Origin of the sequence: Paraburkholderia sp. J69-1 (assembly GCF_905220255.1) — a bacterium.
In the GTDB taxonomy this organism is placed as follows: Bacteria; Pseudomonadota; Gammaproteobacteria; order Burkholderiales; family Burkholderiaceae; genus Paraburkholderia.
Genome location: NZ_CAJMZG010000002.1, coordinates 113954 through 575326 on the forward strand (window position 1 = coordinate 113954; position 461373 = coordinate 575326).

The window sequence follows — 461373 nt, forward strand, 5'->3', positions numbered from 1 at the left end:
GCCTGACGTGATTGACACGCGTGTGCGGTGACGACGCGTTTAAGGACTTAACCCAACACCCGCACCAGCGCATCGCGACCGAGCATCGCGCCCTGCGCCGTGATCGTGTGACCGACGCCCGGCAGCACGTAAGCGCCTACTGCATAGCCCGCATCGCTGAATGCGGTCGCCGCGCGTCGTCTTCGCCGTGCACGAGCGTGAGCGGTGTCGAGAGACGGCTGGCCCGGGTTGCGTAAGCAATCGCGGGGGGATTTTGGTCTGGCAGGCGAACATCGCCCACACGATCCACAACCATCACCCGTGGATCGTCGCGTTGTCCCCGAGCGCGATAAGTCTGCATCCGCAGGCAGTCCGATGACCATGCATCGCGAACTTCCTGCCATCAACATCCGTGGCAAAGTCGGAGCCTTCAATGATCGGATTCGTGCCGTGCTCCGGGCATGCTACGAGGTCACCGACGCGCGCCGCCTTGCGTCCGCAAATTTCCATCGTATCCGACCCCGAGATGACGACTCCGCCGTGGGTGGTACTGTCGCCGACACAGGCAATTGATGTCATGTTTCTGTTCCTGCCAGTAGATGAAGCCCGAGGAAGCCGGATCAAGGAAATCCGTTCCGATGCGGCAAACCGCGCGGAATCATGGATGTTGGTTAGCTTAGGTTAATGCGAGATCGTCGGATTCCCCAATTTTCAACGGGGCGCGCCGATGAATCAGTTCCGTCTTGTACAGACCGTTGATCGTTTCAGCCTGCGCGTTGTCGTAGCTGTCGCCACATTTGCCGACAGAAGGCTCAATGCCCGCTTCCGCGAATGCTGACGCACTGCGAGCTTCTGTCAGAATGGGGCATCAAAGTGCCGACTTAACCCGGTTGCCGAACGTACAACGCCAGCTCAGGTGCGTCCAGAACGCAGTCCGTGGTCATCGAGGAGCTGACGCGCCAGCCAACGATACGGCGAGCAAGCACGTCGATCAAGAATGCAACGCAAAGTGAACCCTGCCACGCAAATCGATATGCCTCTGCGTCGCTGGGGGTGGGAACTTGCCCGAATTCCCACTAATCTTGTTAGATAACTCCTGAGCCATTTGGGTCTCATCTTTCGGACCTTGCACAGAGTTATCAGTGCATTTTGGCAAGCACTTGCATCGAGCCAAACCTCACGGCCAAGTCGTGCCATCCGCCTCGATCCGCTGCACGAGGTTGCCGCGCTCATCATGGCTGTAGCGTATGCGGTTCAGCTCCTTCAACACGTTGCCGATGCACTTCGGCAGCGACGCCTCCCATGCATCCAGCTTGCGCCTGTCCTCCAGGCCACGCCCGTTGTCACGCAGCGGCACGGATCGCCAAGGCAGGGCGGTTAAAGAGAAGAAAGAGCTGCACAGGTCGTAAACGAAGCGCGGGCCGTGAGTGCGTCAACACTCACGGCCCGCTGACCAACACCAGTTCAATCGAGGAACTGAATCATGGCTAATGCCAATCTTAAACCACGCCGTAAGCTGCCCGTTCAACGCCAGACGATGATGGCCGTTCAGATCGGACAGACTCCCCACAACGGCGAGCCTCCGACGCTCGACGCCAACCAGAGAGCCGCGTTCCCGTGGATGCAGCTCGCCGATGAATTCCTCATCTCGCCCGACTACAACTACACCATCGCCGGACGGCCAATGACCGATGAGCAAATCGCTCGCCGAGAAACTGCTGGATTGGCAGGCCGGTGAACGCGAGTCTGACTAACGCTGAATGAACGAAGGGCCGCGCATGCGGCCCTTCGTTCATCTTCATGCGCTATCGCACTCAAGGAAGTAATCGAACAGATCTAAATCGAATTGCTCAGAGATATAGGGCGCAAGTTGTTCCGCTGCACGAGTGTTTATTGCAAAAGCGTCAAACATTGGGTTATCGTCCGGCGCATTAAAAAGCGCTTGCAAAAACCCTAGGCTCGGCACAAGTACAAATTCAATGTCGCGGATGTGCTCGTCTCCCTTTTTTTCATACGCCGCGATATACCGGTGAAGTCGATACTCCGTCATGGCTCAATCGTCCTTGTTGGATCGGCCCCCTTGCCCGGTATAGCATCGCCCGTGTTGGGATCAAACGCTCCCATGTGTTTACCGCGCTTGTTGTACATCTCCACTTCGCCATGCTGCGAATCCCATTCGCAGAGGCAGCCATTCGAGCGTTTCCATCGTTTTCTCAACCCGCCACCTCCTTGCACAGGCGTTTTCGGTTTCACACGCACAGCATCTGGGAAACCCGGCAAGCTTGGCGGAGCGGGAATGTATTTATTCAATCCTAGCGGATCAACCCAGCCAACCGGGTTCGGCGCATATTGATACGCGTTGAGCCCGCCTTTGAGCCCAATCGGATCCTTGCTAATGAACCTACCCGAATTGGGATCGTAGTACCGATGCCGGTTGTAGTGCAACCCGGTTTCGGCGTCGAAGTACTGCCCCTGGAAACGAAGCCGGTTAACCGTCAGCAGTTCATCAATGCTGTACAGCGCCACTTCTTCGGTGGAAGGCACCCACGACAGGAAACCTGTGTTCTTCCTGATATAGCCATCTGTTCGGCGGCGGAAACGGGCTTCGCCACAAAAGCGCGAATCGTACGCGTCACGTCCCGCACGCCCGCCACGATGCTCGCCTTCCACGACTTGAGATGCCCGTCCAGTTCCGACATGAATTCGATCACGTCGCCGCCTGCGGTCGCCCAGAACAGATCGACCAACACGGTGGTACCCAGCCCCTGCGCAAACGCGAGCAGCACTTCCTTGACCACCGCACGCGCTGGTCGGCTGGCATTGCCTGCGGCTGGAATCACACCAATCGCGTCGATGGCGAGAATGCCCCAGTTGAAGAGGTTTTTCGACGCGCCCGCGACGCTGCAGATACGGTAGATGTCCGTGCCCACGTCGTACCCTTCGCTTCGCCCCTGGTTATCCCGATCGACCGCAAAGCCGAGATTGAGCTGCGACTTACCGTTTTCCGTCGCCAGCTTGATATGCTCCTGCCCCTTGCGATCCTCCATCTGCAGCGTATTGTTGCTGCGGGTGTGAATGGTGTGACGCTGTGCCCATGGATGCCCGGAGACAACCGGATCCATGTGCTTTGCAGTGTGCAGAACCTGCGAAATATACGGCCGGTCGGGGTTCCCCCACAGAAAGCCTACGGTAACGATGGTTCCCGCTTCCAGCCCGAAGTGAAAGCCCGTGCGCCCCTGTCCGCCGAAGGGCTTCGCAAGACGCATAGGGCAACTCTCAAGCCCGGGCGTGCGCTCGTCCCGGTCTGCATGGAGATTGACGATGTAGCGCCCCTGACCGTCAATGTATGGGCCCACATAACCCTTTGTCGACGCAATTGTCCCCGTCACCACTCCCTGAATAAGAGGCCATGAGTCTTCGAGTAACGGCATCCTGAATTGCCGGTCGCTCGGGATCGCAGTGAACTCAACCTTGTAGCTCTCCTTGCGCGACGCGCTGCTGGTCATGCCAGTCATCCGCAAGCGCAGCGTCCGGTGTTCCGAGTACCTCGAGGGTGTAATACTGGTGAACGTCAATACCCGGACGCACCACTGGATCACGTGAAGTCAAGTGCTCACTCCCTGGATTCGCATCCCTCCGTTCCCGCAACGGAAAAGCAAAAGGACGAGGTCGAAAATCGATCAAATATTATGCAAAATGAAAAAGCCATGGAGTCATTGATGAGCAATCACAACCTGTGATTTATCAATTCAAATCCAAATATTTCTGCTAGTGGCTTGTCTCTGCTCGCGTCGATTCTCGCCAAGGACCGCGATACCCTTCACGACACAGAGCAGCGCGATACACAGATGAAACACCAATGTGTCATCTGAAGGATTCCTATATTTTTGTGAGAAATAAATAAATCAGGCCACAAGATCGAGCGGCCTGACTGAAAGAAGTGCGTTAGGACAGCGCGCCGTGCGTCTACGCGGCGCGCTATTGCAAAGAAGGCGAAGAAGGCTAACCCAACACCCGCACCAGCGCATCGCGACCGAGCATCGCGCCCTGCGCCGTGATCGTGTGCCCGACGCCCGGCAGCACGTAAGCGCCTACTGCATAGCCCGCATCGCTGAATGCGGTCGCCGCGCGTTCGAGTTCCTGCACCGGAATCACCGTGTCGTCTTCGCCGTGCACGAGCGTGAGCGGCGTGCGGCTTTTCGCGATCACCGGCGTCGAGAGACGACCGGCGAAAGCGACCACTGCCGCCACGCCTTCCGGCTGCGTCGCTACGTGATAGAGCGACATGATCGAGCCTTGCGAGAAGCCGACCAGCGCGAGCTTGTCGGTACCCAGGCCCCAATGCGCGAGTTCATCGGCGAGACGCTTTTGCAGGATCGGCGCAGCAGCGGCCACGCGCGCACCGCGATTCGCTTCGTTGACGTCGCGCAGGCTGAACCACTGCCGTCCGCCGAAACCGCCGTCGAACGGCTCGCTGCCATCGAGCGACGCAAAGGCGACGCCGGGCAGCGCATCGCGCCACGCATCGGCGAGCGGCATCAGATCGCGTGCGTTGCTGCCCACGCCATGCAGCAGCACGACCAGCGCGCGCGCCGCGCCTTCGGCCGGCGCAAGGCGCCAGCCACCATCGAATTGTTCCCAGCTCATTCTGAAATCCCCTGTGGGCGTGTGACTGACCGAAGCGCGGCAATCGGGCGAGCCCTGACCGTCAGGCATCGCGCTTGCGCCGCCGCGCCAGCCGCAAGGATACGCTGGCGTTCCAGAATGCGTCGCCGCGCCCACCGGGCGAAAGGCAAACGAAAGCCGAAGTCCCTGCGTCACGTGGGGATGCTTTTCGGTGCTTCGATGGCATCGCGCGAATGCGGTTATCCTTGCCGCAAATCCGGGCCGCAGCACGCGGGCCTTCCCAGCTTTGCAGCACCGAATCACGCGGAGAACAAGCTTGAACCAGCCTGCCGCCTCGGCCACGCCGCCCTCGCCACCCGCTCCGCCCGCGCCACCGCCGCCGCTGGAAGGCGGCCGGCTGATCCTCGCGACCGTCGCCGTGGCGCTCGCGACTTTCATGAACGTGCTCGATACCTCGATCGCCAACGTCGCGATTCCCACCATCTCGGGCGATCTGGGCGTCTCCGTCGACGAAGGCACCTGGGTCATCACCGTGTTCGCCGCCGCGAATGCCGTCTCGATTCCCCTCACCGGCTGGCTCACGCAGCGCTTCGGCCAGGTGCGCCTGTTCGTGGCGTCGATCTTTTCGTTCGTGATCGCCTCGTGGCTGTGCGGCGTGGCGCCCAGCCTGCCCTTCCTGCTGGTCGCGCGCGTGCTGCAAGGCGCGGTAGCCGGCCCGCTGATTCCGCTTTCGCAGGCGATCCTGCTCGGCTCCTGGCCGAAGGACAAATCGGCCACAGCGCTAGCGTTCTGGGCCATGACCACGACCGTCGGGCCGATTGCGGGCCCGGCGCTGGGCGGCTGGATCACCGACAGCTACAACTGGTCGTGGATCTTCTACATCAATATTCCGGTCGGGCTGTTCGCCGGTCTCATCACCTGGAATATCTACCGGAACCGCGAATCGGCCACGCGCAAACCGCCTATCGATATCGTCGGGCTGGGTTTGCTGATCGCCTGGGTCGCCTCGCTGCAGATCCTGCTCGATAAGGGCAAGGATCTCGACTGGTTCAACTCGCCGTTGATCGTCGGGCTGGGCGTGGTCGCGCTGATCAGCTTCGCGTTCTTCCTCGTCTGGGAATTGACCGAGGCGAATCCGATCGTCGATCTACGGCTATTCGGCCAGCGTAATTTTCTGGGCGGGACGATTGCGATTTCGGTGGCCTATGGCGTGTTCTTCGGCAATCTGGTGCTGCTGCCGCAATGGATGCAGGAGTATCTGAACTATCGCTCGGTGGATGCCGGGCTCGTGACCGCGCCGCTCGGCATTTTCGCCGTGATTCTCGCGCCGGTCGTGGGCCGCATCCTGCCGCGCTCGGACGCGCGCGTGATCGCCACCTGCGCGTTCGTGCTGTTCTCGGTCGTGTTCTTCATGCGCTCGAATTACGTGATCGAGATCGACACGTTCCATCTCGTGCTGCCCACGTTGCTGCAGGGCATTCCGATGGCGCTGTTCTTCGTGCCGCTCACCGCGATCATTCTCGCTGGCCAGCCGCCCGGCAAGATGCCGGCCGCCGCGGGTCTGTCGAACTTCGTGCGCGTGTTTTGCGGCGCAGTGGGCACCTCGATCTCGACGAATGCGTGGAATAACCGCACGGTGCTGCACCACGAACGCCTGACCGAGCAGGCCTCGATCGACAACCCGCTGTTCCGCCAGTCGATCGAGAATACGCAGACGCTGCTGCATCTGAGCGAGCCTTCGGCGCGCGCGCTGTTCGATTTCCAGTTGACGACGCAGGCCGCGATGATGGGCCTGAACGACATCTTCTATGTCTCGGCGATTATCTTTCTCGCCATCATCCCGCTGATCTGGGTGACGAAATCGACGCGCGGCGGCGGAGGCGGCGCAGCGGGCGCGCACTGAGCGCCTCGCGCATCACGCGAAACGCAGCGGCGAGTACGGCCTGGGATCGGTGAACGGCGTCTCGCCCGTGATCATTTCGGCGACGAGGCGTCCCGTCACCGGGCCGAGCGTCAGGCCATGATGGTTGTGACCGAAGGCGAACCACACGCCCTTGTGGCGCGGCGCGGGCCCAAGCACCGGACGCATATCCGGCGTGCACGGGCGCATGCCCATCCAGGGCGTTTCGTCCAGCCGCTCGCCTAGTCCGAACACCGGCCGCGCGGCGCGCTCGGCGGCATCGAGTTGCGCGTAGTTGGGCGGGCGCTCGCGCGTGGCCAGTTCCACGCCGGTCGTCAGGCGCAGGCCGCGGCGCATCGGCGCGACCACGTAACCGCCTTCGATATCCACCACCGGCCGCAGCAGCGGCGCGCCCGCGGCGCTCGCGTAGTGCATGTGATAGCCGCGCTTGGCCATCAGCGGCACGCGGTAGCCGAGCGCCGCCGTCACCTGATCCGACCACGGCCCCATCGCCACGACGGCGAGTTCCGCGCCCAGCGGGCCGTCATCGGTCTGCACCTGCCAGCCGCTGCCTTGCGCGCGCAAGGTACGCGCGTCGCCCTTCACGATGCGGCCGCCTTCGCGCACAAACAACGCCGCGTAGCCCTTCACCAGCGCGCCGGGATCGGCCACGCTCGCGGGGTCGATCCAGTGAATCGCGCCGGCGTAACCCGCGCTCAGCGACGCTTCGGCGGCACGCAAGCCGACCGCATCGAAGACTTCCGTGCGCAGGCGGTGCTCCGCGGCCAGTTGCTGCGACGCCTCGCGCTCGCGTTCGAACTGCTCCGGCGAGCGATACGCCTCCAGCCAGCCGATCGGCCGCACGAGTTCGCCCAGATCCGTGCGCGCAACCAGCGCCTGATGCTCGGCGACGCAGCGCGAAATCAGCGGCAGCATGTCCTTCGCCGCGCCCGCCAGCCGTGCAGGCGCCGATTCGCGCCAGAAGGTCGCGAGCCAGCGCGCGTAGGCGGGCAGCGAGCGCACGTCGTAGCGCAGCATCGTCGAGTCGTTGCGCGCGAGACGCAGCAGCGTGCGCCAGTCGCGCGGAAACCCATACGGCACCACCGACGACGCCTCGATCAGCCCGGCATTGCCGTGACTGGTTTCCTCGCCGGGCGCGCGCCGGTCCACGAGCGTGACGCGCAGGCCGCGCGCCTGCAGATGCAGCGCGACGCTCACGCCGACGATGCCCGCGCCGAGCACGATTGCATCCTTGCTCATGCCATTCCTCTGGAGTCCGTATGGATTGTCATTACTTCGCGACGATGTCGCGGCCGAAGTATTTCATCGAGAGCTTCGTGAGCGTGCCGTCCTGGCGCAGCGAATCGAGCGCCGCATCCACCTTGGCGCGCAGCGCCGCGTCGTTCTTGCGCATCCCGAAACCCGTGCCCTCGCCCAGCGTGGCGGGGTCCTTGAGCGGCGCGCCCGCGAAATCGAAGCCCTTGCCCTGCGGCTTCGAGAGAAAGCCGTCGGTGGCAGTCTGCACTTCCTGCACCGCGCCGTCCAGACGGCCCGCCGCGAGGTCTACGAAAATCTGGTCCTGGTTCTCGTAAGTGACGATCGACACGCCCTGCGGCGCCCAGTGCTTGCGCACGTAATCTTCCTGCGTCGAGCCCTGCAGCACGCCGATCTGCTTGCCCTTGAGGCTGGCTGCCACGGGCTGCAGGCCCGAGCCGCGCTTCGCGACCATCTGGATCGGCATGACGTAGACCGCCGGCGTGAAGTCGATCTGCTGACGGCGCTTGTCCGTGATGTTCATCGCCGAATTGATGACGTCGAACTTGCGTGCCTCCAGCGCCGCAATCAGCCCATCGAAGCTGTTTTCGACCCACACGCACTTGACCTGCATGCGCTGGCACACCGCATTGCCGATGTCGATATCGAAGCCCTGCAACTGGCCCGACGGCGCCTTGCTCTCGAACGGCGGATACGACGCCTCCACGCCGAAGCGCAAGGTGTCCTGCGCGTGCGCCACGCTCGCCGTCATGCCCACTGTCAGCCCGCATGCCGCGCCCAGCAAAGCCACCAGTCCCGCGCGCCGCGCCTTGCGCGCATAGCGAATCGTCTTCGTGTTCATCGTCGTCACCATAGTCGTAATGAGATCGGGCGGGCCACGCACCGGCGATCGATGCGTCGCGGCCACAGGGCGAATATAGACGAAAATTAAAAATAAAGTCTAGAATGGACAAAAAAGTCTACGACAAGCCCAGTCAGATCCACTGTGATGCGCACCCGATTTCGAGCGGATGCAGCATCGAGATCCACCGAAGGAGTCATCGCATGACCGCAACGTCCCTCCCCGCCACGCCGTTCATCGTCGACGCCGCGCAGGTGCGCGCCGCGCTGCCCTCACTCGACGTGCGCGGCGTGCTCGCGCGCATGTTCGGCTCGCTCGGCCGCGGCAACGCCGTGCAGCCGCCGCAGACGCTCGCGCTGTTTCCGCAACAGGCCGGCGACTACATCACCTATCTGGGCGTGCTGGCCGAAGCCGGCGTGTTCGGCGCGAAGCTCTCGCCGTACATCGCGGGCGCGAACGGCGCGAAGCCGGTCATCACGGCCTGGACCGCGCTGATGTCGACGACCACCGGCCAGCCGCTCATGTGGTGCGACGCCGCGCTGCTCACGACCGAACGCACCGCCGGCACCACGGCGCTGGCCGTCGACCAGCTCGCGCCGCGCGAGGCACGCCGGCTCGCCGTGATCGGCGCGGGCGACGTGGCGCTCGCGCATATCCGCCACGCGGCGCCGTTGCGCGCGTGGGAGCGCATCAGCGTCTGGTCGCCGAAGCTCGCCGCCGACGCCGCCCACGCCGACACCGTGCGCGCCACCGACGCCCGCGTGCAGATCGCCGCATCGGCCGAAGACTGCGTGGCCGACGCCGATGTCGTCATGCTCTGCACTTCGTCGGGCACGCCGGTGCTCGCGCTCGACACGCTCACGAAACCCGCGCTCATCACCTCGATCAGCACGAACGTCGCGCAGGCGCACGAGATCGATCCGGCCGCGCTGCCCTCGCTCGACGTCTATTGCGATTACCGCCGCACCACGCCGCACAGCGCCGGCGAAATGACGATCGCGGCGCGCGAGCATGGCTGGTCGCCGGACGCGATCGCGGGCGATCTGGCCGATCTCGCCAACGACGCCTGCCCGCGCCCCGGCTACACGCGCCACGTGTTTTTCCGCTCGATCGGCCTCGGACTGGAAGACATCGCCGTGGCGTATGCGCTCTACACGCATCTGCGCGACCAGCAGAATGCGCAATAAGCAAAACGCCTGATAAGCAGTATCATCGACGTCCTCTTCGATGTGAGATTCCACGCGCCCCGCCCGATGCCGAAAACGAAACCCGCCAGCAGGAAAGCGACGCCCTCCGATTCGTGTACGCGCCTGCTCGAACGCTACGCGCACGTGGCGGACAGCATCACGACGCTGTTCTTCCCGTTCGCCGAAGTCGTGATCCACGATCTCGCCGATCAGACCGTGGCGTATCTGTCGAACAATCTGTCGAAGCGCGAGATCGGCGACGATTCCGCGCTGGAGGACGTCGAGGAAACCACCCGCAGCAAGCTGCTCGGCCCCTACGAGAAAGTGAACTGGGACGGGCGGCGCATGCGCTGCGTGAGTACGGCGCTATTCGACGACGAAGGCCGCGCGGCGGGCGTCATGTGCATCAACTTCAATATCGCCGCTTTCGACGATATGCAGGCCACGCTCGATTTGTTCCTGCGCGGCGCGGGCGTGATCGCGCAACCGGAAGAACTGTTCAAGGACGACTGGCAGGAGCGCATCAACACTTTCCTGCACGGCTGGCTGCGCGAGCGTCAGGTGGCGCTGAATTCGCTCACGCGCGAGCACCGGCGCGAGCTGGTCGAAGCGCTGCATGCCGAAGGCGCGTTCAAGGGCAAAAGCTCGGCGAATTACGTGGCGAAGGTGCTGGGCATGGGACGCGCAACGGTCTACAAGCATCTGCGCGAGATGAAGGACGACGCGGCGTAACCATCGCATCAGCGGCTGCGCTGCCATCGCGCGGCCGCAGCGGAATCGCTACAATCGCCGGACTGTCACGCCGCCCTTGCCCGCGATGTCCAAGAACTTGCCCATCGATTACACGCCCATCCTCGACGCGATTCATCGCGATCTGCAACCGCATCTTGGCGCGGGCCGCGTCGCCGATTACATTCCCGAACTCGCGAACGTGCGCGCCGATCATTTCGGCATGGCGATCGTGACCGTCGACGGTCAGGTCCATCGCACCGGCGACGCCGACGTGCGCTTCTCGATCCAGAGTATCTCCAAGCTGTTCGCCTGCACGCTGGCCTTCCAGATGCTCGGCGACGCGCTCTGGCAACGCGTGGGCCGCGAGCCGTCGGGCACAGCGTTCAACTCGCTCGTGCAACTCGAATTCGAAGGCGGCAAGCCGCGCAATCCGTTTATCAATGCGGGCGCTCTGGTGGTCACGGACGTGCTGTGCCGCCGCTTCGTGCAGGCGGAAACGGCGCTGGTGGATTTCGTGCGGCGGCTTTCGGGCGAACCGGGTATCGGCTACGACCTCAAGGTGGCGCAATCGGAACTCGCGCATGCCGAACGCAATCGCGCGATGGCGCATTTCATCGCGAGTTTCGGCAATCTGGAAATGGCCGCCGATGCGGTGATCGACGCGTATTGCCGTCAATGCGCGATCGAAATGAGTTGCGTGGAACTGGCGCGCGCCGCGCTGTTTCTCGCCAACGGCGGGGTTTCGCCCGCGAACGGCGAGCAGGTGCTCGACGCCAGTTCGGCCAAGCGGCTTTCTGCGCTGATGCTGACTTGCGGCACTTACGATGCAGCGGGCGATTTCGTGTATCGCGTGGGCTTGCCGGCGAAAAGCGGCGTGGGCGGCGGGATCGTTGCCGTGCTGCCAGGCGAGTTTGCGGTGTGCGTGTGGTCGCCGGGACTCGACGCGAATGGCAATTCGCAGGTGGGTTCGCTCGCGCTCGAACAACTGACGACGCGCACGGGCCGGTCGATTTTTTAAATACGGGCGCGCGACGCGCTGCGCATTGTATTGGCAAAAAGAGCCTTGACCGTATGACCGGTCAAGGCCGCGAAGCGAGGCGGGACAGCCTCGCGAAACACACCAGGGTGGAGTGTGTGGAGAGTCAATCAGCCTTTATCAAAGCACGCAGGCCTGATTGTCATAACTCTTGCCCGGCTTCTTTTTCAGGGTAATGATGACGCGCACATCGGGGACATCGCCCACCTGCCGCGCGGTATGCCCCACCGGATCGCCGGGCTTTTCAGCAAAAGCGCCCTGATCGGAATTGAATTGGACCTGCCCCGGTCCCTGGCGCAGCGTCGTGCCATCCGCCGTCTTGATCTCCCATTCGCCCGAAAGATCGATGACCCATTGCGGACCCGGCGCATGATGCCAGTCGCCATACCAGCCCACCGGTATCACCGAATAAACGACGCTCTGAATATCCTCCGGTGCAACGCCCATGTAATAAGGCGCGGCAGGCGGCGCAAAGCCGTGCAGTTTCAGCCCTTTCAGCACGCACCGGCTGACGTGCGTACGTCCATGGTTATCGGCCCATACGTTCTGGAAGGGAATCTGGTCATTGGCGATCAACGCTGCGTCGCTGACATTCGCGGGCGCGAGATCGGTGGAAAGCGTGATCGGCGCCGCGTGAGCAGACTTATTGGCTTGCGCAGACGAAGCCGTTTTCGCATCCACGATTTGCGTGATTGCATCTGGCGTTTGTGCCATTGCAACAGCCGAATTCAGCAACACCAGGGCACACGCGGCCCGGATCAATGAAGTATTCATCAGTTTTCTCCGCACTATCGCGAATGTTTAAAACGAGTGATTGATGCCGATCTGAACGCCGGTCTGACTCATGCCGTAAGGCTGAGTGGAATCGAGCGCATTGAGGCTCACGGTATTCGCACCATGGTTATCGAGGTAACCCGCGAATCCATACAGGAAAGTGCGCGGCGACAGGTTGTACTGCCCGCCGATAACAACCCATGTGGGTTCGCCACGGCCATGGAACATGTCGTGATGAATCGCTTCGCCGAGTACGGTGACCTTGGGCGTAAGCGTGTAGGTCATGCCGGCCCAATAGAGATTTCCAGCGGGACTCAGGCCCAGATCGCCGGAGATATTCGCGTAGCCGCCCATCAGAGAGAGACTGTCGAAACGATATTTCGCCGCCACCGTTGCGCGTCGCTCGACGCGATTTGCCTCGGAAATGCCAGTGGTAGTATCGAGTTCGCCGCGCGTGTCCTCATAGATGGCGCGCATGGAGAGCGGGCCTCGATCGTAGGCGAGCGACGCGCCCATATAGCGTCCCGCACGCGAATCGCCCGCGACCTGCTGACCGAATGAATATTCCGCACTCGCGCTAAAGCCCGCAATGACGGGCGAACGATATTTAATGGCGTTGCTGGGCCAGTCCGATTGCGCAGGAAAGAGATCGGTGGAAAGCAGCGAGTACTGCGCCATGCTCGTGGCGTCGAAATCCAGCAACGCCTGGAACATCAGATTCCACTGGCGACCGAGTTCAACCGAACCCCAGGTGGGATCTTCGAGACCCACGAAAGCATAGCGATTGAACAGCGAGCTTGAATCGGCCTGTTGGCCCGTATTCACGACATAGCCGCTCTCAAGGTCGAAATACGCCTTGCGACCGCTTCCCAGATCTTCCTGACCTTTGATGCCGAAGAGCGACGGAATCGCATTGCCGGACTGCAGCCCCACTTCGGCGTGACCGCCGCTGCTGGAATGGGTGAGATACTGCAAACCTTCATCGACCGTGCCGTAAAGCGTGACGGACGACTGTGCGTGCGCGGCCACCGACCCGGCCCCGCACAACAGCGAGACAAGCCACTTCTTCATATGAAAACGCCTTCAACTGTATACCTCCCTCCTCGCCTTTTTTATTCGCATTCCAAACAGATCGTAAGGAAAGCGATATCGGCGATGATGCTCTTTGGGAAAATGCTTGAGCGCGGCGGATTCTATACAGCGAAGGACGTTGTGTTTTACGGATAGGGAAAAGCCACTTTTCCCTCCATTCACAAATGAAACTTCTTTTATATTTTTTCAGTTATCGCCAGCCGGATCGCACAGAAAAACAAGATCGATCCCGATCCAAACATAAACAAAATTTAGAATTGAGAATCGATATGAGGAAAATTTCATGTCGATAACGAGCCACGTGCGTTGCATGCATCAGACAGTCAGCGCGCGTGGCTCGTCACGGCTTCAAGTTCCTCCGGCTTTTTCCAGTTCGCTACTCAGAAAATCGACGAACGCGCGCACGCGCGTAGAAAGCTGGTGGCGCTGGGCATAGACAGCGTAGATATCCGCGCCCGGCGTACGGTATTCGGGCAGGACGATCACGAGCCGTCCATCTGCGATGTAATCCTTCACATCCCACTCTGCACGCATCAGGATGCCGTGACCGTCGAGCGCCCATTTCACGGCGATCTCGCCGTCGTTGGTCGTGAGATTGCCGTTCACACGCAAGGCTTCGCTTTTTGCGTTCGCGCCGCGCTCGCTGGTCAGCCGCCACACGCCATAGGCTTCGTCGCCCTGCCTGATCCCGATGCAATTGTGGCGAGTGAGTTCGTGCGGTGTGACTGGCGTGCCATGCACGGCCAGATACGCGGGCGACGCGCACAGCACGCGCCGGTTCGCAGCCAGTCTTCTCGCGACGACGCGCAGATCGGGGGGCTCGCCAAAGCGGATGCAGACGTCGAAGCTGTCGTCGGAAAGCGGCGGCGGCGTCACGGAAAGCTGGAGTTGCACGGAAACTTGCGGATAGCACTTGAGAAAGCGCGAAATCGCCGGGCCGATGTGACTGCGGCCGAAACCCAGCGTCGCGTTGACCCGCAGTAGCCCTTTGGGCGTCGATCTGGAACTGGTTAATACCTCACTCAGTTCGTCGATCTGATCGAGGATGCGCCGCGCGCGCTCCAGATAGACCTCGCCTTCGGGCGTCAGCAGCATGCGGCGCGTGGTTCGATTGACCAGCGTGACGCCGGCGCGCTGCTCCATCAGCGTGAGCCGCTTGCTGACGGCGGCCGGTGTGAGACCGAGTTCGCGCGCCGCCGAACTCAAACTGCCGCAGGCGGCCAGAGTAGAAAAAAAGCCAAGATCGGCTGGAGAAATAACGTCTGTCACGGGTCCAGTTCTTTGAATTGGAGTTAAAGGTGCTTTAAGTTTCGCCCCGGTTTCAACACTCAAGGTTGGGTAAAGTATGGGCCATTAGCCTGCCATTACCAAGGACACGGAGACATGAAAACGTATCGCATTGCAACAATTCCCGGCGACGGAATCGGCAAGGAAGTGGTTCCGGCAGGCAAACAGGTGCTCGAAACGCTCGCGAAACACAGTGAGTCTTTCGCCTTCGAGTTCGAAGATTTCGACTGGGGCGCCGACTACTATCGCGCGCACGGCGCGATGATGCCCGCCGATGGGCTCGATCAGATTCGCGACAAGGACGCCATTCTGTTCGGCTCGGCTGGCGACCCCGATGTGCCCGATCACATTACGCTGTGGGGCCTGCGCCTGAAGATCTGCCAGGGCTTCGACCAGTACGCCAATGTACGCCCGACGCGCATCCTGCCCGGTATCGACGCGCCGCTCAAACGCTGCCAACCCGAAGACCTGAACTGGGTCATCGTGCGCGAAAACTCCGAAGGCGAATACTCGGGCGTGGGCGGCCGTGTTCACCAGGGCCATCCGATCGAAGCCGCCACCGATGTCTCGATCCTCACGCGTGCAGGCGTCGAGCGCATCCTGCGCTTCGCGTTTCGTCTCGCGCAGTCGCGTCCGCGCAAACTGCTTACGGTCATCACCAAGAGCAACGCGCAGCGTCACGCCATGGTGATGTGGGACGAAATTGCCCATCAGATTGCAGCGGAATTTCCCGATGTCACGTGGGACAAGGAACTTGTCGATGCCGCAACGGCGCGCATGGTCAACCGCCCGGCATCGCTCGACACGATCGTGGCAACCAACCTGCACGCGGACATTCTGAGCGACCTTGCGGCCGCTCTTGCGGGCAGCCTGGGTATCGCGCCGACCGGCAACATCGACCCCGAACACCGCTACCCGTCCATGTTCGAGCCGATCCATGGTTCCGCGTTCGACATCATGGGCAAAGGTCTGGCGAATCCCGTCGGCACGTTCTGGTCGGTTGTCATGCTGCTCGAACATCTGGGCGAGCACGCGGCCGCCCAACAAGTCATGGAAGCGATCGAAGCCGTCACGGCGAACACCGAATTGCACACCGGCGATCTTGGCGGCACGGCCACGACCCGGCAAGTTACCGAAGCGGTCTGCGCGCTGATCGAGCATGCAACCGTAAAAGCCTGAGCCGGGCAACCGGTCGATCCTGCCAGCCCCAGCCAGAGCTAACAGAATCACCCGATCGAAGGAGGCCGCACCGCGCCTCCCGATCGAATGAATATAAGTATTCCTCACATTTTCAGAAAGAACGGTCATATACGTATGAAAACACACTGTCGCCGCTCCGGCGGTGTGCACAGGCGCGTTGCTTAACGCCAGGACTTTATTCACGCAGGGTGTGTTTTCAAATCTGCGCCAACAGAGAGTTCGACAACGAACCACGGCGCGCAATTCTTTGGAGGAGACTATGATTTCCGATCAAGACCTCGAGCAACGAGTATCCAGGAAACTCATGTGGCGAATCATTCCGTTCGTCATGCTGTTGTATTTCGTGAGCTTTCTTGATCGCGTGAATGTCGGCTTTGCCGCAATCACGATGAACAAGGATATCGGCCTTTCCCCGACCGCCTTCGGGTTGGGTGGCGGCCTCTTCTTTATCGGCTACTTCCTCTGCGAAGTGCCGTCAAACCTGATCCTGCATAAAGTAGGCGCGCGGATCTGGATCGCCCGGGTCATGATTACGTGGGGCATTGTTTCGGGTATTTCGGCTTTCGTCGTGGGCCCGAAAAGCTTCTATTTGCTGCGCTTTCTGCTTGGCGTCGCCGAGGCGGGCTTTTTCCCGGGCATCATTCTCTATTTGAGCCAGTGGTTCCCGACGCGCCAGCGTGCAGTGGCCGCAGCATGGTTCATGGCAGCCGCGCCGATCTCCACCGCAATTGGCTCGCCTCTTTCCGGTGCGATCATGCAATTGCCCTCGGTATTCGGACTCGCCGACTGGCAAATGCTCTATATCATCGAAGCCGTTCCCGCTGCCGTGCTGGGCTTCGTGGTGCTTCGCCATCTGACTGACAACCCGTCAAAAGCCACGTGGCTTCTCGCCGAGGAACGCGACTGGCTGATCGCCAAGCTGCGGGAAGAATCGCTTGCACGTGTTTCTCATGGCGGCCATACGAGCGGAGCGCTCAGCGCGCTGAAAGATCCGCGCGTGCTTGCGCTCTCATTGATTTACTTTGGCACGTCCGCCGGACTTTATACGCTGGGCTTGTGGGCGCCGTTGATCATCCGCGAGTTTGGATTCACTTCGTTCCAGACGGGCCTGCTGAACGGTATTCCGAGTCTGGTCGCGGTTCTCGCCATGATTCTCTGGGCAAAGCATTCCGATCGCACCGGCGAGCGTACCTGGCACGTCATCATTCCCTGCACGCTTGCATGTGTCGGCTTTATCTTCGCGGGTCAGGCAACTAGCGCGCTTTTGATTATCAGCGCACTGGTCGTTGTGAACATCGGCATTAGCGCCGCGAAAGCACCGCTGTGGGCCATGCCGAGTGTGTTCCTGTCCGGCGCCGGCGCAGCAGCAGGTATTGCAATGATCAATTCGCTCGGCAATCTGGGCGGCTTCGTCGGCCCGGCCGTTATCGGCTGGCTCAAGAATGAAACCGGCAGCTATGCCGCTGGCCTCTATGTCGTCGCGGCAACGCTTGCTGTCTCGTCGATTGTCACGCTCGTTCTCAGCCGACAAAAGACGAACTCCGGGACAGGCACCCCACGCGTGAGCCACGATCACTGACGGGTCAATCAGGGAGTCTTTAAAACGTGGAGCGTGCTGCAACGGGAAACGCCCTTTGCAGCACGCTCATTTTCGAACATAGTGAAACGAATCAGGAAACGCTACGCCAAAGCGCGCACATGCGGGCAGTTTGTTTGCGATGCAACGCCCAGCGCAAAAGCAACGCAAGCGCAATGGCCAGATCGAGCGCGATGCAGATCGACGACTGGCAATGCTCGACTTTCCACACAGCACTCGCGACAAGCGCCGCACCGAGCAGCAGCACCGCGGACGTGGACGCCAGCATCGGCATGCACAGCTTCGGCCAGCTTTGCGCGCGCGGATGCACTTCACGCCTCACTCGCAACACGGCAGGCAAAACGGCAAGCGCACATCCACCGGCAAGACCGAAACCCGCCCAGGAAAGCGGGCCCACAACCAGACCGAGCATGTATGACGCGGCGCCTAGCGCGAATACCCAGGCGAGCAGCGCAAGCAGTTTTCGGAATACATACGTCGAAGCGAATTGGGCCGCCAGGACGCGCGGTTGACCGAAGCGCTCGAACAAGGCGCGAAGCTCGCCTTGCGCCCTGCCTGCACGCGAAGGACCCGCACGTTGCGTCCTGGCCTGTTCATCGACGCTCTCGTACAGATGATCGGCAACTTCATCGCAAACATCGCGCGCATATTGACGATCGAATTGCAACGCTTCGCCGATCTCGAACAGATAGGCCTCTACCGCCGGATGCTTCATGCTTTTTTGGGCACTTTGGCCGCGCGCAAAAATCGGTCGATTGCTTTCGAAAACTGCGCCCACCTCGCGGCCTTGCCGGCAAGCTCCGTCTTGCCCGCAGCCGTGATGCTGTAACTGCGCCGCTTTCGGCCCGACTCGCCAATTTCCCAATCGCTTTCGACAAAACCTTTTTGCTCGAGCGCATGCAATACCGGATAGATCGTGCCCTCGGGGAAATCGAACAGGCCGTCGCTTACCTCGCGCAGGTGCGCAATCAGCGCATAGCCGTGCATCGACTGTTTGTCGAGGGCCGCGAGGATAGTCAGGTCGATATGACTCGAGAGCGATTTGTCTGCTTTCACTGGTCCGGTCAACGATAGTGCGTGAACAATGGCATGCACTTTACCTTATCCAGCAAGGTAAAGGGGCTTGACGCGATGCCGATTGATACCTAGAGTTGCTATGCTTAATTTGAGTAAGCGACGACGCTTCGCCAAGGATCAGATAGCAATGCCGTTGAGAAAGATACTGTTCGCCATACTCGCCTTCATCGGCAGCATGGGAATCGCCCATGCTGCCAATTCCGCACGCCCGCCATCCGCCGAGCAGTCTTTAATCGATCGAGGTCGCTATCTGGCACAGGCATCCGATTGCGCGGCGTGCCATTCCGTGAAGGGCGCAGCGCCTTTTTCGGGCGGACTGAAAATGAGTATGCCGATGGGCGCAATCTACTCGACCAATATCACGCCCGATCCGCAAAACGGCATCGGTCGTTACACGGAACAGGATTTCGCGCGGGCGCTGCGTGAAGGCGTGGCGAAGGATGGCCATAACCTGTATCCCGCGATGCCTTATACGTCATATAGCAAGATTTCAGATGCGGACGTTAGCGCGCTATATGCGTACTTCCGGCATGGCGTTCCGCCTTCGCATCGCGCGAATCTCGCGCCCACCATGCACTGGCCGCTCACGATGCGTTGGCCGATGAAAATCTGGAATGCGTTCTTTCTCGACGTTCAGCCGTTTACACCGCGCAGCGACCGCAGCGTCGAATGGAATCGCGGCGCCTATCTGGTTCAGGGTGTTGGCCACTGCGGCGCGTGCCATACGCCGCGCGGCGCGGCTTTCCAGGAACTCGCTCTCGACGAGCACGGCGATGCCTTTCTCTCCGGCGCCGCGCTCGATGGCTGGTTTGCATCCAATCTGACTTCGAATGCTGCAACAGGCATCGATGCGTGGAGCGCAAGCGATATCGCTTCGTTTCTGAAAACCGGTGCAAACATGCATGCCACCGCATTCGGCCCGATGACGTCGGTAATCAATCACAGCACGCAATATCTATCCGATCAGGACCGTTATTCGATTGCCGTCTATCTGAAGTCGCTCAAGCCAATGAGCACGGCAGCTTCAAACAACACGACAGGCGCAGTGGATGCTTCAACGATGGCGCACGGCGCGCAAATCTACGGCAACTTCTGCGTGGCCTGCCACCTCGCAAACGGTCGCGGCGCGGCACCGTGGCTTGCGCCACTCGCTGGCAATCCGAACGTGCTGGAACAGGACCCGCTTTCACTCATCAACGTCACGCTGAACGGCACGCCGCATATCGTTATCGACGGCCAGCCCGCACCCTATCCCATGCCCGCACATCGCGCGGCGCTGAGCAATTCCGATATCGCGGACGTACTCACTTACACGCGCAATAGCTGGGGCAATCATGCACCTGCGGTCTCCGCGCACGAAGTCGATATTCTGCGCAAGCAAACTGGAACACCTCAATGACGGCCATGATTTCCGATGACCTTGTCCTGCACGTCAACGGTCAGTCCGTTCGCGTGAAAGCCACTCCCGATACACCACTGCTTTATGTACTTCGCGATCAATTGTCATTGAAGGGGCCGCGCTTCGGTTGTGGACTTGGCCAGTGTGGCGCGTGTTCCGTACTCGTCGACGGTCGCGCGCGGCGCTCCTGCGTCATGCCAGTCGGCTCTGTTTCGAATAGCCAGATCACGACGCTTGAAGGCATGGGCACGCCCGCTAATCCCGATCCGCTACAGACCGCCTTTATCGACGAACAGGCTGTGCAGTGCGGCTACTGCATCAACGGCATGCTGATTGCCGCGCGCTCGCTGCTGAACGCCAATCCGAATCCCGACGAAGCACAGATCAAAGAGGCACTGGCCTCCAATCTCTGCCGCTGTGGAACGCATATGCGTATCGTGCGCGCGATCCTTAAAGCGCGGGGCAAATGAATGACCGCCATCGAATCACCCGGCTTTTCGCGCCGTCAGTTTCTGCGTCAAGGCGCAGCGCTGGTCATTGGATTCTCTTTCTCGCGTTTCGCCGCTGCGCAGAACGGCATTAGTAAAGCAGCCGAAATTGCGGGCGAAAGTGCAATGGCGCTCGCCCACGCAAAGACAATCGATCCCACTCGAATCGACGCTTTTCTCGTGCTGGAAAAGGACGGCGTGCTCACGCTCTACACGGGCAAAGTCAACCTTGGCACGGGCAATACCACCGCACTTGCGCAGATGGTGGTCGAAGAAATGGAGTTCCCGATCGAGCGCGTACGTGTCGTACAAGGCGATACTGCGATGACCGTCGATCAGGGCCCAACCAACGGCTCCATGTCGATCCAGGGCGCGGGCATCCAGTTGCGCCAGGCGGCGGCGACAGCCGCGTCGGCAATTCGCACGGCTGCCGCGCGCGTCTTCAGGATCGCTCCCGAAGACGTGCGCCTCGAAAATGGACGCGCCTTTAAAAGCGCGTCGGATACACGGGGCGTCGCGTTTTACGAGTTGCTCGCAAAGCAACCCATCGAGTTGGATCTCGATCCGAAAGCGCCGCTCAAATCGCCGAGGCATTACAAGGTGGTGGGCCAACCCATCAAACGCGATGACGTGCGCGCGAAAGTGTTCGCCGAATTCTCATTCATGCAGGATGTGCATGTGGACGGCATGGTGCATGCCCGCGTCATCCATCCCGATGCCTATGGCGCGCAGTTGCTCGACGTGGACGATCAATACGCGAAGCAGGTTCCAGGCTTTCTGCGCACCGTGCGTATCGGCAATCTGCTCGCTGCGATCGCGACTGACGAATGGTCAGCGATACGCAGCGCGCGCGCCCTGCGCGTCAGGTGGTCGACGTGGTCGGGCTTGCCGGAACAAGCCAGGCTTTTCGACGTCGTGCGTGCGTTGCCGGTTCACGACCGCGGCCAGTTACTCGAGCGCGGCGACGCCGAAACGGCAATACAACACGCCGATAAGGTTGTACGTGCAACGTATTGCTGGCCAATGCAGACACATGGTTCGATCGGCCCTTCGTGCGCGATCGGCGACTGGCGCGCCGGCAAGCTGACGGTCTGGTCGGCGACGCAGGCCCCGCATATGACACGCGACCAGATCGCGGCGATGATGAAACTCGACAAGGCCGATGTGCGCCTCATCTACGTCGAAGGCGCGGGCTGCTACGGACGCAACGGCCACGAAGATGCGACCGCCGAAGCCGCGCTGCTTTCGCGCGCGGTGGGCAAACCCGTGCGTGTGCAATGGATGCGAGAGGATGAACATGGCTGGGACCCGAAAGGCGCGCCGGTGGTTTCCGATGTCGCGGGCGTGCTCGACGCGCAAGGACGCATCAAGGCGTGGCAGTACACAACATGGGTTCCCTATCGCGTCTCGGGCAACGCAGACGTACCGCTACTCGCCGCCGAACTCATGCGCTCGTCCGCGATGGTGGACGAGCCGAACAACGCCGGCGGTATGGAGTTCAATATCGTCGCGCCCTATGACGTGCCCGATATGAGCGTGGCCGTCAATCGAACCAGGCGCACGCCGCTGCGTCCGTCGTGGTTGCGCGGACCGGGCCGCGTGCAGCACACGTATGCGAACGAGTCATTCATGGATGAGCTCGCCGTCGCGGCCAACGCCGATCCGATCGAATTCCGTCTGCGGCATTTCTCCGATCTGCGCGCCCAGGCGGTCCTGCATGCCGTCGAACAGCGTGCAGGCTGGCAACGCCGCCCCTTGTTTTCGCAGCGTCAAAGCGCCGATATCGTGCGCGGGCGCGGCATGGCCTGCGTGCGGTACGAACCCAATCACGCGTATGTGGCCGCGGTCGTCGACATCGAATTGAATCGCGCTACGGGCGTCATCCAGATCGGCAAGGTCACTGTTGCGCACGATTGTGGTCTCGTCGTGAATCCAGACGGCGTGCGCAATCAGGTCGAAGGCGAAGTCGTGCAGACCATCAGCCGGACGCTTTTCGAACAGGTGGACTTCTCCCGCTCGGCGGTCACGAGCGTGGACTGGCTGACTTACCGTCTGCTCAAGTTTCCAGAGTTGCCTTCACAGGTGGACGTGGTGTTACTCGACCGTCCCGATCAGCCACCCGTAGGCGCGGGCGAACCCACTTGCGCAGTGATTGCGCCCGCGATTGCGAGCGCCGTGTATGACGCCATTGGCAGGCGGCCCCGCACTATTCCTTTCGATCCGCCCTCCATTCTCGCGCTCATGGAAAGACCGACTCAAGCCCACCAGAATCAATGAATCAAAGTTAAAGATGGATTGAATTCCGGCCCGGTTTTAAACACCCTGATTTGGGTAAAGTGCAGTTAGATCCAGTGCTAACGCATGGACGGAGACATGTAGGGCGGGCTCACGCGAAAGCTTATAAAAAAGGCTCGCCTTGCCTGGCCGATGCATCGAATCGGCCCTTGTTTGCCATGCCCCGCCGCGCGTCAGCGATCTGCTTCCCTATCCCCACAGTCACAGTATCAGGAGAAATCGTGGACAAGGAAACGAGTATCCAGTCCCTGACCGACACGATGGCCAAATTCACGGCCTATATCGGCAAGCGCTTGCCGAAAGACGTGAAGGCCAAGCTGTCCGAACTTCGCACGATGGAGACGAACCCGCTGGCGAAGTCGGTCTACGACTCCATGCACGGCAATCAGGAAGCCGCGGACAAACTCAATCGTCCGAGTTGCCAGGACACCGGCGTGATTCAGTATTTCGTCGAAGCCGGCGCGCATTTCCCGCTGCTCGGCGAACTCGAGGAAATCCTGCGCGGCGCTACCGAAGGCGCGACGAAGCTCGGGCCGCTGCGTCATAACGCCGTCGAAACCTTCGACGAAAAGAACACCGGTACCAATACCGGCACGCAGATTCCCTGGCTCGACTGGCGCATCGTGCCCGAGAAGGATAGCTGCACGATCGACGTCTATATGGCGGGTGGCGGCTGCACGCTGCCGGGCGCGGCCAAGGTGCTGATGCCGGGCCAGGGCTACGAAGGCGTGGCCGAATTCGTCATGGATGTGATTACCGAACGCGGCGTCAACGCCTGCCCGCCGCTGCTCGTCGGCGTGGGTGTGTCCACTTCGGTGGAAACCGCTGCGCGCCTTTCCAAGCTCGCAATCCTGCGCCCGGTCGATTCGAAGAGCGACAACCCGCGTGCCGCGCTGATGGAAGAACTGCTCGAACAGGGTCTCAACGAAGTCGGCATCGGCCCGCAAGGTTTGACGGGCAACAACAGTGTGATGGGCGTGAATATCGAATCGTCGGCGCGTCATCCGTCCACGATCGGCGTGGCCATCAACACGGGTTGCTGGGCGCATCGCCGCGGCAAGATCCGCATCAACGCCGATCTGTCCTACGAAATTCTTTCCCACGAAGGGGTGGTGCTGTGAAGAAGGTCCTTACGACTCCCATCAAGTCAGAAGATCTCGAGGATCTCAAGGTTGGCGACGTTGTGTATCTCACGGGCCGGCTCGTCACGTGCCGCGACGTGGCGCACCGCCGCCTCATCGAACAAGGCCGCGAATTGCCCGTCAATCTCGAAGGCGGCGCGATTTTTCACGCTGGCCCGATCGTGCGCAAGAAGGACGACGGCAGCTTCGAAATGGTCTCTATCGGCCCGACGACCAGCATGCGCATGGAGAAGTTCGAGCGCGAATTCATCGAACAGACCGGCGTGAAACTGATTGTCGGCAAGGGCGGCATGGGTCCCGAGACGGCTGCGGGCTGCCAGGAGCACAAGGCGGTGCACGCTATTTTCCCCGGCGGTTGCGCGGTGCTCGCGGCCACGCTGGTCGAAGAAATCGAGGGTGCTGAGTGGCAGGATCTTGGCATGCCGGAAACGCTCTGGATCAATCGCGTGCGCGAATTCGGGCCGTTGATCATCTCGATCGATACCAAAGGCAATAACCTGATCCAGCAGAACAAGACTGTGTTCAACGAGAAGAAGAAACCCATTCTCGATCGCATCAGCAAGGAACTCAGCTTTATCAAGTGAGTGACTTTTAAGGCATGTACTGGGGTTTCGAGCGGGAAATCCCAGGGCTTTGCACTAGCGGCGCCGTGTGTTTATGCGGCGCCGCTTTTTGTTGTGTAGCGCGAACGGCTTGCTATCAATGCCGCTCGAAGAAGCGGACCTTGCGTTCGCCATCCAGCAGCGCCGCAACGGCGGTTCTGAAGGTCTCGAAATGCGGCGTTTGCCTGTGCCAGTCGTACGCCGATCGATCCGAATAGACTTCGTGAAATACGACTAGATTCTCGTCCCCTTCAGTCAAAAGCACATCAAACGTGTGGCAGCCCGATTCATTAGCTATCGAATCGCGCGCATCGGCCCGCGCGGCTTCGAGAAAGGCTTCGCGCTTACCCGGGAGCAGCTTGAATTCGGCGATCACGACGTATTTTTTTGCGTTGCTCATGACAATGCTCCTTCAGGAAAAAATCTGATAATGAAGACACATCCTTGATCGACTCACGCGACAAGGATGTGGCCGATTCGAATCTCAGGCCTGGCGCTTCACCGCGAGCGGTCCCGGCGCCTGGCACGTGGGCATCATTTCGATCGCGTTGATATTCACGTGCTCAGGTAGCGAAAGCAGCCAGCGCACAGTGTTGGCGAGATCATCGGCGGTGAGCGGTTCCGTACCTTCGTAGACCTTGCTTGCCTGCTCGCTATCGCCCTTAAAGCGCGTGGTAGAGAATTCCGTCCCACCACACAGGCCGGGTTCAATCGAGCAGACGCGCACGTTCTTGCCCACCAGATCCGAACGCAGATTCAGGCTGAATTGATGCACAAAGGCCTTCGTTGCGCCGTAGACGTTGCCGCCTGGATAGGGATACGTGCCGGCAGTCGACCCGAGATTAAGAATCCAGCCACGATTACGGGCGACCATGCCTGGCAGCACGGCATGCGAGCAATAGACAAGACCCTTGATATTGGTGTCGATCATCAGATCCCAATCATCGAGCGACGCTTTATCTGCCGTATCCAATCCGAGCGCGAGACCGGCATTGTTCACGAGCGCGTCGATGGGGCCGACTTCGTTGCCGATTTCGGCGAATACTCGCTCAACTGCACTGCGCTGCGTGACATCGAGCACGCGGCCGACAAAGCGCGGGCCGAGCTCTGCAGCGATCTGAGCGAGCCGATCTGCACGGCGCCCCGTACCGATCACGGTGTGTCCGTCCGAGACTAACGCCTTCGCGATCGCCAAACCAAATCCGGCAGTTGCGCCGGTCACCAGAATATTCATGGCTTACCTCTTAAGTTGAAAGCAGGCGCTATCCACTCGCGCCCGGTTGGCGGTTTTTTCCGGTTTCTTCGATGCCAGAAATTTTATATCCAAGTCGCCATTCATCTTTAATTACAGGTAAAAGCATGATTTACTTGCATTCATCAATCCTCCGATAACTTCAGATTCCGGACTGACGAATATTCGCCAACAAATTCACCAAACCCCCTTACACAGGCGCTTTCATCGAATTCCCGATCACGAAGCAAAAACCACCATCACTCTATGGCGGAATAATATTTATCAACAAAAGGAACAATGAAATTAATTTCATATTCCATCGGCCTATTCAATTTTGATAGTATCTCGACGCTCATCGCGCATGCGTTTATTTGCGCCCCTCCTCTGCTTTGCAATCCCATGCATAGCCATTGAATTTTCAGCAAGGTCTGCTTTCAGGCCGAACTCACTTCCGAGGTACCCTATGCTCTCTCTTCTTCGCACTGTCGTGCTCATTGGCGCTTCTGCTGCTTCCTATAGCGCATTTGCCGCATCGACGACGGCCATTGAATTGCCCACCACGCACGTGCTGACACTTGCGGCTGCGCACGTCATCGCCGACGAAGCAACGAGCGATGCCACCCTGCGTGGCACGCCGGGCGTGGTAGCGGTCGTCGATGCAGGCGGCCATTTGATTCTGCTCGAACGCATGGACGGCGTAGGCGCGGCGTCGTCGGACATCGCAGCAGCTAAGGCACGTACGGCGGCGCTCTTCAAAGCCCCCACCAAAAAACTGGAAAGTGCGATCAATGGCGGGCGGCCCGCAGCCATTACGGCTGGATTGACGATGATGAACGGAGGCGAGCCGATCGTCGTGGACGGTCAAGTGATTGGCGCAGTCGGTGTCAGCACCGCAACGCCGCCTAACGATGCGCCGATTGCAGAGCGTGCGAGCCAGGCGCTCGCTGGTTTTGCGCCTTGAAGAAACACGTGAGCTAAAAGCAAAACGGGACGGGCATCGACATGCCGGTCCCGTTTCCTGTTCATTTCCCCTTCAGTAAGCCTGAGCAAGGCAATAAGTGTGCTTATCCCTTCGATGCCCCGGCCAGACTCTTTCTGACTTTTGACACAGCGCCGGTCGAAACCGCATCGGCATTATTGCCCCATCCGCTGCGGAGGAATGTCGCCAGATGTGCGATCTCCTCGTCATTGAGGCGGCCCTCGAAACCCGGCATCGCCAGCACCGAAGGCGCTTTCTGCGTCGACGGAGTCTGGGCACCCTTCAGAATCACGCTGATCAACGCTGTTGGATTCTTCGATTGCACAACTTCCGAGCCATTGAGACTTGGGAAAATGCCCGCTGCACCTTTGCCATTCGTTGCGTGGCAAGCTTCGCAATTGTTCAGATAAACCATCTGCCCAGCACTCAGGTTTTGTCCCTGAACCAGTTGCTGCACCGTTTTCTGCGTCGCTGCATCGCTATTCGAATGAGTTTGCGTGACCTTTTTCTCCGCAGGCAAGGATTTCAAATAGACGGCAATCGACTGCAGATCTTCAGCGCTGAGATGCTGCGTGCTGTGATCGACAACACCCGTCATTTCTCCGCCGACTGACGTGAACCCATTGCGGCCGGTTTCAAGGTAGGCCGTGATATCGGCAACTGACCAACTGGGCATGCCACGCAGCGACGGCACGCCCCAACCATTCAACTCGCCTCCCGAAAGGAAGGAACTCGAACTATCGTCAAGCGCCAGTTCTTGCATACCGACTCCGCGCGGAGTGTGGCAGCTACTGCAATGCCCCAACGTTTGCACGAGATATCGCCCGCGATTGACTTCAAGCGATTCGGCCTTGTTCAACACAAAGGGTTTGTCGGAAGTAAACGCGAAATTCCATAGCACCATACCCCAGCGCTGATTGAATGGAAACGCCAGCGCCGTCACTGGCGGCGTTTTCGCCACCGGCGCAACGCCCTTCATAAAATAGGCATAGAGCGCCTGCACGTCGCTATCGGTAATCGCACGATAGTCCGGGTAGGGCATCGCGGGATAAAGATTCTTGCCGTCACGGCGAATACCCAGACGGACGGCTTTCGCGAACTCGGGTTCCGTATAACGACCGATACCGTGCACCGGATCGGGCGTAATGTTCGTCGAATACATCACGCCCATCGGACTCTTGATAGGAAGCCCGCCAGCAAACGGCTTCCCGCCACTGGCGGTGTGGCACGCAATACAGTCGCCGGCACGTGCGAGATATTCTCCGCGCGCAATCATGGCCGTGTCCGCATCGACACCGGCCCATGCCTGCTGCGCAGCCCCCAGCATCAGCATCGCTGCGATCAAGACAAAACGAATCCTGCTTGTTTTCACTTTCTTTCCTTAGACGCGAACCAGCGGCCCCGGATTTTTAAGGTATTGCTGCCGGATAGCCTGAGCCGACCAGTACGCCAGGGCGGCAACCATTGCAGTGGGATTGGCGTAAAAATTCTGAGGAAACGCACTCGCGCCCATTACAAATACATTGTGCGCATCCCAGCACTGCAAATAGCGGTTGAGCGCGGACGTTCGCGGATCATCGCCCATGATCGCGCCGCCCGTGTTATGGGTATTCACATAGTTCGGCGAACTGGCAAAGTGGCTGTCCATGTGCAGGATGTTGTTCGAATATTCGTCAGGGTTGAGATGCTTTGCGATCTCTTCCATCTTCCCTTTCATGAACTGCAACATCCGCAGATCGTTCTGCACGTAGTCGTATGTCACACGCAGCAAAGGCACGCCGAATCGATCCTTGTAGACCGGATCCAGATCCAGATAATTGCCACGGGTCGCCATATTGCTGCCTTCGAGCTTGATGCTCATGGAATGGCCGTAGCTTTCCTTCAGGCCTTTCTTCCATCCGGCGCCCCAGCGCGGCGTGCCCTTCTTGATCGCCGCCGCCATGGGTGTTCCGGTGGGCTGCGAGCTATAGATTTTCGCGCCGCCAATAAATCCCAATGAGGCTGTGTCGATCACCCCGGTTCCGAAATTGCTGATAACCGTACCGGTCGGGCCCGCCGTGGCGAATGAATTGAATTCCAGCTTTTCGAAGAACAGATTGAAGCCGCCGCCGTACTGGTGCGCGTAATTCCGGCCAATCACGCCCTCTTCGGTATTCGGATCGTAGGGTTTGCCGATCTTCGAATTCAGCAGCAGCCGAACATTGTTCAAGCCGAAGGTCGCCAGAATCACAATCTTTGCCGGCTGCAAGACTTCATTGCCGGCTTCGTCGATATAGGTCACGCCGGTTGCAGATTGGCCGTCGGCATGTTTATCGACTCTGATCACATTGGCCCGCGTTTTGTAGTCGAAGTTCGGGTTGAGCTTGAGTCGATCGAGGATCGCCGTCTGCGGCGATGCTTTCGAATAGTTCACGCAACCGTAGAACTGGCAGAAACCGCAGTAATTGCACGGTGCGATCTGCTGGCCATAAGGATTGGTATACGGTACAGAGACAGCCGCCGATGGAATGGAATAAGGGTGGTAGCCCATCTCTCTGGCAGCCTGGCGAAACATCGCGCTGTTCAGACTGTCTTCAAGCGCCTTGTTCGGAAATGGATTCGAGCGTGCACCTTCGAACGGATCACCCGTTTTCTGAATGACGCCTCTCAGGTTTCCCGTCTCGCCCGATGAACCGCAGACTTTGTCGAAGAAGTCCATATGCGGTTCGATCTCTTCCCACGTCAACGGAAAATCGCGAATGCGCAGATCGGCATCCAGTTTCCCTTTGAAGTGCGCATCCGCGTACGTCTTGAGCTTGAGATCGACAGGCGTTGGGCGCGTAATCATCCCGGTCCAGTGCAGGCCCGACCCGCCTACGCCATCGCCAAGACGAAATGCGCCCAGTTCACGCATCGGCAACGCGGTGCCATTGAGATTGTGGCGCACCGTAAATGCCGCGTCGTGCGGACTCTGCATGATCTTGTGGCGCCGCGTGTAGGCCAGCTCGTCCGCGGGTTTCGGATAAGCGTAGTCGACATTCAATCGGTCTTCGCCGCGCTCCAGCGCCCGCACCTTCAAACCTGCCTGAGCCAGTTCGATACCCATGATCGCACCCGCCCAACCCAGACCGACTACCACTACATCTACCGGATCGTTTTTGATATTCATGCTCGATTGCGTCTTGTTCAGGCTTGCTCGCCGCTAAGCGAAACCGGCTTTAGCGGATATTTGACGTTATGCATCGTCACCCATTCGGTAAAGCTGGCGCGCGCACCAGGAAAGTCGATCATCAGCCACGACGCCATGCCCTTATTGCCGCCGTACATTGGATCGGCCAGATACCCTTCTTTGGCGTTGTCGAGTAGACGGAAGAAAAAGTAGCCAGCCGGAAGATCTTTTTCGCCGAAGGCGGAAAAGTCGATGTGGTTCTGGTCGAGATCGTGAAGAACCCGGTCCTGCAGATCTGCAGAGAGTTCGTGAAAGTTCGCGTGGAACTGTTTTTGTGTGTATTGATTCGTCAAATCAATACCCTTCTGATACAGCACCTGAAGCGGGAACGGCATCTGATACCCGAACAGATAACTGGCCTTGCTATCGAATGGCCCGCTCATGTACCAGTCGTCGCCTTTTCCGTAGGGCGTGATCATCTGGCGATCGATAAATACCGGCACATTCGTTTCGAGCGCTCCCGGGCCTTCGTCGTCGGCGGGAATGAGACGGTCGCACGCTGCAAGAATGAATTGCCATTGCGTGTTATCGAAAAACACCGGCTGGTAGCTTGCCAGATCGACGGCCGGCGTCCGTTGCGGCGTCCATAGGCCTTTTGCACATTTCGTCGCCACTGCCGCAACACTCAATGATGCGATCGATGCGATCAGAAATGGTCTTCGTCCCATGCGGGGAGCGCTCATATCGTCTGCCATGGTGTTAGCCGCCATAGGGTCGGCGGGATAAATGAAAACGGAAAGCGGGCCGTGAACGTCTATCGTCAAGGCCAGCCGGTGCGGTCTTCAGAAGGATCAATGCCGGGAAAGCATGCGGCGCCGGATGCCACACGGCGCGATGCGAAGGAATTGCGTTCTGCGAACTTGCGTGACTTATGCGAGCGGCATTCTATAGGCTTGAATGTCGTCAATCACGGCGTCAAAGTTGAATTACGATTAACTATTAGTTAAATATAATCGTCATTCGCAAGAGTCAATCTCTGGATGCACGAGCTTCACAATTAACAGGCGTGTCGCGATGTCTGATCAGGGCAATTCACGTTTTTTATTCTGCAATCCAAATCAATAGCGGAGATCGCAGGTCACGGTCCGGGTGACGGCGCGCACGGTCCTATTTGCTGCAAGTGGCGGATCTGACACGACGCGTCTGCCAACCATTGATCGCACCCTATCCAGATGGCGCGCAAGACCGTCGATCTCCCACCCCTGTTCCGTCCCCTATATGCGAACAACAAAGTCTGCGGGGAAAAACCGCTCGAAGACCCGTAGATTCGTCACTGCGAGGGCAGCGAAGAATCCGCAAAGTGTGCAGGAACCAATATTCCAACTCAGCCTGCTTAAATCTCAGAAACACAAAGTGTGCGGGAATACTTTGTATCGGGCGTTACGCCTTGAGCATTAAGTAGGGCCAGAATATTTTGATGTTGCGTCGCAACAACGCCGATGGGTCTTCCTAGTTGCTTAAGAGATTGAGGTAGATCGCTACGAAGCCCGGCTGGGAGATTCGCTCTTGCGAACTTTGGCGAGAGTTAGTTAGCGCTCTTCGTAGATGTACGCTAACTAAACCACACGCCCAGAACTCATCAAGTCGATTTCCCGAATACGGCTTCGCTGCTCCCCTGTGAAAGCGCGCAGCCTCAAACCGGCGCGCCGTCTTGCGTCATAGCATGTAACTAAGCGCCGCGCCGATGCCAGCGTTTCAAGCCAAGAAATGACTCGTTCAAGAAACGCTGAATGAGATTCGGCAAGTTTCCCGAGCAAGACGACAAAAGGCCTAGTTCTATGTCCTTGCCCACGTATACCTACTTTTTTAAGTACCGCAACTCGCGTGATCCGGACTGGCGGCTCGATCCGCATGAGCTCTAGCCACGCTTCACGGACTTCATCTGTAGATGGTTCGTTCAAGTGGCATGAACTTTAGGGACGCCAAGATCGATGACTCCGGTTAAATGCAAGTAGCCCTATGTCCACCTTGCGAATCGCATCGCTATTAACACCCACTGGGTCGCCTTAAGTCGTGCAACTTGAATTCGAAGGCGGTAAACCGCGCAATCCGTTCATCAACGCGGGGGCGCTCGTAGTCACCGACGTGCTGTGCCGCCGCTTCGTGCAGGCGGAAACGGCGTTGGTGGATTTCGTGCGGCGGCTCTCGGGTGAGCCAGGCATCGGCTACGACCTGAAGGTCGCGCAGTCGGAACTGGCGCACGCCTGGAGCAATCGCGCAATGGCGCATTTCATCGCGAGCTTCGGCAATCTGGAAATAGCTGCCGATGTGGTGATCGACGCGCATTGCTGCCAGTGCACGATTTCGATGAGCTGTGTCGAGCTGGCGCTCGCGGCGCTTTTCCTCGCCAACGGCGGCGTCTCGCCCGCCAGCGGCGAACAGGTGCTGGACGCCAGTTCGGCCAAGCGGGTCTCGGCGCTCATGCTGACCTGCGGCACGTGCGATGCGGCGGGTGATTTCGTTTATAGCGTGGGACTGCCTGCGAAGAGCGGTGTGGGCGGCGGGATCGTCGCGGTACTGCCCGGCGAGTTCGCGGTGTGCGTGTGGTCGCCTGGGCTCGACGCGAACGGGAACTCGCATGTGGGTTCGCTCGCGCTGGGGCAGCTGACGACGCGCACCGGACGCTCGATCTTTTGAGGGCCTGGCAATGACAATTCAGATTCGCGACGAACTACCCGCCGATATCCCCGCGATCCGCGCGCTGACCGAAGCGGCGTTTCTGCACGCGCCGCATACGAGCCATACGGAGCAGTTCATCGTCGATGCGCTGCAAGCGGCGGGTGAGTTAGCGGTGTCGCTGGTTGCCGTGGACGGTGGCGAGGTTGTGGGGCACGTGGCGCTTTCTCCCGTGGCGTTGTCGGATGGCTCGACGGGATGGTTCGGTTTGGGGCCGATTTCGGTGGCGCCCGCGCGGCAACGCGAGGGCCTGGGCAGCCGGTTGGTCGAACGTGCGCTCGATGTGCTGCGCGCACGGCGAGCGGCGGGCTGCGTGCTGCTGGGAGATCCCGCTTACTATCGGCGCTTCGGATTTACGCCCGAGCCGACGTTGGTGCTGCCGGGCGTGCCGGCGGAATATTTTCAGGCGATAGCGTTGAACGGGCCCATCCCGACGGCGACGGTACGCTTTAGCGACGCGTTCGAGGCGCGCGCTTAGCGCCGCCGAGGCATCCATTCAGGCAATCGAGATTTCGAGCCGTTTGCCAAGCTTGCTGAACGCCACATCAATGGCGTCAAGTCGCGACGAATGCGCGAATGGCGGCGAAGTCCGCGCATGGCGCGGACCCGGTTGAGAGTCAGGGCAACCGGATCTGGCTCCACAGCGCCGCGCCAGCGCCCGGCGGAGCGCCAAGTTAGCCGGCGATATCGCGCAACACATCCTGCGGGACAACGTCGCCCTCTGCTTCGCTCCATTCCGGCTCGAACGGCGAATCCAGGTGATTGCTCAGCAGGGAAGGTATCGGCACGCGATTGGCCACGGTCGCGGCGAGACTGAGGTCGCCCTGAACCGCGTGGGCGCGGATCTTGTGAATCGAACGCAAATAGTCGTTGATACTCACGGAGAGATCGCGAATCTGGTACCACTCGAGGCTTTCCGACAAATGCGGAAAACTCACGTGAATTCCCGCATTCGAAACCGGGTGCCCAGCTAGCAAACGCCGCTGTGCGCGTGCGCCGATGCGGTCCACGCGGCCATTCTTTTGCTCGATACCAATCGGACTACCCGAGATGCCGAAGTGCGTCACGCGATCGCAGCATACGTGAAGATCCTCGCCTTCCTGCAATACGCTGGTGGAGACTAGAACCATGGGATAGCCAGGCATACGGAACCGTCTCGCGATGGCACTGCGCCCTTCGGTGTTTGCGCCGCTGGCCCACTCGACAGGCGCGAACGGTGTAAGCCGCTGCTGGATACGCAGGCGCCACTGCGAGCGTTCGGAGCGGTCCCCGCCTTTCAGTAAGTCCGCGAAATTGGTCTTGGCGATCTGCTCCCAGGCGTCGGCGAGCTGTAGCAAGATCGACGCCGTTCCAAAGCGCGCGCCGCCCCGGTCCCGTTCGCAGACTTCGACAAGGCGTTCCACGAGGAGAGGCGCTGCTTTCTTGCCCTCATCCTGACTTGCTCCCCGCCAACCAAGGTAAAGATCGATAAACGGATGATCGAGCCGCAGTAGCGCAAAAAACACTTCGCGCTGCAGATCGAGCGATTCGAGCACACGCACTGGGTCAGGAGAGCGCGCCCCTCCCAAATTCGCTCCGGCACTCCGCTGTGCAAGAACTGCTGTTTGCCAGGCCGTATCCCATGCGGGCAGGAACAGATCGCCCAGCCCTCGTTGGTAGAGGGCGAGTGGGATAGTTGACGCAGCGAGCAAGGTTTTCGCCGTATTCTCCTCGATGCGATCAAAATTGAGCGTGCCGGCGCCATATACCTGCGGCAACAAATGGCGCCCCAGCAACTGGAACACCCTGGCCTCGCCGGCAGGCAATCGTTCAGCCTGCAACTGCACCCACGCGAGCTGAAGACGGCGATAGCGCATGAGCACATTGTTAGGACCGTTCAATCGCGAAGCGCGCTCCGCGATTTCCCGCACCGGGATCTCGGGCAGGCCGGCACAGCGTTCGGTCACGAAACTGCGCCAGTCGAGCTCGCCGATGATCGACTCCATCCGTTCGGGATCGCGCAAGCGTTCGCGCAACTGTCCTGGCTCTGGAAGTGGCGGAGTTTGATCTCTGCAAAACGCCCGACCATGGCCGTCAAGCGTACCCCGGAAGAACCAGCTGAACAGAGTGTCGCCCAGGGCCGGCAGATCGTCGAGCTGCTCGTTGCTGCCAGTCTGCTGCGGGTAGCTTTTTCCTGCAGACGCCTTTCGGTGCCGCTCGCTCGCCGCCGCGCGCCGGGCATCGAGCATCTCGTCTGGCGCTACGATCATGTGCTCCGCTTGCAGGTACGCGACCAGCCACGCATCGTAGGCTTCGTTCATCCGCAGGAAGAGGTCGTCAACGCTCTTCAGACGTCGCACGAACACCAACTGCTTGAGCCCCTGGCCGAAAGCCTCGCCTGCCAGCCGGCGGGTCTCCGCTTCGAGCTTCGGGTGCGGTGGCTGCTTACCAAAGACCTCGCGATACGAACCAACGACATTCGACATGACGGCACCGTCGAGAGCAAGGCCATCGCCTGCCACCGAATCGTCGTGCTCGACATCGAGTGCGTCGCTCTGGGGAGTCCCGGCTTCGGGAATATCGGCTTCCGTGCCGGGCGGACGCTCCGAAGGCACATCGCGCCCGGACCTTTTTCCGGGTTCCGGGTAGGCCTCCCACGAGGAATACATCGCCAGCGGGAAACGGCCTTCGTTCTCGCCGTCGAGATGTTCGATAAGCCGCTTCTGCACGACGGCGGTGAAGATGCGCTGTCGCAATGCTTTCGCGCTCGTGTCGTTGGCCAGGCTGATACCGGCTTCGGCGCGGCGCTCGACGCGATACTGATTCCGACTCAGATGATTGCCGCCGACCTTCAGTTTCTGCACTCGCCGAATCAGATAAGGCTTGAGCCCCGCCTGAATTTCGCTCCAGCTTTCGCCAGCGCGCTTGCGCACCGCGAGCGCCGTGATGGCTTTATGAGGCGCGTCCCGGCCGCCAGGTCGCGCGAAGAGTTCGAATTGGCGCGCGAGCTGCAGCAGGTCGCGGTCAAAGGGCGTTCCAGAGAGCAGCAACGCGGCCCGGAAGCGCCGCGTGCCACCGTGGCCCAAAGACCCGAGTGCGCGTGCAAGAAAGCGCGCACGGTCGGACGCGGCTGTTCCCGAGCCACCTTTGAGCAAATGCGCCTCGTCGATCACGACGAGGTCGTAGTACGGAATCGCGTCATTGATGATCCCGGCCGCTCGCTCCTTGAATGTCGCTTTCGTTTTTACGCCGGTTAGATCGACCGACACGCCCGCCGATTCGGCCAGGCCCTTTACGCGCGTGTACCAGTCATCGGAATCTCCAGACAGCTGGAAACTCAGGGCCGAGAGCGGCACGAAAACATCACGCACCGCGGGCGTGGAGACGGCGACCCGCAGCCAGTCGTCCACGCGCATACAGGATTCGCTGGCCACGGGCGGTACGTCGTTCGACGCTTGCGCCTCGCCACGACGCACATTATTGGCAAGAAAGGCCGGCAGTTCGCGGCGGTGCCATTTGTGCAGGACATTCTGCGACGGAGCAAGATAGAGCACGCGGAAACCCGGCTGTATGTGCCGGAACAGCGCAACCGTCGCAAGCGCCACGTAGGTCTTGCCCATGCCGACCTCGTCCGCCAGGTAGGCCGTGCCGTGGGTCAGCAGCATGCGATGTAACGCGATGGCGGCGTCGAGCTGCCTGGCACCAATGTCTTCGAAGCCCGCCAGGCCGGCAGACATGTCGAGGAGCTCGGTCGCAGCGGCGCGCGACCACGGTCGCTGTTGTGAAAAGATCGCGCGGCTCATTGCGGGCTCTCCATCTGTTTGAAATAGCGCGTCACGCCGCGCTCTCGCCCCGGTTCGCACAGAAACATGCGTGCGGCCCATTCGAGGAAGCGGGCGTCGAGCGCGCAGAGCGGCTCCTCGGCCAGCAACTTCAGCAACTCCGCCTCTGCCCGGCGGCGCAGTAACTTCGCGGACCTAAGGTTTTTGTGATCGAGGCAGATCTGTATGACCCATTGCAGGATCACCCATGCGGCCAGGGCGTCGGGCTTGTTTGCCTGCGTCCCGGGCCGATCGAAGCGATCGACGAGGCTGGCCAGCGTGTCCGGGCGAGGTGCGCAAAAGTAGTATTCGCAACGTTGCGCATTGCCGCGTTCGGCCGCCTCCTGCAGTGAACGGCGCAGCAGGTAGAAGCTACCGTGCGCAACTGCCATTTCCTCGAACATGTCCTGTTCCGGCGCGCCTTCGGGCGGTGCTTCGGTATCCGTGAAGCGCTGCTTGAGAAAAATTTCAAGCTCCTCGAAATCTCCCGGCCCGGAACCCTTGCGTCCACCCGCGAGGCCGCGCCACATATCGAGGATGCGCCACACGTCTGGACGCAGATTCTCTGGCGGAGGCCGATATTCGAGTCCATCTTGCTGCACCCATACCAGCGCCAGGCGCCCGTCGGGGAACGCAAGCCTGATCCACGGATTTGTTTTCAGGTCCTGATAAAGCGACTCGTCCGCCTTGACCTCGATCCGGGCCTTCAACGTTACGCGCCTGCGGCACTCCGCGCCCTGCGCATCGACGAGGCGAACGGATTGACTTTCGAACTTCTCTGCTTCTTTACGATGCACGAAATCCACGAGCAACATCCGGGTTTGCCAGTCGAAGCTAGCAAGCAGTTCCGGCAAGGTGTCGTCCATGCCCTGGTGACGCGCCAATTCGGCCGGTTTCAGAAAGCGCGACGGATGCGCGTCCATTGGCTCGAGCCACGACACGCCTTCGTCGCGGAACAGGAACCCGGCTTCGTAGTTGACACGGAACGCCTTGTTACTGAAGTTCACCGAACCCATGAAGCAGAAGTTCCCGGCCTGGCGGATTACCTTCGCGTGCAGAAAACGCGGCGTCTGGTCCGGCTTGCGGCTCTGCACGAGGCCTTTCTCCGACATCTGGGACCACCGCAGCGCATCGACCTCGCTGAGCGCCTTGAAGCAGCATTCTTCGATCAGCGCTGCCGCGCCGCCTGCCTGCCACGGGTCTATCGGCAGCCATAAATCGAGCGCCTGCGAGTGCGTGGCATCGAGCAAAGCGTTAGTGAGCGCTGCATGGTCCGTATCGGCGAAATACGGCGAAATGACTTCAAGCCGCGCGTTGGCGCTGGAGGGCGTAACACGGTCGCCCAGCCATTCAAGAAAGCTGTGCACGCCGGGCAGGAATACGCCGAACTCCGGCTCGCCACGCCTCACGCGCCTGGCCTCTGCGGGCTTGAACAGGCGGTCCAGCGTTCGTGTAGCCCCCCCCGCCTGACCGCTCTTCACGAGAAACGCAAGAAGCGCCTTGACGCCCGGCAAGATGCTGCCCGGTGGCCGGAGCGGGTCGAACGCCTGTGCAAAGTGCCACGCCTCGATATTCTCCCACCAGCCCGCCTGAGTCAGGTTGGCCGAGCCAGCGCCCAGAATGCAACGTACGTTGCCCTCCTCGTCTTCGAGACGCAACAGGATGACCTTGCCATGAAACTCACCGGGGCCGCGCATCGCCTTCATGCCATAAGGCAAAAGCGGGCAGCCCGGCATGACGACGTGCGCATCGAAATAGACGTCGATTGCGACCGGCGTCTCGCGCAGGATGGCTTCGATCTGCAGCCGGCGTACCGCCGAATGCAGAGACAGGTTGCCGTCTCCGTCCGGCAAAAGCAGCGGCAAAATCGACGTCTCGAAGAACTCCGGCTCGAAGGCGTAAGTCGTAAACACGGCATGCGTGACACGATAGCCCGGCAATGCCTCGACGGCACTGCGAAAGGCCTCTTTCAGTGTTTGCCATTGCGTGTCGGAACCACTCATGCTGTCTCTCCCTGCTCGACGAGGCCTGCCTGTTCGAGAATATCGAGGAAAGAGCGCAGAAAGAAGTCATGCGTGTGCCCGTCCATCCAGACCGAGAACCTTTCCCCGGCGAGCTCTTCCGCAACAGGCAGCACGCCTGGCGTGACGTTCATGACCACCTTGATATGACCATCCTCCCAATAGCACCATGGCGCACCGCCGCGCTTTCTGGCAACGCGCGCATGGTGCTCTAACAACAGTTCGGTCGCGCCATGCCACTCCCCGTTTGCCATCGCCGTGCAGAATCTGGAAAGACCGTTCGCGCGCAGCCTCCACTCGTCGTCACGTATCTCGTCAACGAATTGCGGCATCACCGGTTCGTGGAACGGCCATTTTTCAAGCGAAGCCAGTTGCGATTCGATCTCCTTGACGGAGCGCCCATGGCAGCCCAGCAACCAGTTGAAGGTCACCGCTGACAATGCCAACGCCTCGTCGAACCAGAGCAAACGGCCAGCGAAATCCCGGAGCAGCGTGGACTCCTCCGTCAGCCATCGCAGGAAATCGCGCGCTGTGGGGACATCATCGCGGCTCTCCATGCAGGCCCTGGCTTGCACGAACACCTCACCGTGCCAGCTCTGATGTGCGCTCGTGCCGGACAACAACCTTTCGGCCAAGGCCTTGCGCGCGGGGGTAGATCCCACCAACGCGCTCACCCACGCTTGCACACGCGTCATCTCCGCTTCGTCGATCTGGGTTCGCCGCCGGTCCAGCGCCAGGCGCCAGACGTCGTCCGGCGCCGTATCCAGAAACTGCCGGACGATCTCCATTCCGACATCAGTTGGCCGCCGCGCGCCATCGGTGAGACCGGCGGACGCCAAAGCGCTCGAGTACAACCCCCACAAACCGCCCTGCCGGGGGTTGTCGAGAATGCGTGCTTCCGTGCCGCTGCCAAGACGCACGGGAAAATCCGCACTGCTTCTGATACGCCGGATGCCGATCACGCCCGGCAGACCGCACCGGACCCGCGCGCGCGCCGTCAACTGCTCGAAACGCTCGAAACTCTCCCAGTCGGCTTGCCCGTTTTTTTCGCCCGCGCAAATATGAAAGCCGACAAGGGTGAGGATGAAGTTGTCCAGATGGGTCGTGACCGTGGTGAGATTGCCCACCAGTCTGCGCCCGACGCCCGACCAGAGATGCTCGATGCCGAGCGCATCACGACTCCCGCGAGGGCGCAGGCTGTCGTCAAGCAACGTGAAAAAGAAGCTCATGGAAATGATGTTTTTGGATTGACGCGCTTGCTCGTCGCGCGCTCTCGTTGTGGATTCGGCAAGACCCGCGACCACACGCTTTCGGCCCGGGTCAACGAAGCGTCACCGGTGTGCCAGAATCAGCGCTAGCGTCGCAAGCCCGCACACAGCCGCAATAATGCCAAACCACCGCACTCCGCAGTGCACGGCGCCCACACGCTTCGTAACCTCGGCCAAGCCGCTTGCGAGCGCCTCGGCATTCGCCAGTTGCTGGGCCTGCAATTGCTGGGCAAGCGTGGTCATGGCATGCTTCAATGCCTCGTTTTGCTGGTCGATGCCCGTGCGCAACATGGCCACCGCGGCCACGAGGCGCTCGTCGGCTGCCTGCTGCCCGGCCACCGCCGCCGCGCTTTGCGCGCTCAAGGCCTCAATGCCGGCGCTCACCTGGAGCCGGCTCTCGTCGAGCGCCGCAACCCACTCTGTGTGCATGCGCTCGTGTGCGTTACCGATTGCCGCAACGTCCGCTCGTGCTTCGTCGAAACGAATGCCGAGCTTCGTGCTCACGGTGTCGCCCAACATCTCTCCACTGTCCCGGACCGCGCTCTCGAGGCGCGAGAAGCCAGCAGCGAGATCCATCATCTCGACGGGCAGACCCGCCAGCGTCTCGTCCTTGATCAAGCGGATCGTTTCATCCACCTCGTCTACCTGCTTTTCCACGCGCGCGAGACTTTCGCTTACCGGGCTGAGGGGGCCTCGCATCACGTTGCCTAGCAGCCGCGCAAGCTCCTCTTCCTCCCTGCGGATACGCTCTTCCCGATCCACATCTGCGTTGTCGAAGTCTTTTGCGTTCATGGTCACTGTCCGGCCAAAATGTTTTTACGTTCTACACCCATTTGCGCTGCCGACAGAAGCATCAACAGCGACTGTGCTGGCGTGGGCGCCTCGTAGGCGTCGCGCATGCGCTCACGCAACGCCCGCAAATACGCTTCGTCGAGATACGCCTTGAACGCGCCACTCGTTGCGCGGTCGCGATCCATGCGCTCGCAGAACTCCAGCCGTTCGCGCTCGCCTTTGGCCACCGCTTCCTGCTGTGCGACGACCCGCCCGGCCACCTCTTCCAGATCGTGAAGCGCAAGCGAAGCGCGAGACACGGCAAGCGCCTGCTCCCTTTTCATACGCCCGAAGCGCTCGTTCGCAACGCTCTGCCAGTGCGCAACGAGCCCGTCGCGGGCAGCATGCGCCGCAGCGGTCATTGCCCAGTTGAGCAGCGCCTTGTCCCCGGTGAAGTCATCCGAAATATTGGGGAAATACTCGTCCATAAAGTATCCCTCCAGCTTTTTCCTCAACGCCCTGAACTCGCTTTGAATCGCATCGCGCATTGTGTTCTGCGTGAGCTCCTCTGCTGGTTCAATGTTTGTCCAGAAATGAGCGCACTCGGCATGGCGCGTTTGGGGGCGATAGCCAACGGCCTTTGACAGCAGATCCGAGGCATACACCATGATCTGAAGCGAGAAGGAGTTCCGGTTGGTTTCCAGTTTGCCGATCAATTTCGCGCCTCGCGCCTTTGCCTCGTCGCCAATCTGCTGGCAATCTTGCTCGATGGCCTTTGCAACGCCGCCCTCCAGCGCATGCATATCGGCAAGCTGCTCCACCTTGCCCAGCGCGGCCTTCATCCGGTTCGCAACCTGCGTCTGCTCGTTCTCCAGCGCATTGAGCGTGGTGCGCCCAACGTCGAGCGCAGCGTCCAGCCCGGCAAGGCACGCGCGCTTCACGTTGTCCGCGATCACGTGGACCTGGATGGCCGAACGCAAACGCTCGTACTGCGTGGCCGATGTTTTGATGTCGTGGTGCAGTTGCCGCTTGAGAGCGGCGACAACCGGATTGACCCGCTCGTAGAACCCATCTGATCGCGCGGCCTGATTGGCCCACGATTTGCCGAATTCGAGCGGAAAAAGCAAATCCGACGGCACTTCGTCCTCGGGCAGCCGACGCCCGAAGGTCTCGATCTGCTGGCGCAGACGCCTGCGGAAGAAATCCGGTCCCAGCGTTTCGTCACAAGCTTCCACCAGCCTGCGCTGAGTTTCCGGCGTGAACGAGTACGTGGTCACGATACGAAAGCGCTGCGGAATAATGCGCCAATCCTGGATACCCGGTAACGTGAGGGTGGCGGAATTCAGGAACGACAGGCTGTCCGCACGACCCACGAGCAGAATCAGATCGGCATTGGGCACGTACTTCTCGGCCATTGCCGAAACATGCTTCTGCTCCGCGCCTTCACGCGGATTGTCGCCCGGCAGGTCGAGCATGCGCGCGTGCGGCCCGGTATCCTCGCCGGTTTCGAAACAGCCGGCCGGAATCGAGACCACGACGGGCGCATCTGCTTTGAACCGGCCAGTGGACATGTGTTCGCGCAAGGCCGCGAGTTCGGCCTCCATGGCCGCGTCGTCGTCGAATGTCTGCTCAGTGCCCCACTTGAGCCTCCAGCGGTCATCCGGCGAGCGGCGATACTCCATTGCCGTCGCCGTGGCCGACTTGCCGATCTCACGCCGGCCGCGCAGCACTGTTGAAACGCGTGCCGCATGCCGAGGCGCCACGCCCATCAGTTCGAGAATCAGCGTCGTCTTTCCGACCTGCGTGCGGCCAAACACGACGACATAGGCCTCGCCTTTCTTGTCGCCCGTTGCGAAGTGAGAACGCGTTTCCTCGCTCAGCGTCCCGATAAAGCGGTCGTAGGCGTGGAACGCCCAGTCAAGCCGTGTCGCGCTCAGTTGCGCCCACTTGCCGCTGATCCCGGATTCGTCGCTCCTGTCTCGTGCGTTCATGCCGCCAGCATTCCTCGATAAATATCGAGCGTCTGGCCGGAGCGCGAAATTTCGTCGAGCAGGTCGAGCCGGTATTGCTTCGTATCAGCAATCGCCTTGGCGAGGCGGTCCTGGCGCATCAACGCCTCGTCGAGCTTGAAGCGGCGGCGCAAACCATCGCTCAAGCGTTCACGCAGTTGCGCCATCAGGTTGTCGTAATGCGACATGAAGTGGCGCTGGTGCGCGTCCTGAATGCCTTGCAGCGCAGTGTAGGCATAGCTGCGCACCTTGTCGTCGTACTGTCTGATCTCACGCATGCCCGCATAGACGAGGAAGCTCACCGTCGCGACAGTTGCGACAGCCGCGCCAATCGCCGAGACCGCCGTCGCAGCGGTTGTGGCGGTTGCAGCACCCGACGCCGCTGCGCTGCCTCCCGCGGCGGCGGCGTCGACTGCCTGCGTGGCCCCAAGACCGAGCAGTTGCAGCAGCGGCGCGGCGGAATCGAGCTTGCCGTCGGCAAAGAAGTCGATCGCCATCACGACAGCGAGGCCCTTCAGGATCGTGCTGGTTTCGGAATGGAAGGCGCGCAGTTGTCCGCTAACGTTCGTCAGCGACGCGAGCAGGTCGCCATTGAGCGAGACCTTCGCCCCATGCTCGTCGATCCTCACCAGATCAGGCAGCAAGCTCGCTGCGCGCACATACTCCAGACCGAGTGCCGGCAAAAGCCTGAGACTCTTTTCGAGCGCCGTGCTGGATTCGCGCTGCGCGTCGTCCTGATCAGGCTGGCAGAAGAGCACGCGAAGATCGTTGACGCAGTCGTCAGGCGGCTTCGTACATTTGACGGTTTCACCATTCTTGCTGGCGTAGCCAAGCCGTTGCGGCAAGGACATGTTCTCGCCGAGGGCCGCCGCGACCGGCAGCGAACTCGAACCCAGCCTGCTATCGACCAGCTTGCCGAGGATCTCGATAAACAATTCGCCGACCGGAGCGCCCTTCTGCCAGGCGTGCGCAATATCCTCTTCCAGCTTCTGCTGGCTTTCGGTCGCGGTATCGAAAATGCCCTGGACTTTATTGACGAAGCCTTCGTGTTTCGTCTTAAGGCTCTCCTGCATCTCCTTCCACGCCTGACCGGTGCGCGTGCGCAGCATCGAGTCGATCTGTTTGCGATAGTCTTCTCGCACCACACGATTCGACTCGTCGAACTGCGCGAGGCAGCGACTCACCATCGCCTGCTCGCTGTTTGCATCGTCGGTATTGAGCGCGAGATAAGTCCGTGCCCGCCCCTGCACCGTGGCGAGCACGCGCCCCAGGTCGGCGCCGATCGATCCTTCCAGATGGGCCAACTGGACATTACGGTGTGCGACCGTGCTCGCACCAAGCTTCTGGATCGCCACTTCGAGCGCCGGCAACCATCGTTCGACATACGCGGCGTCGCTTACGCCTGCCGTCATGACGCGGCTATCCGTCTGGTCGTGTGCGATCCCAAACGTCTGCGCCGCTGTTGCGCGCAACTTCTGCTGTTCATCGGCATTGGTCGCGAATTCCTCGGTCTTCGTGACGACGACCAGCGTGTCCAGGGTCTCGAGATCGGCCTGAAGCGCGTCGCCGAGAATTTCTTCTTGCTGCTGATCGGCAAGACGCGTTCCGTCGGTCACGATGACGCTGCCCGCGGCGCCAATCATGACCTGGCGCATCAACAGTTGCCACAGCCGGTTTTCACGCGTCGCACGCTCATAGCCCGGCAAGAGCATCAAGGCTTGCCGCGAGCCGGAGAAAAATTTTTGCGGTACGCGCAACACCGGCAGCAAGACGTTAGGCTCCGCGCCACCACACGCACGACGGAAATCGCGCGCGTCTTCGACTCGCATCTCCTGCAGGGTGCAGCGCCGGGTCGTTTCATCCATTTTCAGTTGCTGGACGTAACCTTGCGCCGAGGTGACGCTCGCATCTTCAAGAATGAGCACCGGCAACTGTTCACCGCGGCCTTCGTTCGCATTGAGCCATGACTGGTCGTCGCACGAAAGCCCATACAGCTTTGCCAGCAGGGTGGTCTTGCCCGCACCCTGAGAGCCACCTATTGCGATGATCGAATGATTTCCCAACACCTCGGCGAGAAGCAGTCGCTGCATGATCGGCTTCAAATCTTCATCGACGGCCGGACCTTCCAGAACGGCAGCCGCGCCACGCAGCGCACGCAGAGATTGATTGAGATTCGGAAGCAGACGCTCGGGAGAATTCATGGTCGACCTTGTTTTTGAATTTCAAATAGCTATCGCTGCGAGCCAATCGGCACTGGCCGCACGCCAGCAAAAAAAGGAGCAATGCCACTGCTGGAAGCCCGGGTTCAACCCGGGTTGCGTGGAAATACCAGCTGAGTGCCCGATACTTGCGCGTGGCCTTCAGCGACCAGTACGGCTGCGAGATACGAGGCAAGCTGCGGTCCGCGCTGGTTGTCTTGCCACCATGCGCCGAGCGAACCCGGAGTCGGCCGGTCGCGCGACGCCCCAATTGCGACAGGCCCGGCAATCTGGGTAAAGTGATCGAGCAACTGACAAAGCGCTTCGGAACTAGCGCGTGCCGTTTGCCGGGTTCTTCCGATAATTAGTTTGAGCCCAGCGGCCATGGAGCCTTCATAGGTGAATTCAACTGGCCTACTTCCCAGCGTACGAATGCTTACGGGCATGAGCGGATAACCATATTGTGAACGTCAAAGCACGAAAAGCGGCTAACGTAGAGATTAACGGTCAGACTCGATTGATCTTGAGTCCCTTTTCACGGGATATTTAGATCAGCGCACTTAACTCATGCTCGATGCATCATTAAACGCATTGCGCCGCACTCTCGACATACTTGCCGATAGCGAAAGTAGACAGTACACCGACAGCGAACGTAATGGCGAAAGCAGCAAGGCTTTCGAGCGGCGAATTGTTGTTCATCAATTTGAATCGGCTCCGGGCAGGTTGATCGGCTGGCTGGACCTGCCCGCGCATGGTTGCGGGCAGATACCGGAAATCAATGTAGCGCGCCATCGGGACAATCCATGTCCCGAATCGAATATGCTCCTTCGGCGGATGGCTTTTGCGTCGGGCCGACCGGCGCCAAGGCGGCGTTGTATGAAGCCGGCGAGGTCGAGGCAGTCCTGTGCGTCGGCAATTCGATCGCGCGGGTAGTCGACGGTCCCCTCGTCACCAATCCGAAAGTGCGGCAAAACAAGGCAATGCTGCAGTCGCACTTCCATACTTTCTGCTTTGAGCCGCTTCAGAATCGATCGAAACTGCCAGCCTGCCTGCTGTCCGACGTTCTTGCGCTCCGCACCGTAATGCTTGAACAGTCCTTCGCGCGTTACCTCGATTTCACCGGCCTTGACTTCCGGCACCGCAATGTCGCCGGCGCTGTTCACGACCACGATATCCAGTTCGCCGTGACTGTCGCGCTGCGGCTCTGCGCACGTCCAGTCAACGCTATAGAACAACTCATAGTGCTCACTGAGGCCTTGCGCAAGTTGCTTGAGCATGTCGACCTCGACCTGCTCGCCCGCCGAGGTCACGTAAATATCTGCAATTGAAGGATGGACCGTAGCCATATTCGTTTGATGGAGGTTGCAGGCGGCGTCTTCGGCACAATCAGTTCGCGCATCCGTCAGCAAATCGCAACGGATGTGCCGTATCGACTTCGTGGAAGACAGCAAGCTTGCATACAACGGTTTCCATCGGCAGAACTTGAGTGCCTGATATCTGAGCGCGAGGTTCGCACCTCTGAGCGTATTGCGATGACAACGCCAAAGTGACGGAGTATCTCGACCGCAAACGTTTGGCACTGCATTTTTCACACGCGCGCGACACATGCACATGAACTCGACATTTCATCCGGTCTGGTTGCTAGCACAACCATGACAAATTCCAGCTGTGCATCACGCGGCCTTCTCCGATATTATCGAAAAAGGCAACAGTGTCGTTCTCGATGAACAAGCGCTATCGGAAGCACAACAAGTCGTATTTCCCATTTACCGCAACAATGCGACGATACTGATCGCAACATTAAAGAATACGACTGCCGATACGTAACGATAATGACCGACACACCTGAAACCGCCAGTTCCTCCCCCACGCCGCTGTCGATTCGCATGGCAGGCATGCTCTTCCCTCTTCTGGTCGATCACGCAAAGAAGCAGCAACTGGTCACGTACGGAGACCTTACAAAGCAAGCCAAAGCGCAACATCGGGACCACCCAGAAGTACAAAACATGATCCCGGTCTCGATGGGCCACAAGCTGGACGTCGTACGCACCTACTGTTTGAAGAACCAGTTGCCGGACCTCGCAAGCATTGCAGTCAACCAGGATACGCGAGCCCCGGGGGAGTCCTACGTCGCCAAAGCGGATGCAATCAGACTGCAGCAAGAAGTTTTCGCATTCGACTGGAAAAGCCGCGCCGTTGAATTCAATGAGCACCTTGCGCAGGAAAAGAAACGAACCAGGAAGCTGATCGAGCGTTCAGAGCGCGACGCCCTAGCCATAATGCGCAAATACTACGAGGCAAATAAGGCGCAACTGCCCGCGAACATCGTGACTTACCGCGAGGCCATCGTGACCTTGCTCGAAAAAGGCCATGATGCCGAAGACGCATTCGAAATGGCGTTGGAAGGTTGAGCGCAGCCGCGGCTAACAGCACTCCAACGCGACGGCGCGAAATTGTTCGCTTGCGGTTTCAACCCGGCTGTACACCGCGCAAGAAGCGCGCTTCGAGGCGATAGCGAGTTCCGACCAGGCAATAAACACCGGCCACCTCCGTGACGTCATACTGGCCGGTGTTTGCTCGACGTCAGGCGGCTTTCAATTCGCGTTTGCCGGCACCGCGATGGAGCGGAGCGTAACCCGTTCCCTTGATACGACGAAGCGCACCGGTCTGCCCACCCTCGAGCAGCATGTACCGGTCGATCACGGAAGGACGCACGTGGTGACTAGCGAGCGCGTACTACTGGATCATGCAAACGACCTCTCTACGCAATCTTTCTTCGGCCTTGCCGCCTGTTCCGGCCGGAATCGAGCTGATCAGTCCCATGCCAACGCCGCTTTCAACACGGCGGAGTCCGGCTTGGCGCAGTCGTAACCCAATTCCATCAGCAGATGCAAAAGCGAAGTCCGCTCCTTGACGAACGGAAAGTCGCGCTCGATCAACCGCGCCCTTAGACCATCAAAAGCCGCCCAGAAAATCGGGATGTCCGTCTGGGATTTCATTTCCGCGGGCAGGCCGCTATTGGCGAGCGAGGAAATTGCCGATACCCTTCTTGCGCGGGGTGCCGACAATATCTCGCGCCATTTGAATCATGTGAAAGAGTTTGGCCTTCTTTCGAATGCCCTTGATTTTCCCCCAAGTGCTCTTCCACGACGTCCAGAGGATTGACCCTGACCCAGGAAATAGTCCGGTTCAAAAGTAGAGAAATTCGGCATGATGTGTCCGAGCGGACACGAAGGCCATGCCATGAAGACGAGCAAGTTTACGGAAGAGCAGATCGCATTTGCACTGAAGCAAGCCGAGCTAGGTACGAAGGTCGAAGAAATCTGCCGCAAGCTCGGAATTAGCGAGGCGACTTTCTACAATTGGAAGAAAAAGTTCGGAGGGTTGGGATCTTCCGAGTTGCGCCGGTTGCGCCAGCTCGAAGAGGAAAACGCAAAGCTGAAGCGGCTTGCCCAAAGTTGCAGGCAAGACTTCAGTTCGTTCAGGGACCGCGGTACGCTCACGATCCTCGATCATTGGGGCTTAGCAGGTCCGCTGCCGGCAAGGGCGTCTTGCGATCGTAGAGCTTGGCGAATGCAACTTTCGAGTAGGTGTCGACGAAAGTCTGCTGGTAGACACGGCCTACGCCTTTGAGATTGCCGACGTAGAACGTATCCTGCGCGCCGCAGTAGCCTGGACATTCGGACTCGAATTCGCCGTGCACTTCCTTCTCGTGCTTGGCACGTTCGAGCGCGACGAGTTGCGCTTCGGTCAACACCAACCCCTCTTGGGCGGATTTGGCTTTCAGGGCCTTCAGGCGCTTCGACATGGTCTCCAGATCGTGGAGCAACCAGATGCTACGGACGCCTTGGGGCGAAACGGACAGCGCATGTCGTTTGAGGACTTCGTTGGCGATACGGATCTGGCCGTAGGCTTGCAATTCGAGGGCCAGCTCGACAACGGCGGCCTCTATCTGCGGATCTACACGGTTCTTGAGCAACGGCCGACGGTGGGAAATCTCCTGCAGCGCAGTCTCACCGCCTCGATCGTACAGTTCCTTAAATCGGTAGAAGCTATCGCGTGAGTAACCCATGACGCGACAGGCTTGGCTGACGTTGCCGAGTTGCCGGGCCAGCTCAAGTATGCCGACCTTGGCACGAATTACCTTCTCCTCCTGAGTCATGGCGGACTCCTTGCTGTTCGCGGCGCGCATTGCCGCTACGGGCTACGCCCTCCGCGCCAACGCGCACCAGCACGAGAAACCAACCACTGTCAGATTTAGTCTAGTCCACTGCAGTTTAGCCACGCATCAACTTCGCCAGCAACAGAAGGATTGGGACGATGTGCGTCACTTGCATAGCCATCTGGCGCTTGTCAGTGAACCACTTCGCCCGCGATCCTCCCTAGTTAACGCTTTTGCGCAGAGCTCTCAGTAGCTGCGTTCATCAATTCGATCTTCCGAATTCGCTCACGCTGCTCCCCGTTGAATCGTTCTCGTCGCAACCCGGCCGAGCGCAAAGCTTCATCACAGTCGCCTAATCGCTGTCTCAATGCCAAAGTGGTGAGCCAAGAAATAACCCGCTCAAGATAGGTAAGTCGACATTCCGTGGCCTCTACCAAAGCGGCCCAATATGGCCTACTCCGATTACATGCGCGTGGAAATCCCACTCTTTCTAGAATAGCAGAACGACTTGCGATCGTCGGAGGCTCGGCCATTATTAGTCCGCGCTGCGCTGCGCGAATTTTATCAACGGTCGGTTCTCTCCCATGGAATGAATTTTTTGCTCGCGGCGGCGACCGATGAAGCCGATTAAATGTGTATAGCCAATCCCCATCACATTTTTTTAATGCCTTATATGTTACCGGATCCACAACCGCCGCTGATGTAATCCGGCTCTTTGATACCATATTTTTAACTAGCAGGCACCATCTCTCCCGCAGTCTCTCGACTTCTTCTTTAGGCATAGTTTCTCTGGCAGGTACTCCTTCTCTGCCTATCCATTGGCGTGCTGCTGAAGCACTAACGTGCAACTCCCGTGCTGCATCGCAAATGTACATGCCTTTACCAATCAATGCGGAAAAGCGCCTCCGGTAGCGAGCACCGTATGAGCACGGCTTCAGTTGTTTCGCGTCACACTGAGGTGCTAATAGATAGGTTAGCCCGCACGTACAGGCGAGTTTCCATCTACCTGGCTTAGGTGAGGTAAATTTAAAAAAATCAGAGTTTCGATGCAAAGCCCCCTTGCACGTGTACGCATCCAAACTAGGGTTGGGATTACCTTCCTCACTTAACAAGCACGAATCTTTATGGAGTTTTCGTGGAAAATATGAGCCAGGCAGTTCGGCCAGATGCTCTAGGAGTGACTCCCCCGCGATAAACATGAATGGATGAGGGCATTCGCAGCCCCATATCCCCCGTGACAAATGATTTAGCCACATTGATATTCTGTTGGAATTTGTGTTTGTGAGATAACAGTATTCCTCACCGAAATAATCAAACCACGCTGAAATTAACTGCACGTGCCGCAATGTCGAATTTTCACGGAGCAATCCAACCTCCCTCAACAGATCTTGATATTGCCTCGCTGATTTTCCGAAATACCCACTTTCCCTCTGCCGCACACTTCTTCTAGAAACATCCAAAATCGCCATTTTTTCTTTAAGAATAATCCCATGCAAAGCCATTTTATCGGAAGCGTGAATATGACGCACCAATGTCTGATCTACATAGCGACCCGGGACTTTCCGCACCGATCTCAACACACAAGAATGCTTGATGCAGTAGTAGACTCCAGCTAACTGGTGATCGATCCTCCAGTATGGCGTCTGATGATTTTCAATGTCGCCCTTTAAGCACTCTTCACAATATCTGAATATTGGGGCTCGCTCGCCGTTTAGGCCACCAACTACTATTGCCCTAACACTACCTTCTGAAGACCCCTGCATTCTTTTAAATATCATTTCCCTTATGCTTTTCGGAGCCATCATTGTTAGATACCGAAATTCAGTGTGCCAATTAATTATATCCTCTGACTTTAAATTCCAGTAGTCACGCGTTTGCTCAGCAAGAAAATCAATCGAACTCGGAAGCCTCCCACCTCGGTAATGGCAATATCCAAAAAGTGATTGCCTGAGACCAAAAGTTGAATTCAATTTCATTATTTCCGCATAGCGACCGATATTACTTGCCAGCGTCTCTCCTTCTTTTAGTGGAAGCAGCGCAATGGCCATAGAACTACTCCTACAGTTGAAACTAGCGTCTCAAACACATGCCACATCGACAGAATCATGGGCACCAATCTCTTTAGAGATGAAAGCATTTCGCATAGAATGTCATAGGAAATTTTCACAATTTTTAGCGTCCAACCCTATCGACGACCTCTTAATCCGACCTATCAGGAACCTAAAATCCTAGCCGTTATTTCTCTTGTTCTCGCTACTGACGAATGAAGAACACTTGAGACGCTTTCGATTCTCCAGATTAAATGCCACAAACCATTCTCGATCGTATCGACGCAAAGTCCTATACAGCGGCGGATCAAGCTGATAGGCTGAGGTGATTCTCTTTCCCGGCTGAGCATGCTCAATGAGTGATTGCCATCTGACCCGTAAGCGGGGAATTTCCTTTGTAGCCGAATTCCTTTCTTTATAAAATCCGGCACAGCGAGCCCAACGCGTAAATTTCGTGTGATTCAGATTAACTTCCCGCGACGAGGCTTCGGTTACAACACCGCCTGATTTTCCCGCAAGAATCAGACGGTGATATCGATCCCCGTAAGCCCTCACAGTCAACTGCGCGCGCCCATCCGATGACGCCTTAAGAGCTTGGTAAGACACACCGCATGAGCATGTGACCAGCCATGCCGGTCCTTCTCCAGAGAACGCTTTCCAGTTATCGTTTTTCCGATGAAGAATTCCCCTGCATGCAAACTCTTTCAAGATTTCGTCGTCTATAGAATTTGAGCTTTCTCGCAATTCAAAGCTACGACCTACCGCGAACACTTTGTCAGCGGGTAAATAATATCCAGGCGACTCGCAACGGTAACGCAACAACGATTCAGCTGCGATGAACATCAGCGGATGAGAGTGCTCGTTGTTTTCCTCTTCCTTGGCGATGTTACGGAGCCAACTCGTCATTTTCTGCCAACTCACTCCCGCGATCTGACAGTATTCATTGCCCAAATAGCCCAAAACCGCCGCGATGAACGCACGCTCGTCAATTCTCCCATTGGGCCAGACAATCCTCGCATCACGTAGAAATTCGCGATATGTCTTCGCCGACGGCAAGCTTTCTCTCGCAGCCCTGCATTCAGCACTCCGTTTAGCGACGTCCTCAATCGCGTTCCGCTCTGCCGTTGACATCTCCTCCAAAACCAGCTTATCGTCGTCCCTCTTTACTGCGGTCAGCGTCGGATCCGTGAAGCTCTCGAGGACAAGCGGGTTTGTCATCTTCAGCACGCAGGCGTGCCGGTTGCAGAAGTAAACGCCCGGGAGTTGTTGATCTACCTGCCAATGAGCGGGAACTCCATTCGCCCTCCATTCCGACAGGCAGGCTTCACAATATCGAAACTTCGTGATGCGCTCACCAGTCCAGCCACAGACGCTTCTCCGCAAGCATCTACCAGAAGGTTGGTCGAGCATATTCGAGCGCATCACCTCTCTCTGTGCCGCATCTATCGTTAAGGTCGCGTAAGAAAACTCAGTGTGGTTGTTGATAATTGCCTCCATATCAACCTTCCAATAGTCTCTAGCCTGCTCTGCAAGATGCCTCAATCCGCTTGGGAGTCTCGTGTCTGGACGGCATCCATAACCGAAAAGACGCCGCCTCAGAGGTAACGTCGTTTCAAGACCAATAAACTCCCCGTAGCGCCCTAGATTGCTGCCAATCGTCTCGCCATCCAGAAGAGGAAACAACGCAACAGCCATGTCACTCTCCCTGCATTAGCCGAATTCAAACCTTCGTCCGATCCAACTGTTACGTCGGCCGTCCCGGTTGCGGTACGACGCTCACCCCTCCTAGATTTAGTGAAGTCACAGCACTTCGTAATGCCGGGCGCGGGCTACGCGTGGAGTTGAAAAATAAACGTCCTCACTATCGCCCATCTGCCCGACTGAGGCTTTTCTGTTATCAGGCGAGCGCCTTCGTGCGCCTCTTGACGTTGCTCTTCACCGCGCCGCGGGAGCCTCGCTCTGGTAGAAACGGCGGGCTGCCTCTTTACTCAAGTCCTGTGATGAAGCAGTTGGATACTTTTCCTGGACGGCGCCGATAAGCGACGAAGCCAGTTCTTGCGGTATTCCCAGAAGCATCAGTCTGGACACCGCACTGATCGTTGCCTCATTCCGGTCGTGCTCCATCGCCGCAGCATAGTAACTGTGTCGCTTCGCATCCGCCTCCATCGATTCAACGACGTCGTCCAGCGTATCGCCCAACAAGTCGTCGTACGCAAGCATCCTCGCCTTGTTGCCTGAGCGGACTGCGTCCATCATTGGCCTCAATGAAGCCATCTTCTCATCGAATGATTCTTCAACAATTTTTCGGGACAATCGCTCGGCGCCCGAAGAAATTGCCGCGTACTGCGCCAGTTGGAAAAGAGGAATTGCCACCCCTGGCAGGCCCTGCGTCAGGAAATACAAATAGTCCCGCAAGCGCTCCGACAGCGCTACGGAATGCGCAAGCCACTGGTATTTCTGTAACTGGTTACAGAATCGCTTCCAGTCGTCCGGATTTCTCACGCCGTTCCAGGTTGTTACCCCTTGACTACTAAGCCGCCGTGCGGAACGCAACGTCTTCCGGAAAAGCTGGGCTGCCTTCGGCGTCCCACTTACGATGACCGGTATTCCGACCACATTGGTCAGATTGACGAAGAAGTCAAAGAGAGGGTCATTTCGCGAGACTGCCTGCAGTGCATTCTGTATCTCGTCAATGACAATGAGACCAGTGTGATGTCGCCGGCAAATGCGGTGGAGCTTGTTTGCGTAATCGGCCAACGTAGCTCTCAGCCCAATCTCCTTCGTATAGTCTGTGCCGAGCAGATCATCGAATTCCAATATGAGCAGCTTCAAGGTATCCTTGAGACTCGCACTCTTTGGACAGTCAATCTTGATCCAGACAACCTGATTCAGTCCGTGATCCTTATGCCAGATCACCTTCGGAAGCAGACGGAGTGCAGACTCTAACGCAGTCGACTTACCACCTCCAGAAAGACCAAACACGCCGGCACAATATGCATGGGAGCGCTGGTGTGGATAGATAGCAATAAGATCCCCTTCCTGGCTCAATCTGTAGCGATCCTGAATACCATCCACATAGTCAGAACGTATATCCTGCCCGACATAGTGCTGACGAACGATGATCTGTATCGTGCTCACGACATCGAGATGCGCGGGAAGTGCAACGACAAGACGGGAAAGCCTCCCGATGGCATGCATTCGATATTGTTCAGACCTCGTGCGTTCACTTTCAGAAAAGGCAACGGGCACGTCGAGCGCTTTCAGAATAGACTTCTGGTCCCAGAGCGGACCCAACGCAGAGATCAGCGGATGACTTCGATATTCTGGCAGCAGGTCGTCGCCGTTATAGTAACGTGCCTCCACCGCTTCAATGCACTGCCTCACCCCCTCGGGTTGAGTCGGTTCGCCACGTGCGACGAACCTGCTGCTAGATTCCTTGCTAGACATAATATGCCTCCTATGCATCGAGTTGTGCGAGCAACTCCCTTGCGCGTTTCTCACGAAGATCCCTTGCCGTGATGCCACTGGTATCGACCGAAGTCCCGTTATCCTGGTCTGGCACATCATCGCGGATATCCCCGTCCTCATCATAGGTTTGCCGGGGTACGGAACCGTCGATGCCCGTTTCTTTTTTGGTCTTCTCGAAGAGCTTCCTGAACGATGTGCCAGTCCTGTTGCTCCCCCTGGCTCTGCGCGCCTTCTTCGGGCCATCTGCCGACCGCATCGTCGACTCAGCGGACTGTTCATCACAACGGGCTTCAGTCATGTCGCTGATGTCCGGCTGGTTCATACCTGCGTCCTGCAGGGCTTTTGAGGTTTTTGAAACGGCGTCTCTGGCAATCTTCGCGATGTTGTAGTCAGTCATGGCGTGGTCGGATTCGCTCGCGTTCTCGCTTCTCTTACGGTTGGCCGCTTCGTGCGTCGAATACAGCCTCTGTTCCCGATAAGTCAGCCCACGTACTTCATCGACTTCATGGTCAGCGAGCAGGCAGGATATGGATTCGCCCAGGCCAAGAAGCTCAATCCTGCTGTTGTTGGCAGAGTCGTAACCGATCTGGACGTCGGTCTCGACTTTCTTGCCGCGGAACATGGCCTGACGTTCGATGAGCGAGAGCGTAGGGCAGGCGTAGTGCAACCCGTTGTGGAGGATGCCCTGACTATCTATCCTCGCAGTCGCCGTCGGCATCGATTTTGCGCGGAATTCTTCCACGTCCACGCGTCGTCCGCAGCCGTTGACTTTCGTTCCATACGTCCAAAGATTTAGCGGCGTTGGCGACAGCCCGCTATCTACCATCTCGGATGGGGTTGGGTAACCACGAATTACACGTTTGTTATAGCTTAGTATTGCATAGCAAATTACGCGACGCATTTCGTTTATTTGCAGGGCCGCGTGCAAGGCTGGGTGTGCAACCCCACGGTCAAATGACTCTTTCTCCACAACCCCTGGCACTAGCGCATTCCAGATTCCCGGAAGAGTGCGAAATCGCCGCTCCATAATGGCGCGCAAATCCGGGCGGTAGGCTGTGGCGTTATGTATTTCGACCCGATAGTAGCTAATCAGGGGATGAGCCTTGTGCACACTGCTTACCTCACCTTGATCTGCATACAGGATTTCACAGAGACGATCAGCTGGCCAGTCCTTTTCCTCAATACCGATCCCGATTGTCTTGCAGAAGGCGACCTTGGGACTGACAGCGTTCGCGAGCGCCATCATCGCCCCTTCCCAACAGGGTGGCTCAAATGTAAGGTAGAAACCCACTACCATCGCCGTATAATCATCAATAACGAGATAGAGAATCGGCCGCCCGATAACGCGCGTCCGCAAGATTTGGCCCACCAGATAAATATCTACGATGGTTGCGTCTATGTGAAAGCGCTCGCCGGGCCCCCGCGATGTCCTGAGTCGCCCGATAAGGGGACGCTCGTGCAAAAGCCACTGCCGTAGCCCTACTTCGTGAATGCGGCGTTCTTCGTAGCTGTAGTTCTTATAGATAAAGTATTGAAGCTTCCGTTCTGTCAGGACGATACGTCGATCGAACTTCAGGTCGATCAGTTCTCCGTCTTCGTTGTGGACAGCCCTGTCACAGAGGAAACTTGTTTTTATCCATCGGACAGCCTGCTTGAGCGTCTTCTTCGCCTTTTTTCCCCGCCCATACTCGAATGAGAAGTAATAGTCTGCGGCCAACGCGAGCAATCGCTGCGTTTCCTGTTTGGGATCTAGGTCTTTCGGGTTACCGCGCCTGACCCTCTCCCCTTGAGCAAGCGTACAACGTGACGTCCCTCGCCCTCCACAGCGGTCATAATCGTCAGCGGCTGCCGCTGGCGTCATTCCCTGCTGGCAAAATCGCCGAAACGTCCTATACACAGTGGACTCAGAGATAGCGGAAATAGCGCAATACCGCAGAATGCGCTTTCTTCGGGTTTCCTTGTGCAACAACTCCTCAAATTCGTCCCCGTAGATTGACGGTTGAGGCTTGCCGTCATCAACAGAAGGCAGGTCAAATGTCAGCAACCCTGCGATAATTCCCCAGCCTCTTGACTTTGTCGGGTCATCTGCAATTTCCTGATACTTGTCAGACCTGCGAGAAAGACCAGAATAAGAGGCCTGTCGCCGCTGCGATACGTTAGCCGGCAACTTCTCCAGCTTTTTTAGAGCCAGCCTAGGCTCCACGTTATCCGACAATCGTGCCAGCAGATCATCGGTTTTCAGCTTGAACGGCGAGGCCCTCCGAAAGGCTGCCGATTTCGCCTCGTGTTCAATATTAATAAGATGGGTCCATCTGGCGTTCCGCCCTGTTCTGAGGACAATATAAATCCGATCGCCGTTCTGCTCTTTCAGCACATCGCCAACCGTGATTTCATCTGGACACGTCGATTTCGTAGGCATCCCAGCCTCTTTTCAGGAAAACTCCCGACAGTTGCCGCTTTTAGGGAACGGGCCGCCAGATTTCGTCGAGCGGAATGTTGAGCGGATTGGAAACATCGAGGTCAAACGCCAACCGTCTTGCGCCGGCAAGTTGTCGAAAGGCACGTACGCCTGAGCCCGCCGGGATCCCGGCCGTGCGGTCAACCAATCTGCATGCATCAATGACCCGCATCTCTTTCTTCCACCGGACAAGGCGCAGCAACTGGCGCTGAGCCGCCATCTCAGCGCCAGAAAGCGTTCGATTCACCGTGTCGTTATGCGCGCGAAAGATCCAGGCAAGGTTTTGTGAGCGATTCGCATGCATGCCGCTCTTCGTCACCGCGACATACAACGCTCCGTCGTCTTCCCACGCCTTCCGCTCAATCAGTTGCGAGCGAGTCAGTTCGCCCTCCTGGCCACGGCGGATCGACCTGACCGACCTCGCCTCCCGTATGAAACTCTTCCCTCGTTCTGTGATGTAAACGAGACTGGTGCTAATTACCGCCAGCTCGCCGAGGCTTTGGCATAAGGGATGCACGACGTTGATGGATGCCGCCGCTCTCTGGGTTTTCTCGCGATCGATGGCGACCTGATCGTAGATAACCTTAACCTCGCGCCGGTACCACCCCTCGAGAAGTTCGGCGTGTTCGGCTGCGGACAACAGGTGCACCTCTTCGCTTGCCGCCTTGCTGCAGGCCAGTCGTATCTTTGTTCCGGATCCCGTTCTGTCCCGCGTATGCTGCCAACGCTGATGGACCCCTTTGCTTTTTGCAAGCGCTTGCTCTTTTAGTTTCCGCTCTATCGTCGTCTTTCGGATTTTTGATTTACGCGCAGTCATGTCGATCTCCAGTACCCGTCCAACGTCACGAACATAGAATCAGTGTAGGAATGCCAATTTATTGATCCCGGGCTTTTGCTTGTCGCCCGATAACGCAAATAGAGACCACAATGCACGCCCCCTAGGCTGATCTCATGGGGAACCAGTTGTCTCAGACCAGACGGGCGACGCTGCCCTGCTCCATGTCTACATGCCAAGTCGCTCACGCAGGAAAAGACCGATGGTCAATTCATTCCGGTACGCCGCATACGCCGACCATCGCTGCGTCGACGAGGCAGAAGGCGTATCCCGGCAGTGGGTGCCGTGCCGCTGAGCTTCCAGCTGATGGATCGCACGATCAGCCCGCAATTGCATGCCGGAATGCTGTCGACCAGCGAAATACGCCTTCAGGGTCGGCGTATGGGCATAGGGAAAAGTCCGAGCCGACATTCCGTTTTGCGAATCTGAGGAAAGGCGCGGCGATTTAGGCACAGAAGAGTAACGGGGGGAACCTGGCAGGACCGACACCTCGCGGATTACGGCAATACCACGAACGCGCAGGTGAAACATCAGGTAGCGGGACTCGCCATATCTGAAGTCAACAGCACATACGACCACGGCGCCCACGTCGAGTATCGCTTGGAGGTGACGCGCGGCGGCACTCGGTGATGTCAGCCAAAGGTCAACTCCGTCGATGCCGACGACTGGCGGCGCAGTATCTTGAGCGCTTTGCTGGGCCCAGATCTTGGCGTGGTTCAGCCGTCTTCCCACTTCCCCCGGCGCGCAACGAACCAGTAGTCCGCGTGCCGCTCCAGTGCGAAGCTGGAGCATACGCCCCTTTAACCTCCTGACTCGTGAGGATGTGGCCTCCCCGTCAATGAATCGGATTACCGGCGGTTCGTGCGCGCCGCAGGCCACAGCCGCCGGGCAGTCCGGCATTCCATGGTCGGCGGGCGATTCCCCGACAGTGAATACACTTCGAGCGGCGTACATCGCCGGCATATCCATGTCCCATCTTCTGGGGCGAGGCGAAAAAGGCGCATCGTTCACCATTAGCAGATTGCGGTCGCGCGGATCACCACGGTAGGAAATCCGAACTTTGACGGCTTTGCCAGATTGCGCGGAATGCATCGACGAGTTCATACTGGCCTCCAATTTAAGGCTGCTCTTGACATGAAGCCGGATTGCACCGAGTATGAAATTGGATGTTGTCCACTCTGCCAATCAGGCCGAGACAAACGGCGATCCGCTCTGCCAACCGGGTTGCCGTTTTTTATTGCAAGTTGATCTTCACGGACCGCTTTTCATAGCGGGGGTCTCTTGACTCTGGGGTTATGTGGGGACGACGGCGAGCGACGACGATGAAACGTGAACCCATCCAACCGGCCCGCTGACGGATCAAAGGAAAATCACATGACGCAGGGGGCTGCGCACTTTCCATCGGTTGGTAGATGCGGCCCGCGTGGAACCGATAGTGGGCCGATATAGGGATCAATCCGCACAGGCGCGCCGTATCAGGAAAATTCACCGAGATGCCCCGCCGCTTAATGACGCCCGTTAGCTTGTTCGTCGACCGGCAGCGGGCCGCGCAATGAATTGAAAGCTACAAGCCCGGAAGGGAAAAGGCCAGTAAATGCCCGAGCATGAAGCTCGTGAGCCCTATCCAGGAAGGCTCACGGCCTTGTTACAAATATGGATCCTGTGCAGCACGTCTTTTTTGCTCAGGTACGGACGTGCGTGTCGATGATCTCTTCGGCTGCATGGACGATGTCGGGGCTAGGATAGTTAGGGCCGCGCGGTGCATTCATCTCCGCATCGCCAGTTCCGTCTGGGCGAAGGAACTCCCAGATCTCCGTGGGCGAGACAAAGTCGCGAGCAGAGAAAAGGGGCACACAGAAATGCCAAGCATGCCAGAACTGTTCGACATGCCCCTCCGAGACACCCCGCAGCGTGTTGGGAAGGTGCTCAGGCATCCAGCGGCCCGGAAACTCTACGCTCCACCACGCTGAAAGGATGCGCCGCGCGTCTGCAGCCGACATGTTTTCGATGCGGATCGGCGGCATCGCCGCTAAGCCGCCACGTGCCCGGCGAGCGAAGGCATACGTGAAATCGTGTGCGCGTCGCCCCCGCTCAACTTCGCAGACAAGAAACATGCCCGTCGAGGCCGCCACGCGTTTCAGGGCCGGGGCGAAACTCTCCGCATTCCTCACCCGCTCAGGATGCCTGACGACAAGGACACCATGGTCAGCAAGGTTCAGCGTCTTTGTCCGGGTAATAACCTGTCGCAGCACATCGTTCGGATTCGCGTCCGATGCGCAACACTGCAGAACAACGACCCGGCCCGCACGATGCGCTGCTGCCTGCACGGGGGGGTGCAGCCCCACTCCCGCCTCACCCATGACGCAAGTTGCCGTGAGACAGTCTGCAATCAGCCTGGGAAGAAGTGTCAGAAAGGCGATAAGTTGGCCTTCTGTCCCCGCGCGAGAATGATGCGCGGGCCGCGCCTTTTGCTCTGTGGTTTCCATGGCAGTACCTCTACCCCTTTCAGGGATGAGTTGAACCACCGTGCCGGGCTGCTATACTGAAGTCGCCATTGCCAGGCACCTTCAATGTGAGCAGTCACACGGTAGCAATTGCAAGTTGAAAAGGCCGACGCCTGAAGCGTCGGCCTTTTCAGTTGGAACAACTAGCGATCGTGTTCTCGATAAGCCTCCTCCTTTTTTCTGACAACCGGATTCATGGACACCCGGGGCAGGCCCGAGTGCTTACATATATTTTGTACTACTAATTACATCGGCGACCCTTTCAGTACGGTCGGCCCAGACATTCACCTGTCAAGGCCCTCTCCCGGTTTGGACAGCTCGCGCCAGGTGTCCTTACTCCGTCGGTGCAAAAGGGCGGGGGCTTCTGGACATGCGTGCGATCACGCTGAAGCCACTCTCTGGCGAGGGTAGTACGTCACATGAAGAAAACAAGAGTGAGTGCAGATGACTGGTCCGGCATGAGACCGGCTCGATTCGGCGGCGGCGCTTTCTGGGTAACACGTATGCGTAAATTGTATTTGCAGCGCCGATAAAGTATTTCGATGCCGTCCAACGCGGAATATCACAATATGTCGCCATGAATTACCTAAATTCAATTTGTAGCGTTTTTATTCTTTAAGTTAAAACGAGCCTTCTATTTGGCATTTTGTGGCAAATGCCGCGCTGCGGCATATCGCGTTGAGCAGCACGATAACGATGACAAGATACTTGCCCGCCATCGCAGCCAGTTAAGTCATCTCTGAAAAAAACACCCTACCGAATCCCACCATCAAGGTTCTGAGATCTGCGCAACAGGCAGGTAAAGCTCGAAGCGGACTCGCAGGATAATCCTAATTATCCTGCCGACAGGTAATTCATTTCCTCACAAATTTCATTTCATTACACGCACTCCGTAATGAAATGAATCAATCTTGCAAAAATGCAGATCTGGACGATAATCCAGCGAATGGGCCGCACCGCACTCAATCCGCCGCAGACCGTCCGCGCTGCGATCATCGAACTGCTAGCTGACCAAGGCGTTAGTCGCCCGGTCACGCCCGCAATTTTTCGACGCGCGGTTTCCGTGCGACGTCTGCGGGAAAAGTTGGGCGGGGGCGACCCCGCCGCACTTGGTCGGCAGATCCGCTTGGTTCAGGATGAGTTGCTGCAAGCCAACGTGGCAAAGAACGGCATTGACGGCACTGTCGGCGTCCCCGAGCCGCTGGTTGGGCATCTCCGCACGCTATGGGATATGGCGCTTGTAGCCGCCAGCGAGGAGTTCGCCGGCGTTCGGAATGAAGCACACAAGACGATTGAAGCTGCACATTCGGACCGCGACAACGCCCTCGCCCTCGTAGAGATGTTGCAAAGCGAACATGAGCGCCTGAGGCGGGCAGAGAGCGAGCGCGAGAGAAGAATCGGGGAGCTTGAGTCTCACCTGCAAGTGAGATCGGAGGAGCTCGCCCGAGAACAGGAGCACAGTCAGAACCTTGGACGGCAACTGGCGGAAACATCGCTGCTACGCGAACGCGAACGTGACCAGTTGGAAAAGCAGCTCGAGGCGCGGCGAGCTGAATTCGACGGTCTGGCCCGTCGCCTCCTGAACGACACAGACATGCAACGCCAGACGTTCGTCACCGCTCAACGTGCGCTCCAGTCAGAACTCAGCCTCTCCCGACAGCTCATTGAGCAGGTGACACGCGAACGCGACCAGCTTTTGGGCGACGCAGCGCCCACGTACTCCCCCGTCACACGACAGCAGTCACGCAAGCTGAAATGACTATTCATCGTGGAGTGGATCAATGGATCTATCCAGCTGGGTGGATGTGCTAGCAACGCCGCCCCGTACACTACCGCCGGGGTTTGAAGACGCCGTTAGCTACCTTTCCGGAGTCGTTCAGGTGCCCGTCTACGTGCGCTGGACACCCTCGGCACTCGCGCGCACGTACCGCACAATGGACGAGGCAAGGAGCGCGCAGCCTGAGGTATTTGCCATGCTCCTCACAGGCGGACCGGTAATCCAGTTCTGGAACGCTGGCCGCGTGCAGACCTTGCTCGAAAGTGATGCTCCAACGATCGAAGTCGTCGTTTCCCGCCTGCTCCGCACATTGCGCATGCGCTTTCGGTTCGATGGCGACAAAACTCCACCGCCTGCCGAGAACCAGACGACAAGTCTCACGCCACGACACCGCGGGCGCATAGCGACATCGCTGGAGGATGAAGTCTGGCTCAATGGGGCCGGCCCCATGATGAACCACAATGCCACGACGAATAGCCTCGGCGTGCAGGATGATGCCGCAGCGGTGACACTGTTCCTCCGGGACAGAACCGCGGCATCAGCACATACGCGACGGGCTTATGTTGAGGAAATCCTGCGTTTCATCCGGTGGTGTGAACAATGCGATATTAGCGGGCCACTGTCCACCCTCTCACGTCAGGAATTCATTGCTTACCGCGAGCATCTCGCAGGCGTCGCCCTCCAAACCGGCGAGCTGCCGCTGGGTGCAAGCGCACAGAAGCGTGCCCTGGCGGTGATGCGCAGTCTGTTTAGCTTCTTATGGAAGACTGGCTATCTTGTCAGCAACGTGGTTGCCGGATTGAGTTCGGGGAGCCACACCCGGACTGGATTCTCCGTCGATCGGATCCTGCCGGACGCGGCCGTCCGTGCTATTGACCGCTGGTTGCGTGACCATCTCAGCGAATCCGGCCAGGCGCCTGCAGTTGCCCGGCGGGCTGCGATCGTCGCGCTATACCGATTTACTGGTGTGAGGCTTGATGAGTTACCTTGGCGCGACGGGTACCCCCGTGTCGTTGCCGGCGATGAAGGCTGGACCCTACTCGTCCGGGGAAAGGGGCAGCGTCTGCGTGAGATTCCACTACCTTCTACCTGCGTGGCGTTCCTTCGCCAGTATCGGGTTTCTCTCGGCCTGCCAGTTGTTCCCCAAGCCAACGAAACAGGCCCACTGATTCATGGTCAACGGAAGGACACATTGGGCGCGTCCGGAATGTACCGCCAGGTCCGGGCAGCATTTGTGGAGATCGCCGGCAGTCTACCCGAGACCGAGGTTTCGGCACGCCTCGCGCTTGAGCGCGCGTCACCTCACTGGATGCGGCATCTGGTGGGACGAACGCTTGTCGTCGATGCAAGCGTGCCCTTACCGATCGCACAACTCGTCCTCGGACATGCGAGTGTTGAAACGACAGCTACCTATGCAAGAGCCGATATCTCGCGAGTTCGGCAGTCGATGCAACTTGCTTTTTCCCCGGCAGCGATCAACGACAAGCCCGATCACTCGTGAATATGCCGAGCGTGCTTTCCGCGCCGGGGGGCCGAAACCGAGTGCGTGGGCCACAGATCCGCCACAGTACATTTACTGCTATGCTGCAGCGTCCCCCGTATGCACTGACTGAATGATGGCGAATTATCTGACCACGGTTGGCCAACGTCTTTTCCCTCACGCTCAAGGCAACGAGGCACTTATGGCACTGTCGGCCGTGGTCGCTGGCGCCATCGGGTCTGTCGCCACGGTGATCACGGTGGTCATGCTGACTCTCGAGCGGTAGCGGCGCGAGCAATGCTCACAGCCTCCTCCGCCTGCTGCTTGAACACCCGAGCCGACTTTCCCCTTCCGCCGGAGCGTCTTCGTCGCACAGCCGCCGCTGACATGAGCTGAATGCGAAACGCGCGGGACCGCGTTCCACAATCGACCACGTCCTACAGCCAGTTCGCCGCGAATCCACCAACATCGGTGGATATACCGTATGTTCGTCTTCTCAATCCGATCCGGGCGCGTGCCCCTACTGTTGCCGTTTCGGTCGATCGGGTTCCCCGCGCGACCTCGCCCTTCTTGACGTTCTGGAGACTGAAACCGTTGGCCATGCGCGATCAGGTCACACATAAATCGAAGTGACGACTTCCGCCAATAACGGCATCCAAGGGATGCTTTCGCATGTCAGCCCTGCTTTGGGACGGGATCGCACTTGTCAGTTGGTCTGGGCGGCCGGCGTTTTCGCACGCCAAAGCCGCGTGCCACGCGCAGGCCGGCTCGCCAAATCGTACTGCACAGAGAATGTGTGCCCTGCCGTGGTCGTAAACCGGGTCACCGCAACCAACTGCTGGTCGCGTTCACTATATTCCGTCGCGCCCACGCGGATTTCCCTGAGCGGATCAAGTGTCCACTGATCAACCTCCCTCGCCTGTCGAGTGCTGAATACGGCAGCTCCGCGAATGACAATGTCCCCGTTGATGAACTGCTCAAGCGACGGCGCGGTCTCGGTCAGGTCTAGCATCACAATCGTCGGGATGGCCCGGGAACGCGCACGCGATACGCGAAGAATCAGGACGTCTCTAGGAAGCAGTTGCTCCATCGCCAGCCATACACCCGAGCCAGCCCGCTCATCGCCGAGGGCCGGCGTCCACGCAGTCAAACGATTCTTGTCACTCGTCACAAACATACAACCACTACCTCAAACGCAATTGCTAGAACGACATGGTCAAGGCGTGAATTTCTGCGATCGGGGCTGTCTCGCCGCGATCGCCTCCCTGCCATCAAAAATTCCGGAAGTCCTTACTGGGCTTGGATTCCACGCATCTACCACGTACTTAATTCCCAGTAAGCTGGGAAGACAAATTATAGCGCCAACCGGACATTGCTCCCATTTCACTGGGAGAAAGATTTGGAGTTGGCTAAAGCCTTCGGCGAAGTTCTACGCGAGCACCGTATCCGCCTTGAGCTGACACAGGAGCAGTTGGCCTTTGAAGCGGATATACGACGGACATACGTCAGCATGCTGGAACTCGGGCAGCACCAGCCAACCTTAACGATGCTGTTTACGCTTGGGATCGCTCTGAAGTGCACGCCCAGCGAACTGGTCGCCGAGGTGGAAAGGAAACTCGAGAGCAACAAGCGGCAGCAGAAAAAAACACCCGCTGCAGCCAAAAAGCGCGTGAGAGCAGTCAGCAACAGGAACTGACCCACCCTTCTTCGCTATGTGCCTGCTACCGATCAATCTGATCATGCTCGCTGCGCCAACAAATTGCCGGCGGATGGATTGTAGGCATACGCGCGCAGCCGGACAACCATCAGTACGGCACGCGCAAGTCGTCGCTGCCGAATCAGTCCACGTGGGACTGCCCGAAACCGGGCGAGGTGTGTTTTCCTTAGCGATTTTGGCTAGTTTAGCTGCACAGCTAAACTAGCCAAAATCGCTAAGGAAAGAAGCATGAACTAGAAGCGTTGCCGTTCCGTTGACAGTCATCGCCGCAACTGGGCGACAGAGAGGGCAAGGTGCTCGGCGCATACCCAATAGCTTTACGAGTTCTTTGAGTCTTGGCGACAGGGTCGGCCAAGTGCGGCGCACTAGTTGCTGACATCTGGATCGATGACGCTCAGCTCTGGAGCGCTCTATTCAATCGTTGCGGATGCGTCCTCTAAGCGAGCACGGCGTCACATGACACGTCATGGAACCTGCACAGCTTCAGGATAGCCCCCAACCACTTTCGACACACGAGCCGAGCTCCCCAGCGACTAAGATTGCCGTGGCTAATCAGTGTGCATAGCCGAAGTCGGTTCGACGTTACGCATACGCCCCGCTCTGCATCCCGGTAATCAAAGTCGCCAGCACCCTGCGCCCTTCGCGCGTATCAAGAAAGGCGGCCGGCTGCACTCCTCCAAGCGCTGGATTCGGCCGCGCCAGCCACGTCCTCAGCCAATTTCCCGCATCAAACTCGCGCCGCATCTCCTGATCACCCGATTCGGCAACTATTTTCCGGACTAGCTCAACTAGGTTCGCCGACGCGTCGAAATCGGCCTGACTGTCCTCGTCGATCCATTTGATATTCACTCGGATTCTCCCCATGAATTTCCTGAAGCAATGCCAGTCTAGCCGCTCGCCGACGGAAGGGCTCGAGCAACTTGGCGGACATCTGTATGCCGTAGACCATGACGCTGCTCGTTTATACTTTAAGGGTTTGGGGGCACAAGATGCTAGCCATTGCTCGGCGCCTTTCCCCACGTGCAGAGGACTAGGAGGCGCTTGTCGCTCTTTCAGCCGTGGCGGCTGGAATAGTTGGATCGATCGCAACGTTGGTTACAGTGGCCATGATGCTGAGCGAGCACTAATCCAGTGATGCGCACTCGGCCAATTCCGGTCCGGTCACAGGTTGCGTGGCGTGCTAACGTATTCTCACTGAATACTCGTTTAAAGCAGATTCCCGGATGCGAACCTTCTCGTGTCTGCTTAACGCCCGCGGTCGACGGGCGTTTCATTAAGCTCATCCGATGTGAGAACCTTCTCCCATCTCGAGACCATGAGTGCACTGAAACGGTACACAGGACCAGTTGGCGTTTGAGGCCGACATACGACGGACTTACGTCAGCATGCTGGAACTCGGGCAGCACCAGCCAACCCAGACAATGTTATTCACACTTGGAACCGCCCTGAAATGCACACACAGCGATCTTCTCGCGGAGGTTGAAAAAAGCTGGAAAGTGTGACCCAGACGAAGAAAAAAGCAACCACTGCGGCCAGAAAGCGCATGAGAGCCTCAAACAGCAGTCGCTAACCCCAGAGGCTAGAGGGAAGCTCAACGCAGTTATAGGCAAGCCCCGGCCTCCAGAGCATCCTAACCGTCGGATCGAAGCGCTGCGCAAGGCAGCGCATCCCGAGGCAATCATCTTTTCGTGCTCAATTACGGCTCGTAAGTTACGCTGAAAGTCCAGATGCATGCTGCAGTACTTGATGCTAAGTGGCGCCCACCAGAAGATTAGTCCCTCGGAGATTGTCCGTGACAGACCATCTTGCGTATGAACCGGACACGACGATAGCACTCAAGTTCCGCGATGAACTCCTTGCAAGACAATGGCCCAGCGATCATCAAGTTGCCAGGTTGACGGGTGACAAAACCAGCTTAGAGGAAGGATCGAACACAACCCATGCGAGGGCGACTGGCATTCTGCTGGGCGTCTGGTCAGAGCACCTGCCCGGTTTCGTCTATCCGGACTTCCAGTTTGACCACGCCGGCGCGATCAGGGAGGAGATCGTCGAACTCCTCGCCGTGCTACCAAGAGAAAACGATGAAGGCGGCTGGAGGCGTGCATTCTGGCTGTATTCGCCTCATGCACTGCTTGATGGCCAGACGCCGGCGGACGTATTTCCAGGCGCACCGACGCGCGTGATCATGATCGCGCAGGAGGAATTCCAGAGCGCCCCGGATGCGGCCTGGTAAAGGCAGTCTACCAACCCACAATGGCTGCCGGCCTCAAACCGCCATACGCGCCGTAGCGTGTTGCCGAGGGCAAAGACCTTGAAACGTCCTTTGCCGTTCCTCACATGCATTTGATTGCTAGACCGTACAGTGAACCCGGTGCTTGCGCTTGCAAGACTTACCAAGACTGCCTAACGCGCACTCCGCCTTGTCGGTCGTGATGATTTCATGCGACCAGTCTCGGAAGGATACATATGCGAAGACGATGCTTGCGATAACTGGCCTTATCGCGAATGCACTCTGCATAACCCCACTAGATTCATGGGAACTCCCTGTCGCCCCACTCAGAACGGATCGCCCACAGCCCAAGCTGCGCCCATAATTTCGCGTCGCTCGGCGCGTTGCGCGCCCGGCACGGAGCCCCACCGCGCACAAAGCCATCACAGCTACTCGACCTCACCCGCACCTAGGGCCAGCCCTTGCGCGGCATCATCGCCCGCCTACGCCAGCGCGACGAGCTGATTAAGCTCTCACGCATCGCGCAGCCGGGCGCGTCCAGTAAGCGGTTCGGGTCATGAATGCCCTGAATGTGCTGCACACCGAGGCCTGCAAACCCCGCGGACCGGTTGTTGCCCTCACGGACAGCGCTCGCCCTCGCCGACGCCGGGACCACCTCATTCGGAAAATTGCTACTCATCAGCCAGCGTCGCTGGTGGCTACCAGTGCCGGAACTCGGAACCACCGGCGCACAGCAGGCAGACCGAAGGCGCTGACCAATTCATTGAGATCGCTAACTCGCGCATTCGCTGATATAACAAAAACCGAATCAAGATCGAGCTTCGCGGACTCAGTCAGATTGAATGCTGAGAGGGACAAGGGCTGATGAAATAAGCATGTCCAAGAATTACGCCGCCCCCCCAAGCGGACATGTCAATGTAGCGGCTACAAGCCTAAACGGCGATCATACTTATTATGCAAATACGACAACTACGCGCGCGGCCCTGTGCCGACCATGACCCGCATGCGAGGGGTACCTTTAACTTCACGCGACTCGGCGAAGCGGTTCGAACAATCGTTCGCGGCGCGAGGACTGAAAATGCATCAAGCCACGCTATCGTAGATGTCTCATCCTGCTCGTCACCTTAATGATCTAACCAACATCCGCATGACACAGCGCGGCTTCCACCGCTCGCAGACAAGCGAGTTTTCGTAAAAAAACAGGGCCGGACAGCAAACTGCTTCGGCTCGCCCGCAAAACAACACCGCCGTGTTCGAATACCCCGCATTGATAAATCAAATAGTCGATACCGTACTACGTGCAGCCCGTTGTTGTTCAAACTGAACCAACGCAATGCTCACGAAAACGAGGACGATTGCGAGCAATTCAAGAAGACCAAAACGCTCTCCCGCAGCCCAACCCGCCAGCAAGGCGACCGCGGGAGCGAGATAGTTCACACTTGATGACGCTACGGCGCCAATCTGCTCAAGCAGGTGGTAGTAAATGAGAAAAGCCACGCCTGTTCCCAAGACACCGAGTCCCAAGACGACACCGATCGTCGCGCGCCAGTCATGAAACAAGTGGCCAAGCCCCGTGAAATTCGTGCAAAATGAAAGAATGAGCAACGCTAACCCCATTTGCCAGGTTGCGAGTGCAAGAGGCGACAAATTTGCAGGGGCCAGAAACAGACGGACATAAATATACGAAAGCCCCCAAACGCTGGCACTCGCCAGCAACCATAGCATCCCTGTCACACTTATCGCGCTGCTCCCGCTTTCCCAAGGGCGAGTCATGAGAACAATTCCCAGAAATCCAAGCAGCACAGCGATGACTATGGCGAGGGTTAGCCGCTCGGTTCGCAAGAAGACAACAGCAAAAAGTGCAGTGAAAAGCGCAATCGAACCGCTAAGTACGCCTGCGACGCCTAACGGGACCATGGCAGTCCCCTTGATGATGGCAATAAAGTAAAAGACCGTTGCGCCTCCCGCCATCATCAGAAAGTGCGGCAGAAGTCGTAACTGGTGGCGCGAGATTGCTCGCTGGCGCCAGGCTGCGAGCGCCAGAGGCAAGAAGCCGAAAAGCACGCGTAGGAACGCTGTCTGAATCGGACTGATGAGTTCCGTCGCCCATTTCATGTAAATGAAGTTTGTGCCTCCGAGAATCCCGAGCACAACGAACGCAATCGTATTCAGTCTCATATTATCGACAAGTGGCAGCAAAATAAGGATGATCGGCCAACCACCGTTCTTCCGTGGCTACGCAGTTACTTTGGATTGACGATGTGCGGATCACGCGCCGCCGCATTTACGCAATTGATGTGGTCAACCGCCGGCATCTCCGGCGGCCAATCCCATGCGATGTCAGATGCGGTGCCTGACCTCGTATGCCAGAACCTCAGAGTGACCGAGCGGATGCAAAGGCTTCGCTCAACTCTCGATTCGCGTAGTCCGACCGCTGTTTGTCCAGAAACCTCTTGACGCTGGCGAAGTGAAGTCGCGCACTATCGTGCGCGCTGGTACGTTCGGCCAGAGCCACTTCCCGGACGATATTAAGGTCGACGGGTACTGTCTTGCACCCAGTGCTCATAGCCTTCACCTGCGTCTCGGCAGCCCGCTCCAAGTAGTACAAATCGTCCCATGCTTCCGCTATGGTGGGGCCGCCGACAGTTATACCGTGATTTTGCATGAAGGCGATTGGCTTTGTACCCATAGCTTTGGCAATTCGATCCCCTTCATCGCCACTCAAGGCGAAACCGTTATAGTCTCGGTCGATCGCAATGCGGTCGTAGAATTTCAGCGAAGTCTGCAAGGACCAATCGAATGGATCGACGTCAAGCATGCATAGACTGGTCGCGTATGGCATATGTGTATGAAACAGTGCCTTGATATCAGAACGCAACATGTGGATGCGCGCATGAATCCAGAAAGCCGTTGCTTCGGGTCTGCCCGCTCCCGCAAACACGTTTCCATTAAAATCGCACACCGCGATCGACGCTGCCGTCACCTCCCGAAAAGCCAGTCCATATGGGTTAATCAGAAAGAGATCAGCATGGCCAGGCACTACAGCAGAGAAGTGGTTGTCGATTCCCTCCCCATACCCATGGAAGCCGCTAATCTGCAGCGCGGCCGCAAGATCGATTCGTGCCTGCCAGATTTCCTCAGTGTTGACGTCAATGTTTGCCCTGCAAACGCCTTCATTTTTTGCAAGAAGTTCGACAGCCATAGCCGTCTCCTTGTTTAGCTGGATGGATAAGTTAGAAGACCAGTTATAGGTACGCCAGACGCTTTAACGCGAGAATTTTCGTCCGATGACAGGCAAATTTACGCCAGACATACGCAACCAGGCGTTGTCACAGTCACGACAGGCGTCACAGACATTTGAGTGCAAGCTCGGGGCGGATGAATCGGTACGACTCCATGACGAGATTGTTTTCCTTGATACGTACACGACGGCTCTCCGCCGCTTCTCGCATCTGCGGGGTGATACCAACGTTGAGTTGACATAGCCGGGGACCGAATTCGGGATCGCCCTCTTTTACTGGTACCGCTGACTTACCAACGCGGACTGAGTGCTCTTCGGAGAGTTCTACAGGTCTGATCACGCGCTCGACATCCCGCTCTGTCCGCGAACTATTGCTTCTTACAGTGAAGTCAGGATCAGCGACACGCCCGCTCGGGTCGTATACAGTTGCGGTGACGATTCGATCTAGCGCACAATCCTCTTCCTTTCGGCGATGGACAAGATCACGCGGCGGACGTTCGGGAATCGCGAGGCGGGTTATCCCGCGGTCGTTAATCGCACCCAAGATGTCCCGATGGTCATCTGAAACGAGATGCTCGCGACGTGCAGGCCAGAAGTCGAAGTTTCCGTGTGCCCCCCGCCATTGCCCCACATGTATCGCAAAGATCTCGGGATAGATCTTGCGCTCCGCCCTTCGACTCGGCTTTACATCATAGAAACACATACAGGCCAACTGGATAAGGTGCGTCGCCCCGATACCCGCGAGCGGTTCGTATATGACAATGCCGAATCGGTCTTGCGCATTCCACTCTGGAAATACATCCCACATCGTTGCGGGCTTTTGCGAGACTTCGACATCGTACATATCCGAACTTAATGTGCCGATCACGTGCATATCGCCCTTCTCCTATGTATTTCCTCTGCAACCAGAACAATGAGCAAACTTCAGTGCATCTCAGCAAGACGCACTCTCAAACGGTTGATAGTGTCGCGCTAGCGCAACAATGATCGAGATCGAGCCTATTCACGAATACAGACGTCCCGACCGCTCCGTCACTATTGGTTCGAAATGCATTCCTGTCGAAGAACAGCGGGACCCTTTCAACCGACCAGGTGCCCGAGTTCTAACTTCGTTCGCAGCCAGGCCAGAAAAAAACTCCCGTGCCGTAGCACGGGATAAACGGGAATCATCCCGTGGAGATACCAACGCTCGAAAATCGCACTCGACCGCGCCAGCAGCGCGTGGAGGTTTCGACCTCCAGCGGATCCCGCCGCAGCCTGCCTTCTATCAAAATTTGTGGCGAAGCCCAACTGTTGCGATGACCTGTGATGCACGGCCCGCGTCGATGTCTTCCGACCCGATGACAGCCTGCGCCACGCCTTTACCATCCGTTCCCGTGGCGTGGCCATATGCAACGACGCTATAGACATCAGTGCGCTTGCTGAGGTTGTAGTCGGCACCAAGTGCAACCTGATGACGCGTCGCGGATGAGTCACCAAGCGACCGCATATAGTTGTACCCAACTTCTGTCAGGAACGCAGGAGTGATTTGCCAGACGGCATACACAGATCCGTTGTGGTATTTTTCCGACTTAGTGAAGGTGGACGAGGCATCGGGGTTGTACTCGGAGTAACTGTAGTATCCACCGAGGATGACGGAACCGATGGCATAATTGCCGCCCGCGCGCGTAATGTTGATCGAGCGTGCCGACGCGTACGCGGCATTCACGCTACTGTTAAAAAATGAGTCCGACGTCGTCGTGCCACGCGTGGAGAAGGTCGCATTGCCGTTATCAACGTGCATGTAACCTGCAGCGAGGTTGACCGGACCTCCTGACCATCCTGCAGCCGCACTGTACGTCTGCCCGGAGCCCGTGGCACCGGCGACGCCACCGAACGAGTACATCGCTTCGACCTGCAGCCCGCCCCAGACAGGGCTAGCCCACTTCACAGCGTTGTTGAAGCGAACGCTGTTATCGGAGTTATCGACGTCGCCGGGAGCAATGTAGAAGCCAGCCAACCAGTTGTCGCCCTGCACCGGTTGGACCTTGTCAATCAGAGGATCATACTGGCGACCAAACGTGACAGTACCCCAGGTATCTTTCCCAGAGAGGCCAACATAGGCTTGGCGCCCAAACATCCGACCGCCCTGAAAGAACTTGCCGTTGGTCGAATCAAATCCGTTTTCGAGCTGGAAGATTGCCGCCAGCCCTCCGCCGAGGTCTTCGCTGCCTTTGACGCCCCAGCGTGAACCCGACTGCACGCCGGTCGACATCAGAAATTGCGTCGAATGACCGCCACTGTTGTGAACGTACATGAGACCCGTATCCACAACACCGTAGAGCGTCACCGTATTCTGTGCAGACGCTCCCCCAGCAACCAGGAGGCCAGCCAGAACAGCCATTCTTTTATAAGTATTCCTCATCATGATCTCCAAAAATATTCCCTTTGCCGTAGTAATACCTGGTTTACTTCTTGGTGCGACCTTGCGCTCGGGGGAAACATGCTGGATGAACACGTTTCCGCTAGAATTTGTTTGCGCGCCCCCATTAGCCGCTCGACAACCGAGTCCTTACCTGCAAAATTTGGCAGAGAAAATCAAGACTCGAATTGACTTACGTCGGGCATTCTCCCTTCGCGACGTCGCGCGGACGCTTTTTGTGGCGATGTTTCGTGGCCAAGCTTCGCACGTTACTGCTCGTAGACAGGAAAGTTCCTCGTCAGCACAGCCACTTGCGCGCGTACGCGATCGATCGTGTCCGCGTCATCAGGACCTTCCAGCACGTCGGCGATCAGGTTGCCAACCTGCTCGGCTTCCTTCGGGCCGAAGCCGCGCGTGGTCATGGCCGGCGAACCGAGACGCACGCCGCTCGTCACGAACGGCTTTTCCGGATCGTTCGGGATCGCGTTCTTGTTCACGGTGATGTGCGCCGCGCCCAGTGCCGCTTCCGCTGCCTTGCCCGTGATCTTCTTCGCGCGCAGGTCGACCAGCATCACGTGGCTTTCCGTACGGCCCGACACGATGCGCAGACCGCGCTTGACGAGCGTTTCAGCCAGCACGCGCGCGTTTTCGACGACACGTTGCTGGTATTCCTTGAATTCCGGTGCGAGCGCTTCCTTGAACGCAACGGCCTTGCCAGCGATCACGTGCATCAGCGGACCGCCCTGGATGCCCGGGAAAATGGCCGAGTTGATCTGCTTCTCGAACTCAGCCTTCATCAGGATCACGCCGCCGCGCGGGCCGCGCAGGCTCTTGTGCGTGGTGGTCGTGACGAAATCGGCGAACGGCACCGGGTTCGGATACACGCCTGCGGCGATCAGGCCGGCGTAGTGCGCCATGTCGACCATCAGGTAGGCGCCGACCGACTTCGCGATCTTCGACAGACGTTCGAAGTCGATGCGCAGCGAGAACGCCGATGCGCCCGCAACGATGATCTTCGGCTTGTGTTCCTGAGCGAGCTTCTCAGCCGCTTCGTAGTCGATGTCTTCAGCTTCGTTCAGGCCGTAGCTGACCACGTTGAACCACTTGCCCGACATGTTGACGGGCGAGCCGTGCGTCAAATGGCCGCCGTGCGCGAGGCTCAGGCCCATGATCGTGTCGCCCGGCTTGAGCATCGCGAAGAACACGCCCTGGTTGGCCTGCGAACCCGAATTCGGCTGGACGTTCGCGGCTTCCGCGCCGAACAGCTGCTTCACGCGATCGATCGCGAGCTGCTCGACGACGTCGACGTATTCGCAACCGCCGTAGTAGCGCTTGCCCGGATAGCCTTCAGCGTACTTGTTGGTGAGCTGCGAGCCCTGTGCGGCCATCACGGCCGGGCTCGTGTAGTTTTCCGACGCGATCAGTTCGATGTGCTCTTCCTGACGGCGGTTTTCGTCCTGGATCGCGGTCCAGAGTTCCGGATCGACGTTGGCGATGGTGATAGAGGATCGGTTGAACATAGTCAGAGCAGTAGTAGTTCCATGGGCGGTGCTGAATCGGCGGACGTAAGATTGCCATCAGTGCCCGCCGACCCATCCTTTTTGGGATTACTGTTTGATGTACCAACTCCACGGATCTTCACTGACGTAAGCCGTCACCTGCTTTGTCTCAAGGTAATTCTCAAAGCCCCAACGGCCGAGTTCCCTGCCAATCCCGGATTGCTTGTACCCACCCCACGGCGCTTCAATGAAAGAAGGTTGAGAGCAGTTGATCCAAACTGTGCCGGCGCGCAATGCAGCTGCTACGCGTTCGGCGCGCTCGACGTCGTTTGTCATAACGGCCGCGGCAAGCCCGAAGCGAGTATCGTTCGCCAGCGCGACAGCGTCTTTCTCGGACGAGAATGGTCGAATGCACACGACTGGTCCGAAGATCTCGTCCGTCCACGCGGAGCTCGTCAAAGCGACGTCGGTCAGGATGGTGGGCTCGAAAAAGTATCCAGACTCGAGTTCCTTCGGTCGACCACCGCCCGTCACAACCGTCGCGCCCTCGGCGACTGCCTTTTCGACTGCGGCCGTCACGCGTTGATGCTGCAGATCCGAAACCAGCGGCCCAAGGAGAACACCCGCATTGAGGCCGTTACCGATCGTAATCTTCTTTGCTTCTGCAGTCAGTCGTTCAAGAAACTTGTGATAGATCTGCTCGTGAACCAGCACTCGCGAGGTAGCTGAGCAGACTTGACCCTGGTTCCAGAAGATCCCGAACATCACCCATTCGACCGCCTTCTCGATTTCGCTGTCTTCGAAAACAATGAAAGGAGATTTCCCACCAAGCTCGAGACTGACACGCTTGATATCCTTCGCGGCCGCCGCCATGATCCGGGACCCCACGGCACCCGAACCAGTGAACGCCAGCTTGTCCACCAGCGGATGGTCGACAAGCGGCTGGCCCACGTCAGGCCCAAGCCCGGTCACGATATTCAGGACACCGGGCGGCAGATTCACTTCCTCCGCAATTGCAGCCAGTTCCAGTGCGGTAAGCGAAGTCGATTCCGCGGGTTTCAGGACTACCGTGCAGCCTGCAGCGAGAGCCGGCGCGACCTTCCACGCCGCCATGAGCAGCGGGTAGTTCCACGGGATAATGGCACCAACGACGCCGACGGGTTCACGCACCACCTTGGTCTTAAATCGCTGATCGGGTAGCGCAACCGCCTCACTTCGTTCTTCGTCGAACTTCTCGGCGAGCCCGGCGTAGTACTCGAAAGTGTATGCGGCGTCGCCAATGTCCCACTCCGCTTCGGGTCGCGGTTTGCCGTTGTCGCGAACCTCGAGTTCTGCGATGGCAGGCAAGCGGCTTCGGATTACTTCCGCAATCCGGCGAAGATAGTGCGCCCTTTCACGACCCGACATGCGCGGCCACGCGCCTTCATCGAATGCGCGTCGAGCAGCAATTACGGCGCGATCGACATCTTCAGCAGATGCCGCCGCAATTGCGTGGAAGGCCTTTCCGTCCGCAGGATTGAAGACTTCCAGCATGCCCCCGCGGATCGCCGGAGCCCATTTCCCATCGATAAACAGTTCGCTGCGCATATTCATGACCAAAGTCCAAGAAATCAATTTCAATTAGACGCGTTGTACACAACCTTCGCCTCTCGCCTCTTATGCGAGGACAAGGAACCTCTTCGGAATCGAATTTCGGAAGACACGGTCCAGAACCAACGCCAGAATTACAATGGCGAGGCTGGCGCGCATCCCCAATCCGAACTCCATCCGCGAGAGACCACGCGTCACTTCCGCACCAAGCCCGCCCGCGCCCACGAGTCCTGCGAGGACAACCATTCCCAGCGAGAACAGCACACACTGGTTGATGCCAACCAGCAATGTCGGCATGGCTGACGGCAGCTGGATCTTCCAGAAGATGCTCTTTCTCGTCGCGCCGACAGCGTGGCCGAGTTCAATCCGGCTGTCTGGTATCTGACTCATTGCGAGTATCGTGATTCTGATCATCGGCGGAATCCCATACACAATGGTGGAGAGCAATGCGGGGACGACACCGAGGCCAAACAGAATGACCGCGGGAACCAGATACACCCAAGGGGGCATGGTTTGCATCATGTCGAGAACGGGGCGAGAGATGACCTTGAGCCTTTCGCTTCTCGACATCAGCACGCCAAGCGGAATGCCCATGAGCACCGAGAAGACCACTGACAGCAGGATCACCACGATGGTTTGCAACGTGGCGTCCCACATTCCAAGCGCAAGACAAACCGCCATTCCGCACGCACACATGAGCGCGCCCCGCCAACCTGCAAAAGCAAAGACGATCAATGAGAGCGCCGCGATCGTCGCGGACGCCGGCGCCAGCGAAAGGACGTACACGATCGCAGCGATGAGACCGCCGAAAGCATCTGATACCGCGACAAAGAAACCGTGATGATTAATGTTCAACCACGATACGATCGGAGCGACGATGGCTCCCGGCGAAACATGAATAGAGTCGATCATCGTGCCACTCCTCGGCGTCGTTGCCCCATCCGTTGCGTCAGTCTGTCCAGCACAATCGTGACTACCACGATCGCTATACCTGCATTCACTGCTCGATCCATCTGTAGCGTACGGACCGCGTCGTAAATCGCCTGTCCCAACCCACCTGACCCGGCGATGCCCGCGATCACGACCATTCCGAAGCTAAGCATCAGACTCTGATTGATACCCGTCAGAATGGAAGAGAGCGCAAACGGAATGCGGATCTTGAATAGCAGTTGCCTTGCCGTCATGCCGACAGCCATTCCCAGTTCGTTAAACTGAGGTGGAGTCATCCGGACACCATGTGCTGTCAGACGCAGTGCTGGTGGAATCGCGACGATCCATGTCGCCCACATAGCAGTGGGTGGTCCATATCCCAGCAAGGCAATACCCGGCAGCAGGTAAATATAAGGTGGCATCGTCTGGATGAAGTCGAGCGCGACATCGAAGCTCTTGACAAACCTCGTCGTCACCCCGAGCGCTACGCCAAGAGGAATGGCCACCATCAGAGCCAGGAGGGTCGAACTGAACACCAGCGTCAACGTGCTGATGGTTTCAGTCCACAATCCCATCGCTTGACACAGCCACAGCCCGACGAGCGCCGAGAGAGCAAAGCCCCGTCCGATCAGCAACCAACCAGCCGCAGCGGCGACTAGCACCAGAGCCCACCACGGCACGAACATCAACAGTCCGTTCAGGCCTTTGAAGGTGAAGCTGAGAGCAAAGCTCAGGCTGTTGAAAGCGCCAACGGCGTGGTCTGTTAGCCAGCCCAGACTGTTATCGACGAGTCCGTCGAATACTCCAGTGAAATCGATCATCGCATCATGCTCCTACTCGATATTGCTGGCGCACGTCAAATGCGCTAGTCCGCAGCACGCGTGGCACACAAGAGATTCTCGCGTGACACAACGCCGACGATTTGGCCGTCCTTCTCGATGGCGAGCTTTTCCGCGCACTTCGCAATGGCGAGATCGATCATCTCTTCGAGGTTCGCGTTGATGTTCACAGTCGGGAAGTCACTGAGCGAGGAAGCAGAATTCCCGTTCAACACCTCTGCCAGAGCAGGCTGCATGATGGAATGCGCCTTGACCAGCTTAAGTCGCGAGACACCTTCCATAAAGTCAGCCACATAACTATCCACAGGATGCAAGGCGATTTCTTCAGGCGTGCCGATCTGGATGATGCGTCCTTCACGCATGATCGCAATGCGGTCGCCGATACGGATGGCTTCCTCGATGTCGTGGGTGATGAAAATGGTCGTTTTCTTCAGTTTCGTGGAAAGCTGCTTGAACTCGATCTGAAGCTGCTTGCGAATCAGCGGGTCAAGCGCACTGAACGGTTCGTCCATCAAAAGCACGTCGGGCTCTGCCGCCAATGCTCTCGCGATGCCGACTCGTTGCTGCATCCCGCCCGAGAGCTCACGGGGATAGCGATCGGCCCAGTTGCCCAGGCCGACGGTTTCAAGGGCCGCCTGGCTCTTTGCACGTGTCTCGCCTGATGGCTTGCCCTGCACTTCAAGGGGAAGCATGACGTTTTGAAGCACCGTGCGATACGGAAGCAGTGCCACCTGCTGGAACACCATGCCAATACACCGGGAACGCAAATCGCGTAGCGCGGCCACCTTCAGTTTGCAGATATCCTTGCCGCGAACAATCACTTCACCGCTGGTCGGTTCGATCAAACGGTTGAAGTGTCGAATCAACGTGGATTTTCCGCTCCCCGAAAGACCGATGATGCAGAACGTCTCGCCTTCACCGACCGAGAAAGAAGCATTCGCAACTGCTGCAACACAGCCAAATTTTGCGAGGAGCTGGTCTTTGTCGTACTGGCCGCTCCGGGCGGCCTCGATTGCAGCCGACGTCTGGCTACCAAAAATCTTCCATACCCCGCGGCACTCCACAGCGGTACTTTGCTTGACGTGAGCAAGTTCGTTCATCATGTTCATACGTCCATCCGAAGTCACAGAAATCTCGTCGGAACGATCCGCCGTGATCACACCGGCTCGGTGCAATCACGGCCCGCGCATCAGTTGCTCGACAGCACCGCCCACCTGTTGATCAGATCGCTATGGTCTTTCCACCAACCGTCGAGCGCCTGATCCATCGTTTTGCCATCGTTGACCGCTGTGTTAATACGTGTGATGTCGTCGATAGGCACAAACATGCTGGCCATTGCTTCCCGGGCGTGCGGATTAGCCGCCGACCATCCTTTTTTCGCGATCCAGTAATACGTCTGCGGAGGTGCGAAGACATGCTTGGGATCGTCGAGATACTTCACCTTGAACTTCATGTCCATCCAGGACGGCTGCCACAGCATGGTGACAATCGGTTGCTTCCGCTCGATGGCCGACTGGAGTTGTGCGATCATGGCAGCCGTACTACCTTCGACGAGCTGATACTGAAGGCCATACTGCTTTACCGCGTTAGCGGTCTCCTGCATAACGCCAGAACCAGCCTCGATGCCGATGATTTTGCCTCCCACTTGATCCTTAATCGAATTCAACTGGTCGATCGAATTGATCGGCACGTAAGCGGGAACGACCAGACCTTGGCGCAGGCCGTGCGACGCTGTGGCGACCTTCTCCATGCGATCCTTGTTGCGTTTCCAGTAGTCCGCAGTCACGTAGTTGATCTGTGACACCATCAGATCAACATCGCCGCGAGACAGTGCGCTGAATGCGATGCCCCAATCTGCGAATGTTGTGACCTGAACCGTATAGCCCTCCTTTTCGAGGAAACGCTTGGCGATGCCGGTAAGCGGCATGACGTCTTCCCAAGGGAGCGTCCCGATCTTGATGACTTTGCTCTCTGCTGCACTGGCGCTGAACGCGAAGCTCAGCAACAGCGCGCCGACGAGCACTCTCCATAGTGTGCGAAATGTGCGCATGACAGTTGTCCCTCCTGACATTGGGATTGGTAATCTTGTTAGCTTGAACGCGCGTCGTTACTTGATCAGTGGCGCAATCGCCTTCTGGACAGCCGCATCCTGCTCCGCGGTGAGGCGTCGAAGCGGCTTGCGGACATTGCCCGTACCGTACCCACGGAGTTGCGCTGCACGCAGCACCGACTGGACGTAGTTGCCTTGCCAGAAGAGCAGAATCGACGGCAGCATCAGTTTCCAAAGCGAAAGCGCTTCTGCGAATTTCTTCTCCTGAACCAGGTTGTAGATCGCCACGGCTTCGTGAGGCATGTAGTTCGCCGTTCCCTGAATCGCGCCGACTGCGCCTGCCATGAACGCGTAAAGGGCGATTGTGTCCGCGCCATTCAGGACATTGACCGACGTCTGGAGGTATTCCTGATGGATCGCGAAGTCGCCGCCGCTGTCCTTGATGTACTGGAAGTTCGAAAGCTCGGCGAGCCGCTTCAGAAGATCCGTCGAAACGGAGATACCGGTCGCTTGGGGAATGTTGTACCCGACAATATCCACCTTCACTGCCGCATCCACCTCCTCATAAAAGGCGAAGAGGCTGTCGTCATCCGACGCGCCTTCGAAATACGGAGGAAGCACCATGATCGCATCGGCGCCGATCGACTCGGCGTGGCGTGAACGACGAATGACCTCGTCACCGATGAGCGCGGACGTCTGGCAAATCACATTGCAACGACCGGCGACCCGCTTGATGCCGATTTCGTACAGGTTGTTGCATTCGGCTTCCGTCAGATACGGATGCTGACCCGTGCCAGCACCGAACACAAGACCATGGACGCCGGCGTCGATGTACTTGTCGATCAGTTCCTCGTAGATGTTGATGTTGATCGAGCCGTCATCGTTGAACGGGGTTTGCATCGCCAGGTTAATACCGGCCAGTTTTGCTTTTGCCATTTGAGCTTCTCCTTAAATATCAGACTTCAATGCCTGCTTGTTTGAATCGCCGCCCGGTAACAAACCTCACACCAAGCGATGTAATGAGCGTCGGGTACGCACGACTCGGCGGTGTCTTCCTCTGCAAAATCTCGATGGAGCGCGATTTAGCACCGGCAGCAAGCTCAGCGACAGCCTTGCCAAACGCGGTGCCGCGCGCGATTCCCGTGCCGTTGCAGAACGCGGCGCCGTACACATTGGGAGCAAACTCGCCCCACGCCATGCCACCGTTCTGCGCAAGAGTCAAAAGTCCGCCCCAACTTGCTTCGAACCCCATGGAGGAAAGGTCTGGCCATCGACGGTCGAACGACACCTGCTGTTGCTTGCGCGCGTTCATCACGTCTTCGAGCGTCGTCTTGAAGTTCGTCGCATACGAGTAGACGTTGCGCAGATACAGCCTGTTGTCGAACGTGCGACGCACGGTGGTGCCGAAGCTGTTCGCCGGGATCAGTCCATACGTGTTGTGACTCCCCGCTAATGCAAGCTCTGCTGCTGTCAGCGGGCGAGTCATGCTCGCGAAGGTGTAGACGGGTATGGCCGAATTCGGAAAAAATCCAAAGTTCTGCAGGTAGCCCGCCGTACAGAGGATTACCTTCTTGGCCTTGATGGTGCCCTTCGCGGTTTCGAACAGGTGCTGCGAATTTCCAAAGATCGCCGACCGAACTGCTGTGTTCTCAAAGACGGTCACGTTCGCGGGAAGCTTCCTTGCCATATTTTTCAGATACTTCGCGGGCTGAATCAGAACCGTGCCCGGGTGATGCAGCGCCTTGATGTAGTGCTTGCTGCCGGTGATTTCACGCATCTCTTCGCGTTCGACCCAGCTGTATTTCTGCCCGAGACGGTCCAACGCCTTGGAGAATTCGACCAGGTCAGCGACACCGCTGTCTGAAGCGGCGCTGTGATATTTGCCCTGCGGATCCCAGTCACAATCGACGCCCAGTTCTTCTACCGCGCTCTTCAGGTATGAAATACCTTCAAGGTTCACATACAGTTCGTCGCGATTGCCCTGATCGTCTTCGACAAAATCGTGCTTTCGGGGGTTGTGTGCGAGGTCAATCGCAAAACCCATACAGCGGCCAGAAGCGTTATTGCCGATGCGCCCCGCGTCAACAAGCACCACCTTCGCTTGCGGTCTCAATTCAGCGTACCGCCGGGCTGCATGGAGGCCCATCCATCCAGCGCCAATAACGAGGCATTCGCACGTCACGTCGCCCTTCTGGGCGCTTAACGGCAGCTCAGCACCGGAAGTCAGATACCACCCTGAATCTGTGGGTTCCGTCCGGGGAGGCTCCACAACGATTCGCTTATGCACGACTTGAACTGCAGCCAAGATATATCTCCTCGAGAACAGCAATACGCGTATGTACGCACAACTAATGATTGGTGATTTTTCTCTTCGTGACATTCCCAGCGAAAACGCTGGAGGAACAGGCTGGGTTACGGGTCAGTCCGCAAGGCTTAGGACAACCTTTTTCGGACTCCGTAACAGCAGCAACGGCTCACTGATCATTCTGTGGGCGACTATAATTTCGCCGAAAAATTCTTGCAATAAAAATTTGAATAAATTTTTTTCTACGAAAAAATGTAAGGCGATTTGTAGTTTGAGTGCGGGTTAACCAGAGGGATAAATCCCTCGCCCTCGGAAAGATCGGCAACAGCGCTCTAAAGACCGCTCAAGCCATGGACTTTCGTCAGAACGATCTGCGTCAGCAGGTGCGTAGGCAGATGTGTCGTCTAAGGGATCTCGCTTACGCCTTCAACCCATCAACTCATGAACTTAAGAGTAGAGCCGGTGTACATTCTAGTCAACCGGATAAACACTAGTGTACATAGTCCGTGCGCTTACGCTTTCGGGGTCAGACTGCCGTGATGCGACGTGCCCCCCGCTGCTCGACGGCCGGGGCGCGTAGAGGAGCAAAGCGTGAGGACAGACGGATCAGAGGTCTGCAGCCGTTGACTGCCCAGACTGATCGTCGAGGATCAGCCGTGGGGAGCTAGCGTTACGACGGTGATTCGAGTGATTGGCGTAACACAACGAATGGACGCGGGGGACGCGCCTGAGCTGCTACTTCGTGCGGAGGGGGCGAACGATGGGACTTGAGCGCACAGCGCTCGTTAAAGGGCGCGTGTCACGTGCGCCCGGTACGTCCCGTGTGGACGGTTCGTTCGATCAGTAGCCGACCCGGTAGACCTTGCCTGAGTCCCCGCCTTCGACGCTGCGCACGTAGGCCAGTCCGACCTTGAGGGAACTGACTGGATCGAATCCGGGGAAGTACGGGCCAAACGTTGGCACCGACTCCTCCAACATGGTTGGACTGACGACATTGATGCGCAGACCGCGTTCAAGATCGATTCCTGCGCCCAGTGCAAAGCCTTCGAGCGCCTTGTTTACCGTCGCTGCATTCGTGCCGTTACGAACCGGCTGGTCTGCCGTTATCCCGCTGGTTAGCGTAAAGGAGCCACCGTCGTTGACCCATGATTGTCCGATGAGTACCACGTTGATTTGCCCCATCAGCTTGTCTCGCAAGCCTGTCCAGAACTGATCGACTGTCGTTTCCGATAGGCGGCCAAAGTGGACGGCACCCGCCGCGGTCACTACGTGATCGACCTTTCCGATCGACTCGAACAGACGGCTAACATCGGCCGCATCTGCGAAATCTACGCGATGTGCGCCCCGCGTGGTTCCAACCTCAATCAGGTCATGCCGCGCGCTCAGCGCGCCGACGACAGCTTTGCCAATCGTTCCGGTTGCTCCAATAACGACAATCTTGCCCATCTTGCTCCTCCTGCTTTTCAATAAGCATCACTAAACTAGCTGGACAGCCCCACGCCTTCCCGCTGGCAAGGTGTGCGCTTGGCGCCATCCGCGAGCGAGGCTCAAGGAGCTGACTGTTAACTTAATAAGTAGGTGGCGAAATAACCCACACAACCATTGTGTCGGACTCGCTTTTGTTGACCCAGCGGAAGGGCTCTCGAACAATGCGGAATGTGTCACCGGTAGCAACTTCAAAATGGTGACCGCCAATCCAGATGTCCAGTTGGCCCTTGAGGATGTAACCCTCCTCTTCCGTATCGCGCAACGTTTCTTGACGTGTCGCGCCTGCGGCGATAGTAGTCAGGAAAGTCTCAAAAGCACCACCGATATTTGGCGAAAGCAGTTCTTCAACGATACCGTCGGTTGCATCGCCGAGGCGCCGACGCGATGCTGCGCGGACAATCCGGCCGACCTCCGCTGCAGGCTTGGACTCTGCTCCGAAGAACCACCCTAGCGGTACGCCGAGAGTCTGCGCAACCCTTTTTAGATCGGAAATCGACATCTCGGCCCGACCGCGCTCGAGCTGGCTCATGAAACTGATAGAACGCCCCGTTGCGAGGGCCAGTTCAGCAAGGGTCTTTGATCGCGCCTTGCGAAGGTTCCGGATTTCCATCCCCAGCGCTACACGGTCCAATTCAATATCGTCGATAGCCGTCGCATCGACGGCACTTCCGGGCGCCGGCCTAGCCATGAGCAATCCCCTTTTTTCGTGCAAAAAAATTCCCCTACAAATTTACCACAAAAAATTTATTGATGGTTTTTTGTCGGGTGTGGTCCCCGGAAGCCCTGACTTGTAACGGATCGTCTGCACGGCTTTTTACGCGTCGGAGCTATCGCTCCGAATCCCTGAGCAGGCTCCCGTTCCGACGGACTAGTGAATGTACACTTTTGTCAATTGAAAAAACACGTGTGTATATTTTATGTGCAATCTGCGACATTTCCGGCTATTGTATGCAGAGGGCGGAACTGATCGTCGGATCATGTCCGTTCGTGCAAGTCAAAAGGATATTTTCGATGGATCAAACGGTTGATAGCGCGCGTGGCTCTCCTGAAACCTGGCTGGAAGCGGCATATGACAGCCTGCTGGAGGGAGGGATCGATTCAGTGCGGATACTTCCGCTCGCGAAGCGACTTAATCTGTCCCGGACCAGTTTCTACTGGTTCTTCAAGGATCGGGACGAGCTTCTCGCCGCCCTGCTCAATCGCTGGAAACTGAAGAATACGGCGAACTGGGTTGAGCGAACCGAGGCGTACGCAGAGAGTATTAATGAAGCGGTACTCAATGTTACCGACTGCTGGTTTGACGACAGCATCTTCGACTCACGCTACGAGGCAGCGATGCGAAGCTGGGCCCAGCAGTCCCCGGAGATTGCCCGGGAGATGGCTGAGGATGACGAAAGGCGCATCACCGCACTTATCGCTCTGTTCGAGCGGTTTGGCTACGAACTCGCAGACGCCGACGTACGGGCGAGAGCGATGTATTACACACAGCTCGGCTATCTAGCGTCAAGACCCAACGATCCTATGTCCCTTCGGATGTCCAGGATCGGCGCATACGCCGAGCTTTTCACGTCAGTGCCCCCCGAGGATCGTGAACTGGAGCGTTTTTTCGCAAGACGCAAGGCGTGGCCTCCTGGGCCTGTGGCACCGACAAAGAAAAAGCGTCGTTAATCACTTCGGCACGGGTTCGCGATTATCGAACGGGGACAGCAAACATGCCCCGTCCGGCCCCCATCACCTGGCATGGCACGAGCACGCGTTACAAGGGTCTGTTCAGTATGTTTTCCAAACCCGCACGTGGCGTAAGTGGGTCATCAAAGTCAACGACCACCTGAGATCTGGAAATGACGAAAGCTCTACCTTTGACCGTCGCTCTCAGTCCGACATAGTCGGCGTAAGGGTTTAGTTCGTCAGCTGTCACCATCAATTCCGTATCGAAGATCGATATGGTACGAAGTGACGCGCCGACTTCAAGCACTCCCCGATCGACCAATTTCAGCAAGACCGCCGTGGACGGAACGCCAGCTGGCGCGCGACAGACTGTATCGCTCGGGTACACATAACAGGATGTGCGAATCGAGCGTAAGTCGGGTGACTCCTCCTCGGACGTTCCAGCGAATACGACGAATGAGAGAGGACCTTCGTCTCCGAACTCTGGATGCATGGGCTTGAAGTGCTTTCGCGCTTCAAGCAGGAACGCCTTGGAGAATTCGACAAGCTTTTGCTCTTCGTTCCTGTGCAATCCGAACCCAAACGCAGTAGCGTCGACAACGGGATAGAACGCCCCCGTCCAGATCAAATCGAAACTGACATCGCCCCATCCCGGTACGCTGATAGATTGGTCCCTCGCATAAACGAATGAGGGCGTGTTCGCCCGGTATTGGACTGTCTTAACCCGTCCGCTTTCACATAACGCCATGATCTCGACGAGTCCGCCTGGTGCCTCCAGCAACAGCCGGTTAAGCCCCTCTTTCATCGATACGCGGCCGGATTCCAGAAGGGCAACCGCCGTGCTCATTGTGTTGGTACCCGAGACAGCCGGATAACCCATCACCTCCATGATGATGTAACCGGCGTCGGCGTCTTTGTCGGTCGGGGACACCACGAGATCCGCGTAAAGCGAAGGGTGCCCACCACGAGGTTCAAGTAGCAACAACTGCCGGAGCCCGTCGGCTTCGTCTCGCAGGTAATGCATCTTCTCCGCAACAGAGGATCCCGGGAGTTCCTTGATTCCGCCGAGCACGATCCTGTGGACATCTCCGCCCACGTGAATATCCAGCAGATCAATCAGATATCGCCGCCCCTTCACGTCTCTCTCCATCTTTGCCTTCCCCTATTCGTCGTTCGGCAAAACCTTGAAATAAGCACCGTTACTACTGCAGTCACCCGAGACATCGCTGTGAATATCAGCCCTTTATCCGGATGTTTTTGGGATCGTAGAAGGGCGACAGACTGGGGATCGCGGGCACCTTCTCCCATGCAACTTCAATCTCAAAGGTGTTTTGCGCTAGCCACTCGGGACTTATACCGCCGGCATGCGATACATACCCCATGCCCAGTGATGCGCCTATCCGATTACCAAACATCCCCGAGGTAATGGATCCGACAATCTGTCCGTTGCACCAGATCGGTTCCTCGTGATGGAGCAACGTCCGCGCCCCCGCCGGAAGTTGAAGCTGAAACTGCACCATCCGGCGGGTCGGCACCGGTGTGGCCTTGTGCGCGCGCAATGCCTCCAATCCGATGAAGCCGCCCCGTTTTTTCCAGGCAACGCAGAAACCTAAACCAGCCTCTAATGGGTTGTCCTCGATCGTCAAATCGTGTCCCCAATGCCGGTATCCCTTTTCTGTCCGACAACTGTTCATTGCATGGTAGCCAGCATGCCTAAGCCCGAAAGCCACGCCTTCCTTGATAAGCAGGTCATAGACATGTAAGGCAAACTCAGTCGGGATGTATAGCTCCCATCCAAGCTCGCCGACATAAGTGATCCGACTTGCACGTACGCGAGCGTAACCAATCTGAATTTCCCGGGATGTCGCGAACGGGAATGCGTCGTTCGAAAAATCTTCGTCGGTTATCGCGCCGAGTAGCGCTCGCGAGTTCGGCCCCATAAGTCCAAATACAGCGAAACCCGAAGAGACGTCTGTTGCCACGCATCGTGCCTGTTCCGGTATGTTCCGCTGGAGCCATGAAAAGTCGCGAGTCTGGGTCGCGCCCGCAGTGATAACAAGATACGACTGCTGGCCGGTTCGTGTAATCGTCAGATCGGCTTCGATACCCCCCTTCTCATTCAGCCACTGCGTGTAGACGATCTTCCCAACTGGAACATCGACGTCCGATACCGAGAGCCAGTTCAACACCGTGGTGGCATCAGGTCCCTGCACCAGGAATTTGGCGAACGATGTCTGATCGAACAGTGCCACCGCATCCCGCACCGCTGCGCACTCGTCCGCGCAGTTGTCAGCCCAGTTCTGGGGTCCCCACGAATATTCATAGCTCGCCTGCTGTCCCGGCTTCGCATACCAGTTCGGTCGCTCCCAGCCGGACACTTCGCCCATGACCGCGCCCGCGGCGACCAGTCTGTCATGCAGCGGCGAGCGGCGAGCGCCCCGCGCCGTGTCATATTGACGAAACGGCCAGTGCATGGCGTAGAGGAGACCGAGCGTCTCGGTAGTCCGGTCGTGGAGATACCGTTTGGTTCCCTGAAACGGATGCATCCGACGCACGTCCACATCAGAGAGATCCACGGGCGGCCGCCGGTCGCGGATCCACTCGGCGAGTGCCTTGCCAGCACCGCCCGAGCTTTGTATCCCGATCGAGTTGAAACCGCAGGCCACGAACAGGTCCTTGACCTCGGCAGTTTCTCCTAGCAGATAGCGATCGTCTGGCGTGAAGCTCTCGGGGCCGTTGAAGAAGGTCTTGATGCCAGTGTGTTCTAGCGCAGGAACACGATTCGCGGCATTGAGCAGTATCGGCTCGAAATGGTCGAAGTCGTCCGGAAGCGCGTCAAAACAGAAGTCCTCGGGAATGCCCTGCATACCCCACGGCTTTGCTACCGGCTCAAACGCGCCGAGCAGAAGCTTGCCTGCATCTTCCTTGTAATAGGCACACTCATCCGGCACCCGCAGAACGGGAAGGTTGTTTGGAAGGCCCGGAACCGATTCGGTCACAATGTAGAAATGTTCCGCGGCATGCAGCGGAATGGACACCCCAACCTGCGCAGCCAGTTCTCTCGACCACATGCCTGCAGCGAGCACAACTGTATTCGCCCGCAGTTCTCCGTCCTCGGTCTGAACCCCGACCGCGCGGCCATTCTCTACAAGAAGCCTAAGAACCTTCGCGTTCTCAAGGATTTTTGCGCCCCGCATACGCGCACCTTTTGCGAACGCTTGGGTAATGTCAGTCGGGTTCGCCTGACCATCTTTCGGGAGAAACACACCACCCACCGCGCCGTCCATGTTGAGCATCGGCCACAGGTTTTTGATCTCCGACGGTCCTACCACCTGCACTTCCAGCCCGAAGTTCTTCGCCATTGAAGCGCCTCGCTTCAACTCCTCGAACCGCCCCTGGTTCAATGCAAGACTGATAGAGCCGTTCTGTTTGAACCCGGTTGCCTGCCCGGTTTCGCTCTCGAGCTCATAAAGCAGCTCGGACGTGTACTTGGCAAGTTCGGTCATCTGCCGGCTATTGCGCAGCTGACCGATCAATCCCGCCGCGTGCCAGGTTGTACCACAGGTCAACTGCCGCCTTTCGAACAAGGTGACGTCGGTGATGCCGAGCTTCGTCAAGTGATACGCGATCGAACATCCGACGATTCCCCCTCCCACGATCACAACATCTGCCTGCACTGGTGTCTTGCTCATGTCAGGTGTCCTCTCGAGTGTCTGGAAGAAACGGCAGGCGGCAGAGTCAGGGCCGACCGAGCCGGCGCACTCACGAGCAAACCCGGACCGTCAGCAGCGTGCAAAACGGGACAGGGGCTCCGTCTTGGTGGAAATATATTGACCGACGAAAATTCTTGCAAGAAAAAAAATAAAGCGTTATTTTTCCACCACGCAATGCCGAGCGGAAATTCAAGCTTCGATGTTTTACCAGGAAAAACCCTAATCGTTAGGCCCAGCTTCTGCCCTTCGACAGGTCGGGCGGATCAGGAAGCGCGTCACGTACACCCAACTGCAAGCACAACCGGAAGAACGACCATGGAACGGGTTAGCTTCACGCAAATGAAAGATGGCACGGCCGAGGAATACCGTTTCCTTGGCCAACTGGAAGAGGAGTTTTGCGAGCGAACCGCTGATCGACTGCTCGCCGAGCTACGTCGTCAACAGGAGGAGACGCTGGAGGGATATCGCATTACGCGGATGGAACATGCCCTCCAGAGCGCGACCAGGGCGCTGCGCGATGGCGCTGACGACGACTGGGTCGTTGCCACGCTGTTTCACGACATCGCCGACGGCATTGCTCCGCGGAACCACGACCGCACGGCGGCCGAAATCCTGCGGCCCTACGTGCGTGAAGACGTTTGCTGGGTTATCGAGAATCATGGCCTTTTCCAGACCTATTACTACGGTCACCACCTTGGCTGGGATCGAAACGCGCGGGACAAATTTCTCGATCATCCGTTGTACCAGTCGGCTGTCGATTTCTGCGAGCGCTGGGACCAATCCTCCTTCGACGAGCGATACAACAACGAGCCACTCGAAACGTTTGTCCCGGCCGTAAAGCGGGTCTTCGCGCGCAAGCCCTACTGGTATATCGACCAGACAAAACGACGCATGTACGGCTGACCTCTCCGACACCAACACTGCGAGTCTCTTCAATCCTTTGTGTAAGGAGTTTTTGATGTCCGTTGAGCCTACTGCATCGTCCGAAGCCGGGCGATCATCTACTCCGAACGTCGCAATTGTGACGGGTGCAGGGGGTGGTATCGGAGCGGCTATCTGTCTGAAACTGGCGTCACAGGGGTGGTCGGTAATTGTCGCCTCGCACTCTGACAAGGCTGCAGCAGTGCTGGAACGTTGCCGCGCCTCGGGCGCGAATGCGGAGATGCTGGTCGGTGACGTGACGCGCGCCGAATATGTCAGTCAACTTGTGAAGTTCGCCCTCGAGCGTTTTGGACGCCTTGACGGCTTCGTGAGCAATGCAGGTGTTGCGGGCGAGGTGGCCCCCGTCACAGAGTATTCCGACGACGTGTTCGATCACGTTATGGACGTCAATGCCCGAGGTACGTTTCTCGCCCTGAAGCACGCCCTTCCCGCCCTTCGTGCCCATTCAAACGGCAGCTTCGTTGCGACTGCATCTACCGCCTCGATCCGCGGTCGGGCGAACCTGTCGGCCTATGTCGCAGCCAAGCACGCGGTGCTTGGACTGGTCCGCTGCGCGGCACTCGAATGTATAGGAACGGGAGCGCGCGTTAACGCCGTTTTGCCGGGCCCGATCGAAACCCCAATGATCGATGCAATCAATGAGTCAGCGAAAAAGCGTGACCCATCCGGACCTGGCATCGTCCGCGCAACGCAGGCCCCGTATGGGCAGCCAGAAGACGTCGCGAATACGGTGGCATTCATGCTTTCTCCCCTTTCTGCACACATGAACGGTGCATCCATCGTACTTGACGCGGGGAGCACGGTCGCCTGAGCCCTGCCCGTACCCGATCGTCAAATCCCAATCCATCTCATTGAGGAGATTTTTGTGTCCGTCAATCAAATCACCCCCCTGTCTGCCATTCTTGCTAATGAGCCGCAAGTCAGCCCCACGCCTGCTGCAGTCCTGCTCAGCGGTAACGGCGACACGAAGACATGGCCCGCACTCGTAACCACCGACGGTGTGGTCACCAGCGGAATCTGGGAATCGGAAGCTTTTAGCAAGAAGAAGTCACATCCCGACAGCATGGAGTTCTGCTACATCCTGGAAGGAACCGTAGAGATCTCGGACAACGCGGGCAATGCTGCCACCTACGGCCCGGGCGAGGCGTTCATCGTTCAGCCCGGTTTCAACGGCGTGTGGACGTCCGCGACCCGGGTTCGCAAATACTTCGTCATTGCGAAGTGTCAGCCGGCGCAGAAGTCTCCGAATAACAAGCAGCAGGCAAGCCATGAGCAAGTACTCTGATACAAGCTTCTGGTTCAGCACGCTGGGCCAGTCGATCGAACCGCGCCCCAGTCTCACCGGTTATATCGAAGCAGACGTTGCAATTGTCGGCGCGGGCTACACCGGGCTATGGACGGCTTACTACCTGAAGCAGCACGCTCCACACCTGCGCGTGGTTGTACTCGAAGCAGAAACAGCCGGATTCGGCGCATCGGGCCGCAACGGTGGATGGGTGGCAGGCTATATTACCGGCCTCGAGAAGTACGTCGCCGGACTGCCTGCGGCTGAGAAGCGCGCATGTTGCAAGATACTTTTCGATAACGTCGATCATATCGGTCGCGTGCTCGCCGAAGAGTCGATTGACGCTGACTTTAATAAAGGCGGTGTCATCTATGGCGCCGCCAGATTCCCTGAGCAGATCCAGCGCCAAAGGAACGTCCTGAAGCAGTTGTATGCCGCCGGTCACACGGAGGAGGATTGCTATTGGCTTGACAGGCAGTCGCTCGCCGACATGGTGCGCTTGAGAGACGGGTATGGTGGCATTTTCAAGCGCCATTGCGCAACGATCAATCCGGCGAAAATGGTGCGGGGCCTCGCAAACGCTGTCGAACGCAAGGGCGTGGAGATCTACGAGCAGAGCCGGGTCACATCGATCAGCCCCGGTCTGGTGAAAACGGCGGACGGCTCCGTCAGGGCAAATTTTGTCGTGCCGGCGATGGAAGGCTACTCGACGACGGTTCCCAATTTTGGTCGGTATGTTATCCCTGTTCAGAGCCTTATCATTGCCACGGAACCACTAAGCGACGAGAAGTGGGACGAAATCGGATTAGCGAAGCGGCCGGCATTCTGTGACGGCAGCAAAATGGTGAGCTATGGACAACGCTCGCGTGACGGCCGAATGATCTTCGGCGCTCGAGGCGGGTATGTGTTCGGGGGAAAGCCGCGCAGTGACTTCAACCTCGGTGCACCCGAATTCCGGTTGCGCGAGGAGCTTCTCTATGATCTCTTTCCGATGCTCAAGGGTGTACGGATCACGCATGGTTGGGGTGGATCGCTCGGCATGGCACGAGGCTTCGCCCCGCATGTCGTGTTCGACAAGTCTGCGGGAGTTGCCATGGCCGGAGGATACGGTGGTCAGGGCGTCGGGCCATCCCATCTTTTCGCGCGGACGCTCGCCGATCTCATCCTGGGACAGGTGACAGAGCGGACACAGATGCCATGGGTTTTCGATCGAGCTTCGCCGCGCACGGCGCTTCGCTCATGGGAACCGGAACCGATTCGTTGGCTTACGTCGAAGGCGATCATGTCGACCTTTGCGTGGGAAGAGAAACTGTGCCGCGCCAACACTTCAACCAGTTGGGAAAAATCCCTGGCGACGCAGTTGAGTGACTCGATGTCCTTGCTGATGCGTTAGCCCGGTGCTTTTTGACAATATACCTCTCGTAGCACGAACCTACGGGAGGCATATTCCGCGCAACGCTTGTCACTGTCAGGATGTCACGACGGCAGCGATCGTTTCGTCACTTCCCAACCACAAGAGCCACCGGCATGCCTGATGGCATGCGGAGAGAAGGCCGTGAACAGAGACCGTTCGCCTGCCCCCGAGACTGGCGCAGGCTGGACAGAGAATAGGAGGCACTACGATGGCATCGCAAAATGAGACTATATCCGCTGTCGGCGGCAAGATCGCCCAAGCGGAGACGTCAACCATGTTCAAACGGCGGTTCGTTTTACGTTTGATTTTCGTCCTGTCAGGCGGAACGTTCCTCGATGGTTATATTTTGGGAATTGTCGGCCCGGTGAGCGCCAGGCTGACTGCTGATCTCGAAATTTCGACGTTTTGGGAAGGTCTGATCGCCGCTGGCGCCTTGTTTGGCATCCTATTCGGCTCGCCCGTCGGGGGCTGGGCAGCCGACAAGTACGGCCGCAAACCGCTTTTTATGGCGGATATGGGCCTCTTTGTCGTTTCTTCGGTTCTGCAGTTCTTCGTGAGCTCACCATTACAGCTGTTCATTGTTCGGCTGATGATGGGTGTGGCAATTGGCGCCGAATACTCAGTGGGCTGGCCGCTGATGTCGGAGTTTGCACCCGCCAGGCTCCGCGGCCGGCTCATGGCGCTGATTCAGGTGGCGTGGTATGGCGGGTTTATGGTCGCCTTCACTGTCGGGTACATGCTCAATGAGTCGACTAATCTGGGCTGGAGGTTCATCCTCGGCACCAGTACCTTCATCGCGGCGATCCTGTTCGTCGCACGCTTGGGCCTCCCGGAGTCACCACGCTGGCTGTGGAACCAGAAAAGAGTCAGCGAAGCACGGGCCGTGGCGCGACGATATCTGGAAAGTCCCGCAGAAATGGCTGATGTTGAACGCGAATGCCCGAAGAGTGGCTGCTTCAGGCTCGGAATGCTCTTTTCTCCGCTGTACTGGCGCGCCACACTGTTCATGTCCATGTTCTGGCTTTGTGCCGTCACACCGTATTTCGCAATTGCAACGTTCGCGGACAGCGTTCTTCAGAAATACGGATTGAGTGGTGGACTGGCCGGTGGCGTCGGTCTCTCTGCGGTCGCTTTGGCCGGAGTCGTTCTCACGGTTGTCCTTATCGACAAGATCGGCCGCCGTGCCCTCACCGTACCCCCACAGTGGCTGTGCACTGTAGTCCTTGCGATCATCGGCCTCTGGGCTAGCGCCCCTCCTGCGGCAGTGCTGGTGTTATTTCTCGTATTCTCCTTTTTTAATGCGGGATATAACACGCTGACAGGCGTCTATCCTGCCGAGGTCTTCCCGACTGAGGCACGTGGGATCGGTACGGGGTTCGCCGCTGCCGTCAGCCGGGTTGGCGCCGGTCTTGGCACGTTTCTCCTGCCATGGTCGATTAGTCATATCGGCGCCTCGGGGACCATACTCGTAGCTGCTGGCATCGCCGGCATCGGCGCAGCACTGTCGCAATGGCTGGCGCCTGAGACTGCGGGGAAAACACTCTCGGAAACTGCGGCCGGCTATTCGCATTAGTCGTCTCCTATTGAGTACGCGCGTCTGAGCACTATCGGTGAGTCGCAAGATCTCTCCTCGTGCTCTGCGCGCGGCCAGCGCGATCGTGAACGACATGTCTGACAACAGCGTGACCTCCTCCCGGCCCTTGCGCTTCGGCATCGTGCTTTTGCCGAACTTTACGTTGACCGCGTTTTCGGGCTTCGTCGATCTGCTCAGACTTGCTAGTGACGAAGCCGACATGAGCCGCCCTGTGCGCTGCTCCTGGACAATCGTCGGCGAATCGCTGGTGCCTGTAAGGGCGAGTTGCAGTATCCAGGTTACGCCATGGATGACCTTCGACGAGCTGGGCGAGCTAGACTACGTTGTTGTGGTCGGCGGTTTGTTGCATTCCGGCCCACCGGCGAGCAGAGCCACGCTCCAGTTCATTCGAGACGCGGCGAAGACACCCGCTACCCTAGTCGGGATCTGTACCGGCGCATTCGCATTGATGCGGGCCGACGTGATGGACGGCTATCGCATTTGCGTGAGCTGGTTCCATTACTGGGACTTCGTCGAGCGATACCCTTTTGTTAATGAACGCAATCTTGTTGCTGACCGGCTGTTTGTTATCGACAGGCGCCGCATTACGTGTTCCGGCGGACGTGCTTCGATTGACGTCGCGGCTGCAATTCTCCTTCGCCACGTGGAGGCGACCATCGTGCATAAGGCGTTGCGAATCATGCTCGTCGATGACGTACAAAAGGGCAACGCTCCACAACCCCATCCCCCTGGACTCGAACCGGCGGCGCACCCGAAAGTACGCCGCGCAATATTATTGATGGAGCAGTCTATCGGGAGGCCTCTGAGCCTGGCCGATCTCGCACGCCGACTGGAGATGTCGGTCAGACAGCTGGAACGCCTGTTCGCCTCCGAGACCGGCAAACCGCCGCAAGCTTATGGCAGACAGATACGCATCCGCATGGCGTCCTGGCTATTGAAAAGTTCGGACCGAACAGTTGCTGACATCGCCACGTCTTGCGGGTTTTCCGATGCGTCTCATCTCGGACGAGAATTCAAAAAGGAATTCGGCGAATCTCCCATCGCTTATCGCACAGCCCGTCCGAAAGATGATATCGGCCCGACTCTAGCTACCGACTAGCGCTCAAACGTCTAGGCCCACTTCACCCAGTGGTGAAGCATCTGCAATTGCTATCGCGCGAGCGATGATATGTGAAATTGAAACTGGCAACGTGAAAGACGCCGTGTGCGATCTGTCACCGGATGCAAAGGACCGTTGAGCCGAAGGTTGGCCAGGTAGACGCGCTGCCGTCCACGCACGACTCCATGCGATACTACTGATACCCTCGTCCATCCAGATCGTAGAAGTAGATGTCGGCTCAAAAACGCCCAAAGTCCATATTTAACCAGCAACTTCTAGCCGGTTATCGTGGAGTCGCTGACGGCATCGCGGCCCCGTTTGAACCGCACCGGGAATCGTGGAGGCCGGTTGGTTTAAGTGTAAGCGGTCCATTATCGACGTCTACCCAGCGGTACTCTGAGGGGGGAGCATAGGCGTCCACCTACTGCGAAGGTGGACACCTATGGCTGACAAAGACTCAGAGTTAAAAGTGGTTCGCCAGAGCGCCGACGGCCGTCGGCGCTACGACGAGAAGAGCAAGCGGCTATTGATCGAGGCAGCGTTGCGGCCGGGCGTATCGGTAGCCCGGTTAGCGCAAGAGCACGGGGTCAATGCCAACCTGCTGCGCAAGTGGATCACGAAGTACTTGATGGAGCGTGAGCAAGGCATCTTGCCGGTGCAGCACAACAGTAATGACGACGCCCCCTCGTCGGATGAGGTCGATGGCGTGACCATCGACCTGCCGGATTCGCGCAAGCTCGTCGCTACCGCTGCGCCTCCCGCGTTTGTGCCGGTCGTTTCGATACCGCCTGCGCCGGTGCCAACACCGCCGCCTTTGTCGATGACGCTTGCGCTGCATGTGCGACTGGCCAACGGCGTCGAGCTCGAAATGGGCAAGGCCATCGCGAGCATCGACGAACTGACCACCCTGGTCCAGATTCTGGGGAGGATGCCGTGTTCCGCTTCGACGAAAACCTGAAGGTGTACCTGCACCGCGATCCCGTCGATTTCCGCTACGGCATGAACAGCCTGTCGATTCTCGTCGAGCAGGCCATGCATCTGAACCCGATGGACTCCTCTCTTTTTATCTTCGGAAACCGCCGCCGTGACAGGGTCAAGATCATCGGATGGGATGGTAGCGGTTTCTGGTTGATGACGAAACGCCTTGAAACAAGCCGTTTCATATGGCCAGACAGGAAGACCGAAGTCGTGGCATTAACGCCAGCGTCGCTGCACGCGCTGCTCGATGGCGACGATATCACTGCAATCCACCGACATCCACGGGCGGAATATTTGCGCGTGAGCTGAACATGGGGCGGCCACACATGGTCTAATCCGGCATGCCCGCCCAGATCACGATCTCTGCCGACGAACTCAATGCGTTACTCGCCATGCGCGAGGCGTATGCCACGCTTGAGCGCGAGCACGAGGAAACCCGCAGCATGCTGCGTCTGGTGAGCGCGGAGCGCGACCTGGCCGAGGAACGGCTGCGTGCCTACCGGCGTGAGCTGTTTGGCGCAAAGAGCGAAGCACGGGACTAGGAACAGTTCGGGCTGTTCAACGAAGCTGAGGCGCTTGGCGAGAACGCGGCACCTGCCCAGGAGGATACGCCCGAAACGAAGGTCGGTGAGCATGCACGCAAAAAGCGCGGTCACCGTAAGCCGCTCGATCCAGGTCTGCCCCGCGAGATCCGCCGGCACGAACTTCCGGAGGCCGAGCGTTTCTGTAGCAACGACGGCCATGCCCTGGTCGAGTTCGGCGTGGAAATCAGCGAGCAACTCGACGTGATTCCTGAACAGCTACGCGTAATCCAGCATCAGCGGGTCAAGTATGCATGCCCATGCTGTGATCTGGGCATCAAGGTCACGTCGGCGCCACCGCGCATCATCCCACGAGGACTCCTGACCGAATCTGCACTTGCCTGGATCGCGGCGGGAAAATTCCAGTTTGGCATGCCGCTGTATCGTCAGGCTGGCCTGCTTCGCCGCTTCGGTGGTGATATCTCGTCAAACACGATCGCAGCCAGCATAGTTAAGGTCGGCCTCGCGACGCAGCCGGTGATCAACCTGATGCGCGACGCGCTGCTTGAGGCAACGGTGATCCTCACTGACGAGACGACCTTCCAGGTTCTCAAGGAGAAGGGACGCAAACCGCAGACGAAGAGCTATCTCTGGTGTCAAATGACGGGCACGGGAATCCCGATCTGTTGCTATACCTACACGCCGGGTCGCGGGGCGAAGCTCGCTGACAAGCTGTTCGCAGGCGTGCAGGAAGGCGCTGCGCTGATGAGCGATGGCTACGAGGCCTATAACGGTATCGCCGAGCGGTATAAGCTTGTTCACCTTGGATGTCTTGTGCATGCGCGCCGTTACTTTGTGAAGGCGGAGGAGAACGTCCCCAAGGCCGCACGCACGCCAGATCTGCTTGCGACACGCTTCATCAAACTGTTTGGCAAGTTGTTTGCCGCCGAGGCGCGCAGTAAAACGTGGAGTGCGGGCCGGCGTCAGCGCCTGCGGCAACGCTATAGTGCCCGCGTACTCGAGGTCATTCGGAATCTCATGATCGAGCAATCTCCAGGGGTGCTGCCTCAGAGTTTGCTTGGCCGGGCATTGGGCTATCTACGTGAGCAGTGGCCGAAGCTGGTGCGTTACCTCGAGAACGGTGACTGGCCGCTATCGAACAATCCTTGTGAGAATTCCATTCGACCGTTTGTCGTTGCACGCAAGGGGTTCCTGTTCGCAGATACAGTCGCCGGCGCACATGCCAGCGCAAATCTTTTTAGTCTCGTTCAAACCTGCAAAGCCAATGGTATCGATCCATACCGTTACCTGACTTGGCTGTTCGAGCGTCTGCCCCAGGCAAAGACCGCCGACGACTACGAGGCGCTTGTTCCCTGGCGAATGCCCATCGACCTCCGCTGACCTGCCTCGACCACGCCCCACGCGTTCCGCAACATACTCTGAGGGACGTCGTTCGTGGATCGCTTACGTTTAAGTTAACACGGCCAGCTCAGCGGTATTTTTGAGCTGCCGGTAGTAGTTTGTATATGAACGTCTCCCGTTTGAGCAAGCTCTCTTGTGCGTAGACGGACAGGATGGGTTGCAGCTGTATATCCGGCCTTGTTGCAGCCAGTTTTTGCTGCGGGCCCCGATGAAATCCGCTAACTTGTGCCTAATTGCCTCAACGAGCTTTGAGCTCCGCAAACTACTCAGGTTTAGCAAGTCACGGTCCTACCTGATCTGTCATCACACGCGAAACGCCTGCGCAACCTTCGACGATCTATCCTGTAAAATTTGATCTATTTTTTCTGCACCTGCTTGCGGTCATATTGCCTGGGCGCTGGCGTAGTCTTTTTCGTATCGGCGTTCATGCGCTAGCACTGCCCAAATCATGCGGGCCATCTTGTTGGCGAGCGCAACAGTCACCACGTTTGGTGGCCGGCGTTTCCGAATCTGCTCAACCCACGATCCAGACTCCTTCACGTGCGCAAGCACACTATGTGCGCCATTAATCAGCAGCGTGCGCAAATATGTATCCCCTCGCTTGCTGATGCCTAGCAAGTTCACCTTGCCCCCCGAGCCCGACTGCTTCGGCACCAAGCCGATATACGCGGCAAACTCCCGGCCCGATCGGAGTACCTTGGCGTCTCCCATTGTGGCAACTGCTGTCGTGGCGGTTAGCAGCCCAACACCCGGTATTTCCGCAATGGCCTGGCATGCCTTGTCTTGTCTCATCCACACCTTGAGTCGTTGCTCGATCCTGCCAATCTGCTCATCCAACTTCGTTAGCTCGCTGTACCGTTCGCGCAATGTTTCAATCAGCATGGCGGGCAATCGATCCGCCAGTCTCTCCAGCGCGCCCGGCATCTCTTTGTCCAATGCCGCACGGCTCGCGCCAATGACCTCGCCGTACTCGGTCAGCAAGCCACGTAGCGCGTTGATCTGCATAGTGCGAATCTTGATCAACTGCTGCCGCACTCGGTGCATGGCCAGCACTGCCTGTTGGTCTTCTGTCTTGACCGCGACCGCCTTGCAAGGTTGCTGCACCGCCAACCAGATCGCTTTAGCATCCGCCGCGTCGCTCTTGTTGCCGATGTTAAATGCTTTGACCAGACGCGCGGGCATCAGCTTGACCTCGTGTCCTAGCTTCATCAACTCGCGCGCCCAGTGTTGTGCACCGCCACATGCCTCCATGCCAATCAGACACGGCAAGCAATTGGCGAAGTACTCCAGAAATCCGGCTCGCTTGAGCGCCTTGTTTACGATCTCCCCAGTTTCGAGGTCCACGTGGTGCACCTGAAACACTGACTTTGCTATGTCAACTCCAACTGGCGTAAGCTGCATGGCGGTTACTCCGGTTTGCCCGTGAAGACTTTCATGATCCTCCTTCTTGGACACCCTTTGATGCTATTGGCTCGCGAGCATCTGCCTGAATACAAGATGCTTGAGCGATCGCAGGGGTGGGAGACGTTCATTTCATTGCCTCAGCTTCAGCGGGCAGGATATGGCCCAGCGGCTCCATCAACCGGCGATGGTTGTACCAGGCCACCCATTCCAGCGTTGCCAGTTCTACCGACTCTCGCGTCTTCCACGGCGCGCGCCGATGAATCAGTTCAGTCTTGTATAGACCGTTGATCGTTTCAGCCAGCGCGTTATCGTAGCTATCACCCCGGCTGCCGACAGACGGCTCAATTCCGGCCTCAGCCAAACGTTCGGAGTACAGAATGCTGACGTATTGCGATCCACGGTCTGAATGGTGAATCAGCGTCCCGTCGCCGCCCGCTTGCCGCGCATACAGCGCCTGTTCCAGCGCATCCAGCACGAAGTCCGCGGTCATCGACGAGCTCACGCGCCCGCCAACGATACGGCGGGCGAACACGTCGATTACGAATGCCACATACAGCCAGCCTTGCCACGTCGAAACGTACGTAAAATCCGATTCCCAGAGCTGGTTCGGCCGCTGCGCCTTGAACTGCCGGTTGACCCGGTCCAGCGGACGCGGTGCACTCGCATCGGCAATCGTCGTGCGAAGGCGCTTGCCACGAACCGCGCCGCGAAGACCTTGCCGCTTCATCAGCCGTGCGACCGTACAGCGAGCCACGGAAATCCCTTCCCGGTTCACCTGCCTCCGGACCTTCGGCACGCCATAGACCTGCATGTTGGCCTGCCAGACACGCTGGATCTCGGGTTGCAGAAGCGCATCGCGTTTGGCGCGGGTGCTGCGTCTGGACGGATCGCGAAGCTGTGCCGCATGGCGTCGGTAGCCCGACGGGGCAATCTGCAAGACCTTCCAGATCGGCTCGACCCCGAAGGTGTCGCGATGCTGATCGACGAAGGCCTTCAGGACTTGAAACGGCGGTCGAGCTCCGCCTGGGCGAAAAACGCGCTCGCCACCTTGAGAATCTCGTTGGCTCGACGTAGCTCCTTGACTTCGCGCTCCAGCGCCTTCAGGCGTTCGCGCTCATCTGTGGTCACGCCATCACGCTCGCCTTGTTCGATCTGTTCGCGTTTGACCCATTCGTGCAGCGTCTGCGGTGTGCAGCCGATCATCGGTGCAATGGACTCGATTGCCGCCCACATCGACGGATGTTCACTACGCTGCTGGCGCACCAGGCGCACTGCGCGCTCGCGCACTTCTGGCGAAAACTTGGTTGCCTTCTTGTTCATAGCTCGATTCTCTCAAGAATCCGAGCCTCCACAAAATCCGGGGCGGTTCACGGAAAACAATTTTGTCACTGAGTCGTACCGACTCATCCAACCCGAGCTTGCGCTCAAATGTTTGTGACATCTTCTGCGTCTCGTACGGAAAATCATGGCCGTTCCTTAATGCCAAATATTTTTGGCTCTTCGACTGTACACGCCGCATCGATGGAGGATCGTACCTGGCTGCGAAATTCGCTCAAAACGCGTCGGTGGAGCATCTTGCCACTTACATCGCGGATGGCAGGCTGATTCCCGTTCTACAGCAATTCACTCCGGAGCCTTCGGAAATCTTGTACCGCACAACGCTGCCCTGTTCCTGCCGGGCTTCGGCTTGTGTTCGACTCGCTAGCGGCAGCAATCATGCCTTAAATTTATATTATTTAATTAATCTTCAATGGATTAATCCAGCTTTATACGAGTTTCATCTCGGGTTCATACTCGCCAAGCCGAGACATCAACTAGTTTGGACAATCTTGTGGTACGTCATTGCCAACCTTCAAGCCGAAGCGTTGCACGCACAAGCCGTTGTTCTTCCTGCTCGATTTCTCGCAACGCTGCACATATGCTGTTTATATGGTCCGCGGCGGCCTTCCGCGCTTGCTCAGGTAGTTTGCCAACAACGGCGTTGTATAAGCGCGCATGTTGACGGTCAATGACTCGCTTATGCGGCTCACGGTGGTACAGGTTATTCACGGACGCGAATACCGAACTCAAAAGTGGTTCTGTTAACACGCTGAGCGTGTGGACAAGCACTGCATTGTGTGAAGCCTCGCAAATAGCGCGGTGAAACGCGTGGTCGAGCCTGGCATGCGTCGACGGGCTAATATCGGGCCCACCGGCAGCGACCATTTCCTCATACCGGCGCGTAATCAGAACATAGTCGGCTTGCGTGCCGCGAAGCGCTGCAAGTCGGGCAGACTCCGCTTCCAGTAAGCCCCGCACCTCGTACAGCTCGTACAGCGTACGAGGTTGAGAGCCCAGCAGGTACATAAGCGGCGAAGTCTCCACTTTTCCTGTGAGACTCGCTACTGTCGAACCACGTCCGTGCGAGGTTTCGATAATCCCCCTTGCCCTCAACAGCTTCAACCCTTCTCTCAGCGCCGTTCTCGATACACCCAGCTTCTCGACTAGGCGACGCTCCGAGGGTAAAGCTTGGCCTTCCTTGAGGACCCCGTCAATAACAAGGCGCTCAATCTGCTCTGCTACGACGTCTGCAACCAGTCGCGTGGGAGTCTGGTTGACACTATCACGAGTTTCCATCGGCTATTCGCTGAAAAGTGGTATGACCAGCTAGGCGACCCAAACATTAGGTCGATTACCAGTTCCGCAATCATCCGCAGCAAGCGGGCTTGGTGGCAACTGGGGAAATCCTCCATCAGAGAAACTGGTATGACCACTACTTTATGCCATCGACAAGCGCTGGGGAGACAGTGAGAATCAGCTCCAAGACACCTGCCGACCGGTCGCTTTGACTCGTCGGACAAGGCGAGGAGACACCCCATGAGTTATCGCTACGACGAAGCGGTTGATGGGCCGCTCGTCGACCACGACAGAGCAGCAGTTGTTGCCGAATTGCGCGTGCGCATCCCGAGCCTCACCGTGCTTCATGAAGTCGAAGATTTGCGTCCATTCGAGTGTGACGGACTTTCGGCGTACCGCACCACACCGCTACTTGTCGCACTTCCAGAGACTATCGAACAAGTCGCAACGCTTCTGCGCTACGCGAATGAGGCCAGCATCCCTGTGGTTGCGCGTGGCGCAGGTACGGGACTGTCGGGCGGCGCGTTGCCGCTCGAAAAAGGCATATTGCTTGTGATGGCTCGCTTCAATCGCATCCTCGAGATTGACCCGGAAGCGAGCGTTGCGCGCGTTCAACCGGGCGTCCGGAATTTGGCCATCTCGCAAGCGGCAGCAAAATATGGTCTCTATTATGCTCCGGACCCATCATCCCAAATTGCATGTTCAATCGGTGGCAACGTCGCTGAAAATGCCGGCGGCGTCCATTGTCTGAAATACGGCCTGACGGTTCACAACATCCTCAAGCTAGAAATTCTGACGATTGAAGGCGAGCGAGTTACGCTTGGCTCCGAAGCACTTGACTCCCCGGGATTCGATTTGCTCGCTCTTTTCACGGGCTCCGAGGGGATGCTCGGCATCGTCGTCGAGGTAACCGTCAAGCTACTGACCAAACCCGAAAGTGCCCGGGTGCTGCTGGCAAGCTTCGACGACGTTGAGCGCGCCGGCATAGCAGTCGCAGACATCATCGCTGCTGGCGTGATTCCCGGCGGCCTCGAGATGATGGACAACCTTGCAATCCGCGCTGCAGAAGACTTCATACATGCCGGCTACCCTGTCGATGCGGCGGCAATTCTCTTGTGCGAAGTAGACGGTGGCGAAAGCGATGTCTTCGAGGACTGCGAAAAGGTGGGAGCTATCTTGCTCGCAGCGGGAGCGAACGAAGTTAGGCTCGCCAGAGATGAGGCTGAGCGGCAGAAGTTCTGGGCCGGGCGCAAGAACGCCTTCCCTGCTGTCGGCCGTATTTCTCCAGACTATTACTGCATGGACGGGACGATTCCGCGGCGAGAGCTACCTGGCGTGCTTGCGGGCATTGAGCGTCTCGCGGCAGAACATCAGCTCCAAGTGGCAAATGTGTTCCACGCAGGGGACGGCAATCTCCATCCTTTGATTCTCTTCGACGCAAACGCTGGGGAGACGGACCGAGCAGAGGCACTCGGAGCCGCTATTTTAGAGCTGTGCGTGAAAGTCGGCGGGAGCATCACCGGTGAGCACGGAGTTGGGCGCGAAAAAATAAATCAGATGTGCGCACAGTTCAACGCTGATGAATTGAACCTGTTTCACGCACTCAAGGCCGCGTTTGACCCCAAAGGACTTCTGAATCCCGGTAAGAACATCCCAACCTTGCACCGATGCGCTGAATTCGGCTCGATGCACGTCCACCACGGCGTGCTGCCGTTTCCTGAACTGGAGCGTTTCTGATGCAGACTTCTCTGCCGTCAACGGACGATAGTGACCGCCTTGTCGACGAAGTTGCGCGAGCCGCATTAATGCGTACCCCGCTCACCATTCGAGGCGGAAACAGCAAGACATGCCTTGGCCGCGCTGCTGCCGCAGGGGCCATCGAGCTTGACACACGCAGTCATAGCGGAATCGTCAATTATGAGCCGACAGAACTGGTTATCACGGCGCGCTGCGGCACGCCATTGGTGGAACTATCCGCCGCGCTCGATAGGGCCGACCAAATGCTCCCATGCGAGCCGCCAGAGTACAACGGAATAGCAACTGTCGGTGGTGCGGTCGCGAGTGGCCTCTCCGGGCCGCGCCGCCCTTGGGCGGGCTCCATGCGAGACTTCGTCCTGGGTTGCCGCCTAATTACCGGTACTGCGAAACACCTACGCTTTGGCGGCCAGGTAATGAAGAACGTTGCCGGCTACGACATGGCCCGACTCTCTGCTGGCAGTTTTGGATGCCTCGGTGTTATGACCGAGGTTTCGCTCAAGGTTCTCCCAAAACCACGCGCAGCGCGAAGCATCGTGCTTGAACTGAGTCCGTCCGATGCAATGAAGGAATTGTTGAACTGGCGCCGTAGAGCGCTCCCGGTCACTGGAGCATGCTACCTCGATGGCCGTCTGCATGTGCGACTGGAAGGGGGCATTGGTTCTGTGACTTCGGCTCTCGACTGGATGGGTGGCGAGGAACTCGATACGGAATTCTGGACAAAGCTTCGTGAGCGCAAGCTTCCCTTCTTCCAACGTGTCGAGCCACTCTGGCGCCTCTCGTTCCCCTCTGCCACACGCCTAATGGCACTACCGGGTGAAGTTCTACTCGATTGGGGTGGTGCACAACGCTGGTTAAAGAGCAACGAGTCGCCGACGACGATTCGCGAACTTGCACGTGCCTCTGGCGGACACGCTGTCTGCTATTCGCCTAACGCTGAGTTGGATAGCCCGTTCATGCCACTTCCTGCTCCTTTGCTGCGCCTCCACCGCGGCCTGAAAAATCAGCTGGACCCGCGGGGCATCTTCAACCCCGGACGGATGTACGCCGATTTCTAATTCGAGTCACCATGCAAACCAAACTCAGCGAGCAAGCGAAAGGACTCCCACGTGCAGACGAGGCCGAGTCCATTCTCCGGAGTTGCGTCCACTGCGGCTTTTGCAACGCGACATGCCCCACGTATCAGATTTTAGGCAATGAACTGGATGGGCCTCGGGGGCGCATTTATCTCATCAAGCAATTGCTTGAAGGGGAAGATGTAACAGAAAAAACACAGCTCCACCTTGACAGATGCCTGACCTGCCGTAACTGTGAAACAACCTGCCCGTCGGGCGTTACGTATCACACCTTGCTGGACGTCGGACGTGCCGAGCTTAAGCGCCGAGTCAGTCGTCCGTCCGGCTCTCGCCTTCTCCGCCAAGGGCTTCGGCAGGTCATTCCGCGCCCAGCAGTGTTCAATACATTGCTGAAAGCCGGCCAGCTCGCGCGCCCGTTGTTACCACGCTCGATTCAACAAAAAATCCCGCGCGCCGCGGTTGCTCCAAAGGTGCGACCGGTTGCAAGACACGCACGACGAATGCTCATCCTCGAAGGCTGCGTACAACCGGCCCTCTCACCAAACACGAATGCCGCGACGGCACGCGTACTCGACCGACTGGGTATTAGCATCGTCGCCGCGCAGCAAAGCGGCTGCTGCGGAGCTACCGACTACCATCTGGACGCGCAACAAGCTGGACTTGAGCGCGCGCGCCGAAACATTGACGCTTGGTGGCCGGAGATTGAGGCAGGCGCGGAAGCAATCATTCAAACGGCGAGTGGCTGCGGAGCATTTGTGAAAGAGTACGGCCATCTGCTGCGCGACGACCCGCGCTACGCGACGAAGGCTGCTCGTGTCAGCAAGCTGGCGCGCGACCTTTCCGAAGTATTGAGGGAGGAGCCCATCGAAGCTCTGCGCGCGGGGAAACGCGAACGGATAGCTTTCCATTGCCCATGTACACTGCAGCACGCTCAAAAGCTTGGAGGGGCCGTCGAAGGGGTGCTTACGAGACTCGGATACGAACTGACAAACGTCCCCGATGGCCATCTTTGCTGCGGCTCCGCCGGCACGTACTCGATTACACAAGCCGAACTCTCGACTGCATTACGAGACCGGAAACTCGATGCGCTCGAGAGCGGCAACCCTGAGCTCATCGTAACCGCTAACATTGGCTGCCAGGCTCATCTTGATGGAGCCGGACGTACTCGCGTTCGACATTGGATTGAACTCATCGAAGACGCACTTTCGTAACCCCAGCTCTTTCCAACGGCCGCGTCTCTTGCGCCGGGATGCGCTGCTGACATCGCATAGAATGGTTGACTTATAGAGCACGAGCGAGCGATGGAAGCGCCATGGAACAAGAAAGCTACAAGGCATTCATCCTATGGGGATACGCGATAGCGCAGCAGGACGTACTGCTGGCTCCAGAGAGGTTCGCAGCAAGCGGCACCATCACCCAAGCCAACAAGCTCGTTGAAGCGTCTGGTGTACTTGGCTTGTTCGACACGGAACAAGAAGCACAAGAAGCAGGACTGGCGTGGGCTCGCGCATGGGTTGACGCACATATCTAGCTGCGACGCGCTTCGCGTCCCGAGGTCTTGGTCTTACCCTGAGACCCTGTCGAATAGCAACATTACGGGTTTGGCTATCCCTTTTCTGCAAAGCTGATTTCCCGCAAAGAGCATTCTTCGCCGCAGAATACTAGCCTACCCTTCCCACAGCCATATCCCGGCAACTCGCCGCTCGGACAGGATATTGGTCGTCACTGTCCATTAGTGCAACAAGCCTTATCTTCCGGTCCATAAGTACCTCAATCGAAGCTGTACGCTTCGTGAGCCTGGCTCTCCGGAGGAGCATTCTCAGAATAGCCATGCCGTTCACAATTTTCATCCTCATCGGTGCACAACTGATTGGAGAAGTCCTCCGTCGCCTTCTCCACCTTCCCCTCCCGGGCCCTGTCGTTGGAATGTTTGTCCTTGCCCTTGGACTTATTGGGCCTGCGAAGCATTGGCTCGCGAAAACGCCAACTGGACCTTCTCCTCTCGAGAAGAGCGCGTCAACGCTGATTTCAAATATGGGGCTACTCTTCGTACCGGCAGGGGTGGGAATCATCGCTGAACTCAGCGTGCTCCGACGCGCATGGCTACCAATCGTCGTCGGCGTCGTTGTCTCGACGATTCTAGGACTCATCGTGACAGCAATGGTGATGCATCGAGTCATGCGGAGAACCGAGCGTACCTCGAACGAACATCCCGCTCGTGGACATCAGGAGACACGATAATGTTCACAACAATTTGGACACCTCTTGCCCCAACGCCGCTGCTTTGGCTCACGCTTACTGTTGCCGCGTTCGCCATTGGACAACTCGCGCAGCGGTTGTGCCGTAAGTCGCCATTGGCCAATCCAGTGCTCGTAGCAATAGTGCTAATGGTCGCCGTTTTACAGGCAACAGGTACTCCGTATCAAGAATATTTCGCGGGCGCACAGTTCATCAACTTCCTCTTGGGACCAGCAACGGTAGCGCTCGCTATCCCCTTGGCACTAAATATCGAGCACATTCGTCGCAGTCTGCACGGGCTCGGGCTCGCGCTTTTTGCAGGGTCGGTCACGTCAACGATTAGCGGTGTGGTCATTGTCTGGCTGCTCGATGGTGGCAGGGACGTCGCCTTGTCCATGGCCCCGAAAGCAGTAACGACGCCAATTGCGATGGCAGTCTCCCAAGAGGTCGGTGGTGTTCCAGCGCTAACTGCTGCGCTCGCGATTGGTGGTGGCATCGTCGCAGCAGTCATTGGACAGACAGTCCTTCGTTGGCTCCGCATTGATGACTGGCGCTCACATGGCCTTGCCGCTGGCGTCGCCGGTAGTGGCATCGCCGCAGCTCAGGTAGCGCCACTGAATGGCCTGGCTGCTGCGTTCGCTGCAATTGGCATTGGTCTTAACGGTCTGATAACTGCGCTTGTCGTTCCCCTCATCGCCATGCTCTGGCCAACGCTATGACGCTTGGCAGCGCACTTGGTTGACCTTTCGAAACTTCGGCTCTGCGCCACGACCGGACTAAACATGGCCGCCAATGTCCGCATCTGCGTGCATCGGTGCGTCTAGCGTGGCGAGCACTCCATGTCGCAGCCAACGTCAAATCGGCAATATAGTCTCCCGTAGCCAAGCTATATTTGAAGTGCGTAGCCTAAATAGCGTCCGTCTCTGATGCACGTGTTTGCAAGGAGGCTCACATGGTCCAATCATGGCTGGTCCTGACTATCGGCACGATAGTTTTAATCGTCGCCTTCCGCGGTGTGCTAGTCCATTACCGCCGGGAGCGACGACGTGCGGACCTGCTGCGAAACCTCGACCATCATGGATGGTGGCAGCCCACGCGCTCACGACGCTAATACCTCTGGATGCCCCTAAATTCCCCGTTGTTCGGGAGCGCTGCCTTTCGGTGAGCAGTCCTTCCGGCAATTGCTTCGCCGCGAATTTGGTCAGTGTCAACTCCGCGACTAATGACCCACCTCGACTCTCCTTACCTTCTATTGCTACCCACCTCCACTCTCTGACGCTCCGTTGACCGAAATCAAATCGAAGCACTTGCGGCGCGGAAGCAGTCGACCTATTATATAAGTAAATTACATAATTTAGTTACACATAGTCTCCAGCCCAACCTAACCTCATACCAGGAGGTCGTAGCATGTCGCAATCAGCCATCCCGATGCCATTGAATCACCATGCCGTTCACGCGGAAGCTCGCGAAAGTGGCAAATACCTGGTCGTCAGCCCTGATGGCGAGGAAAGCTACTGGCAGCCACAACCGGCGAACGGATACGCATCCGTCCACGTCGCTCCGCATCTCGTCCCAATGTCGATTCCATTCTCGTTCGGTACGCAAACACTCCCGCCGGGCGGCGTCGTCCGCCAACACTCGCACGACGAAAACGAGGAGGTATTGCACTTCATTTCCGGCTCGGGAAAAGCCGTTCTCGATGGAGTCGAGTACCGTCTCGCTGCTGGTTCAACATTGTTCCTCGGCAAATTGCGCTCCCATATGTTCATCAACGACGGAGATGTCGACATGCATTGGACATGGCTCTACATTCCCTCCGGCCTTGAGGCCTTTTTCCGCAACGTCGGCCAAAACCGGACACCGGGTGAAGCCGCACCCGAGCCGTTCGACCGCCCAACTAACGTTGCTGCTATCGAAGTCAGTACGGGTTTTGCAAGGCGCTGACAGCACGCGCTGGCTACTTATTTCGGAATCGGATGCGAATCAAGAAGACGCCAAAATTGTCTCGATTCGCCATGTTACTGACTCGATGGAGGGACGTTGCTTTGGTCGAGCGGCTACCCATTCTCGGCGCCGCTCGAGAGGGTAAAATTGCCGTAGCTCTTCTTCAGCACGACCTCAAATGCCTAAAGAACCGAACCAAAAACGCGGAAACGCCAATAACCACGAGAACGACGAGGTCAAGCACCGCGAAGGCTCAAACCGTACTGCGAGGGGAGATTTCCCCCCTCTGAGTACGTCGCTGAAGTCGATGCTTGTTAGGGGAGCAGACGGACATTTCCGTCAAGCCATGTACGACTTCACGTCTGCGTCGGCGGCGATGCTCGAAGTCCGCGCCAAGTACGCGACTTATCTCGGCATCACGCCTCCTCAGTTCAGCATCCTGAGCCTGGTCGGTGAGCAAGGCTCTTCGAGCGTCGGCCAAATTGCCACCCACCTCGGAGTATCAAGCCCCTTCGTCACGTCAGAATCCAACAAGCTGGTCAAGGGGGGATACCTCTGTAAAGTCACAAGTGACTACGACCGGCGTAGCATGCTACTCAGCCTCACCGAAAATGGGATGGACCTAATCCTCAAAGTCGCACCAATGCGACGCTTTGCAAACGACACAGTATTTGGCGTTCTGAGCGACGAAGAAGCGCATCAATTCATCGCAATCGTGAAAAAACTCAGGATTTCGTTTGACGACTGCATCCGAATGCTCGACACGCACCGCTGGCGCGGCGAAGATAACAGCGAGTCCGATTAGCCGAGTATGACCGGCGCCTACCAACGCTCCTTCTGACAATGGACTACTTCGCTGGCATTCGCTCCTTTCTCTACGCTGCGGAGTGCGGAAGTTTCAGCAAAGCCGCTGAACGGCTTGGGGTGAAAACTTCAACAGTCTCACGCTATATCACCGAACTCGAGAAAGACCTTGGGATTGCACTCTTCAACCGCTCCACCCGTGGACTCGTGCTGACCGAGGGCGGACGGGTATTTCGCCAGCAGGCAGTTCTGGTGATGAGAAGCCTAGACGAAGCCCGTGAGGTAACGTCATCACTTAATCACTCACCGCGAGGCTTGTTAAGGGTCACAATACCCTCGTCCTTTGGACGCCGACACATCGTCCCTCACCTGCCCGCGTTCATGGCACGGTTTCCTAAAATTGATGTCGATGTCCTCGTGACAGATGAGGTCGTCAATCTTGTCGATACGGGAGTCGACCTCGCCGTACGGACGGGCGCACTACCCGATTCTCAGCTGATGGCGCGGCAACTTACCGCCCACCGACATGTGGTCTGCGCTAGCCCCGCCTATATAGCCAAACGTGGCCGTCCTGCGGCCCCCTCAGACTTGGCTGAACACGAAGCGCTCCGATTCTCCCTTTCATCCGATGACCGATGGGTGTTCGTAAAGCGAGCGAAGGACCAAGCTCCTCAAGAGGTTTCCGTCGAGCTCAAGGGACGCTTACGTATCAACGATACAGATTCATTGCTTGAACTTGCAAACAATGGCCACGGTATCGCCCTTCTCCCTGCGTGGGCGTGCAAACAATCGCTTGTGGACGGGCATCTATCCGCTCTGCTGCCAGATTGGGACGTCCAGCTGACCAAAGCAACGCCAGGTGTGTGGGCCGTGTACCCTCGAAAAAAGACCGTTTCCTCCAAAGTCCGCGCATTTATCGACTTCTATATGGCAATCTTCGCGCGCGATTTGCCCTAGACCTGTCAGGCATCTGGAGCAAAGCGGCCAAGGGCATCGGAAAAAATCACTCGCCTGTTGAGAAGCGAAGGCTAAGACGCCCACCAGCACGGCTTAATTCCGCCGCTTGATGGCTTGGCGACTCTAAGGCACATGCCAACAACGTTCGTGCATTCCGAGCGGGTGCTGAGCGTGCACATCTCGCAATGACTTCGGCATCCGTCTCACCTTGAGGACCAAACTTCCAGTCCAATGTGTCGCCAAAGGCTGCTCCGTCAATCGCAGGTTGGCTCACCCGAACGCCAACATCTGTGGCGGCCCAGCGGCAGTCTTTGGATGCGTAGGCATCAACAGCGAGCCTGAGCTCGGCATGTTGCGTCCCGTCCGGAATGGTGTACACATCCGTGATGACCGGATGAAATCCAGGCAGCCTCGCCAAGCCACGCCGAGCGAACTTACAGCCCGAAGCACCCGGCCGTGTCCGGAGGCGAATCTCAAGCGCCATCGAAGGCGCCTTATCGACGGAAATCCTCAAGACGTGTTTCGGAGATGGATTGCCACGAGGAGAGTCTTCCGCGTCGAAGCCACGCTCGACGTGTAGCCCGGGCCTCGATAAGCCTTCGTCCGCGCGCGCTCCAGCGGCAGCGGTGAGCATCGCGACAGCCGCTAGAGAATAGATGGCCAATATACGCATGGATTATCTGGACTGACAGCGCTTTGCGAAGCGCTCGCACGCCGCGTTTGTAGCCCGACTTGAGTGTGTTTATCCACGTAATTTTACCGGCTGCTAGCTATATTCCCCTACCACCAGAAAATGTAATCTTTTACATTATGAGATTTCTAGTTACGGTCTCAGGGCGTTGAGCAGCACCAGGTCCGCTACTCCTTTGTTTAAGCCCTGTTTTCTGAACTGCTGTCCCCAAGGGACTTGCAGCCATATGCTAAGGAAAACCCTGGTCAGGCCTTCGAATGTAATCCTTTACAGGTTTTTTTCGACGGCATAGAATTCAACCAAATCGAGCAGTTACGTGCGCTTGCGTGTTCGCGAACCCACGACGCCAAAGACGCAGACTCTCGCAAGTGCGGTTATTTTCAGAAATCTGGAGGCTTCAAATGCAAGACATTCATGGTCGGTCCATCCGTAGCGAGTACGACTACGTGGTGATTGGCTCTGGTTCCGCAGGTAGCGTCGTCGCCAGCCGTCTGGCTGAGGACAAGGGTTCGCGTGTGTTGCTCATCGAAGCCGGCCCGAAGGACAGCAGCACCTTCATCCGCATGCCCGCGGCTTTGGGTTTCCCCCTGATGGACGACAAGTTCAATTGGTACCTGCACAGCGAACCCGAACCGCACCTCAACAACCGCAAAATCTACGAAGCGCGTGGTCGTGTGTTGGGCGGCTCATCGTCCATCAACGGCATGAACTGGGTTCGTGGCAATCCGTGGGACTACGACAACTGGGAAGCGCTGGGCAACAAAGGCTGGAGCTATGCGGATGTTCTCCCATACTTCCGCAAGGCCGAAACGTTCGATAAGGGCGCCAACGACTACCGCGGCGGCAACGGCCCGATGCACATCGAGACTTGCAAGGCAGATAACCCGCTTTACCGCGCGTTCCTACAAGCTGGCCAGCAAGCCGGCCTGCCGCATGTCGAGGACCACAATGGTTTCCGGCAGGAAGGTGTGCATATCACGCAGCGGAACGTGCACAAAGGTCTGCGCTGGAGCACGTCGCGTGCATATCTTCACGCTTTCCCAGTCCGCGATAATCTCCATGTCTGGAGCGGCGCACGCGTTCTAAAGCTCGAGTTCGCGAACAAGCGTGCTGTTGCCGTTCAGGTTCGCATTGGCGAAGAAACGAAGCGTATCGGCGTGTCGGACGAAGCGGTCGTGTGCGGCGGCGCAATTCACTCCCCACAAATTCTGCTGCTTTCCGGTATCGGTAGCGGCGCAGATTTGAGTAAGCTCTCGATTCCCGTAGTGTCGGATTTGCCGGGCGTTGGCAAAGGCTTGAAGGACCACCTCGCTGCGCCCGTCCAGTATCGTGCGACGCAGAATGTCTCAGCCGCACGTGAGCTTACTGCGCTCGGCAAACTGAAGTTGGGCGTGATGTGGAAATTCTTCAAGACTGGCCTCGGTGCAACCAACTTCTTTGAAGTCGGCGCGTTCATCCGCACACAGAAGGACATTAAGGTCCCGAACGTGCAGTTCGAATTCATCCCGATGCTCGGAGAATTTCAGCACGGCAACGTGAAGCTGGAAAATGGCTTCCAGTACTTCTTCAGCCTCATGCGTCCGACCAGCGAAGGCAAGGTCTGGATTGACAGTGCAGACCCGCTCGCACCGCCGAAGTTCGTGTTCAACTTCCTTTCAACGGAAACGGACAAGCGCGACGCAATTGCAGCGGTCAAAGCAATCCGCAATGTTGTCGGTCAGGAAGCGTGGGCTAGTCTGCGTGGTGAAGAAGTCTCGCCCGGCTCTAGCATCAAGTCAGACGAACAAATTCTCGCCTATCTCCGCGACACGGCCGGCACGAACTACCATCCGAGTTGCACATGTCGCATGGGCGAAGGCGACGATGCTGTGGTCGACGCAGAAGGCCGAGTTCACGGCGTTGACAACGTCCGTGTTGTCGATGCGTCCATCATGCCGGAAATCGTCAGCGGTAATCTGAATGCGCCTGTCATCATGATGGCCGAGAAAATCGCGGACAGCATGCGCGGCCGCCGCGAACGAGCTGCTACGAAGGCCGACTACTACAAGGTAGCGTAAAGTCCACGCGAACTGCGCCGGAGCGGGACCTCCAGCGCGGGTGGTTGCGGCGGTGAACAGTGATGTTCACCGCCGTTTTTACTTTTTTCAGCATCAGAACAAGTGATGACGTCTTGGACAGCGTTCACGAATGCGACAGCCAGCGCCTCCTTGAAGCGCTGTTCGTTATGCAATTCCTAAAGCCGAAAGACCACCATCGTTGAGCTTAATTCGGCGGCGCGGTCCTTCAGCGCTGCAGCCACTGCCGCAGACTCTTCAACGAGAGCGGCATTCTGCTGAGTTGAGGTGTCCATCTGCGCTACGGCACGATTTATTTGCTCGATGCCCTCACTTTGCTCCCTAGACGCACGCGCAATTTCAGTCATGAACAAAGTGACGCGATTCACGGACTGGCAAAGACTCCCAATTGACGTACCAGCTTCGGCAGCGAGCGTCGCACACTGAGCGCTCTTTGAGATTGCGAGCTCAATCAGCCCTTTGATTTCGTTCGCCGCAGTGTTGCTGCGCTGAGCAAGCTGTCGGACTTCATTTGCGACCACAGAGAATCCACGACCTTGCTCACCGGCTCTAGCAGCCTCGATTGCAGCGTTGAGCGCGAGAATATTAGTTTGAAAAGAGATACTTTGAATTATCGCAATTATGGAGGACATTTTCTCGACGTCCTGTGCCATGTCATATGCCATCTCTTGTACTTTGACCACCGACGTCGAGCCCATTTCTGCCTGCGAAGTCGCCCCACGGGCAAGCTCATCCGCGTGAGCCGCGTCGTCCGCATTCTTGCCTATCGTCTGAGCTAATTGCTCGAGTGTCGCGGATGTTTGCTCCAAAGCAGCTGCCTGCTGCTCGGTTCGGACGGATAGGTCATTGTTACCTTTAGAAATCTCAGAGGCTCCGACGGCCACACTTTCAATTACCTGCCCGACGTCTCCGACCATGCGCTGTAGGTTCGCCTGCATAGTCGACATTGCGCCAAGCACGCTATCTGGTCGAGCTGGAGCCGCGCTTAACCGGTAAGTTAAATCTCCGTCTGCGACAGCTAGCGCCAACGTCGCTGCTTCGGCCGGCTCCCCACCAACCGGAAGCATGACCATACGTTGCAACGCTAGTGCTAGCACGACGCACACCGCGAGAACACTGACGGAACCAAGAATCAACGCAACTCGTTCCAGACTTTTGACCTGAGCGAGTATCTGGTCCAGTGGGGCGTAAAGCGCAAAACTCCACGGCGTTCCGGTGCCGACAATCTCAACCGGTACTGTGACGCGCCGAACCACTGCTTTCAGGTGGTTGCTGAACACGTCCGTTTCCACTTCGCCGCCTTCTACGGCATCAGGTAAGGGGATCGCATCTTGATGTGCGCCCAGCTTCCCTGGTTCGGGCGTTGCGATGACCGTGCCGCCGTTTGATACTAACGTCACATAGCCTGTTCCATAAGGATGAACTGCATTCAGTTTGGCTTGTAGCTTATCGAGCGGAATGTCTACGGTGACAACGCCGCGGAATCGGCCGTCAACCATGACTGGAGCAGAAACCGTCGTCATAGGCATCACCTTCCCGTCGATAGGATAGGTGTACGGTTCCACTATCGCAGGCTTCAGCGAAGACTTCGGCTTGACGTACCACTCACCGCCATTTGGGTCAGTCGGCAATTCGAAACTTCCAATGTGTTCGAGCCAAATTTCCCGTTTGGCGTTCCACGATGCCGCTGCTGCATATCGTCCATGTATTGCTCGAGCATTGTCATCATCGTTTACGTGTTCAGCGTCCTTTCCATCGAATGCATCCGGCTCCCACGCGGTAGCCATTCCGAGAAACTCCGGATGAGCTCTGACGACAGACTCAAGCACAGCATCCGCAACTCCACGCTCCGCATGTCCCGTTTTCTGAAGTGTCGCGAAGGTTGATGCGACCGTTTCCGCAGTACGGAGCGCACTATTGAATTGCTCAGCGACGTTATCGGCCTCGCGGCTAGCAAGCGCAACAGAGTAGTCGCCAACAACGCTTTCCTGCATGGACGCTGCACGCGCTGCGAGAATTGCGATTGTTGAACCGAAGCCCGTAGCTACCATGGTCACAACGACAAGAAGCAAACGCGTACGCAAACTCAATCGTCTCCAGACATACATTCTTAACCCCGTTAGTTATGCAAAATAATTGTTACGTATCTACTGCTTTTTTATTTCCCCTAGAAACTCCAAGAGTAGGCGACATAAACGAACTGCGGCCACTTCAACGAAGCGGCCGCAGCTAGCAATACAAGTTCGGTGAGAGTCTCAGCTTGCCTGATACTCAGTCCGGCTTACGCCAGAGGTCGCTCAACGTGTAGCCCGTCGGCAAAGGGTCCGTCGAGTCGAGGACGTATTGATGGAAACCGGTAATCCACGCGCTACCGGTAATGCTCGGACGAATTCCCGGCTTTCCGCCAATCGATAGCGTCTCGGTGATTTCGCCATAGAATTCGGTGTCGAGAATCGACCGATGGAGAAACCGCTCCCCCTGTTGAATTTGGCCGCGCGCGTGCATCACCGCGAGTCGCGCGCTCGTACCTGTCCCGCACGGGGAACGGTCAAGACGACCTGGAGAGACAATCACGCCGTTGCGGGATGTCAGCCCTTGCTCAGTACGCTCTATTGGACCAGCAAAAAGCGTCTGATTGATGGTGTGGATTTCCGGATTTTCTGGATGTACGGCCGGGAACTGCTCGGCTGCGGCGCGCTTGATTCGCTCGCCCACCTCGACAAGCTTGCCTGCTTCGTCGGGAGTAATTTTGAAGCCTAGAGCTTGAGCATCAACGAGCACGTAAATCATGCCACCATAAGCAACGTCAACCGTCAACTGACCGATTCCAGGTACGTCAACGGGAACATCGAGATCGAAGACGAAACAAGGCACGTTGGAGAACGTGACATTCATGCATTTTCCGTCTTTGCATTCGGCACGAACGCGCACGAGGCCGCCGGGGACCTCGAGTGTCACGTCTGTGTACGGCTCCTGCATGGGCAACATGCCTGTCTCAAGCAGCGCGGTCACCGTGCAGATGGTATTACTGCCAGACATTGGAACGTAGTATTCGGCTTCCATGATGACGAAGCCGGCATCAGCTTCTGGGTGCGAGGACGGTAGCACCAGATTCACGCATTGCGTGACACTACCTCGCGGTTCCTGGAGAAGAAATTTCCGCAGGTCATCCCCCTGCGTCTCCAGGTACTTCATTTTGTCGAACATCGTGTCACCGGGAACGTTCAGGACGCCACCAGTGATGACGTCATTGCGCTCGCCGCCGGTGTGAACACCAACCACGTTTACCATCCGTTTAAGCTTCATCTCACTCTCACGTTTGGAGGCGACACAAGCCATCGTCTTGTGCCGCCTCCATGCCTCTGTCGCTATATTTTTGGGACCTACGATACGAATAGCGCCCCGGCGTTCACTTAGTGGTTGCCGACAACCGTCGTTGGCAGAACCGGCGTACGCTTTCCAAGCTTCACGAAGGTCGACTTGACTTCAGTGTATTCGAGGAGCCCATCGAGACCGTTTTCACGCCCGACGCCGCTTTCCTTGAAGCCGCCGAACGGCATCTGCGGAGCGCTTTCAAGATACGTGTTCACGAAGACCGTACCGCTACGCAGACGCTGCGACACCGCGATGGCCTTGTCGATGTCCTTCGTCCACAGCCCGTTACCAAGACCGTAGTTAGTGTCGTTTGCGAGTGCGACGGCTTCGTCGACAGTCTTGAAGGTCGTAACCGTGAGCACCGGCCCGAAGATTTCTTCACGGAAAATGCGCATCTGGGGCGTCACATTCGTGAAAATCGTCGTGTCGACAAAGAAGCCATTTTCCAGTCCGTTCGCCGTGACGCGATTGCCGCCAACCGCCAACTGGGCACCCTCTTCCTTGCCGATGCGGATGTAATCGAGCACCTTGTTCATATGCTGCTCGTGAATCAGCGCGCCCACGTCGGTTTTCTCATCCAGCGGCAGACCCACGACCACCTTCTTCGCACGCTCTACCAGATTGCGAACGAAGTCGTCTGCGACTGACTCTTCAATCAGAAGTCGCGTGCCGGCAACGCACTCTTCGCCCTGATTCAGAATAGTGCCGAAAAGCACGCCGTCGAGCGCTGCATCGAGGTCCGCGTCCGCAAATACCACGTTCGCAGCCTTACCGCCCAGTTCGAGCGCAACATGCTTCACCGTGTCCGCGGCGTTTTTCGCGATTTGTTTGCCCACCACAGTCGAGCCGGTGAACGAAATCATGTCAACGTCGCGGTGCGTCGACATCGCCTCACCGACAGCGGTGCCTGTGCCGGTGACGACATTGATGACGCCATCAGGGATGCCTGCTTCCTTTGCCAGTGCGGCAACTTCGAGAGCGGTACCGGAGGTGAGCTCCGAAGGCTTGATAACGGTCGTACAACCCGCCGCCAGGGCGAACGGCAACTTCTGGAACAACGTAACCAGCGGGAAGTTCCACGGCACAATCATTCCGACAACGCCGCGAGCTTCGCGCGTCACCAGCCCGAGTTTGTCATCGCCGAGGTTTGTATATGCGTTGCCGCTCAGTTGCCATGCGAGAGAAGCTGCATAGCGAGCCAAGTCTACGCTACCGCCGACTTCTGCCCGGGCATAGCGAATGGGCTTGCCAACTTCCTCAGCCTCAATCTTCGCGAGCTTTTCGAGGTCACGCTCGATGAGCGATGCCCACTTATTGATGAGCGCAGCTCTCGCGGCGCCAGGCAAGCGCGACCAGCTTCCATCATCGAAGCGTGCACGCGCGGCAGCTACAGCATTCGACAGGTCCTCCGCGCTACCGGCAGAAAACGAAGCAAGGATTTCGCCGTGCGCGGGCGAAACACGGTCGATGAATTGGCCAGTGCTTGCTGCCGTCCACTTGCCATCCACGAAGAGCTCATAACGCCGAGTCATAATTTACCCCTGTAATCGATTACTAGAAAGTTCAAAAAAAATGCCGACCTCTGTCGCCTGGCCCCCAGGCATGAGTATCATGCAAAGCAAATCCTGCACCGAAGGGGTCCGACGGGTCCATTCCGACCTGATGCAATCCCGTTATCCACGCGCGCCCCTCTACGCTCGTCACGACCCCAGACTGAGGCCCTTCCATAACAGCACGCTCAATCCGGCTCTCAAGGCGAGCCCCGATAAGCGACTCATGAATTAACGTGTCCCCCACGGCTATTTCGTTTCGCGCGTACATCAGCGCAAGCCTAGCGCTAGTCCCTGTGCCACATGGCGAGCGGTCCAACCGCCCCGGAGATAACACAACGGCATTGCGCGAACTTAAACTCGAACCATCGCGAACGACCGGCCCCATGAACTGAACCTGGCCAATCCCCGTCAACTGCGAATTCATCGGATGCTGTACTTGCAGACGCTTGTTCGCAGCGCACTTGATTGCCTCACCAATGACACACAGTTCTCGAGCTTCGCTGGGCTCCAAAGCCAAACCAATGGCCGCCGCATCGACCAATACGAAGGTCTCGCCACCATAGGCTACGTCGACGGAGATGAGGCCGAGTCCATCAACGTCAAGGCGTTCATCGCTGTGGTAAACGAACGACGGCTGGTTCGTAAAGCGAACGGACTGCACCTTGCCCGCTACACAACGGCAACTAACGCGGATGAGGCCTGCTGGGGCCTCCAACACAAATTCCGTACGCGGCTCGCTCATTGGCAAGATACCGGTTTCGAGCAATACAGTCGCAAGGGCAATCACGTTCGACCCGGACATGACCGGATATTCAGTAGTTGTCGCAGATACGAAGCCTAGCTGTGCTTCCGGATGCGTCGCTGGGAGCACAATGCTCAAAGTGTCCGTTACTGAACCACGTGGCTCAAGCAGACATAAACGTCGTATGTCGTCCCTGTGTTGCATCAGGAAGTTGCGCTTGTCGAACATGGTCTCGCCCGGGACGTCGAAGACGCCTCCTGTGAGCACCTTGCCAACCTCGCCTTCGGCGTGGCAGTCCACCACTTGGTAGACATTCTTCCAACGCATCGACCTGCTCCTTTACTGAAAAGGGTTACAGACTCCACACTGCGCGCACAAACCAAGCCAGACGGGGCCGAAACACCTTTCCTTGTTCTATGCTCGTTACATCTAGCGGGTCTTTTTTCTGTAAAAAACCAACTATCACGGGTATGATAGCAGTGTGTCTCGCCAGTGTGTTGCAGAAAAATACCTAGCCACCTGTTCACGCCACGTCGCGAGCCAGCGCTCACGACCTTGTTTTTAAACGGTAAATTACCTCAGTCAGCATTTGACCTTCGAGCAATAGTACGCGCAACATACTGAAAGTAATCGTTTTCTTTTTTGTATGCACAGGCGCCGAGGTGTCGTTACGGCCAGACAGGGTTTATGGAACTTGAAAATGAACAAACCTAGACAGAAAGCCAACGTGACCGATGTCGCCAAAGCGGCAGGCGTTTCAGTCGCAACTGTGTCGCGGGCGTTCAACTTGCCGCACCTCGTTCGAGAGGAAGTGCGAGACAAGGTTCTTGCCGTGGCACAGAAGCTCGGCTACAGCGCAAATCCATCAGCAAAAGCTCTCCGGCTGCAAAAAACGCACATCATCGGGGCTGTCATCCCGACACTGGACTATTCGATTTTTGCGCGTCTTGTCCACAGCTTTGAAGAGAAGATGTCTGCGGCGGGATACAGCGTCTTCGTGCTGACCACCGGCTTCGACAACACGAACATGTTCGAGCAAGTTCGCGCACTCGTCGAAAAGGGCGCAGAGGCACTCCTTTTTGTCGGACGTATCGATGACGAACGCCTGCGAGAATACCTCGTGGACAAAGACATTCCATGCGTTTCGACATACTCCTTCACCAACGACGAACATTTCCCGTCAATCGGCTTCGACAACTACGCCGCGACGAAACAGATGGTCGAATTCTTATTGCGCCTCGGCCATAAGCGCATGGTCATGATTGCGGGCCCGGTGCGAGGCAATGACCGGCAGCAAGCTAGGATTCAGGCATTTGAGGACACGCTCAAAGCCCACGGATTAGGCGACGCGTGCCACGTCATTGAAAAGAGCTACGGCTCCGCGGTCTTTCGCGGCGGTGAAGCGATGCGACAAATTCACGATGAGTTTCCGGGCACCACAGCTGTCGTTTGCAACAGCGACATCTTCGCCTTTAGCGCAGTCGCTGAATGCCGCCGACTCGGACTCAAGGTGCCAGAGGACATTTCCGTCACCGGTTTCGACGACGACGACTACACAACGATTTTTGAGCCTCCGTTGACGACAATCTCAGTTCCGGCGCCAGAAATGGGGCTGCACGCTGCCCAGTCAATACTGGGTGCATTGAATGACCGCAAGAAAATCACGTCCGTCAGACTCGATACCAAGCTGGTCGTGCGTGACTCCACAAGCATTCCACCCGCACGGGATGCGACCGCAGCAATCATGACGGCTCAAGAGGCTTGAAACATCTGCCAGGCGCAAGCGCCTGGCAGACTCACCCTATCCGAGACAGACTTTGGCTGGAGGCACTGCTATCGCAAATCATGTAGCGCGCGACCTAACGGCTTGCTGACCTTGAACTCCGAGAAGACCACCTCGAGCCCCTCCCTTTCGGGAGTGCAACAGTACGCGCCAATCATGTAGCGCTCCGCAACGGGAAAACGTGCAAGGCGGAGCATCGGCCACTGCTCGCCATCGAGAGAATACTGCACACGCGCCACTCCGTTGCTCAGCCCCAGCCGCATCCAGAAGCCCTTCGAACAGTCAGCTAACGTGCCGGTAGCCCAATCTGAGCTCCCATCGGTCAGCACGCTACCGAGCAACGTCTGACCATCGCTATATTCCGCCCCCGCCTTTAGCCAGTGCGACTCGTCGATTCGCAGGAGCAGGCCTGCCTGGTCATAAAGCTCCCGAAAATTCGCGCGTACAAGCAGCTGCGCAGTGAAGTCTCCGACAACCTCAAGGGCGAAGCAATGCCCAGAGTCCCTCGTAAAGCCGTAATACGTTTCCCGCCAAAAGTCCGACCCAGCCACAGTGCGAACTCGCAGACTCTCATCCTCGACGCTCCACACATCTGGAGGATTGAGCCACAGACATGATTTAAACACGGCGCCTCCCACCGTTGCGCGGGCAGCGGTGCACAGCGCCGCCCCAAGATTGCCCATCACGCACCCATCCAGGGCGAACCAGCGCGATTGCGCCACTGGAATTTGTTGCGCTTGTACGCCCTCCCCATATCCAGCAGGCCTCCCAAGAGGTGGCACGAATGATGCTTAAGCTAATGTAATCCTTTACTTTTTTAACACCTAAGTACCTCGGTCAACTCCTAAAAAGACCAGAGATGCATCTCTAACGAAGCCTTCAAACATCATACATCACCGTGAATTTAGGGGATTTTTTTGAACTGCGATAGGGAAACCCCGCATTGATGTTGGAATGTAAAGGATTACAGTTTACGCATGCCGCAGAAGCATCGGTACGGTCCGACGTCCGAGTTTCGCGCCATATGCATTCAGCCGGATGCGAGAGCTGACCGGCTTGCGCTTTTTACCCTTGCGAGGACGCGATGGACATCGAAAACAGAAGTATTGAATTCATCCCCGAGAATGAGCGTTACGGCAAACCAAGCCGTCTCTTCACGATTTGGTTTAGCGCCAACATGCAGGTCACCACACTCGTCGTCGGCACCCTTGGTGTGGCGGCCGGACTTAGCGTGTTCTGGACTATCGTTGGCCTGATTTTGGGCAACCTTATTGGCACGGTCTTTATGGCCGGCCATTCGGCGCAGGGCCCTCACCTGGGTATTCCCCAGATGATTCAAAGCCGCGCACAATTCGGTGTATTCGGCGCTGGTATCCCGCTGTTCATCGTTGTCATCTCATATATCCTTTTCACGGCCGCCAACGGCGTGGTGATGAGAGACTCCATCAAGTCAATCTTTTACATGTCGGACAACACTGCCATCATTGTCTTCGGCGTGTTGACACTGATTATTAGCTATATCGGGTATGAATTGATTCACCGCATGGGTGCGTGGATGTCTGCCCTCTCGGGTCTCATCTTCGCCGCCGCGGCTTTCGTCGCGTTCCACAAGCCATTCGCCGCCCATGCGTTCTCGGCCAGCACGCACGGCTACGTCAATAGCGCATTCATGCTCGTCGTCGCGCAAGCTGCCTCGTGGACACTTGGCTTCGGTCCGTATGTCGCTGACTATTCGCGCTATCTGCCGAAAAACATCTCTACGAAGCAGACCTTCTGGTTCAGCTACATCGGCAACGCTCTCGGCTCCACCCTCGTCATGATTCTCGGCGCCATCCTTGCCGGCGGCATCGCTGACGTAACGAAGGACCCGGGCACCGGTCTCGCGAGCCTCTTTTCGGGCTGGTCGCGTCCCGCCCTCATCATCATCGTGCTCGGCGTTCTCGAAATCAACGTGCTGAATCTGTACAGCGCCTACATGTCGTCGACGACCATTTTCACCGGATTCAAAGGCATGGCACGTGTCAGCAAGACCATGAAATTCACTATCATGGCGCTCATTGCTGTCATCGCTACCGCAATTGCAATCGGCACGCAATACCACTTCAACGACTACTTCTCCGACATTCTTGTTGCCCAGATTTACGTCCTTGTGCCTTGGAGCTCGATTAACCTCGTGGACTACTACCTCGTGCGCAAGGGTAAATATAGCGTGCCTGATATGTATAACGAGAACGGCATCTACGGGAAATACAACTGGTCGACACTCATCATCTTCCTGGTCGCGGTTCTGGTACAGGTTCCCTTTATGGACATGTCGTTCTATCACAGCTATTTCGCGAAACTCATTGGCGCTGACGTCAGCTGGATTCCGAGCCTGCTCGTACCGGGTGCACTCTATTACTTCGTCAATCGCCGCCGGGGACTCTCGCTCGCCCCTAACCTGACGGCACATCAGTAACACACTCTCTAACGGTCTATTCCCTTCCCGCGATTCCCACCTCGCGGGAAGGAGTCTTCCCAAGGTTTTTGGTTTTTTTTATCCAGAAACGTAAGTTGTACTTGGGAATATCTGATGTGCCGACCGTGTTTTCTCCCTTGTTGTTTTGAAGTGGCCGCGCTCTTTGAGCGCGCGGCCTTTGTCTACCTAAATTTTTATAAAATCATGAACCGGATTACGCTGTCAGCAATTTCCCTCGCAGTAACCAGCATGCTGTCGTTCTCCGCCCATGCGCAAAGTTCTGTAACCCTCTACGGGATTGTGGACACGGGTCTTGCATACGTGCATAACAGCGACGGTCACTCGAGCCAGTGGAAAATGTCTTCGGGTAACCTGTCCCAAAGCGAATGGGGCCTCAAAGGTAACGAAGACCTCGGCGGCGGCCTCGCAGCTGTCTTCCAGCTTGAAAACGGGTTCGATACTGGCACAGGTATCGCCCAACAAAACAATCGTCTCTTTGGCCGCCAGGCTTTCGTCGGACTTGCAAGCACGCAATTTGGTACGTTGACGTTCGGCCGTCAGTACGACCCTTTGTCAGACCTTGTACAGCCGATTACTGCGGACCAATTCTCGGGCTTTTTTGCCTCGCCCGGTGATGTCGACAACTACGACAGCAGCGCGCGATTCAACAACACCGCGAAATGGACAAGCCCGAGCTGGGGCGGCGTGACGTTGGAAGCTATGTATGGATTCGGCGGCGTCGCGGGCGCGACTGGCTCGGGACAGACGTGGTCCGTCGGCGCTGCATATGCCCAAGGCCCATTCTCTGTTGCCGCGGGCTATCTCCACATCGACAACGGCAACGCGCAGGCGACGACGCGTGGCACGACCTCGGCCGACACGCTCTTCAACAGCCCGGTCAATTCCGCGTACGCGAGCGCTCGCGCTGTCAACATTGCTCGCGTGGGTGGTCAGTATGTAATTGGACCAGTGACGGTCGGAGCGGCCTACAGCTTCTCGGACTATGTCGCAGATGCGTCGTCGACCTTTGGCGAAAACGAGAAGTACCATAGCGGCTCGGTATTCGCGCTGTGGCAGGTCACTTCAGCCTTCTCCGCAATTGCTGGGTACAACTACACGAAAGCAAACGGCGACACGTCGGCCAAGTATCATCAGGTTAACGTCGGGGCCGATTACTTGTTGAGTAAGCGCACGGATGTCTACGTGATGGCCGGCTATCAGCATGCCAGCGGCAGCAATGGCGACGGTCCCGCACAGGCGGTAATCGGCTCGTTCGACGTTGCGTCCGGAGCAAGCTCGCAAGTTATGGCCATCGTAGGAATGCGCCATCGGTTTTAAGCAAAAAACCTTGACGACCTCTCCATAAGGAATTCGTCAAGGCTCTTAATGCAACGATTATTGAGCGTGTCGAGCAGGTTTGCATTCTGGTCGACACGCTCTGTTTTCAGCTTAGATGGGTGTGCAAGTGATGCTTTGACGAGTCCTTGAAAAGAAGCCAGCCACCCAGCGCCGCGAGTACGAGTAACCCGGCAAGCAGCCCAAACGCAGCACTCAATCCAACTGCGTGCGAGACAAAACCTACTGCCGCAGGTCCGGCCAGAGCGCCCGCGTAACCCATCGTTGTCAAGGCAGCAACAGCAGCCCCTGGCGCCATGGCCTTCTGGCGGCCAACAGCACTAAACAGAACCGGAACGATATTCGCGCACCCAGCACCAGTCAGCAGGAAGCCCACAATTGCAAGCGGGCCGGAAGGCGCAAGAAGCGCAAACCCAATACCAGCAGCACCGGTAATGCCTCCGGCGGCCACAATCACGGACGATTTGACATAACGGGATAATGCGTCACCGAGCAGACGACCGACCGCCATTGCAACGGCGAAACCGGTGTAGCCCAGTCCCGCCAAGCGCTCCGGAAAGGATTTTGTGCTTGTTAGAAACAATGCACTCCAATCCAGCATTGCGCCTTCGACAAGGAACACACAAAGGCCAACCAATCCCATAGCGACGACAGTGCCGTGAGGAAGCGCAAAGCCGCCGCTCTCATCTCCTCGCATGCTATCCGGAAGCAATGCCTTCGCTGCGGTCCCCGTGAGCATCAAAACAGCAACTCCAACAGAACAAGCAACAAGTAGCGGCGTCGCACCTGCTGAAAGCAGCGCACTGCCAAGAACGGAGCCAGCGATACCGCCTACGCTGAAAAATCCGTGGAAACCTGACATGAGCGCCTTCCCGGTTCCCTTCTCAACAAGAAGTGCGTGCACGTTGATAGACACGTCAAGCAGGCCAACCGCCGCCCCAAACAACAAAAGCGAGGCAGCCATAGTTGGCACGGTGGTGGTGTAAGCCAGCAAGGGAAGTGCAGCCGCAACCATGAGAACGCCGAGCAAGATTACAGCTCGCGCGCCGAGGCGCTTGATAATCTGGTGACACAGTGGCATCGAGACAACCGAACCCGCGCCGAGACAAAGAATCAACAGTCCAAGCGTCGCATCGCCAATTCCGAGCCGCATTTTTGCAAAGGGCACCAGAGGCGCCCATGCAGAGACGCCAACGCCAGTGACAAGAAAGGCAACCTTCGTTGCAAATACCTGCCTAGGCCCGATGCTAGCTTCCGGTTTGGCGGTCCGCTTCTCGCATGCCTTATACGCTATAGAGTCCATTTCTGGTTTCCAGGGATGACTTCTTGACCAATGCGTTGTAGGTCGTTACGTAGTCGCTCGCCATACGCTCCGCCGTGAAGCGTCGTTCAAACTGGCTGCGAATCTCCTCCCGCGAGAGCTCCGCAAGTTGTGCGACTGCCTGTACAGCTTGCTGCACGTCATCGACAATGAAGCCAGTTATGCCGTGGTCGATGACTTCGGGAACTGAGCCGCGCCGGAATGCGATGGTTGGCGTACCACACGCCATCGCCTCAATCATCACTAGGCCAAATGGCTCCGGCCAGTCAATCGGAAGCAGCAGCGCCCGGGCTCCGGAAAGAAAAGCTGGCTTCTGCGCCTCGTTGATTTCCCCAATGAACTCAACATCGCAGGTCGAAAGCAGCGGCTTAATGTCATGTTCGAAATACTCGACGTCGACCTTGTCCACCTTCGCGGCAATCTTGAGCGGGATTCCTGTCGCCGCGGCAATTTTGATTGCGGAGTCCACTCCCTTCTCTGGGCAAATGCGACCGAGGAACGCAAGATATGCGCCGTCCTTCGTATGCGGCAGCGCGGTCAATAGGTCAGAAGGAAGCCCATGCGGCACGGTGGATACCCAATTTGCCGTTGGCATCGGCAACCGTTGTGCATCGGAGATGGAGACCAGTGGCGCCTCAGGAAACCGCTTGAACGCTGGGTGAATTTCCGGCAAATCCAAACGACCATGAAGCGTTGTCACAAATGGGATACCAAGCTCGCTGAAGAGCGGGAATGGCAAATAGTCAAGGTGAAAATGGAGAATGTCGAACTCGTCCGCGAGGCGGCGCACGTGCTCTAGCATCAGGAAGTGGGGGGCGTTAGTGTCGCGAATCGTCCTATCCAGACGCAGGGCAGTCGGCCAAGACGGGTGAAGTTTCGCCTTTGTCACCGAATCACCACTTGCGAACAGGGTAACGTCGTGTCCGAGGTCTACCAATGCGTCAGTAAGATAAGAGACCACGCGTTCCGTACCGCCATACAATTTCGGTGGGACCGCCTCATGAAGCGGGGCAATTTGTGCGATTCGCATCAATCAATCATCCTGAAAAAAAAGCGCGCAGGACGCGAACGTTCTGCGCGCAAAAGTGAGGTGTAGGGGACCTCACGCATGGTTGGGTACAGATATTGGTCTACTCGCACGCCCTCGGATTAGTGCCCTGACCTAACGGTACGGGCCTGCAGAAATTTTTCGTGAGGCAGCATAGGTGACGCCGAGCTCATCCAGTTCCCCATTCCCAGCCGGCACAGAATGCTCGTCGCCGAGCACATACACCGTGTTCGGGTCGGGAAACTCGCCAATCCAGATACCGTCGTAATGCGCCGTACTCCCAACTTCAATGGCAGAAGCGACACGTGCCGCCGTACCGAGCCGGCAGCGCAGCGTGTGCAGTACGCGTCCGTCAGGCTCAGGTGTGTGAGCAGTCTGCGCTGAATGAATTCGGCCACCAGCGGGATTCAGAATCGTCAAAAACTGCGAGGACACTCGCTTTGCCGCTTCAGGGAGAAAACTGCGAGTCCAGGCATCGACCTGCCCCAGAGCGGAGCGCTTTTGCGCTCGGTCCAGAAGCGATTCATACTCCCAAATGTGAACGAATTTCACATACTCGCCATCGACCGTCCAGTTACCGACCAGACGGCCATAGTCGTTTCCTCGAATCGGCATGCCGACATCTCGAAAAAGCTCGAAATAAGCCGGCGCGTTTTCCACATCAAGCGTGTATTCCCGCAGTTCATAAATCATGGCGCAACCTTTCGTTAGCGAGCGGTATAGCCGCCGTCGACCGTGACCATCGAACCCGTCACAAAGGAAGATTCGTCCGATGCAAGGTACAGAATCGCGGTAGCGATTTCGTCGGGTGACGCGTAACGGTTCACCGGCGCACGCGCTTTGAGTGCTGCGACGAAAGCTTCCGGGTCAGCAACTTCCTTGAGCATCTGGTCGTAGTACTTGGACCAAGTAACGCCCGGGGCAACGCTGTTCACCCGAACGTTCGTTTCTGCGTGGTCCATCGCCATTGCTCGGGTCAGCGCCGCAACCCCGCCCTTCGCGGCGCAGTAAGCAGCACGGTCGGGAATGCCCGCGACCGATACCGTCGACGCGAGGTTGACGACCGAGCCTTTGCCACGCTTGACCATTTCGGGAATCGCGAACTTCGAGCACAGGTACACGCTCTTCAGATTCACGTCGATGAGCAGGTCCCACTCATCTTCTTCGATGGTGACAACGCTGCCGCGCGTACCCATACCCGCGTTGTTGACCAGAATGTCGAGGCCACCAAACTTCGCGACGGCGGCTTGGACCATTTCCTTGACCTGCTGGGCGCTTGTTACGTCCACCTGAACTGCGAACGCCTTGTCGCCGATTTTCTCAGCGACGGCCTTCGCCAGTTCATAGTTGCGGTCGGCGATAACAACGTACGCGCCTTCTTTGGCGAACAATTCCGCCGTTGCTTCACCGATACCAGCGGCGGCCCCGGTCACCAGGGCAATCTTTCCTTCGAGTCGCATTTGAATCCTCACTCAAATTACATGCTGAAGACGACGCAGGATTGCGTCTTCAATACTGAGAGCTGCCAACCACGACGTCTTGGGGTTGTCAGGTAGGGGGTTGTTTTCGAGACGGATGTTCAATTGCCCAAACGGGCCTTTCGCCTCGACTTCGTGGACGTTCTTATTGACGCTCGGGTCGGCCATCATCGTCACGTGGGTCTTGTCGAACCCGATGCCGGCAATAGCCACCGCTGCTGTTACGTTCGCGTTCTTCGGGTACAGACGGGCAGACTCGGCGGCTGTACCGTCGAAGATGACTGTAGGCTTATCGATTGCCGCGAGGTCGAATTCACCATCCGCGGGAGTTCCGCTCCACGCGCGGGGAGGCTTGCGTCCGACGTACGTCACCGATTCGATGCCGCTGCCGCGGGCGGCGCTCAGCGCATCTAGACCACCAATCGCGCCCGACACCACGATGAGCTCGGAGCCGCCGATTTCCTGCGCTTGATGCAGGCGAGCGCGCAACTCATCCGATGACAGCGCACCAACCGAGGCGACAATGGCGTCGACGCCTCGCTCAAGACACTGAGCAACAACGCCTTCGACGGCCGTATGGCCAGCGCACTCGACGACAACCGTCGGCCCCCATGCCATCAAGTCATCCAAATTCGCGAACAGGTCAACACCGAGGTCAACCTTGAGCGCATTAGCGTCTGCATAGGGGTCGAGACCTGCAATTGCGATGCGACCGAACGGGCCGGCACGCAAAGACGACACCACGCGGCGCCCCATCGCCCCCATTCCGATAATCGCGATGCGCTGTTCCGAGGAGGCTGCATCAGCAGAGTCGCCGGCCACGCCGGGCTTTGCGTCCAAAATGGTGGAAGTGTTCATTTACGCTCCAGGAACGACGTTACAGACATCGCAAATGCTTTTGGATGGACCTGCGGAAAAAAGTGGCCGCCATCCAACTGTTTGAGTTCCGCTGCCGGAATCAATCGCGCCAAATCTTCGGAGTTGTAGAACGGGACAATAAAATCGTCCGCCGCGCCAATGACCAGAACGTCTTTATGCAATCCGGGCAAATCTGCAACACGGTCGTAGGCAAGCAGCATGTCGAGACGCTTTACGATGGTCGCGACATCCGCTTCCTGAGCAAGCGAGAAGTCCGGTGCGGAATCAGTAGCCAGGTTGTCGCTGTACCAACGGCCGTCATATCCACCAATACGCGATAGCGCGTTGTAGGCAGCAGCACCGCAGTTCTCGAGCAGGAAACGACGAAACGCAAACAGGTCACGAAAGCGTTTGTCCACCTGAGCCCAACCACCACTCAGCACCAAACGCTCACAACGCTCGGCGTAGTCCAATGCAAGCGTCTGCGCCACAAGACTGCCAGTAGAGTGACCAACGAAGTGAGCAGTCCTGATTTGCTCCCGGTCCATGACTGCCAGCACCGCCTCTGCGATACCTGGAATCGTTTGACCGACACGGGTCGGGCTTTTACCTACACCCGGATGGTCAAACGTGACGACGCGAAAGCGCTCTGCGAGCAGCGGGACGACCGGCTTCCAGAAAGCACCAAGTCCACCGAGCCCGGAGATGAGAACTAGAGCATCCCCATCGCCTGACACGTCGTAGTGGATAGCGCTGCTGTTCGTTTCCGCAATCACTTTTGGTCCGCGCCCGTCGCGAAGACAGTGCGCGCCTCGATTTCGGCGACGTTCTCGGGACGGCCAAATGGCTCCGGGGTTGCATCGCCCGGCTTACGCTCACGGCCAATGTCGCGGAAGAAATTTTCAAGCCCCGAAGGCACGAAGAACCACACCCAGTGCAGGTCGGTGTCGCCGTCGTTGATAAACGTGTGCGTACGCAACTTGCCGAGAAATAGCGTCGTACCAGCACCCAGGCGATATTCCGTGCCGTCCAAGACTGCTTTTCCCGAGCCGGAAATGAAGTGCAGCACTTCCTCGTTCGCATCGTGTGAGTGTTTTCGGACCACACCGCCCGGAGGAAGAGTTTGCGTACCAGCCGAGAACGGCCGGTCCATCGGAACAAGGTGCGGGGCAACGTGAACCGATGCATGGCCGTTTGCCGGCTGCGGCTGCCAATAGCTCTCCTCGGTCTCTGGGGTGACAACCATGTACTTGCCACCCGCGCGTGCCTCCTCCTCGACGCCGGCTTGAACTGCCTGTTGCTCGACTGCGCTCATGCTCCACCTCTTTCAGAAACCGATTTGACCCTGAGATGGCCAAATCAGTGTTTACGATAGGTAATCGATTACATTTTTTAGGGTAAAGGCGCTTGTTAATCTACGCCTGGACCTAGCATCGCCACTTTCCCCACCTCACACGGGGCTTGAATTGACGGCCTATGAGCGAATGTTAGTCACGTTTCTTCTCAATGTAAAGGATTTCATTTTTTCTCAGTCTGGACTATGATTCGGCCCATGGAGGGCTAGAGCTCGAAAACTGGGGGGAATGCCCACTCAGTCAAGGGTTTACGCCATACGTTGTGCTCGGCAGAACGCCCTTTAGAACCAGGTATCGGCTGTAAATAACTCTGAAAAACTCGCCAAATCGTGAGGACTTACATGACATCTTTCGCTGACGCCCGCCTCGAGCACGACCTGCTCGGCGACCTCCCGGTTCCGTCGGACGCCTACTACGGCGTTCATACGTTGCGCGCTATGAACAATTTCCCGATAACCGGGACGACAGTGGCCGACTACCCGGCACTCGTTAACTCGCTGGTCGAAATTAAGGCCGCTGCGGCGCTCGCGAATGCAGAGCTCGGTCTGCTTTCGCGCCAAAAGGCAGACTGGATTGTTGCCGCGTGCCGAGAAATCATCGGAGGGGCTCTGCATGAGCATTTCCCTGTCGATGTCATTCAAGGTGGGGCCGGCACCTCCACGAACATGAACGCCAACGAGGTGGTGGCAAACCGTGCATTGGAGATTGCCGGCCATCGTCGTGGCGAATACGGATTCCTGCATCCGAATGAAGACGTCAACATGAGCCAGAGCACGAACGACGTCTATCCCACGGCCATAAAACTGGCTCTTCAACGGCTGATTGTTGACCTCTGTGGTGCCATGGCAGAGCTGCGCCTCTCGTTCGAAGCAAAGGCGACGGAGTTCGCCAGCGTCCTGAAGATGGGGCGTACGCAACTCCAAGACGCTGTTCCGATGACACTTGGACAAGAGTTCTCGTCGTACGCGGTAATGCTCGGCGAAGACGAGGCGCGCCTAACTGAAGCTGCGAGCCTCCTGCGCGAAATCAACCTGGGCGCGACGGCAATCGGCACGGGCATCACAGCGCACCCCGACTATGCCGCTGCTGTTCGCCGACACCTCAATCAGATAACCGGACTTGAGCTCATCACGGCATCGAATCTCATCGAAGCGACGCAGGACGTTGGGGCATTCGTTCAGCTCTCGGGCGTCCTTAAGCGCGTCGCCGTAAAACTGTCGAAGGTGTGCAACGACCTCCGCCTACTCTCGTCCGGCCCCCGTGCTGGCCTCGGAGAAATCAACCTGCCGCCCATGCAAGCGGGCTCCAGCATCATGCCTGGAAAGGTCAACCCGGTAATCCCGGAGGTCGTGAACCAAATTGCATTTGAAGTCATCGGCAACGATATGACCGTGACTATGGCCGCAGAAGGGGGGCAACTTCAGTTGAACGCGTTCGAGCCCATCATCGCGCACAGCCTTTTCAAGAGCCTTGTGCATATGAAGGCGGGTTGCGAGACCCTCGCACGACGCTGCGTCTCCGGAATCACGGCCAATCGCGAGCACCTGCTCGACACCGTCAATCGTTCTATCGGCATCGTGACTGCCCTCAATCCGTATATCGGATACGCAAATGCGACCGAGGTCGCTCGGACCGCGCTCGAATCAGGCCGCGGCGTGTCCGAAATCGTACTGGAAAAAGGACTGCTGACCGCGGATGAGCTTGCGAATATCCTGCGCCCCGAGGTTCTGACCGAACCGACCGGCCAAGCACGCCTTACGACGCAACGTTAACGCTCAACTCCGACGTCATCGGCAATTGAACAGATGGATTCTGGTTGAGCCCCAATAAATTGGAGCGCCATGGAGACTATTATGATTTTCGGGTCTTTCGCCGGTGACGTCTCACTCTTTGCGCTACTCGGGCAGTTCGTCCCTTCGTTCTGGCTGCACTGCCTAGCCTCGCTGTTGTTGATATGCGTCGGGGCAATAGCAATCGCGTTGATTCGCGTGTCCAGCGTTAGCACGCCAGAAACGAAACGCCTCGACGTCCTGGCTGGCACGCGCACCAAGGGCCATTTCGATGAATGATGCACGGATACCAAGATGCTTTTAAAACCGACAATCAGCGCTATCGCCCTCCTTGCCACCGCCATTGCGACGGAAACACTCCCTCTGGCAGCCAAGGCCGAAACCTCGAAAGATGTCGTGGTCAAAGTAGGATTCGCATCTCCACTGACCGGGGCACAAGCGCATCTCGGTAAAGACAATGAAAACGGTGCTCAGCTCGCCGTCGATGAAATCAATGCCACTGGCTTGGTAGTAAACGGCCGTCGAGTTCGTCTCGAACTAATTTCCGAAGATGATGCTGCGGACCCGCGGACAGGCACGCAAGTCGCGCAAAAACTTGTAGATGACGGCGTAGTGGCTGTTGTCGGTCACATGAACTCTGGTGTCGCCATCCCCGCTGCCCGAATCTACAACGAAGCCCATATCGCACTTCTCTCGACAGCGTCCAATCCAAGTTACACGCGGCTCGGCTATCGCTCTGCGTTCCGTTTAACAGCCACCGACGCTAATCAGGGACCCGCGCTTGCAACGTACGCACATGACGTCCTCAAGGCAAAGCGAGTCGCTGTCATTGATGATGCAACGGCCTTCGGATTAGGGCTAGCCGATGAATTCTCGAAAGCAGCAACTCGAGCTGGCATCGGAGTCATTTCACGAGATGCCACATCAGATAAATCCGTCGATTTTCGGGCGATTCTTACTAAAATAAAGGCGGAGAAGCCCGATGCAATCATGTTCGGCGGCATGGACGCAACAGGGGGCCCACTGGTGCGCCAGGCAGCAGCACTCGGGATAGCAATTCCCGTTTTGGGGGGCGATGGCATCTGTACGCAAACGATGATTGACCTCACCAAACAAGCCGCTCAGAATGTCATCTGTACGAGCGTTGGTGCACCGCTGCCCAGCATGCCGCGCGGTCCGATGTTCTCGGTCGTATATGAAGCCCGATTCCACGCTCCCGTGCGATTCCTTGCTCCGTTTTTTTACGACGGCATCTACATCGTGGCAAATGCAATGCGTAGAGCACAATCTTTCAACGCACCGCAAGTTTTGGCGGCCATACAGAGCACGAACCAAGATGGCGTTACCGGCCACTTCTCCTATACAGCTCAAGGCGACATCACGGACCCGGTTGTGACTGTTTACACGGAACATTCCGGACGATTTGTTCCTGCGACCGTGCTACATATGGCCACTCATTAAGCGTCATCGTTTGGGTGAGGCTCACCGTTCAGAGTTATTGAAAGTGATGAAAAGTATTCAATACGAAAATATTCGCGCGATAGCTTTCGATTTCGACGGCGTGATATTGGACTCGGTATCCCTCAAGGCCGAGCTCTTCATCTCATCCTATCCTTTCCCGTTGAAACCGCGAGAAAAGGAGGAAATTCTCGCCTATCAAGCTGCTCACGGCGGCATCGGGCGAGTAGAGAAATTTGAGCATTTCGAACGCGCTGTGTTCGGACGAGAACCAGACTCAAAGGTTATAGCCGCACTTGCCAAGCGTTACAGCACCTTACTCATGGAGCGAGTTTTATTTTGTTCTGAGCTACCTGGTGCGCGGGCATTTCTTGAGCGATTCGAGAGCGAAATCTCTTTGCATCTAGTGTCCGGTACCTCTCATGATGACTTGCTGAAGATTGTTTCTGATCGAGATATGGCGCGCCTCTTCAAAACTGTGACTGGAGCACCGACAGGAAAAATCGAAGCATTTACCGTTATCGCACGCGAAACGAATATTGACTTTGAAAATATTCTCGCGATAGGCGATTCAACTACTGAATATGAGGCGGCGAAAAGGCTCGGGATGCCGTTCGTCGGTATCGTGCAGGATCGACAGAAAAACCCATTCCCAAACACCGTCCCAGTATTTACAGATTTGTCCCACCTGAGCAGCAACTGGAGCTAAGTCGCTATGAGATGGTATGCGTGAACCGCCATCCTGTAGTATCAAGCAAATACTGAAGATGTAGACATCGTTAGGCACAGGAGTGGGAAGACGATGCGACTAGCGCGCTCGAAGAAACGCGAAGTGCCCTAGCTGCAGTTGCATTCTGGAAGAAGTGCTTCAACATGGATGTGAGAGAGCCTTGGCGTCGTCAGACCTCCTTCTGCCCAAACCAGTTGTGGCCTAAGTGCTGGGCACTCGGGTGTTTCAAGGTAGCAAGTAGCAAGCGCCGACGCGCAGAGACAATCTAACCGCGGCAGCACTGGCGAAATTCAAGGAAATTGTATGAAAGTTGCACACGTTGCTTTATGGACGCGCGATATCGCCGCTGCAGCGCACTTCTGGAAGCATTACTTCAATGCTGAAGTTGGCCCACTATATCGAAGCGCTCGGCGTCCTGGTTTCACCTCATGTTTCGTGCGTCTGACCTCGGATTCAGCCCAGATTGAACTGATGACCGCACCGTGGGTTGCCGACAAGACCGCTGACGAAGCCATGGGGTGGGATCATATTGCGATTTCGCTGGGCAGCCCGGTGGCAGTAGAGACATTGGCAGCGCGCTGTGCCATTGACGGGCTTCTACTATCGAAACCTAGGACTACTGGGGACGGCTTTTACGAAGCCGTCATTGGGGCTCCCGACGGCACTCGAGTCGAAATCACCAGCTAGTGGATACACTAGCGGACGCGACGTATACTAGCCAACTCCGCCCTCAAACCAGAACGAAGCAGCCAACACACAGACCTCAAGCGTTGCTGACCTCCCCCCGGTACCAGTGCGAAGCGCCTCTAGAGTCCGAGGCCAATAATTAGCTCGCTTCGCGCGCCTGCGGGAACTGCACTGGCGCCAGCTACCCGCGCGAGCTGTGAAGGCGCTCGGTGTTGTACTCATGTCGCCAATCTTCAATCAATCGCCTCGCGTGACTCGCGGAAGCGACTGTGAATCTCCTCCCGCGAGAGCTCCGCGAGTCGTGCGACTGCCTGTACAGCTTGAAATAGCGGCAGGAGGGACGCTCGAATCGACGAAATGCTTCGACTGGCAAAGTCAGCTTTTGGCCGAGGGCGTGTGGAAACGCAATTTTCGCGGCTGAGGGCGAGGTTGACGGTTAGATTTATCAAGTTAGATGCGTAGAGCTTGCGCTATTCGAGCATCGCGAGCGCAAGAAGCCCCTCAGGGCCTCAGCTTCCAGCCGTCCTTATTGCCTTCATTGTCCTCGCAACCCCAAGTATATTCATGACTCGCTTGAGGTTGTAGGCCAGTACCTGAAGACTCATTTCGGTGCTCACCCGTCCGAGCGTCCGGGTCAGGAAGTGTGTGGCGCCCATCCAATGCTTCAGCGTGCCGAAGACGTGTTCAACGGTGCTTCGCCGGATGGTCATTGCGTCAGGCTTCCGGTCGAGTCGACGCTACATGGCTTCGAGTACTTGTTCGTGCTCCCATCGTCGGATGCGGCGATAGTCGCTGGGCGAACATCGCTCCTTGAGATGGCAACGCGGGCATGCGCTGGGCCAGTACACGTTCAGATTCATGCCATTCTCAACGGTCTTGAATCGAAGAATTGCGCGCTCGCCAGCGGGGCATCGATACTCATCGTTCCTGGCAACGTAGATGAAGTCGCGTTTGGTAAAGAGCCCTTTCTTCCTCGACGCCGAGGTGAGTGGTTTCGGGACATACGTGGCGATCCCGGCCAGTTCACACACGCGGATGTCCGGACCACTGAAGTAGCCGCGGTCAGCCAGCACCTTCAGCTTTAGCTTGCCCATCGCGTTCTTCGCCAATAGAGCCATCCTGCTGAGTTGGCCGTGGTCGCCTCCAATATTCGTCACCTCGTGTTCGACAATCAGATGATGCTTCGTATCCACGGCAGTCTGGACGTTGTAGCCGACGGTGCCGGTTCTCTTGCCACCGCTGGTCATGGAGCGGGAATCCGGGTCGGTAAGCGACAACTGTTTGTCCGGTTCCTTCTTCAGTTGCTTCCTGATCTGCTCGAGCTCACGCATCCGCTGGCGCAGGAGCGCGATCTTCTCGTACAGGCGCATGGTCTTCACATCGAAACCTGTTGGACTGGTCCGGTCTGCAGTTTCAATCATGTCGAGGTATCGCTGGACGCTTTCCTCGATCTGTTGCTGGCGTTTGTCGATTTTGCCCGCAGTGAAGTTTCTGTCGCGGCTGTTTACAGCCTTGAACTTGCTGCCGTCGATGGCGACCGTGTCGCTGGATAGCAGCTTCAGTCCCCGGCACAGTTCGACGAAGCGACGGCATACGTTTCGAATAGCCGTCCATTGTCACGGCGAAAGTCGGCGATTGCCTTGAAGTCTGGCGCCAGACGTTCTGTCAGCCACATCAGTTCAACGTTGCGTTGGCATTCGCGCTCAAGCCGCCGACTGGACGGTACGCGGTTCAGATACCCGTAGATATAGATCTTGAGCATCGCGCCTGGGTGGTAGGACGGGCGGCCCGTGAGCGCCGGTGTAGTACCGTTGAAGCCAAGTTCCGAAAGATCCACCTCGTCGACGAAGGCATCTACAACCCTCACCGGATTGTCCTGTCCGATTTAGTCATCGACGCATTCGGGAAGTAGTGCGACCTGTTTGCGGTCATCGCCTTCGACGAATCGCTTCATGAGTCACCCAGTCTCAATGAGTTGATTCAGTTTAGGCGATGAGTGCGTGTTCACACAGCCTCGGCCACAACCTGCCGTTCAGCGAGCGGGGAAAGTTGCCGTTTGAACGGCTGCAACACTCCAGGACGGGACAGACGAGCTACGCGCACATTTCGGCCTTAGCTGACATTGGGACGGGTTGGGTACTATGTCAGCAATGCCGCGTATTGCTGTCGGTCGCGGCGGCGAGCAGCCGAACGTCAGCTTCCTGCATAAGCGAACTCACACTCCCGACCCATAGCAGCCGGTCGAAGCTCAGATCGGACTACCTGTTGTCAGCCGCTCGACGAAGTGCCGCGTTCCAGCTAGTCTGCGCGACAAATCAATTGATGTGCAATCCGATAACTTGGCAGCTCGCGATGCCTCAGGAATGGCCTGTCTCTGGGTTATCTGTCGCTGTCCCTTATACTACATACAAAACTAAGGGGAAGAGACGGATGACCGAACCAGTTCCGACGTTGGATATTGCCGCGCCTCAACTAGTTATTGTTGCTGAGGGCGAAACCTCGGGCGCGCAGTCGAATGCACGTGGCCACTTGTTTGAGAAGTTCATCGCACGGCTCTTCCAAGCTCTGGGTTGTGAGTCACCATCCGCGAGCTCACTTAATGTCAAGCAGAATGGCTATGAATTAGATGTAGCTATGCGAATTGCGTTGACTGGCGAGCCTGCTATCGCCGAGTGCAAGGCCTATAGTTCGCCGCTGCCCTCCCAAACACTAAGCGCTTTCTATGGCAAGTTACACACGGAACGCCTTGATTCGCCTGAGACGCGCGGCTGGTTTGTAGCGATCCCCGGTCTGACTTCCGACGGCCACACGCTGGCGCGCAAGCTCGAAAAGGGCGACACGAAGTTTCGTCTTTTGACTGCGACGAACATCTATGCGCTCGTGCAGGAGCGTGGATGGATCGAACCTATACAGGAAGATGAGTCAACGACGCTTTCGGATCACGCAATACTGATCTCGACACACGGTGTGGCTGCTCTTGCTAAGCAAATAGACCGCTCAACTCGATTGCCGATACGGGTTCTCGTGAGCCGTTCGAGTGAGGCTGTCTCTCAACCAGAGTTACGTCTACTCTCCGCGTCCGACTATGCAGCCGGCTTGGACGTTTACGATGTACACGCACCGAGAGCGGCGGATGTGCAGGCCGCTCCCAGCGAGGCGATAACACTGGTCACCGTGGTTGGAAGTCGAGAAGACTTTGAATATCAGTTTCCAGCTTCACCTGCATATTTCGTTGGTCGTGAGGCGCTGCTTGCACAAGTTCGACGTGCTTCGGACGATCATCGTGATCGCGGAAGCTCCGTCGTCTTGAATGCACAATCAGGGTGGGGAAAAAGTTCCCTCGCCTTGCGAACCGCTTACGAAATAGAACGCGGAGGCGGATCTTCCATCGTCTTTGATTCGCGCACTGCGTCATCCGTACCATTCGTAGCTTCGGCACTTCGCCGAGCTCTGGCGGAGGCACAAAACACCGGATTGCTGCAACTTCCCCAGGACGCCTCATTTGCATCGTTGCAGAGTGCTGTACGCACCCTTCAGTCATGCCGATGGATGAGACACGCTCAGTTGCTTATTTTCTTCGATCAGTTTGAAAACGTTTTTCGTGATCAACGCCTGACGCAAGAGTTCAGGGACCTAGTTCTTGCCGTTCGCGAAGTTACGTCGCCGGTAATGCTTGGTTTCTGCTGGAAAACAGACCTCGTCGGGATGACGGAGAACTACCCCTATCGGCTTCGGGACGAGATAAGAAGCGTGTCTCTTGTACTCAATGTCGAGCCATTCGGTCCGAAAGATGTAAACACACTTCTTGGTCGGCTTGCCAGGGCCGCAGGCCATGATCTCTCTGCGGATCTGAAACAGCGACTGCGAGAATACTCGCAAGGTTTGCCTTGGCTCTTGAAGAAACTAGCAAGTCACATTCTCAAGGAGTTGCAAAGCGGGACGTCCGAAGAATCACTTCTGGCCGACTCGCTGAATATTGAAAGCCTTTTCCAACAAGATCTCGCAAGTCTAGAAGCGCGCGAACAGGAGGCGCTTCGCACAATTGCGCGCGAAGCGCCTGTTCTCGTGTCCGATATAGTCGAGCGTGTTGATCCCGGTGTCATTCAGTCGCTTGTTGATCAACGCTTAGTCGTACGTGTCGGCGAGCGAATTGACGTGTACTGGGACACGTTCCGAGAATTCCTAATAACTGGCAAGCTGTCGGTAGAGGACACGTACATCCTACGTCTCCGCGCTGCTTCAACTAGTAAGTTGCTGCAGTTGATTGTTCGCCAAGGCGGTGAAGCGACGGTCCAGGAAGCGACCGCAAGTCTATCAACCACGCAGCATGTGATCTTTAACAGTTCACGCGAATTGCGACTCTTGGGAATTCTGTCCCCAAGGTCAGGCGTCCTCACGCTGTCGGAGCAATTTAGGGGGCGAGATCTGAGAGAGGCCGAAATACGCGAACGAGTTGCTCAATCGCTCCGACGCCATGCCGTTTTTGGAAAGATCCAGCAACTGATCTCTACTTCGGCAAAGAGCGAGACTTCGATCGATGCCTTGGCGGCCGAAATGCCAGCATTGTTTCCTGCAGTCGCAGCAACGCCAAAGACCTGGCGTATATATGCGATATCCTTTGGTACTTGGCTCGATTACAGCGGCCTGCTGCGACTGCGGGGACAAATGCTGTCTTCGGCTGAAGCAGGAAGCCAGGTGGCTTTGCTTGCTTCAGTAGAGTCACATAGACGAGGCAAGACTTTCCCTCACAGTCGGCCAGATGCTTCGCTCGCCTACCTCCGCTCACTGCGTGCATCGCAATCGATCGAGTTGACGAAATCTGCACGTCAAAAGGTGTCGACTGATCTATTTGTCCTAGGTGTCTTGGACTTGAATGGCCGGCTGGTCGGTGACCAGAGCGGTCTGATTGATCGCTTGACCTCCGAACCGCCAGATGCGGCTGCGATAAGACAAGTTCTCTTACGGGTGCCTGGTGGGGCCGAAGCGCTGGCCCAGTTGACCGCTGACCCGGCAGCAAGGCCTGAACTGATTGGCGCCACGCTTCGCGACATGTATGGGCTACCTTGGGCGCCCAGCACTACTAAGATGGCCGGCGACAAGTTCCGCGCATGGGCTAGGTCAGCGGGCGTCTCAGTTGCAATCGTACCCCGAAGGCCAGTGGGCGCACCAGAACACGACTAGTCTGAAGTCGGTCAGGGCGGTTACAGAGACGGTTCAGTGCTAGTGATACTGCTTCGCCTCGAGGGCCGGTGTATGAGGATAAGGCCGAACAGCCGCCTCAGCATGCGAGTCGACGAAGGACCGTTGTACCTAAAAAGCGGTCTTCGAGATCGAACTGACTCGACGGCCCGTAACGTCGATTGCGTCTCTCGTCCCCTCAGCTACGGCTCAGCAAACGTGTCCTGGGCCGCCGCCATACGCGGCTGGTCTGTGGCACCCGCCGCCCATCGCAGTAGTAACGGAAACTATCGAGGCTTCCGGATCTCTAGTCGCGCCGGAACGGGCTTATGGGCTCAGAGGCATGTGTAATCCCTGACGGTGATCGCTTGCGCCTCCAGACGGCCCTCCCGTTGCGCCGTGCTCCGCTACGCCAGAGGTATTCCTTGTCTGCCTAGACTTCATCGAAAGTCAGCAAGGCCACCCGATGGGCAAAGTCACCATTTACGATAAATCCGCTTATCGCCAATGCGCTCTGCGCGACCTGAACTGGATGCATGAAAACCGCCCCTGTCCGCGCCCAGCCGCGCACCGGACCAGGGAACGGACCGTCCGCCGGATCGCCCGCTGCCCTGCCCGACCTCCCCAGCCTGGCCGCGCTCGCCGCGCTGCGCGCCTGGCACGAGGGTCTGACCGCGCGCGCCGCCGTGACCCGCTATCTCGCCCACGCCCGCGACGACGGCCAGTCCTCGCGCGGCATCCTGGCCCGTATCCGCCGGCAGCTCGTGACGTGCGCCCGGGCACGCCAGCGCGACGAGCTCGTGCCGTGCTTCACGCACCCGGCCGCAGAGCGCGTGCGGCACGCCGCGGCCGTCGTGCAGGCGCTCGACGTCCTGCGCGCCACGCCGGTCCCCGCGCCGCAGCCCGCCGACCCCGTCGGCCACTGGCTCACGCCACGCACCGCCCGCGCGCTCGCGGCCGCGGGCGTCGGCACGCTCGGGGAACTGATCCTCTTCACGCCGCGCCGGCGCCGCTGGTGGTGGACCGTGCCGGGCCTCGGCGCCACCTGCGCACAGGCGGTCACGGCGTTCCTCGACGGACACCCCGGGCTCACCGGGCGCGCCGCCCGGCTCGTCGCCCGCACCCGGGAAGCGCACGGGCTGCTGTCGCCCTGGTCCCTCGCCGCGCTGCCCGCCGCACTGGACGGCTCGCACGGCCGCTTCCGCGCCCCGCGCGAGACCTGCGGGCTCGCCGCCACCCGCGACGTCGAGGCCATCGACGCGTGGCTGGCGCTGCACGACTCGCCCCACACGGTGCGCGCCTACCGCCGCGAAGCGGAGCGCCTGCTGCTGTGGGCCCTCGTCGAACGCCGCGCCCCGCTTCCGTCGCTCACCACCGAGGACGCGATCGCGTACCGTGCCTTCCTGCGGCGCCCCGTCCCCGCCGCGCGCTGGACCGGGCCGTCCTGCCTGCGCGCCGCGCCCGCCTGGCGTCCCTTCACGCGGGGCCTCAGCGTGCGCTCGGCGGCCTACGCGCTCGCGGTGCTGCGCGCCCTCTTTGCCTGGCTGGTCGGCCAGCACTACGTCGTCCTCAACCCGTTCGCCGGCGTGACGGTGCGCGGCGGCGCCCCGCGCACGCCGTTCGATGCGGCACGTTCACTCACCGGCCGGGAGTGGACCGCCGTGCGCGCCGTCGCGGACCGGCTCGAACGCCGCGGCTGGAGCGCCCCGGCCGCCGCGCGCCTGCGTTTCGTGCTGGATTTCGGCTATGCGACCAGCCTGCGCGCGCAGGAGCTCGTGGCGGCGAGGCTCGCCGACATCGGCACCGATGCGCGCGGCACGTGGTGGCTCGACGTGACCGGCAAGGGGGCGAAGCCGGGCCGCGTGGCGCTGCCACCGCTGGCGCGCGAGGCGCTGCGGTCATCTATGAAGGCACGGGGCCTGCCGGTGAGGCGCGCGCGCTGGCAGCCGGTCACGCCGCTGGTGGGGGCGCTGGATGCTGGCCTAGAAGGTGGCCGGCATGGTGTAGGCGGTACGCCGGGTGAAACGGGCATCGGTGCGGTGCGGCTGCGCCAGGTGCTGGAGGAATTTTTCGAGGAGGCGGCGGAGCGTGTGGAAGCCCGGAATCCGGCGCTCGCCGCGAAGCTGCGGCACGCGAGTCCGCACTGGCTGCGCCATACGCACACCACCCACGCCCTCGCCGCCGGGGTCGAGCTCGTCGCGGTGCGCGACAACCTGCGCCACGCGTCCATTGCCACGACCTCAACGGTACCTGCACGGCGAAGAGGCGAAACGCGCCCGACAGGTCAGCGCAGCCTTCGGGCGAACAGCGCGGCGTGCGCCACCGCGCCCATCGCGCCCATCGCGCGGCCAGGACACGTTGCGCCCGGCGCGGTAGTCGTGCGAGCTGCTGGCAGCAGGCGCGCGGCAACGCGGCGAGGCCGCGGCGGTGACCCACGGCCGCGCGATACCGCGGGCGACAGCCGGACGGCCCGGCGCGCCGGCTGAAAGGCCCGTCAGGACCAACATTGTGCCGACGCGTGACCGGTCCGTGGTCGCTACCCTCTGCGACGGGCTGTATTTCCGGCAGCAACCCCGGACGCCCGGTCGAACCTGGTTCGGAAGACGATGCTGCTCAGCGATCGCCCGGTTCATGTCCCCGATCGAAACCACTTTCGCGGGCTTCTTCACGACGCCCTTGAGCGACGCGAGTGACAGCGTGGCTGGATGGACCTCGTACCGACCCGTTTCCTTGTTAAAGCTAAATTCGATCCGGTCACCGAATTCCAGACCGAGGTGGTTACGCACATCCGCCGGGATCGTGACCCGGCCCTTTGACGGGGTGGTCGCTGCCGTCATAGTGATCCTCCAATATTCCTTACCACGAAGTAAGGAGTACGGCGCCGCAAGGGTGAAATGGACGCCCAACGCACGAATCACCGCCCGCAAATCAGCCAGCTTGCAGTCGCCGACAGGGGTACCGGATCGCCCTCGATACGGGTCTTAACGGCAGACCGGCTCGAAACTCCGATCAGTTCCTGGATATGCTTCAACGAGCGGCCGTCACGATGGAACCGAACAACGAATGTACGTCGTGCGGCCGACGCGTTTCCCGAGTCATAGCGGGCCGGTCCGGGGTTCGACTCCCTGATCTGCTACCAAATAAGCTCAGAGGCCGGTGTTCTCAGGAACACCGGCCTGTTGCCATACGAGTGCTTTGCCGATTACCTCGACGAGCGCGAGATCGTCGACGATCGCAAGATCTTTCTCCGCTTCCGGCCCACTTTCATCGGCCCCATGGCGGTGTTCAATGTCCATCCCGCGATGCTCATGGCACTCGTCGGCCGCCGGGAGCAAGCCAAGGTCGATTTCAGCTCGCCGCACTTCGCGAATTACCAGCATGTCAAGCCGCTTGCGTAGCTTAAAGCGACGCGCGACCGCTGCGACATCGAATTGACTACGGTCTTTTGGTGAGAAAATGGACCAAGCAAATCATTCAAAAGCACGAAAATGCTCCTTCCATTGAACGACGCTATTGTCGCGGTGGTCTGCCAACTGATTGATGACTCAACAGCCAAGCGGGCCGGTGGTGATTATCGCGAACCGACTCACTCGGACATCGAGTTCCTAGTCAATAAGTTCGGGTTGGCGGCTCTCGACCCCAAGCAGCAAGGGCAACAACCTGGGAAGGCCAAGCGGGTTCGGGCGATCCTGCACGAAACGATGGCTGGCAACGAAGACGCCGGGCCGCTTCTCATTCACGCCATTCTCGCCAAAGTGCGCGCGTGCGGGGGCTTCCGCAAGGGATCCGAAAACTACGTTGGCGACGAAGCCATCGCCAACGCAAAGTCGGTGTTCAACTCCGAGGGCTACTGGCTGGCTGATGACGGTACCTTCGGGGCCAAGGTTCTCGACGGGCTGAAAGGCTCCGAATTGACCGCCGCGCTCCACGCCTACGCCATTCGTGCGCAGCGCGGCTCGGAAGACGCCGCGCTGCTCATGGGGACGGGCAAGGATTTGATGGAGGCGACGGCCGCCCACGTGCTCACGATGATAGCCGGCCGCTACCCTGTCGGCGCGAACTTCAAGGCGCTTCTTGGCATGGCGTTCACGTCGCTCGGACTCGCGGTTCCCGAGCAGGCCGCGGAGCTCGGCGAACCGCCTGCAAAAGAATTGGAGCGCGGCTTGTTCACCGCGGCCTGTGGAGCCAACAAATTGCGCAACAAAGAGGGAACGGGGCACGGCCGCCCATGGATGGTTAGCGTCGACGCGGCCGAAGCCAAGGCGGCTATCGAGATCGCTGGATCCGTCTCGGCCTATTTGCTCGACAAGCTGCAAGCGCGGGCGCGCTGACGGCCGCACTTCGGCGGGGAGTCGACGGGAATCAAGCGCGCTTAACATTGCGTTCTCAGCCCAAGCGTTGACGACCAACAGCGACCAACGCCAAGACTACGCGAGAAAAATGAATTCAATCCAAGATCTTTGGAGCGGGGTTCGAAATCATCCGTGGAAGCTGCTCGCCAACATGTTCACGACGTTCAGCGTCATCCAAACAGTCATTCTCGGCGTGTCGCTCTTCGTCCCCGGCGTCACAGTCAGCGGTTGGATTCCCATCGTCGCCGTCCTCGTGGTCAGTGTCGGTTGGGAGTTGAAGAAAGTTTGGAAGCCATCTCGCATAGATTTGCAGGTCGCCAACTCCGGAACAACGATCGAAGTAGTTTTCGGCGACCTCTTCGCGCAACACGGAATCCTGGCCATCGCGGTCAATGATTTCTTTGACAGCGAACTTGGTGAGCCGGTGTCGGACAAAAGCGTGCACGGCATCTTTTTAAAGAAACGTTTCGGCGGACACGTTGGGCCGTTCGACAAGCAGGTCGACGCCGAACTCGCCAAAGTCCAAAGCGAATCCGCCGAAAGAGCGCAGTGGAAGACGAAACGATATCCAATCGGGTCGACCGCCCTGCTCCAAGTGAATCAAGATCGCTACATCGCTTTCGCGTTCGCGACCACAGACCCAACGACAAGCAAGGCAAGTGCGGACGTAACGATGATGTGGACATCGCTTCACGACCTATGGGAGCGCGTTGGAATCGAGGCTGGCGGCTACTCACTGTCCGTGGGCCTTGGCGGCGCCTTGGGGTTAAAATTGGTCGATTCCACCGGACAAGTGCGTGGAAACGTGCGGTCATGGGCACGTTCATCCTCGACTAGATCCTGCCGCCCCTGCCGACCACCGGCGTGCCCCGCACGGCCGATCGTGATGAATCAAAGGAAGGGAAGGAGTGTGAACAACCAATTCGAAGAGAAGGTCAAGCTGTATCAGGAGCGCGTAACCGCGTTTATGGCGCAGGCGCGCGACTGGTGCCAGGCACATGGGCTTAATTCCCACTGAGATTCTCGAAGAGGGACTGGATAAATACCGAGCGGACAGCCTGCGGATTCTGTCGCCAGTCGATCAGCCTCTTGCAGAACTGCTCCCGACCGGCTCGGCAAGGCGCGCCCATTTTTGAGGGCATGAGCCCGCACGCTCCGAATTTCAACTTTGCCCGTGATGTCACTATGGCGGTGGGCAAAGAGAAGGCCGCAGCGCTACATCCCAAGTCACGCGCGACGCGTTAGCGGCGCGCAGAACTGCCCATCCACAGACGAGGGCGTTCTAGCTTAACTTTATATCGAGCACAATCAGCACGCCATCGGGTCCGGAATTCTTTGCCTGTGTGCCTGGTTTGATCGGTGCCGCATCCTGGCGCAGCAACCAAACATTGGGTGACTCTTTCTCGATCGGCCATATCCTAGGCACATGCGCAGGTACGACATAGAGACCGCCACTGGTACGCGTACTCGGATGTGGCTCCGCGACCTCGATATCGAGCCCCGAGTGCTGTTCCTGCAGTTCCTGAAGTGCCTTAATGTACTCACTTAGCTTCATTTTCGTGCCTTTAAGCGGTTAGGGAGAAATGCCATATTGTGCGTTGAATGAAGCATCAGATCTGGCGAATAATCTTACATACGCTTTGTTGGGAGCACCCGTAGGGGCATCTGCGCAATGCGGCCAGATCCTCTCGACTTGTTGCGCTCAGCCTCTTCGCGGTGAATGGCTAGCGAAAGATAGATTAGAGCAGCGCGCGCAATGCCCAGAATTTGCAGCGTCTTCGCTTCAAGGGCATCGCGTCCAATATGCAATCCCAGACTTACGCCGTTTCGGGTGGTAGATTGCTTGCTGTACTCGATGCCAAGGTCTTCATATACCTGACAGTATTTATGCTCAAGATTGTTGCGGACATCAGCCAGACCCTGCGCGTTCGGCTCCGCCACCGCTTTGAAGGCAGGCTCATAGATGTCGCGAGACAGCCAGTAGAGACCGCGCAGCGGCCAATTCGGGCGATCCTTGAAGGTCGTCGACAGGGCCTTAGGCTCACTTTTAGGCTTGTACCAGACGCTCCGAAACGATACTTTATGATCTGGCAACCCGACCTCGAAATAGTCATTGAGGAAATAAGCTATCTTGTCGAGCAGCGAGTAAGCCATTCTAAATGCGAGCTTTATCTTTTCAACACCGAGCGAATATACGGGGAGGCCGAGCGTGTCGATGAGGTGAGCGCCACGATCACTGAAGTGTGTTGTTCCCTCAGATAGCCCCTCAAAGCACAACCAACGTGCCGAAGCGAATTCCTGCTTCATCTGGTTGTAGAACCCGAAGAGCGCTGGAGGCTCGGCAGATATCTTCGTCGTAAGGGCGGGCAAATGCAGCACGTCGTGCGCTGCGATGCTGTACTCGCCAATATCATTCAGCGGATTCAGAAAAAGTCTTTTTTGGAGAGCCCATGTTCGGTAAGCGCGTTCGGCTTTTGATCGTCCGAGGCTGAACTCCTCTTCCAATACTTCTCGGGCCCTATCAACATCCAGATACTTAGCAAGTTGCTCAGCTTTCTCGACGAACTTTGAACGATGCGCGTAGCTTTCCGGCGAATCGTAGAGTGTGCCTTTGGCAGCCGCTGCCAAATATGAATCATATGCGCCGAAGCTTAACAAAGCTCTGTCACTCTCGTCGTATAAAGCCCTTCCGTAGTAATCTAGACCTATTCCTCGATTTCCAAGCGCAATAGCGAAGCCGGGAATTATCTCAATCGCACGACCCCATAGTTGCAACGCCTCGACCGGCCTTCCTACCGAGTTCAGTTTGCTGCCGAGGTTCGTCAGGATTTGACATTGTCGAAGCGGATCTAGTGTACCGAAGTCGTCGTGCCTAACAGCACTTCGCAACTCGAATAGCACTTTATCGAAATGCGGAATGTCCCATTTCGAGCTCCGCTCTTCGCTGGCCTGCCTTAGTTTGGCTTCGAATGCGTTGGCTCGAAAGTAATGCGCAAGTATGCGCTGTTCACCGGAGAGCGTCGGTCGCGTAGCCAAGTTATCGAGCAACCGTATGGCATCGTCAATCAGGTCACTATCGTTTGAGTCGGATGCCCCGTCGATCATAAGCCCCACTTTTTCGAATGCTTTATCGTCGCCGAGTGAGTCGAAGTTTTGGCTTTCCATTATCCCTCTGGGTCGCGTTACAGAAAGACGGGCGAGCGACAATCAGGCCCTGTGGAATCGTCGTACCAGAGCACCTGGCCTATTATCCCTCGACGGATAGCTGCAGCAACTGGCCAAGGTTCTGCCTTAACTGCTCTCCGACTTCGTTTAGCGGCATGCCCCAGATTGCCGCTAGAGGAGCTCGTACGGACCACGCATCCCACGGCTGCAGTTGCATCCCACCCACGCTCGTAAACGGGCCATCGGTTTCCGGTAGCACTCGGGTCGAGGGCATTCTCGCCACCAGCGCCCGCCCCTTCGCTCCTTTGAGCATCGCAGGCCCAACGCTGAACCAGCAACCGATGCGAACGGCAGTCTCAAGTTCGGCGAATCCACCCGAGAACCAATGAAGCACCGGTACGCCGGCATGTTTCGTCGTCGCTAACAGTTCCACGACTCGACGTTCTGCACCGCGCGAATGAATGCTCATCACCCTTCCTTGCCAGCGGCCGCATTCAGCGAGCGCGGCCTGAAAGATGGGTTCCTGCACGGAAAGCGAGTCTCGAAATCTGGTTGAGCCATCCATTCCAATCTCGCCAACAAAACGGGCGAGAGAGATTCCACCGATGAGGTCGTCCAACTCTCTTTGCTTAGCTACGGCCACCTCCGGATGCAGACCGATCCCAACCTTGATGTTTTTCAGCCCCAGAAACACACGTGACGTTGCTCGATAGGCACGTGGACTTGTAGTGACCACGAGCGTGAACTCATTTCTCCTGTTCACCTCCTGCGCGAGCTTGAGGCCATCGGGGTACAGGTCAAGGTGGGAATGGAAGTCAATCACAGGATTTGTTCCTGCCGCAAGAGCACGCCCAGTTCCGCGAAGCCACGCTCCACGACGCCTTCAAACTCCCTTCGACGGCTCGACTCTGCGAAGGACAGCTGACCAGCAGTGATGGAGCGGACGCCATTCAGCTCCACCTTCAGTACGGCGCCCGCTACAGCACCGATGTCATTGGGATCATCTTCCAGTTGTGCTTTTCGAAGTGAGGGATACTTGTAGGTCGTGTCGTCTGGGAGGTTTGCCCGAATAAATGATGCACGGCGAACTAGACATGGAACACAGCGGCCGCAATGTTTATAGCCGTTTCGAACGAAACGACCGCAACTCGTGGAGGCCGACGCGACTTCAGCTAACAGTGCAGGAGCACGGCAACCGGCCATCATCTCGCCCTTCGTCATCGCCGCATACGGAAGACGCAGCACGGCTGGAATTCCAAGCTCATCCCACAGCGCTTGTAATCGCGCCATAAACACCGGATGTGTGGTCTTGGTACTGAGGCTGCCAACCCGACCAGGGTTGAGTGGTACATTTAAGCTGATGAGACCGTTTTCTGGAACGAAGACTTCGATGGGGCTCTGCAATTCGGTGCTCGTAACCGCAAGATGGTCTGAAGCGACTGCCGCGAAGGCAAAGAAGCCAATAGATCGCCCGCGCGTTGAACCTTCAATATCTTCCACCTTCGTACGGATGTTTTGATTCCATTGCAAATGCCGGCCGCTCCCGCCCAGCACACTCGCAAAGCGGCTCTGCGTCTCCTTATCGCCCTTGGCGGTTTGGGATACAAGAAGCGGCCGCCGACCTTCTTCGGTCAGGTCAAGTGCTCCCACAAGGCTATCCAGGCCACCGGATAGCAAGCAAACGCAGTCCGCGTCGAAGATGGCACCCACCTTCGGCCGCGGAGGGGGATAGCCGCCATCGGTAAAGGTGAGCCTCCAGAAGTCGCCCGTTAGAAACCGCAGGGCCTCTTCAATCTTCCCGGTCAGAGCCTGGTATGGTTCGGGCTCGTAGAGCACCACTTCAAGCTCTATCTGCCGCGTCCAGCCGTCCGGACTTAGCGCACGCTCCAGGACATTGTCAGCTGCGTTCACCGCCAGCGCCAGCGTCAGGAAGTCCCAGCTCCGGGCGCCCGGGGCAACACCAGCCGCGACTATATCCTTGATGAGCGATGTGCCAACCGTACTCACATCCGCCAAGCCATCGTGCTCGTACATCGAGACATAGTCGACCCCGAACTCTCGTTCTGCTGGAATGCAATCCTTCGGGCCACAAAACACGCGCGTCATAAGCCAGCCTCAAAGAGTTCAAAGGTCATTTTCAGGGTTTCCTGAAAGATGGCATCCAGGTCCGCTCGCGTCGGGTTTGGCTTGGTGCCACGAAGCAGATCCAGGTGTTCACCAATCTCTAACCTTATAAAGAGCCGCATTTCACGCTCGCGCCGGACAGCGGTGGTCGGGTCGACCTTCGCACTCTCCAATAGTGGACCGAGGTCGAAGCAAAGCCGATGAGTTACCTCCGATGCGAGGTAATTCTTCATGAGCTCCCAGATTTCTGTCGTCTCCAGACGCATCAGGTCTATGTCTGGATTGTCCAAAACAAGCTCCGTTAGCGCCGACGCCATCGAATCACGAAGCGCCTCTTCATCAGCACTGCCCCCCGGTGGAGAAAGCTCCCGGACAATGGCGTCGACTATGTCATCCGCGGTCGGACTGCTACTTTGCAGGTCCTGCACCCACTGGCGTGCCTCAACGGAGCTACCGTCGCTGATCGCGTTGAGAAAGGAGAACAGCTCCGCTCCGGCTCGCGTCGAAGCGCGCATTCGGGTCGATGCTGCGCTGGCTCCGCCGCCACCCTTGCGTGAGTAGTGTCCGATAGCGTCCCGAAGGCTGTCGGTGTCACCGCTCTTGATGAATTTCTTTAGCTCTCTCCGCGCGTCAGCGAATCGAGCTGGCTGAGCGGTCCCAACCGCGCCCTCTGGGGGAACCGGTTTGTCATCCGTAGGCGGGACCGTGTCGCCGCCAAGGCCCTCAAGCACGTCGTCGAGCCATGGCGGGTCAAGGTTCACGTTAGGGCCAGGCCCACGGCTTGAGGTCGAAGTTCCCATCACTTGCCTCCCTTGAACGTCTTCAGGTATGTCCTGACTGGCTCAGTCGACTCCAGGTCATCGCGCCAGTCTGCGAGCAGAAGCGCGGCCCAAGGTTTGGTCTTCAGCTTTGGAAGAATTGCGAGGGGCCTCTGAGCCGGTGGAATTTCTTCCAATGCCTGAACGAACTGTTCACCTAGCTCAGGATGGGCCTCGGTACAGTTCAAGCAGCGCAGAAGATCCACTGCGTCCCATTGACCCTCTCTTGCCTTTCGAATGACCCGGGTAAGGATACGCGATACATCTGCCTGGCTCAGCGCCATGAGCTGGGTTACCAAGACATTGGAAACGTCCTTTGCATCCATCGTGGCCTCCAGGAGCCGCTTGGCCTCTTCAGAAAGCTCGTCGTAGGCCGCCAGTCCAAGCGAGCGATCTCGACTTAGATGCAGAAGCGCTCGCAGATCAGAGCCTGCCAAGCGGGGACTCAAACGCACCCACTGCTGATAAAAGGACGTTGACCAGGAAGGGTGCGGCGGAACGTAGTCTTCGTCTGCCCGCGCAGCAGCTTCTAGCGCCTCCAAAAATTCAGCCCTGCCATCAAGGCTAGAGGCGACTGCTTTGACGAAAAATTCAAACGCCGCTGGTGACGCCACGCGCTCGAGTAGCTGGACCTTCACCAATTGCTCAATGGCGATAGGCATACTCATCGCCTTTGCGATGGTCAGCCGAATCATGAGATTATTCAGAAAACGCTTGATGAGTCGCGGATTGCCGGCGATATCGCCTGCGTTGACTAAAAGTGGTGCAAGCTGGTCTGCGATATCCAGCGAGCTCGCGATGCTCTTTGCTTCGCCGCCGTACACTTTCGCCAAGTCGTCGCGCGTGATGCCCTTACCCCAAGCAGTCTTCAGAAGCTGAAGAAGCGCCTCCTGCCCTTGCGCCTGCACCTTCGGAGTGAGTTGCTCTTGCCTCACTGCCAGTTCAGCCATCAACAAAGTGAGATAAACCTTCACCTCGTTTACACCGAGCCGAGGCACTTTGAGCGGAACCTGGATGAGCTTGTCGAAGTAGCTCGTCACCAACCCGTTCTCAATATCAACCCCTGCAAAGTGTGCGCGAACCGCGCCGCGAATCATGCTTTCATCCGCTGCGATTACGAAGGCCGTGTTCTTTACTTGCAGCAGGAGCCTCATAGCCTCTAAGGTTGCAATGGCAGTGTGAGGGAGGCAGCGGTCCAGGTCGTCGACAAACACGACCAGAGTGACACCCATGTCAGCGAGCAGCTTTGTGAAGGTGTCCCTGAGCGCGTCAATCTCCTTGGGTAACGAGTCCTCCTGACGCTCAGCAATCAGCTCCTTCAACTCAGGCTTGAGATCAACGTAGGCATCCTTTAGTGCTTTCAGCTGTTCATCCCTCTTCGCCTCGTCAGATAGGCCCTTTACGAATCCAGTCGCCGCGCCGATGAAAGCACCAAGAGGGCCACCGGCGACCGAGCCAACGCCAGCGTGCGAGAACATCGGTGCGGCGATGCGCGCCACCTTCAGCAGCCGAACGCGTTTCGCGAAATCTAGCGCTTTGTCGACAAACGTCTTGCGCTTTTGTGCCTCATCGAGCAGCCGGTCAGAGACCGCCTGCAGGAGTGCTTGGCGCGCATCCTCATACCCTTGATAGAGCCATGCGTTGAACTCGATAACGACATAGGCGCTAAAACCAGAGTCGTCCTTCACCCCTCCGGTTTCGAGGTCAGCCTTGGTCAACTTTACGAGTGTCGACTTGCCAGCCCCCCAACCGCCCGACACGCCAATGGTCAGCGGCGCACCGCCCGCCTGTCGAATCAAATCCGCTGCCGCGCGAGCAACCACCCCGAAGTTGAGCAAGTCAACTTCGGCTTCAATGTCGTGCCACATGCCGTTGTTCCCCTCAAGTGCGTTTATCTCTTTTTACTGGCATTTCCACACCGTAGGCAGATGGCCAGGCCTGATCTCGCAGCGTGGCTGGAGTACGTCAGGGCGCGTGAACGGCTGAATGCGCACAGTTGCAACTTGTCAATCTAACCCAACCTTTAGGCCAGCTTTACGAGCGACAACAACCGTTCGTCGCTCGCGTGCAGCGCCAATGCAGAATGCGTCTATTTTTACCGTGTAACCTTTCGCGCGGACCTTGATCGCAACGACCGACAAATATTCTCGTCCTTAGGCTACTCCAAGCACCGCATCCACGCTCTTCTTCAGGTCGCTAACAAAATCATCATATTTCGCAACATCAAGGAATTCCGAAATAATCTGAAAAATTCGCTCTGCGTTTGCTCCGACTGGCCCACGCCTTAAGAGACCCATCTCGACTTGGTGTAGCCAGCGGGGATCGTTAACGGAGCCGGTTTGCTCGGGGAGGCCCGGAAAGCGATCACGATGTTCATAAATTTTGTTGATATTCAGCAGCCCGACAAACGTCGGTTTCAAATACATCACTTGGACGCCCTCAAATGCCTCCAGTCGAACCGAGGCACGTCGCGAAGCATCATCGTCATCAAGAACAAAGATCGCCTCTTTCTTGCTCGTACGTAAAAGCGTTAGCAGTCGCTCTGAATGATAAACTCCGCCCAACGCTACGGCCCGGACATCCTTGACCTCGAGCCTGCTCGCTAGCCCCCGATCTTGGCGCATGAAATCGATAAACAACTCATCGACCTTTCCCTCTACAAACAACGTAATCTCAACCTGGTTTCGGGGAGTGGAACCTGCCACAGCAGGGCGCTCATCGTCCTCTTTCTCTCGCTCCGCTTCAGCGCTCTTTAGCACTTTTGCCGATCCAGGTATGCGCATAGACCGAGGGAACAGGGGAAGCCAACCCTTACCTCGATGCCAGACAATCGGTAACGTGGTATTGGGAGTATTGTGATCGAATACTAGCAGGCCGCCTACGCCGCCGAAACCGAGTTCAGATGTAGATATACTGCGACAGTACCGTCGAATCCGCTCCAGCATAGCTTCGCGCTCGGACACTGGAAGCCCTGAATAGATCGCGGCATCCATATTCGTGACTGTATCTCTGGAGCTGTATTCCAAAGCAGTAACGACAGATGCGCCAGAGTCCTCTGTTACACGCTGGATCCCATCTTCGTATCCCGCCACGGTCAGCACAAATATCTGCCGCGGCTTCACCAAGGAGTGCACCTCCTCCGTTACTTTTTTAACCTCTTTAGCGATGGTTTTCCCGGTTCCGATGACGTCATCAACCAGCACGATGTTGTCGATTTTCGAGAGATCGAGTTTTTCTTCATCATCACCAAAATAAAAATCATCCTCGGGGATATCCGCCGTAACCCTGTAGTGGTACGAAATCAGCGCTCCACTTTTTGCCGCATTCCCTATTCCAGCATAGAGTGTATTATTTCCTTTGACTGCTACACCCTTCTCCGAGATACGCCTCTGTAGCTTTGCGTGAGCCACTTCTAAGGCGGATCTAATCTGCAGAGAGCCGAGAACATCCAAATTCTCTATGATTCGCACGGCTAACGGGTAATCTGCAACATCAAACTGAAGAACCCATTTAATCGCATGATCCATGGTCACTTCAACTGGCCAACTTTGAATGGCAGCTTGAATGCGATCGGTGTATATCTGAATGGAAGAAGGAAGTACGTTTTTCAATTTTTCCCCGAGTTTTTTGATTTGCAAGCAACAAACGTTACCACTTTCGCGACGATGCCTGCGATCCAAGGCCTTGTGGCCGCCCCCTGGTCGGTTGCGAGCCGAGTTTCACTCCGACTGATGAGGAGGCTGGTCTTTTAACAATCCGATGACCATTCCCGGAACGCAGGTGAGCCATGAACACTCGATTGACGAGACATGCGGACGACACAGTTTGGCCATTCACCGTCCAACGAAAGTTCGCTCCGTACATTCGCCACAGGCATTGCCGAATCTAACGCTTCCGGCGACTTACTCGGACCAGCATTGCTAACGGAGTCGAGGCAGTCGCTGCGGCGAAGCTCGCAGCCTCTCGTGATTGCGTCGCGCCAAGGCAGAGAAGCACGAAGTAGATGGCGGGCGGCATAACAAATGATGCCAAGAGCCAACTCGACCATGGAATTCTTGATCATGCTAGGCGTGTGGTGATTGAGCGGCATCAATTATTGCGGATTTCTGGCAGAAATACCGAATACCCGACAAAGGACGAACGAAATAGCGGGAAGAGTCCGTTCAGAACTTCACAACGGTATTGATTCGCGCGCCTTCGGAGAAGCAAACCATTCTATTGCTTTTCAAATATTCATCCCGCATGAAGTAGAGCTTTTGGAAGAACTGCAGTTGTTGTGTGAGGATCGCCGACCATGCAATCAACCGCGTCGAAGAACTCACACCGTGGGTCGTCGCCTCTCGCCTCGCGACGGCAGTGCTAGATCAGGCGACCGTTGCGACGAGCCCACTCTAGCGGGTCGAGCCGCCCCTTTCTAAGGTTGCACGACGGACAAAGAAGTTGGATGTTGGAAATATCATTCATCCCACCGTTGATAAGCGCAAGGATATGGTCGCGGTGAAATGCATTCCCCAGCTTTTTCGTACAGCATGCGCAGCGCCCTTTTTGTCTTTGATACAGATTCTCCACCTCCTCACCTGTGAACGTGCCTCCGGCGTTGCGCCTTCTAGCCCGGCGGCCAGCGGCATACGCAATTGCGCTCTCAGGCATATGGCTCGTTTTGTCCCGACGAGCGCAGCCGCACGATATGGCGCGGCCCTGCTGCAAACTCCCGTGAGGTGCAACATACATCCCTCCGCAGTCACAAGCGCACAACCATCGAGCAAGGCTTCGAGACGTCCGCTCTACGAGCCGCAATACAGTCAGCTTCCCGAAACGCTGACCGACAAAGTCGACCATGCGTGCGGCGACATTTTCCTCGCGAGCTTCCCTCTTTCGGCATCCACACGAGACTTTCGTACCATTCAGCAGATTCTTCGCCGAGACGTCGACTGTCGAGCCGCACTCACATCGGCACGACCAAAGCACACGCCCCCCCTCGGAGCGGCCGGCACGCCCGAGGACCGCCAGCCGCCCAAATGAATGGCCTGAGATATCGCTAAGAACCGATTCGCGCGAGCGTTCGATGCGGAGACATCCGCAACTGGATGTGTGACCGCGCACCACGAAGGTCGCAGCCATTTCGACGACTGTTCCGCAGTCGCATTTGAAGGCCCAGAACACCTTCTTGTCGCGACTGCCCAAGCGCTGGAGCGCGGTCAGCCGGCCGAATTTTTGACCATCAATTTTTAGCGTCATGCGTTCCCCGCGCAGCACTTTAAGGGTCCGCATGATAGCGTGCGCATCAGCCTTCCACGTAGAGGTAACACGCCGCGTCGCCAAGGCGTGAGAGCACTTCACGTTCACCACAGAAACCGCGCTCCGCATCGAACGCCGAGCCGACCCACAATTGCCCGGCGTAATATTCGCCCGCTCCTCGAGGATGCGATTCAGCGCCGTGTCTTGCGCGACAGCGTTGCCGACCCCCACCGTTTTAACCACGTCCGCCTCATCAGGAAATAGGAACATTGACGTGCCGTGTGCGCGCGCCCATGCGACATTCAGCAGCATGCATACGAAAAGTAATGATCGATACCGACCTTCACGACGCGACGCCGGTATTTGTTCTCTTCTTCGTCACGCTCGGCGATCAACGCCGTGCGTGCGAAGTGAGCCCACACCCGGTCTTGGAGGATCGGACGGAGAGTGCGCAGACCGCGACCATTGGCCTGATCTTCGGCAAGCTTATGCAGTAACCCTTCCGGGTCGGAAAATACGGAGGCCTTCTTCTGGATGCCGCCGAACGCCCCCCTGCACCGTATGCGTCGGCTTACAACGTACCGTTGAACGACTCAAGGTGTTGCTGCGGATGAATGCCCTTGCGATTCGGCGTATGCGCGCGTCGCCACCAGTGATTCCAACAGCTCGCCCGATGCAGAAAAGCAGCTGCGTGCCAAGAAGGCTCGCCGGGGCTATTCAGACCCTATATAACGCAAAAAAATTTGGTGTGCGGGCGCTCGGGAGAGCGCCCGCTCTGAGCGTCATTGCAGAATGCTTGACGCTATTAAAACCGACCTTTAATAGCAATTCACACGAAAATTGTGCACTGCACACCGAATTTCTGCGTTCCCGCAGACTTTTTTGTCTCTGAACGGCGTTTTCTGCGTTCCCGCAGACTTTGTTGTGCGCCCATATCCCCACAAATTAACTTTGACAAACACTCTTAAGATATATATCTTAAGACACATCTTAAGACACTCAATGACAGGAGGCCTCATGCGCCACTATCATCATTTCGGCCATCATGCCCACCACGGCCATCGCGGCCACAACGATCGCGACGCACGCGACCTCTTCGCAGGCGCAGCCCGTGGCGAGCGCGGCGAGCCTACAGAGCGCGGCGAACGCACCGACCAGCGCGATTTCGACCGCAAGCGCTTCGCCATGCGCCGCCCGCATCACGTCCTTCATGCCTTGCGCCACGCCATGGGCCGCCGCGGCGGCCACGGTCCCGGCGACTTCGGCGATCGTTTCGGCGACGGCTTTGGCGGTTTCGGCGGCCCGGGCGGCTTTGGCGATGGCGACGGTTTCGGCCGTGGCCGCAAGTTCACCTCGGAAGACCTGCAACTGATGCTGCTCGCGCTGCTCGCGGAGCGGCCGAGCCACGGCTACGAGCTGATCAAGGCGCTCGATTCGCGCTCGAACGGCTTCTACAGCCCGAGCCCGGGCATGGTCTATCCGGCCCTCACGTATCTGGAAGAACTCGGCTACGTGAGCGTGACGCTCGAAGGCAATCGCAAGCGCTACGAGCTGTCCGACGAAGGCCGCACGTATCTGGCCGACAACCGCGAACGCGCCGACCTGATTCTCGCCAAGCTCACGCATTTCGGCCGCAAGATGGATCTGATGCGCCGCGCCTTCGCGGGCGAAGATCCGGCCGATGGCAGCAGCTGGGTCCGCGAGCTGATCGAAGCGCGCCGCGCCCTCAAGCGCGCGCTGCTGCGCCGCACCGACGCGTCGCCCGAGGAGCAACGCCGTATCGCGGCGATCCTCGTGCGCGCCACCCAGGAAATTGAAAACAGCGGCGAAAACGCCAAGACCGACGACGGCGCGAACCCCAGCGCGTAAGCGCGAAACACGCCCTCACGTCGAACGTCAGCCGCCTATTTATCGGAGTCATAGATGCAGAATCAAGCCAATCTCGAAGTTGTCCGCGTGCGTCATCCGCTGAAGTTTCGTCTGCTGCGCGTCGCGCGCGTCGAAACGCTCTCCACCGCGCTCGTGCGCGTCACGCTGACCGGCGATCTGAGCGATTTCACTTCGGCCTCGTTCGACGATCACGTGAAGGTGTTTTTCCCGGCGCCGGGCGCAGAAAAGCCCGTGGTGCCGAGCGCCGGCCCGGACGGCATCGTCTTCCCCGAAGGCGTCGAGCGTCCCGCCGCGCGTGACTACACGCCGCGCCGTTTCGATGCACAAGCCAACGAACTCGATCTGGAATTCGCGCTGCACGAAGCCGGTCCCGCCACCGCATGGGCCGCGCAGGCGCAGCCGGGCCAGTATCTGGGCGTCGGCGGCCCGCGCGGTTCGATGGTGATCCCCACGGGCTTCGACTGGCATCTGCTGGTCGGCGACGAAACCGCGCTGCCCGCCATCCAGCGCCGCCTGACCGAGCTACCCGCCGACACGCGCGTTGCCGTGGTCGTGGAAGTGGCGAACCGCACGGCACGCATTCCGCTGCCGACCGAAGCCGATCTCTACGCCACCTGGGTGTATCGCGAAGAACTGGAATCCGAGCAACCGCTCGTCGATGCGCTCGGCGAAGTCTGGCTGCCGCCCGGCGAAGGCTATGTCTGGGCCGCAGGCGAAGCCTCGGCGATCCGCGCCGTGCGCACCTATCTGTGCGTTGAGCGCGGCGTCGACAAGAAGCGCATCCGCGCGTCGGCGTACTGGCGTCGTGGCGCGCAGGCGGCGCACGAAACCATCGACGATTGATGAAACCCGCGCGCGCGGCAACGCTTTCCGGCGTGCCGCGCGCGCATGACACAGGGACTCGCCTCGCGAGTCACCCTAGATGACCCTGACTCTCAATCCGCTGCGCGAACGCACGCTGCTCTGGCTGCTGGCGCTCACGCAGTTCACCGTCATCATGGATTTCATGGTGATGATGCCGCTCGGCCCGCAGATCATGCACGCGTTCGCGATTACGCCGGCGGCCTTCGCCACGGCGGTCTCGGCGTATTCGCTGTTCTCCGGGCTGTCCGGCCTGTTCGCGGCCACCTATATCGACCGGTTCGATCGTCGGCGCCTGCTGCAGGTGACGTACGCGCTGTTCGCGCTGTCGAATCTCGCCTGCGCGCTCGCGTCGAACTTCCATCTGCTGCTGGCCGCGCGCGCTTTCGCCGGTCTGACCGGCGGCATTCTCGGCTCGATCGTGATGGCCATCGTCAGCGACGTGATTCCCATCGCACGGCGCGGCGCCGCCACCGGCGTGATCATGACGGCGTTCTCGATCGCCGCCATCGCGGGCGTGCCTGCCGGCATCCTGCTGGGCGCGCACTTCGGCTGGAGCGCGCCGTTCCTGCTGCTGGTGGTACTTTCCGCCGTGATCTGGATCGCGGGCTCGCGCGTGGTGCCGTCGCTCACGGAACACGTCGACCGCGAAACGCCCATCAGCGAGATCCTGCCGCGACTGTGGCAGTTGCTCACGCTGCCGCGTCATCTGAAGGCGTTCACGCTTACCTTCACGATGATGACCGCGCACATGCTCGTGATTCCGTTCATCGCGCCGATGCTGGTCGCCAATCACGGCGTCGCGCCCGAGAAGCTGTCCTGGCTCTATATGGCGGGCGGTGCGTCGACCTTCGTGACCTCGCGCGCGGTTGGCCGTCTCGCGGATCGCTACGGCAAACGCCGCATTTTCCGCTTGATGGCGCTGCTGTCGATCGTGCCGGTGCTGTTCGTCACGCATCTGCCGACGCTGCCGTTCGTCGCGCTGGTGGCATTCTTCGCGGTGTTCATGATCGCGCTCTCGGGCCGCATGGTGCCGATGCAGGCGCTCATCACGACGATCCCCGAACCCGCGCGGCGCGGCGCGTTCCTGAGCGCGAACAACGCGGTGCAGGCGCTGGGCATGAGTATCGGCGCGTGGGTGGGCGGTTTGCTGCTCGCCAATGGCGCGAACGGCACGCTGGTGGGCTTCGGCCACAACGGCTGGCTGGCCGCGCTGTTCACGATCGTGGCCGTGGCATGGGTGTCGCAGGTTCGCGGCGCGGGTGACGAACCCGCCGCGCCGAACGGCCTCGCCATGCCGCAGCAAGGCGCGGCGGTGCGGACGGCCGAATCGTAAGCGCACGACAAAAGCGCATCGACTACGCCCAGAAGTCAAAACGCGCGGCGGACTGCCCAGTCCGCCGCGCGTAGTTTTATGCGCAAAAAGTTATTTAAGACACGCCGCCGTCATTTCAGCCGGCTAGTGTCTTGCGCCGCGCGCGCACCGCTGCGGCCAGACCGTCGAGCACCGGCTCCGTCTGCGCCCAGCTGATGCAGGCATCGGTAATCGACACGCCGCGCTTGAGCGGCACGCCCGGTTGCAGATCCTGGCGCCCTTCGTCCAGGTGGCTTTCGATCATGACGCCGACGATGCGCTTCTCGCCGCCCGCCAGTTGCTCGCCGATATCGCGCGCCACGTCGATCTGACGTTGATGCGCCTTGTTCGAATTCGCATGCGAACAGTCGATCATGACTTCTTCGCGCAACCCCGCCTTGGCAAGCGCCGCGCAGCACGCCGCCACCGAAGCCGCGTCGTAGTTCGGCCCGCTCTTGCCGCCACGCAGAATCACGTGGCAGTCGTTATTGCCACGCGTTTCGAAGATCGCGGCCATGCCCATCTTGGTCATGCCCATGAATGCGTGGCTCGCGCCCGCCGCGACGATGGCGTCCGCCGCCACCTGCACGCCGCCGTCCGTGCCGTTCTTGAAGCCGATCGGGCACGACAGCCCCGAAGCCAGTTGCCGATGGCTCTGGCTTTCGGTCGTGCGCGCGCCAATCGCGCCCCACGACACCAGATCGGCGATGTATTGCGGGCTCAGCAGATCGAGGAATTCGGTGCCCGTGGGCAGACCGAGTGCGTCGATTTCCAGCAGTAACTGGCGCGCGGCGCGCAGGCCTTCGTTGATGCGGAAGCTGCCGTCCAGACGCGGATCGTTGATATAGCCTTTCCAGCCCACCGTCGTGCGCGGCTTTTCGAAGTACACGCGCATGACGATCAGCAGATCGTCCTTGAGCGCATCGGCCTTCGCCTTGAGCAGCTTCGCGTATTCGATCGCCTGATCGTGGTCGTGGATCGAGCACGGGCCGACCACGATCACGAGGCGGTCGTCGCGTTGCGCGAGCACTTCGGCGATCTGCGCGCGGCTGGTTTCCACCAGCGTCTGCGTGGCTTGCGGCACCGGCAGTTCGTCGAGCAGCAGCGCCGGCGAAATGAGCGGACGCACCGCGCCGATGCGCACGTCGTCGATGCGGGTAGTGTCCTGGGTCGCGTCGGCGACGCCGACTTCCTGGTCGTGCTGCGGATTGTCGATACGGCTCAAGATATTCTCCTCAGGCGCGCCCGGCTGCCTAAGCGCTGCGTTGTTCGTGGGGGACAAACGACGATTATCGCATCCGCTGCCGCGTCTCGAATCGGCCGAAGTTGCGAAAAACCGGCGACGTAAACGCAACGAGGCGGCCGAAGCCGCCTCGTTCTCAAACCATCAGCGATACAGCGCTACGCTCAGTTCGCCGATCCACCGAGCGGATAGCCCTTGCCCGCCAGCCGGCGCACGATACGCACCATCGCGAGCCACTGCTGGGCGATCAGGCCCTCGCCGTAGTTCACGCCCCGGCCATCCGGCGCGGGCAGTTGATCGCGGATGCCGGTCGGTTCCAGCGCCTTGTTCCACGAGGCCGTGCGGAACATCACGTCCCAGAACGAAAACAGCACGCCGAAGTTGCAGCCGTAGCGCGTCCCTTCGTGACCGTAGCCAATCGCGTGATGACGGCGATGGAACGCCGGGCTCACGAGAATGCGCTCCAGCACGCGGCCGTAATCGAGCCGTGCATTCACGTGCTGCACCGCCTGCAGGAAGTTGCTCACGGCGATCAGCACCACGAACTGCGCGGGCGGCACGCCGATAAACAGCGAAATGCCCGCGAAAAACGCGGCCTGCACAATATCGTCGACGAAATGATTGCGATCGTCGCACCACAGCGACATCTGCTGCTGGCTGTGATGCACCGCATGCAGTTCCCACCAGACGCCGAAGCGATGCTGCCAGCGGTGATACCAGTAGCCCGCGAAATCGAGCGCGACCAGATAGACCACGAACGACACATAAGGGCGATCCGTCACACCGGGCCACAGACTGTCCACGTCGATATTCGGAATATTGTGGATCGCCATCAGGCTCTGCCAGTGATTGAACAGCGGCGTGAGCACGAAGAAGAACGCGATATTCAGAATGCCGAGCTTGGCGATCCACGTGTACCAGACGTCCGCGCGCAGCGCCTTGCGGTCGCTCCACGCTTCGAGCGGACGCAGCGCTTCGAGCGGACGCAGCAGCACATAAGTCAGCAGCACTTCGAGCACGCCCACGATCACCCAGTAGAGCGCATCGTAAGTGTCCTCGTCATAGCCCATCAGGCCGACCTTGTAGAAGATCGGCTGCACCACGTCCACGTAGACGAGGGTTTGCAGCCACGAAACAAGGTTGTCGGCCTGCGAAAGCAGCGTGTCGAGCATCGGGACTCCTCGCGATCAGTCTGGGTTCGGCGCCACCACCGGCGCGCGGTTCGCGAAATAGATGCCGTGCGGCGAGCGGCCCACGGCGATCGTGTCGATCAGCTGGCGCGTCTGGAGGTCGATGACACCGACGTGGCGCGCGAAGCGGAACGTAACCCACAGATAGCGTTTATCGGCGGAAAGTTCCATGTCGTCGGGACCGGGGCGCAGGCCCGTGATGTCGCCGACCTTCGTGAGCGTCGTGTAATCGAGAATGCTGATGGTGCTTTCCACACGATTCGAGACGACCACATGCTTGCCGTCGTCGAGATTGCGGAAGTTGTGCGCGCCGCGGCCCGTCTGGATTTTCTTCACGAGCGTGTGCGTGTGCGGGTCCACCACGGCGACGTCGTCCTCGCCCGTCATGCCGATCAGCAGGTACTTGTCGCCCGGCGTCATCCACAGGCCCGCAGGCGTGTTGCCGATATGCAGCTTCCACAGCACGGTCTGCGAAGCGAGATCGATGGCCGCGACTTCGCCGGTGTCCTGCAGCGTCACGTAAGCGATCTTGCTGTCCGACGAAAAGGTGATGTGGCTCGGCGTCTTCGCCAGCGGAATGCGCTTCGCGATCGTCACGTCATGGCCGTTGTAGCTATAGACATCGACGCGATCGAGACGCAGGCCGGCCGTCACGAACCACTTGTGATCGGGCGAAAAGCCAAGCTGATACGGATCTTCGATGCCTTCCACGCGGCGCTGCACCTTGCCGGTGTGCGGGTCGAGGAACATCAGGTCGTTCGAGACCGAATCGGCGACGATCAGCGACTGGCCGTCGGGCGTGATCATCAGGTGATGCGGTTCCTTGCCGGTGGGCTCGGTGCCGACCACGCTGCGGCTCGCTTCGTCGATCAGCGAGAGCTGCGCCTCGCCGGAATCGAGCACGATGACCTTGTCATCTGCATGCGCGAGCGCGCTGCACGCGAGACCGCCGAGGAGCAGCGCCGCTGCAAGGCTGCGTCTCGGAGTCCGGGTAAAGCTGAAAGTCGGGAATTCTGGCATTTCGTTAGAGCAGAAAGACCGGTGCGAAACCGGAGTAAGCGCGCGCAGGGCCGGTTTGTGCTGAGATAGGCGCTGGCGTGGCGCAACATGCCCGAAAGCCAGACGAAACCTCGCTGAAACCGGGCAGCGAAGCGGATTGCAAGGCGATCCGCGAAAGCGCGCGCGGAACGCCTGGTTAACGCGCGAGGGTCGTATTCCGATGACGTGATGAGGCGCTTTCCTACACGGTTTTCTGCTGCGCTTTATTGCCACGCTGTATTGCGACACTGATCTGCCGCGTTATCGGCAAGTATCACGCATCATTGTTCCGCCCCCAGCAAAAATCCTCCGTCACAACGAGGTATTCATGCACCATCGCACCCGCGACGAACACCTGAACGACGTGCCCGACGGACTTTCCGCCGCCACGGCGCGCAAGGTGCGCGAAGCGCTCGAGGGTCGCCGGCGCGGGGCCGCGCTGCTATTGCCGCTGGCGGGGCCGGCCGTGATCGTTTCGGTCGCGTACATGGACCCCGGCAATTTCGCCACCAACATCCAGGCGGGCGCGCGTTACGGCTATGCGCTGCTCTGAATCGTGGTGCTCGCCAATCTCGTCGCGATGCTGTTTCAGGCGCTCTCCGCGAAGCTGGGCATCGTCACCGGGCGCAATCTCGCCGAGTTGTGCCGCGAGCATCTGCCCGCCCCGCTCGTCTGGCTCATGTGGATCGTCAGCGAAATTGCGGCGATGGCCACCGATCTCGCCGAATTCCTCGGCGGCGCGATCGGCCTCGCGCTGCTGCTGCATCTGCCGCTACTCGCGGGCATGGCGATCACGGCGCTCGTCACCTACGGTTTGCTGTTCTTCGAGCGCGCGGGATTCCGGCCGCTCGAACTCGTGATTGGCGGCCTCGTGGGGGTGATCGGGCTGTGCTATCTGCTGGAACTGTTCATCACGCCGGTCGCGTGGGGCGAAGTCGCGCGCGGGCTCGCCACACCGCGCCTGCCGGATGCGCAGGCCGTGACGATTGCCGTGGGTATCGTCGGCGCAACCGTCATGCCGCATGCGCTGTTTCTGCACTCCGGTCTCACGCAGGCGCGCGTGCAGCCGCGCAACGACACCGAACGCACGCGGCTGTTGCGCTTCTCGAACGTCGAGGTGATCGTCGCGCTGTCGCTCGCCGGGCTCATCAACATGGCGATGGTGATGATGGCATCGGCGTCGTTTCATCTCGGTCACGCCGATGTCGCCGAAATCGGCACGGCATGGCGCACGCTCACGCCGCTCTTCGGCGTCGCGGCGGCCGCGATCTTTCTGGTTGCGCTGATTGCTTCGGGGATTTCGAGTTCGGTCGTCGGCACGCTCGCGGGCCAGATGATCATGCAAGGTTTTGTCGGATTCCAGATACCGCTCTGGCTGCGCCGACTCGTGACGATGGCGCCGAGTTTCGTGGTCGTCGCGCTCGGCGTCAACGCCACCGAAGCGCTGGTCGCCAGTCAGGTCGTGCTGAGTCTGGCGCTGCCGTTTCCGATGGCCGCGCTTGTCTGGTTCACCTGTCGGCGCGATGTGATGGGTGCGTACCGCAATCGCGCGATGCTGGCCGCGCTGGCTATCGCGGGTGCAATCGCCGTGCTTGCGCTCAATGCGCTGCTGCTCGCGCAGACTTTCGGCTTCGACGTGCCGGGTCTCGATTGAGTTTGACTTCTGCGCACGAGCGTTTCTTTGGCGCTCCAGCGCGAAGTGTGCAGCGCAACACGCGCATTGCGAGCGGTTCGCTCAATTCATGCACCTTATGTGCTCGAATCGTTCAATGCACCCACGCTTGCATGTCAACTTCGTGCGTCATGCGTGCAAACTTGCGCGAAACGATGCAACATTAGCCTCTTTCACCGCGCCCGCCCCGTGTGGCGAGTGCAAACTTCGCAACTCTGCGCCACAAATCGCCACAACCGAGCGACCTGCCATGACGAATCAGCCTGCCCAAGCCGCGCCCGAACAGCCCGTCGACATGATCATTTTCGGCGGCGGCGGCGACCTGGCCGCGCGCAAACTGCTCCCTGCGCTCTACATGGCGCACCTGCACGGCAATCTGCCGCCCGAGACGCGCATCATCGCCGTCGGCCGCAAGAACTGGACGATCGACGACTATCGCAAGTTCATGGAAGAGCAGTCGCGTCCCTTCATCGACGCCAAGGCCTTCGACGCGCAAGCCTGGGACCGCTATCTGGGCCTGTTCCAGTACGTGATCATCGACGTCAATGCGACCGAAGACTACACGCGCCTGAAGACCGCCTCGCGCGAGCACGCGATTCGCGCGTTCTATCTCTCGACCTCGCCCGAACTCTTTACGACGATCTGCGACAACCTCTCGGCGGTCGGTCTCGTCGATGCGAATTCGCGCGTCGTGCTCGAAAAGCCGCTCGGCCACGATCTGGCTTCGGCCAAGGAAATCAACGAGTCGGTGGGCCGCCATTTCGCGGAATCGCAGATCTACCGTATCGACCATTATCTGGGCAAGGAAACGGTGCAGAACCTGATGGTGCTGCGCTTCGGCAATCCGATTTTCGGGCCGCTGTGGCAGGCGCCGTATATCCGCAGCGTGCAGATCACGGTCGCGGAAACGGTGGGCGTGGGCAGCCGCGCGGGCTTCTACGATCACACCGGCGCGCTGCGCGACATGGTGCAGAACCACCTGCTGCAGTTGCTGTGCATCGTGGCGATGGAGCCGCCCGTCTCGCTCGACCCGGACGCCGTGCGCGACGAAAAGCTCAAGGTGCTGCGCTCGCTGCGCCCGATGTCGCTCGCCGATATCGCACGCGACACCGTGCGCGGCCAGTACGCGGCAGGCGCCGTGGGCGGCAAGCCGGTGATCGGCTATCTGGAAGAAGACAACGTGCCGGCGGACAGCAAGGCCGAAACCTTCGTCGCCCTGCGCGCGCATATCAACAACTGGCGCTGGGCCAACGTGCCGTTCTTCCTGCGCACGGGCAAGCGTCTGCAGAAGCGTCAGTCGGAAATCGTGATCGAATTCGCCGATCTGCCGTTCTCGATTTTCCCGAGCGGCCCGCGCAATTACGGCAATCGTCTCGTGATCCAGCTTCAGCCGGAAGAGTCGATCCAGTTGCAGATGCTCGCGAAGGAACCGGGCAGCGGCATGAACATGCTGCCGGTGAACCTGAATCTGGACCTGCAACAGGCAATCCCGGAGCGCCGCGCGGAAGCGTACGAGCGTCTGCTTGTCGATGTGATTCGCGGCCGCCTCACGCACTTCATGCGCCGCGACGAACTTGAAGCCGCCTGGACGTGGGTCGAACCGATTCTCGACGGCTGGAAGGAACTGAACGACCGTCCGCGCACTTATACGTCGGGCACGTTTGGCCCGGCGGCATCGTCGGCGCTGCTGGCGCGCGAGAATATGTCGTGGGCCGAAGAGGCCTGATTGAGGTAACGAAGCGGGTGATCGAAGGGTCGGCCCGCTGAACGCTGTTCAAACGCTAAACGCCGCGCAGACTTTGCGCGGCGTTTGCTTTTGCGGAAGCTTTGGCGGATGCGTTTGGCCCGGTTCGCGCGTATTCGTGCGCATTCGTGCTATCCGCTCGATGCGCGCTTATTCCCGATCGGCGCGATTGGTTATTTCCGTGTGATCGGGCCGGAACAGATCGAGACCCGCGAACACCACCACGCCGCTGAGCGCCATCATCGGCACGGAATGCCGGCCTAAAAACAGAATCGCGGCCGCCAGCCACGTCGAAACAAAAAAAGCGCCAATGCGCCGCATGATGCCACTCCGGTACAAATAAAACGCCCGGCTTCAGCCGAGCGTTGCGCGCGCGGTGCGCAGACGGCTCACAGTGTCCACAAACGCTTCGCCGCCAAGCGAGCGCTTGATGCGCCCGGTCACCTGCGCGCTGGCGTGATTGAGCGCCTCGCGTATCGCCTGGGCCTGCGCCGTGGGCACGATCGCGACTTCGCGCTGATCGCCTTCGGTACGCTGGCGCTCCAGATAGCCACGCGACTCCAGACCGTCGAGCACACGCGTGGCCGTGGGCCGCGCAATCGACAGCAGATCGGCCAGTTCGCGCTGCAGCGAACCTGGGCGCTCCAGTACCGCGCGCAGCATGAAGCCCTGCGGCGGCGTGAGATCGAAGGGTTCGAACGCTTCGGACCACTCGCGTTCCAGACGACGCGCAAGCGCCGACGTGTTGAAGTAGAGACACTGATCGAACATGGCGAGAGAATAACCGTTTATCGTTAGCTATGCAACGAATGCCACACTATTGCGCCCTTTTTCAGGCACTTTTCGCATTCATTCGATGGGACTTCGGCAGGTAAGTTCAATCGTGTTTTTAGATGAATCGTTCTGCTCCCTTATTGTGCTCACGTACTTTGCGGCCCTTAGTCCGCGAAAGTCAGCGCGCGCGAATGCGCCTTCGCGACCTGTTGCAACGCGCGCCGCAAGGCGCTCTGTCTGCGCAACCCTTCTTCCATCGCCGAGATCGCGAGCGTGCCCGCCGCGCCTGCCTGGAGTAGTTGTGCTTTCAACGCTCCGTAAGCGGCTTCCATCGACTGCGAGAGACTTTCGATCAGCGCGCTGTCGTCGTTGGCGACTTCGTGCTTGCGGTCCGCCGCTTCGATCGTATCGAGCAACGCAAGCGAGCGGCGCTCGAATAAGGCGTACGCTTCGGCGATCTGCGCATCCGGCAATACGCTCGCCAGCGCCGCCGCCTGCAAGGCCTGCTCCGCGGCGCTTTCGTAGTAGCGCAATTCGCGCAGACCTTCGGCCACGTTCGCCGCGGTGGCCGGCACCATCTCCGCGCGATTCATCCGTTGTACGAACTTTTGCGCCGCGCTGAACAGCCGCGTGCTTGCGCCCTGCTCGTGTGCGAGCGCCTGTGCATCGGCGCCCGCGAGCGTCATGCGCAACATGCGCCGCACCAGCGTGCCAATGCGCTGCATCTCGTGGCGTAGCGCATCGACGGCCAGTTCGGGCACCACGACCACGGTATCGTCGAGATAGTAAGGCGCGCCTTCGTCGCCTTCGCGTTCGCGAAAACGACGCAGCAAAAAGCGCGTCAGCACGCCCGCGAGCGGCACCATGATGACGAGGCCGAGCACGTTGAAGGTCGTGTGAAAGAGCGCCAGCGCAATCGCGGGATCATGCGGCAGATGCAGCCAGTCGCCCATCCGCGCGATGAAATCGATCAACCACGGCAGCAAGGCAATGGCCGCCAGCGCCGCCACCACGTTGAAGATCACCTGCGCCACCGCCGCGCGGCGCGCATTGGGCGTCGCGCCGATGGCCGCCAGCAGCGCCGTGGCCGTCGTGCCGATATTCGCGCCGATAATCACCGCCGCGCCGCCCTGCGTGCTCAGCATGCCGCCCTGCGCGGCGGCGAGTGTAATCGTCATGGTCGCCGACGACGATTGCACCAGCAGCGTCAGCACGAGACCGGCGAGCACCTGCAGCAGCACCGCAACGACGCCCTCGCCCTGCGGCAACCGATATTGCGCGACGAGATCGGTAAAAGCGCCCTGCAAGGTCGCGATGCCGAGAAACAGAATGCCGAAGCCCGCCAGCGCATCGCCCAGCGCGCCGCGCCGCTGGCCCACGCCCGTGAGACGCAACGCAATGCCGATCCCCACCAGCGGCAGCGCGAGCGCATCGATCTTCATCTTCAGGCCGAGCAGCGAGACGATCCAGCCCGTAGTCGTCATGCCCAGATTCGCGCCGAACAACACCCAGAGCGCGCCGCCCAGATCGAGCAGCCCTGCGTTGACGAAGCCGATCACCGCCATCGTCACGGCCGTGGACGACTGCACCAGCGCGGTGACCAGCACGCCCGAGGCAAGACCCGCCAACGGCGTGCGCGTGGCGCGGCGCAGAATCAGTTCGAGCGCGGGACCGGCCGCGAGCTTCAGGCCGTTGGTCATCATCGTGATGCCGAGCAGGAACAGGCCGATGCCGCCGATCAGCACGCCCAGCGCATCGATGAGATTCTTCATGCGCGCCCGCTTGTCGCTGTCGTCATCGATGCGCTCATAGGAAATGATCGGACCAATGGTACGCGACCCGCATTTTTCGTGACCGCACTGTGACGGCCACGCGCCGTCATGCGTCCCGGTTATATCCTCATGAAAAACGAACGATCGGACGAATTTATCGCCCAACCGCGTTATGATGCGAAGGAATCGACATCGTCAGCGTGCTTTAAACGACTCAAACGCGAATACAGACACGATCCAAACCGACACCAACGGAGACATCGATGCAGATGCGTTGCTATTGCGTGACCCATCACGGCCAACCTCTCGAACTCGTCCAGCGCGACACGCCGCAGCCGCAAGGCACCGAAGTGCTCGTGCGCGTGCAGGCCGCCGGCCTGTGCCATTCGGACCTGCATATCTGGGAGGGTTACTACGATCTGGGCGGCGGCAAGAAACTCTCGCTCGCCGATCGCGGTATCAAACTGCCGCTCACCCTGAGTCATGAAATCTGCGGCGAAGTGGTCGCAGCGGGCCCCGATGCCGGCGATGTCAAAACCGGCACGGTCGCCGTCGTGCATCCGTGGATCGGTTGCGGTCAGTGCGCGGCCTGCGCGCGTGGCGAAGAAAACATCTGCATGAAGCCGCAATCGCTGGGCGTGATGCGCGACGGCGGTTTCGCCGATTACGTGATCGTGCCGCATCCGCGCTATCTGGTCGATCTGGGCGGCCTCGATCCGGTCAAGGCCGCGCCGCTTGCCTGCGCGGGCGTCACGACGTATTCGGCGGTGAAGAAGTTCGGCGAGCGCATTCATCAGGACCCGGTCGTGATCATCGGCGCGGGCGGGCTGGGCATGATGGCGATCGAAGTGCTGAAGGCGCTCGGCGCGAAAGGCGCGGTCGTGGTGGATGTCGATGCGGCCAAGCGCGACGCCGCGCTCAAGGCCGGCGCGCTGGCCGCGATCGATGCGCGCGCAACCGATGCGGTCAAACAGATCGCCGAAGCCACGGGCGGCGGTGCGCGTGCCGTGCTCGATCTGGTGGGCGCGACGCCTACGGTGAAACTCGCGCTGGATGCGTGCGCGCGCGGCGGCCACGTGGTGGTAGTCGGGCTGATGGGCGGCGATATCACGCTCTCGCTGCCGATCATTCCGATGCGTCCGCTCAAGATCGAAGGCAGCTATGTGGGCACGCTGCCCGAACTGCGTGAACTCGTGGCGCTGATGCGCGAAGGCAAGATGCAGCCTTCTTCGGTGACGAAGCGGCCGCTCGGCGAGGTGAACGAAGCGCTCGAAGCGCTTGCGCAAGGCAAGGTAATGGGACGGCAGGTGCTGGTGCCGTAATGTCGAAGGGCGGCCACCCTGCGCCGCCCTGTTTTCAGACCATATTACTTCGGATAGCTACATAATCCGCAATCAGCGCGCGGCATCGCCCATGCGATAACCGAAGCTCGCTTCGTCCAGCTTTTTCTTCAGTTCAGGATCGAGTTCCAGTACGGCGGCGGCTATCGACGCATCCAGTTGCTCGGGCCGGCTCGCGCCAATCAGCGCGGACGTCACCAGCGGATTCGCCAGCACCCACGCCACCGAAGCCGTCGTCAGCGACTGTCCTGCACCTTCGGCAATGCCACGCAACTGCTCGATTGTTTCGAATTCGCGCTCGTGCCAGTAGCGATCCTGATACATCGATCCCGCCACGCCCACGCTCTGCGAAAAGCGTCCCTCGCCTGGCTTGTTGTCATGCCGGTATTTGCCGGTCAGCAAACCGCCCGCGAGCGGGTTGTACGGAATCACCGCCAGCCCCTCTTCGCCCGCGAGCGGCAGCAATTCGCGCTCGATCTGGCGGAACAGCAGGTTGTAGCGCGGCTGCACGGAAACGAAGCGCGCCACGCGCAGCACATCGGCGCGGCCTAAGGCGCGTGCGAGCCGGTACGCCAGAAAATTCGACACGCCGATATAACGCGCCTTGCCCGAGCGCACGATAACGTCGAGCGCTTCGAGCGTTTCGTCGAGCGGCGTGCTGGCATCGTCGGAATGCAGTTGATAGAGATCGACGTAATCGGTGCCGAGGCGACGCAGCGAATGATCGATGGCGTCGAGCAGATGCTTGCGCGAAGCGCCCTGATCCCACGGCGACGGCCCGACCTTGCCCACGGCCTTGGTCGCCAGAATGAAGCGGTCGCGGCGGCCCTTGAGCCAGCGTCCGACGATTTCCTCGGTCCGGCCCGCGCGCGATTCGCCGCCGCCGAGGGGATACACATCGGCCGTGTCGATAAAGTTGATTCCGGCTTCCGCAGCCTTGTCGAGAATAAGGCGGGAGACGTCTTCTTCGGTCTGCAGGCCGAAGGTCATGGTGCCCAGACACAGACGCGAGACATTGAGGCCGGTCTGGCCAAAACGACGGTATTGCATCGAATGCTCCTCTCTAACGAAGAATCACGGCATGGAGCGCGCGGCGTACCCGCTCGCGCGCGCAATGCGGGCAAGCATAGCGCGGAGCGCTAAAACGAGCCGGGCGCGGCCGCATCGCCTTACATCGCCGAAAGTTTGCGGAAGCATTTGCGGAGCTAGCCCCACCCGTAACCGCGCTGAAGGCTTCATTGCCCGAATAACCGCACGCGGGCGGCTCTAATCGGCGCCTTAGCCTTGCGCGGCCTGCCTTAAGCTTCGTACCGTCCTTCATTTTGCCCAGCCCGACCGTGACTTCGACGACGACCGACGCGCCTCTCCACTCCGACAGCCAGCAGGAAGCGAGCGCGCTGTGCGCGCAAGGCCGCTTCGCCGAGGCGTTCGCGGCGATCGCGCCCGTGGTCGGCACCGAGGCGTGCGCGGACGACGCCACGCGCGTCGAGGCGCTCAATCTCGCCGCGCTCGCCGCGATGGGCGCCGCGCAGCCCGACGCCGCGCAGGCGCTCTGGCAGCGCTGCATCGTCGCGAAGCCGGGGTTCGAGGAGGCCTATCACGGCCTCGCCACGCTGTTCACGGCGCTCAACCAGTTGCCCGCCGCCGAAACGATCTGGCGCCATCTGCTCAGCGTCAATCCCGCCCACGCGGACGCGCAGGGCAATCTGGGCATCGTGCTGCACCGACTCGGGCGCCATCAGGAAGCGGAAAACGCCTATCGCATCGTGCTCGCGCGTCAGCCGGGTCATATCGACGCCCATTACAACCTCGGCGTCCTGCTGCACGAACTGGGGCGTCACGATGAAGCCGAAGCCGCTTATCGCGCCGCGCTCGCGCTCGACCCGAAACACGCACGCGCGCATAACAACCTTGGCACGGTGCTGCGCGAACGCGGCCGTCTGGAGGAAGCCGAAGAAGCCTGGCGCCAGGCGCTGCTCGCCGAGCCGCACTATCCCGAAGCGCTCAACAACTACGGCGCGCTGCTCAAGGCGCAGGCGCGCTATATCGAAGCCGAACTGGCCTGCCGCCTCGCGATCCAGATTCGGCCCGATTACGTCGAGGCGCTGAACAACCTCGGCTGCGTGCTGACCGATCTGCAGCGCTACGCCGAAGCCGAAGGCTTTTATCGGCAGGCCATCGTGCTGCGCCCCGATCACGCCGAAGCTCACTACAACCTGGGCCTCGCGCTGCAGCGACTCGAACGCTACCCGGAAGCCGAAACGAGCTACCGCATCGCGCTGCGTCTCGCGCCGGGCCGCGCGGAAATCTTCAATAACCTCGGATCGGTGCTCTGCGCGCTGGACCGCATCGACGAGGCGCACGAGACCTTCGCCCAGGCGCTGGCGCAGAACCGCGATCTCGCGCTCGCGCACTTCAACATGGGCAGCGTGCTCAAGGAACAGGGCGCGCTCGACGACGCCGTGGCGGCCTACCGTCGCGCCCTCGAACTCGAGCCCGATTACGGCGACGCGCTGTTTCGCCTCGCCACGCTGCTCATCACGATGGGCCGCTACGACGAAGGCTGGCGTCTTTACGAGCGCCGCTACGAGAACAACGGCTTCGTGCATTACGCGTCGCGGCGCATGCTGAGCTGCCCGCACTGGCAAGGCGAGCCGATCGCCGGCAAGTCGCTGCTGCTCTGGCAGGAGGACGGTCTGGGCGACATGCTGCAGTTCTCGCGTTACGCGCGACTGCTCAAGGCGCAGGGCGCGGCGCATATCGCGTTTGGCGGCGTCGAGGCGCTGCATTGCATTCTCGATGGCGTCGAAGGCATCGACACGCTGCTCACTCACGCCGAAGCCAGCGAGCGCGCGGGCCAATTCGACTATTGGGCCAGCCCGCTGAGCATGCCGCTGCGTCTGGGCACCACGCTCGACAACACGCCGCCGCCCACGCGCTTCACGATCGATCCCGCGCGCGTCGAGCATTGGGGCACGCGTCTGGCGGCGCTGGGCACGGGGCCGCGCGTCGGTCTGGTATGGCGCGGTAACCCCAAACATCACAACGATTTGAACCGCTCGATTCCGTCGCTGGCCGCGCTTGCGCCGCTCTGGCGCGTGCCGGGGCTGAAGTTCGTGAGTCTGCAGAAAGGCGCGGGCGAAGAGGAAGCGCGCGCGGCGCAGAACGCGGGATCGGCGCAACCGCTGCTGCACCTGGGCAGCGATGTCGCCGATTTCGTCGATACGGCGGCCATCATCGCGCAACTCGATCTGCTGATCTGCGTGGATACCTCCACCGCGCATCTGGCCGCGTCGCTCGGCAAGCCCTGCTGGGTCATGCTGCCGCGCCGCGACGTGGACTGGCGCTGGCTCGACGGTCGCGACGACTCGCCGTGGTATCCGGGCAACGTGCGGATTTTCCGCCAGACGGGCAAGCAAACGTGGAGCGACGCGATCGAGCGCGTGCGGCTGGCGTGCGAGGAACGGTTCGGCGCCGCTTCCTGAGTTCGAAGCGGCTGGGCGGGACGACTGACGCCTGGCGTCAGTCCCAGATATTGCGGAACGCCACGGCGGCGATCACCGGCACGCAAAGCACCAGCGGAATCGCAAAGTACGGGATCTCCATATCGACGACCCAGCTGCGGATCAGCCAGCCGACGCCCAGCGCGAGCGTCAGGATGCCCACGAGCGCAGTCAGCGTGTTGAGCACCCAGGTGGGCGGCCGCTTGCGCGTGGATTCCTGCTTGGGTTCCTGCGCGGGGGACGGTTTCATCGGAGCGTAAGGGAAACGTTGAGCGTGCCGGCTGGCACGGCGATTTTTTATTTTACTCCCGCTGCCGGACCGCTAACGGATTGGGCCAGACCCTGAGCGGGCTGTTGCGCGGACGCGATTTCCGGCGCTGGAAAAGAAAAAGCCCGCCTGAATTGGGCGGGCTGAATCCATATCAGGAGGAGACATGGAGGAGACGAGTTAATTCTAGGGTTTTCCCCTAGCCTTGGCAAGTGTTTTTTGCAGCGTGCGCGAAGTTTTTTAAAGGGACTTATCGCGTGTGTTCTGCGGCCTTTTTATGCGGCCGGCTTGTCTCCTCGCCCGTTACCTCGCAGGTAATCGCCCGGCGCCGCCCGGCGCCCTATTCTCGTGTCCAGTGAATCGTTTTCGCACTCACGCACACGAGGATAGCCATGACCGCCTACGCCATCGCCCATCTGCATGAAGTCGATCTTTGCGCCGATATCGTCGAGTATCTGCAAAAGATCGACGCGACGCTCGCGCCATATGGCGGGCGTTTCATCGTTCATGGCGGGCCGGTGGAGCGGCTTGAAGGCGCGTTTAGCGGCGACCTGATCGTGATCGAATTCGCCGATCGAGAGCAGGCGCGCGCCTGGTATCGCTCGCCGGCCTATCACGCGATTTTGCCGCTGCGCACGCGGCACGCGCGCGGCGACGTCTTTCTCATCGATCAGGTGGCGCAGCCGCATCGCGCAACCGACGTGCTGGAGCGGGTGGCGCAGCGAAACGCGGGAATCAGGCGCGTGGCGCGTCTGCTGCCAGCAGCACGCCTTTCTTGAAGATGAAGCAGCCGTAGCCGCGCGCCTCGCCGGTCGTAATCACGCAATAGGCCTGACGCGCGCGCTCGTAAAACGCGAAACGTTCGAGCGAGGCAAACGGCACGGCGCGGCCTTCGGCGTCGTCGACTTCGCGTTGCGCCTCGCGCTGCACGGCCGGCAGCGAGTGCGCATCGCCGACGATTTCCATGCGTAGCGCCGGGTGATCGACAAACCCGTCGAGCGGCAGCACCGAAAGCACGGCACGCACCGCGCGCGGCGAATCCACGCCGTCCATGCGCAGCAGACGGCCCAGCACCGAGTCGCGCGCCACGGCATCGGCCGGGAAATTCGCGTCGCAGATCACCACTTCGTCACCGTGGCCCATCGCGGCGAGTGCATGGAGCACATCGGGATTGAGCAACGGATCGAGATTTTTCAGCACCACGTCTCCTCCTTGTTGTGAGCGCGCCTGGCACGCGCCCGCTTTTTAGAGCGTCAACAATCGTTCGGAATACTGTGCAATCAGCAACGTCTACGCTGCGGTAAAGACGATCGCGCCGTGTTCGCCAACCTGCGTGAAAGTACGCACGAAACGGTAGGTCTGGCCATCGATCGACAGTGAATTGAGACCTGCCTGCGTGGCTTCGAGAATGTCGGCCACCAGGGCGTTACGCACGAAACCGCAACGCGTCCATTCCGCCTGCGTCTCGGCGGCGTCGCCGAGCCAGACATCGCTGCGGTCGGTCTGGGAGCGCACCAGGATCACGCTGACGCCTTTATCGAGCGAGCGTTCGAGATACTCCGATAGCGTCGAAAGCGCTTCGACGGCCACATCGTGCGGCTCGCGAGAGGACGAATCCATAAGGGGCCCCGGGGTCGTGTACGTCACCTTCCCATCGTACCTGAATGCGGCGCCGGCAACGGCGATTTCAGGCCGAAAACGTCGCTGCCGCCGCTGCCAGGCGCGTTATCGGGCCGCCTTTTTCTTCGCTTGCAGCGCTTTCCAGCTTTCGTCGTCGAGCAGACGGTCGAACAGGCGATGACGCGTGGCTTCATCGAGTTCGGTCAGGCCCATCAGCAGATGAAAAGCCATCCCGCTGGCCGCGAAATAGCGGATCAGCGAAAGATCGTGATCGACGGCTTCCTTGCCGATCGCCTGCATGACCTCTTCGTTGCCGTCGCGGTTGCCTTCCAGCATCTGCGGCGACTCCACCATCACGGCGAGCATCGCGCGCGCAACCGAATCGGGCTGATTCAGCGCGTGGCGGAAGATGGCGATCTGCGAAGCGAGCGTCGGCTCTGCCTTGTCGCGGCCTTCGCCATTCATGTAATCGGCCGCGATTTCGATGAATTCGCCGCGCTGATGTTCGAGCAGCGCCTGCAACACGCCTTGTTTCGTCCGGAATTGATGCAGCAGCCCGCCTTTGCTGATGCCGCTTTCGCGCGACAGCGAGTCGAAGGTCAGTGCGCCTACGCCGTCCCGGGTCAGAATGGCCAACGCCGCGGCGATGGCTTTTTTGCGCGAAAGCTCCGAGCGAGTCTGGTTATCCATGTCGAATTGATTGCGTCACTGCTTCGCAACTGGCTCGTAGGCCGTTGCGTCTGGAATGGAAGAACGGCCGGCGGCCGTTTGAGGCCGGCGTCTGGCGTCGCAGGCGCTATCTTAGCCGACCTGGCGATCACAAACAAACCGGATAGACGGTTTATATCCTGACGATTTGCAGTTACGCTGCGTTCGCTGGGATTCACCCACTCTCTCGCGAACCACACAAGGAAACGCCCATGATTGGCCAACGCCTCGCCGCCTGCCTCGCCAGCGGCTCGCTTTCTCTCGTCCTCGCCGCCTGCGCCGGCGTGCAGCCGGTCGCCTATTCCGGCATCGAAGCGTCTCATCAGTTGCGCCCGAATTTCGGCGACGATCGCGCCAAAATTCCGTTCGCCTATGCCACGCCGGTAGTCTGGTCGCGTTACACGCAGGTCGTGCTCGAACCCGTGTCCGTTTATCAGGGCACCGATGCGCAATTCGGCGACATGAAAGACGAAGACAAATCGGCGCTCGCGAGCTACGCGCAAAAGGCTTTCGCCGACAGTCTGGGCAAGCGGTTTCAATTGGGCAGCCAGACCGGGCCGGGCGTGCTACGCGTCAAGATCACGCTCACGGGCGCCGAACGCACCACGCTGCTTGTCGGGCAGGCCATGCATTTCGATATCGCCGGCAATCTCTATAACGGTGTGCAAGCGGTGCGCGGCGGACAAGGTGCGTTCAGCGGATCGGTGTCATATGCCGTCGAGATCTACGACAGCAGCGACGGACGCCTTTTGAAAGCCTATGTCGCCAAGCAATATCCCAACGCGATGAATCTGCCTGCCGCTTTTGGCTCGCTGGGCGCGGCAAAAACGGGCCTGGATAAAGGTGCGCAGGCATTGGTCGCCCAACTGCACTGAAGTCAATCGACTACAGCGCGGCGGCTTTTCATTCAATCAATCAGGATGACTGATCATGCATCAGATGTCGAAAGCCATGATTGCAATGGGACCGCCGCCGCTGGTCATTACGCTTGTATTTATCGGCGCGTATCTCGCCGTAGGCATTCCGGCGCATTTCCTGCTCGGCCCGGGCGCCCGGGATTACCTTGGGACAATCGCCGGCGTATTCGTCAGCCTTGCCTACCTGACGCTGATTTTGGGTTTCTAGCCATGCCTTCCATGGCGTTGTCGCGTCCGCTTTCAAGAATCGCACAAATGATTCGCCGCCTGTTCAGCGCCCTGCGCGATATCGTGTTGGGAAACCTGTAAATGCCGCGCGTAACCATTACGATCGTATGGCTGTTGCCCGTGCTGATTGCGCTCGCAGGCGTGATCGCGCTCGCGCATGCATGGTTGATGGGTGGCCCGGAGTTGTGCATCACCTTCACTACCGGAGAAGGCTTGCAGGTCGGCAAAACGCGCCTGCGTTATCGCAGCGTTGAAATTGGGCAACTGGAAACGTTGCGCATTTCAAAAGATCGATCTCATGTAACGGCGGTCGTGCGACTGCAGGCCGACGCCTCCCGCCTGTCCGCCTGCAGCACGCGTTTCTGGGTAGTGAAACCGCGTATAGAAGGCACCCATGTTGCAGCGCTCGGCACGCTGGTTTCCGGGCCGTATATCGCCGCGGAAATGGGTCACGCAACGAAGACATGCCGCAACTTCAGAGGCTTGGACACGCCGCCCGTGATTGCATCGGCGCAAAACGGTACGCGATTCGAATTGCACGCGGCATCGTTAGGTTCACTCGAAATGGGTTCGCCGGTGTACTTTCGGCGCGTTCAGGTGGGCCGGGTGCTTGGCTACGCGCCGCAGAAAAACGGCGAAGATGTGAACGTCGATGTTTTCGTTAATGCGCCTTATGACCGCTATGTCACGGCATCGTCGAGATGGTGGCGCGCCAGTGGCTTTGATGTGCGCTTGAATGGCAGCGGACTGCGTATCGACACGCAGTCGATCGCCGCGATCTGGAATGGCGGCGTGCAATTCGAGTCGCCGACCGATATCCCGAATCATGCGATCGCCAGTGAAGGCCAAAGCTTTGCACTCGCCGATAGCCAGACCGATGCCACTGCCGCTTCAAAAGGACAGGCCGCGCAAGTGTTGATGCGATTCAACGCTTCGCTGCGCGGCCTGGCCGTGGGCGCGCCAGTTGACTTTCGGGGCGTGGAGATTGGCGAAGTCATCGGCATTCATACTGACGATGATATGACTCATGGCGCCTTCGATATGATCGCGACCGTGAATCTATACCCGATTCGTCTGGGACGCAGCTATCGGAATGCGCTCGGCGAGGGCAACAATGCTGCTGGCCGTGAATTGCTGAGCATGATGATCGCGCGAGGACTGCGTGGCCAACTTCGTATGGGCAATGCGCTAACCGGCCAGCGTTATATTGCGCTCGACTTCTTCCCTCAGGCGCCAGCGGTGCGTTTCGATATGGCGCATCAACCAGTTGAATTGCCTACCGTTCCCAATACGATCGAGGAATTGCAGGATCAATTGAGCAGCACGATTGCACGCCTCGATCGTGTGCCGTTCGACCAGATCGGCCAGAATCTGGCTGTCTCGCTTGATAGCACTTCCACGCTATTCACGAAGGTCAGCGACGAGATCGTGCCTCAGGCGCAGTCCACTCTCCAGTCTGCAGAGCAATCTTTTAAAGCAGCACGCGCAACGCTGCAGCAGGATTCGCCGCTACAGTCGGATGTACATCTGGCGCTGGCACAGCTTAAACGCACGCTGGCCAGCATCGATGCATTAGGCGATTATCTCGAGCGGCATCCCGAGTCACTGGTTTGGGGAAAAACTTCGCCGCCCGCATCGCAGCGATCGTCGCTTACCAGCGATAACCCAGCCCCGCAAAAATAACATCGGTATCGCGGTTATAGCGCGTCACCACGCGATTCCATTCGAGCCGGCCATCCCAATGCTGGGCAAAGCGATACGAAGCGGCGATCGTCACAAGGCCCGAAAACTTTCCCGCTCCCGGGCCTGGCGACTCGCTGTTTTCGTTTTCGTTGATGGCGTAATACGCGCCTGCGCCAAGACCCAGCGTAACCTTGTCGTTCATAAACGCGCGCGTCGCCCATAACTGGCTGGTAATGCCATCGCGACGTGCTGTCTTGCTGCTGCCTTCGTGCAGATAGCCCACCGTAATGTCCATGTATTTCATGAGCCCGCGCCGATATTCAATTGCGCCACCCAGCGCAGAAGGCGAACTGGTCGAATTGACAATCGTTTTGCCGAGATAAACCGCGACTTCGTTATTCGTGACCTTCGACGACGAACCTGCAGCCCAATCGCGCGGGCCCGGTGTACCAGGTGCGTCGAGTTGATAGCCAATACCCAGCATCACGCTGGTAGCATCCGGCCCGCGCTGCACATGAACGCGATTGAGTTGAAGCTGTGTGATCCATCCGCTGGAAGCGTAGTACGCGGCGCGCACGCTATAGACCACGCCCCATCCGTGCACATCCGAATAACTGCCGCCCTGATCGGCTGTTGTCGTATCGAAGTAACGGTAAGGCCCAATACCGGCCTGAATCACAAACTGCGGGCTCGCAACAGGAATGCGCGCCCACAACTGGATCATCTGGCCGTCGCGGTGATGATCCGGGATATGTCCTTCATTGAGCCACGTAAAGCTCGCCGCGAAATACTTTCCGAGACCTTCCTGATAGTTGAAAGCCCATGTGTAGGTATTCGTATTTCCCGCACGCGATCCTCCGCCAAAAAGAGAGAATTCCTGCGCGGACGCCAGCGTGCCATGAAGCAGCAAAAGCGTTGCGGACCATTTCAGACAATTCGATGTTCTGCCCATCACGACTCCGCGCAAGAGTTATCGAGCTTGATGTTCGTTAAACGACCTGTCTATCGCCATGCGCTGCCAACCTGAATATAGAAAGCGTTTTGCCCCGGCCCATGTGCGATATCGAGACCCATCGTCACGCCAAGCTTGCGGGCGATGAGATAGCGAAACCCCGTGCCGAAACCGAAAGCCGTCGGTGCATCGGAAAAGGAATGAATGCCGCCATAAGCCTTGCCTGCTCCGCCAAACCCCAGCACCGACCATCGCGGCGTAACGTAGTAGCGCAATTCGACTTCGCCGGTCAGCTGGTTGCGGTCCTGAAACTTCGCCTGCGATACACCGCGCAGATCGACATAGGGTTGCGCAAAAAACGGAATATCGCCTTGAGAAAAACCGGTATCGGCGCGCAGCCCTAGAACCCACTTCGGCGCGAGGTCGAACCAGCGGTAGCCTTTGGCGGACTGCATCTGGAACGCGCTGTCACTGCCGAAGCCGCCACGCGCGAAATCGGCTTCGAATTCCGCGTAGGTGCCGTTGCGCGGATAAAACATATTGTCGCGCGTATCGTAGTCGACCACGATGCCGCCTTTGCCAATCCGCACGTCCCGCTCGAAGTGGTTAATGCCTTCGGGAATCACCGGGCCGAAACGCGTGGTCGAATCGAAGTAGGTATAGCGCGGGCCGACATACCACGGGCTGTTGCCCACACGGAACAGCAACTGCTGCACAAGCGCAATGCCGCTGAGCTGGTACGCGTTCGCATTGCCTTGCGGGCCGTAATAGTTCAGATGCAGATTGACCTTGCCGAGCACGCCGAGATAGCGAATGCGGTCGTCGTCCCAGGTATGGAAATGCAGCAAGCCGACGCCCCAGCTATGTGTGCCCGTTGCGAAGGCGCCAACGCCCGTGATGTTCGGCGGCGACATCTTTTTGGGCGCGTCTGAATCTGGCTCAGGCTCTCCATGCTCGTTCGCTTCGGAAGCCGATTTTTTTGGCGCAGCGAAATAAAGCAGTCCAAGCCCAAGGCCATAGCCGATTGCCGGCTCCGTGATGATGTCCGGCACGGGCAACACGCCTTTGTGATGCAACAGCATATCGCTCGTGTCGAACTGGCCGTCTTGCGGGTCGATGAAGCGGGACGCATAACCTTCGGCGGCCGCTGCCGTCGATGAAACGACCGCCAGCGCGCAGCACAGCGCGCGAGGCCATGCGATGGCTACGCCCGGACGGGTCGGACGATGCATCAGATGGCAACCATTGCAGGTTGTGCCACGATAGATTTCAATTCGATCACGCTGCCGGCATCCTAAAACGTTAGTTAACGAATTACGGAAATGCGCGTTAAGTGATGCAATTGCTTTTATTCGAAGGCAATGGCCAGCATAACAAATTACATTGAATGTAATCAAGCATGGGTGCCGCTAGTCAATACGCATGAGGCGGCTCGACAGCAGCGAGCACAAGGCGGCAACTCAAGATCGAGCATTCAAACCATGATTTAACAAATCAAAATAATCGTCTCGATTCGTTAAAGAAAAAGGCGATCTTATTAAATGCAAATATTGCGAATCCGCTCAAGAGCAACTCAATCGCCAATTCAAAAGCGCTGACATTGAATCGACTCAACCAGAAAGCAGCATGAAATAAATGCGCGCTTATCTCACCCCAGCACCCTGTCCGTCAGTTGCAAAGTGTTGCAAGTTGCCGTTGCTCTCGACATCAACCCGTCACACCTGTTTCATTCGCTCCAGAAACGTTTGCAAAAGAAAAATCATCGCTCGCAAACGTTTTCACGCGTTTCACAATTCTTTCTTCGAGACCATAGAAACTGTGCGCCGACTCGATCATCGGAATGCAAGCGCATATGCAAAGACGCCTTTTCGAACCGTCGTTGGCAACATGGATATCCGTTGTTCTCGCAACGATCTCGCTCGCCGCCTGCGGCCCGGGTGCGAGCGGCACGACCACTGCCTCAGTGCCTGACACGGTCAGCGCGCAAAGCCCCGCGCGCGACGCCGCTGCCGATCAACAGCCAGCAGCAGCGCCCCGTTCTTCCGCCGCACTCGCCAGCCAGATCGGCACCGCCGCTCCCACCGATGCCGCCAGCTTTGCCTATGCAAACGACCCGGTTCAGAGCGTGCAGGCCAGCCTCGCCGCGGATAGTCAGCAGGTCGCGCCCGTCATGAGTTACGCCCCTGGCGACGAACCGCCAGCCAGCAGCCATTCCAGCAGCACCGCAACGACGCGTCAGTAAGCCACCCAGCAATACACCGTTAATGTGCTTATGCACACATTCATCCAACAAGCAGAAAGGTGAACAAGAATGACGTCAAACAGCCGTCGCCGTTTCCTGCAGACAGTCGCATCGTCGGGCGCCGCCGCCGCGGCCATGACCGTGCTGCCCGAGTCGATTCGCAATGCGCTTGCAATTCCCGCTTTCTCGCGCACGGGCTCGATCCGCGATGTGGAACACATCGTCGTGTTCATGCAGGAGAACCGTTCTTTCGACCATTATCTGGGCCATCTGCGCGGCGTGCGCGGTTATAACGACCGCATGCCGATTCCGCTGCCCGGCGGCCAGCCGGTCTGGTATCAGCCGTCGAAGGAAGACGCCACGAAGCCGGTGCTGCCGTTTCATCTCGATACGCAGACGACCAGCGCGCAATGCGTGGGCGACCTCGATCACTCGTGGTATCCGACGCAATACGCGATCAACAACGGCGCGTACAACCAATGGCCGCAATACAAGACCGATATGACGATGGGCTATTACCTGCGCGCGGACATTCCGTTCCACTACGCGCTGGCCGATGCCTTCACCGTCTGCGATAACTATTTCTGTTCGCTGCCCGGCCCGACGCACCCGAACCGCTCGTACCTGATGACGGGCACGGTCGATCCCACCGGCACGATGGGCGGCCCGCTGCTCGACAACAACGACTATGTGGATGGCGACGTGCCGCCCGCGTATCAACTGCTGTCGTGGACCACCTATCCCGAGCGCCTGCAGGCCGCCGGCATCTCGTGGCAGATCTATCAGCAAGGCACCAATGGCAGCGATCCGATGAACGGCAACTACGGGACCAACATCCTGCAGAACTTCGCCAACTTCATCAACGCCCAGCCGGGTTCGGCGCTTTATCAGCGCGCGCAGACCGTGCGCACGATCGCCGATCTCAAGAACGATGTGCTCGCCAACAATCTGCCGCAGGTATCGTGGCTGCTGCCGCCTGCCGCATTCTCCGAGCATCCGAAATACACGCCGGCCTATGGCGCCGAATACACCTCGCAGATTCTCGACGCACTGACGTCGAATCCCGAGGTGTGGAGCAAGACCGTGCTCTTCATCATGTATGACGAGAACGATGGTTTCTTCGACCATATCGTGCCGCCGCAGCCGCCTACAACGTCGACGCAGGGCAAATCGACGGTGAGCGTGGAAGGCGAGATTCACAACGTCGTCAATCCGGGGCGCGGCGGCAAATACACCGCCGACGGCCTGCCCTACGGCCTCGGCCCGCGCGTGCCGATGACGATCGTTTCGCCGTGGAGCAAGGGCGGTTTCGTGTGTTCGCAGGTGTTCGATCACACCTCGGTGATCCGCTTTATCGAAGAGCGTTTTGGCGTGCACGAGCCGAATATCACGGCATGGCGTCGCGCGGTCTGCGGCGACCTCACCACGGCTTTCGACTTCCGCACGCCCGATTCGTCGATGCCGACGCTGCCGGATACGAGCAACTATATGTCGATGGCCGACAACCAGTGCTCCGCCAACAAGGCCCCGACCGTACCCGCCACGCCGGGCGCGATCGACGCCCAGGAGCCGGGCGTGCGCTATGCCCGCGCGCTGCCCTACGAGTTGCACGTGAACGCACAGGTCGACTCTTCGAAGAAGACGCTGTCGATCACCTTCGCGAACAAGGGCCGCCAGGGCGCGCACTTCTACGTGTACGGCACGAATCGCAGCGACGGCCCGTGGCGCTATACCGTGGAAGCCGGCAAATCGCTCGACGATAGCTGGGATCTGAGCGTAACGAACGGCGTCTACGCCTTCGAAGTGCATGGCCCGAATGGTTTCGTGCGCCGCTTTGCGGGCACGGCGGCCACGTCTTCGTCGTCATCGTCGTCGGGTTTCTTCGGCAAGCACAACGGCACGCCGCAGCCGGAAGTCTCGGCGCAATACGATGTGGCCAACGGCAACCTGTTCCTCAAGTTCACCAACGCGGGCGGCGGCATTTCGCGCCTCACGGTGACGGACAACGCCTATGGCGCACACGAGCGCCTCGTCGTGGTGCCCGCCAACGCGCGCATCGAGGAACCGTGGGTGCTCGCCTCCAGCCATCACTGGTACGACCTCACGGTCACGAGCCCCGACGATGCGACCTTCGTGCGTCGCTACGCCGGCCATATCGAAACCGGCCGCCCGAGCATCAGCGACCCGGCTGCAGTCGCACCCGTCACGCAGTTGAGCTGACGAAGCGGCCGCGCCCGCCTTATCGCCCTTCCAGACGGCGCCTTCGGGCGCCGTTTTTATTTCCTGGCCGAATTCATCCGATAAAAACAGCGCGCTTTGAACACAAATCGGCCCCCATTTCAAGCCAACGGAAGCTGACTGTTGCCAATATCCGACCTTTCAGTAGGCTTGTTGAATTTCTTTGTATATGCGAATCATTTGCATTAGCATTTGCGGCGCTCCTTGAAGTTCTCGCGCCGCCCCCGGCACCCATAACAAAATCAACGTGAGCCGGGCATCCGGCCGATCGAACACATGAAGAAGACCGCCGCCGTCCGCCGTTCCGGCCCCGGCTTTGTCGCCGTGCGCTGCGCCGCCCGTACGCGCATTCCGCTGAGCGCCGCCTTGCTGGTGAGCGCCGGCCTGACGTTGTCCACTTTGTCGGCCACGGGCTGGGCGCAGGAGACCGCGCAGAACGAAAGCCAGACCGGCAGCGCCACGGCGCTACCCACCGTCAAGGTCAGCGCGACGCGCGACAGCGAAGCGGCTTCCCCCGAGCGTGTCTCGGCAGGCGCGCTGGGCAACCGGCGCCAGGTGGACACGCCGTTCTCCACCGACGTCGTCACCACCGAGCAAGGCAAGGACCGCCTCGCCAGCACCGCCAACGATCTGTTCAAGTACGATCCGGCGGTCACGAATATCGGCGACAACCTGACCGGCGAAAACTCGGCGTTCAGCATTCGCGGCCTGCCGATCGACATGCTCAACGGCGTCAAGGTCGATGGCCAGAACTTCCCTTCCTGGGACACCGAACTATCGCTCGAACCGTTCGAGCAGGTCGAACTGCTCAAGGGTCTTTCGGGCTTTATGTACGGCTTCAGCAACCCCGGCGGCATCGTCAATTACGTGCTCAAGCGCCCCACCGACGATCCGTATCGCAGCTTCTCGATCGGTTATCAGTCGGCGGGCGTATTGAGCGAGAAAATCGATCTGGGCGGACGCTTCGGCAACGACAAGCGCTTTGGCTATCGACTCAACCTCGTCAACGACGACGGCAATACCGCCGAAGCCAACGGCCATGTGCGCCGCCAGGTGGCGTCGCTCGCGCTCGACTTCCGCATCACGCCGGATCTCACGTGGACCGTCGACGCGTTTTATCAGAAGCGCAAGACCAACGGCACGCTATTCGGGATCTGGTTTTACGACACGCCGATCCCCGATGCGAGCAAGGTCACGCACCAGCTTACGCAACCGCAGAACTACTACCAGACCGAGATCGCTTCGTTCGGCACCGGGCTGGAATATCGTCTCTCCGAAAACTGGCACGCGAACCTCAAGTACCGCTTCGCCAAGGAAAACCGCACCAACTCGGACAGCCTGCTGATGGTGACCGATGCGGCGGGCAACTACAGCAACACGCTGTACGCGGCCCTGACGCGCTACTTCTACCAGAACCTCGACGCCATGGTGGAAGGCAAATTCAACACCGGCCCGATCAAACATGACGTGGTGCTCGGCGCGAGCTATCAGACGCAGACCAGCGAATACGACAATAGCGAAGGCTGGAACAGCGGCTATTTCCTCGGCAACGGCAATCTCTATCAAAGCACGCTGCTGACCAATGACGCAGTGAATATCGGCGAGAATCTCTATCGCCATGAAGTCACGTCGCAGACTGCGCTCTATGCGAGCGACACGGTGCAATTCAACTCGCGCATTTCCGCGCTGCTGGGCCTGCGTTATACGCAGTTCCGCGACCGTGTCTATCAGCCCGATCAATCGGTCAATGCCGATTACAGCGCGAATCCCGTCACGCCCACCGTTGCGCTGATGTACAAGCTCGATGCCGATTCGACGCTCTACGCGAGCTATGTCGAAGCGCTGCAGCAAGGCGGAGCGGCGAGCAATACCAACGTCAACTATCCGCAGACTTACGGCCCGCTCAAGAGCAAGCAATACGAAGTAGGTTTCAAGGCCGATCATCGCAACTGGGGCGCGAATCTCGCGCTGTTCCGCATCGATCAGGGCTACGAGTACACCAATAGCGCCAATGTGTTCGTGCAAAGCGGCACCAGGCGCTATCAAGGCGTCGATGCGAGCGGCTGGCTGCAACTCGCGCACGACTGGCGTCTGATGGGCGGCGTGATGTGGCTCGACGCCAAGGCCGTCGACGTGGACGATGCCAGCGTCGAAGGCAAGCGCGTCTATGGCGCGCCGCGCTTCACGCTCACGGGCCGCGTGGAATACAACCCGTCGTATCTGCGCGCGCTGACCGTTGCGTTCGGCGGCAAATACGTGGGCAATATGGCCGTCGATGCCGCGAATACGCAATTCGTCCCGGCATACACCACGTGGGACCTGAGCGCGAAATACGACACCCAGGTCGCCGGCAAGGACGTCACGCTGCGCGCCGGCGTGAACAACCTTTTCAATCGCCGCTACTGGACGGCAGCGTGGGGCTACTACGTGATGCCTTCGGCCACGCGCACCTTCGTTGCCAACGCCACGATCGAGTTTTAACGCAGCCACTCATTGCGCGTAAGCGCCAGACAATAAGGGCCTTCGAGATTTTCGAAGGCCCTTTGCGTTTGCGTCGCCAGCAAAGCGCGCGCAGCGGTGGCAGAATAGGCGGTTCTGTTTCCCGGCCACGACGTCACGCGTTGCCGCGCGCGGCGTCGGCTTCCCCTACCGTTGCATTGTTCAAGAGGATCGTTCCATCATGACTTCGAGCGCGAAGCCCTACCCGGATACCCAGATTTACGTCGACGGCGCCTGGCGCGCCGGCGCAAAGACGATCGCCGTGATCGACCCCGCCACCGAGGCGGAGATCGGACGCCTGAGCCTCGCCAGCGAACAGGACCTTTCGGATGCCGCCGAAGCCGCGGCGCGCGCGTTCAACGCATGGCGCAAGGTCTCGCCGCTCGAGCGCAGCAAGCTGATGCGCCGCGCCGCCGACCTGCTGCGCGAGCGCGCAGGCGACATCGCCGCCATCATGACGCGCGAGCAAGGCAAGCCGGTTGGCGAAGCCAAGGCCGAAGTGCTGGCAGGCGGCGACATCATCGACTGGTTCGCCGAAGAAGGCCGCCGTACCTATGGCCGCGTGGTGCCGTCGCGCACGGACGCCGTGCGCCAGATCGTCACGCGCGAGCCGGTCGGCCCGGTCGCGTGCTTCACGCCCTGGAACTTCCCGGTGAATCAGGCCGTGCGCAAGGTCTCGGCCGCGCTCGCCTCGGGCTGTACCGTCGTGCTCAAAGGACCGGAAGAAACGCCCGCGAGCTGCGCCGCGCTCGTGCAGGTGTTCATCGACGCAGGCGTGCCGCAGGGCGCGCTCAACCTCGTGTTCGGCGTGCCTTCGGATGTCTCGTCGTATCTGATCGCGCACCCGGCGATCCGCAAGATCTCGTTCACGGGCTCGACGCCGGTGGGCAAGCTGCTGGCCGCGAAGGCCGGCGAGCACATGAAGCGCGTCACGATGGAACTGGGCGGCCACGCGCCCGCGATCGTGTTCGCCGATGCGGACATTCCGCGCGCCGCGAAGCTGCTCGCCATCGCCAAGTTCCGCAACGCGGGCCAGGTCTGCATTTCGCCTACGCGCTTCCTGATTGAAGACGCGGCCTATGACGAATTCCTCGAACACTTCGTCGCCACGACGAAGACCATCAAGGTCGGCAACGGTCTCGAGGAAGGCGTGCAGATGGGCCCGCTCGCGAACGATCGTCGCCTCGCCGCGATGGAACGTCTTGTCGCCGATGCGCGCGAACACGGCGCGAAGGTGCTCACGGGCGGCGAACGCGTCGGCCGCGAAGGCTACTTCTTCGCGCCCACCGTGCTGGCCGATGTGCCGCTTTCCGCGCGCATCATGACCGAAGAGCCGTTCGGCCCGCTCGCGCCGGTTTCGCGTTTCTCGCGCTACGAAGACGTGATCGCCGAAGCGAATCGCCTGCCCTTTGGCCTCGCGGCTTATGCGTACACGCGCTCGGCGGCCACTTCGGCGGCGCTTTCCGAAGACATCGAAACCGGCATGCTGTCGATCAACCACCACGGCCTCGCGCTGCCTGAAGTGCCGTTCGGCGGCGTGAAGGATTCGGGCTACGGTTCGGAAGGCGGCACCGAAGCGATGGAGCCGTACCTCGTGACCAAGTTCGTCACCGAGCATCGTTGATCGCAGTACGCGCGGCGCGTTGATTCCGGCGCGCCGCGCTTCGAGTTTCAGGCTTAAGGTTTCACTCTTTACTCGCGGTTGCGCGGATAAGTCGGCAGATCATCCGCCAGCCGCACCCAATCGAGCTGTTGCGACGTCCAGGTGTGATCCTCGGGCGGCGCTGCGCCGGGCGCGTCCAGCGTGCCGGTGGCAACGTCGATCTCATCGGCATACGCCGCACTGCGGTAAGTCAGCGGCGTACCGCATTCCGGGCAAAACGCCCGCTCTACCCCTTCGCTCGACGCATACGACTTCGTTGCACCCGCAACCAGTTTGAACGCATCGCACGACACGCTCATCCAGCCGACGAACGGCGCCCCCGATGCGCGCCGGCAATCCACGCAATGGCACGCCGTCGTGCCGATCGGCTCGCCCGCGATCTCGTAGCGGACGCTGCCGCACAAACATCCTCCTTGGCGCATCGCTTTCTCCTTCGCTGCGCGCTGTTTCTTGCACGCGCCTTACAGATCGAATTTCTTTACATACGACGGGAATAGAACGCGCCATCGCCCTGTTGACGCTCATAACGGCCACCATGACCTTCGACAGGACCGATCATGCCCCATCGCCCACCGCCATTCCCGCACTTGCGCATCCCGACGATCGCATCGTACGCCAACGGAGCCGCATCATGAGCCGCCCCCCCATCTGCGTACCTTGCAGGCTTGCCGCCATTGCAGCCGTGATCGGTGGCGCCGCTGGCCTGTTCGCATGGACGGCAGGATGGCTGACGCCGACGCGACTGGACGCGCCGCACATCGTCAACACATTCGAAACGAACTATGGCGTCCACACGGGCTATCGGCGCAATCACGCGAAAGGCCTGTGCGTGGAAGGCGAATTCGATAGCAACGGCAATGGCGCAAGCGTATCGCGCGCGGCCGTGTTCGCGCCGGGCGCCACGCCCGTCATTGGACGCCTCGCGATTCCGGGCAGCAATCCATCGGCGCCTGACGCCAGCATACCGGTGCGCAGCATGGCCTTGCTGTTCCAGTTGAAGGACGGCGAGCAATGGCGCACCGGCATGAATTCCGCACCAGTCTTTGTGGTTCGCACCCCGAAGCAGTTTTATCAGCAACTGGTCGCGTCGAAACCCGATCCGACAACCGGCAAGCCCGATCCCGCGAAACTCAATGCATTTTTTATCGCGAACCCGGAAACGCTGCCGTTTCGCCAATGGTTGAAAGCGCATCCGCCTTCATCGAGCTTCGCGAATACGCCTTTCTGGAGCATCAACGCGTTCATCGCGACCAATGCCGAAGGCAAAATGCAGGCGGTACGCTGGGAGATGGTGCCCGAGACGCCATTCGAAGCCGAATCCGCCGATCAGAAACACAACCCCGATTTCCTCGCCGACGATCTCGACAACCGGCTCGCACAAGGTCCGCTGCGCTGGCATCTGGTGCTCACCGTAGCGGCGCCAGGCGACGCCACCAGCGACGCCACGCAGCAATGGCCTGATTCGCGCCAGCAGATCGACGCGGGCACGCTCGTGCTGCGCCAGGCCACACCGCAACGCGCAGGCGCCTGCCGCGACGTCAATTACGATCCGACCATCCTGCCCGATGGTCTGAAGCCTTCCGACGACCCGCTGCTCGCCGCGCGCTCCGCCGCCTATTCGGTGTCGTTCAACCGCCGCACGCGCGAACAAGCCGCCCTGGCACACGAACATGGAGAAGCCCAGCAATGAAGCCCGTCCACGCGCATTTCAGCGGCCTCGCCCGCCTGCTTCACTGGTCGATGGCAGTCCTTATCGTTGCCATGCTCTTTGTGGGTGTGGGGATGGTGGCGACGGTTTCGACGCTACACGACAGCCTGATCGCACTGCATCGGCCGCTCGGCATCGCCTTGCTCGTGCTGGTGATCGTGCGCGTTGTCGTGCGCCTGACACGCGGCACGCCGCCTTTACCTCGCGATATCCCAGGCTGGCAGCGCACCGCCGCGCATGCGTCGCATCTGCTGCTTTATGCCTTGATGATTGCGATGCCCCTGATTGGCTGGGCGATGCTATCGGCAGCAGGTTATCCCGTGGTGCTCGCGGGCGCCGTGCATCTACCGCCCATTGCGCCGCACAGCGTCACGCTTTATGCCTGGCTGCGTGCGGCGCATACATGGCTCGCCTTGCTGCTGTTCGCAACGGTGATGATGCATCTGGGCGCGGCGCTGTTCCACGCATGGATCCGGCGCGATGGCGTATTCAGCAGCATGGCGCGCGGATAAACCGTCAAACATGCGCGTCGCGGCCGTGGACCGGTTGCATTGGCGGCCCCATGAATTCGGCGCGCAGCGCCTCGCGCGCACTCTTTCTGCGCACCCAGATGGCGGTGAGTATCGGCACCAGAATGGCCGTCACGAGGCAGGCCGTGGCGACCATCGCGGTTGCGGCGGGCACGAGCGGTTTGAAGCGCGGAATCATTTCGCCGATGATCGCGGGGTTCGCCACGGCCGCGCCCGCGGTGGACGACGCCGCCAGTCCCGCCGCGCCGTTGCCGCCCGCAATCAGACGATCGGCAAGAATCAGCGGAATGCCGGTCACGACGATCACGCCAAGACCGAGCATCACGCCCGCGAAACCACTGGTCGCGATCACGTTGAGATCGATGCCGTTGCCCAGTGCAAAGCCAAAGAACGGAATGAGCGGATGCACGCACCGCCCGAAAAGTTCGCGCAGATCGTGATCGAGATTGCCGAGCACAAAGCCGACGAAGAACGGCAATACCGCGCCTACAAATAAACGCGGTTCGAAAAATGCCACGCCGGTCGCGCCCAGAATGATCATGCTGACGAGCGGCCCCGATTCGATCGACATCAGCACGAATGCGCCCGCTTCTTCTTTCGTGCCGTACTGCTGCATGACGGCGGCGTAGAGACCGCCGTTGGTCATGTCCATCGAGGTGGTGATCGCGAGGATGGAAAGGCCTGCAAACAGGCCGCTTTTGATGCCATCGACGGGCAGAAAGTGCGCGGCAACCAGCGTGGCGATCCACGCCACCAGCATCTTCGTGACGAGCAGCGTGCCGGATTTGCGCAGCACGGTGCCAGTCGCGCGCAGGTCGATGGTCGCGCCCATGCAGAAGAACCACACGGCCAGAATAGGCACGGTGCCCGCAATCAGGCCGTTGGTGAAAGAACCGAAGTATTTGCCCGCGCCGGGCGCGAACGTATGCACGCAGGCGCCGAGCAGCAATGGCACCAGCATCAGACCGCCAGGCACGCGATCGATGGCCTTCTTCAGCTTCATGCCTCCTCCTTGGACTTGTATCCAGTCTCGGGCTGCTTTCTTCAGAAAAATAGTAGCAGCGCCAAGGAAGAGGCGTTTTGGTATTTTGGCTGCGAGCGCTCAGCGTTTACCCGTTGATTTACGGGGTTTTCTCACTATTTGAGTCATGAGGCGTGCAATGTCAGACGATCGCCCGATGCATTGCACACCCCATCGTCATATTTAGCTGGCGTTGCTACGCCAGCCCAGACCCAGACTCTTCTGAATGGAAATGAAGTCCTTGAGCAGTTCGGCCTGCCCCGAAATCACATCCTGTTGCGCGAGAAATTCCGCGCGCTGCGTATCGAGCAGATCGACCAGACTGGATGCGCCCGCACGATAACGCTGACGCATCAGCACGGCCGAACGCTGCGCCGAGGTCTGCACTTTCTGCAGCGTCACCAGATGTTCGCGCTGATAGCCGTAGCGCGAAAGCGCACCGTTCGCATCCTGCAGCGCGGCGAGCACGGTCTTTTCGTAACGCGCTTCGGCTTCATCGCGCGAGGCTTGCGCGCCACGTACCGCACCCATCGTGCGGCCGAAGTCGAACAGATTCCATTGCAGATACGGCACGCCAACCCAGCTGAAATTGTTCTTGCGCAGCAGGTGGCCCGGGTCCGCCGCCGTGAAGCCCAGATCGCCGAATAGCGTGAGCTTGGGCAGGAAATCGGCGACATGCTCGCCAATCTGCGCGTTGCTCGACGCGAGACGCCGCTCGGCCGCGCGAATGTCGGGACGCTGCGCGAACATCGCCGCCGGATCGCCGACCGGCACCGAAGCCGGCAGCACCGGCAGCGCGCGCGGCGCGGCGAGTTCGGCGTCGAGCGCGCCCGGCGCCTTGCCGGTGAGCACGGCAAGTTGATCGAGCGACGTCTCCACTTGCGAAGCCAGCGGCGTAATGGTCGAACGCGTGGTTTCGACTTGCGTGGTCAAACGCTCGACATCGACGTCCGCAGCCGTGCCGCCTTGACGGCGCTGCTCGGTGAGCGTCAGCGACTGCTGCTGCAATTCGGCAGTTTGTTGCGCGATCAACAAACGCTGCTGCTCGTTGCGCAGATCGACATAGGCCTGCGCCACTTCGGCAGCGAGCGAGACTTGTGCATCGGCGAGATCGGCATCGACGGCATCGGCTTCGTCGCTCGCGGCTTCCACCGCGCGACGCGTGCCGCCGAACAGATCGATCTCCCACGAAGCGTCGAAACCCGCCGTGTAGAACTGCAGCGGACCGCGGCCGCTCGAGCCCGACGAACTGGAACTCGAACTACCACTACTCGACGAGAACGAACTCAGGTCGGGCTCGCGCATACGCGGCGCGGCGACGGCGGCCGAGATCTTCGGCATCTCCGCGCCACGCTGCTGCTGGAGTTGCGCGCGCGATTCGCGCAGACGGGCACGGGCGGCGCGCAGATCGGGATTGTGCTCGAATGCAGCGGAAATCAGCGCATTCAATTGCGGATCGTCGAATGCGAGCCACCATTCGCTGGGCGCGCGTGCGGGCGTCACGCCTTGCGTCGGCGTGCGCACGAACGAAGCGGCGCTGGCCGCTTCGGGCGCCACGGCAGGCGCGCCGTGATAGTCGGGGCCAACCGTACACGCGGCGAGCGCGCAGGCCGCCGCAAGCGTTGAAAGCGGCGCGAGGAAAGGACGATAGGAACGAGTTGCCGTCATGAGTCGAATTGTTGAGCTTCAGTGGCCGGCTGACGGCGCCTTCACGCCGGGCTGCGGTTTCTTGAGCAGGAGCGCGAGCGGCACGCAGGCAGCGAGCGCAACGCCGAGCACCCAGAATGTTTCGGAGTACGTGATGACTGTCGATTGCACCTGAATCTGCGCGGCAATCTGGCCGAGCGATTGCACCTGCGCGTGCGCCATATCGCCGGTCTGGGCGAACCAGTTGGCCGCGCCCGAAGCCAGGCGCTCCTGCCCGATCACCGAATTAGCGCTCAGCGACTCGCGCAGCATGGCCGTGTGGAAGGTCTCGCGCCGATCGATCAAGGTGCCGATGATCGCCAGTCCGACCGAGCCGCCCAGGTTACGCGCCATGTTGTAAAGCCCGGCCGCATCGCCCGAATCTTCGCGCGCAACGGCGGCCATCGAAGCCTGATTGAGCGGCATCATCGCCAGCATTTGCGCCACGCCGCGAATCAGTTGCGACCAGACGAAATCGTGGCCCACACTCTGCGCGGTCAGCGAAATATCGAGCATGCAGCTGAGCGTGAACAGCAAGAGCCCGGTCACCACCAGCACGCGAAAATCCACCTTGCCGAGCAGACGCGGCAAGATCGGCATCACCAGAAACGCCGGCAGCCCCGAAAGCAACATGATGGCGCCGGATTGCTCGGCGTTGTAGCCCGCCACGATGCTCAGGAACTGCGGCAGCAGATACGAAATGCCGTAAAGACCGGCGCCCACCGCCGACACAATCACAATCACGCTCGCATAACGCGGATTGCGCATCAGCGAAAGACGCAAGATGGGCTTCTTCGCCACGAACTGCGAAATGCCGATCAGCACCATTCCCGCCAGCGACACACAGGTCAGCGTGACGATCATGCTCGATTCGAACCAGCGCTCGCGCTGCCCTTCTTCGAGCACCACCGTGAGCGTGCTCAGCCCGACAGCGAGGCCGACGATACCAAGCCAGTCGGCCTTCAAAAAGGCCTCCCAGTGCGGACGATCCTTCGGCAGCCCGACCACCAGCAGCGTAATGAGCGCGATACACACGGGCAGGTTGATGAAGAAACACCAGCTCCAGCTGATGTTTTCCGCGAGCCAGCCGCCCAGCACGGGACCGAGCAGCGGCCCGAGCAGCACGATCAACCCGAACACCGTCATCCCTACGGGCAACTGCGAAAGCGGCAGCCGCGTGCGGATAATGGTCTGCGCGGTAGGAATCATTGCGCCGCCGGTAAAGCCCTGGCCGATACGCCCGGCGATCATCAGGCCCAGCGTGCCCGACCAGCCGCACATCATCGAAAAGCCGATGAAGAGCGCTGCATTGGCAAGCAGAAAGTTTCGCAGTCCGAACACACGTGTGAGCCATGCAGCCAGCGGAATCATGACGATTTCCGACATCAGATAGCCCGTGGAAATCCACGTGCCTTCCGTGCCGGTCGCGCCGATTTCGCCCTGAATCTGCGGCAACGCCGAGTTCGTAATCGAAATATCGAGCGTCGCCATCAGCGCGCCCAGCGCACCCGCGGCTACGGCGATCCAGTCGGCCGTGGTCGCGCGTTCGTGCGGCTGCGGCGCGGCCGATGCGGCGCTGCCTGCAGCACCCGTTGAGTTAGTCACGATGATTCTCGGCGTCGATACGGCGATCGTCGTCGCGTGCGGAACGCGTATCGACATCGACATTCACGGACATACCCGGCAGCAGCACACCGCGCGTTTCCGGGCCCGTATCGAGACGAATCCGCACCGGCACGCGTTGCACGATCTTGGTGAAGTTGCCCGTGGCGTTCTCCGGCGGCAGCAACGCGAATTGCGCGCCCGTGCCCGGCGAGAAGCTGTCGACCACGCCATGCAGCGTATGGCCCGGCAAGGCATCGACATGCATTTCGACCGGCTGGCCAATCCGCATGCGGCCGATCTGCGTTTCCTTGAAATTCGCGGTGAGATAGGTTTTCTGCACCGGCACGACGGTCAGCATGCGCGTGCCGGGCTGCACGTACTGCCCCACACGCACGGTGCGATCGCCCACGCGCCCTGCAAGCGCGCTTTTCACCACGGTGTTGTCGAGATCGAGTTGCGACTGCGCCGCACTGGCGCGCGCCGCTTCGAGTTGTGCACGCGCCTGCGCCTGCTGCGCGGTGAGCGCGGCGATTTGCGAACGCTGCGCTTCGACGGCGGCCGAATCGGCGGCCAGCGTGGCTTGCGCCTGATCGCGCGTGCTCTTGAGTTCGGCGAGACGTTCGGTCGTTTCCGCGCCCGTGGCCGCCAGCGGCGCGTAGCGCGCCACTTCGTCCTGTGCGTGGCGCAGACTGACGCGCGCCACTTCCTGCTGCGCCTGCGATTGCGCGATGTTCGCGCGTTGCTGCAGGAGTTGCGCATCGGCGTGCTGGATGTCCGCCGCGCGCGCATCGACGGTGGCGTTCGCCTGATCGAGCGCGACCTGGTACTGGCGCGCATCGAGCTTCACGAGCGGATCGCCAACCTTCACAGTCTGGTTGTCGGCCACGTAGACATCGGTGATATAGCCGCTCACCTTGGGCGCGACGGTCACGCTGTCGGCCTGCAGGTAGGCATCGTCGGTACTTTCGATAAAGCGGCCGACGAGCCACCAGTGCCCGCCCCAGACGCCCGCCGCGACCAGCGCGCTGAGCCCGAGACCCACCAGCACCATCCGCCTGTTGCCACGTTTTCCCGGCGAAACGGCATCGCCCGGCACTTCGCGCCCAGGCGCACCCGCAGTCGTTGACATGATTTTCACAACCTTAGAAAAAGATTATTACCAGTTGGCAAAATTATTCCACCCGGAAAAATTGTGTCAAGTGTTATATTTTCGACAGCCAAGGCAATCCCACATGACATGAACGAACCCAAACGACTGCGCCGCCCTTCGGCGGGCGGTTATGCACGCGGCGACGAAACGCGCCGCAAGATCATCGAAGCCGCCATCAGCCTGTTCGGGCAACTCGGTTTCGAAGGCGCATCGACACGCGATATCGCCGCGCGCGCGGGCGTGAATGCTCCGGCGCTGCAGTACTACTTCGAGAATAAGGAAGGCCTTTACCGCGCCTGCGCCGAGTCGATCGCCGACGAATCGTGGCAAGCGCTGGAGCCGGCCGTGCTGCGCGCACGCGCAGTCCTCGAACGCAACGGCGACACGCCGGAACTGATCGATGCCTTCATCGACATCCTGCGCGCCGTGGCCGATCGCACATTCGTGAAGCGCAGCGAGCCGGATCAACGGCTCTTTTTCGCGCGCGAACAAGGCGGCGGCGAACCCGAGATCGGCTCGCAGGTGCTGCGCGAACGCGTGCGCGAGCCGCTGAACGAAGTGAACGTGGAACTGCTCGCGCGCATCACCGGCAAGAAGGCCGACGATCCGCTCACCGTGGTGCGCATGTTCAGCCTCTACGGGCAATTTCTGGTGTTCCATATCGCGCGCGGCTCGACGCTGACGACGCTCGGATGGAATGAAATCGACGCGGAAAAGGCCGACTTCCTCAAGACCAGTTGCTGCGAGCAGACCCGTGTTCTGCTGGAGCACTGGAGCCGTGTGCGCAACGCCTGAGCGGCCGTAACTTGTGCGCGCGTTTCCGATCGGAGACGCCAGCGGCATGGCGATGCGGATCGGAAACTGCGCGCATTGCGTACGATTTCGCTGGCCGACGTGCACAGCGTTTCGCCCGTGATAGTGTTAAAGATCCCTTCCACCTCCAGCCGGTCGCCATGTCACCCACTACCGCCGTCGTCAGCATCCTCGCCGCGCTTTTGCTCGGCGCCATGAGTCCCGGCCCCAGCTTTGTGATGGTCGCGCGCAATTCGATCGGCCTGTCACGACGCGACGGTGTCGCCACTGCGCTCGGCATGGGGGTGGGTGCGATCTGCTTTGCGGGCATCGCGCTCGCCGGCCTCTATACGCTGCTCGCCACGGTTGCGTGGCTGTATGCCGGTCTCAAGATCGCGGGCGGTCTCTATCTGCTTTACATCGCCTCGCGCATCTGGCGCGGCGCGGGCGAACCCGTGACGATGGGCGCAGGCGAGAAGCAGATCGCCCATCCCGCGAAATCGTTCTGGACCGGCCTCACGACCCAGCTCAGCAACCCGAAAACGGCCGTGGCTTACGGCAGCATTTTCGTCGCGCTGCTTCCGCAGCATCCGCCGATCTGGTGTTATTTCGCGCTACCGCCGCTCGTATTCGCGATCGAAACCGGCTGGTATACGGTGGTCGCGCTGAGTTTTTCGAGCCAGCGTCCGCGCGATATGTATCTGCGCGCCAAGCGCTGGATCGACCGCATTGCTGCTGGCGCAATCGCGGCGCTGGGTCTGCGGCTGATCGTCAGCGCCGGTCACCGCGGGGTTTAACGCTGGCTGAGCGCCGGGTTTCCTTAAGGAAACTCGGCGGGAAAAGAAATTTCCCCCCGGGCGCTTGACAATCTACCTTCTAGTAGATAAATTGAAGCCCATGAACACGAAGTTGACAGTACGCGAACAGGTTCTCGATCACGCCATCACGTTGATGATGTTGCGCGGGTATAACGGCTTTAGTTATCGCGACCTGTCGGAACTCGTGGGCGTGAAGACGTCGAGCATTCACTACTACTTCCCGTCGAAAGACGACCTCGTGCTCGAGGCGGTGAAGCAGTACAGCGACGAAGTCATGCAGGCGCTGCAAACGGTCGACCCGGCACTGCCGGCCAACGAAAAGCTCGCGCTGTACACGCGCTTTTTCGGCAAGACGCTTGGCGACGGTAACCAGATCTGCCTGTGCGGCATGCTGGCTGCCGACATCGAAACGCTGCCCGAGTCCGTGCGCGAAGCCGTTCAGGCGTTCTTCCGCACAAACGAATCGTGGCTGGCGAAGGTGCTGGCGCAAGGCGTCAAGGAAGGCACCCTGGTCGCACGCGGCAAGCCGGAAAGCGCAGCGCGCACGTTGTTCGCCGCGTTGCAGGGCAGCGTGATCGCAAGCCGCCTGTTTCATACGAAGGCGCGCCTGGAAGACGTGGAAGCCATGTGGAAAGTGGCGTCCTGAGCAGGCTGGCCAGAGAGATTTGAAGAAGGCGGTTCACCGCCTTTTTGCAGGACGATGAATCTATCTTCTGATAGATAGCTCCATCGAAAAGCAGGACATCCGGTAAAGATTAATGTATGTTTATGTCGTAGCCCTATATCTATCTAGTGATAGATAGTATTTGCAAAAATGACGACGGCGATCACGTGTACGCCACGAACGAACGCTATCGTCGATGTCATGCAGTCAACCCTTGTCGCGAAGACCGCCATTGGTCCGGACGACTAACGATTCAACACCTGCAGTTTTCATGCTGCGTTGCTCACACTGGAGAGTCAGTCATGTCGATCGAAAAAGCCCTTTACACCGCCGAAGCCACCGCAACCGGAGGCCGTGACGGCCGCGCCGTCGTCCCCGCCAGCAAGCTCGACCTGAAGCTCGACACGCCGCGCGAACTGGGCGGCGCAGGCGGTGAAGGCACGAACCCCGAACAACTGTTCGCAGCGGGTTACAGCGCGTGCTTCATCGGCGCGATGAAGTTCGTGGGTGCACGCGACAAGATCGCTGTGCCGGCCGATCTCTCGATCACCGGCCGCGTGGGTATCGGCCAGATCCCGAACGGCTTCGGCATCGAAGTGGAACTGCGTATCTCGCTGCCGGGCATGGACCGCGCTGCGGCGCAGGAACTGGTCGACAAGGCTCACATCGTCTGCCCGTACTCGAACGCCACGCGCGGCAACATCGACGTGACGCTGACGATCGTTTAAGGCCGCACACGCAGTCTGCCGCCAGTTTTCCCGATTTGTTTTCTCGATTTCCGATCGGAAAAATTGCGCAAAAGCGGCACTGCATCGCGCCGGGCGGTGACGGAGCGAGCCTGATCGAGGCTCGCCCCGGCGCCGCCCGGCGCGTTGTTGTTTTTGTTAGTGGCTGTCGCCAGCAAGGCCTGCCATCAGCCCGCTCGCGCGCTGCACCTTCGCCACGACTGCCCTGTCGAGCACCGAACGCCCTTCCGGCACGGCAAGCGTCAGAAACGCGCGCGCCCGCGTGATGCCTGTGTAGACGAGTTCGCGCGTGAGGATCGGGCTGTAGGTATCGGGCAGCACGAGCGCCGCGTGCATGAACTCCGAGCCCTGCGATTTGTGGACCGTCAGCGCGAACACCGTTTCCACGCCCTGCAAACGGCTAGGCGATACCCACTTCACGCCGCCCACGCCGTCACCGGACGGAAACGCCACGCGCAGAACCGGCGGCTTGCCCTCTTCAACCGGCAAATCGAGCGCAATGCCGATATCGCCGTTCATCAGCCCAAGCTCGTAGTCGTTGTGCGTGACCAGCACGGGGCGTCCCGCGTACCAGTCGCCCAGCGGCTCGATCAAACCCTCTTCCTGCAGCAATCGCGCCACGCGCCGGTTGAGCCCTTCCACGCCCCAGGCGCCGCGTCGCAATGCGCACAGCAACTGGAATTCCGTGTGCGCTTTCAGCACGCCGGCAGCCCATAAAGCGAGTTCTTCAGGCGTCGCACCAGGCGCTGGACGTGTGCTGCGCATCGTTTTCAGATAGTGACGATAACCGCGCCGCGGCACATCACCTTGTTGCTGCCCAGCCTCGCCAACATTGCCATCGACGATCAACGCGCGTAGCGGCGCATCGTCGTGCATGGGGCAGATCACGCGTGCGAGATCCGCATAGCCATGCCGCCAGATCTTCGCCACGCCCGTCGCATCGCCGGTATTGACGAGTTCCGCGAGCGCGCCAATGCCACTTTCCGATGCGAAACGATGGCTCTGACGCAGCATCGCCACGGCCTGATCGAGCGGCGTGCCGCGCGCATCGAGCATGACGGTGTCGATCCGCTCGCCCGTAGCCGCTTCGAGCCACGTGCGCGTCGCCTCCGTATAGTGGCCTTCGCGGGCGCGATCGCAAAGTTCGCCGAGAACGGCGCCCGCCTCGACGGAAGCCAGCTGGTCCTTATCGCCGAGCAGGATCAAACGCGCCGTCGGCGGCAAGGCATCGAGCACCGCCGCCATCATTTCAAGGTCGACCATCGACGCTTCGTCGATCACCAGCACATCGACAGGCAGCGGATTGGCCGCATCGTGACGGAAACGCCGGCTGCCGGGCCGCGTACCCAGCACGCGATGCAGCGTCGTCACTGCGGTGGGAATGGCGTTGCGCAAAGCCGTTGCATCCACGCTCTGCGCGAGCGCATCAAACGGCAGGCGCGCCACTGCACCTGCAATCGATTCGTTCAGCCGCGCCGCCGCCTTACCCGTCGGTGCGGCCAGACGAATCCGCAATGGTCGCGCCGATGCCTTGCTGCCCAGCGCCAAGGTCTGCAGGAGTGCCAACAACTTCACCACGGTGGTCGTTTTCCCCGTGCCCGGCCCACCCGTGATGATGCTGAAAGCGCTGCGCGCGGCGAGTGCGCAAGCGAGCTTCTGCCAGTCGGCCTGCTTTGCCGGTTCCACCGCATCGCGCGGCGCAAACAGCGCATCGAGCGCCGCGCGCGCCGCAGCGGCGGGCAATTCCATATCGATGCGGGCGCGTTGCGCGAGCCGCGCTTCGATGCCCGCGCGCACGTCCTGTTCGTATTGCCAGTAGCGGCGCAGATAGCAACGCGTCCCCGTCAACACGAGCGGCGTGTTGCCTGCATCCTTGCCCACGAGATCGGACATATCGAGCGCCGCGAGCCAGTCTTCGAGCGTGACGCCCGCCAGCACCTCGGCAGGCGGTTGCGGCGGTTCGTCGGTTTGCACCTGCGGGCCGTCGGGCGGCAGGGACAACGCAAAGGCCGGATCATCGAGCGTCGCTTGCAAATCGAGGCACACGTGTCCGCGCCCGAGTTGATGACTGGCGAGCGCCGCCGCAAGCAAGAGCAAAGGCGAGGCTTCAGGCGCCTCTTCCAGCAGAAAGCGCGCGAACGCACCATCGAGCGCACGCAGCCAGCCGCGCTCGACCCAACGTTCGAGCGTGGCCAGCATCTGCGCCGCAGTGCTGGCTGTAGCCGTGCGCGCCGCCGCCACGTTGGAGACCTCGGGCTTTGGTGCGTCGATCACGCGTTCAGGCTCTGGCGCTTGCGCGGGCAAATCCAGATCGGCGAACAGATCGCCCGTTACGCCGATACCGTCTTTCGGCGCGGAAGTCGCGGTCGTGCGTCGCTTCGTCATACCGCGCCCTCCAGCGTGTCGTGATTCGCAAACAGCGCGTCGAGTCCTTCGATCAACTCGCGCGGCGGCCGCTCGCAATGCAAGCCCTGGCTTGCCGAATTTCCACCGCGCAGGAACATATAAACCGCCCCGCCGATATGTCGATCGTAGTCATAGTCGGGCAATCGTGATTTGAGCAGCCGGTGCAGCGCAAACAAATAAAGCGCATATTGCAGTTCATAACGCGAATGCAGGATTTGCGATTGCATTTTTTCTACGGTGTACGAAGCATCGTCGAAGCCTAGCCAATTCGACTTGTAGTCGGCGACGTAGTAACGCCCTTCATGCTCGAATACCAGGTCGATAAAGCCCTTGAGCATGCCGTTCAGGCGCGCGGCGTCCAGCGGCGGCCGTTCGGCGCCATCGAGCGTCAATGCGGTAACCAGTGCATCGAGCTCGCGCGTTTCTACCCGATGCGCGGCAACCCAGAACTCCATTTCCGCCATATAGCGCGTTTTATCGAGCGACGAAAGCGTGAGCGGCGCAACCGGTTCGCCGTCGAAATCGGGCAATTTGAGCGGTGTGGTGATGAAAGACAGAATCCATTGCGTCAGCGTATCGATCCACCGATCCCAGCCGCGCACGCTACAGCGACGCGCGATCATGTCGCGCAAACGCTCATGCGCGCCCGCTGCTGCGATCTCGGCGAAACCTTCGTTCGCGATCCATTCGATCAGTTCGTGCAGAAAACTACCGGCGTCGGCGCCACGCTCGAAACCGTGCATCGGCGTGTTGGCGGGCGCGAGTGCATTCGCTTCGGGCACGTCATCGCTCTGAGGCGCGCTCGCGCCGAGCAGTTCCAGAAAGACGTCTTCGCTGCGGGTGTCGGGCGCGGCGCGCTCCTCGTCTTCCAGCTTTGCCGCGAACGCGCCCTGCGTGCCCTCCACGGTCTTGAGGCTCGAATAGCTGGCGATCCACCAGGGCGTGCGCGTGCGGCGCGGGAACATGCGCGCATGTCCGCGCATCGCAGCCGGGCCCACCGTGGCAAAGATTTCGTTGCCAGCCGCCGGCGCCAGTGCAATATCGATGTCGTGACACGGCCCGCGGAACGATTCAAGCAGCGTATCGCTCTGTTCAGCCGGCAGCGCCTCGCCACCACCCACCAGATAACCAAACGCACTGCCCTCCACGTTCTGCACGGGCGCGTAGCCAATCCACGTGGCGTAGCAGGCGCGCGTGAGCGCGACGTAAAGTTTGCGCAGATCTTCGCCAAGCCGTTCACGGTCGGCTTGAACCAGTACAGCGGGCTCCGCTTCCAGCGTAATTTTTAGTTCGCCATCCTGATCGTGCCATTTGAACGGCACGTCGGTGGCTTTCACCGCACGATGCGCGCACGCGAAAGGCAGGAAAACCAGCGGATATTCCAGACCTTTCGACTTGTGGATCGTGACGACCTGCACGAGCCCGGCATCGCTTTCCAGCCGCAACTGACGTGCATCGCCGCCACCGCCCGCGCTTTCGTCTTCGCGCTGCTCGTCCAGATAGCGGATCAGCGCGTGCTCACCGTCGAGTTGCGTGCTGGCCTGCTGAAGCAGTTCGGCCAGATGCAGCAGGTTCGTGAGCGCGCGCTCGCCATTCAGCCCCGATGCGGCGCTTTCGCCGAGCAAGCGCTGCGGCACGTGGAAATCGTTGAGCAGACGGCGCAGCATCGGCAGTACGCCCTTCTTGCGCCACACTTCGCGATAGCCGCGGAATTGCAGCACACGCCCTTCCCAGGCGATTTCATCGCGGCCCAGCGCGTCCAGTTCGCTCCAGCCCAGGCCCAGCGACGCCGTGGCGAGCGCACTGCGCACGAGCCGGCCATCGTCGGGTTCCGCGCACGCGCCGAGCCAGAAGCGCAACTCTTCGGCCTGGGACGTGAGATAAACCGAATCGCGGTCGGAAAGATAAACGCTACGCACGCCACGCACCGCCAGCGCTTCGCGAATCGCGCGCGCTTCGTCGCGGTTGTTCACCAGCACGGCCATATGCGCGGGCCGCAGCGGCTTCAAGCCCGCTTCGCCTTCGAAACCGGCCGCGCCCATCTGCCCGAGATTGAGCAGGCGCACCATTTCCGTCGCGCAACTCGCGGCCATGCTCGCGAAGTACGCGGTCTTGCTGAGCGGCTTGCCGTCGTCCGCGCCCGGCAGCCACCAGACGTTGAGCGCGGGCAGCGCGTTACCGTTCGCCACGAGTTCATCGGGACGGCCGTGCGCATCGGCGGCAACGAACGGCAAGGCATTGTCACCGTGGTTTGCGCCTCGAAACAGAAATGCGCCGCTGCCTTCGGTACGCGTTTCCGCCGCTTCGAAACAGCGGTTGACCGCATCGACCATCGCGCGCGTCGAGCGGAAGTTCTTCTTGAGCGTATAGAGCCGCCCGGCGCAGGCACGCCTTGCGCGCAGATAGGTATAGATATCCGCGCCACGAAATGCGTAGATCGCCTGCTTCGGATCGCCGATCAAGACGATTGCCGTATCGATGTTATTCGACTCGATCGCATAGACCGAGTCGAAGATCTGATATTGAACCGGGTCCGTGTCCTGGAACTCGTCGATCAGCGCGACCGGATACTGCTTGCGGATAATCTCGGCAAGTCGCGGTCCATTGGGCTTTTTCAGTGCGGCGAGCAGACGCGTCAGCAGATCGTCGAAACCCATCTGCGAGCGGCGCGCTTCCTCTTCCTCGAATCGGCGCGCTACCCAGCGCGCCGCATGGCAAAGAATGGGCAGCTTCGCTTCGGGCCGTGCGGACAGCGCTTCGAGCAAGGTTTCCATTGCCGTGAAGCACGGGTGCGCCGGCGGCTTGCCGTCCTTCCAGATTTCCGCGAGACCGTCTGGCGTCAGACGGGTCCACACGGCGGCATCGTCCTTGAAACCCGGATGAGCGCTTTCCGGGTCGTTGGCCCATTCGCGCAGCTTCGCAAACCAGTTTTCGCAATTGCGCGTGTTCAACTTCTTCGCGTCGAACAGTTTCTTTTCGCGTGCTGCTGCAATCAGCCCTTCGGCTTCGTCGATACCCGCGCGCCACGGCGCCTTCAACGTTTCGAGCGCTTCGAACGCCTGCGTGCGGGCTTCATGCAAGGCCGCTGCGGGCTCGGCAGCATCGGGCAGCAGTTCGGCGTGGGCGAGCAGGCTGCGAATCGCGCCGTGCAAGGCGTCGGGACTCGCGAACCACGCGCGCACTTCGCCCGCGCCGCGCGCATCCAGCGGCGCCATGAAGGTGCGCCAGTAGTCGCGCACGACTTCCGCGCGCAACTCGGTCTGGTCCGTTTCCAGCGTCTGCGAAAAGAGACTGTCGCTATCGAACGCATGCTCGCTAAGCATGCGATTGCACCAGCCGTGGATCGTGGACACCGCCGCTTCGTCCATCCATTCCGCCGCGAGTTGCAAACGACGCGCACAAGCTGGCCATTGTTCGGGCGGATATTCCTCGCGCAGATCGTGCAGCAGATCGACGCCGGGCGCGCGTAGCGGCACCTCGTCGGCATTGGCCCGGAAGTATTCCGCGGCTTCGATCAGACGCGCGCGAATACGTTCGCGCAGTTCCTTGGTCGCCGCATCCGTAAAGGTCACGACAAGGATTTCAGGCGGCGTGAGCGGGCGTATTCCCACCTGCGCCTGCGCGTCCCCGGTGTCTTCTTCGTCATGAAATTCACTGGCGCCGTGATGCCCGAGCACGAGGCGCACATAGAGCATCGCGATCGTAAAGGTCTTGCCGGTGCCCGCGCTCGCTTCGATCAGGCGGCTGCCGTAAAGCGGAAAGCGCAGCGGCTCCAGCACATCGGCGATCATGTCGTCTGCCGGGGTCATGCGGTTTCTCCAGCGGTATCGGCGGCATTGGCCGAAGGCTTCTTCTTCGACGATGAAAGCGGCGCGCGCTGCACCGGCATCAGCAACGACGTTGCGAGCGCAACGAATTCGTCACCCGCAATCAATGTATCGAAATCGGCAAAAGCCCTTCGCAGATAGGGATTCGTATCGCGCTCGCCAGGCAGGCGCGTCGCGCCCTCGTACGCCGTGCGCGCAGCGTCCCAGGCGTCGGCCGGAATGTCGCCCGTGTCCGCAACATAATCGGCCGGCAGTTTGCGCAGCCAGGCGAACGCAGTTTTCACGGCGAGCGGCAACGGCCTGCGCGTGCCTTCGTCCCACGCCGCGAGCAACTGGAGCAGCCACGCGCGCGCCACTTCAGGCGCCACCGGCGCGAACTCCGCCACACCCACCTTGCTGACGATCACCGTCGTCACCTCGCCCGCCGCCAGTTGCGCCGCGACGTGCGCAACCCAGTACGCCACCAGCCGGTCGCCACGATACTTGTTGTCCTTGATAAGCGTGCCCGCGTCGAGAATCACGCGGCCCAGCGCGCCGCCCTCGCCTTCGCGGATATCGTCGATCCAGTCCTGCAGTTCGAGCGTGCGGCCATCGCGCTGCACATCGAGACGAATTTCGTATTGATGCGCCAGTTGATCCGGCCAGCGTGCCAGCGCCTTGCGATATTCGGCGAACAGCGCCTCCATCGGCTCGAGCAGTTCTTCGCCGATGACCTCGCCAAAGCCGCCCGCCGCCAGGTCGCCGCTGCGATGCATGCGTTCGAGCCGCTCGCGCGCGACCGTATCGAGATCGCCATCGCCGCGTTCCATGGCCCGCAACTGCGCGCGAATCAGTTCGTCCTGCAACTGCCACGCCTGCAATGCGTCCACTTCGAACGGTTCGTGGTTCTCGCTCGCTTCGTCCTGCATTTCGAGGCCTACGCGCAGGCGCTGGCGGAAAAAGCTGCGCACGGGATCACGGAGAAATTCACCCAGTTCGCGGATGGAAAGCGGTTCGTCGCGCTCAGCCGCCGCCAGCACGGTATCGGCGGATGTCGTGCCTGCAAGCGGCGCAGGACGGCTCCATTCGTGCGCGTAGGTATAGAGCGCGGTGTCTTGCGGATCGGCCGGGAAATACTCGGCGCTGAACGGTTGCAGCCGATGCTCGATCGTCAGCGCATCCAGCAGTTTGCCGGGCTTGTCGGGCTCTTCGCCTTCGAGATGCCATCCCGCCTTGAGATGGTCGCGCAACTGCCCGACCAGCACCGAAGGCGGACGCGGCGTATTGTCGGTCACACTGCGGCCCACCCACGAAATATGCAGATGATCGCGCGCCGACAGCATGGCTTCGAGGAACAGATAACGGTCGTCTTCGCGACGCGAGCGGTCGCCCGGACGATAGTCGCGTCGCATCAGGTCGAAGTCGAGCGGCGTGCGGCTGCGCGGATAATCGCCGTCATTCATGCCGAGCAGGCACACATAGCGGAACGGAATCGCGCGCATCGGCATCAGCGTGGCGAAGGTGACGGCGCCCGCAAAAAAGCGCTGCGAGAGACCGCCGCCATCGAGCTGGCCGAGCCAGTTTTCCGCCACGATCGCCAGCGGCAACGCCTGCGTCAGCGCCGCTTCATCGCAGGCGTCGCGCCACGTTTCGAGCGCTTTATCGAGGCGTTCGAGCGTGAAGGCATCCTCGCCTTCGGTCGCGGCGAAAAACGTCGTTGTGAGCGCACGCAGGCGCTCGCACCACTGCGGCACGCTCACCGGCTCGCTGAGCGTGCGCCATGCTTCGTCGAGCGCATCGATCAGGCGCGTGAGCGGCCCGAGCAGCGCCGCATCCAGCCCGCCGATTTCCGCATACGGCTCGATGCCGCGCCACGCGTTGGCACGATCGCCGGCCGCGTAGCCGAGCAACATGCGACGCAGGCCGAACATCCAGCTATTGGGCGCGCTCGCTTCGTCGCCTTGCGGCAGGCCCAGACTCGCACGCTGCTGCGCATGCAGGCCCCAGCGAATATTCGCGCCGTCGATCCAGTTGCGCAGCGTGGGCACATCGTCGGCATCGATACCGAAGCGCGTGCGTACCGCCGGCACTTCCAGCAGGTCGAGCACATCGCTCACCGTCACGCGCGCGTGCGGCAGCGACAGCAGCATCTCCAGCGCGCCGATCAGCGGATCGAATGCACGCTGCGCGCGGTCGGCAATGCTGAACGGGATGTAGCGCGGATCGTCGCCATCGACCAGACCGAAAACAGCCTGAATATGCGGCGTATAGACCTCGATGTCCGGCACCATCACGATCACGTCGCGCGGGCGCAAAGCCGGGTCGGCCGCGAACGCCGCAAGCAGGCGGTCATAGAGAATTTCCACTTCGCGCTGCGCGCTGTGCGCCACGTGGAAGCGGATCGAATCGTCCACCTGCGGATCGACTGCCGGCCAATGCTCGCGCGTCTCCGGCAAGGCCCGCAGATCGCGGATATCGTCCTGCAACTGTTGCAGCAGCGTATGCGGCTCGGCGCCGTCGAACAGATCGATACGCTGGCCGATGCGCGTGAAATGCGGCGTATAGGTTTCGCGCGCTTCGTCGCTGTCGTATTCGTCGAGCAGGCCGATGAAATCGCGGCCCTGCTTGCCCCAGGCCGCCAGCAAAGGCTGCGCATGCAGATGCAGTTGCGATTCGTCGAGGATGGCGGGCGCGCCCGCGCGACGGCGCTGGCGTGCATGACGCGCGCGCAGCAGATCCTGATCGGCGACGATATCGGCCCAGTAATGCATGCAGGGGTTGTGCACGCAGAGCAGCACCTGACTCCAGCGCGCGAGTGCCGCCAGCACTTCGAGCGACTGGCGCGGCAGGCTCGAAATGCCGAACACCACGAGGCGGCGCGGCAGTCCACGCGGACGCGCATCGCCTTCCTGCCAGCTTTCGGCGCGCTGCATGAAGAGGTCATGCACGGCGGCGCGGCCCGTTTCCGCCAGAGCGCTGCCTGCGGGCGCGCGCGCGCTCACGTCGGCCAGCAAGGCGCGCCAGAGCGCGGCCTGCCAGCGCGCATCGTCGGCGAGCGCAATGCGGTTATTGCGCGCGTCGATCACCACATCGTCGTTGGCGGCCCATGCGGCCAGCCAGTCGGCGCGATAGACCTGATACTGGTCGAACAGATCGGCCACGCGCTGCGCGAGTTGAAAGCACTTGCGCTGTTCTTCGTCGTTCGACATGAAGCGCTTGAGCGGCTCGTAGCCCGGTTCGTCGAGCAGCGCGGGCAGCATGCGCATGAGCCGCCAGACCAGGCGCGATTTGTCGAACGGCGACACGGCCGGCACCGCATCCTCACCCAGCACCGCACGATAAACGGCCCATAGAAAACGCGACGGCAGCGACATTTCGAGCGCCGCCGCAATGCCGCAACCGCCATCCTGCGGATCGGCCGCGAACGCGAGCTTGAGCCACTGCGCGATGCCGTTACTCTGGACCAGCAGCACTTCCTTTTCGAGCGGCGCAATCGGATGCTGGGTGATCCAGTGCACGATCAGATCGCGCAAGCGCTCGGGCTCGTTGCCGTGGACGAGCATCAGCCCCGCAGGCAGTTCGCGCGCGTTCAATGGCGGCTCCCGCGCAGAGCGAATGCGGAATAAGCGCCGCGTGCAGCGCGCGAGCGGAATCGAAGCGTGTGGGATGCGGCCATGTCGCCTGGTCGTGTGTGTTTGCGGTCTGTTGACTGCTTGTTGCCTGCTTGTTGCCTGTTTGTTACCCGCTTGTTGCCCATAGGAAACGCGCGAAAAAAGCCTCATGGCGCGTGCGTTTCCGAAGCGAAACAAGGTGCGGACCGCCTGTGCGAGGGCCCAAAACGCTATGTTACGACATAGCCCGCTCAGGCGAGGCGCTTCCCCCCGGCCGGGTCGAAGAAATGCAGGCGCGCCGCCGGCAGACGCACGGCAATGCGCTCGCCGCGCGCGGGCCGGGTTTCATGCGGAAGGCGCACGATCACCTCATTGCTGCCCCAGCGGCCGTGGGCGAGATTATCGGCGCCCAGCAGTTCGCAGGTTTCGACTTCGAGCGTGATACCTTCACCGCCGACATCGCCGCCATACAGATGTTCGGGACGCACGCCTAGCACGCATTCGCGCCCCGGCTTCAGTTGCTCGCGCAGTTCGGGCGCGAGCGCCGCGAGCGGCAAGGGCAAATGCGGGCCCATGCCGGCCGTTTCGAAACGCTGGCCGTCCGCACTTACGCGGCCTTGCAGCAGATTCATGGCCGGCGAACCGATAAAGCTCGCCACGAACATCGACGCCGGGCGGTCATAGACCTCGCCAGGCGTGCCGACCTGCTCCGCGCGGCCGCCGTTGAGCACCATCACGCGTTGCGCCAGCGTCATCGCCTCGATTTGGTCGTGCGTGACATAAAGGCTGGTGGTTTTCAGCCGCGCATGCAGGCGCTGGATTTCCAGACGCATCTGTACGCGCAGTTTGGCATCCAGATTCGAAAGCGGTTCGTCGAAGAGAAACACGGAAGGCTCGCGCACGATCGCACGCCCCATTGCCACGCGCTGGCGCTGGCCGCCCGACAGTTCGCGCGGCTTGCGTTCAAGCAGCGCACCCAGTTCGAGAATATCGGCCGCTGCGGCTACGCGCACGCCGATTTCGCGCTTGTCCAGCCCCTGCAATTTGAGGCTGTAGCCCATATTGCGCGCGACCGTCATGTGCGGATAAAGCGCGTAGTTCTGGAACACCATGGCGATATCGCGATCCTTCGGCTCCATGCGATTGACCACCTTGCCGCCAATCGCAATCTCGCCGGAACTCACGCTTTCGAGCCCCGCCACCATGCGCAGCAAGGTCGATTTCCCGCAGCCGGAGGGTCCGACCAGCACCATGAATTCGCCATCCGCGACTTCTACATCGATGCCATGCAGCACCTGCTGCGCGCCGTCATAGCTTTTCGTCACGCCCCGCACACTCAATGCCGCCATGCCGTCTCCCGTTTTATCGCGAGCGTGTGCCGCTCATTTTTCGACATCGACCAGCCCGCGCACGAACCAGCGCTGCATCGCCAGCACCACCACGAGCGGCGGCAGCATGGCGATCATCGTCGCGCACATCACCAGTTGCCATTGCGTGGCGGCATCGCCGCTCGCGATCATGCTTTTGATGCCGACCACCGAGGTTGTCATCGATGCGGTACTCGACATCAGAATCGGCCATAAATACTGATTCCAGCCGTAAATAAAGGTGATGACGAATAGCGAAGCAATATTCGTCTTCGAAAGCGGCAGCACCACATCCCAGAAGAAACGCATCGGCCCTGCGCCGTCGATACGCGCCGCTTCGATCAATTCATTCGGCAAAGTGAGAAAGAACTGGCGAAACAGAAAGGTGGCCGTAGCGGAAGCAATCAAAGGCAGTGTGAGGCCCGCGTAGGTGTTGGTGAGATGCAGCGTGGCCGCTACCTGCACCGTGGGAAAAATGCGCACTTCCACCGGCAACATCAGCGTGACGAAAATCAGCCAGAAGGAAAGACGCCGCAGCGGAAAGCGAAAGAACACAATCGCATAAGCGGAGAGAATCGAAATGACGATCTTGCCCACGGCAATCACGAGCGCCGTAATCACGCTGTTGAGCAGCATCTTGCCAAACGGACTCGCCGCACTGCCGGTGCCGATATTCCAGACCGTAGCGGCATTCTCGAACAGATGCGTGCCAGGCACGAGCGAGAGCGGCACGCTGAACACCTGCTGTTCGCTCTGGGTCGCCGCGCAAAACGCGACGTAGACCGGAAACGCCACGACGGCAACGCCGAGCAGCAGCATCGCGTGGCAAAAGAGATTGAAATAGCGGCGATTTTCGACCATCAGTATTGCACCCGCCGTTCGATGAAGCGGAACTGAAAAATCGTGAGGCCGATCACGAGCAGCATCAGCACCACCGATTGCGCGCCGGAACTGCCGATATCGAGGCCGCGAAATCCTTCATCGAAAATCTTGTAGACAAGCGTGCGCGTTGCCTGCCCCGGCCCGCCGCCGGTTGCCGCGTCGATCACGGGAAAAGTGTCGAACAACGCATACACCACGTTCACGACGAGCAGAAAGAAACTCGTGGGCGACAACAAGGGAAACGCGATGCCGAAAAAACGCCTCACAGGCCCGGCGCCATCGATGGCCGCCGCTTCGAATAACGATTGCGGAATGGCCTGCAAACCCGCGTAGAAGAATAGAAAGTTATAGCTGATCTGCTGCCATACCGAGGCAATCACAATCAGCGTCATCGCCTGACCGGGATTGAGCGCGTGATTCCAGATCACATTCACGCGCGCCAGCGCATAGGTTACGAGGCCAATGCTCGGGTTGAACAGAAAACCCCAGAGCACCGCGGCAATCACCGGCGCGACCGCATATGGCCAGATCAGGAAGGTCTGATAAAAGCGCTTGCCGCGCGTGATGTGATGCGCCATGCCGGCCAGCACGAGCGAAAGCGCGAGCCCGCACACCGTCACCAGCACGGTAAAGATCAGCGTCGTTTTGACCGAACCCAGATAGAGCGGGTCCTGAAAGAGCCGCGCGAAGTTCGCAAAACCCACGAACTCCGACGACGTGCCGAAGGCATCCTCGGCTTGAGTGGATTGCAGCAGTGCCACACCCGCAGGCCATAGAAAGAAAATGGCGGTGACCGCAAGCTGCGGTCCGATCAGCAGATAAGGCAACAGGCTCGCGCCGAAACGGGAGCGTGATTCCATCGCGTCGATCTCCTCGAATGTCGGCGCCTTCGCCGCGCAAGCATTCTAGCCGAGAGTCGGCGCGCGCCGCGTCAATGAGGTCTCAATGACGCGGCGCGAAGGCCATGCCGGGCGCGAATCAGCCCGCCAGCGTGGCCGCCGCGAACTTGCCGATGTCCGTGGCCGGATCGCGCAAAGCCGCCACGTCGAGCGTCTTGCCGCAACCGACGAGCTTCTTGCCGCACAGGAAATCGGGCATCGACGCCACCGCATCGACCGCCAGCAGCGTGCCGTTCTTGAGGTAATAGACGGCGAAGCGGCGCGCTGCCGGGTCGCCGCGCACCACGGTTTCGTCATGACCTTCGTGCAGGCCCACGGTCTGCAGCTTCAGATCGAACTGATCCGACCAGAACCAGGGCGCATCGCAGGCCGGGCGCGCCTTGCCGACAATCGCCGACGCCGCCAGCTTCGCCTGCTCGACCGCGTTGTGCACGCTTTCCAGACGCCCCGTGCGACCGTAATGCGAAAGCGGACGGCTCGCGCAATCGCCGATCGCGAAGACATCCGCGTCGGACGTGCGTGCGTCGTCGTCCACCTGGATGCCGTTCGCGCAGACGATGCCTGCGTTTTCGGCCAGCGCGACATTCGGCGTCACGCCGATGCCGATCAGCGCGAGCGTGGCGGGCACGATTTCGCCATCGGCGAGACGCACGCCCGTGAGCTTGCCGTTCTCGCCTACCAGTGCTTCGATCTTCGCGTTCAGGCGCAGATCGACGCCTTGCGTGCGATGTTCGTTCTCGAAGAAAGTCGAAACGGTTTCGCCGGTCACGCGGCCCAGCACGCGCGGCGCGGCTTCCAGCACCGTGACATCGTGGCCGAGCTGGCGCGCAGCAGCCGCCGCTTCGAGGCCGATATAACCCGCGCCGATCACCACGAGCTTTTCGCCCGGCTGCACGCGTTCGCGCAGCACGTCGGCGTCGGCGAGCGAGCGCAGCGCGATCACGCCGGCCAGATCGTGGCCCGGCACGCTCAGCGCGCGCGGCGCGGAACCGCTCGCGAGAATCAGCTTGTCGTAGTTCAGCGTCGTGCCATCCGCCAGCGTGAGCGTGCGGCTCGCGCGGTCGAGCGACTGCGCATTCACGCCGAGCTTGAGCTCGATGCGCTGGTCCTCGTAGAACTGGCGCGGCTTGAGCCAGAGGCGCTCGACGTCCGATTCGCCCTTGAAATAGGCCTTGCTCAGCGGCGGCCGATGGTACGGCGGCACCGGCTCTTCGCCCACGAGCACGATGCGCCCGTCGAAACCATACTGGCGCAGCAGTGCCGCGGCGTTGCCGCCCGCGTGCCCCGCCCCGACGATCACTACCGTGCTGCCTTGTTCCTGCATGTCCGCTCCCGTTCGTTCAGTTGCTGCGCGGCCTCAGACGGGCGCGCGTCGTTCAGGACCGAGATCATCTCACGTCTGCGGCGCGGCCCGCAAAAAAGCCCGCCCGCGGCTCCCGGTCCCAGTTTCAGTCTCAGTCGAGCGCGCGATCGTCCGGCGCGGCATATAGCGCGCGCAACTGTCCGTTCATCGGGAAATCGATCGTCACGCCGCGCGGCGGAATCGGTTCTTCGAACCACTTGCGATAGAGCCTGGCCATTTCGCCGCTCTTCATCATCGCGCTCATCGTATCGTTGACGAGTTGCCGGAATGCAGGGTCGCCATTGCGCATCATGAAGGCATAGGCTTCCCACGATTGCGGCGTGCCCACGATCACCCAATCCGATGGATGCGCGCTCAACGATCGCACGCCCGCGAGCAACACATCATCCATCATGTAGGCCACGGCGCGCCCCGCTTCGAGTTCCGTGCGCCCGTGTGTGTAATCCTTCGCGCTGATCACACGCATATCCATCTGCTTCTGCAGATTCATGAGTCGAAGAATACGTTCGGACGTCGTATTCTGATTCGTCAGCACGCTTTTGCCCGCGAGATCCTTGAAATCGTGAATACCCGATTCCTTGCGCGTGAGCAGCCGTGTGCTGGCAATAAAGAAGGTATTCGAAAACGTCACCTGACTCTGGCGCGAACGCAGATGCGTGGTCACGCCACATTCCAGATCGACCGTGCCGTTTTGCACGAGCGGAATGCGGTTTTGCGATGTGACGGGAATGAAGCGCACTTCCAGATTCGGACGCTGCGCCCTGGCCTTCACAACCGCGATAATACGATCGCAAATGTCCTGCGAAAAGCCGATAACCTTGCCACTCGCATCGCGATATGAAAACGGCAAGGACGCTTCGCGATAACCGATGGCGATGCGATTGGCCGACTCGATTTTTTCGAGCGTGGGTTGCGCGAACTGCGCTTGCGCAGCATCAGGCAATGCCAGCAGCGCGCCGATGCCCAAGCCTGCAATTACGGCGCGGATTACAGCCCGGATACCCATTGCGCGTCGCGCCCTTCGCCCCCTCTGCTCCCTCATGCCCGCCGCCTCGTCGAGTGATTGCAGCCATGATGTTAGCGCGGCAAACCAGCCCACGAAAACTCCAGGCGAAAAAAAAGCAGCGGACGCATCCGCTGCTTTTTTCTCTATTCGGCCCGCGAAATCACGCGCCGCCTGCACCCCGGCTATTGACGATTTCCTTCGGCTGCAGCAGCGCCAGCACCGCGCCCACGGCCATCGCCGCCGCCACGCAATACATGCCCGCATTGGTGCTATGCGTGACATCCTTCATCCAGCCGATAATCGACGGGCTCACGAAACCCGCGAGATTGCCGATCGAATTGATCATGCCGATCGCCGCCGCTGCCGAACCGCCCGCCAGAATCGCACTCGGCCACGCCCAGAACACCGGCATGGTGGCGAGCATGCCCGCTGCGCCCACCGAAAGCGCGAGCATCGCGAGCGGCACATTGTTGGCGAATACCGTGCTGAAATACAGCCCGAGCGCCGATGCGAAAGCCGCAATGGCGAAATGCCAGCGACGCTCGCCATTGCGGTCCGCGCTCTTCGCCACGAACAGCATGCTGAACACGGCGCAAGCATAAGGAATGGCGGTCAGCAGGCCCACGTCGAGCGCGTCTTTCACGCCGCTCGCTTTAATCAGCGTCGGCAGATAAAAACTGATGCCGTAAAGACCCATCATGCAGCAAAAGTAAATGCCGGCCATGAGCCACACGCGACCATTGCCGAACACCGAAGCCACCGATGCGTGACCCTTGCCCGCCTGATCGGCTTGAATGTTCTTTTCGAGCAGATCGCGCTCTTCATTCGTCAGCCACTTCGCCGCGCGAATGCTGTTGGGCAGATAGAAAAGCGTAATCACGCCCAGCACAAACGAAGGAAGCGCCTCGATCAGAAACAGCCATTGCCAGCTCGTCATGCCGTCACGGCCGTTGAAAGCCGCGAGAATCCAGCCCGAAAGCGGGCCGCCCAGCACGCCCGCCACCGGAATACCGATCATGAACAGCGCGTTCATGCGGCTGCGCCGCGCGGCGGGAAACCAGTAGGTCAGATACAGCACGATGCCGGGGAAGAAACCCGCTTCGGCCACGCCCAGCAGAAAACGCACGAAATAGAACTGCGTGGGCGTCTTCACGAATAGCGAAGCCGCTGAAATCACGGCCCACGTGAGCATGAAGCGCGATCCAGACGCGTGCTCCAACCTTGTGCATCAACAGGTTGCTCGGCACTTCGAAGAAAAAGTAGCCGATAAAGAAAATGCCGGCCCCAAGGCCATAAACGATTTCGCTGAATTGCAGGTCGCTGAGCATCTGCAACTTCGCAAAGCCCACGTTCACGCGGTCCAGATAGGCCGCGACATAGCAGAGAAACAGGAACGGCAAAAGGCGCAGCGTGGCCTTCCCGTAGGCGCGGGATTCGAGTTGCTGTCGTGCGGCGCCCGTCAGGCCGCTGGCGAGTGTATTCATGGTCTCCACATGGTGTGCGCAAAGATCGGAGCGGATGCGCCGCGTCTTTTTCGTGTTTTAGGCAGTTGCTGCAAAACGCAGCAGATTGCCGGCATGTTACCGGTAGCGTCCGCCGCATGCAAACGGCATGACAAACGCCATGATCGTAGCGGCGCGGCTTTCCGGCTGTCAACAATTCGTAAGACAAGCCGAATCTGCGCATGCGCATGGCGGCGGGCTAGAATCGGCGTTCGAGTTTCGTATCGGAACCATTCGGCAACCTCGCATGGAGGCACACACATGATGACGCTCGCCACTTCGCCCCGCCGCCCGCGCGTGTATCTCGCGGGCTTCGACGTGTTCCGCCTCGACGCCGTCGAACACGGCGCGCGCCTCGTCGCCACCTGCGCGGAATACGGTTTCGAAGGGCTTTATCCGCTCGACGCCCAGGTGCCTGCCGATCTGGACGGCCCGCGCCAGGCCGCGTGGATCTATCGCGCCAATATCGACGCGATTCGCAGCGCCGACATCGTCATGGCCAACGTGGACGACTTTCGCGGCCCCGGCGAACCGGATTCGGGCACGGCATTCGAAATCGGTTTCGCCGCCGCGCTCGGCAAGGAAATCTGGGCTTACACGACCGATCAAGGCACGCTGATCGAGCGCGTGCCATCAAAGGCCGACGCGCAGGGACACGTATGCGAACGCGGTTACCAGGTAGAAGACTTCGGTCTGCCAAAGAATCTGATGATCGCCTGTGCCGCGCGCATCGTGCAGGGCGATGCGCGCGCGTGTCTGGAGGCAATGGCGCGCGGACGTTTGGACTAGACGTCCCGTGCGTATCAATGATGCATCGCGCTCATCGTACTCATGCGTTGCAGCGCGCGAATGCGGGCAATAGCCGGGCGGTCCGTCACCGCGCTCTGATAGAGTTTGGCCAGATCGGCCTTGAGCGCGGTGCGCGACGCGCCGTCCAGATAAACCATATGCCCGGACGGATAAAAACGCGCGCTCAGGTTATTGCGCACTTTCTGGTCGAGCAGCGGCATCTTCTGCAGATCGATCACGGTCTGATAAAACGGCGTGACGAAGTCGTAATACCCATTCGCCGATAACACCCGCAGATCGGGATTCAAGGCCATCACCGCGGCCAGATCGCCTGCCGTATACAGCACGATATTGCCCTGCGCATCGCGCCCCTTCTGCGCGCCGGTTGGATCGATATGGCCGAAGTCCCAGTTCTTGAAAGCCTGATCGTTGAGGTCCGTGAACGAGGAATTGGTGCGGAATTTCAGCGTCTCGTTCAAATAGCTGTTCCACATTGCCGTATAAACGCCCGTCACGGCCGTCATGGTCGGATCGTTACCGCCTGAATTCGGATCGATATTGCCGGCAATGCCCGTGTCGATAGCGCTCACGCGTCCATCGTAGGAACCGAGCGCCATGCCCTTGTCTTTAAGCAGCGTCGTGAGAAAAAGCGAATTGCCGCGGCTGTCGTAAGCGGCAATATCCAGATTCCACGATTCGAGCGTTTGCGTGTCGATGCCCGTGTATTGCGAAAGCTTCTTGAGCGTGGCAGGAAGTGCGGCATTGTGCGGATTGGGGAATTTTTCGAGCGCCGTCATGTAATCGGTGCGGGCGAATTGCGCCACTTGCGCCGCGAACGCATTCAGATCTTTAGGCGCGGGCTTCACACCCAGACGCTTATGGAACCAGGCATCGGCGGCCGCTGTGGGTAACGCGCCCACTGGATTGCCGCTTTGCGTGTAATCGAGAATCGACGATTGCAGCGTGATGCCGTTCAGGTCCACGCCGTCTTCATGCAAGCGATAAGCGAGCACGCAACTACGCGCCGTGCCATACGATTCGCCGTATAAAAACTTCGGCGAATTCCAGCGATCGTTTGCGCTCAGATAGCGTTTGATAAATTGCTTGAGCGAATCGGCGTCTTGATCCACGCCCCAGAAATCGCGATTGTGATGCGGCGCCACAGCCGCCGAATAACCCGTACCCACCGGATTGATAAAGATGAGATCGCTGCGATCGAGCAGGCTGTCTGGATTGTCTTCGAGCGTATAAGGCGCGGGCGGCGTAAAGCCCGGCATCGACGTCTTGATGCGTTTGGGCGCGAACGAGCCCAGCAACACGAATACCGAAGACGAGCCCGGCCCGCCGTTATAGAAGAACGTCACGGCACGATCCTGCGCCTGCACGCCGTCCTTCGTGAACGCAACGTAGAAGATCTTTGCGTTGGGCTGCGAACTGCTCGGGTCGACGGTAACGAGGTGGCCCGCCGTCGCCGTATAGGCAATCACCTCGCTGCCGACCTGGAGCGCGTGATGCGTGATCGCGGCGTTCTCGGTCATGTCGGTGACGAAGTCGTCGGGGCCGTTGCCGTAGGCAGTCGGATCGAAACACGGCTGGTCGGCCGGGCTGCGATGCTTGCCGTTGCCGCCCGCCGGGCCCGATGCGTGCCCGTTGCCGTTGCTGGAATGCGCCTCGTCGTTCATGTCGTCTCCTTGCTCGTGGCGCGCCTTCCGTGCGATAGCTACGCGAACGGAGCGCCTGTTTCGCTTCGGAAACTTCCGAAGCCCCTCGGATACCATCGGAAACAGGAAGCAAAAACCGGAAACTCAAGCTGCGGAGCACGACGCTGCGCGCGCCGTGTCCGTCATCGATGCTATACCGAACGCGCCTGGGACCACCGTTTAAGCGAGCGCGGCAGCCACCTTGCTGCCCACCGGCGTGCCGAGCCCCGTGCAGGCGTCCCAGCCGGGCCCCGCGGTGTAGTCGCCGTTACTGCCGCTGGTGACGTCGTTGAATGCGCCGGGTTGCGCGTAAAGCTTCGCGTTGACGAAACCCGCCGCCTTGCCGCCGCTCGCGTTGATACGCGCGATCAGTGCGGCCCACAGTGGCGCGACGGCGCTCGTGCCGCCCACCACCGTATCCGTGCCGCCGATGTGCACCGCGTAGCCCGTGGCCGGATCGGCATCGCCCGCAACATCAGGCACGCCGCGCCGCACCAGCGACCTCGCGCCACCGTTCGCGCGCACGAGCCGCAAGCCCTTTTGCCACACGGGCAGCGCAAACGTCATGCTGACGCCGCCGCCCGTCGCGCCATCGCTACCGTTGCTCCAGACCGTCTCGCGCGAAATGCGTCCGTTCGCCGCCGTCACGTGCGTGCCGCCGCAACCGAGCACATACGGGCTCGAAGCGGGAAAATCGACGTGATCGGCGCCATCGCCCACGCCGTCCTCCGAGCCGCTGTCGCCGGACGCCGCACACACCGTCACGCCCAGCGCCACGGCCGTCTGCAAGGCATCGTTGAGCGCGCCCAGCGACTGCTGCGACCACACGGATTCCGGCGCGCCCCAACTGATCGAGATGACCGACGGCTTGCGCTGGCTGTCATGCAGCGCGGCGCTCACGGCATTGACAAAGCCGGCCTCGCTATTGGGTGCGAAATACACGGCGATCAACGCGGCGGGCGCAAGCGAACCGGCAATTTCCACGTCGAGCGTGACTTCGCCGTCCGGGCCATTCGGGTCGCCCGTGGGCGCGTTTTTCGTCTGGTCGACCGACACGGCCTCGACTTGCGGCTGCGCCACGCCCAGCGCGCTGAAATAGGCCTGCAGATCCGCTTGCGCGTAGCCGCCGCCCATTTCGATCAGCGCGATGCATTGGCCCTTGCCGTCGCCCGCCGGGAAGTCGTAGAGATCGGCCAGTTGCAGCGGCGTGAACGAGCGGCTCACGGCGCGCGCGGCACGGATCGGCGCATGCACGGGACCGTCGCCCACCGAAGCGGGCGCACTCGATTCGATGCGGAAATGCGGTTGCACCTTGGCGCGGCTGTCGAGACCCACGACGGCCGTGACGATTTCGTGCATGTCATCGGGCAGATGCACGGGGCCAACCGGCTGACGAAAATGCTGTTTGAGCGTGCCGACCTGATGCTCGAAACGCTGGAGATCGACGCCGAATGCGTCGTTGTACTGCTGCACCGTGCCCGAAAGCACGACGCGGCGCGCGCCCGCATCGGCCTTCACGACCGCGAGGCCATGCGCGCTGGCGAAGGCCTCGGCGCGCTTCACGTCGGCCGCCGACGCGCCAAAGCGCTGCTCGTAGTCCGCGCGCGAAACCGGCTGGGCGCCGGGCGTGCCAGCGGTGATGCCATCCACCAGCGCACGGAAACCCGCTTCGTCCTGGCGTCGCAAGATCAGCACGACGTCGAAATGGTCCGCCGGATCACATGCGCCGACGCATTGCGCGCCAGCCGGTACGGGATGGTCACTGCCTGCCACGGGATGCCTGGACATGGCCGTTTCTCCTTGTTGGGCACGCGCCCGCCCGAAGACAGGCACGTGACTGATTGTGCAGATTCCACACGCCGGGCGACGTCTGCGTGCGCTTTTCGCCAGCTTCGCGGCCGCGAGGCGCCAGAAGCGCGCCCCGTGCAGTGCGTGGAAACCCGTCACGCATCGCCCCAGGCTGGCCCGCAGGCCGTGCGATGCGCACAAAACCTGCTTCAGTGCGCATCGCGCATGCCCGCCCGCTCAGGCTTATGGCGTAAGCGATCTACCGAACCGCCGCTTTCATACGATATTTGTTATACCGACGATAACGACGACAAATATTTCCCCAATATTTGGCTCGTGAAGATGGTGCATCGGACGACTTTTGCCCTTTTTCTGGAGCCTTCATGAAATCACCCAAGACGCGCGTTCGCCGCGCCTGCGCCACGGTTATGACCGCGCTGTTCGCCGCACTCACGAGCGGTATCGGCCATGCGGCCACGCCGCCCATCGGCGTCGCCTTCGTCTATCTCGGCAATCCCGGCGATGCGGGCTGGACTTACGCTCACGAACAGGGCGTCAAGGCCGTCGAAGCGCAATACGGCGACAAGATCAAGGTCACGCGCGTCGAAGACGTCCCGGAATCGGCCGATTCCGAGCGCGTATTCCGCGACCTCGCGGCGAAGGGCAATAAGATCATCGTGGGGTCGAGTTTTGGTTTTCAGGACTTCGAACTAAAGGTTGCCAAGGATTACCCCGATGCGGTTTTCATGCACGCAACCGGCTACAAGAAAGCGCCGAACTTCGCGACCTATGATGTGCGCACCTATCAAAGCGCGTATCTGGCGGGCCTCGTAGCGGGCTATACGACGAAAACGAATACGCTGGGCTTCGTGGGTTCCGTGCCGGTTCCCGAAGTCGTGCGCAATATCGACGCCTTTACGATGGGCGCGCGATCGGTGAATCCCAAAGCCAAGGTCAAGGTGCTGTGGATCAATAGCTGGTTCGACCCGGGCCGCGAAAAGCAGGCCGCCGAAACGCTGATCGGCCAGGGCGCGGACGTGCTGATTCAGAACACCGACTCCACCGCGACGATGCAAACCGCCGAGCAAAAGAAAGTGCACGCCTTCGGCTGGGATTCGGACATGAAGAAGTTCGGCCCCAACGCGCAACTTGGTGCGTGTGTGAGCAACTGGGGCGTGTACTACTCGCATCTGGTCCAGCAGGTCATGGCTGGCACGTGGACCAATGCGCCGGTCTGGTGGGGCCTCAAGGAAAAGGCCATCGACCTCGCCGATATCAATACGCAGGCCGTCTCGCCCACCGCGCAAAAAGCGCTGGCTGCAAAGCGCGACGCCATCGTTGCCGGCACGTTCGATCCGTTCGCGGGCCCGATCAAGGATCAGGCAGGCACGATTCGCGTGGCAGCAGGCAAGTCGTTGGGGGATGCCGATCTGCTGCGCCTGAACTGGTTCGTCGAAGGCGTGGACGGCACGGTGCCGAAATAAGCCTTAAAACAAGCTATAAAACATCACATGCAGGAGACAGGATGAGCATTGACATCACCGCCGCAACGCGCAGCGCACCTACGCACGAGCAGATCGTGCGCCATCTGCGCCGCGCGGCGGCCGTGGGCGAGCGCGCCGCGTCGTTCGGCCACCATCCGTTCGGCGCGATCCTCGTCGGCCCCGATCACGAAACCGTGCTAATCGAACAAGGCAACGTGGATACCGTCAATCACGCGGAAGCCGTGCTCGCGCGTATCGCGGCCATGAATTTCAGCGCCGATTATCTTTGGGACTGCACGCTCTATACGTCGGTCGAGCCGTGCTGCATGTGTGCGGGCACGGCCTACTGGGCCAATATCGGCCGCGTGGTGTATGGCATGACGGAGGAACGGCTGCTGGAAGCGACCGGCAATCACGCGGAAAACCCCACCATGAGTGTGTCGTCGCGTTATGTATTCGATCACTGCCAGAAGCCCGTCGATCTGATCGGCCCCGTAGCCGATGTGGAGGACGACGTGATGCGTGTACAGCGCGCGTTCTGGCAGGCGCACGCTTGATATGAGGTAGTGCGGCGCGTCGGGTTCTATTCAGACGCGCCGCATTGTCAGGCTTGTTTCAATCGCGATTTCTTTCGCGCGTTATGTCGCGATTCAAGCCGCAGCAGCCAGCGCCTGCGGCAAATGGTTCTGCAGATAGGCTTCGAATTCGTCCTTCACCTCGGGGTGACGCAGCGCGAATTCCACCGTGGCCTTCAGATAGCCGATCTTGCTGCCGCAATCGAAGCGCGTGCCCATGTAGCGATAAGCGAGCACCTGCTCGTCGGTCAGCAGCGATTGCAGCGCGTCGGTGAGTTGCAGTTCGCCGCCTGCACCCGGCTTCAGTGCGCGCAGATGATCGAAAATCGTCGGCATCAGCACATAACGGCCCACCACGCCCAGATTCGACGGCGCCACTTCAGGCGCGGGCTTTTCCACGATGCCCGAGAGTTTGAAAACATCCTCTTCCCACTCGCGGCCATCGACAATGCCGTAAGACGCGCTATTTTCGCGCGCGATCGACTCCACGCCCACAATCGAGCTGTGATAGTGGTTGAACGTATCCACGAGCTGTTTCATGACGGGCTTGGGGCTGTAAAGCAAGTCGTCCGCGAGAATCACAGCGAACGGGCTGCCCTGCACCAGCTTTTCCGCGCACAGCACGGCATGACCCAGACCGAGTGCCTCGGCCTGACGCACATAGAAACAGTCCACATTGCTGGGTTTAATGCTGCGCACGACGTCCAGCAGCTTTTGTTTGTTGCGCGCTTCGAGTTCGGCTTCGATCTCGTACGATTTGTCGAAATGATCCTCGATGGCGCGTTTGCTGCGGCCGGTCACGAAAATCATTTCGGTGATGCCGGCGGCGATGGCTTCTTCCACCGCATACTGAATCAGCGGCTTGTCGACGATCGGCAGCATTTCCTTGGGGCTGGCCTTGGTGGCCGGCAGAAAACGCGTGCCGAGGCCTGCAACAGGAAATACCGCTTTGGTTACTTTTAGCATGATGTTCATTCCCAGTTCGATCGTTTGAGTAACGGTCTCGCAGCAAGGCAAGCCGGCGTCCCCGATGTTTCTGTTTGGGTCAATTTTTATATTGAATGCGTCGACTTTGTTCCGCTTCTGGAAATAAAGAAATGGAAACAAAAATCCAATGCGATGCCGATAACGAAGATCAGGCAGACTAGCGGAAATTATTGCCATGCACCCCGGATAATCGGCATGATTTTCCTGACCCGGATTCGATCGGCGTGCGATCGTGGCGCAATGACAGATACGTCATGCCCGCGCAGTTTACTCGACTTCGTCGGCCGGCGGCAAGCGGCCCGCCTGCGTGCGCGAGCGCCGGATAGGCTCGTTGCGCAAGGCCTCGCGGTACGCCGATACCGCGACGAGTATCAATAGCACGGCAATGCCGGCCAGCAAATGCAGGTTCATCGAATTCTCCAGCGATCATAGGCGATCCCCTTCAAACTATCAGGTCAAATCGCACAAATAAATCGCTTTAACGTTACAAGGTTTTATTTCCTGATTTCGAGTCAATTACGACATTTTCGCCACACTTTCCGTTAATCGTCGCGAATACTTTTTGAAAAACTTTTGCATAATTTCGCGGGACCGGGCACCTATGATCGCAAAGTAACCTCCCCTCATAGCCACGAGCGCCATCACGGCCACCCATCACGATGAGCGACCCCGCACTCGAAACCGTCCTGCCGCCCGCATCCGTCATGCCCACCGCCGCCGCGCGGCCCACTGCCATCGCCGGCGATCACCTGATCGACGCGTTGCGCGGCTTTGCCGCCCTGCTGGTAGCGTATTTTCATTGCCGCCAGGTCACCTGGATCGGCATGGGCGCCTTCCACCAGATGCACGCAAGTCTCGCGAGCCCCGGCACGATTGCCGCGTGGCTCACCTTCCCGATTGCCTGGGGATCGGCGGGCGTGCCGATTTTCTTTGTCATCAGCGGCTACTGCATTCACCGCAGCGGCGCGTCAAAATTACTCGCCAATCCTGACTATCGTCTCGATGCCGGGCAATTCTGGCTGCGCCGTTTCGTGCGGATCTACCCAGTGCTGCTTGCCGCGCTCGCGCTCACGTTCCTCGCGGATTCGATCAGTCTCACCATGACGCCGGTGAGCCACAAGATTCTCGATATCGGCCCGCAGGCTTTTCTGGTCAATCTGTTTTCGCTGCAAGGCGTAGCCGGTAAGACTTACGGGTCCAATGGCGCGCTCTGGACCTTGTCGCTCGAAGTGCAGTTCTATCTGCTTTATCCGCTGCTTTTCGCGGTACGCCGGCGTTTTGGTTTGAACGCAGTCCTGGCCGGCGTTGCCGTCATCAATGTGATTTCCGCCCTCACGCTGGCGCCGCACGACGTCACGTTCTTCACGTCGTACTGGTTCTCGTGGATGCTCGGCGCGTGGATTGCCGAAGCGCGTCTGCGCGGTTCAGAAGGCTTTCCCTTTGCTTATGCGGCCGCAGCCGTGTTCGCCGTGGCGGGCTGTGCCGCGTTTCACTTCGGCCAGTACGGCGCTTTCCAGCTCTGGGCGTGTGCGTTCGCGTGCTATCTAGTGAAAGCGCTGTCGCGGCCCATCCCCACCCTCGGCGTGCTCATGCCGCTGTTCTCGAAGCTCGGTGAATTCAGCTATTCGCTCTATCTGATTCATTTGCCGCTGTTCGTGCTGCTTGGCTCGCTGCTGTTCCGCTCGGAACTGCAAACCTCGATCTGGGCTTCGTTCGGCTTCACGCTTGCCGTGTTGCCGGTCGCGTGGGTCTTCTATCGCCTGTTCGAGCGTCCTGCCCTGAATGTCGCGGCACGGCTTCGCAAGCGCGCTGCCTGAACAAAGTCTTCGATACAAATAAAGCGGGGCCGCCTGAATGGCGGCCCCGCTTTTTACTGCTGCCTTTTTAACGGCTTATTCCCGCTTCTCCCTGAGTTCCTGCCTTGCGAGCGCCCAGCGCAACTGGATACGACCTAGCGCGCTCGCGTCACTACACCATCCAGCACGCGCCCCACGGCTTCCACGTACTGCTCCTTACCGAAGCGTTCGCGCGCGACCAGCAGGCCGTTGCGTGCGAGCCGCTCGCGCAGCGCCTGATCGTCGTGCAGCGCCGCGAGCGTCGAAGCCAGCGCCTGCGCGTCGCCAGGCGTGCACAGCAGCCCGCTCTTGCCGTGTTCGACGATCTCCTTCACACCGCCATCGCGCGAGGCCACCACGGGCCGCTGAGCCAGCATGCCTTCGACGATCACGCGGCCAAACGGCTCCGGCGTGATCGACGTATGGACGATCACATCCATCGCCCGCATACAGGCTGCGATATCGTGCCGGAAGCCCAGAAAATGAACCCGATCGCCCAAGCCGTGCGCAGCGACGAATTCATGCAATTCCTGCGCGTAAGCGTCTTCGCCAAACAGCGGCGCGCCCACGAATACAGCATGCGCGCGCGGTTCCTGCAGCAACGCTTCCAGCAACACATGCTGGCCTTTCCAGCGCGCCAGGCGGCTGAATGCACCAACCAGAAACGCATCCTGCGGCAGACCGATCTGCGCACGCAATTGCGCCTGCGGCACCCGCGCGAGCGCACGGAATGGCGATTCGTCCACACCGTTGTGCACGACGTCGATACGGTCCGCATCGAATCGCGTGAGTTCGGCGAACACCTGCGCCGATGCGTGTGAATTCGCAATCACATGCGCGAGACCGAGCTTCGCGCAGCCCTTGATGATCGCGCGCTGCACGCGGCCGAAATGCTCGGCGCTGACGATATCGCGCAGATGCCAGACCACCGGCTTGCGCGCGAGTTTGCCGGCCAGCACGCCAATCACCATCGCGCGTTGTGTGTTCGCGTAGAGCACGTCCGCACCACGGGCACGACGGCGCGTTTCGCGCACGAGCCCTGCAATGCCCGCAATCACGCCGAGTTTCGGCACCGTCCCGCCATCGCGGCGCACGTTGCGCAGCGCGCCCGAATCCACTACATCCACACGCGCGCCAGCGGCGTCGAGCGCTTCGCGGAACGGACCGTCGTTGAACAGCAGCACTTCGATATGCGCCTTCAATCCTTTCACCACTTCCAGCAGCGACAATTCAGCGCCGCCCAAAACGCCGCTCTGGTCGATCGCCAACACACGCGGCGCGCTTTCCAGTGCTGCGGCCGCCGCCGCATCCAGTGCTCGCTGCGGATTCAGATGTGCAGGACCCACTGCCGCAATCGCCGGAACGGCACACGCCACCTGATTAAAGAAGCGGTCGCGGAAATGCTTCGACGAAAAACGCTCGGCGTTATGGCGGCAATCTTCGGCACGGAAACGCCCGGGATCGCGCTCGAACGTTTCCACGGCCGCGATGATCGCTTCGGCGCGCTGCTCTTCGAAGAACAGACCGGTCGGCTGCGAGCCCGTATCGCGCACGGTTTCGAGCGCCCCGCCCTTGCCATACGCAATCACCGGTGTACCGCACGCCTGCGCTTCCACTACCGAAATGCCGAAGTCCTCTTCCGCCGCGAAAACGAATGCCTTCGCGCGGCGCATGCGATCGTGCAGTACGGAAAACGGCTGATAACCCATGACTTCGACATTCGGGCCCGCTTTGGCGCGCACCTTCTGCATATCCGGGCCATCGCCGATCACGACAAGACGCTTGTCCGGCATGCGCGAAAACGCCTCGACGATCAGATCGATCTTCTTGTACGGCACGAGACGCGAAGCGGTCAGATAAAAGTCTTCCTTGCGCGTTTCCAGCTCGAATGAATCGACGTCGACAGGCGGATAAACGACTTCCGCATCGCGCTGATAAACCTTGTGAATACGCCGCGCGATGAATTCGGAATTCGCCACGAATTGATCGACGGAATTGGCCGTGCGTACATCCCAATTGCGGATGTAGTGAAGAATCAGGCGCGCCAGCATCGATTTAGGTCCGCGCGTGAGACGCGACTCCTGCAGATACTGATGCTGGAGATCCCACGCATAGCGGATCGGCGAATGCACGTAGCTGATGTGATATTGATCCGGCCCGGTCAGCACGCCTTTGGCGACGGCGTGCGAACTGGAAATCACCACGTCGTAGCCCGAAACGTCGAGTTGCTCGATCGCCAGCGGCATGAACGGCAGATACGCGCGATAACGCGTGCGCGCCTTCGGCAGACGCTGGATAAACGACGTCTTCGCGCGTTTGCCGCGCAGAAAGCCGCGATCCTTGTCGTCGACGAAATCGACCACGGAGAACAGATCCGCTTCCGGGAAGCAGTCGATGATCTGCTCGAGCACGCGCTCCGCGCCCGCATAGGTCACGAGCCAGTCGTGCACGATCGCCACGCGTGGCTGGCGCCGTGTTTCGCGTGCCGCCTCATTCGTATAGGCACTCGATGCCGTGCTCACCGCGCGCAGTTCACCGCGCACCGTGGACGGGCTTTCGCGCCGTTGCTGGGGCATCGCGGCGCGTTCGGACGGCGCCGCTTCGTCGATCAGTTCGTGACTCATGCGCTTTTCCGTGAATTTAGTCGAAACAGGAGGGAACGGGCATAACCACGCAACAGCGGCGTGGTTGCCACCGACCAGACACAGTTGGCAAGGGCCAGCACGACGCCCGCACCGATTGCATAGACCGCGTCCGGCAACCACCACGCAATAGCCAGCGCGGCGGCAAGAAAACTCAGGTGTGCAAACATATCGACGACGATTGCGCGGCTATGAATGCGCGCGAGCCACAGCAGGACCACGTAGTCGAACAGCGAGCGGAACAGCACCGCAGCCGCCGCGCCGGGCAGTCCGAAATGGTCGATACCGAGCCACAACAGCCCCGCGAACAGCGGCATTTCGATCAGGCCCACGCGCGCTGCAGCAGCGGGATTGTTCTGCGACTGGATCAGAATGCGTGTGACGCCGGCCTGCCCGATCAGCCACACAGCGACGATCAGAAAGCGCCCGACCGGCGCGCCGTGCTCCGCGATCACCGGGCCAACCCACAAACGCAGGAAGGGCTCCAGCACCACGATTGCGCCAATCGCCACCGGCGTGAAGACGGCGTTGAGGAATTGCAGCGACTGTGCGGCGATTTCATCGGCGTGTTCGCGGCGCAGCGCGGAAAGACGCGGAAACAGCGTACGCACCAGCGCGTTCGGCACCATGTTCAGGCGCGTCACCAGGTTCTGCGGCACCGTGTAATAAGTCACGAAACGCGCGCCCAGACCGGCGCCCAGCATCATGCGGTCGAGCGAATCGGCGATCATCGTCGTGATGCTGGCAATCAGCATCCAGCCACCGAAATTGAATAGCGCTTTCGATGTATCGAAGCGCGGCCCGCGCATTTGGCGAATGCCGAGCACACGCAGCGCGGAGCGCCCCAGCAAGATGCCGGCGAAAAGACGCGCGAGCACGGCAGCGGCCAATACGGTCTGCAGATTCGGCGCGATGGCCCATGCCGCGCCCAGCGGCAGCAACTGGAACAGGAACGTGCCCAGCGTCTGGTTGGTGTTGTAGATGCCAAAGCGCTCGGCGCCATTGATCGCACCGGCAAACACCCACGAAACATTGGCGACAGGAATCGCCACCGCGAGCCAGGGCAGCGCGAGATAAACCTCGTGGCGCAATTCGGGCGTCACATGCGTGAAATACGCCGTATACAAAGCGCCGCCCGAATAAATCAACAGCCCGCCAATCACGCCGGTCGTGAAGTTGAGCCAGAACGCGCTCCAGAACACACGCTCGCAGGCCTCGGTGTCTTTCGAGGCGTAGGCCTTCGAAATATGATTCTGCGCGGCCATGCTCATGCCCAGATCGAGCACGCTGAAATAGCCGATCAGCGTCCAGACGAGCGCGATCACGCCATAGCGTTCGACGCCAAGCATCTTGATGTACGACGGCACCGTGACCAGCGATACAAAAGTCGGCAGGATCAGCCCGAACAGATTGATCGCGACGTTGCGTAATATGCCTTTATCCATGCGGTTTCCTGTAGCGTGCGGAATGTGGGCCTGAGTGGATCGAACCGATCAAGCCGATCAAGCCGGCTTCCAGCGGTACATGAGCACCTTGCCGCGCGCGTCTTCCTCTACGAAGATCAGGTACTCGCCGTTGGGCTGGCGATGCGCCGTGATACCGAACGGCACGTCCACCCACCCCGACGTATTGCCCACCTCCGCGCCGGGGCCGAACGTCCCGACCTCCTTCGCGGACTCCTTGTCGAACACGTGGACGCCACCCGCAGGCTCCACCACGAAGATGTAGCGGCCTTCCACCGTGAGGCCTGCAGGCGTCACCGGCGGCTTCGCTTTCGGATCCCACGGCAAGCGCAGCACATAGCGCTGCTCGGGATGGCCGCTCGTCCATTTGTCGTAACGCACCAGCACGCGGCCGGCCTCTTTCCAGAAGCCGGGATCATGCGGCGCATCGGCCGTATAGCCGGTCACGTAAAGCGAATCGGTTTCTGGTTCGTAGATCGCGCGATGCACTTCGGTGAACGGTGCGGGAATGTCGTATTTGTCGAGCTTGTCGTAGCTGTAGATCGGATTGCCCTTCGCATCGAGCCCGCCAAAACGCCAGCGCCAGATACCTTTTTCGTCGCGTGCACGCCAGATATCGCCGCGCGTATCGATCCACCAACCCCAGCCGCCGCCCAGCTTTTCGCGGCCGGGATTGCGCGTGAACTCGTCGCTATCGAAAGCGCCGTTACCGTTCGTATCGCGCCAGATCCAGTCGCCGCCCGGCGGCGCATTCGGCACGTGCAGCACCGGGCGCTCGCGGCCCGCGAGGAAACCCGCGGGAATCGCCACCTCGCCGTCACGCTGCGCATCGAAGCGATAGATCTTCAAATGGTCCGCATACATGTCCGTGAGGAACAGGAACGTATGGCCATTCAGGGATCGCGCAGTCGGCAGGCCCGGCCATTGATCCGTGTGAAAAACCGGATCATCGGGATATTTGAACCGGTTCGACAGGAATCCTGCATATTTCCAGTCCTGTCCCGGCGGCTTCGAAAGATCGAGTTCGAAACGCTTGTTGCCGGTATAAACGCTATTGGGCCGCGCCGGGTCCACCCAGGCGCCGTCCACGAACAACAGGCCTTCCAGATTCCAGAGACGCTTGCCGGCCGGCGTATAGCTTTCGAGCGTCGCGCCCAGCCCCGCACCGATGGTGTCGTGCTTCGGCCCAATACCATTAGTGGAGACGTAGATATTGCCCTTGGCATCCGTGCCTACGCCGGTCAGGCCATTAAAGCGGCCAGGGCCCGGACGGCCCGGCACGCCCGAGAAAATGCCGCCGCGCTCGCCCAGGGTGCCGCCTGGCGTATAGCCCTTGCCATTGCGGGCGTAGATCAGGATCTGCTGGCGCGGGCCGTTGTCGGCGACGAGAATGCGCTGCGCAGGATCGACCGCGAGATCGACGGCCATTGAATCGGCGGGCAGATCGAACGTCTCGCCAAGCGGCTTGCCATCGGCGGAATAATGCGCGACGCGCGGCGCGCGATCGGTCGCGGTACCCGTGAGCACCCAGAGCGTACCGTCGCCAGCGATCGCGATGCGGCCCGGCTCGTGCACGTCGAATTGCGACTTGCGCTGCATCGAGCTGGCGTCGTAGATCTCGATGCGGTTCATCGCCGTGTTGCTCACATAGAGCAGCGCATCGGTCGCGGCGAGGCCACCGATGCCATTTTGCGTGCCAGTCGGCACATCGGCGATCTTGAGGAAAGCACCGGCCAGCTGCGCATGCGGATTAAGCGGCTGAGGCGACGCCTGGAAGGCCGCAGCGCGCTTGGGCTCATCCAACGGCCTGCGCGTGATGCCGAACCACTGGCGGCCCTTATCCGGCCAGATACCGCCGCCCACCAGATGCCCCTTCTCGTTACCTACACCCACCGCCGCATACAGATAGCGATGATTGACGGCCACGGCGTTGCCGCCTTGCCCGCCCCAGCCATGCGTGCCGCCGGCGAAGCCCAGCGCCTTGCCGTCCTGATACGCACTGATCTCGCCACCGCTCTCGTCCCACGGCGCGTTCGCGTAAACCTTGCCTTCCGGCGTAACGGCAATCGCGGTAACGTTGATCTGCATCCAAGTGCCCTGACCGTAACCATAGGTGTTACCGATCCACGAGGTCGTGACATTGAGTTGCGGCGCGGCGATGGTCTGCACCGACGAGGTACAGACGAACGCACTCAGCGCGGCGAACGCCAGCGTCCTGCGCATACGGCGGTCGGGAATCGGAAACGACAAGGCAATCCCTCCGGGTTGACGGCAATCTGGCTGGATCATGCCGTACATTCCCGAAGAAAAATGACCCCACAAAATCCGAAAATAATTCAAAAAAATTCAATGTTTATTGGCGCTTACGGTGTGTGGTGCGCCAATAAGCGCAACGCGTTAAATCATGTGCGAAATGTGAATCGCCGATGGCAACGGTGGTGCAAATGACGCGATACGCATGGCGAGAAATGCAGCAGCGGTCGCCATTGGTGCATCGACGACCGCATGAGGACGATTGCGCGAAAGCAGGAATTAATTGCCTTACGCGCGACGTGCTCCTTGAATTAAAGAGGCACTATTTGCCGCCTCTTGAAGTGGCCCTAATCGAAGAAATCAGCCCTTCTTCGCTGATGCGGACGAATCGAAAGGAATCGGATTCGCCATATAGGCATTGAGTTTGTTACGCACCCAGGGCTCGGGATTTCCGATTGCCGAGACAATCCCCGTAGTCGATCCGCCGCCGAGCAGCACCGCGAAAATTCCGCACAATGGAAAATCGCCATAGGCGGGGTTGGTCATATCGAACGGTTCGGAGCGGATATACATATCCTGTGCCGTTTCGCCCATATACGACTGCGCTTCAGCAGGAAACTGCAGCGCGAGGATATTGGCGTTGACGTTGTGATAATCGGACCCAATCGCGGAATCGCCGAGAATATAACTGCCGCCCGTGCCCCAGTGCTGGCCTTCGAAATCGACAGGTATGACATCTGTTGTATTCGGCGTGCGACTCGACGGAATCTGCCAGGGCATGACAGGAAGCTTGAGCGCACGACTCATCGCGGCGCAGAAGTCGAAATAACGCGACCATTCAAGCGGGCCGTAGCAGTAGTGATTCATATAGCCGCGCTGTTCGTAGTCGTCGGCTTCATAGCGGTCGATGGCGAGAAAATTCGGCGCATAAGGAGGGTTATAGGCACCGACGCTGACGATATAGTCGGCCGTCGACTTCGCTTTGTCGGCTGGATCGCCACTGCTGTCGTAGATCCACTCCGAGTCACCCGTATCCCACAGATTGATTTGCCAGCCAAACGTCGCCCACGGCGCTACGATGTGGGTGAGCCAATTCACCGCCATAACATAGCCTGCAATGTTGTCCTCGATCTCCGGCGGAATGGTTACGGTCATATTCCAGTGAGTCAGCGCTTCTTGAAGCGGCACACGGACTGGCATGCCATAGTCCGGGCCGAGATTGGCCTGCTGGCAGGTGCCCAGAAAATCCGGATTGACGATGACTCCCGCAGGCACGGGATGTTCCTCGTCCAGATAAGCGCCTGCGGTGTTAAGCGTGAGAATGTAGTTGGCAAAACTATGCGCGTGCGCGTCGGAATCAGCGAGCACAGATTCCGGGTTGCCACCAGACAGATTGCAGGTGTAGCAGATGGGCACAGGCAGCACGTTCTGCGGCGTACCGGCTGCGAGCAAATCCTGTTCGACCTGGCGTGCCAGGTCCATGAGCGATTTTGTCTGCACATCGGCCGTTTCATACGTGCCGGAATCTCCCGCACCGTCGACACCCGCGTAGACGAAGATCGAACTGGCCCGCGCAGAGGTGAAATCGGTCGCGTTGCTCTTGACAAGATCCGTGCACCCACCGAACGAAAGAAACGACGGAAAGCCCTTGACGTTCAGATTCGCGGACGCGGAAATCGACACATTCAGCGTCGCGCTGCCATCGGCGGACACGATGAATTGCGCGGGCACTTCAACGTCGTAGACGATCCCCGCATCGATAAAGTCCGCGGCATCCACCGTATAGCTATCGGGCTTGACCGGGACGCTGAACGCCGTGCTTTGGGTCACAGTCCGGAATGACTGCGAATAGCTCATGCTACTGCTCACGATACGAATCACCAGGCTATCGGAGACTGCGCTGGAAACCTGCATGTCGATCGGCACGTTGACGAATCCGGTCGTGTCGACAGGCGCGGTCGTGACATTCGCATCGCTGATCGTGACGGTCTGAAGGCTGTTGGCCAGCGAAACCGGCGGCACGTCGAACGTGTAGCTTACGTTGTTCACCGTCATGGGCTACACGGTGATCACTGCCGTACCCGATGCAGGGAGCTTACGCAACGACGTTACGCTGCCAGGACTGGCGCTAAAAGAAGCCAGCACAGTACCGGAGCCCTGATCGGTGACGGTCACGGCCAGCGTTTCGTTGGCGAGTCCCTGCAGATCGCCGATCGATACGTCTAGCGCAGAGTAATACTGAACGGTATCGAAAACCACCGAGACATCGGAAGTCTGGCCGATGGCGACATCCACTTCCGGAGGAGCAACCACCACTGGCGCGATGACCGTCTGGTCATCCGTGCTGAGATCGCTCGCCGTGATCTGATAGGTTCCCTGCGCCATTGATAAGGAAACCGAATTATTATAGGCAATAGAATAGGTACTGGAACTGCTACCCTGCGAAAACGTCAATTGCACCGTTATACCTTCCAGCGCCGGATCGGGGCATGCCGCACAAGTCACGACCACCGTGCCATTGACAGCCGGAGGTGCATCGGCGCCGAACACAAACGAATCGAGCCATTCGGCCGTATCCTGGGTGAGGTCACCGTTCACGCCAATCGTGATCTGATCGCTCGGGCGCAATGTATAGGCCTCTGTGAACGGAATGTTGGCGTCGACCGTGTACGTATTGTCGCCCAATGCGGTGGAGCTCGCCGTGACTGGGCCGGTTACCCACGTCGAAAATTGCGGCGTAATGTCACCCGCGCTCACCGTCCCCGGCACATGGAAATTCATCGCCAGGTAAGTGTTGATGTTGACGGACGTTTCATCGTCGTTTCGGATATTCGAAACGATGATCTCGCCATACCATTGGCTTGCGCCGCTCGCCACTACTGCGTCGTAGATGATGCTCATGATAGCCCTCGCGAATGGCCTCGCCTGTGGGCTCAGCCATCTCTGGTAGAAGAAACAGGTTTCGCTGAAAAATCCCGTAAAACGTGTGATTTCTTCGATAGACCTCCTCGCCATAGCATGTCGAATGCGTTGGCTGTTCCGCTGAATCCGCTCAATCCTCTTCGGAATTTCCGCGCCATTGAAAGGGCGACTCATTGGCAAAGAGCTGCCTGCCCTGTAGCGGCTCCCCTATTCGCTCACGCTGCCGCTGCGAGACCGGCAGATCAATGGCGGAAATTGGCGAAACATCGGCGCCCAGAATGATGAATTCCACCCACCGGCTCGCGCTCCCGGTCAGGTTCCCATACAGGCCCAGCCTGATTTCATCGCTCGCCTGCAACGTATATGGCCAGTTCACCGGCACGATCGCATTGACGTCGTACGTGCCGTCGCCTGTTGCCTTGTTCGCCGTGGTGATATCGCCGATCACCGATTGCGCGAATGCCGGCGAGATTCCCATTGGACTCACCACCGCCGGAGAAGAAAAATTGATCGACAGATACGATTTCAGCGTAATCGGATGTCCGTCACCGAATCGCATGTTCGAGATAACGATCGTTCCATACCATTTGTTCGAACGATCATCGATCTTTGCGTCGTAGATGATGTACATGGCCAAAGCTCCAGACAGTATTCACAGCCCAGGTTGATCGATTGCTTCATGCTAGATAAAGCCCGAAAAAAGCCAATGGAAGATCCCTTCGCATCAGCGAATCTATTTATCGGCGATTGGAAAATAGCTTTAACGATTTCAGTGATTAATTTCAAACGTCAAGAACCACGCTTCATTTATAGACCGATTTAATCAGAACAATCGTAAACTGCACTTATATTTGATAACCGTCAAAGATAAATCGTAGATAAAGCGCAAATCTGACAGCCATCCTCATTGACAAGTAGGAAAAACCAGGACTCGAAATGCAAATTCGATTTAACCGAATCTGCCAGTCGAAACGCCAGGCAAACGGGCGGCCCACGCGGTCGCCAGCGCACTCCTCGCGCCGCCTCTCCCTCCCAACAGGCAATTCTTTCCGCCCCTATTCCAAACTTACCGATTCCCGGGACATCGGCACGCGATTCATTTTGAGAATTTACAAGTCGATATATTTCGGACTTTTTGCCCAATAAATTCTTTCTAGAATCGTCTGGACTATGCATGCATGAAATCCACCGGATAGCCGATGACCGTCAACAGCCTGACCAGCGCGCCACCCCAACATTCGCACCGTATCGTCCAGCTCGACGGCATGCGTGCATTCGCCGTGCTTGCCGTGTTCGCACAACACGCCTTGCGCGCGCCGCTCTGGATGGGTGTCGATTTATTTTTCGTGCTAAGCGGTTTCCTGATCACCGGCATCCTGCTGGAGCGTAAAGCGCGCGGGCAATCGTATTTCAGCTACTTTTATGCGCGCCGTGTGCGCCGCATCCTGCCGCCGTACATTTTGCTGATGATCGTTTCATCGCTGCTATTCGGCTTCGGTTGGGCGCATTACTGGCCGTGGTATGCATTCTTCGCCACGAATATCGGCGATGCGCTCGGTCAGAGCGGCCACGACAGCCTCAATATTCTCTGGTCGCTAGCGGTCGAAGAGCAGTTCTATATTTTCTGGCCCTTCGTGGTGCTGTTACTGCCGCAACGCTGGCTTGCCGTGGTGGCCGCCTCGCTGATCGTTATCGTGCCGGTGCTACGCGCGATCGCTACGCCGTGGTTCGCCACCTATTGGCCGATCTATTACCTCACCCCGTTCCGCATGGACCTGCTTGCGGCAGGCGCCCTGCTCGCCGTGCTCGTGCGCCGCGACCGCAACGCGCTGGAGCCGTTCAAGATTCCTGCTGCCATCCTGTTTTTCGCCGCGCTTGCCGTGCTGGCCTGGCTGCATCTGCATTACCCGCGTTTTCGCGGCATGAACACGCCGCTCTCGAATGCACTGCTTTATAGCGTCTCGCTCGTGCTTTGCACGTCGGCGGTCGTGGTTGCGCTGCAATCGAAGGGTTGGGTCAAGCGCCTGCTCTGCAATCCGGTGCTCGTCTATATCGGCACCATCAGCTACACGATCTATCTGATTCACCTCACGATTCTTTACGCAGTATGGCCGCTTCATTACAGCCGTCCCGTGAGCGCGGCCATCGCACTCACCCTCACGCTCGTCTATGCAAGCGCAAGCTGGTTTCTTTTCGAAAAGCGTCTCACGCGCGGCCCGAGCCATCGCATCGCTGCCGGCGCCACTGTGCGCAACAGCGTGAGCGCAACCAGCTCGCAGTCCTGAAAGACCGATTCCCTATCACGTTCGCTACTTCAAAGGCCTACACATGAACGAACGACGCAAAGCGATCATTACCGGCGTATCCGGCCAGGACGGCGCATATCTGACCAAGCTGCTGCTCGACAAGGGCTATCAGGTGGTCGGCACTTATCGACGCACCAGTTCGGTTAACTTCTGGCGCATGAACGAACTCGGCGTCACCGATCATCCTTCGCTCGAACTCGTCGAGCACGATCTCACCGATGCAGGTTCGACGCTGCGTCTGCTCGAACGCGCGCAAGCCGGCGAAATCTATAACCTCGCCGCACAAAGCTTCGTGGGCGTGTCGTTCGATCAACCCGTCACCACCGCCGAAGTCACCGGTATCGGCGCGCTCAATCTGCTCGAAGCGATTCGCGTGGTGAATCCGCGTATGCGCTTTTATCAGGCGTCCACGTCCGAAATGTTCGGCAAGGTGCAAGCGGTTCCGCAGCGCGAAGACACGCCGTTTTATCCGCGCAGCCCGTACGGTATTTCCAAGCTTTTCGCGCACTGGTCGACCGTCAATTACCGCGAGTCTTACGATATCTTTGCGACCAGCGGCATTCTGTTCAATCACGAATCGCCGCTGCGTGGCCGCGAATTCGTCACGCGCAAGATTACCGACACGGTCGCCAAGATCAAACTCGGCAAGGCCAACGTGCTGGAACTCGGCAATCTCGACGCCAAACGCGACTGGGGCTATGCTTCCGAATACGTCGAAGGCATGTGGCGTATGCTGCAGGCCAGCGACCCGGATACTTATGTGCTGGCAACCGGCCGCACTGAAACGGTGCGCGATTTCGTGACGATGGCTTTCGCAGCCGCTGGCTTCCAGCTCGAATGGTCGGGCCGTGGCGAGCGCGAAACCGGCGTCGATATTTCCACGGGCCGTACGCTGGTGCGCGTCAGCCCGCGTTTTTACCGCCCCGCCGAAGTCGATCTGCTGATCGGCAACGCCGACAAGGCGCGCAGCAAGCTCGGCTGGGAACCGCAAACCTCGCTAGAACAGCTTTGCCAGATGATGGTGACAGCCGATCTGGCACGCAACGAACGACATGACACGTTCTGATCCTTCCAGCGCGGCGCCAGCGCCGCGCGCCCTGATTACCGGCGTCAACGGCTTCACGGGGCGCTATATGGCGGCGCACCTTGCGGCCGACGGCTATCGCGTATGGGGCACCGTGCGCGCGGGCGAGACCATCGCCGCGAATGAGTTGCAGGGCGTCGTCACGCCTCTCGCCGCCGATCTGCTCGATCGCGAGGCGCTGGCGCACGCGGTCGAAACAGCACGGCCCGACGTCGTGGTCCATCTCGCGGCCATCGCCAATGTCGCCGATGGCGATGTCGCGCGCACTTACGTCGTCAACGTGGTGGGCACGCGCAATCTGCTGGAGACCGTCGCGCAGCAGCAGCATGTGCCGCGCGCCGTGCTGATCGCCAGCAGCGCAAACGTCTACGGCAACGTCACGCCCGGCATGATCGACGAAACCGTTGCCCCGCAACCGGCCAACGATTACGCGGTCAGCAAGCTCGCGATGGAATACGTGGCGAAGCGTTGGAACGCGCAATTGCCGCTGGTGATCGCGCGTCCGTTCAATTACACGGGCGTGGGCCAGAGCACGGACTTTCTGCTGCCGAAGATCGTCGAGCATTACGCGCGCGGCGATCGTACGATCTCACTCGGCAATATCGATGTGAGCCGCGATTTTTCCGATGTGCGCGATGTCGTCGATGCTTACGCAAGACTCATCGCCGTGGCGCCGCGTGGCAAGACCGTGAATGTCTGCTCGGGTACGGGCTGGACGCTCGGCGAAATTCTCGCTTCGCTCGCGCGGATTGCGGGCTATTCGATCGAGGTGAAGATCGATCCGCGTTTTGTGCGTGCGAATGAAGTGCGCCATCTGGTCGGTTCGAATGCGAAACTGCGCACGCTCATTGGCGAAAGCGAACGCCGGTCTATCGAGGAAACGCTGCGCTGGATGTACGAGGACGCACGCAAACGGCTTGGTAAAACCTGAAGAATCCGTTTTGAGAATCTGCAAAATCAATCGCCGCTCTTTCGAGCGGCGATTTCGTTTTAGCGCACGATAAACTCAATGCGCGGCAATCGCTTCGGCATAAACATCGGCCACGCGTTTTGCAATCACGGCATTGTCGAAATGCTCGCGTGCGTAGGCTTTGCACGCCGCTTCATCCGGTAGTTTGATGCGGCCTGAAAGCGCGGCGTCGATGCCTTCGGCAATCGCGGCCGCGCCAGTTTCCGGCAACACCAGATCCGGCGACAGACCCGCCACCGCTTCCGGCAAACCGCCCACCGGCGTCACCAGCACCGGCGTGCCGGCGGAAAGCGATTCCACCGTAATCAGCCCGAAGCCTTCGAGCGCGACCGTGGGCACCACGCTCAACGTGGCGGCGCGATACAGCGAAGGCAGATGCGCGTCGGGCACGAAGCCCAGCAACTTGACGTTATCCGTGAGACCCGCTTCGTCGATACGCTGTTGCAGCTCCCCTTCCAGACGCCCGCGCCCCGCGATCAGCAGCAGAATATCCGGGTGGCGCTGCTTGACCTGCTTGACCGCGTCGATCAGATCTTCCAGTCCCATGCGCCGCACGAGGCGGCGCACAGCCAGAATGATCGGGCGATTCTGCGGCAATTGCAGACGCAGACGCGCCTCGCCCTGGGAGCAGGCCGGATCGAAATGGGCCGTATCCACGCAACCGGGCACGATACGCACGCGATCGGGCGAGATCGCATAGCGCTTCGTGAGAATGTCGCCGAATGCTTTCGACAGCACGATGAGTCGCGACGATCGTTCGTACACCGATTGTTCGAGCGAATGCTTGATGCGCTGACTCAGCGTGGCGGCGCCTTCGACAAAGCTCTCGTCGGCCCACGGTCCCTGAAAATGCGAGACCTGCGGAATGCCGCGCGTAACGTCGAGACCCGGAAAGGTGTACAGCGCGAAGTGCGAGGAAATGACGTCCGGACGATGGCGACGGATTTCGCTGCGCAACGCACGGCGCGCGTCCATCAGGCGGAACGGCAACGCGCGTGCCGCCGAGCCGAAGCCCTGGATCGCGCCGCCACTGTCTTCGGCCACCTTCGGCGAGCCGGCCACGACGCCGCGTACGTGTACGCCGGCACCGGGCAACGCGCCCACCAGCGAGTAATACATGCGATCGAGGCCACCAGCACGCTCGGGGAACCAGTGCATGCCGATCTGTAGCGAATGGATGGATTGTTTCGTCATCGCGATTCCTTGTTGTGCAACTTGTTATGCAGCCATCGAGGCGAATAACGGATTAAGTCGTCTCTGCGCGCGGCAGCGACTGGCCGCCCGAAAGCGGCGCGAGTGCGGGCGTCGCGGGTTCGGCGTAGGCATCGCTGCGCACTGTCGCGCCCGCGTCGCCCGCCAGCTCGCGATAGAGCGCGATGTATTGCGCAGCCATCCGCGCCCAGCCGAAGCGGCAGGCGAGTTCCGCCGCCGCTGCGCCCATCGCGACGCGGCGTGGCGTATCGTCGGCGAGTTGCTGGATCGCTCCGGCGAGCGCTTTCGCGTCGTCCGGGTCTTCGAGCACGATGCCGCAATCGGGCGTGATGATTTCCGCGCCGCCTGCCGTGCGCGCGGTCACGACCGGCAAGCCCGCCGCCATCGCTTCCAGCAGCGAAAGACTCATTGCTTCGTAGCGCGAAGGAAAGACGTAGCTATCGACACTGCGCATCAACACTGGCATTTCACGCACGAGGCCGAGAAAATGCACGCGCGAAGCAATGCCGAGTTCGCGCGACATTTCCGGGTACGGACTGCCCGGCAGATAACCGGCCACCGCCAGATGTACATGCTCGGGCAATTGCTTGAGCGCATGCAGCACCGTGCCCAGGTTTTTGCGCGGCGTGCGCAGATCGCCCACGAACAGCAGCAGGAATTTATCGGCGGGAAGATTGAATTTCTCGCGATCCGAATCCGCACCGGAGAAACCACGCGTATCCACGCCGTTATAGATCACGTCGAGCCGTTCGAGCGGATCGCCGCCCGAAGCGAGAATTTCATCGGCGACCTTGCGCGATACCGCTGCGATCACACGCGAGCGCCGGTACGCCCAGCGCTCCAGCACCGCGTTCACGCGCGTATAGACGAACTGATACGCCGACCAGACGCCGCGGGTCAGCCCGAACGGGTAATACTTGCTGCGCCCCCAGCCGCCGTGTACGAAGTGCGCGGTATTGACATCGGCTTGCGCCCACGTAATGAAGCCATTCACGTGCAGCACGTCGTATTCGCTGCGATGGCTTTTGAGCCAGAGCGCACTCTTGAGCGCGAACACCTGTTGACGCAACAGGTTGGTCGGCCAAAGTTTCGAAGGTTGCACGCGCACCCATTTCACCTTGGGATGCGCCAGCAGTTCCGGCGCGACGTGCGAAGCCACCAGCGTGACCTCGAACCCTTCGTCGAGCGCCGCGCGCGCGATTTCGTGGTTGACGCGCCCCTGGCCGTCGTTATGGCGCACCACATGCGTGACGATTGCGACTCTCAATCGGAGACCTCCGTAGTCGGGGTAATGTCTGGAGCACGGACGCTGGCCTGGCGCCGCGTCATCTTGCGCCAGTGCCCCGCGCTGAGAATGGAAAAAACACTGGAAAACAGCAGCAGACCGCCCGTGCCCACCAGCGAATTGGTGAACACCAGCATCGCGAAGATCGACACCATCAGGCTCAGACATGCGCACACGTAGCGGTCTTCCCGCATGCGCAGCGACTGGCGCACGGCGCGCGCGATCAACCACAGCACGCCCGCCATATACATCAGCGTGCCGGGCCAGCCGAGCACGAACGGAATGTTCATCACGCCGCTGTCGAAACTGCCGTACTGGCCGAGCTGGCCGTTGCTGCTGGAAAGCTTGGTCGATGCGCCGGTTGCGCCCAGGCCCTCGCCCGTCACGTCGGTGAAGGCGGTCTTGGCGAAATCGGCGTAGAACTGGTTACGCGCCTCGTAGCTCTGGTCGTCGCTCAGGTTCACGAGCGTGTTCAGGCGCTGCTGCATGCGGTCGGCCACCGGCCCGAAGGTCAGCAGCGGCACGCAGATGCCCGCAAGCACAAACGCGCTGACGATAATGCGCAAGCGCACCTTGTTGCTCGACTTCATCAGCTGGATCACCATGGCGATGGCCCAGCCGCCCCAGGTCGAGCGCACCAGCGACAGCGCGAACGAGAAGAAGCCGAACGCCGCCGCGATCCAGCGCACGCGATGTTTCGCGGCCATCACCAGCACCATCGCGCCCATCATCGCGAAGGCAAACGGACCCGACGAATTCATCGTGCTGAATACGCGCACGCCCAGCGGCACGGGGTCGCCCTGCGAATTCATGTCCGAGCCGATCATCCACATCGCGTCCCACGGCGGCATGATGAAGAACTGGATCAGCCCATAGGCGCCCATCACGAACATGCCGTAGATAAAGGTGTTGACGATGGTGTCGCGGCATTCTTCGTACTGGCGCGTGAGCACCATGATGTGAAAGCCGATCAGCAGCGGATAAACCCAGTTCGCCAGATCGAATACGGCAGCGGCCGGACCGTTGCCTACCACGCCCACGACAAAGCCATAGCCGATGCCGAGCAAGGCCAGCAGCAGCGGCAAACCACGACGCTGCGCGAGTACCGGGTAATAGCGCAGCAGCGAAAGCCCGCTGATCATCGTCACCGCGAGCGGCGCGACCTGAATCAGGCTGGTGGGCGTGAAGCCGCCTTTGCCGTAATCGGCGAGACGGCGCACTTCGGGGCTCAGAAACCAGAGCCACCACATGAAGCCCACATAGCGCACCGGGTTCACGAAATAAAGCCACAGTCCCGTGGCGATGGCCAGCACCGGAAACGCCAGCGTCAGCACCGTGCCCTGGTGCGCGAGGATCAGCAGGCCCGTGAAAGTCCACAGCGCGATCACCGGCAGCGTATCGCGGCCCATCGCGCGGCGCAGGCCGGATTTCGTCGCGGCTGGCGCGCCCGCGGGCGTGGCGGAAGGCATCGAAGCCGGAATGGTGGACGGCACACGCATGATCACATCCCGCGCGGCATCTGGCCGGTTGCACCGGCTGCCACGTTGGCGCGCGCGGCGCTTTCGGTACGCGGATCGCGTTCGAGCATCATCTCGCGCGTGAGTTGCGCATGCTGGCGCGCGAAGTTCTCGGTGGTGAGATCGCGCGTGCGCAGTTGCTCGCAGGCCTCGCGCGCCTGTGCGAGCGTGCGTGCCGGATCGTCCACGAGCGCATTCACGGCTTCGCGCAACTGGTCGGCGTTGAAGGGCTCGACGTAGAAGGCGGCGTTATCGTCGAAGTAATCGTCGAGCGCGCCCACCTTCGTGACGATCATCGGCTTGCCGAGCGCCGCCGCTTCCAGCATCACGGTAATACCGGAAGCATGCGTATTCGGGCGCAGCGGCACGACGATGATATCGGCCCAGTCATACAGCGCGTGTTGCTGCTGGATGCCGGAAACACGCACGATTTCCACGTTCGCGGCGCGCGCCGAAGCGGGCATGCGGCGACGCGTGGCAATGCGCACCTCATAGCGCGGATCGTCGCGCAAGGCGGCGACGAGCGTGGTCCAGTCGCGGTCGCGATCGTTGCCGATCGCCGCCACGCGCACGGGCGTATGCGGCTTCCAGTGCGACGGCGGACAAAGCGGAAAGTCGAAGGTATTCAGCCCGTAGAGCAAGGGCGTGGCGGCGCGGCCGAAATAGTCCTTGCAGAGCGCGGCATTCTCGCTCGCGAGCGTGGTCAGGCGGTCGGCACGGGCCAGCAGACGCTTGTAGAAGGCCCGGCGCAGCGCGCCATAGCCTTGCCAGCGGTCGAGCAGCCACACGCTCTGCGCGAGCAGCAGCGGGCGCGCCCCGCCCTTTTTCGCCTGCATCAGCAACACCAGCGCGACCGCCAGATGCTCCTGTTCCGTATGCGTCCAGATCACGTCCGATTGCAGCATCGCGTGACGGTTGCGCCAGGCGTGAACCAGATCGAAGCCGAGCGCGGCTTTCAAGGCGCGGCGCGCAAAACGCACCGGCTTGCCTTCGCGCACGTCCTTGGCGTAATTGAGCGCGAATTCCGCAGATTCCGCGTGATGGTAGCCGTAGAGGCAACCGATGTTCTCGCCCTTGCGATAGTGGCGTGGATCGGCGCCGTAAAACAGGTGCACGTGGACTGTCGTACTACTCATTCGGGGTCCTCCGTAATGTCGTGTGCGGGGCGTTCGTCAGGCGATGGCGCGGCGAGCTTCGCGTGCGCCGCCGCGCACCGCGCGCCAGCGTGCGAATGCGGCCCCGGCGGAACCCGAACGCACGGCGCTCAGGCCGGTATGCAGCAGCCCCGGATAAACACGCGTGCCGATCAGCGCCCACCACCACCACGCCGTTTCGCGATGCATCGGCTCGAGGTGAGCGCGCAGAATCAGATGGAAGTTGTAGGCGGCATTGCGGATCGAAGCGAGCGTCTGCGCATTGCGCGGATCTTCGCCAGGACGCGGCGCAGGATAGTGATCGACGGCCACGAGCGGGTCATAGACAAGCTTCCATCCAGCACGCTTCACGCCCATGCTGAAGGCCATGTCGTTATGCGTCTGCGCACCGGTGCCGCGCAGGCGGCGGTCAAACCGCAGATCGCCGATCGCCGCACGCAGATAGCTCATATTCGCGCCCTTGAGCAGATCGACTTCACGCGCCTTGCCCACGCCCAGATGATGATTGCCGACAATGCGCCCGGAGCGCTGTACGCGCCCCACCAGCGCCCGCTCGCCATCGAGCACGCGGCCTTCTTCATGCACCCAGTCGCGCCCGCCCAGCGCGCCCAGCAGCGCATCCGATTCGAAATGCGCAGCGATGCGCGCGACCCAATCGGGATGCGGCGCGGCGTCGTCGTCGGTGATGGCGATCACGTCGCCCGTCGCGGCTTCGATACCGCGATTGAGCGCGGCCACCTGGCCGGGTTCTTCGACCGTTGCGACCTCTACGTTCAGCACGCGGGGCGTCACGTGTCCCGCGAGGCACGCGTGTGTGGCTTCGTCGTCGGGACGCGCCACCACTACGATCTGGTCGGGCGCACGCTGCTGGCACAGCAGCGCGGAAAGGCAGCGCGCCAGATCGTCAGGACGCCGATACGTCGGCACAAGCACGGTCACTTTCATCGCGTGTTCCCTCTTCATCAGGCGCTCAGATATTCCTGCACGGCGCTGTAGCCATAGCCGTAGCTGCCGCGTGCTCGTGCCGGCACACCGTTGAACACGCCGCCCGTCACGCGCACGCCTGTATTGCGCAGGCGCTTGAGCGTATCGGCGATCTCGCCTTCGGTATGCATGCCCGAACGCAGCACGAGGAAGGTCGAACCCGCATGACCGCCGATGATGGCGGCGTCGGTCACGGCCAGCACCGGCGGCGTGTCGATCAGCAGCACGTCGTAGCGCAGCGCGAGACCTTCCAGATACTGGCCAAGACGCGGCGACATCAGCAGCTCGGACGGATTGGGCGGACGACGGCCGCACGAGATGAAGTGCAGGTTATCCACTTCGGTCGCACGAATGGCCTCGTCCAGAGAGATCTGCCCCGAGAGCAGTTCGGAAAAGCCGCTGTCCTGCGGCCCGCCCAGATAGCGCTCGAGCGCGCCACGGCGCATGTCGCCGTCGATCATCAGCACGCGCTTGCCCGAGTGCGCCAGCAGCACCGCGAGATTCGCGGTCAGGAAACTCTTGCCGACGCCCGGCACGGAACCGGTGATCGCCACCACATGATTGCGCGCATCCATCACGCTGAACTGCAGCGACGTGCGCAGCGAACGCAGGCTTTCGACCGTGAGGTCTTTCGGCGCCGCATTAGCCAGCACTTCACGCAGACGCGTGCCGCCACGCACCGGCGCGCGCTTTTCCAGCACGGCCTGTTCCGTCGAGAGCGGCACGAGACCATAAACCGGCAGCTGGAAATTGCGCTCGATGACGTCCGGGTCGACGATGCCCTTGAACATGTTCCGGCGCATCAGCACAAAGCCCGTGCCGAGAATCAGGCCCAGCATCGCCGCCGCCGAAACGATCAGCAGCTTCTTGGGCTTCGACGGCTTGCCCGGGCGCATCGCCGGATCGACGATATGCACATTGCCGCCCGTGCCCACGCGCTGCACCGAAAGCTCCTGAATACGGTTGAGCAGCAGCACGTAGATGTCTTCCGCCACCTTCGCGTCGCGCTGCAGCTGCACGGCCTTTACTTCGGTCGCCGGCAGATCGCGGAACTTGGTGTCGTACTTGGCGCGCTCGCCCTGCAGTTGCGCAAGCTGCTGGCGCGCGGCGATCAGCACCGGATGCTGGTCGCCAAAGCGCTGTTGCAGCGAAGCGATCTGCAATTGCAGCGCCGAAATCTGCTGCTCGTATTGCACGCTGCCGTCGAGGTAGATCTTTGCTTCGTCGCTGGCGTTGATCGAACCCGACTTGCTTTGATACGCAGTCAGCGCGGCTTCGGCGTTTTCGAGGTCCGACTTCAGGCGCGGCTGTTCGCTGCGCAGGAAGTCGAGCATCTTGCTCGCATCGGCCTGCTTGGTGGCGACGTGCTCGCGCAGATACGACTGCGCCACGGCGTTGGCCACCTGCGCGGCGCGATCCGGATCGGTGTCTTCGAGCGAGATGTCGATCACACCGGTCTGCTTGCCCTGCTCCTGCACCTTCACGGCGTTCTGGAAGCCCATCACGGCGTCCAGATCGTTCATGCGTACCACCGAGAAGCGCGTGCCCGGGCGTGCCTTCAGATCGCTCACCAGCATCGTCACGCCGCCGCCCTGGGCCTGCTGGCCAACCGTGCCTTCGACCAGACGGCCGCCGTCCGGGCCCGAGATCACATAGCGATTTCCGTCGAGCGCCGTGAGCGTGAGCTTCTTGCCTTCCAGTTCGGGCGCGACTTCGATCGAATCCACATTGGCGACTTCGCCGCCCCATGCATACGAACCCAGGCCGAACCACGGACGCGACGGCGTACCCGGCGTCGCCAGACGCGCGGCCAGGCTGCCGACCACCGGCAAGGTCACCGGCGCGACCGAGAAGTTCAGCTTGAACTGCTTGACGACCGGTTCGAGCACGCTGCGGCTCTGGATCATCTGGATTTCGGCGTCGGTCGGCAGGGAGCCCTGCTGACCGCTCGTGATGTTGGCGCCCGACTGCGTCTGCGTCAGCGCCTGCGAGGTGTAGTCAGCCTGTTCGACGCGCACCTGCGTGTCCGCCGTATAGACCGGCTTGGCGACGTAGCAGTAGAACACGGCGCAGCCGACTACGACCGCCGCGATCGCGATGAGCCAGCCGATGTCGTCGATGATGACGCGCAGCAACTGGCCGAGGACAACGTCCTCTTCCTCTGTGCGGGCCGCCGGGGCCGCCTGACTGTTGGCTTGAATGCTCACGTTTCGATCCCGTTTTAAATCGTGTTGCGTGGGAGGAAAGACCTCACGCCCTTAACGCGTGATCTGCTTCAGGTAGAAGACCGTCTGAACCGTTGGCAGGATCTGCTGCAGCAAGCGGTTGAAGGTCGTCGAGGCCGCCGTACCGACATACACGACATCCATCGGCTTCAACTGGAATTGCGACGACAGCATGATCGCGTCCGGCTTCGTCATATCGAGTCGATAGATCTCCGGCTCGCTCGGGTTGTCCTTCATGCCGCGCATCACGAAGATCTGACGCGGATTCGCATCGGTATCCAGCACGCCGCCAGCCGAGGTCAACGCATCGGCGATGGTCAACTTGCCGCGGATCATGCCGGTCTGGATCGGCGTCTTAACTTCGCCCATCACAAATACTCTGCTATCCGAACGATCCGGCACATTGATGATGTCGCCGTCCTGCAGCATGACGTTCTGCGTCGCGTCGCCCGAATCGAGCATGCGGTTCGCGTCGAGCACATAGAGCTTGCCGTTGCGCGTGAGGCGCACGCGGTTGATATCGGCGTTGTCGGTCGAGCCGCCCGAACGCGTGATCGCGTCGACCAGCGACAGCGGCACGTCGCTCATGGAGAGCGGGCCCGGCGTCTTCACGTCGCCGGTCACCTGGATTTTCTGGCTGCGGTAGGCGAGCACACGCACGTCCACCTGCGGATTCTTGATGTACGGCCCGAGCCCCGAAGAAAGTTGATCGCGCAACTGTCCCGCGGTCTTGCCCGCGGCCATCACGCGGCCCACGAACGGGAAATAGATCGTGCCGTCCTTCGCCACGGTCTGCCCATATGGGTCGGACTGGCCGGACAGCGCATTGGTATACGGCTGCGTGAGCGCCTGCCCCACGGTCTGCGTGGTATTGCCGCCCTGCGAGAACGTCGAGCCTTGCGGCGTCGAGAGTTCCGGGTGGTCGTAGACGGTCACGCCGAGAATGTCCTGCGGCGCGATGTGATAGACGTAATCGGCCGCATTGGCGTATTTCGCCGGCGGCAGATCGACGTGCACGCCAGCCGCTTCCTGCGCCTGACGCATCACCAGTTGCGAGTCGATCAGATGCACGTCGTACTGCTTTTGCGGCTGGTTACTCGGCTGTTCCTTGAGACTGGACGTATCGAGGTAATTACCGGGCGCGGTCGAGCACGCGGAAACAAAGGCGCCTAGCGCCAGCACGCTCATCAGCTTGAGTTTAGTCATTGGCATATTCGGCTCAGCCATCCCTTAATCAGACGATCCATCAACTCCAGACTCTCGCGATACGTGGCCTCATCGAGACCATGCGGATCGGCGACGTCCGAGTTCTCCCAATTGCCGAGCGCGTACACCTTGCCGCGCGCGGTCGGTTCAATGCGCTCGACCGCGGAGACCTGGTGGCGCTCCGTGACCAGCACGAGGTCGGCCTGACGCACGAGACGGCTGGTGAGCCGGCGCGAGCGATGCTCGCCCACTTCGACACCGCGCTCGGCGAGCAGGCGTTGCATGACCGGGTCCATGTCCACGCCTTCCAGCGCGCGCAGACCGGCCGAATGAACTTCGCCTGAATGCTCGGCTACCCGCTCGCGAAGATGCGCGCGGAACAATTGTTCCGCCGCGGGCGAGCGGCAGACGTTTGCGTGGCAAACGATCAATACGTCGTTGAACATGGCCTGGATACTCCTCGTTTTACTGCCTGATTCAGCCGCGTTACGCCGTGACCTGCGAAGGCGACTTCGATTGGGTCGCGGCTTCGGCACGCGCGCGGCTCGCCTGCGTGGCGCTCGCGCGGCCCACGGCGTGATATTCGATGCCCATTTCCTGCAGCGAAAGCGGCTCGTAGAGATTGCGTCCATCGAACACGATGGGCGTTTTCAACTGGGCCTTGAGCGTTTCGAAATCCGGCGCCTTGAACACCTTCCATTCGGTGGCGACCACCAGCGCGTCGGCGCCGTTGGCCGCGTCCATCGCATCGTCGACATACACGAGTCGTTCGAGCTGTTCGGGCGTCTTGTGCAGATCCATCTCCAGCACGCGCTGCGCTTCCTTGATCGCGACCGGATCGTAGGCCTGGATGCGTGCGCCGCGCGCCAGCAGTTCGGCGATCAGCGCGCGGCTGGGCGCTTCGCGCATATCGTCGGTATTCGGCTTGAAAGCCAGGCCCCACAGGCCGAACGTGCGGCCCGTGAGATCCGAACCGAAGCGCGTGACGATCTTCTGGGCCAGCACCTGCTTCTGGATTTCGTTCACGGCTTCCACGGCGCGCAGAATCTGCAGCGGCTCGCCGAAATCTTCAGCAGTCCGCATGAGTGCCTTGACGTCCTTCGGGAAACAGGAACCGCCATAACCGCAGCCGGCATAAAGAAAGTCGTAGCCGATACGCGGGTCCGAACCGATACCGCGGCGCACGGCCTCGATATCCGCGCCCACGCGATCGGCCAGATTCGCCAGTTCGTTCATGAACGAAATACGCGTGGCGAGCATCGCGTTGGCCGCGTACTTGGTGAATTCGGCCGAATGCACGTCCATATACAACGTGCGTTCGTGATTGCGATTGAACGGCGCATAGAGGCGCTTCATCAGTTCGCGGGCGCGCTCGCCCGGCACGTCTTCGTCGCACCCCAGCACGATGCGGTCGGGACGCGCGAAATCGTCCACGGCGGCACCCTCTTTCAGGAACTCGGGATTCGAGACCACCGAGAACATGTGATCCTCGCCGCGCTTGCGCAATTCGGATGCAATGGCGTCGCGCACCAGCGCTGCCGTGCCCACCGGTACCGTCGATTTATCGACGATGACCTTGAAGCCGTTCATCAGGCGGCCGATATTGCGCGCGGCCGTCAGCACGTATTGCAGATCGGCCGAGCCGTCTTCGTCGGGCGGCGTGCCCACGGCGATGAACTGCACGTCGCCGTGCGCGACGGCCGCTTCCACATCGGTCGAGAACGTCAGACGGCGCGCGCGCACGTTGCGTTCGATGATTTCCTTCAGGCCCGGCTCGTGAATCGGCACGACGCCCTGATTGAGCAGGTCGATCTTGCGCTGGTCCACGTCGAGACAGAACACGTCGTTGCCGATGTCGGCCAGACACGCGCCTGTCACGAGACCCACATAACCGCTGCCAATGATCGTCAGATTCATGCCTACCTCAAATGTGATTGCCTGTTGGTGTCGACCAGGGCCGCGGCCACTTGCGCATGCCGCGCGCCTGGTAAGCTCAATTCATGTTCAGTACGCGTTCTGCCCGGCGAAGCCTTTCCACATCGTCATCGCGACGATGCGCAGATCGAGCGCGAAGCTCCAGTGCTGCATGTAATGCAGATCGAAACGCACGCGGTCGCGCATCTTCTCCACGCGGTCCGTTTCGCCGCGAAAGCCGTTGACCTGAGCCCAGCCGGTGATGCCGGGCTTGATGCGATAGCGCGCCATATAGCCGCGCACGAGATCCTTGTAGATGTCGTCGTGCGCCAGTGCATGCGGACGCGGCCCCACGACCGACATCTCGCCCTTGAGCACGTTGATGAACTGCGGCAGTTCGTCGAGGCTCGTGCGGCGCAGGAAGGCGCCCACACGCGTCACGCGCGGATCGTTGCGGCGCGCCTGCGTGACCTGCCCCGAAACTTCCGCATGAACCTTCATCGAGCGGAACTTGTAAATCTCGAACTCATTGCCATCGAGGCCTTTGCGGCGCTGCCGGAAAAACACCGGGCCCCTCGACGTGATCTTGATCGCCAGGCCGATCAGCGCGAAAAGCGGCGTCAGCGCGAGCAAGGCCGATCCTGCAAACAGGATGTCGAATACCCGCTTGGGCAGCACGCTCAGATCCGTCACCGGCGAAGCCGCGAGATTGATCGCCGGCACGCCCAGCAGATCGACCACCGGCTGGCTGAAAAACGAGAGGCTGCGCACATCCGGGATAAAGCGGATGTTCACGAAATCGTTGCGCATGGCCATGACGATGCGATGAATCGTGCGCTCTTTCGTGATCGGCAGAGCCAGCCACAGTTCGCGGACATCGTGCTCGCGCACGAATTCCAGCATCGCCTGCAGGTTGCGCTCGACTGGCACGCCTTCCAGATGGGCATCGCCATCCGCGTCGCTGTCTTCGTCGTACACGAGTGCCGGATGAAAGCCCGCTTCCGGGCGGCTCTTCATCTGCTCGACCAGAAAGCGCGCATAGCGCGGGCCGCCCACCACGGCAACCGCCTTCACGTTGTAGCCCTCGCGGCGCAGGCTGCGCAGCACCATATGCACGAGCGACTTCGAAATAATCAGGAGTGCGACCGAGGCCACGACCCAATACGCGAGCCAGATACGCGAAAGCGAATCGGCCCGGTGCACGCTGAAGCTCAGCAGAATGCCCGTGCATTCGACCGCGATCCACGCAGCGCACACACGCGCCGCCAGCACGTAGAGCGATTTGCCGCGCCACGACTGGTAGATGCCGAAGGCGGGAAACATCCAGATCGCCAGCAGACAGTTGAAAGCGAGCGCCACGCTCTCCGCGTCGGAAAGCGTGGCGAACCGTCCGTGGTGCAGGGCGGCCGCAAGCAGCGCGCCGGCGGCGATGGCGGCAACATCGATAATTCTGGCTAGAACGCTCAGCATGTCCGGCACCTCGGTTGAAAAAAATGAATTGCAGCCACGCGCTTTGCATCATGGCTGCCGCTACAGGAATCTGGGAATGACACCGGGATTACCCCGGCGCTGATAAAGCTGATCCGAATAAACCCTAATAAAGCGCTATAAAAATTGCGAGCGCAAGGTCAAAAAGTATCTCCAAATGTTTCGATGCTAACGACCTATTTTTTCGCTGATTTTTTCGGCAACGATTGCCAGAATGTCCGCCAGACAAGCTTTCCAGACTTGATGCGATGCGGCAAAAATTGCCGGATCGGACACAAAACCTTCTGATTTATTTCGTAACACATTCGTGTCATCGACTATTTTTCTTTTTATTTTTATCCCGCCCCATTCAGGATGAATCGGAATTGATTAATTTAATCCGAATATTTTCGCTTTTCTTCTTTACTGCGCTTTTTATTGCGATTTTAAGCATGCTACAAATCGCAGAACCGAAACCCCTTTCAGGAGAGCGAGATGACGGATACGGGTTCCGCAACGGCCCAGGCACGCGCGGCTCAACAAGCCACTACGCGCGGCGATGCACGCAACGCGCTGCAGGTCTGCCCGGTTGTGCTGGCCGGCGGCGCAGGTTCGCGGCTATGGCCACTGTCCCGCGAGCAGTACCCGAAGCAGATGATCAACCTCGTAGGCGAGCGATCGCTGCTCGCGGATACGGCGGGCAGGCTCGATGCCCTCGCCGAGCGCGTGACGCTCGCGGACAAGCTGATGATCGTCTGCAACGAAGAGCACCGCTTCACCACCGCCGATCAGGTTCGCGCAGCGGGCAAGGAAGCCCGTCTGATTCTCGAACCGCTTGCACGCGATACGGCACCGGCGCTGACCATCGCAGCCCTGTCCGTGACGGCAGCGCAGCAGGACGGCATCCTCGTGGTGATGCCCGCCGACCACGCCCTCGCCGATCTCGACGCCTTCCAGGCCGCTGTGACGGATGGCGTGCGTCACGCGGCCAACGGCCAGATCGTCACGATGGGCATCGTGCCCACGCATGCAGAAACGGGTTACGGCTACATTCACGTGGGCGAGCCGCTGGGCGCGGAAGAACCGAACGGCGCGCGACGTCTCAATGGTTTCGTCGAAAAGCCTTATATCGAACTGGCCCAGCAATACGTGGCATCGCAGCGCTACTGGTGGAACAGCGGCATCTTTATCGTGCGCGCTTCCACGTGGCTCAAGGCGATTCGCCACTTCCAGCCGGCGATTTACGATGCCTGCGCGGCGGCTGTCGAACACGGCAAGGCCGATGGCGATTTTTTCCGTGTGGACCCCGAAGCATTTTCCCGTTCGCCGTCGAATTCGATCGACTATGCCGTGATGGAACCGCTTTCGGGCGATACCACGGTGGCAAGCGGCGTGGTCGTGCCGCTTACTGCGGGCTGGACCGATCTGGGTTCCTGGGACACCGTCTGGCAGGTCGCGCCGAAAGACGAAACGGGTAACGTGGCGCGCGGCGAAGTCATCTTCGAGGGCGCAACCGATACCTTCGTGCACTCGGATTCCCGCCTGGTCGCCTGTCTGGGTACGGAAAATCTCGTGGTGGTCGAAACGGCGGACGCGGTTCTCGTGGCCGACCGTTCACGCGCCCAGGATGTGAAGAAAATCGTTCAGCGCCTGAAATCCGAGCGCCGCAGCGAAGCCGTCGCGCACCGCCTCGTGCATCGTCCGTGGGGTCATTACGATAGCGTCGATAGCGGCGAGCGTTTCCAGGTCAAGCGCATCGTGGTCGAACCGGGCGCGCGCCTGTCGCTGCAGATGCATCACCATCGCGCCGAGCATTGGGTGGTCGTGCGCGGCACGGCGCTGGTGACGCGCGGCGAGGAACGCTTCATCGTTTCGGAAAACGAATCGGCGTATATCCCGCTGGGCGTGGCGCATCGACTGGAAAATCCTGGCAAGATGCCGCTCGAGATCATCGAGGTGCAGTCGGGCTCGTACCTCGGCGAGGACGACATCGTGCGTCTGGACGATCAGTACGGCCGGCAGTAACAGCAGGCAAGAACTGCAACGCTCGGGCCCACGCGGGCTCGAGCGGTTTGACGGATAAGAACGAACGGAGACACCACGGCTCGCGCCGCAACGGAAAATAGCGAAGCAATGCATCGCTTTCCGGTTGACGGCGTGCCTGGGCAAAAAAGATGAAGCGGGAAAAGCGTTTGACGGACAGCGTGAAAGCAGACTTAACAGCGGCCGATACTGCTGGCCGGCGCTCAGTTCAGATGTGTTCTGTAACGCGAAGCGTGCGGATGACGGTCGGCGCCCGCGTTGGACGTGCTGTCGCGCGCCTCGCCGGTGCGCAGCGTGCTGCTGGTATAGCGTTGCATGGGCGCATGGCGAACGCTGGCCGCCACACTGGCGGTGGCGAGACCGGGCGTCGCAACGGGCATGGCGCGCGTTACCACGTCGTGACCGGCGCGCGCGAGCGAAACGCCTGGATCGTTGCTATCCGGGGCATCCGTATCGGCACCACCACTGCTCGCCTGCGTGCCTTCGCGCTCGATCCACTGACGCGCCCAGTCGAACGCGAAATGGCGCGCCTCGTCGGCATCGTCGAAGGCCGGGCCGATCAGACCCGAACGCTCCACGCGCTTGTCGTCCTTGAGGATTTCCACCGCTGCGCGATACATGCCGCGTTGCGAGCGATTGCGCGCCGCTTCCAGATTCAGATGGATCACGTAGCCACGCCATTCGGCGATCTGCGCGAGATCGAGTTCGCTATCGGCGGCCTCGAATTTTTCCTCGGGCACGACCGTGCGAGCCACGGGCTTCGCACTCACACGCGCGGCGTGAGCGCTGGAATCGGCCTGCGGCGGCACCATGGACGAGCCCTGCCCCGGCTTCGCAGCCGTGCGATGCTGGGCCTGCGACAAGGCCTCGTCCAGACGCGCGAGCTGGCGCGTCATGCTCTCGATGGGATTGGCCACGGGGCTGCCCGCCAGCGGCGCATCGGCCAGCGATGCGGGCGCCTGCCAGGCTTCCGGGCTTTTCCAGTAGACGGCGGGCAGACCGTCGTCGTCGGTCACTTCTTCGACCACAACGGCTACCGCCGCCGCGGGCTGCGCGCTCGCGACGGCCTGCGCCTGAGCGGGCTCGGGCACATAGACAAAGCTGCGGCCGCGCTGCGTGAGCAGTTGCACCAGCTCGAGCAGCGTGCCGCTGACGTGCCAGTCCTCGAAACGGCGGCGGCAAGTCGGTCCGGACGGATAACGTGCGGGCAGGCGCGACCAGGACTCACCGGTCGTCAAGATCCACAGCACGGCATTCGCCACGACGCGCGGCTCCGCACGCGGGCGGCCGCGGCGGTTCAAACGTATAGGCGGTTCATCGGATACGAGCGAGGACACTACCATCCACTCCTCGTCGCTCAGTTCTTCGAAATTCATGCTTTTCTCCACGCAGCCGGACCGGGGCTGCAGTGACGGAGCTCGCTCGCGGATCTTGCTGTCCGCGTGGGCGTGCTCGGTTGCACCATATGTTTATATGACTTGTTCATTTACGTCACCGACTGCACTTTGGCAGTGCGTGTGTTCACGGTATTGACGCAAAGAACGTGGTCTCACTCGTGCAAGGGAGAATTTGTGCAGGAAGCATACCACCTGAAACCAGCCGATGAGGAGGGCCGTAATAAGTGTTACGGTTAGAAACAAAGTCACGCATTGCATGGCGCGGAATATGCCCGATCGCGCTTGCAAAACCGTGCGGCATTCCTCTTCGATTCGCCAGAAAAACCCTTGCTGCAGGGCATTTCCGCATCGTATGCATCCTGCAAGACGGCTGTTGTGCCGCTGTAGCGTTGTCATGACTCGCTGATGCGTACCTCGTGATGCATCGCGTGACCGACCCCATCGCACGCTCATTTCAGGCTCATCGCCGATTGCCATGCCAATTGCTTTATCTTCGTGAATGCAATTCAAATGCCATTCAGCGAAATGCAACAAAAATACTCATGAATGGCATTAACCGCATTAACGTGTCGTCCCGGTCCCTTCTCTCCCGAAACTCAGTTGTGCACGCAACAAATGACATGGCGATGAATTGCCTGCACTTCACGGGTGACATCCCAGCCGACTGACAGGTTGCACCGCTTCTTTTCACGCTGCACGCATTCATGACGCAGCCACCCAGCAAAAGCCACGCGACGAATCCGTCTATAGTACGAAGGCCATGGCCTTCCAGGAGAATCGTGTATGCAAACATCCTCACTGCGCGGCGCCCGCGCCCTGATCGCCACCGCGGCCCTTGCCGCCGCCGCGCTCGCGCCGTGGCATCTCGCTCAGGCCCAACTCGGCAACCTGCTCAATCAGAGCGGCAGCAGCGGTTCGACCTCGGGCGCGCTCGGCAATCTGGGCGGCCTGGGCAGTTCGCTGTCCGGCTCGTCGGTCACTTCCAATAGCATGGGCAACGTGACCGGTCTGCTTCAATACTGCATCAAGAACAATTACCTGAACGCCGACACGGCCAGCAACGTGAAAGACTCGCTGCTGAGCAAACTGCCCGGCGGCGCCTCGACGACCGACAGCGGCTACGAGAAAGGCACCAGCGGCATTCTCACGTCCGGCAATGGCCAGCAACTCGACCTCTCCGGCAGCGGCCTGAAACAAGCAGCCACCAAACAGGTATGCGACAAGATCCTGAGCCAGGCGAAGTCGATGCTTTAACGGAGCGTGAAAAGATGGCGGTGCGGCGTCGTTGTGCGCAATTTGTGTGCCGCCATCTTGCGTTCGATGGGGATTTCGGTGTCGAATGGATTCCAACGGAATTCAAGCGGTTTTCGTCACTGCCATGAAACAGCGTCGAGTCCCCGTGGTGCCCCGTCTGGCAAGCTTTGGCGCATTCCTTGCGCTCCTTGGCCTCTGTGCGCCGCTCGGCGCCCAGCCTCAGCAGGCCCTGGACAAACGGTTCGACTGCACCTCGAATCCGCATGAATTTATTTCGACGCTGATTGAAGAAAAGTCGATCGACCCGAGCCCGAGCCGGGTCGAGGCGAATTCGGTCAATGCGTTCCGGCCCGTGCACGGCAGCCGCCTGAGCGCGTTCGGCTTTCCCATTTATGTCGTGCTGGGCTACGCACGCGACGACGATCTCTTCCACCGCGGCGCGGGCAAGGAGATCAAGGCGCCGCTTTATGGCGTCGTGGTTTCGGCTCCCGCGGAATCGGTCCGCTCGCGCGTTAGCGAGGCGAACAGCGACGCCACGGTTAAATCCGTGGTGCCGCTCCTGCTGACCGCCATCGTCTGCGGCGGATAGATTCGTCGCCGATTAACCGGCTGGCCGCGCTCAGGGCCCGAAGAACGCCAGTGCGCCCATCACCACGCCCAGCGCGCCCACGCCCACCGAGGTCCGCAGCAACCACTTGCGGCGCGTGAGCAGCGTAATCGCCGTCAGTGCGATCGAGATCTGGATCAGCGTGGTCGCCTGCGCCCAACGATGATGGCCGTGCAGCAGCTTTTCGGCGCGCTCGTCGTCGGCTTGCACCTGCTTCTCCAGCGCCTCGGCTTTGGCTCGGATCGGCTCCTTCTGCTGGCGATAGCGGTCGGCATCAGCGGCGAAATGCCGCTGCGCTTCGGCGGCATTCGGCGAGAGCGCCGCCAGCGAAGCACCCAGTTCGGCCAGATTCTCTTTTTCGCCCTTGGACGAATAGTAGGCCCACTGATTCGCGGCTTCGGTCTTGTGAATCGCCGCTTCGTTCTTGTAATAGAGCGCGAGGTTTTCGCTGTTGCCGCTCTGGTACGCGAGGATCGCGCCGATCGACGCGAGAATCGCCGTCATCACCGCCATGCGGCCCGGGAAGGGGTCGCGCTCGCCCGCGCCGCCATGTTCGCCGTGACCGTGCCCGGACGCGGCATGCTCGACCGCGTGATCGTGCGGCCCGTGCACTTCATACTCTTCAGACATCCAACGACTCTCCGGTGTGACTATCAATACGCTGCGCGGCGTCGACTGTTGCGCCGCGCTTCCCTGCGGGAATCTCAATTATCGTGAGCGCGGCCCGCTTGTCCAGTCCCCATCACTCCTGTGACAAGAAGAAAGAGAAACGCATCAAATCGAAATCAGATTGAAAGTTTTATCGTCTTTTTCGATGAAGATGCGTTGCGCATGCTGCGGCGCACGGCGCATTGCGACGGTTTGCTAACGTGGTTGACGCGCCTCATCCGACGCGTTTTTGCTGCGCGGCCACCTGCTTGCGCGCCACCGCCCTAGGCCGCTTGCGCGGATCTCCCCGCCAATCTGATCGCCGCCATCTAGCCAGAAATGCAAACGGCCCGCGCCGTCTTCCTTTTCAGGGGAAAGACTGCGCGGGCCGCGTACATCAAACGCTCAAGCCCAAACCAGGCGCCGATGCGAATTTAACCGCCCAGGTAAGCGCGCTTGATCTCGTCGTTGGCGAGCAGGTTATCGGCGCTATCGGCCAGCACCACGCGGCCGGTTTCGAGCACATAGCCGCGATCGGCCACTTGCAGCGCCTTGTTCGCGTTCTGCTCGACCAGAAACACCGTCACGCCCTCTTCGCGAATCGTGCGGATGATGTCGAAGATCTGCGCGATCACCAGCGGCGCGAGACCGAGCGTCGGCTCGTCCAGCAGCAGCAGACGCGGCTTGCTCATCAGCGCGCGGCCGATCGCCAGCATCTGCTGTTCGCCACCCGACATCGTGCCGGCGCGCTGTTTCGCACGCTGATTCAGACGCGGGAACAGCTTGAACACGTGTTCGATGCCCGCGTCGATATCTTGCTGCGAGGAGAAAAAGCCGCCCATCTGCAGGTTTTCGAGCACCGTGAGGCTCGGAAACACGCGACGGCCTTCCGGCGAAATCGCCATGCCCTTGCGCATGATTTCGTGCGTGGGCAGACGCGTGATGTCCTCGCCCTCGAACGTCACCTGCCCCGAAGACGCGCGCGGCGTACCGCACACCGTCATCATCAGCGTGGTCTTGCCGGCGCCGTTGCTGCCGATCAGCGTGACGATCTCGCCCTTGTTCACTTCGATCGACACGCCCGCCAGCGCTTCCACCGCGCCGTAATGGGTATGGACCTTGTCCAGCTTCAGCATCAGTCCTCTCCCAGATAGGCTTTGATCACGCGCGGGTCGTTGCGCACTTCGTCGGGTTTGCCGATCATGATCGGCTTGCCGTGTTCCATCACGAGAATGCGATCCGACACGCCCATCACGAGACTCATATCGTGTTCGATCAGGAGTACGGAGATTCCAAACTCGTTACGCAGGCCATCGACCATATGCTGCAATTCGATCTTTTCCTGCGGATTCAGACCGGCGGCCGGTTCGTCGAGCATCAGCAGACGCGGGTCCGTGATCATGCAGCGCGCGATTTCGAGGCGGCGCTGATGACCGTACGAAAGCGTGCCCGCTTCACGGTTTGCCACATCGCGCAGGCCCAGGCGTTCGAGCCAGTACGCAGCGCGTTCAAGCGCGGCGCGCTCGGCACGGCGGTAGCCACGCGTCGCGAACAGGCCGCTCAGCATGTTGCGGTTGACCTTCAGGTGCTGCGCAACCATGAGGTTTTCCAGCACCGTCAACTGCTTGAACAGGCGGATATTCTGGAACGTGCGCACCAGACCGCGACGCGCCACTTCATGGCTCGGCTGGCCCGTGATCGCATGACCGTTGAGCACGATGTCGCCTGCCGTGGGCTTGTAGAAACCGCCCACGCAGTTGAACACCGTGGTCTTGCCCGCGCCGTTCGGCCCGATGATCGCGAAGACCTCGTTCGGGCGCACATCGAACGCGATACCGTCCACCGCCAGCAGACCGCCGAAGCGCATCTGCAAGCCCGCTACTTTCAACAACGCTTGTGCACTCATTGCGGCAACTCCACGTGCGGACGGCTTGCGGGCAGCAGGCCCTGCGGACGCCACATCATCATCAGCACCATCACCAGACCGAAGATCAGCATGCGGTACTCGGCAAAGCCGCGCGCCACTTCCGGCAGCGCCGTCAGCAGGATCGCGGCGAGCACGACGCCCAGTTGCGAACCCATGCCGCCCAGCACCACCACGGCGAGAATCAGCGCCGATTCGATGAAGGTGAACGACTCCGGCGTCACCAGACCCTGGCGCGCCGCGAAGAACGCACCGGCCAGACCCGCGAACGAAGCACCCAGCGTGAACGCCGAGAGCTTGATGCGCGTGGGGTTCAGTCCCAGCGAACGGCAGGCGATTTCGTCTTCGCGCAGCGCTTCCCACGCGCGGCCCATCGGCATGCGCAGCAGGCGGCTGGTGACGAACAGCGTGAACGCAACCAGCACCAGCGCGAGCAGGTACAGGAAGATGATCATGTGTTCGCCGCTGTACTCGATACCGATCAGCTCGTTAAAGGTTTTTGCGCCTTCCACGCTCGCATGTCGCGCGAGTTCGAAGCCGAACACGGTGGGCTTCGGAATACCCGAAATGCCGTCCGGGCCGCCCGTGATGCTCGTCAGGTTGTTGAGCAGCAGGCGGATGATTTCGCCGAAGCCGAGCGTGACGATCGCCAGATAGTCGCCGCGCAGACGCAGCACCGGGAAGCCCAGCACGAAACCGAAGGTAGCGGCCGCGAGCGCAGCCAGCGGCAGACATTCCCAGAACGTGAAGCCGAAATACTGGTTGAGCAGCGCATACGTATAGCCGCCCACCGCGTAAAAGCCCACATAGCCGAGGTCGAGCAGCCCCGCGAAGCCCACCACGATATTCAGGCCGAGGCCGAGAATCACGTAGATCAGCGCGAGCGTGGCAACGTCGATCGTGCCGCGCGAACCCATGAACGGGAACACCGCGCCGAAAGCGAGCAGCACCCAGATCGCGATGCGCTGCTGGCGTGCGCCGAGTGCAGGCGCCTTCGGCAACTTCACCGCACTCGTTGCGCGCACAAACATCGGCTTGAGGAGCTGGAACACGAACACCACGGCAGCGGCGATCCACACCGGGCGCCAGTGCTGCTGCAGCACCACCTGATAGCCGTCCAGCGTGAGCTGCAGGCCGAGGATAGGCGCCGTGAGAATGATGGTCGCAATGGCGGCGGCGAAGGCGCCCTTCAACGTCTGCGACGAAGACTGGCCGCTATGGCTGGCCGCGCGAACCGAAACAGTTTGGCTCATCTCGACCTCACACCTTTTCGACGTCCGGCTTGCCGAGCAGGCCGGTGGGACGGAACAACAGCACGAGCACGAGCAGGCCGAACGCCACGACGTCCTTGTACTCCGAAGGCATATAACCGGCCGCGAAGGTTTCGGCCAGGCCGAGCAGCACGCCGCCGAGCATCGCGCCCGGAATGCTGCCGATACCGCCGAGCACCGCTGCCGTGAACGCCTTGATGCCCGCGATAAAGCCGATATACGGATTGAGCTTGCCGATCGTCAGACCGATCAGCACGCCGCCCACCGCCGCCAGCATCGCGCCGAGCACGAACGTGAACGAGATCACGCGGTTCGTGTCGATGCCGAGCAGGTTGGCCATCTTCATGTCTTCGGCGCAGGCGCGGCAGGCGCGGCCCATGCGCGAACGCGAAATGAACAGCGTGAGCGCGACCATCAGCACGATCGTGGTGCCCACGATCAGCATGCGTGCGTACGGAATCGTCACGTCGAAGTTGCCGCCCATGTTGAAATCGAGCGCGCCAGAGATCAGCATCGGCACGGAAACGTCGCGCGCGCCCTGCCCGATCTGCACGTAGTTCTGCAGAAAGATGGACATGCCGATCGCCGAGATCAGCGGCACGAGACGCGGCCCGCCGCGCAACGGCCGATACGCGACGCGTTCGACCGCAAAACCGTAGAGCCCGGTGACCAGCACCGAGACAATGAGCGCCGCGCCCAGCACGAGCGGCAGCGGATAACCCGCCGATGTGCCGATCGCCGTAAGCGTGACGAGGCCCACATAGGCGCCGATCATATAGATCTCGCCGTGAGCGAAATTGATCATACCGATGATGCCGTAGACCATTGTGTAGCCAATGGCGATCAGCGCGTAGATCGCACCCAGCGTGAGCCCGTTGACGAGCTGCTGGGTGAACTGCGGAAGAAAATCATTCATGCTTTAAGCCCCGCGGCGATGAAGCCGATGAGAGACCTTTGAGAAACTCTTGAAACCGTACCGATCGTTCCTGCGTTGCGCATCTGCGTAAAACGCCCCGCCCGCCGCGGCGGCGAGCGGGGCGTTTCATGTGCGTCGATGCGCGCGGGGATCAGTTCGCGGCGGTCTTGGTGGCGTCCTTGTGCCACGTGTAGACGACGAAGTGGAACGACTTGAGGTCGCCCTGTGCGTCGTACTGCACGTTGCCGATCGGCGTGTTGAACGCATTTTTGTGCAGGTAAGCCGCAACCTTGGTCGGATCGGTGCTCTTTGCGCCCTTGATGCCGTCGGCGATCACTTCGACCGCTGCGTAAGCCGGCATCTGGAACGGACCGTTCGCGTCGCGCTTGGCATCCGCGAAGGCCTTCACGAGCTTCGCGTTGGCCGGGTCGGCGGCAAAGTCGGCGGGCAGCGTGACCAGCATGCCTTCCGAAGCCGGGCCGGCGATCGCCGTCACGTCCTTGTTGCCCACGCCTTCCGGTCCCATGAACGTGGCCTTGACGCCCTGTTCACGCGACTGGCGCATCAGCAGACCCATTTCCGGGTGGTAGCCGCCGAAGTAGACGAAGTCCACGCCTTGCGACTTGAGCTTGGTGACGATTGCCGAGTAGTCCGAATCGCCGGCATTGATGCCTTCGAACACGACGACGGGGATGTGCGCCTTGTCGAGCGCAGCCTTCACCGACGTGGCGATGCCCTGGCCATACGACTGCTTGTCGTGCAGGATCGCGACCTTCTTCGGCTTGACCTTGTTGATGATGTACGCAGCGGCTGCCGGGCCTTGCTGGTCGTCACGGCCGATGGTGCGGAAGATGAACTGGCGCTTCTTGCCTTCGGTGAGCTGCGGTGCGGTAGCCGACGGCGTGACCATCACGACGCCTTCGTTCTCGTAGATGTCCGAAGCGGGAATCGTCGAGCCCGAGCAGACGTGGCCAACCACGTACTGGATGTGCTGCGAGACGATCTTGTTGGCAACCGCGACGGCCTGCTTCGGCTCGCAGGCGTCGTCCATCAGGACGGCTTCGAGCTTGTTGCCGTTCACACCGCCAGCGGCGTTGATCTGTTCGATTGCGGTCAGGGCGCCTGCCTTGACCATGTCGCCGTACTGGGCGACCGGGCCGCTGAACGGGCCGGCGATGGCGATCTTGACGGTGTCGGCGTGAGCGGCTGCACCAAAAGCGAGCAGCGCGGCGGCGACGGAGAAAGAGGTAAGGCGGTTACGGCGGAACAGCGACGTCATCAGGAGCTCCTCGATTGTTTTCGGGTCAACCGGTCAGACGGATGACCTGCGCAAACGAACAGCACCCCGAGGACGAGCCAGGGGGGACGACAACACGACGGGCCAATGGAAAACTGAAGACGCAACGGGGCCCGGCATGTATCACCCGCTTTGTTGCGGTTGAGTTCGGAGAGATCGCGTTGATACGCGTCCCTGTTGCGCAAGCGATCCGCCTGCCCCGTTCACTGCAATGCAAACCGGAAAGGTGGTCCGGCCTGAATCAGCGACCCGCGGATGCTATCAACAAAACTCCCCACTCGCAACCAAGGGTTTTTTCCGATACCTGCGGGAGTATTGATCACCGTCAATTGATGAAAATCAGGTGGAGGCGCTTGAAAACATTTGGAAAATCATCGGTCGTAAGGGGTGGAAAACCCGGCGCGGCGCCGCAACGCCCGCCCGGCGGCGCTTCAGGGAAATCGATTTCCGGTCCGAAATGAATGCGTTAATTTTGAGCAAGGCTTAAAATCATCTTGAAGGTCGATCGAATATATTTATTTCATCGGCAGATAGCCTGAAATTGCCTGAAAAAATCCGCGATATGTCGGCGCTTCTCATAGTGCAAACCCTAAATGCAAATTGCGCCAAATCATTGATTCATATATGAAAATTACATTTCCTTTTCATCTTGAAATTTGACGCAAAGCGCTTCCAATCGATAATCTTTTCTAACTCGATAGATCGATTATCTCCAGCCTGAAACCAGCAAACCCTTCGTTACCCTACGGATTTTCGCGAAAACGCCTCCGGCGATTTTTTTCATTGCCATATGGCATACCGTCGCATCCTCGCCGCACCACGCCCGTGCGCGTTCCGGATACCTAAAAGCCGGTGGTATGCTCGCTGCCTCGCCGCCGGTCTGATGCACCATCGCGGCGCATGGCGTAAGGAGCACGCAAGGTCACGACGTGCGCGCTGTGCGCAATCGTCATGGGCGATGTTCGGCGGCGTTGCCGCGCAAGCGGACCACACCCGTCCAGAACCGAACATTCGGGGGAGATCAAACAGAATGAAGACCTTCAAGCTCGCCGCCAGGGCCGCCACCCTTTCCCTGATCGCCAGCGCCGCCGCGCTCGCGCTGACCTCGGGCGCCGCGCGCGCCGCCGAAACCGCCACCGTCGAAGTGCTGTCGATCGTCGAACACCCCGCCCTCGACGCAATCCGCGACGGCGTGCGTGACGAACTGAAGGCCGCCGGCTACGACGCGGGCAAGAACCTCAAGTGGGAATACCAGAGCGCCCAGGGCAATACCGGCACGGCCGCGCAGATCGCCCGTAAATTCGTCGGCGATAACCCGAGCGCGATCGTGGCGATCGCCACGCCTTCGGCACAAGCCGTTGTGGCCGCAACCAAGTCGGTGCCGGTGGTCTACTCGGGCGTGACCGATCCGGTTGCCGCGCAACTCGTGAAGACGTGGACGCCCAGCGGCACCAATGTCACCGGCGTGTCGGACAAGCTGCCGCTCGACAAGCAGGTTGCCCTGATCAAGCGTGTGGTGCCGAATGCGAAGACCGTCGGCATGGTCTACAACCCCGGCGAAGCGAATTCGGTGGTGGTCGTGAAGGCGCTCAAGGAACTGCTCGCGCAGCAAGGCATGACGCTCAAGGAAGCGGCAGCGCCGCGCACGGTCGATATCGGCCCGGCGGCGAAGAGCCTGATCGGCAAGGTCGACGTGATTTACACCAACACGGACAACAACGTCGTTTCGGCCTACGAAGCACTGGTGAAGGTTGCCAATGACGCGAAGATTCCGCTCGTGGCTTCGGATACGGACAGCGTGAAGCGCGGCGCGATTGCGGCGCTCGGCATCGACTATAGCGACCTCGGCCATCAGACCGGCAAGGTGGTCGTGCGCATCCTGAAGGGCGAAAAGCCGGGCGCGATCGCCTCGGAAACCAGCAGCCGCCTGCAACTGTTCGTGAACCCGGCTGCAGCGCAGAAGCAAGGCGTGACGCTCTCGGCGGATCTGCTCAAGGACGCGACCACGGTCGTCAAGTAAGTCCGTATGCGTGCACGCCTGAGCGCGTGCACGCATAACAGGACACCGTAGCAAAGCACCGGCCTTCATCGGGCCTCGCGCCTGCGTGCGCCGCGCCGCCTCATCCGGGTGGCGCGGCGCACGTGGCGACACCGGCTGCGTCAGCGCCATCCGCCTGCCGGACACCGCAACAGGATTTCCCATGTCCCTCTACTCGCTTCTGGGCGCGCTCGAGATCGGCCTGATCTTCAGCCTCGTCGCCCTCGGGGTGCTGATCTCGTTTCGCATCCTCAATTTCCCCGACCTCACCGTCGACGGCAGCTTTCCGCTCGGCGGCGCCGTGGCGGCCACGCTGATCGCGCACGGCCAGGACCCGTTTCTCGCCACCGTCTGCGCGATGCTCGCGGGCGCGGCCGCGGGCTTCGTCACCGGCTGGCTCAACGTGCGCCTGAAAATCATGGATCTGCTCGCCAGTATCCTGATGATGATCGCGCTCTACTCGATCAATCTGCGTGTGATGGGCGCACCCAACGTGCCGCTGATCACCGAATCCACCGTCTTCACGATGATCCAGCCCGCGTGGCTGCCCGACTACATGCTGCGCCCGCTTGCGCTGTTCGTGGTCGTGCTCGCGGCGAAGTTCGGCGTGGACTGGTTCTTCTCGTCGCAATACGGTCTCGCCTTGCGCGCGACCGGCGCGAACCCGCGCATGGCGCGCGCACAAGGCATCGCCACGGGCCGCGCGACGCTGGCCGGCATGGCGCTGTCCAACGCGCTGGTGGCGCTGGCCGGCTCGCTGTTCGCGCAGACCCAAGGCGGCTCGGATATTTCGATGGGTATCGGCACCATCGTGATCGGGCTCGCGGCGGTGATCATCGGCGAAAGCATTCTGCCGGCGCGGCGTCTCGTACTCACGACGCTCGCCGCCGTGCTGGGCGCCATTCTTTATCGCTTCTTTATCGCGCTCGCACTCAATAGCGATTTCATCGGCCTCAAGGCGCAGGATCTGAATCTCGTGACCGCCGTGCTCGTGACGATCGCGCTCGTGCTGCCGGCGACGCGCAAGAAGCTGTTTGGCCGCAAGAACGGGAGGGCCTGAACCATGCTCAGCGCAAAAGACCTCAAACTCACTTTCAACCCCGGCACGCCGATCGAAACGCGCGCGCTGCGCGGCCTCACGCTGGACATCCCGACCGGCCAGTTCGTGGCCGTGATCGGCTCGAATGGCGCGGGCAAATCCACCTTCCTCAATGCGATCAGCGGCGATCAGATGGTGGACGAAGGCCGCATCACCATCGACGGTAATGACGTTACGAAGAAGCAGGCGTGGGATCGCGCGCACCTCGTGGCGCGCGTGTTCCAGGACCCGATGGCGGGCACCTGCGAAGCGCTGACGATCGAAGAAAACATGGCGCTGGCGATGGCGCGCGGCAAGCGGCGCGGCTTCGGTCCGGCTCTGAAGAAGCAGGACCGCGAGTTGTTCCGCTCGAAACTGCGACTGCTGAATCTGGGCCTGGAAAACCGTTTGAGCGATCGTATCGGCTTGCTTTCGGGTGGCCAGCGTCAGGCAGTGAGTTTGCTGATGGCTTCGCTGCAACCGTCGCGTATCCTGCTGCTCGATGAGCATACGGCGGCGCTCGATCCGAAAACGGCGGCGTTCGTGCTGGAACTCACGGCGCGTATCGTCGAGGAAGCGAAGCTCACGACCATGATGGTCACGCATAGCATGCGCCAGGCGCTGGATTATGGTCAGCGCACGGTCATGCTGCATCAGGGGCAAGTGGTGCTGGATGTCTCCGGCGACGAGCGACGTGGTCTGGATGTGCCGGATCTGCTGCGCATGTTCGAACAGACCCGCCACGAACAACTCGATGACGATGCGTTGCTGCTGGGTTAAGCAGATTCAGGCGCAGGATTCAAAAAGCCCGCAAGCCGCAAGGTTTGCGGGCTTTTTTGTTGCGCAATCAGTTGTTATGGATGCCGAATCAATCAGGCGGACTTCGAATACTTGAACGTACCCTGCCCGCTTGCGATCAACAGACGATCGTCGACCCAGGCTTCGGCGCGAGCGAAGAAGATCGAACGGCCGCCACGCTCCAGAAAGCCTTTGGCGCGCACGAACTCGCCGAGCCCCTTGTCGAGATAATTGGTCGTCAGCGACAGCGTGAAGCCGTGCCGCGCGGGCGCGCCCGGTTCGGCATAGAGGCCCGCGTAACCCGCGGCCGCGTCGAGCAGCGTGGCAATCGCGCCGCCTTGCAGCACGCCCTGACGATTGAGCTTCGATCCGTCGATCGGCATCAGTAGTTCGGCGTAACCTTCGCGCCATTGCACGACGCTCACGCCGAGCGTTTCGAGAAACGGATTGTCGATAGCGAATTGCGGCATGGTGCGCTCCCCTCGATAATGTGAGGCAGGAAATCGGCGAGGCCGACTGTTCAGAGGAAATGTGCTCAACTGTACATGGCTTTGTGAGCCGCGCCGGAGAACACTCTACTTTTCCCCTGCCGCCAGCGTGCGTGCACATCTCACCCGCAGCGAAGCGCTGCACCGTAAAGGAATTCATCATGACCGACAACACGCGCCCCACCGACTCCCTGATCCCGCAACGGGCAGCGGCGGCCGCCGCCGCGTTGCCGGTCGCCTGCCCGGCGGTCGATCCGCTCACGGAAATCCTGCCCGACGAGCCGCTGCTCATGATGGGCGCCGGCCCCGTGCCCATTCCCGATGCCGTCGCCAAGGCCAATTCGGTCGTCATCAATCACCTCGGCGACACCATGGCGCGCGTCATCGACCAGGTGAAGACCATGGCGCGCTACGTGTTCCAGACGCGTTCGAACTGGGTGCTGGGCGTGGCTGGCCCCGGCTCCGCGGCGATGGAAATGGCGATTTCGAATCTCGCCTGGCCGGGCACACGCGTGCTGTCGATCGTCAACGGTTTCTTTAGCGCCCGCATGGCGGAAATGGCGCGCCGCATCGGCGCCGATGTCGAAACGCTCGACGTGGGCGATCGCGAGATCGCCTCGCTCGAAGCCGTCGCGCAGGCCATCGAACGCACGCGCCCGGCCATCGTCACGATCGTGCACGGCGAAACTTCGAATACGGTCTGGAACCGCCAGTTGAAGGACATCGTGCGCATCGCCAAGGCGGCGGGCGCGCTGGTTGTCGTCGATGCGGTCTGCACCTTGAGCACGATGCCGCTGGAAATGGACGCCTGGGGTATCGACACCGTCATTACCGGCGGGCAAAAAGGCCTGTCGTCGATTCCCGGCGTTTCGCTGATCGCGTTCTCGGATGCCGCGTGGCAACGCGTGCGCGAACGCACCGCGCCGAATACCCACTGGTGTCTGGACGCCACGCTCGCGGAAAACTTCTGGCACAAGGCCGGCTATCACTACACCGCGCCGGTGTCGGGCGTGCTCGCGCTGCATGAAGCGCTGCGGCTCGTCTGCACGGAAACGCTGGAAAAGCGCTTCGCGCGCCATCAGCGTTGCTCGCAGGCGTTGCAGGCCGGTGTATCGGCGCTCGGTCTCGAACTGTATACGCCGGAAGCATGTCGCCTGAATTCGGTGGTCGGCATCGGGCTGCCGGCCGGTCTCACGCCGCGTGACGTGTGCAACCATATCTCGCAGCAGTATCAGGTGGAGATCGCCGGATCGTTCGGACTACAGATCGTTCGCATCGGCCAGATGGGCGAACAATGCCGTGAGCACCATCTGTTCCGTACCGTCCACGCGCTCGGCCGCACGATGCGCGACCTGGGCGCGGATGTCGATCTGCCCGCCGGCGTGGCCGCGCTCGAAGAATCGCTTTCGGCGGCCGCGCGGCGCTAATACGCATCAAGGCACTTTAAGGCACATCAAGGCCGAATCAGTCGCGACGCGCCCGGATGCAGATGAACGCGGGCGCAAGTGAAAGCTCCGTGTAAAGCGCGGGTGCCACGGCCTTCATTTCCGGCACCGGCTTCGGCTCGACCATGGCGTCGATCTGCCAGCCGGTTTCGAGCAGCGCGTTGACGATATCGGCCAGCGGGCGGCGATACGCCTCCACATAAGGCTTCGGTTCGCCGAAGCCACCCCAGTGCAGGCCAAAACGCGTGGTCTCGAAGTACGTGCGCTTGCCGCGCGTGCGCGTGTCGATCCAGTCGCGCATCGGATGCGCCATCGAAAACACCAGTTGCGCGCCAGGCCGTGCGACGCGGTGGAATTCGGCAAAGGTGGGCGCGAGGCGTTCGACATAATCGAGTGCGAGCGAGCAGACAATGCGATCGAACTGCGCATCGCCGAGCCATGCCAGCGGCTGGCCGAGGTCGCCTTGCGCGATCTCCACGTTGAGGCTCGCGCAACGCTCGCGCGCGAGTTCGACCATGGCGGGCGTGACATCGAAGGATTTCACGCGGGCGCCTCGGTGCGCGAGTTCGGCGCTGACGATGCCGGGGCCGCAGCCCGCGTCGAGCACGTCAAGGCCGCTGACGTCGCCGAGCAACGCGGCCGTTGCCGGACGTTCGTAAAGCGCGTTGTGCGGCTTTTCCGGCACGATCTGCGCGTAGCGGTCGGCGAATTGCGTGTAGGCCGCGCGGCCAGGAAGCTCGGGCGTGGCGGACGGGTCGTTGTGCGGGTCGGTCGACATGGGAAAGCGGAAATCGGGAGGAAACGCGTATTGTGCCAGCCGGTTGGACGGCTCTGTGTGCGCGCTGACTCGCAACGCCCATCCCGGTTATCATCGCCCCTCGGCTTACAAACCTTCCACTGACGATGTCCGCATTCCCGCAACTCCCCTTCGACGCCGTGCTTTTCGACTGTGACGGCGTGCTGGTCGATTCCGAGCGCATTACCCACGTGGTATTGGTCCAGATGCTCGGCGAACTGGGCTGGACGCTCAGCGTCGATGAAGCGATGGGCATTTTCGTCGGCAAGATGGTCAAGGACGAAGCCGCGCGTATCGAAGCGCAGACGGGCTTTCGCCTGACCGAAGCCTGGCTCGAAGGCTTCCGCGCGCGCCGCAACGAAGCGCTGGCGCGCGATTTGATCGAGATTCCGGGCGCGCCGGACGCCGTGCGCGCCGTGCGTGACGCCTACGACGGCCGTATCGCCGTGGCCTCGGGCGCGGACCGCCGCAAGGTCGAACTGCAGCTCAATAAAGTGGGCCTGCTCGCCTCTTTCGGCGATCACATCTATAGCGGCCACGAAACGCCGCGCAGCAAACCGCATCCCGATGTCTATCTGGCGGCGGCCGCCGGTCTGGGCGTGGACCCGCGCCGCTGCGCCGTGGTCGAAGACACCGTAACCGGCGCGCGCGCCGGCCTGGCCGCGGGCGCCACCGTATTCGGCTACAGTCCGGCCGCGCCCGGCCACAGCAGCGCCGAAGCGCTCAAGGCCGAAGGCGTCGCCCACGTCTTCACCGATATGGCGCAATTGCCCGCGCTGCTCACACGCTGGAACCCCGCATAAACACGGCGCCAGAACGCCCTGCCGTTAAGCGCATATGACATTCGCGCGCCCGCGTGGCGCGCGTGTCACACCTTGCCGCTAAAAGCAGCATCCAGCCAGCACGCGAGCGCTGGCTCGATTACCATCCAGAAACGGCAGATCGCCGGAAAAGATAGTTTGCTACCAAATCGCTTTACGCTATCATCCCGCCGATGTCGAATCTTCACACCTTACGTCTGGCAGTCAGCAGCACGCTCGTGACGGCCGCCCGCAAGTGGCGGCGCACGAGCCACGGCGCGCTCACGGCCTATAACGTTTCCGAAGCCTGCGCCACGCCGCTGCTCACCGCCGGGCGTCTGGGCGAGGCGGTGCGCCAGGTCACGCTTGCCGAACATGTCGGCATCGAAGGCCCGTCGCTGGTGCGTCTGCTCGATCAGCTCTGCGCCGCCGGCCTCGTGCGGCGCGACGAAGACCCGGACGACCGCCGCGCCAAAACGATTTCGCTCACCGAAGAAGGCCAGGCCGTCACGGCCAAAATGGAGGAAGACCTGCGCGGATTGCGCGCGCGCGTCCTCAAGGGCGTGAGCCGCGCCGATCTGGAAGCGACGCTGCGCGTGCTCAACGCCTTCAACGCGCCCGATCCGGCCGACGGCGCCCCCCAAGACTGAAAGCTGAAAGCGGCCTCATGACCTACCCTTCCATCCGCGACTGGCTCTTTTCGGTCAAGACCTTCGCAGCGTCGATGATGGCGCTCTATATCGGTCTGGTGTTCCAGTTGCCGCGCCCGTACTGGGCCATGGCGAGCGTCTATATCGTCTCGAATCCGTTCGTCGGCGCAACCCGCTCGAAGGCGCTCTATCGCGTGCTGGGCACGGCCCTCGGCGCGGCCGCCGCGATCACGCTGGTGCCGCCGTTCGTCGAAACGCCGCTGCTGTTCAGCGTGGTAGTGGCACTCTGGACCGGTACGCTGCTGTACCTCGCGATCATGGACCGCACGGCGCGCAGCTATGTGTTCATGCTGGCTGGCTACACCATGCCGCTCATCGCGCTGCCCACCGTCACCGATCCGACCACGGTGTTCGACGTGGCCATCGCGCGGACCGAGGAAATCACCGTCGGCATCATCTGCGCGAGCGTGATCGGCAGCAATATCCTGCCGAGCCGCCTCGCGCCCACGCTGGTCGAGCGCGCCGACGCCTGGTTCCGCGACGCCGCCTTCTACGGCCGCGAAATGCTCTCCGGCAATATCGTCGGCAAGGCGCTGTCGGCCTGCCGCCAACGTCTCGCGGCGACCGTCAACCAGCTCGAATTCCTGCTCAGCCAGCTCGGTTACGACCACACGCATCCCGAGATTCTGGCGCGCGCCCAGGATCTGCGCGGGCGCATGCAACTCTTTCTGCCGATGATTTCGGCACTCGCCGATCCGCTCATCGCCTTGCGGCGCGACCTGCACGTCTGGCCCGAAGGGCTCGACTCGCTGCTCGCCGACGCCGCCAAATGGTTCGACGCGCCGCTGCACAAGCGCGCCGCCGATATCCGCGACGATGCCGGCGATAGCGTCGCCGATGCGTTGCGCGCGCGCGTAACCGCCCTGCTGCCACCGCACGATCAGCTCACGAGTTGGGAAGGCGCGCTGCTGTCGAACGCGCTCTGGCGTCTGGGTCAGGTCATCGACGTCTGGCAGGATTGCCGCGCGCTGCGTGCCTTGATCGCGCATGAAGAAGGCACGTGGCGGCCGCGCTACCGGCATTGGCGCCTGGGCGGCACGGAACGCTTCTACGACCGCGGCCTGATGCTGATTTCCTGCGCCGTGCCCGTGAGCGCGATTCTGGTGGCGTGCTGGCTCTGGGTCAGTTCGGGCTGGCACGACGGCGCGGGCGCCGTGACGCTCGCCGCCGTGGCCTGCTGCTTCTTCGCCGCGCTCGACGAACCCGCGCCGATGGTGTTCCGCTTCTTCGCCGCGACCGCCGCGAGCGTGGTGTTCGCGGGTCTCTATCTGTTCGTGGTGCTGCCGAAGGTGCACGACTTTCCGATGCTCGTGCTGCTGTTCGCGGGGCCGTTCATCCTGATCGGCACGCTGATTCCGCGCCCCGCGTTCAATATGGTGACGATGCTCGTTGCGGTGAACACCGCTACCTTCATCAGCATCCAGAGCGCCTACGAGGCCGATTTCCTCGTGTTCCTGAACAGCAATATCGCGGGCGTCGCGGGCCTGCTGTTCGCCTATGTGTGGACGCGCGTGACGCGCCCGTTCGGCGCGGAATACGCGGCCAAACGGCTGCTGCGCTCCAGCTGGTCGGACGTGGCGCTTTCCGCCTCCACCGCGCCGCTCACCGATCAACGCAATCTCGCCTCGCGCATGGTCGACCGCCTGATGCAGTTGCTGCCACGTCTGGCGGCATCGGACGAGCATCGTCATCCGTCGATCGAAAGTTTCCGCGATCTGCGCATCGCGCTCAACGCGCTCGATCTGCGCCGCTCGCGCCGCAAGCTCGACGGCGATGTGCCCGCCGCCATCGATCGCGTACTCGCAGGCGTGAGCGACCATTACTCGCGCTGCGCCGACTCGCGCGCGCGCCAGAGCGCCTCGCCCGCGCTGCTCGCCACCATCGACGATGCCATGCACCGCGTCGCCACGCGCGGCCTGGCGCAGGAAGCGGCCAGCGGCGCGCCCGATGCCACGCCGCGCGCGCGTCTTTCGCAGCGCTGGCTGCGCGACACGCTGCATGCGCTGGTGGGCCTGCGCCTGTCGCTCTACCCTGCGCAGGCGGGACAACGCCCGCACGGCGGTGCAACGGAGGCCGGCGCATGAGCGACCGTCCTGTTCAAACTCATTCGAAAACCGCACCATGATCGGCGAAATCGATATCTTTGGCGTCTTCGTGCCCGCCGTTCTTGTGCTGATGCTGATCGCGTACCTCATCAACGTCGTGATCGGCAAGTTGCTGACGCGGGTCGGGTTTTACCGGCTCGTCTGGCATCGCTCCATTTTCGATCTCGGTATCTATGTCTTTGTACTGGCCGCCGTCATCATCGTGTCGCATCGCTTCGTGAACTAACGTGAACGTGAAAAAAACCTGGTTCTCCGCAGGACAGATCCTGCTGACGCTCATCGTCGTCGTGGTCGCCGCCCTCGTGCTGTGGCGCATCGTCAATTACTACATGTTCTCGCCATGGACACGGGACGGCCACGTGCGCGCCGACGTGATCCAGGTCGCGCCCGACGTGGGCGGCCTGATCACCAACGTCGATGTCGTCGATAACCAGCCGGTCAAGAAAGGCCAGGTGCTGTTCGTGATCGACCAGGCGCGCTACTCGCTCTCGCTGCGCCTCGCGCAGGCCGCGCTCGAACAGCGCAAGGCCACGCTGGCGCAGGCCAAACGCGAATACGCGCGCAACATCGCGCTCGGCAACCTGGTGGCGAGCGAGTCGATGGAAGAAAGCCGCACGCGCGTCGAACAGGGCGAGGCGTCGGTGGCGGACGGTCAGGTGCAGGTGGACACCGCAAAGCTCAATCTGCAGCGCACGACGATCGTGAGCCCCGTCGACGGCTATCTGAACGACCGCGCGCCGCGCGTGGGCGAATATGTGTCGGCGGGCCGCGCGGTGCTGTCCGTGGTCGATCTGCATTCGTTCCGCGTCGATGGCTACTTCGAGGAAACGCGCCTGCACGGCATTCACATCGGCCAGCCGGTGGAGATCATCGTGATGGGCGAAACGCGGCCGCTGCGCGGGCATGTGCAGAGCATCGTCGCCGCTATTGAGGATCGCGACCGCCAGTCCAGCCCCAACCTGCTGCCGAACGTCAACCCGGCGTTTAGCTGGGTGCGCCTTGCGCAACGGATTCCGGTGCGAGTCGCGCTGGACGAAGTGCCCGACGACTTCCGCATGATCGCGGGCCGCACGGCCACCGTCGCGGTGCGCGACGACGCGAACGACAAGAAGCAGGACAAGCGCAATGCCGCCGATGCGGCAAGCGGCGTGAGCGGCGCAAGCAGTGCAAGCGCCGCCGTGGCCGGTTCGGACGCGGCCGTTGCGCCCGTGATGGCGAGCGGAGCCTCGCAATGAATCGCCGCAGTCTCTGGCGCACCTTCGCGCTCGCGCCGCTCACGCTCGCCGTGGGCGCGTGTATCAATCTCGGGCCGAACTACAAGCTGCCGCAGGAAGCGCTGGTCAACGCGCCGCTCGCGCAAGGGCCGATCGCCGGCGCCGACAAGGCGCCCGTTTCGCAGGGCGCGGTGCCGAGCGACTGGTGGCGTCTCTACGACGATCCGGCGCTCGATCAGCTCGTGCAGGAAGCGCTGAAATCGAATACGAGTCTGCGCGTGGCCGCAGCGAATCTCGCGCGTTCGCGCGCCGCATACGACGTCGCCAATTCTCAGGGCGGCTTCTCGGGCGGCGCGACGGCGGGCTTCCAGCGCGCGCAGGAATCGGCGGAACAGTACCTGCTGTTCAGCAAGCTGCCGGTCGAAAATCTCGGCGACGGCAGCATCAATGTGTCGTATGAAATCGATCTGTTCGGCAAGCTGCGGCGCGGCGTGGAAGCGGCCGAAGCCGAAGACGAAGCCGTGCTGGCCGCCGCCGATCTCGCCCGCATCACCGTGGTCGCCGATGTGGTGCAGGCCTATGTCGCATCGTGCTCGGCGTCCGAAGAACTGGCGATTGCGCAGGAATCGCTCAAGCTGCAGCAGCAACGCGTGGCGCTGACCAAACGTCTGCGCGACGCGGGCCGCGGCAACCAGCCCGATGTGACGCGCGGCCAGACCCAGGTGCAGACGCTCGCCGCGGATATCCCGCGTTTCGAGGGCCGCCGCCGCATCGCGCAGTATCAGCTCGCCATGCTGCTCGCGCGCGCGCCCGCCGATCTGCCGCCAGCCGCGCTCGCCTGCAACCGCCTGCCGAGGCTCAAGCAGCCGATTCCAGTCGGCGATGGCGCAGCGCTGCTGCGTCGCCGTCCCGATGTGCGTGAGGCCGAGCGCCAGCTCGCTTCGTCCACGGCGAAAATCGGCGTGGCCATCGCGGATATGTATCCGTCGATCAGCATCGGCGCGAGTGTGGGGACCGTGGGTATCGCCAGCGATCTGTTCTCGTCGACCACCAATAGCTGGTCGTTTGGACCCCTGATCAACTGGACTTTCCCGGCCAACGGCCAGCGCGCCCGTGTGCGCGGCGCGGAAGCCGCCACGAGCGGCGCGCTCGCGCACTTCGACGGCGTGGTGCTCAATGCGCTGCGCGAGACGCAATCGAGTCTCGCAACCTATGCCGCCGATGACCAGCGCGCCGAGGCGCTGCGTACTGCGTATGCGTCGGCGAAGCAGTCGGCGGATGAAACGCATCGGCTGTATTCGGCTGGGCGCGAGTCCTTTATTTCCGATCTGGATGCGACGCGCACGCTCACGAGCGCGCATTCGCAGGTGGCCGCGGCGGAAGGCCAGGTGGCGCTAGACCAGGTGAAGCTGTTCCTCGCGCTGGGCGGCGGCTGGGAGCCGGATCAGGAGAAGCCGGTGAAGGGTGCGGCTGGGCAGGCGCCGGTGGCGAAGCAGTAAGATCTTGCCTGTCCCGGCGCGTGCCACTGAAATGCAGTGGATGTCGCGATCGCCCTCGGTTTTATTCGATGATCGCCTGCAGACGCGCCAGCGCATCGTCCATGACCTCTGCTGGCACCCGCTCGATCTTGCGCGCACCTCGTGCCTCGAGATCGAGCGTTCGAATCATGTTCACAAGCGCCACACCCTGAGTCTCGGTGCCCGTACCGCTCAGCGGCACCGCAAATCCCGCAAATCGCGCGAAGTCGCCACCTTGGGTGATGGGAGCGACAAGCGCTACACCAAGCGCGTTGAATGCCCCGGGAGACAGCACCAGCGCCGGACGGAAATCGCCCTGCTGTTCTCGCCCCGAAGCTGGGTTAAGACTGACTCGCACAATATCGCCGCGTTCAAACCGTGGACGCCTCACCATGCTTCACGCCCCACAGGCTTCGATTGCCCCCAGGCGGCGAGGTCCTCCGGCAAGGGCGCTTTCGGGTCGCACTGAGCGACCAGATCGTCAAGCGAGTATTTGGGCTTTGCGGGCGTTAGCATCACACCTTCAGGCCGAACATCGACCGATAGCGACGTCCCGATCGACACATTGATCTGTTCGAGCAGCACGGCCGGCAAGCGGATCGCCGCGCTATTGCCCCATTTCAGGATTTTGAGTTCCACGAATTCGCCTCCGACGTGTAGATTCATTGTAGATACCACCTCCTTTGAACGTCAAGTTAGTGCGTATCTACAATGTTGCTACACTTCGATCGCGCACCGAATCGCTGAGCGTACGCGAATCCCTGCCTCACCACTGTGTCGCCAATCAGAGTGACGATGCGTTACCACCCAAACGCGCCGCCAGCGCCCGCACAACTGCTGGCATCGCTTACCGATACCGCGCCGCCGGTTGCGACTGCGCGAAATTCGGCATCATCGCGCGGCGGGCGTTATCGAAATCGTTCCACTGCTGCACGTCCGGCAGCGGCGGAATCGTCACGGTTTCGCGACGATCGAAGCCCACCAGCGCTGCATCGACGAGATCGTCGACTTCCATCACGCCTTCAATCTCGTTGACGTCCTTGCCGACGCTCGCCCAGATTTCCGTGCGCGTGGCCGCAGGCAACACCGCCTGGACATAAACGCCCTTCGGCCCCAGTTCCAGATGCAGCCCTTGCGACAGGAACAAGGCGAATGCCTTGGTCGCGCCATACACACTCATGCCGAATTCCGGCGAGAGACCCACTACTGAAGCAATATTCACGATTGCGCCGCGCCCTTCGCGCGCAAAACGCGGCGCGACTGCCGACGCCAGACGCGCCAGCGCCGTCGTGTTCAGATCGATCACGCGACTGACATCGTCCACGCTCTGATCGAGAAAACCGCCCGCCGCAGAAGCCCCGGCATTGTTCACCAGCACGCCGATGTGAGCGTCATCGGCCAGACGCGCTTCCACCTGCAACAGATCCGCGCGCTGCGTGAGATCGGCGCGCAGGATCTCGACATTCACGCCGTCGCGCTCGCGCAGACGCGCAGCAAGCGCTTGCATGCGCTCGCGATCGCGCGCGACCAGCACGAGATCGTGTCCCCGCCTTGCGAAACGATCGGCATAGACCGCGCCGATGCCAGTGGATGCACCCGTAATAAGAACGGCAGATTGTGCTGACATGGTGAAGCTCCTGAGTGTATCGAGTTTTACATGATTATCATCATGTATCGTGACGAATGATGATAGTCGTCATGTATAATGTCAAGCACGAAAATGAGGTGCGGAGGACGCGATGCGGGTCAGTCGGGAACAGGTGGCGATCAATCGCCAGAAGATTCTGGAAGCCGCCAGCCGGCTATTTCGCGAGCGCGGCTATGACGCCGTGTCGGTCGCCGACGTGATGAGCGGCGCCGGGCTCACGCACGGCGGATTCTATGGCTATTTCCAATCGAAAGACGCGTTGATCGCGCAAACGCTCGAACACGTGATCGGGCAAGGCGACGTGGGCGAAACCGATCTGGCCCGTTATGCGGCGCGTTATCTTTCGACGGCGCATCGCGACAATATTGCGGCCGGCTGTCCCACCGCGGCGCTCGGCGCAGAAACGGTGCGGCAGACGCCCGAAGCGCGCGCCGCCATGGCAGCGGGCCTCAAGAAGCAGATCGAGCGCCTGAGCGCGCGTGGCGCGCACACCGAAGGCTACGATGCGGCGCAGGCGCGGCAGGCCGCAATCGGCAGTTGGTCGGCGATGGTGGGCGCCGTGATACTCGCGCGCCTTGTCGACGACCCGGCGCTATCGGACGAATTACTGGCATCCACGCGCGCCTGGATCGAACATCAGGATGCCGATACTTCGCATTGAAACGCTTTCAATGAACAACGCCGCCCGGATCAATTCATCCGGGCGGCGCAGTATGATTTCGAGCCTGATCTAGCCGCTCATTAGCGATTCATATATACAGGCGGCGAATAGCTGCTCGCCGAACCGCTTTGCGACGTGCCGTCCATTGCGGGGCCATAACCGCTGCCATTGCGCGCGTCCAGGCGCGCCTTTGCGGCGCGGTAATCCTCAGGATAATAAGGCGACGCCATATTCGGGCGCCAGCCCACCGATTCGAGCGCTTTCAGTTCGTTGCGCACCTGTTCGCGCGTAACGGGACCGTTATCGCCTTGCGATTGAGCGAATGAAACGGCCGGTGCTACGAGTACTGCGGCCAGCGCGACTGCCTTGATCAGCGACTTCATGACTTCACCTCCGATAACTTGACTTGATCGGTGCAGCGCAGGCTGCGAACCGTTGTGTGAAGTCTAGAAACACTCGAGCGCCAGATAAATGCCGGCGCGACGAATTCACTGTTTTCGCGGCACGTATAATCGCGCGCCTCATCACGCTGGCGCATAAGCTTAAAACTGCCAGGCATAAGCATTTAAAAACACCGTACACGCGCGATACGTTGGTCTGCGTATTGGGGCAACATAGGGGCCGCACGACCTGATCGACAAGGAGACAGCGATGGCGACGTGGAAGCCTGATCCGAGCTTTTATCCCTCAGCGCGTCTGGCGGCCGGAGCGAAAGCGGAAACGCTTGCGTGGGTTGCGAGTTTCGATCCGACTGGCAGCGTGCCCGATTCGCTCGACGTCGTCGATCTCGATCCCGGCTCGCCCGAATACGGTCGCGTCGTCCATCGTCTGCCAATGCCGAATACCGGCGACGAACTCCATCATTTCGGCTGGAATGCCTGCAGCTCGTGTCTATGTCCCAATGCGCCGCATGCGCACACGGAACGCCGTTATCTGATCGTGCCGGGGTTGCGCTCCTCCCGGATTCATATCGTCGATACGAAACCCGATCCGCGTCGCCCCACCATCGTGCGTGTGCATGAGCCGCAGGACGTCGCGCAGCGCGCCGGTTATACGCGCCCTCATACGGTGCATTGCGGTCCCGACGGCATCTATGTCACGGCGCTGGCCAATGCCGAAGGCGAAGCGCCCGGCGGTATCTTTCTGATGGACCACGAGAGCTTCGATATTCTCGGCCAATGGGAAATCGATCGCGGCCCGCAACAGCTTGCCTACGATGGCTGGTGGCATCTGGGCTACAACACGCTGGTGACGAGCGAATGGGGTCTGCCCGCCACGTTCGAAAACGGTCTCGTGCCCGAAGTGCTGCTAGGCGGCCAGTATGGACATCGACTTCATTTCTGGGACCTGCATACGCGCAAGCACCAACAGGTGCTCGATTTCGGCGCGGAAAACCAGCTCGTTTTCGAATTGCGTCCCGCGCACGATCCGACCAAACCTTATGGCTTCGTCAATTCGGTGATCAGCCTGAAAGATCTTTCGGCATCGATCTGGCAGTGGTATCGGGAAGGCGATCAGTGGGCCGCGCGCAAGATCATCGAGATTCCCGCCGAGCCTGCCGATCCCGACACATTGCCGCCCATGCTCAAGGGCTTTTCGGCCGTGCCGCCGCTCGTGACCGACATCGCGCTGTCGCTCGACGACCGCTTTCTCTACGTGGCGTGCTGGGGAACGGGCGACCTGCGCCAATACGATGTTTCGGACCCCGAACATCCCAAACTGACAGGCAGCGTGCGCGTTGGCGGCATCGTGTCGAAAGCCACGCATCCCGGTGCACATGGCCGGGCGCTCAACGGCGGTCCGCAGATGGTCGAAGTGAGCCGCGACGGCCGCCGCGTGTATTTCACGAACTCACTCTATGGCGCGATCGACGCACAGTTTTATCCTGAGGGAATCGACGGCTGGATGGTCAAACTCGATGCCGGTCCCGAAGGCGGTCTGAGTGTCGACGAGCGCTTTTTCGTGGCGTGGCCCAAGTCGCATCGGCCTCATCAGATCCGGCTCGAAGGCGGCGATTGCTCGTCCGACTCGTATTGCTACCCTTGAGCGCCAGCGGCATGGAAAGCTTCGCTGGCACCGTGAGCGCGCATTGGGCCGCGTGGAGCGCCGTGGTCGCAAGCGGCGTCTTTCACGGCGCCAATCCCGCGATGGGCTGGCTGTTCGCCACGGCGCTCGGCTTGCAGCGCGGCAGCCGCAGCGCGCTGCTGATGGCGCTGCCGCCCATCGCGCTCGGGCACGCGGCGTCCATTCTGCTGTTCACGAGTTCGATCGCGGCGCTCGGCGCGTGGGTGACGCCGCTTGCCAGCGATGGGCTGCATTGGATGCTCGGCGCGCTGCTGATCGGCTGGGCCGCGTGGCAGCACGCTTATGGACACAGACATCGCGTGCGCGTGGGCATGACGGTGGGCTTTATCGGCCTTGCGGGATGGTCCGCGTTGATGGCGACGCTGCACGGTGCAGGTCTGATGCTGATGCCCGCGCTGCTGCCGGTCTGCGGCAGTGGCTCGGGGCATTTCGTTGGCGGTCCGTTTGCGGCTTCTGCGGCGTTTACCGCGCTGCATACGCTAGTGACGCTCGCGACCACCGCCGTCATTGCGCTGATCGCCTATGAATACGTTGGGCTTGGCATTCTTCGGCGTGGCTGGATTAACTTCGATTGGCTTTGGCAAGGCGCGCTCGTGGCCACGGGCGCGCTGATGATTGCAGCGGGATGAAATGCGTGTGGCTTGCGGATAGCGTCACGTATGCGTTACTTACCCGCGCGATACCATTGCGCGTACCGGGACGCGATCGTTCGAAAATCGGCCTCGGTCAGCGCGTTGACGTCGCGTCCTTCAGCCACCGCAGATACGGTTTTCCTGAAGTCGTCGTCGATCTTCAGCAGCATGTCCAGAACGCCGATACTCTGCAGCACGGCAACCTTCGGCGCAGAGCCGCCGATCGACGCCATCGGCAAACCCGCAGGGTAGGCTTCGACGATAAGCGGCCAATGAGTTTCAAGCAGGCTGGCGAGGTCTAGTTGCTGGGTCGCGTCCATGATTTTTTCGCTTTCGGTTTCAACAATAAGCTGCAGTTTACCGCTCACCCGCGTCTCATCTGCCATGACGCAAGGGTTTCAATGCGCATGCGTGTCCGCGCTTGTCATGCATGACGGCGCAACGCTCAACAACCGGGGCCATTGCTGTTGCCATTCGCCCCCGTGCGTCATATGCGCAACAAGCTGCACATCCACACACTTTGCGCCGCCCTCGGCGGCCACGAAACGACGCGCCACTTCGGGCGGCACGATCGTATCGTCGGCGCCGCTGAAATGCACCTGCGCGAGCGCGCCGACACGCGACGCAAAATCGATCGGATTGAGCGAACCGGGCATCGGGGAGACGTGATGGATCGCGTTCACATACTCGTCGTCGAGATTGCCCGCCACCGTTCGGAGCAGCCCGATGTCGCGCCGCTGCGCCGCCAGCAACACGGCAATCGCGCCGCCGCCGGAGTAGCCGGTCAGGTTCACCGGCTGCCCCGGCGCGCGCGCGGCGATCTGGTCCACGGCCGCGTTCATCGCGCTCACCACCTCGGACGAAAAGCGCTTGTCGGTCCAGTACGCGACGGCGCAACGCGGATTCTCCGACATCGGCGAGTACTGGCACGGGCGCGCGATATAGGCGACGTTGGGCGCAGGATCGACCGCAGCGAGCGCGAGGCCAGTGGGTTCGCGCGGCGTCGGATCGAGCGACGGTTCGGTGCGCGAGATCCACGCCAGACCGTCGCCTTCGATATAGACGTCGATTGGCGCATCGGGCCGCGTCACGCGCACAAATGCGGTCAGCACGAAGGCGTCGGTGGCGATCTGCTCGCGCTTGAGCCCGGCGCTTGCGGCCAGCGTATCGGCGCGTTCGTTGCGATCCATCCCGACGCAACCGCCCATGAACAGACAGGCGACCAGCGCCGCCAGCCCGCCCACCTGCCGCAGGCTATTTCGTAGCATCGTCACCGACAATTCGTCCCGTCACCCTGTCTTGCCGCCGCCCAGCCCGTCAGTGCCTGCGCGACCCGCTCGATCGCGCTGCCCCAGTCGCCACGCTTTTGCTGCCGCCACAAGCGTACCGACGGATACCACGGCGTGTCGTCGCGTTCGAGCAGCCAGCGCCAGTCCGGCACGAACGGCAGCAGCACCCAGGCGGGCCGACCCAGCGCGCCGGCCAGATGCACGGGTGACGAGTCCACCGAAATCAGCAGATCGGCGATACTCAGGATCGCTGCCGTATCCTCGAAATCGTCGATGTCGTCCGAGAGCGACACCACGCGCATGCCCGCAGGCGGCTGCTGGGTCTGCGCCGAAGCGGGTCCCTTCTGGATCGACACGAAGGTCGCGCCGGACTGCGCGAGCGGCGCCAGTTGCGCGAGGTGCATCGAGCGGTTGGCGTCGTTGAAGTGCGTCGGCCGGCCGGCCCACACGAGCGCCACGAGCGGACGCGGCAGACCGGCCAGGCGCGCACGCCACTTGTCGATACGCGCGGCGTCGGCGCTCAGATACGGCACCCTGCCCGGCAGATCCGCCGGCTTGAGCGCCATGCTCATCGGCAGGCTCATCAGTTCGCAATGCATGTCGAAGCGCGGCGGCAGCGTGCCGCGCACCACGAGGTCGTCAAAGCCTTCCATGCGCTGCGCGAGCGAATGCGTCGCCGGATTCACCTCGAACACCACGCGTGCGCCGCTTTGCGCCTTTGCCCACGCCACCATGCGCATGAACTGGAACGTATCGCCGAAACCCTGTTCGTCGTGAATCAGCAGGGTCTTGCCGGGCATCGGCTGACCGTTCCAGCGCGGCATCTGCACCTTGCGCTCGATCGACGTGGTGTGCGCGAGGCTGTATCGATAGCGATACTCGCGCCAGCCACGCTCGAATTCGCCCATCAGCAGCAGCGTTTCCGCCAGATCGAAGCGTGTCCCCAGATCGCCCGGTATGCTCGCGACCAGCATTACCTGGATCGCGCGCGTCTCGGCGATGCGGCCCTGCGGACGGATCGCCGCAACAAGCAGCCGCCACAGCAGCAGCGGGCCCGTGCCCGAAGCGAGATACGGACGCAGTAGCGCCTCCGCTTCTTCCAGTTGCCCTGCGTTGAGCAGCGCCCGCGCCTGCTGTTCGACGTCGCGCACCTGTGCGGTGTCGATCGTCGTCATGATGCGATCCCGAGCGCGGCCAGCAACTCGCCGATATGGTCGGCATGCTCGCGCCAGCGGCCTTTCGAGCTGCGATAAATCGGCTGGCGCACCTGGTTGACGCTCGCGGTGCGCACGACGCGCCGGTTTTCATAGAAGCGCAGGCACGCATCGTCCCAGGGCAGCCCGAGGAAGTCGACGAGGCGGCGCGCCTCGCCTTCCAGATCGTCGACCACGGCTTCGTAGTCCACTTCGATGAATCGATCGGCGGGCAGTATCGCGCGCCAATGGGCCATCAAGCGCGCGTAATCGCCGTAGAACTGGCCCAGTTCGGTCTGGTCGTAGGCGAACAACTGGTCGCCACTGAACAGCTTCGTGTAGCACGACAGGCAGGTATCCGCCGCGTCGCGTCGCGCGTGGACGATGCGCGCGCCCGGCAGCGCGAGCGCGATGAGGCCCGCATAGACGAAGTTCGAGGGCATCTTGTCGACGAGATAGCGCCGGCCGTTGGCGAGCGGCGCCGTGCGTCTGAGATAGTCGCGCCCCAGATCCGCAACGGCTTCGGCGTCCAGTTTGCCGACGAACTCCGGGAAAGCGCCGCGCGCTTCCACCACATGACGCAGCGCCGATAGTTCGCCCGCGCCGGTTACCTGCGAATGCGACGACAGAATCTGCTCGATCAGCGTGGTGCCGGAGCGCGGCATGCCGATCACGAACACCGGCATCTCCGATTGCGCGCCCGCGCCCTTCAGGCGCGCGAGCAGGTCGGCGGGAAACGCGGCGGCGACGCGCGCCATCCACTCGCCCATGGCGGCCGCGTCGTACGCGAAGCCCGACCGCTTCATGCGGTTGCCGCGCTCGAGGTGATGGAATGCACGGACCGGATCGTTCACGTCGAGGTAGGCTTTGCCAAGCGCGAAGTGCACGGAGATACGCTCCGGTTGCGCGCGGCGGCCCTCTTCGGCGACGAATGCTTCGAGCACGGCAAAATCCGCGTCGCCCGCGCGGAAGGTGCGGGCGTTGGCGCGACCGGCGAGCAGCAGCGCCGATTCGGGAAAGGTCTGCAGCGCCTGATCGAACGCGGCCATTGCCTCGTCTTTACGGCCGGCTTCCAGCAGCAATAGCGCGCGGCCGTGCATCGCCTCCTCGGCCACGGTGCCCGGCAATTGCGCCGCCTGGCCGTAAGCTGCGAGGGCTTCGTCGGTGTGGCCGTGCGTTTGCAGCACGATGGCCAGCGTGTGATGCGCATCGGCGTTTTGCGGCGTCAGCGCCACCGCCTGGCGCGCAAACACCAGCGCCTCTTCGCTGCGCCCGACATGCGCGAGCGCCTTGGCGTAAGCGATCAGGCCGCCCGGATGTTGCGGCGCGAACGCACGCAGCATGTCGAGCACGCGCAGCACCGACGGGTAGCGGCGCCGCGACATTTCCACATCGGCCAGATTCAGGTAAGCGTCCGCCAGTTGCGGATTCAGGTCGATGGCACGCCGCGCCAGCGCCTCGGCTTCGTCGGCGCGGCCTTGCGTGGACAGCAGGAAGGCGAGATTGCTATGCACCTCGGCGGCTTCGGGATTGAGCGCCAGAGCCTGCCGATAATGCGACTCGGCCAGATCGAGACGGCCCAGGCGGCGGCTGGTGTTGGCGAGATTGTTCCAGGCCTCGGGCCAATCGGCCTTGAGCGCGACGGCGCGTTCGAGGCAAACGCGGCTCTCTTCGAATTTGCCGGCTTCCTGCAGCACGATGCCCAGATTGTTCCATGCCGGCGCGTGCGACGGGTCCATGGCCACCGAGCGCCGCCCGGCCTCTTCGGCTTCGGCGAGCAGCCCTTTCTGGCGCAACATCTCGGCCAGATTGCTCGAATAGACCGCTGGCGCGCGCGGCGCCATACAGGCCTGGCGCAGATGCGCAATCGCAAGATCGAGGTTGCCGTAGCTGTGCGCCATCAAACCGAGCAGATGCAGCGCGTCGGCCTGGCCGGGCCACGCAGCCAGCACCCGCTGACAATACTGCTCGGCCTGATCGGCCTGGCCGGCGTTCCAATGGGCGTGCGCTCGCTGAAGCGCTTCTGAAAGACTCAAGGTTTGCTGGCTGGCCTGGTTCGACATGGAAGTGACAGCGATCGTTTGAGAGCGATGAAGGCGATATTGCGCCGAGTACCGTAACAGGTCTGCGCGCGGCTTGCATGCGTATCATACAAGGCCGTTCCCGTTCAGCCGTGGCGGAGATGGATTACTTTGAACGCAGCAACCGAAGCAGCCGCACGTCAGCGTCCCGGCCGCACGCATTGCGCCTCAATCATCCGGCTTGCTAAATGAATTCGAACTCGCGGCAATGACATGGCTGTTGTCATCAGGAATTGAATGCCAAGCGGGTTATCTTTCCGATTCTTTCCCATTCCTATTTTTATCGTAATTTGAATGGGTTTCGGCGAAGCTGAAGATCGCCTTGAGAATGACTGGAATGCTCACGAGCAGAGCGTGCGAGGCGTTGACCTTCTACGTCTGCCGCTACACGCACCGCCAGCATCGAAGCAGCGACACACGGTTGCCAGCGATGCGGGACCGACGAAAGACCACCAGGGTGGTCGAGTCGGACCCGCATGCCGGATGCTGGCCGGCACATCGGCTATTCACAGACGACGGCCGCCGAGCGCTCAGAACTTCTGCTGAAGCCTGAGGATGCCGGTGTTCGACACAAAGCCCGACCCCACCTGCAGGTCATAACGCATCGACAGGCTCAGGTTGTTCGCGCGCACCAGCGTCACACCCAGCGAAATATCCGCCAGATTCGACACCGGCGTGGCGCCCGTCGTGGTGAAGCCGGTCTCGTTCGCGGCACCGGAGAAGAACGCAGCCGAAGTCTGGCGAGTCTGGTCGTACTCGTGAATCCACTGCGCCCAGATCATCGGTACGAGCGTGCCATATGACGTCTGGTACGCCTTCTCCAGCTTCGCACCGAGCGCGCTGCGCAACGAATTGCTGCCCGTGCTGCCCACCGTGAGCGCTGCGCCGTTGCCGCCGGTTTCCGTGTAACCGGACTGATTCAGGCGGCTGTACGTGAGGCTCGCCAGCGGCGTCAGCGTGGCGCTGGCCACGGCGAGCGGCCATCCCAGTTCCGCGTGCAGCGCGTACTGCTGACCGTTGAAGCTGCCGTTGGCCACGCCTTCGTAGCCGGTCATGCTGACCACGCGCGTCGTGTCGTAGTGCTGCTGCGTGAGTGCGCCCGAGAGGTTGACGTACCACGGCGCGCCCTGGTAGCTCGCATAGCCGATCAGGCCAAACGCATTGACGCCCGCGCTATCGCCGGATTGATCGTCGCTATAGTTGGTCGCGGTGTGCGAGTAATGGAACGCGCCACCGACGCGCCAGGCGTCGCCGAAAGCACGGTCGGCGCCCAGCACGAGACCGCCGTAATTCGCGCTATAGCCTGCCACGTTGTCGCGTTCGCTCTGGCTGGCATGACCGCCGAAAGCCTGGCCCCAAGCGGTCCAGTTCAGCGGGCTGTCACCCGTGGCGAGGCCGGTCGCGCCCTGTCCCTGGGCAATCCGCATTGCATCCAGGTGGGTGCCGACCACGTTCATGGCGTCCAGCGTCGAAACGGAACCCACATGCGTCGTCTGCAGCGGCGAAAGCTGGTTGCCCAGGCGATTGGCCACGCCGCTGCCGCCGCTCTCGATCGCGGCCAGCGTTGCGTCGTAGAGATTCAGCAACTGCGCGTTGCTGGTCCCGGTGTAGCCGAGCAGCCCCGTCAGCACGTTCACTGCATTCGATTGCGTGGCGCGCGAAGCGTAGGACCCGCTGCTCGACGTGCCGCCGCCCGAACCGGAACCCGAATCGGTGCCGGAGCCCGAATCGGTGCTGTTGAGCGTCACCACCAGATCGGTGGTGCCGTTCGATTCCGTCACGCTGCTGCCGGTCGCGCCTGCGCTGTAGCCCGCGATCGAATAGTTCAGGGTGCCGGCGTTATACGCGGCCGTGCCTGCAGTCTGGACCACGACGTAGCGCTGTCCCGCCGCGAAGCCATAACCATTGCTGCTCTTGAGCTCGACCGACGAACCCGAGGCAATCGTCGTGTTGCCGCTGACGACCAGCGAGCCGTAGCTCGTGCCGCTCGACACACCGACAAGCAGCGTGGCCGCCTGGCCCTGGGTGTAATTGCCGGTGATCGTGACGGCGCTGTCGACTTCCAGCGTCGCGGCCGTATTGCTCACCGTCCCGCTACCGACGTTGATGTAGTCGTTCAGCAGGATATTGCCGCTGCTGAAGTTGACGTCCGCGGCGCTGGTAATCGTTCCGATCGTATTGTTATAGCCGGTGAGCGTGCCGAAGCTCGTGCCGCTTGCGCCGGAAATCGTCAGCCCGCTGCTGGACAGATTGGCGATATTGCCAGCGATCACACCGGTATTATGGATCGAGCCGAGCGTGCCGGTCGTCTGGTTATAGATCGCAAACTGGCCGCCCGAAATCGTGCCGCTATTGTTCAGCGCGCCGATCGTGCCATCGTTATAGACGCCATAGGTTCCGCCGGCGATCGTGCCGCTGTTATCCAGCGTGCCGGTGCTACCGGAATTGACGATGCCATTGACGCCGCCCGAGATCAGGCCACTGTTATCGAGCGTGTCGATGGCGCTGTTCGCGAGAATCCCGCTATTGATCGTCCCGAGAATCGTGCCGCTATTGCTCAGCGTGCCGATGGTGCCGCCACTGCTGTCGAGCCCCGTGTCGCCGCCGATCACCGAACCGCTGTTCGTCAGCGAGCCGATCGAGCCGCCGTAGTTGAAGATGCCGTAGTCAGTGGCGGAAATGGTGCCCGTATTGCTCAGCGTGCCGATCGCAGAGAAGTTATAGACGGCGGCGGTGCTGCCCGAAATCGTTCCGCTATTGCTCAGCGAATCGATCGTGCCGGTGTTCGCCAAGCCGATCTGACTGCCGTCGATCGTGCCGCCATTGCTCAAGGTGCCAAGCGTGCCGCCGTTGAAGCTGGCCAGGCCGCCGGCGATCGTGCCGTTGTTGTCCAGCACGCCGATCGAACCGTAATTGGCGATCCCCACTTCCGACGCGGTATCGCCGATCACGCCGTCGCTGTTATTGGTCACAGCGCCGATCGTGCCGGCCGCGTCGTTGTAAATGCCGGCCACCAGCGCGTTCGACACGCCGCTCGTGATGCTCAGACCCGTGCCGCCCGCGATCGTGCCGCTATTGGTAATGCCGGTGATCGACACGGCGTTGTAGAGGCCGGTTGCGATCAACGTACCGATAACGCCGCTATTGGACAGCGAAAGCGCTGGAGCGGTGATGGTGCTGCCGCTGGCGATCGTGATATCCGCGCCAGCCGTGGTGATCGAGCCCGCGTCGATCAGCGTGCCGATGCTGCCTTCGTTCAGAATGCCTTCGTTGCCGCCGGAGATGCTCCCGGTGTTGGTCAACGTGCCGATCGTGCCCTGGTTCACGATGCCTGCGGCGCTGCCGGAAATCGTCCCGCTATTGGTCAGCGCGCCTATCGTGCCAAGATTGAAAATGCCCGTTCCAGCCGAAGCGCCGCCGATCAGGCCGGTACTGTTGTTGGTCAGCGTACCGATCGTGCCCGTGGCGTCGTTATAGATGCCGGAGAGAATCTCTGTGCCTGGCGAGGCCTGGATGGTCAAGCCCGTGCCCGCCGCGATCGTACCGTTGTTGGTAATTCCGGTGATCGACACCTCGTTGTAAATACCCGTCCCGATCAAGGTGCCGATGACGCCTTCGCTCAACAAGGAAAGCGTTGGGCTGCTGACACTCCCGCTGCCGATCGTGATATCCGCCCCGCTCTCGGCGATCATTCCCGTGTCGATCAGCGTCCCGATCGAGCCGTAGTTGAGCATGCCATAGGCGCCGGAAATCACGCCGCTGTTGATGAACTTGGCAATGGTGCCGACGTTCACGACGCCATAGATACCGGAAATGGTTCCCGTGTTGGTAACCGTGCCGATCGTGCCGCTGTCGACGAAGAAGCCGTATATGTCGCTGCGAATGGTGCCGCTGTTGGCAATGGAGGCGATCGTGCTGGCGTCGCTATAGAAACCATAGTCGTAACCGGAAATGGTTCCGCTATTGGACAGCGTGCCGAGCGACCCCACGGCCTGCATGCCCATTTCGTCCGAGGTTCCGCCAACGAGCTGGCCCGCAGAAACCGCATAGTCGCCGCTCGTCCATGTAGCGCCTACGCCAACGGCGTGTGCGTCCGGCGCCGACATCAAAGCCAAAGCGCCCGCCACGGCCATCGCCAGTGCGCCAGGCACCAGACTGCGACCCGAGATTGCCTGGGTGATACGGCGAGCCGACAAAGTCCCCCTGGACTTGCCTCCATGCCGCTTCGCCAGTTCCCCCGCCACCTGCCACTCCCCGCGTCCGGCATTCCAGACGACGCTATATACGCGATTCATTGTTATCCTGATTCTTGCCGCGCCGACTCAGCTACCGACGCAGTTTTTCAAATGCGACCGGCAGTGGTCGCCCCCGGTCAATCTGTAGTTCTTTTCTTTTTGGCCCGAATATTTTGATTGATGATGCGGGCCATAAACCGATGAATCAGTCGCGAAATTACACGATTCGAGCGTTAGTGAACATACCTTAATAAATTGAATTTGTAAGGTGTTGGGTTTTGACATCGGTATTCCCAAATCGCATTACCCTGGGTGCGCGGACAACCAACATCAAATGCGTGACAGCAAGATCGTTGTTGACTGCAAACCGGATGCGTGACGCGTTCGATCCAGGCGGTTTAGAAGCCACCCGGCACGCATGGCCCCTATTTTCAGGCATGATTGCGTGACGCCCGGCACGCCGGCGTCGTGCCGCCGGAGTGCGCCCTGATTTGCACAACAGCCTCGTTTATTGAGGCCAATATCTCTTGCGAAAACGTTTGCGAGCTCAATATCCGATAGCACCTAACTCATTCAGCACAGCAATGAGCGTTATTTTTTCGGAGTAATTTTTTCCGATTTTTCTTACTTTTTTCACGCGATCCACAACTGGATTTTCTTCGAATTTCATTGCGCGTCTATACCGTGCGTCTCATTCTTCGTACGTTTCGCGCCACGGCATCGCATCGCAAAGGAGAATCGACCATGACGAACGACGTACAGAACCCAGGCGCCTGGCCGTTGCCGACGTTTCATTTTTCCGTCGACATCGGCGACTGGCAGGGTCTGGTGTTTCAGGAAGTGACGGGCCTGGAGACGGCAAGCCAGGTCATCGAATATCGCGCCGCCGACAGCAAGCCGTTCTCCACGGTGAAGATGCCCGGCATCGGCAAGCTCGGCAACGTGATCTTGAAGAAGGGCATGGTGCCCAACGACGACAAATTCAGCGCCTGGTTCTCGCAGATCAAGATGAACACGATCGAGCGCGTGCCGGTCGTCATCAAGCTGCTCGACGAAAAAGGCAACACCACGATGATGTGGACGCTGAAGAACGCCTTTCCGGTCAAGGTCACCGGCACCGACCTGAAGGCCGACGGCAACGAGGTGGCGGTGGACGCGCTGGAACTCGCCTATGAAGGCGTGACCGTCCAGAACGGTTGAGCGGCGATCCTGGGCGGCAACCCGCCGGCAGGGCATCGCAAGCACCATTCGCGCAGCCCATGTACCATACGGCGCTCGCGCCCTGGCGCACCGCTTTCAATCGTCTTTGCCGGAGTAGAAGACCCGATGTCCACCCTCACCTCGCCCGAAACGTCCATCGCCGCCGCTCAACGTGCCCTCGAAACCCGCTACGGCACGCCCTGGAGCGCGCCGCTGCCGGCCTGGAACGAGACGCTCGATTCGCTGCTCGCGCACCGTTCGGTCCGCAATTACGCCGACAAGCCGCTGCCCGAAGGCACGCTCGAAACGCTGATCGCCGCCGCGCAATCGGCTTCGACGTCGTCGAATCTGCAGACCTGGAGCGTGGTTGCCATCGAAGACCCGGAGCGCAAGGCGCGTCTTTCGGCGCTGGCTTCGAATCAGTCGCAGATCCGCGAAGCGCCGCTGTTCCTCGTCTGGCTCGCCGACCTCAACCGTCTCGAAGCCGCCGCCGAGCGCACCAACGCCAGCGCCGAAGGCCTGCACTATCTGGAAACGCTGTTCGTCGGCGTGATCGACGCGGCGCTCGCGGCGCAAAATGCCGTGGTGGCGCTCGAATCGCTCGGCATGAGCGCGGTCTATATCGGTGCGATCCGCAATCAGCCCGAGCAGGTCGCCGCCGAACTCGGCCTGCCGCCGCGCGTGTTGCCGGTGTTCGGCCTGTGCGTGGGTTATGCCGATGAATCGCAAGCCGCGCAGATCAAACCGCGTCTGCCGCAGCCGGTCGTGCTCCATCGCGAGCAATACGACGCCGCTTCGCAACCGGAAGGCATCGCGCAATACGACGAAACCATCGGCGCATTCCAGACCTCGCAAGGTCAGAGCGCCGCGGGCTGGACCTCGCGTTCGCTCGCGCGCTGGCGCAGCCGCGAATCGCTGCACGGTCGTGACCGCCTGCGCGACGCGCTCAACGCACTCGGTTTCGAACTGCGTTAAATCCGGCGCGGCGGCACAACCATATTTGCATTTGTTGCACGCACAACGACATTGAGCACGGAGTCATGCAGATGAAAGTTGCCATCATGGGCGCAGGCGCGGTGGGCTGCTATTACGGCGGCATGCTTGCGCGCGCGGGACACGATGTCGTGTTGATCGGCCGTCCGCAGCACGTCGAAGCGATCGAACGCGACGGGCTGCGGCTCGAAGCGCAGACTTTCGACGAACGCATCGGCGCGCCGCATCTGCGCGCGAGCACGGAAGCGTCCGCTGTGGCTGGCGCGCAGCTCGTGCTGTTCTGCGTGAAATCGACCGATACCGAAAGCGCGGGCGCGTCGATCGCGGCGCATCTGCCCGCCGATGCGCTGGTGCTCACGCTGCAAAACGGCGTGGATAACGCCGATCGTCTGCGCAAGACGATTTCGCAGGATGTGGCCGCTGCCGTCGTCTACGTGGCGAGCGGCATGGCCGGTCCCGGTCACGTGCGCCACAACGGGCGCGGCGAACTGGTGATCGAGCCGTCGCGCAGCAGCGAAGCGGTCGCACAGGCGTTGATCGCTGCGGGCGTGCCCACGGAAATCTCCGCGAATGTGCGCGGCGCGCTCTGGTCGAAGCTGATCCTGAACTGCGCGTACAACGCGCTTTCGGCGCTTTCGCAATTGCCGTATGGTCGCCTTGTGCAAGGCGTGGGCGTGCGCGACGCCATGCGCGACGTGGTGGCCGAATGCAAGGCCGTCGCGCAGGCCGACGGCGTCACGCTGCCCGCCGATGTAGACGCGGCCGTGAGCCGTATCGCCGAGACCATGCAGGAGCAGTATTCGTCCACGGCGCAGGATCTCGCACGCGGCAAGCGCAGCGAAATCGATCATCTCAACGGTTTCGTCGTGCAACGCGGCGAAGCGCTGGGCGTTGCCACGCCCGCCAACCGCATGCTGCACACGCTCGTGAAGCTGGTCGAAGACAAGGCGCACGGCGCCCTCTGATGCCGCTTTTGATCGGCCCGCGCCACTCGATGGCGCGGGCGCCTGCATCGATCAACCCGCAAAGAGTCCCACAGGTTGCGGCGGCAGCTTGATATGAAAGATCGATACGCGATCCTTGCGCGGATAGCCATTCAACGCATTCAGTTCATGCCAGTTCGAATCGGCGAAATAGAGATCATTATTCTGCAATGCGAAACTATCGGCCCAGGTGATGTGACCAGCGCCGTCTACGAGCGTGCGCTGCGTGAAACCCGGTTGGCCGTTCCGGTCCGCAGGCGTAAGTGCGATCACCGAACGATGTTCGAGATCGCCACCGTATAGCGTGCCGTCCGCGCCCATCAACAGGCCTGCTGCAAGCGCGTAATCGCCGAGCGATTGCACCTGCTGCGAAAGCACGGTGGCCGGGAGCGTAGCGTCGATCAGGGCGTCGGTCGGCACGCGCCAGTAGTGATGGTCGGTGAGCGCGCGATAGTAGAGCCAGTCGCGCTGCGGCGAGAGCGCAATGCCGTTGGTCTGCATCGTGAAGGTCTTGCCGTCCGGGCCGCGCGCCACGCGCCCGTCCAGCACCAGATGCTGCGAAGGATCGGCCATCGCCGAACGGTCGCCCGCCAGCGCGAGCCGCGCGAGTCCGTCGCTCAGCCGCACGACCAGCACGCCGCCACGATTGCCCGCGATGCTGATATAGGCATAACCGTGCTGAAGATCGATACGCACATCGTTGGGCGCATCGGCCGGCGTAATGGCGTTTCCAAACGTATAAGGCCGCACGGGCGCGGCTTTATCGATATCGAATTGAATGAGTTTGGGCGGCTGCAGACGCCTGTCTGCACCAGGCAACGACGAATCGAGTACCCAGAGTCGATCGCGCTCGTCCACCCAGAGCGCCTGCACGCAGATCCATTGGCGGTCGCCTGGCTTGTGCGGCTTGTAGGCATTCCAGTAGGCATCAGGAAACGGCAGCAACGCGCCACTGCGCAGATCGACTTCGACCACGCTGAACCGCGAGCGCTTGAGCGCAGAAGGCGCAGCGGCAAACACACGGCCCGTGCGCGTCACGCCGATACCCGCGAGCCTGAATTGATCGCGGAAAGTGGCGACTGTTTCGAGCGCAGGCGCCGATGCAGGTGCCGATGCAGACGCAGCCGGCGGCGCGGCCCGCACCGCACGTAAGCGCCCCAGCGCCGCCAGTGCGGTCACTCCCAGCGTCGCGACGACGCGCCTGCGCGCAGCATCCATGCTTGCCCCCTTCGCTCAGGAGATTCGCCGCCCCGGCGAGCGCAGGCCATGGTGCTCTGGCAGCGGCGAAACGGGTCGGGTTCTCGATACATCTAACGATAACCCGCCCGAATCCCGTGTGCCTTCTGGGTGCCTTCTGGGTGCCTTCTGGGTGCCTTCTGGGTGCCTTCTGGGTGCCTTCTGGGTGCCGTCTTTGTGTCTCTTCAGGCGTCAGCCGGCCTCGCGCTCGAACACCAGCAGCGTGGACGTAGCCGAAGCGTAGAGCTTGCCGGCCGCATCCTTGATCGTCGCTTCCGCGAACGCGGCGCGGCGGCCGATGGTCAACACGCGGCCTTCGGCGTACACCGGCCCTGTGCTGGCCGTCATCGCGCGATGATAGGCAACCTTCAGTTCGAGCGTGGTGTAGCCCTGATTCGCCGCGAGACGCGAGTGCGCCGCGCAACCGCAAGCCGAATCGAGCAGCGTGGCCGCATAGCCGCCGTGCACCGTGCCGATTGGGTTATAGGCGTGCAGGCCGGGCATGCCTTCGAATACGACGCGTCCTTCCTCCACTTCCACCAGCTTGAAACCCAGCGTTTCGCCGATGGGCGCAACGCGGCCGTTCTTGATCATCTGCTGCAATTGTTCGAGGCCGGTCAGGCCAGCGGGCAGTTCGGAAACGAGGTTCATGGGCAAAAGGTCTCCATCGGTTGAGCGTGCAGCGCCCGCGCCGGGCACCACGCGATTCCGACATCCTACCTTGTTGCGAACGATCGTGCTTAAATGCTTTTTGCCTGGTTTTGTGTGCGGTTTTGCCAGGAGGTTTCGATCGGCCGCGTCAGTACGTTTCCAGGTGCAGCCGCCCTTCCCGTTTGAGTTGTTCCCAGAGCGCGGCCCATGCCATGCCGTGAGCGGCGGCGATATCGGCCAGAGTTTGCAGCACGCCGTCTTCCATGCCCTTGAGTCCGCACACGTAGATGTGCGTGTTGCCGTCTTTCAGCAATTGCGCGACGTCACCGGCGCGCTCGCGCATGGCGTCCTGTACATAGCGTTTTGGCTGCCCGGGCGTGCGCGAAAAAGCCAGATTGGTATCGATAAAATCCTTCGGCAGATTCATCAGCGGTCCGAAATAAGGCAATTCCTCGCTCGTGCGTGCGCCGAAGAACAGCATGAGTTTTCCGGTCGCTTCGCCTGGCCTGCGGCGACGCCGATACTCCGTCATCGCGCGCATCGGCGCGGAGCCGGTGCCCGTGCAGATCATGAGCAGATGCGAACCCGGGTGGTTCGGCATCAGGAACGTGTTGCCGAACGGGCCGATCACCGTCACGACATCGCCCTTTTTCAGATCGCAGAGATAGTTCGAACACACGCCGTCCGTGGCATCGCTGTGCTCGCGCGTCACGCGCTTGACCGTGAGCGAGACGTTGTTGTAACCGGGACGCTCGCCATCGCGCGGGCTCGCAATCGAATACTGGCGCGCGTGATGCGGGCGGCCATCGGCGCTCGTACCCGGCGGCAGAATGCCGATCGACTGCCCTTCCAGAACCGGAAAGGACAGCGCGCCAAAGTCCAGCACGATATGGTGGATGTCGCTGGGCGCGGCGGCGTCGGTGAGGCGGTAATTGCCGACCACGATCGCCGTGGCGGGCGTCTTGTGCGTGTAAAGCTGCACATAGGGCCGCGCCGCCGACCACGGCGGCACCGTCGATCCGCGCACGGTATCCGACGCGGCAACCGGTGCATCTTCGCGCGCATCCGCGGTGGCGGTTTCCTGCGCCAGTTGCGGCACGGCTGCATTCTGCGCGGGCAATTCGTCCCAGCCGAATTGATCGTCGAGGCTATAAGCCGCGCTCTTAAGCACGGTGCGCCAATTGTCGATCGCCCCGGTCGGGCACGGCGGCACGCATGCCATGCAGCCGTTGCAGACCTCGGCCTTGACGACGTAATTGACGCCGTCGTGCGTAATCGCATCGATCGGGCAGGTCTCTTCGCAAGTATTGCAGCGAATGCAGATCTCAGGATCGATCAGATGCTGCCTGAGCGTATCAACGGGAGTATCCATAAGAACATCGATTCAATCGAAGCGCACATAGTCGAAATCGACGGGCTGGCGATTGATGCCCATCGCAGGCGGCACGATCCAGTTGGCGAACTTGCCGGGCTCGACCACGCGCCCCATGAGCGAGGCCACATACGCGCGGTCATCGGCGGTGGGCAGCCAGTTCGCCTCGTTCGCGGCCCATTGCGCTTCGTCGATCACGCGGCCATCCGGCGCGACGCGCACGCCCGCAAACGTACCAATACGCCGGTTGAACGCCTTGTGCGGCACACTCAGCCGCAACGCAATACCCGCCTTCTCCAGCACCTTGTTCCAGCGGTTCACACCCGCCACCGAATCCTTGATGTAATCGTCGCGCAGGACTTCGTTCATGGCGTTGAGCATCGGCACCTCACGTTCGACGAGTTTGCCGTCCTGCACGTCGAGCAGGCGATAGGTCTGGCCTTCGAGTTGATGGTCGTCGTCGCGCTTTGTTTCTTCGTAGCGTCCCTTGAGGCCCGCGCTGTAAAACGTGGCCGCATTCGACGAATGATCGGCGCCGAACAGGTCGATCGTTACCGAGTAGTGGAAATTCAGGTAGCGCTGAATCGTTTCCAGATCGATCACGCCCGCTTCGCGCAGGCGCTTCGCATCGTCGGTGCCGAGTTCGTTCATGACCTGCGCCGTGCGCTGCACCACGCGCGAGACGCCCGATTCGCCCACGAACATATGGTGCGCCTCTTCGGTCAGCATGAATTTCGTGGTGCGGGCAAGCGGATCGAAGCCCGATTCGGCCAGCGCGGAAAGCTGGAACTTGCCGTCGCGATCGGTGAAATAGGTGAACATGAAAAACGCCAGCCAGTCCGGCGTTTTTTCGTTGAACGCGCCGAGGATGCGTGGGTTGTCGTCGTCGCCTGAACGACGCTCCAGCAATGCTTCGGCTTCCTCACGACCATCACGGCCAAAGTGTCGATGCAGCAGATAAACCATCGCCCACAAATGCCGCCCCTCTTCCACATTCACCTGGAAGAGATTGCGCAGATCGTACATGGATGGCGCGGTCAACCCCAGATGCCGCTGCTGCTCGACGGAAGCCGGTTCCGTATCGCCTTGCGTGACGATAATGCGGCGCAGGTTCGCGCGATGCTCGCCCGGCACGTCCTGCCACGCGGCCTCGCCCTTGTGCGCGCCAAAGTGAATCTTGCGGTCCGCATCGCCCGGCGCGAGGAAAATACCCCAGCGATAATCGGGCATTTTCACGTGATCGAAATGCGCCCAGCCGCCTGCGTCCACGCTCACTGCGGTGCGTAGATAAACGTCGAAACCGTGCGAGCCTTCCGGTCCCATGTCGCCCCACCACGAGAGAAAGTTCGGCTGCCATTGTTCGAGCGCGCGCTGCAGCGCGCGGTCATCGGCGAGATTGACGTTGTTCGGAATCTTGTCGCTATAGTTGATCGTCGACGGGATCGTGGACATGTCGGTTCCTTGCGTGCGCAATCAAACGCGCGTGGGATCGAATTGCGCCTTGCTGCCCTTGCCGTACACCTTGAGCGCGCCTTTCTCGCCAACAGCGTTGGGGCGATTGAAAATCCAGTTCTGCCACGCCGAAAGACGCCCGAATATGCGCGTCTCCATCGTTTCCACGCCATTGAAGCGCAGGTTGGCTTCCAGGCCGGTGAGCGCATCCGGCGACATCGCGGCGCGCTCTTCCAGCGCGATGCGGATTTCGTCGGCCCAATCGATATCGTCGGGCGCGGCGGTGATCAGCCCGAGCGCTTCGGCTTCCAGCGGCTTGAGCGCATGGCCGATCTGCGCACGCGCAGCGTCGAGCGGCTCGGCTTCCTCATAGAAACGCCGCGCCAGTCGCGACTGCTGCGTGACCATCGGATACAGACTGAAATTTGCTTCGGATAGCGTAATAACCGGCTCTTCGTCCTGGTTCGACGGCAGCGCCGCCATATAGCTGCGATCCGCCGCAAACGCGAGTTCGGCCAGCGTGCCGGCAAAGCACGAGCCCGGTTCGATCAGTGCGAACAGCGAGCGCGAAGACACATCGATACGCGCGAGCGTGCGGCGCAACATGCCGATCGTCTCGCGCACGAACCAGTGATCGCGATGCGCAAGCAAGGCCGCATCGGCCGCCAGCACGGCGCGCGCATCGCCCGCTGTTTTCAGAATCCAGCTGCCGATTTCCAGTTCGTTGCTGCGCATCGAGAGAATCGCATCGTCGAGTTCGCGCGCGACGCGCAGCGGCCACCATGCGGCTCCGGCGGCAACGATCGCATCGACGCTTTCCGGCAATGGCGACGCCGAAAGATCCGGCGCCTTCACGGTGAACGTCGCCGTGCGCTTCGCGCGATCGATCGATACGTCGACAGTCGCGTAGCTCAATCCACCTTCATGTTCGACTCGCTCGATACGCGTGAGCGCGACGCCTTGCGCGTCGGCGGGACGATCGCTCTGCGCGGCCAGCGCAAGTGCGCGCGCACACACGGTGTCGGCGAAACGGTTCGGCTTGATCACATCGTCGACGAGACGCCACGCTTTCGCGCGCTCGCCGCGGATGCCTTCGGCCACGGTGCAGAAAATATCGGCGCGGTCGTGACGCACCTTGCGTTTGTCGGTCAGGCGCGTGAGACCGCCCGTGCCGGGCAGCACGCCGAGCAACGGTACTTCCGGCAACGCGACCGTCGATGAGCGATCGTCCACCAGCAGGATTTCATCGCACGCGAGCGCCAGTTCATAACCGCCGCCCGCACAGGCGCCGTTCACGGCAGCAATGAATTTGAGCCCCGAATGCCGCGACGAATCCTCGATGCCGTTGCGCGTTTCGTTGGTGAACTTGCAGAAGTTGACCTTCCACGCGTGCGTGGAAAGGCCCAGCATGAAAATGTTCGCGCCCGAGCAGAACACGCGCTCCTTGAGACTCGTCACGACGACGCTGCGCACCTGCGGATGTTCGAAGCGAATGCGCTGCAACGCGTCGTAGAGCTCGATATCGACGCCCAGATCGTACGAATTCAGCTTGAGCCGGTAACCCTCGCGAATTCCGCCGTCTTCGGCGACATCCATGCCGAGCGTCGCGACGACGCCATCGACGCTCAAGGTCCAGTGGCGATACTGCGAGGGATCGGTGCGGTAATCGACCCGCTGGGTGCGGGCCGCTTCGCTGGAGTGAGGAACGGATGAAGCGGACTGGACAGGCGGCGGGGCGACAGGCGTGTCTGCGGCGGCCATGGGCGTCTCCGGTATCGAGAACATTGCGGGAATGTGCCTCTCGTTTCATTGAACGATAGTGCAGTACCCAACCCATGTAAAGCACTTTAGTGCATATTGTGACGCGCGACGGGTAAACCATGAAGCAAAATGCATCTGCGCACCCGCCCGGCTTCAATCGATACGCACGGGCTCCGCGCCCAGCCGCGCCGCCAGCCGGTCGCGCAGTTGCAGATAGGCATCGGCAAGCGTTTTTTCGCTGGTATCGAAACGCATATCCGCGCGGCCATAAAGCTCGCTGCGGCCCGCGAGAATGCGCTTGAGATCGTCCATCGCCTCGTTATTGCCCGACATCGGGCGCAGATCGCCTTGCGCGATCACGCGGCGCATATGGTCTTCCGGCGCGGCCTGCAACCAGACCGTGAAGCAGTGCGCGAGCAAGGTATTGAAGGTCGCCGGCTCCGACACCAGCCCGCCCGGCAAGGCGATCACGGCGCGCGCATGTTCGGCGATCACGGCGTCCAGCGCGCGCTGCTCGTAGCGGCGATACGCGCTCGCGCCATATAGCGAATGGATTTCCGCCGGCGGGCAGCCGGCCAGTTGCTCGATCACGCGCGTGAGTTCGACGAACGGCACCTTGAGTTCCTGCGCCAGCATCCGCCCGAAGGTGGATTTGCCCGCGCCGCGCAGACCGATCAGCGCGATGCGTTCGTTGCGATGCGGGTCGGCGGGCGTTTGCGCGAACATGTCCGCCAGCGCCACGCGCGCGCGCTGCAAGGCGGCCGGATCACGCCCCTGCAGCAATTCGCGGATCAACAACCATTCCGCCGATGAAGTCGTGACATCGCCGATCACTTCGGCCAGCGCGCAGTTCAGCGTGGCCGCGATCTGCCGCAGGACCAGCACCGAGGCGTTGCCCACGCCCGACTCCAGATTCGCCAGATGGCGCTCGGAGAGCCCCGTTTCCGCCGCCAGCGCCTTGCGCGTCATGCCGCGGCGCGCGCGCAGCATGCGCACGCGCTCGCCCATCGCGGTCAGGAAAGGATCACGCTCGCTGCGCGCGCCGCTTGCCGCTTCGGCCCCCTCGCGGGCCTGGGCGTTGTCCGTCACGTCGCTCGCCGGCGATTCGGCGATATACGTTTGCTTCATCTTCAGAGGCCTCTCAACCTGGTTTTATGTACTATAGTGCTTGACACGCACCTTGTTGGTCCCTGATTTTCCGATAAAAGTCGTCCAAACGACAAACCCGCCAAGGAGACCCCAGCCCGCGCAAGGATTCCCCGGCCGGATCACAGCTCTCTGCGACGCCGCCTGCACGGCATCGGCAGGTGGCCGGTAGGCGGGCAAATACTCGCCAATACCTATTTACCAGGCAATCCGTATCAATTCGAATCTCCCAGCCATCCCCCGATACCGTAGCGCTCACAACGACAACCGTCCGCCCGCGACGCGAGCCGACGAAAGACAGCGGAGACAGCAACGTGGATATTCAGGCAGCGCCGCCGCTTGCGGCGCGCGAATGCGTAGCGGCGGCCGCGCCGCCTCCCGCGCAGTTCAACTTCGCGGCACACCTGTTCGCGCTCAACGCGGCGCGCAGCACCCAGACCGCCTATATCGACGATCACGGCACGCTCGCGTACGGCGAACTCGAAGCGCGTGCCCTGCGCTTTGCCGCTGCGCTGCGCGCGCTCGGCGTGCGTGCCGAAGAACGCATCCTGCTGATCATGCTCGATACCGTCGAGTTGCCCGTGGCCTTTCTTGGCGCGCTGCACGCGGGCGTCGTGCCGGTGCTGGTCAACACGCTGCTCACGCCCGCCGACTATGTGTATATGCTCTCGCACAGCCGCGCGCGCCTGGTGATCGCTTCGGGCGCGCTATGGCCGGTCGTGAGCGCCGCGCTCGATGAGGCGCATGGCAGCGATTGCCTGCTGGTCGTTTCCCAGCCGCCCGAGGCTTTAGAGTCCGACGCTTTAAAACCCGAAGCGCGCGAATACCATCTCCTGCACGAACTGATCGAGTCCGCCCCGCCCGCCACCCGCGCCGCACCCACCGGCTGCGACGACATCGCCTTCTGGCTCTATTCGTCCGGCTCGACGGGCAAACCCAAGGGCACCGTGCATACGCACGCGAATCTCTACTGGACCGTGGAGAACTATGCGAAACCGATACTCGGCATCCGCGAAAGCGACGTGGTGTTTTCCGCCGCAAAGCTGTTCTTCGCCTACGGGCTGGGCAATGCCCTGACATTCCCGCTCTCCGTGGGCGCGACCACCGTGCTGATGGCGGAGCGCCCGACCGCCGACGCCGTCTTCGCGCGTCTCGTCCGGCATCGCCCGACGATCTTCTACGGCGTGCCCACGCTCTACGCGAGCATGATGGCCTCGCCCGCGCTGCCGGCGCGCACCGACGTCGCGCTGCGCATCTGCACCTCGGCCGGCGAAGCCTTGCCGCGCGAGATCGGCGAGCGTTTCAGCCGTCATTTCGGCAGCGATATTCTCGATGGCATCGGCTCCACGGAGATGCTGCATATCTTTCTCTCGAACCGTCCCGGCGAAGTCGAATACGGCACCACGGGCCGCCCGGTACCGGGCTACGAGATCGAGCTGCGCGACGAAGCGGGCCGGCCCGTGCCCGATGGCGAAATCGGCGATCTTTATATTCGCGGCCCGAGCGCCGCGCTGATGTACTGGAACAATCGCGAAAAATCGCGCGCGACCTTCCAGGGCGACTGGGTCAGAAGCGGCGACAAATACCAGCGTCAGCCGGGCGGCTGCTACGTCTACGCGGGCCGCAGCGACGACATGCTCAAGGTCAGCGGCCAGTACGTCTCGCCGATCGAAGTCGAAATGGCGCTCGTGCAGCACGAAGCGGTGCTCGAAGCGGCCGTGATCGGCGTCGAGCAGGACGGGCTCGTGAAAACCTGCGCGTTCGTCGTGCTCAAGCCCGAGGCGCGCGCCGCCCAGACCGCCCCTGCCGATCTCGCGCTGACGCTCAAAGCCTTCGTGAAGACGCGGCTCGCGCCACATAAATATCCGCGCGACATCCTGTTCGTCGACGATCTGCCCAAGACCGCCACGGGCAAGATCCAGCGCTTTCGCCTGCGCGAACAGTTCCAGACGCCGGGCGGATCGGCATGAGCGACAGCCGCTTCGCCGAACTCGCGGCCCAGGGCGCGCGCGGGGCCTGCACGATCGAATATCGCTGGGTTGGCGTGACGCAGGCGCACGCGCCGCTCGCCGTGTTTCTGCACGAAGGACTGGGCTCCGTGGCGATGTGGAAGGACTGGCCGCATGCGCTGTGCGAACGGCTCGGGCTGCGCGGGCTCGTCTATTCGCGGCCGGGCTATGGGCGCTCCACGCCGCGCGCGCATGCGCAACGCTGGCCGGTCGATTTCATGGCGCGGCAGGCGCACGACGTGCTGCCCGCCTTGCTCGATGCCATCGGCATCGGCGCGCACGAGCGAACGCAGATGTGGTTGATCGGCCATAGCGACGGCGCATCGATCGCCCTGCTGTATGCGGCGCGCTTCGCCGACGCGCTGGCCGGTGCCGTCGTGATCGCGCCACATGTTTTTGTCGAGGACATTTCCGTCGAGGGCATCCGCGCAGCAAAAAACGCCTTCGAAACCGACGGGCTGCGCGCCGGGCTGCGCGCCAGGCTCGCGCGTTATCACGACGACGTGGAATCCGCGTTCTACGGCTGGAATGACATCTGGCTCGATCCGGCTTTTCGCGCGTGGAACATCGTCGGCGAGATTGCGTCGATTCGCGCCCCGCTGCTCGCCGTGCAGGCGCGCGACGACCAATACGGCACGCTCGCGCAGATCGAGGCCATCGGCACGCAGGTGCCGCATGCGCGCGTGCTGACGCTCGAAGCGGGCGGACACTCGCCGCATCGCGACGCGCGCGAGGCGCTGGACGATGCCATCGCCGCATTGATGCACGAGCACGACGCACGCCCGCAACGCTGATCCCCCGCTGTTTCTATCCGCAGACCATTCGATGCGCACTGCATCGAACTGGCGCGTTATCACGCGCAGCTTGCCAAAATGTGTCACTGCGGCCCTGGCCACGCCACATCGGCAGGTCACAATGAGGTATCGTCTGCACTGGCCGTCATGACCACTGTCGTGACCCGTGCGCGGCCACGGCGCAAGCGGCGCGCCAGCGAGACATCCACGGGAGACCACCCGGCCGCACGCAGCAAAGCCGCAGTCAGGCACCAGCAAGGCAGCAGAACCGCAGGCCGGAATGGAACGTGCATCAGCGAACGTCAGCCCGTGCATTGCAACCCAGGCGACGATTTACGCGGCATCGAATTCCGGCATCGAAACATGAGCGATTCCACCCTGATGAACGTATCGAGATTCACGTCGCGCGCGCGGCGCGGCTGGGCGTCGTTGAGACCGCGCGTGGCGTACGCTTTCGCACCCGCGCTGCGCAACCTCCAGTACGTAAAAAGGCGCATGCGGCCGCTCGCGGTGGTCGCCAGTATCGGCTTCCCGCTTTATTACTATGTCTGGAAGGACCTCTTTCCGCAGCCGTATGAAAACCTCTGGCTGCGTTTGATCGGCGCATTGCTGTTCGTGCCGGTTCTCGCTTTCGAGCGCTGGCCGGCGTCCGTCAAAAAGATTTTGCCGTGGTACTGGTATCTGGCCACGCTTTACGCGCTGCCGTTCTTCTTCACCTTCATGCTGCTGAAGAACAACGGCAATGACGTGTGGGTCGAAAGCGCGCTGATCGCGGCCTTCGTGATGGTGCTGCTGCTCGACTGGCTGATGCTGGTGCTGCAGTTTCTCGTGGGCATCGGCCTCGCTCTGCTCGCCTATGTGCTCACGACCGATCCAATCGTGCTGAATGCGAACTATCTCACGCATCTGGCGATTTTCTCGTTCGCGGTGGCGATCGGCGCGGTGGCCAATTACGATCAGGACCGTATCCAGATCGAACAGGAGCGCGCCATGCTGGCCACCGCAGGCAGCGTGGCGCACGAACTGCGCACGCCGCTGGTGGCGATTCGCGTGGGCGCGGCAGGTCTCATGCGCTACCTGCCTGCGCTGCTCGATACCTATGCATTAGCCCAGCGCAGCCGTCTGGCCGTGCCGAAAATACGCGTGGCGCATCTGCATTCGATGCAAGGCGTTGTGAGCCGTATCGAACAGGAAGCGTTGCATTCGAATGCAATCATCGACATGCTGCTCGCGACCGCGCGTTTCACAGGCGGCGCCATGCAAAACGCAACGTCGTGTTCGATTGCGCATTGCGTCGAAACCGCACTCGCGCGTTATCCGTTTCGCGAAGGCGATCGCGCACGCGTGCATTGCAATCTACGGCCTGATTTCGAATTCGACGGTTCGGAAATGCTCACTGTCCACGTGCTGTTCAATTTGATGAAAAATGCATTTCGACATATGGGCAGTATCGAAGGCGCGCATATATCGATCAGGCTCGAAAGTGCCAAACAGTTCAATCGGCTGATTTTTAGCGATACAGGTGCGGGTATTTCGTCCGAAGTCTTGCCGCACATCTTTACCCGCTTTTATACTTCATCCACCGCCACCGATGACGTGTCGCTCGGAGCAGGAATCGGGCTGGCATTCTGCCGCGATGTCATGCAAGCGATGGGGGGAGCAATTGCCTGCTCTTCGGTGAAAGGCAAGTACACCGAGTTCGTTTTGACATTCCCTGCGCCATGACGAAAGCCACTCCGAAATCCATTCAGCCCCTCTCCTGGCCGACCACTGCCGCGTTCGTCGACGACAGCGCGGCGTTCCTGTCGAATCTGAGCCTGCAACTCGATCCGGAGCTGGCGTTTCGCCTCTTCAGTTCGCCTGCGGATGCGCTGCGCTTTCTGAATGGACGTGCTGCGCTGGATCAGCCTGCATCGCCCATTTTCAGCCCCTATCTGGACCGCACCGAAGAAAACGATGCGCATCAGGTGATTGCCATGCGCGTGGATGCAATCCGCTCGCTGGTGCACCGGCCTGCGCGCTTCGAATCGGTTTCGGTCGTCGTGGTCGATTACGACATGCCGGAGCTGAACGGCATCGAATTCTGCCGTCGTCTTGCCAATCCGGCGATCAAGAAAATCGTGCTGACCGGCAAGGCCGACGAACATGTGGCCGTGAAGAGTTTCAACGAGGGTGTGATCGACCGCTTTATCCGCAAGCATGAAGTCGATGCAGTGGAAACCCTCAATCAGACGATCCGCGATATGCAAAGCGCGTTCTTCGACAAGACCTGCGGCACGGTGCTCGATGCGCTTGCGGTATCGGAATATGCGTTTCTCAAGGACGTCGGGCTCGCGAAGCATGTGCAGGGCATCTTCGAAACGCTGGGTATCGTCGAACACTATCTGTCTTATCAACCTCACGGACTGCTGATGTTCGATGCCCAAGGTACGGCGTATCTGCTGATCCTGCACACCGACGAATCGCTGCGTGGCGTGCGTGAAATCGCCGTCGAACAGGGCGCGCAAGCCGCGTTTCTCGACGAGATCGACAACCATCGCAGCGTGCCCTACTTCTGGCGCACCGAAGGCTACTATCCGTCGCAATGCGTGGAATGGCAGCCGTACATGCATCCGGCATCGGTATTCGAAAGCGATCGCCGTTATACCTATGCAATCGTCAAGAAGCCTGCGGGTCTCGCGCTGGACAACGTGCTGCCCTACGACGCCTACCTGAACCGGCTCGACCGCGAGATTCAGGCGGCGTGGAACTCTCACTGAGACTTCCACACCCGCCCCTTCAAGGCGGAAACGCGCTACTTCACGCTGCCACCGGCAGATTCACCAGTGTCGGTGCCTGAAGCACGCGCACGCGGCCTGCGCCGCGCTCCATCAGACGGCGTGTGGACGGCCAGTTCCACATCTGCACTTCGTCGCGAATCGCTTCGCAGACATCCACGAGCCGCTCCAGTTCCGACTCCGCCAGCGCTGCATTGATCGAGAGCCGCACCAGCGAGCGGTTCTGCGCCGTGGCCGGCGCGCAGAACACCGAACCGAAGATGCCGCGCGCTTCCAGCGCATCGCGCAACACAATGGTTTGCGGCTCCGGCCCGGCTTCGAGCGCGATGATTTGCGTCTCACTTCCATTCAGGTTGTAGCCCAGATCGGTGAGCCTCGAGCGCAGATAACGCGCGTTCGCCGCTACGCGCGCGCGACGCCAGTCGTCGCGCTGGATCACGGCCAGCGTGGCCGCCAACCCCGCCGTTTCGTGCGGCAGCAACGTCGAGCTGAAGATCGCCGGCAAGGCCTCGCATTTGAAGTATTCCTGGAAACGGCGCGAACACGTGACGATGCCGGCGCGCCCCGCGAAAGCTTTCGCGAGGCTCGCGGTGCGGAAATGCACGCGGTCGGTGAGGCCCAGTTCGGCGACCATTCCCGCGCCATGCGGACCGTGCGTGCCGAGCGAATGCGATTCGTCGACCACGAACACGCAATCGTGCGCGGCGCAGACATCTGCGAAGGCCTGCAGCGGGCAGACGCTGCCATTGGTGCTGTACACCGAATCGACGATCACGATGCCCGGCCCATATCGCAGGATGCGCTGTTCGAGATGCTCGACATCGTTGTGGAAGAAACTGATCGCCTTGGCGCCCGCGCTGCGGACGCCTTCCCAGAGCGACATATGCGCCATCATGTCGACGTAAACCGGCGTCTGCGCGTTCGCGATCGACTGGATCAGCCCGGTGTTGGCCGCGAAACCCGACTGGCACAAAACGCTGGTTTCAGCGCCCATATAGCGCGCAAATGCGTCTTCGAGCTGCAGTTGCGGACAATCGTCGCCATGCAGGAACACGCCTGACATCAGCAGGCCGTTGCCTTCGTTGCGGATACTGCTGGCCATCGCATCGACAATCTCAGGATGGCGCGCGATCGACAGATAATCGTTGCTCGACAGATGCAGCGCATTGGCGTCAGGCACGCGGCCGCGCATGATGTGACCGCCCGCCCAGCTCTGCTGCACGCGCTCCCCGTAGTAGCGGTCCACACGCGCGGCGAGGAAAGCCGGCAGTGCGGCGTCGTTGTTGTGCGCATCCCGCCAATTGTTATTAGTCGTTTGCATCTCAGGCTCCAGTGGTTGATGGCCGCCTCCCCGCAGGCGACGTCCCGTCAAAGAACCTTTGGGATGGCAGGCCGGTAATAAGCCCACGCCGGCCTGGCACACGCGCACGGACGTAGCGCGGCCACACCGGCAATGGGCGTTTGAATGCAGAAATAACAAAGACGGATGAGCGCGCGCAGGGCGCACGACACGCGACGGACGCGCGCATGGAGACAGGCCCCGCGCCGGCTGCGCCAGCAGACACGGGTGCACCCGCGTGCGTGTGTCGCATGAACACAGGCACGGGCGCACCAACACGTGCGCGGCGCGCTACAGCGCGCGGAACCACCCGGCGCAACCGGCCGGGCCTTGCGGCCCGGGGCGCGCCGTCTCCCTTTGATGCGTCCGGCGCTCACGCGCACGAGGGCAAGCTCATGCGCACGGGTATTCGCGCGAACGCGCACGCAAGGCAGCGGTTTCGCAGGCGAACGGACTCGCTCGACGCCGTGGGCGGGCGCCTCGACATCCGTACGAATCCCGCTTTGCGTGATCGCCACTGGGTACCAAGGAAGAGACGCCTGCCCGAAGAATGCGGTGTCTGCCAAAGCTGCGCGAATGCAGGGCCGCGCGGCCGGCTGGAATGAACGTTGCATGGAACGTCACCCACACCTTTTGATAATTATCCTTTAAAAACAGCGACGTGACTGATTTCGTCCGCAACGAGATGCTGTTTGAATAGTGAAACGATTGCGCCCTGTTGTATCGCATAAGCCATCGGGCTTAGCGCGTTTTTTGGCATTCATTTCGCATGACTGCCAGCGTTGAGTCAGGACTTCGAAATAGATTCGACAGACTCGCAGCGGGTCACGCTCGCGCGATCCGGTTTGCAGTCCTGTTGTGCTGGCGCGCTAGAAAGCAGGTCCGATGCGGACAATATTGCCGGTTTTCATTTGAATTTTTTGTGACACCGGCGAAGGCTGATGGCTCTATTCGATTACCGGGGTCAGGACACCGGTTGCGCGGCCGCTATGCGATGACTATGCCGTCACCACGCGGTCGCGGCCGCGCGTTTTGGCCTCGTAGAGCGCGGCATCGGCGCGCGCCATCAGGTTGGCCAGGGTGTCGCCGATCTGCAGGATGTCCACGCCCGCGCTGAACGTGAGGCCCGCATGCGGCGCCGTTTCCTCCTGCGATGGGTGCGCAGGCAACGATTCCTGCCCTTGCAAGGGCGTATCGCCGCCGCGCCGCACGGCCAGTGCGGCCACGCGCAGTGCGTCGAGCCGCACGACCGCATCTTCGCGCGAGATCGCGGGCAGCAGCAGTGCAAACTCCTCGCCGCCAAGGCGTCCGAACAGATCGGATTCGCGCACGCCGGTTGCCACCACGCGGCCGAAATGCGCCAGCGCGCGGTCGCCCGCCGCGTGGCCGTAGTGGTCGTTGATACCCTTGAAATGATCGATATCGACGATGGCGAGCACCACCGGCGTGCCCTTCGCACGCGCGGTATCGAGCAGCGCCAGCGCCTGCGCAAGGAAGGCGCGGCGCGTGAGCGCGCCCGTGAGTTCGTCGCGATTGGCAAGGCGCTCCAGACGCTCGGCCATGCGATCGTGCGCGAGCAGCACCATGCCGATCGACAGCGAAGGCAGCACCAGAATCCCCAGCGCGAGCCAGACGACGTTCAGCGGCGTGGCCGCCAGCAGCGTGGTCTGCTCGACGAGGCCCGCGCCATACACCACGCCGCGCAAGCCGTGCGCGCAGCCGCCCAGCCATGCCGATGTGGTGACGAAACGATAGCTGTAGACCGGGCGGCCCGGCGGCCGGTAACGCAGCGCCATCCAGCCGACCACCGCGTAGATCGACGCATGAAATGCCGAGACCAGTGCGATGCGCGCACCCAGGCTTGGCTGCGCCCAGCACCACCAGGCGCTGCCCGCCGCGACCAGCGCGCAACCGGCCCAGGCGAGCGGCGCACGCGGACGCAGCCCGAAGAATTCGCGGCAGCCTTCCAGCACGCGCGTCACGGCCATCGCGAGCAAGGTATTGGAAACGAGGATCGTGATGAACGGCACACCCAGGCGCTGCATGCCCGTCAGCACGAGCGCCACGCTCGCCCACACATAAGCGCCGATCCAGCGGCTCACGCCCGGAATCGCCGCAGGCCGCAGCGAACCGAGAATGGCAAGACTCATGATGCTCGAAAGCACCGTAACGAGGAGGATATTGACGGGATCTAGCATGAATGGCGCGCGCCATCGCGTGCAGGCGAAATAGGGCTCGCATCAGTTTAGGGCAGAAACTTTAGAAATATGGTGTCGGCATATGAATTTATGCCTTTCCTTTCGTTAAGGATTGTCAGAGCGCTTATTCAGTAAATTATTCCGGTCTGAATTTCATGATGTTTTATGAATTCGATTGCATGCACATCTAATTCTCGATGAATTATTTCGGTATTCGGATTTTATGCATTGCGCACCAACGCATGAGCGGCCATATCGATCGACGGGAACAGCAACTGCTGAGTAATGGGCAGATCAATCGCAGGAGACGCTCATGTCTACCGCAACCACTGCCTCCGATTCCCCGCCGGACAATCCGCGCGAGGCGCTGGTCGAACGCGTGCAGCGCGCCGTCGACGGCGTGTCTTATCCCGCGCACCCGCCCACGCTGATCGACGCAGCCGGCCATCAGCACGCGGATATCGACGTGATGGAAGCGCTGCGCCGTCTGCCTGACGAAGCGTTCGGCAGTTTCCCGGAAGTGTCGGCTTCGATCGTCGCGGGACTCGACGCGCGCGCCCAGCCGCGCCGCGACGTGCCGGGCTGACGCCGTCCAGCGAGATTCAGGGAGGCCTCATGACGCAGATGAAAACCACGGGAACGGAAGTTGCTGCCGTAAAGCGCACGTCGGTCGGGCACAAGTCCGATCCGGTCGGCCCTCGTCCGCGCGGGAAAAATCAACGGCAGGAGCCGATCGCGAAGAACAAAGGCATGCACGGAGTCGCCCACCACCAGGCGGCCGGTGCGCGCCGCTCAGGCAAACGACGTATGGCTACTGTTTTACTCGTCGACGACGATATCAATGCGCTCAACGCACTCAAGGAACTGGTCGGACAGGAAGGCTATCGGGTAAGAACCGCCGAAGACGGCTCGGTGGCGCTAAAGAGCGCGCTGGCCGATCCGCCCGATGTCGTCATTTCCGATTGCATGATGCCGCGCATGGACGGCCTCTCGCTGATGCGCGAAATGCGCCGCAGCAGCCGCCTTGTCGATGTGCCGCTCGTGCTGGTGTCCGCCATCGTGACGCCGCCGCCGGATGCCGATGTCGACGGTTTTTTGCGCAAGCCTTTTGCGGTTGCGCAACTGCTCGATCTGCTGCATCGCATTGCCGGGCTGTGATGGTGCGTCCAAGCCGCCCAGGGTACGCGCGATGCGCATTATGCGGTGTGATCTTGTCGATCCGTTAGATCCAGGAGAAAGCCATGACCGACTACGCAGGACGCTCACAGGACGATCGCGTTGCACAGCGCAAGCATGAGAAGCAGCGCGCCCAGGAGCCGCCGGGCGGCGATATGGCCGTCCACGGCACCGAACCGGACAGCACGCATAGCAGCGGCGAACTATCCGAGCGCGGCAAGGATGTCTGGCGGCGCGGCGCCGGGTTGGATGGTGGAGGAAAGAGCGATTGATCCGCTCTAGCAGTGCTGCGCGCGCTTCGTTCAAGCGCGCGCAATGGTCTGTACTCGCATCGTTTCAATGACGCTTCGCGTTACGGGTGTTCTTGTTCGCCTGAGCATCGTTCTGCGTGCGCTCCTGATACGCATCGCCGCCCCAGCGGTCGGTGTCTTCCAGACCGCGTTCCAGATCCTCGTGGCCCTGGACGCCAACCGAGCGCGGCTCGTGCGGATGTTTCGTCGCCACCGGCTCGCCGCCTTCATGGCGCGGATGCTTCACCTTCGCATCTTCGTCCAGTTCATGGTTTTGCGCCGGCGGGGGTTCCGTGCGCTTGCGCTGATCGTTCATGACGAGCCTCCTTTCGAGTGCTTCAAATCGTGCTGCGTGCGAGAAAGCCTCTACTCATCGCGCAAACCCGGTGCCCGCTGTTTCTGCGTTAATCCGCGCCTTAACGAAACTGTCGCGCATGCACGGTAGAGTCGATTCCATTTGCCGTTCGGAACCTATGCTCGCCCCGCTCCTCGCGCCGCTTGTCGCCGCTTTCTACGAAACTGTCCGGCATGGCAGCATCACCGCCGCCGCGCGCCATCTCTCGATCAGCCAGCCCACGGTTACCGCACGCATCCAGCAACTCGAAAAGCACTATGGCGTCGAGCTGTTCCATCGGCGCGGCAGCCGCGTGGAACTCACGCAGACGGGCGCCGCGCTCATGCCGCTAATCGACAAGCTGATGGAAAGCGAACTGGCGATCGACTGCGCGCTACGCGACGGCCGCGCACTCGATACGGGCAGTTTCCGGCTGGGCACGACCGGCCCCTACTACATTCTCCCGGCCGTCGCGGCGTTTCGCCGCCGTTATCCCAACGTGCAGATCGGCATCGAGGTCGGCAATTCGAAGGAAGTGCTCGATGCGCTGGTGGAGTACCGCGTCGATGTCGCGGTGTCGTCCAATCGTGTCGATGACCCGGCGCTCGCGCGCCACCGCATCGCCAGCGATTCGCTCGTGCTGGTGGTCAATCCCGCGCATGCGCTCGCACAGCGGCGCAGTACGGACCTAGGCGTGCTCGCACACGAAACGCTGCTGCTGCGCGAGCCCGGCTCGCGCACGCGCGACGCCACCGAAGCCGCGCTCAAACGACGCGGCGTCGAACCGGCGGCGATCATCGAAATCGGCAGCCGCGAAGCCATCTGCGAGGCGATTCGCCACGGGCTGGGCTGCACGCTGATGTCCTCGGGCGAAGTGCCACGCGGCGTGGCGCTCGTCAGCGTGCCGATCGAGCCGGACGGTCCCGTCATGCACGAATATCTCTATCACCTCAAAAGCCGCACGAACGCGCGCCTGATTGCGGCGTTCATGGGCATGCTCGATGCGGAACCTGCCGATCTCGCCATCGATCATTCAAATACTTCGCATAACGATGTAATCGAATCGATCTAATAGCGAAGTCAACGCAGCGCACTAGCGCAAAACCGCTTGCGCGCGTTCCGGGTACGATAGATTCACCACGACCCGGAACCACCAGGCATCATGACTTCGAAGGATCGCCGTCAATTCCTGCGCGCAGCCGCCACGGGCGCCGCGCTCGGCCTGTTTCCACCGGCCATCCGGCGCGCGCTCGCCATTCCCGCGAACAACGCCACCGGCACGATTCAGGACGTCCAGCATGTCGTGATTCTCATGCAGGAGAATCGCTCCTTCGATCAGTATTTCGGCACCTTGCCGGGCGTGCGCGGGTTCGGCGATCGCATCACGATTCCCCAGCCGCAAGGCGCGAGCATCTGGCAACAAAGCGACGGCTCGCGCAGCGTGCTGCCCTTTCATCTCGACAAGAGCAAGGGCAACGCGCTGCTCGCGGGCGGCGCGCACGAATGGCTCGACGCGCACAGCGCCTGGGATCATGGGCGCATGACGCAATGGCCGAAATCGAAAGGCGATGTATCGATGGGTTATCTGGAAGCCGCCGATCTGCCGTTTCATTTCGCCCTGGCGAACGCATTCACGATCTGCGATGCGTATCACTGCTCACTGCACGGCGGCACCAATTCCAACCGTATCTTTCTCTGGACTGGCACGAATGGGCCGGGCGGTGACGGGTTCGAACCCCACGCGGTCGTGAACAACAATGGCTGGGACTGGCTGGGAACGTCGGCGAAAGGATTGAAATGGACCACGTATCCCGAACGTCTGCAGAAAGCTGGCGTGAGCTGGAAAGTCTATGAAAACCAGCCCGATAATTACAATGACAATCCGCTTTGTGGCTTCGCGAGTTTTCGCAAGGTGAATGAGTCGATTAACGGCTCGCCCAATGTACCGTGGACGCCGGAGATCGAAACGGCTTCACCGCTTTATAAAGGCATCGGCAATACCATGCCCGACGGCGGATTGCTTCAAGCGTTAGAGGACGACATTGCAGCGGACCGTCTGCCACAGATTAGCTGGATCATTGCGCCACAAGCCTATTGCGAACACCCGAACGTTTCCACGCCGGATCAGGGCGCGTGGTACATCCAGCAGGTTCTGGACGCGCTCACAGCCCGGCCGGAGGTCTGGAGCAAGACTGTACTGTTTGTGAACCACGACGAAAACGACTGCTTTTTCGATCACGTGCCGCCGCCCGTTGCGCCCTCGCCTATCGCCGATGGCGCTTATGCCGGCAAATCCACGGTCAGCACGAAACACGAATATTTCACGGTGCCCAACCCGCCCGGCGACGAAAAACCGCTCACGCCCGATGGTCTGCCTTATGGCCCAGGCCCGCGTGTACCGATGCTCGTGATTTCGCCGTGGAGCACGGGCGGCTTCGTCAACTCGCAGGCATTCGATCACACTTCCGTATTGCGCTTTCTGGAACGACGCTTTGGCGTGACGGAACCGAATATCAGCGCGTGGCGGCGCACAGTATTCGGCGATCTGACTGCCGCATTTAACTTCAGCAGACCGAATGAAAAGCGCAATGCGTCGTTTCCGGCCTTGAACAAAGCGGCTGCCGATGCACTCAATGCTCAGCAAAGCAAGCTCAGGCCCGTGCCGCCGCCTGCTGTCGCCGATCAATCCATGCCGCGTCAGGCGAGACTCGCGCGAGCGTCCCGTGCGCTGCCCTATCAATTGCATGTACACGCGGGCGTCGACGGCCGCCGCCGCGAAGTTCGCCTGGCCTTCGTCAACGAAGGCAGCGCGGGCGCAGTCTTTCACGTCTACGACCAGCTGCATCTCAAGCGCACGCCGCGCCGCTACACCGTCGAAGCCGGCAAGCAACTGGCCGACGAATGGACGCCGGAATCCGCCGACGATGGCCGCTACGATCTCTGGGTGCTTGGCCCGAACGGATTTCATCGCGGCTTTATCGGCAACGTGAATAACCCATTACACGGAGCGAACGCCGAAGCGCGTTTGCGCTACGACGCAGCGAACAATATCCTCACGCTGACGATAGAAAACAGCGGAAGCGAGCCCACCACGTGCAGCGTCAAACCCAACGCCTACACCAGCATCGCGACATGGACGGCCACCGTCCCCGCACATGGGCGCGTCGAACAAAGCTGGCCGCTTGCGGCTTCTGGCGGCTGGTACGACTTCACGCTCAGCGCCCACGATGGCCTGGCGCGCCGTTTCGCGGGACGACTGGAAACCGGCAAGGACAGCATCAGCGACCCGGAAATGGGGAGCGTTTAAGCCGGCCTTGAACGTATGCCAGTAAGACATTTCATATCGATTGATCTAAAATAGCGCCATCCGCCAGATAGCCACCAAACGATGGAGCCAAAATGGGCCGCCCCCGCGAATTCGACGAAACCAGCGTACTCGACGCCGCTTGCGGCGCCTTCTGGGCGCGCGGCTACGAAGGCACCTCCACACGCGATCTCGTGAAAGCCACCGGGCTCACGCAGCCTAGCCTCTACAACGCATTCGGCGATAAACGCGCCTTGTTCCTGCGCGTGCTCGATCACTATCTGGAGAACTCGCTGCGCGACCGGCTCGTGCGTCACGAAGCAGCCGCCACGCCGGGCACCGCCATCGCCGGATTTTTTGCGGAAACGGTGCAGCGCTCGCTCGACGATCCGGGCAAACGCGGCTGCCTGATGGTGAATTCGGGTCTGGAAGCCGCGCCCGACGACGACGAACTGCGCGACGCCATTGCCGCCGAAATCACACAGATTCGCGACTTTTTTTTACGTTGCGTGGAAGCCGGTCAACGCAGCGGTGAAATCGCCAGAACGGTCAGCGCGCCGGAAGCGGCTCAACATCTGCTGGCCGTGCTGATGGGCCTGCGCGTGCTCGCGCGCATTCACCCCGAACGCGAATGGCTCACCGGCGCGGTTGCGCCCGCGCTCACCCTGCTCGGTCTCCTGCCGGGCAATACCGCGCATTGAGTCCTTTTTTATAGCGTGTTCGTGCAGCAGCAAGCAACGCCCAGCCGTGTTACCCTTATAACTCCGATTCAATCAGTCGTGGTATAGCCATGTCTTACATCAGCACCGGCGTCGAGTACGGTTTGCACTGTCTGCTCTATCTTGCCGATCCCGAAGGCGTGCGCGAAGCAAGCGTGCGCGATCTGGCCGAAATGCAGGGCGTTTCCGTCGATTACGCCGCCAAGCTATTCACGCGCCTTGCCAAGGCTGGACTCGTTTCCGCCACTGAAGGCATTCGTGGCGGCTTCACGCTCGCGCGCGCGCCGCATGCGATCACGGTGCACGACGTCGTCGAAGCCATCGACGGCGAAAAAGCCCTGTTCGATTGCCGCGAAATCCGCTCGCAATGCGCGCTGTTCGACGATGCCGCGCCGGCATGGGCCACGCGCGGCACCTGCTCGATCCACGCGGTCATGCAAGGCGCCGAGCGCAGCATGCGCGAAGAACTGAAAAAGCACACACTCGCCGATCTCGCTACACGCGCCAATGCCAAAGCGCCGGCCAGCCACGGCAAACACGTCGTTCAATGGTTTGGCGAACGCGCTGCAAGCCGGCGTAGCGATCGCGCTTAAAAACCGCAGACGCAAAAAAGGAGGCTCTTTTCAGAGCCTCCTTTTGCATTCCGACTTGAGCGGGATTACGCCACCACGATCCGGCGCGGGTCCGCCGAAGCAAACACCTCGGCGCGATCCGCACGCGGCGGGTAAATCCATTCGGTGTTGATGCGCGTCTTGAGTTGCTTGGCTTCCATGCCGCTCATCTTCACTTCACGCTCCCAGCCTTCCGTATAGACCGCGCCCCACGGGCCCAGATCGAGGCAGGTCACATATTTGGGCTGGCTGTACGCGATCGTTTCGAGACCCAGCAGATCGGCGGCGGCGTTGTGCCCGGCCGAGCGGCCCAGATTCATTGCGTGCTGGCACGACATCAGCGTGCGGTTGCCTTCGTCGTCGGTGGCCGCGCTGGCGACATCGCCGGTTGCGTACACGCCGGGCACGCCTTCAACGGCCAGATTGGCGTCCACGAAGAGACGGCCTGCCGCATCGCGCTGCGCTGGAATCTGTGCGGTCAGCGCACTCGCACGCACGCCTGCGGTCCAGATCACCGTATTCGATTCGATACGCGTGCCATCGGCAGTCGTCACGCCTTGCGCGTCGATCGCCGTGACGCCGTGGCCGAGATGCCAGGTCACGCCCAGATCGCTCAACGCCGTTTCGATCACGGGACGCGGGCCCGGACCGAGATCGGGACCGATCGCGTCATTGCGCTCCACCACGACCACGCGCACGGGTGTGTTTTCGCCCAACGCAGCGCGCAGACGCGCCGGCATTTCCGCCGCCGTTTCAATGCCCGTGAAGCCGCCGCCCGCCACCACGACGGTATTGCGCGCGGGCGTATCGGGGCGTTGCGCCAGATTGCGGATATGCGTCTCGAGCTCGGCGGCTTCGTCGATCTGGTCGACGCTGAATGCGTGATCGGCCAGCCCGGCAATCTCGGGGCGGAACAGCTTGCTGCCCGTCGCGAGAATGAGGCGATCGTAGTGCATCGTGAACGCACGGCCTTGCATATCGTGTCCGTCCACTTCGCTACGGTCCGTATGAATCTGCCCGACCGTGCCCTGAATGAATTTCACACCCACTGCGTCGAAGATTTCCGTGAGCGGCGCCTTCATATTCGCCGGACCTTCTTCATACAGACGCGGACGCACATGCAGATGCGGGTCCGGCGCGATCAGCGCGATTTCGACATCGGTACGGCCAGCTTCGTCGATCAGGCGCGCTGCGCTCAGCGCGCTCCACATACCGGCAAAACCGGCTCCGACAATCAGAATTCGCTTCGACATATTCCACTCCTGTAGATCGTTGCGTGAGACCTGACGGCCTCGAACTGCTGCATCTGGAAAACGCGCTGCGCCGTCGCAACGCATAACTACGATTCTATGAGTCGTAGTTATGCGAGACAATGCGACTTAATGAAACACACTGTTGACTGGAATCGCCATGATCGAGAGCGGTTCCGCATGGAATTCATCGGATTAATCAATGAGGTGCGTGTTCGTCTGATGAAATGAAAAACGCCCGCGTGCACGATGCACGCGGGCGCTTTACGACATTCTTTTGCAATCCCGACTCACCGCCGATTACGTTTTGCGCTTGCTCATCAATAGATCCACGATAAACGCCAGCGATAACGCAACCGCGCCGCAAGCAAAGATCAGCGCGTAATTTTCGTGCGTGTGCGAAAACAACCAGGAATAGCCGTAGCCGCCCAGGGCCTGAAACAAGGCAAAAGCCGTGGTCGCGCGGCTCCATGCTGCACGTTGCTCGACATGATCGTGAGCAATGAGTTCGTGAATACGGCCGAGCGCGAGCGGCACGATGCCAGGCGTACAGGCGCCGAGTATCAACGTCGCCGTAATGATCGCGAACGTCTGGTTCGATAATGCGAGCAAAGCGACGGCGGCAGCTTGCGTGAGCAGTGCGAAACGCCACGTCAGGCGAAAGCCAATGCGGTCGGCTACCTGTCCGCAGATAATCGGCCCTGCAATTGCGGCAATACCATAGAGCACCCAGATATGCGCGCCGTTCGCTGCGCCCTGCCCAAGCCCGCGCGCCACATAGTCGACCAGCAGTACCATCACCGGCACCAGCCCGAGCGCATTGGCCGCGTACTGACCGTAGAGCACGCGCAACGCGCCTGTCTGCTGCACATGGCCATGCGGTGTGCCGGCCTGCTGCGGCGCAGAGGTTGCAATAGGCGCATCGGTACGCGGCCAGCCGAACCAGCTCATCGCCGTGAGCAGCAGCGCAATCGCGCCCAGCCCCATCCACGTCACGCGCAATCCATAGTGCAGAAACCACGGAATCACCGTGCCTGAAGCGGCAATGCCCAGACCGAGGCCAAGGAAGATCATCCCGCTCACGAAGCCGCGCCGCGCAGGCGGCACGTGCGGCAGGATCGAGGTCGCCACGAGCACCATGATCGCGCCGCCAGCCACCCCGGAAGCCAGCCGCCACGCAAAAAACCACGCCACCGAAAGTGGAAACGCACAGGCAAAAAATGCCAGCGTGGCCGTCAACATCAGCCAGCGCAGCGCATGGCGATTACCCAGCCGATGCGCAATCGGACGGCCCGCCAGAGCACCCAGCAGATAGCCCGCGAAATTCGCCGCACCGAGCGTGACGGCCTGCGAAGCCGTGAACCAGTGCGCCTGGATCAACGGCGGAATCAGCGGTGTGTACGCAAAACGCGCAAGACCAATCGCGACGAAACTGCCGCACAGCCCGGCGAGCGTGGCGAACAACGCCTGCGCGTCGAGCCGGTCCGGTGCGCGCGCGCCCAGCGTGGAAGAAGTGGTCGACATGTTTGCTTTCCTCGTTTCTATATCAATCGATACACAACAGGCGAATTCTATATCGATCGAAATAAAATGCAAGTCTTGCGCGCAGCGAAATAGCACGCGCAGTACACTGCCCGTTCTTCATGAGACGGGAGCCAGCATGAAAATCGACTTGTCAGGAAAACTTGCGCTTGTGACCGGATCGGCCGCGGGCATTGGTCTCGCCATCGCCAAGGGGCTTGCCGGCACGGGCGCCAGCGTGATCGTGAGCAGCCGTCACGAATCCAATGTGGGCGATGCCGAAGCCGCCGTGCGCGCTGCGGTGCCCGGTGCGCAGGTGCAGGGTTTCGTCGGCGATCTTTCGAATGCGGCGGGCTGCGAAGCGCTCGTGAAGGCGTATCCGAAAGTGGATATCCTCGTGAACAATCTCGGCGTATTCAAGCTGCAAGACTTCTTCGAGATTCCCGATAATGAATGGCTGCGTTTCTTCGAAACCAATGTGATGTCGGGCGTGCGGCTCTCGCGCGCCTACGCGCCGGCGATGGCCAAACAGGGTTGGGGCCGTATCGTGTTTATCTCGTCGGAATCCGGGCTGAATATTCCCGCCGATATGATTCACTACGGCATGACCAAAACGGCGCAGCTTTCGGTGGCGCGCGGGCTGGCCAAAGAGCTTGCGGGTACGGGCGTGACGGTGAATTCGGTGCTGCCGGGCCCGACGCTTTCCGATGGCGTAGAAGCCATGCTCAAGGACGAAGTGGCGAAAACCGGCAAAAGCGCCGAGGAAGTCGCCGCCGCCTTCGTGCGCGAACATCGTTCGACTTCCATCATCCAGCGCGCGGCGAGCGTGGAGGAAGTGGCGAATATGGTGGTGTATGCATGTTCCGTGCAGGCTTCGGCAACCACGGGCGCGGCATTGCGCGTGGATGGCGGCGTAGTGGATACGATCGCATAACTATCATTCGGTATCCTGATCGAATCGATAGATAAAAAATCGGCCCGCATTTTTACATGCGGGCCGATTTTTCTGGCCATAGACCGGTGACTGGCCCCGTAACCGTCGATCAGCGATGCGTGCGCTGTATTATCCGCGCCGCACCACGCCCATCAGCAGCGTGACAAGGAAAATAACAAGGAAAATAAAGAATAGGATCTTGGCAATCGAAGCCGCACCCGCTGCAATACCGCCGAAGCCAAACACAGCGGCGATAATCGCGATGATGAAGAAAATGACTGCGTATTGAAGCATGACGTCCTCCAGTCTCCGGTTCACTCCGGGTTAAGGTCAGGCGCCGCGCATTGGCGGCGGAAAAAAATTGTCGGTTTATCGGTTAAGGCTTAGTGCTTGAACGGCTCGACAGTTTCGGTTGGATCGAAATCACTCCAATGACCGTCCTGCCAGCGCCCGTTGGCGCGTTCGATTTCAATGCCGCCTGCTGCGCCCAATACATCGGCGGCTTCCTGCTGCGTTTGCGAGCTCACATGCACGGCCACCAGCACGCCCGATTCGCGCGCTGCCGGCGTGCCGTCGGGATCGTGGCCGATATCGGGCCGCTGGCCCCGTCCACCGCCGCGTGTCTGCCACAACGCGCCCGCCAGCGTCCCCACGTAGGCGCCCACACCGGCGGCGACCGCCAGCACGAGCAGCGAACGTAAAAAGAGGAGCGAAAGCACGATGGCCAGGATCACGCCCACAAGCGCGCCTGCAGCCGCTCCCGCTCCTGCGCCAAGCGAAGCCCAACGCGATTGCGGATCGGCGAAGCGGTCGCCGCCAACCGGAAAGCGCGCGTGCTGGCCGCCCGGGTTGACGTAAAACAGCGACACGTCTTCATCGACGAATCCGTTGGTGTGCAGCCTGTCGATGGCCACTTCGGCGTCGTTGAACGTCGTGAAGCGGCTCGCTACGATCAAAGACATGGCATGACCTCCTGTTTTGCCCGGCCCGCTGCGTCAATGCTTGATATCGACGCTATCGGGCGCGCGGAAACGGCCGCTATGCAGCACCACCGCGCCGCCCGTCTGCTCGATAACCCGCGAACAGACCGCGTGAATACGCGCCTGGCCGCGCTCGAAGGCCTCGCGCAACGGCGCTTCGAGCGCCGACGGCGCACCGAAGTGATCTTCCAGCGCCTCCGCCGTGATCGCGCAATCGAGCGGCTCGCCATCCACTTCGGCGACAAAATGCATCTGCAGATTCGCGCCGTCGAATTGCGGCGGATCGTTGCGGTAGTGGATATTCATCCTTTGCGTCCTTTCGTTGCTCACGCGGGTTTCCGGTGTTCGTTCAGGCACCCGCATTCACCATGTCCCTTTACAGTGAGCAAACGCGGTGCCTGACGTTGCGGCCACGTGCTACTGGGTCGCTACTGAGTCGCTACTGAGTCGTATTGGGCGAAGTCGTCTGCGGCATCTCCTGCATGGTGTTGCCGTGCGAACGCGGCATCGTGCTGGGTGCGCGGTTCGGCGTCGCGCCCGTTCCGGCACCCTGGCCGCCGCCCACGCCGGTGGTGCCCGGCGAGCCATAACCGCTGTTGTTGTAGCCATTGGCCGCGTTGCCGTTGCTGTTCACGTTGTTATCCGGCAGGACACCCGCCGCACCCGCGGTATTGCCTCCGCCCGCTCCTACGCCGTTACTGCCGCCCATGCCACCGGAACTGCCCGCGTTGCCGCCAGCTGCGAAAGCCGCGCCGGAAATCGCCATGGCGAGAGTCAATGTCACTGCCTTGATCGTCGGTTTCATCGTCGCTCTCCTTCGAATTGATTCGTTTGTCAAAATGCGGTCGCACACGCAATGGCGCGCGCCGCGCTTACGTTTTTTAAAGCGCAATCGATGTGCCACGCGTTCAGCACAAAAAGTTTATCGACGGGAAAATTCAGAAGTAAAACGGCCCGCATTGCGCGGGCCTGAATCAGTGTGAAACCACAGGGCTAAATCAGAAATTAGTCAGTCATACGAAGCATGATATGGAATCACGCCTGATGGGTAGGCGCATGCCATCCATTACGCTGGAACGTGGTAGCGAAAAACAGCACCTGATAACGGATGGAATTCGACCAGTACGACCACGTGTGCCCGCCCGGACGCTCCGCATAATCGTGCGGCACGCCCAGCGCAATGAGTTTTTCGTGCAGCGTGCGATTCGACTGCACGAAAAAGTCGTTCACGCCGCAATCGATAGTCAGCGCGATATGCGCATGCTCGAATGTATCCGCGCCTTCGATAATGGCGTTACGGGTCCAGAAATCGGCATGACGCGCGGGATTGCCGAAGATCTTGTCGATGCCGGGTTCGTCCTCGCAATTACGCGGATCGACCGCGCCGCTAATGCTGCCCGCCGCGCCGAACGCCTCGGGATGATCGAGCGCGATGCGCAGCGCGCCAAAACCGCCCATGCTCAGGCCCGTGATCGCACGCGTCTGACGCGTGGCGAGCGTGCGGAAATGCGCGTCGATATACGACACGACCTCCGTGCCCACATAAGTTTCGTAACGGCTCGCCGTGTCGAAAGGACTGTCGATGTACCAGCTTTCGTGGCCGCCGTCGGGCATCACGAGCATCACGTGATAGCGGTCCGCGAGCTTGCCGATCTGCGTGTTCGAAGTCCAGTCCGCATAGTTGCCGCCCGAGCCGTGCAGCACATAGATCACCGGATAGCGCGCCGCGCCGCTGCCGCGCGCGTAGTCGTCGGGCAGCACCACGGTGGCGTCGAACGCGCGGTGCATAGCCGCGCTCGGGATCGGCACGGTGCGCGTCTGGAAGGCAAAAGCAGGCGCACCCAGCAGCAGTGCGAAAAGAGGCGCTAAAAGTATCGCTAGAAACTTGAAGGGTCGAAACGTTAGGGCTGTCAGCATGAGTTGGTCTCTTGTTTTCACTGCCACCTGAGGCACGACGCCTGCGACGACTCTAACAAGGCCTACTTACAACCAAATTTCTATGAACCCTACGGCTTCCTTCATATTTCTTTTTTCAGTTTGTGCTTAGTCCCTAATCGCCATTGCGCCTGCGCCGGCGCAAACGCCCCTGCGGCTCGCCCTCATGCAGCAGACCTTTTTGCCGCGGCGTCAGCGGATCGGTCAGACAGGGCTCGGCATCCAGATCCTGCTCGAAACGCTCCCAGATGCCCGCCGGCGTATTCGCCGATCCCACCCGCGTGCCGACCATCAGGCGCACCTGATTCGCGCGCCGGATCGTCGAGCGCAGGCGGTGTATCTCCCACAGCAGCCGCAATACGACCGGCAAGGGATGCCGGTCGTAAATATCGGCCAGCTCCGCCGCGGTGAGCGGCGGGAAATGACGATGATTCCGTCCCATGATTGCGTCCTGCTTTCCGGTCCATTCAGCGCGCCGAGTACTGTATATATATACAGGTTAGCACACGTGGGAATTGTCCGGGAAGGTGTAGGAAATGGGGTCGGCGAGATGATCAAACGCAATAAAAGTGATTTTTTCAGACACAAATATCGAAATTAAATGCACTATTCAGACACGAACATTCGCTGTGAACCGGTTGAAGACACTTTTCAGACACCTATTAAGCTGCAATTTTCAGACATAAAAACAAAATAAAGTGACATTTCCAGACAACCTTCCCGCCTTGTAGCCTCCGACGATGCAAAAAATCGACACAGACACATCGGAGATCCTTTTTGTTGGGCAACTCAGCCCAACACAGGCGCGTGCGCTGAACCGCCGGCTCGACGCCGGGGAATTCCGTCGCATCTATCAAGGGATCTATACAGCCAATCTTCATAGTCCGCTGGAAGCCGTTGTCCTGCGAAACTGGACAGCAATAGTTGGATATCTGCTACCAGATGGCGTACTCGCGCTTAGGTCTGCTCTCGAACATCGACCCGTGGGCGGCGTTCTCTATATCAGTCGCGGCCAACGACGTCGATCGATCGAACTTCCTGGTCTCATACTGAAAGTCCTTCCTGAGCGCCCGGCCATAACGGACGGACCGGCTCCAGATATCGCCAGTCGCGGCGTTCATTTTCCGAGCGAGGAGCGAGGACTACTCGAGAACCTCAGCCGGACGCGAGGCGACGAAGCCCGTACGTTATCCCAGCAGGAAATCGAAGCGCGCCTCGACAAAATTTTGACCATACGGGGCGATTTCAAACTCAACGACCTTCGCGATCGTGCTCGCGTTGTCGCTGAAAAACTCTCAATGCAAAGAGAATTTGCGCGCCTGGACGGCATTGTCGGCGCCTTGCTCGGCACACACGAAGAAAAGAAACTCCGAAGCAAACAGGCGCTTGCAAGAGCAGCGGGACGACCCTACGACCCGGATCGTATCGAACTATTCGATGTGCTCCATGCAACGCTCGCCGAACATATATTCAACCCACTCGACGATCCGGCGTCATCGGGCATGGCACTGGAGAATTTCGCTTTTTTTGAGGCCTATTTCTCGAACTTCATTGAAGGTACGACCTTCGAAATCGACGAGGCAGAGCAAATTATCTTTGAAGGTCTCGTCATTCCGAATCGATCGGAAGACTCACATGACATTCTCGGTACTTTTCAGGCTGCGACTTCGGCTCAATGGCGCGTTCGTCCACCTGAGGACGCCGGGCAATTCCTGAATTGGCTTAAGACCGTTAATGCGCTGGTGATGCAAGCCCGACCCGACAAGAATCCGGGACAGTGGAAAGAGAAGGCCAACCAGGCGGGAAACTCTCTCTTCGTCTTGCCAGAACTGGTGGCCGGAACCTTGCGCGAAGGATTCACCCGGATTGCCGCGCTACACGATCCCGTCGCTCGTGCACTCATGACGATGTTCGTCGTCACTGAAGTGCACCCGTTTCGCGACGGCAACGGCAGAACCGCGCGCCTTGCGATGAACTGCGTGCTGAGCGCCGCTGGCGTTTGCCGGATCATCATCCCAACGGTGTATCGCGAAGATTATCTGTTGCCCTTAAAGCGACTCTCGCATACCAAAGAAGCTGAGCCGTATATTCGTTCGATGATTCGGGCGTTGAACTGGACCGCAAGTTTCGATTACGCCCAATCTCGAGAACGCCTCAAACAGACACTGAAAAACTGCAATGCATTTGAGGAGGATTTGAAGAACTTCAGGCTCACATTTCCGGAACCGTCATCGCCCTGATCAGCGCCAACTCTCCAGTACAAAAAGCGTTCCGCCCCTCTGTTCCTTTATTTCACTCCCCGCAAAACCCTCTCTCAAATCGTCGAAGGTTTGGGATCATTTTGTTACAGCTCTTACCCCACGCGGCTTCTGGTGTTACAGAAGCCTTTCAGATTGCCCGTTATACTCCGCTCCATCTTAAAAAACGAATGGGCAAGTCCATGTCGAAGAAATTCATCCCGATGGTTGCGATTGCAGCGCTCGCCGCTGCGGTTTCGTTGCCTGCCATGGCCGGCGACATGAACAACGCGCTGGGCGGCGCGCTCGGCGGTGTGGCCGGCGCAGCGCTGGGCGGTGCGGTCGGCGGAAGCACGGGTGCCGTGATCGGGGGTGCAGTGGGCGGCGGCGCCGGTGGCGCAGTCACGTCGAACCGACGCGAGCGCACGGGCGCCATCGTCGGCGGCGCGCTGGGCGGCGGTGCCGGCGCAGCAGCGGGTAACGCGATGGGCGGCCGCACCGGCGGTCTGGTCGGCGCAGCACTGGGCGGCGGCGCAGGTTCGGCGCTCGGCGGCAACCTCTCGCGCTCGAACTCCTACGCCGACGACTACTCGCGCGGCTATCACGGCAAGCGCCACCACAACAAGCATCGCCATTGGGATTGAGCGGCTGACGACGCGGCGCGATAAAAGCGCGCCGTATCGGCCCTCAAACAAGAACGGCACGGTTTCAATACCGTGCCGTTTTTTTATACGTGCCGAAACCTCACGCGTCAGGCCAGCCGGAACACACCGACCGCTTCGCGCAGTTCCTCGGCCTGCTCGGCGAGCGCATGCGCCGCCGCCGACGCCTGCTCCACCAGCGCCGCATTGTGCTGCGTGACCTCGTCCATCTGCGTGACAGCGACGTTCACCTGCTCGATACCCGTGCTTTGCTCCTGCGAAGCCGTCGAAATCTCATCGACGATCACCGTCACGCGCTGCACCGCATCCACCATTTCGCCGATCACGTTGCCCGCATCGTTTACGAGCGCCGATCCCGCATCGATACGCTGCGCCGAGGCCTCGATCAGCGCCTTGATCTCCTTCGCCGCCGCGCCGCTGCGCTGCGCGAGCGTGCGCACTTCCGAGGCCACCACGGCGAAGCCGCGGCCCTCTTCACCCGCACGCGCCGCTTCGACCGCCGCATTCAGCGCAAGAATATTGGTCTGAAACGCGATGCTGTCGATCACGGCGATGATGTCGACGATCTCGCCCGAACTCGACGCAATGCCGCGCATCGTATCGACGACTTCGGCCATCAGATCTTTGCCGCGCGCAGCCGTGCCCGCCGCATCGCCGGCCAGTTGCGCGGCCTGTTTGGCGTTCTGCGCGTTCTGACGCACGGTGGCCGTGAGTTCTTCCATGCTCGCCGCGGTTTCTTCGAGCGATGCGGCCTGATCTTCCGTACGCGCCGACAAACCCAGATTGCCCGCCGCGATTTCGCCGCTCGCCGAAGCCACGCCTTGCGCGTGCGTGCGCACCTGGCTCACCACGCCGGAAAGACTCGACTGCATGCTTTTGAGCGCGTCGAGCAGCATGGCCGTTTCGTCGCGGGCGCCTTCCTGCGCGCTCACCTTGTAGGCGAGATCGCCCTGCGCCACCGCCTGCGTGCATTCGAGCGCACGCGCGAGCGGCTTCGTCACGGTGCGGCTGAAGAACCACGCGCCCGTCATGGAGACGCCCAGCGCGGCCACCATCAACAACGCGCTCAGCAGCGTCGCGCGATGCGCCTGTTCAGCGGCTTCAGCCGAGACTTCCGCGCTTTGCGCGGCGATCTTGTGCGCGGCTTCGTCGAGCAGCGCGGCCGGCGCGCGATCGACGCCCGCAACCGCGTGGTCGCCTGCAGAAGGGTCGAAACCCGCCGCCTTGAACGCCGCGAGACCCGTGCGATAACCCTGACCCATGGTCGTGTGCGCGCTGGCGAAGCGATCGATCAGATCGCGGTTTTCGCCTTCGGGCAGGCTCGATTTGAGTTGCTGCGCGAGCGTGTCGACTTCGCGCTCGCGGGCTTCGAACGCGGACCAATGCTTGTCGAGCATCGCCGGGTCCTTACCGCGCAGCAGCGTGTCCTTCCACTCCTGCACCTGCACCTTGAAGGCAAGCAGCGTCGCCATCACCGCGCGCTCGTTGGCCACGCTGTTCTGCACCGTCGTGCCATACACGTTCAGTGACTGGTTCAGCGAATAGATTCCGTAAAACGCGCCTGCAAACATCAGCAGAAGCGCCGCCGCGAAAGCGAGCGGAATCTTCAGGGTCAACTTCATCGTCATTTCCTTGCGGTTGGCTTGCGCGACGCGTCGGCGCGAAGTGCGGGGGGTTATACGCGGAATAAGCGGTGGGAGCGATGCGGCAAAGGCCACTGCCCCGCCTAGCTATCGGCAGATGCGCGCGAAACTGAAGGGCAGAAAAAGACTGTTGTGGGCAAAGATTTAATCAGACAAAAGTATCTGTTAGAAAGCGCAATAAAGAGCAGCCACGCTTTTTTCGTAGGCAGAATATAAAAGGCCCGTAATGTCCGGGCCTTTTGAAGCTTGCCAATTAATCAGCATGCCGAATGAAAACGATTTCGGCATCGTCCAGATGGACTAGAAGTTGAAGTTGTCGATATTCGATGCGTCAAAGGTCGTGGGCGGTCCGAGAATCACTTCGCCGCTCTTGCCCACCGTGCGCTTGCCGAGCTTGCCCGCGTCGAACGAATCGCCTTCCTTGCCGGTGATGGTGCCCGAAGCGAGATTCGCAGCTGCGTAAGCGGCCAGATAACCCAATGCACCCGGGTCCCACAACTGGAACGCCTTCACCGTGCCGTTCTTCACGAACGCGCGCATCTGGTTAGGCGTGCCCAGACCGGTGACCGCGACCTTGCCCTTGCTCGACGATGTCGAGATATAGCGCGCCGCTGCCGCAATCCCCACCGAAGTCGGCGCTACGATCGCCTTCAGATTCGGATACGCCTGCAGCAGACCTTGCGTTTCGACGAAAGACTTCTGGTCGTCGTCATTGCCGTAAGCGATCTTCACGAGCTTCATCTTCGAATACTCGGGCTTTTTCAGTTCTTCCTGCATCCATTTGATCCAGGTGTTCTGATTCGTCGCGTTGGGCGTGGCGGAAAGAATCGCGAATTCGCCTTCGTTATTCATCAGTTTGGCCACGAGTTGAACCTGGCCGCGCCCGATACTTTCGGCGTTGGCCTGATTCACAAAGATCTGGCGGCCGTCGGGCGCCGTATCCGAGTCGAAAGTGACGACCTTGATGCCCTGCGCCATGGCGCGTTTCAGATACGGCACGAGCGCATTCGCATCGTTGGCCGCGATCACGATAGCGTCCTGATGCTGCGTCGTCAGCGTATTGATATAGGAGACCTGCGAGGACGCGCCCGCATCCGAAGGTCCGACCACCTTGCCGTCGCCCTTGTATTCCTTGATGGCGTCCATGCCGCCGTTATCGGCGATCACTTCATAGGGGTTATTGATCTGCTTGGGCACGAAGGCGATTTTCAGGCCTTCCTTGATGCCCGCAGCGTGCGCGGACAGGCCCGCGCCCAACAGCATGGCGCACATCAGCGCCGTGCACGCGTGACGGACTGGCTTCATCATGAACGTGTCTCCTCGATAATGGCCCGGCTCGGTTGCCGGGCCGATTGACGGCTTACTGCCTTTTTTCCAGCTTCCTTCTGCTTATTTCCATTCCTTTCGGGCTGTTACTTTCTTCGACTGCGTTTCAACTTGCCGCGCGTGCGAGCGCACGCCGGTCGCGCAGCGTGCGCCAGCGCGCCGCGAGATTGGGAATCAGCACCGATGCGAGCAGCAACGCGCCCGTCACGATGGTGAGCGTTTCGCTCGATACGTCCGCGAGCGTGAGCGCATTCTTCAACACGCCCACGATCAGCAACGACAGCAACACGCCATACATCGAGCCACGTCCGCCGAAAATGCTCACGCCGCCGAACAGCACCGCCGCGATCACCGACAATTCGAAACCCTCGCCGTTATCGCCGCGCGCGCTCGTAAAACGCAGCGTATAAACGATGCCCGCAAGCGCGCTCATCACGCCCGAGAGCACGAAAAGACGCAGCTTGACCTTGGCGACATCGATGCCCGAAAACGACGCGGCCGTGCTGTTCGCGCCAATCGCGTAGAGGCTGCGGCCAAATGCGGTCGCCTGCAAAAGCAGCGTGAACACCACCGCGCACGCGGCCACGATCAGAAACGGCAGCGGAATAAAGGTGCTGCCCAGATTGCTCATGCCAAACAGCGTGTAGGCAGGCGGAAAATCGGCAATCGCCTGATCGCCCAGCAACACATAGGCAAGACCGCGAAACAAGGCCAGCGTGCCGATCGTCACGGCCAGCGAAGGCAGATTCAGCTTCACGATCACAAGCCCGTTGAAAAGCCCCGCAAGGCCGCCCGCCACCAGCACGAGCACCATTGCCAGCGGCATCGGCACGCCCATATGCCAGAGCACGCCAAGCAGCGCGCTCGACGCGCCCAGCACCGACGCCACGGACAGATCGATTTCGGCAGCGACGATGATGAGTGTCATCGGCAGCGCCATCAGCGCGACCTCGGTGAGATCGGCGAGTATGTTGCTCATGTTCGCGCCGGTGAGAAACACGCTGGACAGCACGCGTCCCACCACGAGCGACAACACGAGTATCACCACGAGCAGCGACTCCCAGCCCAGAGGCAGGCCGGCGCGGCGCGTGAGCAAAGCGGAATCGGGTTTAGCCATGATCGCGTTTCCTCATCATGCGTTTGGCGACGGAGCGGGCCAGCAGCGTATCGGCGGTAATAGCCGCGACGATCAGCGCACCTTGAATGGCCTGCTCCCAGAACGGCGAAACGTGCAGCACCACCAGCGCGATGCTGATGACGCCAAGCACCAGCGCGCCAAGCGTCGCGCCGAGTATCGTGCCCACGCCGCCCGTGATGGCCACGCTGCCCACCACGGCGGCGGCCACGACCTGAAGCTCGATGCCCTTCGCGGTGCTGGCATCGACCGTGCCGAAGCGCGCCAGCCACAACGCGCCGGCCAGCCCCGCAATCGCACCGCTGATGACAAAGCCCATCGCCACGCGGCGTTCGACGTTGATACCGGCCAGACGCGCGGCTTCCGGGTTCGAGCCGATCGCGTAGTATTCGCGGCCCGGCCGGAACTGCTTCAGATAGATCGACAGCGCCGCGAGCAGCACGATGGCGATCAGCGCGAGCACGGGCACGCCAAGCAGCGATCCGGTCGCGAGATGCGAGAACGCGTCGGGCAGGCTCGTGGCGTTGATCTGACCGCCATGCACCCACGCATAATCTGCACCCCGAAATATATAGAGTGTCGATAGCGTGGCGACCAGCGACGGCACGCGCCCCACCGCCACCAGCAGCGCATTGATCGACCCGGCCACCATGCCGATCGCCAGGCCCGCCAACAGCGCCACGATCACCGGCATCTGCGGAAACGCTACATACAGACTGCCGACCGCATAAGCGCTGATGCCCACCGTCGAGCCAATCGACAGATCGATATGCCGCATCAGGATCACGATCGTCATGCCCGCCGTGAGCAAGCTGACAATCGACACATTGAGCAGCACGTCGCGCAGATTCTGCAGATTGAGAAACTGCGGCCGCGCCAGCGCCGTGCCGCCGATAATCAGCAGCAGCACGATAAACAGCGTGGTTTCGCGACTCTTTGCCAGCGCCTGGGCGAATGCGCCCGCGCCGCGCCGTTGCGCATGCGGCTCGCCGCCGTGCAAGGGATGAGGTGAAGTGGAATGACCCATCATGCTGCATGCCCCAGATGAATGTTGGCCTGACCGAGCGCGGCGCTCATGATGCGCTCCTCGTTGGCGTCGGCGCGGGCGATATCGGCGGTAATGCGGCCTTCGTGCATCACCAGCACGCGGTCGGCCATGCCCAGCACTTCGGGCAATTCGCTCGAAATCATCAGCACGGCCATGCCTTCGCTAACAAGCTCCGCGAGCGCGCCATAGACTTCCGCTTTCGCTCCCACGTCGATACCGCGCGTGGGTTCATCGATGATGAGCACCTTCGGCCCGGTTGCCAGCCATTTGCCCAGCACCACTTTCTGCTGGTTGCCGCCCGAAAGCGTGCCGACCGGCGCGTTCAGATCGCTGGCTTTCAGGCGCAGGCGCGTGCCCCACTGCCCGGCAAGCTGCACTTCGCGCCCGGCCGAAATCAGGCCGAAGCGCACCAGACGACCCAGCACCGTGAGCGACGCATTGCGCGCAATGCTCAGGTCCAGCGCGAGCCCTTGCTGGCGTCGATCTTCCGGCACGAGCGCGAGGCCCGCTTTCACGGTACGCGCGGGATTTCCCATCGCCAGCGCCTTGCCCGCGACCTGCACGTTGCCCGCATCGCTCGGGTCGATGCCGAAGATCGCCCGCGCCACTTCGCTGCGGCCCGCGCCAACCAGACCCGCGAGCGCGACGATCTCGCCCGCGCGCACATCGAAGGCGATGTCCTTGAACACACCGCGTCGCGTGAGGCCGCGCACGCGCAGCATCACGTCGCCGGGTTTCACATCGGCTTTCGGATAGAAGGTGGCGAGATCTCGCCCCACCATGCGCGCGACGATCTCCTGCGTGGTGAGCGTGGACGTAGGCGCGTCGAATACCTTGGCGCCGTCACGCATGATGGTCACGTGCTGCGTGAGCGCGAACACTTCTTCGAGCCGGTGCGTGATGAAGAGAATCGCCACGCCGCGATCGCGCAAGGTGCGCGCAATCGTAAAGAGCCGTTCGACTTCGGGCAGCGAGAGCGCAGCCGTCGGTTCGTCCATGATCAGCACATTGGCGTTCAGCGACAGCGCCTTGGCAATCTCGATCACCTGTTGATCGGCGATCGACAGACCGCGCACCAGACGCTCGGGTTTCATATCGACGCCCAGCGAAACGAGCAGTTCCGCCACTTCGCGATGCATCGTGTCGTAGTCGATACGGCCGAGGCGATCCAGCGGCTGACGCCCCATGAAAATGTTCTCGGCGATCGACAGATCGAAGAACAACGTGGGTTCCTGATAGATCACGGCGATGCCCGCATCGCGCGCCTGTGCAGGCGAGGCAAACTGATGCGGCGTACCGTCGACCAGCATGTCGCCGCCGTCCGGACGATGCACGCCCGCGAGTATCTTCACGAGCGTCGATTTACCGGCGCCGTTTTCACCGAGCAGCGCATGCACCTCGCCGGGCTTCAGCACGAGCGAGCCGTCCACCAGCGCGCGCACGCGCCCGAACGACTTGCTGGCCTGCCTTAGCTCCAGACGCGGCACGCTACCGGTCATTGCTTTCGATTCCACGCGTGTCTCCCATATTGGTTGCGCCCGCAATCTTTCCGCGCGGGCGCTGGATCGCTAGATTCGGTAAATGCGTTCGGCGTTGCTGCGAAAGAGCGCCGTGCGCTCGCTTTCGCTCGCATCGCTGACGATGGCGGCATACGCGTGCCACAAATCGGCATAACCGCCGAATTGCCGGTCCACCGGAAAGTTCGAAGCGAACATGGCGCGCGACACGCCGAACGCATCGATGGTTTCGAGCACATAAGGGCGCAGGCTTTCCACGGTCCATTCGTGATCGAACATCGCAAGACCGCTGATCTTCACCGACACATTCGGACACGCCGCCAGCACGCGCAAACCATCGCGCCATGCACGCCAGCCCTGCACACTGTTGCGATCGGCGAACATGCCGGCGTGATTCACGATCAGCGGCACGCCAGGATGGGCACGCGCGAGCGCAGCGGCCTCTTCCATCTGCGCGGGATAGAGTTGCAGATCGAACGACAGCCCGTGCTGTTCGAGCAAAGCAAAATGTTGGCGCCATTGCGGCTCGCGCATGAAGTGGCGGCCGACATAGTCGTAAAGCGGATTCGAATGAACATTGAGAATCTGGCGAATACCGCGCGTGCGGCCGAAGGCGGCGTGCGCGGCCAGAATCTCCGGCGCATTCGACGCACTCAGATCGGCGGCGGCGACAATCGCATCCGGCAATCCCTTACCGGCATCGGCGATCGATTCGAGCCAGCGCGTTTCTTCCACGGGATCGGCGGGATCATGATTCGCTTCCACATGCACGACCTTCAGCACTTCAATATCGCCGGCCTCGCGCAGCAGATCGTCAGGTAGATAGTTATGCTTGAGATCCTGCGCATCGCCCACGAACGATGTGCCCGGATTCGCAAGCCACGGGTAATGATGCGTATCGATATCCCAGAAGTGAACATGCGGATCGACCACCTGCATGGCGCTCTCCTCAAAACGGATCATGGCAAATGAAAGACCGGAACGAGCGGCTGCGTGATGGGCACATTGCCCTCGCCTGTCGCCATGATGTCGGCCATGTGATCCCACCATTTGCGCATGATGGCGGTTTCGGGCAGGCGGTCCATGCTGTGATCGTCGCGACGCTTGAGCACCGCAAAAAGCGCATGAGTGCTTTCGTCGAGAAAGATCCAGTAATCATTCACACCCGCATCGCGCAATGCCGCGGCGAGTTCGGGCCAGATTTCGCGATGACGGCGCTCGTATTCGTCCCGTTTGCCGGGATCGAGCTGCATGCGAAACGCAATTGTTTCCATGTTCGTGTCTCCGTCCAGCCTTTGCTGCGTTCTTTTCGGTCCGGTCCTGGCGTTTGCCCTAAGTCCGGCGCGCGTATTCACACGGTTTTGCAGCGATTCGAACGACTATAATTCCGGCATCGATAGCCAACCAATCCGTAGTTGGGATCGGGCGATACATAAACCGGATCGCAGGACTCATGAACCATCAGACCGCCGTCGTTTCGCTCGTCAATCGTCTCAAGTTCAAGCATCTCGCCCTGCTCGTCGCGCTCGACGACGCCCGCAACGTTCATCAGGCCGCCGATGCCATCAACGTTGCGCAGCCCAGCGCCAGCCGCATGCTCAGCGATATCGAAGAGGCCTTCGGCTTTCGTCTGTTCGAGCGCAACGCGCGCGGCATGCAGCCCACGGCGCTCGGTGTGGTCACGCTGGCTTATGCGCGCCGCGCGCTGTCCGACCTCACGCGTTTCGCCGACGATCTCGACGTCAAGCGCCGCGGCGGCCACGGCCAGCTCACCGTGGGCGCGATCATGGGCGCCGCGCCCGATCTGCTCGCGCAGGCCGTCGCCACGCTCAAGACCGAACGGCCGCTGCTGCACGTGCGCATCCTTGGCGAAACCAGCGATCAGGTCGTGCAACTGCTGCATCGCCGCGATGTCGATCTCGCGCTCGGCCGTCTGACCACGCCTTTGCAGCACAACGATTTCGGTTTCGAACCGCTTGCGCGCGAAACGCTCGTGCTGGTGGTGCGCGCGCGTCATCCGCTGGCGCGCCGCGAACAGGTCACGCTCGCCGAACTGATGGACTGGCCCTGGGTCGCGCAGCCCATCACGAGCCCCGCGCGCGAACTCTTCGAAGGCGAACTCGCGCGTGCGGGTCTGGCCACGCCGATCAACCTCACGGAATCCGCGTCCATCTTCGCCACGCTGCAACTGCTCGAAAGCTTCGACGCCGTGGCCATGCTGCCCGAATCGGTCGTGCGCGATCATGTGCGCGGCAAGCTGCTCACCGTGTTGCCGCTCGAAATCGGCAAGAGCTTGCCGGGCTTCGGCGTGCTCACGCGCAAGGGCGAAGCGCTCGCCGAACCCGCCGAGCATTTCGTCAGCCTGTTGCGCCGCTTTTCGCAGCCCTTCAAGCCCGACGAAACCGTGCGTGACACGCGCCTCGCAACACATTCCTGAGTCCTTATCAAATCACTGCAGGTTGACGAGCAGACCGCCGTCCACCAGCAGTGCCGCGCCCGTCACATAGCGCGCACGATCCGAAGCGAGAAACACCACGCATTCCGCCACGTCTTCCGGCGCGCCCAGCCGGCCTAGCGGAATGCGCTTTTCGAAGTACGCGCGCTTTTCTTCATCGGCGAGATCTTCGGCGTTCAGATCCGTGGCGATGGTGCCGGGCAGCACCGAATTGCAGCGGATACCGTAAGGCCCGAGCGCAATCGCGCACGACTGCATCAGCGAATGCACGCCGGCCTTGGTGGGCGTGTAGTGCGTCTGCATGCCGCCGCCGACCAGCGCGCTGATCGAACTGGTCGCGACAATCGCGCCGCCCGTGCCCTGCTCCTTCATTTGCCGCGCCACCGCCTGCGTGACATAGAACGCGCCATTCAGATTCACGCCGATGGTGCGTTCGAGCACCGCGGGCGGCATATCCAGAAACGAATGAAACGGGCAGATACCGGCGTTGCTGGCGAGCACGTCCACATGCCCGAAATGCTCGACGGTCTGGCGCACCAGATCGACGCCGGTTTGCGGCGCGGCCACATTGCCTTCCACGGCGATGGCGCGACGCCCGAGCCGTTCGATCTCGTCGAGCACTTCGCCGATTGCCGAACGCCGGCCATACGAGGCGTCGTTATCGCCCCAGTAGTTGATCGCAACGTCCGCACCTTCGCGCGCGCTTGCGATGGCAATCGCGCGCCCGATGCCGCGCGAACCGCCGGTGACGACCACCACCTTGTCCTTGAGCAGCACGATGCTTTCTCCTGCGTGGTTTTGACTTAGTGTTGGTAAGGACGCGAAAGCTTGCAGTCCGGATTCAGGCGCACGCCAAAGCCCGGCGTATCCGGCACTTTCATGCGGCCCTTCACGGGCACCGGTTCGTCGAGCAAGAGCGGCGTGAACATCGGCACGACTTCATCGGCCTTGGGCGCCATCATCAGGAACTCGGCGAACGGCGAGTTATGGCGCGTCACGACGAAGTGATAGCTGTACACCGACGAACCATGCGGCACGACCAGCGTGTTGTGCGCATCCGCCAGCGCGGAAATCTTGATGAGTTCGGTCATGCCGCCGCACCAGTTCACATCGGGCTGGATCAGATCGCAGCAGCCCATTTCCAGCAGCATGCGAAAGCCCCAGCGCGTGGCTTCGTGCTCGCCGGTGGAGACCATCATGCCGCGCGGCACGTTGCGACGCAGTTCGGCATAGCCCCAGTAATCGTCGGGCGGCAGGCATTCCTCGATCCACTTGAGGCCGTATTCGCTTGCGGCCTCGGCCAGACGCGTGGCATAGCGCACGTCCAGACTCATCCAGCAGTCGTACATGAGCCAGAAGTCGTCGCCCGTTCGCTCGCGCATGGTGGCGAGCAATTCGATATTCTTTCTGAGCCCTTCCTCACCTTCCGCCGGGCCGTGCAGCAAAGGCAGTTTCCCGCCGATAAAACCCATTTCCTTCGCCAGATCGGGCCGTGCGCCGGTTGCATAGAACACGAGTTCGTCGCGCACCGGGCCACCCAGCAGTTGATAGACCGGCTCCTGGCGCAACTTGCCCAGCAAATCCCAAAGCGCGAGATCGACGCCCGAAATCGTATTGAGCACCACGCCCTTGCGGCCGTAATAGAGCGTCGAGTAATACATCTGATCCCAGATCTTTTCCAGATCGGTCACGCGCTGGCCTTCGAGAAAGCGCGCGAGATGCTTTTCGACGATGAACGCGCCAATCTCGCCGCCCGTGGTGACGGCAAAACCCACCGTGCCGTCGCTCGCCTCGACTTCCACCACCAGCGTGCCCAGCACGTCGATGCCGAACGAGCGGCGGCTCTGGCGATACTCGGGATAACGCGCCATCGGCGTGGAAATATGATCGTCGATCCAATGGCCGTCGGCCTGATCGTGATAGTCCGCGCCGCCGCCGCGCACCGTGAAAGCGCGCACGTGTTTAATGGTTGGCATGGCCATGAATGCTTGCTCCTGAATGTGAGTGTGCTCGACGCGATATATTCTTTAGGTACGCTAATCAGTGTGCACTGCCAGTGGGATGCTCGAATGCCGCGGTTCGACGCGCGCCACCACGCGGCACTACGATAAAAACAAGGGCCGCTGCAATGAGACTAGCAAGGCCTAGCAATTCCAGCCCGGCGGCATGCGAAGCAAAATGCCGATCTGCGGCGGCGCGCAACAGTGGTGCAACAAAGCCACCCAGACCGCCGAGCGAGTTGATCAACGCGATGCCGCTTGCAGACGCCACGCCCGTGAGATCGCGCGCTGGAAACGTCCAGAACAACGGTTGCGCGGCGATAAATCCGCTGGCCGCGCAGCAAAGGCCGATCATCGCAACCACCGGGACCGCGAGTTCCGCTGCCATGCCCGATACCGCGATACCGAACCCCGAAAGCACCAGCAGCCCAACGGCCCACACCCGATGACTGTTCTTGCGATCGGCGCGGCGCGGCACAAGCCACGTCAGCACGAGGGCGCAGACCCACGGCACGGCCGCCAGCAAACCGACCTTCAATCCCACCGCCGCGCCCGCCAGCGACGCGACCTGCTGCGGCAGGAAAAACACCACGCCATACACGCTCATCTGGATCAGCGCGTAAATTGCGGCATAAGCCAGCACGCGCCGGTCGACCAATGCGGCCAGCACGCCGCGCGGACCATGTTCCGCCGCCGCGCCCGCATCGATGCGCAGCGCCGTGGCCAGCGCGCGTTGTTCATCGGCATCGAGCCAGCGAGCCTCTTCGGGACTATCGGTCAGATACCAGAAGGCCCAGATGCCCACCAGCGAAGCCAAAGCGCCTTCAACAAGAAACAGCCATTTCCAGCCCGCCAGCCCGGCGATGCCATGCATATCGATCAGCAGTCCAGACAATGGTGCACCGAAGATAAATGCCAGCGGCGCGCCGAAATAAAACAGCCCGATCGCGCGCGCCCGCGCCGACTGCGGAAACCATTGCGTGAGGTAATAGATGATGCCGGGGAAGAATCCGGCTTCCGCCACGCCCAGCAAGAAGCGCAACGTATAAAACGATGCAGGTGACTGCACCCATGCCATCGCTGCGGAAATCAGGCCCCACGTCACCATGATGCGGCACATCCAGATGCGTGCGCCCATGCGATGCAGCAGCAGATTGCTCGGCACTTCGAATAGCGCGTAGCCCACGAAGAACACCCCAGCGCCGAATGCAAAAGCCGCATCCGAAAGACCGGTATCGTGTTGCAGCGCCTTTTGTGCAAAGCCGATATTCGCGCGGTCGAGAAACGCGAGCACATACATCAAGAGCAGGAACGGCAACAATCGCCGCATGGCTTTGCTGCCCGCGCGCTGCAGTGCCTGCGGCGGCGGTGACGCTTCGTTCGGCATCGATGTCTCCTTCGATCCCACTGCACAGCGGTCCGCGTTTGCGGCCGCTTTTTTATCTCGATGCGCCCCGTAAGACGCATCGAATCGCAACGCGATGCTTTAGTACGTCGCCCGGCCGCCCGAAAGATCGAACACCGCACCGGTGCTAAACGCCACATCTTCGGAACAGAGCCAGACGATCATCGAAGCCGCTTCATCGGGCATCAGGAAACGGTTCATCGGGATCTTCGCAAGCATGTAATCGATGTGCTGTTGCGACATCGAATCGAAAATCTCGGTTTTGGCGGCCGCGGGCGTGACGGCATTCACCAGCACGTTTTTCGTGGCCAGTTCCTTGCCGAGCGACTTCGTCAGACCGATCAAACCTGCCTTCGATGCACTGTAGTGCGAAGCATTGGGATTGCCTTCCTTGCCCGCCACCGAAGCGATATTGACGATGCGCCCATAGCCCTGCTCGAGCATGCGCGGCACCACCGCGCGGCAAGTCAGATAGCTGCCGATCAGATTCACTTCGATCACGCGGCGCCATACGTCCACCGGCAATTCCCAAGTGAGACCATTGCCACCCGTAATGCCTGCGCTATTCACCAGCGCGTGAATGCCGCCGTGCGTGTCCACCGTGCGTTGCGCGGCCGCTTCCACCGATGCTTCATCGGTCAATTCGACCTTAACCGCCGACACGCTGCCGAGTTCGGACAATTCGCCGCGTGCGCGTTCGAGCCGTTCGGCGTCGATATCCCACAGCGATACCGCCGCGCCCGAGCGCAACGCGCGCTGCGCCACCGCATAGCCGAGGCCGCGCGCGCCGCCCGTCACCACCATCACACGATTCTTGAGATCAAGCTGATTCATGGCTGCCGCTCCCTCACATGTTGACCGTCGAGGCGACGGCGCGCTGCTGTTGTTCGCCGAGTCCCGCGATGCCCAGACGCATGGTCTGACCAGCACGCAGATAAACCGGCTGCGGCTTCTGCCCCATGCCCACGCCAGGCGGCGTGCCCGTGGAGATCACATCGCCGGGCTGCAGGCTCATGAACTGGCTGATATAGGAAACGACCGTGGCCACGTCGAAGATCATCGTGCGCGTATTGCCCTGCTGATAGCGCTTGCCGTCGACGTCGAGCCACATATCGAGCGCCTGCGGATCGGCAATTTCGTCGCGCGTCACGAGCCACGGCCCAAGCGGCGCAAAGGTATCGGCGCTCTTGCCCTTGTCCCACTGACCGCCGCGCTCGATCTGCCACGCGCGTTCCGACACATCGTTGACGATGCAGTAACCGGCCACATAATCGAGCGCCCGTTCGCGCGACACATAACGCGCTTCCTTGCCGATTACCACGCCCAGTTCCACTTCCCAATCGACTTTTTGCGCACCGGGCGGAATCACCACATCGTCATGCGGACCGGTAAGGGAACTGGTGGCCTTGAAGAACAGCACGGGCTCGGACGGCACCGGCATATTGGATTCGGCGGCGTGATCCGAATAATTGAGGCCGACGCAAACGATCTTGCCCACTTGCCCCACGCAGGCGCCCAGCCGCGTACCGGCCGGCACGAGCGGCAATTGCGCGAGATCGAGCGCGCCAAGGCGGTCGAGCGACGCGGCGCCGAGCGCGTCGCCAGCCAGATCGGGCAGCACACCCGAGAGGTCGCGAACGTGGCCGTCGCGATCGAGCACGCCCGGTTTTTCAGCACCTTTATTGCCCCAGCGGACCAGCTTCATGCGGTGTCTCCTGATATTGGACTTGAGCATTGGTCACCAATATAGGCAGGCGTCGATAGCCGAACAATCCGAATGAAGAATGAGGCGATAACAAAAGTGAATCGCAATGCGCCCTGAATCCTGAACGCCAAAGAAAAAGGCGGCGCCCTTTCGGGTCGCCGCCTTTGCCTACGGGTTTATCCTGGCCAGTCGTGGCCTGGGCAAACTCAATCGCGATTTGCCTGGATCACCGTCAGCGCCGCCATATTGATGATGCGTCGCACCGTCGAGCTCGACGTGAGGATGTTCACCGGCGCATTCACGCCCAGCAGGAACGGGCCGACAGCCACGTTGCTGCCCGCGCCCGTCTTGAGCAGGTTATAGGCGATGTTGCCCGAGTCCACGTTCGGGCAAACCAGCAGGTTGGCCGAGCCTTGCAGACGCGAATGCGGCAGGATGCGCTGGCGCAGCGCTTCGTCGAGCGCGCAGTCGCCGTGCATTTCGCCGTCGATTTCCAGATCCGGCGCCTGTTCGTTCACGAGCTTGAGCACTTCGCGCATCTTCGTGCCCGATGCCGAGCTGCCCGAGCCGAAGTTCGAGCGCGACAGCAGCGCCACCTTCGGTTGCAGGTTCAGCCATTCCATCTGGCGTGCAGCGGCCAGCGTGAATTCGGCGATCTGTTCGGCGTTCGGGTTGTCGTTGATGTGCGTATCGACGATCGCCACCGTGCGCTTGTCCAGCAGCAGGATGTTCATCGCTGCGTAGGTCTTGGCATTGCGCTGCATGCCGATCGCTTCGTCGACGAAACGCAGATGGTCGTGGTACGCACCGACCGTGCCGCACACCATGCCGTCGGCGTCGCCCAGGCGCACCATCATCGCGCCGATCAGCGTGAGACGGCGGCGCATTTCCACGCGCGCCATTTCCTTCGAAATGCCATCGCGGCAACGCAGTTCCCAATACGTGGTCCAGTATTGATGGAATCGTTCGTCGTACTCAGGATTCGTCACTTCGACGTCTTCGCCCAGCTTCAGACGCAGGCCGAACTTCTCGATACGTGCGAGCAGCACTTCCGGGCGGCCGATCAGGATCGGACGCGCCAGCTTTTCGTCGACGATCACCTGCACGGCACGCAGCACGCGCTCTTCCTCGCCTTCCGCGAAGACGATGCGCGACTTCGCGCCATCGCGCACGAACTGCTTGGCAGCCGCGAAGATCGGCTTCATGAACGCGCCCGAGTGGTACACGAACTGTTGCAGCTCATTCGTGTAGGCGGCGAAGTCGTCGATCGGACGCGTGGCCACGCCGTCTTCCATCGCGGCCTTCGCCACGGCCGGCGCGATACGCACGATCAGGCGCGAATCGAACGGCTTCGGAATCAGGTACTTCGGGCCGAAGCGCAGATCGTACGCGCCATAAGCGGCAGCGACCGAATCATTGAGTTCTTCTTCCGCGAGACCGGCGATCGCGTGCACAGCGGCGATTTCCATGCGACGCGTGATGGTCGTTGCGCCCACATCGAGTGCGCCGCGGAAAATGTACGGGAAGCACAGGACGTTGTTGACCTGGTTCGGGAAGTCCGAACGGCCCGTGGCCAGCACCGCGTCCGGGCGCGCTTCGAGCGCGACTTCCGGGAAGATTTCCGGCGTCGGGTTGGCGAGCGCCAGAATCAGCGGATTCTCGGCCATCTTCTTGACCATTTCCGCCTTCAGCACGCCGCCGGCGGACAGACCGAGGAACACGTCCGCGCCTTCGATCACTTCGGACAGCGAGCGCGCCGACGTATCCTGCGCGAAGCGCTCCTTGTCCGGGTCCATCAGCGTCGTGCGGCCTTGATAGACCACGCCGTCGATGTCCGTCACCCAGATGTTCCTGAGCGGCAGGCCCAGATCGACCATCAGGTCCAGACAGGCCAGCGCCGCGGCGCCCGCGCCCGAGGTCACGACCTTGACCTTGGTGATGTCCTTGCCGATAACCTTCAGACCATTGAGGAACGCCGCCGAAACGGTGATGGCCGTGCCGTGCTGATCGTCGTGGAAGACCGGAATCTTCATACGCTCGCGCAGCTTGCGCTCGACCGTGAAGCAGTCCGGCGCCTTGATGTCTTCCAGATTGATACCGCCGAAGGTGGCTTCCAGGCTCGCGATGATATCGACGAGCTTGTCCGGGTCGCTTTCGGTGATTTCGATGTCGAACACGTCGATGCCGGCGAACTTCTTGAACAGCACCGCCTTGCCTTCCATGACCGGCTTCGACGCCAGCGCGCCGATATTGCCCAGACCGAGCACCGCCGTACCGTTCGTGATCACGCCGACCAGATTGCCGCGCGCGGTGTAACGGAACGAGTTCTGCGGATCGGTGACGATCTCTTCGCAGGCCACGGCCACACCCGGCGTGTAGGCAAGCGCGAGGTCGCGCTGGGTGACGAGCGGCTTGCTCGCCGTCACCGAAATCTTGCCCGGGGTGGGGAATTCGTGATATTCGAGGGCGGCCTGACGATCGGTCTTGTTCATGTTCCTCACTCTGCTGATGGGCCCCGCGCACGGACGGCGCGGCGGTCATATTCGAATGAGGCGATTCTAGAGAGCCGGCATAAGCTCCCCATTTTGATTTAGTATGGGGCCATTATTTTTTTGTGATACCTCCCCCAAAACCCGCCCCGGCGGGCGGCGGAGGCTTCTCCGGCGGGCTTTTGCTCGCATCAGCGGAACCAGCGGAACAAAAGCGGATCGTGTCGTTCAGTATCGAAGAAGTCACCCGGCGCCTGAATACGCGCCTCAAAATGCGTCACCTCGTGCTGCTGCTGCAGATCCGCCAGCACGGCTCCCTCACGCGCGTCGCCGAGCATATGGCGACCAGCCAGCCCGCCGTGACCAACGCGCTCGCGGAAATGGAAAGCATGTTCGGCGCGCCGCTGTTCGAGCGCTCGCCGCGCGGCATGACGCCCACGCCGCTGGGCAATGTCGTGCTCACACGCGCCCAGGCGATGCTGCACGACCTCGATCACCTCGCGCGCGATATCGAAGCCGTGGTGGCCGGTCATGCCACGCGTCTGCACGTGGGCGTGATTCCGTTCATTTCGGGGCGCACGCTGGCTTCGGCCATCCGCCTCGCGCAATCGCGCCTGCCGCAGCGCGTGACCATGACGATCCACGAAGGCACCAGCGACGCGCTGCTGCCGCAACTGCGCGACCACTCGCTCGATCTGGTGATCGGGCGGGCGTCCGCGACCGTCGATGTCACGCAATTGCGCTTCGAGGTGCTGTATCAGCAGACGCCGCGTCTTATCGCCAGCCGCCGTCTGGCCGCGCGACTCGGGCGCAACAAGGCGAACTGGCAGAAGCTTGCGGAACTCGACTGGATTCTGGGCGCGCCCAATACGCCCATCCGCGAGCAGATTTCCGACCTCTTTCTGCATGCCGGCGTGGCGCCGCCGGTGCCGATCATGGAAAGCTATACGTCGCGTTTGATCGGCGAAATGATTGCGGCGAACGAGAATGCCGTGTCGATCGTGCCCGCCGATATCGCCGAAGAACTCGTGCATATTGCGGGCGTGGCGATCGTGCCGTACACCTTCGACTGGACGCTGCCGCCGATTGCGCTGTTCACGCGCGCGGGCGTGCTGCGCGAAGTGGATAGCGTGTTCGGCCAGGCGCTGCGCGAGCTGTACCTGGAAGCGGAAGCCGCGCGGCGCTGATCGTTTTTGCCCTTGTTCTCAAGGGTTTTTATGCTTGCGCGCTGAGTTCCTGCAATTCGTGTTCGAGTTCTTCCAGTTCGAGTGCGTGGGTTTTGTCGTGATCGAGCAACTCGCGCACCAGTTCCTCCAGCGTCATGCGACGCACACCGTCACGCAGGCCGCAACGTGCGAGTTGCGCGGGCGTCAGCCGCTTGAGCGACGCGCACAGGCGTTGCCGGCCGGCCGCGAATTCATCACGCGCGGCCGCGAGATCCTGCGCCATATAGTTGCGTTCTTCGGCGATCGTGGTGCCATTCACCGATTCGATCAGCGGTAGATCCGCTTTGCGCACGGCGCTGAAACGCGCGGCGAATACCGCGTCCAGATCGCGCAGATGGCAGGCGTGTTCGAGCAGCGAAAAGCCCGTGCCGTGCGGGCGGCGCGACCATAGTGTCTGCGGTACGCGAGCGACGAGCGCGGCGAAGCGCCCGGGCATCGCGGCGAGACCATCGATCACATCGGCGAACGGCAAGATCACCGGCTGCGCGCTGAACACCGCGCCATAGCTGAAGATCGCCCCGCTCACGCGCCCGCGCGCCTGCACGACTTCGTGGCCGTGACGCCGCATCACCTCCGCCACCATCGCGCCGCAGAATTGCCGCGCGGTGGCGTCCTGCTCCACTTCGGGAAACTTCAACGCGATCTCGTCCGTCACGGCGGAGACCGCGGCCACGCCTACACGCGAAAGTACCGCGTATTCGACGTAGCGCTGCGGCGCATCGATCAGCGCCTCCAGCTGGCTGGCCAACGCGGTCGTTCTGAAACGGTCGAAGCGGGAATGCATCGCGCGTCCTTTATGGTCGTTTTTGTAACGTATCAAAATGATACGTTACAAGCCAAAGACCGCGCAAGCGCCGTAAACGACCGCGGGGCGCGGAAAATTTCCGCGCCCCGCGTGACCGCTTTAAATACGCGCCCTCAAACCCGCGCCGTCACCACGCCCTTCGCATTCGCCACCGCCTCGCCCTGCATGCGCGCTACCAGCATCAGCGCGCACACCAGCGTGATGATCACGTGCACGATGCCCAGCGCCACCACCGACAGAATGCTGCCCGTCGCGCCCAGCAGGAACTGGCCGAGAATCGGCGTCGTGCCTGCGAACACCATGCCGCAGATCTGGTACGCGAGCGAAATCCCCGTATAGCGCACCTGCGCCGGAAACGCCTTCGCCAGCATCCCCGCCATCGCCGCGTAGTAGAGCGAATGCGGAATCGAAGCCAGCGCCATGCCGAACATCGCCAGCTTCGTCGAGCCCGTGGCGATCAGCGAGAACATGATCGGCAGCGCCACAATCTCTGGCACCAGCATGTAAATAATGGCCTTGCGCAGATCGAGCTTCGTCGCCAGCACCGCGCCAAACGGCTGCACGATCAACTGCACGACAATCGCGAACGTAATCACGCTCAGAAACTGCGTGCGATCGAAGCCGATCGTCGTCACCGCCCAGGAAAGCGCAAACGTCGTCTTGAAGTAAGTCGCCGACAAACCAATCACGCACGCGCCCACGCCCATCGCCACCAGCGACTTGTGATTGCGCAGCACTTCGGCGATCGGCAGCTTTACGACCTGCTTCTTCTCCTGCAACTCCTTCATGGCCGGCGATTCATCGACGCTCATGCGGATAAACATGCCGACGATCACCAGCAGCGCCGACATCAGGAACGGCACGCGCCAGCCCCACGTCATGAACTGGTGATCGGGCAGCATCGAAATCACGAGAAACGCCACCGTCGCCAGCAGATTGCCCGCGGGCGAGCCTTGCTGCGCGAACGCAGAGAACAGAATTTCCTTGCCCTTGGGCGCGTGCTCCGACGACAGCACCACCGCGCCGCCCCACTCGCCGCCCATCGCAATACCCTGCAGCAGGCGCAGGAAAATCAGCAGCACTGGCGCCAGCACGCCCACTTCGGCGTAAGTCGGCAACAGGCCCATGGCCGTGGTGCAAAAGCCCATCAGCATGAGCGTGATGATCAGCGTTTTCTTGCGGCCCACCTTGTCGCCGAGATGGCCGAACACGATGCCGCCGATCGGGCGCGCCAGAAAGCCCACCCAGAACGAGGCGAACGCCGCGAGCGTGCCCACGACCGCATTGCTGGACGGGAAAAACAGTTTGCCGAGCACGAGCGCCGCCGCCGTGCTGTACGCGTAAAAGTCGTACCACTCGATCGTCGTGCCGACGAAGGAGGCGATGCCGGCCTTGCGGGCCTGGCGATGCTGGGTGTCGAGAGAAGAAGCTGCCAAGGTACGTCTCCAATATCGTTTTCGACCGCCGCGTTTCTCATACGAAACACGTGGAATCCGACTACCTTTCCGATAAGAAACATCGAGGCCCGATACGAAACGCGGCCTCAACCGAAAGCCATTCGCAATGTTCGTATCAAGAACAACCTTTCATTTATCGAACGAAAGTCAGAAGGTGCGGACTATGGAGCGCCCGTTTCATAGCGTCAACCAAGGGATAACCCGCGATTGCCTCGCGCTCAGGCTGGACGGCGATGCGCGCTCGCCAGGTGTTTACCCGTAAGCATATTGTCAGAGCGTTATCGATATGCCGATAATGCTCTCATGGATGTGAAAACTGCTGTCCGCGTCTTCGATGTGATCAACCTCTTTGCCGAAGTCCGGCAACCGATGATCTACAGCGAAATTGCGCGTCGAACCGAGATCCCGCTTTCGAGCTGTCATGCCCTTTTGCAGACGATGGTGGCCAAAGGCTACCTCTACGCGCCGGGCGTGAAGGCGGGCTATTACCCCACGCAGCGTCTGCTGCACGTCGCGCGCGACATTTGCAGCGAGGACCCGCTCACGCTGATGTTCCAGCCGCTGCTCACCGCGCTGCGCGACGCCACCGGAGAAACGGCCGGGCTGGCCTCGCTCGCGGGCAATCGCGTCGTCTATCTCGACGTGGTCCAGTCGCGCCAGAAGATTCGCTACAGCGACGAACCCGGCGGCTTTATGTCGATCGCGAGCGCGGCGGGCAAGGCCCTGCTCGGCGCGCTAGGCACCGAAGCGCGCCGCAAGCTGCTCGACAACAGCGAGCCGCTGCCGCTCGCCGCTGATGGTTCGATGCTCGACCGCGCGAAGCTCGAACGCGAGATCGAGCAAGGCGTGGTCGATGGCTGGCATCGCTCGACCGGCGAAAGCGTTGAAGACGTGGCCGGTCTCGCGCGCGGGTTCCTGATTCATGGCGAGGCGTTTGCGCTCGTCATCGGCGCGCCCAAGGCGCGTCTGTTGAGAAACGAGCCGCAAGCCGTGCAGGCGCTGCTCGATGTGTACGCGCAGATTCCGCCGTCGCTGCTCGCAGCCTGATACGGCCGGACGTGCGCGAAAACAGCGCCGCAAAAGAGATGTGGAGGAAGACAGCATGCGTTGGAAGAACCGGCCGGAAGGCTCGAACTGGGGCGACTTCGGACCCGACGATCAGTTGGGCCGCCCCAACCTCATCGGCGCGGAGCAGGTGCTCAAGGGCGCACGCGAAATCCAGGCGGGACTGAGTTTCACGCTGTCGCTGCCGCTCGATTTCCCCGGCGAAAGCAAGCTCAACGTGCGCCGTCACCCGCCCGTGCTGCGCCCGACGTTTCGCGACGGCCTGCCGTATGTGAACTTCCCGTTCGCGCGCAACGAGCCGTCGGCCACCGACATCGTCAGCGACGATCAGGTGTTGCTCTCGCTGCAATATTCGACGCAATGGGATGCGCTTGCCCACGTAGGCGCGCGTTTCGACGCCGATGGCGACGGCGTGGCCGAAAGCGTCTATTACAACGGCTATCGCGCGAACCGCGACATCGTCGGCCCCATGACTTATCCCGCCGAGGACGGCTTCGCGCCGCACGCCTGCGGCGGCGAGCACAGCCATGCGGATGTGCTAGGCATCGAAAATCTCGCCGTCAAAGGCATGCAGGGCCGCGGCGTGCTGATCGATCTGGCCGCGCATTTCGGGCGCGAGTGCCGCACGGTCGGCTACGACGATCTCATGCACGTGATGGCAGCGGACAAGGTCGAAGTCGAACGCGGCGACATGCTGGTGTTGCGCACCGGGTTCGCCGAGATGGTGCTGGAGATGAACAAACAGCCCGACGAAGCCGTGCTCGCGAGCCATTGCAGCGCACTCGACGGCCGTGACGAACGGCTGCTGCAATGGATCAGCGATTCGGGCATTGCCGCGCTGGCCGCCGATAACTACGCGGTCGAACGCTATCCCGCGCGCCAGCCCGCCACGCCGGGCGAGCATCCGCTGATGCCGTTGCACCACCACTGTCTGTTCAAGCTGGGCCTGCCGCTGGGCGAGCTTTGGTATCTGCGCGATCTCGCCAACTGGCTGCGCGAACATGGCCGCACGCGCTTCATGCTCACAGCGCCGCCGCTGCGGCTGCCGGGCGCGATGGGGTCGCCCGTGACGCCGGTGGCGACCGTTTGACGTTGGTCTGATCGCACCTGTCTGAGCTCGCGCATCAATCGATCTCAATCCGGCACGAATTCGATAAGCAATCCTTCTTATCTGTCCATACACGAGACACATCGCATTCATATCATGGCTAAAGAACGAGTTTTGATCACCGGCGGCGCGGCCGGCATTGGCGCCGCGTGCGCCGCGCGCTGCGAAGCGGATGGCTACGAAGCGGTCGTGATCGACCGCGCAGGCGACGGCATTCTCGCCGACCTCACCGATACGCAGGCCACCGCCGCCGCACTCGCGCGCGCGCTCGAAGGCGGCCCGATCACGCGTCTCATCAATAACGTCGGCGTGGTCGTGCCTAACGATGCCGAGCATCAAACACTCGAAGAACTCGAACTCGCGTGGGCGCTCAATGTGCGTTGCGCGCAGCAGTGCATGCAGGCGCTGCTGCCGGGCATGAAGGCCGCGGGCTTCGGGCGCATCGTCAATATGTCGTCGCGCGCGGCGCTCGGCAAGGAATTGCGCACGGCGTATTCGGCCACCAAGGCCGCGTTGATCGGCATGACGCGTGTGTGGGCGCTTGAACTCGGTGCTTTCGGCGTGACCGCGAACGCCATCGGCCCCGGCCCCATCCGCACCGAACTATTCGATCGCGCCAATCCGCCAGGCGCGCCGCGCACGCAGGCCATCATCGATGCCGTGCCGGTCAAACGCGTAGGCACGCCCGACGATGTCGCCCACGCCGCCTCGTATCTGCTCGACGCGCGCAGCGGCTTCGTCACGGGCCAGGTGCTCTACGTGTGCGGCGGCATGACGGTCGGCGTCGCGGGAGTGTGACGATGGAAACGATCGCACTGCGTCGCGCGGGCATCGTCGGTGCGGGGAGCATCGGCGTGGCCTTCGCGATCGTGTTCGCGCGCGCAGGCTGGCGCGTGCGCCTGTTCGATCCCGATGCGCAGCGTCGTGCGGCAGCGCCCGCCGAAATCGCGCTGCGTCTCGCCGATCTCACGCGTTTCGCGCTGATCGACGAAGGCAGCGTTCAGATTGCAGAGCGCATCGACATCGTCGATACGCTCGAAGCCGCCGTGGCCAATGCCGATCTCGTGCAGGAATGCGCGCCCGAGCGCGCGGAATTCAAGCGCGATCTGTTCGTACAACTGGATAAATTCGCGCCGCCTCAGGCGATCCTCGCGAGCGCGTCGTCGTTTCTCGCGGCGTCGAAGTTCATCGACGAAAGCCTGCCGGGACACGCGCGCTGTCTCGTGGCGCATCCTGGCAACCCGCCCTATCTCGTGCCCATCGTCGAGATCGTGCCGGCGCCGTTCACGTCGGCCGCGGCCACCACGCGCGCGATCGCGCTTTATGGCGAAGCGGGCCTCATGCCCGTGCGCGTGAAGAAAGAAGTGGCCGGTTTCATTTTCAACCGCCTGCAAGGCGCGGTGCTGCGCGAAGCGTATTGCCTCGTGCGCGACGGCGTGGCTTCCGTCGACGATATCGATACGGTCATGCGCGAAGGCCTCGCGCCGCGCTGGTCGGTGATCGGCCCGTTCGAAACCGTCGATCTGAATACGCGCGGCGGCATTGCCTCGCATGCGCAGAAGATGGGGCCGTCGTACGAACACATGGGCGCCGAGCGCGGTCAGCACGATCCGTGGACACCCGAGCTGGTCGCGCAGGTGGAAGCCGCGCGGCGCACGGCTTTACCGCTCGATCAATGGGACGCGCGCGTGGCCTGGCGCGACCGTCAATTAATGCAGCTTGCGCGGCATCGAAAACACACAGGGCGCGCCGAGGACTGATTCCCTACCTCGTACCGTCCCGATCAAAACACTCGCAGCAACGCGAGAGAGACCCAAGAATTACTACGACCTGAAAGAGACACAACCATGCAGCGAGTCACTGCCTTCTTTACCGAGCTGATGCGCCGGTATCTGCCCGATCCCTTCGTCTTTGCGATCGGCCTCACTTTGCTCACGATGGCGCTGGCCGTCATCGTGCAAGGCCAGACCGTCACCGCGCTCACGACGAGCTGGGGCAAAGGCTTCTGGGCGCTGCTCGCGTTCACCACGCAGATGGCCGTGATTCTCGCCATGGGCTATGTGCTGGCCACCGCGCCGCTCACGGACCGCTTTTTGAATCGGCTGGTTTCGCATGTCGATTCGCCGCGTATGGCGATCATCGTCGCGACGCTGGTGGGCGGTATCGGCAGCTATCTGAACTGGGGTTTCGGGCTCGTGGTGGGCGGCATCGTCGCGCGCAAGCTTGCGCTGCGCGTCAAGGGCGTGCATTACCCGCTGATCATCGCTTCGGCTTATAGCGGCTTCACGCTGTACGGTCTGGGACTTTCCGCCAGCATTCCCGTGCTGATCTCCACCAAGGGACATCCGCTCGAAGCCCAGATGGGCATTATTCCGTTATCCGAAACGATTTTCTCGCCGACGATGCTGATCACGAGTCTCGTGACTATCATCACGCTGCCGCTGCTCAATGCATGGCTGCATCCGAAGGCCGGTCAGCCGGTGAAGGAAATCGATCGCGCGCTGGAGGAAGCGCCCAAGGCCGCGCCCGCAATCGATATCGACGAAGGCAAGACGCTCGCCAATCGCCTGAATAACAGCCGCCTGCTGAGCTATGTGATCGGCGCGATCGGCATGGGTTATGTGGCGCTGCATTTCGTGCAGGGCGGCTCGATCGACCTGAACCTGATTAACTTCTTTATTCTGTTTCTGGGGATTCTGCTGCTCGGCACGCCGATCCGCTATGTGGAGAAGCTCAACGAAGGCATTCGCACCATTAGCGGCATCATTCTTCAGTATCCGTTCTATGCGGGCATCATGGCGATCATGGCGTCGTCGGGGCTCGTCAATACGCTTTCCGAGGCGTTCGTCAAGGTGGCCACGCCTGCCACGCTGCCCTTCTGGGGTTTGATCAGCTCGTTCGTCATCAACTTCTTCGCGCCTTCGGGTGGCGGCCACTGGGTCATCCAGGGTCCGTTCATGATCGAAGCGGCGAAGACCATCGGCGCATCGGTGGGCCATACGTCCACGGCCGTGATGCTCGGCAATGCGTGGAACGATCTGGTGCAGCCGTTCTGGATTCTGCCCGCGCTGGCGCTCTCGCGCCTCAAGCTCAAGGACATCATGGGCTACACGGTCATCATGATGTTCTGGATCGGCATCGTGTATTCGGTGGCGATTCTGGTTTGGGGCTGATGCCGCGCATCCTGACTTTTAACGGAGATTGATCATGCTGTATCTCGTGCACATGCAGGTGCAGATTCCGCACGGCACCGACGCCGCTTACGCCGACAAACTCAAGGCCGAAGAAAAGGCCTTTTCGCAACGGCTTCAGCACGAAGGCAAATGGCGTCATTTGTGGCGCGTCGCGGGCGAATATGCGAATTACAGCGTATTCGACGTGGAGTCGAACGACGAACTGCACACGCTGCTTTCGGCGCTGCCGCTATTCCCGTTCATGAAGATCAGCGTGACGCCGCTGGCGCAGCATCCGTCCGCCATCGCGCCGAATTGAATCTGACCAGCACGGAGTAAGCCATGCCGTTTCTGATCGAGACATTCGACAAGCCTGACCACGGCCACGTGCGCGCGCGCGAACGCGACGTGCATCTGGATTTTCTCGCGCAGCATAAGCGCCTGCTGCTGGCCTGCGGCGCCAAGCTCAACGATGATGGTTCGAGCGCAGGCGGCGGCATCTATATCGTCGATGTCGAAACGCGCGAAGAAGCCGAAGCCTTTATCGCGCAGGACCCGTTTTCGCACGTCGGCCTGTTCGAGCGCGTGAGCATCGTGCGCTGGCGCAAGGCTTATGTGGATGGCGCCTGCTATCTCTAAGCCGTTTCTCTTTTAGGTTCGCCTCATCGCTCCCTCGGACGGCGCCGTCCCTGTACGGCGCCGGTTTGGCCCGTCGTGCGCCCCTCCAGCACGACGGGCCGCTTTTCAGCGGCTTGCGCAGCGTCAAAAAACCGCTGCGCGCGGCTTCTGATTCGCGCGTGCGAATAGGCGACCGCGGATATCGGTAGATGCGACGGCCTACGTCGTCGCCTACTTTTTCGCCAATTACGTCTGCATTGAGCGCGGTCAAACGCGCGCGGAGATTCCGCGCAAGCGACGCAGCACACCGATTGATTTGCCGCAAACTACGGCGATCTATCGCTTTCCTCATGCCGCCTGCTCACGCGCATCCTCTCGCCTTTTCTCGACATTTCATTCAGTCATCCTGAAAAAATGTCAGGGCATCTACCAGGTGTGATGCCGCTTCATCGGATCACTACACTACGCAGCGTTGTAAGACAACACAGCGACGGCGAGCGCGTTGTCAGATGAGCAGCTTGCCGATCTCCGCGCACTTCAATGCAATCCGATGGGATCACACATGGCATTCAGCTCCGACAAGGCTTCGTCCTTCCTCGATGGCGCGCGCTCGCCGCGCACGCAAAGCGCTCTCATTCGCCCTGGTCTGATCGGCACGATGAGCGTCGCGCTGACACTCTCCGCTTGCGGCGGTTCGATTTCGCCAACGGGCAACGGTACGGTCGAAAACACCACTGCGCCCGTGGTCGCATCGGCGAGCCAGAACGCGGATAGCCCGAACGTTGCGGGCGATACCAGCAGCGATACCCCGCCCGTCACGCCGCTCACGCCGGCCAGCGACGCATCCGATAACACCACGCCCACCCCACCCACCACACCAGGCTTCCAGGTCGGCACGACCACGAGCGATAGCGCGCTGCCGCCCGAACCCACGCTGCCTGCAACGAGCCAGTTGTGCGCGACGCTCAACGCGCATCTCACCACGCTGCCCAACGGCCTGCTGCCCGATAGCGCAGACGCCACCAACACCGCACCCGACACCACGCGCATCCAGAACGCTCTCACGAGTTGCACGAACGCCGCCAGCACCGGCCTCGCCACCAACAAAATCGTGCACCTCATGGCTGGCCCCGACAGCGCGAACGCCTTCCTCTCCGGCCCGCTCACACTGCCCACCGGCGTCACACTCTGGATCGACGGCGGCGTCACGCTCTATGCCTCGCGCGATCCGCGCCAGTTCGACAAAACCAAAGGCACGGCAAGCTGCGGCGTGATCACGTCGAGCGACAACGGCTGCAACGCCCTCATCACCGCCGCCAAAACGAGCAACAGCGCCGTGATGGGCGACGGCGCCATCGACGGACGCGGCGGCAGCCCGCTCCTCAGCAGCATTCCCGGCGACCCGGCGCTGCTCAAAAGGCCGGACGGCACGGCCATGAGCTGGTGGGACATCGGCTGGCAGGCCAACGTCGTGCAGAACGCTTCGCAGAACAATCCGCGTCTTATCCAGATCAACAACGGCCGCAATTTCACGCTCTATCGCATCACGCTGCAGAATGCGCCCAAATTCCACGTCGTACCGAGCGGCATCGACGGCTTCACGGCCTGGGGCGTGAAAATCTTCACGCCAACCGCCGCTTACGAGGCGATGACGAATTACCTGGGCGCGCCTTACAGCACACTCAACGCAAAGAACACCGACGGCATCGACCCCGCCAGTTCCGGGCCGATCACGAGCAACCCAGGCAACCCCGGCAAGCTCACCGGCGACGCCAGCAACATCCTCATCGCCTATACGTCGATTCGCACCGGCGACGACAACATCGCCATCAAGGGCGGCACAGGCACGGTCAACGGCCGCACCTATAACGTCACGATCGCGCACAGCCACTTCTACGAAGGCCACGGCATGTCGATCGGCAGCGAATCCGCGGGATCGGATAACGGTCTGGCCAATGCCGATGTCACCGCGCTGGACGGCGTCTATCCGAGTGTGAGCAACGTGAATGTCTACGACCTCGTGATGGATGGCGCGGACAACGGCCTGCGCATCAAATCCGACTGGAGCCGCAGCGGCCTGATCGCCAATATTCATTACCAGAATGTCTGCATCCGCACGGCCGACCCCACGGCTGCGCTGAAACCTCAAGCGCTGATCTTTTCGCCTTACTACAGCCCGACGACCAATGCGGGGCTTTATCCGAACTTCCGCAATATCAGCCTCGACGGTATTCGTATCGTCAATGCTTCGGGCTATACGTTCCAGGGCTTCAATACGACGAATCCGATCCTCGCGGGCAAAGGCTGGTCGGCCGGAACGCCTGGGCTGCCGAATCCGCCCGTGGTGAATCCGCTGCAGATTACGCTCAATAACGTCGTGGCCGATGTCGCGCCGCTTTCGATTGCGGCCGCGGATGCGCAGATCGGCGTGGGCGCGGGCGGCACGAATCTGCCGCTGCAAGGGCTGGGCAATGGCGTCGCGCTCACCCAGACAGCGAGCGGCGCGGCGAATCCGCCGGTCGATTGCAGCCTGGCGTTCGTGCCGTTTCCGGGAAGTCTGGGCGCGCGTGCGGCGCGTTAAAAGGCGCTCCTCGCGGGATTCGCCGGCTCGGGCACACCGCTTGCTGACACCTTACCGCGTCAAATCAGCCCAGTCGCGGCGCGAGCCAGAGCGAGCTTGCGCCGCCCACACGCGAGGAGAAAATCGACCATGCTGAAAATGGCTCTGTTCTTTGCTATCGTGGCCGTTATAGCGGCTCTGCTTGGTTTCACCGGTATTGCCGCCGGTGCGGCCGCCATCGCCAAGATCCTGTTCTTCATCTTCCTGATCCTGTGCGTTGCGTTTCTGCTGCTCGGGGTATTCGTCGCGAAGAAGATCGTCGATTAGCGGTGCGGGCCGGCGCCGCCATTGCGGTAGCGCCGGCCTCGCAAGCCCTGTTATTGCCCGCCGCGCGGCGTTCGCCCGCGCACGATTCCCGCCTCGCCGCCCGCCTTTCCCGCCTTCGTTTGACGCGCTCTTAAATTTTTCATGTCAGAAACTTAAACCAAGTTTCATTTTGAAGGCCATTTTCGACACGTACCTGTAATTGCATTTCCTTAAATTCTCGGTTCCTGCTGTATCGCTGCGGCCATGTGAATTGGACTCCTAACCACACGCTCGTCCATACGCATGGTGACTTATCTTTCTACTACGGAATCGACATGAAAAAAGCGTTGTTGAATACTCTCGCGCTCGCCACCCTGGCTGCGTCGTCGATGGCGCATGCGCAAAGCAGCGTCACCCTGTACGGCACCGTCGATGCGGGGCTCGACTACATCAGCAACCAGAAATCGTCGGCGGGCCACGGCGCTACGTATGGGATGCAATCGGGTAACGTCAGCACGAGCCGTTGGGGCCTGCGTGGCTCCGAAGACCTCGGCAACGGCCTCCGTGCGATCTTCGACCTCGAAAACGGTTTCTCGACCGTCACCGGCAAGGGCTCGAACGGCGGCTACATGTTCGGTCGTCAAGCATGGGTCGGTCTGTCCAGCAGCCAGTACGGCACGGTCACGCTGGGCCGCCAGTATGACGCGCTGGTCGATATGATCGCGCCGATGTCGGCAACCGGTTCGGGCTTCGGCGGCAATATCGCCGATCACCCGTTCGACAACGACAACCTGAACAACGACGTTCGCATGAACAATGCGATCAAGTTCCGCAGCGCGACCTACGCAGGCTTCCAGGCCGAGGCAGCCTTCGCGTTCAGCAACCAGGGCGGCGGTTTCTCGCAGAACGACGCCTACACCTTCGGCGCGTCGTGGAACGGCGGCCCGCTGAACGTGGCGGTCGCGTACTTCCAGGGCAACCAGCCGGGCTCGACCACGGGCGGCGCGCTGTCGGCCGGCACCAGCACCGACAACGATCCGATGTTCGTTGCCGCGCGCACGCGCACGCTGGGCGCAGGCGCGAGCTACACGATCGGCGCGGCCAAGGTTGGCGCCGTGTTCACGCGCACGATGATCGCTTCGCCGACGGAAATCGCACAAGGCGGCTCGCTCAACACCTTCGACGCGGACTACCTCACGTTCAACAACTACGAACTGAACGGCCGCTATCAGCTGACGCCGCAATTCAGCCTGGGCGGTTCGTACGTCTACACCGACGGTTCGCTCAGCCGCGCTGCGGGCAACGCATCGCCGCACTGGAACCAGTTCATGCTGCAGGCCGATTACGCGCTGTCCAAGCGCACCGACCTGTACCTCGAAGGCGTGTATCAGCGCGTGTCGGGTGCGAACGGTATCGCCGTGCTGGGCAATGCGTCGATCTACAGCCTCGCAGCTTCGTCGAGCAACACGCAGGCTGTCGTGGCAGCAGGCATGCGCCTGAAGTTCTGATGATGCAGGCGCAAGCCTGAACAGAGCGAAACAGACGCGGCGGCGTGAGCGGTCTTGACGACCCTCGCGCCGCCGCGTTGCTTTTTACGCTTCAGGATCGTTGCGAATCACGAGTTCCTGAAAGCCGGTTTGCGCGTCGTGCTCGCGCGTGAAGCGGTAACCGGGCAGCAGCGTCAACAGCACTTCTGCTGTCGTGCGCACAATGCAGCCAGGCGCAACATGACCGCCCAGCACCCGGCCCTGCGCATCCGAAACGCTCATATGCAGATGCGCGCCATTTACGGCTAGCGAGCCTGCCAGCGTGAGAATTTCGTAATCGCCACGCAGCGAGGTGGGCTGATCGACGCCCGCGAAGCGCAATTCCACCGCGCTCAGACTGCCGATTCCCTGCACGACATAAGCGGCTTCGGCGCGATGCAGCGCCAGCGCAAGACCGAGCGCCTGGCGCAGATCGTCGCCGGGAGAAAGCCTGATGGGTAGCGCCTGCATGAACGGCTCCACGTGCGGTTTGGGCATGACAGATTAAATCACGTTGCCGCGCGGCACAGCGTAGTATCGATTTCGTGCGAACGATTCGAGGCCCGCTCATGTCCCAGGCTGCACGCACGGTGTTGTTCGGCGCATTCGATCGCCATAATTTCGGCGATCTGCTGTTTGCGCATGTGCTCGCTCGTCTGCTCGCGCCGCGCGAGCCGGTTTTTGCGGGCCTGGTCACGCGCGATCTGCGGGCGTTCGGCGGTCATGCGGTGCATGCGATCGGTGAAATCGCTGCGGGCCAAACGCCTGTCGATCTCATTCACGCAGGCGGTGAGTTGCTCACCTGCAATGCGTGGGAAGCCGCTGTCATGCTGACGCCGCCAGAACGCGTGCAATCGATGATCGAAGAAGAAAGCGCATGGTGCGCGAATCCGCTTGCCTGGTCGCGGCAGCAGTTGGGAATCGCAACGCGCTCGCCTTATGTGCTTTCGAAATCCTTATTGCCCAGATTGCGAATCGCACGCATCGCCTTTCATGCAATGGGCGGCGCAGCGCTGGATCAACGCGACAATCTCTTTCAGCAGGAAGTCATCGACAAACTCCAGCACGCCGATGCAATCACGGTGCGGGACGCAAAAACGCAAATGCATCTGCAAACACGCGGTATTGATGCGCCCGTTACTCCCGATCCGGCCGTCATGGTGGCCGACCTGTTCGGCGCGCACATCGCAAAGCGCGCCACACAAACACCGCTCGACGCAATAAAAAGTGCCTTTCCGCAGGGCTTTTCTGCGATCCAGTTCGACGCGAGCTACAGCGACGACGCCACGCTCGACGTGCTCGCGCGTGAGCTTTCGCGCATGGCACAGGAAGAGAACATCGGCATCGTGCTGTTTTGTGCGGGCATTGCGCCCTGGCACGACGATCGCGCACTCTACGAGCGACTGAAACAACGCCTGCCGATAAAAGCCGTGCTGTTCGATTCACTCGACATCTGGGACATCTGCGCGTTGATCGCATCGAGCCGCGTCTACGCAGGCAGCAGCCTGCACGGCCGTATCGTGGCGATGGCGTTCGCACGGCCACGCATCAACATCGTGCACAGAGAATACGGAGACCAGCCATTGCAGCCGCCCAAACAAGCCGCTTTTGCAGCAACGTGGGAGCCGGAAGACGTCGCCGCGACGACGTATGTAGACCAACTCGCGGATGCCGTTCACGCAGCGCTGCGTGCAGATCCCGGCTTGCTGCACGACACCGCCAGCGATCTGGTGCGCCGTTATCGTGCGGCCTTTGCAGCATCGGCCCTGTAAAACAAGGCCTGAAACGCAGCTGGCCCGCCGGCGAAGTGCGCCTTGTGAGCACATTTCGCACGACGGGCCAGCTGTGACGCTTGCCTCTCGACGCGCGGGCGAACCGGCCGATCCGCCGCGCGCGCTGTTCAGCTTACGTTTTCAGACAGTCAGGCTTCGATTCGAAGCGTTGACTTAGAAGCGGTGACGCAGACCAACCGTAGCAGCGACCTGGTTTTGCGTGGTCGACGGCGACAGCGTGTTGATCATGGCGACGTTAGCCTGGCCAGCGCCGAACGAGCCCGATGCGTGCTGGTAGACGCCTTCGACGTACACGTCGGTGCGCTTCGACAGCGAGTAGTCAGCTTGCAGCGAAGCCGTCTGCCACTTCGGATCGGTCGAACCAGCCGAGTTCTTCAGCTTGCCGTCCGTGAACGTGTACGCTGCTTCCAGGCTCAGAGCCGGGGTCAGCGCGTAGCGGCCGTTCAGTTCGAAGTTGTCGAGGTGCAGGTTTGCGCCCGACTGGATGTTGAACGTCGAACCTGCGTTGTCCGAACCGGCCAGCAGGTTTTCGTACTGCGTGTGGGTCCACACGAAGCCGACCGTTGCCGGGCCGTACGTGTAGTTCACGCCTGCGCCCATCGTGCGCTGCGTTTGCGCCGTCAGGTTGTAGTTGTTGCCGTTGCCAGCACCGACTGCGCCGCTAGCCGAGTTCGACAGGCTCGTCGAGTTGTTGATCTGCATGTACGCGGCCGATGCGTTCAGCGGGCCGTTGTTGTACGAAGCACCCACGCTCCATGCGCGGTTGTTCGAGAACTGGCCAGCGTCGTTGCTGAAGCCGTACATGCCGCCGAACTTGAAGCCAGCGTAGTTGACGCTCGTGTACTTGACAGCGTTCTTGACCGAGAACGAGTGGTCGAGGTTGTCGTTGTCGAACGGGTGAGCCGTCAGGTTGTTGCCGTAGCCTGCGCCCGTTTCCGACAGCGGCGACAGGAAGTCAACCATCGAGTCGTACTGGCGACCCAGCGTCAGCGTACCGAAGCGGTCGCTTTGCAGACCGACGAACGCCTGACGGTTGAACATCGTGCTGGCTTCCGTGTCCTTGCCGTTGTTCAGGTTGAAACCGTTTTCCAACGTGAAGATGGCATGCAGACCGCCGCCCAGGTCTTCGCTGCCTTTCAGGCCGAAGTACGTGTCCGACAGCGCGCCGCTGCCTTGATTCCACGTCGAGTGGCCGCCTGCGTTGTTCGCGTAGACGATACCCGCATCCAGCGAACCGTACAGCGTGACGCTGCTTTGTGCGTGAGCCGAAACTGCGAACGCGCTCAGGACGCCCGCGATGATCAGAGTGTTCTTCATGACTTTCCTAAAGTAACTTGCTTGACTTGCTTGACTTGCAGATCGCGCAGAAAGGCATCCGGGTATTGGACGCATTCCGCAATCTCCGGCGAAGTTTAAGTGCCACAGCCATGTAATCGGATGATTTACGCGGTGGAACAGATATTTGCTAAATATGGAAATATCGAGTTTTCGGCGCTTAAAACCTTGTCTCAAAAGGGAAAAACGCCATCGACGCCGTCATCTGCCTGTCACACACCTGTGGCAATCACGCGACGCTGTTGTCAAGTTATCGAATTTGATTATTGTCAAATTCAGCCCAATTAGAGCCTGACCCGCATGGTAATATTTCGCCGTCTGAGGTAACTCCGGAACAGTTACCGAAGATAAAAGGGGTGACCGAGTCTGCGGCCACCCCTTTTTCATTTGTGCGGTGATTTGTCGCGCACCGCCTTTCATTACGTCCAATTGCGTTGAATTAGCGTCAGGCATACGAAAGCCGGCACAACCGATAATCGGTCGCGCCGGCTTGAGAAAATCCGCTACGTTATTTACATCTGGTTACGCACAATACCGCGAATTAATGGAACTTATTAATGCGCACCTGCGGCACTCGATGCGTCCGCAGCACTACGCGAAGGCCGCGTAATCCAGATCAGCGGAATGATGGCGATAAAGATGATCGCCGAGATATAGAAAATATCGTTCAGTCCCATGACGGCCGCCTGCGCATCCACCGAACTGTTGAACAGCGCGTAGGCCGAGTTGCCGCTCAGGTGCAGCGACTGTTGCACGTTGTCCATCTGCTGCGTGAACACCGGATTGGTCGGGCTCGCCTGCTCCGAGAGCCGCACGTGATGCAGGATCGTGCGGTCGTTGAAGGCGTTGCCGATCAGCGATGTGCCCACGGCCCCGCAGAACGTCCGCGCGAAATTGGACAGCCCCGCAGCCGCCGGAATCTTCTCGGGCGGCAGGCCCGAAAGAATGATCGACGTGAGCGGCACGAAGAACATCGCCATCGGGATGCCTTGCAGCAGCGTGGGCAACACGATGTCCCAATGCGAGACATCGGTATAGAACTGCGTGCGCATCATGAACACCACGGCAAAGCCCACGAACGCCACGGTCGCGATATAGCGCGGATCGCTGCGCGGCAGCAGGCGGCCGATGATCGGCGTGAGCAGCACCGCGAACACGCCGAGCGGCGCGGTAGCAAGGCCCGAATCCACCGCGCGATAGCCCAGATAGCCCTGCATCCATTGCGGCAGCAGCACCAGCGTGCCGAAGAACATGCCATAGGCCACTGAAATCGAAATCGTGCCGCCCGCGAAATTGCGCTGCGTAAACAGGCGGATATCGACCACGGGGTTCTCCGCCGTCAGTTCCCAGACGATGAAGAACGCGAAGCCCACCAGCGCGATCAAGCCGAGCGCGACGATCAGCGGCGAATCGAACCACGCGAGATCCTTGCCCTTGTCGAGCATGATCTGCAACGACGCGACCCAGACGACCAGCAGGCCCAGACCCACGCCATCGATCGGCAAACGCCGCGTGGGCGATTCGCGCTCGCGATAGATCGCCCATGTCACAGCCGCCGCAAACAGGCCCACAGGAATATTGATGTAGAAGATCCACGACCAGTTGTAGTCGTAGGTGATCCAGCCGCCCAGCGAAGGACCGGCGATCGGGCCGACCAGCGCGGTCATCGACCAGAGCGCGAGCGCCGTCGACGACTTCTGTTTCGGCCACGAACCCAGCAGCAGCGCCTGCGAAAGCGGCGCGAGCGGCCCGGCCACGACGCCTTGCACAATCCGCGCGCCGAGCAGCGTGGGCAGATTCGGCGCGATGCCGCACAGCCACGAGGCCAGCACGAACAGCAGGATCGAACTGACGAACAGCTTCACGGTGCCGAAGCGCTGCGTGAGCCAGCCCGTGAGCGGAATGGAAACGGCATTGGCCGCCGCGAAGATGGTGATGACCCACGTGCCTTCGTCGACGGATACGCCGAGGTCGCCCGAAATCGTCGGGATCGCCACATTGGCGATCGACGAATCGAGCACGTTCATGAACATCGCCAGCGACACGGCAACGGTGCCGAGCGCGAGCTTGCCGCCGCTGAGCGGCGCGGGAGAGTGCGGTGCAGACATGGAATACGGATGTGATGGGCCAGGGACCGGCGGCGAGGCGCAGGCCACCCGGGAGCCTGGCAGAGCCTCGCGCGCCGATCAATGCCTGGACGCGCACTAGATTCTGACGCTGGAAGCAATAATGCCTGCCTCACATGCGCTTACTTCGATTAATCAGGTATCCATATTATCTACACCGCAGCGCTTACTCGCTCTGGAAATTCACCGTGCGCTTCGCGCGTTCGTCCACGTTGAGCGAAAACACGTCGGGGCGCGCGTAGTGGCCCACCACATCGAAGTCGTAACGTGCGCGCACGAGTTCGTCGGTATCGATCTGCGCCGTCACGAGGCCGGTCTCGCCGTGCAGCGGGCCCGCGAGAATATCGCCGAGCGGCCCGACGATCACGCTGCCGCCGTTGATGAGCGGGCGGGCCGGGTCCCAATGCGGCACGTCGATGCCGAGCGCCGCCGGCGAAGGCTGCACCTGACACGCGCTCACCACGAAGCAGCGCCCTTCGTGCGCGATATGGCGCATCGAGCACTGCCAGATCTCGCGTTCGTCGACGGTCGGCGCGCACCAGACCTGCACGCCCTTCGCGTACATCGCCGTGCGCAGCAGCGGCATATGGTTTTCCCAGCAGATGGCCGTGCCCGCCACGCCCGCAGCGGTCTGCACCACCCGCAGCGTCGAGCCGTCGCCCTGCCCCCAGATCAGCCGCTCGGTGCCCGTGGGCATGAGCTTGCGGTGCTTCGCCACCAGGCCTTCGCGCGGATCGAAGAACAGCGCCGTGCAATACAGCGTGTTGCCCGAGCGCTCGATCACGCCGATCACAATCGACGCTTCGCAGCGCGCGGACAGCGCCGCGAGCGCATCGGTTTCGGCGCCCGGCACGTCGATGGCGTTGTCGTAATAGCGCGCAAACGCCTCACGCCCTTCGGGCAGACGATAGCCCAGCCGCGTGCCGAAGATTTCGCCCTTCGGATAGCCGCCCAGCAGCGCCTCGGGCATCACGACGAGCGACGCGCCCGCGGCGCGGATCGCCTCTTCGAACGACAGAATGTGCTCCAGCGTGGCCGCTTTGCCCTGCGGCAGCGAGCCGATCTGCAAGGCGGCGAGAGTCGATTTCGGCATGATGTTTTTCTCCGTGATTCAGGTTCGGATTCAGGTTCGGCGAGTCGAATCCGTATGATGGAGGGGTCAAAACCTCGCGCCCACGCGCGCCGCCACTTTCTGCTATGCATGCCAGTGATATCTCCGGCGTCGATCTGAATCTGCTGAAGATTTTCGAAGCCCTGTTCGAGGAAGGCGGCGCGAGCCGCGCGGCGATCCGGCTGGACATGACGCAATCCGCCGTGAGCGCCGCGCTCAAACGCCTGCGCGTGCTCTACGACGACCGCCTCTTCACACCGACCGGACGCGGCCTCGCGCCCACTTCGCGCGCGCGCGAACTCAAGCCGGTCGTGAGCGAAGCGCTCGATCGCGTGCGCCAGAGTCTGGCGATCGCGTCGCCGAAACCCGCCAGCTTTCATGGCCGCGCCGTCGCCATCGGTCTGTCCGACGATTTCGAACTGGCGCTGGGCCAGCCCATCATCGCGCAGGTGGCGCGGCACGCGCCCGGCTTGCGCGTGATCTTTCGGCAGACTTACAGCCAGATCGTGAGCGACAGTCTTGCGAATCAGGAGATCGATCTGGCCATCGCGGCGGGCGGTTTCGGCGCGCGCGGGTTGAGCCATCAATCGCTCGGTCAGGGCGACTATGCGTGTCTCGTCGATGCGGCCTCGCTCGCGCCAGCGGGCAAGGACGATCACACCGCGCTCACGCTCGAGGCTTTCGTTGCGCGCGGGCATATTCTGGTTTCGTCGGGCGGCGTGGTCGGTATCGTCGATGAAGCGCTGGCCGCGCAAGGTCTGAAACGCACGGTGATCGCATCCACCACGCATTTCGCCGGCCTGCCGTATCTGCTCAAGGGCACGCAGGCGGTCGCCACCATTCCGCGCCATGCCGCCAGCGCCATCGCCGCGCTTACGGGGCTGCGCCTGGTCGAATGTCCGCTCGCCTTGCCCGGTTATCCGATCGAACTCGGCTGGCGCGCGAATGCGCTGCGCGATGTGGCCGTGGCGCGCGTGCGCGATGCCATCGGCGCATGTGCGTATTTACTGGGCGCCTGACGTATTGCGGGCAAGAGCGGGCGAAAGGCCCGCGCCGCAAAAAAATTTTCCTGCCAGCGACGGATTTCTCCCGCTGCCCCGTTCAAGTGAAACAAGGACGCACGAAGGCCGTGCGTTCCATCACGAACAACGGGAGGAAATCCATGCCTCGCAAGCCGCTTTTGTCATTCCGATCGATTGTCGTCGCCGCTACGCTCGCGCTCGCGGGCACCGGCGCGTTCGCGCAGACCGTCATCATCGCCCCTAACGCGCCGCCGCCGCCGCGCGTGGAACACGTGCCGCCGCCGCGCGCGGGCTACGCCTGGGACCCGGGCCACTGGCGCTGGAATCATGGCGCCTATGTCTGGGCGCCCGGCCACTGGCAGCCGGTACGCGTGGGCTACCGCTGGGTGCCCGGCCACTGGATCGCGCGCGGCCCCAACTGGCGCTGGGTGCCGGGCCATTGGGCCTGAGGCGGCGAGCATGAAAACGCTGCTCCTCATCGCCATTGCCGCGGCGGTCCTCGCGGGCTGCGTGGTCGTGCCCGCGCGCCCCGCGTATTACCGGCCCGCGGTCGTCGTATATTGAACGCTCGCGAACCGGCCGACGCCGCCGCCACGGCGGCTCGGCCCGAACCCGCGCAGGCCCCGGGAGGCCACGACGATGACTTTCGCGCTGCCGCCGGCGCCGGGATGCGCCCGGCGCCGGCCGCTGACGATACGCCACGGTACGGTGTCTTGAACGACGATCAGGAACACGAATCCGCGCGCCATCCGGCATCGGCAAGCCGCCAGGCGGACCCCGATGCGCCACTCATCGCCCGCGTTGGCGCGCGCGATGCGGGCGCGGTGCGCACGCTCGTCGCGAACAAGCTGCCGCGCCTGCTCGCGCTCGCCACCCGCATGCTGGGCGACCGCATGGAAGCCGAAGACGTCGCCCAGGAGGCGTTCATGCGTATCTGGAAACAGGCGCCGCACTGGCGCAGCGGCGAGGCGAAATTCGATACCTGGCTGCACCGCGTCGCGCTCAATCTGTGCTACGACCGCCTGCGCGGCCATCGCGAAGCGCCCGCTGCCACGGCCGACGCCTTGCCCGATGAAGCCGATCCCGCCGCGCGGCCCGACGAACAACTGGAATCGCGCGTGCGCGACGCGCGTGTGCGCGATGCGCTGGCCGCATTGCCCGTGCGCCAACGCGAAGCGCTGGTGCTCACTTACTATCAAGAACTTTCGAACGCCGAAGCCGCCGGCCTGATGGACATCACGGTCGACGCGCTCGAAAGCCTGCTGGCGCGCGCCCGGCGCAGCTTGCGCGCACAACTGGCCGGCGAAAGCGCCGGCAAGGATCGAGCATGACACCCGAACGATTCCACACACTCGTCGAAGCCTATGGCGCCGATCCGCGCCGCTGGCCACAGGACGAACGCGCCGACGCGCTCGCGTGGGCCCGCGCGCATCGCACGCAGGCCGATGCCGTGCTGCAGGAAGCGCTCGCGCTCGACGCGTGGCTCGCGCGCGATCTCGTTGCGCCGCCCTCGCGCGCCTTGGTCGAGCAGATCGTGGCGAGCGCGCCCGTGGCCGTGCCGGTGCAGGCGAAGCCGGATCGCGCGAAGCGCAAGCGCTTCTGGTGGTCGGGCGCGGCATTCGCGGGCGTGGGGATCGCAGGGGCGCTGGCCGGCGCGATGGCGATGTCGATGTTGCTGCCCGCGAACACGCTCAATAATTTTCACGCGCAACAGGAAGCGCTGCACGAAAGCAGCTATATGGATTCGAGTTTCGGCGGTTCGAGCGCCGATTGGGGTGATGAATGAACGCACGCTCGTGGAAGGTGCTGATTGTGGGATCGGTGCTGCTCAATGTGTTTCTGCTCGGCGGGATCGCGGGCGGCGCATGGCGCTGGTTCGCCGCGCGCGATGCACGCGAGGCGCAGGCGCAAACACAGACACAAACGCAAGCGCCGCCCGCCCAACGCGCCGCGCTGCGCTTTGCCACCGACAATCTCCCGCCCGAGCGGCGCGAGCAATTCATCGACGCGCTCAAGGCCGCGCGTCGCGAAGGCCGCGAAGACGCCCGCGCGGCGCGCGAGGATCGGCGTGAAGTGCTGGATCTGTTGGCTGCGCCGCAACTCGACCGCGCCGCGCTCGACGCTGCGCTGGCGCGCACGCGCGCAGCCGATAGCGCTTTGCGCGCGAAGGTGGAAAGCGGTGTCGCCGATTACGCGGCCACGCTCACGCCCGAAGAGCGCGTGAAGTTCGTCGAAGGTCTGGAGCGCAGCGGTCAGTGGCGTTTGCCGCCGCAGCAGCGCAAAGCGGTTTCGCAGGCGAGTTCCGCACCGTAATTGGCGCGGTAATCAACCTGACACTCGCACGAGGCGAAAAAATATCGGCGGAACCGCGACGGATTCATGCGCGAGCGGCGTTTAAGGACTGTACGCAACACCTGAACGCCCCTCAATCGACCTGACAAGGACCGCGCATGGACAGCCAGCCCACCGCCCGCGCCGCCGCGATCGCCATGAATCGCTTTGGTCTGGGTGCACGCGCCGACGAAGCGCCGCCCGCCGATCCGCAGCGCTGGCTGCTCGATCAGTTCGCGCGCTACGAACCGTTGCCTGCGGCGTGGCGCGAAGAACCCGGCGCGGTCGCGCTGGCGACGCGTTTTGGCGAAGAGCGCCAGCAAGGCATGGCGAATCAGGCCGAGGCAAGCGCACCGGCATCGGCTCCGACGCCAGCATCATCGCCGCAAGCCGCTCGCCAGGCGGTCAATCGTGCGATCCGGCGTGAAAGCGTCGATATCTATCGCAGTGCGGTGAACGCGCGCCTCACCAGCGCCTTGCAAACCGATACGCCATTTGTCGAGCGTCTCGTGCATTTCTGGTCGAATCATTTCGCCGTTTCCGTCGATAAGCCGGCCATCGCGGGTCTGGCCGGCGCGTTCGAAATGGAAGCGATCCGCCCGCACGTGCTCGGCAATTTCGAGCAGATGCTGGTGGCCGTCGAACAACATCCGGCGATGCAGCTTTTTCTCGACCAGACGCGCTCGGTCGGACCGGACAGCCGCGCCGCACAGCGCGCCGATCAACGCGATCCCGCGCACAAACGCGGCCTCAACGAAAACCTGGCACGCGAGATCATGGAACTGCACACGCTGGGCGTGCGCACCGGCTACACGCAGGACGACGTAACCGAATTCGCGCGTGCGCTCACCGGCTGGAGCGTGGCCGCGGCACGCGGCCCGCAGCCTGGCAATGCGCAGCCTGGCGCGTTTGTGTTTCGCCCCGCCCTGCACGAACCCGGCACACGCACGGTGATGGGCCGCCAATATGATCAGGATGACGAACTACAGGCGCTGGCGATATTGCACGATCTTGCGCACGCGCCCGCTACGAGCCGCCATATTGCGTTCCAGCTTGGCCGCCATTTCGTCGCCGATAACCCGCCGCCCGCGCTCACCGATCGCCTCGCCCTCGCCTTCGAACAAAGCGGCGGCGATCTGCCGACGGTTTATCGCGCGCTGATTGCAGCGCCGCAAGCGTGGTCCGCGCCCGACACCAAGTTCAAGACGCCGTGGGAATGGACTGTTTCGTCGATGCGCGCGCTCGGCTGGCGCGATCGCGGCGATCTGAACGCGGCGCCCTTGCTCACGCAACTCGGTCAGCCGGTCTGGCGGCCCGGTTCGCCCGCGGGCTACGACGATATCGCCGCCAGTTGGGCCGCACCCGATGCGCTGGTGAGGCGCGTCGAAGTCGCCCAGCGTTTCGCCGCGCGCGTGGGCGACCGCCTCGATCCGCGCGCGCTCGCGCCGACAGTCCTGCCCGGCACGCTCACGCCGCCCACCGCCACGGCCGTCGCGCATGCGGAAAGCGCACCGACTGCGCTTGCCCTGCTGCTCGTTTCGCCCGATTTTTTGAGGAGATAACCGCCATGCTCTCCCGCCGCCATTTTCTGTGCGTTGCCGCTGCCGGTGCAGGCGCGATGCTCGTCGCCCCGCAGATCGTGTTCGCGCATGCCGCCACCGATCGTCGCTTCGTGTTCGTGATCCAGCGCGGCGCCGCCGATGGTCTGAACATCGTCGTCCCTTATGCTGAGCCTGCATACGCGGGGCTGCGTGGCGCACTCGCCATCGATACGGCCAACGCCACCAAACTCGATGGCACCTTCGCGCTGCATCCCGCGCTCGCGCAGACCGCGCAGATGTATCGATCGGGGCAGGCGCTGTTCGTGCATGCGGTGGCCTCGCCTTATCGCGACCGCTCGCATTTCGACGGCCAGAATGTGCTGGAAACCGGCGGGCGTTCGCCGTATCAGGTCAAGGACGGCTGGCTCAACCGGCTGGTCGCGCAGGTGGGCGGCACGCGCGAAAACGCCATTGCGTTCGCGCCTACCGTGCCGCTCGCCTTGCGCGGTGCGGCGCGTGCGACTTCGTATGCGCCCTCCGCATTGCCTGCCGCAACCGACGATCTGCTCACGCGCGTTTCCGCGCTTTACGAAGGCGACGCGCAACTGCACGGTCTCTGGAATTCGGCGATGACGGCGCGCGGGCTCGCAGGCGATGCGAGCGCGAAGCAGGACCCGGCGAGCGTAGGCAAACTCGCGGCCGGTTTTCTTGCGCGCGCGGACGGCCCGCGCATTGCGATGATCGAAACCGGCGGCTGGGACACGCATAGCGCGCAGAACGCGCGGCTCGCGAATCAGTTGAAGGCGCTCGACACGATGATTGCGGCGCTGCGCGACAACCTCGGCTCCGCGTGGGACAACACAACCGTGCTGGTGGCGACCGAGTTCGGCCGCACCGCGGCGGCCAACGGCACCGGCGGCACCGATCACGGTCAGGGTTCGGTCGCGATGCTGATGGGCGGCGCGGTTGCAGGCGGCCGCGTGATCGCCGATTGGCCCGGTTTGCGCCCGGGCGATCTTTACGAATCGCGCGATCTCAAGCCCACCGCTGCACTCGATGCGTTGATCGCAGGCGCCGCCGCCGAAAGCCTGCAACTCGATCCGCAGCGCACGGCTGCCGCGCTGTTCGCGCAAGCAGGCGCGACAAAACCCATCACAGGACTTATACGCGCCTGATTCCCCAACCCGTAAGCAACGATAAAACCATCTTCAAGGAGGAACTCTTATGAAACCCCGAATCTATTTCGGTCTACTGATGTGTTCCGCGCTGCTCTCTGCGTGTGTAGTCGAACCTGCTCGCCCGCCCGAGCCCGCACCGCGCGTAGAAGTCGTGCCGCCCGCGCCTCAACCCGGCTACCACTGGGTCAAAGGCCACTACCGCTGGGAAGGCAATCATTGGCAATGGATACCGGGACACTGGGCCTGAACGGCGCAAAGCCGATTGTGATCAACAGGCGATGATCAAGGTCGTACAGACGACGCGCTTTTACTGAGCATCGTCGTCTGCAGAATTGAATACGGCGGTGCGTTGAAATTGACGCACCGCCGTATTTTTTTAATTAGCTATCCAGATCGAAAACCGGGTCGGTCTTGATCGAATCGTAGATTTCGGCCATCGGCATATCGCCCACCTGGCTGCGGATATAGGCTCCGAACGCGCGTTCGTACAACTCGCGGCCCGCTGGTGCGGCCAGCGTCAGTTCGAAACATTCGAGAACGAATTCGGCCATTCTGTCTGCATCGACGAGAAGGGTTTCTGCTTTCCTCTGATCCATTCGTGCACCCTGCGGCAGCGCCGCCCATCCATTACAAGCCGCGAATCTTACCCCAAGTCCGACCGGACCGTGATAGCGAGTCTAACGCTTTTTAACCTTGCCGGACGTGCCATTGCGATGACTGGGTCATTTCCCCTTCAATTGACCCTGCAGCGCGCGCCCGAGTGTTGACCGGCATCATTTCGCGGGGAAACGGTGCGCCTATAGTCAAGGGCGGTCACAGACGGTCAAGGGCGGTCATTTGCGAACGTTCACGACCACAACGAGGAAACCAGCGCAAACCGATAGTCACCCCATTACTGCAGGAGCAATCCATGTCGATCAAGCAGACCGAAGTCGTGGCGGCAAAACAATCCGTTGTCAGGGCGAATAGCGAAACAGACGCCGACGTCATTCGCCTCTCGCCTGATGTGCAGGAAATCATCTCGGCGATGCAACCCGGCGTGCGCTACAACACACGCGAACTCGCGAAACTGGTGGGTATTCGTGCACCGGCCTTGAATACGGTGCTTATCCAGGCCCTGCAAACAGGCGCAATCCGTGAAGCCGGGCGATCGGCCGATAACCGCTACTGGATACCCACAGCAGAACAACTCGCGCTCGAAGCACGGCTTCAACAGCGTAACTGGTGGTGTCAGGGCGCATTGACGGGCTACGACGAAGAGCATCGCCAATTCCGCAATCTCTGCATGCTCGTGCGGCGTTCATGAAGCGGCTGCAAAGGTTCCAATGCATGCAGCCCCTTTTCAGGATGAGCCTCGACCGGCGCCTATTAGAATCCCGCGCGCAACGCGCGCCAGGCGCCGTCAACCATCGGCCGGCTTCGCACTGCAACATCTTGAATCCCTGCAACAGGAACTGATTTCATGGACACCACCCAAAGCGATGGCCGCCAGGCGGCTCCAACGGTCACCGCCGCGATAGCAATGGAGCGCCTGCAACAGGCGGGCCTCCAGACCGACACATTGGCCAGCCCGGTGCCAACCGCCACGGTCCCCAAACTCAACGACGCTTTCGAACTGCTGCACGAAAGCGTGCGTCTGGCCAACGAAGACTTCACCATGTTGTTCAAGATGCTGGAACCGCATTTGCCACGGCATCTTTTTAACAGCGGTGCGCATATCACGCCGTCGCTCGACAGCGATGCCATCAAGAATTTCGACAGCCATCCCTCGCGTGGCCCCGAATACAGCCCGACCTATAGCAAGGTGATCAATGCGGCCGAAGCCATCAGCCGCATGCGCAAAGGCATCGAGTTAATCACCAGGCACCTGGTCATCTAGTGCCCGTGCGCTGCTTACCGGCAGGGAAAATTGGCGAGCAGCGCCTTGTAGACGATGGCGCCGGTGGGCTCCAGAATCTGGTCGAGATGGCCCTTGATATAGCCGAGCACCACGCGCAACTGATCCCCGCGCGTGAGGTTTTGCGGCAGGCAGTAACGCGGTTTTTGCCGGTCGATCAAGGTCTGAACGAGGACACCGTTCGAATAGCCTGCCAGATACATTGCACAGGCTTCGAGATTCTCTGCCCGCTGGCAGATAGCGTAGAAGCCATCGCCCTGATCGATCGACGGAGCGGGTTGCGTCTGGGCAAAGGTCGAGCCGGTTGCGAGCGCAATGGCAAGCGCGGCAGAGGCGTAAATGCGTTTTTTCATGATTGCGATGGTTGGAATTGAACCGGCGCAAGCATAGCCGCAGGGCAGCGCGCAGGCTTTGCCGTCCGTCAACCTCAGACCATCGCAAAACACACAATCGGCGATCGCTTCAGAAAAACGTCTGCATACCTATGTGCGCAGCGAACTGATGATTATTGCTCGACGGCGTCAGCCCGCCGATCCACGCATTATGGGTGCCTGCCACATCACCGCCGGTCCACTGATACGCCGCTTCCGCATAAAGCATCGTGCGCTTCGACAATGAATACTGCACGGTCGTCGTCACCTGCTGCGCGCGGTTGTGATCGAGTTGTGCATTGCCTTTGATGTACTGGTAATTCGCGCCCAGACGCCAGAATGGATTGAACGAATAGAGCCCGCCAATCTGGCCTACCTGCGCCACCGCGCCCGTCAAGGTGTTCTTCGTATAGGTATAGAGCGCGTTCGCATAGAGATTGCCGAAGGTATTCCCCATGCCAATTCCGAAGTTGCGAATACCATCGTGGCCGTCGTTCATCGACGTATAACGGGTCTCGTTATAAGCCGCGCCCGCCCCAAACGTGCCGTAACTGTAATTCGCACCCAAGCCAACGGTATTGTTGGCCGAAAGGCTGCCCGCCGTATTGCCAAAACCGTAGAGCGCGCCAAAACGCAAACCGTCCAATACCGCCGACGTGAATTTCACCGAATTCGACACGCGCGTCATGCCCGCCGTTTCATCGAAGTCGAGTGAGCCGGTCATATTGCCCGGAATGCCCAGCGTGGAAAACGGGCCCTGCCGCATGTTGAACAGGCCGCCGTACATGAACGTGCCGTCGAGGCGCACTGGCGGAAAGAACAGGAAATCGAACAGCAGGTTGTACTGCTGGCCAAAGGTGAGCTTACCAATGCCCTCTTTTTCGATGCCGACATACGCACCGCGATTGAAGTCCGCGCCCGGCCCCGGAATGCCCGCGCCAGTATTGATAAAGAATTGCGACTGAAGATCGAAAACCGCCTTGTAACCGTCGCCCAGATCCTCTACGCCGTGCAATCCCCAGATGCTCGGCGTGTATTCGGAATCCTGGGCGAGAAATGCGCCATGACCGTTTTCATTCGATGCATACGTAAGGCCGACGTCGAGAATGCCGTAAAGCGTAACGCTACCTTGCGCATGCGCGCCCGGCATCATCAAGGCAGCAACCGCCGCGCCGATCACCGTCGCGACACGCCGCTTGTATCGTGTCTTGTTCGTCTCTTCCATGATCTCTCCAACCGTGTATTCGTTCGTTATGCGTCTCTGCGGACCTGAATCGAATTCTCTGCGAATTTTCTATTTGATATGTAATCCTATATTTAATCGATAAACCCGCCTCGCAAGATATCTTCAATCCGGCTAAGCAATGAAACTCTGCATCGCGGCGATACGCCAGCCGTCGGCCGATCGGATCCACGAGGCTTCATAGCGGCTCAAGATGGAGAGCGTCCCATTGGCTGTCCGCACGCTTGCCGCCATCGCACCGCTCAGCAGCGCAAAGCGCTCTCGCACAAGAATGTCGCTCACATCGAGCGATACGCTTTCGTAACGCATCGCGCCACCTGTCAGCTTGGCCAGATAACTGGCACGCGTATCACGCGCGCCCGTCGAATGGATATAAATGAGGCTTTCGTCGAAGATCGCTTCCAGCGCTTCCGTATCGGCCGCCAGCATGGCAAGACGGCGCTGCTCTTCCAGCGCTCGAAGGGCAGTTACATCAGGTTGCCCGGTCATCAACTCGCGTCCTTTTCATTGAGCGCGCCACGCGGCAAACACGTGGCGCGAAAGCTTCCTTAAAGCCGCGTATTGTCGCGGCCTTTGAGGCCCAACATCGCACGTGCCTCGGCGGGCGTGGCGATCTCGTAGCCCAGACGCAGCAACAAATCGCGAATCATCTCGACCTGCTCGGCGTTCGACGTGGCAAGTTTGCCCGGCCCGATCGACAGCGAATCCTCCAGCCCCACGCGCACATTGCCGCCCATCAGCGCGGCCTGCGTAATGAGCGGCATCTGATTGCGTCCTGCGCCCAGCACCGACCACTGATAGGTCTCGCCAAACAGCTTGTCCGCGATGCGCTTCATGTGCACGAGGTTCTCTGGGTCCGCGCCGATACCGCCCAGAATGCCCAGCACGAACTGCAGGAAGATCGGCCCTTTGACAAGGCCGCGATCGACGAAATGCTTGAGGTTGTACAGATGCCCGACGTCATAGCATTCGAACTCGAATCGCGTGCCGTGCGCCTGCCCCAGACGCGCAAACACTTCCTCGATATCGGCGAAGGTATTGCGGAAGATCGCGCGGCGCGTGCCTTCGATATATTCGCGCTCCCACTCATGCTTGAAGGTCTTGAGCTTGTCGAGAATCGGAAACACCGCGAAATTCAGCGAGCCCATATTGCACGAGGCCATTTCCGCCGATACGTCGATGGCCGCCGCGAGGCGCTCGTCGAGCGTCATGCTCACTGCGCCTCCCGTGGTGATATTGATGACGGCATCGGTAGCCGCATGAATGCGCGGCAGAAAGCGGCGATACGCGGCCGGGTCGAATGCGGGGCGGCCATCTTCGGGATTGCGCGCGTGCAGATGCAGGATTGCCGCGCCGGCTTTCGCGGCGGCGATCGCCTGCTCCGCGATTTCATCGGGCGTGACGGGCAGATACGGCGACATGCTCGGCGTGTGAATCGAGCCGGTAATCGCGCAGGTAATAATGACTTTGCGTGCCATGCTAATGTTCTCCGCGATCAGTTTTTCAAGCGGGCTCGGCAACCACGACGTTTTCGATGTGGCCCACGCCGTCGATCTCCACGCGCAGCACATCCCCCACGCTCAGGAAACGCGGCGGCTTGTGCGCCGCGCCCACACCCGAAGGCGTGCCCGTTGCGATGACATCGCCGGGTTCGAGCGTCATCACCGTCGAGAGATACGCAATCTGCTGCCACACGTTGTAGATCATCTCGCCCGTGCGCACTTCCTGCCGGCATTCGCCATTCACGAGCATGCGCATCTGCAGCGCGTGCGGATCGGCAATCTCGTCGGGCGTCACGATCCACGGACCGAACGGGCCATGCGTGTTGAAGGACTTGCCGAGCATCATCGTCGGCGAACGCATCTGCCAGTCGCGCACCGAAACGTCGTTGCAAACCACATAACCGGCGATGACCGACGCCGCCTCTGCCTCGCTCACATGACGACACCGGCGGCCGATCACCACACCCAGTTCCGCTTCATAGTCGAGCTTGTCCGATACCTTGGGCATATGCACCGGATCGAACGGCCCGTTCACACACGAGACCTGTTTGTTGAACCAGACCTGGCTGTCCGGCACCTGAATGCCCGCCGCGCGCGCCTCTTCCACATGACGCCGATAATTCATGCCGATGGCGAGAAACTTCGACGGATTGGGCACCGGCGCGTCGAGCCGCACATCGGCGAGCGGCCAGGTCACGGCCTGTTCGATACGCACATCGCGCGCTCGTTGCATCAGCGCGGGGCCGCCCTGCAGCAGTTCGAGCATCGTGCGGGGCAGCGCCGGATCGCTCGCGGGCAGGTCGATAATCTGCTGGCCTTCGACCTTGCCGATGGAGATATATCCGCGAGATTGAAAAGTGACGAGTTTCATAGTAATCCTTACAAATTGAATTGATTGATCAGCCGTCGGGCACGTTCAGGCGAACAGGGTTATGCGCCCTGTTCGGAGTTCTCGAGAAATGCAGGGGGCAAGTCCGGGCCCCAGAGATAAACGCCGTCCTCCGGGGCGTGATCCTCAGCCACCCAATCCACCGAAGCGGGAATGAAATCCATCGTGGCGCTGTATTCGGAGAAACTGCCCCACGGGTCCTGCACGTAATAGAAGTAGTTCGAGCCCAGCACGTGGCGCCCCACGCCCCAGCCGTTGCGATAACCCGCGGAAGCCATCTGCATATAGCCAAGGCCCACATCTTCCACAGTCGGCACATCCCAGCTCAGGTGATGCATCGCCGGTCCCGAACTCATTGCAAATGCAAACAGGTGATGATCGCCGCCGTGTGGCGCATGCAGAAACGCCACGCCATCGCCCGAACGATCGGAGAGGCGCAAGCCCAGCACGCGCTCGCAGAACGCGATCTGCGCCGGCACGTTCGGCGTCGCAAAAGCGATATGGGACATTCGCGCAGGTCGCACTTGCGCGGTATGGCGCCGATAAGGCGCGCAACGCACGCCGTTTTCCGGCAGATCGGGAAGCTGATGATTCGCCTCATCGAGCGTCGTCTTTACGCCCGCACGAATCTGCAATGCGATGCCATCGGGATTGCGAATCCAGAAGCCTGCATTGTCAGCGCCCGGCGGCGGCGCGATGAATTCCACGCCCGCCTCTTTCGCACGCGACTTCAGCGCGTCCAGTTCGTCCTCGAAACAATGCAGCGTAAGCGAATCGAATTTCTTGCGCGCGCCTTCGCGCAAGCGTCCCCACACATGCGGCGAACCTGCGGTGCGAATCAACAGGCCACCTGCGCCATTGGGCTCTACGTCGAGTCCGAAAGCAGTGTAAAAGCGCTGCGCGTCGTCGAGCGAAGGCACTGTCATGCCGAATTCGCCGATCGAATGAATGCCGAGGCGGTCGTGCCGGCGGCTCTGGGTCATGTTCATCTCCTGGTTATGTTCAGGCGCTCACCGTGGGCTGCATCGCCTCGCGCCATGCATCGACAAGCGCATTGAGCGCGTGCGCGCTTTGCGCCGCACCAAAGCTGTAAAAATCAGGCCGCGCCAGCACGGCCACTGCGTCATGCTTCGCAAGGGACTGAGCGTAGATGCCTTGCACATCGATAAAACCGCCTGCGCCAAAATGCGTGACGATCACGCCCTGCTCCTGCAATGCATGGCGATTAGTATGACTAAGCGTATCGAGCACGGCTTTATCGCGGGCAATCAATGCGAAGCGCACGCCAAAAATATCGTCGAACAAGCCACGCCGCCCCTCGAATTCGACGATACCTTGTGGCGTCAACCCGCCACTGCCCGGCGCATCCACATCAAAGCAGCCTGCGCCCAGACGCGGCTGCGGCGCTTGCGGCGCTTCGAATCCGGGCGTAGCCTGCGCGGAGCGCATTTCGCGGTCGCGTGCGGCGGCCGCAGCCGGGTCGGTGATACAGATCACCTTGCCGAGCGAGATCGAAAAATCGATGATCTCGCGCACATGATTGCAGCGCTCCGGGCCGTAACTATCGAGCAATGCATCGCCCGCCTTGCCGCGCAGGATCGCGTCGAGTCGCCAGCCCAGCGCTGCCGCGTCGCGCAAGCCGCTGCACATGCCCTGGCCCGCGAACGGCGGCATCAGATGCGCGGCGTCGCCCGCCAGCAGCACGCGGCCCGCGCGCCACTCCTTCGCCCAGCGTCCGCGGAATGTGTAGACGGCGTGACGTTCCAGCACCGCGTTTTCGGGCGTCACGTCCCAGCGCGCCAGCAGATCCCACGCCACCGAATCCTGATTCATCTGCTGCGCCGTTTCGCCCGGCAGCAGCATGAATTCCCAGCGTCGGCGTCCCGGGCCGCCCGGCACGATCGTGGTCGGGCGCGCGGGGTCGCACAGTTGCCAGGTCTTCGGCACCCATTCGCGCGGCGTTTGCGGCTTGACGTCGACCACCAGCCAGTCGAACGCAAAGCCCAGATCCTCGCAGCCGATACCCAACGCCTGACGCACCATCGAATTCGCCCCATCGGCGCCCACGACATAGCGCGCGTGGATCGTTTCTCGCTCGCCGCCGCTCACCCATCGGCCTTGCGCGAGCTGCCCTGTTTCGATGTCGATACACACGCCATCGGCATGCTCGCGCAGCGTCGTCGCCGACCAGCCCTGGCGCACGCTCACATTCGGCAATTGCTTGACGTGGCGATCGAGCACGCGCTCCAGCTCCGGCTGCGCGAACATCGTCGAGACCGGCCAGCCGCTCGGCCCATTGCCGCCCCAGTTGAAGTCCATCAGCAGTTCGTCGTTCGCGTTGCGCCACTGATAGCGGTCCGTGATCTCGGCGATGCTGTTGATATCATGGATGACCCCGCAAGCCTGAAACAGCCTGGCGATTTCGTGATCGAAATGAACCGCGCGCGGCAGCGGGTAAGGATTGGGCCAACGCTCGACCACGGCCACGCGATGCCCCGCGCGACCGAGCATCAGCGCGAGCAACTGGCCAGTCGGCCCGTAGCCGACGATCGCAACATCGACGGTCTGGTCTGCCTCCATGTGTTCTCCGGATTCGAGCCGTTCGGCGGCTCTTTTTTAAAAATGACATTTCTGTACAATTCGGACTGTATTGTCAACTTGATAAGAGTATCAATTCAATGGGGGAAACCCGAGGTGCAGTCTTGACGGCCATGCGCGCGAAGTCGAACAAACCCGCGGCCACGCTGGAACCCGCGCTGGACAAGGAAGACCACCGGATACGCACGGGCGCGGTGCGCCGCGAAGCCACGCGCCGCAAGATGCTGAGCGCGGCGGTCGGCGTGTTCGCGCAGAAGGGACCGGACGCGGCCTCGATCGACGATTTCATCGCCGCGGCGGGCGTCGCGCGCGGCACCTTCTACAACTACTTCAAGACCACGGCGGAGTTGCTGGATGCCGTGACGTCGGAATTGAGCGACGAGGTGATCGCCGGCATCGAGGTCTGCGTGGCCACCATCGACAATCCGGTCGAGCGGATCTGGATTGGCTGCCAGACTTACGTGCAGGTCGCGCTCATGCACCCCGCGTGGGGTGCGTTCATCACGCGCACCGGCATTCGCGGCGACGCCAGCGGGCGTCTGACCGATATCTATCTGCCGCGCGATCTGGAAGCGGCGCGCGCACGCGGCATCGCGCATTTCGAAAACACGCGTGCGGCGAAGGATCTGGTGATGGGCGCGATTTATCAGAGCATCGAAACGGTGCTGACCGGTGGCGCGCCCAGCGAGCATCCGCGTGCGGTGATGAAGCTTGCGCTCGGCGCGCTGGGTGTGACGCCCGCGCTCCTCGCGACGCTCGAAAAGCAGCCCTTGCCGGAGCTGGAGTTGCCCGATGGTTTGAAATCGCTCGAAGCGGCGGCCGAGACGCCGCAGCGCTAGCCGCCGGTTGCGCGCGAATTGCGGCGCGCAACTCACGCGCCCGCGCCGCATCATTCGCGTTTGCGCAATAGTGAAATCGCGCAGCGGCTGATTCTGTTCCCACGCGCGCTTGCCTAGACTGGTTGCACTACGGTCCATTCCGTACTTTCAACCAGTCGAGGAAGCCGCCTCATGAAGCTGCATTACACGCCCCTTTCCGGTCACGCACACCGCGCCCAATTGTTCCTTGCGCTGCTCGGCGTCGAACACGAACTCGTGCCGGTCGATCTCGCCGCCGGTGCGCACAAGACGCCCGCGTTTCTCGCCATGAACCGCTTCGGCCAGGTGCCGGTGCTCGAAGACGGCGAAATCATCATCGCCGATTCGAATGCGATCCTCGTCTATCTCGCCAAGAAGTACCAACGCACCGACTGGCTGCCCGAAACGCCGCTGGGTGCGGCGCAAGTGCAGCGCTGGCTTTCCGTCGCGGCAGGCCAGATCGCTTATGGCGTGTGCGCTGCGCGCCTCAATACGCTGTTCAACGCCTCATTCAACGCCGATGAAGTGATTGCCCGCGGCCACGCGAGCCTCGCCGTGATCGACGCGGAACTGGCGCAGCGCGAATGGATTGCGGCCTCGCACCCCACCATCGCCGATGTCGCGCTGTACAGCTACATCGCCAATGCGCCCGAAGGCAATGTCGATATCAGCGCGTACCGGCATGTCGATGCGTGGCTCAAGCGCGTCGAAGCGCTGCCGGGTTTTGTGGCGTTTCCGCAAAGCCGCGTCGGCTTGCGCGCGTAATCGTTCGCAAACCTGAATAAGTCGATGCGGCGACTCGATAGCGCCGCGTTCGTCCAAGGACATTCGATCATGAACACCGCCGCCGCTCTCGCCGATACCTCGCCCAAACCATCGCCGTGGCATGCGGGCGAACTGGCGATGCAGCGCGCGGCCGGTGTCGAGGAACGCATGGACGCGGTCGGGCGGCGCAATCTGCGCGATCATCTGATCGAGCAGCATCGACTGTTCTATCCGCAATTGCCGTTTGTGGTGCTGGGCGCCGTCGATGCCGCTGGCGATGTGTGGGCCACGTTGCGCGCGCAACGACCCGGTTTTATATATGCGCCCGATGCACAGCGCCTGCATGTTGCGCTCGAACGCGATGCCGACGATCCCGCCGATGCCGGTATGCAGGACGGCGCGGCGCTCGCGCTGCTCGGCATCGAATTGCCGACGCGCCGCCGCAATCGCCTCAACGGCACCGTGCAACGCAATGCGCCAGATGCAAATGCAGGTTTTGATCTGCTCGTCGAGCATAGTTACGGCAATTGCCCGCAATATATCTTCCAGCGCGATGCGACCTTCGTGCGCGATCCCGCGCAACGCAGCGAGATCGCGCCGGTTATCAGCGATCAAATGGACGAACGCGCGCGCGCTATCATCGCGCGGGCCGATTCGTTTTATGTCGCGACTTATGTGGATCGCGAGGACGGCCATCGTCAGGTGGACGTGTCGCATCGCGGCGGTAAGGCGGGCTTCGTGCGTGTGGATGAACACGGCGTCTTCACCGTGCCCGATTTCGCAGGCAACCTGTTTTTCAACACGTTGGGCAATATCGTCGCGAATCCGCGCGCGGGGCTTGTGTTCGTCGATTACGCCACGGGCGATCTGCTGCAACTGACCGGCACCGCCGAAGTACTGCTCGATTCGCCCGAAATTGCCGCGTTTCAGGGCGCGGAGCGTCTATGGCGCTTCACGCCGCAACGCGTGATTTTTCGCGCAGGCGCACTGCCGTTACGCTGGACTGCCCGCGCCAATGGCGCTTCGCCTAATTCGGCACTGACCGGAGACTGGTCCGAAGCCGATGAGCGCATGAAAGCGCAAGCACTTGAGAATACATGGCGGCCGTTCACCATAGCGCGTATCGCCGACGAAAGCCGCACGATCCGCTCGTTCTATCTGCAACCTGCCGATGGCGCGGGGCTCGTGCGCCACGAAGCGGGCCAGCATCTGCCGATTCGCGTAACGCTGCCGGGCGATACGAAGCCGACACTGCGCACTTATACGCTTTCAGTTGCGCCATCGGATGGCCTTTACCGCATCAGCGTGAAGCGCGAGGGCCGCGTATCGCGCTATCTGCACGACGTAATCCGGCGCGGCGATCGCATCGAAGCACGCGCGCCCGCCGGCAATTTCACGATCGATGCGCACGCAACCAGACCGGCTGTGCTGCTTGCCGCTGGCGTCGGCATCACGCCGATGCTCGCGATGTTGCGCCATCTCGTCTACGAAGGGCTGCGCACGCGCCATATCCGCCCGAGCTGGTTGCTCTACGCCGCCCGCACCCAAGCCGATCGCGCCTTCGACGAAGAACTGCAGGCACTCGTGCGCGCTGCAGGCGGCGCGGTAACGCTCGTCAATGTGCTCAGCGATTCGACAGGCGCGACATCCGGCAGCGACTATCAGGCGCTGGGCCGCATCGACATGGCCATGCTCGGCGAAGTGCTACCGTTCAACGACTACGACTTCTATCTGTGCGGTCCCGGCGGATTCATGCAGTCGATCTACGATGGTTTGCGCGGACTGAATATCGCCGATGCGCGCATTCACGCTGAAGCGTTTGGTCCCGCCGCGCTCAAACGAAAAGCCGACGCCAGCGCGCCGCCCGCCACGCCGCCGCGTGCGAGTGCCGGCGTCGCCGTGCCGGTGCGTTTTGCGCGCGCGACAAAGGAGGTGCAGTGGAATCCTCAGACCAGCGGCACACTGCTCGATCTCGCCGAAGCGAACGGACTCACGCCGGAATTCAGTTGCCGAGGCGGCAGTTGCGGCACTTGCCGCACGCGCATTATCGAAGGCGCGGTGGCGTACCCTGATCAGCCGCCCGCCGCTACGGTCGGCGAAAACGAGGCACTGATCTGCTGCGCCGTGCCTGCGGCTGGCGATGACGGCACCGCGCCGCCGCTGGTACTCGATCTGTGAGCGAACGGCAAACGCGCGAATGGCACCCCACTGTATACTGCGGGCATCCGTGACCCTCGTTCCGCGACTGCGCGGACCCCGACCCGCTATGGACCGTCTGCAGGCGATGACCGCTTTTCTCTCGGTGGTGGATAACGGCGGTTTCGCCGCCGCGGCGCGCAAGCTGCAGGTGTCACCGTCCGTGGTCACGCGTATCGTCAGCGAACTCGAAGATACGCTTGGCGTGCGTCTGCTCACACGCACCACGCGCATCGTGCGCGTGACCGAAGCGGGCGCGGGCTATGCAGAAAGCTGCCGGCGCATTCTCGGCGATATCGAGGAAGCAGACCATGCCGTCGCTGGCAGCCTCCAGGTTCCACGAGGACTGCTTAGCATTACCGCTTCGGTCCTGTTCGGGCGGATTTTCGTGATGCCCGTCGTGCTCGAATATCTGCGCGACTACGATGATGCCGATGTGCGCTGCTGGTTTCTCGACCGCGTGGTGAATCTGATCGACGAAGGCATCGACGTGGGCGTGCGCATCGGCGAACTGGCCGATTCGACCATGCAGGCGGTGCGCGTTGGCAGCGTGCGGCGCGTGGTCTGCGCCTCGCCCGACTATCTGGCAAGGCACGGCGTACCGCAACGTCCCGATCAACTCGACGGCCACGTGCTGATCACGGTCAGCGGTGCATCATCGTTGCCGGAATGGCGCTTTGGCGCAGGCGCGCCGCGCATTACCGCGCAAAAGCGCGCGCGGCTGTCCACCACGACCAACGATTCCGCGATTGCCGCTGCCGTCGATAGCTTCGGCATTACGCAGGCGCTTTCGTATCAGGTCGCGCAGCAACTCGACGCGGGCAAGTTGCAGATCGTCATGGCCGAATACGAGCCACCGCCGCTACCCATTCACGTCCTGCATCGCGAGGGCCGTCATGCCACGCGCAAGGTGCGTGCGTTTCTCGATCTGGCGATCGAACGTCTGCGCGCCAATGCTTCGTTAAACCGCTAATCAGCGCTTGTCCAAACGCCGCGTTAATCTGGAGACATCATGTCGTCCGACACCATGAAAGCCGCACTGCTCGCCGAAGCAAACGCCCCGTTCACGCTTACCGATGTACCGCGCCCACGCGCTGCTGCAGGCGAAGTGCTCGTACGCATCCACGCCAGCGCGGTGAATCCGCTCGACACCAAGATCCGTCGCGGCGCGGCCGGGCATGCACGGCATCCGCTGCCGGCAATTCTCGGCATCGACACGGCCGGTGAAGTCGTGGAAGTAGGCGAAGGCGTCAGCACGTTCAAGCCCGGCGACAAGGTGTTTGGCATGACCGGCGGCGTTGGCGGCGTGCAGGGTTCGCTCGCGGAATTCGCGGCGGTCGATGCAAGGCTGCTCGCCCCTGTGCCCTCCACGCTCAGTCTGCGCGAAGCCGCAACGCTGCCGCTCGCGTTTATCACCGCATGGGAAGGACTCGTCGATCGCGCACGCGTGCGGCCTGAGCAAACCGTGCTCGTACTGGGTGGCACGGGCGCAGTCGGCCAGGCGGCGATTCAGTTGACGAAAGCGCTGGGCGCGAACGTTTTTGCCACCGCAGGCGCGTCGCGCCGGGCGCTTGTAGAACGATTCGGTGTCCCTATCATCGAAAGCACACCCACGGCCGATATGGTCGAAGTCGTGCAGCGCTACACCAATGGGCGCGGTTTCGATGTGGTCTACGACACCGCAGGCGGCGAAAGCCTCGATCGCGCATTCCATGCCGTGACGCGCTTCGGTCATGTCGTCAGCGCGCTTGGCTGGGGCACGCATGCGCTCGCGCCCTTGTCCTTCCGCGCCGCCAGTTATTCTGGCGTTTTTACGCTGCTGCCGTTGCTCAGCGGCGAAGGCTGCGCCGCGCACGGCGACATTCTGCGCGAGATCGGCAAGCTCGCCGAACAGGGCAAGATCGACGTTACGCTCGATCAGCGCCGCTTCACACTCGCGAATGTCGACGACGCGCACGCGCTGGTGGAAGGACGTGAGGCGGAAGGCAAGGTCGTTGTCGATATCGCGAGTTAGCGCTTCGGCGCTACGTCTTATTCGTCCGAAGAAAGAAGCGGCACTTCCAGCCCGACCTTGACGCGACTCATGCTCACCAAGGTCTTGAAGCGCTTCACATTGTTATTCGAAAAGAACAACTGGCGCGTGAGTTCCGTGTACTGGTCCATATCGCGCACGGCAAGAATCAGCACGAAATCCCATTCTCCCGCCACGTAATAGCATTGCTGTACGTGCGGGCAGCGCGCAAACGTGCGTTTCATCGCATCGAGCAGATCGATCTGCTCGCTTTCCACTTCCACATTCGCGATCACCGTAATCGGGTAATCGGTTTTCTCGGGCGAAACGATGGCGGCGTAATGATCGATCACGCCCTCTTCCGCAAGGCGCCGCAAGCGCCGGTTCACGGCCGCTGTCGAGAGATTCACGCGCGCGCCCAATTCGCTCTGCGGCGTCTGCGCGTCGCGTTGCACCTCCATTAAAAGTTTGCAATCGAAGGTGTCGAGTGAAGTCGCCATGAATCGGGCCTTTGCGGAAACGATATTTTTTTGCGTCAAGCTACGCAATTATGCGATTTTTTTACGGGCCTTGCGCAATATCATTTCAGCACTGAAGGCGTTTCAAGCGCCGCCAATCGACATTGGGCGTCACGGCCCGGGAGTTTCGTTCCATGCTGACTGCCAATTCGCGCGCGCTGCGCGCTCTCTATCCTGACGCGCTCAAGCGCATTCTCAACGTCGCTTCCGGCGACGAAAGCCGCGCCTGGCTTTCGCAATGGGACGCAATCAGCGCGCAACCCACGCCGCTGGTCGAGCTGCCCGGCGCGGCCGCGCGTCTGGGCGTGGCGAGTGTCAGCGTCAAGGACGAATCGTTCCGCTCGCCGCTAGGCAGCTTCAAGGCGCTCGGCGCGCCCATCGCGCTGATGCGCCTGATCCTGCGTCTGTGGCCCGACCACGCAATCGATCCGCAAGCGCTGATTCAAGGCCGTCACCGCAACCTGCTGACGCATTTCACCGTGATCAGCGCAACCGACGGCAACCACGGCAAGGCGCTCGCCGCCGCCGCGCAGTCGATTGGCTGTGCCTGCGTGATCGTGCTGCACGCCAACGTGAGCGTCGAACGCGAAGAAGCCATTGCGGCCTATGGCGCGCGCATCGTGCGTATTGCCGGTAATTACGACGAATCGGTCGAACACGCCGCGCAACTGGCGCGCGACAATGGCTGGCATGTCGTTTCCGATACGTCGTACGAGGGCTACGAAACCATTCCGCGCGACGTGATGCAGGGCTATGGCGCGATTGCGGCCGAAATTATCGAGCAGGCCGGCGAATCCGCTTATACGCATGTGTTTCTGCAAGGCGGCGTGGGCGGTCTCGCGGCGGGTATCGCCAGCTATCTCTGGGAGATTCACGGCGAAAAACGTCCGCGCTTTATCGTGGTCGAACCGGGTCAGGCCGATTGCCTCTATCAAAGCGCACTCGTAGGCCGTGCCGCGAAAGCGAGCGGTTCGGTCGATTCGGTAATGGCCGGACTGGCGTGCGGAGAAACGTCGCCGCTCGCGTGGCAGATTCTCGAAGCCTGCGTGGACCACTTCATGCTGATCGAAGACGACGATGCCGTGACTGCAATGCGCACGCTGGCAGCCGGTGAAGATGACGACCTGCCGCTGGTTTCCGGCGAATCGGGTGCAGCGGGACTCGCCGGACTGGCCGTGCTGATGAACGACGCCGAACTCGCGCGCGCTGCGGGTCTGAACGCACAATCGCGCGTGCTGCTGATCAGCACCGAAGGCGCGACGGCGCCCGGTGTTTATGCCGAACTCGTCGGCGAATCGGCACAAGCCGTTGCAAAGCGCCGCGACGAACGCCTCGCCGCGCTCGCACAATAAGACCACGCCCAACCCTGATATGGACACGCTCATGGAAAGCACGCTGCAAGGGCAACTCAAAAGCTGGCGCCATCATCTGCATCAGCGTCCCGAAACGGGCTTCGAAGAAGTCGATACCTCCGACTACGTCGCGCGCATTCTGAAGACGCTGGGGCTCGAAGTCGAACGCGGCATCGGCGGCACCGGGCTGGTGGCGAATCTGCGCGTGGGCAGCGGCACGCGCGCCATCGGCTTGCGTGCCGACATGGACGCGCTCAATATCGCCGAGCACGCGCCGGGACGCGCCCATGCGTCGCTCAACGCCGGCAAGATGCACGCATGCGGACACGACGGCCATATGTCGATGATCCTGGGCGCTGCGCGTCTGCTGGCCGAACGGCGCGATTTCGACGGCACGGTACGCTTTATTTTTCAGCCCGCCGAAGAACACGGCCGCGGAGCCAAGGCGATGATGGCCGATGGCCTGTTCGAGCGCTTTCCTGTCGACGCGATCTTCGGCGCTCACAATATGCCCGGCATGCGCGCGGGCAGCTTTTCGACGCGTCCTGGCGGCATCATGGCCAGTGAAGATAACTTCGTTATCCATATCAAGGCGCGCGGCACGCATGCGGCGCGTCCGCATATGGGCATCGATCCTATCGTGATCGCTTCGCAGATCGTGCTCGCGCTGCAAACAATCGTCTCGCGCAATCTCGATCCGGGCCTGCAAGCCGTGATCTCATGCACGGAATTCATCACCGACGGCATTCGCAATGTGATCCCGTCGAACGTCACCATTAAAGGCGACACGCGCAGCTATTCGAAGGACGTGCAGGCGCTGCTGGAAACGCGTATGCGCGAAATCAGCGAAGGCATTTGCCGCACTCACGGCGCCGAATGCGAATTCGAATACACGCACGAATTCGCGCCTACCGTGAATTCGCCGGAATACGTCGATCTTGCCGTTACAGCGGCGCGCAATATCGCCGGAGAAAACGCGGTCGATGCGAATGTTCAGCCCATGATGATCTCCGAAGACTTCGGCGCATTCCTGCAAGCCGTGCCCGGCAATTTCATATTCATCGGCAATGGCGAAACCAATGCGCAAGGCGGCGTGCCGCTGCATAACGCCACCTACGACTTCAACGATGACATTCTGGAAACCGGCGCGCGCTATTTCGCGGAAGTTGCGCGCCTCGCGCTGCCGCGCAATTGAGCCGCCCTTATCCCTTCGAACGACAGACAGCAGATGAATACCGATACGACCTTGCGCATCGACGGCCCACGCCTGATCCAGCAATTGAAGGAACTGGGCGACATCGGCATCGATCCAGAAGTCGGCGGGCGCACCCGCATTGCGCTCACGGATGCCGAACGCGATGGCCGCGACCGCGTGGTCGCCTGGATGCGCGAACTCGATCTGGACGTTCGTGTAGACCGCATCGGCAATCTCTTCGGCACGTTGCGGGCGGATGCGGATAACGGCGACGGTACGCATCGCCCGCTGATGATGGGCTCGCATATCGACACCGTGAAGAATGCCGGTGCGCTCGATGGCTGCTATGGCGTGCTGGCCGGACTGGCCGTGGTGCGCGCGTTTCGCGAGGCGGGCGTCAAGCCGCGCCGCTCGATCACCATCGGTGCCTTTACCAACGAGGAAGGCGTGCGGTATCAGCCCGATATGATGGGTTCGCTAGTCTATGCAGGCGGTCTCGACACAGACGTTGCGCTTGCAACGATCGGCATCGACGGTACGCGCCTGGGCGACGAACTTGCACGCATCGGCTACGCGGGCGAGATGGAACCGGGCGCTATCGTGCCGCACGAATATGTCGAGTTGCACATCGAACAAGGGCCGATTCTCGAAGCGGAGCAGATTCAGATTGGCGTGGTCGAAAATCTTCAGGGTATTTCGTGGCAACGGGTGACCGTGCAAGGCAATGCCAATCACGCGGGCACCACGCCTACGCGGCTACGCCATGACGCGGGTTATGTAGCGGCAGCGACGGTGGCGTTTCTGCGCGAGCTCGCGGTCACGTCCGGCACGACGCTCGCGACCATCGGCATGCTCAATATCGAGCCGAACGTCATTAACGTAATTCCGCGCAAAGCAGTTTTCACCGTGGATTTGCGTGATCCCGATGAGCAGCGCCTTCAGGACGCAGAGCGCAAACTCGTCGAGTTTCTCGCGCAGATCGCGGAGCAAGAAGGCGTGAGTATCGGCACGGAGCGGCTCGTGCGCTTCGAGCCGGTGATCTTTGACGCCGGTATTGCGGACACCATCGAAGCTTCGGCGCAGAGCCTGGGATTCTCGCATCGGCGTATGACGTCGGGCGCGGGACATGATGCGCAGATGATTGCGCGCATGGCGCCCGCTGCGATGATTTTTGTGCCCAGCCGTGGCGGCATCAGTCACAACCCGCGCGAACATACCGACGAATCGCAATTGATCGACGGCGCGCGCGTGTTGCTCGATGTCGTGCTGCGCAGGCTCACCTGATTCGGAATCCTGATCGAATCAATCTAACGTAGCAGCGATCTGTCCTGCAAATGTGCGCTATTGCACAAACCAGGCCAGATCGCGCCCGCCCTCTTGTTATAATCCTCGCATCGCCATGCCCTGAACGCGCCCTCTGCCGCATCCAGTCCCTCAGGACTTCCATGCTGAAATCTGAACGTCTTTCCGCACTCGCCGACGCTATCGCTCAACACAAGGTCGTGCATCTGCGCGATGCGGCCACGCTGATGGGCGTGTCGGAAATGACGGTACGCCGCGACATTGCCGCCCGCCCCGATCAATTCACGTATCTGCGCGGCTATATCGTCAGCGCAACCGACGTGCAGAACGGCACGGGTTATTCTCTCGAACAGGAAAAGGATCATTTCGCCCAGGCAAAAGCCGAAGCATCGGCCATCGCCGCGAAACTGATCGCCGATAACGACACCCTGTTCGTCGATTGCGGCACGACACTCGCCACGCTCGCGCGGCTGATTCCCGCCGATCTGCAGGTCACCGTGGTGTGCTATTCGCTGAATGTGGCGGAGATTCTGCGCCGCAAGCCCAATGTGCGCATGATCCTGCTAGGCGGCCTTTACGTGCCCGCCTCCGATTCGTTTTCCGCCGATGAAACGCTCGAAATCCTGCGGCGCATGGGCATCAACAAAGCCTTTATTTCCGCAGGCGGCGTGGACGAAACGCGCGGCGTGACCTGCTGGAATTTTCACGAAGTAGCCATCAAACAGGCCGCCATGCACAGCGCCGTCGAACGCCATCTGATCGTCGACAGCAGCAAGTTTGGCGTGGTGAAGGCCGCGCGCTTCTCGCAGATCGGCGAATTCGATTCGATCATCACCGAACAAGGGCAAACGCTGCGCAAGCGCACGGGTTGAAGCGGCGGCACGCTCGCGCCGCCGTTCGATGACTTACTGCGCCGGCTTCAGATAAAACGCTTCGGGCAGCAAGGCGTCTGCGCTCGTGACGCGCACATCGCCCTTGAGATTGACCAGCACCACTTCCAGCGCTGGCGAACCCAGTTCGATCATCACCTGGCGGCACGCGCCGCACGGCGCCACCGGGCCGTCCGTTTCGGCGACCACGGCCATCGTCGCGAAGTCGCCGGGACGATAACCGGCCGCAATCGCCGAAAACAGCGCCGTGCGTTCCGCACAATTACACAAGCCATATGAAGCGTTTTCCACGTTGCAGCCGTGGAAAACCTTGCCGTCCTTCGTATGCAGCGCCGCGCCAACCTTGAAGCGCGAATACGGTGCATAGGCTTTCTCGCGCGCGGCTTTGGCCGCTTCGATCAGGGTCTGTTGATCCATTGAGTCATGCTCCTTTTATCGTGTCATGGACGGCGCGCCCAGGAACGCGACGCCGTCCGCAAATGAGTCGAGACCGAACCACTGGGCCAGACTCTGGCCGAGATCGGCGAACGAGCCGCGCACGCCCAGAGAACCCGGCGCGACGCGCTTTCCGTAAGCCAGCAGCGGTACATGTTCGCGCGTGTGATCGGAGCCGGGCCAGGTGGGATCGCAGCCATGATCGGCCGTGAGTATCAGCACATCGTCCTCGCGCAGCAGCGGATAAAGTTGCGCAAGCAACGAATCGAAACGCTCCAGTTCGTTCGCATAGCCCGCCACATTGCGGCGATGCCCGTAAAGCTGATCGAAGTCGACAAGATTCGTCATCACGAGACTGAATTCAGGCGCCTCGCGCACGGCTTCGAGTGTCGCGTGCCACAAGGCATCGAGCCCATCGGCCTTGATCTTTTGCGTGACGCCCACACCCGCGTAAATATCCGAAATCTTGCCGATGGCGATCACCTCGCCGCCCGCCTTCGCAAGCTTTTCCAGCAAGGTCGGCGCGGGCGGCGGCACGGCCAGATCGCGGCGGTTGCCAGTGCGCTTGAAATCGCTGCGATCGTTGCCCGAGAAAGGCCGCGCGATCACGCGGCAGATGTTGTAGCGATCCACTTCCTCGCGTGCGATGTCGCAGAGCGCGTAGAGGCGGTCGAGCCCGAAGGTCGCCTCATGACAGGCGATCTGGAACACGGAATCGGCGGAAGTATAGAAGATCGGTTTGCCGGTAGCGATGTGCTCTTCGCCCAGCGCCGCGATGATTTCCGTACCCGACGCGTGACAGTTGCCGATATAGCCCGGCAACCCCGCGCGGCGCACCAGCGTATCGAGTAGTTCCGGCGGGAATGTATTGGCAGGCTTCGAGAAATAGCCCCAGTCGAAACGCACCGGCACGCCCGCGAGTTCCCAATGTCCCGAAGGCGTATCCTTGCCCGACGACACCTCGCATGCCGCGCCATACGCGCCCATCAATTCGGGCTTCGCGCTCATGCCGGCGGGCAACGCGCCAGTCGCCAGTTCGCTCGCGAGCGCGAGACCCAGGCGTTCGAGTTGCGGCACCTTGAGTGGCCCGCTGCGTTCGGCCGTATCGCATGCGCCTTGTGCGCAGCGCTCGGCGATATGGCCGAACGTATTCGAGCCGATGTCATTGAAACGCTCGGCATCGGGCGCCGCGCCGATACCCAGCGAATCCATTACCAGTACGATCGCGCGCATGCAGATCTCCCGCGCTCAATCGAGCAAGGCGTGAATCGTCGGCGGCAGTGCGGCCGCTTGATCGGCGATCGTGTAGGCGCGCTGCACTTCGCTCACCGCGCGTTTTGCGGCGCCCTCGTTCTGCGCGTGCACGACGCCGATCGGCTGACCTTCGCTCACACGCTCGCCCAATTCGATCAACGCCGACAAACCCACCGAATAATCGAGCGTATCGGTCGTCTTCATGCGCCCGCCACCCAGTCCCACCACGGCAATACCCAGCGCTCGCGCATCCACGCGCGCAATTGCGCCGCCGCGCGGCGCGGGCACCGGCACGATCACATTGGCGCGCGCGAGATGCGCTTGCGGGCGCTCCAGCAGATCCGCCGGACCGCCCAGCGCCTTCACCATGCGTGCGAAACGCTCGGCCGCCGCGCCCGATTCGAGCACCGCCAGCAGACGCGCATGCGCATCCGCTTCATCTTTTGCCAGCTTGCCGATAACGAGCATCTGCGCGGCCAGCGCCATCGTCACTTCGTGAAGGCGCGTGGGACGCGACTTGCCGCTCAGATAATCGATTGCGCACGCAACTTCCAGCGCGTTGCCCGCGCACGGCGCGAGCGACTGACTCATGTCGGTGAGCGTGGCCGTGGTCTTCATGCCCGCGCCATTGCCGACGTCGACAATACTGCGCGCAAGTTCCACCGATTTTTCGTAGGTCGGCATGAACGCGCCGGAGCCGACTTTCACGTCCATCGCGAGACCGTCGAGTCCTGCGGAGAGCTTCTTCGAGAGAATCGACGCCGTGATCATCGACACCGATTCGACCGTGGCCGTCACGTCGCGCACCGCATAGATGCGCTTGTCGGCAGGCGCAAGACGCGCGGTCTGGCCGATGATCGCCACGCCCACTTCCTTGACCACGCGGCGGAATGTGTCCGTATCCGGCGCGACGTTATAGCCGGGAATCGATTCGAACTTGTCGAGCGTGCCGCCCGTGTGCCCGAGGCCGCGCCCGGAGATCATCGGCACATAGCCGCCGCAGGCGGCCACCATCGGCCCGAGCAGCAGCGAGGTCAGATCGCCCACGCCGCCGGTCGAATGCTTGTCCACGACCGGGCCGTTCAGGTTGAGCGCGCGCCAGTCGAGCACGTCGCCGGAGTCGCGTTGCGCGAGCGTGAGCGCCACGCGCGCGTCGATGGGCAATTCGTTGAAATAGACGGCCATCGCGAAAGCAGCGATCTGGCCTTCGGTGACGTGGCCGCTCGTTACCCCTTCGACAAATTGCGCGATTTCCTGCTGGTCGAACGGTTGGCGGTCGCGCACTTTGCGCACGAATTCCTGAGGCAGAAACATGATTTGCACTCCCTACGATCTTCGATATTGATTCAATACGCGCTGGAACGCTGAGCGTTCGCGCCGTGACCGAGCGTGGCCAGCAGATTGCCGAGCAGGCTCGATGCGCCAAAGCGGAACTTCGCGGGCACCGTGTAGCCCACGCCCAGTTCGCGTTCCACCAGCGCCAGATATGCAGCGGCTTCCTGCGCCGTACGCACGCCGCCGGCCGCCTTGAAACCCACCGTGCGCCCTGCTTCGCGAATCGCCGCGAGCATGGCGGCCGCCGCGTCGAGCGTGGCGTTGACGCTCACCTTGCCGGTCGAGGTCTTGATGAAATCCGCGCCGGCTTCGATAGCGATCTCACTTGCACGGCGGATCAGCGCGGTATCGCGCAACTCGCCCGTTTCCAGGATCACCTTGAGACATTTGTCGCCCGCCGCCACCCGGCTTTGCGCGACCAGTTCGCGGCCCACCTTTGCATCGCCCGCGAGCAGCGCACGATAGGGAAACACCACATCGATCTCATCGGCGCCCAACGCCACGGCTTCTGCCGTTTCGCGCGCCGCCGCTTCGGGATCGGCGGGGCCCGCGGGGAAGTTCGTGACGGTCGCGATCGGCAGCGTGAGCCCTTGCGCCGCCAGCGCCGCGCGCGCCGTGCCCACGAAACGCGGATACACGCATAGCGCGGCCGGTGTGCCCACGGGCGTATCGGCGGATGCGGCGAGCGCTTCGATCGACGCGTCGGTGTCGTCGTCGTTGAGCGATGTGAGGTCGATGAGATGCAGCGCCTGCAAGGCGCGCTGCGCGAGCTGATTGCGTGTCAATGCCTGGTCCATGAAAAGCCCATCAGGAAAGAGAGAAAAACAATCCGGCGATCGTCGCGCTCATGAGATTCGAGAGCGTCGCGGCGGCGAGTGCGCGCAGACCGAAGCGCGCGACATCGCCACGCAATTCCGGCGCGACGGCAGTGAAGCCGCCCGTGAGAATCGCGATCGACGAAAAATTGGCAAAACCGCACAGCGCGAACGAGACGATCGCGATCGTTTTAGGCGTGAGCAGCGGCAGCCCCGCTGCCACCACATGCGCGCTGTCCTGCAGATACGGCGACAGCCCGCTATACGCGACAAACTCGTTGAGAATCAGCTTCTGGCCGATAAAATTGCCGGCCACCACCGAATCCTGCCACGGTACGCCGATCAACCATGCGAGCGGTGCAAACAGCGCGCCCAGCAACGATTGCAGCGTGACGTGCGCGAAGCCGAGCCAGCCGGCCACCACGCCCACGCCTGCATTGAGCAGCGCGATCAGGCCGATGAACGCCACCAGCATGGTGCCGACGTTGACCGCGATCTTCAGGCCCACGCTCGCGCCCGAAGCGCCCGCTTCGATCACGCTGGTGGCGCGCTTTTCGTCGAATTCGAGCGTGCCGAGTTCCACGCGGCTGGCTTCGACCGAAGGGCACAGCATTTTGCCGAACAGCAGACCGCCCGGAATCGCCATGAACGAGGCCGCGAGCAGATATTCCATCTTCACGCCCAGCCCCGCATAACCCGCCAGCACCGAACCGGCCACCGACGCCATGCCGCTCGACATCACCGCGAAAATCTCCGGCCCCGAGAGGCGGCGCACGAAGGGCTTCACGAAGGCCGGCATTTCGCTCTGGCCGAGGAAGATCGTCGCCACGGCCGAGCAGCCTTCGGCGCGGCTCACGCCCAGCAGTTTCGACAGCCCCGTGCCGATGATCGCGATGATCCACTTCATCACGCCGAGGTAATAGAGCACGGCGATCAGTGAAGTCACGAAGATGATCATCGGCAAGACGCGCAGGCCGAATGCGAAACCATCGGCGCCGAACAGCGCGAACATCTTGTCGCCCACCAGCCCGCCGAACAGGAATGCGAGCCCGTGCTGGCCCATTTCGAGCACGCCGTTCACGGCGTTGGCGACGAGCGCCAGCACATGGCGTCCCATCGGCACGAACAGCACCAGCGCGCCAATCACGATCTGCGTGGCGAGCGCGGCAATCACCGTGCGCGGACTCACCGCGCCGCGATTCATCGACAGACAGTAGCCAACCACCAGCAGCACCAGAATGCCGCATAGACTGCGCAGGATATCCATATTGAATCCTTTAGGAATGGGAAGTGCCCTGGAACCGCTTAAAACCGATACCCGACGCTGGCGTAATAGCCCCAGCCAGTCGAGCGGTTCTGGAAGGGTCCGCTGCCAAAATTCAGCGTGGTGCCATTCCATTGCCCGCCGTTGTGGAAATAGCGCGCTGCGGTCCAGAAGCGCCAATGTTTGAATTCGTAGATCAACACGTTGGTCGAGACGAATGCGGTGTCGCTGCGCGTGTTGCCGCCGGATTCTTCGGCAAGGCGCGAGCCGAAGTCGTAATTGAAAAAGCTCACGAATGTGAGGTTGCCGCCGCTGAACGTGCCGATCGGATAGACGACTTTCATCTGCGCGCGATAGCCGTCCCAACTGTTCGCGTTGGCCGCGCCATAGTTTTCCCACTGGCGCCGCACGTAGAGATTCGCGGAAAGATAGACCGGCAGCGGCGTGGCGATATCGGTGCCGAGGCCCATATAGAGCGTGTTCTGGCGGCCCGACACGTTATGTCCCTGGTCGTAGATCCAGTCGAACGCGGCGTACCACTCCTTGAACGGCCCGAAGCCCAGATGCCGGCCCACGAGATCGTCGATGGAGACGCGCGGCTCCTGCTCCGTGAAAAGGGGCGAGCCTTTATTCGTGATGCCCGTGTCATAGCCATTGCCGACGCCGAAAGCGCGTGGCACATCGACATAGCCGTACAGGTCGAACGGCCCTTTGCGGCCGAAGTATTCGTACTCCAGATACACGTCGTTCGTGAGATACGGGCCGAAGCGAATATCCTTCGAACCAATCACGCCGATGCTCTGGTGCAGCCAGTCCGATAGATAGCGCGGCGCCGCCTGTGTAGCGGACACGGCAGCGGTATTCAGTTCAGGCGGCGTACCGCCGGTTTCGGCCAGCGTATCGGCGTGTGCGTGTGGTGCGTTCGATGCGAGCGCAACGACACTTGCCGCCACGGCCACCATCGCGCCGAAACGGTAACGATGCGCCGGTGCGGGTGTCTGCGCTCCTGAGCGCCACGGTCTCCTCCTTGGGTCCACGGTCTGCTTCCCTTATCTGTCTTGAATATCCCATGCATTTGGGATAACTGGAACATATTTTGTTATGTTTATAACATTATCAAAAATGTTTGTTCCACAGGCTCAGGGAAAACCAGAGAAATCAGCAGAGGGCTTGCGGTCGCGCAGAGGATGCGCGCGCGGAGAACGGTGCGAAGAGCGGCCAGGCGGGATTTCGTTGTATGGACGCGCGCGCCGCTTGCCATGCGTCGCGCGTGCGTGAGGGTCCGGGTCAGGCGTCTAGCGTATCCAGCGGCCTTCCATCCAGCGCCACTGTGCGCCCTCGTGAACCCAGCGGCCCGGCTCCCAGCGGAATCCCGGCCGCACCGCGAGCCAGTGGCCGCCGACCCAGACGTAGTGACCGCCCACCCAGTTCCAGTGTCCAGAATCCCAGATGAAACCCGGCCGCCCGGCGGGAATGACTTCGGCGCGCGGAGGCGGTGGCGCGATTGTTGCGATGATCACCGCGGCGTACACCGTCGCGGCCACAAGTGTGCTGCCTGCACTGGCCAGCAATGTCACCAGGATACGTGGCTTCATCGCGACCTCCGCTTGTCGAGTGTTTGGGCTGAAACCGGCGATGCGTTAATTAACATATCGGACTCCGTATTACTCCGGGTATTAGCAGGAAAATAATGCTACCCAGAGAGCGCCCGACGCGCGCGTTGCGCACAAGATTTAACAGGATCGATTGAAGCGCGCCAGCCCGTTGAATAACATTGAAACCGCTACGAGAAAATGAAGAGACAGGATGAGGTGCCGCGATAAAAATACTTCGTCATGCGAAGCAATTCAGCACCAAAAAGAAACTGGACGAACAGCATCCAGGTGACAACAAAACAGAAAACTGGTGGGCCGGGTGGGGTTCGAACCCACGATGGGATTTCTCCGGTGGATTATGAGTCCACTGCCTGCAACCAACACGGCGTCCAGCCCACGGAGTTAAAGCAAGAGAGCGTCATCAAAAAAGCCCGGTCTGAAAGAGCCGGGCTTTTCGACGGCAGGCCGACATACTACACGAAACCGGGCCGGCCTGGCCATCCATCACACGTATTTCCTTGCGTTACATGCGTTCTGCCTTAAAAAGCATTGAACGCATGCCCCATCAATTGCCCTCGAGGAACGACTTGAGCTTGTCCGAACGGCTCGGGTGACGCAGCTTGCGCAGCGCCTTCGCCTCGATCTGGCGAATCCGCTCACGCGTCACGTCGAACTGCTTGCCCACTTCTTCGAGCGTGTGATCCGTACTCATCTCGATACCGAAGCGCATGCGCAGTACCTTGGCTTCGCGCGGCGTAAGCGAATCGAGCACGTCCTTCACCACATCGCGCATCGAGGCATGCAGCGCGGCATCGGCCGGCGCCACCGTGTTGTTGTCCTCGATGAAGTCGCCCAGATGCGAATCGTCGTCGTCGCCGATCGGCGTTTCCATGGAGATCGGCTCCTTCGCGATCTTCATGATCTTGCGGATCTTGTCCTCCGGCATTTCCATTTTCTCGGCCAGCGTTGCCGGGTCGGGCTCGAGACCGGTTTCCTGCAGAATCTGCCGCGAAATACGGTTCATCTTGTTGATCGTCTCGATCATGTGAACCGGAATGCGGATCGTGCGCGCCTGGTCCGCGATCGAGCGCGTGATGGCCTGACGGATCCACCACGTCGCGTAAGTCGAGAACTTGTAGCCGCGGCGATATTCGAACTTGTCCACCGCCTTCATCAGGCCGATGTTGCCTTCCTGGATCAGATCGAGGAACTGCAGACCGCGGTTGGTGTACTTCTTCGCGATCGAGATCACGAGACGCAGGTTGGCCTCGGTCATCTCGCGCTTGGCCTGACGCGCCTTCAGTTCGCCCGCCGCCATCTGGCGGTTGGTTTCCTTGAGGTCCTTGAGCGGCAGCACCACGCGCGCCTGCAGATCGAGCAGACGCTGCTGCTGTTCGCGGATCGCCGGCACGTTGCGCGAGAGAATCGCGCTGTACGAATGGCTTTCGGCAACAACCTTGTCGGCCCAGTCGAGATCGGTTTCATTGCCGGGGAAGCGCGTGATGAATTCCGAACGCGGCATGCCGCATTTATCGACGACCGTGTGCAGGATCTGGCGTTCGACCTGGCGCACTTCGTCCACTTGCGCACGCAGCGTGTCGCACAGACGCTCGACGGTACGTGCCGTGAAGCGGATCGACATCAGCTCGGTCTGAATCGTTTCCTGCGCCTTCAGATAGGCCTTCGACTTGTAGCCTTCCTTCTCGAACGCGCGGCGCATCTTGTCGAACCATTCGCTGATGAGCGCGAACTTGTCGAGCGCGGAGCGCTTGAGGGCTTCGAGCTGCGCCGCATTGGCCGTCGCCTGCGCCGTGCCGTCGTCCTCCTCTTCTTCGCCCTCTTCCTCTTCTTCCTCTTCGGCGTTTTCGTCCTCGTTCTCGATCTCTTCCGCTTCCTTGGCGTTGAAGCCATCGGTGTCTTCGGCGTTGGGATCGATCAGGCCGTCGACGAGCTCATCGACGCGAATCTCGTCGTTCGCCACGCGTTCGGCCATGGCGAGAATATCGGCGATGGTGGTCGGGCAGGCGGAGATCGCCATGACCATGTGCATGAGGCCGTCTTCGATACGCTTGGCGATTTCGATTTCGCCTTCGCGCGTGAGCAGCTCGACGGTGCCCATTTCGCGCATGTACATCCGCACCGGGTCGGTCGTGCGGCCGAACTCGGAATCGACGGTGGACAGGGCGACTTCGGCTTCCTCTTCGACTTCGTCGTCGGACGAGGCGTTGGGCGCGTTGTCGTTGAGCAGCAGCGTTTCAGCATCGGGCGCCTGTTCGTAGACGGCGACGCCCATGTCGTTGAACGTGCTGATGATGCCTTCGATCGCCTCGGTTTCCGTGAAGTTATCCGGAAGGTGATCGTTGATTTCGGCGTAGGTGAGGTAGCCGCGCTCCTTGCCAAGCTTGATGAGCGCGCGCAGCTTGTTGCGGCGCTCTTCGAGTTCCTCGACGGTACCGGGCTGCGAGGAAGAGAAGGCGTCCTTCAGCAGCGCCTTTTCCTTCGCTCGCCGGTCGCGCGCACGGGTGGTCTTTTCACCCTTGCCCGCGGTGGGCGTGCTTTCTTCGCTCTGGTTCGCGTCGTCATCGACGGACACTTCATTCAGCTTTTTCGTCATGGAGTTCGCCGTACCGGCTGTAGTCTCGACTCGCGGCTGTTGGACAACAGCCTCTTGAACCGTGGATACTGGAGCCTCGCGCTCTGCCGCATCGTCCGCAACGGCAGGCACTTGCCTTGCACTACTCGGACCACCGGACCGCTTCGTTGCCGGTTGCGTGACAGCCTTCGCCGCACGTGTGGGCGCCGCTCGCGCGGCCGAAGCAGCCAGGGTTTTCTTCCGGACTGCGGGAACTTCATGACTGGCGGTTGCCGCATTGCGGCGGGAACGGGCGGAAGTTGCGGGCCTGGCCTCTATGACCGTATCGGTCTGCTCCGTCGAGCTGTCGCCTGCCGCCTTCTTTCCACCTGTAGTCTTTGCCATTGCCATTCCGCCCCTTGCTGGAAACTGGGCACCTCCAGGCACCACCCGGCGAAACGACCTCCGAGTGATACTTGACCTGCCCGCCCGGAAAAAACAAAAACAAACCGCTGAAAATCTTTAATTTTAGCACGCACGGTAATAATCGCCCGCGCGCGATCCTCCCCTACAGCCCGAGCTGACGCTTCATGTCAGCTCGCGCCTGATTCAATTTAACGTATTCGGCCAGTTCCTCGGGCGTATGGCGCGACTGCCGCGAAAGCACGTCCAGTCGCTCGCTGCAGGCGTCGAAACGCATTTTCAGGATTGCTGCCGTCAACTCTTCGCTCACGAGCCGCTCCTGCTCGCGGCGCTCCTCGAGTACGGCGCCATCTTCTGGATTTTTCATCAGCAAATCCCGAACGTTTTCATCATAGTCCAGAATTTCGCGAAAAATCTCCTCGAAGGTGGGGGCATTGGCCCCATTTCTCAATAGATCAGACAACAACTGGAATTCGGCCGCGTCGCCCAGTGCGCGGGCGTGCGTGGTCACTTCCTCGAACAGCTCGCCATGCCGCGTGAGCGTGATGAGCGCCTGTTCGGCCTCTTCGTCGAGCTGCGTGGCGATGCGCGGATGCATCACCAGGTTGCGCAGCGCCTTGCGCTCGATCCCGGTTACGAGGTGCCGGTCCTTGCGGGCGGGCGCCTGGCGCGCCGCCTGGGCGATGCGGGCGTCGACTTCGCACAGGCCTGCCACTTCCTCGAACGGCACGTCCAGGCGATCGGCGATCATGTGCATGATCTGCGCACGCAGGGCGTTGGCCGGCAGGGCCTGCAGCAGCGGCTTGGCGTCGAACAGCGCGCGGGCGCGGCCTTCGGGCTGATCCAGCTCCTTGCCCGTGAGCACTTCGTTGAGCATGAACTGCGAGAGCGGCATGGCGCGCTCGACCTGCTCCTTGAAGGCTTCCGTGCCGAATTCGCGCACGTAGCTGTCCGGGTCGTGCTCGGCCGGCAGGAACAGGAAGCGGATCGTGCGATTGTCCGCCGCGTGCGGCAGACAGGCGTCCAGCGCGCGCCGTGCGGCGCGGCGGCCGGCCGAATCGCCGTCGAAGCTGAAGATGACCGTGTCGGTCTGGCGCATCAGCTTCTGCACGTGGATCGGCGTGCAGGCGGTGCCCAGCGTCGCCACGGCGTTCTGGAAGCCGAGCTGCGCGAGCGCGACCACGTCCATATACCCTTCCACCACCAGCACGTAATGCTGTTCGCGGATCGCCAGACGCGCCTCGAACAGCCCGTACAGTTCGCTACCCTTGTTAAATAGCGGCGTTTCCGGGGAATTCAAATACTTGGGTTCGCCGCCGTCCAGCACGCGCCCGCCGAAGCCGATCACCTGCCCCTTCACATTGCGGATGGGGAACATGACACGGTCGCGGAAGCGGTCGTAGCGGCGCGACTGGCCTTGCGCGTCCTGCTTTTCGCTGACGATCACAAGACCCGATTCGACGAGCGAATCGTCGCGATAATCCTCGAATGCGGCTTCGAGGTTCTGCCAGCCATCGGGCGAATAACCCAGCCCGAAACGGGCCGCGACTTCGCCGGTCAGGCCGCGTTTTTTGAGGTACTGGATCGCATTGGGCGCGCTGCGCAACTGCTTGCGGTAGTAGTCGCAGGCGGTCTGCATCACGTCGGACAGCGCGTTGGTGACGGCTTTCGAGGCGCCGGGCGCATAGCCGCCTTCGCCTGGCTGGCCGCCGCGGCCACCACCGTAGCCGCCTCCACCGCCGCGCACCGGCGACGGCTCCTGCGGCACGCTCAGGCCGACCGACTGTGCGAGTTCATTGACGGCTTCGGGGAACGACAGGCCCGCGTGCTCCATGAGAAAGCCGATCGCCGTGCCGTGCGCGCCGCAGCCGAAGCAGTGATAGAACTGCTTCGTTGGGCTAACGGTAAACGACGGGCTCTTCTCGTTATGGAACGGGCACAGGCCCATGAAGTTCGCGCCGCCCTTCTTGAGCTGCACGAAACGACCCACCACGTCGACGATATCGACGCGGTTGAGCAGATCCTGCAGGAACGAATGCGGAATCATCGGGCTCGGTCGCTCGCTTCAGTGCGGTTCAGTTCGGTTCAATCAGGCTGGGAATAGGCCGGACACGCATGCGCGCGCCCGCCGCAAGCCTCCAGCGCCACCGGATACGGAACCCGGCAACGCTCAGGAGGCCTTGCGCTGCCCTTACTTCGTAAGAGCGGCTTTGACGAGGCCGGAAACGGCCGTCATGTCGGCGCGGCCAGCCAGCTTCGGCTTGAGCACGCCCATGACCTTGCCCATGTCCTGCGGGCCCGCAGCGCCCACCTCGGCAACCGCTGCCTGCACTTCGGCGGCGATTTCCGCATCCGAAAGCTGTTCGGGCATATACGTCGCCAGCACGGCCAGTTCGGCCTGCTCTTTCTCGACGAGGTCGGTACGGGCAGCCGCTTCGAACTGGCTGATCGAGTCCTTGCGCTGCTTGATCATCTTGTCGATGACCGCCGTGATGCCGGCGTCGTCGAGCGTCACGCGCTCGTCGACTTCACGTTGCTTGATGGCGGCGAGCAGCAGACGAATCGTGGCGAGGCGCTCGCTTTCGCGGGCGCGCATCGCGGCCTTCATGTCGTCGTTGATCCGGTCCTTGAGACTCATCACTCACCTGAAAATGCGTTGGGGTTGCACAATCCCGGTCGTTGACCGGGCAGCGCAGCCGCTCAGGCTGAACATCGTACCGAAGCATCGCAGGAATGCAAAAACCCGCCTGGAAGCGTTTCCAGGCGGGTCGGTGCGGGTTCGGCCTGATGCGACCACACCAGAGGAACAGCGCCGCGCTTGCGCAGCCGCGCTGTCTGCGTCGCCGTGAGATTTCCGGATTGAGGAAAAACCACGGCGGCGTCGAAATCAGTACATCTTTTTCGGCAGCGTCTGGCTGCGAATGCGCTTGAAATGGCGCTTCACCGCCGCCGCCTTCTTGCGCTTACGTTCAGCCGTGGGCTTTTCGTAAAACTCACGCGCGCGAAGTTCGGTCAGCAGGCCGTTCTTCTCGATCGTGCGCTTGAAGCGGCGCATGGCCACTTCAAAAGGTTCGTTTTCTTTTACGCGGATGGTCGTCATTTTCCAATAACGGATCAAGGGTAAAGAAAGCCAGTATAGCAGTTCCGGGCCAGACCATTGTGAGGCCGCCGGAAGGAAAACCCGAATGCCGCAGAGGCCCGCTCAGACTGGCGCAGCGCGGATTTAGCGCGTCTGCCGGAGGCAATTCCGACGGCTCCATAACGAGGCCGGTCAGAGTCGGTCAGACGCTGCCGTTCGCTGCAAATTCCGCGGCAGCTTCACCCGCCGCCACACCCGACGCCCACGCCCACTGGAAGTTGTAGCCGCCGAGCCAGCCCGTCACGTCCACCGCTTCGCCGACGAAATAGAGGCCCGGCACGCGCTGGCTCATCATCGTCGCCGATGAAAGTTCACGCGTATCCACGCCGCCGCGCGTCACTTCGGCCTTCTTGTAGCCTTCGGTGCCGGTCGGCGTCAGCGTCCATTGCGACAGCCCTTCGCCGATGCGGCGCAGCGTTTTGTCCGGCAAATCGGCAAGGCGCGCATCGAGCGGCACGCCATGCGTTTCGAGCCAGGCATGCGCGAGGCGCGCGGGCACCCATTCGGCGAGCAGGTTGCCGATCTGGCGTTTCGTCGTCCCTTTCGCTTCGATCAGCGCCTCGGTGGCGTCGCGATCGGGCAGCAGGTTCACGCGGATCGGCTGACCAGGCTGCCAGAAGCTCGAAATCTGCAGCACGCCCGGGCCGGACAGGCCGCGATGCGTGAACAGCAGGTCTTCGTCGAACGCGCCGCCGGTCTTGCGCTCGCCGGTCGCCACATTGACATCGAGCGAAACGCCCGAAAGCGGCACATACGGCGCCCATTCCTGCTGCGCGAAAGTCAGCGGCACCAGCGCGGGCCGCGTATCGATGAGTTTGTGGCCGAATTGCTTCGCCACGCGATACGCAAAATCGGTCGCGCCGATTTTCGGAATCGACAGACCGCCCGTGGCGATCACCAGCGCCTTCGCGCGGATCGGGCCTTGCGGGGTACCGAGCGTGAAGCCGGTGCCATCGGCGTGCGCGACGTCCTCGACCGGCAGCGGGCGGCGCCATGCGACCTTCCCGGCGTCGCATTCCGCGCGCAGGACGTCGATGATCGCTTCGCTGGACTGATCGCAAAACAGCTGGCCCTTGTGCTTCTCGTGCCAGGTCACGCGATGCTGGCGCAGCAGCGCCATGAAGTCGCGCGGCGTGTAACGCGCGAGCGCCGAACGGCAGAAATGCGGGTTGTTCGAGAGGTAATTGGCAGGGCTTGCGTGCAGATTCGTGAAATTGCAGCGGCCGCCGCCGGAGATGCGGATTTTTTCCGCGAGGCGCGGAGCGTGGTCGATCAGCGCCACGCGGCGGCCCTGCTGGCCCGCCACCGCCGCGCTCATCATGCCGGCCGCCCCTGCGCCGATTACGGCGATGTCAAATGATTCCATGGCGCGCATTCTACCTGCGCGCCAGCGCGCGGTGACCTGGCCGGGCCCGGACTGGCTCACGCGCGCTCATCGGGCACCGGACTTTGCGCCTTTGTCCAACCGACCCGGAGCGCAAGCCGGCTCGCACGCGCACTGCTATACTTTGGGGTTCCCTTTCACTTTGATTTAGCGACGGTTTTTGCTCCGGCTATGGTCTTCGGACCGGCTTCGCGCACCGTCGCACGCCACACCATGCTCGTTCTCGGCATCGAAAGCTCCTGCGACGAAACCGGCCTCGCGCTCTATGACAGCGAGCGCGGCCTGCTCGCGCACGCGCTGCATTCGCAGATCGCCATGCATCGCGAGTACGGCGGCGTCGTGCCCGAACTGGCTTCGCGCGACCACATCCGCCGCGCCCTGCCGCTGCTCGAAGAGGTGCTCGAGAAAAGCGGCGCCGCGCGCAGCGACATCGACGCCATCGCCTTCACGCAAGGCCCGGGCCTCGCTGGCGCGCTGCTGGTCGGCGCGAGCATCGCCAACGCGCTCGCGATGGCGTGGAACCGGCCGACGGTCGGCATTCACCATCTGGAAGGGCATCTGCTCTCGCCGCTGCTCGTGGATGCGCCGCCGCCCTTCCCGTTCGTCGCGCTGCTGGTTTCCGGCGGCCACACGCAGCTGATGCGTGTAACCGACGTAGGCGTGTACGAAACGCTCGGCGAAACGCTGGACGACGCCGCCGGCGAAGCCTTCGACAAGACCGCCAAGCTGCTGGGCCTCGGTTATCCGGGCGGGCCGGAAGTGTCGCGTCTTGCCGAATTCGGCACGCCGGGCGCCATCGAATTGCCGCGCCCGATGCTGCATTCGGGCGATCTGGACTTCAGCTTCAGCGGCCTGAAAACCGCGGTGCTCACGCATGTGAAGAAGCTCGGGCCGAATATCTGCGAACAGGGCAAGGCCGATATTGCGCGCGGTTTTGTCGATGCGGCTGTGGACGTGCTGGCGGCGAAGTCGCTGGCCGCGCTCAAGCAGACGAAGATGAAGCGGCTCGTGGTGGCGGGCGGCGTGGGCGCGAACAAACAGTTGCGCGAGAAACTGTCGGCGGCGGCGCAAAAACGCGGCTTCGAAGTGCATTACCCCGATCTCTCGCTGTGCACCGACAACGGCGCGATGATCGCGCTGGCGGGTGCGCTGCGCCTGCAACGCTGGCCCGATCAGGCGACGCACGACTACGCGTTCACGGTCAAGCCGCGCTGGGATCTGACGTCGCTCGCGCAGCAGTAATGCGGTTGGCGATGCACCGCATCGTCAGCCCAGCCGATTCAGCATGTTGCCAACGATACCGCGCGTGAGCGGTATCTGTTCGAGCATGGCTGCGGTCATGCGCAGGATGTGCTCCATCGAATACTCTTCGCCCGAAACGGGCACGACATCGGAAAGCGAAGGAATCGATTCGAGCATCGCTTTGTAGTCGGCGATGATTTTGCCGTTGCGCCACTCGACATCCGGCCTTTCCCGGCAAAGCGCGCTATAGGCAAGCCGGTCGAAATGCGCGGCACTGAATATGCCGCGACTCGATTTGATGAATAGCACTTCGAATGGATGCGCGGCCCGCCCGAAATAACTCGAAGCCCAGTTAGGATCGCCGCCGACTGAAACGCGATTGATCTCGGCGTGCGGCTTGCGATAGTCGATTGATTCGTACTCCGGCAAAAGTGCAGTGATATTCCAGCCGTTCTTCAACAAGAGTTGCGACAGGCGGATCTCGTAATCCAGAATCACCTCGTCTTTACTGAGCGCTTCCCGCTCAGTGTAAAAGCCGCTTTCCCGCAAGAAATGCAACGCGTCTTTTGACAGCGCGTAGGCCATGGTCTGCACATGGGAAAATGGCACGCAGCCGCCGTATTTCGCCTTGTATTGACTGGAATGCGGCGAACGCTCCGACAGGATGTTGATCGCGACCCCACCAGACCGATGTTGCCGGTCAGCTTCTGCGCGAATACCCGTCTCCATCCCTGCATCGCGAAAGGTGGCAGAAACGGGCCGCGCACAGACGCATTGACGAAGAACACTGTGTCGTAATTCGAAATGTCGCTGCCGAGTTCCGTCATGGCGGCGCAATAGCCGCCGTAATCGTTATTCTTGTTCTCCGAAAAAATATATCGAACATTCGGGCGCTGCGGCAGATCGATGGTATGAGAACCCGCCACCACGATCACAAAATCGCAATCGGTCGAATAAGCGAATAAAAGAAAGTGCGCGAAATTGCGGATGTAGACCGCATCCCGTTCATAGAAGTGATAAATCACAAGATCGCGCGAGCGGTCCGTCAATGCGGTATCGACAGATTTCCCCGGTGTGACTGTGGTCGTCATTGCTATTGTGTGTCGAGAAAGAGGTCGCTTCTTTAACACCGTCTCGAAACACGCAAGGCTTGCATCAAATGCACAGCCAGCGACAAATCAAATTTCCGGCGCAGCTGCGCACTCAATAAAAAACCGCCCGAAGGCGGTTTTTTAAAGCGACACAACACGCTCAACCATTACGCTGCACGCTTGTCGTGCTCGATCACTGCATAGGCGCTGTGATTGTGAATCGACTCGAAGTTTTCGGCTTCGAGCGTATAGGCGATCACGCGCGCGTCGGCGTTCAGGCGCACGGCCACGTCACGCACGAGGTCTTCCACGAACTTCGGATTTTCGTAGGCACGCTCGGTCACGAACTTTTCGTCCGGGCGCTTGAGCAGGCCCCACAGTTCGCACGACGCTTCCTGCTCGGCGATGACGATGAGGTCTTCCACCGGCAGATCGCCGTCGAATTCCACATCGATCGTCACGTGCGAGCGCTGGTTGTGCGCGCCGTACTGCGAGATCTTCTTCGAGCACGGGCACAGGCTCGTCACCGGCACCAGCACCTTGAGGAACAGGCGCGTGACGCCGTCGCGGGCGTCGCCCGTGAGCGTCACTTCGTAGTCCAGCAGACTTTCCACGCCAGACACCGGCGCGACCTTCTTCACGAAGTACGGGAACGACACCTCGATACGACCTGCCTGCGATTCGAGCTTCGCGAGCATCGCGGTCAGCATCGAGCGGAACGTAGCCGGTTCGAGCGGCGCCTTGTTCTCTTCGAGCAGCGCGACGAAACGCGACATGTGCGTGCCCTTCTGGTCCGCAGGCAGATGAACGTCGAGATTCCACGTGCCGACGCTCGGCTGGACGTCACCCGCGCCCGTTTTCACCGTCAGCGGATGGCGCACACCCTTCACGCCTACACGCTGGATCACGATCTGACGGGTATCGACGGAGCTTTGCACGTCCGGCATCACGAAAGCCGGGTTCATCTGATTCATGTTCTTATCCTCAAGTCGCACCAATTGGGGCGCGCAAATGGCAAGCGCCGGCATGTGCCGGCGCTCGCTGGCGAACGGGGCGAAAACCCCGCTCGACGGTTCAAGGTGTTGGTGCTTGAGCGACGATGCCGCCGCTTAAGCGACGCGCATCACCGACTTGCCCGACGCGTTCGCCGCGCCTTCGAGGAAGCGTTCGCGAATGGACTTCGCGATACCTGCCGCGTCGAGGCCGACGCCCGCCAGCAACTTCGCCGGATCGCCGTGATCGATGAAGGTGTCGGGAAGGCCCAATTGTAGTACGGGCTTGATAACCCCACTTTCAAGCAGGGATTCCACGCAGGCCGAACCCGCGCCGCCCATGATGCAGCCTTCTTCGACGGTCACGAGGTAATCGTGCGTTTCGGCGAGCTGCTTGATGAGTTCCGCGTCGACCGGCTTCACGAAGCGCATGTTCGCCACGGTGGCGTCCAGTTCTTGCGCAGCAGCCAGCGACGGCGCAACCATCGTGCCGAACGCGAGGATCGCCACACGCTTGCCTGCCGGCGCGCTGCTTTCGCGGCGCACTTCGCCCTTGCCGACCGGCAGCGCGGCCATCTGCTTGACGGTCGCCACGCCCGTGCCTGCACCGCGCGCGTAACGCACGGCCGTCGGGCAATCCTGCTGGAGCGCCGTGTAGAGCATCTGACGGCATTCGTTTTCGTCCGACGCCGCCATGATCATCATCTTCGGGATGCAGCGCATGAAGGCGAGATCGTACGCGCCCGCGTGCGTTGCACCGTCCGCGCCAACGAGGCCGGCACGGTCGATTGCGAACACGACCGGCAGGTTCTGCAGCGCGACGTCGTGGATCAGCTGGTCATAGGCGCGTTGCAGGAAGGTCGAGTAGATCGCGACCACCGGCTTCATGCCTTCCGCAGCCAGACCGCCCGCAAACGTCACCGCGTGCTGCTCGGCGATGCCCACGTCGAAGTAGCGATCCGGGAAGCGCTTTTCGAATTCGACCATGCCCGAGCCTTCGCGCATTGCCGGCGTGATGCCGACCACGCGCGAGTCGAGTTCCGCGGCATCGCACAGCCATTCGCCGAACACTTGCGTGTAGGTCTTCTTGGCGGGCGTCGTCGACGGCTTGATGCCTTCGGCCGGGTTGAACTTGCCGGGACCGTGGTACAGGACCGGGTCGGCTTCGGCGAGCTTGTAGCCCTGGCCTTTCTTCGTCACCACGTGCAGGAATTGCGGACCACGCAGTTCCTTGATGTTCTGCAGCGTGGGGATCAGCGAATCGAGGTCGTGACCGTCGATCGGGCCGATGTAGTTGAAGCCGAATTCTTCGAACAGCGTGGCCGGCACGATCATGCCCTTCGCGTGCTCTTCGAGCTTGCGGGCCAGATCGAGCACCGGCGGCGCATGACGCAGCACGCGTTCCACGCCTGCACGGGCAGCCGCGTAGAAGCGGCCCGACATCAGGCGCGCGAGGTGGCGATTCAGTGCGCCGACGGGCGGCGAGATCGACATGTCGTTGTCGTTGAGGATCACGAGCAGCGGCACGTCGTCTTCGACGCCACCGTTGTTCAGTGCCTCGAACGCCATGCCGGCGGTCATCGCGCCGTCGCCGATCACGGCGATGCCCATGGCGTTATCGCCCTTGAGCTTGCTCGCGACGGCCATGCCGAGCGCCGCCGAAATCGACGTGCTCGAGTGCGCGGTGCCGAAGGTGTCGTATTCCGATTCGTCCCGCTTCGGGAAACCGGAAATACCGCCGAGCTGGCGCAGCGTGGACATCTGGTCGCGGCGGCCGGTCAGGATCTTGTGGGGATAGGTCTGATGGCCCACGTCCCAGACGATGCGATCGCGCGGCGTGTCGAACACGTAATGCAGCGCGATCGTCAGTTCGACCGTGCCGAGGTTGGACGACAGGTGGCCGCCCGTTTGCGACACGCTGTCGAGAACGAAGGCACGCAGTTCGTCGGCAAGCGGTTGCAACTGGCGGCGATCGAGGCGGCGCAAATCCGCCGGGTCGTCAATGGTTTTCAGCAAGTCGTACATCGTCGTTCCATTGTAGGAAATCGGGCGCTCCCGCACTTCTATCGCGCATTACTTCCCGTTCATGCGCGCGGGCGGGTTGGCGCAATCAGCTAACCCGGTTCACGACCAGGTCAGCGAGTTCGGCGAGGCGCTGTGCGCGTGCGCCGAACGGTTCGAGTGCCGCGTGTGCGTCGGCGCGCAACTGCTGCGCGAGGGCACGCGAGGCATCCAGACCGATGATCGACACGTAGGTCGGCTTGCCGTCCTTCGCGTCCTTGCCAGCGGTCTTGCCCAGAGTCGCCGAGTCGGCGGTCACATCGAGAATATCGTCCACCACCTGGAAGGCGAGGCCCACGGCCGCCGAGTACTTGTCCAGCGCGGCGAGCGTGTCTGCGGACGGCGTTTCGCCGGCCACCGCGCCCATGCGGACCGCGGCGCGCAGCAGCGCGCCGGTCTTCAGGCGGTGCATCGTTTCGAGCTGCTCGCGCGTGAGCGAATGGCCCACGCTCGCGAGGTCGATTGCCTGGCCGCCGGCCATGCCGATCGAGCCGCTCGCCAGCGCGAGTTCGCGCACGAGCGCGGCCTGACGCGGCGCGTCCAGCACGTCGGACGTCAGCGCGACGAAGGCCTGCGATTGCAGCGCGTCGCCGACCAGCAGCGCCGTCGGTTCGTCATATTTGACGTGTACCGTCGGTTTGCCACGACGCATATCGTCGTCGTCCATGCAGGGCATGTCGTCATGCACGAGCGAGTAGACGTGGATCATTTCCAGCGCGCAAGCGGCGGCGTCGAGCGCCTCCGGCGTTGCGTTCGTCAGTTCGCCTGCGGCATGGCACAGGAGCGGGCGCACACGCTTGCCGCCACCCATCACCGCATAACGCATGGCGTCATGCAGCGGAGCGGGCTGCACGTCGGCAGCCGGCAAATAGTGATCGAGCGCGCTCTCGACCCGGTCAAGTACGTGCCGGGTCCATTGGTCAAAATTCATAGATCGTCGTCTCCGCCCGTTGCGGATGTCGTATTGAGGGGCACGGGCCGAAGCGTCTCGCCGTCGAGCACGCGCACCTGTTGTTCAACCTTTTCGAGCTGTTGCTGGCAGAACTTCACCAGCACCGCGCCGCGACGATACGCGGCCAGCGATTCCTCGAGGCTCAGACTACCGCCTTCCATGCGCGCCACCAGCGCGTCGAGTTCCGCCAGCGCGGCTTCGTAGCTTTCCGGCAAGGGCTCGGCGGAGGCCGGCTGGGATGCCGTTGCGCCTTCCGCTGCGCCGCCTTTCAATGCGGATTTCGCCATCTGGGGTCGCCAAAATGAAACAAGGCGGACATTCTACGGCAAAAGCCCCCTGGCCGCCCCGCTCGCCGGCTTCTGTCCCTTCCCGGCCACATTACGGGGCGTTCAGCAAATCAGTTCCAGAAGGCTGTTTTGACGGCGTTTTGACTTCGCGTTGACTTCATTTGCCGGGCGATTTCTACCTTACGCGCGATGCATTCCTGTCGACTTCTCAACGCTATCCTGGCGCAATTCCGGCAAAAATCAGCCACTTAGCTACCCTTTTAAGGGTAAACCGGATATACTAGCCGGCTCCCTAAATCGAATCTTCGATGGTTGGGTTGTTCACTGCTTTCACGTCTAATCGGGAGTGGGAATGTCCAATCTGAGCAATGCATTGCAGCTGAAGTCCGTTCACAGCCAGCTGCCAGTCACGGCTTACTTTGACGAAGCGCTACTGAAGCGCGAAATCGACACGCTTTTCCAGAAAGGTCCTCGCTACGTCGGGCACGAATTGATGGTGCCTGAAGCGGGGAATTATTTTGCGCTGCCCGGCGAGAAAGAGGGTCGCGTACTCGTTCGCAACAAAAGCAACGAGATCGAGCTGCTTTCCAACGTTTGCCGTCATCGCCAGGCCATTATGCTAAACGGTCGCGGCACGGCAGACAACATTGTATGTCCTCTGCATCGCTGGACGTACGACCTCAAGGGCGAACTGCTCGGCGCGCCGCACTTCGCGGACAAGCCCTGCCTGAACCTGAACAGCACGCCGCTGCAGAAGTGGAACGGTCTCCTGTTCGAGTCGGCCGGGCGCGATGTCGCGCGCGATCTCGCACGCCTTGGGCCGGCCAAACACCTCGACTTCACGGACTATATGTTCGATCACGTCGAGGTCCACGAGTGCAACTACAACTGGAAGACCTTTATCGAGGTCTATCTGGAGGACTACCACGTCGTCCCGTTCCATCCGGGTCTCGGCCAGTTCGTCTCGTGCGACGACCTGAAGTGGGAGTTCGGCGAGTGGTACAGCGTGCAGACAGTCGGCGTACACAGCCAGCTCGGCAAGCCGGGCAGCCCGACGTACCGCAAGTGGCACGACGAAGTCCTGCGCTTCCGTAACGGCCAGCCGCCCGAGTTCGGCGCGATCTGGATGGTCTATTACCCTGGTCTGATGATCGAGTGGTATCCGCACGTGCTGATCTGTTCGTGGCTGATTCCGAACGGCACGCAAAAGACCACCAATATCGTCGAGTTCTATTACCCCGAGGAAATCGTGCTGTTCGAGCGCGAGTTCGTCGAGGCCGAGCGCGCCGCCTATATGGAAACGGCCGTGGAAGACGACGAGATCGCTGAGCGCATGGACGCCGGCCGTCGCGCCCTGTACGAGCGCGGCGTGTCGGAAGTCGGCCCGTACCAGAGCCCGATGGAAGACGGCATGCAGCACTTCCACGAGTTTCTGCGCCGCGAGCTGGGCGAAATCTGATGGATGCGGCGCCTGCCGCCCTACCAGAGCGTGACAAGGAAAGACGGGCTTCGGCCCGTCTTTTTGTTTAGACTGACGGCATCGGGCCGGCACAGCGCACGCAGCACACGAACGCTCTCCAAGCCGGTCACGCACGATCCAGGCAAAGGAGCCGTCATGCCCCACACGCACTACACCACCCTGATTTCGGCCGCGAACCTGCACGAGCGCATGACCGCCGCGCCGGGCAGCGTGCTGGTTTTCGACTGCCGTTTCGATCTGCTCGATCCCAAGGCGGGCGAAACCGCCTACGCCGCCGGCCATCTGCCGGGCGCGCGCTATCTCCACCTCGATCGCGACCTGTCCGGTCCGAAGACCGGCAAGAACGGCCGCCATCCGCTGCCCGATCGCGCTTCGCTGGTCGCGACGCTCGCCAGCTGGGGCTTGAACGCCGGCCAGCAAGTGGTTGCCTACGACGCGCACGGCGGCTCGTACGCCGCGCGTCTGTGGTGGCTGCTGCGCTGGCTTGGCCACGATTCGGTCGCGGTGCTCGATGGCGGTCTGCAAGCGTGGGAAGCGGCGGGTTATCCGCTCGAAAAGGATGTGCCGACGGCCACGCAAGGTACGTTCAAGGCCGGCGCACCGTTGCAGGTGACCGTCGATGTCGCGGCCGTCGTGCGCAATCTGGGCACGCGCGAACTCACGGTGGTCGATGCGCGCGCGAGCGATCGCTATCGCGGCGAAAACGAAACGATCGACCCGGTCGGCGGCCATATTCCGGGCGCGAAGAATCGCTTCTTCAAGGACAACCTCACCGCCGACGGCCGGTTCAAATCGGCGCATACGCTGCGTGAGGAATTCACGGCGCTGCTGCCGGGCGTCACGCCCGAGCATGTGGTGCTGCAATGCGGCTCGGGTGTGACAGCATGTCACAACGCGCTGGCGATGGAGATCGCCGGTATGCACGGCGCGGCGCTCTACGGCGGTTCGTGGAGCGAGTGGGTCGCGGACCCGTCGCGGCCGGTGGCGACGGGTGCGAACGCCTGATTGGCTGATCGGGACGGCGCCGCTCTCAACCGACGCCGTGCTCCTTGAACCACGCCGTCGCGCGCTTCCAGCCATCCTCCGCATCGGCCTTGCGATAGCTCGGCCGGTAATCGGCGAAAAACGCGTGGCCCGCATCGTCATACACGACGAATTGCGAGCCGCGCCCGCCCTGCGGCCCCTGCGCAATCGCCGCTTTCATCTGCTCCAGCGTGTCCTGCGGGATGCTGTTGTCCTGACGCCCGTATAGCCCCAGCACCGGCACCTGCAACGTGCCCGCCAGATCGACCGGATTCTGCGGCGCGTTCGCTGTGTGATCGCCCGTCACGCGCCCGTACCACGCCACCGCGGCCTTCACGCGCGGATTGTGCTCCGCATACAGCCACGTGTAGCGCCCGCCCCAGCAAAAGCCGTTGATGCCCACGCGCTTCAGATCGCCGCCATGCTGGCCCGCCCACTCGAGCGCCGCATCGATATCGCTCATCACCTGGGCATCGGGCACCTTGCTCGCGATGTTTTCGTTGATCTGCTGGATCGTCGGATACACCGAAGCATCGCCTTCGCGCACAAAAAAATCCGGCGCGATGGCCAGATAGCCAAGCTTCGCAAAACGCCGGCACACATCGGCGATATGCTCGTGCACGCCAAAAATCTCGTGAATCACGATGATGACCGGCAGGTGCGTCTTCCCACGCGGCTGCGCACGATACGCCGGCACGAGCGTACCGCCCGACTGGAAGCCGATCTCGCCGGCATCGAGTCCTTCGGAATCCGTATGAATCGTCTGCGCGGAAACGGGCAGCACGGCGGCAGCGAAGCCGCTGCCCAGCGCGGCCTTCAGGAAGGTGCGCCGATCGAACGGCACGTGAGGAACCAGGCTATCGATTTCAGGCTTCAGCATGCAACGCTCCTTGCGATAGAAAACGGCGCGACAGAAAGACCATCCAAAGAAAAAATGCGCCCGCAGGCGCATTGTGAAATCAGTGCAGCTTGACGCGCGGCAGCGTCGTGCGCCGCAGCCAGTGCGCAACGGTGTCGAGCATCATGCGCGCGTAGCCGTGCAGCGCCGCAATATGCAGCCGATACAGCGACATATACATGAAGCGTGCGAACAGCCCTTCGATCAGCATGCTGCCGCCGATCAACCCGCCCATCAGATTGCCGACCGCGCTGAAATGGCCGAGCGACACCAGCGAGCCAAAGTCGCGATAGGTGAACTCGGGCAACGGCCGTCCGTCGAGCAGATGAGTCATCGACTTGAACAGGAACGATGCCTGCTGATGCGCGGCCTGCGCGCGCGGCGGCACATTGCGTTCGGTCCCCGGCCACACGCAGGCGGCACAGTCGCCGAGCGCGAAGATGTTATCGTCGATTTCGGTTTGCAGCGTCTGGCGCGCGACCAGTTGACCGAGCTTGTTGACGGTCAGGCCGTCGAGTTGCGAGAGCACAGCGGGCGCCTTGATGCCTGCCGCCCAGACGGTGAGATCGGCGCGAATCGCCTTGCCGCTCGCCGTACGCACGACGCCCGGCGCGACTTCGGTCACGCGTTCGGCCGTGAGAATACGCACGCCGAGCTTGAGCAACAATTCCGCCGTCGCCGAAGAAACACGTTCGGGCAATGCCGGCAAAATACGCGGGCCCGATTCGATCAGCGCGATGCCCACGTCATGGCTCGGATCGAGCTTGTGCAGACCATACGCCGAAAGCACCTGCGCGGTATTGCGCAACTCGGCGGACAACTCCACGCCCGTGGCTCCAGCACCGACGATCGCCACCTGCACGCGCGGCTCTTCCTTGCCTTCGTGGTCGCGCGTGATGACGGGATCGGTTTGATGTTCGGCGCGCATGCACGCGGCGATCAGGCGCTTGCGAAAGCGCTCGGCCTGCTCGACGGTATCGAGCGCGATGGAATTTTCCGCCGCGCCCGGCACGCCGAAAAAGTGTGTCGTACTGCCAATCGCCAGTACCAGCGTGTCGTATTCGACCACGCGCACCGGCAACATTTCAGCGCCGTCTTCGTCGGCTACTGCGCCGAGCGTAATGCGCTTCGCCGCACGGTCGACCGATACGAGTTCGCCCTGCTGAAACTCGAAGCCATGCCAGCGCGCCTGCGCCGCATATTCGAGTTCCTGCGTGAACGGGTCCATGCTGCCTGCAGCGACTTCATGCAGCAGCGGTTTCCAGATATGAGTCGGATTGCGGTCGACGAGCGTGACCGTTGCGCGCGGCTGCCGGCCACGGCCCGGCTTCCCATAACGGTCGCCCAGCCGGGTAGCCAGTTCCAGACCGCCTGCGCCCCCACCTACAACGATAAAGCGATGCATAGTTTCTCCGTGCATGTCGATGGGCGTTAGAACGTCCGACACTCGCGCGCGCATGAACTGGCGCTGCGGCGTCGGCCTTCGTTTGATTGTCGGCTGACGGAGCGCGCGACGGCAAGATGGCATGCTCACATTAAGGTCATGCGAGCCACCCGCTTGTTCTGTGCCGCGCGCGCGTTTACTACGCGTTCAAAGCATGATTCATGCAGCGATCAATGTGATCATCGATCGCTTTCAATGTATCGATGTGCAAATTAATGCGCTTCTTCCCAGTTCGCGCCCACGCCCACTTCGGCGACGAGCGGCACCTTGAGCTTCGCGACCGAGCACATCAGTTCCGGCAGGCATTTGCGCACTTCGGAGAGTTCCGCTTCGGGCACTTCGAGCACCAGTTCATCGTGTACCTGCATGATCATCTTCGTGCCGATCTTGCGTTCGTCGAGCCACTTCTGCACGGCGACCATCGAGAGCTTGATCAGATCGGCGGCCGTGCCCTGCATCGGCGCATTGATGGCAGCGCGTTCCGCCGCCTGACGACGCGGACCATTGCCGCCGTTGATTTCCGGCAGCCACAGACGGCGACCGAACACGGTCTCGACATAGCCGCGCGATTTGGCATCCATACGCGTCTCGTCCATATAGCGCGCAACGCCCGGATAACGCGCGAAATAGCGGTCGATATAAAGCTTCGCCGCATCGCGCGTAATGCCGAGATTCGACGCGAGACCAAACGCGCTCATGCCGTAAATCAGGCCGAAGTTGATGACCTTGGCGATGCGGCGCTGATCGTTGCTCACTTCGAGCGGCGTCACGCCGAACACTTCGGCGGCCGTCGCGCGGTGAATGTCGTCGCCGCGCGCAAACGCCGTGAGCAGCGATTCGTCGCCCGAGATATGCGCCATGATGCGCAACTCGATCTGCGAATAATCGGCGGAAACGAGCTTGCAGCCCGGCGACGCGATAAACGCCTCGCGAATGCGCCGGCCTTCGCCCGTGCGCACCGGAATGTTCTGCAGATTCGGATCGTTCGACGCGAGACGCCCGGTGACCGCGACGGCCTGCGCGTAGTTCGTGTGCACGCGGCCGGTCTGCGCATTGACCATACGCGGCAGCTTGTCCGTGTAGGTCGATTTCAGCTTGGCAAGGCCGCGATGCTCGAGCAGCAGCTTGGGCAGCGGATAATCCTCGGCGAGCTTTTGCAGCACTTCTTCGTCGGTGGACGGCGCGCCGCTCGGCGTTTTCTTCACGATCGGCAATTGCAGCTTTTCGAAGAAGATCTGGCCGATCTGCTTGGGCGAGCCGAGGTTGAACTCGCCGCCCGCCAACACATAGGCTTCCTGTTCGAGTTCGACAAGACGCACCGCAATCTGCGCGCTCTGTTTTTCCAGACGCTCCGTGTCGATCAGCACGCCGTTGCGCTCCATCTTGCGCAGCACGCGCGCCGTCGGCAGCTCGATGCTGCGATAGACGTAGTCGAGACCCTTTTCCGGCTGGATCTGCGGATAGAGCGCGAGATGCAGTTGCAGCGTGACATCCGCATCTTCGGCCGCGTATTCAGCGGCCGTTTCCAGCGCCACTTCATCGAAACCGATCTGCTGCGCGCCCTTGCCCGCCACTTCCTCGTACTTGATCGTCTTGATGCCGAGGTGGCGCAGCGCGAGGCTGTCCATATCGTGCGTGCGATGCGATTCGAGCACGTACGATTCGAGCAGCGTGTCGAATTCGACACCGTTCAACTCGATGCCGTAATTCGCGAGCACCTGCTCGTCGTACTTCATGTGCTGGCCGACTTTCTTGTGCTGCGTGCTTTCGAGCCAGGGCTTCAGGCGCGCGAGCACTTCGTCGAGCGGCAATTGATCGGGTGCATCGGGCCCGCGATGCGCGAGCGGCAGATACGCGGCGCTGCCGGGTTCGGTCGAAAACGACATGCCGACGAGCTTCGCCACCATCGGATCGAGCGCCGTGGTTTCGGTATCGAACGCGGTCAACTCAGCCGCTTCGATCTTCTTGAGCCACGCGTCGAACTGCTCCCACGTCTGGATCGTTTCGTAGTTGCGCGGCGCATCGACGAACAGCGCCGGCTGCACGTTCGCGTCTTTTTCAGGCGCGTTGCCGGCGGTGGCGGCCGGCACGGTTTCGCTTTGCGCACTCGCCTCGTTGATTTCGCGCAGCCAGGTCTTGAAACCGTGACGCGCGAAAATATCGCGCATTTCTTCGCGCGCTTCCGCACGCGTGCCGAGCGAGGCTTCGATCGATTCCAGATGCGGTGCGAGATCGCAGGCCGTTTCCACCGTGACGAGCTTGCGCGCCATCGGCAGGAAGTCGAGCGCGTCGCGCAGATAACCGCCCACCGCGCCCTTGATTTCGTCCGCGTGTTCGACGATGCCGTCGAGCGAACCGTATTGCGTGAGCCACTTCACCGCCGTCTTCGGGCCGCACTTGTTCACGCCCGGCACGTTGTCAACGGTATCGCCGATCAGCGAGAGATAGTCGACGATGCGCTCCGGCGGCACGCCGAACTTCGCGATCACGCCTTCGCGATCGAGCAGTTCGTTGGTCATCGTGTTGATGAGCGTGACGTGGTCGGTCACGAGTTGCGCGAGGTCTTTGTCGCCCGTGGAAACGACCACCTTCATGCCGAGCTTTTCCGCCTGGGCGGCGAGCGTGCCGATCACATCGTCGGCCTCGACGCCTTCGACCATCAGCAGCGGCCAGCCGAGCGCGCGCACCGCAGCGTGGATGGGCTCGATCTGTGCAGCAAGCGGCTCCGGCATGGAAGGCCGGTTGGCCTTATAGTCGGGATACCAGTCATCACGAAACGTCTTGCCCTTGGCATCGAACACGCACGCGCTATACTCTGCCGTAACGTCCTTGCGCATACGACGCAGCATGTTGATGATGCCGTACAGTGCACCTGTGGGTTCGCCGTCGGGACCACGCAGATCAGGCATTGCATGGAAGGCCCGATAGAGATAGCTAGAACCGTCGACCAGCAACAGGGTCTTACCTTCCAGCTGATTGTGTAGCTTCGTTTCCACGCGTAGTTCTTCAGGCATTATGGACAAGAGAAAAGTGATTCCGAGTCTGCGTTCACTCGCAGATCAAGAGCGCGCAACGGCCAAAAAGGCGCGCGCATCGTGGCAGATGTTCACGATTATGGCAGAGTTTATCGAGGCGACCGAATACCTGTCCGAGATCCGGCCAGCGGTCAGCATCTATGGCTCTGCACGCCTGAAACCGGACTCAAAGTACTACCAGCTCGCCTCCACCATCGCGCGAAAAGTCTCGGATGCAGGCTTCGCCGTGATCTCCGGCGGCGGTCCTGGCATCATGGAAGCCGCGAATCAGGGCGCGCACGCGGGCAAGTCGCCGTCCGTGGGCCTGAACATCGAATTGCCGCACGAGCAGTCGGGCAATCAGTGGCAGGACATCTCGCTGCGTTTCCGCCATTTCTTCACGCGTAAAGTGACTTTCGTGAAGAACTCGGACGCCGTGATCGTCATGCCGGGCGGCTTCGGCACGCTCGACGAACTGGCCGAAGTGCTCACGCTGATCCAGACGAAGAAGTCGCGTCACGTGCCCATCATTCTCGTGGGCGCGGAGTTCTGGAAGGGCCTGCTCGAATGGTTCCGCACGGCGCTTGTGCCGATGGGTCTGATCAACGCGGAAGACATGGATCTGATGCAGGTGATCGACGATCCCGACCAGGTGCTCGAAGCCGTCCTGAAGTTCTACGAGGACAGCGGCGAAGAGACAGCGGAAGAACATCCCGCCCGCCCGGATTCGGACGAAGACCGCATGTTCTATCTCTGATGCATGAGCGCGCGGGCGCCCCGCCCGCGCGTTTGCATCGGCATGTTCGTATCGGCATGCCTGGCCGGCGCGCGTCACTCGCGCGCCGCGCGTCTTACCTCACGCTTTCAGGCGCAGCATTTGCTCGCGCTCACTTCCGCTCAACCTGCCGTTCCCGCATCTTCCTGCACCGCGCTCGCCTGCTCTTCGAGCCAGCGGCAAAACTGCGCGACGACAGGCACATCCGCCACTTCGCGCCGCGCCACCCACCAATAACCGCGCGCATCGATATGCGGACCGTCAAGCGGCGTGACCAGCCGCCCGGAAGCCAGTTCGTCGTCCAGCAACGGCAACGGTCCGAGCGCCACGCCCAGACCATCGACGGCCGCCTGCAAGGCCAGATAAAAATGATCGAACGACTGCTTCTTGCGGCACTTTGCCGTGACGCCCGCCGTCGCCAGCCACGTGCGCCACGCATCGGGGCGCGTATCGGAATGCAGCAGGACGTGACGCGCGAGGTCGTTGGCGTTGTGAATCGGCGTACGCTTGAGCAGCGCCGGGCTGCAGACGGGCAGCTCCATTTCGTCGAGGAAGTGACCGCTCGCGCAATCGGGCCAATGCGCGGGGCCGCGCCGCACGGCCACGTCGAAAGCATCGAGCGTTTCCACCGGCGCATTCGAGGTCGCGAGGCGTAGCTCCACATTCGGATTGAGCCGCTGGAACTGCGAGAGCCGCGGCAGCAGCCATTTCATGGCGAAAGTCGGCAAGGCGTTCACACGCAGCACGTGGACGACGCCCGTATCGCGCAATTGTTCCGTCGCGCGCGCGATGTTGTCGAATGCCGCCTGCACGGCGCCGAGATAGCGCCGGCCATCGTCGGTCAGCGCAACCCGCTTGCCATGCCGATGAAACACCTGCACGCCCACCCACGCCTCCAGCGCGGCCACCTGACGACTGATTGCACCGTGAGTCACATGGAGTTCCGCCGCTGCGGCGGTGAAACTATTGTGCCGAGCGGCGGATTCGAACGCGCGCAACGCCGGAAAAGGAGGGAGAGAACGTGCCATGCTTGTGATTCTAGATCACAAGAGACCGGCCTAAAAATCGTTTTGCGGCGAGACGATTCGGCGCTACGCTCGCAGCTTGCTCCAGAGGTCCCCGCATGAAAAACAATCCCGCCCCAGCCCCGGCCGATATTCCCGCCGATTTCACGTCGCACGAAGCGCTCGTGACGCCCAGCGTCAAGGATCTGTTCCTTGGCTTTCTCGGCCTCGGTTTTACTTCTTTCGGCGGAGCGCTGCCGCTCGCGCGGCGCACGGTCGTCGAACAGCGCCGCTGGCTCACCGGCGCCGAATTCACCGATCTGCTCGGCCTGTGCCAATTCCTGCCTGGCGGCAACGTGATCAACCTTTCGGTTGCGCTCGGCATGCGTTTTCAGGGCTGGCGCGGCGCGCTCGCGGGCCTGCTTGGGCTGATTGCGGGGCCGTCGCTGGTCGTGATCGGCCTTGGCGTGCTTTACGAGCGCACGCAGAACGATCCGCATGTGCGTCATCTGTTCGTCGGCCTCGCTGCTGCGGCGGCCGGACTGCTGATTTCGATGGCCGTGAAGATCCTGCTGCCGCTACGGCGCGATCCCGCCGCGGCCGTGATCGCCGCGCTCGGCTTTATCGCCATTGCCCTGCTGCGCACGCCGCTGCTGCCGACCATGCTCGTGCTCACGCCGATCGGCGTCGCCGTGGCGGCGCGTGCGGCCCGTCGTGCGGGAGGTGCGCGATGAACGACACGCTGATCGCACTCGCGACGATTTTCAGCCAGCTTTCGCTGCTCGCGTTCGGCGGCGGCAACACCATCCTGCCGGAGATGCAGCGCCAGGTCGTAGAGGTCCATCACTGGATGCCCGCCAGCGAATTCAGCGCGCTTTTCGCGCTGGCTCAGGCGGCACCAGGACCGAACATGATGATCGTGACGCTGGTGGGCTGGCACGTGGCCGGATGGGCAGGCATGCTCGTCACGTCGATTGCGAAGTTCGGGCCGTCGTCGCTCGTGACGATCGCGGCGCTGCACGCGTGGGATCGTTTCAAGGACCGGCCATGGCGCAGCATCGCGCAACGCGGGCTCGTGCCGGTGACCGCTGGACTTGTGGCGGCGAGCGCGGTGCTGATCGCGAAGGCTTCTGATCCTTCGTGGATCGCGTGGGGCATCACGGGCGTTTGCGCGGTGCTGGCGTTCCGCACGAAGATTCATCCGCTCTGGCTGCTGGCGGCAGGGAGTTTGATTGGGTTGACGGGGTTCGGGCAGTAGCGCCACGCGTTCAGGCAACACGCTGAACGGCTATTCGAATCCGATTTGCACACGCATTTCGAGGAAATTTACGCAAGCGCAGAGGCATTCGATTCAGGCAGCCCAATTCGCTCACTACACGTATCTCCAGTGTCACGCCCGTCTTAGACTCGAACGACCTGGCGCCGGTCAAGGCGCGCATACGCGACGAGTCGACAAATTGAGCGAGACGCCACTCGAAACTGCAATCGATCACCAGACCTTGCCAGCCCCCGCATGGACACAGGGATGGAACTGGCTCGTCATTGCCATCGTGGCCATTGCGCCACTCGTGCTCATACTTGTCGAGTACAAACTCCGCGACGAACTCTGTGCGCTGCATCTTGTGGAAAGTTGCCATCCGCTCGACTTCTTCGCACCGACCATGATGGCAGCCGCGCTCACAATGGCGCTTCCGTGCCTGAGTATGCCGGGCTCACTACCTGTACTGAAAGTGCTGCCGGATCCGCCATCGATTTTCAAGCACGCCGCGCGCCGCCAATGGCTACGCGCAAATCGTTTAGCAATCCATCACAATCGTCGGAAACGTTACCAGTGGTATGCGAGCGCGACCGTCGCGATCTTTGCGTTTTTCTTGTCCTGCGGCATCTTTACGATCTGGCTGTTGCGTCTACACCCGGAAGGCAGTGCTAGCATCGGCGTGACGTGGGGGAAGCCACAAGAGGAAAGCTGCATTGCCTACGCCCTCGCGACCACGCTCACGCTTGCGCAAACCTCACTCGAACGGTACCAAAAATGACGGACTGGCCTCCTTCCGTGCTATTCGGCATCCCTGTCGCCGGCATTATCGTCGGCCACATTCTGTCTTATTTCATCTACCGCCTGAGGCGCGCAATCGCGCTCGACGATGCACGCGACGCAATGGAAGCGAAAGCGCGCAAAAAAACCGGCGTTGTGTACGCTCAACCCACCGCTGTTCCGGTCGATGCCTTCACGCGCATTGCCACAACGGTGAAAGCACCGAATCTATCGATCCGGCTCGACGGCGGGCAGTATGCATGCTCGCCATACACGTCTGCCTATGCGGCCATGCACGCCTCGGCGAGCTAGAAACAACGCTGCGCTACATCGCGTAGCGCAGCGCAGCACATCGTCGTTGCCTTTACTGGAACGCCACCTCAGCGAAACTCCGCAATTTCCGGCTATGCAACTTATGCAAGCCGTTAGTGCGCAGAATCTCCATCGCCTTCACGCCGATCTGCAAGTGCTGATCCACCTGCGCGCGATAGAACGAATCGGCCATGCCCGGCAGCTTCAGTTCGCCGTGCAGCGGTTTATCGGAAACGCACAGCAAGGTGCCGTACGGCACGCGGAAACGGAAGCCGTTCGCGGCGATCGTCGCGCTTTCCATATCGAGCGCAATCGCGCGGCTCTGCGACAGACGTTGCACCGGCTCGCGGTGATCGCGCAATTCCCAGTTGCGGTTGTCCACGCTCGCCACCGTGCCCGTGCGCATCACGCGCTTGAGCTCCACGCCCTCGAGACGCGTCACGTCCGCCACTGCGCGCTCGAGCGCAAGCTGCACTTCCGCCAGCGCCGGAATCGGCACCCACAGCGGCAGATCGGCGTCCAGCACGTGATCCTCGCGCACATAGCCGTGCGCGAGCACATAGTCGCCCAGACGCTGCGTATTGCGCAGCCCCGCGCAGTGACCCAGCATGATCCACGCATGCGGACGCAGCACGGCGATGTGATCGGTGATCGTCTTCGCGTTCGACGGCCCCACGCCGATATTGACCATCGTGATGCCGCTGCCGTCCGCGCGCTTGAGGTGATACGCGGGCATCTGCGGCAGACGCGCGGGCGGCGAGCCCTCGTCGTCCTGTTCGCCGAGATTCGCGTTATACGTCACCACATCGCCCGGCTCGACGAACGAGGTGTATTCGCTGCGATAGTTGCGCAGATCGGCATCGTCGGTGCGTGCCATCATGGCGCGGCCAAGCTTCACGAATTCGTCGATATAGAACTGGTAGTTCGTGTACAGCACGTAATTCTGCACGTGCGTGGGCGAAGTCGCCGTGTAGTGCTTGAGCCGATGCAGCGAAAAGTCCACGCGCGGCGCCGTGAACAGCGCGAGCGGAAACGGCTCGCCGGGCGCCGGCTCGAACGTGCCGTTGACGATGCGGTCGTCGAGTTCGGCGAGATCGGGCACGTCGAACACGTCGCGCATCGCAAAGAGGCGTTCGCGATCGAGATCGCCTTCGAGGTGAATGCCTTCAGCAAACGCGAAATGCACCGGCACCGGCTGCTCCGACACACCCACTTCGATCTGCACGTGATGGTTCTTCGCAAGCAGGCGCAGTTGCTCGCGATAGTAATTGCCGAACAGATCAGGACGCGTGATGGTGGTTTCGAACACGCCCGGACCCGCCACGAACCCATACGAGCGCCGCGAGTCGATATGCGTGTTGACATCGGTACGGATGCGCACGAACGGATAGCAGGCGCGCACGCGGCGCTCGAACGATTCGCCGCGGCGATAACGCGCGAAAGCATCGCGCAGGAACGAGGTGTTGGCTTCGTAGATCGCGGAGAGCCGCGCGACGGCATCGGCGGCATCTTCGAATGCTTCGAGCGGGAAGTCGTGCGGGGGCGTCATGAAGGTTCGCCGGTTGGTGTCGTTGTTCATTGTCGTTCACCTCTGTTCGTTTGAACGACATTAGCACGGAAGCAGGACAATCTGACAACGCCCTTCGTGCAGCGCGGAAATCCGCGCCTCAGGTCGAGCGCCCGCGATGCCCCGCGTGGCGGGCGCGCCAGCCGGTGCTGCAACAGCAGGCGCAGACGGGAGACACGGCGCGGATTTGCTAGAATTAGAAGATCCCATCGGAGAATCACCATGAAGTCGCATCTTCTTGCTGCCGTCGCCGCGACGCTCGCATTCAGCGGGCTCGCCATGGCCGCGCCGGCCGACGACGCCAAAACGGCCGTCGAGGCCCAGTCCGCGCAGTCCGAAAACGAGCGGGCTGGTCTGCCCGATCTCGCGGCGATCAACCGTCCTGCTGCACGCGTCAGCTCGAAGGTCGACATCAACGACGTGCCGCGCACGCCGAGCTTTCACGAAGTCAGCCCGACCGGCACGGAAATCACCGAATACCGCGACAAGGGCAAGCCCGTCGAAATTAACGTTCATTCGAATTTCGGCACGCGCTACACGATGAGCGCGAACCCCGACACGTCGCCGCAAGTCCGTCCGAACGGCCAGGCCAGCACGCGTCTTCCGTCGATCAACCTGCATTACTGATACGTCGCCCTCGTGCGCGGGCGGCGTGCGCTGTCCGCGCCGCCTCCCGCCCGGGCATCCGCAAGCCCGCTCCCGGACTCGTGCACGAGCCGGGCTCCATTACGAAAACCACACGACCTCCCGCATGGCCGTCTTCACCGCTGTCACCGAAACCCAGCTCGCCCAATGGATGCGCGACTACGATCTTGGCGATGTCGTCGATTTTCGCGGCATCCAGTCCGGTATTGAAAACAGCAACTTCTTCCTGACGACGACGCGCGGCGAATACGTCCTGACGATCTTCGAGAAGCTGACGGCGCAGCAGTTGCCGTTCTATCTGGACCTGATGCGCCACCTCGCGGCGCATCGCGTACCGGTGCCCGATCCGATGCCGCGCGCCGACGGTTCGCTGTTCGGCATGCTGCACGGCAAGCCCGCCGCCATCGTCACGAAGCTCGACGGCGCGCCCGAACTCGCGCCGCAGGTCGAGCATTGCGCCGAAGTCGGCCAGATGCTTGCGCGCATGCACCTGGCCGGCCGCGATTACGCGGGCGACCAGCCGAATCTGCGCAGCCTGCCGTGGTGGGAAGAGACCGTCCCGACGGTGCTGCCCTTCCTCGACGCGGCGCAAAGCGATCTGCTCACGAGCGAACTCGCCCATCAACAGGCCTTCTTCGCCAGCGACGATTACGCCTCGCTGCCCGGCGGCCCGTGCCACTGCGATCTGTTCCGCGACAACGCGCTGTTCGCACACGCCCAGCCCGAAACCGGCCATACGGTGCGCCTGGGCGGCTTCTTCGACTTCTATTTCGCCGGCTGCGATAAATGGGTGTTCGATGTGGCGGTGACGGTCAACGACTGGTGCGTCGATCTCGCGACCGGCAAGCTCGACGGCGCGCGCGCCGAAGCGCTGCTGCGCGCGTACCAGACGGTGCGCCCGTTCACGCCCGCGGAAATCGCCCACTGGACCGACATGCTGCGCGCCGGTGCGTACCGCTTCTGGGTCTCGCGCCTGTATGATTTTTATCTGCCGCGCTCGGCGGAACTGCTCAAGCCGCACGACCCCGGCCATTTCGAGCGCATCCTGCGCGAGCGCCGCGCTGTCACGCCTGGCGACATCCAGGCACTTTCTGGCCTGCCCCGCTCATGCAACTGATCGAAGTCCCCGCGAAGCAGGGTTATGTCTGGTTCCGCCAGGGTATCTGGCTGTTCCGTCGCAATCCGCTCGCGTTTCTCACGCTGTTTTTCGCGTATCTGCTCGCCATGACGCTGATTTCGGCGGTGCCGCTGATCGGCGGCGTGCTGCCGCTCATCTTCGTGCCGGGCGTGGCGGTGGGTTTCATGGCCGCGTGCCGCGACACGATCGCGGGCAAGCCGGTGTTTCCGACGATCCTCGTGGACGGTTTCCGTTCGTACGGACCGAACGTCACGAAGCATCTGTTCGCGTTGGGCGGAATTTATGTGGTGGCGATGACGCTGGTGCTCGCGGCATCCGCGCTGGTCGACGGCGGCGAGCTGCTGCGTCTGATGACGCTGGGTGGGACGCTGGATACCGAGGCGATCGAAAACAGTAACGTGCCGCTCGCCGTGCTGGCTTCGCTGGCGGTCTACCTGCCGGTATCGATGCTGTTCTGGTTTGCGCCGGTGCTGACGGCCTGGCATGACGTGCCGCCCATCAAGGCGATGTTCTTCAGCATCGTGAGCTGCTGGCGCAACAAGGGCGCGTTCGTGGTGTACGGCGCGCTGTGGTTTGCGCTGTCGACGGGCGTGGCGATCGGGCTGTCGAATCTGCTGCGCGCGCTTGGCGCGGGCGAGTATGCGCTCGCGATCGTGATGCCGGCGCTGATCCTCGTCACGACGATGATCTATTGCTCGTTCTACGCGACCTATCGCGGCTGCTACGGCGTGCAGGAAAAACCGGCCGAGGATCTGCCCGATTCCGGGCGTTGAGCCCGGGTTTGCAGCATCGCGCTGCAAATCACACCTCTGCGGGGCGCCAGCGTGCGCCCCGTTTTTATTGCTACGGCTTAGCCGTAGTGGTTCATCCACGAGGGATGACGGCCGGTCTTCTCGCGGTCGAGCTTGCGCATGCGGAATTCCAGGTCATAGATATCAGCCGATTCAGCCAGGTAGGCGTCTTCGCGCTCTTTGCGAGCGGTTTCGGTCGATTTCGTGAGGAACAGGAAAAGGCGGCTAAGCAGGTACATGGTCTGGCTCCGTAATTTCGGGCACATGCCCTCGGAAGGAATAGAGCCATTATAGGGAAAACCCTGATTAGGGTAAACCCTTGAATTGATACGGATTGTCGCAGTGCCGTGAAAATCGGCGCAAACCCGCGCCACAGCGGGCGCGCAGCCTAGTGCGCGCCGTGCGCGAGTTCGTCGTCGAAGGCGTCGTCCACATGGCTGCGGCGTTGCGCTTCGAAAAAGTCCCAGATCATTGCGCTGGCGTCGGGGCCTGCGGACGAGTGGAACGGCACGGCATCGTCGCCGCCGCTCCAGGCGTGCTCGAGCGCATCCACCTCGCACAGCCGCACGATGCTGGCGCCATCGCGCAGGTAATCGCGGATCGTGAAGCCGTCGCCGTCGTGCTCGTGCGAAACGACGCCCTGGCGCACGCCCTCGCCATCGGCGAGATCGTTGAGGTGGAGGAACTGCGTGGTCAACTGCCCGGCGTTCACGGGCGCGACGACGGCATCGCCGCCGCCCTGCACGATCAGCGCCGGCATGCCGGGATGCTTGCGCCCCGCCAGTTCGCGCTCGACCAGCGAGACCGGATCATGATGCAGACCGCGCCGCATGACGTCGAGCGCGGCCACGCCCGAGCGCGCCTCGCCGAAAGCCGGCCCCGAATGGAGCGCAACGGCCGCGAAGCGGCCCGGCGCGCGCATCGCCAGCAGCGAAGCGAGCCCCGCGCCAGCCGACAAACCAGCCAGATAAACACGCGAGCGGTCGAAACCATGCTCGTGCGCGAGCGTATCGACAAGCGAAACGATCGCCGTCGCCTCGCCGCCGCCCGCGGGCTGACGCGCGTCATACCAGTGCCAGCACTGGTGCGGATGCGCCTGCGCCGACTGTTCGGGATACAGCACGGCAAAACCGTGTTGATCGGCGAGCAGATTCATGCGCGTGCCTTCGGCAAACGAATCGGCGGTTTGCGCGCAGCCGTGCAGCATGACGACGAGCGGCATGCCCGTCGTAGGCCGCGACGGCGGCAAATAAAGGCCATAAGCGAGCGCGCGAGACGCGCCCTTCGCCAGGTGTTCGGCGCGCTGCCATTCGCCGGCTGCCCATGCGGCGGCGCGCGGCCCGACGCGCGATTCGCGCACCGGCGCGCCGCTACGTGCAGCAAGGGTGACAGGGGCGGCGGGCGTGACGGGCGCCGCGGCCTGCGGCGCCGCAGGCTGGCCGCCGAGCCACAGGGCCTGCGCGTCGGAGGCGCGCAAACCGGCCTCGCGCAGCGCAGTGCGCGCCGCGCGATTCTGGATGGCGATGAGACGTCGCATGCCACCCGCCCACAGCTTCGTCAGATCTTTCGTCATCAGTGGCCTCGTGAAAGGGGTCGGATACGTAGCAAAAATCTGCCACGCGCATTCGTTGTGCGATGCACAATATCATCAATCTGACAGCGCTGCAGTCGAATGAGTTCTAAAAGAAAATCGTCGTTCGCTGCAGCGCATTAAGCGCCACGAATCGCGGCTATACTGCAAAATCGCGCGACGCCCTGTCGGCCCAACCGGCCGCTCGTGCGTTGAATCAATCGATACCCTCTTTCGAACGCGCCACCGTGGTGCCGACTCATGCCCGATTTGCCGCTTAACCTCTGGAATTCGATAACGAACCTCGGCGGTGCAGGTCTCACGTTCCCGCTCGCCGCCGCGATCGCGCTGTGGCTTGTCGCAGGCTATTCGTGGCGCATGGCGGCCAGCTGGGTGGCGCTGCTCGGTGCGGCAATCGGCCTCGTCATACTGACGAAGATCGCGTTCATGGGCTGGGGCGTCGGCGTGCGTTCGTACGATTTCACGGGCCTGAGCGGCCACGCGATGATGTCCACCTCCGTGTATCCGGTGGCGTTCTTCCTGATGCTGCAAGGCGTGCGCGCCCCGCTGCGCGCGGCTGGCGTCGCGCTGGGGTTGATCGTCGGCGTGGTGGTGGCTTTTTCGCGCGTCGTACTGGATGCGCATTCGCCTTCGGAGGCCGTGACCGGCACCATCGTCGGCGCGCTGACGGCGCTGGTGTTCGTGCGCTACTGGTGGGACGCGCGTTCAGGCGGAATTTCGACCGCCGTGGTCGCGCTGAGCCTGGCCGCCATTACCGTCGCCTTGCATGATGTGCGCGTGCCCACGCACCGCTGGGTCACCGATATCGCGCTCACCGTTTCCGGTCACGATCAGCCCTTTGTGCGCGCCCGCTGGAAGACCAACCGGCCGATCCGCACGCCCGGCACGCCCACCGCACCGGTCTCGCAAACCCGCGACACCCTCACGCCGCCCGCGCAACGCCCGGCCTGATCCCGCCAGCGGCATCGTGTTGCTCACGTTCGGCGCTTTCTAGCCGGCCACGCCCAGCAACACGCTCGACGCCTTGAAAACGGCCGTCGCGCTTGCGCCGATGTCGAGCCCGAGCGCATCGACGCTGACATCGGTGATAACGGCCGCGACCACCGTTCCGCCGGGCAATTCGAGCGTCACTTCCGCATTGACCTCGCCGCGCCGCACGTGGCTGACGACGCCGCCGAGCCGGTTACGCGCCGACAGCCGCGCCGCCGCGTCCTCCCCGCCCGCCACCAGCACGACCGACGACGCCTTCACCAGCGCCACGACCGCCACGCCTTGCGCCAAACCCAAAGCGTCCGCGCTCTCGCGCGTCACGATCGCCGCCAGGCGCTGGCCGCCCGGCAGCGCAATCGACACTTCGTCGTTGATGGCGCCGCGCACGAGTTCCGCAACGATCCCGTAAAGCTGATTGCGCGCACTCGTGCGCAGCGCGAAACGGCCGAGCACGGCCAGATCGCCCGACACGCTGAGCGCCGCGTCCCGATTCGATGCACTCTCCAGCGCACTCACCGCCGCCGCCGCGCGCTCCAGAAAACGCCGATGCTCACGCTCGATCGCGCCAAAGGTTTCGATCAGTCGCAACGCGCGCGGCGTGAGTCGCGTGCCGCCACCGCCCGTCCCGCCGGTCGAGCGCACGACGAGCGGTTCGCCGGCGAGATTATTCATGGCGTCGATGGCGTCCCACGCGCCCTTGTAGCTCATGCCGACCGCCTTGGCCGCGCCCGTGATCGAGCCGCAATCGCGGATCGCCGCAAGCAGCGCGATGCGCGCCGCGCCGCCCAGCATCTGCGGCCCGGACTGGAACCAGACCGAGCCGCCGAGGCCCAGTTCGGGCGCGACGGCTTGATCGGCGGCATTCGGTGGGAGAGAAGTCGAGGGGGCGTTTGTCATCGCGTATTGCGTGTCGCGTATTGCGGTCGTGATCGGAAACTTGACTGTTGCGGCGATTATAGAGATGGCGCCCTCACGCGCCGCGCGCGATCTTCGGCTGACGCAGATCGCGCAGCAGGCGCTCGCCCTCTTTTGCGGTATAGCGTTTGACCGCTTCACACCAGCCTCGCGCAAAGCCCAGTTGATACGGCTCGGCGTCCATGCGTTCGAGAAAACGCAGCGCCACGGCCGCGTCATTACCATCGCCCAACACGCTTTGCAGGCGCCCAAGCGCGCGCGCCGTATCCGTGCGCGTGCGGCGCGACGTAATCGGCGCGAAAAATTCGAGCGTGTAGCGCAGATACTTGGCGTTGATGCGCACACGATGACGGCTGGCTTCGTCGATGGCGGTAAGTTTCTGCGCTTGCGCAAGCCGTTCGTAATAGCGATGCACGCGCTTTTTCGCATGGCGACGCAGCGATGGACCGGCCTCAGCGGAAGTGTCGGCGTGCTGCGCGAGCGCGGCCAGCCATTGCAGCCACGCGAGCGCCAGATGCGCATAGCGCGGCGATGCGAGCGCCTCGCGCACCCGGCCACGCGCGGCTTGCCGGCCGGCTTCGGCCTCGTCGCGCAGCGCGCGCCAGCGTTCGGACTCGTTGTCGGCGGCGGCCAGCGCGGGCAGCGTCGATTCGACGAACACATCGCGGTCGCGCGCCTCGCCGAGCAGGCCGCCCAGCCATTTGAGATCGGGTTCGATACGCTCGCGCCAGCCCACGTCCTGCCAGTGCGAAAAAATGCGCATCGCCGTGCGCAACCGGCGCTGCGACACGCGCATCTGGTGAATGAACTCCGTGTTGGCTGAATCGCGCACGCCCGCGTCGTTGCCGAACCATTGCGCGCTGATATTGGCGCCGATCGCCGCCAGCGCGGCCTCGGCGCTCGACGCGCCGCCCAGATCGACGGGATCGGCGTGAATCGCCTTTTCGTCGCCGACGGTGCTGCCGTGCGCCGTGCGCGCCAGCGCGTCGGTCAGGCGCACGAAAGCAGGCAGCGCATCGACCAGCCCGTGCGCGCCGTCAAAAAGCCCGGCGACGAGTGGCGCAGATGGCGCATCGTCAAGCCAGGGCACGCTCAAGCGAAGTTCATGCAACCGCGCCGTTTCGTCGCGCGGCATTCGCGTATCGGCATCGAGTTCGAGCGTCAGGTCTTCGGCCTCGCGCGGCCACGTCCAGGCGCTTCGCGTCGCCATCAGAGAAGCCGATGGCGCAAGCGGACCAGCCGCCGCCAGCGCCTCGCGAAACGCTTCGGGGGCGGCCTCGAAAAGCGCTTCGTCGAGCCCATCCGTTTCGAGATGCGCCGAGAATATCGGCTCGACGACAACGATGCCCGGGGTCAGCACGTAGCGCCTAGATACGACAACGCTATGCGCGGCGCTTTGCGTCTCGACTGCAATCCGCCAGCCGGCTTTCGCGAGCGCATCGCTGCTATCGAAAGTGACGATCGAAACGGAGTCTGCGGGACCGGCTTGCGCAACGAGTGACGGCACCGCGGCGCGCAACGCCGCCGTGACACCGGTCGCCTCTGAACCAGAATCAGAATCAGGCGCAACGGCTGTCTCGCACGGTGCCCGAGACGCGCCATTCACGACATCCAGCACGATTTCCAGACGACGGACCATGAACGCTCCAGGAGTTCGTTGGCGCGACGAGCGGACGGTTTGCGCAGCGATTCAAACCGAACCAGGACAAACCGCGTTACTGCCCCGATAGTACACGCGCCGCTGCAGCGATGCTTCCAGAAACGGATTGCGCCTTCCCTTACGCGCACTGACGACGATCAAGATCGTCAGGAGGCGAAAGTGGAAAAATACTTACATATCCCTTCGATCAATCTCGTTTTTATCAGGAGTATTGAGTGTTTCCCGAATACAGAGAACAGATCTCGCACCTCAAGGTCCACGACGAACATTTCGCGCGGCTTTTCAATCGTCACAACGAACTCGACCAGCAGATCAAGAACATGGAAGCGGGCATCGTTCCCACCCACGGCATGGCCATCGAACATCTCAAGAAAGAGAAACTGCACCTTAAGGATTCGCTCTACTCGATCTTGCGCAAAAACACGAACGACTAGGCATCGCGCACGCTGTTTTTACGCGCTCCAGTCCATTTTCAGACGGCTTCAAATCGCCTCATTGCGCGGCATGCTTCAAAGCGTGCCGCGCGTGAGCGCCTGACCGGAAACACGCGCATGAGCGTCCGGCCACGCCCTATCGAACGAGAACAATCATGTCCAGGACCGCGCCGCAATCCCTCCCTCAGCATTCCGCCGCTAGCGCGCAAACCGCCGACGATGCAAATCTCGGCCCGGCCGCGCGCCAGCCAGGCATCACGCCGCGCAGCGCGCAACGGCGTACCGTCGATGCCGCCGTCGAAGCATCGGCGCAAGCCATCGCAGGTGCCGTTCACGACGTCATGAGCGTGCATCGCTCCGCGCAGCTTGCGGATCAACCCGCGGCAAACAGCGAGCCGCCGGAGTCGCTGCTCGATTCCATCGCCGCCTTGATGCATGGGCTGTCGCCCGACGAAGGCGCTCAACTGCGCAGCCTCGTTCTCGAAGGCACGCCATCCGACTGGCAGGCCTCACGCTCGCGTCATCCCGATGATGAACTCGCCTCGGGCTGGCGCGAAGGTCTCTATCCGTACCGCCATCTGATGTCGCGACACGCCTACGAGCGGCAAAAATATCGTCTTCAGGTCGAATTGCTGAAACTTCAGGCGTGGGTGCGCGAGACCGGCCAGCGCGTGGTGATTCTGTTCGAAGGGCGCGACGCCGCCGGCAAGGGCGGCACCATCAAGCGCTTCATGGAGCATTTGAATCCGCGCGGGGCGCGCGTCGTTGCGCTGGAGAAACCCAACGAACTCGAACGCGGCCAATGGTATTTTCAGCGCTATGTGCAACATCTGCCGTCGGCGGGCGAGATCGTCATGTTCGACCGCTCCTGGGATAACCGCGCGGGCGTCGAGCGCGTGATGGACTTCTGCTCGCCCGAGCAATACGCCGACTTCATGCGGCAGGCGCCGGAATTCGAGCGGCAACTGATCCGTAGCGGAATTCACCTGATCAAGTTCTGGTTCTCGGTGAGCTGCGCGGAGCAGCGCCGGCGCTTCAAGGAGCGCAGCGTGCATCCGCTCAAGCAGTGGAAGCTGAGCCCTGTCGATCTGGCCTCGCTCGACAAATGGGACGACTACACTCAAGCCAAGGAGGCGATGTTCGCCCAGACCGATACCGCGGACGCGCCCTGGACCGTGATCCGCTCCGATTGCAAGAAGCGCGCGCGGCTCAATGCAATGCGCTACGTGCTGCAAAAGCTGCCGTATGCGAGCCGGGATGCCGAAGCGATCGGCGTGGTCGATCCGCTGCTGGTCAGCCGGGCAATTTGAGACTTTGCGGCAAGGCTCGAGGCGTGTTGCCTTGAGCCCGATCTCAGCGCGTTGCCGCGCCTGCAGGCCGCATCCGCCATTGTTTGCTCGCCGCGCCATCGACGGACGAGTCGAAACCGGTGTCCAGCACCCACTCCCAGTCGGGCGCGGCCATCTTGCCGCCCGTTACGCTGGCCACCTGAGACAGAACCTGATCGCGGTCGGCGAGAAACTTCAGTGAGCCGCACACCACGTTGAAGAGCGGCACCGTGCCATCCACCATGAACACATGGGCGACAACACCGTCTGCGCACGCAACGCGCGTCGAACTGCCGACAGAGCGGGGAAAAGATACTGCAGGTGTGACCATGAAACTCCTCATACGTCAGGCAAAAGAAAGCTTGGCAGCCGCAAACACGTCCTGTGATCCGGTGAGCCCGGAAGGAACCGTGTACTCGCACGCACGGGGCATGACTCGCTCGACCGCCGTGCGTGATACCTGCGAGTTAACGACAACAAGCTGCGCGACTTTACCCATCCGCAGAGTGAAGTTTTTTTGTCTGATGAATGACGGTGAGTTCAGCGGCACGCTATTGGCAATAACAAACCCCAAATAGCTGCCGCTTTGTCTGCCCGCCCCGAGGCGCGACGCAGCCTGACTACGCAACGCACGGGGCGGGCTAACCAGATATTCAGCCCGTCATCAACGGCCCAGCGAAGCCGCTTCCTGCAGACTCATCGAGCGAGTTTCAGGCGCCAGCATCATCGACACCAGGAAGCCGAGCAAAGTGATTGCCGCGGCCGCGAACATCGTCTCGCCAATCCCGAACTTTTCCAGCGAGATCGGCACGAGCCAGGTCCCAACGGCGCTGCTCAGTGCCGACAGCGATGCCCCGAGCCCGACAGCGAAAGCGCGAATCTCCGTGGGGAACAGTTCGTTGGGGTAGACGAATTCCAGCACCTGAGCACCGCCGATAAACAACGCATAGGCCGCGAACAGCAGCAGCACGATCCAGCCCGCGGCTTCAGGGAACAGGCCCAGACCGAGTAGCGCGAGCCCCGACCACAGGAAGCTCTGGAGAATGATCGTGCGTCGGCCAATGAAATTGATCAGCCACGTCGCCACCACGCAACCGACGACAAACATCAACGTGATGCCGACCGAACCATAGGATGCGAGACGGCCGGTCAAATTCAGCGCCTGAAACAGCTTGGGCACGAACGCGTAGACCGCGAAAACCGGAATAACCGCGCAGCTCCAGAACATCACCACAAACATGATCCGCTTGCCGTAACCCGCGCGGATAGCGTCCATAAAGCTCATCGCTTTCGCCGCCTTCGGCTCCTCAGCAATATTGCGCAACGAGAACGACGGGCCGTAGACGCGTTTGATCACGGCTTCGGCGTCGGTGCGACGTCCTTTGCTCAGCAGCCATCGCGGCGATTCCGGCGTGCCAACGCGAATAACCAGCAAGATCAACGCGATGATTGCCGGGCTGGCCATGACATGACGCCACGCGTCGGCGCCAGCGCTCGACAGGATGAAATTGCCCGCGATGTAGGACAGTGCCGCCCCCACGAACCACAGCACGGTCAGGACCGAGAGTCGCGCACCGCGATGCTTCTGCGGAATGAACTCAGTCAGCAAAGAACCCGCCGCCGTGTATTCGATGCCGACCGCGAGGCCGGAGAGCAGACGCAGAACGGCGAGGCTCGCCCCACTGCCCACCCAGAGCATGCCAATCGAGCAGGCGAGCACGATCGCCGGTGCGACGAAAAACAGTTTCTGACGCCCCAGGCGGTCGGTCAGCCAGCCGCCGACGAATCCGCCGACGAACACACCGACAAGCGCCATCGCTGCTGTAATGCCTTGCCAGAATCCGCCCAGCGCCAAGGCGCTGGACATGGGAATGGTCGCAACGCCGATGATGCTCAGGATGTAGCCGACCATCACCCAACCGCCGCCAGTGCGTACCGTCAACAGTTGATGAAATGCATTTATCTTTACATCGTCAATCAGTACATCAGATTTAGTAGAACTCATTTTCCTGCTTTATATCCTTACGTGTAGTGGGCACCGTCTTCTCGCGACAACGTGTGCGTTGTCATGCTTCGAGACCGGCGCGGAATTGCCCCCACTTCAAAACCGCATTCACGCCAATCGAGAGGAACGGCTCCGGTGGCGTCCTGTTCGGTCCCGGCGAGGCCAGCAGAAATTCCGTGAGCTCGCCGCTTTTGCCCGCCAGCCAGTCGGCGAGCAGCTTGCCGGTCGCCGTGCCGCGCGTGATGCCAAGGCCATTGCAGCACAAGGCGCCATACACATTGGGCGCGAGTTGCCCGAAGAAGCCTTCGTGGTTTTCCGAGAGGCAGATCGCGCCGCTCCACGTGTACTCGAGATCGACCTTCGGCAGCATCGGGAAACGACGCTCGAACGATTTCCGATGGTTCTTGATGTAGCGCTTCAGGTAATTCGCGTTCGGCCTGCCATTCGGATTGAAGCTGAAGCTGTTGCGGACCAGGATGCGGTTGTCCATCGTGCGCCGCACCGTGCTGCCAAACGGATCGGCAGGAATCACACCCCAGACGTCCTTGCCGCCGAGTTGAGCCTGCTCCTGATTCGTCAGCGGGCGGGTCAGGCTGCCATACAGGAACGTCGACAGCAGCCGGCCTTTGAGGAAGCCAAAGTGCGAAGCGAAAGCGTTATTCGTGAGAATCAGCTTTTCGGTCGTAATGCGGCCCTGGTCATGCGCGAGAACGATCTCGTCGCCGTATTCGACGCCGGTGATCGGCGTGTGTTCGTAGAGCGTGACGTTCGCGGGCAGGCTATCCGCGAGGCCCTTCACGAGCGCGGACGGCTGCAGCAGAATCGTGCCGGGAATGAAAAGCGCCTTCTTGTAGAACGACGTGCCGATATGATCGGGCAGATCCTTCCCTTCGATCATCTGGGTCTCGCGACCGATCTTGGCCAGACCGCTTCGATACGCTTCCAGCACCGCGATGCCGCGATCCTCCACAGCGGCTTGATACTTACCCGCTTCCGACATCTGGCATTGGATGTTGTTTTCCGCGACGATCTCGCGCAGGAAATTCTGGCCGAGCGTATTCAGCTTCAGGACCAGCTTTGCTGTATTCACATCGCCGATGTAGTCCTTTGCGCCGATGTCATGCGGCACATCGATCGCGAAACCCGCATTTCGGCCTGCCGAGCCAAAGCCGACTTCCTGGGCTTCGACGAGTACGATCTCTTCATCCGGGAAATTCGTCGCGAGTTGCCGGGCTGCTGCGAGTCCGGTCAAGCCCGCGCCGACGATCGTCCAGCGCACGCGCTTCTCGCCCGTATGGCGCGGCTTCGGTCGACGCGCGGCACTCGTGTGATACCAACCCGGGCGCGAATCGTCTCCCGGTAGCGATGTGACTTGCTGCATATTTCCGTCCAGTTATCGATGCGTGCATCTGCCCTGCTGCCGTTTTGTGGCTGTCTTTGCAGCATTCCAGGAGCACCAGTACTTATCCTTCTTGCCGAATAAGACGCGATCCCGGCGGTCCCCTCGAAGACCCGGGATCTGGAAGCCAGCCAACGGTATGCGCTGGCATGGCAAATGAAAATTCAAGAGCCGAATCCATTCGCACGCGATTCGCCACGAAAAACTGATTAGGCTTACGAAATTAATGGCGCGCCAAAGCCTCGACCTCGCCTCATCGGATGAGGCTATCGATGCGTCATTTCAAATGACACCGGAAGGTTCGCCGCCACGCGTGCCCGCGCGATCGCTTTGATTTTGGATCAGCGCTCGACGGCCAACGAACCAGGGCGATTCAGACTCACAAATTTCTTTGTATACATATTGTCTAACATTGGTAGGCGAGATTATGGACCGTCTCGCGAATCGCGTCAAATGGACGCATCGCACCGAAGGATCGATAATCCGGACGCCAGCGGGATGACGCGTCCAAACCAGCACAAAACGCGCCCCGGTTCGACGGCACCCAAGTAAAACGTTTGCGCGCCAACAACTGCTTTTTAACCATTGCGCGCCCTGCTGTGCCGCATATATTCTGAGCGGGCATCTCGCGAAGCCGATCAGATACTCGAAAAAAATGAAAACTGAGCAAATCGGGGTAACGAATTCCGACTCCAGCCTCTCACGGCAAACGTCTCAGACGGAAGCATCGAGCAATCTGGTTGGCCGGGAGCCTATCCAGCAGTTGGGCTATTCCATTTATCTGCTGAATGCAGAGGGATTGATCAGAACGTGGAACGCCGAAGCGGCCAATGCCACCGGATTTCCGGCAGAGGAAATCGTCGATCGGCACTTCTCGTGCTTCTATTCTTCTGATGAAAAGCTAGCCGAAGTTCCTGCGCAACATCTGCATCTCGCGAGCACAACCGGAAAATTCGAGGCCGAAGGCTGGCGCGTGCGCCCGGACGGCACGCAATTCTGGGCCCATGTCCTCATCGAACCTGTTTACGGCGGCGATGGCGAGCTGCACGGGTTCGTCAAGCTGATGCGCGATCGCACCGAAGAACGCTCGCAGGACAAACCGACGCGCGACCATGAGCGCAGCCTCAGGTTGCTGGTGGAAGGCGTCACCGACTACGCGATCTACATGCTCGACACGAATGGCGTCGTCTCGAACTGGAACGCTGGCGCGCAACGCGCCAAGGGCTATCAGGCGGCCGAGATCGTCGGCAAGCATTTCTCCTGCTTTTACGAACCCGCCGATCGCGAACGCGGCTTGCCGCAACACGGCCTCGAAACGGCGCGTCAAACCGGAAAATTCGAAGCCGAAGGCTGGCGCGTGCGCAAGGACGGACGCCGCTTCTGGGCCCATGTGGTCATTCAGCCGATCTACGACGACGCAGGCGTGCTGTTCGGCTTCGCAAAAATTACCCGCGACTGCAGCGAACAGCGCGAGATCGCGCGCGCGCTCGAAGAGACCACGCGCAATCTGGATCTCGCGCTGGATAACATGTCGCAAGGATTGTGTCTGTTCAATCGCCGCGGACGCCTCGTCCTGTCCAACAACCAGTTCGCCCGTATCCTCGCGCTCCCTGACGGTGCGCTGTTCGAAGGGATGCGGCTGGGTACGTTGCTACGGTGTATCGGCGAGCGTGCCGGCATGCCGCAGGATCAAACGGCGGCGTGGGTCAGAACGTTGCGCACGCAACTGGTTCATCGTTTCGAAGTCAATCAGCAACAGGCGACGATGGAAATCGCCTGTCTGGGCCGCAGCATTTCGGTCGTGACACGCCTGCTGTCGCATGGCGGCTGGGTGTCCACGATCGAAGACATGACCGAACGGCGCATCGCGGAACAACGCATCTCGCATCTCGCCCATCACGATCATCTGACCGACCTGCCCAATCGTCTGCGCTTCCAGGAGCGCTTGTCCGAACTGGCAGAAAGCGCATCCGCCGAGCGGCCGTTTGCGCTGCTTTTTCTCGATCTGGATCGCTTCAAGTCGGTCAACGACACGCTCGGTCATCATGTCGGCGATGAACTGCTCAAGGCCGTCGCGCGACGACTCTCGGACACCGTGCGCGCGAGCGACCAGTTGGCTCGCCTGAGCGGCGATGAATTCGCGATTCTGCAGGTGCCGTTTCGCAGCATGAATGACGCGGCCGAACTCGCGCAACGATGTATCGAGACGCTCTCCGCGCCGTTCGAAATCGCGAGCAATGAAATCAGCATCGGTGCAAGCGTCGGTATCGTCATTCACGCGCGGGCGGGGATCGATGCGGGGACGGTGCTCCAGCGCGCGGACCTCGCGCTCTATGCGGCCAAACGCGATGGCCGCAACTGCTTTCGCCTGTACGAAAGCGGCATGAACAACCCGATCCGATTACGCAACGAACTCGAAGACGATCTGCGCCGCGCCCTGCGCGCGAATCAACTGGAATTGCATTATCAGCCGATCGTCGATGCGCATAGCGGCGTCACGACTGCCTGCGAGGCGTTACTGCGCTGGCGTCACCCCAAGCGCGGCCCCATCTCTCCCGCCGAATTCATCCCGGTTGCGGAAGAGCGCGGCCTGATGCCGGAACTCGGCGCGTGGGTGCTGGAAAAGGCGTGTCGAGACGCGGCGCTCTGGCCTTCGCATATTCGCCTGAGCGTCAACGTTTCGCCGGCCCAACTGATTCACGCGGACTTTACGCACATTCTCGCGAAAGCGCTCGTGAATTCCGCGCTTCCGGCGCATCGTCTGGAAGTGGAAATCACCGAAACGGTGCTGCTGGAATCGTCTGGCACCTCGTCGCGAATCCTGAACGAAATTCGCGCGATGGGCGTGGGTGTCGCGATGGACGATTTCGGCAAGGGCTATTCGTCATTAGGACTACTGCAGAGTGTTCCCTTTACGCGCGTGAAAATCGATCGCGGTTTTGTGAATGGACTGGGCAACAATCCGAAATCGGCGGCCATTATCCACGCGATCACCGAACTTTGCCGCAGCCTCGATTTGCCGATCACCGCGGAAGGCGTCGAAACGGGCGATCAGCGGCAAGCGTTGCTCGACGAGCGCTGCCACGAACTGCAAGGCTTTTTCTTCGCGCGGCCAGCACCCGTCATTGCGCTCGAACGTTATCTGAACTCGTAGCAAGCGTGTAAGTGTAAGCCCACGAAGGCAGTCGATTTCGTGTGGCCACGCGATTGCTTACGTCGCGTACTGTGCCGCCCCATTCCCAAACGACCAGTTCTCCCTCGCGACATCCACGAGATTGACGAACACATCCTCGCGCCTGACGCCCGGCGCCTGCGCGAGGTTTTCCGCGATCTGCGCAAACAGCGCCTTCTTCTGATCCTGCCCGCGCGTATTGCTCACGGCGATCTGGATCATCACCAGATCATCGCTGCGCTCGATGCCCAGATAATGCCGGCCGAAGACAAAATTATCGGCATCGTGTTCGGTGACGATCATGAACTGGTCGTCCTCGGGCACCTTGAACACGTCCATCAGCGCGCGGTGCACGCCCTGCATGAGGGCCTTGCGATACGTTGCGGGCTTGCCGGCGCGAACGGCGATACGAGTGAAAGGCATGTCGGTCTCCATCAGGGTTGATTGAACATGACATCAGCTTAGTCCGCGCTTATCATAATAAACAGACATCAATCGATATTTCATTCATTTACGATGGAAATGAAACCGCTCGATCTCGACGCCGTGCGCGCCTTCGTGCTCGTCGCCGAACTCCGCAGCTTCACGCGCGCCGCCGATGCGCTCGGCACCACGCAATCGGCGGTCAGCCTGAAGCTCAAGCGTCTCGAAAGCCATCTCGGGCGCCAGCTGCTCGAACGCACGCCGCGCCTCGTGCGGCTGTCACAGGATGGGCTGGCCTTCCTCGGCGCCGCGCGCGATCTGCTGGGCGCGCATGAACGCGCGCTCGGTGCGCTGTCGGGCGAGGTACGACGGCTTTCTCTCGGCTTGAGCGAGCACGTCGCCGACGCGCAACTCGCCCGCCAGCTTGCGCTCCTGCGCGCGCACGATCCGGGATTGGTCATCGCGTTGCATCTGGGTTTGTCGGCGCAGTTGCTCGCGCAGTTCGACGAGCGTCGGCTGGATGCGGTGATCGTGCGTCAGGAAGCCGATGAAGCACCGCGCGGCGACGCGCGCCTGCTCTTCGACGAGCCTTTGGTCTGGCTCGCTTCGCCCGAGTGCCAATGGTCGCCCGGCACGCCGCTGCCGCTCGCCCTGCTGACTGCGCCTTGCGCGGTGCGTGCGGCGGCGATCGGCGCGCTCGATGCGGCCGGGATAACGTGGACTGAGGTGTTCGCAGGCGGCGGCGTGGCCGCGGTCGGTGCGGCGCTGGAGGCCGGCCTGGCGGTATCGGCGCTGGCGCGGCGGGTGGCGCCGCGAACGCTCGTCGATGTTGGTGCGAAGTTTGGTCTGCCGCCCTTGCCGACCTCGCGCGTCACGCTGCATTCGCGGGTGCGCGAGCCGCGTTCGGCAGCCACGCTGCAGTTGCTGGCGTCGAGTCTCGGCAGCGCGTGAGCGCGGCGGTTCAGCTCAGGATCGGCGGGAGTTCGTGCGGCTGCTGGATCGCGCGCTTCACGGGCACGGAAGGCGTAACGGAGGACGGCGCCGGCGCATCGACCATCAGCCGATGATGGGATGCAGGACGCACCGCCGCCGGCTTAACCGGTTTGTGCGCGCTCGCCTGACGCGGCGTGCGCGATATGTGCTGCGTCTCATGCTTCGGATGCGACGCGTGCGCCGATTTCGCCGATCGTCCAGTTCGCCCGCCATGGGAGGCCGTGGCGGACTGCTTCGCGCCTTTCCTGTGCGCGGATGTCTGCGCCTTGCCCGCATGAACTGCATGAGCACCATGCACACCATGAGTCGCATGCGCCGCATGTCCCACCGCTGGCGCGGCAGCCCATGCCGTCGCCGTCGCGAGCCACCATGCCGCGACCATCACTACCGCTGCCCGCACGCCGCGCCTCCGTCGATCACAAGTAAACCGGGCGGCGATTATACCCAACCCAAATCGACTGCCATCGGCCTGCGGGACTTAAAAATATTCAGGGAAAGGCCATGTCCGCGGCACCCATCGCACGCGCGGCCTGCAAGGAGATCGACCAGTTGCGCGACGTCCGCGCCTCGACCATGGTCAGACGGCCTTCGGGGATGAAGGCGCCGGTATCGATAAACATTTGCGAACCGATCTGGCGCAACTCGCGCACCGGCGTATGGCCGCAGTAAGTCAGCGACAGCGCGTGGCGCGGCGGCGATCCTGCCTTGAAAGCAAGCTCGCGCCCCCACAGCATGCGCTCGCGCACGGCCGGGTCGAACTGGCCGGCGTCGAGTTCGGCATCGTCGCCGAAGAATTCCGCGTGCAGCACGTTGAAGCGCGCTTCGCCTTCGCCCACCGTGCGCGCCAGCGGCAGTTCGCGCAGGCGTTTCGCATGCGCCGCGAGCGCACGATCCGGCAGCGCCTGCGCCCAGCCTCCGCCGATGCCATACCAGCGATGCCGCGGCAGCCGCCCTTCGGCGACCGCGCACAGCGCGTCTTCGTGATTGCCGAGCACGGCGTAGAACCAGGGCTGATCGAGCAGCTCCAGCGCCTGTTCGCACTGGTCGCCGCGATCGACGAGATCGCCGACCGAAAAGAGCCGGTCGCGCTCTGCGTCGAAGCCCACTTTGTGAAGCAGAAAGCGCAAGGCATCCACGCAGCCGTGCAGGTCGCCGATCACGAAATCGCGACCGGCCGCATTGGCCGCGTGATGCACAACTTCCGGAACAAGAGTGAGCGTCATCGCTTCATCATAGTGCTGCGCACGCATTATGTATGCGAGCCAGCGAGCTTTTCATGGAGGTTTTTTCAGCGCCTTTTCACACGCCTTAAATAGCGCTTTCAGGCGGACTTTTTTATTGCTGGATTGACGCGATTCAATGGCGAATCTGCACGTAATCCTGGGTAGTACGGATAACTTCACCATCGTGCCCGAACACGCGTGCGCGAGGCGTGACAAGCAGTAACAAGCGTGACATTCGTGACAAGGGCGAGCGCCCTGCCATGTCGATAAAAGGTCCAGATGATCGAACAACGATCAGGCACGCCGACGAAAGCGCAGCCGTAAGGTGCGTTCCATAAAATATCGCCATATCGGCGGTCTGACTAGAATCGAAGTGCGCAGCACACTCATACGGGCGATCGACAACGATGAAGCTACTTCCGCAGGTTTTGAGCAATCGTCCGCATATGACGGTGGGCATCGCGGTGGGCGTGCTGCTCGGCGTGCTGACACCGGCAGCGATCCGGCCGGTCGCGCGCGTTCTGCTCGGCTGGGACGCCGCGATCTGGACCTACCTCGTGCTGATCTGGATACACATGGCGCGCACCGACGAAGAAAGCGTGCGCGCCAACGCCCAGCGCGAGGACCAGAGTGCGAGCACCGTGCTGTTCATGGTGTGCGCGGCAACGGTCGCCAGCATCGTCGCCATCGTGCTGGAGCTGGGCACCACCAAGGATCTGGGCACGGCCTCGAAGGTGCTGCACTCCCTGCTCACGGGCATGACGCTGATCGGCGCGTGGTTCCTGATTCCCACCATCTTCACGCTGCACTACGCGCGCGTGTATTACGGCTCCGATCCCGACGCGCCCGCGCTCGCCTTTCCCGACAAAGCGCTCACGCCCAATTACTGGGACTTCCTGTATTTCTCGTTCACGATTGCCTGCGCCTCGCAGACCGCCGATATCGGCATGCGCGGGCGCAGCGCGCGCCGCAGCGTGCTCGCGCAGTCGATCCTGTCGTTCTACTTCAATGTCTCCGTGCTCGGGCTGTGCGTGAATATCGCGGCGAGCATGGTGGGGAACTGACGCCTCGGTCCGCCACGCCGTTTTTGCAAATATCGCGCGTCTCTACGCCATCGCGGCAGACCCGCGCACGCACCGGATTCGCCGCCACACGCCAGCGCCGCGCGCGGCGGCGGGCCGATCCCCTCACTGCGCCCGCCTTGGGCACAGGCCTTGCTGAATTCATCGCCAAGACGCCACGCGTCGACCGCGGTTTGGTTCCGGCCTGCTCTTGCACTACTCTGAACAGGACGCGCCGCGGCCCCCGCGCGGCCCGCTCCGGCAGCCCACGGGCAACGTGATCGCATCCGGTGACACATCGGCCTTGCATCCACGCCGCCCGACGAACCTGGAAGACGACCGATGGAACCTCCCCACGCCTATGCGCCGCGGATCTACTTCGTCCATTCCGTCCTTGTCGGGTCGCTCGACGCGTGGCCTGCGCATTTTGCGCACGCGGCGTCGCTCGGCTTCGATCATGTCCTGATCGGCGGCCTGTTCGCGCCCGGCGCGTCAGGCGACGACCGCATCATCGCCGATCACACCCGCTTGCATCCCGCCTTCGGCTCGCAGGAACGCGTGGACGACGCGTTGCGCCTGCTCGCCAGCGCCGCGCGCGCCCGCGGTCTCACGCTGCTCGCCGATCTCACGCTCGACCGCGCAGCCGCCGATGGCGCGCTCTACGCCGCACACCCCGAGTGGTTTCATCCGTTCGAGCCCGAGGACGCGCGCCTCGACCCACGTCACGGCCATGCGGAAGACAACGTCGCCTACGCCGATTTCGACCGTGCAGCCGCGCCGCTCGCGCTCTGGTGGACGCAGTTCGCGACGCGCCTGGTCGATGCCGGGCTCGGCGGCTTTCGCGTGGATTCGCCGCATCGCGTGCCGGTGAGCGTGCTGCGCGCGGTGTTCGACGCCGTGCGCGCCACGCATGCGCAGACGCGCTGGCTCGCGGCCACGCCGGGCCTTGCGCGCGAGGAAATCGCGCAACTCGAACATGCGGGATTCGACGCCGCATTCACCTCGCTGCGCTGGTGGGATTTTTCCGAGCGCTGGATGATCGAGGAGCACGACGTCGTGCGTCGTGTCGGCTCGCCGGTTTCGTTTCCCGAAGCGCCGTATGGCACGCGTCTCGCGCACGATCTCGAAGGCGCCGCCGACGCGCGCGCGGTCGAACGCGCGTATCGCCGGATGTTGCGCACAGCCGCTGCGCTCGGCACCGGCTGGCTCGTGCCGATGGGTTTCGAATACGGCGTCCACGACGCCACCAGCCACGACAGCCGCACTGCGCAGGACGCCTCGCCCCGATGGGACGACATCAAGGCGCATGCGCCCTTCGACTTCTCCGCCGATATCGCCCACGCCAACGCCTTGCAGCGCGAGACGTTCGTCCTGCAGACCAATGGCGAACTGCGCGCGCTCAACGGCGCGGGCGCGCCCGTGGCGGCCGTGCTGCGCGGCGACGGCAGCGATCTGCGCATCGCCGAAGAAGCGCTGCTCACGCTGATCAATCCCGCGCTGGCCGCGCCGGTGCGCGTGAACATGGCGCATCTGCTCGACGGCGTGCCCGGCAATTTCACGCGCTTCACGCCGCTCGACGCGCAGACCTTGCGCGGCGCACGCCTGCCCGAGCGCCACGATGCGAGCGCCGTGCCCGACAGCTTCACGCTACCGGCCGGCGCGTGCTGGATGTTCCGCGCCATGGCCACGCCGCTGGTCTCGCTCGCGCCGCCCGAGGATCTGGCGAAGTCGGCCACGAGCGGCCACAAGAGCGTGCTGGAAGCGATCGCCGCGCCGCGCATCGCGATCGAAAGCGTGACGCCTTCGGTCGATCACGGACGCTTCGTGGCGAAGCGCATCGTCGGCGAGCGTTGCGAAGTGCGCGCCGCGATCTTCGCGGAAGGCCACGATCGGATCGATGGCGCGATTCTCTGGCGCGCCGCCGATGAAACCGCCTGGCACGAAGCGCCGATGTCGCCGGTGCCATCCGCCGGCACCGACCTCTGGAGCGGACATTTCCCGCTCGATCGCGTGGGCCGCTACGAGTTCGTGGTGATCGCGTGGCGCGACGACTTCGCCTCGCTCGTCGAGCATCTGAAAAAGAAGCGCGCGGCGAATCAGCCGCTCCACCTCGAACTGGAAGAAGCGAGCCGCCTGCTTGCGCTCGTGCTCGCCACGGCGGAAACCTCGGACGTGCCCGGCGACGAACACGCGCGCAATCGCGCCGCGCTCGACGACATCGTCCGGCGTTTTATCGGCGCCGATGAAGACACGCGCTGCGCATTGCTTGCCGCGCCCGCGACCGCCGCGGCCGTGCGCGCCGCGCATCATCGCCCGTTCCTCTCGCGCGATGCCACCGTGCAGCGCGTGGATGCCGAACGCCCCGCCGCGCGTTTCGCAAGCTGGTACGAAATCTTCCCGCGCTCGATGAGCGACGACGAATCGCGCCACGGCACCTGGGACGATGTGATCGCGAAGATGCCGCGCGTGCGCGACATGGGCTTCGACGTGCTGTATTTCCCGCCGATTCATCCGATCGGCCTGGCCAACCGCAAAGGCCGCAATAACTCGCTGACCGCGCAGCCCGGCGACGTGGGCAGCCCGTATGCGATAGGCGCGGCCGAAGGCGGACACACGGCCGTGCATCCCGAACTGGGCACGCTCGAAGACTTCTGCCGCATGCTCAACGCAGCGCACGCGCATGGGCTCGAAATCGCGCTCGACTTTGCGATTCAATGCTCGCCCGATCATCCGTGGCTCAAGGCGCATCCCAGCTGGTTCGCGTGGCGGCCCGACGGCACGCTGCGCTATGCGGAAAACCCGCCGAAGAAGTACCAGGACATCGTCAATCCCGAGTTCTACGCGCACGATGCCAAGCCCGATCTCTGGCTCGCGCTGCGCGATGTGATCCTGTTCTGGGTGGATACGGGCGTGCGCATTTTCCGCGTCGATAACCCGCACACCAAGCCGCTGCCGTTCTGGGAATGGATGATCGCCGACGTGCGGGCGCGTCATCCCGATGTGATCTTTCTCTCCGAAGCGTTTACGCGTCCGCGCCTGATGTATCGGCTCGCGAAGATCGGCTTTTCGCAGTCGTATACGTATTTCACGTGGCGCGAATCGAAGCGCGATTTCATCGCCTATCTGACCGAACTCACGCAGAGCGAAGTGCGCGATTTTTATCGGCCCAATTTCTTCGTCAATACGCCGGACATTAATCCGCGCTATCTGCAAAGCGGTGCGCGCTCGATGCATTTGATACGCGCGGCGCTCGCCTCGCTGCTTTCAGGATTGTGGGGCGTGTATAGCGGCTTCGAATTGTGTGACGCTCGCCCTTTGCCCAATAGCGAAGAATATCTGGACTCCGAAAAGTATCAACTACGCGCGTGGGACTGGAATCGACCGGGCCATATCATCGGCGAAATTGCGGCGCTCAATCGCATCCGCCGCGCCAATCCCGCGCTGCAAACGCACCTGGGCGTCACCTTCCTGAATGCCCATAACGACGCGATTCTCTGCTTCGAAAAAGCCACGCCCGCGCGCGACAACGTAATCGTCGTGGCCGTCAATCTCGATGCCTACAACGAGCAAGGCGCCGATATCGAATTGTCGTGGGCCACGTTCCAGCAATGGCAGATCGACGATCACGCGCGCCTGGCCGTCATCGATGAAATGACCGGCGAGCGCTTCGAATGGCAGAGCCGCTGGCAGCACGTGCGGCTCGACCCGCACACGAAGCCGTTTGCGATCTGGCGCATCGCGCCCATTGACGGTCTGCCGCGCGAAACGCCGCCGCATGATCCCGACGATGCGCAATTCGACGCGCAACTCGAAAGCCACCCCGAACTGGGCGATGATTTTCCGCCTGGAGGAGCGACATGAAACGCGATCCCTCGGTTACGCACGACCCCACCACATCGACCGACGACGAGCACGACAAACGCGAAAGCCACGCCACGCAAAAGCGCGGCAAAGCTTCGCTGCTCACGGACGATCCGCTCTGGTACAAGGACGCCGTGATCTACCAGGTGCACGTGAAATCGTTCTTCGACGCCAATAACGACGGCGTGGGCGACTTTGCCGGCCTGCTCGCGAAGCTCGATTACATTGTCGGACTGGGCGTGACGGCGATCTGGCTGCTGCCGTTCTATCCTTCGCCGCGTCGCGACGACGGCTATGACATCGCCGATTACCGCAACGTGCACCCCGACTACGGCCAGCTTGCCGACGTGCGCCGCTTCATTCAGGAAGCGCACGCGCGCGGCATGCGTGTGATTACCGAACTCGTCATCAATCACACCTCGGACCAGCATCCGTGGTTTCAGCGCGCGCGGCGCGCGAAGCCCGGCTCGAATCATCGCAATTACTATGTGTGGTCCGATACCGATCAGCGCTATCAAGGCACGCGCATTATCTTTATCGATACCGAGCCTTCGAACTGGACCCATGATCCCGTTGCGGGCGCCTATTACTGGCATCGTTTCTATTCGCACCAGCCCGATCTCAACTTCGACAATCCGGCCGTGCTGCGCGAAGTGCTGCACGTGATGCGCTTCTGGCTCGATATGGGGATCGACGGGCTGCGGCTCGATGCCGTGCCTTATCTGGTCGAGCGCGAAGGGACGAATAACGAAAATCTGCCTGAAACACACGCGATTCTTAAACAGATTCGCGCGACCATCGACGAGCATTATCCCAACCGGATGTTGCTGGCCGAAGCGAATCAATGGCCGGAAGACGTGCAGGAATATTTCGGCAATGAAGACGAATGCCATATGGCATTTCACTTCCCGCTGATGCCGCGTCTTTATATGGCGATTGCGAGCGAAGACCGCTTTCCGATCATCGACATCATGAAGCAGACGCCGGATCTGCCGGAAAGCTGCCAATGGGCGGTTTTCCTGCGCAATCACGACGAACTCACGCTGGAGATGGTGACCGATTCCGAGCGCGATTATCTCTGGAACACCTATGCGAGCGACCGGCGCGCGCGCCTGAATCTGGGCATTCGCCGCCGCCTCGCGCCGCTGATGGAACGCGACCGCCGCCGCATCGAATTGATCAATTCACTGCTGCTTTCGATGCCGGGCACGCCCGTGATCTATTACGGCGATGAGTTGGGCATGGGCGACAACATTCACCTCGGCGACCGCGACGGCGTGCGTACGCCGATGCAATGGTCGTCCGATCGCAATGGCGGTTTCTCGCGCGCCGATCCCGAACAACTGGTGCTGCCGCCGCTGATGGGCTCGCTCTACGGCTACGACGCGATCAACGTGGAAGCGCAGACGCGCGACCCGCATTCGCTGCTGAACTGGACGCGCCGCATGCTGGCCACGCGCCGCGCGAAGCAGGCGTTCGGACGCGGCACGATCCGCTTTCTGCGGCCCTCGAATCGCAAGATTCTCGCGTATCTGCGCGAGATGCCGGGCGAGCCGTCGATCCTGTGCGTGGCGAATCTTTCGCGCGCGCCGCAAGCGGTCGAACTCGATCTTTCCGAATTCGCCGGCACGTCTCCGGTGGAAATGACCGCCGATTCCGTGTTTCCGCCGATCGGGCAATTACCTTATCTGCTGACTTTTCCGCCCTATGGTTTCCTGTGGTTCCTGCTGTGCCCCGGCAATCAGCGTCCATCGTGGAGCCAGCCGATTTCGGAGCAACTGCCGGAATTCGTGACCGTCGTGATTCGCGAAGGTCAAACCGGCGCGACGCCTGAAAACGTGCGTCTGCTCGAATCGGAAGTGCTGCCGTCGTGGCTTTCGCGACGCCGCTGGTTCGCGTCGAAAGACAAGCCGCTGCGCAGCGTGAAGCTGGCCGCGCTCACCACGATTCAGGGCGCAGGTTTTGCCTTCACCGAAATCGAAGCGGAACTCGCCAATGGCACGAGCGAGCGCTATGTGTTGCCAATCGCAATTACCTGGGGTACGGATACAACCACGCCGCTGCACATCCAGTTGGCGCTCTCGCGCGTGCGGCGCGGTCGCAATATCGGCTATCTCACGGATGCTTTCTCGCTGCCGTGGTTTGCCAATGGCGTGCTGCGCAAGCTGCATGAACGCGCGGCGGTGCCCACCGTGCAAGGCAGCACGATCCGCTTCGAGCCGACCGACCGACTGGCCGAACTCGAACTTGGTGAGGAACCCGAAATACGATGGCTGGCCGCCGAGCAAAGCAACAGTTCGCTGATCATCGCGGAAACGCTCGTGCTCAAACTGGTGCGCCGACTGATGGCAGGCGTGCATCCCGAAGCCGAAATGAGCCGCTACCTCACGAAGCTCGGCTATGCGAACACCGCGCCGCTCTATGGCGAAGTCGTGCGCGTCGATCCTGAAGGCATGCCGCACACGCTCGCGATCCTGCAAGGCTTTATCGACAATCAGGGCGATGCGTGGGCGTGGGCCCTCGACTATCTGCGCCGCACGATCGACGAACTGGCGCTCGCCGCCGACGACAGCGAAAACGTCGACACCGCGCACGAAGAAGAAGTCATGCAGAACTACGCGAACGTGATCGGCGCAATTGGCAAGCGGCTGGGCGAATTGCACGCCGCGCTCGCTTCGCCCACCGACGATGCGGCCTTCGCGCCCGAAGCCGCAACGCCCGCCGATGTGCGCCAGTGGGTCGCCGACGCGAAGAAGATGCTGATCGAAGCGCTCGATATCGTCGCGCAGCATGTGGGCGACGACGTTCACACGCTCGACGACGATACGCGCGAACTCGCACGCAGCCTGGTCGACCGGCGCGACGCGCTCGTCAAGGCCGTGGAAACGCTGGTGCAGGAAGAGGCATCGGCGGCGCGCATCCGCATTCACGGCGACTTTCACCTGGGCCAGGTGCTGCTCGCGCAAGGCGATGCTTACCTGATCGATTTCGAAGGCGAGCCCGCGCGAGCGCTCGATTATCGGCGCGCCAAGCAGTGCTCGCTGCGCGACGTCGCGGGCCTGCTGCGCTCGCTCTCGTATGCGGGTGCCGCCGCGCAATCCACCACGGAAAGCGCGCCGCAGCAGATCGCCGATCGCAAGCGCACGCTGTTCGAGCGCTTCCGCGGCCAGGCCGCGGAGACCTTCCTGAGCCAGTACCGCGCAGCCGTCACGAACGCGCCTATTTCGCTGGTGAGCGCCACGCACGAACAGGCGCTGCTCGACCTGTTCCTGATCGAGAAAGCCGCCTACGAGATCCGCTACGAAGCCGCCAACCGGCCGACCTGGCTCGCGCTGCCGATTCGTGGCCTCGCCGCGCTGGCGAGCCGCGTGCTCGGCCTCACCGCTAATCAAGCCCACGGGCACACCCATACGGGAGGGAGCGGACATGCCTGAGCGCGCCCCGGACGCCGGCCTGCATCATCACGACATCGACGCGCTCGTTGAAGGGCGCCATGCCGATCCGTTTGCCGTGCTCGGGTTGCACTGGGTCGACGGCGCGCCCTATGTGCGCGTCTGGTTGCCGAATGCCTCGCGCGTGAGCGTGCTGGCGCGCGACCGCGCGCATACGCTGGCGGAACTCACACGCGTGCATCCCGCCGGTTTCTTTGCGGGCCCGCTCGCCGAAGCCGTGCCGTATCGGCTCGATATCGACTGGCATGGCGTCACGCAGGAAATCGAGGATTCCTATTCATTTGGAGCGCAGCTTTCCGAAGATGCGCTGCGCCGTCTTGCCGATGGCGATCCGTATGCGGTGCTTGAATGTCTGGGCGCGCGACCGGTCGTCTGCGATGGTGTGCCGGGCGTGCGCTTCGCCGTGTGGGCGCCGAATGCGCGGCGCGTTTCGGTGGTAGGCGATTTCAATGCCTGGGACGGCCGCCGCCACCCCATGCGCCTGCGCTACGAAGCCGGCGTGTGGGAGCTATTCATTCCACGCGTGGCCGCTGGCGCACGCTACAAATACGAAATTCTGGGCGCGCAGGGCAACGTGTTGCCGCTCAAGTCCGACCCGTGCGCGCTGCAGACCGAAGCGCCGCCCGCGACGGCTTCGATTGTCGCGCCGGTGGAAGCGCTCGATGGCTTCGCATGGCGCGATCACGAATGGATTCAGCAACGCGCACAGCGGCAAAGTGCCCGCTCGGCCATGTCGATCTATGAAGTGCATGCGTCCTCCTGGCTGCCCACGCAAGGCGCCGATGCGCCCGCGCCCGACTGGCGCGCACTCTCGGAGCGCCTGATTCCCTACGCGCAAGGCATGGGCTTTACGCACATCGAGTTGCTGCCGATTGCCGAACATCCGTTCGGCGGTTCCTGGGGTTATCAGCCGCTTTCGCAGTTCGCGCCCACGGCACGGCTTGGCTCGCCCGTCGACTTCGCTGCGTTTGTCGATCGTGCCCACGAAGCGGGGCTAGGCGTGATTCTCGACTGGGTGCCCGCGCACTTTCCGAACGATGCGCACGGCCTGATCGAATTCGACGGCACCGCGCTGTATGAACACGCCGACCCGCGCGAAGGCTATCACCCCGACTGGAACACGATGATCTACAACCTCGGCCGTAAAGAGGTGAGCGCGTTCCTGATCGCCTCCGGTCTCGCGTGGCTGATGCGCTATCACGTCGATGGCCTGCGCGTGGACGCGGTGGCGTCGATGCTTTATCGCGACTATTCACGCGCGCACGGCGAATGGGTGCCGAATATCTACGGCGGCCGCGAAAATCTCGAATCGATTGCGTTTCTCAAGCGCCTCAATCACGAAACGCAATATGTGCCGCAGCGCCCCGGCGTCATCACGATTGCCGAAGAATCCACGGCGTGGCCAGGCGTGACCGCGCGCCCGGAAGACGGCGGTCTGGGCTTCCAGTTCAAATGGAACATGGGCTGGATGCACGACACGCTGCACTACATGCACGAAGACCCGGTGTATCGGCGTTATCACCATCACATGATGACGTTCGCGATGGTCTACGCGTATTCCGAGCGCTTCGTGCTGCCGCTTTCGCATGACGAAGTCGTGCACGGCAAAGGCTCGCTGCTCGGCAAGATGCCGGGCGACCGCTGGCAGAGGTTTGCGAACCTGCGCGCGTATTTCGGCTTTATGTGGGCGCATCCTGGCAAGAAGCTGCTGTTCATGGGTGGCGAATTCGGGCAGATGGCCGAATTCGATCACGACGGCACGCCGCACTGGAATCTGCTCGACGATCCCTTGCATCGTGGCGTGCAGACGCTCGTGCGCGATCTCAACAAGCTTTATCAGGCCGAACCTGCGCTGTTCACGCTCGACACCGAACCGGGTGGCTTCGAATGGCTGGTCGGCGACGACAGCGAAAACAGCGTACTCGCGTGGCGGCGCGTGGATGGCACGGGCCGCGAGATCGTCGTGATCTGCAATTTCACGCCGCTGCCGCGCCACGGTTATCGCATTGGCCTGCCGCAGCCGGGGCAATGGGAAGAAGCGCTCAATACGGACGCCGAGGTCTATGGCGGCTCGAACATGGGTAACGGGGGCCTCGTGTCGACCGAGCCGGTGCAAAGCCACGGCAAGCCGCAATCGGCGGCGTTGGTGCTGCCGCCGCTCGGCACCCTGATTCTGCGGCTGCGACGCTGATTCATGAGCACACGCCCGATTCATCAGGAATCCGATGCAATACAAGAAGGACGAGAAGGAGCATCGACATGGCTAACGGCCTGCCCGACCGGCTGCTACCCGGTTCACCCTACCCGCTGGGCGCGACGTGGGACGGGCTTGGCACGAATTTCGCCGTGTTTTCCGCGCACGCATGGCGTATCGAACTGTGCCTGTTCGACCCGACCGGCCGCAAGGAGCGCACGCGCTACACCTTGCCCGAATGCACCGATGAAATCTGGCACGGCTATCTGCCGGGCGCGCATCCTGGCACCGTCTATGGTTTGCGCGCGCATGGCCCTTATCAACCGCATCAGGGGCACCGTTTCAATCCGTACAAACTGCTGCTCGATCCTTACGCGCGCAGACTCGTGGGGCAGTTTCGCTGGTCGGACACGCTCTATGGCTATCGCGTGCATTCGAATCGCGTCGATCTCTCGCTCGACCGGCGCGATTCCGCGCCCGCCATGCCCAAGGCCGTGGTCAGCCACGACACCTTCGACTGGTCGCACGACGTGCGCCCCAACACGCCCTGGGGCAAGACCGTCATCTACGAAACCCATCTGCGCGGCATTTCGATGATGCGTCCCGACCTGCGCTCGCATACGCGGGGCACCTTCGCCGCACTGGGCGCGCCGCATTTCATCGAACATCTGCACAAACTCGGCGTGACCGCCGTGGAACTGCTGCCCGTGCAGGCGTTTCTCAACGAGCGCTTTCTGGTCGAGCGCGGCTTGCGCAATTACTGGGGCTATAACTCGGCCGCGTATTTCGCGCCCGAGCCGTCCTATCTCTCGGGTTACGACACCGACGAAATGCGCATCGCCGTGCGCCAGCTGCACGCGGCCGGCATCGAAGTGATTCTCGACGTGGTTTATAACCACACCTGCGAGAGCGGCGAAATCGGCCCGACGGTTTCGTGGCGCGGCCTCGACAACGCCTGCTATTACCGCTGCGTGCCCGGCGACGAACGCCATCTCATCAACGATACGGGCTGCGGCAATACGGTCAACCTCTCGCATCCGCGTGTTTTGCAGATGGTTGTGGATTCGCTACGCTACTGGGTGACGTCGTACCGCATCGACGGCTTTCGTTTCGATCTGGGCGTCACGCTCGGACGCGAGGCGCACGGCTTCGATCCCGCCAGCGGTTTCTTCGACGTACTGCGTCAAGACCCCGTGCTTTCACAGGTCAAACTGATTTCCGAGCCGTGGGACGTGGGACCGGGCGGCTATCAACTGGGCAATCATCCGCCGGGTTTCGCCGAATGGAACGACCGCTTTCGCGACAGCGTGCGGCGTTACTGGCGCGGCGCGCCTGGCCAGCGCGCCGATCTTGCCGCGCGCCTGACCGGTTCCGCCGATCTGTTCGACCGGCGCAAACGCCGGCCGTGGGCCTCGCTTAATTTCGTGACCTCGCACGATGGCTTCACGCTCGCCGATCTGGTTTCGTACGATCACAAGCATAACGAAGCAAATGGCGAAGATAACCGCGATGGTCACAATGAAAACTGGAGCGCGAATTGGGGCGCGGAAGGCCCCACGGACGACCCCGCGATTCTCGACACCCGCGCCCGCGTCGCGCGCTCGATGCTGGCGACGCTGTGCATCGCGCTAGGCACGCCGATGCTGCTGGCCGGCGACGAAACCGGCCGCACGCAGCACGGCAACAACAACGCCTACTGCCAGGACAACGAGCTTTCCTGGCTCGACTGGTCGCTCGCCGCCACGCCGCAAGGCGAAGCGATGACTGCGTTTACCGCGCGCGCGATTGCCTTGCGCCGGGATCATCCTTTGCTGAGGGAAACCCACTTTCTGTTTGGCGACCGCGAAGTGCTGCCGGACGTGCACGACATCGACTGGTTCGATGAAAACGGCGAACGGCTGTCGCCTGAAGCGTGGCAAGACCCCGAGGCGCGCGCACTGGCTGTTCGGCGCGCGGGACCGGGACTCGACGGCGAAATCGAAGTATTGTTGATGATGCTGAATGCCTCGACGCATCCGCTGACATTTACGACGCCTGCCCCGCACCTGGCATGGTCTGTGGCGCTCGATACCGCGCGACCGGAAGCGCAAGCGGAATCGCCATCGCATGCACTGTGCGGCGTGACCTTCGACGTCGCGGCGCACGCGCTCGTGGTGCTTTGCGCGCGGCCCGCCCATCGCACCGCACACGAAACGAATACGGCGATCTCAGGCACGGAACCGCCCCCGCCCGACCCGCGCCAGCCCGGCATGGGCGCAGACGAACACGCTGCTGGATAGCCACAGGAACTGGCCATGGCCTTGCATCCGAACAATCCGCACGATCCACACCATGCTGCGCACGCGCGCCACTACATGCACTGCCTGCCGTTCGGCGCGCAGTTGACCGGCGCTGCGCTCGCGCAGCCGCATACGCGCTTTCGCTTCTGGGCGCCGTCCTGCAGTGCGGTGCAACTGGTGTTCGAAAACGATGACCGGCACGAAGCGAACGAACCGCACGACGCGCACGAACCGCTCGCACCGATCGAAATGACGCCTTCGCACAATGGCTGGTTCGAGGCGCAGGCAGCGTGCGGCCCAGGCACACTTTATCGATATCGTATTGACGGTGGCCAACTCGTGCCCGACCCCGCTTCGCGCTTTCAGCCGCAAGGCGTGCACGGCCCGAGCGAAGTACTCGATGCGCGCGCGTATGCGTGGCAGCACGCGAACTGGCGCGGACGTCCGTGGGAAGAGACCGTGCTGTACGAACTGCATGTGGGCGCATTGGGCGGCTATCGAGGTGTGACGAAACGCCTGCCCGCACTCGCCGACATCGGCATTACGGCAATCGAGTTGATGCCGCTGAACGATTACCCGGGCGAGCGCGGTTGGGGTTACGACGTCGTGCTGCCTTACGCACCGCATGCCGCCTACGGCACGCCCGACGAACTCAAGGCGCTGATCGACGCCGCGCACGGTCTTGGGCTCCAGGTATTTCTCGACGTGGTCTACAACCACTTCGGCCCGGACGGCAACTGGCTTGGCCAGTACGCGAAGCCGTTCTTCAAGGCGGGCACGCATACGCCGTGGGGCGAAGCGCTCGATTTCGAGCGCCCCGAAGTGCGCGACTTCTATAGCGATAACGCGCTCTACTGGCTCACTGAATACCGCTTCGACGGACTGCGGCTCGACGCCGTGCACGCGATCGACAATCCCGCATGGCTGCGCGAACTCGCCGATCACGTTCAGGCGCGCATCGAACCGGGTCGCCACGTGCATCTCGTTCTTGAGAACGAGCATAACGAAGCCAATCTGCTGGAAACGCACTTCAACGCGCAATGGAACGACGATGTTCATCACGCGCTGCATGTGATGCTCACGGGTGAATCTGAAGGTTATTACCGCGCGTTCACCGATCATCCGATCCGAAAGCTCGCGCGTGCGCTTGGCGAAGGCTTCATCTATCAAGGCGAACCGTCGCCCGTGCATGACGGCAAGCCGCGCGGCGAACCGAGCGCGCATCTGCCGCCCACTTCGTTCGTGATGTTTTTGCAGAACCACGACCAGATCGGCAATCGCGCAATGGGAGACCGCCTGCGCACGCTCGCCGACGACGACGCTTTACGCGCGGCCACCGCGCTTCTCCTGCTTTCTCCGCACATACCGCTGCTGTTCATGGAAGAGGAATACGGCTCGACGCAGCCGTTCCAGTTCTTTACGGCCTTCGAAGGCGATCTCGCCGATGCGGTGCGTGAAGGGCGTCGCCGTGAATTCAAGGCTTTTAGCGCGTTCCAGGACGAAAAGCGCCGCGCGCAGATTCCCGACCCGAACGATATGCAGACCTTCGTCCAGTCGTCGCCGCCAGCCGATGCGCCGCTCGACGAAGAAAGGCTCGACTGGATGCACTTCTACAAATCCGCGCTTGCGGTGCGCGCCCGATTGTTGATGCCGCGTCTTCATAACGCACGCGCGCTAGGCACCACCGTGCTCGCCGACGACGACGCCAACGGCCAACGCGCCCTGATCGCGCGCTGGCGTCTGGACGACGGCGAAACCTATACGATCGCACTCAATCTCGGCCACGATGGCGTGCGGCTCGAAACGCCGCCCGAAGGCATGGTGGTATTCGAAACACCGCCGCGCGCGCGCGATCGCACCGACAACGGCGTGCTGCCAAAAAGCGCGTGCGTGGCCTGGCTCACCGGCAAGGTGCCCGAGTACGCGCAGCATCACGACGCGCGCACGATGCGGCGCGAGGAGCCGTTCGCATGAACAGCGCGAATACCTCCCGGCGCAGCGAATCGCTCGCGGAACTCGCGCAGCGTGCGGGCTTCGAAGTCGAATGGTCCGACGCGCATGGCGTCGCGCAACGCGTGCCGGACAACACGCTCGAAGCGCTGCTCGATTGCATCGGCCTGCCCTGTGCGAATGCCACGCAATTGCGCCACAGCATGTCGATGCTGAACGCCGAGCAGTCGTCGCGCCGCCTGCCGCCGCTCATCACCGCCGAATACGAAAGCGCCATCGAATTGCCGGCTTCCGCCGTGCGTACCGGCAGCCACTATCGCGTCGATCTGGAAAACGGCGAGCATATCGAAGGCCGTTTCACGTCGCCTAAACGCGCGCCCGCGCTGCTCGCGCCGCTTTCCGAGCCGGGCTATCACACGCTCAGCGTCAACGATCATCGGCTGACGATTGCGGTTGCGCCGCCGCGCTGCCATAACGTCGCCGATGCCTGGCGCGCACGGCATGGCAGCCATAGCGCGGGGGTGCCGCCACTTTGGGGCGTCGCCGCACAATTGTACGGACTCCGACGTAAAAACGATGGCGGTATCGGCGACTACACCGCGCTGGCCACGCTCGCCACGCACAGCGCACGCCACGGCGCTCAGGCGCTCGCAGTGAGCCCCACGCACGCGATGTTTTGCGCCGATCCTGGACACTTCAGCCCTTACTCGCCGTCCTCGCGGCTCTGGCTCAATGTCACGCACATCGATCCCGCCGCCGTATTCGGCGAGCAGGCCGCACGCGAAGCCATCGTGGCAGCACACGCCGAAGACGCATGGCGCGAACTCGAAACGCTGCCGCTGATCGACTGGCAGCGCGCCGTGCCGCTCAAGCTCAACGTACTGCGCGTGCTGTTCGATCGCTTCGACGCCACCGAACGCACGAGCGGGTCGCCGCGCGCCGCCGCGTTCGACGCGTTCTGCGCGCGCGGCGGCGAAGCACTCGACGATCACGCGCGCTTCGAAGCGCTGCAGGCCGCCATGCTGTGCGGCCCGGAAGACTCCGGTGCGAGGCACTGGCGCGACTGGCCCGAAGCGCTGCGCGATCCGCGCAATCCCGCGGTTGCCACCTTCGCCACCGAACATCGCCGCGAAGTGGATTTTTATCGCTTCCTGCAATGGCTCGCCGCCGAAGGCCTCTCTGCCGCGCAGCGCGCGGCGCGCGAAGCGGGCATGACGGTCGGTCTCGTCGCCGATCTCGCCGTGGGTTGTGACGGCGCGGGCTCGCATGCGTGGTCGCTGCCCAACGACATGCTGCAACGTGTCTCGGTTGGCGCGCCGCCCGACATCTTCAATCAGGCCGGGCAAAGCTGGGGCCTCACGACTTTCTCGCCGCGCGCGATGCACAACAACGGCTTTCGCGCCTTCATCGACATGTTGCGCGCCGCGTTCGCGCATGCGGGCGGCGTGCGTATCGATCACATTCTGGGCTTGCGGCGTCTTTGGCTCGTACCCGAAGGCGAGAGCGCGAAACATGGTGCGTATCTGCGCTATCCATTCGACGATCTCGTGCGGCTGATTGCACTCGAATCGTGGCGTCATGACGCGGTCGTGATCGGCGAGGATCTGGGCACGGTGCCGCCGGGTCTGCGCGAGCGGCTGGCCGCGCACGGCCTCTATGGCATTCGCGTGCTCTGGTTCGAGCGCGCAGGCCACGGCTTCTTGCCGCCGGCGCGTTACGACGCGCACGGCATCGCGACCACCACCACGCACGATCTGCCCACGGTGGCAGGCTGGTGGCGCGGCGCCGATATCGACTGGCGCAACCGCATCGGCCAGACGCTGCCGCGTGCAGACGGGCGCGACCCGGTTGCGCTCGAACACGCGCAGCGCGATGCGGACCGCACCGCGCTCTGGCACGCGCTGCAAGAAACGGGCTTCGCGCCGCGCGATGCAGCCGAGCCCGCGCCCGACGATCCGCCAGTAAACGGCGCGCTGGGCTACGTCGCAGCAAGCGCGAGCCCGCTCGTGACCTGCCCGCTCGAAGACCTGCTTGGCCTCACCGATCAACCGAATCTGCCCGGCTCGATCGACGAGCATCCGAACTGGCGCCAGCGCCTGCCGCTGCCCGTCGATGCCCTGTTCGCCGATCCCGCGTTCGCCGCGCGCGTGGAGACCATTGTGCGTGCGCGCGAAGCGGCGCACACGCAGGCAGACCTCGCCGCGCCCTCCGATCCACCGACGCCATGACACTTCCCCGCGCCACGCTGCGCCTGCAGCTTCATCACGATTTCACTTTCGACGACGCGCTCGCGCAACTCGACTACTTCGCCGCGCTCGGCGTGAGCCATCTGTATCTTTCGCCGGTCACGACCGCGCAGCCGGGATCGATGCACGGCTACGACACCGTCGATTACGGCGCGGTGAGCGCGGAGCTGGGCGGAGAAGGCGCACTGCGCCGTCTCGCCGATGCCGTGCACGCGCGCGGCATGGGTCTGATCGTCGACATGGTGCCGAACCACATGGGCGTGGGCGGCTCGCACAACGCATGGTGGCTCGATATTCTCGAATGGGGACGTCATAGCGCGTTTGCGCGCCACTTCGACGTGGATTGGCATTCGCCCGATCCCGCGCTGCGCGGCAAGGTGCTGATGCCTTTTCTCGGCGCACAATATGGCGAGGAGCTCGCGGCGGGGCGTATCACGTTGCAGTTCGACGCGGCTAACGCATGCTTTTACGCGCAGTACGGCCCGCATAGGTGCCCGATCTGCCCAACCGATTACGCGGCGCTGCTGCAATCCGCCGACCGCGCCGATCTCACTGCGCTGGCGGCCGGCTTCCAGGGTCTCACCACGCAGCCCGACGATCAGATCCGCGCCACAGCCGCACGCGATGCGCTACGCGCGTTTGTCGAGCGCGAAGGAACATCGGCAATCGAATGTGTTCTGGAATCCTATTCAAGTGATGATCCCATGCCGCGCGATCGTTTGCATCGGCTATTGGAGCGCCAGCATTTCCGTCTCGCCTGGTGGCGCACCGCCAGCGACGAAGTGAACTGGCGGCGCTTCTTCGACGTGAGCGCGCTTGCAGGCGTGCGCGTCGAGCGGCACGACGTATTCGAAGCCGTGCACAAGCTTATTTTCAAGCTCTATGCCGAAGGCGTGATCGACGGTTTGCGCATCGATCATATCGACGGTCTCGCCGATCCGCGCGAGTATTGCGAGCGCCTGCGCCAGCGGCTCGCGAGCCTGCGCGCCGGCGTACCTTATATCGTCGTGGAAAAGATTCTCGCGCGCGGCGAATCGCTGCGCGACGACTGGCCCGTGCAGGGCACGACCGGCTACGACTTCATGAACGATGTGGGCGCACTGCT

General features: G+C 61.1%; 383 protein-coding genes, 1 tRNA gene, 13 pseudogenes and 1 other annotated feature (1 of these 398 running past the window's edge). Of the genes and pseudogenes, 173 read left to right on the top strand and 224 right to left on the bottom strand.

All coding sequences use genetic code 11. The features are described 5' to 3' along the window. Positions 1–47: 47 nt before the first annotated feature. The 4 genes and pseudogenes from U5A67_RS03685 to U5A67_RS03700 all read right to left on the bottom strand — a co-directional run. A pseudogene (locus U5A67_RS03685) lies at positions 48–223 on the bottom strand (hydrolase); the annotation flags it as partial. A 71-nt stretch (positions 224–294) separates the two neighbouring features. Then, complete coding sequence (locus U5A67_RS03690; protein WP_321813089.1) at positions 295–558, bottom strand: PAAR domain-containing protein; 264 nt, start codon at positions 556–558, stop codon at positions 295–297. A 106-nt stretch (positions 559–664) separates the two neighbouring features. Beyond that, a pseudogene (locus U5A67_RS03695) lies at positions 665–1013 on the bottom strand (IS3 family transposase); the annotation flags it as partial. Between the two features lie 143 nt (positions 1014–1156). Next, on the bottom strand, positions 1157–1336 hold the full coding sequence (locus U5A67_RS03700) for a hypothetical protein (protein ID WP_321813090.1): 180 nt from the start codon (positions 1334–1336) through the stop codon (positions 1157–1159). 126 nt (positions 1337–1462) lie between these two features. Between U5A67_RS03700 and U5A67_RS03705 the strand changes: the two genes are divergently transcribed. Continuing rightward, entirely contained in the window at positions 1463–1717 is a 255-nt protein-coding gene (locus U5A67_RS03705) for a hypothetical protein (protein ID WP_321813091.1), read from the top strand. Positions 1718–1777: 60 nt separating this feature from the next. Here the strand turns inward: U5A67_RS03705 and U5A67_RS03710 are convergent, their stop codons facing one another. The 4 genes and pseudogenes from U5A67_RS03710 to U5A67_RS03725 all read right to left on the bottom strand — a co-directional run bounded on the left by U5A67_RS03710 (position 1778) and on the right by U5A67_RS03725 (position 4626). Next, positions 1778–2029 carry a hypothetical protein gene (locus U5A67_RS03710; RefSeq protein WP_321813092.1) on the bottom strand — a complete coding sequence of 84 codons (252 nt, stop codon included), beginning with the start codon at positions 2027–2029 and terminating at the stop codon, positions 1778–1780. Continuing rightward, on the bottom strand, positions 2026–2277 hold the full coding sequence (locus U5A67_RS03715) for a colicin E3/pyocin S6 family cytotoxin (RefSeq protein ID WP_321813387.1): 252 nt from the start codon (positions 2275–2277) through the stop codon (positions 2026–2028). The genes U5A67_RS03710 and U5A67_RS03715 overlap by 4 nt, the downstream gene beginning before the upstream one ends. A 3-nt stretch (positions 2278–2280) precedes the next feature. Then, positions 2281–3554, bottom strand: a pseudogene (locus tag U5A67_RS03720) (RHS repeat-associated core domain-containing protein); the annotation flags it as partial. A 427-nt stretch (positions 3555–3981) separates the two neighbouring features. After that, on the bottom strand, positions 3982–4626 hold the full coding sequence (locus U5A67_RS03725) for an alpha/beta hydrolase (protein ID WP_321813093.1): 645 nt from the start codon (positions 4624–4626) through the stop codon (positions 3982–3984). Positions 4627–4921: 295 nt separating this feature from the next. Between U5A67_RS03725 and U5A67_RS03730 the strand changes: the two genes are divergently transcribed. Further along, positions 4922–6508, top strand: a complete 1587-nt coding sequence (locus tag U5A67_RS03730) for a DHA2 family efflux MFS transporter permease subunit (RefSeq protein WP_321813094.1) — start codon at positions 4922–4924, stop codon at positions 6506–6508. A 12-nt stretch (positions 6509–6520) separates the two neighbouring features. Here the strand turns inward: U5A67_RS03730 and U5A67_RS03735 are convergent, their stop codons facing one another. Continuing rightward, positions 6521–7765 (bottom strand): FAD-binding oxidoreductase, encoded by a 1245-nt coding sequence (locus U5A67_RS03735; RefSeq protein WP_321813095.1) that lies wholly within the window; start codon positions 7763–7765, stop codon positions 6521–6523. Between the two features lie 31 nt (positions 7766–7796). Next, complete coding sequence (locus tag U5A67_RS03740; protein WP_321813388.1) at positions 7797–8531, bottom strand: ABC transporter substrate-binding protein; 735 nt, start codon at positions 8529–8531, stop codon at positions 7797–7799. Between the two features lie 293 nt (positions 8532–8824). Between U5A67_RS03740 and U5A67_RS03745 the strand changes: the two genes are divergently transcribed. The 3 genes from U5A67_RS03745 (at position 8825) to U5A67_RS03755 (ending at position 11558) form a co-directional block, all read left to right on the top strand. Further along, positions 8825–9808: an ornithine cyclodeaminase family protein gene (locus tag U5A67_RS03745; protein WP_321813096.1), complete on the top strand. Its 984-nt coding sequence runs from the start codon at positions 8825–8827 to the stop codon at positions 9806–9808. A 66-nt stretch (positions 9809–9874) separates the two neighbouring features. Beyond that, complete coding sequence (locus U5A67_RS03750) at positions 9875–10540, top strand: transcriptional regulator (protein WP_321813097.1); 666 nt, start codon at positions 9875–9877, stop codon at positions 10538–10540. 103 nt (positions 10541–10643) lie between these two features. Then, the gene (locus U5A67_RS03755) at positions 10644–11558 is read left to right on the top strand and encodes a glutaminase (RefSeq protein WP_205982660.1); all 915 of its coding nucleotides are present in this window, start codon (positions 10644–10646) and stop codon (positions 11556–11558) included. Positions 11559–11696: 138 nt separating this feature from the next. On the opposite strand, the gene U5A67_RS03760 is transcribed toward U5A67_RS03755, so the two are convergent. From U5A67_RS03760 to U5A67_RS03770, 3 genes are all read right to left on the bottom strand, one after another. After that, a complete protein-coding gene (locus U5A67_RS03760; RefSeq protein WP_321959672.1) occupies positions 11697–12152 on the bottom strand; it encodes a hypothetical protein in 456 nt (151 codons plus the stop codon). 225 nt (positions 12153–12377) lie between these two features. Further along, complete coding sequence (locus U5A67_RS03765) at positions 12378–13421, bottom strand: porin (RefSeq protein WP_321813099.1); 1044 nt, start codon at positions 13419–13421, stop codon at positions 12378–12380. 369 nt (positions 13422–13790) lie between these two features. Next, positions 13791–14711 carry a LysR family transcriptional regulator gene (locus tag U5A67_RS03770; protein ID WP_321813100.1) on the bottom strand — a complete coding sequence of 307 codons (921 nt, stop codon included), beginning with the start codon at positions 14709–14711 and terminating at the stop codon, positions 13791–13793. A gap of 114 nt (positions 14712–14825) precedes the next feature. Here U5A67_RS03770 and U5A67_RS03775 point away from each other — a divergent pair, with 114 nt between their 5' ends. Continuing rightward, positions 14826–15908: a tartrate dehydrogenase gene (locus tag U5A67_RS03775; protein WP_321813101.1), complete on the top strand. Its 1083-nt coding sequence runs from the start codon at positions 14826–14828 to the stop codon at positions 15906–15908. A 280-nt stretch (positions 15909–16188) separates the two neighbouring features. Continuing rightward, entirely contained in the window at positions 16189–17508 is a 1320-nt protein-coding gene (locus U5A67_RS03780; protein ID WP_205982416.1) for an MFS transporter, read from the top strand. A gap of 91 nt (positions 17509–17599) precedes the next feature. Here U5A67_RS03780 and U5A67_RS03785 read toward each other — a convergent pair whose 3' ends face one another. Both U5A67_RS03785 and U5A67_RS03790 read right to left on the bottom strand, forming a co-directional pair. Next, a complete protein-coding gene (locus U5A67_RS03785) occupies positions 17600–18241 on the bottom strand; it encodes a hypothetical protein (protein ID WP_321813102.1) in 642 nt (213 codons plus the stop codon). Further along, a complete protein-coding gene (locus U5A67_RS03790) occupies positions 18238–18621 on the bottom strand; it encodes a PadR family transcriptional regulator (protein WP_205982414.1) in 384 nt (127 codons plus the stop codon). Before U5A67_RS03790 ends, U5A67_RS03785 begins: the two co-directional genes overlap by 4 nt. A gap of 109 nt (positions 18622–18730) precedes the next feature. Here U5A67_RS03790 and U5A67_RS03795 point away from each other — a divergent pair, with 109 nt between their 5' ends. The 5 genes from U5A67_RS03795 (at position 18731) to ttdB (ending at position 24511) form a co-directional block, all read left to right on the top strand. Continuing rightward, positions 18731–20002 carry a c-type cytochrome gene (locus U5A67_RS03795; RefSeq protein ID WP_415767728.1) on the top strand — a complete coding sequence of 424 codons (1272 nt, stop codon included), beginning with the start codon at positions 18731–18733 and terminating at the stop codon, positions 20000–20002. Continuing rightward, positions 19999–20472: a (2Fe-2S)-binding protein gene (locus tag U5A67_RS03800; protein WP_205982412.1), complete on the top strand. Its 474-nt coding sequence runs from the start codon at positions 19999–20001 to the stop codon at positions 20470–20472. The genes U5A67_RS03795 and U5A67_RS03800 overlap by 4 nt, the downstream gene beginning before the upstream one ends. Then, positions 20473–22767 (top strand): xanthine dehydrogenase family protein molybdopterin-binding subunit, encoded by a 2295-nt coding sequence (locus tag U5A67_RS03805; RefSeq protein ID WP_321813103.1) that lies wholly within the window; start codon positions 20473–20475, stop codon positions 22765–22767. It begins immediately after the preceding gene. A gap of 278 nt (positions 22768–23045) precedes the next feature. Next, positions 23046–23906: a L(+)-tartrate dehydratase subunit alpha gene (gene ttdA, locus U5A67_RS03810; protein ID WP_241023357.1), complete on the top strand. Its 861-nt coding sequence runs from the start codon at positions 23046–23048 to the stop codon at positions 23904–23906. Beyond that, the gene (ttdB, locus tag U5A67_RS03815) at positions 23903–24511 is read left to right on the top strand and encodes a L(+)-tartrate dehydratase subunit beta (RefSeq protein ID WP_205982409.1); all 609 of its coding nucleotides are present in this window, start codon (positions 23903–23905) and stop codon (positions 24509–24511) included. The genes ttdA and ttdB overlap by 4 nt, the downstream gene beginning before the upstream one ends. A gap of 115 nt (positions 24512–24626) precedes the next feature. Here ttdB and U5A67_RS03820 read toward each other — a convergent pair whose 3' ends face one another. Further along, entirely contained in the window at positions 24627–24905 is a 279-nt protein-coding gene (locus U5A67_RS03820; protein WP_321813104.1) for a putative quinol monooxygenase, read from the bottom strand. A gap of 108 nt (positions 24906–25013) precedes the next feature. Then, positions 25014–25763 (bottom strand): SDR family NAD(P)-dependent oxidoreductase, encoded by a 750-nt coding sequence (locus U5A67_RS03825; RefSeq protein WP_321813105.1) that lies wholly within the window; start codon positions 25761–25763, stop codon positions 25014–25016. 463 nt (positions 25764–26226) lie between these two features. Here U5A67_RS03825 and U5A67_RS03830 point away from each other — a divergent pair, with 463 nt between their 5' ends. Next, positions 26227–26724, top strand: a complete 498-nt coding sequence (locus U5A67_RS03830) for a GlcG/HbpS family heme-binding protein (protein WP_205982659.1) — start codon at positions 26227–26229, stop codon at positions 26722–26724. A gap of 103 nt (positions 26725–26827) precedes the next feature. On the opposite strand, the gene U5A67_RS03835 is transcribed toward U5A67_RS03830, so the two are convergent. Genes U5A67_RS03835 through U5A67_RS03845 form a run of 3 tightly spaced genes read right to left on the bottom strand, consistent with a single transcriptional unit; the run spans position 26828 to position 30645 of the window. Further along, entirely contained in the window at positions 26828–28114 is a 1287-nt protein-coding gene (locus U5A67_RS03835) for a cytochrome c (protein ID WP_321813106.1), read from the bottom strand. Between the two features lie 9 nt (positions 28115–28123). Then, a complete protein-coding gene (locus tag U5A67_RS03840; protein ID WP_321813107.1) occupies positions 28124–29890 on the bottom strand; it encodes a GMC family oxidoreductase in 1767 nt (588 codons plus the stop codon). A 17-nt stretch (positions 29891–29907) separates the two neighbouring features. Further along, positions 29908–30645, bottom strand: coding sequence for a gluconate 2-dehydrogenase subunit 3 family protein (locus U5A67_RS03845; RefSeq protein ID WP_321813108.1), 738 nt, complete (start codon positions 30643–30645; stop codon positions 29908–29910). 1315 nt (positions 30646–31960) lie between these two features. Between U5A67_RS03845 and glsA the strand changes: the two are divergent. Together glsA and U5A67_RS03855 are read left to right on the top strand one after the other, a co-directional pair. After that, a pseudogene (glsA, locus tag U5A67_RS03850) lies at positions 31961–32587 on the top strand (glutaminase A); the annotation flags it as partial. Positions 32588–32597: 10 nt separating this feature from the next. After that, positions 32598–33104: an N-acetyltransferase gene (locus tag U5A67_RS03855; RefSeq protein ID WP_321813109.1), complete on the top strand. Its 507-nt coding sequence runs from the start codon at positions 32598–32600 to the stop codon at positions 33102–33104. Positions 33105–33300: 196 nt separating this feature from the next. Here U5A67_RS03855 and U5A67_RS03860 read toward each other — a convergent pair whose 3' ends face one another. From U5A67_RS03860 to U5A67_RS40670, 8 genes are all read right to left on the bottom strand, one after another. Next, positions 33301–36408 carry a helicase-related protein gene (locus U5A67_RS03860; RefSeq protein WP_321813110.1) on the bottom strand — a complete coding sequence of 1036 codons (3108 nt, stop codon included), beginning with the start codon at positions 36406–36408 and terminating at the stop codon, positions 33301–33303. Continuing rightward, on the bottom strand, positions 36405–38429 hold the full coding sequence (locus tag U5A67_RS03865; RefSeq protein WP_321813111.1) for a phospholipase D-like domain-containing protein: 2025 nt from the start codon (positions 38427–38429) through the stop codon (positions 36405–36407). Before U5A67_RS03865 ends, U5A67_RS03860 begins: the two co-directional genes overlap by 4 nt. Next, positions 38426–39751 carry a hypothetical protein gene (locus tag U5A67_RS03870; protein ID WP_321813112.1) on the bottom strand — a complete coding sequence of 442 codons (1326 nt, stop codon included), beginning with the start codon at positions 39749–39751 and terminating at the stop codon, positions 38426–38428. The genes U5A67_RS03865 and U5A67_RS03870 overlap by 4 nt, the downstream gene beginning before the upstream one ends. A 27-nt stretch (positions 39752–39778) precedes the next feature. After that, positions 39779–40507, bottom strand: coding sequence for a hypothetical protein (locus tag U5A67_RS03875; protein WP_321813113.1), 729 nt, complete (start codon positions 40505–40507; stop codon positions 39779–39781). Positions 40508–40509: 2 nt separating this feature from the next. Beyond that, entirely contained in the window at positions 40510–42303 is a 1794-nt protein-coding gene (locus U5A67_RS03880; protein ID WP_321959673.1) for a hypothetical protein, read from the bottom strand. A 170-nt stretch (positions 42304–42473) separates the two neighbouring features. After that, on the bottom strand, positions 42474–44696 hold the full coding sequence (locus U5A67_RS03885) for a hypothetical protein (RefSeq protein WP_321813115.1): 2223 nt from the start codon (positions 44694–44696) through the stop codon (positions 42474–42476). Between the two features lie 579 nt (positions 44697–45275). Further along, complete coding sequence (locus U5A67_RS03890) at positions 45276–45485, bottom strand: hypothetical protein (RefSeq protein ID WP_321813116.1); 210 nt, start codon at positions 45483–45485, stop codon at positions 45276–45278. Continuing rightward, positions 45392–46306, bottom strand: coding sequence for an NERD domain-containing protein (locus U5A67_RS40670; RefSeq protein ID WP_415767735.1), 915 nt, complete (start codon positions 46304–46306; stop codon positions 45392–45394). The genes U5A67_RS03890 and U5A67_RS40670 overlap by 94 nt, the downstream gene beginning before the upstream one ends. Positions 46307–46525: 219 nt before the next feature. Here U5A67_RS40670 and U5A67_RS03900 point away from each other — a divergent pair, with 219 nt between their 5' ends. After that, positions 46526–47104 (top strand): hypothetical protein, encoded by a 579-nt coding sequence (locus U5A67_RS03900; protein WP_321813118.1) that lies wholly within the window; start codon positions 46526–46528, stop codon positions 47102–47104. A gap of 402 nt (positions 47105–47506) precedes the next feature. Here the strand turns inward: U5A67_RS03900 and U5A67_RS03905 are convergent, their stop codons facing one another. Then, positions 47507–47761 carry a hypothetical protein gene (locus U5A67_RS03905; RefSeq protein ID WP_321813119.1) on the bottom strand — a complete coding sequence of 85 codons (255 nt, stop codon included), beginning with the start codon at positions 47759–47761 and terminating at the stop codon, positions 47507–47509. 175 nt (positions 47762–47936) lie between these two features. Here U5A67_RS03905 and U5A67_RS03910 point away from each other — a divergent pair. Beyond that, a pseudogene (locus U5A67_RS03910) lies at positions 47937–48182 on the top strand (transposase); the annotation flags it as partial. A 19-nt stretch (positions 48183–48201) separates the two neighbouring features. On the opposite strand, the pseudogene U5A67_RS03915 reads toward U5A67_RS03910, so the two are convergent. From U5A67_RS03915 to U5A67_RS03950, 8 genes and pseudogenes are all read right to left on the bottom strand, one after another. Continuing rightward, positions 48202–48855, bottom strand: a pseudogene (locus U5A67_RS03915) (helix-turn-helix domain-containing protein); the annotation flags it as partial. A 224-nt stretch (positions 48856–49079) separates the two neighbouring features. Beyond that, entirely contained in the window at positions 49080–50903 is a 1824-nt protein-coding gene (locus U5A67_RS03920; protein WP_321813120.1) for a TniQ family protein, read from the bottom strand. Between the two features lie 180 nt (positions 50904–51083). Then, positions 51084–52598 (bottom strand): TnsD family Tn7-like transposition protein, encoded by a 1515-nt coding sequence (locus U5A67_RS03925; RefSeq protein WP_321813121.1) that lies wholly within the window; start codon positions 52596–52598, stop codon positions 51084–51086. Between the two features lie 240 nt (positions 52599–52838). After that, positions 52839–54350, bottom strand: a complete 1512-nt coding sequence (locus U5A67_RS03930; protein ID WP_321813122.1) for an ATP-binding protein — start codon at positions 54348–54350, stop codon at positions 52839–52841. Positions 54351–54360: 10 nt separating this feature from the next. Continuing rightward, the gene (locus U5A67_RS03935) at positions 54361–56790 is read right to left on the bottom strand and encodes an integrase (protein WP_321813123.1); all 2430 of its coding nucleotides are present in this window, start codon (positions 56788–56790) and stop codon (positions 54361–54363) included. A gap of 40 nt (positions 56791–56830) precedes the next feature. Next, positions 56831–57646, bottom strand: a complete 816-nt coding sequence (locus U5A67_RS03940; protein ID WP_321813124.1) for a heteromeric transposase endonuclease subunit TnsA — start codon at positions 57644–57646, stop codon at positions 56831–56833. Between the two features lie 186 nt (positions 57647–57832). Beyond that, positions 57833–58768 carry a hypothetical protein gene (locus U5A67_RS03945; RefSeq protein WP_321813125.1) on the bottom strand — a complete coding sequence of 312 codons (936 nt, stop codon included), beginning with the start codon at positions 58766–58768 and terminating at the stop codon, positions 57833–57835. Positions 58769–59346: 578 nt separating this feature from the next. Beyond that, the gene (locus U5A67_RS03950; RefSeq protein WP_321813126.1) at positions 59347–60150 is read right to left on the bottom strand and encodes a hypothetical protein; all 804 of its coding nucleotides are present in this window, start codon (positions 60148–60150) and stop codon (positions 59347–59349) included. Positions 60151–61087: 937 nt separating this feature from the next. On the opposite strand from U5A67_RS03950, the gene U5A67_RS03955 reads away from it, so the two are divergent. Both U5A67_RS03955 and U5A67_RS03960 read left to right on the top strand, forming a co-directional pair. Next, positions 61088–61927 (top strand): DNA-binding protein, encoded by an 840-nt coding sequence (locus U5A67_RS03955; protein WP_321959674.1) that lies wholly within the window; start codon positions 61088–61090, stop codon positions 61925–61927. A 214-nt stretch (positions 61928–62141) separates the two neighbouring features. Continuing rightward, complete coding sequence (locus U5A67_RS03960; RefSeq protein ID WP_321959675.1) at positions 62142–63446, top strand: tyrosine-type recombinase/integrase; 1305 nt, start codon at positions 62142–62144, stop codon at positions 63444–63446. Positions 63447–64131: 685 nt separating this feature from the next. Here the strand turns inward: U5A67_RS03960 and U5A67_RS03965 are convergent. Then, positions 64132–64602 carry a hypothetical protein gene (locus tag U5A67_RS03965; RefSeq protein ID WP_321813129.1) on the bottom strand — a complete coding sequence of 157 codons (471 nt, stop codon included), beginning with the start codon at positions 64600–64602 and terminating at the stop codon, positions 64132–64134. Between the two features lie 228 nt (positions 64603–64830). Between U5A67_RS03965 and U5A67_RS03970 the strand changes: the two genes are divergently transcribed. After that, positions 64831–65121: a helix-turn-helix transcriptional regulator gene (locus U5A67_RS03970; protein WP_321959676.1), complete on the top strand. Its 291-nt coding sequence runs from the start codon at positions 64831–64833 to the stop codon at positions 65119–65121. Between the two features lie 603 nt (positions 65122–65724). On the opposite strand, the gene U5A67_RS03975 is transcribed toward U5A67_RS03970, so the two are convergent. Continuing rightward, complete coding sequence (locus tag U5A67_RS03975) at positions 65725–65991, bottom strand: MbcA/ParS/Xre antitoxin family protein (protein ID WP_321813131.1); 267 nt, start codon at positions 65989–65991, stop codon at positions 65725–65727. A gap of 497 nt (positions 65992–66488) precedes the next feature. On the opposite strand from U5A67_RS03975, the gene U5A67_RS40675 reads away from it, so the two are divergent. After that, positions 66489–66644: a helix-turn-helix domain-containing protein gene (locus U5A67_RS40675; protein WP_415767740.1), complete on the top strand. Its 156-nt coding sequence runs from the start codon at positions 66489–66491 to the stop codon at positions 66642–66644. A 290-nt stretch (positions 66645–66934) separates the two neighbouring features. Then, entirely contained in the window at positions 66935–67375 is a 441-nt protein-coding gene (locus tag U5A67_RS03980; RefSeq protein WP_321813132.1) for a hypothetical protein, read from the top strand. A 1272-nt stretch (positions 67376–68647) separates the two neighbouring features. Here U5A67_RS03980 and U5A67_RS03985 read toward each other — a convergent pair. The 14 genes from U5A67_RS03985 to U5A67_RS04050 form a co-directional block, all read right to left on the bottom strand. Then, on the bottom strand, positions 68648–69550 hold the full coding sequence (locus U5A67_RS03985; protein ID WP_321813133.1) for a DMT family transporter: 903 nt from the start codon (positions 69548–69550) through the stop codon (positions 68648–68650). 196 nt (positions 69551–69746) lie between these two features. Next, positions 69747–70574, bottom strand: coding sequence for an aldolase (locus tag U5A67_RS03990; protein WP_321813134.1), 828 nt, complete (start codon positions 70572–70574; stop codon positions 69747–69749). Positions 70575–70719: 145 nt separating this feature from the next. Next, entirely contained in the window at positions 70720–71487 is a 768-nt protein-coding gene (locus tag U5A67_RS03995; protein ID WP_321813135.1) for a hypothetical protein, read from the bottom strand. Between the two features lie 393 nt (positions 71488–71880). After that, entirely contained in the window at positions 71881–73017 is a 1137-nt protein-coding gene (locus U5A67_RS04000) for a porin (protein WP_321813390.1), read from the bottom strand. 266 nt (positions 73018–73283) lie between these two features. Then, positions 73284–74534 carry a serine hydroxymethyltransferase gene (gene glyA, locus U5A67_RS04005; RefSeq protein ID WP_321813136.1) on the bottom strand — a complete coding sequence of 417 codons (1251 nt, stop codon included), beginning with the start codon at positions 74532–74534 and terminating at the stop codon, positions 73284–73286. An 87-nt stretch (positions 74535–74621) separates the two neighbouring features. Then, on the bottom strand, positions 74622–76106 hold the full coding sequence (locus tag U5A67_RS04010) for an aldehyde dehydrogenase family protein (RefSeq protein WP_321813137.1): 1485 nt from the start codon (positions 76104–76106) through the stop codon (positions 74622–74624). A 63-nt stretch (positions 76107–76169) separates the two neighbouring features. After that, the gene (locus tag U5A67_RS04015; RefSeq protein ID WP_321813138.1) at positions 76170–77015 is read right to left on the bottom strand and encodes an ABC transporter permease; all 846 of its coding nucleotides are present in this window, start codon (positions 77013–77015) and stop codon (positions 76170–76172) included. Next, positions 77012–77854: an ABC transporter permease gene (locus U5A67_RS04020; protein ID WP_321813139.1), complete on the bottom strand. Its 843-nt coding sequence runs from the start codon at positions 77852–77854 to the stop codon at positions 77012–77014. The genes U5A67_RS04015 and U5A67_RS04020 overlap by 4 nt, the downstream gene beginning before the upstream one ends. A gap of 44 nt (positions 77855–77898) precedes the next feature. Further along, on the bottom strand, positions 77899–78975 hold the full coding sequence (locus U5A67_RS04025; protein WP_321959677.1) for a betaine/proline/choline family ABC transporter ATP-binding protein: 1077 nt from the start codon (positions 78973–78975) through the stop codon (positions 77899–77901). An 86-nt stretch (positions 78976–79061) separates the two neighbouring features. Beyond that, on the bottom strand, positions 79062–79922 hold the full coding sequence (locus U5A67_RS04030; protein WP_321813141.1) for a glycine betaine ABC transporter substrate-binding protein: 861 nt from the start codon (positions 79920–79922) through the stop codon (positions 79062–79064). A 57-nt stretch (positions 79923–79979) separates the two neighbouring features. Further along, the gene (locus U5A67_RS04035; protein ID WP_321813142.1) at positions 79980–80858 is read right to left on the bottom strand and encodes a dihydrodipicolinate synthase family protein; all 879 of its coding nucleotides are present in this window, start codon (positions 80856–80858) and stop codon (positions 79980–79982) included. A 19-nt stretch (positions 80859–80877) separates the two neighbouring features. Continuing rightward, positions 80878–82227 carry an FAD-binding oxidoreductase gene (locus tag U5A67_RS04040; RefSeq protein WP_321813143.1) on the bottom strand — a complete coding sequence of 450 codons (1350 nt, stop codon included), beginning with the start codon at positions 82225–82227 and terminating at the stop codon, positions 80878–80880. An 840-nt stretch (positions 82228–83067) separates the two neighbouring features. Then, positions 83068–83673 carry a short chain dehydrogenase gene (locus tag U5A67_RS04045; RefSeq protein WP_321813144.1) on the bottom strand — a complete coding sequence of 202 codons (606 nt, stop codon included), beginning with the start codon at positions 83671–83673 and terminating at the stop codon, positions 83068–83070. Between the two features lie 121 nt (positions 83674–83794). After that, positions 83795–84403, bottom strand: coding sequence for an XRE family transcriptional regulator (locus tag U5A67_RS04050; protein ID WP_321813145.1), 609 nt, complete (start codon positions 84401–84403; stop codon positions 83795–83797). 323 nt (positions 84404–84726) lie between these two features. Here U5A67_RS04050 and U5A67_RS04055 point away from each other — a divergent pair, with 323 nt between their 5' ends. Then, a complete protein-coding gene (locus U5A67_RS04055) occupies positions 84727–85383 on the top strand; it encodes a TetR/AcrR family transcriptional regulator (RefSeq protein WP_321813146.1) in 657 nt (218 codons plus the stop codon). Positions 85384–85471: 88 nt separating this feature from the next. Here U5A67_RS04055 and U5A67_RS04060 read toward each other — a convergent pair whose 3' ends face one another. Together U5A67_RS04060 and U5A67_RS04065 are read right to left on the bottom strand one after the other, a co-directional pair. Further along, positions 85472–86533 carry a proline racemase family protein gene (locus tag U5A67_RS04060; protein ID WP_321813147.1) on the bottom strand — a complete coding sequence of 354 codons (1062 nt, stop codon included), beginning with the start codon at positions 86531–86533 and terminating at the stop codon, positions 85472–85474. Between the two features lie 85 nt (positions 86534–86618). Next, positions 86619–89075 carry an FAD-dependent oxidoreductase gene (locus tag U5A67_RS04065; RefSeq protein WP_321813148.1) on the bottom strand — a complete coding sequence of 819 codons (2457 nt, stop codon included), beginning with the start codon at positions 89073–89075 and terminating at the stop codon, positions 86619–86621. Between the two features lie 336 nt (positions 89076–89411). On the opposite strand from U5A67_RS04065, the gene U5A67_RS04070 reads away from it, so the two are divergent. From U5A67_RS04070 to tnpC, 9 genes and pseudogenes are all read left to right on the top strand, one after another. Then, positions 89412–89999, top strand: a complete 588-nt coding sequence (locus U5A67_RS04070) for an HD domain-containing protein (protein ID WP_321813149.1) — start codon at positions 89412–89414, stop codon at positions 89997–89999. A 55-nt stretch (positions 90000–90054) separates the two neighbouring features. Beyond that, on the top strand, positions 90055–90849 hold the full coding sequence (locus tag U5A67_RS04075; protein WP_321813150.1) for an SDR family oxidoreductase: 795 nt from the start codon (positions 90055–90057) through the stop codon (positions 90847–90849). Positions 90850–90903: 54 nt separating this feature from the next. After that, the gene (locus tag U5A67_RS04080) at positions 90904–91323 is read left to right on the top strand and encodes a cupin domain-containing protein (protein WP_321813151.1); all 420 of its coding nucleotides are present in this window, start codon (positions 90904–90906) and stop codon (positions 91321–91323) included. After that, positions 91307–92716, top strand: coding sequence for an FAD-dependent oxidoreductase (locus U5A67_RS04085; protein ID WP_321813152.1), 1410 nt, complete (start codon positions 91307–91309; stop codon positions 92714–92716). Before U5A67_RS04080 ends, U5A67_RS04085 begins: the two co-directional genes overlap by 17 nt. 229 nt (positions 92717–92945) lie before the next feature. Next, the gene (locus tag U5A67_RS04090; RefSeq protein ID WP_321813153.1) at positions 92946–94310 is read left to right on the top strand and encodes an MFS transporter; all 1365 of its coding nucleotides are present in this window, start codon (positions 92946–92948) and stop codon (positions 94308–94310) included. A 94-nt stretch (positions 94311–94404) separates the two neighbouring features. Next, on the top strand, positions 94405–95430 hold the full coding sequence (locus U5A67_RS04095; protein WP_321813391.1) for a GlxA family transcriptional regulator: 1026 nt from the start codon (positions 94405–94407) through the stop codon (positions 95428–95430). Between the two features lie 442 nt (positions 95431–95872). Next, a complete protein-coding gene (gene tnpA, locus U5A67_RS04100) occupies positions 95873–96388 on the top strand; it encodes an IS66-like element accessory protein TnpA (RefSeq protein ID WP_321813154.1) in 516 nt (171 codons plus the stop codon). After that, positions 96364–96717, top strand: coding sequence for an IS66 family insertion sequence element accessory protein TnpB (gene tnpB / locus U5A67_RS04105; protein ID WP_321813155.1), 354 nt, complete (start codon positions 96364–96366; stop codon positions 96715–96717). The genes tnpA and tnpB overlap by 25 nt, the downstream gene beginning before the upstream one ends. 32 nt (positions 96718–96749) lie before the next feature. After that, positions 96750–98330, top strand: a pseudogene (gene tnpC, locus U5A67_RS04110) (IS66 family transposase). A 402-nt stretch (positions 98331–98732) separates the two neighbouring features. On the opposite strand, the gene U5A67_RS04115 reads toward tnpC, so the two are convergent. From U5A67_RS04115 to glcC, 3 genes are all read right to left on the bottom strand, one after another. Beyond that, on the bottom strand, positions 98733–99752 hold the full coding sequence (locus U5A67_RS04115) for an IS110 family transposase (RefSeq protein WP_321813156.1): 1020 nt from the start codon (positions 99750–99752) through the stop codon (positions 98733–98735). A 127-nt stretch (positions 99753–99879) separates the two neighbouring features. Continuing rightward, positions 99880–101075 (bottom strand): IS3 family transposase gene (locus tag U5A67_RS04120; RefSeq protein ID WP_321813157.1). Its coding sequence is split into 2 segments (ribosomal slippage): positions 99880–100784 and positions 100784–101075, totalling 1197 coding nucleotides; the frame shifts between segments, so codons are not numbered across the junction. Further along, positions 100678–100794 (bottom strand) — a sequence feature (AL1L pseudoknot). (Overlaps the previous gene by 117 nt.) Before the next feature lie 519 nt (positions 101076–101594). Further along, positions 101595–102371, bottom strand: coding sequence for a transcriptional regulator GlcC (glcC, locus tag U5A67_RS04125; RefSeq protein ID WP_321813158.1), 777 nt, complete (start codon positions 102369–102371; stop codon positions 101595–101597). A 240-nt stretch (positions 102372–102611) separates the two neighbouring features. Between glcC and glcD the strand changes: the two genes are divergently transcribed. From glcD to U5A67_RS04170, 10 genes are all read left to right on the top strand, one after another. Then, positions 102612–104108, top strand: coding sequence for a glycolate oxidase subunit GlcD (gene glcD / locus U5A67_RS04130; RefSeq protein WP_321813159.1), 1497 nt, complete (start codon positions 102612–102614; stop codon positions 104106–104108). After that, positions 104108–105184 carry a glycolate oxidase subunit GlcE gene (gene glcE, locus U5A67_RS04135; RefSeq protein WP_321813160.1) on the top strand — a complete coding sequence of 359 codons (1077 nt, stop codon included), beginning with the start codon at positions 104108–104110 and terminating at the stop codon, positions 105182–105184. Before glcD ends, glcE begins: the two co-directional genes overlap by 1 nt. Positions 105185–105195: 11 nt before the next feature. After that, positions 105196–106413, top strand: coding sequence for a glycolate oxidase subunit GlcF (gene glcF / locus U5A67_RS04140; protein ID WP_321813161.1), 1218 nt, complete (start codon positions 105196–105198; stop codon positions 106411–106413). A gap of 101 nt (positions 106414–106514) precedes the next feature. Beyond that, entirely contained in the window at positions 106515–106733 is a 219-nt protein-coding gene (locus U5A67_RS04145; RefSeq protein WP_321813162.1) for a hypothetical protein, read from the top strand. Positions 106734–107032: 299 nt separating this feature from the next. Next, on the top strand, positions 107033–107443 hold the full coding sequence (locus tag U5A67_RS40680; protein WP_415767751.1) for a CidA/LrgA family protein: 411 nt from the start codon (positions 107033–107035) through the stop codon (positions 107441–107443). Continuing rightward, positions 107443–108159 (top strand): LrgB family protein, encoded by a 717-nt coding sequence (locus U5A67_RS04150; protein WP_321813163.1) that lies wholly within the window; start codon positions 107443–107445, stop codon positions 108157–108159. Before U5A67_RS40680 ends, U5A67_RS04150 begins: the two co-directional genes overlap by 1 nt. A 688-nt stretch (positions 108160–108847) precedes the next feature. Further along, positions 108848–109384 carry a cupin domain-containing protein gene (locus U5A67_RS04155; RefSeq protein WP_321813164.1) on the top strand — a complete coding sequence of 179 codons (537 nt, stop codon included), beginning with the start codon at positions 108848–108850 and terminating at the stop codon, positions 109382–109384. 178 nt (positions 109385–109562) lie between these two features. Then, entirely contained in the window at positions 109563–110189 is a 627-nt protein-coding gene (locus tag U5A67_RS04160) for a MarR family winged helix-turn-helix transcriptional regulator (protein ID WP_321813165.1), read from the top strand. Between the two features lie 38 nt (positions 110190–110227). After that, positions 110228–111145 carry a LysR family transcriptional regulator gene (locus tag U5A67_RS04165; protein WP_321813166.1) on the top strand — a complete coding sequence of 306 codons (918 nt, stop codon included), beginning with the start codon at positions 110228–110230 and terminating at the stop codon, positions 111143–111145. Between the two features lie 1092 nt (positions 111146–112237). After that, positions 112238–113893 carry a choline dehydrogenase gene (locus U5A67_RS04170; protein WP_321813167.1) on the top strand — a complete coding sequence of 552 codons (1656 nt, stop codon included), beginning with the start codon at positions 112238–112240 and terminating at the stop codon, positions 113891–113893. 176 nt (positions 113894–114069) lie between these two features. Here the strand turns inward: U5A67_RS04170 and U5A67_RS04175 are convergent, their stop codons facing one another. From U5A67_RS04175 to U5A67_RS04190, 4 genes are all read right to left on the bottom strand, one after another. Then, positions 114070–116001 (bottom strand): methyl-accepting chemotaxis protein, encoded by a 1932-nt coding sequence (locus U5A67_RS04175; protein ID WP_321813168.1) that lies wholly within the window; start codon positions 115999–116001, stop codon positions 114070–114072. A 181-nt stretch (positions 116002–116182) separates the two neighbouring features. Beyond that, positions 116183–117217: a proline racemase family protein gene (locus tag U5A67_RS04180; RefSeq protein ID WP_321813169.1), complete on the bottom strand. Its 1035-nt coding sequence runs from the start codon at positions 117215–117217 to the stop codon at positions 116183–116185. A gap of 107 nt (positions 117218–117324) precedes the next feature. Then, positions 117325–118794, bottom strand: a complete 1470-nt coding sequence (locus U5A67_RS04185; RefSeq protein ID WP_321813170.1) for an aldehyde dehydrogenase family protein — start codon at positions 118792–118794, stop codon at positions 117325–117327. A gap of 55 nt (positions 118795–118849) precedes the next feature. After that, positions 118850–119908 carry a proline racemase family protein gene (locus U5A67_RS04190; RefSeq protein ID WP_321813171.1) on the bottom strand — a complete coding sequence of 353 codons (1059 nt, stop codon included), beginning with the start codon at positions 119906–119908 and terminating at the stop codon, positions 118850–118852. A 373-nt stretch (positions 119909–120281) separates the two neighbouring features. On the opposite strand from U5A67_RS04190, the gene U5A67_RS04195 reads away from it, so the two are divergent. Beyond that, positions 120282–121346: a LacI family DNA-binding transcriptional regulator gene (locus U5A67_RS04195; protein WP_321813172.1), complete on the top strand. Its 1065-nt coding sequence runs from the start codon at positions 120282–120284 to the stop codon at positions 121344–121346. Positions 121347–121414: 68 nt separating this feature from the next. Here the strand turns inward: U5A67_RS04195 and U5A67_RS04200 are convergent, their stop codons facing one another. Continuing rightward, a complete protein-coding gene (locus U5A67_RS04200) occupies positions 121415–122047 on the bottom strand; it encodes a DUF1349 domain-containing protein (RefSeq protein WP_321813392.1) in 633 nt (210 codons plus the stop codon). A 401-nt stretch (positions 122048–122448) separates the two neighbouring features. Here U5A67_RS04200 and U5A67_RS04205 point away from each other — a divergent pair, with 401 nt between their 5' ends. Together U5A67_RS04205 and U5A67_RS04210 are read left to right on the top strand one after the other, a co-directional pair. Further along, the gene (locus U5A67_RS04205; RefSeq protein ID WP_321813173.1) at positions 122449–123822 is read left to right on the top strand and encodes a cytosine permease; all 1374 of its coding nucleotides are present in this window, start codon (positions 122449–122451) and stop codon (positions 123820–123822) included. A gap of 204 nt (positions 123823–124026) precedes the next feature. Beyond that, positions 124027–125160, top strand: coding sequence for a porin (locus tag U5A67_RS04210; RefSeq protein WP_321813393.1), 1134 nt, complete (start codon positions 124027–124029; stop codon positions 125158–125160). A gap of 106 nt (positions 125161–125266) precedes the next feature. Here the strand turns inward: U5A67_RS04210 and U5A67_RS04215 are convergent, their stop codons facing one another. The 7 genes from U5A67_RS04215 to U5A67_RS04245 form a co-directional block, all read right to left on the bottom strand. Next, the gene (locus U5A67_RS04215) at positions 125267–126481 is read right to left on the bottom strand and encodes an MFS transporter (protein WP_321813174.1); all 1215 of its coding nucleotides are present in this window, start codon (positions 126479–126481) and stop codon (positions 125267–125269) included. Beyond that, positions 126462–127529, bottom strand: a complete 1068-nt coding sequence (locus U5A67_RS04220; RefSeq protein WP_321813175.1) for a glycosyltransferase family 4 protein — start codon at positions 127527–127529, stop codon at positions 126462–126464. Before U5A67_RS04220 ends, U5A67_RS04215 begins: the two co-directional genes overlap by 20 nt. 132 nt (positions 127530–127661) lie before the next feature. Then, complete coding sequence (locus tag U5A67_RS04225) at positions 127662–128240, bottom strand: NIPSNAP family protein (protein WP_321813176.1); 579 nt, start codon at positions 128238–128240, stop codon at positions 127662–127664. 14 nt (positions 128241–128254) lie between these two features. After that, positions 128255–129007 carry an SDR family oxidoreductase gene (locus U5A67_RS04230; protein WP_321813177.1) on the bottom strand — a complete coding sequence of 251 codons (753 nt, stop codon included), beginning with the start codon at positions 129005–129007 and terminating at the stop codon, positions 128255–128257. A gap of 12 nt (positions 129008–129019) precedes the next feature. Further along, positions 129020–129883 (bottom strand): aspartate dehydrogenase, encoded by an 864-nt coding sequence (locus U5A67_RS04235; RefSeq protein WP_321813178.1) that lies wholly within the window; start codon positions 129881–129883, stop codon positions 129020–129022. Beyond that, on the bottom strand, positions 129880–130659 hold the full coding sequence (locus tag U5A67_RS04240; RefSeq protein ID WP_321813179.1) for an alpha/beta hydrolase: 780 nt from the start codon (positions 130657–130659) through the stop codon (positions 129880–129882). Before U5A67_RS04240 ends, U5A67_RS04235 begins: the two co-directional genes overlap by 4 nt. After that, positions 130656–131198 (bottom strand): cupin domain-containing protein, encoded by a 543-nt coding sequence (locus U5A67_RS04245; RefSeq protein ID WP_321813180.1) that lies wholly within the window; start codon positions 131196–131198, stop codon positions 130656–130658. The genes U5A67_RS04240 and U5A67_RS04245 overlap by 4 nt, the downstream gene beginning before the upstream one ends. 381 nt (positions 131199–131579) lie before the next feature. On the opposite strand from U5A67_RS04245, the gene aspA reads away from it, so the two are divergent. The 5 genes from aspA to U5A67_RS04270 all read left to right on the top strand — a co-directional run bounded on the left by aspA (position 131580) and on the right by U5A67_RS04270 (position 135903). After that, a complete protein-coding gene (aspA, locus tag U5A67_RS04250) occupies positions 131580–133010 on the top strand; it encodes an aspartate ammonia-lyase (protein WP_321813181.1) in 1431 nt (476 codons plus the stop codon). Between the two features lie 69 nt (positions 133011–133079). Continuing rightward, entirely contained in the window at positions 133080–133307 is a 228-nt protein-coding gene (locus tag U5A67_RS04255; protein WP_321813182.1) for a hypothetical protein, read from the top strand. Between the two features lie 15 nt (positions 133308–133322). Continuing rightward, entirely contained in the window at positions 133323–134489 is a 1167-nt protein-coding gene (locus U5A67_RS04260; protein ID WP_321813183.1) for a branched-chain amino acid ABC transporter substrate-binding protein, read from the top strand. A 46-nt stretch (positions 134490–134535) separates the two neighbouring features. Continuing rightward, a complete protein-coding gene (locus U5A67_RS04265; RefSeq protein WP_321813184.1) occupies positions 134536–135195 on the top strand; it encodes an HAD family hydrolase in 660 nt (219 codons plus the stop codon). Between the two features lie 324 nt (positions 135196–135519). Then, on the top strand, positions 135520–135903 hold the full coding sequence (locus tag U5A67_RS04270; RefSeq protein ID WP_321813185.1) for a VOC family protein: 384 nt from the start codon (positions 135520–135522) through the stop codon (positions 135901–135903). Positions 135904–136084: 181 nt separating this feature from the next. On the opposite strand, the gene U5A67_RS40685 is transcribed toward U5A67_RS04270, so the two are convergent. Together U5A67_RS40685 and U5A67_RS04275 are read right to left on the bottom strand one after the other, a co-directional pair. Continuing rightward, positions 136085–136276, bottom strand: coding sequence for an integrase core domain-containing protein (locus tag U5A67_RS40685; RefSeq protein ID WP_415767757.1), 192 nt, complete (start codon positions 136274–136276; stop codon positions 136085–136087). A 136-nt stretch (positions 136277–136412) separates the two neighbouring features. Beyond that, positions 136413–137857: pseudogene (locus U5A67_RS04275) on the bottom strand (IS1182 family transposase). A 476-nt stretch (positions 137858–138333) separates the two neighbouring features. Here U5A67_RS04275 and U5A67_RS04280 point away from each other — a divergent pair. Next, complete coding sequence (locus tag U5A67_RS04280; protein ID WP_321813186.1) at positions 138334–141084, top strand: AAA family ATPase; 2751 nt, start codon at positions 138334–138336, stop codon at positions 141082–141084. Between the two features lie 533 nt (positions 141085–141617). Then, a pseudogene (locus U5A67_RS04285) lies at positions 141618–143457 on the top strand (phage integrase family protein). A gap of 233 nt (positions 143458–143690) precedes the next feature. Here the strand turns inward: U5A67_RS04285 and U5A67_RS04290 are convergent. After that, positions 143691–143918, bottom strand: a pseudogene (locus U5A67_RS04290) (AbrB/MazE/SpoVT family DNA-binding domain-containing protein); the annotation flags it as partial. A 357-nt stretch (positions 143919–144275) separates the two neighbouring features. On the opposite strand from U5A67_RS04290, the pseudogene U5A67_RS04295 reads away from it, so the two are divergent. The 3 genes and pseudogenes from U5A67_RS04295 to U5A67_RS04305 all read left to right on the top strand — a co-directional run. Next, positions 144276–144479: pseudogene (locus U5A67_RS04295) on the top strand (integrase); the annotation flags it as partial. Between the two features lie 102 nt (positions 144480–144581). Further along, positions 144582–145412, top strand: coding sequence for an abortive infection family protein (locus tag U5A67_RS04300; protein WP_321813188.1), 831 nt, complete (start codon positions 144582–144584; stop codon positions 145410–145412). Positions 145413–145521: 109 nt separating this feature from the next. Beyond that, positions 145522–146451, top strand: coding sequence for a macro domain-containing protein (locus U5A67_RS04305; RefSeq protein WP_321813189.1), 930 nt, complete (start codon positions 145522–145524; stop codon positions 146449–146451). A 611-nt stretch (positions 146452–147062) separates the two neighbouring features. On the opposite strand, the gene U5A67_RS04310 is transcribed toward U5A67_RS04305, so the two are convergent. The 7 genes from U5A67_RS04310 to U5A67_RS04340 all read right to left on the bottom strand — a co-directional run bounded on the left by U5A67_RS04310 (position 147063) and on the right by U5A67_RS04340 (position 157090). Then, the gene (locus tag U5A67_RS04310) at positions 147063–148598 is read right to left on the bottom strand and encodes an LA2681 family HEPN domain-containing protein (protein ID WP_321813190.1); all 1536 of its coding nucleotides are present in this window, start codon (positions 148596–148598) and stop codon (positions 147063–147065) included. Positions 148599–148680: 82 nt separating this feature from the next. Beyond that, positions 148681–149421, bottom strand: a complete 741-nt coding sequence (qatD, locus tag U5A67_RS04315) for a Qat anti-phage system TatD family nuclease QatD (protein ID WP_321813191.1) — start codon at positions 149419–149421, stop codon at positions 148681–148683. Then, the gene (gene qatC, locus U5A67_RS04320; RefSeq protein ID WP_321813192.1) at positions 149418–150704 is read right to left on the bottom strand and encodes a Qat anti-phage system QueC-like protein QatC; all 1287 of its coding nucleotides are present in this window, start codon (positions 150702–150704) and stop codon (positions 149418–149420) included. The genes qatD and qatC overlap by 4 nt, the downstream gene beginning before the upstream one ends. Continuing rightward, the gene (gene qatB / locus U5A67_RS04325) at positions 150701–151483 is read right to left on the bottom strand and encodes a Qat anti-phage system associated protein QatB (RefSeq protein WP_321813193.1); all 783 of its coding nucleotides are present in this window, start codon (positions 151481–151483) and stop codon (positions 150701–150703) included. Before qatB ends, qatC begins: the two co-directional genes overlap by 4 nt. Before the next feature lie 38 nt (positions 151484–151521). Further along, a complete protein-coding gene (locus U5A67_RS04330; RefSeq protein ID WP_321813194.1) occupies positions 151522–153408 on the bottom strand; it encodes a P-loop NTPase fold protein in 1887 nt (628 codons plus the stop codon). Between the two features lie 285 nt (positions 153409–153693). Continuing rightward, positions 153694–155178 carry a hypothetical protein gene (locus tag U5A67_RS04335; RefSeq protein ID WP_321813195.1) on the bottom strand — a complete coding sequence of 495 codons (1485 nt, stop codon included), beginning with the start codon at positions 155176–155178 and terminating at the stop codon, positions 153694–153696. Between the two features lie 721 nt (positions 155179–155899). Next, positions 155900–157090, bottom strand: coding sequence for an HNH endonuclease signature motif containing protein (locus tag U5A67_RS04340; protein ID WP_321813196.1), 1191 nt, complete (start codon positions 157088–157090; stop codon positions 155900–155902). A gap of 14 nt (positions 157091–157104) precedes the next feature. On the opposite strand from U5A67_RS04340, the gene U5A67_RS04345 reads away from it, so the two are divergent. The 4 genes from U5A67_RS04345 (at position 157105) to U5A67_RS04360 (ending at position 160865) form a co-directional block, all read left to right on the top strand. Continuing rightward, the gene (locus U5A67_RS04345; protein ID WP_321813197.1) at positions 157105–157275 is read left to right on the top strand and encodes a hypothetical protein; all 171 of its coding nucleotides are present in this window, start codon (positions 157105–157107) and stop codon (positions 157273–157275) included. Positions 157276–157795: 520 nt separating this feature from the next. Continuing rightward, a complete protein-coding gene (locus U5A67_RS04350) occupies positions 157796–158647 on the top strand; it encodes a PadR family transcriptional regulator (RefSeq protein WP_321813198.1) in 852 nt (283 codons plus the stop codon). A 54-nt stretch (positions 158648–158701) separates the two neighbouring features. After that, on the top strand, positions 158702–159511 hold the full coding sequence (locus U5A67_RS04355) for a siderophore-interacting protein (RefSeq protein ID WP_321813199.1): 810 nt from the start codon (positions 158702–158704) through the stop codon (positions 159509–159511). Positions 159512–159590: 79 nt separating this feature from the next. Continuing rightward, positions 159591–160865, top strand: coding sequence for an MFS transporter (locus U5A67_RS04360; RefSeq protein ID WP_321813200.1), 1275 nt, complete (start codon positions 159591–159593; stop codon positions 160863–160865). Between the two features lie 115 nt (positions 160866–160980). On the opposite strand, the gene U5A67_RS04365 is transcribed toward U5A67_RS04360, so the two are convergent. The 3 genes from U5A67_RS04365 to U5A67_RS04375 form a co-directional block, all read right to left on the bottom strand. Further along, positions 160981–162108 carry a 3-deoxy-7-phosphoheptulonate synthase gene (locus U5A67_RS04365; protein WP_321813201.1) on the bottom strand — a complete coding sequence of 376 codons (1128 nt, stop codon included), beginning with the start codon at positions 162106–162108 and terminating at the stop codon, positions 160981–160983. Positions 162109–162290: 182 nt separating this feature from the next. Next, complete coding sequence (locus U5A67_RS04370; protein ID WP_321813202.1) at positions 162291–163298, bottom strand: sterol desaturase family protein; 1008 nt, start codon at positions 163296–163298, stop codon at positions 162291–162293. Between the two features lie 15 nt (positions 163299–163313). Continuing rightward, positions 163314–164336 carry a beta-propeller fold lactonase family protein gene (locus U5A67_RS04375; protein ID WP_321813203.1) on the bottom strand — a complete coding sequence of 341 codons (1023 nt, stop codon included), beginning with the start codon at positions 164334–164336 and terminating at the stop codon, positions 163314–163316. 346 nt (positions 164337–164682) lie between these two features. Here U5A67_RS04375 and U5A67_RS04380 point away from each other — a divergent pair. After that, positions 164683–166008 (top strand): annotated as a pseudogene (locus U5A67_RS04380) (Nramp family divalent metal transporter). Between the two features lie 268 nt (positions 166009–166276). Beyond that, a complete protein-coding gene (gene zwf / locus U5A67_RS04385) occupies positions 166277–167752 on the top strand; it encodes a glucose-6-phosphate dehydrogenase (RefSeq protein ID WP_321813204.1) in 1476 nt (491 codons plus the stop codon). 168 nt (positions 167753–167920) lie between these two features. Here zwf and U5A67_RS04390 read toward each other — a convergent pair whose 3' ends face one another. The 3 genes from U5A67_RS04390 to U5A67_RS04400 all read right to left on the bottom strand — a co-directional run bounded on the left by U5A67_RS04390 (position 167921) and on the right by U5A67_RS04400 (position 170316). After that, positions 167921–168091 (bottom strand): hypothetical protein, encoded by a 171-nt coding sequence (locus U5A67_RS04390; protein ID WP_205982397.1) that lies wholly within the window; start codon positions 168089–168091, stop codon positions 167921–167923. Between the two features lie 33 nt (positions 168092–168124). Beyond that, entirely contained in the window at positions 168125–168541 is a 417-nt protein-coding gene (locus tag U5A67_RS04395) for a MarR family winged helix-turn-helix transcriptional regulator (RefSeq protein WP_205982396.1), read from the bottom strand. A 167-nt stretch (positions 168542–168708) separates the two neighbouring features. Continuing rightward, positions 168709–170316 (bottom strand): Na/Pi symporter, encoded by a 1608-nt coding sequence (locus U5A67_RS04400; RefSeq protein ID WP_321813205.1) that lies wholly within the window; start codon positions 170314–170316, stop codon positions 168709–168711. Between the two features lie 269 nt (positions 170317–170585). On the opposite strand from U5A67_RS04400, the gene U5A67_RS04405 reads away from it, so the two are divergent. Then, complete coding sequence (locus tag U5A67_RS04405) at positions 170586–171638, top strand: alcohol dehydrogenase (RefSeq protein WP_321813394.1); 1053 nt, start codon at positions 170586–170588, stop codon at positions 171636–171638. 72 nt (positions 171639–171710) lie between these two features. Here the strand turns inward: U5A67_RS04405 and U5A67_RS04410 are convergent, their stop codons facing one another. Continuing rightward, the gene (locus U5A67_RS04410) at positions 171711–172706 is read right to left on the bottom strand and encodes an aldo/keto reductase (RefSeq protein WP_321813206.1); all 996 of its coding nucleotides are present in this window, start codon (positions 172704–172706) and stop codon (positions 171711–171713) included. Between the two features lie 287 nt (positions 172707–172993). Between U5A67_RS04410 and U5A67_RS04415 the strand changes: the two genes are divergently transcribed. Beyond that, the gene (locus tag U5A67_RS04415; protein ID WP_321813207.1) at positions 172994–175141 is read left to right on the top strand and encodes a tetratricopeptide repeat protein; all 2148 of its coding nucleotides are present in this window, start codon (positions 172994–172996) and stop codon (positions 175139–175141) included. A gap of 37 nt (positions 175142–175178) precedes the next feature. Here the strand turns inward: U5A67_RS04415 and U5A67_RS04420 are convergent, their stop codons facing one another. Further along, positions 175179–175409: a hypothetical protein gene (locus tag U5A67_RS04420; RefSeq protein ID WP_205982392.1), complete on the bottom strand. Its 231-nt coding sequence runs from the start codon at positions 175407–175409 to the stop codon at positions 175179–175181. 410 nt (positions 175410–175819) lie between these two features. On the opposite strand from U5A67_RS04420, the gene U5A67_RS04425 reads away from it, so the two are divergent. Continuing rightward, positions 175820–176206, top strand: coding sequence for a DUF1330 domain-containing protein (locus tag U5A67_RS04425; RefSeq protein WP_321813208.1), 387 nt, complete (start codon positions 175820–175822; stop codon positions 176204–176206). Here U5A67_RS04425 and U5A67_RS04430 read toward each other — a convergent pair. From U5A67_RS04430 to U5A67_RS04440, 3 genes are all read right to left on the bottom strand, one after another. Then, entirely contained in the window at positions 176163–176627 is a 465-nt protein-coding gene (locus U5A67_RS04430) for an RbsD/FucU family protein (protein ID WP_321813395.1), read from the bottom strand. The two genes, U5A67_RS04425 and U5A67_RS04430, sit on opposite strands and share 44 nt — an antisense overlap. 90 nt (positions 176628–176717) lie before the next feature. Continuing rightward, positions 176718–177047: a hypothetical protein gene (locus U5A67_RS04435; RefSeq protein WP_321813209.1), complete on the bottom strand. Its 330-nt coding sequence runs from the start codon at positions 177045–177047 to the stop codon at positions 176718–176720. Positions 177048–177152: 105 nt separating this feature from the next. Next, on the bottom strand, positions 177153–177737 hold the full coding sequence (locus tag U5A67_RS04440) for a TetR/AcrR family transcriptional regulator (protein WP_321813210.1): 585 nt from the start codon (positions 177735–177737) through the stop codon (positions 177153–177155). A 230-nt stretch (positions 177738–177967) separates the two neighbouring features. Between U5A67_RS04440 and U5A67_RS04445 the strand changes: the two genes are divergently transcribed. From U5A67_RS04445 to U5A67_RS04455, 3 genes are all read left to right on the top strand, one after another. Continuing rightward, complete coding sequence (locus U5A67_RS04445; protein ID WP_321813211.1) at positions 177968–178630, top strand: DUF3313 domain-containing protein; 663 nt, start codon at positions 177968–177970, stop codon at positions 178628–178630. A 55-nt stretch (positions 178631–178685) separates the two neighbouring features. Continuing rightward, positions 178686–178880, top strand: a complete 195-nt coding sequence (locus U5A67_RS04450; RefSeq protein WP_321813212.1) for a hypothetical protein — start codon at positions 178686–178688, stop codon at positions 178878–178880. 140 nt (positions 178881–179020) lie between these two features. After that, complete coding sequence (locus U5A67_RS04455; RefSeq protein WP_321813213.1) at positions 179021–180583, top strand: intermembrane transport protein PqiB; 1563 nt, start codon at positions 179021–179023, stop codon at positions 180581–180583. On the opposite strand, the gene U5A67_RS04460 is transcribed toward U5A67_RS04455, so the two are convergent. Further along, on the bottom strand, positions 180552–181535 hold the full coding sequence (locus tag U5A67_RS04460) for a hypothetical protein (protein ID WP_321813214.1): 984 nt from the start codon (positions 181533–181535) through the stop codon (positions 180552–180554). The two genes, U5A67_RS04455 and U5A67_RS04460, sit on opposite strands and share 32 nt — an antisense overlap. Before the next feature lie 50 nt (positions 181536–181585). Beyond that, the gene (locus U5A67_RS04465) at positions 181586–182767 is read right to left on the bottom strand and encodes a glyceraldehyde-3-phosphate dehydrogenase (RefSeq protein WP_321813215.1); all 1182 of its coding nucleotides are present in this window, start codon (positions 182765–182767) and stop codon (positions 181586–181588) included. Between the two features lie 620 nt (positions 182768–183387). Between U5A67_RS04465 and U5A67_RS04470 the strand changes: the two genes are divergently transcribed. The 4 genes from U5A67_RS04470 to U5A67_RS04485 all read left to right on the top strand — a co-directional run bounded on the left by U5A67_RS04470 (position 183388) and on the right by U5A67_RS04485 (position 190138). After that, the gene (locus tag U5A67_RS04470) at positions 183388–183777 is read left to right on the top strand and encodes a hypothetical protein (protein ID WP_321813216.1); all 390 of its coding nucleotides are present in this window, start codon (positions 183388–183390) and stop codon (positions 183775–183777) included. Between the two features lie 69 nt (positions 183778–183846). After that, entirely contained in the window at positions 183847–185997 is a 2151-nt protein-coding gene (locus U5A67_RS04475; RefSeq protein ID WP_321813217.1) for a phosphocholine-specific phospholipase C, read from the top strand. A 294-nt stretch (positions 185998–186291) separates the two neighbouring features. Then, on the top strand, positions 186292–188496 hold the full coding sequence (locus U5A67_RS04480; protein WP_321813218.1) for a TonB-dependent siderophore receptor: 2205 nt from the start codon (positions 186292–186294) through the stop codon (positions 188494–188496). Between the two features lie 199 nt (positions 188497–188695). Next, positions 188696–190138 carry an NAD-dependent succinate-semialdehyde dehydrogenase gene (locus U5A67_RS04485; RefSeq protein ID WP_205982380.1) on the top strand — a complete coding sequence of 481 codons (1443 nt, stop codon included), beginning with the start codon at positions 188696–188698 and terminating at the stop codon, positions 190136–190138. Between the two features lie 68 nt (positions 190139–190206). Here U5A67_RS04485 and U5A67_RS04490 read toward each other — a convergent pair whose 3' ends face one another. Then, positions 190207–190599, bottom strand: a complete 393-nt coding sequence (locus U5A67_RS04490) for a GFA family protein (RefSeq protein WP_321813219.1) — start codon at positions 190597–190599, stop codon at positions 190207–190209. Positions 190600–190808: 209 nt separating this feature from the next. On the opposite strand from U5A67_RS04490, the gene U5A67_RS04495 reads away from it, so the two are divergent. Both U5A67_RS04495 and U5A67_RS04500 read left to right on the top strand, forming a co-directional pair. Beyond that, positions 190809–191867, top strand: coding sequence for a catalase family peroxidase (locus U5A67_RS04495; RefSeq protein ID WP_321813220.1), 1059 nt, complete (start codon positions 190809–190811; stop codon positions 191865–191867). Then, positions 191864–192397, top strand: a complete 534-nt coding sequence (locus U5A67_RS04500; protein WP_321813221.1) for a cytochrome b — start codon at positions 191864–191866, stop codon at positions 192395–192397. The genes U5A67_RS04495 and U5A67_RS04500 overlap by 4 nt, the downstream gene beginning before the upstream one ends. A 4-nt stretch (positions 192398–192401) precedes the next feature. Here the strand turns inward: U5A67_RS04500 and kdgT are convergent, their stop codons facing one another. The 4 genes from kdgT to U5A67_RS04520 all read right to left on the bottom strand — a co-directional run bounded on the left by kdgT (position 192402) and on the right by U5A67_RS04520 (position 197778). Then, entirely contained in the window at positions 192402–193418 is a 1017-nt protein-coding gene (kdgT, locus tag U5A67_RS04505; protein WP_205982376.1) for a 2-keto-3-deoxygluconate transporter, read from the bottom strand. Positions 193419–193619: 201 nt separating this feature from the next. Continuing rightward, complete coding sequence (locus tag U5A67_RS04510; RefSeq protein WP_321813222.1) at positions 193620–195104, bottom strand: efflux transporter outer membrane subunit; 1485 nt, start codon at positions 195102–195104, stop codon at positions 193620–193622. 18 nt (positions 195105–195122) lie between these two features. Beyond that, complete coding sequence (locus U5A67_RS04515) at positions 195123–196727, bottom strand: MDR family MFS transporter (RefSeq protein ID WP_415767767.1); 1605 nt, start codon at positions 196725–196727, stop codon at positions 195123–195125. After that, complete coding sequence (locus U5A67_RS04520; RefSeq protein ID WP_321813396.1) at positions 196720–197778, bottom strand: HlyD family secretion protein; 1059 nt, start codon at positions 197776–197778, stop codon at positions 196720–196722. The genes U5A67_RS04515 and U5A67_RS04520 overlap by 8 nt, the downstream gene beginning before the upstream one ends. Before the next feature lie 186 nt (positions 197779–197964). Here U5A67_RS04520 and U5A67_RS04525 point away from each other — a divergent pair, with 186 nt between their 5' ends. From U5A67_RS04525 to U5A67_RS04540, 4 genes are all read left to right on the top strand, one after another. Next, positions 197965–198672: a CerR family C-terminal domain-containing protein gene (locus U5A67_RS04525; RefSeq protein ID WP_321813224.1), complete on the top strand. Its 708-nt coding sequence runs from the start codon at positions 197965–197967 to the stop codon at positions 198670–198672. Positions 198673–198830: 158 nt separating this feature from the next. Then, positions 198831–199466: a LysE family translocator gene (locus tag U5A67_RS04530; RefSeq protein ID WP_321813225.1), complete on the top strand. Its 636-nt coding sequence runs from the start codon at positions 198831–198833 to the stop codon at positions 199464–199466. Between the two features lie 100 nt (positions 199467–199566). Next, a complete protein-coding gene (locus U5A67_RS04535; RefSeq protein WP_205982370.1) occupies positions 199567–200133 on the top strand; it encodes a TetR/AcrR family transcriptional regulator in 567 nt (188 codons plus the stop codon). Positions 200134–200453: 320 nt separating this feature from the next. Continuing rightward, the gene (locus tag U5A67_RS04540; protein ID WP_205982369.1) at positions 200454–200879 is read left to right on the top strand and encodes an organic hydroperoxide resistance protein; all 426 of its coding nucleotides are present in this window, start codon (positions 200454–200456) and stop codon (positions 200877–200879) included. Positions 200880–201035: 156 nt separating this feature from the next. Here the strand turns inward: U5A67_RS04540 and recD are convergent, their stop codons facing one another. From recD to U5A67_RS04585, 9 genes and pseudogenes are all read right to left on the bottom strand, one after another. Then, positions 201036–203282, bottom strand: coding sequence for an exodeoxyribonuclease V subunit alpha (gene recD / locus U5A67_RS04545; protein ID WP_321813226.1), 2247 nt, complete (start codon positions 203280–203282; stop codon positions 201036–201038). Next, positions 203279–207112: an exodeoxyribonuclease V subunit beta gene (gene recB / locus U5A67_RS04550; protein WP_321813227.1), complete on the bottom strand. Its 3834-nt coding sequence runs from the start codon at positions 207110–207112 to the stop codon at positions 203279–203281. Before recB ends, recD begins: the two co-directional genes overlap by 4 nt. Next, positions 207109–210702 carry an exodeoxyribonuclease V subunit gamma gene (gene recC, locus U5A67_RS04555; protein ID WP_321813228.1) on the bottom strand — a complete coding sequence of 1198 codons (3594 nt, stop codon included), beginning with the start codon at positions 210700–210702 and terminating at the stop codon, positions 207109–207111. Before recC ends, recB begins: the two co-directional genes overlap by 4 nt. Before the next feature lie 269 nt (positions 210703–210971). Further along, a complete protein-coding gene (locus U5A67_RS04560) occupies positions 210972–212069 on the bottom strand; it encodes a sn-glycerol-3-phosphate import ATP-binding protein UgpC (RefSeq protein ID WP_321813229.1) in 1098 nt (365 codons plus the stop codon). A gap of 33 nt (positions 212070–212102) precedes the next feature. Further along, a complete protein-coding gene (gene ugpE, locus U5A67_RS04565) occupies positions 212103–212948 on the bottom strand; it encodes a sn-glycerol-3-phosphate ABC transporter permease UgpE (protein ID WP_205982365.1) in 846 nt (281 codons plus the stop codon). Beyond that, positions 212948–213829 (bottom strand): sn-glycerol-3-phosphate ABC transporter permease UgpA, encoded by an 882-nt coding sequence (gene ugpA, locus U5A67_RS04570; protein ID WP_205982364.1) that lies wholly within the window; start codon positions 213827–213829, stop codon positions 212948–212950. Before ugpA ends, ugpE begins: the two co-directional genes overlap by 1 nt. A 118-nt stretch (positions 213830–213947) precedes the next feature. Beyond that, on the bottom strand, positions 213948–215192 hold the full coding sequence (locus U5A67_RS04575; protein WP_321813230.1) for an NAD(P)/FAD-dependent oxidoreductase: 1245 nt from the start codon (positions 215190–215192) through the stop codon (positions 213948–213950). Positions 215193–215322: 130 nt separating this feature from the next. Further along, positions 215323–216237 carry a transporter substrate-binding domain-containing protein gene (locus U5A67_RS04580; RefSeq protein ID WP_321813231.1) on the bottom strand — a complete coding sequence of 305 codons (915 nt, stop codon included), beginning with the start codon at positions 216235–216237 and terminating at the stop codon, positions 215323–215325. Between the two features lie 160 nt (positions 216238–216397). Then, a pseudogene (locus U5A67_RS04585) lies at positions 216398–217721 on the bottom strand (MFS transporter). Positions 217722–218000: 279 nt separating this feature from the next. Between U5A67_RS04585 and U5A67_RS04590 the strand changes: the two are divergent. Beyond that, entirely contained in the window at positions 218001–218528 is a 528-nt protein-coding gene (locus tag U5A67_RS04590) for a nucleoside 2-deoxyribosyltransferase (protein ID WP_321813232.1), read from the top strand. Positions 218529–218542: 14 nt separating this feature from the next. Here the strand turns inward: U5A67_RS04590 and U5A67_RS04595 are convergent, their stop codons facing one another. Both U5A67_RS04595 and U5A67_RS04600 read right to left on the bottom strand, forming a co-directional pair. Continuing rightward, positions 218543–220210, bottom strand: coding sequence for a S10 family serine carboxypeptidase-like protein (locus U5A67_RS04595; protein WP_321813233.1), 1668 nt, complete (start codon positions 220208–220210; stop codon positions 218543–218545). A gap of 198 nt (positions 220211–220408) precedes the next feature. After that, complete coding sequence (locus tag U5A67_RS04600; RefSeq protein WP_321813234.1) at positions 220409–222016, bottom strand: S53 family peptidase; 1608 nt, start codon at positions 222014–222016, stop codon at positions 220409–220411. Between the two features lie 428 nt (positions 222017–222444). On the opposite strand from U5A67_RS04600, the gene U5A67_RS04605 reads away from it, so the two are divergent. Then, positions 222445–223500 carry a BMP family ABC transporter substrate-binding protein gene (locus U5A67_RS04605; RefSeq protein ID WP_241023351.1) on the top strand — a complete coding sequence of 352 codons (1056 nt, stop codon included), beginning with the start codon at positions 222445–222447 and terminating at the stop codon, positions 223498–223500. Positions 223501–223541: 41 nt separating this feature from the next. Beyond that, on the top strand, positions 223542–224057 hold the full coding sequence (locus U5A67_RS04610) for a nucleoside deaminase (protein WP_321813235.1): 516 nt from the start codon (positions 223542–223544) through the stop codon (positions 224055–224057). Between the two features lie 93 nt (positions 224058–224150). Here the strand turns inward: U5A67_RS04610 and galU are convergent, their stop codons facing one another. Then, positions 224151–225041: a UTP--glucose-1-phosphate uridylyltransferase GalU gene (gene galU, locus U5A67_RS04615; RefSeq protein WP_205982356.1), complete on the bottom strand. Its 891-nt coding sequence runs from the start codon at positions 225039–225041 to the stop codon at positions 224151–224153. A gap of 288 nt (positions 225042–225329) precedes the next feature. Beyond that, complete coding sequence (locus tag U5A67_RS04620) at positions 225330–225473, bottom strand: hypothetical protein (protein ID WP_167067073.1); 144 nt, start codon at positions 225471–225473, stop codon at positions 225330–225332. A gap of 248 nt (positions 225474–225721) precedes the next feature. On the opposite strand from U5A67_RS04620, the gene U5A67_RS04625 reads away from it, so the two are divergent. Then, positions 225722–226879 (top strand): acyltransferase family protein, encoded by a 1158-nt coding sequence (locus U5A67_RS04625; RefSeq protein WP_205982355.1) that lies wholly within the window; start codon positions 225722–225724, stop codon positions 226877–226879. Between the two features lie 134 nt (positions 226880–227013). Here U5A67_RS04625 and U5A67_RS04630 read toward each other — a convergent pair whose 3' ends face one another. From U5A67_RS04630 to U5A67_RS04655, 6 genes are all read right to left on the bottom strand, one after another. Next, positions 227014–229521 carry a glycosyltransferase family 4 protein gene (locus tag U5A67_RS04630; protein ID WP_321813236.1) on the bottom strand — a complete coding sequence of 836 codons (2508 nt, stop codon included), beginning with the start codon at positions 229519–229521 and terminating at the stop codon, positions 227014–227016. Next, positions 229518–230984, bottom strand: a complete 1467-nt coding sequence (locus U5A67_RS04635) for a flippase (RefSeq protein ID WP_321813237.1) — start codon at positions 230982–230984, stop codon at positions 229518–229520. The genes U5A67_RS04630 and U5A67_RS04635 overlap by 4 nt, the downstream gene beginning before the upstream one ends. A gap of 57 nt (positions 230985–231041) precedes the next feature. After that, positions 231042–233225: a hypothetical protein gene (locus U5A67_RS04640; RefSeq protein ID WP_321813397.1), complete on the bottom strand. Its 2184-nt coding sequence runs from the start codon at positions 233223–233225 to the stop codon at positions 231042–231044. A 390-nt stretch (positions 233226–233615) separates the two neighbouring features. Next, positions 233616–235310 carry a hypothetical protein gene (locus U5A67_RS04645; protein ID WP_321813238.1) on the bottom strand — a complete coding sequence of 565 codons (1695 nt, stop codon included), beginning with the start codon at positions 235308–235310 and terminating at the stop codon, positions 233616–233618. 3 nt (positions 235311–235313) lie between these two features. Then, entirely contained in the window at positions 235314–236156 is an 843-nt protein-coding gene (locus tag U5A67_RS04650) for a hypothetical protein (protein WP_321813239.1), read from the bottom strand. A 151-nt stretch (positions 236157–236307) separates the two neighbouring features. After that, positions 236308–236808 carry a hypothetical protein gene (locus U5A67_RS04655; protein ID WP_321813240.1) on the bottom strand — a complete coding sequence of 167 codons (501 nt, stop codon included), beginning with the start codon at positions 236806–236808 and terminating at the stop codon, positions 236308–236310. Between the two features lie 568 nt (positions 236809–237376). On the opposite strand from U5A67_RS04655, the gene U5A67_RS04660 reads away from it, so the two are divergent. The 3 genes from U5A67_RS04660 to U5A67_RS04670 are packed head-to-tail and all read left to right on the top strand — an operon-like array spanning position 237377 to position 240498. Beyond that, entirely contained in the window at positions 237377–238462 is a 1086-nt protein-coding gene (locus tag U5A67_RS04660) for an acyltransferase family protein (protein WP_205982350.1), read from the top strand. A gap of 43 nt (positions 238463–238505) precedes the next feature. Then, entirely contained in the window at positions 238506–239549 is a 1044-nt protein-coding gene (gene gmd, locus U5A67_RS04665; RefSeq protein ID WP_321813241.1) for a GDP-mannose 4,6-dehydratase, read from the top strand. Further along, positions 239536–240498 (top strand): SDR family NAD(P)-dependent oxidoreductase, encoded by a 963-nt coding sequence (locus tag U5A67_RS04670; protein ID WP_321813242.1) that lies wholly within the window; start codon positions 239536–239538, stop codon positions 240496–240498. Before gmd ends, U5A67_RS04670 begins: the two co-directional genes overlap by 14 nt. Before the next feature lie 75 nt (positions 240499–240573). On the opposite strand, the gene U5A67_RS04675 is transcribed toward U5A67_RS04670, so the two are convergent. The 10 genes from U5A67_RS04675 to U5A67_RS04720 form a co-directional block, all read right to left on the bottom strand. Then, positions 240574–241731, bottom strand: coding sequence for a glycosyltransferase family 4 protein (locus U5A67_RS04675; RefSeq protein WP_321813243.1), 1158 nt, complete (start codon positions 241729–241731; stop codon positions 240574–240576). A 52-nt stretch (positions 241732–241783) separates the two neighbouring features. Further along, positions 241784–243016 carry a glycosyltransferase family 4 protein gene (locus U5A67_RS04680; protein ID WP_205982346.1) on the bottom strand — a complete coding sequence of 411 codons (1233 nt, stop codon included), beginning with the start codon at positions 243014–243016 and terminating at the stop codon, positions 241784–241786. Continuing rightward, entirely contained in the window at positions 243013–244443 is a 1431-nt protein-coding gene (locus U5A67_RS04685) for a glucose-6-phosphate isomerase (protein WP_321813398.1), read from the bottom strand. Before U5A67_RS04685 ends, U5A67_RS04680 begins: the two co-directional genes overlap by 4 nt. Before the next feature lie 92 nt (positions 244444–244535). Continuing rightward, positions 244536–245687, bottom strand: coding sequence for a glycosyltransferase family 4 protein (locus tag U5A67_RS04690; RefSeq protein WP_321813244.1), 1152 nt, complete (start codon positions 245685–245687; stop codon positions 244536–244538). Positions 245688–245723: 36 nt separating this feature from the next. Then, positions 245724–246650 (bottom strand): glycosyltransferase family 2 protein, encoded by a 927-nt coding sequence (locus tag U5A67_RS04695; RefSeq protein WP_205982344.1) that lies wholly within the window; start codon positions 246648–246650, stop codon positions 245724–245726. A gap of 17 nt (positions 246651–246667) precedes the next feature. Then, positions 246668–248896, bottom strand: coding sequence for a polysaccharide biosynthesis tyrosine autokinase (locus U5A67_RS04700; protein ID WP_321813245.1), 2229 nt, complete (start codon positions 248894–248896; stop codon positions 246668–246670). Between the two features lie 51 nt (positions 248897–248947). Beyond that, on the bottom strand, positions 248948–250120 hold the full coding sequence (locus U5A67_RS04705; RefSeq protein WP_205982342.1) for a polysaccharide biosynthesis/export family protein: 1173 nt from the start codon (positions 250118–250120) through the stop codon (positions 248948–248950). Continuing rightward, positions 250117–250566, bottom strand: coding sequence for a low molecular weight protein-tyrosine-phosphatase (locus tag U5A67_RS04710; protein ID WP_205982341.1), 450 nt, complete (start codon positions 250564–250566; stop codon positions 250117–250119). The genes U5A67_RS04705 and U5A67_RS04710 overlap by 4 nt, the downstream gene beginning before the upstream one ends. Positions 250567–250606: 40 nt before the next feature. Then, entirely contained in the window at positions 250607–252037 is a 1431-nt protein-coding gene (locus U5A67_RS04715; RefSeq protein ID WP_321813246.1) for a UDP-glucose/GDP-mannose dehydrogenase family protein, read from the bottom strand. An 87-nt stretch (positions 252038–252124) separates the two neighbouring features. Next, positions 252125–253504 (bottom strand): undecaprenyl-phosphate glucose phosphotransferase, encoded by a 1380-nt coding sequence (locus U5A67_RS04720; protein ID WP_205982339.1) that lies wholly within the window; start codon positions 253502–253504, stop codon positions 252125–252127. Positions 253505–253996: 492 nt separating this feature from the next. On the opposite strand from U5A67_RS04720, the gene U5A67_RS04725 reads away from it, so the two are divergent. Then, complete coding sequence (locus tag U5A67_RS04725) at positions 253997–255526, top strand: mannose-1-phosphate guanylyltransferase/mannose-6-phosphate isomerase (RefSeq protein WP_321813247.1); 1530 nt, start codon at positions 253997–253999, stop codon at positions 255524–255526. Positions 255527–255747: 221 nt separating this feature from the next. On the opposite strand, the gene U5A67_RS04730 is transcribed toward U5A67_RS04725, so the two are convergent. Next, positions 255748–256920, bottom strand: coding sequence for a transposase (locus U5A67_RS04730; protein ID WP_321813248.1), 1173 nt, complete (start codon positions 256918–256920; stop codon positions 255748–255750). An 804-nt stretch (positions 256921–257724) separates the two neighbouring features. Between U5A67_RS04730 and U5A67_RS04735 the strand changes: the two genes are divergently transcribed. Then, complete coding sequence (locus U5A67_RS04735) at positions 257725–258195, top strand: DUF2501 domain-containing protein (protein WP_321813249.1); 471 nt, start codon at positions 257725–257727, stop codon at positions 258193–258195. A gap of 85 nt (positions 258196–258280) precedes the next feature. Beyond that, on the top strand, positions 258281–258784 hold the full coding sequence (locus U5A67_RS04740; RefSeq protein WP_321813250.1) for a hypothetical protein: 504 nt from the start codon (positions 258281–258283) through the stop codon (positions 258782–258784). 30 nt (positions 258785–258814) lie between these two features. Here U5A67_RS04740 and U5A67_RS04745 read toward each other — a convergent pair whose 3' ends face one another. From U5A67_RS04745 to U5A67_RS04770, 6 genes are all read right to left on the bottom strand, one after another. After that, a complete protein-coding gene (locus U5A67_RS04745; protein WP_205982336.1) occupies positions 258815–259432 on the bottom strand; it encodes a DUF4337 domain-containing protein in 618 nt (205 codons plus the stop codon). 452 nt (positions 259433–259884) lie between these two features. Beyond that, positions 259885–260586 (bottom strand): ABC transporter ATP-binding protein, encoded by a 702-nt coding sequence (locus U5A67_RS04750; protein ID WP_205982335.1) that lies wholly within the window; start codon positions 260584–260586, stop codon positions 259885–259887. Further along, entirely contained in the window at positions 260586–261356 is a 771-nt protein-coding gene (gene livG / locus U5A67_RS04755) for a high-affinity branched-chain amino acid ABC transporter ATP-binding protein LivG (RefSeq protein ID WP_321813251.1), read from the bottom strand. Before livG ends, U5A67_RS04750 begins: the two co-directional genes overlap by 1 nt. Continuing rightward, a complete protein-coding gene (locus U5A67_RS04760; RefSeq protein ID WP_321813252.1) occupies positions 261353–262627 on the bottom strand; it encodes a high-affinity branched-chain amino acid ABC transporter permease LivM in 1275 nt (424 codons plus the stop codon). The genes livG and U5A67_RS04760 overlap by 4 nt, the downstream gene beginning before the upstream one ends. A gap of 7 nt (positions 262628–262634) precedes the next feature. Further along, on the bottom strand, positions 262635–263561 hold the full coding sequence (gene livH / locus U5A67_RS04765) for a high-affinity branched-chain amino acid ABC transporter permease LivH (protein WP_205982332.1): 927 nt from the start codon (positions 263559–263561) through the stop codon (positions 262635–262637). Positions 263562–263712: 151 nt separating this feature from the next. Beyond that, positions 263713–264840, bottom strand: coding sequence for a branched-chain amino acid ABC transporter substrate-binding protein (locus U5A67_RS04770; RefSeq protein ID WP_205982331.1), 1128 nt, complete (start codon positions 264838–264840; stop codon positions 263713–263715). 1048 nt (positions 264841–265888) lie between these two features. Between U5A67_RS04770 and U5A67_RS04775 the strand changes: the two genes are divergently transcribed. The 3 genes from U5A67_RS04775 to U5A67_RS04785 all read left to right on the top strand — a co-directional run bounded on the left by U5A67_RS04775 (position 265889) and on the right by U5A67_RS04785 (position 268754). Further along, positions 265889–266878 carry an ABC transporter substrate-binding protein gene (locus U5A67_RS04775; protein WP_321813253.1) on the top strand — a complete coding sequence of 330 codons (990 nt, stop codon included), beginning with the start codon at positions 265889–265891 and terminating at the stop codon, positions 266876–266878. A gap of 181 nt (positions 266879–267059) precedes the next feature. Continuing rightward, positions 267060–267956, top strand: a complete 897-nt coding sequence (locus U5A67_RS04780; RefSeq protein WP_205982329.1) for an ABC transporter permease — start codon at positions 267060–267062, stop codon at positions 267954–267956. Between the two features lie 3 nt (positions 267957–267959). Next, complete coding sequence (locus U5A67_RS04785; RefSeq protein ID WP_205982328.1) at positions 267960–268754, top strand: ABC transporter ATP-binding protein; 795 nt, start codon at positions 267960–267962, stop codon at positions 268752–268754. A gap of 92 nt (positions 268755–268846) precedes the next feature. On the opposite strand, the gene U5A67_RS04790 is transcribed toward U5A67_RS04785, so the two are convergent. Continuing rightward, positions 268847–269242, bottom strand: a complete 396-nt coding sequence (locus tag U5A67_RS04790) for a PaaI family thioesterase (protein ID WP_321813254.1) — start codon at positions 269240–269242, stop codon at positions 268847–268849. A gap of 308 nt (positions 269243–269550) precedes the next feature. Between U5A67_RS04790 and U5A67_RS04795 the strand changes: the two genes are divergently transcribed. Next, positions 269551–270687 (top strand): alanine--glyoxylate aminotransferase family protein, encoded by a 1137-nt coding sequence (locus U5A67_RS04795; RefSeq protein WP_321813399.1) that lies wholly within the window; start codon positions 269551–269553, stop codon positions 270685–270687. Positions 270688–270724: 37 nt separating this feature from the next. Here U5A67_RS04795 and U5A67_RS04800 read toward each other — a convergent pair whose 3' ends face one another. Beyond that, complete coding sequence (locus U5A67_RS04800) at positions 270725–271483, bottom strand: class I SAM-dependent methyltransferase (protein ID WP_321813255.1); 759 nt, start codon at positions 271481–271483, stop codon at positions 270725–270727. Positions 271484–271608: 125 nt separating this feature from the next. Between U5A67_RS04800 and U5A67_RS04805 the strand changes: the two genes are divergently transcribed. The 6 genes from U5A67_RS04805 to U5A67_RS04830 all read left to right on the top strand — a co-directional run bounded on the left by U5A67_RS04805 (position 271609) and on the right by U5A67_RS04830 (position 277829). Next, positions 271609–272304, top strand: a complete 696-nt coding sequence (locus U5A67_RS04805; protein ID WP_321813256.1) for an HAD family phosphatase — start codon at positions 271609–271611, stop codon at positions 272302–272304. Positions 272305–272495: 191 nt separating this feature from the next. Next, on the top strand, positions 272496–272951 hold the full coding sequence (locus tag U5A67_RS04810) for a MarR family winged helix-turn-helix transcriptional regulator (protein WP_205982323.1): 456 nt from the start codon (positions 272496–272498) through the stop codon (positions 272949–272951). A 17-nt stretch (positions 272952–272968) separates the two neighbouring features. After that, positions 272969–275095, top strand: coding sequence for an FUSC family protein (locus tag U5A67_RS04815; RefSeq protein WP_321813257.1), 2127 nt, complete (start codon positions 272969–272971; stop codon positions 275093–275095). Positions 275096–275132: 37 nt separating this feature from the next. Next, positions 275133–275342, top strand: coding sequence for a DUF1656 domain-containing protein (locus U5A67_RS04820; protein ID WP_205982321.1), 210 nt, complete (start codon positions 275133–275135; stop codon positions 275340–275342). Between the two features lie 7 nt (positions 275343–275349). Beyond that, on the top strand, positions 275350–276351 hold the full coding sequence (locus U5A67_RS04825) for an HlyD family secretion protein (RefSeq protein WP_321813400.1): 1002 nt from the start codon (positions 275350–275352) through the stop codon (positions 276349–276351). Further along, on the top strand, positions 276348–277829 hold the full coding sequence (locus U5A67_RS04830) for an efflux transporter outer membrane subunit (protein ID WP_321813258.1): 1482 nt from the start codon (positions 276348–276350) through the stop codon (positions 277827–277829). Before U5A67_RS04825 ends, U5A67_RS04830 begins: the two co-directional genes overlap by 4 nt. Positions 277830–277890: 61 nt before the next feature. Here U5A67_RS04830 and U5A67_RS04835 read toward each other — a convergent pair whose 3' ends face one another. From U5A67_RS04835 to U5A67_RS04845, 3 genes are all read right to left on the bottom strand, one after another. Continuing rightward, the gene (locus U5A67_RS04835) at positions 277891–278241 is read right to left on the bottom strand and encodes a type II toxin-antitoxin system ChpB family toxin (protein ID WP_205982319.1); all 351 of its coding nucleotides are present in this window, start codon (positions 278239–278241) and stop codon (positions 277891–277893) included. After that, positions 278235–278486, bottom strand: a complete 252-nt coding sequence (locus U5A67_RS04840) for an AbrB/MazE/SpoVT family DNA-binding domain-containing protein (RefSeq protein ID WP_321813259.1) — start codon at positions 278484–278486, stop codon at positions 278235–278237. Before U5A67_RS04840 ends, U5A67_RS04835 begins: the two co-directional genes overlap by 7 nt. Before the next feature lie 208 nt (positions 278487–278694). Continuing rightward, positions 278695–279474, bottom strand: a complete 780-nt coding sequence (locus U5A67_RS04845; RefSeq protein WP_321813260.1) for an SDR family oxidoreductase — start codon at positions 279472–279474, stop codon at positions 278695–278697. 112 nt (positions 279475–279586) lie between these two features. On the opposite strand from U5A67_RS04845, the gene U5A67_RS04850 reads away from it, so the two are divergent. Next, complete coding sequence (locus U5A67_RS04850; RefSeq protein WP_321813261.1) at positions 279587–280156, top strand: helix-turn-helix domain-containing protein; 570 nt, start codon at positions 279587–279589, stop codon at positions 280154–280156. Positions 280157–280236: 80 nt separating this feature from the next. On the opposite strand, the gene U5A67_RS04855 is transcribed toward U5A67_RS04850, so the two are convergent. Next, the gene (locus U5A67_RS04855; RefSeq protein WP_205982315.1) at positions 280237–280539 is read right to left on the bottom strand and encodes a DUF4148 domain-containing protein; all 303 of its coding nucleotides are present in this window, start codon (positions 280537–280539) and stop codon (positions 280237–280239) included. Positions 280540–280807: 268 nt separating this feature from the next. On the opposite strand from U5A67_RS04855, the gene U5A67_RS04860 reads away from it, so the two are divergent. Next, positions 280808–282202 carry a selenium-binding family protein gene (locus U5A67_RS04860; protein ID WP_321813262.1) on the top strand — a complete coding sequence of 465 codons (1395 nt, stop codon included), beginning with the start codon at positions 280808–280810 and terminating at the stop codon, positions 282200–282202. A gap of 11 nt (positions 282203–282213) precedes the next feature. Then, entirely contained in the window at positions 282214–282870 is a 657-nt protein-coding gene (locus U5A67_RS04865; RefSeq protein ID WP_321813263.1) for a hypothetical protein, read from the top strand. Positions 282871–282905: 35 nt separating this feature from the next. On the opposite strand, the gene U5A67_RS04870 is transcribed toward U5A67_RS04865, so the two are convergent. The 6 genes from U5A67_RS04870 to U5A67_RS04895 form a co-directional block, all read right to left on the bottom strand. Beyond that, positions 282906–283259, bottom strand: a complete 354-nt coding sequence (locus U5A67_RS04870; RefSeq protein ID WP_321813264.1) for a hypothetical protein — start codon at positions 283257–283259, stop codon at positions 282906–282908. Positions 283260–283271: 12 nt separating this feature from the next. After that, positions 283272–284141, bottom strand: coding sequence for an alpha/beta hydrolase (locus U5A67_RS04875; RefSeq protein ID WP_321813401.1), 870 nt, complete (start codon positions 284139–284141; stop codon positions 283272–283274). Positions 284142–284143: 2 nt separating this feature from the next. After that, positions 284144–285337, bottom strand: a complete 1194-nt coding sequence (locus tag U5A67_RS04880) for a glycosyl transferase family 8 (RefSeq protein ID WP_321813265.1) — start codon at positions 285335–285337, stop codon at positions 284144–284146. Continuing rightward, positions 285334–287418, bottom strand: coding sequence for a tetratricopeptide repeat-containing sulfotransferase family protein (locus U5A67_RS04885; protein ID WP_321813266.1), 2085 nt, complete (start codon positions 287416–287418; stop codon positions 285334–285336). The genes U5A67_RS04880 and U5A67_RS04885 overlap by 4 nt, the downstream gene beginning before the upstream one ends. A 548-nt stretch (positions 287419–287966) precedes the next feature. Beyond that, entirely contained in the window at positions 287967–291731 is a 3765-nt protein-coding gene (locus tag U5A67_RS04890; protein ID WP_321813267.1) for an autotransporter domain-containing protein, read from the bottom strand. A 487-nt stretch (positions 291732–292218) separates the two neighbouring features. After that, positions 292219–292341, bottom strand: a complete 123-nt coding sequence (locus U5A67_RS04895; RefSeq protein WP_321813268.1) for a hypothetical protein — start codon at positions 292339–292341, stop codon at positions 292219–292221. Between the two features lie 74 nt (positions 292342–292415). Here U5A67_RS04895 and U5A67_RS04900 point away from each other — a divergent pair, with 74 nt between their 5' ends. The 3 genes from U5A67_RS04900 to U5A67_RS04910 all read left to right on the top strand — a co-directional run bounded on the left by U5A67_RS04900 (position 292416) and on the right by U5A67_RS04910 (position 294829). Then, on the top strand, positions 292416–292871 hold the full coding sequence (locus tag U5A67_RS04900) for a phage tail protein (protein WP_321813269.1): 456 nt from the start codon (positions 292416–292418) through the stop codon (positions 292869–292871). A 126-nt stretch (positions 292872–292997) separates the two neighbouring features. Continuing rightward, a complete protein-coding gene (locus U5A67_RS04905) occupies positions 292998–293846 on the top strand; it encodes an NADPH-dependent oxidoreductase (RefSeq protein WP_321813270.1) in 849 nt (282 codons plus the stop codon). A gap of 71 nt (positions 293847–293917) precedes the next feature. Further along, positions 293918–294829, top strand: a complete 912-nt coding sequence (locus U5A67_RS04910; RefSeq protein WP_321813271.1) for a 2-dehydropantoate 2-reductase — start codon at positions 293918–293920, stop codon at positions 294827–294829. 51 nt (positions 294830–294880) lie between these two features. Here U5A67_RS04910 and U5A67_RS04915 read toward each other — a convergent pair whose 3' ends face one another. The 6 genes from U5A67_RS04915 to U5A67_RS04940 all read right to left on the bottom strand — a co-directional run bounded on the left by U5A67_RS04915 (position 294881) and on the right by U5A67_RS04940 (position 302447). After that, on the bottom strand, positions 294881–296065 hold the full coding sequence (locus U5A67_RS04915) for an L-dopachrome tautomerase-related protein (RefSeq protein ID WP_321813272.1): 1185 nt from the start codon (positions 296063–296065) through the stop codon (positions 294881–294883). A gap of 210 nt (positions 296066–296275) precedes the next feature. Continuing rightward, on the bottom strand, positions 296276–296734 hold the full coding sequence (locus U5A67_RS04920; RefSeq protein ID WP_205982304.1) for a PaaI family thioesterase: 459 nt from the start codon (positions 296732–296734) through the stop codon (positions 296276–296278). Positions 296735–296882: 148 nt separating this feature from the next. Further along, positions 296883–298106: a benzoyl-CoA 2,3-epoxidase subunit BoxA gene (boxA, locus tag U5A67_RS04925; protein WP_321813273.1), complete on the bottom strand. Its 1224-nt coding sequence runs from the start codon at positions 298104–298106 to the stop codon at positions 296883–296885. Between the two features lie 12 nt (positions 298107–298118). After that, positions 298119–299558 carry a benzoyl-CoA 2,3-epoxidase subunit BoxB gene (gene boxB / locus U5A67_RS04930; RefSeq protein WP_321813274.1) on the bottom strand — a complete coding sequence of 480 codons (1440 nt, stop codon included), beginning with the start codon at positions 299556–299558 and terminating at the stop codon, positions 298119–298121. 21 nt (positions 299559–299579) lie between these two features. Continuing rightward, complete coding sequence (gene boxC / locus U5A67_RS04935; RefSeq protein ID WP_321813275.1) at positions 299580–301319, bottom strand: 2,3-epoxybenzoyl-CoA dihydrolase; 1740 nt, start codon at positions 301317–301319, stop codon at positions 299580–299582. Between the two features lie 153 nt (positions 301320–301472). Continuing rightward, positions 301473–302447 carry a helix-turn-helix transcriptional regulator gene (locus U5A67_RS04940; RefSeq protein WP_205982299.1) on the bottom strand — a complete coding sequence of 325 codons (975 nt, stop codon included), beginning with the start codon at positions 302445–302447 and terminating at the stop codon, positions 301473–301475. Between the two features lie 338 nt (positions 302448–302785). On the opposite strand from U5A67_RS04940, the gene U5A67_RS04945 reads away from it, so the two are divergent. The 4 genes from U5A67_RS04945 to U5A67_RS04960 all read left to right on the top strand — a co-directional run bounded on the left by U5A67_RS04945 (position 302786) and on the right by U5A67_RS04960 (position 308027). Then, positions 302786–304435 (top strand): benzoate-CoA ligase family protein, encoded by a 1650-nt coding sequence (locus tag U5A67_RS04945; protein ID WP_321813402.1) that lies wholly within the window; start codon positions 302786–302788, stop codon positions 304433–304435. Next, positions 304432–305268 (top strand): alpha/beta fold hydrolase, encoded by an 837-nt coding sequence (locus U5A67_RS04950; RefSeq protein WP_321813276.1) that lies wholly within the window; start codon positions 304432–304434, stop codon positions 305266–305268. The genes U5A67_RS04945 and U5A67_RS04950 overlap by 4 nt, the downstream gene beginning before the upstream one ends. A gap of 363 nt (positions 305269–305631) precedes the next feature. Further along, positions 305632–306993: a HAMP domain-containing sensor histidine kinase gene (locus tag U5A67_RS04955; RefSeq protein ID WP_321813277.1), complete on the top strand. Its 1362-nt coding sequence runs from the start codon at positions 305632–305634 to the stop codon at positions 306991–306993. Then, positions 306990–308027, top strand: coding sequence for a response regulator (locus U5A67_RS04960; protein ID WP_205982297.1), 1038 nt, complete (start codon positions 306990–306992; stop codon positions 308025–308027). The genes U5A67_RS04955 and U5A67_RS04960 overlap by 4 nt, the downstream gene beginning before the upstream one ends. Positions 308028–308067: 40 nt before the next feature. On the opposite strand, the gene cqsA is transcribed toward U5A67_RS04960, so the two are convergent. Then, positions 308068–309366: an alpha-hydroxyketone-type quorum-sensing autoinducer synthase gene (gene cqsA, locus U5A67_RS04965; RefSeq protein WP_205982296.1), complete on the bottom strand. Its 1299-nt coding sequence runs from the start codon at positions 309364–309366 to the stop codon at positions 308068–308070. A 1016-nt stretch (positions 309367–310382) separates the two neighbouring features. Next, positions 310383–311582, bottom strand: a complete 1200-nt coding sequence (locus U5A67_RS04970; RefSeq protein WP_321813278.1) for a GGDEF domain-containing protein — start codon at positions 311580–311582, stop codon at positions 310383–310385. Positions 311583–311895: 313 nt separating this feature from the next. Between U5A67_RS04970 and U5A67_RS04975 the strand changes: the two genes are divergently transcribed. From U5A67_RS04975 to U5A67_RS04985, 3 genes are all read left to right on the top strand, one after another. Continuing rightward, positions 311896–312168, top strand: coding sequence for a DUF2795 domain-containing protein (locus U5A67_RS04975; protein WP_321813279.1), 273 nt, complete (start codon positions 311896–311898; stop codon positions 312166–312168). A 221-nt stretch (positions 312169–312389) separates the two neighbouring features. Then, positions 312390–312740: a response regulator gene (locus tag U5A67_RS04980; RefSeq protein WP_321813280.1), complete on the top strand. Its 351-nt coding sequence runs from the start codon at positions 312390–312392 to the stop codon at positions 312738–312740. An 83-nt stretch (positions 312741–312823) separates the two neighbouring features. After that, the gene (locus U5A67_RS04985) at positions 312824–313030 is read left to right on the top strand and encodes a hypothetical protein (protein WP_205982292.1); all 207 of its coding nucleotides are present in this window, start codon (positions 312824–312826) and stop codon (positions 313028–313030) included. Positions 313031–313094: 64 nt separating this feature from the next. On the opposite strand, the gene U5A67_RS04990 is transcribed toward U5A67_RS04985, so the two are convergent. Beyond that, complete coding sequence (locus U5A67_RS04990) at positions 313095–313364, bottom strand: hypothetical protein (protein WP_205982291.1); 270 nt, start codon at positions 313362–313364, stop codon at positions 313095–313097. Positions 313365–313521: 157 nt separating this feature from the next. Here U5A67_RS04990 and U5A67_RS04995 point away from each other — a divergent pair, with 157 nt between their 5' ends. The 4 genes from U5A67_RS04995 to U5A67_RS05010 all read left to right on the top strand — a co-directional run bounded on the left by U5A67_RS04995 (position 313522) and on the right by U5A67_RS05010 (position 317998). Then, the gene (locus tag U5A67_RS04995) at positions 313522–314454 is read left to right on the top strand and encodes a LysR substrate-binding domain-containing protein (protein ID WP_321813281.1); all 933 of its coding nucleotides are present in this window, start codon (positions 313522–313524) and stop codon (positions 314452–314454) included. 90 nt (positions 314455–314544) lie between these two features. Next, the gene (locus U5A67_RS05000; protein ID WP_321813282.1) at positions 314545–316689 is read left to right on the top strand and encodes a phosphocholine-specific phospholipase C; all 2145 of its coding nucleotides are present in this window, start codon (positions 314545–314547) and stop codon (positions 316687–316689) included. 92 nt (positions 316690–316781) lie between these two features. After that, entirely contained in the window at positions 316782–317387 is a 606-nt protein-coding gene (locus U5A67_RS05005) for a TetR/AcrR family transcriptional regulator (protein WP_205982288.1), read from the top strand. An 89-nt stretch (positions 317388–317476) separates the two neighbouring features. Then, positions 317477–317998, top strand: coding sequence for an Rrf2 family transcriptional regulator (locus tag U5A67_RS05010; RefSeq protein ID WP_321813283.1), 522 nt, complete (start codon positions 317477–317479; stop codon positions 317996–317998). Positions 317999–318063: 65 nt separating this feature from the next. On the opposite strand, the gene U5A67_RS05015 is transcribed toward U5A67_RS05010, so the two are convergent. Then, positions 318064–319269 carry an NAD(P)/FAD-dependent oxidoreductase gene (locus tag U5A67_RS05015; protein ID WP_321813284.1) on the bottom strand — a complete coding sequence of 402 codons (1206 nt, stop codon included), beginning with the start codon at positions 319267–319269 and terminating at the stop codon, positions 318064–318066. Positions 319270–319566: 297 nt separating this feature from the next. Further along, positions 319567–320790: a YbfB/YjiJ family MFS transporter gene (locus U5A67_RS05020; protein WP_321813285.1), complete on the bottom strand. Its 1224-nt coding sequence runs from the start codon at positions 320788–320790 to the stop codon at positions 319567–319569. Between the two features lie 136 nt (positions 320791–320926). Here U5A67_RS05020 and U5A67_RS05025 point away from each other — a divergent pair, with 136 nt between their 5' ends. Beyond that, positions 320927–321721, top strand: coding sequence for an SDR family NAD(P)-dependent oxidoreductase (locus U5A67_RS05025; protein WP_205982284.1), 795 nt, complete (start codon positions 320927–320929; stop codon positions 321719–321721). A gap of 129 nt (positions 321722–321850) precedes the next feature. On the opposite strand, the gene U5A67_RS05030 is transcribed toward U5A67_RS05025, so the two are convergent. From U5A67_RS05030 to U5A67_RS05055, 6 genes are all read right to left on the bottom strand, one after another. Next, the gene (locus U5A67_RS05030; RefSeq protein WP_205982283.1) at positions 321851–322015 is read right to left on the bottom strand and encodes a DUF1328 family protein; all 165 of its coding nucleotides are present in this window, start codon (positions 322013–322015) and stop codon (positions 321851–321853) included. Between the two features lie 89 nt (positions 322016–322104). Then, positions 322105–322683 carry a hypothetical protein gene (locus tag U5A67_RS05035; protein ID WP_321813286.1) on the bottom strand — a complete coding sequence of 193 codons (579 nt, stop codon included), beginning with the start codon at positions 322681–322683 and terminating at the stop codon, positions 322105–322107. 33 nt (positions 322684–322716) lie between these two features. Continuing rightward, a complete protein-coding gene (locus tag U5A67_RS05040; protein ID WP_321813287.1) occupies positions 322717–323007 on the bottom strand; it encodes a DUF1488 domain-containing protein in 291 nt (96 codons plus the stop codon). Positions 323008–323140: 133 nt separating this feature from the next. Further along, positions 323141–323506, bottom strand: coding sequence for a hypothetical protein (locus U5A67_RS05045; RefSeq protein ID WP_321813288.1), 366 nt, complete (start codon positions 323504–323506; stop codon positions 323141–323143). Positions 323507–323736: 230 nt separating this feature from the next. Next, positions 323737–324489: an alpha/beta hydrolase family protein gene (locus U5A67_RS05050; protein WP_321813289.1), complete on the bottom strand. Its 753-nt coding sequence runs from the start codon at positions 324487–324489 to the stop codon at positions 323737–323739. Between the two features lie 262 nt (positions 324490–324751). Further along, on the bottom strand, positions 324752–325078 hold the full coding sequence (locus U5A67_RS05055; RefSeq protein WP_205982278.1) for a hypothetical protein: 327 nt from the start codon (positions 325076–325078) through the stop codon (positions 324752–324754). A 298-nt stretch (positions 325079–325376) separates the two neighbouring features. On the opposite strand from U5A67_RS05055, the gene U5A67_RS05060 reads away from it, so the two are divergent. Together U5A67_RS05060 and U5A67_RS05065 are read left to right on the top strand one after the other, a co-directional pair. Beyond that, positions 325377–326876, top strand: a complete 1500-nt coding sequence (locus tag U5A67_RS05060) for a Fic family protein (protein ID WP_321813290.1) — start codon at positions 325377–325379, stop codon at positions 326874–326876. 200 nt (positions 326877–327076) lie between these two features. After that, complete coding sequence (locus U5A67_RS05065) at positions 327077–327517, top strand: hypothetical protein (protein WP_321813291.1); 441 nt, start codon at positions 327077–327079, stop codon at positions 327515–327517. A 107-nt stretch (positions 327518–327624) separates the two neighbouring features. On the opposite strand, the gene U5A67_RS05070 is transcribed toward U5A67_RS05065, so the two are convergent. The 7 genes from U5A67_RS05070 to rhaM form a co-directional block, all read right to left on the bottom strand. Further along, positions 327625–329157, bottom strand: coding sequence for a methyl-accepting chemotaxis protein (locus tag U5A67_RS05070; protein WP_321813292.1), 1533 nt, complete (start codon positions 329155–329157; stop codon positions 327625–327627). A gap of 321 nt (positions 329158–329478) precedes the next feature. Beyond that, a complete protein-coding gene (gene rhaS, locus U5A67_RS05075) occupies positions 329479–330486 on the bottom strand; it encodes a rhamnose ABC transporter substrate-binding protein (RefSeq protein WP_321813293.1) in 1008 nt (335 codons plus the stop codon). A 124-nt stretch (positions 330487–330610) separates the two neighbouring features. After that, complete coding sequence (locus U5A67_RS05080) at positions 330611–331621, bottom strand: ABC transporter permease (protein WP_321813294.1); 1011 nt, start codon at positions 331619–331621, stop codon at positions 330611–330613. Next, positions 331614–332669 (bottom strand): ABC transporter permease, encoded by a 1056-nt coding sequence (locus tag U5A67_RS05085; RefSeq protein ID WP_205986333.1) that lies wholly within the window; start codon positions 332667–332669, stop codon positions 331614–331616. Before U5A67_RS05085 ends, U5A67_RS05080 begins: the two co-directional genes overlap by 8 nt. Beyond that, positions 332666–334186: a sugar ABC transporter ATP-binding protein gene (locus U5A67_RS05090; RefSeq protein WP_321813403.1), complete on the bottom strand. Its 1521-nt coding sequence runs from the start codon at positions 334184–334186 to the stop codon at positions 332666–332668. Before U5A67_RS05090 ends, U5A67_RS05085 begins: the two co-directional genes overlap by 4 nt. 69 nt (positions 334187–334255) lie before the next feature. Then, positions 334256–335143: an amidohydrolase family protein gene (locus U5A67_RS05095; RefSeq protein ID WP_321813295.1), complete on the bottom strand. Its 888-nt coding sequence runs from the start codon at positions 335141–335143 to the stop codon at positions 334256–334258. A gap of 20 nt (positions 335144–335163) precedes the next feature. Then, complete coding sequence (gene rhaM, locus U5A67_RS05100) at positions 335164–335478, bottom strand: L-rhamnose mutarotase (protein WP_321813296.1); 315 nt, start codon at positions 335476–335478, stop codon at positions 335164–335166. 179 nt (positions 335479–335657) lie between these two features. On the opposite strand from rhaM, the gene U5A67_RS05105 reads away from it, so the two are divergent. Beyond that, positions 335658–336641 carry a LysR family transcriptional regulator gene (locus tag U5A67_RS05105; RefSeq protein ID WP_321813297.1) on the top strand — a complete coding sequence of 328 codons (984 nt, stop codon included), beginning with the start codon at positions 335658–335660 and terminating at the stop codon, positions 336639–336641. A gap of 12 nt (positions 336642–336653) precedes the next feature. On the opposite strand, the gene U5A67_RS05110 is transcribed toward U5A67_RS05105, so the two are convergent. The 6 genes from U5A67_RS05110 to U5A67_RS05135 form a co-directional block, all read right to left on the bottom strand. Continuing rightward, positions 336654–337436 carry an SDR family NAD(P)-dependent oxidoreductase gene (locus U5A67_RS05110; protein WP_321813298.1) on the bottom strand — a complete coding sequence of 261 codons (783 nt, stop codon included), beginning with the start codon at positions 337434–337436 and terminating at the stop codon, positions 336654–336656. Positions 337437–337462: 26 nt separating this feature from the next. Further along, positions 337463–338641, bottom strand: a complete 1179-nt coding sequence (rhmD, locus tag U5A67_RS05115) for an L-rhamnonate dehydratase (RefSeq protein WP_205986328.1) — start codon at positions 338639–338641, stop codon at positions 337463–337465. A 58-nt stretch (positions 338642–338699) separates the two neighbouring features. Then, positions 338700–340046, bottom strand: coding sequence for an MFS transporter (locus U5A67_RS05120; RefSeq protein ID WP_321813299.1), 1347 nt, complete (start codon positions 340044–340046; stop codon positions 338700–338702). A gap of 99 nt (positions 340047–340145) precedes the next feature. Further along, positions 340146–340898 carry an SDR family NAD(P)-dependent oxidoreductase gene (locus U5A67_RS05125; RefSeq protein WP_205986326.1) on the bottom strand — a complete coding sequence of 251 codons (753 nt, stop codon included), beginning with the start codon at positions 340896–340898 and terminating at the stop codon, positions 340146–340148. A 13-nt stretch (positions 340899–340911) separates the two neighbouring features. Beyond that, positions 340912–341769 (bottom strand): fumarylacetoacetate hydrolase family protein, encoded by an 858-nt coding sequence (locus U5A67_RS05130; RefSeq protein ID WP_205986325.1) that lies wholly within the window; start codon positions 341767–341769, stop codon positions 340912–340914. Between the two features lie 206 nt (positions 341770–341975). Then, complete coding sequence (locus U5A67_RS05135) at positions 341976–344261, bottom strand: NADP-dependent malic enzyme (protein ID WP_205986324.1); 2286 nt, start codon at positions 344259–344261, stop codon at positions 341976–341978. 269 nt (positions 344262–344530) lie between these two features. Here U5A67_RS05135 and U5A67_RS05140 point away from each other — a divergent pair, with 269 nt between their 5' ends. Continuing rightward, the gene (locus U5A67_RS05140) at positions 344531–345445 is read left to right on the top strand and encodes a LysR substrate-binding domain-containing protein (protein ID WP_241024382.1); all 915 of its coding nucleotides are present in this window, start codon (positions 344531–344533) and stop codon (positions 345443–345445) included. 28 nt (positions 345446–345473) lie between these two features. Here the strand turns inward: U5A67_RS05140 and U5A67_RS05145 are convergent, their stop codons facing one another. Beyond that, the gene (locus tag U5A67_RS05145) at positions 345474–346268 is read right to left on the bottom strand and encodes a DinB family protein (protein WP_321813300.1); all 795 of its coding nucleotides are present in this window, start codon (positions 346266–346268) and stop codon (positions 345474–345476) included. Positions 346269–346402: 134 nt separating this feature from the next. Next, a complete protein-coding gene (locus tag U5A67_RS05150) occupies positions 346403–347725 on the bottom strand; it encodes an MFS transporter (protein WP_321813301.1) in 1323 nt (440 codons plus the stop codon). Between the two features lie 324 nt (positions 347726–348049). Here U5A67_RS05150 and U5A67_RS05155 point away from each other — a divergent pair, with 324 nt between their 5' ends. From U5A67_RS05155 to U5A67_RS05200, 10 genes are all read left to right on the top strand, one after another. Further along, entirely contained in the window at positions 348050–348793 is a 744-nt protein-coding gene (locus U5A67_RS05155; RefSeq protein WP_321813302.1) for an IclR family transcriptional regulator, read from the top strand. Between the two features lie 55 nt (positions 348794–348848). After that, entirely contained in the window at positions 348849–349901 is a 1053-nt protein-coding gene (locus tag U5A67_RS05160; RefSeq protein ID WP_205986319.1) for a cyclase family protein, read from the top strand. A 114-nt stretch (positions 349902–350015) separates the two neighbouring features. Further along, positions 350016–350717: an SDR family oxidoreductase gene (locus tag U5A67_RS05165; RefSeq protein WP_205986318.1), complete on the top strand. Its 702-nt coding sequence runs from the start codon at positions 350016–350018 to the stop codon at positions 350715–350717. 2 nt (positions 350718–350719) lie between these two features. Next, positions 350720–351679, top strand: a complete 960-nt coding sequence (locus U5A67_RS05170; protein WP_321813303.1) for a 3-hydroxyacyl-CoA dehydrogenase — start codon at positions 350720–350722, stop codon at positions 351677–351679. A gap of 87 nt (positions 351680–351766) precedes the next feature. Further along, positions 351767–353092, top strand: coding sequence for a short-chain fatty acid transporter (locus U5A67_RS05175; protein ID WP_321813304.1), 1326 nt, complete (start codon positions 351767–351769; stop codon positions 353090–353092). Between the two features lie 34 nt (positions 353093–353126). Next, positions 353127–353411, top strand: coding sequence for a muconolactone Delta-isomerase (gene catC / locus U5A67_RS05180; RefSeq protein WP_027819040.1), 285 nt, complete (start codon positions 353127–353129; stop codon positions 353409–353411). Positions 353412–353434: 23 nt separating this feature from the next. After that, the gene (locus U5A67_RS05185) at positions 353435–353731 is read left to right on the top strand and encodes a YciI family protein (RefSeq protein ID WP_205986315.1); all 297 of its coding nucleotides are present in this window, start codon (positions 353435–353437) and stop codon (positions 353729–353731) included. A gap of 541 nt (positions 353732–354272) precedes the next feature. After that, positions 354273–356291, top strand: coding sequence for a glycoside hydrolase family 28 protein (locus tag U5A67_RS05190; protein ID WP_321813305.1), 2019 nt, complete (start codon positions 354273–354275; stop codon positions 356289–356291). 129 nt (positions 356292–356420) lie between these two features. Next, positions 356421–356597: a DUF1328 domain-containing protein gene (locus U5A67_RS05195; RefSeq protein ID WP_205986313.1), complete on the top strand. Its 177-nt coding sequence runs from the start codon at positions 356421–356423 to the stop codon at positions 356595–356597. A 314-nt stretch (positions 356598–356911) separates the two neighbouring features. After that, complete coding sequence (locus U5A67_RS05200; RefSeq protein WP_205986312.1) at positions 356912–358084, top strand: porin; 1173 nt, start codon at positions 356912–356914, stop codon at positions 358082–358084. 84 nt (positions 358085–358168) lie between these two features. Here the strand turns inward: U5A67_RS05200 and U5A67_RS05205 are convergent, their stop codons facing one another. Beyond that, a complete protein-coding gene (locus U5A67_RS05205) occupies positions 358169–358573 on the bottom strand; it encodes a PPC domain-containing DNA-binding protein (RefSeq protein WP_321813404.1) in 405 nt (134 codons plus the stop codon). A 98-nt stretch (positions 358574–358671) separates the two neighbouring features. Between U5A67_RS05205 and U5A67_RS05210 the strand changes: the two genes are divergently transcribed. Continuing rightward, a complete protein-coding gene (locus U5A67_RS05210) occupies positions 358672–359874 on the top strand; it encodes a polysaccharide pyruvyl transferase family protein (RefSeq protein ID WP_321813306.1) in 1203 nt (400 codons plus the stop codon). A gap of 174 nt (positions 359875–360048) precedes the next feature. Here the strand turns inward: U5A67_RS05210 and U5A67_RS05215 are convergent, their stop codons facing one another. The 3 genes from U5A67_RS05215 to U5A67_RS05225 form a co-directional block, all read right to left on the bottom strand. Next, entirely contained in the window at positions 360049–361212 is a 1164-nt protein-coding gene (locus tag U5A67_RS05215) for a porin (RefSeq protein WP_205986310.1), read from the bottom strand. A gap of 572 nt (positions 361213–361784) precedes the next feature. Further along, entirely contained in the window at positions 361785–363338 is a 1554-nt protein-coding gene (locus U5A67_RS05220; RefSeq protein WP_321813307.1) for a DHA2 family efflux MFS transporter permease subunit, read from the bottom strand. Positions 363339–363522: 184 nt separating this feature from the next. Next, positions 363523–364449, bottom strand: a complete 927-nt coding sequence (locus tag U5A67_RS05225) for a carbon-nitrogen hydrolase family protein (protein ID WP_321813308.1) — start codon at positions 364447–364449, stop codon at positions 363523–363525. 104 nt (positions 364450–364553) lie between these two features. Here U5A67_RS05225 and U5A67_RS05230 point away from each other — a divergent pair, with 104 nt between their 5' ends. The 8 genes from U5A67_RS05230 to U5A67_RS05265 all read left to right on the top strand — a co-directional run bounded on the left by U5A67_RS05230 (position 364554) and on the right by U5A67_RS05265 (position 370786). After that, positions 364554–365486, top strand: coding sequence for a LysR substrate-binding domain-containing protein (locus tag U5A67_RS05230; protein ID WP_321813309.1), 933 nt, complete (start codon positions 364554–364556; stop codon positions 365484–365486). Positions 365487–365629: 143 nt separating this feature from the next. Next, entirely contained in the window at positions 365630–365938 is a 309-nt protein-coding gene (locus tag U5A67_RS05235; RefSeq protein WP_205986306.1) for a YXWGXW repeat-containing protein, read from the top strand. Between the two features lie 219 nt (positions 365939–366157). Further along, a complete protein-coding gene (locus tag U5A67_RS05240; RefSeq protein WP_321813405.1) occupies positions 366158–366820 on the top strand; it encodes an RNA polymerase sigma factor in 663 nt (220 codons plus the stop codon). Next, positions 366817–367275, top strand: coding sequence for a hypothetical protein (locus U5A67_RS05245; protein WP_321813310.1), 459 nt, complete (start codon positions 366817–366819; stop codon positions 367273–367275). Before U5A67_RS05240 ends, U5A67_RS05245 begins: the two co-directional genes overlap by 4 nt. Then, positions 367272–367802 (top strand): periplasmic heavy metal sensor, encoded by a 531-nt coding sequence (locus tag U5A67_RS05250; RefSeq protein WP_321813311.1) that lies wholly within the window; start codon positions 367272–367274, stop codon positions 367800–367802. Before U5A67_RS05245 ends, U5A67_RS05250 begins: the two co-directional genes overlap by 4 nt. A gap of 137 nt (positions 367803–367939) precedes the next feature. Next, complete coding sequence (locus tag U5A67_RS05255) at positions 367940–369382, top strand: DUF1800 domain-containing protein (RefSeq protein ID WP_321813312.1); 1443 nt, start codon at positions 367940–367942, stop codon at positions 369380–369382. A 5-nt stretch (positions 369383–369387) separates the two neighbouring features. Continuing rightward, complete coding sequence (locus U5A67_RS05260) at positions 369388–370536, top strand: DUF1501 domain-containing protein (protein WP_415767780.1); 1149 nt, start codon at positions 369388–369390, stop codon at positions 370534–370536. Between the two features lie 49 nt (positions 370537–370585). Then, the gene (locus U5A67_RS05265) at positions 370586–370786 is read left to right on the top strand and encodes a YXWGXW repeat-containing protein (protein WP_321813313.1); all 201 of its coding nucleotides are present in this window, start codon (positions 370586–370588) and stop codon (positions 370784–370786) included. A gap of 133 nt (positions 370787–370919) precedes the next feature. On the opposite strand, the gene U5A67_RS05270 is transcribed toward U5A67_RS05265, so the two are convergent. Next, on the bottom strand, positions 370920–371090 hold the full coding sequence (locus U5A67_RS05270; protein ID WP_321813314.1) for a hypothetical protein: 171 nt from the start codon (positions 371088–371090) through the stop codon (positions 370920–370922). A gap of 359 nt (positions 371091–371449) precedes the next feature. On the opposite strand from U5A67_RS05270, the gene U5A67_RS05275 reads away from it, so the two are divergent. Together U5A67_RS05275 and U5A67_RS05280 are read left to right on the top strand one after the other, a co-directional pair. Then, positions 371450–371845 (top strand): hypothetical protein, encoded by a 396-nt coding sequence (locus tag U5A67_RS05275; protein WP_321813315.1) that lies wholly within the window; start codon positions 371450–371452, stop codon positions 371843–371845. A gap of 156 nt (positions 371846–372001) precedes the next feature. Next, positions 372002–372418 (top strand): hypothetical protein, encoded by a 417-nt coding sequence (locus tag U5A67_RS05280; RefSeq protein ID WP_321813316.1) that lies wholly within the window; start codon positions 372002–372004, stop codon positions 372416–372418. Positions 372419–372432: 14 nt separating this feature from the next. Here the strand turns inward: U5A67_RS05280 and U5A67_RS05285 are convergent, their stop codons facing one another. The 7 genes from U5A67_RS05285 to U5A67_RS05315 all read right to left on the bottom strand — a co-directional run bounded on the left by U5A67_RS05285 (position 372433) and on the right by U5A67_RS05315 (position 379021). After that, positions 372433–372789, bottom strand: a complete 357-nt coding sequence (locus U5A67_RS05285) for a Rap1a/Tai family immunity protein (protein ID WP_321813317.1) — start codon at positions 372787–372789, stop codon at positions 372433–372435. Positions 372790–372898: 109 nt separating this feature from the next. Then, positions 372899–374032, bottom strand: a complete 1134-nt coding sequence (locus U5A67_RS05290) for a porin (protein ID WP_321813318.1) — start codon at positions 374030–374032, stop codon at positions 372899–372901. A gap of 132 nt (positions 374033–374164) precedes the next feature. Continuing rightward, on the bottom strand, positions 374165–374539 hold the full coding sequence (locus U5A67_RS05295; RefSeq protein WP_321813319.1) for a nuclear transport factor 2 family protein: 375 nt from the start codon (positions 374537–374539) through the stop codon (positions 374165–374167). 59 nt (positions 374540–374598) lie between these two features. After that, positions 374599–375534 (bottom strand): 3-keto-5-aminohexanoate cleavage protein, encoded by a 936-nt coding sequence (locus tag U5A67_RS05300; RefSeq protein WP_321813407.1) that lies wholly within the window; start codon positions 375532–375534, stop codon positions 374599–374601. A 19-nt stretch (positions 375535–375553) separates the two neighbouring features. Next, positions 375554–376423, bottom strand: coding sequence for a fumarylacetoacetate hydrolase family protein (locus U5A67_RS05305; protein ID WP_321813320.1), 870 nt, complete (start codon positions 376421–376423; stop codon positions 375554–375556). 59 nt (positions 376424–376482) lie between these two features. Next, positions 376483–377424, bottom strand: a complete 942-nt coding sequence (locus U5A67_RS05310) for a VOC family protein (protein WP_321813321.1) — start codon at positions 377422–377424, stop codon at positions 376483–376485. Positions 377425–377443: 19 nt separating this feature from the next. Beyond that, positions 377444–379021 carry a bifunctional 3-(3-hydroxy-phenyl)propionate/3-hydroxycinnamic acid hydroxylase gene (locus U5A67_RS05315; protein ID WP_321813322.1) on the bottom strand — a complete coding sequence of 526 codons (1578 nt, stop codon included), beginning with the start codon at positions 379019–379021 and terminating at the stop codon, positions 377444–377446. Positions 379022–379152: 131 nt separating this feature from the next. Here U5A67_RS05315 and U5A67_RS05320 point away from each other — a divergent pair, with 131 nt between their 5' ends. The 5 genes from U5A67_RS05320 to U5A67_RS05340 all read left to right on the top strand — a co-directional run bounded on the left by U5A67_RS05320 (position 379153) and on the right by U5A67_RS05340 (position 384871). Beyond that, complete coding sequence (locus U5A67_RS05320) at positions 379153–379878, top strand: TetR/AcrR family transcriptional regulator (RefSeq protein ID WP_321959680.1); 726 nt, start codon at positions 379153–379155, stop codon at positions 379876–379878. 171 nt (positions 379879–380049) lie between these two features. Beyond that, entirely contained in the window at positions 380050–380661 is a 612-nt protein-coding gene (locus U5A67_RS05325) for a glutathione S-transferase family protein (RefSeq protein WP_205986291.1), read from the top strand. A gap of 69 nt (positions 380662–380730) precedes the next feature. After that, the gene (locus U5A67_RS05330; RefSeq protein WP_321813324.1) at positions 380731–382839 is read left to right on the top strand and encodes a pyridoxamine 5'-phosphate oxidase family protein; all 2109 of its coding nucleotides are present in this window, start codon (positions 380731–380733) and stop codon (positions 382837–382839) included. A gap of 88 nt (positions 382840–382927) precedes the next feature. Further along, on the top strand, positions 382928–383830 hold the full coding sequence (locus U5A67_RS05335; protein ID WP_321813325.1) for a LysR family transcriptional regulator: 903 nt from the start codon (positions 382928–382930) through the stop codon (positions 383828–383830). 39 nt (positions 383831–383869) lie between these two features. Next, on the top strand, positions 383870–384871 hold the full coding sequence (locus tag U5A67_RS05340) for a zinc-dependent alcohol dehydrogenase family protein (RefSeq protein WP_321813326.1): 1002 nt from the start codon (positions 383870–383872) through the stop codon (positions 384869–384871). Between the two features lie 17 nt (positions 384872–384888). Here U5A67_RS05340 and U5A67_RS05345 read toward each other — a convergent pair whose 3' ends face one another. After that, positions 384889–385368: an Lrp/AsnC family transcriptional regulator gene (locus U5A67_RS05345; protein ID WP_205986287.1), complete on the bottom strand. Its 480-nt coding sequence runs from the start codon at positions 385366–385368 to the stop codon at positions 384889–384891. A 152-nt stretch (positions 385369–385520) separates the two neighbouring features. Here U5A67_RS05345 and U5A67_RS05350 point away from each other — a divergent pair, with 152 nt between their 5' ends. The 4 genes from U5A67_RS05350 to U5A67_RS05365 all read left to right on the top strand — a co-directional run bounded on the left by U5A67_RS05350 (position 385521) and on the right by U5A67_RS05365 (position 390107). Beyond that, positions 385521–386738 (top strand): diaminopropionate ammonia-lyase, encoded by a 1218-nt coding sequence (locus U5A67_RS05350; protein ID WP_321813327.1) that lies wholly within the window; start codon positions 385521–385523, stop codon positions 386736–386738. 31 nt (positions 386739–386769) lie between these two features. Further along, entirely contained in the window at positions 386770–387933 is a 1164-nt protein-coding gene (locus U5A67_RS05355) for a M20 aminoacylase family protein (RefSeq protein WP_321813328.1), read from the top strand. A 33-nt stretch (positions 387934–387966) separates the two neighbouring features. Then, positions 387967–389217 carry a Zn-dependent hydrolase gene (locus U5A67_RS05360; RefSeq protein WP_321813329.1) on the top strand — a complete coding sequence of 417 codons (1251 nt, stop codon included), beginning with the start codon at positions 387967–387969 and terminating at the stop codon, positions 389215–389217. A 161-nt stretch (positions 389218–389378) separates the two neighbouring features. Next, positions 389379–390107, top strand: coding sequence for a DeoR/GlpR family DNA-binding transcription regulator (locus U5A67_RS05365; protein ID WP_205986283.1), 729 nt, complete (start codon positions 389379–389381; stop codon positions 390105–390107). A 33-nt stretch (positions 390108–390140) separates the two neighbouring features. Here U5A67_RS05365 and U5A67_RS05370 read toward each other — a convergent pair whose 3' ends face one another. From U5A67_RS05370 to U5A67_RS05430, 13 genes are all read right to left on the bottom strand, one after another. Further along, positions 390141–390542: a cytidine deaminase gene (locus U5A67_RS05370; RefSeq protein WP_205986282.1), complete on the bottom strand. Its 402-nt coding sequence runs from the start codon at positions 390540–390542 to the stop codon at positions 390141–390143. A gap of 15 nt (positions 390543–390557) precedes the next feature. Continuing rightward, complete coding sequence (locus U5A67_RS05375) at positions 390558–391793, bottom strand: phosphopentomutase (protein WP_321813330.1); 1236 nt, start codon at positions 391791–391793, stop codon at positions 390558–390560. Between the two features lie 15 nt (positions 391794–391808). Continuing rightward, positions 391809–393128: a thymidine phosphorylase gene (gene deoA / locus U5A67_RS05380; RefSeq protein ID WP_321813331.1), complete on the bottom strand. Its 1320-nt coding sequence runs from the start codon at positions 393126–393128 to the stop codon at positions 391809–391811. Between the two features lie 32 nt (positions 393129–393160). Then, positions 393161–393946, bottom strand: a complete 786-nt coding sequence (gene deoC, locus U5A67_RS05385; protein ID WP_321813332.1) for a deoxyribose-phosphate aldolase — start codon at positions 393944–393946, stop codon at positions 393161–393163. Positions 393947–393956: 10 nt separating this feature from the next. After that, positions 393957–395231 carry a NupC/NupG family nucleoside CNT transporter gene (locus U5A67_RS05390; protein ID WP_321813333.1) on the bottom strand — a complete coding sequence of 425 codons (1275 nt, stop codon included), beginning with the start codon at positions 395229–395231 and terminating at the stop codon, positions 393957–393959. A gap of 38 nt (positions 395232–395269) precedes the next feature. Next, positions 395270–396265 carry a nucleoside-specific channel-forming protein Tsx gene (locus U5A67_RS05395; RefSeq protein ID WP_321813334.1) on the bottom strand — a complete coding sequence of 332 codons (996 nt, stop codon included), beginning with the start codon at positions 396263–396265 and terminating at the stop codon, positions 395270–395272. A gap of 258 nt (positions 396266–396523) precedes the next feature. After that, on the bottom strand, positions 396524–396823 hold the full coding sequence (locus tag U5A67_RS05400; RefSeq protein WP_321813335.1) for a YXWGXW repeat-containing protein: 300 nt from the start codon (positions 396821–396823) through the stop codon (positions 396524–396526). 308 nt (positions 396824–397131) lie between these two features. Beyond that, positions 397132–397219, bottom strand: a tRNA-Ile gene (locus tag U5A67_RS05405). A 169-nt stretch (positions 397220–397388) separates the two neighbouring features. Then, positions 397389–399800 (bottom strand): RNA polymerase sigma factor RpoD, encoded by a 2412-nt coding sequence (rpoD, locus tag U5A67_RS05410; RefSeq protein WP_205986276.1) that lies wholly within the window; start codon positions 399798–399800, stop codon positions 397389–397391. Between the two features lie 163 nt (positions 399801–399963). After that, a complete protein-coding gene (gene dnaG / locus U5A67_RS05415) occupies positions 399964–401865 on the bottom strand; it encodes a DNA primase (RefSeq protein ID WP_321813336.1) in 1902 nt (633 codons plus the stop codon). A 144-nt stretch (positions 401866–402009) separates the two neighbouring features. Further along, entirely contained in the window at positions 402010–402456 is a 447-nt protein-coding gene (locus U5A67_RS05420) for a GatB/YqeY domain-containing protein (protein WP_205986274.1), read from the bottom strand. 249 nt (positions 402457–402705) lie between these two features. Then, a complete protein-coding gene (rpsU, locus tag U5A67_RS05425; protein WP_027819095.1) occupies positions 402706–402918 on the bottom strand; it encodes a 30S ribosomal protein S21 in 213 nt (70 codons plus the stop codon). A 181-nt stretch (positions 402919–403099) separates the two neighbouring features. Then, positions 403100–404323 carry an NAD(P)/FAD-dependent oxidoreductase gene (locus U5A67_RS05430; protein ID WP_321813337.1) on the bottom strand — a complete coding sequence of 408 codons (1224 nt, stop codon included), beginning with the start codon at positions 404321–404323 and terminating at the stop codon, positions 403100–403102. 231 nt (positions 404324–404554) lie between these two features. Between U5A67_RS05430 and tsaD the strand changes: the two genes are divergently transcribed. Beyond that, on the top strand, positions 404555–405583 hold the full coding sequence (gene tsaD / locus U5A67_RS05435; RefSeq protein WP_321813338.1) for a tRNA (adenosine(37)-N6)-threonylcarbamoyltransferase complex transferase subunit TsaD: 1029 nt from the start codon (positions 404555–404557) through the stop codon (positions 405581–405583). A gap of 24 nt (positions 405584–405607) precedes the next feature. Here the strand turns inward: tsaD and U5A67_RS05440 are convergent, their stop codons facing one another. From U5A67_RS05440 to U5A67_RS05460, 5 genes are all read right to left on the bottom strand, one after another. Continuing rightward, the gene (locus U5A67_RS05440) at positions 405608–406312 is read right to left on the bottom strand and encodes a hypothetical protein (protein ID WP_321813339.1); all 705 of its coding nucleotides are present in this window, start codon (positions 406310–406312) and stop codon (positions 405608–405610) included. A gap of 529 nt (positions 406313–406841) precedes the next feature. Then, positions 406842–407648, bottom strand: a complete 807-nt coding sequence (gene folE2 / locus U5A67_RS05445) for a GTP cyclohydrolase FolE2 (protein ID WP_205986270.1) — start codon at positions 407646–407648, stop codon at positions 406842–406844. A 135-nt stretch (positions 407649–407783) separates the two neighbouring features. Further along, positions 407784–409691, bottom strand: coding sequence for a 1-deoxy-D-xylulose-5-phosphate synthase (gene dxs / locus U5A67_RS05450; protein WP_321813340.1), 1908 nt, complete (start codon positions 409689–409691; stop codon positions 407784–407786). A gap of 85 nt (positions 409692–409776) precedes the next feature. Next, on the bottom strand, positions 409777–410658 hold the full coding sequence (locus tag U5A67_RS05455; RefSeq protein WP_205986268.1) for a polyprenyl synthetase family protein: 882 nt from the start codon (positions 410656–410658) through the stop codon (positions 409777–409779). Continuing rightward, positions 410655–410966, bottom strand: coding sequence for an exodeoxyribonuclease VII small subunit (locus U5A67_RS05460; RefSeq protein WP_321813341.1), 312 nt, complete (start codon positions 410964–410966; stop codon positions 410655–410657). The genes U5A67_RS05455 and U5A67_RS05460 overlap by 4 nt, the downstream gene beginning before the upstream one ends. A 352-nt stretch (positions 410967–411318) precedes the next feature. On the opposite strand from U5A67_RS05460, the gene U5A67_RS05465 reads away from it, so the two are divergent. Next, a complete protein-coding gene (locus U5A67_RS05465) occupies positions 411319–412425 on the top strand; it encodes an aromatic ring-hydroxylating dioxygenase subunit alpha (protein WP_321813342.1) in 1107 nt (368 codons plus the stop codon). 156 nt (positions 412426–412581) lie between these two features. Then, positions 412582–413451 (top strand): sulfurtransferase, encoded by an 870-nt coding sequence (locus U5A67_RS05470; protein ID WP_205986265.1) that lies wholly within the window; start codon positions 412582–412584, stop codon positions 413449–413451. A gap of 25 nt (positions 413452–413476) precedes the next feature. Here the strand turns inward: U5A67_RS05470 and U5A67_RS05475 are convergent, their stop codons facing one another. The 3 genes from U5A67_RS05475 to polA all read right to left on the bottom strand — a co-directional run bounded on the left by U5A67_RS05475 (position 413477) and on the right by polA (position 418825). Beyond that, positions 413477–414349, bottom strand: a complete 873-nt coding sequence (locus tag U5A67_RS05475) for a dienelactone hydrolase family protein (RefSeq protein ID WP_321813343.1) — start codon at positions 414347–414349, stop codon at positions 413477–413479. A gap of 79 nt (positions 414350–414428) precedes the next feature. After that, positions 414429–415772: an NAD(P)/FAD-dependent oxidoreductase gene (locus U5A67_RS05480; RefSeq protein WP_321813344.1), complete on the bottom strand. Its 1344-nt coding sequence runs from the start codon at positions 415770–415772 to the stop codon at positions 414429–414431. Between the two features lie 251 nt (positions 415773–416023). Next, positions 416024–418825, bottom strand: coding sequence for a DNA polymerase I (gene polA / locus U5A67_RS05485; RefSeq protein WP_321813408.1), 2802 nt, complete (start codon positions 418823–418825; stop codon positions 416024–416026). Position 418826: 1 nt separating this feature from the next. On the opposite strand from polA, the gene U5A67_RS05490 reads away from it, so the two are divergent. Continuing rightward, the gene (locus U5A67_RS05490; protein ID WP_321813345.1) at positions 418827–419582 is read left to right on the top strand and encodes a TIGR00730 family Rossman fold protein; all 756 of its coding nucleotides are present in this window, start codon (positions 418827–418829) and stop codon (positions 419580–419582) included. A gap of 140 nt (positions 419583–419722) precedes the next feature. On the opposite strand, the gene U5A67_RS05495 is transcribed toward U5A67_RS05490, so the two are convergent. Beyond that, entirely contained in the window at positions 419723–420628 is a 906-nt protein-coding gene (locus U5A67_RS05495) for a transcriptional regulator GcvA (protein WP_321813346.1), read from the bottom strand. A gap of 128 nt (positions 420629–420756) precedes the next feature. Here U5A67_RS05495 and U5A67_RS05500 point away from each other — a divergent pair, with 128 nt between their 5' ends. The 4 genes from U5A67_RS05500 (at position 420757) to U5A67_RS05515 (ending at position 422951) form a co-directional block, all read left to right on the top strand. Next, positions 420757–421338: a chromate transporter gene (locus tag U5A67_RS05500; RefSeq protein WP_415767781.1), complete on the top strand. Its 582-nt coding sequence runs from the start codon at positions 420757–420759 to the stop codon at positions 421336–421338. Continuing rightward, the gene (locus tag U5A67_RS05505; protein WP_205986259.1) at positions 421335–421862 is read left to right on the top strand and encodes a chromate transporter; all 528 of its coding nucleotides are present in this window, start codon (positions 421335–421337) and stop codon (positions 421860–421862) included. Before U5A67_RS05500 ends, U5A67_RS05505 begins: the two co-directional genes overlap by 4 nt. A 199-nt stretch (positions 421863–422061) precedes the next feature. Beyond that, the gene (locus U5A67_RS05510; protein ID WP_321813348.1) at positions 422062–422640 is read left to right on the top strand and encodes a hypothetical protein; all 579 of its coding nucleotides are present in this window, start codon (positions 422062–422064) and stop codon (positions 422638–422640) included. After that, positions 422637–422951 carry a hypothetical protein gene (locus tag U5A67_RS05515; protein WP_321813349.1) on the top strand — a complete coding sequence of 105 codons (315 nt, stop codon included), beginning with the start codon at positions 422637–422639 and terminating at the stop codon, positions 422949–422951. The genes U5A67_RS05510 and U5A67_RS05515 overlap by 4 nt, the downstream gene beginning before the upstream one ends. A gap of 52 nt (positions 422952–423003) precedes the next feature. Here the strand turns inward: U5A67_RS05515 and U5A67_RS05520 are convergent, their stop codons facing one another. Then, positions 423004–424530: an AMP nucleosidase gene (locus U5A67_RS05520; RefSeq protein ID WP_205986256.1), complete on the bottom strand. Its 1527-nt coding sequence runs from the start codon at positions 424528–424530 to the stop codon at positions 423004–423006. Between the two features lie 210 nt (positions 424531–424740). On the opposite strand from U5A67_RS05520, the gene U5A67_RS05525 reads away from it, so the two are divergent. The 3 genes from U5A67_RS05525 to U5A67_RS05535 all read left to right on the top strand — a co-directional run bounded on the left by U5A67_RS05525 (position 424741) and on the right by U5A67_RS05535 (position 427074). After that, positions 424741–425145 (top strand): hypothetical protein, encoded by a 405-nt coding sequence (locus tag U5A67_RS05525; protein ID WP_205986255.1) that lies wholly within the window; start codon positions 424741–424743, stop codon positions 425143–425145. A 124-nt stretch (positions 425146–425269) separates the two neighbouring features. Further along, positions 425270–426280, top strand: a complete 1011-nt coding sequence (locus U5A67_RS05530) for a homoserine kinase (RefSeq protein WP_205986254.1) — start codon at positions 425270–425272, stop codon at positions 426278–426280. Then, a complete protein-coding gene (locus U5A67_RS05535; protein ID WP_205986253.1) occupies positions 426271–427074 on the top strand; it encodes a BPSS1780 family membrane protein in 804 nt (267 codons plus the stop codon). The genes U5A67_RS05530 and U5A67_RS05535 overlap by 10 nt, the downstream gene beginning before the upstream one ends. 77 nt (positions 427075–427151) lie before the next feature. Here the strand turns inward: U5A67_RS05535 and U5A67_RS05540 are convergent, their stop codons facing one another. After that, positions 427152–427331: a DUF3563 family protein gene (locus tag U5A67_RS05540; RefSeq protein ID WP_205986252.1), complete on the bottom strand. Its 180-nt coding sequence runs from the start codon at positions 427329–427331 to the stop codon at positions 427152–427154. 149 nt (positions 427332–427480) lie between these two features. Further along, positions 427481–428665 carry a PHB depolymerase family esterase gene (locus U5A67_RS05545; RefSeq protein WP_321813350.1) on the bottom strand — a complete coding sequence of 395 codons (1185 nt, stop codon included), beginning with the start codon at positions 428663–428665 and terminating at the stop codon, positions 427481–427483. 258 nt (positions 428666–428923) lie between these two features. Between U5A67_RS05545 and U5A67_RS05550 the strand changes: the two genes are divergently transcribed. Beyond that, on the top strand, positions 428924–429634 hold the full coding sequence (locus U5A67_RS05550; RefSeq protein ID WP_205986816.1) for a phosphatase PAP2 family protein: 711 nt from the start codon (positions 428924–428926) through the stop codon (positions 429632–429634). A gap of 39 nt (positions 429635–429673) precedes the next feature. Here the strand turns inward: U5A67_RS05550 and U5A67_RS05555 are convergent, their stop codons facing one another. Together U5A67_RS05555 and U5A67_RS05560 are read right to left on the bottom strand one after the other, a co-directional pair. Beyond that, the gene (locus U5A67_RS05555) at positions 429674–430570 is read right to left on the bottom strand and encodes a TOBE domain-containing protein (RefSeq protein ID WP_321813351.1); all 897 of its coding nucleotides are present in this window, start codon (positions 430568–430570) and stop codon (positions 429674–429676) included. A 73-nt stretch (positions 430571–430643) separates the two neighbouring features. Continuing rightward, positions 430644–432227 (bottom strand): CHAD domain-containing protein, encoded by a 1584-nt coding sequence (locus tag U5A67_RS05560; RefSeq protein WP_321813352.1) that lies wholly within the window; start codon positions 432225–432227, stop codon positions 430644–430646. A 236-nt stretch (positions 432228–432463) separates the two neighbouring features. Here U5A67_RS05560 and U5A67_RS05565 point away from each other — a divergent pair, with 236 nt between their 5' ends. Both U5A67_RS05565 and ppk2 read left to right on the top strand, forming a co-directional pair. Next, on the top strand, positions 432464–432682 hold the full coding sequence (locus U5A67_RS05565) for a YdcH family protein (RefSeq protein ID WP_205986819.1): 219 nt from the start codon (positions 432464–432466) through the stop codon (positions 432680–432682). A gap of 155 nt (positions 432683–432837) precedes the next feature. Beyond that, entirely contained in the window at positions 432838–433992 is a 1155-nt protein-coding gene (gene ppk2, locus U5A67_RS05570) for a polyphosphate kinase 2 (protein WP_321813353.1), read from the top strand. Positions 433993–434035: 43 nt separating this feature from the next. On the opposite strand, the gene U5A67_RS05575 is transcribed toward ppk2, so the two are convergent. From U5A67_RS05575 to U5A67_RS05585, 3 genes are all read right to left on the bottom strand, one after another. After that, positions 434036–434341 (bottom strand): hypothetical protein, encoded by a 306-nt coding sequence (locus U5A67_RS05575; RefSeq protein WP_205986821.1) that lies wholly within the window; start codon positions 434339–434341, stop codon positions 434036–434038. A gap of 333 nt (positions 434342–434674) precedes the next feature. Continuing rightward, the gene (locus tag U5A67_RS05580; RefSeq protein ID WP_321813354.1) at positions 434675–435952 is read right to left on the bottom strand and encodes an MFS transporter; all 1278 of its coding nucleotides are present in this window, start codon (positions 435950–435952) and stop codon (positions 434675–434677) included. A gap of 124 nt (positions 435953–436076) precedes the next feature. Then, the gene (locus U5A67_RS05585) at positions 436077–437396 is read right to left on the bottom strand and encodes an FAD-binding oxidoreductase (protein ID WP_321813355.1); all 1320 of its coding nucleotides are present in this window, start codon (positions 437394–437396) and stop codon (positions 436077–436079) included. A 781-nt stretch (positions 437397–438177) separates the two neighbouring features. Here U5A67_RS05585 and U5A67_RS05590 point away from each other — a divergent pair. Further along, positions 438178–440568 carry an EAL domain-containing protein gene (locus tag U5A67_RS05590; RefSeq protein WP_321959678.1) on the top strand — a complete coding sequence of 797 codons (2391 nt, stop codon included), beginning with the start codon at positions 438178–438180 and terminating at the stop codon, positions 440566–440568. 57 nt (positions 440569–440625) lie between these two features. On the opposite strand, the gene U5A67_RS05595 is transcribed toward U5A67_RS05590, so the two are convergent. Next, positions 440626–441009 carry a tautomerase family protein gene (locus U5A67_RS05595; protein WP_205986830.1) on the bottom strand — a complete coding sequence of 128 codons (384 nt, stop codon included), beginning with the start codon at positions 441007–441009 and terminating at the stop codon, positions 440626–440628. A 99-nt stretch (positions 441010–441108) separates the two neighbouring features. Here U5A67_RS05595 and U5A67_RS05600 point away from each other — a divergent pair, with 99 nt between their 5' ends. Further along, positions 441109–441960 carry a LysR family transcriptional regulator gene (locus U5A67_RS05600; protein ID WP_321813357.1) on the top strand — a complete coding sequence of 284 codons (852 nt, stop codon included), beginning with the start codon at positions 441109–441111 and terminating at the stop codon, positions 441958–441960. A 10-nt stretch (positions 441961–441970) separates the two neighbouring features. On the opposite strand, the gene U5A67_RS05605 is transcribed toward U5A67_RS05600, so the two are convergent. Both U5A67_RS05605 and U5A67_RS05610 read right to left on the bottom strand, forming a co-directional pair. Continuing rightward, positions 441971–442402, bottom strand: a complete 432-nt coding sequence (locus tag U5A67_RS05605) for a hypothetical protein (protein WP_321813358.1) — start codon at positions 442400–442402, stop codon at positions 441971–441973. Positions 442403–442490: 88 nt separating this feature from the next. Then, positions 442491–443225 (bottom strand): metallophosphoesterase, encoded by a 735-nt coding sequence (locus U5A67_RS05610; protein WP_205986833.1) that lies wholly within the window; start codon positions 443223–443225, stop codon positions 442491–442493. Between the two features lie 407 nt (positions 443226–443632). Between U5A67_RS05610 and U5A67_RS05615 the strand changes: the two genes are divergently transcribed. The 8 genes from U5A67_RS05615 to treY all read left to right on the top strand — a co-directional run. Then, the gene (locus U5A67_RS05615; RefSeq protein WP_321813359.1) at positions 443633–444289 is read left to right on the top strand and encodes a DUF1345 domain-containing protein; all 657 of its coding nucleotides are present in this window, start codon (positions 443633–443635) and stop codon (positions 444287–444289) included. A 339-nt stretch (positions 444290–444628) separates the two neighbouring features. Continuing rightward, positions 444629–448147 (top strand): alpha-1,4-glucan--maltose-1-phosphate maltosyltransferase, encoded by a 3519-nt coding sequence (locus U5A67_RS05620; protein WP_321813360.1) that lies wholly within the window; start codon positions 444629–444631, stop codon positions 448145–448147. Beyond that, positions 448144–451581, top strand: coding sequence for a maltose alpha-D-glucosyltransferase (gene treS, locus U5A67_RS05625; protein ID WP_321813361.1), 3438 nt, complete (start codon positions 448144–448146; stop codon positions 451579–451581). The genes U5A67_RS05620 and treS overlap by 4 nt, the downstream gene beginning before the upstream one ends. Continuing rightward, positions 451574–453790 carry a 1,4-alpha-glucan branching protein GlgB gene (gene glgB, locus U5A67_RS05630; RefSeq protein WP_321813362.1) on the top strand — a complete coding sequence of 739 codons (2217 nt, stop codon included), beginning with the start codon at positions 451574–451576 and terminating at the stop codon, positions 453788–453790. Before treS ends, glgB begins: the two co-directional genes overlap by 8 nt. Positions 453791–453858: 68 nt before the next feature. Next, positions 453859–456072: a glycogen debranching protein GlgX gene (glgX, locus tag U5A67_RS05635; RefSeq protein ID WP_321813363.1), complete on the top strand. Its 2214-nt coding sequence runs from the start codon at positions 453859–453861 to the stop codon at positions 456070–456072. A 15-nt stretch (positions 456073–456087) separates the two neighbouring features. Continuing rightward, entirely contained in the window at positions 456088–458046 is a 1959-nt protein-coding gene (gene treZ, locus U5A67_RS05640) for a malto-oligosyltrehalose trehalohydrolase (RefSeq protein ID WP_321813364.1), read from the top strand. Beyond that, on the top strand, positions 458043–460250 hold the full coding sequence (malQ, locus tag U5A67_RS05645) for a 4-alpha-glucanotransferase (protein WP_321813365.1): 2208 nt from the start codon (positions 458043–458045) through the stop codon (positions 460248–460250). The genes treZ and malQ overlap by 4 nt, the downstream gene beginning before the upstream one ends. Beyond that, positions 460247–461373: the 5' end (the start) of a malto-oligosyltrehalose synthase gene (gene treY, locus U5A67_RS05650; protein WP_321813366.1), read on the top strand. 1762 nt of this gene lie beyond the right edge of the window; 1127 of the gene's 2889 nt are visible here — the first part of the coding sequence; the start codon lies at positions 460247–460249; the stop codon falls past the right edge of the window. The genes malQ and treY overlap by 4 nt, the downstream gene beginning before the upstream one ends.

Bases quoted from the DNA above. Each gene is read 5' to 3' on its own strand.
- U5A67_RS03690 (WP_321813089.1), bottom strand. From the start codon at position 558: ATGACATCAATTGCCTGTGTCGGCGACAGTACCACCCACGGCGGAGTC.
- U5A67_RS03705 (WP_321813091.1), top strand. From the start codon at position 1,463: ATGGCTAATGCCAATCTTAAACCACGCCGTAAGCTGCCCGTTCAACGC.
- U5A67_RS03710 (WP_321813092.1), bottom strand. From the start codon at position 2,029: ATGACGGAGTATCGACTTCACCGGTATATCGCGGCGTATGAAAAAAAG.
- U5A67_RS03725 (WP_321813093.1), bottom strand. From the start codon at position 4,626: ATGAGCTGGGAACAATTCGATGGTGGCTGGCGCCTTGCGCCGGCCGAA.
- U5A67_RS03735 (WP_321813095.1), bottom strand. From the start codon at position 7,765: ATGAGCAAGGATGCAATCGTGCTCGGCGCGGGCATCGTCGGCGTGAGC.
- U5A67_RS03740 (WP_321813388.1), bottom strand. From the start codon at position 8,531: ATGACGGCGAGCGTGGCGCACGCGCAGGACACCTTGCGCTTCGGCGTG.
- U5A67_RS03745 (WP_321813096.1), top strand. From the start codon at position 8,825: ATGACCGCAACGTCCCTCCCCGCCACGCCGTTCATCGTCGACGCCGCG.
- U5A67_RS03750 (WP_321813097.1), top strand. From the start codon at position 9,875: ATGCCGAAAACGAAACCCGCCAGCAGGAAAGCGACGCCCTCCGATTCG.
- U5A67_RS03765 (WP_321813099.1), bottom strand. From the start codon at position 13,421: ATGAAGAAGTGGCTTGTCTCGCTGTTGTGCGGGGCCGGGTCGGTGGCC.
- U5A67_RS03775 (WP_321813101.1), top strand. From the start codon at position 14,826: ATGAAAACGTATCGCATTGCAACAATTCCCGGCGACGGAATCGGCAAG.
- U5A67_RS03780 (WP_205982416.1), top strand. From the start codon at position 16,189: ATGATTTCCGATCAAGACCTCGAGCAACGAGTATCCAGGAAACTCATG.
- U5A67_RS03785 (WP_321813102.1), bottom strand. From the start codon at position 18,241: ATGAAGCATCCGGCGGTAGAGGCCTATCTGTTCGAGATCGGCGAAGCG.
- U5A67_RS03795 (WP_415767728.1), top strand. From the start codon at position 18,731: ATGCCGTTGAGAAAGATACTGTTCGCCATACTCGCCTTCATCGGCAGC.
- U5A67_RS03800 (WP_205982412.1), top strand. From the start codon at position 19,999: ATGACGGCCATGATTTCCGATGACCTTGTCCTGCACGTCAACGGTCAG.
- U5A67_RS03805 (WP_321813103.1), top strand. From the start codon at position 20,473: ATGACCGCCATCGAATCACCCGGCTTTTCGCGCCGTCAGTTTCTGCGT.
- ttdA (WP_241023357.1), top strand. From the start codon at position 23,046: ATGGCCAAATTCACGGCCTATATCGGCAAGCGCTTGCCGAAAGACGTG.
- U5A67_RS03825 (WP_321813105.1), bottom strand. From the start codon at position 25,763: ATGAATATTCTGGTGACCGGCGCAACTGCCGGATTTGGTTTGGCGATC.
- U5A67_RS03830 (WP_205982659.1), top strand. From the start codon at position 26,227: ATGCTCTCTCTTCTTCGCACTGTCGTGCTCATTGGCGCTTCTGCTGCT.
- U5A67_RS03840 (WP_321813107.1), bottom strand. From the start codon at position 29,890: ATGAATATCAAAAACGATCCGGTAGATGTAGTGGTAGTCGGTCTGGGT.
- U5A67_RS03845 (WP_321813108.1), bottom strand. From the start codon at position 30,645: ATGGCAGACGATATGAGCGCTCCCCGCATGGGACGAAGACCATTTCTG.
- U5A67_RS03855 (WP_321813109.1), top strand. From the start codon at position 32,598: ATGACAATTCAGATTCGCGACGAACTACCCGCCGATATCCCCGCGATC.
- U5A67_RS03860 (WP_321813110.1), bottom strand. From the start codon at position 36,408: ATGAGCCGCGCGATCTTTTCACAACAGCGACCGTGGTCGCGCGCCGCT.
- U5A67_RS03865 (WP_321813111.1), bottom strand. From the start codon at position 38,429: ATGAGTGGTTCCGACACGCAATGGCAAACACTGAAAGAGGCCTTTCGC.
- U5A67_RS03875 (WP_321813113.1), bottom strand. From the start codon at position 40,507: ATGAACGCAAAAGACTTCGACAACGCAGATGTGGATCGGGAAGAGCGT.
- U5A67_RS03885 (WP_321813115.1), bottom strand. From the start codon at position 44,696: ATGAATTCTCCCGAGCGTCTGCTTCCGAATCTCAATCAATCTCTGCGT.
- U5A67_RS03890 (WP_321813116.1), bottom strand. From the start codon at position 45,485: ATGGCGCGCTACATTGATTTCCGGTATCTGCCCGCAACCATGCGCGGG.
- U5A67_RS40670 (WP_415767735.1), bottom strand. From the start codon at position 46,306: ATGTGCATGTGTCGCGCGCGTGTGAAAAATGCAGTGCCAAACGTTTGC.
- U5A67_RS03900 (WP_321813118.1), top strand. From the start codon at position 46,526: ATGACCGACACACCTGAAACCGCCAGTTCCTCCCCCACGCCGCTGTCG.
- U5A67_RS03920 (WP_321813120.1), bottom strand. From the start codon at position 50,903: ATGGCCATTGCGCTGCTTCCACTAAAAGAAGGAGAGACGCTGGCAAGT.
- U5A67_RS03925 (WP_321813121.1), bottom strand. From the start codon at position 52,598: ATGGCTGTTGCGTTGTTTCCTCTTCTGGATGGCGAGACGATTGGCAGC.
- U5A67_RS03930 (WP_321813122.1), bottom strand. From the start codon at position 54,350: ATGTCTAGCAAGGAATCTAGCAGCAGGTTCGTCGCACGTGGCGAACCG.
- U5A67_RS03935 (WP_321813123.1), bottom strand. From the start codon at position 56,790: ATGCCTACGAAATCGACGTGTCCAGATGAAATCACGGTTGGCGATGTG.
- U5A67_RS03940 (WP_321813124.1), bottom strand. From the start codon at position 57,646: ATGACTGCGCGTAAATCAAAAATCCGAAAGACGACGATAGAGCGGAAA.
- U5A67_RS03945 (WP_321813125.1), bottom strand. From the start codon at position 58,768: ATGAACTCGTCGATGCATTCCGCGCAATCTGGCAAAGCCGTCAAAGTT.
- U5A67_RS03950 (WP_321813126.1), bottom strand. From the start codon at position 60,150: ATGGAAACCACAGAGCAAAAGGCGCGGCCCGCGCATCATTCTCGCGCG.
- U5A67_RS03955 (WP_321959674.1), top strand. From the start codon at position 61,088: ATGCAGATCTGGACGATAATCCAGCGAATGGGCCGCACCGCACTCAAT.
- U5A67_RS03960 (WP_321959675.1), top strand. From the start codon at position 62,142: ATGCTCCTCACAGGCGGACCGGTAATCCAGTTCTGGAACGCTGGCCGC.
- U5A67_RS03965 (WP_321813129.1), bottom strand. From the start codon at position 64,602: ATGTTTGTGACGAGTGACAAGAATCGTTTGACTGCGTGGACGCCGGCC.
- U5A67_RS03985 (WP_321813133.1), bottom strand. From the start codon at position 69,550: ATGAGACTGAATACGATTGCGTTCGTTGTGCTCGGGATTCTCGGAGGC.
- U5A67_RS03990 (WP_321813134.1), bottom strand. From the start codon at position 70,574: ATGGCTGTCGAACTTCTTGCAAAAAATGAAGGCGTTTGCAGGGCAAAC.
- U5A67_RS03995 (WP_321813135.1), bottom strand. From the start codon at position 71,487: ATGCACGTGATCGGCACATTAAGTTCGGATATGTACGATGTCGAAGTC.
- U5A67_RS04000 (WP_321813390.1), bottom strand. From the start codon at position 73,017: ATGAGGAATACTTATAAAAGAATGGCTGTTCTGGCTGGCCTCCTGGTT.
- glyA (WP_321813136.1), bottom strand. From the start codon at position 74,534: ATGTTCAACCGATCCTCTATCACCATCGCCAACGTCGATCCGGAACTC.
- U5A67_RS04010 (WP_321813137.1), bottom strand. From the start codon at position 76,106: ATGAATATGCGCAGCGAACTGTTTATCGATGGGAAATGGGCTCCGGCG.
- U5A67_RS04015 (WP_321813138.1), bottom strand. From the start codon at position 77,015: ATGATCGACTCTATTCATGTTTCGCCGGGAGCCATCGTCGCTCCGATC.
- U5A67_RS04020 (WP_321813139.1), bottom strand. From the start codon at position 77,854: ATGATCGATTTCACTGGAGTATTCGACGGACTCGTCGATAACAGTCTG.
- U5A67_RS04025 (WP_321959677.1), bottom strand. From the start codon at position 78,975: ATGATGAACGAACTTGCTCACGTCAAGCAAAGTACCGCTGTGGAGTGC.
- U5A67_RS04030 (WP_321813141.1), bottom strand. From the start codon at position 79,922: ATGCGCACATTTCGCACACTATGGAGAGTGCTCGTCGGCGCGCTGTTG.
- U5A67_RS04035 (WP_321813142.1), bottom strand. From the start codon at position 80,858: ATGGCAAAAGCAAAACTGGCCGGTATTAACCTGGCGATGCAAACCCCG.
- U5A67_RS04045 (WP_321813144.1), bottom strand. From the start codon at position 83,673: ATGGGCAAGATTGTCGTTATTGGAGCAACCGGAACGATTGGCAAAGCT.
- U5A67_RS04050 (WP_321813145.1), bottom strand. From the start codon at position 84,403: ATGGCTAGGCCGGCGCCCGGAAGTGCCGTCGATGCGACGGCTATCGAC.
- U5A67_RS04055 (WP_321813146.1), top strand. From the start codon at position 84,727: ATGGATCAAACGGTTGATAGCGCGCGTGGCTCTCCTGAAACCTGGCTG.
- U5A67_RS04060 (WP_321813147.1), bottom strand. From the start codon at position 86,533: ATGGAGAGAGACGTGAAGGGGCGGCGATATCTGATTGATCTGCTGGAT.
- U5A67_RS04065 (WP_321813148.1), bottom strand. From the start codon at position 89,075: ATGAGCAAGACACCAGTGCAGGCAGATGTTGTGATCGTGGGAGGGGGA.
- U5A67_RS04070 (WP_321813149.1), top strand. From the start codon at position 89,412: ATGGAACGGGTTAGCTTCACGCAAATGAAAGATGGCACGGCCGAGGAA.
- U5A67_RS04075 (WP_321813150.1), top strand. From the start codon at position 90,055: ATGTCCGTTGAGCCTACTGCATCGTCCGAAGCCGGGCGATCATCTACT.
- U5A67_RS04085 (WP_321813152.1), top strand. From the start codon at position 91,307: ATGAGCAAGTACTCTGATACAAGCTTCTGGTTCAGCACGCTGGGCCAG.
- U5A67_RS04090 (WP_321813153.1), top strand. From the start codon at position 92,946: ATGGCATCGCAAAATGAGACTATATCCGCTGTCGGCGGCAAGATCGCC.
- U5A67_RS04095 (WP_321813391.1), top strand. From the start codon at position 94,405: ATGTCTGACAACAGCGTGACCTCCTCCCGGCCCTTGCGCTTCGGCATC.
- tnpA (WP_321813154.1), top strand. From the start codon at position 95,873: ATGGCTGACAAAGACTCAGAGTTAAAAGTGGTTCGCCAGAGCGCCGAC.
- U5A67_RS04115 (WP_321813156.1), bottom strand. From the start codon at position 99,752: ATGCAGCTTACGCCAGTTGGAGTTGACATAGCAAAGTCAGTGTTTCAG.
- glcC (WP_321813158.1), bottom strand. From the start codon at position 102,371: ATGGAAACTCGTGATAGTGTCAACCAGACTCCCACGCGACTGGTTGCA.
- glcD (WP_321813159.1), top strand. From the start codon at position 102,612: ATGAGTTATCGCTACGACGAAGCGGTTGATGGGCCGCTCGTCGACCAC.
- glcE (WP_321813160.1), top strand. From the start codon at position 104,108: ATGCAGACTTCTCTGCCGTCAACGGACGATAGTGACCGCCTTGTCGAC.
- glcF (WP_321813161.1), top strand. From the start codon at position 105,196: ATGCAAACCAAACTCAGCGAGCAAGCGAAAGGACTCCCACGTGCAGAC.
- U5A67_RS04145 (WP_321813162.1), top strand. From the start codon at position 106,515: ATGGAACAAGAAAGCTACAAGGCATTCATCCTATGGGGATACGCGATA.
- U5A67_RS40680 (WP_415767751.1), top strand. From the start codon at position 107,033: ATGCCGTTCACAATTTTCATCCTCATCGGTGCACAACTGATTGGAGAA.
- U5A67_RS04150 (WP_321813163.1), top strand. From the start codon at position 107,443: ATGTTCACAACAATTTGGACACCTCTTGCCCCAACGCCGCTGCTTTGG.
- U5A67_RS04155 (WP_321813164.1), top strand. From the start codon at position 108,848: ATGTCGCAATCAGCCATCCCGATGCCATTGAATCACCATGCCGTTCAC.
- U5A67_RS04160 (WP_321813165.1), top strand. From the start codon at position 109,563: ATGCCTAAAGAACCGAACCAAAAACGCGGAAACGCCAATAACCACGAG.
- U5A67_RS04165 (WP_321813166.1), top strand. From the start codon at position 110,228: ATGGACTACTTCGCTGGCATTCGCTCCTTTCTCTACGCTGCGGAGTGC.
- U5A67_RS04170 (WP_321813167.1), top strand. From the start codon at position 112,238: ATGCAAGACATTCATGGTCGGTCCATCCGTAGCGAGTACGACTACGTG.
- U5A67_RS04180 (WP_321813169.1), bottom strand. From the start codon at position 117,217: ATGAAGCTTAAACGGATGGTAAACGTGGTTGGTGTTCACACCGGCGGC.
- U5A67_RS04190 (WP_321813171.1), bottom strand. From the start codon at position 119,908: ATGCGTTGGAAGAATGTCTACCAAGTGGTGGACTGCCACGCCGAAGGC.
- U5A67_RS04195 (WP_321813172.1), top strand. From the start codon at position 120,282: ATGAACAAACCTAGACAGAAAGCCAACGTGACCGATGTCGCCAAAGCG.
- U5A67_RS04200 (WP_321813392.1), bottom strand. From the start codon at position 122,047: ATGGGCAATCTTGGGGCGGCGCTGTGCACCGCTGCCCGCGCAACGGTG.
- U5A67_RS04205 (WP_321813173.1), top strand. From the start codon at position 122,449: ATGGACATCGAAAACAGAAGTATTGAATTCATCCCCGAGAATGAGCGT.
- U5A67_RS04210 (WP_321813393.1), top strand. From the start codon at position 124,027: ATGAACCGGATTACGCTGTCAGCAATTTCCCTCGCAGTAACCAGCATG.
- U5A67_RS04215 (WP_321813174.1), bottom strand. From the start codon at position 126,481: ATGGACTCTATAGCGTATAAGGCATGCGAGAAGCGGACCGCCAAACCG.
- U5A67_RS04220 (WP_321813175.1), bottom strand. From the start codon at position 127,529: ATGCGAATCGCACAAATTGCCCCGCTTCATGAGGCGGTCCCACCGAAA.
- U5A67_RS04225 (WP_321813176.1), bottom strand. From the start codon at position 128,240: ATGATTTATGAACTGCGGGAATACACGCTTGATGTGGAAAACGCGCCG.
- U5A67_RS04230 (WP_321813177.1), bottom strand. From the start codon at position 129,007: ATGCGACTCGAAGGAAAGATTGCCCTGGTGACCGGGGCCGCCGCTGGT.
- U5A67_RS04235 (WP_321813178.1), bottom strand. From the start codon at position 129,883: ATGAACACTTCCACCATTTTGGACGCAAAGCCCGGCGTGGCCGGCGAC.
- U5A67_RS04245 (WP_321813180.1), bottom strand. From the start codon at position 131,198: ATGAGCGCAGTCGAGCAACAGGCAGTTCAAGCCGGCGTCGAGGAGGAG.
- aspA (WP_321813181.1), top strand. From the start codon at position 131,580: ATGACATCTTTCGCTGACGCCCGCCTCGAGCACGACCTGCTCGGCGAC.
- U5A67_RS04255 (WP_321813182.1), top strand. From the start codon at position 133,080: ATGGAGACTATTATGATTTTCGGGTCTTTCGCCGGTGACGTCTCACTC.
- U5A67_RS04260 (WP_321813183.1), top strand. From the start codon at position 133,323: ATGCTTTTAAAACCGACAATCAGCGCTATCGCCCTCCTTGCCACCGCC.
- U5A67_RS04265 (WP_321813184.1), top strand. From the start codon at position 134,536: ATGAAAAGTATTCAATACGAAAATATTCGCGCGATAGCTTTCGATTTC.
- U5A67_RS04270 (WP_321813185.1), top strand. From the start codon at position 135,520: ATGAAAGTTGCACACGTTGCTTTATGGACGCGCGATATCGCCGCTGCA.
- U5A67_RS04280 (WP_321813186.1), top strand. From the start codon at position 138,334: ATGACCGAACCAGTTCCGACGTTGGATATTGCCGCGCCTCAACTAGTT.
- U5A67_RS04305 (WP_321813189.1), top strand. From the start codon at position 145,522: ATGAATTCAATCCAAGATCTTTGGAGCGGGGTTCGAAATCATCCGTGG.
- U5A67_RS04310 (WP_321813190.1), bottom strand. From the start codon at position 148,598: ATGGAAAGCCAAAACTTCGACTCACTCGGCGACGATAAAGCATTCGAA.
- qatC (WP_321813192.1), bottom strand. From the start codon at position 150,704: ATGACGCGCGTGTTTTGTGGCCCGAAGGATTGCATTCCAGCAGAACGA.
- U5A67_RS04330 (WP_321813194.1), bottom strand. From the start codon at position 153,408: ATGTGGCACGACATTGAAGCCGAAGTTGACTTGCTCAACTTCGGGGTG.
- U5A67_RS04340 (WP_321813196.1), bottom strand. From the start codon at position 157,090: ATGCTGCTGAATGTCGCATGGGCGCGCGCACACGGCACGTCAATGTTC.
- U5A67_RS04345 (WP_321813197.1), top strand. From the start codon at position 157,105: ATGATCGATACCGACCTTCACGACGCGACGCCGGTATTTGTTCTCTTC.
- U5A67_RS04350 (WP_321813198.1), top strand. From the start codon at position 157,796: ATGCGCCACTATCATCATTTCGGCCATCATGCCCACCACGGCCATCGC.
- U5A67_RS04355 (WP_321813199.1), top strand. From the start codon at position 158,702: ATGCAGAATCAAGCCAATCTCGAAGTTGTCCGCGTGCGTCATCCGCTG.
- U5A67_RS04360 (WP_321813200.1), top strand. From the start codon at position 159,591: ATGACCCTGACTCTCAATCCGCTGCGCGAACGCACGCTGCTCTGGCTG.
- U5A67_RS04370 (WP_321813202.1), bottom strand. From the start codon at position 163,298: ATGCTCGACACGCTGCTTTCGCAGGCCGACAACCTTGTTTCGTGGCTG.
- U5A67_RS04375 (WP_321813203.1), bottom strand. From the start codon at position 164,336: ATGCCAGAATTCCCGACTTTCAGCTTTACCCGGACTCCGAGACGCAGC.
- zwf (WP_321813204.1), top strand. From the start codon at position 166,277: ATGACGAATCAGCCTGCCCAAGCCGCGCCCGAACAGCCCGTCGACATG.
- U5A67_RS04390 (WP_205982397.1), bottom strand. From the start codon at position 168,091: ATGCGGCGCATTGGCGCTTTTTTTGTTTCGACGTGGCTGGCGGCCGCG.
- U5A67_RS04395 (WP_205982396.1), bottom strand. From the start codon at position 168,541: ATGTTCGATCAGTGTCTCTACTTCAACACGTCGGCGCTTGCGCGTCGT.
- U5A67_RS04400 (WP_321813205.1), bottom strand. From the start codon at position 170,316: ATGAAGAATCTCATCGATGCGCTGGGCGTGCTGATCGGCGGCATCGGC.
- U5A67_RS04405 (WP_321813394.1), top strand. From the start codon at position 170,586: ATGCGTTGCTATTGCGTGACCCATCACGGCCAACCTCTCGAACTCGTC.
- U5A67_RS04410 (WP_321813206.1), bottom strand. From the start codon at position 172,706: ATGCAATACCGTCGTTTTGGCCAGACCGGCCTCAATGTCTCGCGTCTG.
- U5A67_RS04420 (WP_205982392.1), bottom strand. From the start codon at position 175,409: ATGAAACCGTCCCCCGCGCAGGAACCCAAGCAGGAATCCACGCGCAAG.
- U5A67_RS04425 (WP_321813208.1), top strand. From the start codon at position 175,820: ATGACCGCCTACGCCATCGCCCATCTGCATGAAGTCGATCTTTGCGCC.
- U5A67_RS04435 (WP_321813209.1), bottom strand. From the start codon at position 177,047: ATGGATTCGTCCTCTCGCGAGCCGCACGATGTGGCCGTCGAAGCGCTT.
- U5A67_RS04440 (WP_321813210.1), bottom strand. From the start codon at position 177,737: ATGGATAACCAGACTCGCTCGGAGCTTTCGCGCAAAAAAGCCATCGCC.
- U5A67_RS04445 (WP_321813211.1), top strand. From the start codon at position 177,968: ATGATTGGCCAACGCCTCGCCGCCTGCCTCGCCAGCGGCTCGCTTTCT.
- U5A67_RS04450 (WP_321813212.1), top strand. From the start codon at position 178,686: ATGCATCAGATGTCGAAAGCCATGATTGCAATGGGACCGCCGCCGCTG.
- U5A67_RS04460 (WP_321813214.1), bottom strand. From the start codon at position 181,535: ATGGGCAGAACATCGAATTGTCTGAAATGGTCCGCAACGCTTTTGCTG.
- U5A67_RS04465 (WP_321813215.1), bottom strand. From the start codon at position 182,767: ATGCATCGTCCGACCCGTCCGGGCGTAGCCATCGCATGGCCTCGCGCG.
- U5A67_RS04470 (WP_321813216.1), top strand. From the start codon at position 183,388: ATGCAAAGACGCCTTTTCGAACCGTCGTTGGCAACATGGATATCCGTT.
- U5A67_RS04475 (WP_321813217.1), top strand. From the start codon at position 183,847: ATGACGTCAAACAGCCGTCGCCGTTTCCTGCAGACAGTCGCATCGTCG.
- U5A67_RS04480 (WP_321813218.1), top strand. From the start codon at position 186,292: ATGAAGAAGACCGCCGCCGTCCGCCGTTCCGGCCCCGGCTTTGTCGCC.
- U5A67_RS04485 (WP_205982380.1), top strand. From the start codon at position 188,696: ATGACTTCGAGCGCGAAGCCCTACCCGGATACCCAGATTTACGTCGAC.
- U5A67_RS04490 (WP_321813219.1), bottom strand. From the start codon at position 190,599: ATGCGCCAAGGAGGATGTTTGTGCGGCAGCGTCCGCTACGAGATCGCG.
- U5A67_RS04495 (WP_321813220.1), top strand. From the start codon at position 190,809: ATGAGCCGCCCCCCCATCTGCGTACCTTGCAGGCTTGCCGCCATTGCA.
- U5A67_RS04500 (WP_321813221.1), top strand. From the start codon at position 191,864: ATGAAGCCCGTCCACGCGCATTTCAGCGGCCTCGCCCGCCTGCTTCAC.
- kdgT (WP_205982376.1), bottom strand. From the start codon at position 193,418: ATGAAGCTGAAGAAGGCCATCGATCGCGTGCCTGGCGGTCTGATGCTG.
- U5A67_RS04510 (WP_321813222.1), bottom strand. From the start codon at position 195,104: ATGACGGCAACTCGTTCCTATCGTCCTTTCCTCGCGCCGCTTTCAACG.
- U5A67_RS04520 (WP_321813396.1), bottom strand. From the start codon at position 197,778: ATGGTGCTGGTGGGTCTCGGGCTCAGCGCGCTGGTCGCGGCGGGCGTC.
- U5A67_RS04525 (WP_321813224.1), top strand. From the start codon at position 197,965: ATGAACGAACCCAAACGACTGCGCCGCCCTTCGGCGGGCGGTTATGCA.
- U5A67_RS04530 (WP_321813225.1), top strand. From the start codon at position 198,831: ATGTCACCCACTACCGCCGTCGTCAGCATCCTCGCCGCGCTTTTGCTC.
- U5A67_RS04535 (WP_205982370.1), top strand. From the start codon at position 199,567: ATGAACACGAAGTTGACAGTACGCGAACAGGTTCTCGATCACGCCATC.
- U5A67_RS04540 (WP_205982369.1), top strand. From the start codon at position 200,454: ATGTCGATCGAAAAAGCCCTTTACACCGCCGAAGCCACCGCAACCGGA.
- recD (WP_321813226.1), bottom strand. From the start codon at position 203,282: ATGACGAAGCGACGCACGACCGCGACTTCCGCGCCGAAAGACGGTATC.
- recB (WP_321813227.1), bottom strand. From the start codon at position 207,112: ATGACCCCGGCAGACGACATGATCGCCGATGTGCTGGAGCCGCTGCGC.
- U5A67_RS04560 (WP_321813229.1), bottom strand. From the start codon at position 212,069: ATGGCGGCATTGAGTGTGCGGGGCGTGACGAAAAGCTATGACGGCGCG.
- ugpE (WP_205982365.1), bottom strand. From the start codon at position 212,948: ATGGTCGAAAATCGCCGCTATTTCAATCTCTTTTGCCACGCGATGCTG.
- ugpA (WP_205982364.1), bottom strand. From the start codon at position 213,829: ATGGAATCACGCTCCCGTTTCGGCGCGAGCCTGTTGCCTTATCTGCTG.
- U5A67_RS04575 (WP_321813230.1), bottom strand. From the start codon at position 215,192: ATGCAGGAACAAGGCAGCACGGTAGTGATCGTCGGGGCGGGGCACGCG.
- U5A67_RS04580 (WP_321813231.1), bottom strand. From the start codon at position 216,237: ATGGGTATCCGGGCTGTAATCCGCGCCGTAATTGCAGGCTTGGGCATC.
- U5A67_RS04590 (WP_321813232.1), top strand. From the start codon at position 218,001: ATGATGACGCTCGCCACTTCGCCCCGCCGCCCGCGCGTGTATCTCGCG.
- U5A67_RS04595 (WP_321813233.1), bottom strand. From the start codon at position 220,210: ATGAACGACGAGGCGCATTCCAGCAACGGCAACGGGCACGCATCGGGC.
- U5A67_RS04600 (WP_321813234.1), bottom strand. From the start codon at position 222,016: ATGTCCAGGCATCCCGTGGCAGGCAGTGACCATCCCGTACCGGCTGGC.
- U5A67_RS04605 (WP_241023351.1), top strand. From the start codon at position 222,445: ATGACCGCGCTGTTCGCCGCACTCACGAGCGGTATCGGCCATGCGGCC.
- U5A67_RS04610 (WP_321813235.1), top strand. From the start codon at position 223,542: ATGAGCATTGACATCACCGCCGCAACGCGCAGCGCACCTACGCACGAG.
- galU (WP_205982356.1), bottom strand. From the start codon at position 225,041: ATGCTAAAAGTAACCAAAGCGGTATTTCCTGTTGCAGGCCTCGGCACG.
- U5A67_RS04620 (WP_167067073.1), bottom strand. From the start codon at position 225,473: ATGAACCTGCATTTGCTGGCCGGCATTGCCGTGCTATTGATACTCGTC.
- U5A67_RS04625 (WP_205982355.1), top strand. From the start codon at position 225,722: ATGAGCGACCCCGCACTCGAAACCGTCCTGCCGCCCGCATCCGTCATG.
- U5A67_RS04630 (WP_321813236.1), bottom strand. From the start codon at position 229,521: ATGAGTCACGAACTGATCGACGAAGCGGCGCCGTCCGAACGCGCCGCG.
- U5A67_RS04635 (WP_321813237.1), bottom strand. From the start codon at position 230,984: ATGGATAAAGGCATATTACGCAACGTCGCGATCAATCTGTTCGGGCTG.
- U5A67_RS04640 (WP_321813397.1), bottom strand. From the start codon at position 233,225: ATGCGCAGGACGCTGGCGTTCGCCGCGCTGAGTGCGTTCGTCTGTACC.
- U5A67_RS04645 (WP_321813238.1), bottom strand. From the start codon at position 235,310: ATGACGGTGAACAACGTAAGCTACACGTTCGACGTGCCGCCGGTTTCG.
- U5A67_RS04650 (WP_321813239.1), bottom strand. From the start codon at position 236,156: ATGAGCATCATCTACGACGCAGTAGTGGCGAGCGGCGCAAGCCAATGG.
- U5A67_RS04655 (WP_321813240.1), bottom strand. From the start codon at position 236,808: ATGTACATCATCTACGACGCAAAGATCGATGATCGTTCGAACAAATGG.
- U5A67_RS04660 (WP_205982350.1), top strand. From the start codon at position 237,377: ATGACCGTCAACAGCCTGACCAGCGCGCCACCCCAACATTCGCACCGT.
- gmd (WP_321813241.1), top strand. From the start codon at position 238,506: ATGAACGAACGACGCAAAGCGATCATTACCGGCGTATCCGGCCAGGAC.
- U5A67_RS04670 (WP_321813242.1), top strand. From the start codon at position 239,536: ATGACACGTTCTGATCCTTCCAGCGCGGCGCCAGCGCCGCGCGCCCTG.
- U5A67_RS04675 (WP_321813243.1), bottom strand. From the start codon at position 241,731: ATGACGAAACAATCCATCCATTCGCTACAGATCGGCATGCACTGGTTC.
- U5A67_RS04685 (WP_321813398.1), bottom strand. From the start codon at position 244,443: ATGGGCCGCGATACGCTGCCGGTGATCGCGCTGTGGACTTTCACGGGC.
- U5A67_RS04690 (WP_321813244.1), bottom strand. From the start codon at position 245,687: ATGAGTAGTACGACAGTCCACGTGCACCTGTTTTACGGCGCCGATCCA.
- U5A67_RS04695 (WP_205982344.1), bottom strand. From the start codon at position 246,650: ATGAAAGTGACCGTGCTTGTGCCGACGTATCGGCGTCCTGACGATCTG.
- U5A67_RS04705 (WP_205982342.1), bottom strand. From the start codon at position 250,120: ATGACTAAACTCAAGCTGATGAGCGTGCTGGCGCTAGGCGCCTTTGTT.
- U5A67_RS04710 (WP_205982341.1), bottom strand. From the start codon at position 250,566: ATGTTCAACGACGTATTGATCGTTTGCCACGCAAACGTCTGCCGCTCG.
- U5A67_RS04715 (WP_321813246.1), bottom strand. From the start codon at position 252,037: ATGAATCTGACGATCATTGGCAGCGGTTATGTGGGTCTCGTGACAGGC.
- U5A67_RS04720 (WP_205982339.1), bottom strand. From the start codon at position 253,504: ATGCTGAGCGTTCTAGCCAGAATTATCGATGTTGCCGCCATCGCCGCC.
- U5A67_RS04725 (WP_321813247.1), top strand. From the start codon at position 253,997: ATGACGGATACGGGTTCCGCAACGGCCCAGGCACGCGCGGCTCAACAA.
- U5A67_RS04730 (WP_321813248.1), bottom strand. From the start codon at position 256,920: ATGAATTTCGAAGAACTGAGCGACGAGGAGTGGATGGTAGTGTCCTCG.
- U5A67_RS04735 (WP_321813249.1), top strand. From the start codon at position 257,725: ATGCAAACATCCTCACTGCGCGGCGCCCGCGCCCTGATCGCCACCGCG.
- U5A67_RS04740 (WP_321813250.1), top strand. From the start codon at position 258,281: ATGGATTCCAACGGAATTCAAGCGGTTTTCGTCACTGCCATGAAACAG.
- U5A67_RS04745 (WP_205982336.1), bottom strand. From the start codon at position 259,432: ATGTCTGAAGAGTATGAAGTGCACGGGCCGCACGATCACGCGGTCGAG.
- U5A67_RS04750 (WP_205982335.1), bottom strand. From the start codon at position 260,586: ATGCTGAAGCTGGACAAGGTCCATACCCATTACGGCGCGGTGGAAGCG.
- livG (WP_321813251.1), bottom strand. From the start codon at position 261,356: ATGAGTGCACAAGCGTTGTTGAAAGTAGCGGGCTTGCAGATGCGCTTC.
- U5A67_RS04760 (WP_321813252.1), bottom strand. From the start codon at position 262,627: ATGAGCCAAACTGTTTCGGTTCGCGCGGCCAGCCATAGCGGCCAGTCT.
- livH (WP_205982332.1), bottom strand. From the start codon at position 263,561: ATGAATGATTTTCTTCCGCAGTTCACCCAGCAGCTCGTCAACGGGCTC.
- U5A67_RS04770 (WP_205982331.1), bottom strand. From the start codon at position 264,840: ATGACGTCGCTGTTCCGCCGTAACCGCCTTACCTCTTTCTCCGTCGCC.
- U5A67_RS04775 (WP_321813253.1), top strand. From the start codon at position 265,889: ATGAAGACCTTCAAGCTCGCCGCCAGGGCCGCCACCCTTTCCCTGATC.
- U5A67_RS04780 (WP_205982329.1), top strand. From the start codon at position 267,060: ATGTCCCTCTACTCGCTTCTGGGCGCGCTCGAGATCGGCCTGATCTTC.
- U5A67_RS04785 (WP_205982328.1), top strand. From the start codon at position 267,960: ATGCTCAGCGCAAAAGACCTCAAACTCACTTTCAACCCCGGCACGCCG.
- U5A67_RS04790 (WP_321813254.1), bottom strand. From the start codon at position 269,242: ATGCCGCAATTCGCTATCGACAATCCGTTTCTCGAAACGCTCGGCGTG.
- U5A67_RS04795 (WP_321813399.1), top strand. From the start codon at position 269,551: ATGATGGGCGCCGGCCCCGTGCCCATTCCCGATGCCGTCGCCAAGGCC.
- U5A67_RS04800 (WP_321813255.1), bottom strand. From the start codon at position 271,483: ATGTCGACCGACCCGCACAACGACCCGTCCGCCACGCCCGAGCTTCCT.
- U5A67_RS04805 (WP_321813256.1), top strand. From the start codon at position 271,609: ATGTCCGCATTCCCGCAACTCCCCTTCGACGCCGTGCTTTTCGACTGT.
- U5A67_RS04810 (WP_205982323.1), top strand. From the start codon at position 272,496: ATGTCGAATCTTCACACCTTACGTCTGGCAGTCAGCAGCACGCTCGTG.
- U5A67_RS04815 (WP_321813257.1), top strand. From the start codon at position 272,969: ATGACCTACCCTTCCATCCGCGACTGGCTCTTTTCGGTCAAGACCTTC.
- U5A67_RS04820 (WP_205982321.1), top strand. From the start codon at position 275,133: ATGATCGGCGAAATCGATATCTTTGGCGTCTTCGTGCCCGCCGTTCTT.
- U5A67_RS04830 (WP_321813258.1), top strand. From the start codon at position 276,348: ATGAATCGCCGCAGTCTCTGGCGCACCTTCGCGCTCGCGCCGCTCACG.
- U5A67_RS04835 (WP_205982319.1), bottom strand. From the start codon at position 278,241: ATGGTGAGGCGTCCACGGTTTGAACGCGGCGATATTGTGCGAGTCAGT.
- U5A67_RS04845 (WP_321813260.1), bottom strand. From the start codon at position 279,474: ATGTCAGCACAATCTGCCGTTCTTATTACGGGTGCATCCACTGGCATC.
- U5A67_RS04850 (WP_321813261.1), top strand. From the start codon at position 279,587: ATGCGGGTCAGTCGGGAACAGGTGGCGATCAATCGCCAGAAGATTCTG.
- U5A67_RS04855 (WP_205982315.1), bottom strand. From the start codon at position 280,539: ATGAAGTCGCTGATCAAGGCAGTCGCGCTGGCCGCAGTACTCGTAGCA.
- U5A67_RS04860 (WP_321813262.1), top strand. From the start codon at position 280,808: ATGGCGACGTGGAAGCCTGATCCGAGCTTTTATCCCTCAGCGCGTCTG.
- U5A67_RS04865 (WP_321813263.1), top strand. From the start codon at position 282,214: ATGGAAAGCTTCGCTGGCACCGTGAGCGCGCATTGGGCCGCGTGGAGC.
- U5A67_RS04870 (WP_321813264.1), bottom strand. From the start codon at position 283,259: ATGGCAGATGAGACGCGGGTGAGCGGTAAACTGCAGCTTATTGTTGAA.
- U5A67_RS04875 (WP_321813401.1), bottom strand. From the start codon at position 284,141: ATGCTACGAAATAGCCTGCGGCAGGTGGGCGGGCTGGCGGCGCTGGTC.
- U5A67_RS04880 (WP_321813265.1), bottom strand. From the start codon at position 285,337: ATGACGACGATCGACACCGCACAGGTGCGCGACGTCGAACAGCAGGCG.
- U5A67_RS04885 (WP_321813266.1), bottom strand. From the start codon at position 287,418: ATGTCGAACCAGGCCAGCCAGCAAACCTTGAGTCTTTCAGAAGCGCTT.
- U5A67_RS04890 (WP_321813267.1), bottom strand. From the start codon at position 291,731: ATGAATCGCGTATATAGCGTCGTCTGGAATGCCGGACGCGGGGAGTGG.
- U5A67_RS04895 (WP_321813268.1), bottom strand. From the start codon at position 292,341: ATGAAATTCGAAGAAAATCCAGTTGTGGATCGCGTGAAAAAAGTAAGA.
- U5A67_RS04900 (WP_321813269.1), top strand. From the start codon at position 292,416: ATGACGAACGACGTACAGAACCCAGGCGCCTGGCCGTTGCCGACGTTT.
- U5A67_RS04905 (WP_321813270.1), top strand. From the start codon at position 292,998: ATGTCCACCCTCACCTCGCCCGAAACGTCCATCGCCGCCGCTCAACGT.
- U5A67_RS04910 (WP_321813271.1), top strand. From the start codon at position 293,918: ATGAAAGTTGCCATCATGGGCGCAGGCGCGGTGGGCTGCTATTACGGC.
- U5A67_RS04915 (WP_321813272.1), bottom strand. From the start codon at position 296,065: ATGGATGCTGCGCGCAGGCGCGTCGTCGCGACGCTGGGAGTGACCGCA.
- U5A67_RS04920 (WP_205982304.1), bottom strand. From the start codon at position 296,734: ATGAACCTCGTTTCCGAACTGCCCGCTGGCCTGACCGGCCTCGAACAA.
- boxA (WP_321813273.1), bottom strand. From the start codon at position 298,106: ATGGATACTCCCGTTGATACGCTCAGGCAGCATCTGATCGATCCTGAG.
- boxB (WP_321813274.1), bottom strand. From the start codon at position 299,558: ATGTCCACGATCCCGTCGACGATCAACTATAGCGACAAGATTCCGAAC.
- boxC (WP_321813275.1), bottom strand. From the start codon at position 301,319: ATGGCCGCCGCAGACACGCCTGTCGCCCCGCCGCCTGTCCAGTCCGCT.
- U5A67_RS04940 (WP_205982299.1), bottom strand. From the start codon at position 302,447: ATGAAGCAAACGTATATCGCCGAATCGCCGGCGAGCGACGTGACGGAC.
- U5A67_RS04950 (WP_321813276.1), top strand. From the start codon at position 304,432: ATGAGCGACAGCCGCTTCGCCGAACTCGCGGCCCAGGGCGCGCGCGGG.
- U5A67_RS04955 (WP_321813277.1), top strand. From the start codon at position 305,632: ATGAGCGATTCCACCCTGATGAACGTATCGAGATTCACGTCGCGCGCG.
- U5A67_RS04960 (WP_205982297.1), top strand. From the start codon at position 306,990: ATGACGAAAGCCACTCCGAAATCCATTCAGCCCCTCTCCTGGCCGACC.
- cqsA (WP_205982296.1), bottom strand. From the start codon at position 309,366: ATGCAAACGACTAATAACAATTGGCGGGATGCGCACAACAACGACGCC.
- U5A67_RS04970 (WP_321813278.1), bottom strand. From the start codon at position 311,582: ATGCTAGATCCCGTCAATATCCTCCTCGTTACGGTGCTTTCGAGCATC.
- U5A67_RS04975 (WP_321813279.1), top strand. From the start codon at position 311,896: ATGTCTACCGCAACCACTGCCTCCGATTCCCCGCCGGACAATCCGCGC.
- U5A67_RS04980 (WP_321813280.1), top strand. From the start codon at position 312,390: ATGGCTACTGTTTTACTCGTCGACGACGATATCAATGCGCTCAACGCA.
- U5A67_RS04985 (WP_205982292.1), top strand. From the start codon at position 312,824: ATGACCGACTACGCAGGACGCTCACAGGACGATCGCGTTGCACAGCGC.
- U5A67_RS04990 (WP_205982291.1), bottom strand. From the start codon at position 313,364: ATGAACGATCAGCGCAAGCGCACGGAACCCCCGCCGGCGCAAAACCAT.
- U5A67_RS04995 (WP_321813281.1), top strand. From the start codon at position 313,522: ATGCTCGCCCCGCTCCTCGCGCCGCTTGTCGCCGCTTTCTACGAAACT.
- U5A67_RS05000 (WP_321813282.1), top strand. From the start codon at position 314,545: ATGACTTCGAAGGATCGCCGTCAATTCCTGCGCGCAGCCGCCACGGGC.
- U5A67_RS05005 (WP_205982288.1), top strand. From the start codon at position 316,782: ATGGGCCGCCCCCGCGAATTCGACGAAACCAGCGTACTCGACGCCGCT.
- U5A67_RS05010 (WP_321813283.1), top strand. From the start codon at position 317,477: ATGTCTTACATCAGCACCGGCGTCGAGTACGGTTTGCACTGTCTGCTC.
- U5A67_RS05015 (WP_321813284.1), bottom strand. From the start codon at position 319,269: ATGTCGAAGCGAATTCTGATTGTCGGAGCCGGTTTTGCCGGTATGTGG.
- U5A67_RS05020 (WP_321813285.1), bottom strand. From the start codon at position 320,790: ATGTCGACCACTTCTTCCACGCTGGGCGCGCGCGCACCGGACCGGCTC.
- U5A67_RS05025 (WP_205982284.1), top strand. From the start codon at position 320,927: ATGAAAATCGACTTGTCAGGAAAACTTGCGCTTGTGACCGGATCGGCC.
- U5A67_RS05030 (WP_205982283.1), bottom strand. From the start codon at position 322,015: ATGCTTCAATACGCAGTCATTTTCTTCATCATCGCGATTATCGCCGCT.
- U5A67_RS05035 (WP_321813286.1), bottom strand. From the start codon at position 322,683: ATGTCTTTGATCGTAGCGAGCCGCTTCACGACGTTCAACGACGCCGAA.
- U5A67_RS05040 (WP_321813287.1), bottom strand. From the start codon at position 323,007: ATGAATATCCACTACCGCAACGATCCGCCGCAATTCGACGGCGCGAAT.
- U5A67_RS05045 (WP_321813288.1), bottom strand. From the start codon at position 323,506: ATGAAACCGACGATCAAGGCAGTGACATTGACTCTCGCCATGGCGATT.
- U5A67_RS05050 (WP_321813289.1), bottom strand. From the start codon at position 324,489: ATGCACCGCGCGTTCGACGCCACCGTGGTGCTGCCCGACGACTACGCG.
- U5A67_RS05055 (WP_205982278.1), bottom strand. From the start codon at position 325,078: ATGGGACGGAATCATCGTCATTTCCCGCCGCTCACCGCGGCGGAGCTG.
- U5A67_RS05060 (WP_321813290.1), top strand. From the start codon at position 325,377: ATGCAAAAAATCGACACAGACACATCGGAGATCCTTTTTGTTGGGCAA.
- U5A67_RS05065 (WP_321813291.1), top strand. From the start codon at position 327,077: ATGTCGAAGAAATTCATCCCGATGGTTGCGATTGCAGCGCTCGCCGCT.
- U5A67_RS05070 (WP_321813292.1), bottom strand. From the start codon at position 329,157: ATGAAGTTGACCCTGAAGATTCCGCTCGCTTTCGCGGCGGCGCTTCTG.
- rhaS (WP_321813293.1), bottom strand. From the start codon at position 330,486: ATGATGAAGCCAGTCCGTCACGCGTGCACGGCGCTGATGTGCGCCATG.
- U5A67_RS05080 (WP_321813294.1), bottom strand. From the start codon at position 331,621: ATGGCTAAACCCGATTCCGCTTTGCTCACGCGCCGCGCCGGCCTGCCT.
- U5A67_RS05085 (WP_205986333.1), bottom strand. From the start codon at position 332,669: ATGATGGGTCATTCCACTTCACCTCATCCCTTGCACGGCGGCGAGCCG.
- U5A67_RS05090 (WP_321813403.1), bottom strand. From the start codon at position 334,186: ATGACCGGTAGCGTGCCGCGTCTGGAGCTAAGGCAGGCCAGCAAGTCG.
- U5A67_RS05095 (WP_321813295.1), bottom strand. From the start codon at position 335,143: ATGCAGGTGGTCGATCCGCATGTTCACTTCTGGGATATCGATACGCAT.
- rhaM (WP_321813296.1), bottom strand. From the start codon at position 335,478: ATGGAAACAATTGCGTTTCGCATGCAGCTCGATCCCGGCAAACGGGAC.
- U5A67_RS05105 (WP_321813297.1), top strand. From the start codon at position 335,658: ATGAACCATCAGACCGCCGTCGTTTCGCTCGTCAATCGTCTCAAGTTC.
- rhmD (WP_205986328.1), bottom strand. From the start codon at position 338,641: ATGGCCATGCCAACCATTAAACACGTGCGCGCTTTCACGGTGCGCGGC.
- U5A67_RS05120 (WP_321813299.1), bottom strand. From the start codon at position 340,046: ATGCCGAACGAAGCGTCACCGCCGCCGCAGGCACTGCAGCGCGCGGGC.
- U5A67_RS05125 (WP_205986326.1), bottom strand. From the start codon at position 340,898: ATGAATCAGCTTGATCTCAAGAATCGTGTGATGGTGGTGACGGGCGGC.
- U5A67_RS05130 (WP_205986325.1), bottom strand. From the start codon at position 341,769: ATGAAGCTGGTCCGCTGGGGCAATAAAGGTGCTGAAAAACCGGGCGTG.
- U5A67_RS05135 (WP_205986324.1), bottom strand. From the start codon at position 344,261: ATGAACAAGACCGATCGTCAGGCCGCCCTCGAATATCACGAATTCCCC.
- U5A67_RS05140 (WP_241024382.1), top strand. From the start codon at position 344,531: ATGCGTCACCTCGTGCTGCTGCTGCAGATCCGCCAGCACGGCTCCCTC.
- U5A67_RS05145 (WP_321813300.1), bottom strand. From the start codon at position 346,268: ATGCATTCCCGCTTCGACCGTTTCAGAACGACCGCGTTGGCCAGCCAG.
- U5A67_RS05155 (WP_321813302.1), top strand. From the start codon at position 348,050: ATGGATGTGAAAACTGCTGTCCGCGTCTTCGATGTGATCAACCTCTTT.
- U5A67_RS05160 (WP_205986319.1), top strand. From the start codon at position 348,849: ATGCGTTGGAAGAACCGGCCGGAAGGCTCGAACTGGGGCGACTTCGGA.
- U5A67_RS05165 (WP_205986318.1), top strand. From the start codon at position 350,016: ATGGCTAAAGAACGAGTTTTGATCACCGGCGGCGCGGCCGGCATTGGC.
- U5A67_RS05170 (WP_321813303.1), top strand. From the start codon at position 350,720: ATGGAAACGATCGCACTGCGTCGCGCGGGCATCGTCGGTGCGGGGAGC.
- U5A67_RS05175 (WP_321813304.1), top strand. From the start codon at position 351,767: ATGCAGCGAGTCACTGCCTTCTTTACCGAGCTGATGCGCCGGTATCTG.
- catC (WP_027819040.1), top strand. From the start codon at position 353,127: ATGCTGTATCTCGTGCACATGCAGGTGCAGATTCCGCACGGCACCGAC.
- U5A67_RS05185 (WP_205986315.1), top strand. From the start codon at position 353,435: ATGCCGTTTCTGATCGAGACATTCGACAAGCCTGACCACGGCCACGTG.
- U5A67_RS05190 (WP_321813305.1), top strand. From the start codon at position 354,273: ATGGCATTCAGCTCCGACAAGGCTTCGTCCTTCCTCGATGGCGCGCGC.
- U5A67_RS05195 (WP_205986313.1), top strand. From the start codon at position 356,421: ATGCTGAAAATGGCTCTGTTCTTTGCTATCGTGGCCGTTATAGCGGCT.
- U5A67_RS05200 (WP_205986312.1), top strand. From the start codon at position 356,912: ATGAAAAAAGCGTTGTTGAATACTCTCGCGCTCGCCACCCTGGCTGCG.
- U5A67_RS05205 (WP_321813404.1), bottom strand. From the start codon at position 358,573: ATGCAGGCGCTACCCATCAGGCTTTCTCCCGGCGACGATCTGCGCCAG.
- U5A67_RS05210 (WP_321813306.1), top strand. From the start codon at position 358,672: ATGTCCCAGGCTGCACGCACGGTGTTGTTCGGCGCATTCGATCGCCAT.
- U5A67_RS05215 (WP_205986310.1), bottom strand. From the start codon at position 361,212: ATGAAGAACACTCTGATCATCGCGGGCGTCCTGAGCGCGTTCGCAGTT.
- U5A67_RS05220 (WP_321813307.1), bottom strand. From the start codon at position 363,338: ATGTCTGCACCGCACTCTCCCGCGCCGCTCAGCGGCGGCAAGCTCGCG.
- U5A67_RS05225 (WP_321813308.1), bottom strand. From the start codon at position 364,449: ATGCCGAAATCGACTCTCGCCGCCTTGCAGATCGGCTCGCTGCCGCAG.
- U5A67_RS05230 (WP_321813309.1), top strand. From the start codon at position 364,554: ATGCATGCCAGTGATATCTCCGGCGTCGATCTGAATCTGCTGAAGATT.
- U5A67_RS05235 (WP_205986306.1), top strand. From the start codon at position 365,630: ATGCCTCGCAAGCCGCTTTTGTCATTCCGATCGATTGTCGTCGCCGCT.
- U5A67_RS05240 (WP_321813405.1), top strand. From the start codon at position 366,158: ATGCGCCCGGCGCCGGCCGCTGACGATACGCCACGGTACGGTGTCTTG.
- U5A67_RS05245 (WP_321813310.1), top strand. From the start codon at position 366,817: ATGACACCCGAACGATTCCACACACTCGTCGAAGCCTATGGCGCCGAT.
- U5A67_RS05250 (WP_321813311.1), top strand. From the start codon at position 367,272: ATGAACGCACGCTCGTGGAAGGTGCTGATTGTGGGATCGGTGCTGCTC.
- U5A67_RS05255 (WP_321813312.1), top strand. From the start codon at position 367,940: ATGGACAGCCAGCCCACCGCCCGCGCCGCCGCGATCGCCATGAATCGC.
- U5A67_RS05260 (WP_415767780.1), top strand. From the start codon at position 369,388: ATGCTCTCCCGCCGCCATTTTCTGTGCGTTGCCGCTGCCGGTGCAGGC.
- U5A67_RS05265 (WP_321813313.1), top strand. From the start codon at position 370,586: ATGAAACCCCGAATCTATTTCGGTCTACTGATGTGTTCCGCGCTGCTC.
- U5A67_RS05270 (WP_321813314.1), bottom strand. From the start codon at position 371,090: ATGGCCGAATTCGTTCTCGAATGTTTCGAACTGACGCTGGCCGCACCA.
- U5A67_RS05275 (WP_321813315.1), top strand. From the start codon at position 371,450: ATGTCGATCAAGCAGACCGAAGTCGTGGCGGCAAAACAATCCGTTGTC.
- U5A67_RS05280 (WP_321813316.1), top strand. From the start codon at position 372,002: ATGGACACCACCCAAAGCGATGGCCGCCAGGCGGCTCCAACGGTCACC.
- U5A67_RS05285 (WP_321813317.1), bottom strand. From the start codon at position 372,789: ATGAAAAAACGCATTTACGCCTCTGCCGCGCTTGCCATTGCGCTCGCA.
- U5A67_RS05290 (WP_321813318.1), bottom strand. From the start codon at position 374,032: ATGGAAGAGACGAACAAGACACGATACAAGCGGCGTGTCGCGACGGTG.
- U5A67_RS05295 (WP_321813319.1), bottom strand. From the start codon at position 374,539: ATGACCGGGCAACCTGATGTAACTGCCCTTCGAGCGCTGGAAGAGCAG.
- U5A67_RS05305 (WP_321813320.1), bottom strand. From the start codon at position 376,423: ATGAAACTCGTCACTTTTCAATCTCGCGGATATATCTCCATCGGCAAG.
- U5A67_RS05310 (WP_321813321.1), bottom strand. From the start codon at position 377,424: ATGACCCAGAGCCGCCGGCACGACCGCCTCGGCATTCATTCGATCGGC.
- U5A67_RS05315 (WP_321813322.1), bottom strand. From the start codon at position 379,021: ATGGAGGCAGACCAGACCGTCGATGTTGCGATCGTCGGCTACGGGCCG.
- U5A67_RS05320 (WP_321959680.1), top strand. From the start codon at position 379,153: ATGCGCGCGAAGTCGAACAAACCCGCGGCCACGCTGGAACCCGCGCTG.
- U5A67_RS05325 (WP_205986291.1), top strand. From the start codon at position 380,050: ATGAAGCTGCATTACACGCCCCTTTCCGGTCACGCACACCGCGCCCAA.
- U5A67_RS05330 (WP_321813324.1), top strand. From the start codon at position 380,731: ATGAACACCGCCGCCGCTCTCGCCGATACCTCGCCCAAACCATCGCCG.
- U5A67_RS05335 (WP_321813325.1), top strand. From the start codon at position 382,928: ATGGACCGTCTGCAGGCGATGACCGCTTTTCTCTCGGTGGTGGATAAC.
- U5A67_RS05340 (WP_321813326.1), top strand. From the start codon at position 383,870: ATGTCGTCCGACACCATGAAAGCCGCACTGCTCGCCGAAGCAAACGCC.
- U5A67_RS05345 (WP_205986287.1), bottom strand. From the start codon at position 385,368: ATGGCGACTTCACTCGACACCTTCGATTGCAAACTTTTAATGGAGGTG.
- U5A67_RS05350 (WP_321813327.1), top strand. From the start codon at position 385,521: ATGCTGACTGCCAATTCGCGCGCGCTGCGCGCTCTCTATCCTGACGCG.
- U5A67_RS05355 (WP_321813328.1), top strand. From the start codon at position 386,770: ATGGAAAGCACGCTGCAAGGGCAACTCAAAAGCTGGCGCCATCATCTG.
- U5A67_RS05360 (WP_321813329.1), top strand. From the start codon at position 387,967: ATGAATACCGATACGACCTTGCGCATCGACGGCCCACGCCTGATCCAG.
- U5A67_RS05365 (WP_205986283.1), top strand. From the start codon at position 389,379: ATGCTGAAATCTGAACGTCTTTCCGCACTCGCCGACGCTATCGCTCAA.
- U5A67_RS05370 (WP_205986282.1), bottom strand. From the start codon at position 390,542: ATGGATCAACAGACCCTGATCGAAGCGGCCAAAGCCGCGCGCGAGAAA.
- U5A67_RS05375 (WP_321813330.1), bottom strand. From the start codon at position 391,793: ATGCGCGCGATCGTACTGGTAATGGATTCGCTGGGTATCGGCGCGGCG.
- deoA (WP_321813331.1), bottom strand. From the start codon at position 393,128: ATGTTTCTGCCTCAGGAATTCGTGCGCAAAGTGCGCGACCGCCAACCG.
- deoC (WP_321813332.1), bottom strand. From the start codon at position 393,946: ATGGACCAGGCATTGACACGCAATCAGCTCGCGCAGCGCGCCTTGCAG.
- U5A67_RS05390 (WP_321813333.1), bottom strand. From the start codon at position 395,231: ATGGATATCCTGCGCAGTCTATGCGGCATTCTGGTGCTGCTGGTGGTT.
- U5A67_RS05400 (WP_321813335.1), bottom strand. From the start codon at position 396,823: ATGAAGCCACGTATCCTGGTGACATTGCTGGCCAGTGCAGGCAGCACA.
- rpoD (WP_205986276.1), bottom strand. From the start codon at position 399,800: ATGGCAAAGACTACAGGTGGAAAGAAGGCGGCAGGCGACAGCTCGACG.
- dnaG (WP_321813336.1), bottom strand. From the start codon at position 401,865: ATGATTCCGCATTCGTTCCTGCAGGATCTGCTCAACCGCGTCGATATC.
- U5A67_RS05420 (WP_205986274.1), bottom strand. From the start codon at position 402,456: ATGAGTCTCAAGGACCGGATCAACGACGACATGAAGGCCGCGATGCGC.
- rpsU (WP_027819095.1), bottom strand. From the start codon at position 402,918: ATGACGACCATCCGCGTAAAAGAAAACGAACCTTTTGAAGTGGCCATG.
- U5A67_RS05430 (WP_321813337.1), bottom strand. From the start codon at position 404,323: ATGGAATCATTTGACATCGCCGTAATCGGCGCAGGGGCGGCCGGCATG.
- tsaD (WP_321813338.1), top strand. From the start codon at position 404,555: ATGCTCGTTCTCGGCATCGAAAGCTCCTGCGACGAAACCGGCCTCGCG.
- U5A67_RS05440 (WP_321813339.1), bottom strand. From the start codon at position 406,312: ATGGAGACGGGTATTCGCGCAGAAGCTGACCGGCAACATCGGTCTGGT.
- folE2 (WP_205986270.1), bottom strand. From the start codon at position 407,648: ATGAATCAGATGAACCCGGCTTTCGTGATGCCGGACGTGCAAAGCTCC.
- dxs (WP_321813340.1), bottom strand. From the start codon at position 409,691: ATGTACGACTTGCTGAAAACCATTGACGACCCGGCGGATTTGCGCCGC.
- U5A67_RS05455 (WP_205986268.1), bottom strand. From the start codon at position 410,658: ATGAATTTTGACCAATGGACCCGGCACGTACTTGACCGGGTCGAGAGC.
- U5A67_RS05460 (WP_321813341.1), bottom strand. From the start codon at position 410,966: ATGGCGAAATCCGCATTGAAAGGCGGCGCAGCGGAAGGCGCAACGGCA.
- U5A67_RS05465 (WP_321813342.1), top strand. From the start codon at position 411,319: ATGTCCAATCTGAGCAATGCATTGCAGCTGAAGTCCGTTCACAGCCAG.
- U5A67_RS05470 (WP_205986265.1), top strand. From the start codon at position 412,582: ATGCCCCACACGCACTACACCACCCTGATTTCGGCCGCGAACCTGCAC.
- U5A67_RS05475 (WP_321813343.1), bottom strand. From the start codon at position 414,349: ATGCTGAAGCCTGAAATCGATAGCCTGGTTCCTCACGTGCCGTTCGAT.
- U5A67_RS05480 (WP_321813344.1), bottom strand. From the start codon at position 415,772: ATGCATCGCTTTATCGTTGTAGGTGGGGGCGCAGGCGGTCTGGAACTG.
- polA (WP_321813408.1), bottom strand. From the start codon at position 418,825: ATGCCTGAAGAACTACGCGTGGAAACGAAGCTACACAATCAGCTGGAA.
- U5A67_RS05490 (WP_321813345.1), top strand. From the start codon at position 418,827: ATGGACAAGAGAAAAGTGATTCCGAGTCTGCGTTCACTCGCAGATCAA.
- U5A67_RS05495 (WP_321813346.1), bottom strand. From the start codon at position 420,628: ATGGCACGTTCTCTCCCTCCTTTTCCGGCGTTGCGCGCGTTCGAATCC.
- U5A67_RS05505 (WP_205986259.1), top strand. From the start codon at position 421,335: ATGAACGACACGCTGATCGCACTCGCGACGATTTTCAGCCAGCTTTCG.
- U5A67_RS05515 (WP_321813349.1), top strand. From the start codon at position 422,637: ATGACGGACTGGCCTCCTTCCGTGCTATTCGGCATCCCTGTCGCCGGC.
- U5A67_RS05520 (WP_205986256.1), bottom strand. From the start codon at position 424,530: ATGAACAACGACACCAACCGGCGAACCTTCATGACGCCCCCGCACGAC.
- U5A67_RS05525 (WP_205986255.1), top strand. From the start codon at position 424,741: ATGAAGTCGCATCTTCTTGCTGCCGTCGCCGCGACGCTCGCATTCAGC.
- U5A67_RS05530 (WP_205986254.1), top strand. From the start codon at position 425,270: ATGGCCGTCTTCACCGCTGTCACCGAAACCCAGCTCGCCCAATGGATG.
- U5A67_RS05535 (WP_205986253.1), top strand. From the start codon at position 426,271: ATGCAACTGATCGAAGTCCCCGCGAAGCAGGGTTATGTCTGGTTCCGC.
- U5A67_RS05540 (WP_205986252.1), bottom strand. From the start codon at position 427,331: ATGTACCTGCTTAGCCGCCTTTTCCTGTTCCTCACGAAATCGACCGAA.
- U5A67_RS05545 (WP_321813350.1), bottom strand. From the start codon at position 428,665: ATGACGAAAGATCTGACGAAGCTGTGGGCGGGTGGCATGCGACGTCTC.
- U5A67_RS05550 (WP_205986816.1), top strand. From the start codon at position 428,924: ATGCCCGATTTGCCGCTTAACCTCTGGAATTCGATAACGAACCTCGGC.
- U5A67_RS05555 (WP_321813351.1), bottom strand. From the start codon at position 430,570: ATGACAAACGCCCCCTCGACTTCTCTCCCACCGAATGCCGCCGATCAA.
- U5A67_RS05560 (WP_321813352.1), bottom strand. From the start codon at position 432,227: ATGGTCCGTCGTCTGGAAATCGTGCTGGATGTCGTGAATGGCGCGTCT.
- ppk2 (WP_321813353.1), top strand. From the start codon at position 432,838: ATGTCCAGGACCGCGCCGCAATCCCTCCCTCAGCATTCCGCCGCTAGC.
- U5A67_RS05575 (WP_205986821.1), bottom strand. From the start codon at position 434,341: ATGGTCACACCTGCAGTATCTTTTCCCCGCTCTGTCGGCAGTTCGACG.
- U5A67_RS05585 (WP_321813355.1), bottom strand. From the start codon at position 437,396: ATGCAGCAAGTCACATCGCTACCGGGAGACGATTCGCGCCCGGGTTGG.
- U5A67_RS05595 (WP_205986830.1), bottom strand. From the start codon at position 441,009: ATGCCTTTCACTCGTATCGCCGTTCGCGCCGGCAAGCCCGCAACGTAT.
- U5A67_RS05600 (WP_321813357.1), top strand. From the start codon at position 441,109: ATGAAACCGCTCGATCTCGACGCCGTGCGCGCCTTCGTGCTCGTCGCC.
- U5A67_RS05610 (WP_205986833.1), bottom strand. From the start codon at position 443,225: ATGACGCTCACTCTTGTTCCGGAAGTTGTGCATCACGCGGCCAATGCG.
- U5A67_RS05615 (WP_321813359.1), top strand. From the start codon at position 443,633: ATGAAGCTACTTCCGCAGGTTTTGAGCAATCGTCCGCATATGACGGTG.
- U5A67_RS05620 (WP_321813360.1), top strand. From the start codon at position 444,629: ATGGAACCTCCCCACGCCTATGCGCCGCGGATCTACTTCGTCCATTCC.
- treS (WP_321813361.1), top strand. From the start codon at position 448,144: ATGAAACGCGATCCCTCGGTTACGCACGACCCCACCACATCGACCGAC.
- glgB (WP_321813362.1), top strand. From the start codon at position 451,574: ATGCCTGAGCGCGCCCCGGACGCCGGCCTGCATCATCACGACATCGAC.
- glgX (WP_321813363.1), top strand. From the start codon at position 453,859: ATGGCTAACGGCCTGCCCGACCGGCTGCTACCCGGTTCACCCTACCCG.
- treZ (WP_321813364.1), top strand. From the start codon at position 456,088: ATGGCCTTGCATCCGAACAATCCGCACGATCCACACCATGCTGCGCAC.
- malQ (WP_321813365.1), top strand. From the start codon at position 458,043: ATGAACAGCGCGAATACCTCCCGGCGCAGCGAATCGCTCGCGGAACTC.